Source organism: Flavobacterium gyeonganense (genome assembly GCF_029625295.1).
GTDB classification, from domain to species: Bacteria; Bacteroidota; Bacteroidia; order Flavobacteriales; family Flavobacteriaceae; genus Flavobacterium; species Flavobacterium gyeonganense.
This window is the reverse complement of the sequence record NZ_CP121112.1, coordinates 2,018,498-2,479,870: the sequence shown is the minus strand read 5'-3', so window position 1 is coordinate 2,479,870 and position 461,373 is coordinate 2,018,498. Positions and strand designations below refer to the sequence as shown.

392 protein-coding genes, 5 tRNA genes and 17 pseudogenes (2 of these 414 only partly in view) are annotated in these 461,373 nt (G+C 34.0%); 244 read left to right on the top strand and 170 right to left on the bottom strand.

The features are described from left to right. The 3 genes from P5P89_RS10805 to P5P89_RS10795 form a co-directional block, all read right to left on the bottom strand. Window positions 1–912, bottom strand: partial view of a L,D-transpeptidase family protein gene (locus tag P5P89_RS10805; protein WP_278011914.1) — the 5' portion only. The gene continues 300 nt to the left of window position 1, outside the view; 912 of the gene's 1,212 nt are visible here — the first part of the coding sequence; its start codon is at window positions 910–912; its stop codon lies off the left edge, out of view. Between the two features lie 247 nt (window positions 913–1,159). Continuing rightward, on the bottom strand, window positions 1,160–2,485 hold the full coding sequence (locus P5P89_RS10800; RefSeq protein WP_278011913.1) for a sensor histidine kinase: 1,326 nt from the start codon (window positions 2,483–2,485) through the stop codon (window positions 1,160–1,162). A 164-nt stretch (window positions 2,486–2,649) separates the two neighbouring features. Continuing rightward, window positions 2,650–3,993, bottom strand: a complete 1,344-nt coding sequence (locus P5P89_RS10795; protein WP_278011912.1) for a sigma-54-dependent transcriptional regulator — start codon at window positions 3,991–3,993, stop codon at window positions 2,650–2,652. Between the two features lie 155 nt (window positions 3,994–4,148). Between P5P89_RS10795 and P5P89_RS10790 the strand changes: the two genes are divergently transcribed. The 7 genes from P5P89_RS10790 to P5P89_RS10760 all read left to right on the top strand — a co-directional run bounded on the left by P5P89_RS10790 (window position 4,149) and on the right by P5P89_RS10760 (window position 11,717). Continuing rightward, the gene (locus P5P89_RS10790) at window positions 4,149–5,393 is read left to right on the top strand and encodes an efflux RND transporter periplasmic adaptor subunit (RefSeq protein WP_278011911.1); all 1,245 of its coding nucleotides are present in this window, start codon (window positions 4,149–4,151) and stop codon (window positions 5,391–5,393) included. Between the two features lie 196 nt (window positions 5,394–5,589). After that, the gene (locus tag P5P89_RS10785) at window positions 5,590–6,297 is read left to right on the top strand and encodes an ABC transporter ATP-binding protein (protein ID WP_278011910.1); all 708 of its coding nucleotides are present in this window, start codon (window positions 5,590–5,592) and stop codon (window positions 6,295–6,297) included. Window positions 6,298–6,419: 122 nt separating this feature from the next. Further along, window positions 6,420–8,843 (top strand): ABC transporter permease, encoded by a 2,424-nt coding sequence (locus tag P5P89_RS10780; protein ID WP_278011909.1) that lies wholly within the window; start codon window positions 6,420–6,422, stop codon window positions 8,841–8,843. A gap of 277 nt (window positions 8,844–9,120) precedes the next feature. After that, window positions 9,121–10,251 carry an Mrp/NBP35 family ATP-binding protein gene (locus P5P89_RS10775; RefSeq protein WP_278011908.1) on the top strand — a complete coding sequence of 377 codons (1,131 nt, stop codon included), beginning with the start codon at window positions 9,121–9,123 and terminating at the stop codon, window positions 10,249–10,251. A gap of 143 nt (window positions 10,252–10,394) precedes the next feature. Next, window positions 10,395–10,634 carry a NifU family protein gene (locus P5P89_RS10770; protein ID WP_017494691.1) on the top strand — a complete coding sequence of 80 codons (240 nt, stop codon included), beginning with the start codon at window positions 10,395–10,397 and terminating at the stop codon, window positions 10,632–10,634. Window positions 10,635–10,848: 214 nt separating this feature from the next. Further along, window positions 10,849–11,331, top strand: a complete 483-nt coding sequence (locus P5P89_RS10765) for a hypothetical protein (RefSeq protein ID WP_278011907.1) — start codon at window positions 10,849–10,851, stop codon at window positions 11,329–11,331. 68 nt (window positions 11,332–11,399) lie between these two features. Then, entirely contained in the window at window positions 11,400–11,717 is a 318-nt protein-coding gene (locus tag P5P89_RS10760; protein ID WP_223681411.1) for a 2Fe-2S iron-sulfur cluster-binding family protein, read from the top strand. A gap of 199 nt (window positions 11,718–11,916) precedes the next feature. On the opposite strand, the gene P5P89_RS10755 is transcribed toward P5P89_RS10760, so the two are convergent. The 3 genes and pseudogenes from P5P89_RS10755 to P5P89_RS10745 all read right to left on the bottom strand — a co-directional run bounded on the left by P5P89_RS10755 (window position 11,917) and on the right by P5P89_RS10745 (window position 15,997). Continuing rightward, the gene (locus tag P5P89_RS10755) at window positions 11,917–12,906 is read right to left on the bottom strand and encodes an aspartate-semialdehyde dehydrogenase (RefSeq protein WP_278011906.1); all 990 of its coding nucleotides are present in this window, start codon (window positions 12,904–12,906) and stop codon (window positions 11,917–11,919) included. A gap of 172 nt (window positions 12,907–13,078) precedes the next feature. Beyond that, window positions 13,079–13,462, bottom strand: coding sequence for a large-conductance mechanosensitive channel protein MscL (gene mscL / locus P5P89_RS10750; RefSeq protein ID WP_278011905.1), 384 nt, complete (start codon window positions 13,460–13,462; stop codon window positions 13,079–13,081). Window positions 13,463–13,529: 67 nt separating this feature from the next. After that, window positions 13,530–15,997 (bottom strand): annotated as a pseudogene (locus P5P89_RS10745) (bifunctional UDP-N-acetylmuramoyl-tripeptide:D-alanyl-D-alanine ligase/alanine racemase). A gap of 130 nt (window positions 15,998–16,127) precedes the next feature. Here P5P89_RS10745 and P5P89_RS10740 point away from each other — a divergent pair. Continuing rightward, a complete protein-coding gene (locus P5P89_RS10740; protein WP_278011904.1) occupies window positions 16,128–16,733 on the top strand; it encodes a hypothetical protein in 606 nt (201 codons plus the stop codon). Here the strand turns inward: P5P89_RS10740 and P5P89_RS10735 are convergent. Further along, window positions 16,728–17,423: a porin family protein gene (locus tag P5P89_RS10735; protein ID WP_278011903.1), complete on the bottom strand. Its 696-nt coding sequence runs from the start codon at window positions 17,421–17,423 to the stop codon at window positions 16,728–16,730. The two genes, P5P89_RS10740 and P5P89_RS10735, sit on opposite strands and share 6 nt — an antisense overlap. A 208-nt stretch (window positions 17,424–17,631) precedes the next feature. On the opposite strand from P5P89_RS10735, the gene P5P89_RS10730 reads away from it, so the two are divergent. From P5P89_RS10730 to P5P89_RS10715, 4 genes are all read left to right on the top strand, one after another. Beyond that, entirely contained in the window at window positions 17,632–17,985 is a 354-nt protein-coding gene (locus tag P5P89_RS10730; protein ID WP_278011902.1) for a hypothetical protein, read from the top strand. A gap of 144 nt (window positions 17,986–18,129) precedes the next feature. After that, window positions 18,130–20,337 carry a TonB-dependent receptor gene (locus P5P89_RS10725; protein ID WP_278011901.1) on the top strand — a complete coding sequence of 736 codons (2,208 nt, stop codon included), beginning with the start codon at window positions 18,130–18,132 and terminating at the stop codon, window positions 20,335–20,337. 130 nt (window positions 20,338–20,467) lie between these two features. After that, window positions 20,468–22,555: a prolyl oligopeptidase family serine peptidase gene (locus P5P89_RS10720; RefSeq protein ID WP_379680510.1), complete on the top strand. Its 2,088-nt coding sequence runs from the start codon at window positions 20,468–20,470 to the stop codon at window positions 22,553–22,555. A gap of 254 nt (window positions 22,556–22,809) precedes the next feature. Then, window positions 22,810–23,805, top strand: a complete 996-nt coding sequence (locus tag P5P89_RS10715) for a Gfo/Idh/MocA family protein (protein WP_278011899.1) — start codon at window positions 22,810–22,812, stop codon at window positions 23,803–23,805. A 385-nt stretch (window positions 23,806–24,190) separates the two neighbouring features. On the opposite strand, the gene P5P89_RS10710 is transcribed toward P5P89_RS10715, so the two are convergent. Further along, window positions 24,191–25,141 carry an outer membrane beta-barrel protein gene (locus P5P89_RS10710; protein WP_278011898.1) on the bottom strand — a complete coding sequence of 317 codons (951 nt, stop codon included), beginning with the start codon at window positions 25,139–25,141 and terminating at the stop codon, window positions 24,191–24,193. A 176-nt stretch (window positions 25,142–25,317) separates the two neighbouring features. After that, the gene (dnaE, locus tag P5P89_RS10705; RefSeq protein WP_278011897.1) at window positions 25,318–29,859 is read right to left on the bottom strand and encodes a DNA polymerase III subunit alpha; all 4,542 of its coding nucleotides are present in this window, start codon (window positions 29,857–29,859) and stop codon (window positions 25,318–25,320) included. A gap of 669 nt (window positions 29,860–30,528) precedes the next feature. Between dnaE and leuC the strand changes: the two genes are divergently transcribed. From leuC to leuB, 4 genes are all read left to right on the top strand, one after another. After that, window positions 30,529–31,923 (top strand): 3-isopropylmalate dehydratase large subunit, encoded by a 1,395-nt coding sequence (gene leuC / locus P5P89_RS10700; RefSeq protein ID WP_278011896.1) that lies wholly within the window; start codon window positions 30,529–30,531, stop codon window positions 31,921–31,923. A gap of 105 nt (window positions 31,924–32,028) precedes the next feature. Then, window positions 32,029–32,625, top strand: a complete 597-nt coding sequence (gene leuD / locus P5P89_RS10695) for a 3-isopropylmalate dehydratase small subunit (protein ID WP_223681390.1) — start codon at window positions 32,029–32,031, stop codon at window positions 32,623–32,625. A gap of 128 nt (window positions 32,626–32,753) precedes the next feature. Further along, a complete protein-coding gene (locus P5P89_RS10690; RefSeq protein ID WP_278011895.1) occupies window positions 32,754–34,277 on the top strand; it encodes an alpha-isopropylmalate synthase regulatory domain-containing protein in 1,524 nt (507 codons plus the stop codon). Window positions 34,278–34,323: 46 nt separating this feature from the next. Continuing rightward, window positions 34,324–35,379: a 3-isopropylmalate dehydrogenase gene (leuB, locus tag P5P89_RS10685; RefSeq protein ID WP_278011894.1), complete on the top strand. Its 1,056-nt coding sequence runs from the start codon at window positions 34,324–34,326 to the stop codon at window positions 35,377–35,379. Window positions 35,380–35,506: 127 nt separating this feature from the next. Here the strand turns inward: leuB and P5P89_RS10680 are convergent, their stop codons facing one another. Next, window positions 35,507–35,857 (bottom strand): RNA recognition motif domain-containing protein, encoded by a 351-nt coding sequence (locus P5P89_RS10680; protein WP_025571406.1) that lies wholly within the window; start codon window positions 35,855–35,857, stop codon window positions 35,507–35,509. Window positions 35,858–36,093: 236 nt separating this feature from the next. Between P5P89_RS10680 and P5P89_RS10675 the strand changes: the two genes are divergently transcribed. From P5P89_RS10675 to P5P89_RS10645, 7 genes are all read left to right on the top strand, one after another. Next, complete coding sequence (locus P5P89_RS10675) at window positions 36,094–36,654, top strand: 30S ribosomal protein S16 (protein ID WP_278011893.1); 561 nt, start codon at window positions 36,094–36,096, stop codon at window positions 36,652–36,654. Between the two features lie 15 nt (window positions 36,655–36,669). After that, window positions 36,670–37,194 carry a ribosome maturation factor RimM gene (gene rimM, locus P5P89_RS10670; RefSeq protein WP_278011892.1) on the top strand — a complete coding sequence of 175 codons (525 nt, stop codon included), beginning with the start codon at window positions 36,670–36,672 and terminating at the stop codon, window positions 37,192–37,194. A 203-nt stretch (window positions 37,195–37,397) separates the two neighbouring features. Then, complete coding sequence (locus P5P89_RS10665) at window positions 37,398–37,748, top strand: four helix bundle protein (RefSeq protein ID WP_278011891.1); 351 nt, start codon at window positions 37,398–37,400, stop codon at window positions 37,746–37,748. A 143-nt stretch (window positions 37,749–37,891) separates the two neighbouring features. Further along, a complete protein-coding gene (locus P5P89_RS10660) occupies window positions 37,892–38,599 on the top strand; it encodes a tRNA1(Val) (adenine(37)-N6)-methyltransferase (RefSeq protein ID WP_278011890.1) in 708 nt (235 codons plus the stop codon). 151 nt (window positions 38,600–38,750) lie between these two features. After that, window positions 38,751–39,929 carry an acyl-CoA dehydrogenase family protein gene (locus P5P89_RS10655; RefSeq protein WP_278011889.1) on the top strand — a complete coding sequence of 393 codons (1,179 nt, stop codon included), beginning with the start codon at window positions 38,751–38,753 and terminating at the stop codon, window positions 39,927–39,929. A gap of 89 nt (window positions 39,930–40,018) precedes the next feature. Next, on the top strand, window positions 40,019–40,801 hold the full coding sequence (locus P5P89_RS10650) for a DUF3050 domain-containing protein (RefSeq protein WP_278011888.1): 783 nt from the start codon (window positions 40,019–40,021) through the stop codon (window positions 40,799–40,801). 67 nt (window positions 40,802–40,868) lie between these two features. After that, window positions 40,869–41,645: an SGNH/GDSL hydrolase family protein gene (locus P5P89_RS10645; RefSeq protein ID WP_278011887.1), complete on the top strand. Its 777-nt coding sequence runs from the start codon at window positions 40,869–40,871 to the stop codon at window positions 41,643–41,645. A gap of 178 nt (window positions 41,646–41,823) precedes the next feature. On the opposite strand, the gene P5P89_RS10640 is transcribed toward P5P89_RS10645, so the two are convergent. The 15 genes from P5P89_RS10640 to P5P89_RS10570 form a co-directional block, all read right to left on the bottom strand. Further along, entirely contained in the window at window positions 41,824–42,663 is an 840-nt protein-coding gene (locus P5P89_RS10640; protein WP_278011886.1) for a rhomboid family protein, read from the bottom strand. A gap of 112 nt (window positions 42,664–42,775) precedes the next feature. After that, window positions 42,776–43,804, bottom strand: a complete 1,029-nt coding sequence (locus tag P5P89_RS10635; protein WP_278011885.1) for a hypothetical protein — start codon at window positions 43,802–43,804, stop codon at window positions 42,776–42,778. Next, window positions 43,782–45,410, bottom strand: a complete 1,629-nt coding sequence (locus P5P89_RS10630; RefSeq protein ID WP_278011884.1) for an NAD(P)/FAD-dependent oxidoreductase — start codon at window positions 45,408–45,410, stop codon at window positions 43,782–43,784. The genes P5P89_RS10635 and P5P89_RS10630 overlap by 23 nt, the downstream gene beginning before the upstream one ends. Beyond that, a complete protein-coding gene (locus P5P89_RS10625) occupies window positions 45,385–46,905 on the bottom strand; it encodes a polyamine aminopropyltransferase (protein ID WP_278011883.1) in 1,521 nt (506 codons plus the stop codon). The genes P5P89_RS10630 and P5P89_RS10625 overlap by 26 nt, the downstream gene beginning before the upstream one ends. Then, window positions 46,898–47,113 (bottom strand): DUF350 domain-containing protein, encoded by a 216-nt coding sequence (locus tag P5P89_RS10620; RefSeq protein WP_278011882.1) that lies wholly within the window; start codon window positions 47,111–47,113, stop codon window positions 46,898–46,900. Before P5P89_RS10620 ends, P5P89_RS10625 begins: the two co-directional genes overlap by 8 nt. Before the next feature lie 11 nt (window positions 47,114–47,124). Continuing rightward, window positions 47,125–47,304, bottom strand: a complete 180-nt coding sequence (locus tag P5P89_RS10615; RefSeq protein ID WP_278011881.1) for a hypothetical protein — start codon at window positions 47,302–47,304, stop codon at window positions 47,125–47,127. A 6-nt stretch (window positions 47,305–47,310) separates the two neighbouring features. Next, entirely contained in the window at window positions 47,311–48,540 is a 1,230-nt protein-coding gene (locus P5P89_RS10610) for a DUF4178 domain-containing protein (protein WP_278011880.1), read from the bottom strand. A gap of 3 nt (window positions 48,541–48,543) precedes the next feature. After that, on the bottom strand, window positions 48,544–48,906 hold the full coding sequence (locus P5P89_RS10605; protein WP_278011879.1) for an S-adenosylmethionine decarboxylase family protein: 363 nt from the start codon (window positions 48,904–48,906) through the stop codon (window positions 48,544–48,546). 210 nt (window positions 48,907–49,116) lie between these two features. Continuing rightward, entirely contained in the window at window positions 49,117–49,515 is a 399-nt protein-coding gene (locus tag P5P89_RS10600; protein ID WP_278011878.1) for a hypothetical protein, read from the bottom strand. Between the two features lie 229 nt (window positions 49,516–49,744). Continuing rightward, window positions 49,745–49,831, bottom strand: a tRNA-Ser gene (locus P5P89_RS10595). 95 nt (window positions 49,832–49,926) lie between these two features. Next, entirely contained in the window at window positions 49,927–50,964 is a 1,038-nt protein-coding gene (locus P5P89_RS10590; RefSeq protein WP_278011877.1) for an asparaginase, read from the bottom strand. Further along, window positions 50,954–52,090, bottom strand: coding sequence for a 1-acyl-sn-glycerol-3-phosphate acyltransferase (locus P5P89_RS10585; protein ID WP_278011876.1), 1,137 nt, complete (start codon window positions 52,088–52,090; stop codon window positions 50,954–50,956). Before P5P89_RS10585 ends, P5P89_RS10590 begins: the two co-directional genes overlap by 11 nt. A gap of 62 nt (window positions 52,091–52,152) precedes the next feature. Beyond that, on the bottom strand, window positions 52,153–52,932 hold the full coding sequence (locus P5P89_RS10580) for a TatD family hydrolase (protein WP_278011875.1): 780 nt from the start codon (window positions 52,930–52,932) through the stop codon (window positions 52,153–52,155). A 196-nt stretch (window positions 52,933–53,128) separates the two neighbouring features. Further along, on the bottom strand, window positions 53,129–53,854 hold the full coding sequence (locus P5P89_RS10575; RefSeq protein WP_278011874.1) for a tetratricopeptide repeat protein: 726 nt from the start codon (window positions 53,852–53,854) through the stop codon (window positions 53,129–53,131). Window positions 53,855–53,856: 2 nt separating this feature from the next. Next, window positions 53,857–54,441: an RNA polymerase sigma factor gene (locus tag P5P89_RS10570; protein ID WP_278011873.1), complete on the bottom strand. Its 585-nt coding sequence runs from the start codon at window positions 54,439–54,441 to the stop codon at window positions 53,857–53,859. A gap of 127 nt (window positions 54,442–54,568) precedes the next feature. On the opposite strand from P5P89_RS10570, the gene P5P89_RS10565 reads away from it, so the two are divergent. The 7 genes from P5P89_RS10565 to P5P89_RS10535 all read left to right on the top strand — a co-directional run bounded on the left by P5P89_RS10565 (window position 54,569) and on the right by P5P89_RS10535 (window position 63,130). Continuing rightward, the gene (locus P5P89_RS10565) at window positions 54,569–54,868 is read left to right on the top strand and encodes a hypothetical protein (RefSeq protein WP_278011872.1); all 300 of its coding nucleotides are present in this window, start codon (window positions 54,569–54,571) and stop codon (window positions 54,866–54,868) included. Window positions 54,869–55,070: 202 nt separating this feature from the next. Then, window positions 55,071–56,057, top strand: coding sequence for a hypothetical protein (locus tag P5P89_RS10560; RefSeq protein ID WP_278011871.1), 987 nt, complete (start codon window positions 55,071–55,073; stop codon window positions 56,055–56,057). A gap of 203 nt (window positions 56,058–56,260) precedes the next feature. Continuing rightward, window positions 56,261–58,213 (top strand): DUF7849 domain-containing protein, encoded by a 1,953-nt coding sequence (locus P5P89_RS10555; protein ID WP_278011870.1) that lies wholly within the window; start codon window positions 56,261–56,263, stop codon window positions 58,211–58,213. Window positions 58,214–58,319: 106 nt separating this feature from the next. Continuing rightward, on the top strand, window positions 58,320–60,968 hold the full coding sequence (locus P5P89_RS10550) for a CHAT domain-containing protein (RefSeq protein ID WP_278011869.1): 2,649 nt from the start codon (window positions 58,320–58,322) through the stop codon (window positions 60,966–60,968). After that, entirely contained in the window at window positions 60,920–61,357 is a 438-nt protein-coding gene (locus tag P5P89_RS10545) for a retropepsin-like aspartic protease (protein ID WP_278011868.1), read from the top strand. Before P5P89_RS10550 ends, P5P89_RS10545 begins: the two co-directional genes overlap by 49 nt. A 123-nt stretch (window positions 61,358–61,480) precedes the next feature. Next, window positions 61,481–62,365 carry a coiled-coil domain-containing protein gene (locus P5P89_RS10540; protein WP_278011867.1) on the top strand — a complete coding sequence of 295 codons (885 nt, stop codon included), beginning with the start codon at window positions 61,481–61,483 and terminating at the stop codon, window positions 62,363–62,365. 27 nt (window positions 62,366–62,392) lie between these two features. Then, entirely contained in the window at window positions 62,393–63,130 is a 738-nt protein-coding gene (locus tag P5P89_RS10535) for a hypothetical protein (RefSeq protein ID WP_278011866.1), read from the top strand. A gap of 117 nt (window positions 63,131–63,247) precedes the next feature. Here P5P89_RS10535 and P5P89_RS10530 read toward each other — a convergent pair whose 3' ends face one another. From P5P89_RS10530 to P5P89_RS10515, 4 genes are all read right to left on the bottom strand, one after another. Continuing rightward, window positions 63,248–64,471, bottom strand: coding sequence for a TCR/Tet family MFS transporter (locus tag P5P89_RS10530; RefSeq protein WP_278011865.1), 1,224 nt, complete (start codon window positions 64,469–64,471; stop codon window positions 63,248–63,250). A gap of 84 nt (window positions 64,472–64,555) precedes the next feature. After that, window positions 64,556–65,335: a ThuA domain-containing protein gene (locus tag P5P89_RS10525; protein ID WP_278011864.1), complete on the bottom strand. Its 780-nt coding sequence runs from the start codon at window positions 65,333–65,335 to the stop codon at window positions 64,556–64,558. Between the two features lie 86 nt (window positions 65,336–65,421). Then, the gene (odhB, locus tag P5P89_RS10520; protein ID WP_278011863.1) at window positions 65,422–66,663 is read right to left on the bottom strand and encodes a 2-oxoglutarate dehydrogenase complex dihydrolipoyllysine-residue succinyltransferase; all 1,242 of its coding nucleotides are present in this window, start codon (window positions 66,661–66,663) and stop codon (window positions 65,422–65,424) included. Window positions 66,664–66,732: 69 nt separating this feature from the next. Continuing rightward, entirely contained in the window at window positions 66,733–69,510 is a 2,778-nt protein-coding gene (locus tag P5P89_RS10515) for a 2-oxoglutarate dehydrogenase E1 component (protein ID WP_278011862.1), read from the bottom strand. A 118-nt stretch (window positions 69,511–69,628) separates the two neighbouring features. On the opposite strand from P5P89_RS10515, the gene P5P89_RS10510 reads away from it, so the two are divergent. Both P5P89_RS10510 and P5P89_RS10505 read left to right on the top strand, forming a co-directional pair. Then, the gene (locus P5P89_RS10510; RefSeq protein ID WP_278011861.1) at window positions 69,629–70,183 is read left to right on the top strand and encodes a hypothetical protein; all 555 of its coding nucleotides are present in this window, start codon (window positions 69,629–69,631) and stop codon (window positions 70,181–70,183) included. Window positions 70,184–70,222: 39 nt separating this feature from the next. Continuing rightward, the gene (locus P5P89_RS10505; RefSeq protein ID WP_278011860.1) at window positions 70,223–70,789 is read left to right on the top strand and encodes a hypothetical protein; all 567 of its coding nucleotides are present in this window, start codon (window positions 70,223–70,225) and stop codon (window positions 70,787–70,789) included. A 5-nt stretch (window positions 70,790–70,794) separates the two neighbouring features. Here P5P89_RS10505 and P5P89_RS10500 read toward each other — a convergent pair whose 3' ends face one another. The 3 genes from P5P89_RS10500 to P5P89_RS10490 form a co-directional block, all read right to left on the bottom strand. After that, window positions 70,795–71,148: a hypothetical protein gene (locus P5P89_RS10500; RefSeq protein WP_278011859.1), complete on the bottom strand. Its 354-nt coding sequence runs from the start codon at window positions 71,146–71,148 to the stop codon at window positions 70,795–70,797. Window positions 71,149–71,221: 73 nt separating this feature from the next. Beyond that, window positions 71,222–71,956, bottom strand: a complete 735-nt coding sequence (locus tag P5P89_RS10495) for a hypothetical protein (protein ID WP_278011858.1) — start codon at window positions 71,954–71,956, stop codon at window positions 71,222–71,224. A 10-nt stretch (window positions 71,957–71,966) separates the two neighbouring features. After that, the gene (locus P5P89_RS10490; protein ID WP_278011857.1) at window positions 71,967–72,941 is read right to left on the bottom strand and encodes a polyprenyl synthetase family protein; all 975 of its coding nucleotides are present in this window, start codon (window positions 72,939–72,941) and stop codon (window positions 71,967–71,969) included. Window positions 72,942–73,196: 255 nt separating this feature from the next. Here P5P89_RS10490 and P5P89_RS10485 point away from each other — a divergent pair, with 255 nt between their 5' ends. From P5P89_RS10485 to P5P89_RS10450, 8 genes are all read left to right on the top strand, one after another. Next, a complete protein-coding gene (locus tag P5P89_RS10485) occupies window positions 73,197–73,718 on the top strand; it encodes a YceI family protein (protein ID WP_269234332.1) in 522 nt (173 codons plus the stop codon). Between the two features lie 107 nt (window positions 73,719–73,825). Then, window positions 73,826–74,425: a TetR/AcrR family transcriptional regulator gene (locus P5P89_RS10480; protein ID WP_278011856.1), complete on the top strand. Its 600-nt coding sequence runs from the start codon at window positions 73,826–73,828 to the stop codon at window positions 74,423–74,425. Between the two features lie 12 nt (window positions 74,426–74,437). Beyond that, complete coding sequence (locus P5P89_RS10475) at window positions 74,438–75,772, top strand: TolC family protein (RefSeq protein WP_278011855.1); 1,335 nt, start codon at window positions 74,438–74,440, stop codon at window positions 75,770–75,772. A 9-nt stretch (window positions 75,773–75,781) separates the two neighbouring features. Continuing rightward, window positions 75,782–76,849 (top strand): efflux RND transporter periplasmic adaptor subunit, encoded by a 1,068-nt coding sequence (locus P5P89_RS10470; RefSeq protein ID WP_278011854.1) that lies wholly within the window; start codon window positions 75,782–75,784, stop codon window positions 76,847–76,849. Between the two features lie 120 nt (window positions 76,850–76,969). Beyond that, a complete protein-coding gene (locus P5P89_RS10465; protein ID WP_278011853.1) occupies window positions 76,970–80,146 on the top strand; it encodes an efflux RND transporter permease subunit in 3,177 nt (1,058 codons plus the stop codon). 160 nt (window positions 80,147–80,306) lie between these two features. Next, the gene (locus P5P89_RS10460; RefSeq protein WP_278011852.1) at window positions 80,307–80,639 is read left to right on the top strand and encodes a hypothetical protein; all 333 of its coding nucleotides are present in this window, start codon (window positions 80,307–80,309) and stop codon (window positions 80,637–80,639) included. Between the two features lie 3 nt (window positions 80,640–80,642). Then, window positions 80,643–80,945, top strand: coding sequence for a hypothetical protein (locus P5P89_RS10455; RefSeq protein ID WP_278011851.1), 303 nt, complete (start codon window positions 80,643–80,645; stop codon window positions 80,943–80,945). A 3-nt stretch (window positions 80,946–80,948) separates the two neighbouring features. Next, the gene (locus P5P89_RS10450) at window positions 80,949–82,508 is read left to right on the top strand and encodes a PepSY-associated TM helix domain-containing protein (RefSeq protein ID WP_278011850.1); all 1,560 of its coding nucleotides are present in this window, start codon (window positions 80,949–80,951) and stop codon (window positions 82,506–82,508) included. Between the two features lie 57 nt (window positions 82,509–82,565). On the opposite strand, the gene P5P89_RS10445 is transcribed toward P5P89_RS10450, so the two are convergent. Together P5P89_RS10445 and P5P89_RS10440 are read right to left on the bottom strand one after the other, a co-directional pair. Further along, window positions 82,566–82,913 (bottom strand): toxin-antitoxin system YwqK family antitoxin, encoded by a 348-nt coding sequence (locus tag P5P89_RS10445; protein ID WP_278011849.1) that lies wholly within the window; start codon window positions 82,911–82,913, stop codon window positions 82,566–82,568. A 208-nt stretch (window positions 82,914–83,121) separates the two neighbouring features. Then, a complete protein-coding gene (locus P5P89_RS10440; protein WP_278011848.1) occupies window positions 83,122–84,117 on the bottom strand; it encodes a TlpA family protein disulfide reductase in 996 nt (331 codons plus the stop codon). 155 nt (window positions 84,118–84,272) lie between these two features. Here P5P89_RS10440 and aspS point away from each other — a divergent pair, with 155 nt between their 5' ends. From aspS to P5P89_RS10355, 17 genes are all read left to right on the top strand, one after another. Further along, entirely contained in the window at window positions 84,273–86,024 is a 1,752-nt protein-coding gene (gene aspS / locus P5P89_RS10435) for an aspartate--tRNA ligase (RefSeq protein ID WP_278011847.1), read from the top strand. 322 nt (window positions 86,025–86,346) lie between these two features. Continuing rightward, window positions 86,347–86,541, top strand: coding sequence for a cold-shock protein (locus tag P5P89_RS10430; RefSeq protein WP_007137066.1), 195 nt, complete (start codon window positions 86,347–86,349; stop codon window positions 86,539–86,541). Window positions 86,542–86,778: 237 nt separating this feature from the next. Continuing rightward, complete coding sequence (locus P5P89_RS10425) at window positions 86,779–87,144, top strand: NADH-quinone oxidoreductase subunit A (protein ID WP_278011846.1); 366 nt, start codon at window positions 86,779–86,781, stop codon at window positions 87,142–87,144. 84 nt (window positions 87,145–87,228) lie between these two features. After that, the gene (locus P5P89_RS10420) at window positions 87,229–87,777 is read left to right on the top strand and encodes an NADH-quinone oxidoreductase subunit B (RefSeq protein WP_163391742.1); all 549 of its coding nucleotides are present in this window, start codon (window positions 87,229–87,231) and stop codon (window positions 87,775–87,777) included. Between the two features lies 1 nt (window position 87,778). Next, window positions 87,779–88,300 (top strand): NADH-quinone oxidoreductase subunit C, encoded by a 522-nt coding sequence (locus P5P89_RS10415; RefSeq protein WP_278011845.1) that lies wholly within the window; start codon window positions 87,779–87,781, stop codon window positions 88,298–88,300. A 25-nt stretch (window positions 88,301–88,325) separates the two neighbouring features. Further along, on the top strand, window positions 88,326–89,564 hold the full coding sequence (locus P5P89_RS10410) for an NADH-quinone oxidoreductase subunit D (protein ID WP_078226940.1): 1,239 nt from the start codon (window positions 88,326–88,328) through the stop codon (window positions 89,562–89,564). A gap of 82 nt (window positions 89,565–89,646) precedes the next feature. Then, on the top strand, window positions 89,647–90,177 hold the full coding sequence (locus P5P89_RS10405; protein ID WP_278011844.1) for a complex I 24 kDa subunit family protein: 531 nt from the start codon (window positions 89,647–89,649) through the stop codon (window positions 90,175–90,177). 1 nt (window position 90,178) lies between these two features. Further along, on the top strand, window positions 90,179–91,549 hold the full coding sequence (nuoF, locus tag P5P89_RS10400) for an NADH-quinone oxidoreductase subunit NuoF (RefSeq protein ID WP_278011843.1): 1,371 nt from the start codon (window positions 90,179–90,181) through the stop codon (window positions 91,547–91,549). Between the two features lie 160 nt (window positions 91,550–91,709). Continuing rightward, a complete protein-coding gene (locus P5P89_RS10395; RefSeq protein WP_269234316.1) occupies window positions 91,710–92,741 on the top strand; it encodes an NADH-quinone oxidoreductase subunit G in 1,032 nt (343 codons plus the stop codon). A 2-nt stretch (window positions 92,742–92,743) separates the two neighbouring features. After that, window positions 92,744–93,799 (top strand): NADH-quinone oxidoreductase subunit NuoH, encoded by a 1,056-nt coding sequence (nuoH, locus tag P5P89_RS10390; RefSeq protein ID WP_278011842.1) that lies wholly within the window; start codon window positions 92,744–92,746, stop codon window positions 93,797–93,799. A gap of 171 nt (window positions 93,800–93,970) precedes the next feature. Continuing rightward, the gene (locus tag P5P89_RS10385) at window positions 93,971–94,516 is read left to right on the top strand and encodes a NuoI/complex I 23 kDa subunit family protein (RefSeq protein WP_278011841.1); all 546 of its coding nucleotides are present in this window, start codon (window positions 93,971–93,973) and stop codon (window positions 94,514–94,516) included. Next, window positions 94,517–95,056, top strand: coding sequence for an NADH-quinone oxidoreductase subunit J family protein (locus P5P89_RS10380; protein WP_278011840.1), 540 nt, complete (start codon window positions 94,517–94,519; stop codon window positions 95,054–95,056). Continuing rightward, window positions 95,056–95,376 (top strand): NADH-quinone oxidoreductase subunit NuoK, encoded by a 321-nt coding sequence (gene nuoK / locus P5P89_RS10375; protein WP_017494599.1) that lies wholly within the window; start codon window positions 95,056–95,058, stop codon window positions 95,374–95,376. Before P5P89_RS10380 ends, nuoK begins: the two co-directional genes overlap by 1 nt. A gap of 6 nt (window positions 95,377–95,382) precedes the next feature. Continuing rightward, complete coding sequence (gene nuoL, locus P5P89_RS10370) at window positions 95,383–97,266, top strand: NADH-quinone oxidoreductase subunit L (RefSeq protein WP_278011839.1); 1,884 nt, start codon at window positions 95,383–95,385, stop codon at window positions 97,264–97,266. Window positions 97,267–97,276: 10 nt separating this feature from the next. Next, window positions 97,277–98,719, top strand: coding sequence for a complex I subunit 4 family protein (locus P5P89_RS10365; protein ID WP_278011838.1), 1,443 nt, complete (start codon window positions 97,277–97,279; stop codon window positions 98,717–98,719). Between the two features lie 58 nt (window positions 98,720–98,777). After that, a complete protein-coding gene (locus tag P5P89_RS10360) occupies window positions 98,778–100,169 on the top strand; it encodes an NADH-quinone oxidoreductase subunit N (protein ID WP_278011837.1) in 1,392 nt (463 codons plus the stop codon). Between the two features lie 161 nt (window positions 100,170–100,330). Next, entirely contained in the window at window positions 100,331–101,104 is a 774-nt protein-coding gene (locus P5P89_RS10355) for a Bax inhibitor-1/YccA family protein (protein WP_278011836.1), read from the top strand. A gap of 49 nt (window positions 101,105–101,153) precedes the next feature. Here P5P89_RS10355 and P5P89_RS10350 read toward each other — a convergent pair whose 3' ends face one another. The 4 genes from P5P89_RS10350 to P5P89_RS10335 form a co-directional block, all read right to left on the bottom strand. Beyond that, window positions 101,154–101,672 carry a PAS domain-containing protein gene (locus P5P89_RS10350; RefSeq protein ID WP_278011835.1) on the bottom strand — a complete coding sequence of 173 codons (519 nt, stop codon included), beginning with the start codon at window positions 101,670–101,672 and terminating at the stop codon, window positions 101,154–101,156. An 80-nt stretch (window positions 101,673–101,752) separates the two neighbouring features. Then, a complete protein-coding gene (gene dinB / locus P5P89_RS10345) occupies window positions 101,753–102,835 on the bottom strand; it encodes a DNA polymerase IV (RefSeq protein ID WP_278011834.1) in 1,083 nt (360 codons plus the stop codon). A 646-nt stretch (window positions 102,836–103,481) separates the two neighbouring features. Then, window positions 103,482–106,847 carry a transcription-repair coupling factor gene (gene mfd, locus P5P89_RS10340; protein ID WP_278011833.1) on the bottom strand — a complete coding sequence of 1,122 codons (3,366 nt, stop codon included), beginning with the start codon at window positions 106,845–106,847 and terminating at the stop codon, window positions 103,482–103,484. Further along, window positions 106,840–107,448 carry a hypothetical protein gene (locus tag P5P89_RS10335; RefSeq protein ID WP_278011832.1) on the bottom strand — a complete coding sequence of 203 codons (609 nt, stop codon included), beginning with the start codon at window positions 107,446–107,448 and terminating at the stop codon, window positions 106,840–106,842. The genes mfd and P5P89_RS10335 overlap by 8 nt, the downstream gene beginning before the upstream one ends. Before the next feature lie 294 nt (window positions 107,449–107,742). Here P5P89_RS10335 and P5P89_RS10330 point away from each other — a divergent pair, with 294 nt between their 5' ends. Beyond that, the gene (locus P5P89_RS10330; RefSeq protein WP_278011831.1) at window positions 107,743–108,681 is read left to right on the top strand and encodes an L-threonine 3-dehydrogenase; all 939 of its coding nucleotides are present in this window, start codon (window positions 107,743–107,745) and stop codon (window positions 108,679–108,681) included. Between the two features lie 71 nt (window positions 108,682–108,752). Here P5P89_RS10330 and P5P89_RS10325 read toward each other — a convergent pair whose 3' ends face one another. Together P5P89_RS10325 and P5P89_RS10320 are read right to left on the bottom strand one after the other, a co-directional pair. Further along, on the bottom strand, window positions 108,753–110,633 hold the full coding sequence (locus P5P89_RS10325) for a M1 family metallopeptidase (protein WP_278011830.1): 1,881 nt from the start codon (window positions 110,631–110,633) through the stop codon (window positions 108,753–108,755). A 79-nt stretch (window positions 110,634–110,712) separates the two neighbouring features. Continuing rightward, the gene (locus P5P89_RS10320; RefSeq protein ID WP_278011829.1) at window positions 110,713–112,332 is read right to left on the bottom strand and encodes a S8 family peptidase; all 1,620 of its coding nucleotides are present in this window, start codon (window positions 112,330–112,332) and stop codon (window positions 110,713–110,715) included. Between the two features lie 213 nt (window positions 112,333–112,545). Here P5P89_RS10320 and P5P89_RS10315 point away from each other — a divergent pair, with 213 nt between their 5' ends. Further along, window positions 112,546–114,726 carry a LamG-like jellyroll fold domain-containing protein gene (locus P5P89_RS10315; protein WP_278011828.1) on the top strand — a complete coding sequence of 727 codons (2,181 nt, stop codon included), beginning with the start codon at window positions 112,546–112,548 and terminating at the stop codon, window positions 114,724–114,726. Window positions 114,727–115,237: 511 nt separating this feature from the next. Further along, window positions 115,238–116,608 (top strand): T9SS type A sorting domain-containing protein, encoded by a 1,371-nt coding sequence (locus P5P89_RS10310; RefSeq protein WP_278011827.1) that lies wholly within the window; start codon window positions 115,238–115,240, stop codon window positions 116,606–116,608. 61 nt (window positions 116,609–116,669) lie between these two features. Here P5P89_RS10310 and P5P89_RS10305 read toward each other — a convergent pair whose 3' ends face one another. After that, on the bottom strand, window positions 116,670–117,527 hold the full coding sequence (locus P5P89_RS10305) for an MBL fold metallo-hydrolase (RefSeq protein WP_278011826.1): 858 nt from the start codon (window positions 117,525–117,527) through the stop codon (window positions 116,670–116,672). A gap of 525 nt (window positions 117,528–118,052) precedes the next feature. Here P5P89_RS10305 and P5P89_RS10300 point away from each other — a divergent pair. From P5P89_RS10300 to sufD, 5 genes and pseudogenes are all read left to right on the top strand, one after another. Then, the gene (locus tag P5P89_RS10300) at window positions 118,053–118,382 is read left to right on the top strand and encodes a HesB/IscA family protein (RefSeq protein ID WP_026727150.1); all 330 of its coding nucleotides are present in this window, start codon (window positions 118,053–118,055) and stop codon (window positions 118,380–118,382) included. A gap of 94 nt (window positions 118,383–118,476) precedes the next feature. Beyond that, window positions 118,477–119,925 (top strand): Fe-S cluster assembly protein SufB, encoded by a 1,449-nt coding sequence (gene sufB, locus P5P89_RS10295; protein WP_278011825.1) that lies wholly within the window; start codon window positions 118,477–118,479, stop codon window positions 119,923–119,925. 153 nt (window positions 119,926–120,078) lie between these two features. Then, a pseudogene (gene sufC / locus P5P89_RS10290) lies at window positions 120,079–120,824 on the top strand (Fe-S cluster assembly ATPase SufC). A 79-nt stretch (window positions 120,825–120,903) separates the two neighbouring features. Further along, window positions 120,904–121,293, top strand: a complete 390-nt coding sequence (locus P5P89_RS10285) for a four helix bundle protein (protein ID WP_278011824.1) — start codon at window positions 120,904–120,906, stop codon at window positions 121,291–121,293. 103 nt (window positions 121,294–121,396) lie between these two features. Next, window positions 121,397–122,713, top strand: a complete 1,317-nt coding sequence (gene sufD, locus P5P89_RS10280) for a Fe-S cluster assembly protein SufD (protein WP_278011823.1) — start codon at window positions 121,397–121,399, stop codon at window positions 122,711–122,713. Between the two features lie 74 nt (window positions 122,714–122,787). Here sufD and P5P89_RS10275 read toward each other — a convergent pair whose 3' ends face one another. Beyond that, entirely contained in the window at window positions 122,788–123,747 is a 960-nt protein-coding gene (locus P5P89_RS10275) for an MBL fold metallo-hydrolase (protein ID WP_278011822.1), read from the bottom strand. 172 nt (window positions 123,748–123,919) lie between these two features. On the opposite strand from P5P89_RS10275, the gene amaB reads away from it, so the two are divergent. Continuing rightward, entirely contained in the window at window positions 123,920–125,473 is a 1,554-nt protein-coding gene (gene amaB, locus P5P89_RS10270; RefSeq protein WP_278011821.1) for an L-piperidine-6-carboxylate dehydrogenase, read from the top strand. A gap of 68 nt (window positions 125,474–125,541) precedes the next feature. Here the strand turns inward: amaB and P5P89_RS10265 are convergent, their stop codons facing one another. The 10 genes and pseudogenes from P5P89_RS10265 to P5P89_RS10220 form a co-directional block, all read right to left on the bottom strand. After that, complete coding sequence (locus tag P5P89_RS10265) at window positions 125,542–128,295, bottom strand: pectate lyase family protein (RefSeq protein ID WP_278011820.1); 2,754 nt, start codon at window positions 128,293–128,295, stop codon at window positions 125,542–125,544. Window positions 128,296–128,760: 465 nt separating this feature from the next. Further along, window positions 128,761–131,265, bottom strand: a complete 2,505-nt coding sequence (locus tag P5P89_RS10260; protein WP_278011819.1) for a pectate lyase family protein — start codon at window positions 131,263–131,265, stop codon at window positions 128,761–128,763. 431 nt (window positions 131,266–131,696) lie between these two features. Beyond that, window positions 131,697–132,227: a DUF6646 family protein gene (locus P5P89_RS10255; RefSeq protein WP_278011818.1), complete on the bottom strand. Its 531-nt coding sequence runs from the start codon at window positions 132,225–132,227 to the stop codon at window positions 131,697–131,699. A gap of 43 nt (window positions 132,228–132,270) precedes the next feature. Further along, complete coding sequence (locus tag P5P89_RS10250; RefSeq protein ID WP_223681309.1) at window positions 132,271–132,996, bottom strand: metallophosphoesterase family protein; 726 nt, start codon at window positions 132,994–132,996, stop codon at window positions 132,271–132,273. 158 nt (window positions 132,997–133,154) lie between these two features. Then, window positions 133,155–134,353, bottom strand: a pseudogene (locus P5P89_RS10245) (C1 family peptidase). Window positions 134,354–134,591: 238 nt separating this feature from the next. Next, window positions 134,592–136,025, bottom strand: a complete 1,434-nt coding sequence (gene pyk / locus P5P89_RS10240) for a pyruvate kinase (RefSeq protein ID WP_223681307.1) — start codon at window positions 136,023–136,025, stop codon at window positions 134,592–134,594. A 4-nt stretch (window positions 136,026–136,029) separates the two neighbouring features. Continuing rightward, on the bottom strand, window positions 136,030–136,518 hold the full coding sequence (locus P5P89_RS10235; protein WP_269234279.1) for an IPExxxVDY family protein: 489 nt from the start codon (window positions 136,516–136,518) through the stop codon (window positions 136,030–136,032). A 125-nt stretch (window positions 136,519–136,643) separates the two neighbouring features. Beyond that, window positions 136,644–137,384 carry a ribonuclease III gene (gene rnc / locus P5P89_RS10230; protein ID WP_278011817.1) on the bottom strand — a complete coding sequence of 247 codons (741 nt, stop codon included), beginning with the start codon at window positions 137,382–137,384 and terminating at the stop codon, window positions 136,644–136,646. A 9-nt stretch (window positions 137,385–137,393) separates the two neighbouring features. Further along, window positions 137,394–138,647, bottom strand: a complete 1,254-nt coding sequence (gene fabF, locus P5P89_RS10225; protein ID WP_025571040.1) for a beta-ketoacyl-ACP synthase II — start codon at window positions 138,645–138,647, stop codon at window positions 137,394–137,396. A 180-nt stretch (window positions 138,648–138,827) separates the two neighbouring features. Further along, window positions 138,828–139,064: an acyl carrier protein gene (locus P5P89_RS10220; RefSeq protein ID WP_007137004.1), complete on the bottom strand. Its 237-nt coding sequence runs from the start codon at window positions 139,062–139,064 to the stop codon at window positions 138,828–138,830. A gap of 175 nt (window positions 139,065–139,239) precedes the next feature. Between P5P89_RS10220 and purN the strand changes: the two genes are divergently transcribed. Together purN and rnhA are read left to right on the top strand one after the other, a co-directional pair. Next, complete coding sequence (gene purN / locus P5P89_RS10215) at window positions 139,240–139,803, top strand: phosphoribosylglycinamide formyltransferase (protein ID WP_278011816.1); 564 nt, start codon at window positions 139,240–139,242, stop codon at window positions 139,801–139,803. A 91-nt stretch (window positions 139,804–139,894) separates the two neighbouring features. After that, window positions 139,895–140,374, top strand: coding sequence for a ribonuclease HI (rnhA, locus tag P5P89_RS10210; protein ID WP_278011815.1), 480 nt, complete (start codon window positions 139,895–139,897; stop codon window positions 140,372–140,374). A 55-nt stretch (window positions 140,375–140,429) separates the two neighbouring features. Here the strand turns inward: rnhA and P5P89_RS10205 are convergent, their stop codons facing one another. Then, on the bottom strand, window positions 140,430–140,780 hold the full coding sequence (locus P5P89_RS10205; RefSeq protein ID WP_278011814.1) for a DUF6249 domain-containing protein: 351 nt from the start codon (window positions 140,778–140,780) through the stop codon (window positions 140,430–140,432). Between the two features lie 274 nt (window positions 140,781–141,054). Here P5P89_RS10205 and P5P89_RS10200 point away from each other — a divergent pair, with 274 nt between their 5' ends. From P5P89_RS10200 to P5P89_RS10190, 3 genes are read left to right on the top strand one after another with little or no spacing between them, the layout of a single operon-like run. Then, window positions 141,055–141,642 carry an RNA polymerase sigma factor gene (locus P5P89_RS10200; protein ID WP_278011813.1) on the top strand — a complete coding sequence of 196 codons (588 nt, stop codon included), beginning with the start codon at window positions 141,055–141,057 and terminating at the stop codon, window positions 141,640–141,642. Next, window positions 141,626–142,030 (top strand): hypothetical protein, encoded by a 405-nt coding sequence (locus P5P89_RS10195; RefSeq protein WP_278011812.1) that lies wholly within the window; start codon window positions 141,626–141,628, stop codon window positions 142,028–142,030. Before P5P89_RS10200 ends, P5P89_RS10195 begins: the two co-directional genes overlap by 17 nt. An 8-nt stretch (window positions 142,031–142,038) precedes the next feature. After that, on the top strand, window positions 142,039–142,959 hold the full coding sequence (locus P5P89_RS10190; protein ID WP_278011811.1) for an alpha/beta hydrolase family protein: 921 nt from the start codon (window positions 142,039–142,041) through the stop codon (window positions 142,957–142,959). A gap of 239 nt (window positions 142,960–143,198) precedes the next feature. On the opposite strand, the gene P5P89_RS10185 is transcribed toward P5P89_RS10190, so the two are convergent. Further along, a complete protein-coding gene (locus P5P89_RS10185; RefSeq protein ID WP_278011810.1) occupies window positions 143,199–143,771 on the bottom strand; it encodes a hypothetical protein in 573 nt (190 codons plus the stop codon). Window positions 143,772–144,005: 234 nt separating this feature from the next. Here P5P89_RS10185 and P5P89_RS10180 point away from each other — a divergent pair, with 234 nt between their 5' ends. Then, the gene (locus P5P89_RS10180; RefSeq protein ID WP_278011809.1) at window positions 144,006–144,929 is read left to right on the top strand and encodes a PfkB family carbohydrate kinase; all 924 of its coding nucleotides are present in this window, start codon (window positions 144,006–144,008) and stop codon (window positions 144,927–144,929) included. Between the two features lie 79 nt (window positions 144,930–145,008). After that, window positions 145,009–146,906, top strand: a pseudogene (locus P5P89_RS10175) (amidophosphoribosyltransferase). Window positions 146,907–147,882: 976 nt separating this feature from the next. Here P5P89_RS10175 and P5P89_RS10170 read toward each other — a convergent pair. The 6 genes from P5P89_RS10170 to P5P89_RS10145 form a co-directional block, all read right to left on the bottom strand. Continuing rightward, the gene (locus tag P5P89_RS10170) at window positions 147,883–148,302 is read right to left on the bottom strand and encodes a hypothetical protein (protein ID WP_278011808.1); all 420 of its coding nucleotides are present in this window, start codon (window positions 148,300–148,302) and stop codon (window positions 147,883–147,885) included. An 18-nt stretch (window positions 148,303–148,320) separates the two neighbouring features. Next, window positions 148,321–149,649: a hypothetical protein gene (locus P5P89_RS10165; RefSeq protein WP_278011807.1), complete on the bottom strand. Its 1,329-nt coding sequence runs from the start codon at window positions 149,647–149,649 to the stop codon at window positions 148,321–148,323. A gap of 518 nt (window positions 149,650–150,167) precedes the next feature. Then, complete coding sequence (locus P5P89_RS10160) at window positions 150,168–150,776, bottom strand: superoxide dismutase (RefSeq protein ID WP_278011806.1); 609 nt, start codon at window positions 150,774–150,776, stop codon at window positions 150,168–150,170. A gap of 136 nt (window positions 150,777–150,912) precedes the next feature. Then, window positions 150,913–151,590 (bottom strand): aminoacyl-tRNA hydrolase, encoded by a 678-nt coding sequence (gene pth, locus P5P89_RS10155; RefSeq protein ID WP_278011805.1) that lies wholly within the window; start codon window positions 151,588–151,590, stop codon window positions 150,913–150,915. Between the two features lie 513 nt (window positions 151,591–152,103). Continuing rightward, window positions 152,104–152,715 carry a 50S ribosomal protein L25/general stress protein Ctc gene (locus P5P89_RS10150; protein WP_278011804.1) on the bottom strand — a complete coding sequence of 204 codons (612 nt, stop codon included), beginning with the start codon at window positions 152,713–152,715 and terminating at the stop codon, window positions 152,104–152,106. Between the two features lie 52 nt (window positions 152,716–152,767). Further along, window positions 152,768–153,709, bottom strand: coding sequence for a ribose-phosphate pyrophosphokinase (locus P5P89_RS10145; protein WP_278011803.1), 942 nt, complete (start codon window positions 153,707–153,709; stop codon window positions 152,768–152,770). Between the two features lie 283 nt (window positions 153,710–153,992). On the opposite strand from P5P89_RS10145, the gene P5P89_RS10140 reads away from it, so the two are divergent. The 3 genes from P5P89_RS10140 (at window position 153,993) to P5P89_RS10130 (ending at window position 155,025) form a co-directional block, all read left to right on the top strand. Beyond that, window positions 153,993–154,072, top strand: a tRNA-Leu gene (locus tag P5P89_RS10140). Between the two features lie 264 nt (window positions 154,073–154,336). Further along, a complete protein-coding gene (locus P5P89_RS10135) occupies window positions 154,337–154,609 on the top strand; it encodes a hypothetical protein (protein ID WP_278011802.1) in 273 nt (90 codons plus the stop codon). Then, window positions 154,564–155,025, top strand: a complete 462-nt coding sequence (locus tag P5P89_RS10130; RefSeq protein ID WP_278011801.1) for a hypothetical protein — start codon at window positions 154,564–154,566, stop codon at window positions 155,023–155,025. The genes P5P89_RS10135 and P5P89_RS10130 overlap by 46 nt, the downstream gene beginning before the upstream one ends. Window positions 155,026–155,242: 217 nt before the next feature. Here the strand turns inward: P5P89_RS10130 and P5P89_RS10125 are convergent, their stop codons facing one another. The 4 genes from P5P89_RS10125 to rseP form a co-directional block, all read right to left on the bottom strand. Beyond that, window positions 155,243–158,911 carry a YobI family P-loop NTPase gene (locus tag P5P89_RS10125; protein ID WP_278011800.1) on the bottom strand — a complete coding sequence of 1,223 codons (3,669 nt, stop codon included), beginning with the start codon at window positions 158,909–158,911 and terminating at the stop codon, window positions 155,243–155,245. 208 nt (window positions 158,912–159,119) lie between these two features. Next, window positions 159,120–159,193 (bottom strand) — tRNA-Asn (locus P5P89_RS10120). A gap of 39 nt (window positions 159,194–159,232) precedes the next feature. Continuing rightward, window positions 159,233–159,306 (bottom strand) — tRNA-Asn (locus P5P89_RS10115). A gap of 86 nt (window positions 159,307–159,392) precedes the next feature. Beyond that, on the bottom strand, window positions 159,393–160,733 hold the full coding sequence (rseP, locus tag P5P89_RS10110; protein WP_278011799.1) for an RIP metalloprotease RseP: 1,341 nt from the start codon (window positions 160,731–160,733) through the stop codon (window positions 159,393–159,395). A gap of 202 nt (window positions 160,734–160,935) precedes the next feature. Between rseP and P5P89_RS10105 the strand changes: the two genes are divergently transcribed. From P5P89_RS10105 to hflX, 8 genes are all read left to right on the top strand, one after another. Then, entirely contained in the window at window positions 160,936–162,006 is a 1,071-nt protein-coding gene (locus P5P89_RS10105; RefSeq protein ID WP_278011798.1) for an NADH:flavin oxidoreductase/NADH oxidase, read from the top strand. 77 nt (window positions 162,007–162,083) lie between these two features. Continuing rightward, a complete protein-coding gene (locus P5P89_RS10100; RefSeq protein WP_278011797.1) occupies window positions 162,084–163,124 on the top strand; it encodes a Gfo/Idh/MocA family oxidoreductase in 1,041 nt (346 codons plus the stop codon). 15 nt (window positions 163,125–163,139) lie between these two features. After that, window positions 163,140–163,703: a DUF4256 domain-containing protein gene (locus tag P5P89_RS10095; RefSeq protein ID WP_278011796.1), complete on the top strand. Its 564-nt coding sequence runs from the start codon at window positions 163,140–163,142 to the stop codon at window positions 163,701–163,703. Between the two features lie 111 nt (window positions 163,704–163,814). After that, complete coding sequence (locus P5P89_RS10090; RefSeq protein ID WP_278011795.1) at window positions 163,815–165,032, top strand: MFS transporter; 1,218 nt, start codon at window positions 163,815–163,817, stop codon at window positions 165,030–165,032. Window positions 165,033–165,332: 300 nt separating this feature from the next. Then, entirely contained in the window at window positions 165,333–168,170 is a 2,838-nt protein-coding gene (locus P5P89_RS10085; protein WP_278011794.1) for a carboxypeptidase-like regulatory domain-containing protein, read from the top strand. A 19-nt stretch (window positions 168,171–168,189) separates the two neighbouring features. Further along, entirely contained in the window at window positions 168,190–169,539 is a 1,350-nt protein-coding gene (locus P5P89_RS10080; RefSeq protein WP_278011793.1) for a DUF5689 domain-containing protein, read from the top strand. Between the two features lie 125 nt (window positions 169,540–169,664). Beyond that, window positions 169,665–170,528, top strand: coding sequence for a hypothetical protein (locus tag P5P89_RS10075; RefSeq protein WP_278011792.1), 864 nt, complete (start codon window positions 169,665–169,667; stop codon window positions 170,526–170,528). Between the two features lie 163 nt (window positions 170,529–170,691). Beyond that, window positions 170,692–171,921 carry a GTPase HflX gene (gene hflX / locus P5P89_RS10070; RefSeq protein WP_278011791.1) on the top strand — a complete coding sequence of 410 codons (1,230 nt, stop codon included), beginning with the start codon at window positions 170,692–170,694 and terminating at the stop codon, window positions 171,919–171,921. On the opposite strand, the gene P5P89_RS10065 is transcribed toward hflX, so the two are convergent. From P5P89_RS10065 to P5P89_RS10050, 4 genes are all read right to left on the bottom strand, one after another. Further along, the gene (locus P5P89_RS10065; RefSeq protein WP_278011790.1) at window positions 171,888–172,526 is read right to left on the bottom strand and encodes a hypothetical protein; all 639 of its coding nucleotides are present in this window, start codon (window positions 172,524–172,526) and stop codon (window positions 171,888–171,890) included. The genes hflX and P5P89_RS10065 overlap by 34 nt on opposite strands. 144 nt (window positions 172,527–172,670) lie before the next feature. Continuing rightward, window positions 172,671–173,060, bottom strand: coding sequence for a hypothetical protein (locus P5P89_RS10060; RefSeq protein ID WP_278011789.1), 390 nt, complete (start codon window positions 173,058–173,060; stop codon window positions 172,671–172,673). Further along, window positions 173,038–173,505, bottom strand: coding sequence for a hypothetical protein (locus tag P5P89_RS10055; RefSeq protein WP_278011788.1), 468 nt, complete (start codon window positions 173,503–173,505; stop codon window positions 173,038–173,040). Before P5P89_RS10055 ends, P5P89_RS10060 begins: the two co-directional genes overlap by 23 nt. Before the next feature lie 2 nt (window positions 173,506–173,507). Next, entirely contained in the window at window positions 173,508–173,975 is a 468-nt protein-coding gene (locus tag P5P89_RS10050) for a hypothetical protein (RefSeq protein WP_278011787.1), read from the bottom strand. Window positions 173,976–174,211: 236 nt separating this feature from the next. On the opposite strand from P5P89_RS10050, the gene P5P89_RS10045 reads away from it, so the two are divergent. The 3 genes from P5P89_RS10045 (at window position 174,212) to P5P89_RS10035 (ending at window position 177,428) form a co-directional block, all read left to right on the top strand. Beyond that, window positions 174,212–176,233 carry a sensor histidine kinase gene (locus tag P5P89_RS10045; RefSeq protein ID WP_278011786.1) on the top strand — a complete coding sequence of 674 codons (2,022 nt, stop codon included), beginning with the start codon at window positions 174,212–174,214 and terminating at the stop codon, window positions 176,231–176,233. Between the two features lie 4 nt (window positions 176,234–176,237). Beyond that, window positions 176,238–176,978: a LytR/AlgR family response regulator transcription factor gene (locus P5P89_RS10040; protein WP_278011785.1), complete on the top strand. Its 741-nt coding sequence runs from the start codon at window positions 176,238–176,240 to the stop codon at window positions 176,976–176,978. Between the two features lie 120 nt (window positions 176,979–177,098). Then, the gene (locus tag P5P89_RS10035; protein WP_223681279.1) at window positions 177,099–177,428 is read left to right on the top strand and encodes a DUF4870 domain-containing protein; all 330 of its coding nucleotides are present in this window, start codon (window positions 177,099–177,101) and stop codon (window positions 177,426–177,428) included. Window positions 177,429–177,693: 265 nt separating this feature from the next. On the opposite strand, the gene P5P89_RS10030 is transcribed toward P5P89_RS10035, so the two are convergent. The 7 genes from P5P89_RS10030 to P5P89_RS10000 all read right to left on the bottom strand — a co-directional run bounded on the left by P5P89_RS10030 (window position 177,694) and on the right by P5P89_RS10000 (window position 182,296). Then, window positions 177,694–178,626, bottom strand: a complete 933-nt coding sequence (locus tag P5P89_RS10030; protein ID WP_278011784.1) for a DUF3078 domain-containing protein — start codon at window positions 178,624–178,626, stop codon at window positions 177,694–177,696. 78 nt (window positions 178,627–178,704) lie between these two features. Further along, window positions 178,705–179,214 carry a DUF2480 family protein gene (locus P5P89_RS10025; protein WP_223681277.1) on the bottom strand — a complete coding sequence of 170 codons (510 nt, stop codon included), beginning with the start codon at window positions 179,212–179,214 and terminating at the stop codon, window positions 178,705–178,707. Window positions 179,215–179,288: 74 nt separating this feature from the next. Then, on the bottom strand, window positions 179,289–179,612 hold the full coding sequence (locus P5P89_RS10020; RefSeq protein ID WP_110307707.1) for an SUF system Fe-S cluster assembly protein: 324 nt from the start codon (window positions 179,610–179,612) through the stop codon (window positions 179,289–179,291). 100 nt (window positions 179,613–179,712) lie between these two features. Continuing rightward, window positions 179,713–180,120: a GxxExxY protein gene (locus P5P89_RS10015; RefSeq protein WP_278011783.1), complete on the bottom strand. Its 408-nt coding sequence runs from the start codon at window positions 180,118–180,120 to the stop codon at window positions 179,713–179,715. Window positions 180,121–180,216: 96 nt separating this feature from the next. Beyond that, complete coding sequence (locus P5P89_RS10010; protein WP_278011782.1) at window positions 180,217–180,642, bottom strand: SufE family protein; 426 nt, start codon at window positions 180,640–180,642, stop codon at window positions 180,217–180,219. Between the two features lie 2 nt (window positions 180,643–180,644). Continuing rightward, the gene (locus P5P89_RS10005) at window positions 180,645–181,070 is read right to left on the bottom strand and encodes a hypothetical protein (protein ID WP_278011781.1); all 426 of its coding nucleotides are present in this window, start codon (window positions 181,068–181,070) and stop codon (window positions 180,645–180,647) included. Window positions 181,071–181,081: 11 nt separating this feature from the next. Continuing rightward, a complete protein-coding gene (locus tag P5P89_RS10000) occupies window positions 181,082–182,296 on the bottom strand; it encodes an aminotransferase class V-fold PLP-dependent enzyme (RefSeq protein ID WP_278011780.1) in 1,215 nt (404 codons plus the stop codon). Window positions 182,297–182,519: 223 nt separating this feature from the next. Here P5P89_RS10000 and P5P89_RS09995 point away from each other — a divergent pair, with 223 nt between their 5' ends. The 4 genes from P5P89_RS09995 to P5P89_RS09980 are packed head-to-tail and all read left to right on the top strand — an operon-like array spanning window position 182,520 to window position 186,332. Continuing rightward, complete coding sequence (locus P5P89_RS09995; RefSeq protein WP_278011779.1) at window positions 182,520–183,860, top strand: serine hydrolase domain-containing protein; 1,341 nt, start codon at window positions 182,520–182,522, stop codon at window positions 183,858–183,860. Between the two features lie 52 nt (window positions 183,861–183,912). After that, window positions 183,913–184,431: an ATP-binding protein gene (locus P5P89_RS09990; RefSeq protein WP_278011778.1), complete on the top strand. Its 519-nt coding sequence runs from the start codon at window positions 183,913–183,915 to the stop codon at window positions 184,429–184,431. After that, window positions 184,431–185,951, top strand: coding sequence for a PIN domain-containing protein (locus tag P5P89_RS09985; RefSeq protein WP_278011777.1), 1,521 nt, complete (start codon window positions 184,431–184,433; stop codon window positions 185,949–185,951). Before P5P89_RS09990 ends, P5P89_RS09985 begins: the two co-directional genes overlap by 1 nt. Before the next feature lie 3 nt (window positions 185,952–185,954). Beyond that, on the top strand, window positions 185,955–186,332 hold the full coding sequence (locus tag P5P89_RS09980; protein ID WP_278011776.1) for an ASCH domain-containing protein: 378 nt from the start codon (window positions 185,955–185,957) through the stop codon (window positions 186,330–186,332). 156 nt (window positions 186,333–186,488) lie between these two features. Here the strand turns inward: P5P89_RS09980 and P5P89_RS09975 are convergent, their stop codons facing one another. Together P5P89_RS09975 and P5P89_RS09970 are read right to left on the bottom strand one after the other, a co-directional pair. Beyond that, the gene (locus P5P89_RS09975) at window positions 186,489–187,028 is read right to left on the bottom strand and encodes a 3-hydroxyanthranilate 3,4-dioxygenase (protein ID WP_278011775.1); all 540 of its coding nucleotides are present in this window, start codon (window positions 187,026–187,028) and stop codon (window positions 186,489–186,491) included. A 125-nt stretch (window positions 187,029–187,153) separates the two neighbouring features. Further along, window positions 187,154–188,245, bottom strand: a complete 1,092-nt coding sequence (locus P5P89_RS09970) for an endonuclease/exonuclease/phosphatase family protein (RefSeq protein WP_278011774.1) — start codon at window positions 188,243–188,245, stop codon at window positions 187,154–187,156. 225 nt (window positions 188,246–188,470) lie between these two features. Here P5P89_RS09970 and P5P89_RS09965 point away from each other — a divergent pair, with 225 nt between their 5' ends. The 4 genes from P5P89_RS09965 to P5P89_RS09950 all read left to right on the top strand — a co-directional run bounded on the left by P5P89_RS09965 (window position 188,471) and on the right by P5P89_RS09950 (window position 191,145). Continuing rightward, window positions 188,471–189,367, top strand: a complete 897-nt coding sequence (locus tag P5P89_RS09965) for a S66 peptidase family protein (RefSeq protein WP_278011773.1) — start codon at window positions 188,471–188,473, stop codon at window positions 189,365–189,367. Between the two features lie 39 nt (window positions 189,368–189,406). Next, the gene (locus P5P89_RS09960) at window positions 189,407–189,991 is read left to right on the top strand and encodes a hypothetical protein (protein ID WP_278011772.1); all 585 of its coding nucleotides are present in this window, start codon (window positions 189,407–189,409) and stop codon (window positions 189,989–189,991) included. Between the two features lie 8 nt (window positions 189,992–189,999). Beyond that, window positions 190,000–190,371 (top strand): YraN family protein, encoded by a 372-nt coding sequence (locus tag P5P89_RS09955; RefSeq protein WP_278011771.1) that lies wholly within the window; start codon window positions 190,000–190,002, stop codon window positions 190,369–190,371. Between the two features lie 117 nt (window positions 190,372–190,488). Further along, window positions 190,489–191,145: an aspartate kinase gene (locus P5P89_RS09950; RefSeq protein ID WP_025570960.1), complete on the top strand. Its 657-nt coding sequence runs from the start codon at window positions 190,489–190,491 to the stop codon at window positions 191,143–191,145. Between the two features lie 80 nt (window positions 191,146–191,225). Here the strand turns inward: P5P89_RS09950 and P5P89_RS09945 are convergent, their stop codons facing one another. From P5P89_RS09945 to P5P89_RS09895, 11 genes are all read right to left on the bottom strand, one after another. Next, entirely contained in the window at window positions 191,226–191,696 is a 471-nt protein-coding gene (locus P5P89_RS09945) for an OsmC family protein (RefSeq protein ID WP_278011770.1), read from the bottom strand. 459 nt (window positions 191,697–192,155) lie between these two features. Then, entirely contained in the window at window positions 192,156–192,617 is a 462-nt protein-coding gene (locus P5P89_RS09940) for a hypothetical protein (RefSeq protein WP_278011769.1), read from the bottom strand. Between the two features lie 92 nt (window positions 192,618–192,709). Further along, a complete protein-coding gene (locus P5P89_RS09935) occupies window positions 192,710–193,273 on the bottom strand; it encodes a helix-turn-helix domain-containing protein (protein ID WP_278011768.1) in 564 nt (187 codons plus the stop codon). A gap of 155 nt (window positions 193,274–193,428) precedes the next feature. Then, a complete protein-coding gene (locus tag P5P89_RS09930; RefSeq protein ID WP_278011767.1) occupies window positions 193,429–194,085 on the bottom strand; it encodes a hypothetical protein in 657 nt (218 codons plus the stop codon). A gap of 85 nt (window positions 194,086–194,170) precedes the next feature. Then, window positions 194,171–194,563: a hypothetical protein gene (locus P5P89_RS09925; protein WP_278011766.1), complete on the bottom strand. Its 393-nt coding sequence runs from the start codon at window positions 194,561–194,563 to the stop codon at window positions 194,171–194,173. A gap of 55 nt (window positions 194,564–194,618) precedes the next feature. Next, the gene (locus P5P89_RS09920; RefSeq protein WP_278011765.1) at window positions 194,619–194,990 is read right to left on the bottom strand and encodes a hypothetical protein; all 372 of its coding nucleotides are present in this window, start codon (window positions 194,988–194,990) and stop codon (window positions 194,619–194,621) included. Window positions 194,991–195,157: 167 nt separating this feature from the next. Next, window positions 195,158–196,339, bottom strand: coding sequence for an aldose epimerase family protein (locus P5P89_RS09915; protein ID WP_278011764.1), 1,182 nt, complete (start codon window positions 196,337–196,339; stop codon window positions 195,158–195,160). A gap of 110 nt (window positions 196,340–196,449) precedes the next feature. Beyond that, window positions 196,450–197,958 carry an L-arabinose isomerase gene (gene araA / locus P5P89_RS09910; RefSeq protein ID WP_278011763.1) on the bottom strand — a complete coding sequence of 503 codons (1,509 nt, stop codon included), beginning with the start codon at window positions 197,956–197,958 and terminating at the stop codon, window positions 196,450–196,452. 191 nt (window positions 197,959–198,149) lie between these two features. Further along, window positions 198,150–198,851, bottom strand: a complete 702-nt coding sequence (locus P5P89_RS09905; protein WP_007808585.1) for an L-ribulose-5-phosphate 4-epimerase — start codon at window positions 198,849–198,851, stop codon at window positions 198,150–198,152. Further along, complete coding sequence (locus P5P89_RS09900; protein WP_278011762.1) at window positions 198,835–200,526, bottom strand: ribulokinase; 1,692 nt, start codon at window positions 200,524–200,526, stop codon at window positions 198,835–198,837. Before P5P89_RS09900 ends, P5P89_RS09905 begins: the two co-directional genes overlap by 17 nt. Window positions 200,527–200,649: 123 nt before the next feature. Continuing rightward, complete coding sequence (locus P5P89_RS09895) at window positions 200,650–202,194, bottom strand: alpha-N-arabinofuranosidase (RefSeq protein WP_278011761.1); 1,545 nt, start codon at window positions 202,192–202,194, stop codon at window positions 200,650–200,652. A gap of 553 nt (window positions 202,195–202,747) precedes the next feature. On the opposite strand from P5P89_RS09895, the gene P5P89_RS09890 reads away from it, so the two are divergent. Then, window positions 202,748–203,437: an NUDIX hydrolase gene (locus P5P89_RS09890; RefSeq protein WP_025570941.1), complete on the top strand. Its 690-nt coding sequence runs from the start codon at window positions 202,748–202,750 to the stop codon at window positions 203,435–203,437. Window positions 203,438–203,659: 222 nt separating this feature from the next. Here P5P89_RS09890 and P5P89_RS09885 read toward each other — a convergent pair whose 3' ends face one another. From P5P89_RS09885 to P5P89_RS09875, 3 genes are all read right to left on the bottom strand, one after another. After that, a complete protein-coding gene (locus P5P89_RS09885) occupies window positions 203,660–204,052 on the bottom strand; it encodes an NAD(P)/FAD-dependent oxidoreductase (RefSeq protein ID WP_278011760.1) in 393 nt (130 codons plus the stop codon). Beyond that, the gene (locus P5P89_RS09880; protein ID WP_278011759.1) at window positions 204,049–204,717 is read right to left on the bottom strand and encodes an FAD-dependent oxidoreductase; all 669 of its coding nucleotides are present in this window, start codon (window positions 204,715–204,717) and stop codon (window positions 204,049–204,051) included. Before P5P89_RS09880 ends, P5P89_RS09885 begins: the two co-directional genes overlap by 4 nt. A gap of 110 nt (window positions 204,718–204,827) precedes the next feature. After that, on the bottom strand, window positions 204,828–205,826 hold the full coding sequence (locus tag P5P89_RS09875; protein WP_278011758.1) for a GntR family transcriptional regulator: 999 nt from the start codon (window positions 205,824–205,826) through the stop codon (window positions 204,828–204,830). A 102-nt stretch (window positions 205,827–205,928) separates the two neighbouring features. Here P5P89_RS09875 and P5P89_RS09870 point away from each other — a divergent pair, with 102 nt between their 5' ends. The 18 genes from P5P89_RS09870 (at window position 205,929) to P5P89_RS09785 (ending at window position 222,522) form a co-directional block, all read left to right on the top strand. Then, entirely contained in the window at window positions 205,929–206,975 is a 1,047-nt protein-coding gene (locus tag P5P89_RS09870; RefSeq protein ID WP_278011757.1) for an aldose epimerase family protein, read from the top strand. A 33-nt stretch (window positions 206,976–207,008) separates the two neighbouring features. After that, window positions 207,009–208,175 (top strand): galactokinase, encoded by a 1,167-nt coding sequence (gene galK, locus P5P89_RS09865; RefSeq protein WP_278011756.1) that lies wholly within the window; start codon window positions 207,009–207,011, stop codon window positions 208,173–208,175. A 2-nt stretch (window positions 208,176–208,177) separates the two neighbouring features. Next, a complete protein-coding gene (locus P5P89_RS09860) occupies window positions 208,178–209,227 on the top strand; it encodes a UDP-glucose--hexose-1-phosphate uridylyltransferase (protein ID WP_278011755.1) in 1,050 nt (349 codons plus the stop codon). A gap of 1 nt (window position 209,228) precedes the next feature. Then, a complete protein-coding gene (galE, locus tag P5P89_RS09855) occupies window positions 209,229–210,245 on the top strand; it encodes a UDP-glucose 4-epimerase GalE (protein WP_278011754.1) in 1,017 nt (338 codons plus the stop codon). Between the two features lie 259 nt (window positions 210,246–210,504). Next, window positions 210,505–212,190, top strand: a complete 1,686-nt coding sequence (locus P5P89_RS09850; RefSeq protein WP_278011753.1) for a sodium/sugar symporter — start codon at window positions 210,505–210,507, stop codon at window positions 212,188–212,190. 119 nt (window positions 212,191–212,309) lie between these two features. Continuing rightward, entirely contained in the window at window positions 212,310–213,476 is a 1,167-nt protein-coding gene (locus P5P89_RS09845) for a LysM peptidoglycan-binding domain-containing protein (RefSeq protein ID WP_278011752.1), read from the top strand. A 12-nt stretch (window positions 213,477–213,488) separates the two neighbouring features. Next, the gene (locus P5P89_RS09840) at window positions 213,489–213,989 is read left to right on the top strand and encodes a DUF4280 domain-containing protein (RefSeq protein ID WP_180908714.1); all 501 of its coding nucleotides are present in this window, start codon (window positions 213,489–213,491) and stop codon (window positions 213,987–213,989) included. A 10-nt stretch (window positions 213,990–213,999) separates the two neighbouring features. Next, window positions 214,000–214,875 (top strand): hypothetical protein, encoded by an 876-nt coding sequence (locus P5P89_RS09835; RefSeq protein ID WP_278011751.1) that lies wholly within the window; start codon window positions 214,000–214,002, stop codon window positions 214,873–214,875. Next, window positions 214,875–215,888 carry an OmpA family protein gene (locus P5P89_RS09830; protein WP_340696545.1) on the top strand — a complete coding sequence of 338 codons (1,014 nt, stop codon included), beginning with the start codon at window positions 214,875–214,877 and terminating at the stop codon, window positions 215,886–215,888. Before P5P89_RS09835 ends, P5P89_RS09830 begins: the two co-directional genes overlap by 1 nt. Before the next feature lie 86 nt (window positions 215,889–215,974). Then, window positions 215,975–216,724 carry a hypothetical protein gene (locus P5P89_RS09825; RefSeq protein ID WP_278011750.1) on the top strand — a complete coding sequence of 250 codons (750 nt, stop codon included), beginning with the start codon at window positions 215,975–215,977 and terminating at the stop codon, window positions 216,722–216,724. An 11-nt stretch (window positions 216,725–216,735) separates the two neighbouring features. Beyond that, the gene (locus tag P5P89_RS09820) at window positions 216,736–217,380 is read left to right on the top strand and encodes a hypothetical protein (protein WP_278011749.1); all 645 of its coding nucleotides are present in this window, start codon (window positions 216,736–216,738) and stop codon (window positions 217,378–217,380) included. 10 nt (window positions 217,381–217,390) lie between these two features. After that, window positions 217,391–218,074, top strand: coding sequence for a hypothetical protein (locus P5P89_RS09815; RefSeq protein ID WP_278011748.1), 684 nt, complete (start codon window positions 217,391–217,393; stop codon window positions 218,072–218,074). 26 nt (window positions 218,075–218,100) lie between these two features. Then, the gene (locus tag P5P89_RS09810; protein WP_278011747.1) at window positions 218,101–218,997 is read left to right on the top strand and encodes a hypothetical protein; all 897 of its coding nucleotides are present in this window, start codon (window positions 218,101–218,103) and stop codon (window positions 218,995–218,997) included. A gap of 80 nt (window positions 218,998–219,077) precedes the next feature. Continuing rightward, window positions 219,078–219,554, top strand: coding sequence for a hypothetical protein (locus P5P89_RS09805; protein ID WP_278011746.1), 477 nt, complete (start codon window positions 219,078–219,080; stop codon window positions 219,552–219,554). Further along, entirely contained in the window at window positions 219,533–219,796 is a 264-nt protein-coding gene (locus P5P89_RS09800; protein ID WP_278011745.1) for a hypothetical protein, read from the top strand. The genes P5P89_RS09805 and P5P89_RS09800 overlap by 22 nt, the downstream gene beginning before the upstream one ends. A 504-nt stretch (window positions 219,797–220,300) precedes the next feature. After that, window positions 220,301–220,720 carry a hypothetical protein gene (locus tag P5P89_RS09795; RefSeq protein WP_278011744.1) on the top strand — a complete coding sequence of 140 codons (420 nt, stop codon included), beginning with the start codon at window positions 220,301–220,303 and terminating at the stop codon, window positions 220,718–220,720. A gap of 100 nt (window positions 220,721–220,820) precedes the next feature. Further along, entirely contained in the window at window positions 220,821–221,345 is a 525-nt protein-coding gene (locus tag P5P89_RS09790) for a hypothetical protein (protein ID WP_278011743.1), read from the top strand. 16 nt (window positions 221,346–221,361) lie between these two features. Continuing rightward, window positions 221,362–222,522, top strand: a complete 1,161-nt coding sequence (locus tag P5P89_RS09785) for a hypothetical protein (RefSeq protein ID WP_278011742.1) — start codon at window positions 221,362–221,364, stop codon at window positions 222,520–222,522. Between the two features lie 74 nt (window positions 222,523–222,596). Here the strand turns inward: P5P89_RS09785 and P5P89_RS09780 are convergent, their stop codons facing one another. After that, a complete protein-coding gene (locus P5P89_RS09780; RefSeq protein ID WP_278011741.1) occupies window positions 222,597–222,926 on the bottom strand; it encodes a hypothetical protein in 330 nt (109 codons plus the stop codon). A 139-nt stretch (window positions 222,927–223,065) separates the two neighbouring features. Continuing rightward, a complete protein-coding gene (locus P5P89_RS09775) occupies window positions 223,066–223,302 on the bottom strand; it encodes a hypothetical protein (protein WP_278011740.1) in 237 nt (78 codons plus the stop codon). 152 nt (window positions 223,303–223,454) lie between these two features. Between P5P89_RS09775 and P5P89_RS09770 the strand changes: the two genes are divergently transcribed. From P5P89_RS09770 to P5P89_RS09705, 14 genes are all read left to right on the top strand, one after another. Beyond that, the gene (locus P5P89_RS09770) at window positions 223,455–223,823 is read left to right on the top strand and encodes a hypothetical protein (RefSeq protein ID WP_278011739.1); all 369 of its coding nucleotides are present in this window, start codon (window positions 223,455–223,457) and stop codon (window positions 223,821–223,823) included. Window positions 223,824–224,320: 497 nt separating this feature from the next. Continuing rightward, window positions 224,321–224,773, top strand: a complete 453-nt coding sequence (locus P5P89_RS09765; RefSeq protein WP_278011738.1) for a T9SS type A sorting domain-containing protein — start codon at window positions 224,321–224,323, stop codon at window positions 224,771–224,773. A gap of 8 nt (window positions 224,774–224,781) precedes the next feature. Beyond that, window positions 224,782–231,366 carry an RHS repeat-associated core domain-containing protein gene (locus P5P89_RS09760; RefSeq protein WP_278011737.1) on the top strand — a complete coding sequence of 2,195 codons (6,585 nt, stop codon included), beginning with the start codon at window positions 224,782–224,784 and terminating at the stop codon, window positions 231,364–231,366. Next, complete coding sequence (locus P5P89_RS09755) at window positions 231,363–231,929, top strand: hypothetical protein (RefSeq protein ID WP_278011736.1); 567 nt, start codon at window positions 231,363–231,365, stop codon at window positions 231,927–231,929. The genes P5P89_RS09760 and P5P89_RS09755 overlap by 4 nt, the downstream gene beginning before the upstream one ends. A 582-nt stretch (window positions 231,930–232,511) precedes the next feature. Further along, window positions 232,512–233,120: a hypothetical protein gene (locus P5P89_RS09750; RefSeq protein ID WP_223682381.1), complete on the top strand. Its 609-nt coding sequence runs from the start codon at window positions 232,512–232,514 to the stop codon at window positions 233,118–233,120. A gap of 205 nt (window positions 233,121–233,325) precedes the next feature. Continuing rightward, window positions 233,326–233,928, top strand: a complete 603-nt coding sequence (locus tag P5P89_RS09745) for a hypothetical protein (RefSeq protein ID WP_278011735.1) — start codon at window positions 233,326–233,328, stop codon at window positions 233,926–233,928. Beyond that, window positions 233,925–234,308: a hypothetical protein gene (locus P5P89_RS09740; protein WP_278011734.1), complete on the top strand. Its 384-nt coding sequence runs from the start codon at window positions 233,925–233,927 to the stop codon at window positions 234,306–234,308. Before P5P89_RS09745 ends, P5P89_RS09740 begins: the two co-directional genes overlap by 4 nt. After that, window positions 234,292–234,585 (top strand): hypothetical protein, encoded by a 294-nt coding sequence (locus P5P89_RS09735; RefSeq protein ID WP_278011733.1) that lies wholly within the window; start codon window positions 234,292–234,294, stop codon window positions 234,583–234,585. Before P5P89_RS09740 ends, P5P89_RS09735 begins: the two co-directional genes overlap by 17 nt. 54 nt (window positions 234,586–234,639) lie before the next feature. Next, window positions 234,640–235,134 (top strand): hypothetical protein, encoded by a 495-nt coding sequence (locus P5P89_RS09730; RefSeq protein ID WP_278011732.1) that lies wholly within the window; start codon window positions 234,640–234,642, stop codon window positions 235,132–235,134. Then, the gene (locus P5P89_RS09725; protein WP_278011731.1) at window positions 235,131–235,508 is read left to right on the top strand and encodes a hypothetical protein; all 378 of its coding nucleotides are present in this window, start codon (window positions 235,131–235,133) and stop codon (window positions 235,506–235,508) included. Before P5P89_RS09730 ends, P5P89_RS09725 begins: the two co-directional genes overlap by 4 nt. Before the next feature lie 2 nt (window positions 235,509–235,510). Further along, window positions 235,511–235,801 (top strand): hypothetical protein, encoded by a 291-nt coding sequence (locus P5P89_RS09720; RefSeq protein WP_278011730.1) that lies wholly within the window; start codon window positions 235,511–235,513, stop codon window positions 235,799–235,801. Between the two features lie 134 nt (window positions 235,802–235,935). Beyond that, window positions 235,936–236,085, top strand: a complete 150-nt coding sequence (locus P5P89_RS09715; RefSeq protein WP_278011729.1) for a hypothetical protein — start codon at window positions 235,936–235,938, stop codon at window positions 236,083–236,085. Between the two features lie 28 nt (window positions 236,086–236,113). Further along, window positions 236,114–237,163: a hypothetical protein gene (locus P5P89_RS09710; RefSeq protein WP_278011728.1), complete on the top strand. Its 1,050-nt coding sequence runs from the start codon at window positions 236,114–236,116 to the stop codon at window positions 237,161–237,163. 11 nt (window positions 237,164–237,174) lie between these two features. Continuing rightward, window positions 237,175–237,738 carry a hypothetical protein gene (locus P5P89_RS09705; protein WP_278011727.1) on the top strand — a complete coding sequence of 188 codons (564 nt, stop codon included), beginning with the start codon at window positions 237,175–237,177 and terminating at the stop codon, window positions 237,736–237,738. Between the two features lie 464 nt (window positions 237,739–238,202). Here the strand turns inward: P5P89_RS09705 and P5P89_RS09700 are convergent, their stop codons facing one another. Both P5P89_RS09700 and P5P89_RS09695 read right to left on the bottom strand, forming a co-directional pair. Beyond that, window positions 238,203–238,643, bottom strand: a complete 441-nt coding sequence (locus P5P89_RS09700; protein ID WP_223682376.1) for a LexA family protein — start codon at window positions 238,641–238,643, stop codon at window positions 238,203–238,205. Continuing rightward, window positions 238,634–239,908, bottom strand: coding sequence for a Y-family DNA polymerase (locus P5P89_RS09695; protein ID WP_278011726.1), 1,275 nt, complete (start codon window positions 239,906–239,908; stop codon window positions 238,634–238,636). The genes P5P89_RS09700 and P5P89_RS09695 overlap by 10 nt, the downstream gene beginning before the upstream one ends. Before the next feature lie 218 nt (window positions 239,909–240,126). Between P5P89_RS09695 and P5P89_RS09690 the strand changes: the two are divergent. Next, window positions 240,127–240,731 (top strand): annotated as a pseudogene (locus P5P89_RS09690) (hypothetical protein). Window positions 240,732–240,752: 21 nt separating this feature from the next. Here P5P89_RS09690 and P5P89_RS09685 read toward each other — a convergent pair. Continuing rightward, the gene (locus P5P89_RS09685) at window positions 240,753–242,003 is read right to left on the bottom strand and encodes an NAD(P)/FAD-dependent oxidoreductase (protein WP_278011725.1); all 1,251 of its coding nucleotides are present in this window, start codon (window positions 242,001–242,003) and stop codon (window positions 240,753–240,755) included. 101 nt (window positions 242,004–242,104) lie between these two features. Between P5P89_RS09685 and flxA the strand changes: the two genes are divergently transcribed. The 17 genes and pseudogenes from flxA (at window position 242,105) to P5P89_RS09600 (ending at window position 257,016) form a co-directional block, all read left to right on the top strand. Next, window positions 242,105–243,625 (top strand): flexirubin biosynthesis tyrosine ammonia-lyase FlxA, encoded by a 1,521-nt coding sequence (gene flxA, locus P5P89_RS09680; protein WP_278011724.1) that lies wholly within the window; start codon window positions 242,105–242,107, stop codon window positions 243,623–243,625. A gap of 85 nt (window positions 243,626–243,710) precedes the next feature. Beyond that, on the top strand, window positions 243,711–244,958 hold the full coding sequence (locus P5P89_RS09675) for a WG repeat-containing protein (RefSeq protein ID WP_278011723.1): 1,248 nt from the start codon (window positions 243,711–243,713) through the stop codon (window positions 244,956–244,958). Further along, window positions 244,955–245,686: a flexirubin biosynthesis SDR family reductase FlxB gene (gene flxB / locus P5P89_RS09670; RefSeq protein ID WP_278011722.1), complete on the top strand. Its 732-nt coding sequence runs from the start codon at window positions 244,955–244,957 to the stop codon at window positions 245,684–245,686. Before P5P89_RS09675 ends, flxB begins: the two co-directional genes overlap by 4 nt. Window positions 245,687–245,704: 18 nt before the next feature. Next, window positions 245,705–246,928 (top strand): beta-ketoacyl-[acyl-carrier-protein] synthase family protein, encoded by a 1,224-nt coding sequence (locus tag P5P89_RS09665; RefSeq protein WP_278011721.1) that lies wholly within the window; start codon window positions 245,705–245,707, stop codon window positions 246,926–246,928. A 3-nt stretch (window positions 246,929–246,931) separates the two neighbouring features. After that, on the top strand, window positions 246,932–247,186 hold the full coding sequence (locus tag P5P89_RS09660; RefSeq protein ID WP_025571909.1) for an acyl carrier protein: 255 nt from the start codon (window positions 246,932–246,934) through the stop codon (window positions 247,184–247,186). After that, the gene (locus P5P89_RS09655) at window positions 247,186–248,067 is read left to right on the top strand and encodes an LpxL/LpxP family acyltransferase (RefSeq protein WP_278011720.1); all 882 of its coding nucleotides are present in this window, start codon (window positions 247,186–247,188) and stop codon (window positions 248,065–248,067) included. Before P5P89_RS09660 ends, P5P89_RS09655 begins: the two co-directional genes overlap by 1 nt. A 52-nt stretch (window positions 248,068–248,119) precedes the next feature. Continuing rightward, the gene (locus P5P89_RS09650) at window positions 248,120–249,022 is read left to right on the top strand and encodes an NADPH-dependent FMN reductase family protein (RefSeq protein ID WP_278011719.1); all 903 of its coding nucleotides are present in this window, start codon (window positions 248,120–248,122) and stop codon (window positions 249,020–249,022) included. Window positions 249,023–249,039: 17 nt separating this feature from the next. Next, window positions 249,040–250,174, top strand: a pseudogene (gene darB / locus P5P89_RS09645) (dialkylresorcinol biosynthesis protein DarB). Further along, complete coding sequence (locus tag P5P89_RS09640) at window positions 250,174–250,605, top strand: hotdog family protein (RefSeq protein ID WP_278011718.1); 432 nt, start codon at window positions 250,174–250,176, stop codon at window positions 250,603–250,605. Before darB ends, P5P89_RS09640 begins: the two are co-directional and overlap by 1 nt. 6 nt (window positions 250,606–250,611) lie before the next feature. Continuing rightward, window positions 250,612–251,076: a hotdog family protein gene (locus P5P89_RS09635; RefSeq protein ID WP_278011717.1), complete on the top strand. Its 465-nt coding sequence runs from the start codon at window positions 250,612–250,614 to the stop codon at window positions 251,074–251,076. Window positions 251,077–251,099: 23 nt separating this feature from the next. Further along, window positions 251,100–251,504: a flexirubin biosynthesis protein DarG gene (gene DarG / locus P5P89_RS09630; RefSeq protein WP_278011716.1), complete on the top strand. Its 405-nt coding sequence runs from the start codon at window positions 251,100–251,102 to the stop codon at window positions 251,502–251,504. Beyond that, window positions 251,504–252,502 carry a BtrH-related acyltransferase DarH gene (gene darH, locus P5P89_RS09625; RefSeq protein ID WP_278011715.1) on the top strand — a complete coding sequence of 333 codons (999 nt, stop codon included), beginning with the start codon at window positions 251,504–251,506 and terminating at the stop codon, window positions 252,500–252,502. Before DarG ends, darH begins: the two co-directional genes overlap by 1 nt. 61 nt (window positions 252,503–252,563) lie before the next feature. Next, a complete protein-coding gene (locus tag P5P89_RS09620) occupies window positions 252,564–253,262 on the top strand; it encodes an ABC transporter ATP-binding protein (RefSeq protein ID WP_278012006.1) in 699 nt (232 codons plus the stop codon). Further along, the gene (locus tag P5P89_RS09615) at window positions 253,252–254,535 is read left to right on the top strand and encodes an ABC transporter permease (RefSeq protein ID WP_278011714.1); all 1,284 of its coding nucleotides are present in this window, start codon (window positions 253,252–253,254) and stop codon (window positions 254,533–254,535) included. Before P5P89_RS09620 ends, P5P89_RS09615 begins: the two co-directional genes overlap by 11 nt. Further along, a pseudogene (locus P5P89_RS09610) lies at window positions 254,510–254,960 on the top strand (acyl-CoA thioesterase). Before P5P89_RS09615 ends, P5P89_RS09610 begins: the two are co-directional and overlap by 26 nt. Window positions 254,961–255,291: 331 nt before the next feature. Further along, a complete protein-coding gene (locus P5P89_RS09605; RefSeq protein ID WP_278011713.1) occupies window positions 255,292–256,431 on the top strand; it encodes a beta-ketoacyl synthase N-terminal-like domain-containing protein in 1,140 nt (379 codons plus the stop codon). 3 nt (window positions 256,432–256,434) lie between these two features. Next, window positions 256,435–257,016, top strand: a complete 582-nt coding sequence (locus P5P89_RS09600) for a Fic/DOC family protein (RefSeq protein WP_278011712.1) — start codon at window positions 256,435–256,437, stop codon at window positions 257,014–257,016. Here the strand turns inward: P5P89_RS09600 and P5P89_RS09595 are convergent. Continuing rightward, window positions 256,987–257,172 (bottom strand): hypothetical protein, encoded by a 186-nt coding sequence (locus P5P89_RS09595; RefSeq protein ID WP_278011711.1) that lies wholly within the window; start codon window positions 257,170–257,172, stop codon window positions 256,987–256,989. The genes P5P89_RS09600 and P5P89_RS09595 overlap by 30 nt on opposite strands. A gap of 24 nt (window positions 257,173–257,196) precedes the next feature. Between P5P89_RS09595 and P5P89_RS09590 the strand changes: the two genes are divergently transcribed. The 19 genes and pseudogenes from P5P89_RS09590 (at window position 257,197) to dusB (ending at window position 275,777) form a co-directional block, all read left to right on the top strand. Further along, window positions 257,197–257,814: a beta-ketoacyl-[acyl-carrier-protein] synthase family protein gene (locus tag P5P89_RS09590; protein ID WP_278011710.1), complete on the top strand. Its 618-nt coding sequence runs from the start codon at window positions 257,197–257,199 to the stop codon at window positions 257,812–257,814. Between the two features lie 2 nt (window positions 257,815–257,816). Then, window positions 257,817–258,074 carry a phosphopantetheine-binding protein gene (locus P5P89_RS09585; RefSeq protein WP_025571885.1) on the top strand — a complete coding sequence of 86 codons (258 nt, stop codon included), beginning with the start codon at window positions 257,817–257,819 and terminating at the stop codon, window positions 258,072–258,074. A gap of 109 nt (window positions 258,075–258,183) precedes the next feature. Further along, the gene (locus P5P89_RS09580; protein ID WP_278011709.1) at window positions 258,184–259,380 is read left to right on the top strand and encodes a beta-ketoacyl-[acyl-carrier-protein] synthase family protein; all 1,197 of its coding nucleotides are present in this window, start codon (window positions 258,184–258,186) and stop codon (window positions 259,378–259,380) included. Continuing rightward, complete coding sequence (locus P5P89_RS09575; protein ID WP_278011708.1) at window positions 259,380–260,444, top strand: beta-ketoacyl synthase N-terminal-like domain-containing protein; 1,065 nt, start codon at window positions 259,380–259,382, stop codon at window positions 260,442–260,444. Before P5P89_RS09580 ends, P5P89_RS09575 begins: the two co-directional genes overlap by 1 nt. Next, complete coding sequence (locus P5P89_RS09570; RefSeq protein WP_278011707.1) at window positions 260,441–260,974, top strand: polysaccharide deacetylase family protein; 534 nt, start codon at window positions 260,441–260,443, stop codon at window positions 260,972–260,974. The genes P5P89_RS09575 and P5P89_RS09570 overlap by 4 nt, the downstream gene beginning before the upstream one ends. Before the next feature lie 17 nt (window positions 260,975–260,991). Further along, on the top strand, window positions 260,992–261,216 hold the full coding sequence (locus tag P5P89_RS09565) for a polysaccharide deacetylase family protein (protein WP_278011706.1): 225 nt from the start codon (window positions 260,992–260,994) through the stop codon (window positions 261,214–261,216). Further along, complete coding sequence (gene lolA2 / locus P5P89_RS09560; protein ID WP_278011705.1) at window positions 261,206–261,841, top strand: flexirubin biosynthesis/transport protein LolA2; 636 nt, start codon at window positions 261,206–261,208, stop codon at window positions 261,839–261,841. Before P5P89_RS09565 ends, lolA2 begins: the two co-directional genes overlap by 11 nt. Then, window positions 261,807–262,442, top strand: a complete 636-nt coding sequence (gene lolB2, locus P5P89_RS09555) for a flexirubin biosynthesis protein LolB2 (protein WP_278011704.1) — start codon at window positions 261,807–261,809, stop codon at window positions 262,440–262,442. The genes lolA2 and lolB2 overlap by 35 nt, the downstream gene beginning before the upstream one ends. Before the next feature lie 29 nt (window positions 262,443–262,471). Then, on the top strand, window positions 262,472–263,059 hold the full coding sequence (locus tag P5P89_RS09550; protein ID WP_278011703.1) for a porin family protein: 588 nt from the start codon (window positions 262,472–262,474) through the stop codon (window positions 263,057–263,059). After that, on the top strand, window positions 263,059–263,670 hold the full coding sequence (locus tag P5P89_RS09545) for an outer membrane beta-barrel protein (RefSeq protein WP_278011702.1): 612 nt from the start codon (window positions 263,059–263,061) through the stop codon (window positions 263,668–263,670). Before P5P89_RS09550 ends, P5P89_RS09545 begins: the two co-directional genes overlap by 1 nt. 3 nt (window positions 263,671–263,673) lie before the next feature. Further along, window positions 263,674–264,312, top strand: coding sequence for a porin family protein (locus tag P5P89_RS09540; protein ID WP_278011701.1), 639 nt, complete (start codon window positions 263,674–263,676; stop codon window positions 264,310–264,312). Between the two features lie 12 nt (window positions 264,313–264,324). Next, window positions 264,325–264,696: an ApeI family dehydratase gene (locus P5P89_RS09535; protein WP_278011700.1), complete on the top strand. Its 372-nt coding sequence runs from the start codon at window positions 264,325–264,327 to the stop codon at window positions 264,694–264,696. 2 nt (window positions 264,697–264,698) lie between these two features. Further along, window positions 264,699–265,184: a hypothetical protein gene (locus tag P5P89_RS09530; protein ID WP_278011699.1), complete on the top strand. Its 486-nt coding sequence runs from the start codon at window positions 264,699–264,701 to the stop codon at window positions 265,182–265,184. An 18-nt stretch (window positions 265,185–265,202) separates the two neighbouring features. After that, window positions 265,203–266,371 (top strand): annotated as a pseudogene (locus P5P89_RS09525) (DUF2062 domain-containing protein). A gap of 93 nt (window positions 266,372–266,464) precedes the next feature. Then, window positions 266,465–270,145, top strand: a complete 3,681-nt coding sequence (locus tag P5P89_RS09520; protein ID WP_278011698.1) for a 1-acyl-sn-glycerol-3-phosphate acyltransferase — start codon at window positions 266,465–266,467, stop codon at window positions 270,143–270,145. Then, on the top strand, window positions 270,145–271,656 hold the full coding sequence (locus P5P89_RS09515) for a phytoene desaturase family protein (RefSeq protein ID WP_278011697.1): 1,512 nt from the start codon (window positions 270,145–270,147) through the stop codon (window positions 271,654–271,656). Before P5P89_RS09520 ends, P5P89_RS09515 begins: the two co-directional genes overlap by 1 nt. Window positions 271,657–271,661: 5 nt before the next feature. Further along, window positions 271,662–273,328: pseudogene (locus P5P89_RS09510) on the top strand (C45 family autoproteolytic acyltransferase/hydolase). Further along, window positions 273,325–274,620, top strand: coding sequence for a flexirubin biosynthesis putative acyl-CoA ligase FlxY (flxY, locus tag P5P89_RS09505; protein ID WP_278011696.1), 1,296 nt, complete (start codon window positions 273,325–273,327; stop codon window positions 274,618–274,620). Before P5P89_RS09510 ends, flxY begins: the two are co-directional and overlap by 4 nt. Before the next feature lie 164 nt (window positions 274,621–274,784). Continuing rightward, on the top strand, window positions 274,785–275,777 hold the full coding sequence (dusB, locus tag P5P89_RS09500; protein ID WP_180857035.1) for a tRNA dihydrouridine synthase DusB: 993 nt from the start codon (window positions 274,785–274,787) through the stop codon (window positions 275,775–275,777). A 42-nt stretch (window positions 275,778–275,819) separates the two neighbouring features. Here dusB and P5P89_RS09495 read toward each other — a convergent pair. Both P5P89_RS09495 and P5P89_RS09490 read right to left on the bottom strand, forming a co-directional pair. Further along, a pseudogene (locus P5P89_RS09495) lies at window positions 275,820–277,246 on the bottom strand (MATE family efflux transporter). A 157-nt stretch (window positions 277,247–277,403) separates the two neighbouring features. After that, entirely contained in the window at window positions 277,404–277,721 is a 318-nt protein-coding gene (locus tag P5P89_RS09490; protein ID WP_278011695.1) for a helix-turn-helix domain-containing protein, read from the bottom strand. Window positions 277,722–277,863: 142 nt separating this feature from the next. Here P5P89_RS09490 and P5P89_RS09485 point away from each other — a divergent pair, with 142 nt between their 5' ends. The 7 genes from P5P89_RS09485 to P5P89_RS09455 all read left to right on the top strand — a co-directional run bounded on the left by P5P89_RS09485 (window position 277,864) and on the right by P5P89_RS09455 (window position 284,947). Beyond that, window positions 277,864–279,573 carry an O-antigen ligase family protein gene (locus tag P5P89_RS09485; protein ID WP_278011694.1) on the top strand — a complete coding sequence of 570 codons (1,710 nt, stop codon included), beginning with the start codon at window positions 277,864–277,866 and terminating at the stop codon, window positions 279,571–279,573. A gap of 19 nt (window positions 279,574–279,592) precedes the next feature. Continuing rightward, window positions 279,593–280,807 (top strand): hypothetical protein, encoded by a 1,215-nt coding sequence (locus P5P89_RS09480; protein WP_278011693.1) that lies wholly within the window; start codon window positions 279,593–279,595, stop codon window positions 280,805–280,807. 12 nt (window positions 280,808–280,819) lie between these two features. Continuing rightward, complete coding sequence (locus P5P89_RS09475; protein WP_278011692.1) at window positions 280,820–281,407, top strand: hypothetical protein; 588 nt, start codon at window positions 280,820–280,822, stop codon at window positions 281,405–281,407. A gap of 632 nt (window positions 281,408–282,039) precedes the next feature. Then, a complete protein-coding gene (locus P5P89_RS09470) occupies window positions 282,040–282,741 on the top strand; it encodes a hypothetical protein (RefSeq protein ID WP_278011691.1) in 702 nt (233 codons plus the stop codon). 120 nt (window positions 282,742–282,861) lie between these two features. Continuing rightward, window positions 282,862–283,347 carry a hypothetical protein gene (locus P5P89_RS09465; RefSeq protein WP_278011690.1) on the top strand — a complete coding sequence of 162 codons (486 nt, stop codon included), beginning with the start codon at window positions 282,862–282,864 and terminating at the stop codon, window positions 283,345–283,347. Window positions 283,348–283,421: 74 nt separating this feature from the next. Further along, a complete protein-coding gene (locus P5P89_RS09460) occupies window positions 283,422–284,495 on the top strand; it encodes a transglutaminase domain-containing protein (protein ID WP_278011689.1) in 1,074 nt (357 codons plus the stop codon). 56 nt (window positions 284,496–284,551) lie between these two features. Beyond that, the gene (locus P5P89_RS09455; RefSeq protein ID WP_278011688.1) at window positions 284,552–284,947 is read left to right on the top strand and encodes a hypothetical protein; all 396 of its coding nucleotides are present in this window, start codon (window positions 284,552–284,554) and stop codon (window positions 284,945–284,947) included. A gap of 7 nt (window positions 284,948–284,954) precedes the next feature. Here the strand turns inward: P5P89_RS09455 and P5P89_RS09450 are convergent. Together P5P89_RS09450 and rbfA are read right to left on the bottom strand one after the other, a co-directional pair. Next, window positions 284,955–286,153 (bottom strand): annotated as a pseudogene (locus tag P5P89_RS09450) (ABC transporter permease). A gap of 15 nt (window positions 286,154–286,168) precedes the next feature. After that, a pseudogene (gene rbfA / locus P5P89_RS09445) lies at window positions 286,169–286,546 on the bottom strand (30S ribosome-binding factor RbfA); the annotation flags it as partial. Between the two features lie 352 nt (window positions 286,547–286,898). Here rbfA and P5P89_RS09440 point away from each other — a divergent pair. From P5P89_RS09440 to P5P89_RS09430, 3 genes are read left to right on the top strand one after another with little or no spacing between them, the layout of a single operon-like run. After that, window positions 286,899–288,335 carry a circularly permuted type 2 ATP-grasp protein gene (locus tag P5P89_RS09440; protein ID WP_278011687.1) on the top strand — a complete coding sequence of 479 codons (1,437 nt, stop codon included), beginning with the start codon at window positions 286,899–286,901 and terminating at the stop codon, window positions 288,333–288,335. Window positions 288,336–288,362: 27 nt separating this feature from the next. Beyond that, window positions 288,363–289,304, top strand: coding sequence for an alpha-E domain-containing protein (locus tag P5P89_RS09435; protein ID WP_278011686.1), 942 nt, complete (start codon window positions 288,363–288,365; stop codon window positions 289,302–289,304). Between the two features lie 4 nt (window positions 289,305–289,308). Next, a complete protein-coding gene (locus tag P5P89_RS09430; RefSeq protein ID WP_278011685.1) occupies window positions 289,309–290,253 on the top strand; it encodes a transglutaminase family protein in 945 nt (314 codons plus the stop codon). 72 nt (window positions 290,254–290,325) lie between these two features. Here the strand turns inward: P5P89_RS09430 and P5P89_RS09425 are convergent, their stop codons facing one another. The 17 genes from P5P89_RS09425 to P5P89_RS09345 all read right to left on the bottom strand — a co-directional run bounded on the left by P5P89_RS09425 (window position 290,326) and on the right by P5P89_RS09345 (window position 310,242). Continuing rightward, window positions 290,326–291,579 (bottom strand): murein hydrolase activator EnvC family protein, encoded by a 1,254-nt coding sequence (locus tag P5P89_RS09425; RefSeq protein ID WP_278011684.1) that lies wholly within the window; start codon window positions 291,577–291,579, stop codon window positions 290,326–290,328. Between the two features lie 22 nt (window positions 291,580–291,601). Continuing rightward, complete coding sequence (gene lolB1, locus P5P89_RS09420) at window positions 291,602–292,378, bottom strand: lipoprotein insertase outer membrane protein LolB1 (RefSeq protein WP_278011683.1); 777 nt, start codon at window positions 292,376–292,378, stop codon at window positions 291,602–291,604. Window position 292,379: 1 nt separating this feature from the next. Next, window positions 292,380–293,729 carry a tetratricopeptide repeat protein gene (locus P5P89_RS09415; protein WP_278012005.1) on the bottom strand — a complete coding sequence of 450 codons (1,350 nt, stop codon included), beginning with the start codon at window positions 293,727–293,729 and terminating at the stop codon, window positions 292,380–292,382. 31 nt (window positions 293,730–293,760) lie between these two features. Continuing rightward, entirely contained in the window at window positions 293,761–294,777 is a 1,017-nt protein-coding gene (locus tag P5P89_RS09410) for a sugar phosphate nucleotidyltransferase (protein WP_278011682.1), read from the bottom strand. A 128-nt stretch (window positions 294,778–294,905) separates the two neighbouring features. After that, entirely contained in the window at window positions 294,906–295,340 is a 435-nt protein-coding gene (gene dut, locus P5P89_RS09405; protein WP_269234124.1) for a dUTP diphosphatase, read from the bottom strand. 22 nt (window positions 295,341–295,362) lie between these two features. Beyond that, the gene (locus P5P89_RS09400) at window positions 295,363–296,823 is read right to left on the bottom strand and encodes a lipopolysaccharide biosynthesis protein (RefSeq protein WP_278011681.1); all 1,461 of its coding nucleotides are present in this window, start codon (window positions 296,821–296,823) and stop codon (window positions 295,363–295,365) included. A gap of 2,192 nt (window positions 296,824–299,015) precedes the next feature. Further along, window positions 299,016–299,876 (bottom strand): ATP synthase F1 subunit gamma, encoded by an 861-nt coding sequence (gene atpG / locus P5P89_RS09395; protein WP_025572978.1) that lies wholly within the window; start codon window positions 299,874–299,876, stop codon window positions 299,016–299,018. A 90-nt stretch (window positions 299,877–299,966) separates the two neighbouring features. Beyond that, window positions 299,967–301,544 carry a F0F1 ATP synthase subunit alpha gene (gene atpA / locus P5P89_RS09390; RefSeq protein ID WP_163396157.1) on the bottom strand — a complete coding sequence of 526 codons (1,578 nt, stop codon included), beginning with the start codon at window positions 301,542–301,544 and terminating at the stop codon, window positions 299,967–299,969. A gap of 38 nt (window positions 301,545–301,582) precedes the next feature. After that, the gene (gene atpH / locus P5P89_RS09385) at window positions 301,583–302,116 is read right to left on the bottom strand and encodes an ATP synthase F1 subunit delta (RefSeq protein ID WP_278011680.1); all 534 of its coding nucleotides are present in this window, start codon (window positions 302,114–302,116) and stop codon (window positions 301,583–301,585) included. A 4-nt stretch (window positions 302,117–302,120) separates the two neighbouring features. Next, window positions 302,121–302,621 (bottom strand): F0F1 ATP synthase subunit B, encoded by a 501-nt coding sequence (locus tag P5P89_RS09380; RefSeq protein ID WP_278011679.1) that lies wholly within the window; start codon window positions 302,619–302,621, stop codon window positions 302,121–302,123. Between the two features lie 88 nt (window positions 302,622–302,709). Continuing rightward, complete coding sequence (atpE, locus tag P5P89_RS09375) at window positions 302,710–302,910, bottom strand: ATP synthase F0 subunit C (RefSeq protein WP_026727281.1); 201 nt, start codon at window positions 302,908–302,910, stop codon at window positions 302,710–302,712. Window positions 302,911–302,941: 31 nt separating this feature from the next. Further along, the gene (gene atpB, locus P5P89_RS09370; protein WP_278011678.1) at window positions 302,942–304,117 is read right to left on the bottom strand and encodes a F0F1 ATP synthase subunit A; all 1,176 of its coding nucleotides are present in this window, start codon (window positions 304,115–304,117) and stop codon (window positions 302,942–302,944) included. 567 nt (window positions 304,118–304,684) lie between these two features. Then, window positions 304,685–304,912 carry an AtpZ/AtpI family protein gene (locus tag P5P89_RS09365; RefSeq protein ID WP_278011677.1) on the bottom strand — a complete coding sequence of 76 codons (228 nt, stop codon included), beginning with the start codon at window positions 304,910–304,912 and terminating at the stop codon, window positions 304,685–304,687. Further along, complete coding sequence (locus P5P89_RS09360) at window positions 304,893–305,291, bottom strand: bactofilin family protein (RefSeq protein ID WP_025571292.1); 399 nt, start codon at window positions 305,289–305,291, stop codon at window positions 304,893–304,895. Before P5P89_RS09360 ends, P5P89_RS09365 begins: the two co-directional genes overlap by 20 nt. Before the next feature lie 2 nt (window positions 305,292–305,293). Next, a complete protein-coding gene (gene porW / locus P5P89_RS09355) occupies window positions 305,294–307,915 on the bottom strand; it encodes a type IX secretion system periplasmic lipoprotein PorW/SprE (protein WP_278011676.1) in 2,622 nt (873 codons plus the stop codon). 87 nt (window positions 307,916–308,002) lie between these two features. After that, the gene (locus P5P89_RS09350) at window positions 308,003–308,698 is read right to left on the bottom strand and encodes an ABC transporter ATP-binding protein (protein ID WP_223682331.1); all 696 of its coding nucleotides are present in this window, start codon (window positions 308,696–308,698) and stop codon (window positions 308,003–308,005) included. Between the two features lie 83 nt (window positions 308,699–308,781). Beyond that, complete coding sequence (locus tag P5P89_RS09345) at window positions 308,782–310,242, bottom strand: DUF5687 family protein (RefSeq protein WP_278011675.1); 1,461 nt, start codon at window positions 310,240–310,242, stop codon at window positions 308,782–308,784. Between the two features lie 128 nt (window positions 310,243–310,370). On the opposite strand from P5P89_RS09345, the gene P5P89_RS09340 reads away from it, so the two are divergent. From P5P89_RS09340 to P5P89_RS09330, 3 genes are all read left to right on the top strand, one after another. Beyond that, on the top strand, window positions 310,371–311,423 hold the full coding sequence (locus P5P89_RS09340; RefSeq protein ID WP_278011674.1) for a ferredoxin--NADP reductase: 1,053 nt from the start codon (window positions 310,371–310,373) through the stop codon (window positions 311,421–311,423). A gap of 555 nt (window positions 311,424–311,978) precedes the next feature. After that, on the top strand, window positions 311,979–313,115 hold the full coding sequence (locus tag P5P89_RS09335; RefSeq protein ID WP_278011673.1) for a hypothetical protein: 1,137 nt from the start codon (window positions 311,979–311,981) through the stop codon (window positions 313,113–313,115). Between the two features lie 446 nt (window positions 313,116–313,561). Further along, window positions 313,562–313,804, top strand: a complete 243-nt coding sequence (locus P5P89_RS09330) for a hypothetical protein (protein WP_269234111.1) — start codon at window positions 313,562–313,564, stop codon at window positions 313,802–313,804. Between the two features lie 256 nt (window positions 313,805–314,060). Here the strand turns inward: P5P89_RS09330 and P5P89_RS09325 are convergent, their stop codons facing one another. The 4 genes and pseudogenes from P5P89_RS09325 to P5P89_RS09310 form a co-directional block, all read right to left on the bottom strand. Continuing rightward, on the bottom strand, window positions 314,061–314,876 hold the full coding sequence (locus P5P89_RS09325) for a GLPGLI family protein (RefSeq protein WP_278011672.1): 816 nt from the start codon (window positions 314,874–314,876) through the stop codon (window positions 314,061–314,063). Window positions 314,877–314,880: 4 nt separating this feature from the next. Next, window positions 314,881–317,661 (bottom strand): TonB dependent receptor, encoded by a 2,781-nt coding sequence (locus P5P89_RS09320; protein WP_278011671.1) that lies wholly within the window; start codon window positions 317,659–317,661, stop codon window positions 314,881–314,883. 180 nt (window positions 317,662–317,841) lie between these two features. After that, a pseudogene (locus P5P89_RS09315) lies at window positions 317,842–318,842 on the bottom strand (glycosyltransferase family 9 protein). A 43-nt stretch (window positions 318,843–318,885) separates the two neighbouring features. After that, the gene (locus P5P89_RS09310; RefSeq protein ID WP_278011670.1) at window positions 318,886–319,491 is read right to left on the bottom strand and encodes a DUF4254 domain-containing protein; all 606 of its coding nucleotides are present in this window, start codon (window positions 319,489–319,491) and stop codon (window positions 318,886–318,888) included. A 110-nt stretch (window positions 319,492–319,601) separates the two neighbouring features. On the opposite strand from P5P89_RS09310, the gene upp reads away from it, so the two are divergent. After that, window positions 319,602–320,255: a uracil phosphoribosyltransferase gene (gene upp / locus P5P89_RS09305; protein WP_278011669.1), complete on the top strand. Its 654-nt coding sequence runs from the start codon at window positions 319,602–319,604 to the stop codon at window positions 320,253–320,255. Here the strand turns inward: upp and P5P89_RS09300 are convergent. Continuing rightward, window positions 320,250–321,179: a DUF6427 family protein gene (locus tag P5P89_RS09300; RefSeq protein ID WP_278011668.1), complete on the bottom strand. Its 930-nt coding sequence runs from the start codon at window positions 321,177–321,179 to the stop codon at window positions 320,250–320,252. The genes upp and P5P89_RS09300 overlap by 6 nt on opposite strands. A gap of 142 nt (window positions 321,180–321,321) precedes the next feature. Here P5P89_RS09300 and P5P89_RS09295 point away from each other — a divergent pair, with 142 nt between their 5' ends. Beyond that, window positions 321,322–321,552: a DUF6341 family protein gene (locus tag P5P89_RS09295; RefSeq protein ID WP_278011667.1), complete on the top strand. Its 231-nt coding sequence runs from the start codon at window positions 321,322–321,324 to the stop codon at window positions 321,550–321,552. Window positions 321,553–321,593: 41 nt separating this feature from the next. Here P5P89_RS09295 and purD read toward each other — a convergent pair whose 3' ends face one another. After that, on the bottom strand, window positions 321,594–322,868 hold the full coding sequence (gene purD / locus P5P89_RS09290; RefSeq protein ID WP_278011666.1) for a phosphoribosylamine--glycine ligase: 1,275 nt from the start codon (window positions 322,866–322,868) through the stop codon (window positions 321,594–321,596). Between the two features lie 133 nt (window positions 322,869–323,001). Between purD and P5P89_RS09285 the strand changes: the two are divergent. From P5P89_RS09285 to P5P89_RS09275, 3 genes and pseudogenes are all read left to right on the top strand, one after another. Further along, window positions 323,002–324,311 (top strand): annotated as a pseudogene (locus P5P89_RS09285) (phenylacetate--CoA ligase family protein). 39 nt (window positions 324,312–324,350) lie between these two features. After that, window positions 324,351–324,629, top strand: a complete 279-nt coding sequence (locus tag P5P89_RS09280) for an ORF6N domain-containing protein (protein ID WP_278011665.1) — start codon at window positions 324,351–324,353, stop codon at window positions 324,627–324,629. Between the two features lie 60 nt (window positions 324,630–324,689). Next, window positions 324,690–324,878 carry a hypothetical protein gene (locus P5P89_RS09275; protein WP_278011664.1) on the top strand — a complete coding sequence of 63 codons (189 nt, stop codon included), beginning with the start codon at window positions 324,690–324,692 and terminating at the stop codon, window positions 324,876–324,878. Window positions 324,879–324,903: 25 nt separating this feature from the next. On the opposite strand, the gene P5P89_RS09270 is transcribed toward P5P89_RS09275, so the two are convergent. The 6 genes from P5P89_RS09270 to P5P89_RS09245 all read right to left on the bottom strand — a co-directional run bounded on the left by P5P89_RS09270 (window position 324,904) and on the right by P5P89_RS09245 (window position 331,883). Further along, window positions 324,904–325,671, bottom strand: coding sequence for a glycosyltransferase family 2 protein (locus tag P5P89_RS09270; RefSeq protein WP_278011663.1), 768 nt, complete (start codon window positions 325,669–325,671; stop codon window positions 324,904–324,906). Beyond that, window positions 325,671–327,023 (bottom strand): exopolysaccharide biosynthesis polyprenyl glycosylphosphotransferase, encoded by a 1,353-nt coding sequence (locus P5P89_RS09265; protein WP_278011662.1) that lies wholly within the window; start codon window positions 327,021–327,023, stop codon window positions 325,671–325,673. The genes P5P89_RS09270 and P5P89_RS09265 overlap by 1 nt, the downstream gene beginning before the upstream one ends. Further along, window positions 327,024–328,007, bottom strand: coding sequence for a UDP-glucuronic acid decarboxylase family protein (locus P5P89_RS09260; protein WP_278011661.1), 984 nt, complete (start codon window positions 328,005–328,007; stop codon window positions 327,024–327,026). It lies immediately after the preceding gene. A 52-nt stretch (window positions 328,008–328,059) separates the two neighbouring features. Continuing rightward, entirely contained in the window at window positions 328,060–329,784 is a 1,725-nt protein-coding gene (locus P5P89_RS09255; RefSeq protein ID WP_025572766.1) for a DUF6909 family protein, read from the bottom strand. Window positions 329,785–329,898: 114 nt separating this feature from the next. Then, window positions 329,899–331,383: a GH3 auxin-responsive promoter family protein gene (locus tag P5P89_RS09250; RefSeq protein WP_278011660.1), complete on the bottom strand. Its 1,485-nt coding sequence runs from the start codon at window positions 331,381–331,383 to the stop codon at window positions 329,899–329,901. An 11-nt stretch (window positions 331,384–331,394) separates the two neighbouring features. Continuing rightward, on the bottom strand, window positions 331,395–331,883 hold the full coding sequence (locus P5P89_RS09245) for a peptidase (protein ID WP_278011659.1): 489 nt from the start codon (window positions 331,881–331,883) through the stop codon (window positions 331,395–331,397). A gap of 207 nt (window positions 331,884–332,090) precedes the next feature. Here P5P89_RS09245 and P5P89_RS09240 point away from each other — a divergent pair, with 207 nt between their 5' ends. The 10 genes from P5P89_RS09240 to P5P89_RS09195 all read left to right on the top strand — a co-directional run bounded on the left by P5P89_RS09240 (window position 332,091) and on the right by P5P89_RS09195 (window position 340,920). After that, window positions 332,091–332,267, top strand: coding sequence for a Sec-independent protein translocase subunit TatA/TatB (locus P5P89_RS09240; protein ID WP_163396186.1), 177 nt, complete (start codon window positions 332,091–332,093; stop codon window positions 332,265–332,267). Window positions 332,268–332,512: 245 nt separating this feature from the next. Beyond that, a complete protein-coding gene (locus P5P89_RS09235) occupies window positions 332,513–333,181 on the top strand; it encodes a hypothetical protein (RefSeq protein WP_278011658.1) in 669 nt (222 codons plus the stop codon). 40 nt (window positions 333,182–333,221) lie between these two features. Next, the gene (locus P5P89_RS09230) at window positions 333,222–333,731 is read left to right on the top strand and encodes a phage tail protein (protein WP_278011657.1); all 510 of its coding nucleotides are present in this window, start codon (window positions 333,222–333,224) and stop codon (window positions 333,729–333,731) included. A 23-nt stretch (window positions 333,732–333,754) separates the two neighbouring features. After that, window positions 333,755–334,276 (top strand): phage tail protein, encoded by a 522-nt coding sequence (locus P5P89_RS09225; RefSeq protein ID WP_278011656.1) that lies wholly within the window; start codon window positions 333,755–333,757, stop codon window positions 334,274–334,276. 49 nt (window positions 334,277–334,325) lie between these two features. Continuing rightward, on the top strand, window positions 334,326–334,844 hold the full coding sequence (locus P5P89_RS09220; RefSeq protein WP_278011655.1) for a phage tail protein: 519 nt from the start codon (window positions 334,326–334,328) through the stop codon (window positions 334,842–334,844). A 13-nt stretch (window positions 334,845–334,857) separates the two neighbouring features. Next, window positions 334,858–335,142: a hypothetical protein gene (locus P5P89_RS09215; protein ID WP_278011654.1), complete on the top strand. Its 285-nt coding sequence runs from the start codon at window positions 334,858–334,860 to the stop codon at window positions 335,140–335,142. A 91-nt stretch (window positions 335,143–335,233) separates the two neighbouring features. Further along, the gene (locus P5P89_RS21775) at window positions 335,234–335,356 is read left to right on the top strand and encodes an N-acetyltransferase (protein ID WP_422851765.1); all 123 of its coding nucleotides are present in this window, start codon (window positions 335,234–335,236) and stop codon (window positions 335,354–335,356) included. Window positions 335,357–335,377: 21 nt separating this feature from the next. After that, a complete protein-coding gene (locus P5P89_RS09205) occupies window positions 335,378–335,677 on the top strand; it encodes a DUF6916 family protein (protein ID WP_278011653.1) in 300 nt (99 codons plus the stop codon). 26 nt (window positions 335,678–335,703) lie between these two features. After that, entirely contained in the window at window positions 335,704–339,420 is a 3,717-nt protein-coding gene (locus tag P5P89_RS09200; protein WP_278011652.1) for an Ig-like domain-containing protein, read from the top strand. A gap of 102 nt (window positions 339,421–339,522) precedes the next feature. Further along, the gene (locus P5P89_RS09195) at window positions 339,523–340,920 is read left to right on the top strand and encodes a glycosyl hydrolase family 8 (RefSeq protein WP_278011651.1); all 1,398 of its coding nucleotides are present in this window, start codon (window positions 339,523–339,525) and stop codon (window positions 340,918–340,920) included. A 57-nt stretch (window positions 340,921–340,977) separates the two neighbouring features. Here the strand turns inward: P5P89_RS09195 and P5P89_RS09190 are convergent, their stop codons facing one another. From P5P89_RS09190 to P5P89_RS09160, 7 genes are all read right to left on the bottom strand, one after another. Further along, window positions 340,978–341,625, bottom strand: a complete 648-nt coding sequence (locus P5P89_RS09190; RefSeq protein ID WP_278011650.1) for a hypothetical protein — start codon at window positions 341,623–341,625, stop codon at window positions 340,978–340,980. A gap of 147 nt (window positions 341,626–341,772) precedes the next feature. Continuing rightward, on the bottom strand, window positions 341,773–343,896 hold the full coding sequence (locus P5P89_RS09185) for a Tex family protein (RefSeq protein WP_278011649.1): 2,124 nt from the start codon (window positions 343,894–343,896) through the stop codon (window positions 341,773–341,775). Window positions 343,897–343,937: 41 nt separating this feature from the next. Further along, the gene (locus P5P89_RS09180; RefSeq protein WP_278011648.1) at window positions 343,938–345,842 is read right to left on the bottom strand and encodes a hypothetical protein; all 1,905 of its coding nucleotides are present in this window, start codon (window positions 345,840–345,842) and stop codon (window positions 343,938–343,940) included. Then, the gene (locus tag P5P89_RS09175) at window positions 345,842–346,039 is read right to left on the bottom strand and encodes a hypothetical protein (RefSeq protein WP_278011647.1); all 198 of its coding nucleotides are present in this window, start codon (window positions 346,037–346,039) and stop codon (window positions 345,842–345,844) included. Before P5P89_RS09175 ends, P5P89_RS09180 begins: the two co-directional genes overlap by 1 nt. 71 nt (window positions 346,040–346,110) lie before the next feature. Next, entirely contained in the window at window positions 346,111–346,368 is a 258-nt protein-coding gene (locus P5P89_RS09170) for a hypothetical protein (protein WP_278011646.1), read from the bottom strand. Next, a complete protein-coding gene (locus P5P89_RS09165) occupies window positions 346,346–346,936 on the bottom strand; it encodes a transglutaminase-like domain-containing protein (RefSeq protein WP_278011645.1) in 591 nt (196 codons plus the stop codon). Before P5P89_RS09165 ends, P5P89_RS09170 begins: the two co-directional genes overlap by 23 nt. Window positions 346,937–347,007: 71 nt before the next feature. Further along, window positions 347,008–347,703, bottom strand: a complete 696-nt coding sequence (locus tag P5P89_RS09160; RefSeq protein ID WP_278011644.1) for a DUF3857 domain-containing protein — start codon at window positions 347,701–347,703, stop codon at window positions 347,008–347,010. Between the two features lie 136 nt (window positions 347,704–347,839). On the opposite strand from P5P89_RS09160, the gene P5P89_RS09155 reads away from it, so the two are divergent. Continuing rightward, window positions 347,840–348,109, top strand: coding sequence for a DUF1294 domain-containing protein (locus tag P5P89_RS09155; RefSeq protein ID WP_278011643.1), 270 nt, complete (start codon window positions 347,840–347,842; stop codon window positions 348,107–348,109). A gap of 140 nt (window positions 348,110–348,249) precedes the next feature. Here the strand turns inward: P5P89_RS09155 and rpiB are convergent, their stop codons facing one another. Beyond that, entirely contained in the window at window positions 348,250–348,681 is a 432-nt protein-coding gene (rpiB, locus tag P5P89_RS09150; protein WP_078226741.1) for a ribose 5-phosphate isomerase B, read from the bottom strand. 392 nt (window positions 348,682–349,073) lie between these two features. Between rpiB and P5P89_RS09145 the strand changes: the two genes are divergently transcribed. Beyond that, window positions 349,074–349,265 (top strand): hypothetical protein, encoded by a 192-nt coding sequence (locus tag P5P89_RS09145; protein WP_278011642.1) that lies wholly within the window; start codon window positions 349,074–349,076, stop codon window positions 349,263–349,265. A 190-nt stretch (window positions 349,266–349,455) separates the two neighbouring features. Here the strand turns inward: P5P89_RS09145 and P5P89_RS09140 are convergent, their stop codons facing one another. Beyond that, complete coding sequence (locus tag P5P89_RS09140) at window positions 349,456–349,689, bottom strand: DUF2007 domain-containing protein (RefSeq protein WP_278011641.1); 234 nt, start codon at window positions 349,687–349,689, stop codon at window positions 349,456–349,458. A 140-nt stretch (window positions 349,690–349,829) separates the two neighbouring features. Between P5P89_RS09140 and rnr the strand changes: the two are divergent. The 3 genes and pseudogenes from rnr (at window position 349,830) to P5P89_RS09125 (ending at window position 353,388) form a co-directional block, all read left to right on the top strand. Further along, window positions 349,830–352,009: pseudogene (gene rnr, locus P5P89_RS09135) on the top strand (ribonuclease R). Between the two features lie 26 nt (window positions 352,010–352,035). Beyond that, on the top strand, window positions 352,036–352,704 hold the full coding sequence (locus P5P89_RS09130; RefSeq protein WP_278011640.1) for a head GIN domain-containing protein: 669 nt from the start codon (window positions 352,036–352,038) through the stop codon (window positions 352,702–352,704). A gap of 6 nt (window positions 352,705–352,710) precedes the next feature. Further along, window positions 352,711–353,388: a LysE family translocator gene (locus P5P89_RS09125; protein ID WP_269234067.1), complete on the top strand. Its 678-nt coding sequence runs from the start codon at window positions 352,711–352,713 to the stop codon at window positions 353,386–353,388. 203 nt (window positions 353,389–353,591) lie between these two features. Here P5P89_RS09125 and P5P89_RS09120 read toward each other — a convergent pair. Together P5P89_RS09120 and folB are read right to left on the bottom strand one after the other, a co-directional pair. Next, a tRNA-Cys gene (locus P5P89_RS09120) sits at window positions 353,592–353,662 on the bottom strand. 94 nt (window positions 353,663–353,756) lie between these two features. Continuing rightward, a complete protein-coding gene (gene folB, locus P5P89_RS09115; RefSeq protein WP_278011639.1) occupies window positions 353,757–354,116 on the bottom strand; it encodes a dihydroneopterin aldolase in 360 nt (119 codons plus the stop codon). A 105-nt stretch (window positions 354,117–354,221) separates the two neighbouring features. Here folB and P5P89_RS09110 point away from each other — a divergent pair, with 105 nt between their 5' ends. The 4 genes from P5P89_RS09110 to P5P89_RS09095 all read left to right on the top strand — a co-directional run bounded on the left by P5P89_RS09110 (window position 354,222) and on the right by P5P89_RS09095 (window position 358,043). Continuing rightward, entirely contained in the window at window positions 354,222–356,339 is a 2,118-nt protein-coding gene (locus P5P89_RS09110) for a glutamine--tRNA ligase/YqeY domain fusion protein (protein ID WP_278011638.1), read from the top strand. A gap of 652 nt (window positions 356,340–356,991) precedes the next feature. Then, on the top strand, window positions 356,992–357,318 hold the full coding sequence (locus P5P89_RS09105) for a YtxH domain-containing protein (protein ID WP_278011637.1): 327 nt from the start codon (window positions 356,992–356,994) through the stop codon (window positions 357,316–357,318). A gap of 116 nt (window positions 357,319–357,434) precedes the next feature. Then, window positions 357,435–357,785, top strand: coding sequence for a hypothetical protein (locus P5P89_RS09100; RefSeq protein ID WP_031453824.1), 351 nt, complete (start codon window positions 357,435–357,437; stop codon window positions 357,783–357,785). A gap of 3 nt (window positions 357,786–357,788) precedes the next feature. Then, window positions 357,789–358,043 (top strand): DUF6327 family protein, encoded by a 255-nt coding sequence (locus P5P89_RS09095; protein ID WP_278011636.1) that lies wholly within the window; start codon window positions 357,789–357,791, stop codon window positions 358,041–358,043. 21 nt (window positions 358,044–358,064) lie between these two features. Here the strand turns inward: P5P89_RS09095 and P5P89_RS09090 are convergent, their stop codons facing one another. Then, window positions 358,065–359,045 carry an SPFH domain-containing protein gene (locus P5P89_RS09090; RefSeq protein ID WP_278011635.1) on the bottom strand — a complete coding sequence of 327 codons (981 nt, stop codon included), beginning with the start codon at window positions 359,043–359,045 and terminating at the stop codon, window positions 358,065–358,067. 135 nt (window positions 359,046–359,180) lie between these two features. Between P5P89_RS09090 and P5P89_RS09085 the strand changes: the two genes are divergently transcribed. Together P5P89_RS09085 and P5P89_RS09080 are read left to right on the top strand one after the other, a co-directional pair. Next, the gene (locus tag P5P89_RS09085; RefSeq protein ID WP_278011634.1) at window positions 359,181–359,615 is read left to right on the top strand and encodes a hypothetical protein; all 435 of its coding nucleotides are present in this window, start codon (window positions 359,181–359,183) and stop codon (window positions 359,613–359,615) included. Between the two features lie 350 nt (window positions 359,616–359,965). Then, on the top strand, window positions 359,966–360,613 hold the full coding sequence (locus tag P5P89_RS09080) for a hypothetical protein (protein WP_278011633.1): 648 nt from the start codon (window positions 359,966–359,968) through the stop codon (window positions 360,611–360,613). On the opposite strand, the pseudogene P5P89_RS09075 reads toward P5P89_RS09080, so the two are convergent. Continuing rightward, window positions 360,589–360,957 (bottom strand): annotated as a pseudogene (locus P5P89_RS09075) (glutamate--tRNA ligase); the annotation flags it as partial. The gene P5P89_RS09080 and the pseudogene P5P89_RS09075 overlap by 25 nt on opposite strands. Then, a complete protein-coding gene (gene gltX, locus P5P89_RS09070) occupies window positions 360,951–362,546 on the bottom strand; it encodes a glutamate--tRNA ligase (RefSeq protein WP_278011632.1) in 1,596 nt (531 codons plus the stop codon). The pseudogene P5P89_RS09075 and the gene gltX, both read right to left, overlap by 7 nt. A 163-nt stretch (window positions 362,547–362,709) precedes the next feature. Between gltX and P5P89_RS09065 the strand changes: the two genes are divergently transcribed. The 8 genes from P5P89_RS09065 to P5P89_RS09030 all read left to right on the top strand — a co-directional run bounded on the left by P5P89_RS09065 (window position 362,710) and on the right by P5P89_RS09030 (window position 374,408). Next, window positions 362,710–366,129, top strand: coding sequence for a DUF4175 family protein (locus P5P89_RS09065; RefSeq protein ID WP_278011631.1), 3,420 nt, complete (start codon window positions 362,710–362,712; stop codon window positions 366,127–366,129). Next, window positions 366,126–366,545: an rRNA maturation RNase YbeY gene (ybeY, locus tag P5P89_RS09060; RefSeq protein ID WP_278011630.1), complete on the top strand. Its 420-nt coding sequence runs from the start codon at window positions 366,126–366,128 to the stop codon at window positions 366,543–366,545. Before P5P89_RS09065 ends, ybeY begins: the two co-directional genes overlap by 4 nt. Window positions 366,546–366,954: 409 nt before the next feature. Beyond that, window positions 366,955–368,826 carry a tRNA uridine-5-carboxymethylaminomethyl(34) synthesis enzyme MnmG gene (gene mnmG / locus P5P89_RS09055; RefSeq protein ID WP_278011629.1) on the top strand — a complete coding sequence of 624 codons (1,872 nt, stop codon included), beginning with the start codon at window positions 366,955–366,957 and terminating at the stop codon, window positions 368,824–368,826. A 250-nt stretch (window positions 368,827–369,076) separates the two neighbouring features. Continuing rightward, window positions 369,077–369,421, top strand: coding sequence for a hypothetical protein (locus P5P89_RS09050; RefSeq protein ID WP_278011628.1), 345 nt, complete (start codon window positions 369,077–369,079; stop codon window positions 369,419–369,421). A 119-nt stretch (window positions 369,422–369,540) separates the two neighbouring features. Further along, complete coding sequence (locus P5P89_RS09045; protein ID WP_278011627.1) at window positions 369,541–370,389, top strand: class I SAM-dependent methyltransferase; 849 nt, start codon at window positions 369,541–369,543, stop codon at window positions 370,387–370,389. A gap of 245 nt (window positions 370,390–370,634) precedes the next feature. Beyond that, the gene (locus P5P89_RS09040) at window positions 370,635–371,210 is read left to right on the top strand and encodes an OmpH/Skp family outer membrane protein (RefSeq protein ID WP_269234049.1); all 576 of its coding nucleotides are present in this window, start codon (window positions 370,635–370,637) and stop codon (window positions 371,208–371,210) included. A 101-nt stretch (window positions 371,211–371,311) separates the two neighbouring features. Next, window positions 371,312–373,591 (top strand): helix-turn-helix domain-containing protein, encoded by a 2,280-nt coding sequence (locus P5P89_RS09035; RefSeq protein WP_278011626.1) that lies wholly within the window; start codon window positions 371,312–371,314, stop codon window positions 373,589–373,591. Window positions 373,592–373,646: 55 nt separating this feature from the next. Continuing rightward, window positions 373,647–374,408 carry a hypothetical protein gene (locus P5P89_RS09030; RefSeq protein WP_278011625.1) on the top strand — a complete coding sequence of 254 codons (762 nt, stop codon included), beginning with the start codon at window positions 373,647–373,649 and terminating at the stop codon, window positions 374,406–374,408. A 39-nt stretch (window positions 374,409–374,447) separates the two neighbouring features. Here P5P89_RS09030 and P5P89_RS09025 read toward each other — a convergent pair whose 3' ends face one another. Then, complete coding sequence (locus P5P89_RS09025) at window positions 374,448–374,849, bottom strand: hypothetical protein (RefSeq protein WP_278011624.1); 402 nt, start codon at window positions 374,847–374,849, stop codon at window positions 374,448–374,450. Between the two features lie 54 nt (window positions 374,850–374,903). Then, window positions 374,904–375,857, bottom strand: coding sequence for an HU domain-containing protein (locus P5P89_RS09020; protein ID WP_278011623.1), 954 nt, complete (start codon window positions 375,855–375,857; stop codon window positions 374,904–374,906). Window positions 375,858–376,100: 243 nt separating this feature from the next. Here P5P89_RS09020 and dprA point away from each other — a divergent pair, with 243 nt between their 5' ends. After that, window positions 376,101–377,201: a DNA-processing protein DprA gene (gene dprA / locus P5P89_RS09015; protein ID WP_278011622.1), complete on the top strand. Its 1,101-nt coding sequence runs from the start codon at window positions 376,101–376,103 to the stop codon at window positions 377,199–377,201. 47 nt (window positions 377,202–377,248) lie between these two features. Here the strand turns inward: dprA and trpS are convergent, their stop codons facing one another. Next, window positions 377,249–378,223, bottom strand: coding sequence for a tryptophan--tRNA ligase (gene trpS / locus P5P89_RS09010; protein ID WP_278011621.1), 975 nt, complete (start codon window positions 378,221–378,223; stop codon window positions 377,249–377,251). Between the two features lie 185 nt (window positions 378,224–378,408). Here trpS and P5P89_RS09005 point away from each other — a divergent pair, with 185 nt between their 5' ends. Continuing rightward, on the top strand, window positions 378,409–379,167 hold the full coding sequence (locus P5P89_RS09005; RefSeq protein WP_278011620.1) for a lysophospholipid acyltransferase family protein: 759 nt from the start codon (window positions 378,409–378,411) through the stop codon (window positions 379,165–379,167). Between the two features lie 518 nt (window positions 379,168–379,685). Here P5P89_RS09005 and recA read toward each other — a convergent pair. The 4 genes from recA to P5P89_RS08985 all read right to left on the bottom strand — a co-directional run bounded on the left by recA (window position 379,686) and on the right by P5P89_RS08985 (window position 382,927). Next, complete coding sequence (gene recA / locus P5P89_RS09000; protein ID WP_223682384.1) at window positions 379,686–380,693, bottom strand: recombinase RecA; 1,008 nt, start codon at window positions 380,691–380,693, stop codon at window positions 379,686–379,688. Window positions 380,694–380,849: 156 nt separating this feature from the next. Then, window positions 380,850–381,359 (bottom strand): acyl-CoA thioesterase, encoded by a 510-nt coding sequence (locus tag P5P89_RS08995; RefSeq protein WP_269234038.1) that lies wholly within the window; start codon window positions 381,357–381,359, stop codon window positions 380,850–380,852. A 29-nt stretch (window positions 381,360–381,388) separates the two neighbouring features. Further along, window positions 381,389–381,772: a DoxX family protein gene (locus tag P5P89_RS08990; RefSeq protein WP_278011619.1), complete on the bottom strand. Its 384-nt coding sequence runs from the start codon at window positions 381,770–381,772 to the stop codon at window positions 381,389–381,391. 6 nt (window positions 381,773–381,778) lie between these two features. Then, on the bottom strand, window positions 381,779–382,927 hold the full coding sequence (locus tag P5P89_RS08985) for a DNA polymerase III subunit (RefSeq protein ID WP_278011618.1): 1,149 nt from the start codon (window positions 382,925–382,927) through the stop codon (window positions 381,779–381,781). Between the two features lie 448 nt (window positions 382,928–383,375). On the opposite strand from P5P89_RS08985, the gene P5P89_RS08980 reads away from it, so the two are divergent. The 18 genes and pseudogenes from P5P89_RS08980 to P5P89_RS08895 all read left to right on the top strand — a co-directional run bounded on the left by P5P89_RS08980 (window position 383,376) and on the right by P5P89_RS08895 (window position 430,693). Further along, complete coding sequence (locus P5P89_RS08980; RefSeq protein ID WP_223682283.1) at window positions 383,376–383,828, top strand: hypothetical protein; 453 nt, start codon at window positions 383,376–383,378, stop codon at window positions 383,826–383,828. A gap of 186 nt (window positions 383,829–384,014) precedes the next feature. Then, a pseudogene (locus P5P89_RS08975) lies at window positions 384,015–385,306 on the top strand (hypothetical protein). Between the two features lie 102 nt (window positions 385,307–385,408). Continuing rightward, the gene (locus P5P89_RS08970) at window positions 385,409–385,831 is read left to right on the top strand and encodes a hypothetical protein (RefSeq protein WP_278011617.1); all 423 of its coding nucleotides are present in this window, start codon (window positions 385,409–385,411) and stop codon (window positions 385,829–385,831) included. A gap of 52 nt (window positions 385,832–385,883) precedes the next feature. Continuing rightward, entirely contained in the window at window positions 385,884–387,305 is a 1,422-nt protein-coding gene (gene sprC / locus P5P89_RS08965) for a gliding motility protein SprC (RefSeq protein WP_278011616.1), read from the top strand. Window position 387,306: 1 nt separating this feature from the next. After that, window positions 387,307–390,789 carry a PorP/SprF family type IX secretion system membrane protein gene (locus tag P5P89_RS08960; protein ID WP_278011615.1) on the top strand — a complete coding sequence of 1,161 codons (3,483 nt, stop codon included), beginning with the start codon at window positions 387,307–387,309 and terminating at the stop codon, window positions 390,787–390,789. Between the two features lie 286 nt (window positions 390,790–391,075). Continuing rightward, window positions 391,076–391,345: a hypothetical protein gene (locus tag P5P89_RS08955; RefSeq protein ID WP_278011614.1), complete on the top strand. Its 270-nt coding sequence runs from the start codon at window positions 391,076–391,078 to the stop codon at window positions 391,343–391,345. 134 nt (window positions 391,346–391,479) lie between these two features. Then, entirely contained in the window at window positions 391,480–419,820 is a 28,341-nt protein-coding gene (locus P5P89_RS08950; protein WP_278011613.1) for a T9SS type B sorting domain-containing protein, read from the top strand. A 43-nt stretch (window positions 419,821–419,863) separates the two neighbouring features. After that, entirely contained in the window at window positions 419,864–420,838 is a 975-nt protein-coding gene (locus P5P89_RS08945) for a PorP/SprF family type IX secretion system membrane protein (RefSeq protein WP_278011612.1), read from the top strand. Window positions 420,839–421,310: 472 nt separating this feature from the next. Next, window positions 421,311–422,177, top strand: a complete 867-nt coding sequence (locus P5P89_RS08940) for a sensor histidine kinase (RefSeq protein ID WP_278011611.1) — start codon at window positions 421,311–421,313, stop codon at window positions 422,175–422,177. Further along, a complete protein-coding gene (locus P5P89_RS08935; protein ID WP_278011610.1) occupies window positions 422,174–422,863 on the top strand; it encodes a LytR/AlgR family response regulator transcription factor in 690 nt (229 codons plus the stop codon). Before P5P89_RS08940 ends, P5P89_RS08935 begins: the two co-directional genes overlap by 4 nt. 167 nt (window positions 422,864–423,030) lie before the next feature. Then, the gene (locus P5P89_RS08930; protein ID WP_278011609.1) at window positions 423,031–423,786 is read left to right on the top strand and encodes a dioxygenase family protein; all 756 of its coding nucleotides are present in this window, start codon (window positions 423,031–423,033) and stop codon (window positions 423,784–423,786) included. A 22-nt stretch (window positions 423,787–423,808) separates the two neighbouring features. Further along, window positions 423,809–424,501 carry a pirin family protein gene (locus P5P89_RS08925; RefSeq protein ID WP_278011608.1) on the top strand — a complete coding sequence of 231 codons (693 nt, stop codon included), beginning with the start codon at window positions 423,809–423,811 and terminating at the stop codon, window positions 424,499–424,501. A 20-nt stretch (window positions 424,502–424,521) separates the two neighbouring features. Beyond that, window positions 424,522–425,025 carry a hypothetical protein gene (locus P5P89_RS08920; protein WP_278011607.1) on the top strand — a complete coding sequence of 168 codons (504 nt, stop codon included), beginning with the start codon at window positions 424,522–424,524 and terminating at the stop codon, window positions 425,023–425,025. A 258-nt stretch (window positions 425,026–425,283) separates the two neighbouring features. Continuing rightward, on the top strand, window positions 425,284–426,471 hold the full coding sequence (locus P5P89_RS08915; RefSeq protein WP_278011606.1) for a phosphoglycerate kinase: 1,188 nt from the start codon (window positions 425,284–425,286) through the stop codon (window positions 426,469–426,471). Window positions 426,472–426,582: 111 nt separating this feature from the next. Further along, a complete protein-coding gene (locus P5P89_RS08910) occupies window positions 426,583–428,388 on the top strand; it encodes a LysM peptidoglycan-binding domain-containing protein (RefSeq protein ID WP_278011605.1) in 1,806 nt (601 codons plus the stop codon). A gap of 47 nt (window positions 428,389–428,435) precedes the next feature. Continuing rightward, on the top strand, window positions 428,436–429,410 hold the full coding sequence (locus P5P89_RS08905) for a DUF4837 family protein (RefSeq protein WP_278011604.1): 975 nt from the start codon (window positions 428,436–428,438) through the stop codon (window positions 429,408–429,410). 49 nt (window positions 429,411–429,459) lie between these two features. Then, window positions 429,460–430,098: a DUF1579 domain-containing protein gene (locus P5P89_RS08900; RefSeq protein ID WP_278011603.1), complete on the top strand. Its 639-nt coding sequence runs from the start codon at window positions 429,460–429,462 to the stop codon at window positions 430,096–430,098. Between the two features lie 148 nt (window positions 430,099–430,246). Next, complete coding sequence (locus P5P89_RS08895; protein WP_278011602.1) at window positions 430,247–430,693, top strand: GNAT family N-acetyltransferase; 447 nt, start codon at window positions 430,247–430,249, stop codon at window positions 430,691–430,693. Between the two features lie 246 nt (window positions 430,694–430,939). On the opposite strand, the gene P5P89_RS08885 is transcribed toward P5P89_RS08895, so the two are convergent. Together P5P89_RS08885 and rnpA are read right to left on the bottom strand one after the other, a co-directional pair. Next, on the bottom strand, window positions 430,940–432,577 hold the full coding sequence (locus tag P5P89_RS08885; RefSeq protein WP_278011601.1) for a S41 family peptidase: 1,638 nt from the start codon (window positions 432,575–432,577) through the stop codon (window positions 430,940–430,942). Window positions 432,578–432,685: 108 nt separating this feature from the next. Next, window positions 432,686–433,090 carry a ribonuclease P protein component gene (rnpA, locus tag P5P89_RS08880; RefSeq protein ID WP_278011600.1) on the bottom strand — a complete coding sequence of 135 codons (405 nt, stop codon included), beginning with the start codon at window positions 433,088–433,090 and terminating at the stop codon, window positions 432,686–432,688. Window positions 433,091–433,214: 124 nt separating this feature from the next. On the opposite strand from rnpA, the gene P5P89_RS08875 reads away from it, so the two are divergent. The 3 genes from P5P89_RS08875 (at window position 433,215) to P5P89_RS08865 (ending at window position 435,866) form a co-directional block, all read left to right on the top strand. Further along, window positions 433,215–433,961, top strand: coding sequence for a lysophospholipid acyltransferase family protein (locus P5P89_RS08875; protein ID WP_278011599.1), 747 nt, complete (start codon window positions 433,215–433,217; stop codon window positions 433,959–433,961). A gap of 39 nt (window positions 433,962–434,000) precedes the next feature. Beyond that, entirely contained in the window at window positions 434,001–435,002 is a 1,002-nt protein-coding gene (locus P5P89_RS08870) for an acyl-ACP desaturase (protein ID WP_223683282.1), read from the top strand. A gap of 210 nt (window positions 435,003–435,212) precedes the next feature. Continuing rightward, window positions 435,213–435,866 (top strand): HD domain-containing protein, encoded by a 654-nt coding sequence (locus P5P89_RS08865; protein WP_278011598.1) that lies wholly within the window; start codon window positions 435,213–435,215, stop codon window positions 435,864–435,866. A 102-nt stretch (window positions 435,867–435,968) separates the two neighbouring features. Here P5P89_RS08865 and P5P89_RS08860 read toward each other — a convergent pair whose 3' ends face one another. From P5P89_RS08860 to P5P89_RS08845, 4 genes are all read right to left on the bottom strand, one after another. Further along, window positions 435,969–436,091 carry a FeoB-associated Cys-rich membrane protein gene (locus tag P5P89_RS08860; RefSeq protein ID WP_278011597.1) on the bottom strand — a complete coding sequence of 41 codons (123 nt, stop codon included), beginning with the start codon at window positions 436,089–436,091 and terminating at the stop codon, window positions 435,969–435,971. Between the two features lie 6 nt (window positions 436,092–436,097). Beyond that, complete coding sequence (feoB, locus tag P5P89_RS08855; protein ID WP_278011596.1) at window positions 436,098–438,197, bottom strand: ferrous iron transport protein B; 2,100 nt, start codon at window positions 438,195–438,197, stop codon at window positions 436,098–436,100. Continuing rightward, window positions 438,197–438,436, bottom strand: a complete 240-nt coding sequence (locus tag P5P89_RS08850) for a FeoA family protein (RefSeq protein WP_025572482.1) — start codon at window positions 438,434–438,436, stop codon at window positions 438,197–438,199. Before P5P89_RS08850 ends, feoB begins: the two co-directional genes overlap by 1 nt. 103 nt (window positions 438,437–438,539) lie before the next feature. Then, entirely contained in the window at window positions 438,540–439,205 is a 666-nt protein-coding gene (locus P5P89_RS08845) for an SCO family protein (RefSeq protein WP_278011595.1), read from the bottom strand. A 194-nt stretch (window positions 439,206–439,399) separates the two neighbouring features. On the opposite strand from P5P89_RS08845, the gene P5P89_RS08840 reads away from it, so the two are divergent. Continuing rightward, the gene (locus P5P89_RS08840; RefSeq protein WP_278011594.1) at window positions 439,400–441,460 is read left to right on the top strand and encodes a M13 family metallopeptidase; all 2,061 of its coding nucleotides are present in this window, start codon (window positions 439,400–439,402) and stop codon (window positions 441,458–441,460) included. Between the two features lie 57 nt (window positions 441,461–441,517). Here the strand turns inward: P5P89_RS08840 and P5P89_RS08835 are convergent, their stop codons facing one another. After that, the gene (locus P5P89_RS08835; RefSeq protein ID WP_278011593.1) at window positions 441,518–441,928 is read right to left on the bottom strand and encodes a c-type cytochrome; all 411 of its coding nucleotides are present in this window, start codon (window positions 441,926–441,928) and stop codon (window positions 441,518–441,520) included. Window positions 441,929–441,930: 2 nt separating this feature from the next. Next, complete coding sequence (gene hemB / locus P5P89_RS08830; protein ID WP_278011592.1) at window positions 441,931–442,923, bottom strand: porphobilinogen synthase; 993 nt, start codon at window positions 442,921–442,923, stop codon at window positions 441,931–441,933. Between the two features lie 223 nt (window positions 442,924–443,146). On the opposite strand from hemB, the gene P5P89_RS08825 reads away from it, so the two are divergent. Together P5P89_RS08825 and P5P89_RS08820 are read left to right on the top strand one after the other, a co-directional pair. Further along, complete coding sequence (locus P5P89_RS08825; protein WP_223683288.1) at window positions 443,147–443,779, top strand: hypothetical protein; 633 nt, start codon at window positions 443,147–443,149, stop codon at window positions 443,777–443,779. A 15-nt stretch (window positions 443,780–443,794) separates the two neighbouring features. Then, window positions 443,795–445,561 carry a hypothetical protein gene (locus P5P89_RS08820; protein WP_278011591.1) on the top strand — a complete coding sequence of 589 codons (1,767 nt, stop codon included), beginning with the start codon at window positions 443,795–443,797 and terminating at the stop codon, window positions 445,559–445,561. Between the two features lie 53 nt (window positions 445,562–445,614). Here P5P89_RS08820 and hemF read toward each other — a convergent pair whose 3' ends face one another. The 9 genes from hemF to P5P89_RS08775 all read right to left on the bottom strand — a co-directional run bounded on the left by hemF (window position 445,615) and on the right by P5P89_RS08775 (window position 453,084). Further along, window positions 445,615–446,517: an oxygen-dependent coproporphyrinogen oxidase gene (hemF, locus tag P5P89_RS08815; protein ID WP_278011590.1), complete on the bottom strand. Its 903-nt coding sequence runs from the start codon at window positions 446,515–446,517 to the stop codon at window positions 445,615–445,617. Between the two features lie 2 nt (window positions 446,518–446,519). Next, window positions 446,520–446,927: a hypothetical protein gene (locus tag P5P89_RS08810; protein WP_278011589.1), complete on the bottom strand. Its 408-nt coding sequence runs from the start codon at window positions 446,925–446,927 to the stop codon at window positions 446,520–446,522. A 347-nt stretch (window positions 446,928–447,274) separates the two neighbouring features. Next, window positions 447,275–447,568 (bottom strand): transposase, encoded by a 294-nt coding sequence (locus P5P89_RS08805; protein WP_278011588.1) that lies wholly within the window; start codon window positions 447,566–447,568, stop codon window positions 447,275–447,277. 105 nt (window positions 447,569–447,673) lie between these two features. Further along, window positions 447,674–448,699 (bottom strand): uroporphyrinogen decarboxylase, encoded by a 1,026-nt coding sequence (gene hemE / locus P5P89_RS08800; protein ID WP_278011587.1) that lies wholly within the window; start codon window positions 448,697–448,699, stop codon window positions 447,674–447,676. 58 nt (window positions 448,700–448,757) lie between these two features. Continuing rightward, complete coding sequence (locus P5P89_RS08795; RefSeq protein WP_278011586.1) at window positions 448,758–449,423, bottom strand: uroporphyrinogen-III synthase; 666 nt, start codon at window positions 449,421–449,423, stop codon at window positions 448,758–448,760. After that, window positions 449,423–450,346 (bottom strand): hydroxymethylbilane synthase, encoded by a 924-nt coding sequence (hemC, locus tag P5P89_RS08790; RefSeq protein WP_278011585.1) that lies wholly within the window; start codon window positions 450,344–450,346, stop codon window positions 449,423–449,425. Before hemC ends, P5P89_RS08795 begins: the two co-directional genes overlap by 1 nt. Window positions 450,347–450,389: 43 nt before the next feature. Beyond that, the gene (gene hemA, locus P5P89_RS08785) at window positions 450,390–451,694 is read right to left on the bottom strand and encodes a glutamyl-tRNA reductase (RefSeq protein ID WP_278011584.1); all 1,305 of its coding nucleotides are present in this window, start codon (window positions 451,692–451,694) and stop codon (window positions 450,390–450,392) included. Between the two features lie 352 nt (window positions 451,695–452,046). Beyond that, on the bottom strand, window positions 452,047–452,631 hold the full coding sequence (locus P5P89_RS08780) for a globin family protein (RefSeq protein ID WP_278011583.1): 585 nt from the start codon (window positions 452,629–452,631) through the stop codon (window positions 452,047–452,049). Between the two features lie 18 nt (window positions 452,632–452,649). Next, window positions 452,650–453,084, bottom strand: coding sequence for a hypothetical protein (locus tag P5P89_RS08775; RefSeq protein ID WP_278011582.1), 435 nt, complete (start codon window positions 453,082–453,084; stop codon window positions 452,650–452,652). Between the two features lie 379 nt (window positions 453,085–453,463). On the opposite strand from P5P89_RS08775, the gene P5P89_RS08770 reads away from it, so the two are divergent. From P5P89_RS08770 to P5P89_RS08745, 6 genes are all read left to right on the top strand, one after another. Further along, entirely contained in the window at window positions 453,464–454,330 is an 867-nt protein-coding gene (locus P5P89_RS08770) for an AraC family transcriptional regulator (RefSeq protein WP_025572425.1), read from the top strand. 191 nt (window positions 454,331–454,521) lie between these two features. Further along, window positions 454,522–455,535: a ferrochelatase gene (hemH, locus tag P5P89_RS08765; RefSeq protein WP_278011581.1), complete on the top strand. Its 1,014-nt coding sequence runs from the start codon at window positions 454,522–454,524 to the stop codon at window positions 455,533–455,535. 86 nt (window positions 455,536–455,621) lie between these two features. Then, window positions 455,622–456,170 (top strand): CopD family protein, encoded by a 549-nt coding sequence (locus P5P89_RS08760; RefSeq protein WP_278011580.1) that lies wholly within the window; start codon window positions 455,622–455,624, stop codon window positions 456,168–456,170. Window positions 456,171–456,312: 142 nt separating this feature from the next. Next, window positions 456,313–457,728, top strand: coding sequence for a sensor histidine kinase (locus P5P89_RS08755; protein ID WP_278012003.1), 1,416 nt, complete (start codon window positions 456,313–456,315; stop codon window positions 457,726–457,728). A 10-nt stretch (window positions 457,729–457,738) separates the two neighbouring features. Continuing rightward, a complete protein-coding gene (locus P5P89_RS08750) occupies window positions 457,739–458,521 on the top strand; it encodes an enoyl-CoA hydratase/isomerase family protein (protein WP_278011579.1) in 783 nt (260 codons plus the stop codon). 132 nt (window positions 458,522–458,653) lie between these two features. Continuing rightward, entirely contained in the window at window positions 458,654–459,052 is a 399-nt protein-coding gene (locus tag P5P89_RS08745) for a hypothetical protein (protein ID WP_278011578.1), read from the top strand. Window positions 459,053–459,268: 216 nt separating this feature from the next. Here P5P89_RS08745 and P5P89_RS08740 read toward each other — a convergent pair whose 3' ends face one another. Further along, window positions 459,269–459,922 (bottom strand): metal-dependent transcriptional regulator, encoded by a 654-nt coding sequence (locus tag P5P89_RS08740; protein ID WP_278011577.1) that lies wholly within the window; start codon window positions 459,920–459,922, stop codon window positions 459,269–459,271. Window positions 459,923–460,017: 95 nt separating this feature from the next. Next, window positions 460,018–461,373: the 3' portion of an Nramp family divalent metal transporter gene (locus P5P89_RS08735; protein ID WP_278011576.1), read on the bottom strand. The gene runs 513 nt beyond the window's last position; the window shows 1,356 of its 1,869 coding nt (coding positions 514–1,869); its start codon lies beyond the right edge, outside the window; it ends in the stop codon at window positions 460,018–460,020.

The window sequence follows — 461,373 nt, the reverse complement described above, 5'->3', positions numbered from 1 at the left end:
TTTAGCCGGCGTATCGTGCATGTAAATATCAAACGGATTTGGAAATAAAAATTTCACTAATCCCAAAGAGTTTTTAGGCCCTGGTCTTTGTCTTACCTTTCCTCCGTTCCATTCCATATTATGTTCTTCCAGATAATTTTTATTGGAAGCCATATTAAGTTTTAATTCATTATCGATGATACTCTGGGGCACATTCCAATACGGGCTAAATACAATTTTATCCATCGCACTGCTGAAAATTTCGGTTTCTGACCATTTAGCACCCACAAAAACATCAGATGTAAACTCGTTTGCACCATTTTTTACGTATAATAATCGGTAAGCCGGAATATTTACCATAATATAATCCCTAGCATCTATTAAATTTTCAGGAATCAGGCGGCAACGGTCCATGTTTAATTTTATAACTCTGATTCTTTCTGATACAGGCTCATTCATTTGTTTGATATGTTCGAATGACAATTTGTAGTTCAATTTCAGACCGTATCTTTTTTTATAATTTAAAACCCCGGCCATAAGCTCTTCATCGTATAAGCCTTTTTTGGAATCCTTTTTCAAATCGCCTTCGACAAACAAACGTTCACGAATTTGTTTTACTACGGCACCACTATCAAAAGGCTTTAATTCTTTATAGGTAGCACTGTCAACATCTATTTTTTTCCACAGTTTTTTTCGGTCAATTTTTTGGTATTTTTCTAAAGCTCCCTCTAGCCGGTCGTACTGTCTGGATAAAAGATAGACTTCTCTTGATGATTTAAATGCAGTGGTTGTGGAATCAGAATTATTCTGAACTGCTGGATCTTCTTTTAAGTATAAGTTGTCAATTGGTTTTATATCTTTATTCTTAAAGCCAAATGAGGCAAATACAAAACCTGCAGCTATAATTAGGATGAATTTATATAATTGTCGCATGATATAATTTTTTAAATATTATTTATTAAACTTTATTTAAAAAACACAGCGAAAAAAACATAATCAGGAACCTTCAAAATGAGTCTTCACCATATTTTTTAAAATATTGTAAATCAAAATTTAGGGTTCTTCAAATTTACGGCTATACCAAAAAAATCATTTTACAGAATAAAATATACATTTTTTAAAATTCACATTAAGTGACTGAAATTCATTAAATTAAAATAATTCAGAATTTTATTACACCTTAAATAAGGCAAATTACAAAAGTGGTTTTGTCTTCGCCAGTTTGATAACTTAGGTAACCACCATGCGCTTCAATAATATTTTTGGAGAGTGTTAAACCAATTCCTGCACCGTCTTTTCGGGTAGTGAAAAACGGAAGAAATACTTTGTCCTGAATTTCCTGGTCGATACCTTTTCCATTGTCAGAAATAGTAATAAAAAAGCGATTATTTTCGGTAAAACTCGATATGAGTATTTTCTTTTCAGTCTTTTCTTCTAGGGCATAAACACTATTGGTAATCAAATTGATGATAACCTGCTCCATTTGGTTTTTATCAATTAAGACAGATCGTGAACTATGGGTATCATTTATCAATTCAATATTTCCAGCCTTCAAAATTGGACTCATAATCCGTATACAGTCTTCAAAAAGTGTATTGATTGGCGTCATTTCTTTGGCCGGCGTTGGCAGCATGGCAAGTTTTCGGTAATTCTCAACAAAAACCTGCAGATGATCGCTTCTGTTTATAATGGTAGAAATACTACTCTTTATGTCGTCAAAATCGTCTTCTTCGAGTTTTTCCTGATCGACAATCTGAAGTAAATTCTGCGAAAGCGCACGAATTGGAGTTAAGGAATTCATTAATTCATGCGAAATAATTTTCATCAGGTTGATCCAGGCTTCTTTTTCCTTTTTCTCAATAACACGCTGAATACTGTCAATTAAAATGATAAAATATTCCTTGTTATACGTTTTCGTCAACGAGGTCTGCAGGATGAAAGTCTGCAAATCCTGTTCTTCAATTTTGATAGAAATTACCGATTTTAATTCGGCAAAATCAGACTTTTCAATTTCATTGCAAAGAGAAGGCAAATAGTTTTTAAGGTATTTCCAGTGACTCACTTTTGGCACTTTAAATAAATCCGAAAAACAATCATTCATTAAAAAAATGTTCCATTCTTCGTTCTCTTTTTCCAAAATTAAAGCACCGGTATCAATACTGTTTAAAATTGATTTGTACACCAATTCTTTTGAGGTTTGCTCCTGCTGCTGTATTTTTAGTGTATCATATAAAAGATACAAACTTTTAAAATTGTCTTTTTTATGCTCTTCCGGAAAATTAGTCGAAAAATCATTTTGAAGTATCGAAAGCAGTGTTCTGTCGTAAAAGAGCAATTGATTTTTTACAAAAGAATACATTTCGAAAAGCATTACAATTGCAAAGAGTCCAACCAAAATCGCATTGTAATAAAACATTTTATAGATTAGAAAAACGGAAAACAAAAAGAGAATCATAACAAACAAGACTCTCACAAATAAGGCGTTATAAAACTTCCAGTTTTTCATTTAATTTCTTTTTGGGATAGAGATTATTTTTGCTACAGATTTAGCAGATAAAAGAAACCTTTACTCTTTACTCTTTACTCTTTACTCTTTACTCTTTACTCTTTACTCTTTACTCTTTACTCTTTACTCTTAATTCTTAATTCTTTACTCTTAATTCTTTACTCTTAATTCTTCAAATCGTATTTCTCAATTCTTCTGTACAAAGCAGCTCTGGACAATCCTAATTCTTCAGCCGTTTTGCTGATATTTCCGTGATGTTTAAAAAGCGCTTTTTCGATGGCCGTTTTCTCCATTTCTGATAACGGATTTTCATCATTTTCAGGAACATCTTCAAAATCTAAAATATCCAGATCATGAATAGAAATGATATTATTATCAGATAAAATCAAAGCACGTTCAATTTTATTTTCCATCTCGCGTACATTTCCTTTCCATGGATATTTTTCCAGATAACGGGGAGCATTTTCTTCAAACTGCCAATTTTCCTGATTGTACTTTTCAGCAATCTGATCGAGAATGAAATTTGCCATCGGAACAATATCCTCTTTTCTTTCCCGCAAAGACGGCAAATGAATTTCCATCGTATTGATGCGGTACAGTAAATCTTCACGAAAGTTTTTATTTTTAACCTCTGTTTTAATATCACTGTTTGTAGCAGAAATAATACGGACATTCAAAGCCCTGGGCCTGCTTTCGCCTAATCGTGTAACCGTTTTGGTTTGTAAAACATGTAATAATTTTGCCTGCAAATGAAGCGGAATATTGCCAATTTCATCCAGAAAAATAGTGCTGTTTTGCGCCAATTCAAACCTTCCCGGCGTATCGGTTTTTGCATCCGTAAATGCGCCTTTTGCATATCCAAAAAGTTCGCTTTCGAACAAATTATCACTCAGGGAACCCAAATCAACATGTACAAAAGGCTCGTTTTTTCGTGTAGAATTCTGATGAATAAACTCGGCAAAGACATATTTCCCGGTTCCGTTTTCACCTAAAATCAAGACATTGGCATCTGTTCTGGCTACTTTTTCAGCAATAGAATAGGCTTGTTTAATTTTTTGGGAACTTCCGGTAAAATATCTTTTTTCGGTTTTTTCTACGACTGGTTTTTTGTTGTTTTTTCTGCTTTCGGCGACAGCCTTATCAATTGTTTCCAATAATTTTTCATTGTGCCACGGTTTTAAAACATAGTCAAAAGCACCAATTTTGATACCTTCAACAGCTGTTTCAATTTTACCGAAAGCGGTCATTAAAATTACAATTGTATTTGGTGACAGTGTTTTAATTTCTTTCAGCCAGTGAATCCCTTCGCGCCCGTCTTCAAAACCAATTCGGTAATTCATATCAAGCAAAACCACATTTATTTCATTTTCACTTAAAAGCGAAATGATTTTTTTGGGATTATTTGTCGTAAAAATGGTTTCAAAATGCTTCTTGAGAATCATTTTTGCCGAAAAAAGAATTTCTTCCTGATCATCGACAATTAATATTTGGGCTAGTTTTTTTCGCATCTGTCTTTTTTGTCCGGTTTTGAACGGTCAACTGTTCATTATCGGACACTCCTTTTTTGAATGGTTTTTAAAGCTCTTTTAAAATCAATACTTTACAAATAATAAATTTAATGGCACAGTATTTACCAATTGATAATCAGTAAATTATTTGAAAAATGGACAAGGTAATTCCTCGTAAAAATAAAGAATTTAGATATCTCACAATAGCAATTGGCGTTTTTTTAGCTTTGGCTGTGATTCTCTTTTTTTCGTTCAATACGAAAAGAAGTTTAAATGTAAAAGCAGAAGAAATTTCAGTTCAAAAAGTCGAAAAAGCTTTTTTTGAAGATTTTGTAGTTTTTCAGGCCAAAGTTGAGCCGCTAAATGTAATGCTTGTAAATGTAACAGAAGGCGGATCTGTGAAAGAGATTTTTGTTGAAAACGGCGCCATGGTGACTAAAGGACAATCCCTGGCAAGATTATACAATCCGAACACCGAATTGAATTATCTGACTCAGGAAACCGCTATTATTGAACAGATCAACAATCTGAATACAGGAAAACTGAACATCAGAAATCAGGAATTAAACTTAAATAAAGACTTGGTTTTGATTGAACACGATTATAACGACGCGAAAAGATTGTACGATATGAATTCGAAATTGTTTGCCAAAGATGTGATTTCGAAGAACGACTGGAATACTTTTAAAGAAAGTTTACGCTTTCAGGAAGAACGCAAAAAAACGATTCAGCAGAGTATCCAAAAAGAAAAACAATCCAATCAGTTACAGATTTCACAGATTAACCGTTCCATTCAAACCATGGAGAAAAGTCTGGAAATACTTCGGAACAACAAAAAGAACTTTTTGATCACCGCTCCCGAATCCGGAAGACTGACTTCTTTTGAACCGGTTTTAGGAAAAACATTTCAGGCGGGAGAGAGCATCGGAAAAATCGATTCAAAACGCGGTTACAAACTGGCTGCCGATGTAGATGAATTTTATTTAGAGAAAGTTCGTGAAGGTTTAAAAGGCCAGGTTGAATTTAAAGGAAAAACTGTTGAAGTAATCGTAACCAAAGTAATTCCGGAAGTAAAAAGCGGGCACTTTACAGTAGAACTGGCTTTTACATCTAAAGAAAATATAGCATTGCAGGACGGATTAAGTTTTGGCGTAAAACTAGTTTTATCAGAAAAAAGTAAAACATTGGTTGTTTCAAAAGGAAGCTTCAATCAGGAAACAGCAGGAAAATGGATCTTTGTGGTAAAAGGAAATAAAGCTGAAAGAAGAAACATAAAATTAGGACGGGAAAATCCATCGTATTATGAAGTGCTGGAGGGATTAAAAGAAGGCGAATCAGTAATTACATCTTCTTATTCAGATTATAAGGATATTGAGGAACTTTCTATTAAAAAAGAATGAGTTCAAGCTATGTCATTTCGACCTTTTGGGAGAAATCACACCAGAAACTCTACAAAGTAAATCATCAATCTTTGTCGATTAGCGAGTGTGATTTCTCCTTCGTCGAAATGACAAAAAAAGACAAATCATTTACAAAAAAATAAATCATCAATCATCAATCAAAAAACGAGTCAATAACATTTAACACCTTTACAAAATGATAACAATTCAGAATTTAACCAAAGTTTTCAGGACAGAAGAAGTAGAAACATCAGCATTGAGCGGTATCTCTTTAGAAATTAAAAAAGGAGACTTTTTAACTATAATGGGGCCATCAGGTTGTGGAAAATCTACCTTATTAAATATCATCGGGCTGTTAGACAGCGCTAATGAAGGAAGCTACAAATTATTAGATCAGGAAATGATTGGCCTGAAAGAAAAAGGAAGGGCTCAGGTTCGAAAAGAAAATATCGGATTCATTTTTCAGAACTTTAACCTTATCGACGAACTTTCTGTTTATGACAATATCGAATTGCCTTTGCTTTACAATAATATAAAAGCTGCAGACAGAAAACAAAAAATTGAGGCCATTGCGGAAAAACTAAATATTTCACATCGCCTGAAACATTTTCCACAGCAGCTTTCGGGAGGTCAGCAGCAAAGAGTTGCCGTTGCCAGAGCTTTGGTAAATGATCCTAAAATCATTTTGGCCGATGAGCCAACCGGAAACCTGGACAGTAAAAACGGAAATGAAGTTATGGAACTCTTAACCGATCTGCACGCAAAAGGCTCCACAATTTTGATGGTAACCCACTCTGATTATGATGCTTCTTTTTCGCAAAGAACGATTCACATGAAAGACGGTGTGATATTTTCTGAAAAGCTAAATCAGCGAAATGTTGATGTTTTTATGAACGCTAAATAACTAAAGATGTTAAAATTCATTGTAACCGCAATCCTAATTCTGGTTGAGTTTGTTTGCAAAATATTCGCAATTGTCTAAAAATCGGTTTGTCAAAAACTGAAATAATATAAAAAACATACACCATGATTTATAACTGGTTTAAAATATTTGTTTATCATTTAAAACAAAACAAACTGTTTTCATTTTTAAATGTTTTAGGATTGAGCATTGGGATTGCCGGTGTGATTTTCGCGATTTTGTATTGGAATAATGAGCATTCATACGATCAATGGAACCCAGAAAAAGAAAATGCTTATTTAGTTCTTAATAAAATTGGAAATGGAGATACCTGGGCAACCAGCTCTATTCCGTTTGGTGAAACTTGTAAAGCAACAATTCCAGAGATTGAAAAAATCTGCTTTTTTAACGTTTGGTATGATCAGGATATTATCAAATATCAGGATCAAAAATTGATGGCTAAAAAAATAATGGTAAGTGATGAGAATTTCTTTGATTTTTTTCCTTTTGAAATACTAAAAGGCGCCAAAACAAATATTTTAAAAGAGAAAAACAGCGTTGCAATTTCAGATGAACAAGCAAAAAGACTCTTCAAAAATGAAAATCCAATTGGTAAGTCTATCTTTTATGGAGCTGCAAATTATACTGTAAAATCTGTTTATAAAATCATCAGACCTTCTTCTATTGAGCCAAATTATGTTTTCAGCGGCGTAAAAAGAGAACCGGATTTAAATAGCTGGGGGAACTTCAATTATGGTTTTCTTATTAAAATAAAAAAAGATACCGATCGTGCTTTAGTTTTAAAGAAAATGCAGCACGTAAATTTTGTCAACAGAACGGTAAAAGATGCTAAAGAAAGCGGGCAGACTGTTGAACAATATGTTAAAGAAAACGGCGAAATCACAATATTGCTAGATCAGTTAAAAATGGCGCGTTTACATGGTACAAAGACTTCGGGTTCTACTTTCCCTGAAGGCATGGGCAATTTGAAACTGCTTTATATTATGGCAGGATTATCTCTTTTGATTTTGATTTTGTCATTGGTAAATTATATTAATCTGGCCACTGCATCTGCAATAAAACGTGCTAAAGAAGTGGGTGTACGTAAGATTGTCGGAGCTTCAAAAAATCAGATTATTGCTCAGTTTATTTTTGAAACGGCAATAATTGTATCGCTGGCAATTTTCTTTGCTTTGGCTATTGTAGAGCTTTCTTTACCGTATTACAATAACTTTCTAAATAAAATGCTGACCATAAATGGTGGTGAATTTTACCTGCAGCTCATTGGAATTTTTGGATTAGTAATTATTGCTGCGGGTATTTTCCCTGCTATTTATATTTCCAATTTTGAAACTTTAAAGGTTCTTAAAGGCAATTTTTCAAGAAGTAAAAGTGGTATCTGGATTCGGAATTCTATGCTTATTTTTCAGTTCGGAATCGCAGCATTCTTTATTATTGGAGCCTTGATTGTTAATTCACAGGTTGAGTATATGATGAACAAAGATCTTGGATTTAACGGTGATCAGGTAATTTCGATTCCGTATAACAAACCCGATCGATTTAAAAGAACAGAGAAATATCTGGTCGATAAACAGGAAATAGCAAAAATTCCCGGAGTTTTAGATGTAAGTACATTTGCAGGAAGTTTTGGAGGAAGCACCAGTTCAAGTTCTGGTTTTAAACACAATGGTATTTTTGTACAGCCGAGAAATGTTGAAATGGATTTTGGTTTTCTGGATATGATGAAAATTAAAATCGTTCAGGGACGTGATTTATCTCCTAAATATTCGTCGGATACGATTAGCAGTATGTTGATGAATGAAACTTTGGTCAAGCAATTAAATCTTAAAAATCCGATAAACCAGATTGTAACTTCTGGATGGGGAAATGAAAAGGGTAACCTGAAATTTAAAATTGTCGGGGTTGTAAAAGATTTCAATATTACTGGTTTGCAGAGTAAAGTGCCACCAATGGTTTTTATTAATCTTAAAACTTTAAAATGGAATAACTTTAATAATGTGTTTGTAAAGGTTTCTCCAAATAATTTAACAGAAACGTTAGAAAATTTGAAAAAATATTGGGAGAAAAATGTAAATCCAGATTATCCTTTTGATTATGAATTTGTTAACAAAGGATTTGCTAAAACTTACGAGGAACAAATAAAGCAAAAAAACCTGTTTTTCATTCTAAATATGGTCGTAATACTAATTGCCGTTTTTGGATTGTTCGCTTTGGCATCATTTTCGATGGAGAGAAGACTGAAAGAAATAGCAATTAGAAAAACACTGGGCGCAGAAACAGACATCTTGCTGAAAGAATTATCAAAACAATATATCCTTTTTTGCTTACTTGGATTTGGAATTGGAATCATTCCAGCTTATATTTTATTGCAAAAATGGCTTGAAGATTACGCATTCAGAATAAACATTTCGGCTTTGCCATTTTCAATCGCATTAATTTCATTACTGGCGCTTACTTTACTGATTGTCCTGACAAAAGCATATCAGGTAACGAAAATAGATGTTTTGAAATATCTCAAATACGAATAACTTGTAGACCATTTTTTTTAGAAACCCGCTGAAATCAGAAAATTTGGCGGGTTTCTTTTTTATCCTGAACCTCAGTTTATTTTTTCTGCATTGAAAATCATTCTAATTCAAAATCTCTTTTTTTATAAAACGTATCATTTTGAATAATTGTAATATCAACAAATACAATCCAAAACAGCAAAAATCCGAACTTAATGCGTTATCTTTGCAAACTGAATTTAGTTAAATTAATATTACTTAAAATTAATTTCGCTCATTAGAAAACATTATATCAAAAATGAAATTAGATAGAAAAGAAATTCTTAAGGCTTTGGAAACTATCACCATAGCCGGAGAAGGAAAAAATATGGTTGAAAGCGGTGCTGTTGCCAACGTTATTACATTTGGTGATGAAGTAGTAGTAGATTTAGTACTTCATACACCTGCCATGCACATTAAAAAAAGAGCAGAAGACGATATCAAAAAAACGATTAATGAACTGGTATCGCCAGAAGCAAAAATTAAGGTAAATACGAAGGTGGAAACTCCTGAGAAAAACGAAATTAAAGGCCGTGCCATTCCGGGAATCAAAAATATAATTGCCGTTGCTTCCGGAAAAGGAGGTGTCGGAAAATCTACTGTTACTGCAAATTTAGCGGTAACTCTGGCAAAAATGGGATTTAAAGTTGGCGTTCTGGATGCCGATATTTACGGACCTTCAATGCCTATTATGTTTGATGTTGAAAACGAGAAACCAATTTCGGTTACCGTTGATGGAAAATCAAAAATGAAACCTGTAGAAAGTTACGAAATCAAAATGCTTTCAATCGGATTTTTTACTGCACCAAGCCAGGCTGTAATATGGAGAGGTCCAATGGCTGCAAAAGCTTTGAACCAAATGATTTTTGATGCTGATTGGGGAGAATTGGATTTTATGCTTCTGGATTTACCTCCGGGAACAGGTGATATTCATCTTTCGATCATGCAGTCATTACCTATCACAGGTGCTGTAGTAGTAAGTACTCCGCAAGCTGTTGCTTTGGCAGATGCCAAAAAAGGAGTGGCAATGTTTATGCAGGACAATATAAACGTGCCTGTTCTGGGTATTATTGAAAATATGGCATACTTTACACCAGAAGAATTACCTGACAATAAATATTATATCTTTGGAAAGGAAGGCGCTAAAAATCTGGCAGAAGATTTAAATGTTCCTTTTTTAGGAGAAGTACCAATTGTACAATCTATTCGTGAGGCAGGAGATTATGGCCGCCCGGCAGCTTTGCAAACAGCTTCACCAATTGAAACTGTATTTGAAGAAATTACACGAAATGTTGTTCAGGAAACAGTAAACAGAAACGAGAGCCTGCCTGCAACAGAAGCCATAAAAATCACAACAATGGCTGGCTGTTCAGCAGTAAAGAAAAATTAGATAATTGAGATAATGAGATAATTAGATAATTTGAAAATAAGATAATGAAATAATTGGGATCGTTTAAAAATTACCTAATTGACACATTCTCTAAATTAACACATTCTCTAATTGGCACATTCTCTAATTGACACATTAATATTATGACAACAGAAGAATTAACAAGCAATGTATTATTGGCTCTTGATGAAATCAGACCTTTTTTAAATTCTGATGGGGGCGACATTACGCTGATTTCTATTGAAGACGATAAACATGTAAAAGTTCGTCTTGAAGGAGCCTGCATTAGCTGCAGTGTGAATCAGATGACTTTAAAGGCAGGCGTAGAAACCACAATCAAAAAATATGCTCCACAAATAGAAACCGTGGTGAATATTATGTAATAAAATAAATGGTCTTAATCTTATTAGTAGATTAAACTTTTTAATAAGAACAATAGCCATTTGAGTGTTTTTGCTGAAATCCCATATACAAATATGTTAAAACACATGTTTTTTTACGATTTTGACAAAAAATAATTAAAAGATTTGAGACATTCTGTTAAGAAATTGCTACACATTTAACTTAAATTTGTAGCAAACCCTTAAATCTTTAAATATGAAAAAATATTACACACTTTTTATATTATTGTTTTTAGTCTCTGTAAATTATGCTCAACTAAATTCCGAAACATTAATTGTAGATAAGGCATGGGTAAACGATTCAGAAGAATGGTCTGATTACAGTTATTCAGGAAAAATTGTATTTTCTATCAACAGTCAAAGTGAAGAAGGTAGTTTTAGAGTTGTTAATTACGATTTTTTATATGATTTTTGCGAAGGAAAAGCAAAGTTCTCAAATAAAACGACTTACAGTACCGCAGAATTTTCACACCCGCGAAAAATAGCTACTCAGACAGATAAACAAGGTATCGTGAATACAACGTACGAAGGCACATTGATTTTTCAGGCCGACAACGATTATTATTCTGTAATAGCTATTGTAACATTGCTGGAAAAAGGCGGGAATTATCTGGGTGCAAAAATGCATCTCAAAGAAAGTAGCAGAAAAGAATATGCATTTAGTTTAAAATCAAGTTAATTAAAAATAATTCCGGAATTTGTTCACGTTATCAAATTCCAAATCAAGTAAAATTCCAATAGTTTAAAATGGATGTATTAATAAAGATTAAAGACCGCGAAGGAGTTATACACGAATTACAGGCTCCAACTGATATGGCAATGAATATAATGGAGTTATGCAAAGCATACGAACTTCCTGTTGAAGGAACCTGTGGCGGAATGGCTATGTGTGCTTCCTGCCAGTGTTATGTTCTAAATGATGTTGCATTACCAGAAATGGGAGATGATGAAGAAGCCATGCTTTCGGAAGCCTTTTATGTTAAATCGAATAGCCGTTTAGGATGTCAGATTCCAATTACTACTGAATTAGACGGACTGGAACTTGAGCTGGCTCCTGAATACTAAATAGTTATCACAATATTGTAAAATTCCAAACTCCAATGGTTATGATTCTACTGGATTTGGAATTTTTTCTTTGAAATGATTTTCCGATTATACAAATTCATTTTCATTTATACTTTAGAAAGATATTCTTAACAAAAAAACCGTAATCACTATTCGTAATTACGGTTTTTTTTCTATAACAATTTTTGTAACCTCCGATTTATACCAAACCTGCCTGAATTAAATATTCGGCGATTTGAATTGTGTTTGTTGCAGCACCTTTTCTTAAGTTATCAGCAACGATCCACATGTTTAATGTATTTGGCTGGCTTTCGTCACGACGGATTCTTCCAACAAAAACCTCATTTTTGCCTTCTGCAAATAAAGGCATCGGATAAGAAAAAGCATCCAAATCATCCTGAACCACTACTCCATCAGTATTTTGTAAAATTTCGCGAACTTCTTTTACATCAAAATCATTCGTAAACTCAACGTTTACAGCCTCACTATGGCCCCCAACAACAGGAACACGAACTGCAGTAGCCGTAACTCTGATGGTATTGTCTGAAAGGATTTTTTGAGTTTCACGAACTAATTTCATTTCTTCTTTCGTATATCCGTTAGCTTCGAAACTATCACATTGTGGAATTGCATTTCTGTGAATTGGATATTTATATGCCATATCTCCTTCAACTCCTGCATACTCATTTTCTAATTGTCTTACCGCTTTTACACCTGTACCAGTGATCGATTGATAAGTAGAAACAATGATTCTTTTGATGTTGTATTTTCTATGCAAAGGGGCTAATGTCAACACCATTTGAATAGTAGAACAGTTTGGATTGGCAATAATTTTATCCTCTTTGGTCAAGGACTCTGCGTTGATTTCAGGCACGATTAATTTTTTAGTCGGATCCATTCTCCATGCAGATGAATTATCAATTACCGTTGTTCCGGCAGCAGCAAATTTTGGAGCCCACTCTAATGAAGTGTCACCTCCTGCAGAGAAAACAGCAATATCTGCTTTTAAATCAACCGCAGTCTGCAAACCAACCACTTTATATTTTTGTCCTTTATATTCGATTTCCTTACCAACAGATTTCTCTGAAGCAACTGGAATTAATTCTGTAACCGGAAAATTTCTTTCTGCTAAAACTTTTAACATTATCTCGCCAACCATACCGGTGGCGCCTACAACCGCTATTCTCATTTTTATATTTTTTATTATGAATGTTCTAATTTAGATTGCAAAAGTAGGGATAATAAAAACGATTACAATCTGATTCACAAAAAATAACAAATTGTTACAAATTAAACAAAAAGAAAAAAACCGCCCCAATTATGGAACGGTTAAGTTAGACTTTAGTGTAGCGGTATGTATATTATTGTTTATTTTTCAAAAGATCCCTAATTTGTGTAAGCAATTCTTCCTGTGTTGGTCCGGCAGGCGGTGCAGGAGCAGGTGCTTCTTTCTTTTTCAGATTGTTTATTCCTTTAATAATTAGAAACAAAACAAAAGCAACAATTATAAAGTTAATTACTGCCGAAAGAAACATTCCATATTTTACTCCTCCAAATGCAACTAGCTGCTCTATAGTTGACAAGTTTGCTGCATCTAAAGCAGGTTTGAGTATTAATGGCGTAATTACATCTTCAATTAACGAGCTTACAATTTTACCAAAAGCAGCTCCAATAATCACACCGACAGCCAAATCGACTACGTTGCCTTTCATTGCAAATTCCTTAAACTCTGAAAACATTCCCATGATTGTTCGTTTTATATGAAATTAATAGATATCTAAAGTACGTAATTTTACTGAAAGTTCTTTAAAACTACCTAAAAAACACCCTTTTTACCCTTTGCGAAATACTCGTCAGGATTTCATAAGGTATCGTTTTTAAAGCATCAGCTATTTCTGTTACAGTCGGGCTTTCCCCAAAAATGATAACTGAATCCCCCTCTTTACAATCAATTTCGCTAACATCAACCATCAGCATATCCATGCAGACACTTCCCACAATAGGTGCTTTTTGATTCTTAATCCTAATGTAGCCTACTCCATTTCCCCATAATCTCGAAATCCCATCTGCGTAACCAATTGGAATCGTAGCAATTTTGGTCTCTTTTTGAGCCATAAATCTGCGCCCGTAACCAACGCTGTCTCCGCCTGGAATGGTTCGAACCTGTGAAATAATCGATTTTAAAGTCCCAACATTTTCCAGGTATTTTTGTTCTGAAGAGTCGTTTGAAACTCCGTAAAGGCCAATTCCTAAACGCACCATATCGTATTGTGCATCCGGAAAATTACTAATTCCAGAAGTATTCAGTATATGGCGGATCGGATTTACACCTAATTCATTTATTAATTTTGAAGACAGTTTTTCGAATAATCTGATCTGTGACATTGCAAATTCATAATGCTGCATGTCATCGCTCGTTGCCATATGCGATAAAATACTCTGAATTCGTACTGTTAAATTTCCTTTTAAAGCGGCAATCAGTTCGTCTATTGTATTTTCTTCAAAACCCAGACGATGCATTCCGGTGTCTAATTTAATATGAATTGGAAAATCTTTTAAATTCTTTTCACGTGCAATTTTCAAAAAGGCATTCAATCCTTTTAAACTGTAAATTTCAGGCTCTAACTGATATTGAATAATCGATGCAAAACTCGTCGACTCAGGATTTAACACCATGATGGGTAGTTTTATTCCGCCATTTTTAAGCGAAATCCCTTCATCGGCGAAAGCCACACCCAAATAATCTACCTTATGATGTTCGAGTAGTTTGGCAATTTCCAGCCCTCCGTTACCATAGCCAAAAGCCTTTACCATGACCATGATTTTGACATCACTTGCTAATTTAGATTTAAAGAAATTCAAATTATGACTAATGGAATTCAGATTGATTTCCAGAATGGTTTCATGGGTTTTCTCTTCCAGCAAAGACACAATTTCTTCAAATTGAAATGACCTTGCCCCTTTTATCAAAATGGTTTCATTGGCAAAATTAAGGTTTTCAAAATCATTGATAAATTCGGGAGTGTTTTGATATGTGCTACAATTCGAAAATTTGTTTTTAAATAACGAAATGGTTGTGCCGATTCCAATAACACGATTGACCTTGTTATCAGCGATTAACTGCGCTACTTTAGAATATAATTCTTCGTTTGAAAATCCGCTTTGAAAAATATCGGATAAAATAACCGTTTTAGACGCATTCTTTTTTTGGCTTTCCAGAAAATCCAACGCTATTTTTAGAGACTGAAAATCAGAACTGTAACTATCATCAATAATGCTGCAGTTATGGATTCCGTTTTTCACTTCCAGACGCATTTCTACCGGATACAACCCCTGAATACGATCTTGAATTGTTGCAGCATCATATTGAAAATGAAGCAAAACCAATAAGCATGAAATGGTATTTTCTACAGAAGCCGAATCGCTAAAAGGGATTTGCAAATCATAATTTTCTTTTTTAAACTGGTATTGAATGTTTGTGATTTCATCCTTATTTTTTTTCTAAGAATAAATACATCCGCTGATTTATCTGTGTAACTCCATGAAAAAAGCTTTCTGGGATGCAGCATGTATTCTGCCGCAAATTGGGATAAGCACGAATCGACAATTTCATTTTTCTGATAAATAATAACGGGTGAATCTTTGAACAAAAGCAGTTTTTCATCAATCTTCTGTACTAAATTCACAAAGCCTTCATCGTGAGCTGTTCCTATATTGGTAAGCACTCCAATAGTAGGTTTAATGATTTCTTCCAGTTTATCCATTTCATTAACGGTCGAAATTCCGGCTTCAAAAATGCCTAAATTGTGTTTTTCGTTAATTGCAATTACCGAAAGAGGCACCCCAACCTGCGAATTATAACTTTTAGGGCTTCTGATAATATTATAATCAGGACCGAGTAAAAAATTGAGCCACTCTTTTACTATTGTTTTTCCATTACTGCCCGTTAATCCGATAACAGGTATAGCAAAATGATTTCGATGATAAGCAGCAAATTTCTGTAGCGCTTCTAAAGTTGATTTTACAACTAAAAAATTAGCTTTTCCAACACTATTTTCAGGAATATATTGGACTACAAAATTCTGCACACCCTTTTCTATCAACTCCAAAATATAAGAATGTGCATCATTATTGGTACCCGACAATGCGAAAAATAAGGTTTGCGAACCATTTTGAAGTGAACGGCTGTCTATAGAAATATGATCAACAAAAACGGCGGCATCTGAGCCAGTCCAATCGGCATGCAGGACCGATACAAGGCTTTTTAAATTTACGCTCATTAGAAAAATTCTTTTTTCAAATTTAAACATTAAGCCCGAAAAGAGTTGTAGTTTTCTTAAAAAATAAATGGTTAACATAAAGCTATTTATATTTCATTTATATTTGTCGAAGACCTCAAATTACAGCGTTTTGAAAAAATTCCTTCCCATATTCTCTTATATATTGCATCCGGTTTTTATCCCGATATACGCTGCATTATTTTATCTTTTTTATAAAGGGGATGTCTTCACTATTCAGGAAAAATATTTCGTTTTATTTCAGATCCTGATTATTACTTTTATCGTTCCGATATTGTTTTTTTTATTGCTAAAATCAACCGGAAATATAAAATCAGTAATGATTCCTGATACATCCCAACGCATTATTCCGTTGACTCTGCTTTGCTTTTTATTAATATTGCTCGTAAAAAGGAGTATTGTAATAAGCCGTTATCCCGAACTACATTTTTTCTTTCTGGGCGGATTATTCAGTACTATTTTTGCTCTTATTTACGCTATTTTTAAGATAAAAGTCAGTTTACACATGATGGCCATAAGTGGTTTTGCTGTTTTTGTAATTGGACTGAACATGCATCTACAGCTGCATAATCCGTACTGGCCTGCTCTTTTGATTTTACTGACCGGAATTGTGGCATCGTCACGTCTGGAAATGAATGCACATACGTATAGAGAACTAATAATAGGCTTTTTCGTTGGAATTATTCCTCAGGTTTTATTTTTGTATTTGTGGCTATAAAATATAAAAAATAAGGCCCAGGTTCATGGTTTTCATTTTGACTTCTTCTCCGGAAACAGTTTTAACATCTTTAAATAAAGGATTTAGCCCATAGTAAAAATAAACATTCCAGGTATTGTAGCCCGCAGAAATGTAAGCTCCATATTGAAATCTGTTGAGATCCGGGTTATTGTTAATTTTATAAGTATTTTCACCATCATCCAAAACAGATCTGCTGGATAAAACATAACTAAGTTTTAAACCTGTATAAATCCTCCAAAACTTATGACTTTCGTAAGTAGAATTTCTCCACCTGAATTCAATTGGAACATCGACTAAATATTGCCTGAACCTATTTGAAACAAATTCATTATAATCGTTTACGGCATATACCAGCCCGTCCTCATTTTTAGAAATGTTCAGGTTTTGAAAATAATTCTGATACGATAAGCCCAAACCGGCAGCAATAGCAATTGTTCTATCTTTATTAATTGGCATATCACGCAAAATTCCGGCAGAAATTCCAGCAGAAAATTTATCACGTTTAAGACCCTCAGGCATATCTGCCAAAAGATTGTACGTAACCGAAATGTAAAACTGATCTTCTCTGTACAAAGAATCGATTTTAACAGGTTTAATTTCAGGTTTTTCTTCCTGCGAAAAAATAGTAAAAAACGATATCAGAAATAAACAACTAAAAAATAATCGCATAGTGTGTTTGAATTAATAGAATTTCAAATAAACGTTTTTGGGGATTATTTATTTGACACACAAATATAATATAATGATTGTTCATGAAGGTCTACAATGCTAATTATTCTGTTTTTACCTTATATTAAAATATTCTATTGCACTATTTTCAATAAAAAGCGTTAAAGTCAAACATTTTTTATATTTGCTTTTATACCTTTGCATCATAATGAAAAGAAGACAGCTCATAACCGGTTTTTCTTTGGGATTGATCGTATTGTTCTCAATACTGTTTCAGTCGATACACAGTTATGAACATATCTCGCAACAGCTTTCTGAAAAAAAATGTCATCATAATTATAATGACGCAAATGGCGAAATCACGCATCAGCATCATAACGATGACTCTTGCTTTATCTGTCATTTTTCTTTTGGAAGCTACATTGCTCCTGAAAATTTCATATTTCAGTTTTTTAGTAATCATCAGGAAATCCCTTATTTCTTTCGATTTTCAGAAAGTATCATTTCCTTTTCCGGAAGTCTTTACGCTCTTCGCGGGCCTCCTTTAGCTGTAGCATCTTAAATTTCGATTATTCGAAAAACACAGTTTTAACTGAATCCAAAACTCAGTTAAGTTTTCTGGTTTTCATTAATATGGAAATTCAGCAGACTTTACTCTATTTGATTCGGTTTAAAAAAATCCATTAACTATAGCAATCATTTTCAAATGAAAAAATTTATAATTGCCCTTATTTTAGGGTTTTCGGGTATTGTTTCTGCTCAAAATTCGGTTTCAGGAACTGTAACTGACAATCAAAATAATCCTTTGCCGGGCGTTTCGGTTTACGCTCCCGAATTACATAAAGGAACTACAACAGACGAGAACGGAAAATATGAATTAAAGAATCTTCCAAACGGAAATTTACGACTTGCTTTTTCTTATGTAGGTTATGCCAATCAAAATAAAACCATTGTTAAGCTGGTAAAAGAAAATACATTAGACATTATACTTTTAGAATCCATTTTAGAAATGGATGAAGTCGTGGTTTCTACTCCTTTTAACAAACTGCAATCGCAAAACGTAATGAAAATTGACCACGAAAGCATTAAAACATTACAGCAAAAAGGGACTTCAACCTTGATTGAAGGACTGGCGACAATTCCGGGAGTTTCTCAGATTTCTACCGGAACTTCTATAGGGAAACCCGTAATCCGCGGATTGAGCGGCAATCGTGTTTTGGTGTATTCGCAAGGTGTCCGTATCGAAAACCAGCAGTTTGGTGATGAACATGGACTAGGGCTAAATGATGCCGGAATCGAAAGCGTAGAGGTAATCAAAGGCCCGGCTTCTTTATTGTACGGTTCTGATGCTTTGGGAGGTGTTTTATATTTCAATCCTGAAAAATTTGCGGATGCAGGTGATTTTAAAGCTAATTTCAGTCAAAAATATTTTACCAATACACAAGGAAGCAATTCTTCTATTGGATTAAAAACCTCAACAGACAACTGGAAATTTCTTGCCCGTGGAAGCTTCAACACCCATTCTGATTATAAAATTGCCGATGGCGACCGTGTGACCAATTCACGCTATAATGAAACTGACTTTAAAACCGGAATCGGGTACAGCAATTCTACTTTTTCAAGCGTTTTACGTTATAATTACAATAAACTGGACATCGGAATTCCGGAAGATGGAATCGCAGAGCAATCTTCGAGCAAGGACACCCAATTTCCCAGACAGGGGATTTTCAATCATTTGTTTAGTTTAAATAATGTGATCTTCTTTGAAAATTCAAAACTGGATGTTGATCTGGGTTACATCTCCAATGACAGAAGCGAATTTGAAGACAGCAATGAAGCATCTTTACACATGAAACTAAATACTTTCAACTATAATGTAAAATACCATTTTCCAAAATTCGGTAAAATTGAAACTATTTTGGGTGTTCAGGGAATGCATCAGACCAATAAAAATTCTGGAGAAGAATATTTAATTCCAGATGCCACAACGAACGATTTTGGCATTTTTGGAACGGCGAATTATGAATGGAATAACAGTGTTTTACAAGCCGGATTGCGTTTTGACAACAGAAATGTTACGTCAATTGCACACGGAACTGAAGGTGAAGAAGGTTATTTTTTACCGCTTGACAAATCTTTTGACAGTTTTAATGCTTCTTTGGGATATAAAACAAAATTAGCAGAACCGTTAACCCTTCGATTAAATGTAGCTACCGGATTTAGAGCGCCAAACCTGGCAGAACTCACTTCAAACGGTGTTCACGAAGGAACCAACCGTTACGAAATTGGAAATGCTAATTTAAAAACCGAACAAAACATTCAGACCGATTTGAATCTGGAATATAAAAATTCACATTTTGAATTCTTCGTAAACGGATTCTACAATCACGTAAACAATTACATTTATACTTCACCAACAGGAGATGTTTTAGATGATAATGATGTCTTTGCCTACGTTCAGGATAATGCACAATTATATGGTGGCGAAGTTGGGCTTCACTTTCACCCGCATCCATTAGACTGGCTGCATTTTGAAACCAGCTTTGAAACCGTAATCGGTAAAAAAGACAATGACGATTACCTGCCTTTAATTCCTGCCAATAATTGGAATAACACCTTAAGAACCGAATTCAACATCAAAAACTGGTTAAAGGAAGGTTTTGCTTCCTTAAATGTTTCTTCGACTTTTGATCAGGATAATGTGAGTGGTTTTGAAACCGCTTCAAAAGGGTACACTTTGGTCAATTTAGGTTTTGGAGGAACCGTAAAACTGGGCAAAACTGCTTTTGATATAAACCTGAACGGAAATAATTTATTCGATAAAAAATATATTGCGCACCTTTCGCGCTTAAAAACAGACGGTATTCCAAACATTGGACGAAATATTGTTTTAGGAATAAATTTCAATTTATAACATTTTTAAACACATAAAAGCATAGATTTATAACGGTAACTTTGTGTTTTTATGTGTTTGATATTTTTAAACAAAATTTCCTATTTTTGTTACAAACACAAAAAACGCTATGAAAAAAACATTTCTAATAATGGCAATAACTACAGTAGGAATTTCTTCCGGTCAAAGTAAAATTAAGTATCCCGAAACTAAAAAAGGAGAAACTGTTGATGTTTATTTTGATACCAAAGTAGCTGATCCTTACCGCTGGCTTGAAGATGATAAATCAGAAGAAACTGGTTCGTGGGTAAAAGCACAAAATGAAGTAACGTATGCCTATCTTAATCAGATTCCGTTTCGCGATGCTTTAAAGGCAAGAATGGAAAAACTTTGGAATTACGAAAAAATCGGCGCTCCTTTTAAAGAAGGGAATTTTACCTACTATTTTAAAAACAACGGACTTCAGAACCAATCTGTTGTTTACAGGAAAGACAAAAGCGGTAAAGAAGAAGTTTTTTTAGATCCGAACACCTTTTCTAAAGACGGAACCACTTCGCTTGGAGGACTGGATTTTTCAAAAGACGGATCAAAAGCCGCTTATTCCATTTCTGAAGGAGGAAGCGACTGGCGAAAAGTAATTATAATTGATGCTCTTTCAAAAAAAGTTTTGGAAGACACTTTAGTCGATGTAAAATTCAGCGGCATTTCATGGTATAAAAATGAAGGTTTTTACTACTCCAGCTATGACAAGCCAAAAGGAAGCGAATTATCTGCCAAAACAGATCAGCATAAATTGTATTTCCATAAACTGGGTACTTCCCAAAAAGAAGATAAAGTGATTTTTGGAGCCGATCAAAAGAGGAGATATATTGGTGGTTATGTTACTGAAGACAATAGTTATCTGGTGATTACAGCAGCCAATTCGACTTACGGAAATGAGTTGTACATTAAAGATCTAACTAAACCAAACAGTCCGATTATTACAATCGTTGATAATTTTAACAATGACAGTGGCGTTATCGAAAATGAGGGCAGTAAATTATTTATTGTAACCGACTTTAATGCTCCGAACAAACGTGTCGTAACCGTTGACTTCAGCAATCCAAAACCGGAAAACTGGAAAGATTTCATTAAAGAAACCAATGATATTTTATCACCTTCAACAGGTGCCGGTTATTTCTTTGCAAATTATACAAAAGACGCGGTATCATTTGTACAGCAATATGATTACAACGGAAAATTAATCCGTGAAATCAAACTTCCTGCTGTAGGATCTGCAGGCGGATTTGGTGGTAAAAAAGAGGAAAAAATTTTATACTACAGCTTTACCAATTATACCACTCCGGGGAGTATTTATTCTTTTGAACCAAAAGTAGGGAAATCTGAAATTTATCAAAAGCCAAAAGTAGATTTCAAAAGTGAAGACTACGAATCTAAACAAGTTTTCTATACTTCAAAAGACGGCACAAAAATCCCGATGATTATTACCTATAAAAAGGGAACAAAATTAGACGGTAAAAACCCTACAATCCTTTACGGGTATGGCGGATTCAATATTAGCTTAACTCCGGCTTTCAGTATTGGAAATGCAGTCTGGTTAGAGAATGGAGGCGTTTATGCTGTTGCCAATTTAAGAGGAGGCGGTGAATACGGAAAAAAATGGCACGATGCAGGAACGAAACTTCAAAAACAAAACGTATTTGACGATTTTATCGCTGCTGCGGAATACCTAATTGCTCAAAAATATACCTCATCTGATTATCTAGCTATTCGCGGAGGTTCAAACGGAGGATTGTTAGTTGGGGCCACTATGACACAGCGTCCTGATTTGATGAAAGTAGCTTTGCCAGCAGTTGGCGTTATGGATATGCTTCGTTACAATGCCTTTACAGCAGGTGCAGGATGGGCTTATGATTACGGAACTTCTCAGGACAACAAACAGATGTTCGAATACTTAAAAGGATATTCTCCGGTTCACAACGTTAAAAAAGGAACTCATTATCCTGCAACAATGGTTACTACCGGAGATCATGACGATCGTGTAGTACCGGCACACAGCTTTAAATTCGCTGCCGAACTTCAGGACAAACAAACTGGAGATAATCCTGTTTTGATTCGTATTGACGTAAAAGCAGGTCACGGAGCAGGAAAATCTGTTGCGGCTACGATTCAGGAAAATGTAGATATTCAGGCATTCACGCTTTATAATATGGGTTTTACAACTTTGCCTAAAAAGTAAATAGGTTGATTTTATTAGCCACGAATACACAGATTATTTTGTGAGTTCGTGGCTTTATTTTTAACACAAATTTAATTAGTGGAAAACCGTTTTATTTATGGAGATCTTTAATCTGTGGCTAACTCTTAAACGAAGAATTAGCGAAAATTTGTGTAATTTGTGGTAAATCATTTTAACGACAAAGAATTAGTGAAAATTGGTGAAATTCGTGGCAAACCTTTTTTTAAATTTGATAATAATTAAAAAATCCAAAAATGAAAATTATAAAATGGGGAATCATAGGCTGTGGAAATGTAACTGAAGTCAAAAGCGGTCCGGCCTTTCAAAAAGCGCCCAACTCAGCTTTGGTTGCCGTCATGCGAAGAGATGCAGCACTTGCCGAAGATTACGCCAAACGCCACAACGTTCCGAAATGGTATTCTAAAGCGGAAGATTTAATCAACGATCCTGAAGTTGATGCCATTTATATTGCTACTCCTCCATCTTCTCATAAAGAATATACGATTTTGTGTGCCAAAGCCGGAAAACCCGTTTATGTCGAAAAACCTATGGCATTGACATTTGAAGAATGCAATGAAATGATCAGCGCATGTAAAGAACACAATGCTCCGTTGTTTGTGGCCTATTACAGAAGGGCTTTACCACGGTTTTTAAAAATCAAAGAAATAATCGATGAAGGAAAATTAGGAAAAATACGTCATGTAAACTGTGTTTTGTACCATCCTTTTGAAGAACGTTATGACGATGAAATCAATCTTCCGTGGACGGTTTTACCACACATTTCGGGGGGCGGAATCTTTGTCGATCTGGCTTGCCATACTTTGGATTTTCTGGATTTTGTTTTAGGTCCGATAAAGTCTGTACGAGGACATGCCACTTCTCAGTTAAAAGCCTACCCTGCCGAAGACGCTGTTTCAATGTCTTTTCTGTTCGAAAATGGAATCCACGGATCCGGATTATGGAATTTCGCCAGTTTTGAACGTTATGACAATACCGAAATTGTGGGCGATAAAGGCAAAATAGCATTTTCAACTTTTGGAGAAGATCCTATCTTTATTGAATATGCAAATGGAGAAAAAGAAACCATTACAATCGAAAACCCGCTTCATATTCAGCAGCCATTTATTGAAACCGTCATGGAAGAACTTTTAGGCAAAGAAGGATTTTCTCCTTCAAAGGGAACATCAGCAGCCAGAACAACCTGGGTTATTGATCAGGTTTTGAAGGAATTTAGAGAAGCTTCGAGATAATTATATGTTCTGATTTAAATTGCCTCCTGCTTTAGCTGGAGGTATATTTTTTAAAAGAAAGGCTTTAGCCAAACTATGTGTTTGGCTAAAGCCTTTTATTTTAATCCATTTTATCAACCTCCGACTAAAGCAGGAGGCAATTCATCCTAAAATCTTTGTCAATAGTTTGACAAGTTAATACGAATCAGTTTGTGATTTCTCCTTAAGTCGAAATCACACTCTATATTCAACAAAGATTAAAGGCATACTTTGCGGAGTTAGTAGTGTGATTTGCTTCGCCTGTTCGCTATTGCTCGAGTCTCGTTCCTCGAAATGATAAAAATGAACAAAAAAAGAGGATATTCTTTCGAATATCCTCTTTTATAAACTATAAAATCAGAATAAATTACAAACTGTATCTAAGTCCAAAAGTCAAACCTACACCAGAAATTCCAACATACGAACTAATATCATCAGTTGCTTTTGTATCATCAAAACCAGCAGCATTCGTTACTTTACTATTAGAAGTTGTCGTTAATTTATCTACATAATTCGTATGAATCGCAGAATAAGAAGCATCTGGTCTAAAAGTAGATGGTGTATGCAATTTATCTACACCATTTTCAGTAAACACAGTAGTTTCTTTTGTATCTCCATGAACAGTAAAGTTTCTGTATTCAATTTCAGCAAATAGTGCCAGTTTTTTACCCAATTTATATGAAGTTCCAATCGCAGCCATAAAACCAAGAGTCGGATTAGGTTTTACAACATCCTCAGCATATGTTTTTGCTACTGTTGTTCTGGTTGGTGCTACAGTATAATACTCACGATTCGTTTCAATAGTTAAATCTCCGTGAATAGGAACAATAACCCCCACTTTTGTGTAAGGTTCAAAACCTCTGGTTTCTCCTAAAAATAATACTAATGAAGGAGATAAATCCCAAGCTCTTATTTTCCCGACAGCATCTCCTGTTACGAAAATATTTGTTGGTGAAGTAGCAACTAAACGATTTGTAGTTTCAACCATTAATTTATCAGCACTGGAGTAATAGTTAATACCCATTTCAACTCCTAAACGCGTTGAAAAACGGTAACCTGCAGTTAATCCTGTACGAAATCCTTCTCCGAATGAACCATGATTCGTTTCTCTCGAAATTAAAGTGGTTCCATTAGCCCCATAAACATCCGTATTAGGCAATTGACCATTTACAATTGGAAACTCCGTCGCGGCTGTCTGAATGAAGTAAGATCCACCCAATTTAAAATACCAGCTTTCCGGTTTATCTGCACTTTCTGACTGTGCCATTGTGGCCAGGGAACAAATCATTAATCCGATTAAAAATAAATGCTTTTTCATAATTTTCTTTATTAATTTCACACAAACATAAAATAAATTAGATATCTTTTTTTACAGCATTCCCACACTGTTTTATCATAACTATCAATTTACAAATTATTCGTGAAAGAATCTACTATGCATGCATAATTTTAACCAAAAAAGCATATTATTAATTAAATTTTAACTGTTAAATTTTAGTTGAGTTTAAAATTAACCTGCATTTTTTCTAATTCCTGCAGCAATTCTGTCGAAATTTTAACTTTAAGCCTTCTGCTTGGCATTGTCAATTTGGTTACTACTTTTATTTCTTCTACTTCTGTTATTTCTTTTATTTTGGTATCTTCAAGAACAACATCCCCATCATCATTTTCATCTGTAAAAACGGTATCGTCTGTTTCTTCAAACTCATTGGCTGTTTCAACCTCAACCATACGCTTAATTTTTTCAAGTTCCATAATTTCAAAAGTCACCGAATTATCTCCTTTATAAGTATTAAACAGGTTGCTTAATTTATGAATAAACTCTGTTTGTAAGTCTTTAATATTGAGCAGTAAAATCAATTTTTTAGCAAATGCTTCCAAAACATCCTGTAACTGTCTTACTTCAACAAACTGCAATCTCGGCTCTGATTTTTTTCCAGTATCATGATTGACCCAGCCATCTTTAATCAATACCTTAATATGGGCAAAATTATTCTGAATCAGGAAATGGCGGAATTTAAGGTACTCTTCGTTAAATATCCTGAACTCATAACTTTCATCATAGCCTTCGAGAGTAAACATCGCCCAGCCTTTTCCGTTTTTAGAAATTCTATGCTGTACATTATTGATAATTCCGGCAAAGGTTAGATTTTTCCCTACATACTGCTCCATGCTTTTCAATGCTTCCAGTCTCGCATTACAGAAGTATTTCATTTCAAATTTAAAATCATCAAGCGGATGTCCGGAAATATAGATTCCGACAACTTCTTTTTCTTTAGCGAGTTTTTCCATCGTACTCCAGTCTTCACATGGCGGTACAACAGGTTCAGCAATCTGTACTTCGCTTGTTTCTCCAAACAAACTTACCTGTGATGAATTTTCGTTTTCCTGAAACTTATTTCCGTAGCGCATTGCTTTTTCGTAGAAGGTAATTCCGTCGCCATCATCATGGAAATACTGTGCTCTGGTTGTTCCTTCGAACGAATCAAATCCTCCTGCAAGCGCCAGATTCTCAATTGCTTTTTTATTGGCGGCACGCAAATCAATTCGTTTTGCCAGATCAAAAATTGATTTATATCTCCCGTCTTTTCTGCTTTCAACAATGGTTGCAACAGCTCCGGAACCTACGCCTTTAATTGCCCCCATTCCGAAACGTACCGCATAATCATCATTTACCGTAAATTTATAGTACGATTCGTTTACACAAGGACCTAAAACCTGTAATCCCATACGTTTACATTCTTCCATGAAGAAAGATACCTGTTTGATATCGTTCATGTTATTCGAAAGTACCGCCGCCATATATTCTGCAGGATAATGCGCTTTCAAATAAGCTGTTTGGTAGGCAATCCACGCATAACAAGTCGAGTGCGATTTGTTGAAGGCGTAACTCGCAAAGGCTTCCCAGTCTTTCCAGATTTTTTCCAAAACTTTAGCATCATGACCTTTTGCTGATGCCTGCTCAACAAACTTTGGCTTCATTTTATCCAGTACGTCTTTTTGTTTTTTACCCATCGCTTTACGCAAAACGTCGGCCTCACCCTTTGTAAATCCTGCCAAAGACTGAGACAAAAGCATTACCTGCTCCTGGTAAACTGTAATTCCGTAGGTTTCTGATAAATATTCGGCACAGGCATCTAAATCGTATTTGATTTCTTCATCACCGTTTTTTCTTCGAACGAAAGACGGAATATACTCTAAAGGTCCCGGTCGATACAAGGCGTTCATCGCAATTAAATCCCCAAAAACCGTTGGCTTCAGATCTTTCATGTATTTCTGCATTCCGGGTGACTCGTACTGGAAGATTCCAACCGTTTCACCTCTTTGGAAAAGTGCATATGTTTCAGGATCATCAATCGGAAAAGTATCCGGGTCAAGATCAATTCCTGTTCTGTATTTTACCAGTTTTACGGTATCTTTTATCAGCGTAAGGGTCTTCAGACCCAGGAAGTCCATTTTCAGCAATCCGGCACTTTCTGCAACCGAGTTGTCGAACTGTGTTACATACAAATCCGAATCTTTTGCGGTTGTAACCGGAACGTAATTCGTAATATCCGATGGCGTAATGATTACTCCGCAGGCGTGAATTCCCGTATTACGCATCGAACCTTCGAGTATTTTTGCCTGTTGAATAGTTTCCCCTGCAAGATCTTCCTCATTGGCAATCGCAATTAATTCCTTAACCCGGTCAAATTCCTCAGACGATTTTAAAGCTTTTTTAACCTCATCTTCACTCTCAGAAATGAATCGTGCCAGATTCCACTTTCCTGGCATCATAGCCGGAATCAGCTTAGCAATTCTGTCGGCTTCAAATAAGGGTAAATCCAGTACACGAGCGGTATCACGAATGGCTGATTTGGTTGCCATTTTACCATATGTGATAATCTGCGCTACTTGTTTTTGACCGTATTTATTGATTACATATTCCATTACACGTCCACGACCCTCGTCATCAAAGTCGATATCAATATCGGGCATCGATACACGGTCAGGATTTAGGAAACGCTCAAAAAGCAAGTCATATTTAATTGGGTCAATATTGGTAATTCCGAGACAGTATGCAACTGCAGATCCGGCTGCAGAACCACGTCCAGGTCCTACCGAAACGTCCATTTTTCTGGCTTCTGCGATGAAATCCTGTACAATCAGGAAATAACCCGGATATCCTGAATTCGAAATTGTCAATAATTCGAAATCCAGACGTTCCTGAATCGACTCGGTAATTTCGCCGTACCTTCTTTTAGCACCTTCCATGGTAAGATAACGCAAATAAGCATTTTCACCGCGAACACCATTGTCTTTTTCATCTTCCGGATCAACAAATTCTTCCGGAATTTCAAATTTTGGAAGTAATACATCCCGGTAAAGAGAATAAGTTTCTACTTTATCAACAATTTCCTGAATGTTGATAATCGCTTCCGGCAAATCGGCAAATAGTTTTTTCATCTCGTCTTGCGACTTGAAATAGTATTCCTGATTTGGAAGTCCGTAACGGTAACCACGACCACGACCAATTGGCGTTGCCTGTTTTTCACCGTCTTTTACACACAATAAAATGTCGTGCGCATTGGCATCTTCTTTATTTAAATAATAGGTATTGTTGGTCGCAATTAATTTGATATTGTGTTTTTGCGAAAACTCGATCAGCGTTTTGTTTACACGGTTTTCATCTTCCTGATTGTGGCGCATGACTTCCAGATAGAAATCTTCGCCAAATTGTTCCTTCCACCAAATCAAAGCTTCTTCTGCCTGGTTTTCACCGATGTTCAGAATTTTACTCGGAATTTCACCGTATAAATTCCCAGACAGAACCATAATGTCGCCTTTGTATTGCTCTACAATATTTTTATCAATTCTCGGAACATAATAAAATCCGTCGGTATAAGCAATCGAAGCCATTTTAGCCAGATTGTGATAACCCGCTTTATTTTTAGCCATTAAAACAACCTGATAGCCATTGTCTTTTTTCGATTTATCTAAATGGTTGTCGCAAATATTGAATTCACAACCTACGATTGGTTTAATTTCAGTTTCGGTTGGTTCCTCCCCTGCTTCAGCCAAAGCTTTGTTTTTGGCAGAAGCACCTTTATTGTGATTCATAACTGCGCTCACAAAATGGAAAGCGCCCATCATGTTTCCGGTATCGGTCATGGCAACAGCCGGCATTCCATTTTTGGCTGTAGCCGAAACAATATTTCCAATTCCGATAGTCGATTGAAGAACTGAAAATTGAGTATGGTTATGCAAATGCGCAAATTTTGCTGCTTTGAAATCGGCTTTATCAGATTCTGAAACTACAGTTGGTGTATCTTCAACCTGTAAAGCTTTGATCTGCTCTCTGACTTTTTCAGAAGCTGCTTTTAAATTGATGTGTTTTAAACCAATTAAAGGAAATTCCTGCGGGTTTTTTTCCTGGAATTCTTTGAAATATTCCTTCGGAACATCAAGCTCTTCTTTGGTAAAAACCTCTCTTCTAACCAATTCCAGAAAACAACGCGTAGTTGCCTCAACATCGGCAGTTGCGTTGTGTGCTTCCGCGAAAGGAACGCTGAATAGATATTCGTGAAGCTCTGTTAAGGTTGGAAGTTTGAATTTTCCTCCACGACCTCCGGGAAGCTTTAATAATGAAGCCGTAACTTCAGTACAGGTATCCAGAACCGGAATTGAAGCCATAGGTGAATCAACTCCCATTCTATGGAATTCAGCACCCATAATATTAACGTCGAATCCTAAATTCTGACCAACGATAAATTTGGTTTTACTTAATGCAATATTGAATTTCTCCAAAACTTCGGCCAAAGTGATTCCATCGGCTTCAGCCAATTCAGTCGAGATTCCGTGAATACGTTCGGCATCATACGGAATATTAAATCCTTCAGGCTTTACCAAATAATCCTGATGCTCAATAAGCTGCCCCATTTCGTCATGAAGCTGCCACGCAATTTGTATACAGCGGGGCCAGTTATCAGAATCGGTTATTGGGGCATCCCAGCGTTTTGGTAATCCGGTTGTTTCGGTATCGAATATTAAATACATATATTTTTATAGAAAAGTCAAATTTTAAAGTTCCAAATTCCAAGTCTTTCACATTGTAAACATTTGACAACATGAAACATAAATAAATGCGCTATGAAAAATGGAAGGAAGTCAAATTTACGCTTTTTTTAGGAGAAAGAAAATGGAAATTTCAAGTAAAAGAGATTCTTATAAAGATATCAGGTTTTATCTTAAAATATATAAAATTTCATAAAATTTCACTTTTTGGATGTCGTAGTATTCAGGTGTTTTATTGAATCTAAATAACCAACAAAAAACAGCTCAAAAAACACCAAAAAATTAAAAAACTAAGCTTATGAAAAGAAATCAAAACTAATAATTATTACTATTTTAATCTGATTTGTTACATTTTTTTTAATTAAACAATACATTTTATAGGGTTTTTGAGATAAATTTGCAAACTATTAAAATTAAAACCAGTTAAGTAAAATTTAGGCTTAAAAAGGAATTTCAAAATCAGTTTCTGTATCATTATTCCGTCAAAAAAGAGTACACAAAAGCGCATTTGCAATTTGTTTTTAGTTTGGGCATCGTATATAATGAAATATTAAAATTGACGATTTTGTATCTTTTTTTACTTTTGTTTTGCTATTATAATGAACAGGATAATGCTGTGATTATAGAAATTACAATTAAAAAAAATAAAAAATGAGTAAGACATTATTTGACAAAGTATGGGATGCACACGTTGTGCGTAAAATTGAAGATGGACCGGATGTGTTTTTTATTGACCGTCATTTCATTCATGAAGTTACGAGTCCTGTTGCTTTTTTAGGATTAAAATCAAGAGGCGTTAACGTTTTATACCCAGAACGTACTTTTGCCACTGCTGACCACAATACACCAACCATAAACCAACATTTACCAGTTCAGGATCCGCTTTCTGCAAACCAGTTAAAAGCACTTGAAGACAATGCAAACGAATACGGCATTTCGCACTGGGGATTAGGTCACCAAAAAAATGGAATTGTACACGTAGTTGGTCCTGAAAACGGAATTACTTTGCCAGGTGCTACTATTGTATGCGGGGATTCGCATACGTCTACTCACGGTGCTTTTGGAGCTATCGCTTTTGGTATCGGAACCTCTGAGGTTGAAATGGTGCTTTCTACGCAATGTATTATGCAGCCTAAACCAAAGAAAATGCGTATCAACGTAAACGGACAACTTAGTAAAGGAGTTGGACCAAAAGACGTTGCGCTTTACATTATTGCTCAATTAACTACTTCTGGAGGGACAGGTTACTTTGTTGAATATGCTGGTAATGTTTTCGAAAACATGACTATGGAAGGACGTATGACAGTTTGTAACTTAAGTATCGAAATGGGTGCTCGTGGAGGAATGATCGCTCCTGACCAGACTACTTTCGATTTCTTAGAAGGAAGATTATACGCTCCAAAAGGAGAAGCCTGGACAAAAGCTGTTGAATACTGGAAAACACTTAAAACAGACGCAGATGCTGTTTTTGATGCTGAATTAAACATCAAAGCTGAAGACATCGAACCAATGATTACATATGGTACTAACCCTGGAATGGGAATTGGTATTACAAAACATATCCCGAACGCTAAAGAAGTTGAAGGCGGTGAGGAAACTTACAAAAAATCGTTAGCTTACATGGGCTTCAATGAAGATGATGTAATGATCGGAAAACAAATCGATTACGTTTTCTTAGGAAGCTGTACAAACGGACGTATTGAAGATTTTAGAGCTTTCGCTGAAATTGTAAAAGGAAGAAAAAAAGCAGATAATGTTACGGCTTGGTTAGTTCCTGGATCTCACGTAGTTGAAGCACAAATTAAAGAAGAAGGAATTTTAGATATTCTGACTGAGGCTGGTTTCGTATTACGTCAGCCTGGATGTTCTGCTTGTTTAGCCATGAACGATGATAAAGTTCCTGCAGGAAAATACGCGGTAAGTACGTCAAACAGAAACTTTGAAGGTCGTCAGGGTCCTGGTTCCAGAACGCTTTTGGCAAGTCCAATTATGGCAGCAGCAGCAGCGGTAACAGGAAAATTGACTGACCCGAGAGAATTGTTCTAGTCAATTGCAATAACAATTTCAAAAATCAATTAAAATTGTTTTTAGATTAAAAGATTCTCGCTTTCAGAAAATCTAAAATCTAAAATCCAAAAATCTAAAATTAAAATGGCATACGATAAATTTAATATATTAACCAGCAGCGCAGTGCCGTTGCCAATTGAGAACGTAGATACAGATCAAATCATCCCGGCCCGTTTCCTGAAAGCGACAAAACGTGAAGGTTTTGGAGACAACCTTTTCAGAGACTGGAGATACAATGGAGACGATACTCCAAAAGCAGATTTCGTTTTAAACAATCCAACTTACAGTGGAAAAATCCTTGTTGGAGGAAAAAACTTCGGTTCTGGATCTTCTAGAGAGCACGCTGCATGGGCAGTTTACGATTACGGATTCCGTGCTGTAGTTTCTTCATTTTTTGCTGACATCTTCAAAGGAAACTGTTTAAATATTGGTGTTTTACCAGTGCAAATCAGCCCTGAATTTTTGGAAAACATTTTCAAAGCTATCGAAGCTGATCCAAAAACAGAATTAGAAATCAATCTTCCGGCTCAGACTATTACTTTATTGTCAACAGGTGAACAGGAATCATTTGCGATCAACGGATACAAAAAGAACAATATGATCAATGGGTTTGATGATATTGATTATTTACAAAATATTAAGGAAGATATTAAAGCTTTCGCTGACAAGCTTCCTTACTAAACACAACCAACTCAAATGCAGTTATGTAAGTTTCAATTCTTAAGTTGGGCTTCATAACTGCTTTTTACAATTTTACAAAATTTGATTCGATACTTATCAAATCACACAAAAGTCATCTCATATTTAATATGGAAAAAAGAAAAATTGAAATAATGGATACAACACTCCGTGATGGTGAACAAACCTCAGGAGTATCTTTTTCTGCTGCAGAAAAACTGACCATTGCACAATTATTGCTGGAAGAATTAAATATTGACAGAATCGAAATTGCTTCAGCACGTGTAAGTGAAGGCGAATTTCAGGGGGTCAGCGGCATTATGTCCTGGGCCGAAGAAAAAGGATACACCAGCAGAATCGAAGTCCTGACTTTTGTTGACGGCGGCCTTTCTATTGACTGGATGAAAAAATCAGGTGCCAAAGTCCAGAATTTATTGACGAAAGGCTCTCTGAACCACCTGACACATCAATTAAAAAAAACTCCGGAACAACACTTTTCTGAAATAGCCCAAACAATAGCGTTAGCAAAAGAAAATAACATTGAAACCAATGTTTATCTGGAAGACTGGAGCAACGGAATGCGTAATTCTCCTGAATATGTTTTTCAGTATTTAGACTTCCTAACACAACAGCCCATAAAAAGAATCTTGCTTCCGGACACACTCGGCGTATTGATTCCTTCACAGGCCTTTGAATTCATTTCGACCATTACAGCAAAATATCCCAATACTCATTTTGACTTTCACGCTCATAACGATTACGATTTAAGTGTTGCTAATGTTATGGAAGCTATAAAAGCCGGTATAAAAGGGCTTCACGTAACCGTAAACGGAATGGGTGAACGGGCAGGAAATGCACCGCTTGAAAGTACGGTTGCTGTTATCAATGATTTTATGCCGGATGTAAAAATCAACATTAAAGAAACCTCGTTGTACTCTGTAAGCAAATTAGTTGAAACTTTTACAGGATACAGAATTCCTGCCAACAAACCAATTGTTGGAGATAATGTTTTTACACAGACTGCCGGGATACACGCCGATGGTGACAATAAGAACAATTTATATTTTAATGATCTTCTTCCGGAACGTTTTGGAAGAAAAAGAAAATATGCCCTTGGCAAAACTTCAGGAAAAGCTAATATTGAAAAAAATCTTCAGGAATTAGGGTTGAAATTGAATCAGGAAGATTTGAAATTGGTTACTCAAAGAATTATTGAATTGGGTGATAAAAAAGAAACCGTTACCAAGGAAGATCTTCCATATATTATTTCAGATGTTTTGGACAGCCACACATATGAAGAGAAAATTAAAATCGAATCTTATATATTAGTCCATTCAAAAGGAATGCGCCCATCAACTACTTTATGCTTAAAATTTGATGGAGAAATAATCGAAGAAAATGCACAAGGCGACGGACAGTTTGATGCTTTCATGAATGCACTTACTAAAATTTATAAAAGCAAAAAATTAACGCTCCCAAAATTGATTGACTATGCTGTGAGAATCCCGCCCGGGAGTAGTTCTGACGCTTTATGCGAAACTATTATCACCTGGGTAAACAATGGAAAAGAATTCAAAACCAGAGGATTAGACTCGGATCAGACAGTTGCTGCAATTATTGCAACTCAAAAAATGCTGAATGTCATCACGCAGTAAAACTGAAATAAAAATAAATAGTAAATAAACCCATAATATCAATAAAATGAAATTTAACATAGCCCTTTTAGCTGGAGACGGAATCGGACCAGAAGTAATTGATCAGGCAGTAAAAGTATCAGATGCCGTTGCACAAAAATTTGGACATGAAATTACATGGAAACCAGCTTTGACCGGTGCTGCTGCAATTGACGCAGTAGGTGAACCTTATCCTGATGCTACACACGAAATTTGTAAAAATGCTGATGCTGTTCTTTTCGGAGCCATTGGACACCCTAAATATGATAACGACCCTTCTGCGCCTGTACGTCCGGAACAAGGTTTGTTGAAAATGCGTAAAGCATTAGGTTTGTTCGCAAACGTAAGACCAACATTTACATTCCCGTCTTTATTGGATAAATCTCCATTAAAAAGAGAAAGAATCGAAGGAACTGACTTAGTTTTCTTAAGAGAATTAACTGGCGGAATTTATTTTGGTGAAAAAGGAAGAAAAGATAACGGAGATACTGCTTTTGACAACTGCGTTTACACAAGAGCCGAAGTACAGCGTTTGGCTAAAAAAGGTTTCGAATTAGCAATGACGCGTTCTAAAAAATTATGCTGTGTGGACAAAGCAAACGTTTTGGAAACGTCACGTTTGTGGAGAGAAACAGTTCAGGCAATGGAAAAAGACTATCCGGAAGTAGAAGTAAGCTACGAATTTGTTGATGCGGTTGCAATGCGTTTGGTACAATGGCCAAACTCTTATGATGTTTTGATTACGGAGAACTTATTTGGAGACATTTTAACAGATGAAGCTTCTGTAATTTCTGGTTCAATGGGATTAATGCCTTCTGCATCGATGGGAGCTGAAGTATCTTTATTTGAGCCTATTCACGGTTCATATCCACAAGCTACCGGATTAAATATCGCTAACCCAATGGCTACTGTTTTATCTGCTGCTATGATGTTCGAAAACTTCGGATTAATGGAAGAAGGAAAAGCAATGAGAGATGCTGTAAACAAAGCTTTAGAAGCAGGAGTAGTTACCGAAGATTTAGCTAATGGAGGCAAAGCATACGGAACCAAAGAAGTAGGTGACTGGTTAGCTGCGAACGTATAATTAGTTATTTTTTGTTTCAGGTTTCAAGTTTCAGGTTACTACTGGAACGTAAAACATGAAAAAAATAAAACATGAAAAAAAAGGGATCAATGTAAATTGATCCCTTTTATATATTTAGAAAAAAATATTAATATCCTCCTCTGTTTCCACCACGGTCATTTCCACCACGGTTGTTTCCGTAACCTCCGCGAGAATCTCCTCCACGGTTGTTATTGAAGCTTCTTCTTTCTCCTTCAGGTTTTGGCTCAGATTTATTAACCACAATTGCACGTCCTGAAACAACAGCTCCGTTCAATTCATCAATTGCTTTTTGAGCTTCCGCGTCGTTTGGCATCTCAACAAAACCAAATCCTTTGCTTCTTCCGGTAAATTTATCAGTAATAATTTTTACTGAATCTACCGCTCCGTAAGCCTCGAAAGACTCTCTTAAATCTGCTTCCTCAATACTGAATGGAAGGCTTCCCACAAAAATGTTCATATATACTTATTTATAATAATAAACAAATGTAGCTTTATTTTTCTGTAATCTACTACAGATTAGTTTATTTATGCTTTTATTTTGATTTTTAAAGCCAGAATCAAAAAAAAATCAAAAAATACATCATTTTTTTCCTTTTTTATTTAATCTATTTTGGACTACAATTCAGAAAAAAATTATATCTTTGCGCCCTTAATTAACAGAGGTCGAGTACCTCAAAATTTAATCATACGATTATGTCAGTAAAAATTAGATTACAAAGACACGGTAAAAAAGGAAAACCTTTTTACTGGGTTGTAGCTGCAGATGCACGCTCAAAAAGAGATGGTAAATACTTAGAGAAAATCGGTACTTACAATCCAAACACTAACCCGGCAACTATCGACTTAAACCTTGATAGTGCAGTAAAATGGTTGCATAATGGTGCTCAGCCAACTGATACTGCAAGAGCTATCCTTTCTTACAAAGGTGCTTTATTGAAACACCACCTTGATGGAGGTATCCGTAAAGGAGCTTTGACTCAAGAGCAGGCAGATGCAAAATTAGCTGCTTGGTTAGAGGCTAAAGCTGGAAAAGTTGATGCTAAAAAAGACGGTTTATCAAAAGCACAGGCTGATGTTAAAGCTAAAGCTTTAAAAGCAGAACAAGAAGTTAATGCAAAACGTTTAGCTGCTGCAGCTCAGGCTGAAGCTGATGCTATCGCTGCTGCAGAGGCTACAGAAGAAGTTGCTGAAGTTGAAGCTGCTACTGAAGAAGCTCCTGCTGCTGAAGAGAATAACGAAACAACTGAAGCATAATTTTAGCTAGCGATAATGCATAAAGAAGAATGTTTTTATTTAGGTAAAATCGCTAAAAAATTTAGTTTCAAAGGTGAAGTACTAATCTATTTAGATACAGACGAACCTGAGTTATACGAAAATCTGGAATCAGTGTTTGTTGATCACAACAAACATCTGGTTCCTTTTTTTATTGAGACAAGTTCTCTACACAAAAACGACTTTTTAAGAGTTCGTTTTGAAGATGTAAATACAGAAGAAGACGCTGATGCCTTAGTTGGAAATGCTGTCTATCTTCCTTTAACTATGTTGCCAAAACTTTCCGGCAACAAATTTTATTTCCACGAAGTTATTGGTTTCGAAATTGAAGACCAGCGTTTAGGCGTTTTTGGAAAAATTACTTCTGTTAATGATTCTTCTGCCCAGCCACTTTTTGAAGTTTTAAATGGTGAAGTTGAAATACTAGTTCCAATGATTGATCATTTTCTTGTAAAAATTGATCGGGACAATAAAAAAGTCATTATGGATCTGCCAGAAGGATTGGTGGAAATGTACCTTTAAAATAAAATTCCAAATTCCAATCCTGAAAAAAGGTTAAATTCCAATACAAAGAAATTCCAAATTCCAAAACTGGAGAGAGAAATTCCATTATAAAAATTCTTTCAAAACAAATATGAAAGAAAAAACTTATTTTTTAATTAATTTCATTATTTTTAAGCCCAAACAATTGAAATTTGGGATTTTAAAATTTTGGGATTTACACCATGAATAAACCATATGATTTAGAGGAACGAACATTTTTGTTTGCAAAAGAATGCAGGAATTACATTAAAAGCTTATCAAGAACAACATCAAATATTGAAGATGGTAAACAATTAATTAGATCGTCTGGTTCTATTGGAGCAAATTACATTGAGGCAAATGAAAAATTAGGAGATAAAGATTTAATTTTCAGATTGAAAATCGCCCGAAAAGAAGCTAAAGAATCTAAATTCTGGTTACGACTATTACATGAATTAAATTCCGATCAAAGAATACTATCAGATTCTTTACTATTCGAAGTAGAAGAATTAAGAAAAATTCTATCAGCCATAATCACAAAAACAACTAAGTAGTTAATTGATATTTTAATCATACTTTTGCAACTCAAAACTATATAATTTTAATCCTTTTACAATTAGAATTTGGAATTTCATTTTTAGAATTTTCCTTTTCAGGATTGGAATTTGGAATTTAAAAAAATTGGAATTTAATCTTTATGTTTTCATTCAAACAATTTTCTGTTAAACAAGACAAAACTGCAATGAAAGTTGGCACAGATGGTGTTTTATTAGGCGCATGGACTCCTGTAAATCACAATCCGTTTAGTGTTTTGGATATTGGTGCCGGAACCGGAATTATTGCTTTGATGCTCGCACAGCGAACTAATGCCCAACAAATTGATGCACTTGAAATTGATGAGGATGCCTACGAGCAAGCTGTAGAAAATTTTGAAAACTCACCATGGGGAGATCGTCTTTTTTGCTTTCATGCCGGGTTGGACGAATTTATTGAAGAGCCGGAAGACGAATATGATTTGATTATTTCAAACCCGCCTTTTTACTCCGAAGATTATAAAACTGAAAATGAACAACGCGATTTAGCCCGTTTTCAGGACGCAATGCCATTTGAAGAATTGATTGAAGCAGCGGACTTATTGCTTTCAGAAAATGGAATATTTGCAGTGATCCTTCCATTCAAAGAAGAGAAAAACTTTATAGTTTTAGCCAAAGAAGCTGAATTATATCCAACAAAAATTACCCGCGTAAAAGGAAACCCAACTTCGGAAATCAAACGCAGTTTATTGGCTTTTAGCCGAAACGAAAATCCGGAAACCGAAATCGATGAATTAATTATCGAAACTGACAGACATTTGTATACAAAGGATTATATTGAATTAACAAAAGATTTTTACCTTAAAATGTAATCCTCGTTTTATCTTTATGTAATTCAAACTATTAAAAAATCTATTGCATACTTTTAAATAACTAAATAAGGTAGTCATTTATTTTACAACAATAACTATTAGTTTTGTTATATTTCTTTATGTAGATTTGTAATTATAAAACTATCGTACCATGAAACCCGATTTATTTCAAGCACCCGATTATTACAATCTTGATGATTTACTAACAGACGAACATAAACTGGTTCGCGAGTCTGCACGTGCATGGGTAAAGCGTGAAGTTTCTCCTATCATCGAAGAATATGCCCAAAAAGCCGAATTCCCTAAACAAATCATAAAAGGTCTTGGAGAAATTGGCGGATTTGGACCTTATATTCCTGTCGAATATGGCGGAGCAGGATTAGACCAGATTTCATACGGACTGATCATGCAGGAAATAGAGCGTGGAGATTCCGGTGTTCGATCAACCTCATCAGTACAATCTTCTTTGGTAATGTATCCTATCTGGAAATATGGAAATGAAGAACAGCGAATGAAATATCTTCCAAAGCTGGCCACAGGAGAATGGATGGGCTGCTTTGGTTTAACCGAACCAGATCACGGTTCTGACCCCGGAAGCATGATTACCAATTTTAAGGATATGGGCGATCATTATCTCTTAAATGGTGCTAAAATGTGGATTTCTAACGCTCCTTTTGCTGATATTGCCGTAGTCTGGGCGAAAAATGAAGAAGGCAGAATTCACGGATTAATCGTAGAACGTGGAATGGAAGGTTTTACAACACCCGAAACACATAATAAATGGTCACTTCGTGCATCTTCTACAGGTGAATTGATTTTTGACAACGTAAAGGTTCCTAAAGAAAACCTGTTACCAAACAAATCCGGATTGGGAGCACCGCTTGGATGTTTAGATTCAGCCAGATACGGAATAGCCTGGGGAGCAATCGGAGCGGCAATGGACTGCTACGATACTGCTTTGCGTTATGCCAAAGAAAGAATCCAATTTGGAAAACCTATCGGAGGAACACAATTACAGCAGAAAAAACTGGCCGAAATGATTACCGAAATCACAAAAGCACAATTATTAACCTGGCGATTGGGCGTTTTACGAAACGAAGGAAAAGCAACTACCTCACAAATCTCAATGGCAAAACGAAATAATGTTGACATGGCGATTCATATTGCCAGAGAAGCCAGACAAATGTTAGGCGGAATGGGAATTACAGGCGAATATTCGATCATGCGCCATATGATGAACCTTGAAAGTGTCATTACTTATGAAGGCACTCATGACATTCACTTATTGATAACAGGAATGGATGTTACAGGGCTTTCGGCATTCAAATAATAACGCTCTATTAAAATATATTGAAAATCAATACCAAAAGCTTCCTCTAATCGGGAAGCTTTTTTATATTTACGGAAAATACCACGTCTATGAATATTGAAACCATCAACAATCGCATTCTTCCTCAAAAGGAAATGCTTTTACAGCATTCTTTGTACAATAAAATCCAAAGCATCGATGACTTACACCGTTTTTTAGAAAGTCATGTTTTTGCAGTTTGGGATTTTATGTCATTATTAAAGGCTTTACAGGCTAAACTTACCTGCACAACTACACCGTGGTTTCCAACAAAAAATCCCGAAACCCGATATTTAATCAACGAAATTGTCCTTGCTGAAGAAACCGACCTCACTATTGACGGCAAAAGACAAAGTCATTACGAAATGTATATCGAGGCAATGAAGGCCTGTGGTGCAGATACATCTGCAATCAACAAATTTTTATCTGAGGTAAATTCGCTTCATAATATTTTTGTGGCCATCAAACAAAGTTCCTTACATCCAGATGTAAAATCATTTTTAGATTTCACTTTCCGTGTTATAGAACAAGGGAAACCACATGAGATTGCGGCTGCCTTTACCTTTGGAAGAGAAGATTTAATTCCGGCTATGTTCACGGAAATCCTGAAAAACTTTCAAAAAAATCTTCCTGAAGTTGATTTAACAAAACTGCTTTATTATTTCGAAAGACATATTGAACTTGATGCCGATGAACACGGTCCAATGGCCATGCAAATGATTACAGAATTATGTGGGGATGACGCCGAAAAATGGTCTGATGTAGAAGAAATTTCAATTCTTGCATTAGAAAAAAGAATCGGACTCTGGAATGCTATTGAAGAAGAAATTTCAATGAAAGCAGAAATGGTGTAAAACCACAAATCCTTTTTTAACGTAACTATTTGTTTAGAAATGATGCGAAATCTGATTTATACAAATTATGAAACCACAGTTCAAACAAATAGTTATTGTTTTACTTTCTATATCCCTTTTGAGTTGCAGCACTGAAGAAAGCCCTTCGGAAACAGCTGTTACACCCGAACCTGTCACACCTCCAACAACAGTCCCTAATCCGGAAACTCCAACAAGCCCTATTGCTAAATCTATAAACTATTTAGCCTTAGGCGACAGTTATACTATTGGTCAAAGCGTCTGCGAAACATGCCGATTTCCGGAACAGCTCAAAACGAGTTTAAAATCGTTTTATACAGAAACCAACTTTTCATTACAAGTTATCGCCACAACCGGATGGACAACCACCAATTTAATTTCGGCCATCAACCAGCAAAAACCCGAATCCAATTATGATTTGGTGACGCTGTTAATTGGTGTAAACAATCAGTATCAGGGAAGGGATTTCGCTGTTTATGAAAGAGAATTTCCTGAATTGGTAACCAAAACAATTTCACTGGCAAAAGGCGACAAAAAAAACGTAATTGTAGTTTCGATTCCCGACTATGCTTACACTCCGTATGCAAAAAATTTAAGCGATAGCCAAAAAGCAAAAATCTCCACAGAAATCAATCAGTACAATACCTTTGCAGAAAATTATTGCAAAGCAAATGAAATAGTTTTTGTAAACATTACTGACATTACCAGGCAAGGACTGAGCAACCCAAATCTTGTCGCTTCAGATGGGCTACATCCTTCAGAATCAGCCTATGCTTTATTTGTTGAGCGTCTTTTACCCAAAGTCAAAATAACATTGCAGAATTAGACATTTAATAATTTTCAGGCAGCAAAAATTTGGTTTTCAAAACACCTTTAGTCCCGCTATCCATTTTATCTTTTGTGGTGAACCCCACCACAAAAGGATATCATTTCTATCGGGGCTGGATTAGAGGTTTTGGTTTTTCATGTACCAATTCTATCTAATTTACACCTAAAAATGATTTTTAATTTGACAACTCTTCAAGCTTTTGTTTTTCTTTTTGAGTCAAACTATTAATACCTTTTTTACTAATCTTATCCAACAATTTATCAAGTTCTTTCTGTTTGTTTATCTTTTTTTCATTGTATTTATCTTCTATCGAATAATATTTTTTTCTATGCGAATTAAAAAAGTTATTATCAATTAAAAGAATATAAGGTTTGGTAATAATAAGATAAATAAATGCAACACTGGGAATAGAAACCATTAGAATTGGAATGTAGTTTTCCGTTAATGATGCCGGATAAAGTATAATTGCCGTTAATAACCCTATTAATGCACCGCCTAAATGTGCTTCATGTCCAATGTTGTCACGTCCCGATTTTATGCCATAAATTGTAAGCGCAATATATAAGATTCCATAAAGCCAGCTCGGAATAGAAAATGGCAATAAAAAGATTCCGATTCCTAGTCCCGGAAACAAAGCAATTGATGCGAATATTACTCCACAAACAGATCCGGAAGCTCCAACTGCGCTATAATCTCCATGATTTCTATGAATGAATAAGGCTAGTAAATCACCACCCAACATACTTGCAAAATATAAAATTAAAAAAGATACTACACCCAATTGCAGTTCAACCAGCTCAAAAAAGAAATACAAACTCAGCATATTAAAAATTAAATGCTGCCAGTCTACATGTAGAAATGAAGAAGTAAGAAGCCTGTAATATTCTTTATGGATTAAAATCTTATCAACTTCGAATTTATATTTATCAAAAAAGACTCTGTCATTAAATCCCTTGTAAGAGCATAAAAAATTTATAGCAATAATTACAAAACCTACAATCCCTGTGTGTATCATTTTAAATTAAAATATTAATTTGACTGGTAAAAATTCTCATAGAAATCTATGCTAAAAATACTTTTTTTTGGAAGTCAAAAATCAGTTTTAAAAACTTTTCCAGACTTCTGATTTATGATTTGGCCTTATTAGATTTCCAAATAAAACCATCAAGCAAATAATGCGTAAACTGAGGTACACTCAAAAGCGGAACCAATACAAACTGCCAGCCCGAGAAATCAAAATTACTGACGGAAATATTTTCATTCCACACAAAAAACTCCCAAAGAAATTCTTCTGAAAAAGCAATTATCAATAAAATCAGTCCATAAATAACTACTGCATTGTAATTTTTCAAAAAGCCAAAAACTCCTGAACCGTTATCAACTTTGCTTTCAACTTCTCTAAAATAAACCAACGCCATATACGGAATTCCGTGTGAGACTACATTAAGCAAAGTAAAAACAAGATCATCATTAAAATAGACAATTCCGAAATACCAGGACAATACTGTTCCCAAAATAATACTGTTTTTCGGAACGTTAAAAAAGCTGTTTTTCATTGAAACCATTCCAGTACGAACCACATACAATAATAAAACACCAATGTAAATCCAAAACAGTATCTCTAACAAGACCTGATTCTCAAAATGAAAAAACTCATCTTCAACAAACCAGTTAAATTTTCTATTGGGAGATAGAAACCAAAACAACATCGGGTAAACGGTTGCCGCATAAATTGCCAGATTATCGATTATAACTGAAACCTTTGCTTTTTCTTCGTTACGGGCATACAAACGCATAAAACCATATTGCTGTCTTATAAAATGAAAGACGGCAACATACGCCAGAAAAGACCAAAAAACCAGACTTCCAAAAGAAAACAAAATCATGCTTATCACAAAACAAACAATCGGCAGGAGAATTAGCAGTTTCTTCTTTTTCTGAAATTCATCTGCAACAAAATACGTTTTAAACAAAGTCGCATAAACATGAGCTACATCGATAAAAACAATTAGAAAAAGCCAGGTATAAAAAGAATAATCATTTTCGATTTCAGTTATGTAATCCTGAAAAACAAAAATTATTGCCAGCACAAAAAATGACGGACCGATGATAAACAGTAAATCTGTTTTGGCTCTATGAATCCAGGGTTGCATCATTTAAAATTTGGTTTACAGCATTAATTCCCTGGTGAAAAGCTTCTTCAAAAATGGAGATTCCGGACAGGTCGGTGTGTGCAAAATAGATTCGGTTTTCGATGTTTTTTGCGGCATTCTCTTTGGCCTTACCAAAAATAAAATCAGGTACAGGCGAAATCATTCCGTGCCCTAATATAAAAACTTCCATTTCTTCAGTGTATTCTTCGATATCCGGATGCGCAATTTTGAGATCGTCAAAAACAACCTGTTTCCAGTATTCTTTGTCTTTTTTATAAATTTCTTTTCGGGTTTTCTTCAAATCACCTGATGAAAAACTATAATAATAGGTAATTACTTTTTTCTCCTGAACCTGATTCAGTGTCTGATGCTGTGCATACACATAACCCAAACCTTTAGCATCATAAATCACATTATCCCACGAAAGCGGGAAACTAAAATTATCCGGCAAATCATTTACTGTTAAGGTCGCCAAAAGCCAGGGTGTATAATGAAATTCCTTTGTAAACTCTTTACGGTTTTTTACCAAATACTGATTAACAAACTGAGGTGTTGCCATAATCACTTTATCTGCTATAATTTCAACCGAAACTTTTTTAACATCATCAAATACTCTGGTAATAACCTTATTATCAACTACTTTTGCCTCATAAACTAAATGATTTTTCAGGGTTTTATTTTCAGTATATTTTTTAAGATGACTGGCTAATCTGGCATTCCCTTCAGGCCATGTTAAAACACTCTCATTTTTATCAGTAACTGAGTCCTGTTTTCTTCCGGCGAAATAATGAATCCCGGCCCAGGCAGAAACAAATTCAATTCCCAAACCAAAATCATCTTTGCAGCAATAATCGATATAATTGAATAAAGGTTTCGATTTGAAATTATGTTTTTCAAACCATTGCTGCATCGTTATTTTATCCAGATTGCGGGCATTTTCATCTTCCGAAGAAAGATGAATCGGAATATTGAATACGTATTTTTGATCTGCTCCTTTCGCAATTCGGAATGCATCCATTTGCTTAAAGAATCGTATAAATTCCTTATCATCTTCAACCGAATTTCCTTCTTTGGGAACAACGCCTTCCTGCCAGTTATTTTTGTAAAACAATCTTTCGTCGGGCGCAAAAGTCAATTGCAGTTCATCAAAAATTGGAAGTCCTTTTTCGTTATAACCGATGATGATTTTTTCTTCCTCCAGAAAGTTCAGAAGCTCTTTATCATCAAAATTGGGAAGAGGCAGATAATGCGCTCCTAAGGGATATTTTGAATATTTATTTTGACCGTTCGAAGAATTTCCACCCAGATGATCTGCCATTTCAAGGAGCAAAAAATCTGAAATCCCTTTTTTATGAAACTGGCGGGCTGCACTCAAACCCGAAATACCTCCTCCGATTATTAAATGCGGAATCTGAATTTGCGCTGTCGGCTTCGGAAAATCCTTAATCCATAACCGATGCCCCAAAAGGTGGTTAGTCCCTGATAAACGAATCATCAGAATAGCTATTTTATCGGAACAAAACTGTAAAAACGGAATTAAAAGCAATGAAGCCCCAATTCCTTTTATGAAATTTCGCCTTCCCTTACTGCAATTTTCCCCACTCTTCATCAAAATAGCGCACTAAAATCTGGTTATCCAAACGGTTGATTTCTATTTGGTTTGAAATCATATCATTGGTAAAATAATTGAACCTGTCAAACTGATAATTATAGAATTTCAGTCCGGAAACTTTTCTTTTTACATCATTAAAAGTAGTTCCGAAACCATTTATCGCAATCGTATAACCCCATTCTCCAAAAGAAGGTACATACGCATGATACGCATCGACCTGCGGGAAAACCTGCATCACCGTTTTATTGATACACCAAAACGATTTTGGTGCAAAATAAGGAGAAGTCGTCTGAATAACAACCGCAGCATCAGTCTGTAAAATGGTTTTTATAGTTTGATAAAAGTTCAACGAATACAATTTCCCTAAACTGTAATTGGATGGATCCGGAAAATCGATAATGACAACATCGAACTTGTCCTTACAGCTTTTTGCCCAGATATAAGCGTCGGTATTTATAACTGTAACTTTTGAGTTATTTAACGAATTTTGATTGAAATTACTCAATACCTTGTTTGTTTTGAAAAGCTTGGTCATTCCTTCGTCCAAATCAACCAAAGTTACTTTTTGAACCTCTTTGTATTTCAATATTTCACGAACAGCCAATCCGTCTCCACCTCCTAAAACCAAAACGTTTTTTACATCCTTCGCCATTGACATGGCGGGATGAACCAAAGCTTCGTGATAACGGTATTCATCGGCAGAACTAAACTGCAGATTGTTGTTTAAATACAATCGATAATCACTTTTGTTATGCGTTAAAACAATTCGCTGATACGGAGTTGTATTCGTATAAATAATATTTTCTCCATACAATTTGCCTTCAGAATAAGCCAGAATAGAATCTGAAAAAACAAAAACAGTCAGCAGAAGCACAAACGAAAAGACAGCTTTAACCCTTAAGAAATAAGGCTTTTTTAATTCGTTCTTCAAAAGAAAACATAAAACAATGGCAATGCTCACATTGATCATTCCGAAGAAAAGCGACGTTCCCATGATGCCTAATTTTGGCACTAAAACCAACGGAAACAATATCGATGCTAGCAAAGCCCCGATATAATCAAACGTAAAAACATTCGAAACCAGATCTTTGAATTCGACTCTGTCTTTTAAAATATTCATTAAAAGCGGAATCTCCAAACCGACCAAAAAACCGGTTACAAAAACAAATAAATACAAGATAAACTGAAATGATGCAACGCTTTCGAACAGTAAAAACAAAACTACCGAACTCAAACCGCCAATCAGTCCAACCAATATTTCGATCTCAACAAAAGTGTTGAGCAGATTTTTATTGAAAAACTTAGAAAAAAAGGAGCCGATACCCATTGAAAACAGGTAAACCCCAATAATAAATGAAAATTGTTTTACCGAATCGCCCAATAAATAACTCGCCAGCGTTCCTGCAACAAGCTCATAAATAAGTCCGCAGGTGGCAATTATAAATACGGCAAATAGTAAAAGAAATTCAAACCGGAGAAACTTTTTACCCATGGATTGCTGCACTAATAATCATGGAGATCCCAATGATAAAAGCTGCTAAAACAATCGCTACAGCAATATTGTTTTTTTCCACAACTTCTTTCCATGTTTTTTCAGGAGTAAGTCTTTCAATGATAAAATATCCGATCAATAAAATGACTATTCCTAAAAAAGAATAAATGACTGAATTAATTATTGGCTGTGCGTGAATATATTCCATATTGTTAAATTTTATTTGTGATAAAAACGGCTATAAGAAGTACGGCTTCCCGTTGACTTGTAACTTTCAGTAGATTCGCAGTCGCAAATGCGGTTTCCTGCGACAGCAAAATAGATATAAACTCCAAAGCAAAAAAATCCAATTGTCAATGGAGCCCAGTTGTTGGTAAAGAAATCCGAAATTCTTTTCATATTAATTTATTCGTATTTGGAGTATGAGCTATCAGACCAGCGTTCTTTTTCGAAATTTAATTTAAGAAATCTTATAATAAAATAAATGACAATCATACCGATAATAACCAACCATACATTTCGGCTTGAAGGTTCGTTCCATACCACATTTACCCGCATTTCGCTGTTATTGATATCCTCAGGAGCTTTCATTGGTGTTATTAAAAGATGGTATTTTCCGGCTTTTACACCGCAAATGTTAAACTCCTCAGAACTGCTTCCTTCTGTCCATCTTTCTCCATCAGAAAATCCATGATAATATTCTATGTCTTTATTGGCATAAATTTCATCATTTGTATCCTCATTCACTAATGCAACATTCAGGTTTGCCCATGAATTATCAACACTTGTTGAAACCTTGATTGTCAACGGAGCCGAACCGCCCTTTAAAATAAAGGCATCACTTGTAACTTCCTTGTTGTCGAATTCACTAAATTTTATTGTTTTCGAAAAAACATTCTGTTCAAACTGATCTTTATAAATATACCAGTTTGCTGTTATAATCAGCAAAGCAAAAAGGCAGAAAATAACAGCTGTGTTTCTAAGATCAAACCTGTAAGGCTGTATCATATTTACACCTGACTGATATGGCATTATAATATTCTTAAACGATTTTTTTATTTCGCTCTTTTTGATATATTCTCCATAGAAAGCTGTCTCAATCTTATTCATTCTTTCAACAGAAATCATAAAAGGCGGCTTTATGTATTCTACCAAATGAATCAGCTGATTAACAGGAAGCTCAAAATCAAAAAATCCCTGTGCATTTATAATTTCTGCATCTGAATATTCATAAATATCGTAATCTTCATTTTCATGTTCCAGTGCCAAAGGATGTGATTTTACGCCAAATGTTTCTTCCATTTCGGTTAGTAAAATCCAATGCCCGTTTGAAAGCGACAGGTAAAGAAATTCTTTTGCTTCATTTTGCAGAATAAATTCTGTCCAGCTATAATTTGGATGCACATTTTTAACCAAAATGCCGGTCACCTTATATTCACTACCCTTCAAAAAGCCAATATCTCCAATTGCTAACGGAAAGTCATTGTCTGGTAATTTATATTTAGATTTTCTACGAAAATTACCCTGATCATCAAGAATATATAGACTCCGACATTTAGGACAAACAAAATTCACCACTTCAAAACCAACCTCTAATTCGGTTTCTGTATTACAGTCGTAACAAGGAATCTTCATATTTTATCGGTTAATTTCAAAATCCTTAATAATTTTCGCTTCAAAATAAGTAATATAATCTGCTACTACACTACGAACCTTATGCGAGTTATCCTGAAGATAATTACACAAATAAACATCTAAAGTGAGTTGATTGTATTCTGGCCAGGTATGTATACAAATATGGGATTCCTTAAGACAAAACGAAATCGTAAAACTGTTGTTTTCAAAATCATGCACCACTACTCCAACCTTCTCCAAACTATACTTTTCTAAAATAGAATTTGTTACAGTAACAAAATCAGTACTGGATGTAAGTTTCTCCGTTTTATCAACATGTAAAGTAACCAGTTTATGCAGTCCCGGCGAATAAGGAGGTAAATCCATTCAATTATTTATATAACTCAGGTGCCAAATATATACTATTTTTTCTAATAAAATAATGTAAAAATGGATTTCCAAAATCATTTATCAATTTACGGCCCGCGCCTATGTAATTGTTGTTTTTTTGAATTTTCAGGCAGCAGAAATTTGGTTTTCAAAAAACACCTGTAGTCCCGCTATCCATTATCTTTTCGGGGCTGGATTAGAGGTTTTTCAATTTACAAAATGTATTCTTTCTGGTTTTGGAGGTGGTGGCGGAGGAATGAGATATCCTAAATCTCCAAAATCCACAACTTTTTTTGTTGGGAGAAATTTCAAATTAGCTTTTATTTTCCCTAATGAATCTATAAATGTTTTGAGTTCTTTTAGAATTACATTACCATATAAAAAAATCCTTTTATGCTTATCTTTTATAGAAACATTCAAAAGATAACCTGTACCATCACACAAATTTTCTTGTGCATACTCATTATCAAATTTGTAAAAATTTATTCCATTAAACAACTTAGTAAACTTTTCTTTTTCTCCTGATTTAAGCATTACATAAGAGTTTTCAATTGGTTCAGGATATTTTTTCTGAAAATAAACGGTATCACTTTCTGTAAATTTCATAGAATTTAGATGATGTAAACCCGCAGAAGAAATAACGAAACTATCAAAAGGAAAAGATTTAATTTCTTCTTTTTTAGAACAGGAAATTAATATGAATAGAAAACTTAAAAGTATAATTTGGTTTTTCATCATACTAAATTATAAAATAATACATAACACACATTTTATAGAGGGTATAAAATAAAAAACTCCGTAATTTCAATTTAAGAAACTACGGAGTTTTATCTAGCAGAGAGGAAGGGATTCGAACCCTCGATACAGTTACCCATATACTAGCTTTCCAGGCTAGCTCCTTCAACCACTCGGACACCTCTCTATTTTGGTCTGCAAATAACATGAAAAAAAACGAGTTAGAAAAGCATTTTTAAAAATTCCTTTCAATACTTGTCTTATTTATCTAAAATAAACTGGCTATAGCGAAATCTCGCCACGCAAAGCCCTTTCAAAAATCGTTTTAAATTCGTTTTGCGGAATTGAAACGGTATGCCCAAGCAAATACATTAATTTGGTAATAGCCGCTTCCGTTGTAATATCTTTTCCGGAAATAACTCCCAACGACTTCAAGGCTGTACTGGTTTCATATTGTCCCATGTTGACACTTCCACCGGAGCATTGGGTTACATTCACGATATGCATTCCATTCTGAATTGCTTTCTGAATTAAATTTAAAAACCAGTCTTCGGTCGGTGCATTCCCAGAGCCGTAAGTTTCCAGAACAACTCCTTTTAAATCTTTAGTCGCTAAAATGGAAGCCAAAACAGTTTCGCTCATTCCGGGAAACATTTTTATAATGGCTACATCATTGTTCAGGTTTTTATGAACAATCAGTTTTGCATCTGTTTTTATGGGAAGAAATAAATGTTGGTTTAATTTGAGATGTACACCTGATTCTACCAATTCAGGATAATTGGGCGCTGTAAAAGCCCTGAAATGCTCGGCATTTACTTTTGAAGTTCGGTTGCCACGGTATAATTTATATTCGAAATACAGACAAACCTCAGTTATCACAGGTTTTCCTTCTTCCTGAAGCGAAGCAATCTGAATGGCTGTAATCAGGTTTTCTTTCGCATCGGTACGCAAATCCCCAATCGGCAATTGCGAGCCGGTGAACACAACAGGCTTAGCTAAATTTTCGAGCATAAAACTCAATGCCGAAGCCGAATACGACATGGTATCAGAACCATGAAGCACTACAAATCCGTCAAACGTATTGTAATTTTCCTCAATAATAGTAGCGATTTTAGCCCACATTTGAGGATTCATATTCGAAGAATCAATTGGATTTTCAAACGAAACCGTTTCGATTTCGCAGTCCAGTTGTTTTATTTCGGGAATATTTTTAAGCAATTTTCCGAAATCAAAAGCTTTAAGCGCCCCTGTTTCAAAGTCCTTGCTCATTCCGATAGTTCCACCGGTATAAATTAAGAGTATTTTGGCTTTAGAAGACATTTTGGTATTTTAATTTATTAACCACAGGATTGGCATACATAGCCAAAAATCCTTGTCTGGCAACACCATTGTCAGTTCCTATTCTCTTTTCTAAACGACGCTCAAAAAGCTGTTTTTCACTTTCTTTATACAAATGAGCGTATTTATTGGTTTCGTTTAAAATATCGTAAGCAATAAAATTGGTTGGCCATAACTGGTAATTCTGTAAAATAGAATCGTCAATGGTTTGTGCCAAAGCCTGAATCTGTTTATTCGAATTATCGTTTTCAGCCACAATCTGATCGATTTCTGTATCCAAAACATCGCCAACAGAAATATGGATTCTTTTTTTAGTTCCCATGATACCGCTTAAAATGGTCATGAAATCTTCATTTTTATCTTTTACGTACACTTCGTTATTAGCTTCTGCCATTAATTGCGGCATTTTCAGAACATCCGTAGGATCGTATTCGTATGAAATCGACACTGGAACAATCTTTAATTTTTTAAAATAATCCATCGGATTCGCTTCATCAGAACCCATTGCGATCATTTTTAAAACGCCCGGATTGGTTTCGTCATTACCATCTTTGGTGCGGCCTTCTCTTTGTGCGATCCAAACAGAACGGTTCTCACGAAGCAGTAACTGCCCCATATATTCTGCCAGTAATTTTGAACTTTGCAGCATTTCTCTTGGCGTTAAACCTCTTAAAACTAAAAAGTTCCTGTTGAGTTTTGCGAGGGTGCTCAAAAATGCTTTTTTAACTAAATTATCACCAATTGCAGAGGCTGTCATAACCAAACCATGTTCGAAAAGACAAACATTCAGTAAAGTGGTATCCAGCAAAATATCGCGGTGATTGGATATAAATAAATAAGGAGTATTTTTTTCTAATTTATCAAAGCCTGAAGTTGTAAGCCCTTCCGAACTTTTTTCAAGTACTTTTTGAATGGTCTGATAAATAAAATTGCATTGAAAATCACGAATTGAGTGTGTTTTCTTCAATTGTTCTTTCCAGACTTCATCATTTAATTCCGGAAAAGTAAAATTCATCATGGTTTTCATCATCGGATGATTGGCAACTCCATGAAGTGCTTCATTTACTTCAGAATCATAAAATGGTCGAATAGCGTCAAATTTCTGCATTATAATTATCAATTTAGGTGGGCAAAAGAACAAAAAAAAATTAAAGTATCGTAATCGGCATATTAAATCCCGAAAACGTCTTTGGAGTTTTGTGTTGTTACTGCTGCAATTTCTGTATCTGAAAGGTCGTAAATTTCGGTCAGTTTTGCAATTACATTTGCTAAATAACTGCTTTCGTTGCGTTTACCTCTGTACGGAATTGGCGCGAGGTAAGGCGAATCAGTTTCCAGAACAATATTTTTTAAATCAATTTGGCGTAAGAATTGGTCGATTTTTCCGTTTTTAAAAGTCACTACTCCGCCTATTCCTAGTTTCATATTATACGAAATTGCCTGTAGCGCCTGTTCGTACGTTCCGGTAAAACAGTGAAAAATACCAAACAAATCAGCTGATTTTTCTTCTTCCAGAATTTCAAAAATTTCATCAAAAGCTTCACGGCAATGAATGACGATGGGTAATTTGTATTGCTTTGCCAGCTGAATTTGTCTTCTAAAAGCAATTTGCTGTTCTTTTAAATGCGTTTTGTCCCAATATAAATCAATTCCGATTTCGCCAACAGCATAGAATTTTCGTTTTGAAAGTTCAGTTTCAACATGTTTCAGCTCATCCAGATAGTCATCTTTCACGTAAGTAGGATGCAGTCCCATCATCAGGAAAACATAATCCGGATAATTTTGCTCTAAATCGTACATGGATTGTGTCGCAGCAGCATCAATAGCAGGAATAAAAAAACGGGTTACTCCGGCATTTATCGCTCTTTGCATCATTTCGTCACGATCCTGATCAAATTCTTCAGAATATAAATGTGTGTGTGTATCGGTGATTATTGTAGTTGAATTCAATTGTTTGTTTTTTAAAGTTGTCAAAATTACGACAATATTAAAAGAATAACAATTGCGTGTGATTGGGACGCGGATGAAACGGATTGTTGCAAAGATTCTTAGTTCCCCTTAAATGATAGCAATAAAAAAAATTCGCAAAGTAATTTATAACTCTGCGAATCTCTGTGAAATTCTCCGTGCATCTCTGCGAAATAACTTAATCCAAAGCATCCAAAAGCTCCTGAACTTCATCATAGTCTTCATAATCCTGAGAAATGGTTTGCAGGATTTGTTTACAGCCTGTATAATCTTCTTGTTTTAATTTTAATAAAGCCAGATTCCAAAGCGCTTTTTCTTTGTAAACAGAACTTCCTGATTTCAATTCATTAAAAACTGTTTCTGCTTTACTATAATGACTGGCCTGCAATAGAGAAACACCATAATAATATTGAATTTCAGCCGTTTTTTTGTTTTTAAGAACCGCCTCAAAAAACGGAATCGCTTCCTTGAATTTTCTTTCATTAAACGTTTTTTCTGCCACTATCAAATTTTCATTTGTATTGCTTCTTTCTGTAAAATGAGCTTGCCCTGGATGGTTGTAATCATTAAAAGACGGATTTTGGTTGTAATCAAAAAAGAACAATCCGAATAAAATAGCTACAGATGCTGCCGCTGCATAATACCATGGACGCATCGGGAACACTTTCGGCTTTTCTTTATTGAAATGTTTATCTGAAATAGCAGACAGGTTTTCTTTAAACGCCTCTCTTTCCTGCTCATGCCCGAATTTATTTTCTAATTGTTCCAAAACTTCTTTGAACGTTCTGAATTCAGCGGCAAATTCGGGATTTTCTGAAAGCGTTCTTTCAAAGCTGTTTCTTTCTTCAACCGTCATTTCTCCCTGCAAATACTGATCAAATAATATGTAGCGTTCTTCGTTCATGGCTAATTATTTTTAAGAGATTTAAAATTTTTTGCTTCCTGAATCCATTGTGTCAGCTGTCCGATACATAACGATTTCTTTTTACGTACATAACCGTACGTTACGTTTAGCTTTTCGGCAACCTCCTCCATCGATTTAATGGCAAAACTCAGTTTTAGCACCTCCTGGCATTTATCTCCTAATTTCTGGAACATCGTATCAAAAAGTTGCTGTTTTTCATCAAATTGTTCGGTTTCTTCAACCAATTCGAGAGCAGATTCATTGATAGATGCAAAATCTTCATTAATTGTTACCCCTTTATTCGAAGTTTTTTTCAATTCGTTAAGCCATTTCCTTTTACACAACAAAAAGAAGTAGGCATCAAACGGACAAGTAAGCTGTAATGTATTGGCTTTTGCCTGATTAAAAAGCAAAATCATGATTTCCTGAACCACATCCTGCGCCTGATCCTTGTCTCCTGAATTATTCATGATATAAAAAACCACTTTAGGAACAAAATTTTTATAGATAGAGCGGATTATTGCCGAATCATTTTCGGCAATTCCTTCAATATATTTCTGGTCGGGATGAATTTTACTTTTTTCCATAATTGAAATTATTAGCTAAAGTAAAAAAAAGAATCTGAAAAAAATTACAGAAACAGGGGTAACAATCCAAAAAACAAATTGATATAAGGCAAATAGAAGGTTATTTAGAATTAAAAATCACATAAATATGGGAAGTTATCAATTTACAACCGAGAAAGATTTTGCCAAGTTCCAGCAGACGCTGTCGAACAAAATTCGCAACGGATTTATCGTAATTGAAAAAAATGATAAACTTCCTTATGTGGTTTTATCCAAAGAAAAAAAACAAATCGATTCTTCCCTGCAGCTGACTTTGGTTTTTGCTACACTGGGGCTTTGGTCAATTGTCTGGCTTTATTTGATCATTAATCTTTCAAGGAAAAAACAAATCCTGGTTGCACTCGATGAAGACGGAAATGTTTTTGAAGAAAAATGCTTTTCCAAATAAACTTCAAAAAAAAATAAAAAACAGAGGTAACAATTTTAAAAGCCTGTTGATATAGTAATATAAAACGAATAAAAATAAATTTTGAAAACAAGGGTAACAATATCAAACCCGAATTGATATAAGGATATAAAAATTAAATTAACAACCCGAATCTGAAAACCAACTGATAAAGATCAGCTCAGATTTATAAAAATTAGAAATCATGAATACAAATTTTAGAAAAATCGGATTATTATTTTTAGCATTGGCAACTTTTGCAAGCTGTGATGACAATGATGGAGAAAATGAAACTAAGATTACACCTCCAACTGCCGAAGCATTCAAAAGTATAAACGAACAAGGGGTCAAGAAAAACACACAGAATTTTACCATTACAGCCGGAGCTGGTGTCGTATCATTCACTTCTGCAAAAGGAGTAAAAGTAAACATCAACGGAGATTGCTTAACTAAAAATGGAGTTGCAGTAACCGGAGAAGTTAAAATCGAATATATCGAGCTTTTTGACAAAGGAAACATGCTGATCACCAACAAACCTACAATGGGTATTACAGCCGACGGAAAGAAAAATCTATTAATTTCAGGCGGTGAGTTCTTTATCAAAGCAACACAAGGTGGTGTAGAACTTCAGACTTCCTGCTCAATGAATATGATGGTTCCTACTGCTTTAACAGATGGACTTGACAATGCCATGACATTATGGACCGGTGTGATAGATGACAAAGGAGAATTAGCCTGGAGAGAAGCCAAAGCCGGTGCTGACGGAGCCAACGGAAAAGGCGGTGTACAGGGCGAAGGAAATAATTATTATGTAACTTTTGGAAACTTTGGATGGACAAATGTTGACCGTTTTTACAGCGACCCGCGACCTAAAACAACGCTACTTGTTGATGTTCCTGAAGGTTATGACAACACAAACAGCGCAGTTTATTTATCTTATGATGGCGAAGGAACAAACGCACTGGCAAAATTAGACACATATACAGCAGCAGGTCTATTCAGCGAACATTATGGACAAATTCCGGTTGGTTTAGCCTGTCACATCATTTTTGCAACAGAAGATAACGGTCAATGGCGTTATGCAATTAAAGGAGTGACAATCGCTGCCAATCAAACCTACACCTTTTCACTTGCAGAAACAACAGTAGGCTCAGAAGCGCAACTGGTAGCAGCAATCAATGCCATTCAGTAACTTTCAAATACTTTTTTAGGAAAAAGTGATGATTTGCTCATCACTTTTTTTACATTTAATGCTGTTTTAAACTAACTCTGATGATTTTCAGAAGCTAATCCTGCTGTCCGCTGTATTCCCGATAACAAAAACTACGGCTAAAAAGCCTTGTTTTTCTAAATCGGGAGATGCCGCTCCCATCAGGGCTAAAAACCTCCTCGACCATGAAAAAACTTTTATGCTGTTTCATTATTCTTTCATCAGCAATGGTGTTTGCGCAGACCAAAGTAAAAGACACCATCACCCGAAGAGCAAATATCAGCTATACCCAGAAAGCCAATTCGGTAACTTTTAAACCCGAAACTCCACCTTTAATTCCAATTGCAGGTGCGCCAAAACCAAGTTACTCCTATTTATGGGAAATGGGTGACGGTCATTACAGCAAACAGGCAGAGCCCAAACACGTTTATAAAAACAAAGGCAACTATACCGCCAGATTAGCCGTTACCAACAATTACGACAACGGAAAACCTCCTGCTACACGACCAAAAAAAGTGGCAGTGAACGAAATTGGAGACGACCCATATCAGGACATCGCATCCATCGCTGATCAAAATGGGTTTGCAATTATAAAAAACTGTGATCCAATTCCGGAAGAGGAAATGGTAGTCGTAGTAAGTTATCAAAATCTGGAAAATTATGTTGCCAATGGCAAGCTCTATCTTTTTTATAACGAAAAACAATTCAAAAATAACAATTTCGAGCTAACCGATTTCAGGACCTATGCCGGCGAACGCGAAGTAAAAGAAAATACAGTTGCTTCAGTTGATGATCTCGATGATACTAAATCCTATCTCGCTTCTACGGAAAACACTATAAAATTCAAAAAATATAAAAACACGACCACAGAAGAAGATTTAGAAGCCAGCTTAAAAGAAGCACATACACTTTATCATAATGTTTCGATTCTGGAATTTGACGATACCAATCCAAGCGAAACACGCAATGTTTTTTACACTTTCAAAACAACTCCCGAAATGATCAAAGATACCAGTGCAACAGTTACCATGCGCGGGATTTTTGTACCCAATCGCAGTTTTAAAAACCATAAGGTGAAAAACCTCGAAATGGAAATCGTAACCTCTCACGACCCCAACAAAATGGGTTCGAACGGAAGTTTTATGAATTACAGACTGGTTCGGTTTAAAAGAGTGAAATTCAAAACCCGTTTTCAAAATAACGGTGAAGGCCCGGCAAGAAAAATTCGCTTAGAAACTGATATTCCGGACATGTTCGACAAAAAAACATTCCAGATTGAAAGTATGTATCCTGAATGTCCGATTTGTCCAAAAGGCGAAGAGCCAACCGTAAGCTGTCTGGACACCATCATTACAAAAAAACAAATCATTTTTACATTTAAGAATATTTATCTTCCTGGAACTGAGCAAAAAAACGTTCAGGAAAAAGACAGTACAAAAGGTTTTGTGCGTTATTCAATGAAATTCAGTGAAGACTTTCATAAAGTAAAAACCAAAAGCCGAACATCCATTATTTTTGATAAAAATGAACCTATCATAACCAATTACGCCGTTACCCGATTTTTACCCGGAATCTCGATTGGCGCAAAAGCTGGATATAATTTCTATTCAGACTTAGACAAATCGACCAGTTATTTTGTGGGCGCTACTATTTCACCTTTCAAATCATATCGTTTTTACTGGCAGGCAGAATGGGTAAATGCTCTAAATAAATATAACAGCGCAGTCAATATTACAAACACATTTGACACCAATGCAAACGGAACAAGACGATTAATACGTACCACCACTACAACTGAAAATAAAAACGTCAACTGGGAAGTCCCGGTTTTGATTCGGTATAACATTAATAATTATATCGGAGTCGGAGCCGGAATTCAGGCTAATATCAATGTGGCATCACAACAGAATCAGGATATAAAAACAGAAACTTTTGAAAATGAGAAAGAAAATCTTTTAATAGATACAAAAACGACTACTAATAACGTCAAAAACTCATTTACGGATTTAAAAACCGGTCTTCTATTTGACCTGACGGCAGGTTTTTCCAGAATCGGTCCGAGTCTGGGTGCACGTTATGTGATCAACTTCGAACAGGATTTTAATTATTTTCAGGTGTATGGGATTTGGAGGTTTTAAATATTTCCACCATATAAGTGATTTAAGTAAATTTAAGTTTTTTAAATTCAAAAAGATATAACACATAAGCTTATATGATTTATTTTAGTATACCAACAACTATAATATGAACTTATATCACTTATATGGATTAATCTTTCTTTTTGCTAACCTGAATATTTTTGGGCAAAATCCCGAAGACAAAATATACAATACAATTGATGTTTTTGTCGCTCATCCTTCCGCGAAAGGGTTGCAAAACTTAACCAATACCGAAGCTGCTTTCTGGAGAAATCCAAAACCAAAGACCAAAGACGAATTATTATCTATAGTGGTTTTAAACTGCAACAAAGCGTATTATCAAAATCAGTTTGGACAGACACACAATGCGGTTTCGAGTTATGAAAAAGCCTGGCAAATCTATCTGAAATATAAACTTAAAGATTACGACATTATTGAATATTGCCTGAAACCTTTGGGGAATTTATACACCGTTTTGGGCGATTATGACAGTGCCGAAAATACTATTAAACAATATTATTTTATTGCAAATCTCGAAAAAAACGAGTCACAAAAAATAGCAGCAATTCTGAATTTATCGAATGTTTATCAGAATTCGGGCAAGATCTCAATGGCAATTGAACTTTTGGAAAATACTTTAAAAACTGAAAAATTATCGAATTCCCAAAAAGGTATTTTGCTGAATAATTTAGGAAACAATTACTGGCTGGGTTCAAAACAACTATTATCGATTAAAAGTTCGAATGACAAAGCCGAGAAATCTTTTCAATCTTCTATAAAGTATCTTAAAAACGAAAAAGAACAATCTGAAACTTTGTCTAATTCTTATCGAAATCTGGCTTCGATGAACAGGCAATGGCAACGATTCGATGTAGCCAATTCTTATATGCAAAAGGCTGAAAAGTTATTTTTAGAATCCAAAAATCAACAGCCACGAAAATTGGCAAAATTATATTATGAAAAAGCTTTACTACTTTTTGATGAAAGAAGATATGAGGAAAGTTCAAAGCAGATTTTGGCTGTTTTTGAAATTTTAATTCCGAATTATAATTCTAAGAACCTTGTCCCAAATCAAAACCAATTATATGCAGAAACTGTTTTAATAGATGCAATCGATTTGCAGGCAGAAATTCTACAGCTAAACCAGCCCAAAAAAGCATTAAAAGCTTTTGAACTTTCCTTTTACATTGAAGATTTATTGATGAATGCATTGGTTTATGAAAACTCAAAAATCATATCGCAATGGCGATCCCGAAACCGAACTGAAAAATGCATTTCCATTTATAAAAAATTATATGAAAAGGAAGGAAAGACTGAATATATAAAAGAAGCTTTTCAATTATCTGAAAAAACAAAAGCCGGAATTTTAAAAAGTTATCGTTCGAATATTAAAAATGCTTCCGCAGAAGAAAAACAGCTTTTGCAGGAATTTCAAAATTTTAATAATGCCATTTTAAAAGAACAGCAAAAAGGAGATGCTGCAGATATTTTGAAAATAAATAATCTTATCCAAAAGCAAAATGAACTGACGCTTTCACTGAAGAAAATCCAGGCTGGAAATGCAGATTATATTCCGGAAAATTGTGATTTAAAAGCGCTGTTTTCAAAATTAGAAAATGACAAAGCTGTGATGGTTTATTATTTTATGGGAGCTGAAAAATTGTATTATTTTACTTTATGCAATGGCAGAATCAGTCTCAATTCTCTTTATGTAAACCATACAGGAATATTTGACATTGTTGATTTTATAGATTATTTCAACAATGCTGGTAGTATTACCAATAATATTTCAGGTTATAATCATTCTGGAAAAAAAGTTTATGATTTATTAAAATTACCTAACAACTCGGTTTATCAAAACCTGATCATTGTTCCTGATGGCATTTTAAATTTTCTTCCGTTTGAAGCATTGATTACACAAGAATCAAATACAACGAATTTTGCTAAAATGCATTATTTGCTGAATGATTTCAGGATTGCTTATACTATTTCGGCGAATATTTATCTGAATTCAAAACCCTTTTCAAAATCAGAAAAAACAGTTTTGGGTGTTTTTCCGGTTTTCGAAAAAACGGCTTTTGAGTTGCGTTATTCAAAGAAAGAACTGGCATCAATCAGGAGTAATTTTAAAGGAAAATATTTAGAAAATGCCGATGCACGTTTTGATAATTTTAAAAATAATATTTCCAATTATTCGATCCTGCATTTAAGCACGCATGCGTCTTCAGGCGATATTGAAACTCCGGCAAGCATCAAATTTTATGATCAGGAAATTTTATATACAGAATTGTACAACCTCAACATCAATCCGGATTTAGTGGTTTTAAGTGCCTGCGAAACCGGAATCGGTAAACTCTATAAAGCCGAAGGAGCAATGAGTGTTGCAAGAGGTTTTCAGTTTGCAGGAGCACAGAATCTGTTATTTTCTTTATGGAAAGTAAACGATTATACAACATCGGTTTTTATGACGGATTTCTATAAAAACATCCTAAATAACCAAACTTATTTTGAAGCCAATACAAATGCAAAACTTGATTTTTTAAACGACAAATCGATTCCAAATGCTAAAAAATCTCCGTATTACTGGAGTGCGTTTGTTTATTACGGTTCGATTTCCACAGAAGAAAATGCTTCAAATTATATCGTTTACATCATTAGTTTATTGGCTGTAATTGGTTTATTTTTGGTTTTCAATCACTATCGAAAATGGAAAATCTTCACGAGGTTCTCAAAAAAGAGAAATACAAAAAAATAAAATTCAAAGTTACCAAAACACAGCATTTATCTATCAAAGCCAAAATCAATGGCGTTTCCGGAACTTTTATTTTAGACACCGGCGCCTCAAATTCCTGTGTGGGTTTTGAAAGTATTGAAAAATTCGAATTAACTACAAAAAATTCAAAAACCAAAGCAGCTGGTGCCGGCGGTACCGGAATGAAAACACAAATTTCGAAACATAATACACTTCAGCTGGGTTCCTGGAAAAATACTGATTTTAGTCTGGTTATTTTTGATCTTTCGCATGTTAACGAAGCGCTAAGACAGTACAAAGCAAAACCGGTTCATGGCATTATTGGCGCTGATGTTTTGCTGGAAGGAAAAGCGATTATTGATTATTATAATCATTATTTGTATTTACAATAAAAACCATTAAAAAAGTCTTTCGTTATAAGATTGAGTTTATTTAACCTGAAACTCTATTTAAACAGGTATTTATACGTGATTGATTTAATTTTTATATTCTATGTTTGCTGAAATTTATCAAATATGGAAACAGTAAAAGATTTTTTTCAAAGTGTATATGACAGTTACAGGGACAGAGTAAAAAGTCCTTTTATTGGCTCATTCATGATATCCTTTTTAATATTTAATTGGAGAGCATTTGCTATATTGTTTTATTCAGAATGGCCAATACACTGCAGGATTGAATGGATTGAGGAACAATATTGCAATTTAAAAAACTTACTTTTTCCAATTGGTATATCGTTTTTCTATGTTTTAATCCTTCCTTATATTAATCTCTTTATTGAATTTGTTTTAAAATATTACACTGAAAAAAAACAACAGAAAATTGATGATTTAGAAACTGCTAGACTATTAAAAAGAAAAGAGAACGCAAAGCTTTTAAGACAAATAGCAGATGAGAAAGCAGGTACAAGTGAGATTAATAATTTACAAACTAAAATTGAAAGTTTACAGAAGGAAATTAATGATCTTGTAGAACAAGATAAAATTGAAACTAAAAGATGGAATGAACGCATTTCGGCTTCTCATGAAAAAGAGAAACAATTAAACAAATCAATTGATGTGCTTAATCAGGAAAAGAAATTCCTTGAGAATCAAATTACTGAAATTAAAAGAAATATTTCACACAGAGATGATCGCGATTATAATAATTTGCAAGATCCGGACTTTAATGTGAGAATAAGTGCAACCATAAAGCAATTGACGAATAATGACGCAAAAATATTAATGCGCTATTTTAAAGAGGAAGAATTAAACGTTTCTGTACAATTGGACGATTCAGATAGAACTATTTTTAAGAAATTACAAAGATTAAACATTGTAGAAATTATTGACAACTGGGCAACTCTGACAAATTTCGGTAATCATGTTTTTAACTGGTTGAAGAATGATTACCTTGAAAGCTAAATATATAGTTATTAAATATTTCCCGTTTTGAAAGCAAAAATTCTATTAAAATATTCGACATACGGAATTCCACTGATAATTTTTATTAGTATCATTCCACAATTTTATTATTATTCTCTTTTTGGAATTAACTTAGGCTCTTATATTTCATTGGTTGAAATACCTCTATTATTTACCAACAATTTACTTTTTCTATTCATAATTTTTCTAATACCTTTTTTAATTATAGTATCACTTTTTGGCAAAAGAATTGGTGCTGAAAACACGAATGCGATTGAAGCAATCTCAGATTTTTCAGTAAAAAAGAGATTTCAATTTTACTTAAAAGACAATATCATAACGATTATTACAATATTAACTTACTGTATATTATCATTTATAAATGAAAAATATTCTTTTTTTATAACTCCGGCATTGTTGATGTTTTTATTAATGCTTTTTAATATATTTTTAAAAGAAGCAATAATTGAAAATAAAATTGAATTAAATGATGAAACCACTACGGCATTAAACTCATTACAATTACTAATTGCTATTGTAATTTTATTACTACTTATCGAAAACAGAAATGCTAAAAAGCTTCAAAATGAGATTTCTTTAAATTCTATAACAATTATTACAGAGAAACGAGTATACTTATGCAAATACACTTTGCAATATATCGGAAGAACAAAAGATTTTACTTTTATTTATGATCAAAAAAAGAAAAGAATGGAAATTATTAAAAATTCAGACATTATAACAGAGAAAATTGAATCAAAATAAATAAAGCCACTCAGTGCGAACTACCAAAAAATTTAGACACTATTTTGGCAATTTTTATAAAAAGAAAATCACAAACTCCTTAATTGGAATTTGGGATTTTATACATTTATAAATTGATTAATTGTTATTCGAATGTTTTTTCAATGAAACATAAGAAACAATTCCACTGCTCATCATCAATATTCCTCCAAGTATAAAAGGCATTCCCGGGAACTCAAATGGCGCATCCTGATGCGTGAAATAATAAAAAAGACTCGACATTACCGGCGGACCAATAATGGTTGCAGCACTCATTAAACTTGCAATAGTACCCTGAATTTCTCCTTGTTCTGTGGGCAAAACATGTCCGGCAATAATAGCTCTCAATGCAGGCCCAGCGATTCCGGCAAGACAATACGGAATCAAAAAGAGAAACATCATCCAGCTTTCTGAAACAAAAGCAAACAAAAACATGGCAAGAGTATATAAAGCCATTCCTATATAGATACTTTTTTTATTTCCTAATTTCTTACTGGTCCATCGTATCAAACCGCCCTGAACGAGACTTACTAAAACTCCGACAACACCCAGCGAAATTCCAACCATTTTTTCGTTCCAGTTAAATTTATACATGGTAAAGTAGCTCCAGTTACTTTCGACCGCATGAGCTGCTACGTAAATCAAAAACAAGGCAATCAGCAATCCATAAAGCGAAGGATATTTCCTTAAGTTCAAAAAAGCACCAATCGGATTAGCTCTTTTTAGATTAACCGCTCTTCTGTTTTCTTTTGATAAGGATTCAGGCAGAATAAAGTAACCGTACAGAAAATTCAGCAAACACAAAACTGCTGCTGCATAAAACGGAATTCTGGATCCGTAATGTCCCAAAATTCCACCCAGAACTGGTCCAATTATAAATCCTAATCCAAAAGCAACACCAATCATTCCGAAATTTTTGGCTCTGTTTTCCGGTGTACTAACGTCGGCAATATAAGCAGAAGCGGTTGAAATACTTGCCCCGGTTAATCCGGCAATTATTCTTCCTACAAACAGCCATGTAATTGTTGGCGCAAATGCCAGTAAAACATAATCCAGCGCAAAAGCAAAAAGCGAAATTAAAATTATAGGTCTTCGGCCAAATTTATCACTCAGATTACCAATTAAAGGCGCAAACAAAAACTGCGTCATCGCATAAGCAAAGGTCAGCCAGCCGCCATATTTTGCAGCTTCGCTCACATCACCTTGTATTAATTCTTTAATCAGTTTTGGAATAACCGGAATAATGATTCCCCATCCGGTGATATCGATTAACATGGTGATGAAGATAAAGCCTATAGCAGCTTGTTTTTTGTTGGATGACATAAATATTATTGATTGATTAATTACCGTAATAAGAAAAGTTAAAACCGGAAAAATTTATAAGACTGGAAAAATTCTTTTTGTTTGTTATTTATTCTTTGAATGTTTCACTTTTGAATGTTTTCCCAATGCCCATAAAATTCCGCCGGTAAGATGCTGGATATATACCGGATCTGAATAATCTTTGCTATCATGTCCCAAAGCGGTATAAAACACTCTGGCTCCTTCAAATTCATGAAACCAGGCCAATGGAAAGTAATCTCCAAAAATGCGTCCCGGATAAACTCCTTTTTCACTATCGTTCACCGTTCTCAGATCGGCAGCTAATACTACCTGAATATTAGGATTCAGTTCATCCATATAATAACACTCATCCTCCTTTTTCCATGTTTCAGGAAGTTTTGAAGTAGAAGGATGGTTTTTGTCAATCACTTTTATTTCAAAAGACTGAAAAGCCGGGTGTTTTTTAAATTTTCCTCCTATCATTTTGGTGTACCAAGGCCAGGAACGTTCAGAATCAGAGGCACTATGAATTCCTACAAATGCTCCTCCCTGTTGGATATAAGCCGCAAATGCCTGCTTTTGTTTTTCTGTATCAAAGATATCATTACACGTATTCGAAAAAACAAGACAGCTGTACTTTGCTAAATTTTCAGTAGTCATTACCGAAGAATCATCAGAAACATCAACAATCAAATTATTTGCTTCGCCAATTTTCTTCAAAGCCTCTACACTGGCTGCAATATTTTTATGCACATAACCCTTTCCGTTTTTTGTATACACCAATATGCGTTTTTTAGCTGGCGGGTTTGCACAAACAAAATTTAAACTCAATATAATTGCTGGTAACATTAGCTTTATTTTCATATTCAGATATTTATTTTCCGAATATAAAAAGAAAACCCCAAACGATTTTCATCATTTGGGGTTTTTATAATTGAAAAGGCTATTGATTACAACTCCAATGCTCTTTTAGCATCTCCGTTCATCAATAATTCTACCGGATTTTCTAAAGCTTCTTTAACAGCAACTAAGAAACCAACTGACTCACGTCCATCGATGATTCTGTGATCATAAGAAAGAGCAACATACATCATTGGGTGAATTTCAACTTTACCGTTTACAGCGATTGGACGCTCAATAATGTTGTGCATTCCTAAGATTCCTGACTGAGGAGGATTGATGATTGGCGTAGACAACATAGAACCAAAGACACCACCGTTCGTGATTGTAAAAGTTCCACCTGTCATATCGTCAACTGTAATTTGACCGTCACGGGCTCTTAAAGCCAATCTTTTGATTTCTGCTTCGATTCCACGGAAAGTTAAAAGTTCTGCGTTACGAACAACAGGAACCATTAATCCTTTTGGCCCTGAAACTGCGATTGAGATGTCAGCAAAATCATAAGCGATTTTGTAATCACCGTCCATCATAGAGTTAACATCAGGATATAATTGTAACGCTCTTGTAACTGCTTTTGTAAAGAATGACATAAAACCTAAACCAAGACCACCATGCTTTGCTTTGAAAGCATCTTTGTATTCATTACGAATCTGGTTGATTGGCGTCATGTTTACTTCGTTGAAAGTAGTCAGCATAGCTGTTTCATTTTTAGCTGAAACTAATCTTTCTGCAACTTTACGACGTAACATTGATAATTTTGTACGCTCAGTTCCACGGCTTCCACCAGTTGGAGTTCCCATAGAAGGCACTGCATTTACAGCATCATCTTTAGTGATTCTTCCGCCTTTTCCAGTTCCTGAAACAGTTGCCGGAGCAATATTTTTCTCATCTAATATTTTTCTTGCTGCCGGAGATGGAGTTCCTGCTGCATAACTTGTTGCTGCCGGAGCCTGAACTGGCTCTGCTTTTGGAGCCTCAGCTTTTACTTCTGCTTTTGGAGCTTCAGCCTTAGGAGCCTCTGCCACTGGTGCAGCTGCTGAACCTGCTGGTTTTGCTGCATCAGTATCAATTAAACAAACTACAGCACCTACTGCTACTGTATCACCTTCTTCAGCTTTTAGTGTAATTACACCGCTCATTTCAGCAGGCAATTCAAGAGTAGCTTTGTCTGAATCAACTTCAGCAATCGCCTGATCTTTTTCTACATAATCTCCGTCTTTTACTAACCAAGTTGCAATTTCAACTTCTTTTATTGATTCCCCTGGTGATGGGACTTTCATTTCTAAAATCATCTTTGTTTTTGTTTAAGGTTTTTATGGTTTCAATCCCGATAGCTATCGGGATTGAAACTTGAAACATTTTTATCTGAATAAATCTTTATCGAATACCATTCTGATTGCATCTGCATGACGACGTTTTGCACGTGTATAACTTCCCGCAGCCGGAGCAGAATATGCTTTTAGTGAAGCCAGTCTCCATTTTACAAGATCAAAGTTCATTAACATAAAGCTGTAAGCTCCCATGTTTTTAGGCTCTTCCTGTGCCCAAACATAATCATCTGCTTTTGGATATTTTGCAATGATTTCTTTGATTTGCTCAGCAGGGAAAGGGAATAATTGCTCGATACGAACAACTGCAACGTCATTTCTTCCGTTATTTTCTCTTTCAGCAACAATATCATAGTAGAATTTACCTGTACAGAAAACTAAAGTTTTAACTTTCTTTTTATCTACTGTATTATCATCGATAGTTTCCTGGAAGCTTCCATTTGCTAATTCATCTACTGAAGAAACGCATCTTGGATCACGCAATAAACTTTTTGGAGAGAAAACGACCAAAGGTTTACGGAAATCCGTTTTCATTTGTCTTCTCAACAAGTGGAAGAAGTTGGCAGGAGTCGTACAATCTGCTACATACATATTGTGTCTTGCGCAAAGTTGTAAGTAACGCTCCATTCTTGCAGAAGAGTGCTCTGCTCCTTGTCCTTCATATCCGTGTGGTAATAATAAAACAATACCGTTTTGGTTGTTCCATTTATCTTCTCCACAAGAAATATACTGGTCAATCATAATCTGGGCTCCGTTAGAGAAATCTCCAAATTGTGCTTCCCAGATTGTTAAGGCATTTGGGTTTGCTAATGCATAACCGTAATCAAATCCTAAAACTCCATATTCTGATAAAAGAGAATTAAATACACCAAAGTTTCCTTTTTTGTTTTCGATGCTGTTCAATAAAATTACTTCTTCTTCAGAATCTTCTACTTTTACAACCGCATGACGGTGTGAGAATGTACCACGCTCCACATCCTGACCCGAAATTCTAACATCAAATCCTTCTGTTAAAAGCGAACCGTAAGCTAATGCTTCTGCTGTTCCCCAGTCTAAAGTATTGTTATCATACCCAACTTTTCTGTCAGATACAATTTTGTTGATTTTATTGATGAATTTTTTATCCGAAGGTAAAGTCGAAATGGTGTTGATAATAGAATCCAAACCTTTTTTATCGAAAGTAGTATCAACCTTTTTCAACATTACATCATCAGAAACCTGTTGGAATCCTTTCCATTCATTTTGCATAAATGGTGTAATGATGGTCAATGCCTTTTTACGGGATGCTTCTAAGTTTTGTTCAAGATCAGCTTTGTATTCTTTCTCAATTGTATTTACATAATTGGCATCAATAACTCTTTCTGATAAAAGCTTTTCAGCATAAATATCTCTTGGATTTTGATGTTTTGCAATGATTTTATATAAAACCGGCTGTGTAAAACGAGGCTCATCACCTTCATTATGACCGTATTTTCTGTATCCTAATAAATCGATAAATACGTCACGTCCAAACTCCATTCTGTAGTCTAATGCAAAAGATACTGCATGTACAACAGCCTCAGCATCATCAGCATTTACGTGTAATACAGGCGAAAGCGTTACTTTGGCAACGTCTGTACAATAAGTTGATGAACGGGCATCTAAATAGTTTGTTGTAAATCCAACCTGATTATTGATTACAATGTGAATGGTGCCTCCGGTTTTGTAGCCGTCTAATTGTGCCATCTGAATGATTTCATACAGTAAACCCTGACCTGCAATTGCAGCATCACCGTGAACGGCGATTGGTAATACTTTTGAGAAATCATCAGCATAATATTTATCTTGTTTTGCTCTTGTGATTCCTTCAATTACAGCTCCAACGGTTTCTAAGTGTGAAGGATTTGGTGCCAAATTGATATTGATGCTTTTTCCTGATCTTGTTTTTTTGTCGGCAGTAAGTCCTAAGTGGTATTTTACGTCACCATCAAAGTATTCCTGATCGTAATCTTTACCATCAAATTCGCTAAAGATATCCTGAGTAGATTTTCCGAAGATGTTTGCCAAAACGTTCAAACGACCACGGTGTGCCATTCCCATTACGAATTGCTCTACTCCTTTTTCAGCCGCTTTTTCGATTAAAGCGTCCAAAGCCGGGATAATCGTTTCACCACCCTCTAATGAAAATCGTTTTTGACCTACATATTTAGTATGCAAAAAGTTCTCGAAAGAAACGGCTTCATTTAATTTATTAAGGATGGTTTGTTTTTCCTCTGTTGAGAAATTAGGCTGATTGTTGTTCACACCCAATTTATCCTGAATCCATTTTACAACACCAGGGTTTCTGATGTACATATATTCAACACCAATATGCTGACAGTAAATTGCTTTAAGACGGGCAATGATATCCTGCAGAGAGCAAGGAGCAACACCAATAACCTTTGCAGCGTCAAAAACCGTAGAAAGATCAGCAGTTGTTAGTCCGAAGTTTTCAATATCCAAAGTTGGCGATGAAGTTCTGCGATCACGAACCGGATTTGTTTTAGTAAACAAATGACCACGTGTACGGTAGCCATCAATTAATTTTAAAACGTTAAATTCTTTTTGTAATTTTTCAGAAACTTTACTGTAATCTGTGTTGTCGTTAGTCGTTACATACTCAACGATTGTTTGCACAGGATTTTCATCATTATAAGTTGTTTGTCCAAAGTCAAAGCCCTGAAAAAAACTTCTCCAGCTTGGCTCAACGCTGTCTGGGTTTACTAAATATTGATCGTATAATTGTGCAAAAAACTCGGTATGCGCTGCATTTAAAAATGAAAACCTATCCATAATATTTGAGTGAATATACTTTTTGTTATATAGAATGGCAAAAGTACAACAAACGATATTATTTAAATGATTTTTTTACGTACTTTTACGTAAAAATTTGTTAAAAATAGCGCAAACTATGAAGAATATTCATCTTTCAATCGTTTTCAAATCATTTTTTGTGATTTTGATTAGCCTATTTTCAAATCTTATAATTGCACAGGAAGAAAATAATGTAATCGATAACAATCAGCAGTTTTGGAATAAAGTACAATTTGGTGGTGGACTAGGTATTGGATTTGGTTCAGGATATACAGATATTTCTGTAATGCCAAGTGCCATTTACAACATTAACGAAATTGTAGCTGTTGGTGCCGGACTGCAATTTGGTTATCTTTCTTCTAAAAATTACTACAGTTCCTATGTCTATGGAGGAAGCATTATAGGCTTAGTAAATCCAATTCCTGAAGTTCAGCTCTCTGCCGAACTGGAACAGGTACGTGTAAATACAGATTATAAGGCGACTAATATGAATACTGCTTTTTCTGATAATTACTGGAATACGGCTTTGTTTTTAGGGGCCGGTTACAGAACCGGAAGCGTAACTATAGGCGGTCGTTATGATGTTCTATTTAACAGCAAAAGAAGCCTTTACGGATCTGCATTTATGCCTTTTGTGAGGGTTTATTTCTAAAAAGTTGCTAAGATTCTAAGTTTATTTAAACCTGAAGATTTGAAAAAATATATCTTTATAATTACAGCTATAATTATTTCTAGTTGTAATAATTCTGAAAAGGAAAATACTAATAATGAAAAGGTTGTAAAGAAAGAATTACGACCTTTTTTTGATTCTGATGAAATCAATCATTACTTTGGAAATTATACTCTTGAAAGTGTAATTGATTTTACAGGAAAAAGCAAAAGATCAAAAAAACAACAAGAGCTTGAATGCTTGTTTGTTGGATATTTTCCTGATAGTATTCCTAAAGAAGATTTTGGACAAATTTTGCTAAGTCATAATTATAAGAAATCTAATCTTACAATTAAGCAACAAAAGGAAATTGAAAATATTTTTAGCGAAAAAGACTCTTTGCAAATGAGTGCATATGCTTGTGTTCCGGAGTATCGCGACATTTTCCTTTTTAAAAAGAAGGAAAAAACAATTGGAATAGCAAAAATATGTTTTAAATGCGGTCGTTTTCAAATTGTAGGAAGTAAAATTGACACACAGTATTTTGGGCTCGGTACTGAATTAGATAAGTTACATAAAATCATTCGTCCAAATGAAAAAACACCTTAAAATCTTTACTTGTAAAAATTCCGAAACCAAACTTTCTGCCATTCCCTCTTCAAAATCAAAAAAGAAACCCGTTCTGCGAGGATAATTAAATCTGATCCGTCTAGTTGTTTAATTTCATTTTCAGGAACATCAATTATGTAGAGCAAATTCAGATATTCAGCAAATTTATACTGAATCATTCTGTAAATTTTTTCGTGAAGCTGGATTTTTAATTCTTCCGGAGTAATACTTAACGGAAAATCAATTCCCTCGTTTGCCAGATTAAAATCTTTATTGAGCTGCTCAATCAAGTTCAGGTATAAAGAATCTTTTTGAGCTTCTTCAAATAATAAATCGGCATTTAACGGCGAAACATACATAGTTTATACAATTTCAAAATTCAATTTCAATGGCAAAAATCAATGGTAATCTCAAAAATCAATTCAATAACAATCAATATTGGGATTTTATAGTTTTTAATTTCCAATAATCTACGATTTTAGATAAGAGGACATCTCCGCCCGCATAGAAAAATACAGCCCCCATTGGCGGATTAGCTGCCGGAATTAATCCGAAGGTTTTTGGCACCCATTTCCAGCATTGAAAATACGTTCCGCCTAGCTCAATAAATATAACACAAAGGGCGATGAAATAATATAAATTCTGCCATTTTTTTCGCTTTAAAATCAAAAAGAAAAAAACTCCGAAGATCAATGAAAAAATATCTTTAAGAAATATTCCAACGGCTAAAAACAGTAATGCAAATCCAACTGCAAAATATTTTCGAAGAAGATTATCGTTTTTGAGCGCCCATTGTGTATGGGCAAAAACATAACCGGAAGCATAAACAATGGCGTGGCCGAAAGGAACATACAATGGAATAATGGTTGTTCTGTAATGATACATCCCAAGTAAAGTACAAAAAATCACTTCTCCTATATAAGATAAAAAGACCATTACAAACATGAGCCTCCTTAAATAAGAACCGGAAACCCAAAAAAAGAAAGAAAAATAAAGTATAGCTAAAATATTTGTAATTTGTCGCCCGTCAAAATAATTTTCTTTAAATGCAATACTGTCAATTCCTAAAGCAAAAAGGGTAAAAAAAGGAAAACATGCCGCAAAAAACAGCTGCGTTTTCGCATTACTATTTCTATCGGTAAAAAAATTATTTATTAAGGCATCCATAATTTGAATATTAAACCTTTCTGCCTATTAGATTTTCGCCAAAAGTCTTCAGGATCTTTTTCTTTTCTGCGCTGATATCCATTTTTTCAAGTGTTTCAAAAGCTTTAAAAGTGTACATTTCTATCGCTTTTTGAGTAGCTTCCGATGCACCCGATTCGTTAAAAATCGCTTTGGCCTTTTCTATTTTATCAGCGTTGTCCTCCAATTGCAAAGTGAATAACCTTTGCAATTCTGCCGCTTTTTCAGGAGCAGAAAATTCTATTGCTTTTAAGTACAAATAGGTTTTTTTGTTTTCGATAATATCTCCTCCTACTTGTTTTCCAAAAGTTTCAGGATCTCCAAAAGCATCTAAATAATCATCCTGCAGCTGAAAGGCCAATCCTAAGTTAAGTCCAAAATCGTAAATCAAATCGGCTTCTTTTCCAGGAGTTTTCGCTACAATTGCACCCATTTTCATAGCAGCTGCAACCAAAACAGCTGTTTTATACTCAATCATTTTCAGATATTCAGGAATAGTAACATCTGAGCGTGATTCAAAATCTACATCCCATTGCTGGCCTTCACAAACTTCCAGTGCCGTTTTACTGAAAAGCTTTGCTAAATCCCTGAAAATTTCCGGCTCGTATTGCTCAAAGTATTGATACGCAAGGATAAGCATTGCATCTCCGGACAGAATTCCTGTATTAAGGTTCCATTTTTCATGCACTGTTTCTTTTCCTCTTCGCAAAGGTGCATCATCCATAATATCATCATGAACCAAAGAGAAGTTATGAAAAACTTCTACCGCCATTGCAGCCGGAAGTGCTGTTTTATAATCGGCATCAAAAACTTCTGCTGCCATTAAAGTTAGTACCGGACGCATCCGTTTGCCCCCAAGTCCCAAAATATATTCAATAGGTTCATAAAGGTTTTTAGGCTCTTTGCTAATGTTTTGGCTTTTTAGATAATTAATAAAAAAATCCTGGTACTGGCTAATATGGTGCATAAAAATGAAAATCTGATTAACGAGCCCAAAGATACAATTCAAATGTGAAATTATGGTCTAAAATTTAATTGCTCAAAAGGATTTTAATCTGATGTTTTCATAGTCATTTCAATCTCTTAAAATTATTTTAAAAAAACATGGAAACTTTTTTGGTGTTTTAAGTTTCCTGTTTATATTTGCACACGGAAACTGAAAACACTATTTAAGTTTCCGAAAGATTTTAAGCAAGTATAAACTCAACAAAATTAAAAATATATGAAAACAACATGGACCGTAGATTCTAGTCAGTCAGATGTTTTAATAAAAATGAGGCATTCTATAATTGCTTATTTGGGAGGAAACGCAAACAAGTTTGATGGTTATGTAAATATCGAGGATAATGAAATTGAAGATGCTTCTGTTGAATTTTCTTTAGATATAAATAACAAGAATGACAGTTTTCAACAAATTGATTCTCACTTACAGTTAAATGATCTTTTTAACGTGAATGAGCATCCGATTATTAGTTTTAAATCGACCTCTTTTCAAAAAGTAAATAATAATATCAATTTCTTTAAAGGAGACTTAACTATAAAAGATGTGACCAAAGTAGTCGAGCTTGATGCAGAGTTTATTGGCGTCAATACTTATAATGGGGAGAAAAAAGTAGCTTTTGAAATTAAAGGAGATATTAAACGCCAGGATTTTGGTTTAGACTATAATTCCTATAACCACAACGGGGGATTAGCGTTAGGAAAAGACATCAAACTTATTGCAAACTTAGAATTCAGCATATAAATCTTACGAAATGAATAAGGGAATGTAAAATAATTACGAATATATTGGACAGTTTTTTCTTAACTTTAGTTTCCTGAATATATTTGTAATGAAAGAGAAAATTAATAATGAAAGAGAAAATCATATCAAAAGCAAGTGAGTTATTTTTAAAATTAGGTTTTAAAAGTGTCACAATGGATGATATCGCAGGTGAAATGTGCATTTCAAAAAAAACGATTTACAAATACTTTTGTAATAAAGAGATTTTAATAGAAGAAAGCACAACTTTAGTTCATAAACAGGTACATGAAATCATTGACACGATTGTAGCTAAAAACAATAATGCAATTCAGGAGAATTTTGAAATCCGTGAAATGTTTTGCGAAATGTTTACAAACAGTATGGATTCGTCTCCCATTTATCAGCTTAAAAAACATTATCCTGAAATTTACCATAAAGTTATGACTCAGGAAATAGAACAATGCAGCCAATGGTTTAGAGAAAATATTGAAAAAGGAATTCGTGAAAAATTATACAGAGCAGACCTGAATATTGATGTATATGTACGGTTTTATTACACTTTAATTTTTCATATTAATGAAACAACAGTATCAGACAAAGAATCGCAAAAATTAGAATTAGAGGCCTTAGAATATCATACCAGAGCAATGTCAACCCCATTAGGAATTGCAGAATTAGAAAAACAACTTAAAAAAATTATTACTTAATCATCAATCTATATGAAAAGAATCATTCTAATATTTTTGTGCACTGTTGGCCTCTCCGCCAATGCACAAGTCAAGACACTAACCCTAAAAGAGGCTCTTACCTACGCTCTTCAAAATAAAGCAGAAGCTAAGAAATCTAAATTGCAGGTTGAAAACAGTGAATACAAAATTCAGGAAATACGTTCAAGAGCATTACCGCAAATTTCCGCAAATGGTAATTTAACGTATAACCCCGTACTCCAGACAACCGTTATTGACGGAGCAGCTTTTAACGCACCGGGAACCACAATTCAGGCAGCTTTTGGACAAAAATGGACTTCGACTGCCGGAATATCGTTAACTCAGGCCATTTTTGATCAGTCTGTTTTTACTGGACTAAAAGCTGCGAGATCTACCCGTGAATTTTATCAGATAAATGATCAGCTGACAGAAGAACAGGTAATTGAAAGAGTAGCCAACAATTATTATACTGTTTATGTTCAACGAGACCTTTTAACTTTATTAGACAGTACATATGCCAATACTACTAAAGTTCGCGATATTGTAAAAGGACAATTTGACAATGGTTTGGCCAAGAAAATTGATTTAGACCGTATTATTGTAAAATTATCAAACATTGATACAGAGCGTCAACAAGTTAAGAATCAGGTTGAGTTACAGGAAAATGCTTTAAAGTTTTATATGGGTATGCCAATTGAAATCAAAATCGAAATTCCTTCAGAAGAATTTGAAGCTACATCGGCAGCATTGACTGAAACTCCTAATGTAGAAAACAGAACAGAATACCTTCTTTTGAAAAAACAAGAAGAATTACTTGTTTTCAATAAGAAAGCTGTTGAAGCAGGATATTATCCTACACTTTCACTAACTGCAGGTTACAACTATATTGGTCAGGGACCTGAGTTACCATGGTTTGCAAAACCAAAAGACGGAGTTTATTGGTCTGACTTCTCTTCAATTGGACTGAATTTACGTATCCCAATTTTTACCGGTTTTGGAACCCGTGCAAAAGTAAGACAGGCAGATATTGAGTTAAGATCTCTTCAGGAAGATATGAAAGACACCAAACTTTCACTTGATCTGGATTACCAAAATGCAATGACGCAAATCAACAACAATCTGGTTACCATTGAGAACCAAAAAGAAAATATGCGCCTTGCGAGTGAAATTTTAAGCAATACCAAAAACAATTACTTACAGGGACTAGCATCATTAACTGACCTATTAGATGCTGAAAATGCAAATCAGGAAGCTCAAAATAATTACAGCAGAGCAGTTTTAAATTATAAAATTGCCGAAATATCTCTAATCAAATCAAAAGGCGAACTAAAAACTCTTATTAAATAACTAATTACAATGAAGAAAATAATTATAACAATCGTAATCATAGCCGCAGCTTTTGCCGGGATTAGCTACATTTTAAATAAAAATAAAACCGAAAATGAGGCTAAAACTGCTATTGTGGCACAAAAAAATGCTGCTATTTCTGTAAAAGTAGCGACAGTTAAAACAGAAGATGTAAATCTGGGTTTTACGGCCAACGGAAACTTTGAGCCTATTCAGGAATTGACTTTCTCTGCTGAAAAGTCCGGAAAAGTAATCCGTGTTTTAGTAAAAGAAGGTGACTATGTAAGAGTTGGCCAGACTTTACTAACTATGAGAGGCGATGTGATTAATGTAAGCGCGCAACAAGCTCAGGCAGTCTATCAAAATGCAAAATCTGATTATAGTAGATATGAAAATGCTTTTAAAACAGGTGGTGTTACAAAACAACAATTAGATCAGGCAAAATTGGCTTTAACAAATGCTGAATCTAATTTAAAACAAGCAAATATTAATGTTGGTGACACAAAAGTAAAAGCACCAATCAACGGATTCATCAATAAAAAATATATTGAACCGGGATCTATCTTAACTGGTATGCCTGCAACAGCTTTATTTGATATTGTAAATGTTTCTAAATTAAAATTGACAGTTACGGTTAACGAAAGTCAGGTTGCAAGTTTAAAATTAGGAAACCAAGTTAATATTTCTGCAAGTGTTTATCCTGACAAAAATTTCTCCGGAAAAATTACTTTCATTGCTTCAAAAGCAGATGCTTCTTTAAACTTTCCTGTTGAAATCGAAATTACAAACAATGCGAATAACGATTTAAAAGCGGGTATGTACGGAACTGCAAACTTTGGTTCTAACAACCAAAAACAAAACTTAAAAGTGGTTCCAAGAAATGCTTTTGTTGGTAGTGTAAGCAGTAACGAAATTTTCGTAGTAGAAAATAACATTGCTAAATTGAAAAAAGTAGTTGCTGGAAGAATCTTAGGAGATAAAGTTGAAATCATTAGTGGTTTGAATGATGGGGATGTAGTAATTACTACAGGTCAAATCAACTTACAAGACGGAAATACAGTAGAAATTATTAAATAAAAGTAATTAGTGATTAAGAGATTAGTCCTTAGTCCTTAGTTTTTTGCGCCTAGCATTAAAAACGAGGAATTAAAAACTAAGGACTAGGAACTAAAAACTAGGAACTTAATAAGAAAACATATGAAATTAGCCGAAATATCCATTAAACGTCCGTCGTTAGTAATTGTATTGTTTACAATTCTGATTTTAGGTGGATTGTTCAGCTACAGCCAGTTAGGTTATGAGCTGATCCCGAAATTTGAAACCAACGTTATTACGGTTTCTACTGTATATCCTGGAGCTTCGCCAAGTGAGGTTGAAAATACAGTAACAAAAAAGATTGAAGATGCGATTGCATCATTAGAAAATATCAAGAAAATTGATTCCAAATCTTATGAGTCACTTTCTGTAGTATCGATTACATTACTTTCTACTGCTAATGTTGATATTTCGATGAACGATGCACAGCGTAAAATTAATGCAATTCTTAGTGATTTACCAGATGATGCCGATCCGCCGTCTTTGACTAAATTCTCTTTGAGTGATTTACCAATTATGACGCTTGGTGCGAATGGTAAAATGGACGAAGCTGCTTTTTACGATTTGATCGATAAAAAGATTGCACCCGTTTTATCTCGTGTACAAGGTGTGGCACAGGTAAACATTATTGGTGGTCAAGAGCGTGAGATTCAAGTGAATCTTGATGCTGTAAAAATGCAAGGTTACGGACTTTCTGTTCCGCAGGTACAGCAGACTATTTTAACTTCAAACTTGGATTTCCCAACAGGAAACATTCAAACTAGAAATCAAAAAATCTTAATCCGTTTAGCGGGTAAATATAAAAACGTTGAAGAATTAAGAAACTTAGTAGTTTCTTCTCAAAACGGAATCCAGGTTCGTTTAGGCGATATCGCTGACGTTCAGGATACACAAAAAATTGCGGAGAAAATTGCGCGTGTAGATCAAAAAAGCGCTATTGTACTTCAAATTGTAAAACAATCAGATGCCAATGCCGTAGCGGTAAGCGAGCAGTTGGTTAAAACAATTAAGATATTAGAACAAGATTATAAAAAATCCAGTTTAAAACTTGATATTGCAAAGGATAGTACCATATTTACACTTGAAGCAGCAGACTCCGTTGTACACGATTTATTAATTGCGGTTATTCTGGTAGCATTTGTAATGTTGTTCTTCTTGCACAGTATTAGAAACTCGTTGATCGTAATGGTTTCTATTCCAGCCTCTTTAATTGCTACATTTATCGGAATCTATTTATTAGGTTACACACTTAACTTAATGTCTTTACTTGGTTTATCTCTTGTAGTTGGTATTCTTGTGGATGATGCTATTGTTGTATTAGAAAACATTTACCGACATATGGAAATGGGTAAAAGCCGAATTCGTGCTTCATACGATGGAACTGCCGAAATTGGAGGAACTGTAACTTCTATTACTTTGGTAATTGTGGTAGTATTCTTGCCGATTGCAATGAGTACAGGTTTGGTGTCAAATATTATTACACAATTCTGTGTTACGGTAATTATCTCTACAATGTTCTCTTTATTGGCTTCATTTACTATTATTCCTTGGTTGTCTTCACGTTTTGGAAAACTGGAGCATATTGAAGGTAAAAACCTTTTCGGAAGAATCATTCTTGGATTTGAAAGTTACTTAACCCGTTTTACTAACTGGGTTTCAAATTTATTAAACTGGTGTTTAGATCACTACTTTAAAACAATCGGAATTGTATTAGTACTTTTCTTCGGATCGATATTCTGGTTAATGGGAGGCGGTTACATCGGAGGAGAATTCTTCGCATCATCTGATAGTGGTGAGTTCTTAGTACAAATCGAGATGCCAAAAGACGCTTCATTAGAGCAGACCAACTTTATGACGCAAAAAGCAGAAGCTTTCTTAAAAGGAGAGAAATATGTTTTCAGCCAGATTACAACAGTAGGACAAACCAGTGAAGGTTTAGGCGCAGCGCAGGCAACAGCTTACAAAGCAGAGATCGATGTTAAAATGATCGAACAAAAAGATCGTACAGACGATGCTAACGTTTATGCAGCGAAGACAAAACGTAAACTTGAAAAAATATTAGTTGGAGCAAAAGTTAAAACAGTTCCAGTAGGTATTTTAGGTACAGCAGAGGATGCAACTTTAGGTTTGATCGTTACAGGTCCGAACGTAGAAAGCGCTATGAAATTTGCTAAAATGGCAGAAGCTGAATTGCGTACAATTCCTGGGACAACTGAGATTAAATTAACAGTTGAAGACGGAAATCCAGAAATCAACGTTCAGGTAGACAGAGACAAAATGGCTGCTTTAGGATTAACACTTCAAACGGTTGGTTTAACAATGCAGACAGCTTATAGTGGTAATACTGACGGTAAATTTAGAGCTGGAGAATACGAATACGACATCAATATCAAATACAACGAATTTGATAGAAAAAACATTACCGATGTTAGTAATTTGATTTTCATCAACAATGCAGGACAACAAATTAAATTAAACCAATTTGCTACTATTACTGAAGGTTCAGGACCAAGTAAATTAGAGCGTAGAGATAAAACAGCTTCTGTAACCGTACAAGGTCAGAACGTTGGGGTACCGGCGGGAACAATCGTTACACAATGGCAGGAAAAACTAGACAAACTGCAAAAACCAACCGGAGTAAATTACATCTGGGGAGGTGACCAAGAGAACCAATCTGAAGGTTTTGGTACTTTAGGAATTGCATTATTGGCGGCTATTATCTTGGTTTACCTTGTAATGGTTGGTCTTTATGACAGTTTTGTTCACCCGTTTGTGGTATTGTTCGCGATTCCGCTTTCGTTTATCGGCGTTTTATTTGCACTGGCATTAACAAATAATACATTAAATATTTTTACCATTTTAGGGGTCATCATGTTGATTGGTCTGGTGTGTAAGAATGCGATCATGCTTGTCGATTATACCAATCAGCGAAGAGCTGCCGGAGAATCGATTAGAAATGCACTGATTCAGGCAAACCACGCACGTTTACGTCCGATCCTGATGACAACAATTGCGATGGTATTTGGTATGTTCCCGATTGCATTAGCATCTGGAGCAGGAGCTGAGTGGAAAAACGGATTGGCATGGGTAATTATTGGAGGTTTGATCTCTTCATTATTCCTAACACTGATTGTAGTTCCGGTTATCTACCAGATCATGGAAGGTATTATAAGAAGATTATCTAAAGGAGAAAAAATCGATTACGAGGCTGAAATGGTGGCAGATTATGAACCGACCGAAGTAAGCGAAGACGGTTTTAACCCTAAACATACGCATTAATTAATTGTTGATTTGTTTTAAACTTGAAAAACCTGTTCATTCATTTGAGCAGGTTTTTTGCATTTACATGCTTTTGTTTTTATTTCTTATTTGGAATAAATAAAAATAATTTGTTTTGTGTTATTTCAAAACTTAAATTTGCTGCATAAAATTTCAGATTATGGTAACAATAGCAAGTCTTTTCGTTTTTTTAGCTTTTTATACTTTGTATTATACTTCTAAAAGAGCTGTTTTATCCTATGATTTAGGTTTTGAAAAATGGATGCAGAAAAATCCAAAACAAACTAAAATTACCGGATTACTTTTGCTTACAACTGCCTATTTTTTTTGGTTATTTACAGAGTCTCTGTGTTGTGGAACCTTGCTTTTTTTTATTCAGTTAATGACAATAGGAAGCCTGATTGTGATATTAACTCCGCTAAAAAAAATAAACAAAATAACATTACTGATTTTTTTCATAACTGCAATCTTACTAGAAATTTATTACGCTTAAACCATGCCTGCAAATCCTAAATACTTAACACAGTCAAAATGGCAACGGTTTGCTAAAATTACTGCTGCTATTCTGGGCGGTTATTTTGTTTCGGTTACTTTTCACCTCGCTTTAGCTTCCTGGTTCAATAGGGCAAATATCCTTATTACAATGGCTTTTAGTGGCTTTATTCTTTGGGTAGCACTGATGGTAGTTGCTTTTTTATCCAAAAACGGATGGAAAATATGGATGGTTTACATACTCCTTTCACTCATTTTCTCTCTTTTAATATATCTGGGACAAACCTATAATACAACCGCACAATAACAGATGAGTAATCGTAATTATAATATTTATTTCCATACACACACCCTTAGCGGAATCGTTATCAGTGTTGCTCTTTTTGTGATTTTCTTTGCCGGATCCTTTTCTTTCTTCAGGGACGAAATAATCAATTGGGAAAAAAATGAAACAGTTTCTATTTCACGCGAAATTGATTTAAACTATGATGCTGCATTAAAAAAACTGGACAATGAGTATATTCTCCAAGGACGAAATATTACCATTTCTAAACATAGTAACGAAAGACGGGTTAATATTTCTTTAGAAGGAACCAAAGATACTCTCGCTCCAGCAAAACAAAAAGAAGGAAGTTTTTTTTATTTAGATACCAAAAACTATAAAACATCAACCTACGAAGAGTCCTATTCTCTTGGAGAGTTTTTATATCGTTTGCATTTCCTTGCACAGATTCCGTATCCTGTCGGATATTATCTTTCGGGTTTCATTGCGCTGTTTTTCTTGTTTGCAATAGTAACAGGAGTTTTACTACACTGGAAAAAAATTGTTTCGAATTTTTATGTTTTTCGTCCAAAAGAAAAGCTTAAAACATTATGGACAGATGCTCATACAGCATTAGGAATGATCGGAATGCCTTTTCAGTTTGTCTATGCCGTGACGGGAGCATTTTTTATGATCAAGCTTTTAATCGTTGCGCCGGCTGTAATGGCTCTTTATAAAGGAGATCAGGACAAATTATATAAAGAACTTGAATATACAGATCCTGAATTTAAGTTTGAGAATAAAAAATTGACAGTTTCTTTTAGTATCAATGAGTTAGTTTCTAAAGCGAAAAGCAACTGGAAGGGTTTTGAAATCAACCATGTGATGATTCAGAACTATGGCGATGCTAATATGCATCTTCTGGTTGAAGGTGAATTGTTAAGCACCAAAAAATTTACCGGAAACGGAAAAGTAGTTTACCGTATTGCTGATGGAAAAGAAATTGCAAGGAAAAACCCTGAAACACAAAACCATTATTTAGATGTTGTCAAAAATGTTTTATACCGGATACATTTTGGTGATTATGGTGGTTATGCATTGAAAATAGTAAGTTTTGCTTTAGGAATTATAACCTGCTTCGTGATTATTTCAGGAGTTATGATTTGGTTAATTGCGAGGGATAAAAAAAATATGACTGAGAAGAAACGTCGTTTCAATGAAAGGGTTGTACGTATTTATCTGGCTATTTGCTTGAGTATGTATCCGATTACGGCATTGGCATTCATCGCATCTAAATTATTTTATCCTTTAACTCAGTCTAATTTATACAGTATTTATTTTATTGGATGGCTGTTGCTTGCCCTCTTTTTTATTATCAAAAAGAATGATGCTTTTACTAACAAATGGTGCTTAATTTCAGGAAGTGTTTTAGGTTTTTTGATTCCGCTTACAAATGGAATCATTACCGGAAACTGGTTTTGGAATTCTTTCCTCCAAAACAAAATTCAGATTTTCTTTATCGATATTTTCTGGATTATTTTAGCATCAATTACACTATATGTTGCTTTTTCATTAAAATCAAAAAAGAATCAAATAGCAGAAATATAATAAAAAAAGGAGAAAATTGAATTCAATTTTCTCCTTTTTTTATTAACTAAAATTGTATTAATTATTATGCGCAATAACTTTTTCTTCTAAATTCTTAACAGAATTAATTTTGCTGTTTGAATAATCTACCTGACAAATATTTTTGTCATTAAAATAAATCCATTTTCCGGTTTTTAATCCGTTTGTGTATTCTGCGATAGCTTTTTTATTTCCATTCTCATCATAAGATACCCAGACACCATCTAATCTACCTTCTTTAAAAAAGCCTTCTTGTTGTACTTTTCCATTATCATAATAATAAGTAGCTCTTACTTTATTTCCAACAGCTTCTAATTCAGGTTTTGTCTCTTGTGCAACTAAAATTCCAGAGAACAATATTGCAACTAAAATTACACACTTTTTCATATCTTTAGGTTATTAATATTATCAAATCTTTATCAAATATAATTAATAGTTTACATTAAAAAAACTTTTACTTAACAATTTGGTAACATTAGATAAAAACTTAACATTGGAAATCAGCCGGATATAAAAAAACCAACGCTGAAGCATTGGTTTTACTGGTATTTTTAGAAAATTGCTAAAATTACGATAACGTTGTAATTTGAAAGAATTATTTCAATAAAGTATCTAATTGTGTTTGTAATTCTGGCGATGATGGTCTATCAGCATCAGGGTTTAAAATGTTCCCCTTTGGATCAATCAATATAAATCTTGGGATTCCGGTTACACCATAACTTGTTACAAACTCAGATTCCCAATCTTTATCTGCAAATAACTGGATTCCGCCTAAATTTTTATCAGCCACAAATTTTTTCCATTTCTCATTGTCTTTTGCCTTGTCGATTGAGATACTCACAAATTCAATATTTTTTCCGTGATATTTTTCTTCAATTTTTTGCAAAAAAGGAATTTCAGCCCTGCATGGTCCACACCAGGTTGCCCAAAGATCTATGTAAACGTATTTCCCTTTTAAATCTGAAAGTTTTGTTTTTCCACCTTTATAATTTTCATAATCAAAATCAGGTGAAGGCTTTCCTTTAAGTTTATTTGTTTGTGCATTGCTTTGATAAGCCTGGGCTGCATACTGATGAAATTGTGAGAATGCATTTTTTACAGCAGTCTGAAATTCTGCATCATATTTTCCTTTTTCAAGAGTTTCATTATCCCACTTTTTCTTTGCTTCCAAAAGTGCAGCAAATTCGGTTTCATCTTTAGTAAAAGCTTCGTTTTGAAATTTTTCATTATTTAAAGAGTAAAGTGCCAGAAAATTGCTTTCATCAACACCTTTACCTTTATATACAATCGTTTCATCAAATTGTTTCGCATCCATCGTCAAGTTTATTTCTGAATTTGGTTTTAAGTACAAACTCGAAACTTCATGACCATCAGAAAATTGATAAAACCCTTTTGGAGCTTCAAAAGTGGCTGCAAAAACACCCTTTTTATCAATTGGAATAATCTGTGTAAAATTATTTGCGCCACGAATAACTAAGGTATCGCTATTTCTATTCGCAATTTTAGCCGTAAATTTAATTTGATTCTTTGTTTGGGCATCAACGTTAAAAACGCTCAGCATAATCAAAGCAAAAAGAATAACTTTTCTCATAATTGACAATTTATTTAGAATAGACCAAATCTAAAGAAATTATAGATGATAAAATTAGGCATTAACAAAATATTTCAATTTTATAAGCATCAAGTTATTACTTTACTATATTAATTTGAATTTTGTGTTTACTTTTGCAGTCTAAATTTTGATCAATGTATAGAAGTCATAATTGTGGCGAATTAAATGCCTCAAATATTAATACCGAAGTTACACTTGCAGGCTGGGTTCAGAAATCACGTGATAAAGGATTCATGAATTGGGTCGATTTACGTGACCGTTACGGAATTACACAACTTATTTTCGACGAAAGCCGTACCGATAAAGCAGTTTTTGAATTGGCAAAAACGCTGGGAAGAGAATTTGTAATTCAGGTAAAAGGGACTGTTATCGAGCGTGAAGCAAAAAACAAAAACATTCCAACTGGTGAAATTGAAATTTTAGTTTCTGAATTAACTATTTTGAATTCTGCTTTAACACCTCCATTCACCATTGAAGACGAAACGGACGGTGGAGAAGATATCAGAATGAAATATCGTTATTTGGATATCCGAAGAAATCCGGTAAAGAACAGTTTATTATTCCGTCACAAAGTGGCAATGGAAGTTCGTAAATATTTATCAGATTTAGATTTCTGCGAAGTTGAAACGCCTTACTTAATTAAGTCAACTCCGGAAGGAGCAAGAGATTTCGTTGTACCAAGCCGTATGAACGAAGGCCAGTTTTATGCTTTGCCGCAATCTCCACAGACTTTCAAACAATTATTGATGGTGGGTGGAATGGATAAATATTTCCAGATTGTGAAGTGTTTCCGTGACGAAGATTTACGAGCAGACCGTCAGCCGGAGTTTACTCAGATTGACTGCGAAATGGCGTTTGTAGAGCAAGAAGATATTTTAAATGTTTTTGAAGGCTTAACAAGACATTTACTTAAAGAAATTAAAGGTATTGAAGTAGATAAATTCCCAAGAATTACCTACGACTATGCCATGAAAACATACGGAAACGACAAACCCGACATTCGTTTCGGAATGAAGTTTGGTGAATTAAACGAATTTGCACAACATAAAGAATTCCCCGTATTCAATGCAGCAGAATTAGTTGTGGGAATTGCTGTTCCTGGAGCCGGAAATTACACTCGTAAAGAAATCGACGGTTTGATTGACTGGGTAAAACGCCCTCAGGTTGGCGCATCCGGAATGGTTTACGTGAAATGTAACGAAGACGGAACATTTAAATCCTCTGTAGATAAATTCTACGATCAGGACGATTTGGCAAACTGGGCAAAAGTAACAGAAGCAAAACCTGGCGATATGATTTTTGTACTTTCTGGTCCTGCAAACAAAACACGTACTCAATTGTCTGCACTTCGTATGGAACTGGCAACCCGTTTAGGATTACGTAATCCCGAAGAATTTGCTCCATTATGGGTAGTTGATTTTCCGCTATTGGAACTTGACGAAGAAAGTGGCCGTTACCACGCCATGCACCATCCGTTTACATCGCCAAAACCAGAAGATATGGCATTGTTAGAAACAGATCCTGGCAAAGTTCGAGCAAACGCTTACGATATGGTTTTAAATGGAAACGAAATTGGCGGAGGTTCTATTCGTATTCACGATAAGGCAACGCAGCAATTAATGTTTAAATATTTAGGGTTTACCGAAGAAGAAGCAAAAGCACAATTTGGTTTCTTAATGGATGCATTCCAGTTTGGAGCACCACCGCACGGAGGTTTAGCTTTTGGTTTAGACAGATTAGTTGCTATTTTAGGAGGTCAGGAAACGATTAGGGATTTTATTGCTTTCCCTAAAAACAATTCAGGTCGTGATGTAATGATCGATGCTCCGGCTGCAATTGATGATTCACAACTGAAAGAATTATCCATTAAACTTGATTTAAAATAACCTGTAACATTTCAATAATACAATCAAAAGAGTCACAATTAATTTTTGTTGCTCTTTTTTTAATTATTAAAAATTATTGTAGGAATTTAAAAAAAAGCTAATTTTAATAAGTAGTCCGTTTATTACAATAAAATAAGTATGTAAATTGCTTTATTTTTAATAAAACAATCTAAATTCAAAGATATTCATATGAATTTTAATATTATTAAAACACAGAAATCACTGTAAATCAATAATTTTTACAAAAAATTAACACCTTAGTGTCTTTTGTATGATTTTATATGTTACATTTGCTTTATTATAAATTATTATTACAATTACAATGCGTACAGGTACAGTAAAATTTTTCAATGAGTCTAAAGGTTATGGATTCATTACAGACGAAGAAACAGGAAAAGACATCTTCGTTCACGCTTCAGGAATTAACGCGGAAGAATTACGCGAAGGTGACCGTGTAAGCTACGAAGAAGAAGAAGGAAGAAAAGGGAAAGTTGCTGCTAAAGTAGCAGTAATCTAAGAAAAATATAGCAATTTATTTTTTTGCCTCTGAATGGTTAAACGTTTCGATTTATTTCGAAACGTTTTTTTTTGCATACTTGTTAAAAAAATGCAAAACTCTGACCTTTTATTTATAATCAATAAAAATTACATGCAAACCATATTATGCACTATACTTAAATCATTTTTTAGTTTGTGATTTACAGAGTTGAAAGCTATCTTTGTGACTATTTTTTAAGTAAAAACCCTAAGTTTTATGCAATCTGATCAATACAGCTATCTTCCTATCTTAATGCAGCTTATACTAGCTGTTGGTTTTGTAGTGGGAACTATCATTATTTCCGGAAAATTAGGTCCAAGAAGAACCTCAGAAACTAAAGATAAAAACTTTGAATGCGGAATCGAATCAGTTGGTAATGCCCGTATTCCGTTTTCAGTAAAATATTTCCTTGTTGCCATTTTATTTGTTCTGTTTGACGTAGAGGTGATTTTCCTTTATCCTTGGGCAGTAAACTTTAAAGAATTAGGAGTTGAGGGAATGCTGAAAATGATTGTTTTCATGGCTTTGCTTTTAGTTGGCTTTTTCTATATCATCAAAAAGAGAGCTTTAGACTGGGAATAACAAACATTGATTCTAAATTATAAATGCTGAGTTATAATTATTTGAACAATCAAAATTTATAATTCAAAATTCAAAATAACAAAAATGAGCGATTCAAATGTAAATATGGTTGCCCCTCCGGAAGGTGTTGTTGGTGAAGGTTTCTTTGCCACAAAACTAAATGACGTTGTAGGTTTGGCACGAGCGAATTCTCTTTGGCCATTGCCTTTCGCAACTTCATGCTGCGGAATCGAATTTATGGCAACCATGGCATCACATTACGATTTGGCACGATTTGGCTCTGAACGTGTGAGTTTTTCTCCCCGTCAGGCAGATATGTTAATGGTAATGGGAACCATCTCTAAAAAAATGGCGCCAATTTTAAGACAGGTTTACGAACAAATGTCTGAGCCTCGCTGGGTAATTGCCGTTGGAGCCTGTGCTTCATCGGGCGGAATTTTTGACACGTACTCTGTCTTGCAAGGTATTGATAAAGTTATTCCGGTTGATGTTTACGTGCCGGGATGTCCTCCAAGACCGGAACAAATTGTTGACGGTGTAATGAAACTTCAGGAATTGGTAAAAAACGAATCTGTGAGACGTAGAAGCTCTCCGGAATACCAGGAATTATTAGCTTCCTATAATATCTCATAAAATGGCTTTAGAAAATACACTGATCCAGGAAAAACTTGTACAAACATTCAATAATGATGTTTTTAACTTTCATGAAGAAAGAGATATTTTTACTTTAGAAGCTTCAGCTGATAAAATTACAGCCCTGATTCTTTTCCTGAAAAATGATACTGATTTGCGTTTTCACTTTTTAACTGATTTATGCGGTATTCACTACCCAGATAATGAATCAGAACGTCAATTTGCCATTGTATATCATCTGCATAACTGGTACGATAACAAACGCATCAGAATTAAAGTGTATCTTAATGGTGAAAAACCGGAAATCAAAACCATTTCAAATATTTTCTTAAGTTCGAATTGGATGGAAAGGGAAACATATGATTTCTTTGGGATAAACTTTATTGGTCATCCGCAATTGAAACGTATTTTGAATATGGATGAAATGGTGTCTTTCCCTATGAGAAAAGAATTTCCAATGGAAGACAGCGGAAGAACAGATAAGGACGACAGATTCTTTGGAAGAACAACAACAAATTGCTAAAAAATAAATAATTCAACATTATAAAATGTCAGAACTATTATTATCACCAGAGCATCGATATGCTAAAATAATAAAGGATAAACTAAACGAAGACGGAAGCGAGCTTTCTGTACTTAATTTAGGCCCTACTCACCCGGCTACTCACGGTATTTTTCAAAATATTTTGTTGATGGATGGTGAAAGAATTCTGGAAGCTGAACCAACTATTGGTTACATCCACAGAGCATTCGAAAAAATTGCTGAAAACCGTCCTTTTTATCAAATTACCCCTCTTACAGACCGTATGAACTATTGCTCCTCTCCTATTAATAATATGGGATGGTGGATGACATTAGAAAAATTATTAGGTATTGAAGTTCCAAAAAGAGCCCAATATTTAAGAGTTATCGTTATGGAACTGGCGCGTATTACAGACCACTTAATCTGTAACTCGATTTTAGGAGTTGATACTGGTGCTTATACCGGCTTCCTATACGTTTTTCAATTTAGAGAAAAGATTTACGAAATCTACGAAGAAATTTGTGGTGCACGTTTGACAACGAATATGGGAAGAATCGGTGGATTTGAAAGAGACTGGTCACCGGAAGCTTTCAAAAAACTTGATACTTTCCTTGAAGAATTTCCAGTTGCATGGAAAGAATTCGAAAACTTATTCGAAAGAAACAGAATTTTTATTGACAGGACTGTAAACGTAGGTGCAATCTCGGCAGAGAAAGCAATGGCTTATGGATTTACAGGACCAAACTTACGTGCTGCGGGAGTTGATTATGACGTTCGTGTGGCACAACCTTACTCGTCTTACGAAGATTTTGATTTTATTGTTCCTGTTGGAAAATCTGGAGATACTTACGATCGTTTCTGCGTTCGTAATGCAGAGGTTTGGGAAAGTTTAAGCATTATTCGTCAGGCCTTGGACAAAATGCCTCCAGGAAACGAATATCATGCAGAAGTACCTGATTATTATTTGCCTCCAAAAGAAGATGTATATACTTCAATGGAATCCTTGATTTATCACTTTAAAATTGTAATGGGAGAAGTTCCTGTACCGGTTGCAGAAATTTACCATCCGGTTGAAGGAGGAAATGGAGAAATCGGATTTTATTTAGTGACAGACGGAAGCAGAACCCCATACAGATTACATTTCAGAAGACCTTGCTTTATATATTATCAGGCTTATCCGGAAATGATCAAAGGTGCTTTATTATCTGATGCAATTGTTATTTTGTCAAGTTTAAATGTAATCGCAGGAGAATTAGACGCATAAAATGAATTATAAATTTTGAATTGTAAATTATAAATGTCGCAAACATTTAAAATTTAAAATTTAAGATTCAAAATAATAAAAAATGGAACGTAAACATTACAAACAAGAAATAAACATGACCGAGGCATTGATGAACCGCATCAATGAACTGATTAGTCATTATCCTGAAGGAAAACAAAAATCGGCTCTATTGCCTGTTTTACATGAAGTTCAGGATGCGCATAACAACTGGCTTAGTATTGAACTGCAGGATAAAGTGGCCGAAATTCTTCAAATCAAACCAATCGAGGTTTATGAAGTGGTTACTTTTTACACCATGTTCAACCAAAAACCAATTGGAAAATACATGTTTGAGTTTTGCCAGACTTCTTGTTGTTGTTTAAGCGGTGCCGAAAATTTAATGGATTATACTTCTGAAAAATTAGGCATTAAAATGGGCGAAACAACTCCTGACGGAATGTTCACTATTGCCGGTGTAGAATGTTTAGGTGCCTGCGGATACGCTCCGATGATGCAGTTGGGCGATTTCTACAAAGAAAAACTTACAGAAGAAAAAATCGATCAGTTAATTGCTGATTGTAAAGATGATAAAATAATATTACACGATAAATAAGATGTCCAAAAAAATATTATTAGACAAAATCAATATTCCGGGTATTAAAACCTACGAAGTATATCGCCAAAACGGTGGTTATGCTTCTGTTGAAAAAGCCTTAAAAACGCTTACACCTGACGAAGTTGTTGAAGAAGTAAAAAAATCAGGTATTCGTGGTCGTGGTGGTGCTGGTTTCCCGGCGGGAATGAAATGGAGCTTTATTGACAAAAAATCAGGAAAACCAAGACATTTGGTATGCAATGCCGACGAATCTGAGCCAGGAACTTTCAAAGATCGTTATTTGATGGAATTCATTCCTCACTTATTGATTGAAGGAATGATTACTTCCAGTTTTGCTCTTGGCGCAAACCTATCCTACATCTACATTCGTGGAGAATACATGTGGGTTTTCAAAATTTTGGAAAAAGCAATCAACGAAGCAAGAGCTGCGGGTTGGTTAGGAAAAAATATATTAGGTACAGGTTACGATTTAGACTTGTATGTTCACTGTGGAGCGGGAGCTTATATTTGTGGAGAAGAAACTGCCCTTATTGAATCACTGGAAGGGAAAAGAGGAAACCCGCGGATTAAACCACCTTTCCCGGCTGTTTCAGGACTTTGGGCAAATCCAACTGTAGTAAACAATGTAGAGACTATTGCAGCAGTGCCATGGATTATCAATAACTCTGGTGATGAGTATGCAAAAATTGGTATTGGTCGTTCTACAGGAACTAAATTAATCTCGGCTTCAGGACACATCAAAAACCCAGGAGTTTACGAAATTGAATTGGGATTATCTGTAGATGAGTTCATGAATTCTGATGAATATTTAGGAGGAATGTCATCCAGCAGACCTTTGAAAGCTCTAGTCCCTGGAGGATCTTCAGTGCCGATTTTACCTGCTGAATTAATTTTCAAAACAGCAAATGGTGAAGACCGATTAATGACTTACGAATCTTTAAGTGATGGTGGTTTTGCTACCGGATCTATGTTGGGTTCAGGTGGATTTATCGTGTACAACGACACATCCTGTATCGTAAGAAACACTTGGAATTTTGCCCGTTTTTACCACCACGAATCCTGTGGACAATGTACTCCGTGTCGTGAAGGAACAGGCTGGCTGGAAAAAATATTACATCGTATTGAAAACGGTCACGGCCGTGAAGAGGATATCGAATTGTTATGGAGTATTCAAAGTAAAATCGAAGGAAACACGATTTGTCCGCTTGGCGATGCGGCTTCATGGCCGGTAGCAGCAGCGATACGCCATTTCAGAGATGAATTTGAATACCACGTTCGTTTTCCTGAAAAAATAAAACACAGAGATCATTTTGTTGCTGAGCCGTTTTCGCAAGTGAAACATTTAGTAGGCGGTAAGGTAATCGTATAAAATAAATTAAAAAGTTAATAATATTAAAAGGACAGCAAACTCTTTTAAATATTCCGACTTTCAACAAAAAATTTAAGATAGTTTCAAGTTTCAAGTTATTTAGTTTCAAGTTCAATACCCTGAAACATTAAACCTGAAACTAAAAAAACAAAATAAAGAGATGAAAGTAACCATAGACGGTCAAAGTATTGACGTAGAACCAGGAACTACCATCCTGCAGGCGGCGCGTATGATTGGAGGAGATTTAGTTCCGCCAGCCATGTGTTATTACTCCAAATTAAAAGGGAGCGGCGGAAAATGCCGTTGTTGTTTAGTTGAAGTTTCAAAAGGAAGTGAAGCGGATCCAAGACCAATGCCGAAATTAATGGCATCTTGTGTAACTGGCTGCATGGACGGAATGGAAGTAAACAGCAAATCTTCTGACAGAGTTACTGAAGCCCGCAAATCTGTAACTGAATTTTTATTGATTAATCACCCTTTAGACTGCCCTATTTGTGATCAGGCGGGAGAATGTGATTTGCAGAATTTAAGTTTCGAACACGGAAATCCAAAATCACGTTATATTGAAGAAAAAAGAACATTTGAACCGGAAGATATCGGTCCGAATATTCAACTGCATATGAACCGTTGTATCTTATGTCAAAGATGTGTACAAGTTGCAGATCAATTGACAGACAACAGAGTTCACGGCGTATTAGATCGTGGAGATCACGCAAATATTTCTACTGGAATCTCAAAAGCTATCGACAATGAATTCTCAGGAAACATGATTGATGTTTGTCCTGTTGGAGCATTAACTGATAAAACTTTCCGTTTCAAATCAAGAGTTTGGTTCAACAAGCCTTATAATGCGCACAGAGAATGTACTACTCCCGGATGCTGCGGTAAAACTACCGTTTGGATGTTTGGAGGAGAAATTCAGCGTGTAACAGGTCGTAAAGACGAGTATCATGAAGTAGAAGAGTTTATCTGCAACAGCTGTCGTTTTGACCATAAAAATGTAAATGACTGGGTGATTGAAGGACCAAGAGAATTTGAAAAAGATTCTGTGATCAACCAAAATAACTACACTCAAAAATTAGAGAAAGTACAAATCGATACCGAAAAGAATATTCTTTTAGGAAGAGATATTGACCGTAAAAAAATCAGTATGGCTGAAATTCCGTTAAACACTAACGACAAAAATTCTTAACAATGGTAGATAGTGCATTTATTATAGAAAAAAGTGTTGTTATTGTTGTGGTTTTTGCCATAACTATGATTATGGCGATGTATTCTACCTGGGCTGAGCGTAAAGTTGCTGCTTTTCTTCAGGATCGTGTGGGTCCAAACCGTGCGGGTTGGGGAGGTTTATTGCAGCCTCTTGCCGATGGTTTGAAATTATTCTCGAAAGAAGAATTTTTCCCAAATACACCAAACCGATTTTTATTTGTTGTAGGACCGGCAATTGCCATGAGTACAGCTTTGATGACCAGTGCGGTAATTCCGTGGGGAGACAGATTGCATTTATTTGGAAGAGATATTTTATTACAAGCTACCGATATCAACATTGCTTTATTATATTTTTTCGGAGTTGTTTCTGTTGGGGTTTACGGAATCATGATTGGTGGCTGGGCTTCAAACAATAAGTTCTCTTTGATGGGAGCGGTTCGTGCAGCATCTCAAATGGTTTCGTATGAAGTTGCGATGGGATTATCCATGATTGCTTTGTTGATGATGACCGGAACTTTAAGCTTAAAAGAAATCTCTGAGCAGCAGGCAGGAATGAACTGGAATGTTTTTTACCAGCCTTTATCCTTCCTTATTTTCCTTATCTGTGCTTTTGCAGAAACCAACAGAACGCCTTTTGACTTAGCAGAATGTGAATCTGAGTTGATAGGTGGTTACCATACCGAATATTCATCCATGAAAATGGGATTCTATTTATTTGCTGAATATGCGAATATGTTTATCTCGGCTACTATTATTTCAGTATTGTTCTTTGGAGGGTACAATTATCCGGGAATGCAGTGGATGGTAGAAAATGTTGGTGTTAACGCAGCTAACATTTTAGGAATAGCCGTTTTGTTTGCCAAAATATGTTTCTGGATCTTTTTCTATATGTGGGTTCGCTGGACGATTCCGAGATTTAGATATGACCAGTTAATGAATTTGGGATGGCGAATTTTGATTCCGCTTTCAATTGCAAATATTATTGTGACGGGAATTGTAATTTTAAGACACGATCTGGCTGCCTTCTTAGGATTCTAACAACCGTAATGCCCTAGCCCTGATAGCAGCGGCATCCTTTTATGGTGGGGTTCACCATAAAAGATATAGCGGATAAAGCAGTCCCGATAGCTATCGGGAAGCTACTAAATAAAAAACGAAATAGATTGGATTTGGTCTAATTATCAAATTGAATCACAAATTATACTTTAAATGTCAATAGAAACTATATCATTATCGGGTAGAAAAAAAGTGGTCTCTAACAAAGAGATGACTTTTTGGGAGCGATTGTATCTTGTGGCGATTGTAAAAGGTTTATTTATTACTATTAAACACTTTTTCAAGAAAAAAGCTACCATTCATTACCCTGAACAGGTTCGTGAAATGAGTCCGGTTTATCGTGGCCAACATATGCTGAAACGTGACGAACAAGGCCGTGAAAACTGTACTGCCTGTGGTCTGTGTGCTTTATCGTGTCCTGCTGAAGCCATTACAATGAAGGCAGCCGAGCGTAAAGCTGATGAAAAGCATTTGTACAGAGAGGAAAAATATGCTGAAATCTACGAAATCAATATGCTTCGTTGTATTTTTTGTGGACTTTGTGAAGAAGCTTGTCCAAAAGATGCCATTTATTTGACGACTTCAAAAGTGTTGGTTCCTTCTAGTTATGAAAGAGAAGATTTCATTTTTGGAAAAGACAGATTAGTGATGCCGTTGGAAATGGCGATGAAAAATGCTCAACTTAATAATGCTAACTAAATGATACATATTCCTGATTTTGCTCACGCAACTACTGTACAAGTAATATTTTGTTTCTTAGCGTTTATAACGGTAATTACTGCCTTTTTGACCATTTTTAGCCGAAACCCAATTCATAGCGCTATTTATTTAGTGATTTGTTTCTTCTCGATTGCAGGTCATTATTTGTTGCTAAATGCCCAGTTTTTAGCTATAGTACATATTATAGTCTATTCGGGGGCAATTATGATTCTGTTCCTTTTTACAATCATGTTGATGAACCTAAATGAGCGTCATCAGGTCCACAAACCAAGGATTACCCGTTTGGGTGCGATTGTTTCGTTCTGTTTAATCTGCATCGTATTAATTACTATTTTCATTAACTCTAAACCAATTGTTGGTGAATACGACTCATCAGGAGAGGATTTCCAATCGATTAAAGTTTTAGGTAAAATATTGCTGAACGAATATATGGTTCCGTTTGAATTTGCCTCTATTTTGCTTTTAGTGGCAATGATTGGAACAGTATTATTGTCTAAAAAAGAAAAATTAAATAAATAATGGGTAATATATTAAATCAAATAGGTATAGAAAACTACATCTTTTTAAGTGTTGTACTTTTTTGTATTGGTATTTTTGGTGTATTGTACAGACGAAATGCTATTATCGTTTTCATGTCTATCGAAATCATGCTAAATGCAGTAAACCTTTTATTTGTGGCTTTTTCAACATACCATCAGGATGCACAAGGACAGGTTTTTGTGTTCTTTTCGATGGCAGTTGCAGCGGCTGAAGTTGCTGTAGGATTGGCTATTTTAGTTTCGATCTTTAGAAATTTAGGTTCGATTAGTATCGATAATTTAAAAAATTTAAAAGGATAAATAGAAATGGATACCAATTTAGCTTTACTATTAGTACTTACGCCTTTTTTAGGATTTTTAATTAATGTTTTCTTTGGAAAAAACTTAGGCAAGGCAGTTTCAGGAGCAATCGGAACTGTGGCTGTAGCTATTTCTTTTATCGTTACCCTTGTACTTTTTAATCAAATTACGTCAACCGGAAAAGCGATAGAAGTTACTTTATTTGACTGGATTCAGATTAGTAATTTAAAAATCAATCTTGGATTTCTATTAGATCAGTTATCTGTTCTTTGGTTATTGTTCGTAACCGGAATCGGATCTTTGATTCACTTATACTCTATCAGTTACATGCATGATGACGAAAATATGCACAAATTCTTTTCTTATTTGAATTTGTTCGTTTTCTTTATGATTACACTTGTAATTGGAAGCAACTTATTAGTGCTGTTTATCGGATGGGAAGGTGTTGGACTTTGTTCTTACCTGTTAATTGGATTCTGGCATAAAAACCAGGATTACAACGATGCCGCGAAAAAAGCTTTCATTATGAACAGAATTGGAGATTTAGGTCTTTTGATTGGTATGTTCATTATTGGATCAATGTTTTCTACATTAGATTATGCCACTTTACAAACGGCAATTGCGGGATCTTCAAACTTAAATTTGCCATTACTTTCTTTAGCGGCATTATGCTTATTTATTGGAGCTTGTGGTAAATCTGCTCAAATTCCGTTATATACCTGGTTACCTGATGCAATGGCCGGACCAACTCCAGTTTCTGCATTAATCCACGCGGCTACAATGGTAACTGCAGGTATCTTTATGGTAACGAGATTAAACTTTGTTTTTGACCTTGCAACAGACGTTCAAAGCGTAATCGCAATCATTGGAGCAATCACTTCATTAGTTGCTGCTACAATTGGATTAGTTCAAACCGATATCAAAAAAGTTTTGGCTTACTCTACGGTTTCACAATTAGGTTTAATGTTCTTAGCATTAGGTTTTGGAGCTTATGAAGTAGCTGTTTTCCACGTAATTACTCATGCTTTCTTTAAAGCTTGTTTATTCTTAGGATCAGGATCTGTTATTCACGGTTTACATGGTGAGCAGGATATGCGTAATATGGGTGGATTGCGTAAAGCAATGCCAATTACGTTCTGGACAATGTTGATATCTTCATTAGCAATTTCTGGAGTTCCGTTTTTCTCAGGGTTCTTCTCTAAAGACGAAATTTTAATGACAGCTTTCCACCACAGTATTCCATTATACGTTATTGGATCTGTTGCTTCAATCATGACAGCTTTCTATATGTTCCGTTTAATGTTCTTGACTTTCTTCAAAGAATTTAGAGGAACAGAAGAGCAAAAACATCATTTACACGAAAGTGGTTCATTAATTACTATTCCGCTTATCATCTTGGCTATTTTGGCAACTTTCGGAGGATTAATTAGTTTACCAGGAAACAGCTGGTTAAACGAATACCTTGCCCCTCTTTTTGCAAAAACAGCTGGCGAAGAACATCATTTAGGACCAACAGAATACACTTTAATGGGTGTTGCAGTTGTTGGAGGATTATTAGGAATCTTGATTGCTTACATTAAATACTTTAAACAGGATAATGTTCCAGAATCTGACGAAAACATTACAGGTTTAAGCAAAGTTTTATATAACAAATATTATGTAGACGAAATCTACGAGGCAATTTTTGTAAAACCAATTAATACTTTGTCTAAATTCTTTAGAGATTATATCGAAACTGGTTTATCTGCTCTTGTTTTTGGATTGGGTAAAGCTGCGAATGAAATTGCTTTTCAAGGAAAGAGATTACAATCGGGAAGTATCGGATTATATCTGTTTGTTTTTGTTTTAGGAATGTGTGCCATTATTTCCTATATATTTTTAGCTCAATAATATTATAACTATGAACGTTTCTACTATATTAATCATACTCTTAATTGGTGCCTTTGCCACTTATTTTTCTGGTGACAAACTAGCTTCAAAAGTTGCTTTGCTTTTCAGCTTAGCTGCTTTAGGATGTTCAATTGTATTATTGAATAATTATAATGCTGGCGAAAATATCAGCGTAATCAACAGCTGGATCACACAGCCTAAAATTTCTTTCGCTTTAAACGCTGACGGATTAGGTTTGGCAATGGTTTTACTTACTGTCGCTCTTACTCCTATTATTATATTTTCTTCTTTTGGAAATGAATACAGAAATTCAAAAGCTTTCTACGGATTAATTCTTTTCATGGCATTTGCTATGACAGGAACTTTCTTAGCTTCTGATGGACTTTTATATTATATTTTCTGGGAGTTAGCACTTATTCCAATCTACTTTATTGCTTTGATCTGGGGTAATGGTGATGCTGAAGAACGCAGAAAAGCAGTGGTTAAATTCTTTATTTACACGCTTGCTGGTTCATTATTCATGTTAACTGCATTTATTTATTTATCTCAAAAAGCAAACGGAAGTTTCTTAATCGAAGATTTATATAAAGTACAATTATCTGCTTGTGAGCAATTTTGGATTTTCTTGGCTTTCTTCTTAGCCTATGCTATTAAAATTCCAATTATTCCTTTCCATACCTGGCAGGCAAATGTGTACCAAAAAGCACCAACTGTTGGAACAATGCTTTTATCTGGTATCATGCTAAAAATGGGACTTTATAGTGTTATCAGATGGCAGTTACCAATTGCACCGCTTGCTGCTAAAGAATACATGTACATCTTTATTGCTTTAGGAATTGCTGGTGTAATCTACGGGTCTATCGTAGCGTTAAGACAAAATGACTTGAAAAAATTATTAGCTTATTCGTCTCTTGCACACGTTGGTTTAATTGCAGCTGGATCATACACTTTAACTCTTGATGGTTTAAGAGGTGCGGTTTTACAAATGATCGCTCACGGTTTTGTAGTTGTTGGATTATTCTTTGCTGCTGAAGTTGTTTTCAGAAGATTTGAAACCAGAGAAATTTCTAAATTGGGTGGAATCCGTACGCAATCCCCTAAACTTACCTCCATGTTTTTGATTTTAGTCTTAGCATCTGTTGCTTTGCCTGGTACATTTAACTTTGTTGGGGAATTTACAGTTTTATATAGTCTTTCCCAAGTTAATATCTGGTTTGCTCTTCTTGGAGGAACCACAATTATTTTAGGAGCTTACTATATGCTAAGAATGTTCCAGCATGTTATGTTAGGCGAAACCAATTCTAAGACTTTTGCAGATGTTACACTTAACGAAGGAATTTCATTTGCTGTAATCATTGCTGTTTTATTATTATTTGGCTTCTATCCAAAACCTATTACAGATCTGATTACACCAAGTTTAGAAACGATTTTAAACGTTATCAATAAAAATTAATATTTTAAATAAAAATAAATTAGGGGAGTTTTAGATTTCCTAAATCAAAAAAACAAAAATGAATACATTAATAGCTATAACAGGATTAGGTGTTTTCTGCCTATTGTTTGAAATTCTAAATTTTAGAAAGGGCATCGTTCCGTTTACCATTTTAGGTTTATTGGGTGTATTGGCGCTTAATTTTTATGAATTTGGATCAACAGAAAGTTACTACTACAACATGATAACAGTAAGTAAATTTTCTACTGCTTTTTCATCATTGTTTATCATCTTAACTATTTTTCTTGTAGCGTTAAGCCATAATTTTTATGAAAACCATCAGACAAAAATTTCTGATTTTATTGCCATAAAAATATTTTTATTAGCAGGTGCCGTTGCTATGGTTTCATTTGGAAACTTGGCGATGTTTTTCCTTGGAATTGAAATTTTGTCTATTGCACTTTATGTTCTTGCTGCAAGTGATCGTTTGAATCTGAAAAGTAACGAAGCCGGTATGAAATACTTTTTGATGGGATCATTCGCATCAGGAATCATCTTATTCGGAATTTGTTTGATTTACGGTGCTATGGGAAGTTTTGACGTAGTTGAAATCAGTGAATATTCCTTGTCTGCCGAATTGCCAATCTGGTTCCCTATCGGAATGATTTTGGTAACCATCGGAATGTTATTTAAGATAGCCGCAGTTCCTTTTCATTTTTGGGCTCCGGATGTTTACGAAGGTTCACCTGCATTAACCACAGCATTAATGAGTACTTTAGCAAAAGTGGTAGCGATTGCAACTTTATTCAAATTAATTTCAGGTTTAAATTTAATACCGTCTTTAGAAAATCAGGACCATTTAAACACTTTCGAGAATATCATCGTAATTATTTCAATTGCTTCGATGACTGTTGGTAACATTATGGCATTGCGTCAGGTAAATGTAAAGCGTATGCTGGCTTTCTCAGGAATTTCTCATGCCGGTTTTATGCTAATGACTTTCTTAACTGTAGCTACTTCTGCAGGAGTTTTATTGTACTATACTGCGGCTTATGCTTTGGCTGGGATTGCTGCTTTTAGTGTAATTTTATATGTATGTAAAAATCAGGACAACGAAGATATTACCAACTTTCACGGTTTAGGAAAAACAAATCCGTTATTGGCTGCAATATTAACCGGCTCCTTATTATCTATGGCCGGGATTCCAATTTTCTCAGGTTTTTTTGCCAAACTGTTTTTGTTTAATCAGACGATTCAGTCTGGTCATATTATCTTAGTGATAGTTGCTGTTATCAATTCTATCATTAGTGTTGGTTATTATTTCAAATTGATATTGGCTATGTATTCAAAAGAACCGAATCAGGAGCGTACCGGAAAACCATTTCTTATTTATGCAGTGGCAATTGTGTCAATTTCTTTGAATATAATTTTAGGTTTATTTCCTTCATTCGTTTTAGATTTATTGAATTAAAAACCTTTAATTTAAATACATCAAATCCATCCCCACAAGGATGGATTTTTAGTTTTAAGATGAATTTATTCAGAAGAAAAAATCATGTTAAAAAATTTGCAGAAACAATTGAACATCGAAAAAACTACTTATATTTGAGTACAAATAAATGTATTAGAAATATGAACTTTAATTCGAAAAATCCATTTTTAAGCGACAAACGTTTTTCTTCAAACGCTGTTTCAAAAGCCGAAGAAGTGCATCACGCACAAATTATTGATTACAATCAGGATATGACTATATCCGGAACTATCAATAAAACAGCTATTTTATTCTTATTGTTATGTGCCGGAGCAATGCTGACTTGGTGGATGGCATTTAACGGAATGAACGCCATGCTGCCGGCTATTGGTGGTGCTATTGTTGCCTTTGTTTTAGTTTTAATTTCAGCATTCAAGCCACAAGCTTCTCCTTATTTAGCTCCAGGTTATGCTTTGTTTGAAGGCTTGTTTATCGGAGGCATTTCTGCCATTTTCGAAGCTAGATTTCCTGGAATCGTAATTAATGCTGTTGGAGCAACTTTAGTCACTTTTTTAGTTTGTCTGGGATTATATAAATTTAAGATTGTAAAAGTAAATGAACAATTCAGATCAGTAGTTATTGCTGCTACGCTGGCAATTGCGACTTACTATTTAATATCCTGGATTGTTTCTATGTTTACAGACTACACGCCTGTTCATCATGGAAATTCATTGATGAGTATCGGAATTAGTGTTTTTGTAATCATTGTTGCTGCACTAAACCTATTTTTGGATTTTGACCAAATTGAAAAAGGTGCACAGCAAAGAATGCCAAAATTTATGGAATGGTACGGCGCTATGGGATTGATGATTACCTTAGTTTGGTTGTACATTGAATTCCTTAGATTATTATCAAAATTTGCAAGCAGAGATTAAATTTTTCCCAATAATTTAAAAGCCTTTTTGAAGTTCAAAAAGGCTTTTTTTATGCTGCTTCTTTTTCAAAAGCTATAAAATGTGATAAATTCCCTTTCAGGTTAAAAACAGGAAAACCATGAATGGTACAATTATAGGTTTCACCATTCTTTTTATAATTTAAAATTGTTTTTTTGAAAGGAATTTGTTTTTCGATTGCAATTTTAATTTCTTTTAAAACCGAAAGAGAAGTCATAGGCCCCTGAAACATTTTTGGATATTTCCCCAGGATTTCTTTTTCCGTATATCCCGTCATTTTATTAATTCCCTCAGAAGCAAAAATTATTTTTTGTTCCGAATCTGTAATCAACACAGCTTCATCTTTCAACCGTTGGTTAATATCTATGTGAGATATGTCCCATTTAAATTTATGGGAAATGTTTTTGATTCTTTTTAAGTCGGAAGAAAATGTTTTCAGTTCATTTATGGATTCATAATGAAAATCCCAGCAAAGTATCGGAACTGAATTGCAATTTAAGCCTGCTTCGGACTCATCGAAAATTTTTATATGGCCATTTACAGAATTCATAAAAACAATTTATATTCAAAATTAGCCGAAAATATTTTTAAACACACTCTTTTTGTATATTTAACAAGTTTAAATTCATTTTAAAATGCAAATTTTAACTGTACAACTACCTCTTTTTTTTGTTCTGTATTGAGGTTACTCAAGGAAATCCCCAATAATCGGACAGAATCTTTCATTCGTTCCTGATATAGCAGTTCTTCAACAGTTTCCATAATTAAGCTTTTATCAGAAATAAAATAAGGTAACGTTTTGCTTCTGGTTTGTTGCGTGAAATCGCTATATTTAATTTTAAGAGTGACCGTCTTTCCTGAAACATTGTATCTTTTTAGTCGCTTTTCCAACGAAACAGCTATTTTTTCAAGTTGTTCCAGCATAAAAATTTCTGATGTCAGATTAACATCAAAAGTATGTTCTGATGCAACCGATTTAGTATTTCGTGAAGGTTTTACTTCGCTATTATGTATCCCTCTGACAACGTAAAAATAAAACTTACCTGATTTACCAAAGTGCTTTTCTAAAAAATCAAGCGATTTGTTTTTTAAATCTAATCCTGTAAAAATACCCAATTGGTACATTTTTTCTGTCGTCACTTTTCCAACTCCATAAAATTTTCTGATCGGCAGTTCTTCTAAAAACGGAATTACCTCATCCGGATTTACCGTCTTCTGGCCATTGGGTTTATTGTAATCACTGGCAATTTTAGCTACAAATTTATTTATAGAAATGCCTGCAGAAGCTGTCAGCCCAACTTCATTTAAAATTCTTAATCGGATTTCCTGAGCTAATAAAGACGCGCTTGGATTTCCTTTTTTATTTTGGGTCACATCAAGATAAGCCTCATCAAGCGAAAGCGGCTCAACCATATCTGTGTATTCATGAAAAATCTTATGGATCTTAGACGAAATTTCTTTGTAACGGTCAAAACGAGGCCGGACAAATATGATTTCGGGACAATATTTCTTGGCTAAAACACCACTTATAGCACTTCTGACACCAAATTTTCTCGCCTCATAACTTGCTGCCGAAACGACACCTCTATTCTCTGAGCCTCCAACTGCAATAGGTTTTCCCCGTAAAACAGGATTATCCATTTGCTCTACCGAAGCATAAAAAGCATCCATATCAATGTGGATTATTTTTCGATAAACTGGAGTTTCAAACATACTACAAATTTAAAGAAGAACAGCTAATCTGAGTTATCAAAATTGATCAAATGTTTTTCATAAAATTCAAATTTTTATTTAATTCCTAATAAAAATCGTTTCAGGGACTAATAAAATTAAATTATTTGTATTTAAAATATCTCAATAAACGAGGTACTTATTTTCATTATTAAAAATTTAAGTATAAAAAAAAATAAAATAAGTTTTTTTATATATCAATCATTGCGAAAAATATTTTTATATATTTGCCGTACCGAAACGTATTACATAATACATTCCGTTAAAAGTGAATTGAAAATTACAAACAAAAAACAAGTTTTAAATATCAGGAAAGAAACGCATGAGTTCTTGAGATAAATCATAATGACTCTGCATATCTATAAATATTATCAGAAAACAAAAAGCCAGCATGCAATAGATGCAAGCATTTTGGGTTCATGATGAACTATCTAAACCAAAAAACCAATTGACCAATTAAATCACCTTCCCCCGGGTGATTTTTTTTGTTTTTGAAAATCACTATACTTCTAACCTAGCCCCGATAGGACTGAAAACCCTTTTGTGCCGGGGTTCGTCACAAAAGGTTGTAAGGAATAGCGGGACTGATGTTATGTTGAAACGAAATTATCTGCTCCTAAAAAAACAACTATTCTTCAAACAGCTCCATTAATTCCAAAGCCCGTTTTATTGATTTCACATTATCAAAAGTCAATAGCAAACGTAATCCGTTGACGGTTTGTTTCTCTTTCATTTTGCAGAGTGAGCTCTGTTTTTGAACAAAATTCAATACGTTCCTAAACTTAGCAGATTGATAATAATCTGATTGCTGATCGGATACAAAATAGCCAATCATTTTGCCTTGTTTAAGGACTAATTTCTCAATTCCGACTCTGGTTGCAATCCATTTAATTCGGATACTGTTCAATAAAGCAACGGCGGGTTTTGGCAATGGTCCAAAGCGATCGATTAATTTCTTCTCGTATTCCTGTAATCCGGCTTCATCTTTTATAGCGCCCAATTCGTTGTATAAAACCAAACGCTCTGAGACGTTATTGATATATTCATCCGGGAATAACAACTCGAAATCGGCATCGATCTGAATGTCTTTGACGTATTCTTTCGTATCAATATCATTTTCTTCCGGGTACAAATCCTTGAATTCGTTTTCTTTTAATTCCTCGATGGCTTCGTTCATGATTTTTTGGTACGTATCAAAACCAATTTCGTTGATGAAACCGCTTTGTTCGCCTCCTAATAAATCTCCTGCTCCACGAATCTCCAAATCTTTCATTGCGATGTTAAAACCGCTTCCGAGTTCGCTGAACTGCTCCAACGCCTGAATACGTTTTCTGGCATCTTCGGTCATGGATGAATACGGCGGGCAGATGAAGTAACAGAATGCTTTTTTGTTGCTTCGACCTACTCGACCACGCATTTGGTGCAGATCTGACAATCCAAAATTATTGGCATTGTTGATGAAAATCGTATTGGCATTTGGAACGTCCAAACCACTTTCGATGATGGTTGTTGCGACTAAAACATCAAAATCGCCGTTCATGAAACCTAACATCAATTCCTCTAGTTTGGCGCCTTCCATTTGTCCATGGCCAATTCCGACTCTTGCATTTGGCACCAAACGCTGAATCATTCCTGCCACTTCTTTGATATTTTCGATTCGGTTATTGATAAAGAAAACCTGTCCGTTTCTTTGAATTTCATACGAAATTGCATCGCGGATAATTTCTTCATTAAATCCAACTACATTCGTTTCTATCGGATAACGATTTGGCGGAGGCGTTGTAATTACCGATAAATCTCGCGCTGCCATTAATGAAAACTGAAGCGTTCTCGGAATTGGCGTTGCCGTTAAGGTCAGCGTATCCACATTCGCAGCAATCGTTTTTAATTTATCTTTTACGTTTACACCAAACTTTTGTTCCTCATCGACAATCAATAAACCTAAGTCTTTAAAAACGACATTTTTGTTCACTAATTGGTGTGTTCCAATAACAATATCCAGTTTTCCTTCGGCTAAATCTTTTAAAGTCTGGGCTTTTTGTTTGGCAGTTCTGAAACGGTTCAAGTACCCAATCGTAACAGGCATATCTTTTAAGCGTTCTGAAAAAGTCCTGAAATGCTGATACGCCAAAATGGTGGTCGGAACCAAAACTGCTACTTGTTTGCTGTTGTCAACCGCTTTAAAAGCAGCACGAATTGCAACTTCCGTTTTACCGAAACCAACGTCACCACAAACCAAACGATCCATTGGACGATCGCTTTCCATATCGGCTTTCACTTCTGCCGTCGATTTCATTTGGTCTGGTGTATCTTCATAAATAAACGAACTTTCTAATTCGTTTTGTAAATAACTGTCTGGCGCAAACTGAAAACCTTTTTCTAATCGGCGTTTCGCATACAACTGAATCAAGTTGAATGCAATATGTTTGACGCGCGCTTTGGTTTTCTGTTTTAAAACCTTCCAAGCGTTGGATCCAAGTTTATAGATTTTTGGAGGCGTTCCGTCTTTTCCGTTGTATTTTGAGATTTTATGAAGCGAGTGAATGCTCACATACACAATATCGTTATCAGCATAAACCAATTTTATGGCTTCCTGAGTTTTGCCTTCGACCTGGATTTTTTGCAATCCGCCAAATTTCCCGATTCCGTGATCGATATGCGTTACATAATCGCCTACAGAAAGTGCGGTTAATTCTTTTAAAGTGATATTCTGCTTTTTAGAATAACCATTTTTGATATTGAATTTATGATAACGCTCAAAAATCTGATGATCAGTATAAGCCGTAATCTGGTTTTCTTCATCAATAAAACCTTGGTATAAAGGCAGTACAATAGTATGATATTGCTTGCGGATATTTTCTGAATTGGCTTCATCTAAACTTTCAAAAATATCGTGAAAACGTTTTGCCTGTGTATCATTCGAACAAAACAAATAATTGATATATCCGTTAAAATGATTTTCGCTTAAATTATTCAGCAATAAATCAAATTGTTTGTTGAACGAAGGCTGAGGCTGAATATGAAATTCGAACTTTTTAGTCGTTTTATAAACGGGTCTTGAAGCCAATTCTATAACAGAAAAGTCCAAAGATCTTTTTATAAACGACGCCTGATTCAAAAACAATTGTTCTGGTGTAGCATGTTTTATTTCTTTCGACAATTTCTCAAAAGCTTCTTCTGCCCTTGCGAATTGTTTGTCTAACTGACTGAAAAGGCCGTCTGTATTTTGGATAAAAAGAACGGTTTTTTCTGCAATGTAATCTAAAAAGCTTTCGCGATTTTCCTGAAAAAGTTTGTTTTCGACATTCGGGATAATCGTGATTTTTTTATGCGTTTCAACCGATAACTGTGTTTCAACATCAAAAGTTCTGATGCTGTCTACTTCGTTTCCAAAAAATTCGATTCTGTATGGATGATCATTTGAAAAAGAAAATACATCGACAATTCCCCCACGAACCGAAAATTCTCCGGGTTCTGTAATAAAATCTACTCTTTTGAATTCGTATTCGAACAAAACTTCGTTGATAAAATCTATCGAAATTTTATCATTTAAAGCTACTTTTAAAGTGTTTTTATCGAGTTCTCTTCTAGTAACCACTTTTTCAAAAAGTGCCTCCGGATACGTAACAATTACAGCTGGTTTTTTACGGGAATTAATTCTATTTAAAACCTCAGCACGAAGCAAAACATTCGCATTATCAGTTTCATCAACCTGATACGGACGACGGAATGAGGCAGGATAAAACAAGACATCCTCTTCACCAATCATTTGTTCCAGATCGTTTAGATAATACGCGGCTTCTTCTTTATTGTCTAAAACAATTAAAAAAGGCAGTTCGGTTTTTTTGAAGACAGACCGGATTATAAATGAGACTGCAGATCCTAACAATCCGCTGATGTTCATTTTTATCTGATTCCCTTCCAGTAAACTTGTTGCAATCTGCTCAGCTTTTGGCAGATTATCATAGGTGGTATATAAGGCGTTTTTACTCAACTTTAGGTAAATTTTGATCTATTGGTGGCATCGAATTCGGGATTGCCCGGGCAGTATCTAACATTCTTAAAAAATCGGACTCCCCTTCTTCTTGCGGAATTTTGCTTTTTTCGACAATTTTATCCATTTGTCTTTGTAATGAAACTAATTCTTTATTGATTTCACCAATTAAAAAAGTAACTTTATCATCCGGAATTTTTTGCAAGTGAATGAATAAATCCATCATTTTTACTTTAGTAATCAAAATAGAAATTCGGCTTCTGATTTGAGGCTGATTGAATTGTGCAGGAATATTATTGTTTAATGCCATTGCCTTTTTTGCAATAGCAGCAGATTTTTTTTGAAATGCCCCAATCGTTTTTCTTGGTTTTCCACCCAGCTCTTTTAAAAATTCTCCCCACTCTTTCCAGTCAGTTGCATTTTTCTCTGAGATTTCATTGATTGGTTCGTCAATAAATGACCATTCTTTATTTATATTATTAAAAATGATTTCTTTCTTTTTTGCTTCTTTTTTGTTTTCTGCAAGACGTTTTTCATTTTCATCCTGACAGGAGTTCAGTATAAAAACTAAAAACAGAACAAGAGCTATTTTGTATTTCATATATTTTAAATTTATTTTTCAATGCCCCTATATGATATCACCTTTCATTTATTACTGCCTGAGTAAACTTTTGTTAATGGCGATTTCAACGTTGTAAAACATTAAGCTACAAAGTTACAAGTAAATTTATAATTATGAATTTTGATTTACAACCATTTTATCTAAGCTTAATGAAACTGCATTGAAACGAATTAAACAAAAATTGATAATATTTGTTGTTAAATCCATAATTTAACATTATAAAAAGAACCATTATTTACGAATAAACTATATTTGCTCTTTAAATCTATTTAAATGAATCCAAAAATATTAATTATTGGTGCTTGTGGTCAAATTGGGACAGAACTGACTTTGAAACTGCGTAAAATATACGGAACAGAAAATGTGATTGCTTCTGATATCAGAAAATTAAATACAGATGTGGTTAATTCAGGTCCGTTTGAAGTAATTAATGCTTTGGATTTTAATCAAATTGAGCATCTGGTAGAAGTTCATCACATTACTGACATTTATTTAATGGCCGCTCTTTTATCTGCAACAGCCGAAAAAAATCCTGCTTTTGCCTGGGATTTGAACATGAACTCTTTATTTCATGTTTTGAATCTGGCTAAAGCCAAAAAAATTCAGAAGATATTCTGGCCATCCAGCATTGCTGTTTTTGGTCCCACAACCCCAAAAGAAAATACACCTCAATACACGATTATGGAACCTTCAACGGTTTACGGAATCAGTAAACAAGCCGGCGAGAGATGGTGCGAATACTATCATAATATTTACGGAGTTGATGTTCGCAGTATCCGTTATCCCGGTTTAATCAGCTGGTCAACGCCTCCCGGAGGCGGAACTACAGATTATGCTGTTGATATTTTTCATAAAGCTATTGCCGATAAAAAATATGAGTGCTTTTTGTCATCAGAAACCAAAATGCCGATGATGTATATGGATGATGCCATTGATGCCACAATCAATATTATGAAGGCCCCTGTTGAAGAAATCAAGATACACTCTTCTTATAATTTAGCTGCTATGAGTTTCACACCAACTGAAATTGCGGCTGAAATTAAAAAACACATTCCGGAATTTGAAATCACTTACAATCCGGATTTCCGTCAGAAAATTGCGGACAGCTGGCCAGCAAGTATTGATGATTCTGATGCCAGAAAAGACTGGAACTGGAATCATAAGTTTGATTTAGAATCGATGACAAAAGATATGCTGGAGCATTTGGGTTAACTTGACTTATCCTAAAATAAAAGTCCCGTTTAGTATTTCTAAACGGGACTTTTTATATTCTAACTTGAAGATTATTTTACTTCAAAAACATTATTAGCAGCTTTCACATCAGCCATTAATCCACTTGGATCTATAGTGATTTTTTTGATTGACGCTTTGTTTTTGTCAATTGTAAAACTATAGTTTTGCTGTGCCCAGGCCCAATCCTCTAAAACAGTTCTTTTTTCGTTTGGATTCGGATTTGGTTTAATGAAATTCATCATTCGCAATGGGATATAGAATGTCTCGGAAGTCCCGTCTGTGTAATCCACTTTTAAATCAATTGGCATTGGCATTCTTCCGATTCTTTCTAAAGTAACGATTGCTTTTCCTGAATTATCAGCAACGTCTTTAATTCCATAATCAATCGTATTGGTTGTTTGTGCCCAGTCTGTCAGATACCAGTCTAATTCTGCTCCTGAAACTCTTTCAGCCGTTCTTTTGATATCGTTTGGAGTTGGATGTTTGAATTTAAAATCGTTGAAATATCTCTTTAAAGTAGCATCAACATTCTCTTTTCCGATAACATATTCCAACTGCGAAAGGAAAATACTTCCTTTGATATAAGAAGAAATACTGTAAGGTCTATTTTCGTCATAACGGTCACCATGAGTTGTCTGAGGCTGTTCTTTACCTGAATTTACTAAGCTGTAATAAGCCGCATAATTACCTTTAAATGGATTTGAGACTTTTTTATCTCCCGCTAATTCATTCAAAGCACTGTCTTCGATATAGGTTGTAAAACCTTCATCCATCCACGGATGCTTTGACTCATTTGAAGCCAGGATATGCTGAAACCAGGAATGTCCTAATTCGTGAGTTGCCGTTCCGAGGATTCCCTCAAGAGTTCCGTTTCCTAACATCAGTGTACACATGGCATATTCCATTCCGCCATCTCCACCCTGAATAAAGGAGTATTGTTTGTACGGATATGATCCAACTTTTTGATTGTAGTAATCCATCACCTTTACCATTAAAGGTTCTAGTTGTTTCCAGTTTGCAGTGGTTTTTTCATTGTTTTTGTAAAAGAAATGCAAATCAACATCGTTTGGCCCTTTTACAATATCATGAGTGTATTCCTTGTCAGCCGCCCAAGTAAAATCATGAACATTTGGCGCGATAAAATGCCAGGTAAGTGTTTTTGTTTTTTTAGGATAAACCACTTTTACTCCTTCATCTTCGTAGCCATGACCAATTGAGTTTTTATCCTGCAGATATCCTGAACCACCAATCGTGTAGTCTTTATCAATGGTGATTTTTACATCAAAATTACCCCAAACACCGTGGAATTCCCTTGCAATGTAAGGATCAGCATGCCAACCTTCAAAATCAAATTCAGCTAATTTTGGATACCATTGCGACATGGAAAGCTCAACTCCTTCAGAATTATTCCTTCCCGAACGACGAACCTGTACCGGAACCTGCCCGTCAAAATCTAACGTAAAAGTCGATTTAGAATTCGGTAAAATTGGTTTTACCAAAGTTACTTCTAAGATTGTTCCCGAAACTCTTGTCTGAGCAACAGAGCCATCTTGTTTAAAGTTCGTAATTTTTAAATAACCAATTTCATTTGGTTTCAGATTTTCTATTCGGCTTTGTTTTACTTCTTTTCCATCAGTTCCTTTTGTCTTTGTTACCATTCTCCCATCCGGATCTTTTATAAAATGCAAACGGGCGTCCATTTCACTTCCCGGCTGAAAAGCATTTGGAAATAAATGATAAAATACTTTTCGCAAAGTATCTGCAGAGTTATTCGTATAAACCAATTCCTGTTTTCCTTTATATTGATAGTTTTTTACATCCATCGAAACCTCCATTTTATAATCTGCATGCTGCTGCCAGTATGGGGTGTTTTGTGCAAAAGCTGTATTTAAACCAAAACTCAAAAAAGAAAGAAGAGCAATTTTTTTCATTACGATATTATTTAAAAAACTACAAGTTTACAAAAGTGATCTTGTAAACTTGCAGTTTGATTATTAAAAACGATAAAATTTATTTTTTTGACATTTTCTCAGCCATCAATAAAGCATTGTAAGCATTAACCATTTTAGCAGTTTTTGATGATTCTGTAGCAGAGACTGCTTCTGGTTTCTCTTCGCCTAAAACCACTTTTTCAGGAAGGGCCACTCCGGATTCCATTAAAATCTTTTTAACCTGAGCCGCTTTTAGCTTTGGATAATAGGAACGAATTAGCGCAGCGACACCGGCAGCGTTTGGAGATGCCATTGAAGTTCCCTGCAAATATTTGTATTTATTGTTTGGGACTGTTGCATAAATTTCTTCACCCGGAGCAAAAACATCTACATTTAATTTTCCAAAATTAGAAAACCCGGCTACTACATTTTGACCATACGATTTATTAATAGCTCCAATTGTAATTAGATTGTCTGCAAATTCTTTAACATTATCTTCAGAGTCATTTGGATAATTAATGTTTTGCTTCTCATCAATATTATAACCATCGTTACCAGCTGCATGAACAATCAATACATCTTTTTTTGCTGCATATTTAATGGCATCATACACCCATTGTTTATGTGGTGAGAAGCTTTTTCCGAAACTTCCGTTAATTACTTTTGCACCATTATCAACCGCATAACGAATTGCCAAAGCAATATCTTTATCATATTCGTCTCCATCAGGAACCGCTCTTACAGTCAGAATTTCAACATTGTTTGCAACTCCGTCTCCACCTAAATTATTACCACGAACCTGTGCAATAATTCCGGCAACATGGGTTCCGTGTAATGCTTTTTCTTTATCCGGACCAAATACAATATTATTTCCGTATTTAGTGCTTTTTATATCTTCTGCATTATCACCTAAAACTTTTCTTCCGTCAAAATCTTTATTTAAATTGAAATTCAATTCATCATAAACATGTTCTCTGTAATCTTCCAATTCAGTTTCCGGATTAAATGTTGGTCCTGCATTGGTAAAAATCTGTGTCATTACCATTTTGCTTCTGGCTACCTTTGGATCAGTTGAAGTAATTGAATTTAAATCTTCGCTTTTGTATTCTTTTTTATTTAAAGCTGTTTGTATGGTTTTGTGAACATCCAGTAAAAAATCTACTTGCTCTTTATCTTTTAACGCTTTTTCATATTTTTCTGTGTATTGCGCTAAAGCCTGTTTATATTGCTCAGAACCGTCATCTACTTTTTTAACGATACGGGTCATTTCAAGGTTTTCGTTGACAACATCCCCCAGAAAATTCCATCCGTTGATGTCATCAATGTAACCATTTTTATCATCATCGATTCCATTGCCCGGAATTTCCTTTGGATTTGTCCATATTACTCCCTTTAAATCTTCGTGTTCGATGTCAACTCCTGAATCTACAACTCCAACAATTACTTTTTTACCTGTTTTTCCTTGAAGCAATTCAGCATAAGCTTTGTCTACACTCATTCCAGGAATTGAATCTTTGATTAAATCAAGATGACTCCATCTTTTTAGTTCATTTTCAGTAACTGGTGCTTTTTTAACAACAGCTGCGGGAGCAGTTATAAATTCTTTTGAAGCTGAAACCTGCGCCTGCAAAGTGGCACTGCAGCCTGCTAAAACAAGTAATGCAAAAGCAGATAAATTAAGTGGTTTTATATTGTTCATGTATCTAATTATAAAATATAAGTTAAAGATGGGACTAAATTATGATATTTTGTTACAAAAAACTAACTGTTAACACTGTGTTATGAATTTTGTTTCTGAAATAAATATTTTAAAATTAGCCTAAACAATTATAAACTGGACATATAACATTTATTAAATAAGGAAATGACTTATAATTTGTATCATTGCAAACTGAAACTCTTAATGAAATTTATGAAAACAAAACTACTTTTTATTCTCTTACTTGCCAATTTTTCTATTTATGCACAATCTTCAGATATTCCGGATTATATCCCTTCGGCTGGCCTTCTTGCCTATTATCCATTTAATGGAAATGCAAATGATATCAGCGGAAATGGTTCTCATGGAATTCCTGTAGATGTTGAACAAACCCAAGATAGATTTGGACAGCGCAGGAGCGCTTATTATTTTAATGGAACAAGCAGTAATATCGAAGCCGATGTAAAAAACTATCCTTTGAAAGGAGGATCACGAACCATTACGGGATGGTTTAAAGCTGATATCCCATATGTATCAGAAGAACTTGATTTTTGTCTTTTGAACTATGGAAATGTATCTGACCCGAATTATTGGTTTAAAATTAGTTTTTATCGCAAAGGATATTTAGACATACAATTTGACTCCAAAACTTTTTCATCACAGGACGATTATTTTAACAATGAATGGACATTTTTTGCAATGGTCTTTGATGACCCAACGAACACCTTTTCATTGTATATAAATAATCAATTAAAGTTAAGTGGATCTGCTGATTTGTACACTAATGGGTTTGGAAATCTTTTTAGAATAGGAAAGAATAAATCAAATAATTTCTTTGAAGGTTCTATAGATGATATCGGAATTTGGAATCGTGTTTTAACATCACAGGAAATTACTGCAATATATAATGCCCCAAAACCAATCTTATATACCTTAATTCCTGATCTTAATTTTGAAAACAAATTAATTGAATTGGGCTTTGATGAAGGGATTCCTGACGGAAAAATTCTAAAAGAGAATATCCAATCTCAAACATCTTTGAATGTATCATCAAGTAATATTTCTGATTTAACAGGAATTGAAGATTTTGAAGATTTGAAGTATTTCAATTGTACGAATAATAATTTGACTACTATTAATCTTTCTAAAAATGACTCATTGAGAGAGTTAAATTGTGCTAATAACAAAATTTCATTATTAAATTTAGAAAAGAACTTAAAATTAGGCAATCTTCATATATCAAATAACAAGTTATCAAGTCTCAATTTAACTAAAAATGATTCTATATATGCAATACATGCAGAGAGAAATATTTTAACTACTTTAAATGTATCTAAAAATAAAAAATTAACTTATCTTAACATTTCACACAATAAACTTTCTACGTTAGATGTTTCTGAAAACACATTGCTTAAAGTTCTTGATATAAGCTCAAACAACCTGACGGGTTTAAATCTTAAAAATGGTAATAACCTACTTTTAGAAAATTCGGTAAATTTTACAGAAAACCCAAATCTAAGTTGTATTCAGGTTGACGATGCAGAATATTCAAATACTAATTGGGCCACTTTTAAAGATGCAACTGCAACCTATAATACCAATTGCACTGTAGAATATATAACATTAAAAGACAGTCATTTTGAACAAAAATTAATTGATTTAGGAATTGATACCGATGGTTTAAATGGCAAAATTTCCAGTTCAGATATAAGTGCTGTTACTTCTTTAGACCTTTCAAACAGTAACATCACAGATTTATCGGGTATTGAAAATTTCACATCTCTGACAAATTTAGACTGCAGTAACAATCAAATAACAAATCTGAATCTTTCTTATAATCTTCTTTTGGAGAGATTGATTGCGTTTTCCAATCAAATTACGTCGTTGGATTTATCTAAAAACAGCAAACTTACAATTGTATATGTTGTATCAAATCCTCTGGTATTTTTGAATCTGCAAAACGGAAATAATACAAACATGATTATACTCAATGTGACCGGAAAAAACGCTGCAAGCTACGCTACTTCTTTTCTTGGACTCAATCAACTTGCCTGTATTAAAGTAGACGATGCTGCTTTTTCAAACACCAACTGGTCTAAGATTAAAGAGACTTCAACTACTTACTCTACAAGTTGTTCTTTAGGAATTGAAGATTCTGTTTTTGATAAAGTAACACTCTATCCAAATCCAACAAAAGACGAAGTTACTATTGCAAATATTTCGTTAGAAAAAGCAACAGTTTATAATACATTAGGACAATTGGTAAAATCTTTTACTTTGAACTCAGGCGATTCTAATAATACAATTAGCTTATCCGGATTGCCAAAAGGAGTTTATTTTGTGTACTTAATAAATAAGGATACTGCCACTGTTAAAAAAGTTATAGTGGAATAGTTTACAATTCATAAAACCAAAAATCCCGTTTCAAATAATGAAAACGGGATTTTTTTATGAATGTGTTTTTCCTTGTAAATATTACCTCTAACCTTATTCTTAAAGTCTGATATCCAAATAAATAGACTATATATAAATAAAATTAGTCTTATATTTTTTCTTAAAATCAGTAGGTAATCACCAGATACTTCTGTACAGATTTTAACTTAGATACAAAATATGACCTCTCTTTAGATTTTTTCATCAAGCTTTCGTTTGTGTATACTATGACAACAAACCAAAAGAAAATACTTCAAAAACGATTATATTTTTCAGACTACTTTGGCTGGAAATTAGATTAAAAAAACTTATTTTTCAGAGACACTAGTTCCCTTAAATTCCTCAACTATAAGAATCTTATCGTTGTAAATTAACAAAAAGAACTGATTATCAATTTTTATTACTTAAAAAATTATTAGGAAAATATGCAGTATTCAATACATTTGTATCACCTAAAAAAATATTTTAACCTATGAAAATAAAATTACTCTCTTTCTTTTTTGTAATAAGTTTATCTTCTTTCGCTCAATATACTAATATCCCGGATATTAATTTTGAAAATAAACTAATTGCTCTTGGTATTGATTCCGGTAGCCCTGATCATCAGGTACTAACAGATAACATTGACAAATTAAGTTCTATTGATATTTCAAATAGTTCTATTACTGACTTGACGGGTATTCAGGATTTCGTGTCTTTAACAAACTTAATTTGCAATAATAACCAGTTACCAACATTAGATCTTTCTAAAAATACTGCTTTAAAATATCTATATTGCCATTATAACGCATTGACGACATTAGATCTTTCTAACAATACAGCTTTAAAATATTTGTATTGCAGATCAAACCAATTAACATCATTAAATCTTTCTAAAAATACCGCTTTAGAGAATTTAGATTGTCATTCTAATTCATTGACAACATTAAATCTTTCTGAAAATACCGCTTTGACAGATTTAATTTGTAGTTATAACTTATTGACTACATTAGACATTACTAAAAATATCACTTTGAAAAATTTAACGTGCGATAATAATCAATTCGCAACATTAAATACATCTGAAAATACCACTTTAGAAGTTTTAATTTGCTTTAATAACCAATTAGTAACATTAGATCTTTCTAAAAATATCGCTTTGATACAATTAACCTGCTATTCAAACCCATTAGCATCGTTAGATATTTCTAAAAACACTGGTTTGGTATATTTACAGTGTATGTCCTGTCCATTAACGACATTAGATCTTTCTATGAATACTGCGCTTCAACTTTTATATTGCTATTCCGGTTCGTTGACGACATTAGATCTTTCTAAAAACATCGCTTTGAAAAGTTTAGATTGCCACTCTAATTCATTGACTACATTAGATCTTTCTAAAAACGCAGCTTTAGCATATTTACATTGCTATTCTAACCAATTAGCAAGTCTTAATTTAAAAAACGGAAATAATACTATTTTAACAAACATGAATTGTAAATCCAATTCTAATTTAAATTGTATTCAGGTAGACGATGTTTCTTATTCAAATGCTAACTGGAGTACGTATAAAGATGCAGCAGCAACTTACAACCTAACTTGTCCAACATTAGGACTATTAGAAGCAGGTTTTGAAAAAATAGCTGTTTATCCCAACCCAGTAAAAGGAGAACTGCACATTGACAATAGTCCTCTTGAAAAAGCAACTGTATATGATGCATTGGGAAAACTAATTACAACAACTAAGTTTACTAAAAACAACACTAATAATAATATTAATTTAGCAGGATTACAAAATGGTATTTATTACATTTATTTAGAAAATGAAGGAGCAACTATTGTTAAAAAAATTCTAGTCCAATAAAACAGAAACCCATTATAAAATTAAAACCATATTTCTAATGACTGAAATATGGTTTTAATTTTTATAAGATATCCTCACAGGTAAAAATTTCTTTTAGCCGAACTCCTTTTTCAGTATGTTCAACTGTTATAATTTGGTTATGAGCATCGTGTTCAAGAAATAGATAATGATTATGATCTGCAGCAGCATTTAACATTTTTGATTTCTCCGGCATTGTCAATAAAGGACGCGTGTCATATCCCATAACATACGGGAGCGGAATGTGTCCTGCTGTAGCCAATAAATCGGCACAAAAAACTATAGTTTTATCCTTGTATTGTATATGTGGAATCATTTGTTTTTCGGTGTGACCATCAACGTAGTAAATATCAAAACCTAATTCTTTTGAGAAACCGAAATCACTTTCCGGTCTTTCAATAAAATTCAACTGACCGCTTTCCTGCATGGGCAAAATATTCTCTGTTAAAAAAGAGGCTTTTTCGCGCGCGTTTGGTTTTATTGCCCATTCCCAATGATTTTTATTTGTCCAGTATCCTGCATTTCTAAAAGCAGGTTCATATCCTGTTTTATCTGAATTCCATTTTACGCTCCCCCCACAATGATCAAAATGCAGATGCGTCATAAAAACATCGGTAATATCATCTCTGTGAAAACCATATTTTGCTAAAGAATTATCCAAAGAATGTGAACCCCAAAGCGAATAATAGCCAAAGAATTTCTCTGACTGCTTATCTCCCATTCCGGTATCAATTAAAATCAGGCGGTTTCCATCTTCGATAAGCAGGCAGCGTGCGGCAATATCAATAAGGTTATTGGCATCTGCAGGGTTGGTTTTATTCCAGATTATTTTTGGCACAACGCCAAACATGGCACCTCCGTCTAATTTAAAATTTCCTGATTCTATGGGATAAAGTTTCATTTTTTGCTTTTTAAAATTTCGAATTCAAATGCAATTTAGTGGTTTGGTTTTTATTTTACTACGCTTACTTGCTTATTTTAGAAGTGTTTTATTGTTTTTAATATTGTTAGATTAGGAATTGATATCAAAATAAAAAAAAGAATTGACTTTTTTGAAGACAACCGTGACTTGCGAGAAGCAATAGCAATGATGGTTTTAGTTATTTTATAAATAAATATTCAGGAAAGGTTTTTATTTATTATCCGTTTTTAAATTTTATTTATTTCAACTACACTATTAAACTTATAGAAATATATTCAGTCAAAAATCTTTAGTTCCATTCTTATAAATTTTAAAATAAAAAACTCAAAATAACTTATATCTATTTTAACATTTGTTATAATAATGTGAACCGTTATGGAAAAAGGTTTTTAAGTCGTATCTTTGCAGATAATTTCATTTCAACATTGACATACAGTACTTTAATTGTAATAATTTCATTACTATTTTTAAAAGGAATGTTGAAAAAGATAAATACTATAAAAAATGATAAAAGTTTCTGATACAGCCAAAAAGAAAATCATCGACCTAATGACTGATGATGGTTTTGATGCCGCACATGACTATGTACGTGTAGGAGTAAAAAGCGGTGGATGCTCTGGTTTGTCTTATGATTTAAAATTCGACAAAACCAAAGGAGATGACGATAAAATATTCGTAGACAATGATATACAAATAGCCGTTGAAAAAAAATCATTTCTTTATTTAGCCGGAACAATTTTAGAATTCTCTGGCGGATTAAACGGAAAAGGATTTGTTTTCAACAACCCAAACGCAAGCAGAACCTGCGGATGCGGTGAATCATTTTCGCTATAAACAATTAAACAATTGCAAAATTTAAAGATTTAATTACAGAAGTGGTTTTAAATATTTAAATCCTTCTATTTTGAAATCTTTCAATAAAAAAACAATGAGCAAATACACCGAAGACGATTTAAAAATCGAACTGGAAACCAAAGAATATGAGTACGGATTTTATACCAATATAGAATCTGAAACATTTCCTATTGGTCTAAACGAAGAAATTGTAAGAGCTATTTCTCTTAAAAAAGAAGAACCGGAATGGATGACCGAATGGCGCATCGAGGCTTTCCGTGCCTGGAAAGAAATGATCGAGCCGGAATGGGCAAATGTTCGTTATGAAAAGCCAGACTTTCAGGCCATTTCTTACTACTCAGCTCCAAAACAAGTTGATCCAAACAAAACTTTAGATGACGTAGATCCTGAACTTTTAGAAATGTACAAAAAGTTAGGAATCTCTGTAGACGAACAAAAAATGATGAACAATGTCGCTATGGATATTGTTGTCGATTCTGTTTCTGTTGCAACGACTTTCAAAAAAACACTTGGAGAAAAAGGAATTATTTTCTGCCCGATTTCTGAAGCTATCAAAGAACATCCGGAATTAGTTAAAAAATATTTAGGTACTGTCGTTCCTCAGAAAGACAACTTCTACGCAGCATTAAACTCAGCAGTTTTCTCTGATGGAAGTTTCTGTTATATTCCAAAAGGTGTTCGTTGCCCAATGGAACTTTCAACTTATTTCAGAATCAATCAGGCAGGAACCGGACAATTCGAAAGAACTTTAGTTATTGCTGACGAAGGAAGTTACGTTTCTTATCTTGAAGGATGTACAGCACCAAGCCGTGACGAAAATCAATTACACGCTGCTGTAGTTGAATTAATCGCTTTGGATGATGCTGAAATCAAATATTCGACAGTTCAAAACTGGTTCCCTGGAAATAAAGAAGGAAAAGGTGGAGTTTACAACTTCGTAACCAAAAGAGGTTTATGCGAAACAAACGCTAAAATTTCCTGGACGCAGGTTGAAACAGGTTCTGCTGTAACCTGGAAATATCCTTCTTGTGTACTTAAAGGAGATAATTCGGTAGGAGAATTTTATTCAATTGCTGTTACCAATAATTACCAACAGGCTGATACCGGAACAAAAATGATCCATTTAGGGAAAAACACTAAATCGACTATTATTTCTAAAGGTATTTCAGCTGGAAAATCACAAAACAGCTACCGTGGTTTAGTGCAAATCTCTCCAAGAGCAGAGAATGCAAGAAATTTTTCTCAGTGTGACTCGTTATTAATGGGTAACAATTGTGGTGCGCATACTTTCCCTTATATCGAAAGTAAAAATCCATCAGCAAAAATCGAGCACGAAGCCACTACAAGTAAAATTGGAGAAGATCAGGTCTTTTATTGCAACCAAAGAGGTATTCCGACTGAAAAAGCGATTGCCTTAATTGTAAACGGTTTCAGTAAAGATGTATTGAACAAACTTCCTATGGAATTTGCTGTTGAAGCTCAGAAATTATTGGAGATTTCTTTAGAAGGATCTGTAGGTTAAAAAAGTCTCAGGTTTCAGGTTTTTAATCTGAAAATTTATGCTTTACAACCATTAAAAAAGAATTTTATATCAATTAAAATAAAAAGATTTTTCAAAGTTTAGTTTTTCAGCAGAACTGAAAACTTGAAACTTGAAACTTTAAACAAAAAAAAGATGTTATCAATAAAAAACCTTCACGCCTCAATTGGTGATAAAGAAATCCTTAAGGGAATTAATATAGAAGTTAAAGCTGGAGAAGTTCACGCGATAATGGGACCAAACGGTTCTGGAAAAAGTACACTTTCTGCTGTTATCGCAGGAAACGAAAACTATGAAGTTACAGACGGAGAGGTAATTCTTGACGGAGAAGATCTTGCTGATTTAGCTCCTGAAGAAAGAGCACATAAAGGTGTTTTCCTTTCTTTTCAATATCCGGTAGAAATTCCTGGAGTTAGCGTAACTAACTTTATGAAAACTGCCATCAACGAAACTCGCAAAGCAAACGGTCAGGAAGAAATGCCGGCAAACGAAATGTTGAAAGTGATTCGTGAGAAATCTGAATTATTAGAAATCGATCGTAAATTTTTATCTCGTTCTTTAAATGAAGGTTTTTCCGGAGGAGAGAAAAAAGAAATGAGATTTTCCAAATGGCAATGTTAGAGCCAAAATTAGCTATCCTTGACGAAACCGATTCTGGTCTTGATATCGATGCATTAAGAATTGTTGCAAATGGTGTAAACAAACTTAAAAGTGAGAAAAACGCAATCATCGTTATCACACACTACCAACGTTTGTTAGATTATATCGTTCCGGATTTCGTTCACGTTCTTTACAACGGAAGAATCGTAAAATCTGGCGGAAAAGAATTAGCTTACGAATTAGAAGAAAAAGGATACGACTGGATCAAAGCAGAGAATTAATTTGTTTCAGGTTTCATGTTTTTTAGTTTCAAGTTACAAACTATATTTGTAAGTTTTAACTTAAAAATAAAAAATAGAAATGGCAACAATTAATAGATTTGAAGATTTAGAAATTTGGAAAGAAGCTCGACGATTAGCAAAAGAAATTCATCTTATTGCAGTTGATACAGAGTTAAGATCAGATCTCAGATTTAAAAATCAAATAAAAGATTCTTCGGGGTCAGTAATGGATAACATTGCTGAAGGATTTGAAAGAGATGGAAATTTAGAATTTCGACAATTTTTATCTATCGCAAAAGGTTCAGCCGGAGAAACAAGATCTCAATTATATCGGGTATTTGATTTTGAATATATTTCAGAAGAAAAATTCGAAGCTTTAAAAAAGGATTATGAAAATTTAAGCGGTAAAATAAAAAACTTTATCACTTATCTAAATAAAAAAGATTTCAAAGGAAATAAGTTTCAATAATAAACTTTGAAACATTAAACCAGAAACAAAAGGATCCAAAGGAATAAGTTCCAGCAAAAACCTGAAACTTGAAACCTGAAACTCCGAAGGAAACAAAAGAACAATGGATTTAAAAGAAAAATTAGTATCGTCTTTTATGGCTTTTGAAGAGCGTGTTGATGTGCATTCAGACTTGCATGACATCCGTACAAATGCTATAAAAAACTTCGAAAATAAAGGTTTTCCAACCAAAAAAGAAGAAGCCTGGAAATATACATCGTTAAATGCCATCTTAAAAAATGACTTTACGGTTTTTCCAAAGCAGGAAAATGCAATCGAATTTAATCAGGTAAAAAAATACTTTTTACACGAAATTGACACTTATAAATTAGTTTTTATTGATGGTGTTTTTAGTTCGCATTTGTCTTCTACTACGCATGACGGAATCGATGTTTGTTTGATGTCATCGGCATTGACCAAACCAAAATATAAAATGGTTATTGATACGTACTTCAACCAAATTGCAAGTAAAGATGATAGTTTGACTTCATTGAATACTGCTTTTGCAATTGAGGGTGCGTTTATCAATATTCCACAGAAAAAAGTGGCCGACAAACCAATTGAGATTATGTATTTCTCAACAGGAAATGAAGCCGCTTTAATGGTTCAGCCAAGAAATTTGATTATTGTGGGTGAAAATTCACATGTTCAGATTATTGAGCGTCACCAAAGCCTGAATGAAAATCCGGTTTTAACGAATTCTGTTACGGAGATTTTTGCTCAAAAACGTGCGATTGTCGATTATTACAAAATTCAAAATGATAATAGCGAAGCGAATTTAGTGGATAACACTTATGTTTCGCAACAGCAGGAAAGTCACGCTTACGTTCACACTTTCTCATTTGGAGGAAACATTACACGTAACAACTTAAACTTTTACCATTTCGGAGAAAGATTAACCAGTACGCTAAACGGAATTTCTATCCTGAATGACAAGCAACACGTAGATCATTATACTTTGGTAAACCACGCACAACCAAACTGCGAGAGTTTCCAGGATTATAAAGGAATTTTCTCTGATCGTTCGACAGGAGTTTTCAATGGAAAAATTTTAGTTGACAGAGAAGCTCAAAAAACCAATGCCTTCCAAAAAAGCAATAATATTTTATTGAGTGACAAAGCAACTATCAATGCAAAACCGCAGTTAGAAATTTTTGCTGATGACGTAAAATGTTCTCACGGATGTACTATCGGTCAGCTTGATGAAACCGCAATGTTTTATATGCAGTCTCGCGGAATCCCGAAAAAAGAAGCGAAAGCTTTATTGATGTACGCATTCTCAAATGCCGTAATCGAAAGCATCAAAATACCGGAATTAAAACAACGAATTACTAAAATCATTGCTACAAAATTAGGTGTGAATTTAGGATTTGATTTGTAAAAATATTATAATTTCAAAAGCATAAAAACCGACAACACACTAAATAGTTGTCGGTTTTTTTACGCTTTGATTTATTACAATTCAAAACTTTTTCCTTGTTCCGGAAAGATAAATTTCAATCCCAAATCATTCTGTGTTTTCAACTGTTCTTTAATTTTTACAATATTTTTTGCAGGTGGTTTCAAATGCATAATTATTATTTTAAATCCGTTTAAAGAATTTTTTCCGGCTAATTTCTCTAATTCATGAAGTTCATCCATCAAATATTTTGGTGTCAGATGTCCAAATAAAAACTGATCCGGCTGCTCGTTTGGGAAAGAAACTTCTATACAAATGCCTTTTAATTGTTTATTCTGAATTAATGGTGCAACCGCTGTCCATAACTCCTTTAAATTACTGCTTTTTTCTACTGCATCCGGGCCTGTATCTCCAAGATACAAAACATAATCATCATTATTTCTAATTAAAAAAGCATTGCTTTCGTAAGGGTTTACATGGCTTAACGGAAAAGATTTTACCGTCATGGCTGTATTCGCAATCGGAGTTTCTTCACCAATATTTAAAGTCTGAAAATGATAACGCTTGATATGAAAACCGGGTCCTTCATCGCCAAAATTAGCCCAGGTCTGATCATTAAAATAATGGTTTTCCATCATTTCCATACATTTTTTTGTAGCATAAACCGTTTTTGATGAATCTGCCGGTGAGTTAATTATCAAACCCGAAACATGATCCAAATGAGCGTGTGAAATCAAATAACCTTTAATATATTTTCGTAAAACTTCGCTTGTTGGAACTTTGAATACTTTATTTTCAATAGCTTTTTCTATTCCTGAATTAATGATTCCCGCATCCAGACAAATGTAATCTTTGGTATTAGAAGGTGCCAATAAATAGGCAGAAAGGTTTTTTTCATCAATTCCACCCATAACTCCCAAAGGAACAACCTGAAAAGCTGCTTTCTGAACTTTCTGGGAAAAAGAATTGATTGTTATTAAAACCAAACAAGCCCAAAGCATTTTTATAATTTTCATACCTAACATTTTTTATGATTACAAATTTCATCAATTAAGACAAATTTAGCGACTTATAATTATGAAAATCCTAAAAAATAACGCTAAATTTACTTTTGTCTCTAACGGCAAAATTCAATTGTAAAACAATATCTTTACCTGAAATATCACATTATAATTTAAAAAAGTTACAATGACAACAATAGCGTCTCAATTTGGAATCAATGAAGCCCTGGAAAAACTAGGCATCAAATTTATAAATGAAGGAACATCAACGGGTTTAAATAATTTTTCATCCGGAGAAATTTTAGATAGCTATTCTCCAGTTGACGGAAAATTAATTGCATCTGTAAAAATGTCCACAGCTGAAGATTATGAAAAAGTTATGCAATCAGCAACTGAAGCTTTCAAAACATTTCGTTTGATTCCGGCACCCCAACGCGGAGAAATTGTACGCCAGTTTGGAGAAAAATTACGCCAAAACAAAGAAGCTCTTGGGAAATTAGTTTCGTATGAAATGGGTAAATCATTACAGGAAGGTTATGGCGAGGTACAGGAAATGATTGATATTTGTGACTTTGCTGTCGGTTTATCACGCCAATTACACGGATTAACAATGCATTCCGAAAGACCTGGACATCGCATGTATGAACAATACCATCCGTTAGGAATTGTCGGAATTATTTCGGCCTTTAATTTCCCTGTAGCGGTTTGGTCCTGGAATACGGCTTTAGCATGGATTTCAGGAGATGTTTGTGTTTGGAAGCCTTCTGAAAAAACACCTCTTTGCGGTATTGCCTGTCAAAATATAATTACACAGGTTATTAAAGAAAATAACTTGCCTGAAGGAATTTCGTGTCTTATAAATGGTGATTTTACTATTGGCGAATTAATGACTTCCGATACCAGGATTCCGTTAATTTCTGCAACCGGATCAACCCGAATGGGAAAAATAGTAGCTCAGGCTGTTGCGGGACGTTTAGGTAAATCATTATTAGAATTAGGCGGAAACAATGCTATTATTGTTACTCCCGATGCAGATATTAAAATGACAGTAATCGGAGCTGTTTTTGGTGCTGTTGGAACTGCCGGACAGCGTTGTACCTCAACCAGAAGATTAATCATTCACGAAAGCATTTATGACAAAGTAAAAGAAGCCCTAATTGCTGCCTATAAACAATTACGTATCGGAAATCCGCTTGACGAAAACAATCATGTAGGACCTCTAATTGATATTCATGCAGTTGAAATGTATGCCAAAGCCTTAAATAGAGTTGTTGCAGAAGGCGGAACAATTTTAGTTGAAGGCGGTGTACTTTCCGGCGAGGGTTATGAAAGCGGCTGTTATGTAAAACCCGCAATTGCCGAAGCAGAAAATTCATTTGAAATAGTACAGCAGGAGACCTTTGCACCGGTTTTATATCTGATAAAATATTCGGGCGAAATTGATAATGCTATTGAAAAACAAAATGGCGTAGCTCAGGGACTATCCTCTGCAATTATGACAAACAACTTACGCGAAGCAGAACGATTTTTATCTGTTACAGGCTCTGATTGCGGAATTGCAAATGTAAACATAGGAACCTCCGGTGCCGAAATTGGAGGTGCTTTTGGAGGAGAAAAAGAAACGGGAGGCGGAAGAGAATCCGGTTCTGATGCCTGGAAAATCTATATGAGACGCCAAACCAATACAATTAATTACACCACCAGTTTACCATTGGCTCAGGGAATTAAATTTGATTTGTAAAATGATTAAACACAAAAGGCTTCCGAAATTCTGGAAGCCTTTTGCTTTGAATAATGGTTAGTTAGGTATTATTTTTTAATGATAATTTTAGCAGTAACGTTCGTTTCAGTATGAACTTTTACCAAATAACTGCCATTGGCAAGATTACTCATATCAAAACTATTATTATTTCCTTGTTGTGTATTCACCAATACTCCTGTTAAATTATACACTTCCACTTTTTGAATTGCTTTATCTGAATCAATATTCAATTCACTTGAAACAGGATTTGGATACAACGTCAGTTTTGCAGAAGTTACTTCTTCTACTGAACTGTTTGCCGACATACGAGCTGTAGTATTATATGTTGTACCGATGTAATATAAATTTGCAACAGAACCTTTTGTTATCGTATTAGCCCCTGCAGGAAGCGATACTGTAACTACTCCTGAAACTGCAGTATAAGACACATTATTCACTTTTACTGTTCCTGTAAAATTAGAATCGAATACCAATTTTAATGTCGACGCAGCTGTTGTTGTGTATGTAATAGATGTGCTGGACTCTATTTTTAAACGGGCTGTCAATGTTAGTCCGGCATAGGTTACAGAACCTGCAGTCGAATTCATATTTCCGGTAATACTGTAAAATGTACTTGTTTTTCCAGATGTTGTAAAGTTATGAATCTGGTTTCCTGTTGATGTTCCTATAACTGTAATCGTTCCAGATCCTGTAACTGCTGTGCCTGTTCCGGTTGTAGCAATAGAATAAGATACCGTTGTTGTTGGTGTTCCTGAAATAGTAATAGTTTTAGCCGAAGTGTTTTTTACAAAAGTAATTCCCGATGCCGGCAATCCTGTTACGGTAGCGTCTGTCGCACTTCCTCCCCAGGTAAAAACAATTGAACTAATAGCTGTACCAGTTGTCACACTCTGATTATTATTCGTAGTTGATGTAAGAGTTTGAGCACTTGCCGACGTAACTGTAATCGTTCCTGATCCGGTAGCAGCTGTTCCGCTTCCTATTGTACTAATTGAGTATGAAAGAGTAGCTGTTGGTGTTCCGGTAATCGTAATGGTTTTAGCAGTGGTATTTTTTACAAAAGTAATTCCTGATGCTGGTAATCCTGTTACTGTTGCATCTGTTGCGCTTCCTCCCCAGGTAAAAACTATTGAACCAATTGCCGTTCCACTTGTTACAGTTTGATTATTATTGGTTGTAGAAGTCAGCGTCTGATTACTTACTACATTTGTTTCTCCTTGTACTGAAACTAATGTTCCGGTATAATTAGTAAGAGCCGATTTTAATGCTGCAATTACAGTTGAAGATGCATCGTCAACAGAATTATTAAAAGTCCATTTTAAATCACCTCCGGAGACACGACCAGAATATTGCACCACTTTAGTTTGCGCTGCTGCGGGCTGATCGATAACCAGATTTTTGATATATAATGCAGCATTGGTATCAAAGTTATTATAACTATTGCCACCCAGTTTTGATTTAATACTGCTGCTGATAACTTCTCCTCTGGTTGAAGCTTCAATAGCGTCAAACTCAACAGGATAATTGGTTGCATTATACGGTATATAACGTGTCTGACCAATCATCGTATTATTAAATGCTTTAATAGTTCCTCCGGCTTCACCAGAAAAAGTACCTGTAGAATCGTAAAAAATATCAGTTCCCTGTTTAGAAGTAAGCATCGGATATTTACAATTTCTGAAAACATTTCCTTCTATGAATAAAGATGAACCTAATGTTGAGCCGGCTCCGTATTTTGAATTTCCATCATAATAGTTGTTATAAATATGTGCAGAATAATAACGAACTCTTGGATGGCGGGAATCAGAATGGTCAAACCAGTTGTGGTGATAGGTAATATACAAACCTGTTGTTGTTCCTTCACTCAAACCTAAAAGACTGGCTTTACCACTATCCCAAAAGTGATTATAGGACAATGTAATATAAGTTGATGATTTATTATCTAATGCACCGTCTCCTTTGATCTGATCGGCATCGCTTCCGGCATCACCGTAAAATAAATCGCAGTTATGAACCCAAATGTGATCATTATCCTGCTGCATCCCTACATTATCTCCGGCCGTGCTATTGCAATTCATAAATCCAATATTACTGACTTCAATATTTGAAGCAGATTTAAGACGTACTCCCCAGCCGTTAGCAACTGCATCATTACCAACACCTTCAAAAGTAAGATAACTCGAAGCATTATTATCATTTTCGATAACAACATCTCCGCCTTCCATAACAGTCATATCAGTAATATTTCCTAACAGACGGATGATGAACGGACGCGTATCTTTTCCTTTTTTAATGGCATACAAAATATTTTGTAATCCAACACACGGATTTGCACTTGCTCCGGTAATGTCCATCGAAATAGTATTTTTAGTATTCTGTGAGATATAAAGAATTACCGCATTGTCTTTCGGAGTTCCATCAGCTTTATATCCTCCCGGAACGCGGCCTCCATCAAAAGCAAAGCCGTTACGATCCTGAGCTAAAACAGTAAGAGTACCGGTTGTAGTACCATTTCCTTCAGCACCTGAAATAACCGGTTTAACTTTTACAGTATAAGTTCCTGCTTTAAGACCCGGAATATCAGCGCGATAGTAAGAACCATAGCTACGGATTAATTGATTGTCAATTTTCTTGTCTGTAAAGCCGTTTCCGGTATAATAAACATTATACGTCTGGGCATTACTGACGGGCTGCCATTTTACAAAAGCAGATTCCAGCCAGCCGGCCGCCTCATTAATTTGCTGTGACCATGTTTGCATTGATACAAACAAAATAGTCAGAAAAAATAGTTTTTTTCTCATGTGTGGTTTGATTAATTGATAGTTATTTAAAAGTGGTTTTTATTTTATCGAATGCATTAAAAAATGTAATCGATTACGTAAAAATATATAAATTTTAATTATTCATAATATTTTTACAATAAAAAACAACATTAAATAAAATAAACCAATTAAAAATGATTAAAATGTAATTTATTGCACTAAATGTAATAAATTACATAGATTAACAACTCCTTATTCTATGAAGCCTCCCAAACATTTCAAAAATGTGATTTAACAAATAATAACGTTAATTATGTTTTTTTGTTTTATAAATTAAAAAATGTTAAATATTTAAAATGTGGTAAGAAAAAATTTACCATTATAAAACCAACAAGCTGAAAATCAATTCCAAAAAATCTACTTGTGCCTTTTTAAAAACCATAGCAACAAAAAAAGACTTCCATCTGGAAGTCTTTTCATAAATTAACAAAACTTAATTTTTAATTATTTTTTGACAATCTTTCTGGTAGCAATACCTTGATCTGTAGTTACTTTTATAACATAATTCCCTGTAGCTAAATCACTAACATCAACGGTTTCTTCAGCTAAATTTGAAATGTTTTTCACTACTGTTCCAGACAAATTGTATATCATCACATCTTTTACTTTTTGATCTTGAGAAGAAATAAACAACTGATTCGAAACAGGATTTGGATATACTGCTAATTTTGAAGTCTGAACATTATCAACTAAACCTAACGTCGGATAAGAAGTTTTGATGTAATATACCGTTGTAGTTCCAGAATCTCTTCCAAGTGTGTGATTACCCGCAGGAAGAGTTAATGTAATAATTCCTGAAGAAGCTGTTCTAGACACATCGTCAATTTTAATCTTTGCTGCAGCTTCTGCAAAAACTAAAGTCAAAGTGGTTGGTTGGGTTGTAGTATAACTGACAGTCCCGTCTTTTGATTCTATTTTTAGACCTTTTGTTAATGTAAGCTCATTATAGGAAACAGTTCCTTTACTATCAGATAAATTTCCTTTCATAGTATAAAAATTATTTGCTAAAGTATATGTATCCGTAAAATTATGTATTTGATCACCTGCAGGAACAACCACAGGAGGTTCACCAATAGTTACACTTCCCGTTACAGTGACAGGAGTACCTAAAATACCAATTGTTGTAACAGAAAAAGATACATCTGCTGTTGGAGTACCAGTTACTGTAATGGTTTTAGCAGCAGAATCCTTGATAAAATTAATTCCTGATTCAGGCAATCCTTCCACAGTTACATCTGTAGCATCTCCTCCCCAGGTATAAACTATTGATGAAATAGCATTACCATTGGTTACCGTTTGATCATTATTTGAAGTTGCAACTAAAGTCTGAGTATTTACAACCGGAGCTACTTCTCCTTGTACAAGAACTAACTTAGTGGTATAAGAGATAAGTCCATTCATTAATACCGCATTCACGTCAGACGAAGTGTCATCTACAGCATTATTAAAAGTATGTTTAAAATCACCTCCTTCTACACGTCCGGAATACAACATTACTTTTGTTTTTGCATCTTCCGGGCTGTCTGGTGTGTAGGTGTACATAATAGCGGGATCGATGTCAAAGTTGTTGTAAGTGTTTGCTCCAAGTTTAGATTTTATAGTATTACTTATCGCCTGTGTTTTGTCTCCAACTTCAATAGCATCAAATTCAATAGGATTAGTTGTCGCATTGTAGGGAACATACCTTGTTTGTCCACTCATTACATTGTTAAACGCTTTTATTGTTCCTCCTGCTTCACCTGAAAAAGTACCTACAGCTCCACCAAATGTGTCAGTTCCTTGTTTAGAAATAAGCATTGGATATTTACAATTTCGGAAGAAATTTGCCTCCATAAATAAAGAAGAACCTAAGGTTGAACCCGCACCATATTTAGAATTTCCATCATAATAATTATTGTAAATATGGGCAGAGTAATAACGTACTCGAGGGTGTCTGGAATCAGAATGATCGTACCAGTTATGATGATATGTAATATATAAATCTGTAGTTTTACCTTCGCTCAAACCTAAAAGATTAGATTTTCCGGAATCCCAAAAATGATTATATGAAAATGTAATATAAGTGGATTTTTTTGCATCTAATGCTCCGTCCCCTTTTGCCTGATCAGCATCACCTCCTTTTGCACCATAAAACAAATCACAATTATGTACCCAGATATAATCATTATCCTGCTGTAAGCCAATATTATCTCCTTCAGACGCGTCAGTCAACATAAACCCAAGATTACGGATTTCTATATTAGTCGCAGTTTTTATCCGAATTCCCCAGCCATTAACAACTGCATCATTTCCTATTCCTTCCATTGTAATTGAGCTTAAGGCATTTCTCTTATTTTCAATTACAATATCTCCATTATACAAGGTAGCGGGATCTGTTATATTTCCAATCAAACGAATCGCCAGAGGACGTTTATCTAATCCCTTTTTAAAACCGTCTAAAATGCCTTGCAAACCAACGTAATTAGTTTTTGTTGTACCATTTGCATTTGTAACTACACTAAATGCTATTGTATTTTTTGTGTTTTGGGTTATATATAAAACAACAGCATCATTCTTTAGAGTTCCATTAAGGTTATATGCTCCAGGAACACGTCCGTTTGAAAAAGCAAACCCAGAACGGTCATGGGCTAAAACTGTCAAACTTGAAGTTGTCGTTCCAATACTTTCAACACCTACTGTTACAGGTTTTACGGTAAGTATATAAGATCCGGCCGCAAGTCCCGGCACATCAGCACGAAAATAGGTTCCATAACTACGTATCAGCTGCTCATCAATTTTTTTATTAGTTTCGCCTCCTCCTGTGTAATATACATTATAACTGTCGGCTCCCGCTACAGGTGTCCATTCAACAAAGGCTGATTCCAGCCATCCTGAAGATTTCGTAATTGTTTGCGCTTTAATATTTGATGAAATAAATATCAAAGCCAAGTAAAGTAAAATTTTTTTCATAAATGTGGTTTAAAGTAAATAGATTAGATAGTTTATTTTTTAAATAATAGAAAGTCGAGATGTAATCGATTACACTAAAATAAATGTTTTTTATTAATATAAAAATTATTTAAACAAAAAATTACATATAGCAAAAAATACATGTTAATAAATTACTACTTAAGCAACTAAAACGTTGTAGTTCAAAAGCACTCAAGTAATTGAAAATACTAACGTAACCATAAACTAACTTAATCTCAAACTTTAAAATTCACATTCCACAAACAAAGAAATTAAGCAGCAAGCATATTCTTACTTTTACCATAAAAACTCTTCCAATTTTAAACTCTTCATTTTACAATTTTAATTAAAAAAAGATTCAAATTCCTTCCAAATAAAAAGCGGCGGTTTTGAAAATTTCAAAACCGCCGCTTTTATCTTTAATTTAGTATCTACAAATTAAATGAAGCACCAAGGCTAAAAGTAACCTGATTGTTTAAATGATCAAATAAATCATTATCATCACTGTATTTTGCAATTGGAAATCCTAATTCAGTAAATACTCCAAATCCTTCAGTAAAAAAATATCGTCCCCCAACATGGCCTCCGAAATTTTTCAGTCCCAAATTTAAACCAGGATAAATATCTAATTTTTCATCAATATTAAAAACATTTCCTATGTTCGCATTTATTCTGAATTTTGCATCAAAGCGATCTTTAAATTCAGGCTTTTCATTTACATATGGAGTAGTCCCTCCATTATAAAAACCAGAGAACTCATTTACTCCTAACAAATAGGAAGCTACAAAACCATAAGAAAAATTTTCTGCCAAACCAAAATCAATAGAACCCTGGATTCCGGATCCGTCATTTTGTAAATTGGCTCCAACATTAATTTTTGTATCTCCTTTTCCTTTAAATGCCTGTTGTGCCTGTACAAATCCTACCAATACTAAAAATAATAGTGTGATAACTTTTTTCATAATTTTTAAAATATATTTTGAGTGCAAAAATAGAAATTTACAATTAATTTCTTCCCCTTTCGTTAGAATACAGCTTATTTAAAGGCTCGCTCTGCCAAAACTCTTTTGTATCAACATTCATTATTGTCAAAGGCCCTTTAAAAGCAGCTCCGGTATCAATATTCCAAACACAAGCCTTATTGATAGGAACCGTTTCACCAATCCGACTCACAGGTGTATGCCCAATAAAAATTTCTTTGTATAGTGTAAACCTTTTTGGATAATACAAATCGTCTTTTTTCATATTTGGATCCAAAGAAAGGGCTGTTTCCCATAAAGTTCTGTCCCAGTAAAATAATGTTGGGAAGTATTCATAGCCAACACCGTTTAAATTTGTAAAACCCGCATGAACAAATAAACGATTTTGTTCATCAAGATGATAATCTTCTAGTGATTCTAAAAATTTTATATGCTTTTGTTTTTGGCCTTTATTTAATTTTTCATAAGCCAAAACCGTAGCCTCACCACCATGCTGATACCAAAGCTCATTATTTTTTGCATTTTTAAGCCATTCTAATAAGAGCTCATCGTGATTTCCTCTGATGCAAATACAATTTTGCTTACTTTGAAGATCAATCAAATAATCAATTACTTGTGGCGACTGGCTCCACCCATCAACGTAATCCCCAAGAAATATTAAGGTATCTTTCTCTGTAACTTCAGCTCTTTTCATCACCTGCTCAAGTGCGAGTAAGCCACCATGAATGTCACCTATAACAAATGTTCTCATTTTTAATTATTTAATCTTTATTACAAAAATATAGAAAGAACCGCTTTAAACAAGTAACTTATTAACCTAATTTATATTGCTATTTAACAACAAAAATCCCGACAAATCTTAAAACGCAATGTCTAAGTATTGTCAGGATAATTAAAACCTTTAATAAATTAAACTCCAAGTTTTTTTGCAATCTCAGATGGAATTCCTCCTTTGTTAACCATTAAAGCTGTTGTTTTATATTTTACAAAATTTTTAGTTACAAACAAGAAACCTTTATAATCATTTGTTTCTCCCCATGAATTTTTTACAATATAATATTCTTTTCCTGTCTGATCTTTTGCCAAACCGATAATATGCATTCCGTGATCATCTGTAGTCTGGTAATTATCGAAAGCAGCCTGACGCATTTCTGCAGTAATCTCAGGTTCGGCTTTTGGGCCGTTGAACATGTCGGCCTTTTCTTCCGCCGTCATATCATCATATTTTTTTGTAGCAACATAAGCAACGCCATTTTTCCAGCTAAAGCTTTTCTCACTCACATCTGTTGCCCACGCTACAGTATACCCTTTTTTCAAAGCATTATCAATAACATCTGTCATATCATTTACTTTTACATTATAAACCTGATCAAATGACCAGTTATCAGGTACTGCCAATACTGTTTTTTGGTAATACGGAGCTGTTGTAAATGATGACATTTCTACATACTCATCAGGATTAATTCCAACAACTTCTTTAGCAAAACTTTGTGGCGTGTAGTTTTTTCCTTTATAGTCAAAATTATCTGGAACTTTTCCTAAATAAGAATCAATTACAGATGCGTAGGCTTTTTGCCAGTTTGGAGTCAGTTCCCCATTTGGATTTTTAACTACTGCTGTCAATACTCCTTCAATAAGAGCTGCCATTTCAGCAAATTTATTTTTATCTGTTCCGTAATTTAATCCTGTGTACACTTCTCTCGGAACAGTTCCGTATTTTTTATACATATTAATTACATCATGCAAAGAACCACCGTCCCCTAAAGTAACAGCACCATGCATGCGTACATAATTTTTACCTTTTTCAACATATACATTTCTTGCTGAAAAAATCTGAGACAACTCAACTGGCTGTTTTCCTAAACGAATCATTTCAGACTCTAAAAAGAATTTGTAGAATAACTCCAGCAAGTTCCTGAAGAACCCTGCAATTTTACTGAGGTAGTTCCTAAATTAATTACTTCGGTGAATTTAAAGTTTTCCTTGCTCTTTTCACTTGCATTAAGCTTAAGTGAATTTACTAAAATGTCTTGTGCGAAACAGCTAGCCACTCCAACAAAAAAGACAGAAGCAATCAATACTACTGATTTGATTGATAATCGATTCATAATTTTTATTTAATGATTTAATAAATTAGTAATTACAATTTATATTTTGTTACAAAACAATCAAATTCTATACAATTTGTTAGTATCTGTTTCGTTAAATTTTCATTGCATTATTTGTAATTCAATTAAAATCAATTATTTATTAAATAAAAGAATAAATAAATAAAAATGTTTTATACAGAAAAGCCACCAAAAATAGATTTTGGCGGCTTTAATATTTAGCTGTTTTCTAAAAAATTTATTCTATTTCAGAAACTCTCATGGTATTTACCATTCCTTTGTCTTTAATTGGCATTGCAGCAAGATTAATTAAATAATCTCCTTTTACAGCATAACCTTTTTCTACAGCAATTTTATTTACATCAGTTACTGTATCATCAGTACTGCTTTCATTATCATAGAAGAATGATTTAACTCCCCATAATAAATTTAATTGCGTTAAAATCCTTCTGTTTGAAGTAAATACCAGGATATGTGCAGAGGATGGTCTCCAGGCAGAAATTTGGAAAGCAGTATAACCGCTATTTGTAAGTGTACAGATTGCTTTTGCCTGAATTGTGTTGGCCATTATAGCAGCCTGTTGACAAATTGTTTTAGTAATAAAACGTTTTGTTTTGATTTGAGGTGTATTTTGAGGTACATGAATAAGCGGAGAATCTTCAACAGCTTCACAAATCTGCGTCATTCTCTGAATTACCTGTACAGGATAATTTCCAGTAGCTGTTTCTCCAGATAACATCACAGCATCAGCTCCGTCCATTACTGAGTTAGCAACATCATTAACTTCTGCTCTTGTTGGAGTTAAACTTGTAATCATTGTTTCCATCATTTGTGTAGCAACGATAACAGGAATTCTGGCAGTTTTTGCTCTGCGAATTAAGTCTTTTTGAACTAATGGCACTTCATGAGCAGGAAGTTCAACTCCTAAATCCCCACGAGCCACCATCAAACCATCGCAATAAGCTACAATTCTATCCATATTCTCAAGAGCTTCCGGCATTTCAATTTTAGCAATAATTGGAATTTTAACTTCTGAATGTTTTGCAATTAACTCCTGTAAGTCTTGCAAATCGCGAGGTGTTTTCACAAATGAAAGTGCTATCCAGTCTACTTTTTGCTCAATAGCAAAAATGGCATCTGCAATATCTTTTTCAGTTAAAGCTGGTAATGAAATTTTAGTGTTTGGAAGATTGACTCCTTTTTTAGATTTCAATTCTCCACCCTGAATTACCTTAGCAACAACTTCAGACTTTTTATCTGTTGAAACAATTTCAAAAATCAATTTACCATCATCAAGCAAAATACGCTCGCCAACATTTACATCATTTGGGAAATTTTGATATTTCATAAATGCTTTTTTTGCATTTCCAATAATATCCTCAGCAGTTGTAAAAGTGATTAAATCACCATCATTAACTACAGTCCCTTCTTCCATTACACCAACTCTAAGTTTTGGCCCTTGCAAATCCCCTAGAATTGCTGTAGTGTAACCAAATTCTTCGTTTAGTCCTCTAATAATATTTATCTTCTCTTTAACTCCTTCATAATCTGCATGCGAAAAATTGATTCTGAACACATTAACCCCTGCTTCGATCATATCTTTAATGATCTCTCTCGTACTACATGCAGGCCCAAGCGTAGCTACAATTTTGGTTTTTTTGTTTGTAAGCATTTCTTTAAAAAATTAAATTGTTTTTTGATTTTATTTTATTGATATCTACAGCATAAATAGCCGCGATACTCTCAATTGTATTTAGCTTTTGCTGTATTTCTGAAAAGTTTATAGCCTCACCGCTATTATCGATTTTCAGGAAAAAATCTACTTTTTTGAATTCAGGAAGTAAATGAATTGTTGTTGAAATCTCACTATTTTCATTAGAAAACAAATTCTGAAAATCATTTTTACTCACAGAAATGATTTCATTTTTATTCTGAATCAAGTTCCACGAAATGGCTTTCTCAGTATCATAGTAATAGAATCTTGAAAAATTTGTCTCACCTTCCTTAGTCTGAGCATGAATCTCGTTTTTGCTCTTACTTAAGTTTATCGGAAGTTTTTTATTTATAAAATAGGCTAATCTATAATCTTCTAAAGAAGTATGGATTGCCATTAAATAATAATCAATCTCGTCAAATTCGTCTAAATCCAATCTATGAACAGCCATGTCATGAAATATCAAGCTGTAAATATACTATTTCTATCGTAGCTTAAATAGTTAAGAACAGTATGTTTTTGTTAATTTATAAACGAAAACGTTATAGCATTAAATATATCGCACTAATTTTTGTTTTATTTCTTATCCATTTTTTCCTGAAATGCGAAATAAGCGCGCTGTGATGCTTTCTCTTCTGCCTTCTTTTTCGAAGTAGCTCGTGCCCTTGCTATAATTTTATCGTCTATACTTAATTTGACCCCAAACAAACGCTGTCCGTCAATGCCATTATCTTCAAAAATATCATAATGAAAAACTTTCTTTTCTTTCTGACACCATTCAATAACCAAACTTTTATAACTGATTACTTTCCCTTCAAGCCGGGCAATATCGACATACGGTATAATAACTCTGTTTTGAATAAATTTTTCACAAAAAGAATATCCCAGATCTAAATAGATTGCACCTATAAGTGCTTCGAAAATATTTCCATGAATATTTTCACCAAAATGCTGAATAGGCACCTTACTCTCTACAAATCGTACTAAATTTAAATCTTTACCTAATTCGTTCAAGTGTTCCCTGCTCACAATTTTAGAGCGCATTTTGGTTAAATAACCCTCATCTCCGTTAGGCGCTTTATTATACAAATGCGCAGCTATGACCGAGCTCAACATAGCATCTCCCAGAAACTCGAGTCGCTCATAATTAATTGGATTTCCTGATTCATCCAATTTATTAGAAGAGCGATGTGTAAAAGCTTTCCTGTAAAATCCCAGCGAAACTGGCTGAAAACCAAGAATTTTCTGAATAGTGTCAAAAAAAATCCCGTCTTCTTGAGAACGGGATTTTGAAAATATTTTTTTGATAATATTCATATACAGAAATTAGTCAGCTAATTTTTTAAACAATACACAGGCATTATGTCCTCCAAAACCAAAAGTATTACTCATAGCAACATTTACTTCTCTTTTTTGAGGTTTATTTAAGGTAAGATTTAATGATGGATCAATGTTTTCATCCACCACAGTATGATTTATTGTTGGAGGAACAATACTGTGTTTCATTGCTAAAATAGAAGCAATAGCTTCGATAGCCCCTGCAGCACCAAGTAAATGTCCTGTCATGGATTTTGTTGAATTTATATTGATATTTTTAGCATGTTCACCAAAAACATTACTAATAGCTTTTAACTCAGCTACGTCACCAAGAGGAGTTGAAGTTCCGTGTGTGTTGATATGATCAACATCTTCAGGGTTCATTCCGGCATCTCTTAAAGTATTTTTCATTACTGCAATAACACCAATTCCCTCCGGATGTGGAGCTGTTAAATGGTAAGCATCAGATGACATTCCGCCGCCACCAATTTCGCAATAAATTTTTGCTCCTCTGGCTTTTGCATGTTCATATTCTTCAAGAACCAAAGCTCCTGCGCCTTCACCTAAAACAAAACCATCTCTTGTGGCATCAAAAGGTCTTGAAGCTGTTTCCGGGCTTTCATTTCTTGTTGAAAGAGCGTGCATTGAACTAAAACCTCCCATACCAGCAATTGTAACTGCGGCTTCAGAACCACCGGATACAATAACATCACACATCCCTAAACGAATATAGTTGAAAGCATCAATTAAAGCATTTGCAGAAGAAGCACAAGCCGAAACGGTAGTATAATTAGGTCCCATATAACCATTACGCATCGAAATATGTGCCGGTGCAATATCAGCGATCATTTTAGGAATAAAGAAAGGATTGAATTTTGGAGTTCCGTCACCTTTTGCATAGTACATTACTTCATCCTGGAAAGTTTCTAAACCTCCAATTCCTGCTCCCCAGATAACTCCTACTCTTTGTTTGTCGATATTTTCGTCTGTTAATCCCGCATCTTTAATAGCTTCATCACTCGCAGCAATTGCATACTGAGCAAATTTATCTAATCTACGAGATTCTTTACGGTCCATATAATCCTCAATATTGAAGTTTTTTACTTCACAGGCAAACTTAGTTTTATGTTTCTCTGTATCGTAATACGTTATTGGGGCAGCACCGCTAACTCCATTAATAAGTGCATCCCAATACTCCTGGATATTATTCCCGATAGGAGTAAGAGCACCTAATCCTGTTACAACAACTCGCTTTAATGCCATAAATATGTATTTTGTATCTTAAACAAATAAAACCCATGATTTCTTAACTGTATTGTTACTTAAGAGCCATGGGAATTACAATATAAATATATCTTTTGGATTGAAAATCAATCGAAATTTTAATTTTTTTAAAATAATAACACCCGAATTCTAATTAAATCAGAATCGGGTGTGATATTATTATTTTTTAGCTTCCTCGATATAAGAAATAGCTTGACCAACAGTAGCAATGTTTTCTGCTTGATCGTCTGGAATTTGAATATCAAATTCTTTTTCGAATTCCATAATAAGCTCAACAGTGTCTAATGAGTCAGCTCCTAAATCATTAGTGAAGCTTGCTTCTGTTACAACTTCGTTTTCGTCAACACCTAATTTGTCTACGATAATCGCTTTTACTCTTGATGCAATGTCTGACATAATCTTTAATTTTAGAATTTAATTTGTTGGCAAAAATAAAAAACTTTATTTTAAAACAACTATTTAGTTAATAAATGTGTTACTAATTTATAAAATTAATTTCAAGAAAGGTGTTTCAATACTATTTATTTTGATTTTTTATTCCGTTTTTTGCATTCTCAAAATAAATTTGATTATGAAAAAAATTATCGTTTTTGCCTCAGGTTCAGGAAGTAACGCAGAAAATATTATTACATACTTTAAAAAAACCGAAATCGCAAGAGTTGTTTCCATCTTTACAAATAACGCAAATGCAAAAGTTATTGAAAGGGCAGAAAAACATCAAATTCCAGTCGAAATCTTCTCAAAAAACGAACTTTTAGAACGTAATATCTTACAAAAAATACAAAAAATCGATCCGGATTTGATTGTCCTGGCTGGTTTTTTACTCAAATTCCCTGAAAATATAATTGAGCAATACCCTCATAAAATAATCAATATACATCCTGCGCTTTTACCAAATTACGGAGGGAAAGGTATGTACGGGATGCATATCCACAGGGCGATAGTTAATAATAAGGAGAAAGAAACCGGAATATCAATTCATTATGTAAATGAGCATTACGATGAAGGGGCTATTATCTTTCAGGCAAATGTGGCTTTAACAGACGAAGACACTCCAGAAACCGTTGCAGAGAAGATTCATGAACTGGAGCAAAAACATTTTCCGGAAATTATTCAGACCATATTAGAACAATAAATTATTTTGATTGTTTAGATTTCTTAGATTTTAAGAGTCTGAAAATCCAAAATCTAAAAAGGTCTAAAATTCTAATATCTAAGAAGTCTAAATGAATCACGAAGTACATATATATACAGACGGTGCCGCAAAAGGAAATCCAGGAAATGGAGGTTACGGAGTAGTGATGGAACTCGTTGGGACTCCGCATAAAAAAGAATTCTACGAAGGTTTTCGTCTCACTACTAATAACAGAATGGAACTTCTGGCTGTAATTGTGGGATTAGAAAAACTCAAAAAGCCAAACATGAAAGTCCTTGTAATTTCAGATTCTAAATATGTTGTGGACTCTGTCGAAAAAAAATGGGTTTTAGGATGGGAGAAAAAAGGTTTTGCCGGAAGAAAAAATGCCGACCTCTGGAAGCGTTTTTTAATTGTATACCGCAAACATAATGTCGATTTTAAGTGGATCAAAGGCCATAATAACCATCCACAAAATGAACGATGCGACCAACTGGCTGTTATGGCATCAATGCAGCCTAAACTTTCTGTAGATTCTTATTATGAAAATACAGATTCTAAACTAATATAAAATAAAAAACGTATCGAAACTTAATCTGATACGTTTTTTACAGTAACTTAAAATTTTATTGCTCTTTATCTAAATCCTTAGCAGTTCTAAATCCGATTAACAAACCCACTCCTGACATTATAAAAATAATAGAAGGATAAACGGCATCATCATTTAAAGAAGTATAAGTCGTAATCAACAAGGCAATAAATATTCCGAGTCCGCCTCCTATTAATAAGAACGCTAAATTCACAACAAATATTTTCCATGCCGGAACGCCTTTCGCTTTTCCTTCTAAAAAAATACTGGCATCTACGCCTTTTTCAATAAGAGCTAATCTTTCCCTGTTTCGCGTGGAATAAATTAGATAAACAATTCCGAAAACCATTAGAAAAAAACTGAGTGGTACTAAAATTCCTGGTAACATAATATTTTGTTTTAATTGATTGATATTCCATAGGACGATACCTTTTAAATTCAGGTTACAACTTTTAGAAAAAATTTTCAAAATTTAAATTCCAAATCCCAAAACTTACTGATAATCAATTAATTTTAATACCAAAAAACTTTATCAAAATTTAAAACTTTTACAAGGTTCACCTATATATGTAATTGCGCTAATTGGAATTTGGAATTTTATTAGTTTGGAATTTATTTTAAAAAAGTTGTAACCTAAACAAAAGACATGTCGTCCTATATATATGAGTACTTTAAATGATCAACATTATATCGACAGAATCCTGCAGGGCGAGACGAGTTCTTTTGCCGTCCTAGTCGACCGGTATAAAGACATGATTTTTACTCTGGCTTTGAAAATGATTAAAAACAGAGAAGAAGCTGAAGAAGTTGCTCAGGACACTTTTATCAAAATATATAACTCATTAAGTAAATTTAAAGGCGATTCTAAATTTTCGACCTGGATTTATAAAATAGCTTACAATACCTGTTTGGATCGTCTGAAAAAAAATAAAAAAGAAGATTTAAATATTTCAATTGATGAATTTTCAGCCCATTTGATTAAAACAATGGACAACGCTTTGAGTGCTTTAGAGAACAAGGAACGAAGACAAACCATTCAAAATTGCTTAAATTTGTTACCCGGAGATGAAAATTTCCTGCTGACCTTATTTTATTTCGAAGATCAGAGTTTAGAGGAAATTGGAAAAATCATGAATATAAATGCTAATAATGTTAAGGTAAAATTATTCCGGAGCCGACAGAAATTAGCTGTAATTTTGAGACAGCAGTTAGAACCAGAAACAATACAATGTTATGAGAGAGAGCGATAAAGATATCGAAAAACTTATTGATAAAATGATGGCTGAAGAAAAACTGCAGTCACCATCAATAGATTTCACTTCTAAAATAATGGCGGAAGTTCTAATTTTGGAAGAGAAAAAACAAAAAACATACAAACCGTTGATTTCTAAATCGGTCTGGGTTTCCATCGGAATCGCTTTAGCTTTATTAGTGGTTTACACTTCTCTTTTTTCAGTTTCCGAAAGCACTCTTAAAATTGACGAAATCGGAAATTTATATTCTGACAAAATTACATCAGTATTCACCGGAGTTCATTTTTCTAAAAATATCCTGTATGCTATTTTAATAGTTCCTTTAATGGTTGTAATTCAGGTTGGGGTTTTAAAGAATTATTTTGATAAAAAGTATCAACTATAAATTTAAAGATGAAAAATAAAACAACAATATTTAAACACTCTCTAAGAGCAAAAAAAACATATACCTATTCTCTTTTAATATTGTTGTTTTCTGTCGCTAATTATGCATTAGCAATTCCAACAAACTTTACTACTAAGGAAATAAAATTTGCTAGTGAAGGAATTTCACTCGCTGGAACCGTTTTTATACCCAACAACATTGAGGCTGCCGTTGTTATTGTTCATGGATCTGGGCAAGAAAAAAGAATGATAGATTTTGCTACAACTCTAGCCAACAATGGAATTGCCGTTTTAACGTATGATAAACGCGGAGTCGGAGAATCAGGCGGCATATATGCTGGACCAGAAGTAGGAACCAACAATGTTGATTTCTCCAATCTAAATCTTTTGTCTTTAGATGTGAGTGCTGCTGTAAACACTTTATCTAAATCTCTATCTAATAATAAAATACCAGTCGGTTTAATTGGAGGCAGTCAAGCTGGATGGATCATTCCATTGGCTGCAGAGAAAAATAAGAAAGTTAAATTTATGACCATATTTAGCGGAGCTCTTATAACGGTTAAAGAACAATTGAGATTCCAGTTTTATACCAATGGAGATCAAAACTTTTGGAATACACACTCCGAAGAAGAAGCAAGAAAACATGTTTTCAATGACCCAGACAAATACGAGTTTGTTGATACAGATCCTAAAAATGTTCTTTCAAACGTATCAATTCCGGGAATCTGGATTTTTGGAGCTAAAGATATTCAAGTTCCTGCGAATCTATCAATCGAATATCTTGATACATTAAAATCTAAAGGAAAACCTTATGAATATAAATTATTTCCAAACTTAGGTCACAATACAGCTTTTTCAGATTCTGAAGAACCGATGAAAGATGCAATTAATTGGATTAAAAATATAGGTAAATCAAAGAATCATAAGTAAAAAAAGACAGGAAATATCGTTAACAGTCACTACAATATATTTTAAACTTTCTAAAAAATTATTTTGATAAGAAGTATCGAGTTGTAATGAAAAAGATAAAAATTGAACATAGTTTTTCTAAAGAAGATTTTAAAGTATGGATAAAAACCTCTGAAAAATATCCAAAAATGTTGCTAAAATTTTTTAATAAAAAATGAGAAGAAAAAATTTTAAAAAATAAAAATCATCAACATTAGTCTTTATTTCTTAAATAAATCTTCTCTTTTCATTATATAATTCACCCCTAAATGAGAATCTGAAATGATATGATATTTATTTAAATATAAAATATACTTAATTGTATGGTATTCGTATGGCTTTATAATGGATTTATTAAGTTTTAACTCCTCTTCTCCTAATGAAGATTTGGAATACTTTTTTAAAAATTCATCAAATCCTAAATTAGAATATTCCTTTTCTATATTGGAATTTAATTTAAAACTCCAAAAGGAATCAAAACTCTTTAAATTATTATCCTTCAAAAAAAAATCTTCATTCAAAACTACATTTAAAAATTCATTGAATGATTCAAATTTTTTTGAGTAATATTTTTTAAAAGAAAATAATAATTCATGATTATTAGCTTGAAGAATTGTTCTATCTTTTGTTGGAAAATACAAATCTAACCCGATATATTTAGAAGGAAGCAATCCATAATTTTTATCTTTTTGCATCAAATCCAGTTTCTCAATCATTTCTTTTGAAAAATTAGGTTCTTTTCTTCCAAAGGAAAATAAAAAGCAAAACAATAATAAATAGACAATTTTCTTCATAATTTAAATTTCATATTTGAGCAAATCTAACAAAAAGTTTTTCAAAAATAATTATTGCAATTTAAATCCAAAAAACATATTTTAATCTCGTTAAAAAATCAATTTTAACCAATTCATTTACAATAGTTTTACTCCGAAATCGTTGTCATTTTTTTAAGAAAATTTTGAGAACCTAAACCGTTGCAATATTGTAACTTATGAAGTATCTTTGCACCTTAATTCGAAATTCATAAAATGAATAAATTATTGATTGTTGGAACGGTTGCTTTCGACGCGATTGAAACTCCTTTCGGAAAAACAGACAAAATATTAGGCGGTGCTGCAACATACATTGGTTTGTCAGCATCCTTTTTCAACCTGCAATCGGCCATAGTTTCTGTAGTTGGCGACGATTTTCCTCAAGAACATTTAGATTTATTAACTTCAAAAAATATTGATATCTCCGGTATCGAAATTGTAAAAGGAGGAAAAACCTTTTTCTGGAGCGGTTTATACCACAACGATCTGAATTCAAGAGATACATTGGTAACTGAGTTGAACGTTTTAGCTGATTTTCAGCCAAAAGTTCCTCAAAACTTTAAAGATGCTGATGTGGTGATGTTAGGAAATTTACATCCGTTGGTACAAAGCAGTGTTTTAGATCAATTAGAGAAAAAACCAAAATTAGTTGTTTTAGATACAATGAATTTTTGGATGGACTGCGCTCTTCCAGAATTATTAGACGTTATTAAGCGTGTGGATGTCATCACAATCAATGACGAAGAAGCAAGACAGCTCTCAGGTGAATATTCATTAGTAAAAGCTGCTGCTAAAATCCAGGAAATGGGGCCTAAATACGTGGTGATCAAAAAAGGAGAACACGGCGCACTTTTATTCCACAACAGAGAAGTTTTCTTTGCACCGGCTTTGCCGTTAGAAGAAGTTTTTGATCCAACCGGAGCGGGAGATACTTTCGCAGGTGGATTCTCTGGTTTTATTGCGCAAAGCGAAAACATTTCATTTGGAAACATGAAAAACGCAATTATTTACGGTTCAAATTTAGCTTCGTTCTGCGTAGAGAAATTTGGAACAGAGAGGATGGAAACATTAAGCAAAGCAGAAGTGGCGATTCGATTACAGCAATTTAAGTCGTTAACTCAGTTTGACATAGAGATATAATGCCTAAGAGCCTCGATAAAACGGGGCTTTTTTATTACGTTAATACACACAACTTACAACAACACAAATACAAAACAAAATGAGCGACGCTTTAAAACACGAATGTGGTATAGCCTTAGTCAGACTTCTTAAACCGCTTGAATATTACAAAGAAAAATACGGAACTGCTTTTTACGGAATCCAGAAGATGTATTTGATGATGGAAAAACAGCACAACCGTGGTCAGGATGGTGCCGGTTTTGCAAGCATCAAATTAGATGTAGAGCCTGGCGAACGTTACATCAGCAGGGTTCGTTCAAACCACTCACAGCCTATACAGGACGTTTTTAAACAAATCAATGATCGTATCAGTGAAGAACTGAAAGCAAATCCTGAACTAGGGGATAATATGAAAGAATTAAAAACAAGTATTCCTTATGTTGGGGAATTGTTTTTAGGACATGTTCGTTATGGAACTTTCGGAAAAAACAGCATCGAAAGTGTTCACCCTTTTTTACGTCAAAGTAACTGGATGCACCGTAATCTGATTTTGGCAGGAAACTTTAATATGACGAATGTTAAAGAACTTTTCCAAAATCTGGTTGAACTGGGTCAGCATCCAAAAGAAATGGCCGATACTGTTACTGTAATGGAAAAAATTGGTCACTTTCTGGATAAAGAAGTAATGCAATTATATCAGGACTGTAAAGCAGAAGGCTATTCAAAAAGAGAAGCTTCACCTGTAATTGCAGAGCGTTTAGATATTGCTAAAATCTTAGCCCGTTCAGCTAAAAATTTAGATGGAGGTTATGCTATGGCCGGATTATTAGGTCATGGAGATGCTTTTGTATTTAGAGATCCGGCAGGAATTCGTCCTGCTTATTTCTATCAGGATGACGAAGTAGTTGTTGTAGCTTCTGAAAGACCTGTTATTCAGACTGTATTTAATGTTCCATTCGAAAGTGTTCAGGAAATCGATCCGGGAAATGCTCTGATTATCAAGAAAAACGGAAACGTTTCAATGAAACAAATTTTAGAACCAACGATTAAAAAGCCTGTTCGTTCGAAAGAATTTATTTTTCAAGAGGAAGCGATGCTGAAATTTATCAGGAGCGTAAAAATTTAGGTAAATTAATTTTACCTGCTGTCCTTAAAGCAATTGACAATGATACAGATAATACTGTTTTCTCTTACATACCAAATACAGCTGAAACCTCTTTTTATGGTTTAGTTGAAGCGGCTCAGGATTTCTTAAATCAGAGAAAAAACAATTATATCTTAGAAAACAGAAATACACTTACAGCCGAAACCCTCCAGGAATTGCTTTCTGTAAAAATACGTACAGAAAAAGTTGCCATAAAAGATGCTAAACTCAGAACTTTTATTACAGAAGACAGCAGCCGTGATGATTTAGTAGCTCACGTTTACGATGTTACTTACGGAGTGATTAAGCCCGAAGATAATCTGGTAATTATTGACGATAGTATTGTTCGTGGTACGACATTAAAAATGAGTATCATTAAAATGATGGATCGATTGAAACCAAAACGTATTGTGATTGTCTCTTCTGCTCCACAAATTCGTTACCCGGATTGTTATGGAATTGATATGGCAAAACTAGAAGGTCTTGTTGCTTTTAGAGCTGCTTTAGATTTACTGAAGGAAAGAAATTTATATCACATAGTTGATGAAGTATATGCTAAATGCAAAGCTCAGGAAAATTTTGCTGATACAGATATTGTAAATTATGTAACCGCAATTTATGATCAATTTACACCTGAAGAAATTTCAGACAGGATTGCAGAAATGTTAAGTTCTCCTGAGATTAATGCTGAAGTGAAAATTATATTCCAAAAAGTAGATGATTTACATATTGCTTGTCCGAAAAATCTCGGAGATTGGTATTTCACCGGGGATTATCCAACACCAGGCGGAAATCGTGTTGTAAACAGAGCATTTATTAACTTTTATGAAGGAAAAAACGCAAGGGCATACTAAATAAAAAGTTAAAAAATGCATTTCATCGGATTTTTTTGCATTTCATCCTTTTTTTTTGGGGAAACTGCAATGCTGATATATCTTTGAGAGACCATAACATTAGTAGGTTAAGTTTATGGTAGATTTGGGGCAAAAAAGGTGGGAGAAATCTCACCTTTTTTATTGGAATAAACTTAAGTTAAAAAACAATCATTTTATCGGATATTTATTGCCGTTCATCCTGATTATTAAAAGAGATAATATACCCATATCCAGTTTTCCAATCTTCCAATTTGAATAAATTGAATTTTAAAGTAGATTTGGTCAAAAAACAGAAAAAATCCTGCATAATTTAATCGGATATTATTGCCTTTAATCCGAATGTAACAATAATGACACAGCAACATAATTTAAGATCCAAGTAGTAGATTATACTAAAAGGCGGAATTACTTCCGCCTTTTTTATTGGAATAAAGTTATTGAATCATTTGCAAAATATGGAGTTAAGCAAAAAGTTAGATAATCGAAACAAGAAGAATTTTTAAATTTTGGGAGTAAAAATGTTAATAAGTGAATCAAGACGAAATACCTAAAAAAAGATTTTATTCTAAGAGCCTGTTTAAATTTTATTCAATAATAATTTTATAGTTGCAATTTTGAACATATTCTCTGATTTTTTAAAGGAGTAGTTTATGATTTTTACGTAATCTTCGGTCAGTATCAAACCAAGAGAAAGTTCGTTCTAAAAATTCATGTTTGCATAGGATTTTAAAAACGAACTTTTTCTGACAAACTAACTTATAAGACTAATATAAAAAAAGTATAGGTATTGCAAAAATTATAAAGTACATTCTATTTTTAATTCTTAAAGATTTTTTTAAAATCAGCATCAGTTTTAACATTTAAAAGATGTTGTGAGATTTTTACCTTTAAAATTGGATGTTTTTTCTATATCATATGGACATCTAAAATAAGTTATTAAATATTGTAAACATTTTTATTCTTCAACACGTTCAATAACTTTTATCCTAACGACAGTTAGATTACCATATTTTTCAAGATCAGCACTGGTCCACTCATACTCATGTCCTTTAGTTCTTTTGTCAAAATTCCAATCAAACGGTTCTCTAAGATATACATACAGACTAATACTCTTTCGACCAATAACCCTTTTATTAAGTTCAGCTGGGGTTAAAAATATAAACGAAAAATACGAAGGAGTGTCTACCGTTCCAAATGCTGTTTTTATCTCTGGTTTTATTTCTTTTATTAAATTTTTTAGTGGTTTATTAAGAAACTGTTGCTCATTACTTTTAAGTTTTGGAAGATCATCAGTAATCATAACCATTTGTTGAGAGTAACAGCTATAGCTGGAAAGAAATAGTATAAGGGAAATAATTTTAAAGATTTTTTTCATATATTTTAATATTAAATGTTAATTACACGGAATTGAATTGTAGATTTGTGATCCGTCTGATTTAGTTGTACGTTTGATATTAATTGGTTTAAATTCTCCTGATATGTCTTGTTTCATTAAGGTAATTCCTGAATTTTCCTTATCCAGTACATACGCCATTGCTTCGGTTCTTCCATCCACACTTGATCCAAAATCAGTTACAAGCATCTGTAATTGATTAAAAATAGCATCTGGAAATTCAGGACTGTATCCCTGAATTTGATCAGCTGGATAAGACTTTAAAAAGGATTGCGCTGCAGCAAAATCTGTCACAACAATTGCATATGCTATGCCATTTGTTAAAATTATTGAGGTGTTAAAATTTAAATTACCTGTAATTAATTCAATGGCAGCATAGACATCACCTGCAGACAAAGGTCCATTACTGGGATGATTATGTAGGGCCACAAATGCACCCGGAAAATTAGTTGTGGTTTTTACGATACTAGATCCACCGTTGTTCATTGGGGCTTGAGTAATATTGCCCTTGGTATCTTTTCCCAAAGTAATACTGTGCTCAATTGATGGATTGGCTTGCAAAATACTATTTTTAGCTGATAAGAAAGCAACACTTTTACTATAAGCACTGATTTTTAATGCTGTCTCACAGGGATCAATTTTAAAAGAGGGTAGATTTGGAAATAATGGACCTCCTAAACCTGGCATATATCCTGGTGGAAGATTTCCCGACATATCATCAGGATACCAGACCCAACTGCTGCATGTTGAATATGGCCCTACAGTAACATAATATCTACAAACCATTTTACTATCTAAATCTTGTTTTTGAGTAAAATTATGTAATGTAAGAAACTCTCCGTTCTGGTATTTTCCTGAATATACAATTTTTTTACTGGTATTTTGTACGGTAATAAAACCCGAATAACTATCCCCAATATTTAGGATGTGAAACGATTTATTATCATTTTTAAAAGATTTATCTCTTGTGGTATAAACAATATTAAAAACCTGATATAGACCATTCTTATCTTTGATAAGCAGAAGTCTCATATAACTATTATATTGAATATCTTCAACAACGTTTGTGAATATGTTATCTCTTAATTTTAAAGGCACTTCGATAGCCTGCTCACCCTTGTTATCAAGTACAATAGCATTATTCCAATCAATAACTTCTGTAAATTTTAATATTTCTAAAGAAGGTTCATAATTTTCAAACCATTCTTTTGATTCTTGAATTGCTTGATGCTTACTTGTGTCAACAATTTCATCTTTTTGACAACAAACAAAGAAAATTGCAAGACTCATAACAAAATATGAAATTAATTTACGTGATTTTTTTATCATAAATAATTTTGTGATTTAAATTTCTAATTATTGCAACAGATTTTGTTTTGCAAAAACTATCATTGTATCATCCGTTAGCCATCCAGAACCCTAATGAAGAATAAAATAAAATCTGATGTTTAGAGCAAAAATAGAACTAAATTCTTACAATCAAAAGGTTTTTGCGACTTTATAAACGTTATAAATAAAGGTATCAAAATCGCATACTATTGCCATTTTCTTGTTAGTTATAGAATCACTTTTAACCATCCCTATATTAGATAATTAATATAGTTTCTTTACTTCTGAGTTACTTACCCTATTACAAAATTTATTAAAATAACGTTCAGTTGTCCTTCATTTGACCATTAAAACATCCCAATCTGAATAATGGGATAAAAAAACGAGACTGTCCTAAAAATTAAGGACAGCCTCGTTTATACTAAATATTCGAGCCTCTGAAACAATTTGTATTTATTCAATTCTCAGAAGTCATCTTAGACTTTTTAAAAAGTCTCTTTTTGTTTTAGATTAAAAGATTATTTATCTAAAGCAAATCTTCTTGCCACTTCTGTCCAGTTAATTACACTGAAGAAAGCTTCAATATAATCTGGTCTTCTGTTTTGGTAGTTTAAGTAATAAGCATGTTCCCAAACATCCATTCCTAAAATTGGGGTTCCACCGCAGCCTACTTCCGGCATTAATGGATTATCCTGATTTGGAGTTCCGCAAACTTCTAATTTTCCTCCTTTTTGAACACATAACCAAGCCCATCCTGAACCAAATTGTGTTGCTCCGGCTTTAGCAAATTTTGCTTTGAACTCTTCGAAAGTTCCAAAAGAAGCCTCAATTGCAGCTAACAAATCGCCTGTTGGTAATCCGCCGCCGTTTGGAGACATTACAGTCCAGAATAAATTGTGGTTATAGAAACCTCCACCATTGTTACGAACTGCTGCGTTTGATTTATCTAAGTTGATTAAGATATTTTCAATTGTTTTTCCTTCTAAATCTGTTCCTGCAATGGCAGCATTTAGGTTTGTTGTATACGCATTATGATGTTTAGTATGGTGGATTTCCATTGTACGCGCATCAATATGTGGTTCTAATGCGTCATAAGCATAAGGTAATTGTGGTAATTCAAAAGCCATGATATATGATTTTATGATTTATATTAATTTATCCAAATTTAAACATTTAACTTTGTAATAGAAAATACTATTTCGTTATAATTCAATTTAATTAATTGATAATTTGGCTTTTTAAGACATAAATACTTGTAAATCTTTATTTTCCGTTAAAAGTTGTCATTGTATTTTCTAATCCTGCCGTACCGAAAGATTTTATAATTTCAGATGCAACTTCTAATCTTTCCGGTAATTTTGCTTTTTCTTCTTCATTCCATTCTCCTAAAACATAATCAACCTGTTGTCCTTTTTTGAACTGATCACTAATACCAAACCTAAAACGGGTATATTGCTGTGTATTCAGAACCAAATTGATGTTTTTAAGTCCGTTGTGGCCTCCGTCGCTTCCTTTTGGCTTGATTCGGATGGTTCCAAAAGACAGGTTTAAATCATCTGTAATGACCAGCACGTTTTCTAACGGAATATTTTCTTTATCCATCCAGTATTTTACGGCCTTTCCGCTAAGGTTCATGTACGTGTTTGGTTTAAGCAGCAAAAAGGTTCTTCCCTTAAACTTATACTCAGCCAAAGCTCCTAATTTTACGGTTTCGAAAGAAAGGCTTTCCTTTCTGGCTAAAAAATCTAAAACTTTGAATCCGATGTTATGTCTTGTGTTTACGTATTCGGCTCCGATATTTCCTAATCCTACGATTAAATATTTTTTACTCACGCTTTTTATATTGTTTTTTTGGTGTTCGTGAACCTCCAGTTTTATGTTGTCTTCTTTGTTTTCTTCTTTTGTTGTTGATGAAAACAGGTTGCTTATCCATTTTATCATCTGGCAAAAATAAGGTTAATTGAGGAATTAGAAAATGTGTCGATTAGATAATTTGAAAATTAGATACTTGATTTGTATATTTTATTTAACCACAAAATTCGTTATAACAAGGTTTCTTGCAGATTTTGCAGATGAAGCAGATTTTATTTTCTGATTTCTTTCTTTTCAAACTTACTCTTCTTTGCCCCCAACTTTTGAAGTTTTTCTAATAAAAAACTAAATTTCTTGTTAGCCCTGACAGCAGCGGTATCCTTTTTCCGGCTTCTTTAGCCGGGAAAAGATTTAGCGGATGGCAGGAACGTCACGTCTTGAAAAACTTGAAATGTCTGCTCCTAAAAAATAATTTGAGAATTTGAGAATATGGGAATTAGATAATTATTTTTTGCGCAACGTTTCGACTTTGCTCATCCTGACATATGGAAATTTAGAGCCTTAGCATCTTAGCAACTCAGAACCTCAAAAAAAAAAGCACCAACCTTTCGATTGATGCTTTTCGTATTGATTGAAAAAAAATTATTTTTTCTTTCCTTTTGCAGGCGCTTTTGCAGCTTTTGCAGCTTCCTGAGCCGCTTTCATAGCAGCACGAGAAATTCTTACCTGAGCTACAACAGTGTTGTCCGGGTGCATAATTTTGTATTCCGGAGCACCAACTTTAGTAACATATAATTTGTTACCCATTTCAAGTGGAGTGATGTCAGCCTCAACAAAATCAGGAAGATTTCCTGGTAAAGCTTTAACTTTTAATTTACGTTGGTTTAAACGTAAAACACCTCCCGCAAGAACACCTTTAGATGTACCAACGATTTTCACAGGAACTTCCATTGTGATTTCTTTATCATCAAATAATTGGAAGAAGTCAATGTGTAAAATTTTGTCAGATACTGGGTGAACTTGGATATCTTGCAAAATTGCATTGAATGATTTTCCTTTTCCAAGCTCAATCACAACTGTGTGTGCATTTGGAGTGTAAACCAAGTTTTTGAAAGCCGCAGCTTCTGCTGAGAAGTGTACTGCCTGATTTCCTCCGTATAACACGCAAGGAACCGCTCCAGCATTACGTAAGGCTTTAGTTGACACTTTGCCCACGCTTTCTCTTTCTGATCCTTTAATTGTAATCGATTTCATTGTAAAAAAATATAGTTATTAAAAAAATATTCTAATTCGTTATGTAGTTAAACTACATTATAAATTTTCCACTTATGGAATTGTTGTGGTGCACCATGTGCATAACTTCTGCAAAAAGAGGTGCACAACTCACTACCCTGATTTTTTTTGACTCTTTTTTTAACGGAATCGAATCTGTAACGATTAATTCTGTTAATTTCGAGTTTTCAATTTTCTCGTATGCCCCTCCTGATAATATTGGGTGCGTACAAATTGCTCTTACGCTTAATGCTCCTTTTTCAATCATAAGATCTGCAGCTTTCGCTAAAGTACCTCCTGTATCGATCATATCATCCACTAAGACTACATTACGTCCTTTTACTTCACCAATAAGCTCCATAGTGTCGATAACGTTGGCTGCTTTTCTTTGTTTATAACAGATAACGACATCTGATTGTAAAAACTTAGAATATGCATAGGCTCTTTTTGAACCTCCCATGTCCGGTGATGCAATTGTTAAATTTTCAAGACCTAAACTTTCTACATAAGGTAAAAAGATGGTTGAAGCAAATAAATGATCTACCGGTTTTTCAAAGAAGCCCTGGATCTGGTCTGCGTGCAAATCCATCGTCATTACTCTTGTCGCTCCCGCAGCACTTAATAGATTTGCTACTAATTTTGCTCCAATCGGAACTCTTGGCTTGTCTTTTCTATCCTGTCTTGCCCAGCCAAAATAAGGCATTACAGCTGTAATATGTCTTGCTGATGCACGTTTTGCAGCATCAATCATTAACAACAATTCCATCAAATTATCGGCTGTTGGAAAAGTTGAACAAACGATAAAAACCCGCAAACCTCTTATTGACTCTTCGTAAGACGGTTGGAATTCTCCATCGCTATACGTTGACATCGTTACTTTTCCTAACGGAATTCCGTACTCTTTTGCAATTTTTTCTGCAAGATAAACACTTTGTGAACAAGCAAAAATTTTAGCTTCTGGTTCTAGGTGCGACATTATAATTTGTTGTTTTATTCCTTAGTTTCTATAGAGTACCGGCTAAATTTATTTTTTAGCCAAATTCCTGTATCTGCCTCGGATGTAGTTAGTTGTGTGTGCTTCGTTTTAACGAGGTGCAAATTTATAAAATTTATTGGAGACTGAAAGGAAATTTTCGAGTATTTTTAGTAGAACTTTTAATTTTATTTTTTACATTTGCACCGTGTTAAAGGAATAAGCACATTATCGCTTATTCTATTGCGTTAAAATAATCAAATTTTGATTATTTTTCGTCTGCTAAGCCCGGATGGCGGAATTGGTAGACGCGCTGGTCTCAAACACCTGTGGGAAACCGTGCCGGTTCGACTCCGGCTCCGGGTACATTAACGGAAAAGCTGTCATTTTTGACGGCTTTTTCTTTTTTACACTCTTCCGAACCCTTGATTTTCCTAGTCAAAACCTCAATTACCTCATTCACTTTAGTGGTTCGACAATTTTTATTTTAAAGAGAACACACTCCACACATCAAATCAAACACTTAAACGATTTTAATAACAGTTAAGCGTCAAAACAAATACAAACAAAACATAATAAATACCTTTACTATACAATTTCAATACAGCCCTCAACTTTATTTTAATTATCATGAAAACCCATACAATACACTTTATAGTATTTGCAGGTGTTTTTTCATTGAATTGTTTTGGTCAGGTAAGTCAGGTAATCACCAATCCAGACGTTCGGAAAACACCATTAAAGTTTGACGACAAATCCAAAGAAGATCTTGTTATAGAATCTTACTGTGTCGAAGAAGTAATTAACCTCGCTACCGGAAAAAAAGAATCACAACATACGAAGTCTCAAAACTCAACATGGTTAACACCTACGATCTGGGACCTAACAACACCAGAACGGTAACTGCAATATACAAAAAGGCATACATTAAAGAAACGAAACCTATAACACCCACAAAAACCGCAATCATTGAAACCGATAAAACCATTCAACCCATTACGATCCAGACCACAGTTCCCGCACAAAGCAAAAAATCTATAAACGTAGATATCTTAAGTACATATGCAAATGTTCTGGACAAAGGCTACAAATCTGCAGACATGCTTAAAAAGGTTGCCAATAAATTTTATTTTGAAAATGATTTCGAAGCGGCTGCTAAATATTACTTGGAATTATTTACCGTTGAAGAAAACTCAGAACCTGTATTTTATTTACGATGTGCCAAATCCCTAAAAGCAATCAACCAACCAGAAAAAGCAGAAGAAATAACAAAACTCTTTGAAAGTAAAAATGCAACTCTTGCAATGACCAAAAAATAGAATAGGTCCGAAACAAAAAAAGACCATCATTCCTGATAGTCTTTTTGCTCCCCCTCTTGGGCTCGAAATTTGAGCTTATAATGAATCAACACTTTACGTTATTTTAATTTTTTATGTTCCCAAATTGTATGCGTTATTTTATATATGATGGTATTTAATTTTTTTATTCTTTATAAACTTAATAAAAAGTTTCAATATATTGAAACAGTACATCATTTTAGTACTTAGCAAATACTTTAATTTTACTTTTGTCTTTTTTATCTAACTCCTTTTTTAATATTAGATTTTTAGACTTTAGCTTTTCAAATAATTCTTCATGAAAAGGAGTATTACTAAATTTTGGTTTGAACTGTTTTTTAAATATTTCTTTATAACTAGAACCGAGAAATTCAATCAAATTTTGAATTTCAGTATTTGATATTTTATCAAGATGCTTATTCAGAAGTTTTATTCTATTTTCTATTGAATTAGAATGGATAAATAAACTTTCTAAAACATTATATTCTAAAGGAATATAGTTCGAAATCGCAAGAAGATTACAAATAATTTTTCCAATTTCTTCATTTTCTATAATTATATTATCGTCAATTTTCTCAATTATTTGAATTTTATTTGTAGATAATATTTCAGTAGATTTTAATAATATTAGAATATCGTCTTCATCTAAAATATAATCTGCAAAATTTATTATAAAACTACTTTGATTTTTTTCAAGTAATTTTAGATGAAGTGTAGAGAAATGCTCTTTAAGTCTATTAAAGTTTTTAATCGAAAGGGACAATTTTTTATTATTTATTAACCATTCAGTTTTTTTGTATTCAAGATTATTTATATCAATATTACTCCACCAATATGTTGTGTTTCCCACAAGTTCAATATAGCAGTCAAAATTTAGGTCATTACATTTGGTTAATTCAGCTGAGAAATCTTTTATATAACCTTCAGAATTTTGATCATCTTTTTCAAGTTTATTTTTTGAAAGATCATTTGAATTTTCATTAAAAAATTTGATTAAAACTTCATTAAATTCTTTTGATTCTAATTTGTCATAATAAGTAAAGATATTTACCCAAGTAGGAAGTACTTTGTTATTAACAATTATATTTTCTTGAATATTAATATTTTGAATTTTAGAAAGATCATTAAATATTAAATTCTGTTTTTTAATAATATCAAATTTTAATTCATCTTTTAAATCTTGATTATTTAAAAGTTCTATTATAAATTCTTCTGACTCAGAATCGTTATCGGGTATTCTTAAAAGAACATTTTTTACATAATCATTTATATTCGCCTCAATATAGTTTATAAGATTTGTACAACCATTAATTAAAATTGTTGTATAATTTGCTTTTAATAAATCTTCTTCAATTTCATCTAACGTAGCATCATTTACCATTAAAAGAATGTTCTCCATATTTATTTCATAGTGGTTATTCTCATACACATAATTAAATAAATCTCTGGTGTTTTCTGTTGGTTGATCTAAATTTTTAAATTTAATATCTAACAATCTAAATAAGTCTTCAGTTTTTTTAACATATTGATTGTCATTTAGCATAGAAAGAAAATTAGGCAAGCGTTCTATATAATCACCTATATTTGAATCTTTAAAAGCAATAACATCTTCAATATCTGTATATTTAATTATAATTTCTAAGTAATAGTCTGTTTTTTCTTTAGTAAAATTACTTTCCACTATAACATATTGCCAAAATCCCTTCCATGAATGACTTAGTGATTTGATAAATAATTCTAAATTGTTTTTTCTATTGTCAATATAGTTCTCAATGAATTCAATTGATTTCTTTTTTTCATTTCCTAATATTTTTATAATAGAACTATATTTTACATTGTATTGATCATGATTTTCTGCTAAGAAATCTAGAATGTCAAAATTTAAAATAGTATCGCGATTAAAGTATTTTTCAGGTATTCTCTTTATAACATTTTCAATTTTTGAAAGATTATAATCAAATGGAGAATATAATCCGCTTTTGATTTTTCTTTCAAATGAGTAATCGTCTTTTGTTAGATTAACTTCATGAAATAATGATATATAATCATTGTAATTTTCATTTATATAGCCATTAAGTAAAAGGTTTCTAATTAATTCATTTTCTGAGAAGCCATTTAGATGTTTATTAATATCGACTTCCTCAAAAATTTGCTTTAAATTCCATGATTCTATTTCTATTTTATTTTTCTTTAATTTTTCAATATCTTCATTTAAACTATTGATTCTATTGTCTTTTTTCTTTTTAATTAAACTCTTTCTGTCGTCAAAAGTTAAATTTGAATTTATAGAATTTTCAATATCTGAAAATGAAATATTACTTGAAATATTCTTATGTTCATTGAACAGATAATGTCCTGGAGAATAGACCGTATAGTAATTATAGTGAATATTTTGCGTTTCTTTTAGTTTGTCAAATTCCTCATCATTTGAAAGATTTGAAAAAGAAATAACTTCATCTATAAATAAAGTTGTAGCCTCAGGAATTTGTCTATGAATTTCAGCGATGTAAATCGCTTTTAATTCATTAATTTCATCATATATTTCTGAACTTATTGATTTAGCTTCAGCTTGATTAATTCTAATTTGATCATCTATATTTTTAATTAAATCTATTGTATAGAGATTCTTTTTAGATAAGAAACTATATAGTTCACCTTTTCTTTTTTGTAAATTTCCAAAATCAGAAGGAAATAAATTTTTATATGTTATAATCGCAAATAAACAATCTTGATCGATATCATTAATTAAATTCTTTCTGTATAATTGATATTCATGAAATATATTGATTAATAATCGCATATCAATATCATCAATAAAAGTGACAACATCTTCAGTGAAATCTTTTGACAATACTCCTTTCAAATCTGCTTCATTTATCATTTTCGTAAGTTGATCACCTGCATTTGAAGGATTGATAAATGGTATTACAGGAATTATATATTCAAAAAACTTAACCCGTTCTTTATTGTCGTTAAACATTTCGTCTTTTATCGCATATAAGAAATTAATTTCTCTTGTTATTAGTTTTGTATTGTTTAATAAAATGTTTATTTCTCTTAATTTGGTAAAAATATCTGTGCTTTCAAATCGGTCTAAATCTTCAATTATGACGACATCATATTTAGTTCTCTCAAAAAAATAAATTATCTCTTCAATATGTTCGTTAAAAACAGATTTATCTAAATTATCTCCTAACTCTAATTCTCCTTTAATGTTGAATTTGTTTATTTTTGAGTTGCTAAATAATCTGATTACGCTTTTTGCAAATAATCCAATTCCTGTTACGAAAAGCACAATAACAATTATTGCTATCCAATCGATAAAATAATTTAGATTCCAAGTTGTGGGATTTATTTTGTTTATATAATCAAACTTGAATAAAATTAAAGTACTTAAAACCCAAAATATTAAGCCAATTGCAATTGATAATATTCTATCATCAGTAACATTAATTATTCGCTTAAACCTTGAGTCAGGGATTTCCGAAGGTTTTACATGATAAAATATCTGTTGAAGGATGCTAACTTCGAGTAATCTTTCTAACTCTTCTTTTTTAGCTTTACGATTTCCTTCCCCATCGGCAACATCATTAAATGATGCTAAAGAAATATTAAGATATTCATGTTGATCATTTAAGCTTTGAAAGGTTTTAATAATTGTACTCTTCCCCGAGCCATATCCTCCAGTAAGAGCAATATTTGAAATTCCTTTTTGTTTAATAGTTTTGTTTAAAGAATCAAGGTAGGGTTGGATCTTTTCTATATCTTTTTTATCAGTTAAAATTTTAGGAGCAAGTGAGCTAATAGATAGATTCTCTAAGTCAATTTCTTCTTTAATAAAAAAGCCGTAAGGAAAAGTTGTCTTCATAAAGATTATTTAAGTCAATAAATATATAAATAATATATTACTAAAATAACAAAAGGAAATATCATTATAAAGGTATGTGTTAGCTTTTAAACGGTTTATGGTTTTCCATAAAATGCCCAATAAGCAGAGCAAAGAAGTATAGATTTCCTCAGAAGGAAGTATATAAAAAAAAATAGACTATCATTTAAATGATAGTCTTTTTATTAAGCTCCCCCTCTTGGGCTCGAACCAAGGACCCTCTGATTAACAGTCAGATGCTCTAACCAACTGAGCTAAGGAGGAATCACCTTAAAGGTAAATATGTTTGCTAAAAAAAGTTTGCTCCCCCTCTTGGGCTCGAACCAAGGACCCTCTGATTAACAGTCAGATGCTCTAACCAACTGAGCTAAGGAGGAAGTTGTTGCTCTTTTTAGCGAGTGCAAATATAATTGAATTTTTAGTTTCTCAAAAATATTTTAACTCTTTTTAAAAAATATTTTTTTTACTTGACAATTGCCTTGTAAATATCGTTTCCGTTTGCAAACAAAAGCAGTGTGATAAGTAGAACGAAACCAACCATTTGGGCGTTCTCAAGGAATTTATCGCTCGGTTTTTTACCACTAATAATTTCGTACAATAAAAACATCACATGACCTCCGTCAAGTGCGGGAATTGGCAATAAATTCATTACCCCAAGCATAATTGACAATAAAGCAGTAATTGACCAGAACGTTTCCCAACTCCACGAAGTAGGAAATATGTTGAAAATCGCTGCAAAACCACCTACTTGTTTGTATGCTTTTGTTTCAGGATTAAAAATCATTTTTAATTGTTTTCCATAGCCCACTAACTGATCTTTTCCTTTTTCTAATCCAACCGGAATAGACTCAAGGAATCCGTAATGTTTTGTGCTTACTTTATAATATCCTAGTTTTTCTAATGATTCAATTCCTAAACCTCCAGCCATAACGCCTAGTATACCATCTTTTGAAACACTAACCGATATTGGTGTCTGTTTTAAATCACGCAATACAACCGCAGGAATCGTTTTTCCTTTATTATTGTTTAAAATTGTTTTTACCTGATCGTAATATTTAGCCTCCTGCCCATTAAGGGTAATAATTAAGTCTTTTGCTTTCAGGGATTTGTTTGCTGATTCAGCAGGAACATCTTTAATAGCAAAAGGCACACGCATATCTACAAGATGGGATTTTTCATGTTTTGACAACTGATCCACAAAATCATTGGGCATATTAATCGTTTGCTGTTGTCCATTTCTTTCAATCAGAACTTGCTTCGACATGATAATGTTCATGTTTAACTCATTGTCAAAATTTTCAACTTTCTTTCCGTCAATAGCTAAAATTTTATCTCCGGTTTTAAAACCTGTTTTAAGCATTACCGGATTTTCAATCAAAACTCCATCTTTTAAGTCGGCATTCGATACAAATGTATCACCATAAACAAAAGCCATACCTATATATATAATAAAAGCCAGGATAAAGTTTACCGTAACCCCGCCTAACATAATAATCAAACGCTGCCATGCCGGTTTAGAACGAAATTCCCAAGGCTGTGGAGGAAGTGCCATTTGCTCTTTGTCCATACTCTCGTCAATCATTCCGGAGATTTTTACATAACCTCCAAGTGGCAGCCATCCGATACCGTAAACCGTTTCGCCAATTTGTTTTTTAAACAAAGAAAATTTCACATCAAAAAATAAGTAAAATTTTTCGACTCTCGTTTTAAATAATTTAGCAGGAATAAAATGCCCTAATTCGTGAAGAATAATAAGTAATGATAAACTCAATAGGAATTGAGAGAGCTTGATAACTATATCCATTTTGTATTTTTAGTTCGTAATTTTAACGCACAAAAGTAACGTTTCTATTTTATATTTGACAGCGCAAGATAACATATAAGGTTTTAAATGTTTGTTAATTAATAAACATTTGGATTTCTACTTTTATGAAGATGCTGTAACTTTACTTTTTAATGCACTAACCTACCAATTGGTAGCTCAAATACATTAAAAGTTACATTTTATGGACTCATTATTATTTTCTCGGCTTACTATAAAAAATATCACTTTAAAAAACAGAATCGTTATTTCGCCCATGTGCCAGTATTCTTCAGTTGATGGATTTGCAAACGACTGGCATCTGGTTCATTTGGGAAGCCGTGCCAGCGGAGGCGCCGGATTGATTATCCAGGAAGCCACTGCGGTTTCTCCGGAAGCCAGAATTTCTCCTGCTGATCTTGGAATCTGGAAAGATGAGCATATCGAAAAGCTAAAACAAATCAATACGTTTATTGTTTCTCAGCATTCAATTCCGGGAATTCAATTGGCTCATGCTGGGAGAAAAGCAAGTGTTTCTGCCCCGTGGGAAGGAAATAAAAAGTTAGATTTCGCTCATGGCGGATGGCAGACGGTTGCGCCAAGTGCTGTCCCGTATCATGAAAACGAGCCGTTTCTTCCTAAAGCTTTGGATAAAAGCGGAATCCAAAAAGTGATTTCTGATTTTAAAGCTGCTGCTAAAAGAGCTGTTGAAGCCGGTTATCAGGTTGTCGAAATCCATGCTGCACATGGTTATTTATTACATCAGTTTTTGTCGCCTTTAACGAATGTCAGAACGGATGAATATGGCGGAAGTTTCGAAAACAGAATCCGTTTTACGCTTGAAATTGTAGAAGCCGTTCAGTCAGAATGGCCTTCTAATTTGCCTTTATTTGTTCGGATTTCAGCAACAGACTGGGCAGAACACGGATGGAACCCGGAAGAATCTGTACAACTTTCACAACTATTAAAAGAAAAAGGAGTAGATTTAATCGATGTTTCATCGGGTGGATTGGTTTCACATCAAAAAATCACGCTTGAACCGGGCTATCACGTTCCTTTCGCAGAAAAAGTAAAAAAAGAAGCCCATATTTTAACCGGAGCAGTTGGTTTGATTACAGAAGCACAACAAGCCGAAGAAATTTTGAATAACGGTCAGGCCGACTTAATTTTGTTTGCCAGAGAATCACTCAGAAACCCAAACATGCCTTTGGATTTTGCAAGAGAATTGAACAATGAGGTTCAATGGCCAAAACAATATGAAAGAGCTAAACTATAAATTTATTTAGCCACACACTTTAGGAATTAAAATTTTTAAAATAATTTGTGAATTCGTGGCAGAAAAAACATCTAACAATGCAAAAAATAAAAACAGCACTTTTATCATACGGAATGTCGGGAAAAGTTTTTCACGCTCCTTTTTTAGATCTTCATCCCGGTTTTGAATTATTAGGTTCCTGGGAAAGAAGCAAAAAACTCATTCAGGAAGATTATCCAACTGTAAAAAGTTATCCTTCAATTGATGCTTTATTAGCCGATGATGTCGATTTGGTTATCGTAAACACGCCAGTTGGGACTCATTTTGAATATGCTAAAAAAGTGCTTTTGGCTGGAAAACATGCCGTTGTTGAAAAAGCATTTACGACAACCGTAGCTGAAGCCGAAGAACTGGCTCAAATCGCTAAAGAAAAAGGTTTGAAGCTGGCTGTTTTTCAAAACAGAAGATGGGATAGCGATTTTAAAACCATTCAAAAAGTAATTAACGAAGGCGTTTTGGGAGATTTAGTTGAAGTGGAATTTCATTTTGACAGATATAATCCCATGTTAAGTCCGAAAGCACACAAAGAAACTGTGAACGATGGCGCTGGAATCCTAAAAGATTTAGGTCCACATTTAATCGATCAGGCTGTTTGTCTGTTTGGTTCGCCAAAATCGGTTTTTGCAGATATTCGCTATACGAGAGAAAATACAGTAGTAGATGACTGGATCGATTTGTTATTGATTTATGAAGATTTCAGAGTACGATTAAAAGCTGGCTATTTTGTGAGAGAAGCCCATCCTTCCTACACTATTCATGGAAAAAAAGGTTCTTTCTTAAAACAGCGCGGTGATGTGCAGGAAGACGAACTTAAAATAGGAAAAAAACCAAACCGGGAATCCTGGGGAACAGAATTAGACGATTTTGAAGGGATCCTGCATACCGAAATTGACGGAAAACCAATCCGCGAAAAAATCAAAACCCTTCAGGGCAATTATTTTGAATATTTTGATGGTGTTTATGATGCCATTTCTAATAATAAACCAGAACCTGTTACCGCTCAGGATGGTATAAAAGTAATGCAGGTTATTGAGGCCGCAATTGCGAGCAACCTGCAAAGAAAAGTTATTGATTTGTAATCGAAACATCCAGGCATGAAAAACAAAAAAGCATTGTTACCGGAAGAACGTGATCAGCTTTTTAAAACTTTAAAATCCCGTTTTGATAAAAACAAAAATCGCTACCAAAATCTTGATTGGGGCAAGGTTCAAATAAAACTGGAAGCTAATCCTGAAAAGTTATGGTCACTCAATGAAATGGAGAAAACCGGAGGCGAACCGAATGTTGTGAGTTTTGACAAAAAAACAAACGAATACATTTTTTTTGACTGTTCTGCAGAAAGCCCAAAAGGACGAAGAAGTGTTTGTTACGATAACGAAGCCCAGGAATCAAGAAAGGAATTTAAACCTAAAAACAATGTTATTGACATGGCTGCCGCTATGGGAATTGAACTCCTAAATGAAGAACAATACAGAGCATTACAACAGCTTGGAAAATTCGATCAAAAAACATCCAGCTGGATCAAAACCCCTGATGAAATTAGAAAACTAGGTGGTGCTCTTTTTGCAGATTTTCGTTATAATACCGTATTCGTGTATCATAATGGCGCTCAGTCTTACTATGCGGCAAGAGGTTTTCGCGGAGTATTAAGGGTTTAAATTCACAATTTATAAACAATAACGTTGTATATTTAATAAACAATTCGTTGTTCTTTATCTTTAAAATAGGAATTCTATACCTTTGTATCTTCAAATTTAAAATGCATTTCTGTGATAGATTTCAATCCATTAGCTTTATTCCAGACCAAAGGAAAAATCAAAAAAGTCTATCGTGAGGCAAAAGCTTCCTATTTAAACAGAATTCGTTTTGCCATTAGCATGTTTTATTTTGGAATGGGTTTAAGTTTTGCCACCTGGGCAAGCAGAATTCCGGATATTAAAACGGCTTTACATTTAAGTGAAGCCGAATTAGGTTCTGTGCTTTTTGCGCTTCCTGTCGGGCAATTGATCATTATGCCTTTTTCGGGAAAAATGGTAACCAAATTTGGAAGCCACCGTATTTTAATTTTCTCTTTAATTATGTATGTTTTCAGTCTGACCAATTTAGGTCTGGCGGCAAGTGCGTTTCAGCTTTCGATGGGATTATTTACTTTTGGCATATTCGGGAATTTAGCCAACATTGCCGTAAATACTCAGGGAGTTTACACCGAAACACTTTTCAAAAAAAACATCATGTCTTCTTTCCATGGCATGTGGAGTTTTGCAGGATTTACAGGTGCCTTGGTAGGTTTAGGAATGCTCTCTCTTCACCTAAATCCGTATCAGCATTTTTTAATTGTTGCTGCTGTTGTAGTAGTAATGATTGTTTTTAATTTTAAATTTTTAGTTAAGGCAAAAGAAAAAATCAAACCCAAAAAAGAAGGCAAAAAATTATTTACCAGACCCGATAGTTCGTTATTATGGCTGGGTATAATTGGCTTTTGCAGTATGGCAAGCGAAGGCGTTATGTTTGACTGGAGCGGAATTTATTTTAAAGACATTGTAAAAGCTCCCGGCGCTTTGGTAATTTTAGGATACACTTCCTTTATGATTATGATGGCCAGCGGACGCTTTATCGGAGATGCTATGAATAATAAATTTGGTCGAAAACGCGTGATGCAAATTAGTGGCTGTATGATTTCCCTTGGTCTTTTCACGGCAGTTTTTTTTCCGTACATCATCCCTAGTACCATTGCTTTTATGATTGTTGGTTTGGGCGTTTCTACTATAATTCCTACCGTTTATAGCCTTGCCGGTAAAAATGAGAGTGTTTCTGCCGGAGAAGCCCTAACTATTGTTTCAAGTGTCAGCTTTCTTGGATTTCTTATGGGACCTCCTGTTATTGGATATATTGCAGAAACCTTCGGACTTCAGTTTTCCTTTGCCTTTATCGGAATATTTGGCGTTTTGATCGCTTTTATGGTTTCGAAAATAAAAGTATCGGCGTAAATCTAAATCATTAATTACTGCTTACACAGAATATTTTTGATTTCTGAAATATTTTAATAGGAAAAAGAAATAAAAACATTTTTTGTTTTACCTTTGTAATATAATTCAGACCTAATATAAACTTATTATTTGTTTGGAAAATTAAAATACCACTAATTATCTACTTTCAAACATTTGCATTTCCAAACTCAATTTGATTTTTTTGACTGAAATTTTCTGAATTCAAAAGTTTCAGTCAAAAAAGATTTATACCCTTTTCTTGTAAAAAAGAAGAGGGTTTTTTTAATTAATTCGGTTTACATGCACAAAAAATTACTCATTCTTATACTCCTTTTTATTTTTAAAATTGCTTCAGCCCAAAAAGAAACTATTTTTTCAGGGCGCGTTATGGATTCTAAAACTCAGAATCCTTTAGAAAATGTAGTCGTTAGTATCCAAAATTCAGCTTTAATGCAGCTGACCAAAAATGATGGAACTTTCGAATTGCATTCTGCTCTGCCTGGTGAACAACTGCTTTTAATACACAGTCAGGGTTACAGGGATCTGCTTTTGAAAGTAAATACGAATGCTGGTCAAAAAGTAAATCTCGGCATCTTATTATTAGAAGAAGACCAAATCGAAAATTTTCAAACCACAATTGTTTCCCTTTTAGAAAGCGACCTGAACGAAGACAACACTTCATCAGAAACTACCTCGGGACTTTTACAATCATCAAAAGATGCATTTTTGCAGGCAGCAGCGTTCAATTGGGGACAAACCCGATTTAGCGTCCGCGGATTAGACAGCGAAAATGCAACGATGATGCTAAATGGCGTTAAAATGAATAAAATTTACGATGGAAGACCCCAGTGGAATAATTGGGGAGGATTAAATGACGTACTAAGAAACCAGGAATTTACCATTGGCCCTGCTCCTTCTGATTATACTTTTGGAGGGATTTTAGGCACACAGCAAATTTTCACTCAGGCATCGGCATATAGAAAAGGAACCCGAATATCGTTTTCAGGAACTAATACCAATTACAACTGGAGAACCATGACTACCTATGCTTCGGGCATGAAATCTTCCGGCTGGGCTTATGTTTTTTCTGTTGGAAAACGCTGGGCTGACGAAGGTTATTTTGAAGGAACAAATTATGATGCGAACTCTTTTTTTATAAGTATTGAGAAAAAATTAAATCCGAAACATTCTTTAAATTTTACCGGTTTTTTTACACCAAATGCACGTGGAAAAAATTCGCCAAACACTAATGAAATTATTAATTTAAAATCGGAGCAATACAACTCGTATTGGGGATACCAAAGTGGCGAAAAACGAAATGCAAGAGTAAAAAACGTCGAAGAACCTTTGCTCATGCTCAATTATTATCTTAAAATTAATGACCATGCTAACCTCACATCAGCCATTATGTACCAATTTGGAAAAGTTGGAAACAGCAATATTGATTTTCAAAACGCAGACAGTCCTGACCCAACTTATTACAGAAAATTGCCGAGTTATTTTACCTCCCTTTATTCTGGTGATAAGGGAGAATTTTCAGGAGCATTTACTCCTGATTATGAAAATGCAGCAATAAGCAGAACATTATTTTTACAAAATTCGCAAATCAACTGGGATTCAATGTACAGAGCGAATCAGAAACCTATAACCAATTCTGAAGGAAGTATTACAGGATACGAACCTTCAAAAAGTAATTATGTTTTGTATGAAGACAGAACCGATGACAAAACATTAGCTGTAAATTCAAACCTCAACACGCAGCTTTCAGAAAATATATTTTTTAGCGGAGGAATACTTTTTAAGAATCTAAAATCACACAATTTTCAGATTCTGCTGGATTTGTTGGGTGGTGCATATTTCGAGGATATTGATTCCTTTTATAAAGGTGATCAATCACAATCTGATTTAAAAAATCCGGATCGTCAGGTAAAAGCTGGTGATAGTTATGGTTATAATTTTAACTTTTATGCTACAACAGCGGAAGCTTTTACGCAGTTTAGATTTGTGTATAAAAAAGTTGACTTTTACCTGGGAAATTCATTTTCTACTTCAAAATACCAGAGAGAAGGTTTGTATCAAAATGGTATTTATCCGGAAAGTTCATTTGGCAAAAGCCAAAAAGTAAATTTTGAAAATTTCGGATTCAAAGGCGGACTTAACTATAAAATTTCAGGAAAACAATGGTTGTTTTTTAGTGGAATGTATCAAACCAAAGCACCTTCACTCCGAAATACTTTTTCTAATTCAAGGCTAAACAATTCAATTGTAAACGGAATCGAAAATGAAACCTTAAGCAGTGCTGATATCAATTATGTTTACCACTCACCAAAACTTAAAACGCGTATTTCCGGTTATTATGCCTTGATAAAAAATACAACAAAAACATCCTTCTTTTATGCAGAAGGAATATTTGACGATGGAGCCGGCTATGATAATACGGATGCCTTTGTAAGTCAAACATTAACCAACTTAGACAAGAAAAACATTGGTGCTGAATTAAGTCTGGAATATCAGGTTTCGTCTACTCTTAAAACTGTCTTTTCAGCTGCTTACGGAAGTTACATTTATAACAGCAATCCAAATGTTTCAATTACCAACGATGCAAATGCGGCCATTGCTGATGCGGAAACAACTTTTGATTTTGGCAAATCATTACTCAAAAACTACAAGCAATCCGGAATGCCACAGCAGGCATTTTCATTCGGAATGGAATATCATGATCCTAAATTCTGGTGGCTCTCTGCGAATATTAATTACATCACAGACCGTTATATCGATATTTCTCCAATTACAAGAACATCAAGATTTTATCTCAATCCGGCAAGTGGTTTCAATTTTCCGGAAGCTTCAGAAGAACGAGCCAAAATGCTGCTTAAACAGGAAAAATTAAATCCTGTCACGCTCTTAAATATGACAGGCGGAAAGTCCTGGCGTATTAATAAGACTACAATAGGGCTTTTTGCCAGCATCAATAACGTCTTTGATTTTAAGTATAAAACCGGAGGATTTGAACAGGCAAGAAATTCCAATTTTAGAGAATTGAATCAGGATGTTTCCAGCGGAACGCCTTCTTTCGGCCCAAAATATTTTTATGGCTACGAGAGGACTTATTTCGTAAACCTGACAATCAGTTTATAATTTAAAAAACTTTTTCCAAATGAAAAACAACTATAAAAACCTTATTTCGATATTACTTGTATTGCTTTTTTGCAATTGTAATGAAGATGTTGCTGTTCCAAAATTAGAATGTACACAGCCTGATTTAAAAGTAAATCGAACAGTTGAAGATGTTCTCAAAACCGCGACAATTACCGCTACAAAATATGTTTATGATGATTTAGTTGAAGCATATGTGGTTTCAAGCGACGAAAACGGAAATTTTTTCAAAATCCTGTATCTTCAGACTTTAGCAACAGAAACCAAACCGTCTGTAGGTTTTAGTGTTGCTGTGGATGCGACAAATACTTACATTGATTACCGTATTGGAAATAAAGTGTACATCAAATTAAAAGATCAGTTTACCGATTTATTTTATGGCGGAATGCGGATTGGAAGTTTGTACGAAGGCAGTTCGGGAACGGCATCTGTTGGAAGAATTTCCCAAAATGATTATAAAAATGTGCTAAATTCTTCGTGTGCGATGCTCGATGAAGATCAATTAGTGAATTCTATTTCTATTGAAGAAGCCTTGGATGATAATAAACTAAACACACTTATAGAATTATCAGATGTCCAGTTTTTAGAAGCCGCTATTGGGCGTCGATATTTTGAAGAAGCCAATAATGTTGGAGGATCTACGAATTGGGGCTTAAGAGACAAATCCGGAAATCAGATTATTTTCAGGACGAGCAGTTTTGCCGATTTTTCGACCCATTTAGTTCCGGAGGGAAGCGGAAAAGTGCGCGGAATTTTGACCAAATATGGTTCCGATTATCAGTTAATGGTCCGCTCTGAAAAAGATGTCGTCATGGATGGAAAAAGTAATGTCCCGTTTTTTACTGAAGATTTTCAAACGGTTACCAATAATGTTAATTTCGCATTACCAGACTGGAGCAATATTGTAGAAAAAGCTTCAAAATTATGGAGAACTATGGTTACTGCCGGAAACGGATATGCCGAGTTTAATACCACCAGCACGACAGCAGCAGAGAATGTGGCATGGCTTATAACCCCAAAAATTAATTTGACAAATTATAAAAATACGGTATTTTCTTTTAGAAGTGCACAACATGACTTAAAAGTTGATTCGCCTTTGAATGGTTTAGAAGTTTATATCTCAACTAATTTTGACGGATCAGAAGTAGATAAAGCCACCTGGATAAAATTAAATGCCAAAATAGCGTCACTTTCTACGCCAACACGCCAGTTTATTAGTTCAGGAGGGATTGACTTATCTGCTTATTCAGGAAATGTCAATATTGCATTTAAATATACCGGATCAGGAAAAGATAAAACTCTTAACGGAGCATTTATGGTAGATGATGTAAAAATGTTTGGAGAAAAATAAGTTTCGAAAACAATATAATCCAATGACTTACAGTAATAAAAATCTAATTATTATGTTTTTCAGTTGTTTGATTGTTAAAATTTAATAGAATTTTGTACTTTGGTCATCCCAAATTAAAACTTCTTATGAAAAAAATTTACCTGCTAGCCATTCTTGCAATGGTTTCTACCGGTTTGATGCACAGTCAGGACAATCCGGTTCGATTGAAACAAATTAACATCGTAAAAACAAATTATCAAAATTCTAAAGACGGTGAAATTGTAAACAAAACAGTTGTTTTTAAAGATGGAAAAATCGAAACCATCACCACTTCAGATGTTATTCAGAAATTCTTTTATAACAAAAACGGATTACTGGATATGACTGTAAAAGATAAGATAGGAAGTGACTGGAAAGAAGTTACCAATTATACTTATGACGCAGACAACAACATTACAAAATTTGTAAATAAGTATCATGAAGGTAATGATTATATAACCAAAACGGTTACTTTTAATTACGATGGAGCCAGGATTAAAGCCATAACAAAGAAAAGTACCAACCATCAGAATGTGCTTGAAGATATTGAATATATTGTTGAAAACGGCATTATCGTCAGACGTACCTCACGTGACAGAAACAAAGCCATTATCGGTAAAATTGAATATGTTTATGTGAACGACAATGTATCAAAACACAAAGGTCTGGTGGGAGACAAAATATCCAAAACCTATACTTTTGATGATAAAAAATCGGTAGACCAATTAATCGTTCAGAATTTATTTGGTGATAATTACAAAGTAATTGTACCTATGATTTCGTACCATGAAAACGAATTTAGCTTCGAATCTATATCGTATAATAATGAAGTTAACTTTAGTCCTACTTCAACAGCGTTGGTCGCTGTAAGCAGAAAGTACAAATACAACAAACTGAATTTCCCGATATCGTGCTCTCAAATTGAAGAAAACGGAATTGTAAAAACAGAGAAAACTTTTATTTACGAATAAAAACCCTATTCTCTGATATCCTTTAAAACCATTTAGAAAAAGTAAATTTCTAAATGGTTTTTATTTTTTTAGAGACTATAACAATTTCTTAAATAGAACTTAAAAACTAAATTCTATAAGTATTCTATTTACAAATCATTAAATTTGCAGCTTATTCAAAGCTATGTTAGAAAAAGAAATAATAAATTTTGAAAGAACAGCCATTGTTGGTATTGTGACTCAAAATCAAAATGAAGAGAAACTACAAGAATATCTGGACGAATTAGAGTTTTTGACTTTTACGGCCGGCGGAGAAGTGATCAAACGCTTTTCGCAAAAAATGGAACGCCCGAACCCTAAGACTTTTGTGGGTACCGGAAAAATAGATGAAATCAATCTTTTTGTAAAAGAAAATGCCATATCGACTGTTATTTTTGATGATGAATTAACCCCTTCACAGCAGAAAAACATTTCACGAATTATTGACTGCAAAATCCTCGACAGAACGAATTTAATTCTGGATATTTTTGCGCAAAGGGCTGAAACTTCGTATGCAAGAACTCAGGTAGAACTAGCACAATGTCAGTATTTACTGCCAAGACTTTCGGGTTTATGGACACACCTTGAACGTCAAAAAGGAGGTATTGGTATGCGTGGTCCGGGAGAAACTGAGATTGAAACCGACAGACGTATTGTTCGTGATCGTATTTCGTTACTGAAAGACAAAATCAAAACAATCGATAAGCAAATGAGCATTCAGCGCAGCAATCGCGGTGCAATGGTGCGTGTTGCCTTAGTTGGTTATACGAATGTGGGAAAATCGACTTTGATGAATGCGATTGGAAAAAGTGATGTTTTTGTCGAAAATAAACTATTCGCAACTCTAGACACTACAGTCCGAAAAGTGGTGATTAAAAATCTGCCTTTTTTGCTTTCAGACACTGTAGGTTTTATTCGAAAACTACCTACACAGCTGGTTGACTCTTTCAAAAGTACACTCGATGAAGTTCGTGAAGCCGATTTATTATTACATGTCGTAGATATTTCGCACCCGGATTTTGAAGATCATATCGAATCTGTAAATCAGACTTTACTGGAAATCAAAAGCAATGACAAACCAACTATTATGGTTTTTAATAAAATTGATGCCTACAAACATCTGACCATTGACGATGATGATTTGATTACCGAAAAAACCAGAAAACATTACACTCTTGAGGAGTGGAAACAAACCTGGATGAGTAATGTTGGCCAGAATAAAGCGTTGTTTATTTCGGCTACACAAAAAGAAAATTTTGAGGAGTTTAGAGAAATCGTATACGAAGCGGTTCGCCAGATTCACATTACGAGATTTCCTTATAATAAATTTCTGTATCCGGATTATAAGGATGCCGTTGAGAAGGAAGAGGAATAAATCTCTGAAAAAATTAAAAACAAAAATCCCTTTTGAAAAATCAAAAGGGATTTTTTGTTAATACTAAAATGTCTTATATTCAACGCCATTTTTATCAGCATAAGGCAATAACATTTCATGACGCTTTCATATTTTTTATCCAGCAATATGCCTTTGGTATCGTCTAGTTTTCTGCTGGCATTATTGATTTCTTCCTCCGTTTTACCTTCATCAATCATTTTAGCGATTATTACAAAATCTGTTTTTTGTATTTCATCGGCATATTGAAACAAATCTAAAGCGGCTTTGACAATCGGTTTGGCTTCTTCCTCAACCTTTAGTTTTTTGATTTTTTTGATGTCCTCCTTGAACGTATTTCCATACCAATAGTTTATAGACTCTACACACGTGCCAGGACGCATAGATTTATTATCCGTTGTCGGCACTTGTAAACTGCCATTTATTTTTTGTTGATAAAACTCTTTAAATAAGCGTTCAAAACTTTTAGGAATTTTATTTGCATTAAGACCAATGACCTCAAAAACCTGATTCGGACTATCATTTAGCAGGTTACAAGAAGAAACAATAGCCGACAAAAAAAGGATAAAAATAATTTTAAATTTCATCTTATTACTGGTTTTGGGTTTCCGCCTTTTTTATAACTGAAGACTGCAATTTTTCAATTTTCATTAAAACAAAATTTTCATACGCATGCTGTTTTGTTTCGCTTTTTTTGCCGGAACTAAAACTTTCACTTATGATGTAGCTTTTTATAAACTGGCTTTTTTTGCTCCCAAAGCATAATACCAACTTCCCATTTCTGAGTGTACAAAAATGACAATTTCTTCCAGTTTCATGATTTTTCTTTTAGCCCTTAATGGACTGTTTTTGAAAACCGCATTTTCTTTTGCATCAAAAGTATACCTTATTTTACTTCCTATTTGTATATCATAAAGACTATGCAATACAAAATAACCCATCAAGATATAAATTGCCCATCGCATTGCTTCATCAAGCCGATGATCAAAAAACGATAAAATCAAAATACCGGCAATAATACCCGCTAAAAACCACCATGACATAACAAGTGATGGCTTTTTGGGGCATAAAGAAAACGTATTGAGTGTTTCTTCGATATTATATTTTTCCTGAATGTTCATCTGTATTTATAATTTCCTGAATTTCATTAAGTAAATTTTGCATAGATCTGGCTGTAAATCCCTGTGCGATACCGCTGCACTGTTCTTTGCCGTTTTTCATATAGTACAGATTCAAAGACACATTTATGGTAACGAAATACTGAGTGGTTCGTACGACTTCAAAATTGACAAAATCACTGAGCGGAATCCGAACAGGCGGAATAATCAGGGCATTTTTGATGAGGATTTCTCTTTGACCCATGTCAATTACAACGTGATTTATAAAAACCGAAATCAGACATAAAACAGTAAGAATTCCAAAAATCCAGATCATCGCTGTGTTACTTATCAATACACCTGCAAAAGCGAATGCTGCCATTCCGAAAACTACAATGAGACCAAAACCGTATTGTCTTTTCATGACATACTGGTTTCCATTTTTTGTGAATTTTTGTAATGCTTCCATAGTTATTCAACTTTTACCCCATCAATAATCAGTGTAGCAGCTACTATTGACATATACGAGCTGGTATAATCCGCAGTCAATTGATCGCTTAAAGAATCTATGTTTGCTTTTGTAAATTCTAATTTTCTGGAAGGCATTTTCCCGTAAGAATCCACCATTGTGATGTATCCGTCTATCCCGTTTTTATTGGTCATAAAAGCTTTTAATAACGCCACATTCTGCCTCTCAAAATCTAGAGAAAAATAATAATTCTTTGTCTGCTCTTTTTTTTCAGTACCATCAGTCGCGGTAACATTATTTGTTGAAGTCGTAAAAGAAAATGTCGCAGAACGAACCGGTGCTACAATAGTTTTATTTCCGTCTTTTACCGTGATTTCTATTTTAACGCGTTTGTCTTCCTGTTGTCCATAACTCAGTGTGGTCAAAAAACAAAAGGCTATTAGTATTAATGTAAACTTTTTCTTATTCATAATTTAGATTTGTTTTAAAAAATATTTATAGCAAGATTACTATTTAGTGAACCTCAGAACAATTCGCAATTGGTATATGGCAGGGTTAGGTTTTTATTTGGTCAGAGTTGCGGTGTATCAGTAAAAACAAACTTTATGGCTAATTTCGAACCCTTTTTACAAATTGATTTTTCAGCCTGAAAATGTTTGGTCAGTAATCAGACAATTTGTACTTTTCCTCAGTAATATCGATATCTATGCACTTCAAACCAATGCTTTTGCCCTTAAAAAACGCCCATTTTAAATACATTTCTTTCCTGTTGTTATTTGTTTTTTTTAGGATTTCAGTCCATGCGCAAAAAGCTTCTGCTACAGAAAATTTGGCCGCTTATGGATATTCTAAGCGTTTCTCGGATACTGCTTCCTGCAAAAAAATGCAGCAGCTAGCATTAGATCAGGCAAAAAAGAAAAATAGTACAGAGGACAAGATTATTTGTTATTCGTATTTAGCTTTAACCCAAAGACGGTTGCTGCATTTAAAAGAATTCTCGCATTATGCCGACAGTGCTTATTATTTGTCCGGCAAAACCAATATAATAAGACCGAAAGCATATGCATTCCTTGCAATGGGCACACTGAAATCGTATATCGATGAAAAACCACAGGCTATAAAATATCTTCTGGCTTCCTATAAGCTTTTTGCAAAAGTCCAGGCACACGATCAGTGTTCTAAAATTGCTTCAGACATCTCGTATCTTTTTTCTCCGGCATCACCAACGAAAGTCGAAAAATATGCCCGGGAAGCTTTATACCATGCCGCCAAAGCCGGTGATCCTGAAAGTATTCTGCATGCCCGCCTTGCTTTTGGAAGTTACTTAACCGATAAGCTGGAAACTGCAAACACTACAGAATGGTATGAAGCAGTAACTTTTTTTAAGCAAACGGTTGGTCTTGCTGAAAAACATGCCAGCTCAATAGTAAGCAAAAGCAATATTGGAATTGCGTATATCAATCTGGCCGATCTTTATTCGAAAGGACCGAAACCCATTGATGAAAAATCTTTTTTGAAAAACCTGGAAAAAGCAACTGCTATTGCGAAACAATACAATATCAGAATCATTTACCGAAGTGCGATTGGGCTTCAGGGATTTTATTTTACCGAAAAAGGCGATTATGCCAAAGCTGAACTATTATTTATTGAAGGAATAAAATACCAAAAAAGCCTTCCCTATACAGATAATTACCTTTTATCTACTTTTTACGATTGTCTCAAAGATGTTGCAGCAAAACGAAAAGATTTTGAAGCTTATTATAATTATGATGCAGAATATGTCAAATACAATCAGTTGAAATATGATGAATCAACTCAAAAAGTATTGCAAAATGCAGATGTAAGATATGAATCTTCTAAAAAAATAGAACGAATCAAACAACTGGAACTCGAAAATGAGTTAGTACAAAAAAACAAATTATTAGGTTATGGAATTTCCGGTGTTTTACTGATTGGGCTGGTGTTTATGTTCCGATCTTATTATTATCGCCAGCGTTATTATCAAAATCGTGAAGATTTCCTGAAACAGGAACAGGCCAATACAGAACTTAAAGTACAATTGATGGAAAAAGAAACGATTGAAAATCTGGCTTCCACCCTTTCACTCGAAAGAAGACTGCTGCGATCTCAAATGGATCCGCATTTTATTTTTAATGCTTTGGGAAATATCCAGAGCATGATACTTCAAAAAGATACACTTCCTGCAGTTTCCTATCTGAATAAATTTGCCAAACTCACCAGACAAGTTTTGGAGCAATCCCGTAAAGAAACCATTTCGCTTGACGAAGAAATAAACACTTTAAAAAATTATATCGAACTCCAGCAATTGCGTCTTAATAACGGTTTCGAATATGTAATTGAATGCGATGAAACTGTTGAAACCGATGTTCTTATACCACCATTATTGATCCAGCCTTTTATAGAAAACGCCGTCGAACATGGACTGAAACCTCAGGTGAAAGAAATTAAAGGTTTGATTACCATTCATTTTACACAACACACAGTTGAAAAAAACCTGATCTGTACCATTAAAGATAACGGAATCGGTTTAGCGGCTTCCCGAAAACTGAAACTAAAAGACAATCACGAATCATTGTCTACAAAAATTACAGACGAAAGGTTAAGCAAAATGCAGAAAGAAAATCCGTATGCAGGATTTGAGGTTCGGGAACGCGATGCAGATGAAGGACCGGGCTGTATCGTAATTTTAAATATTCCAATACTATAATAAAATGTACAAAACTATTATTATTGAAGATGAACAGCGACTCAGGGAGGCTTTATCTATAATGCTCGAAATGACAGCCCCTGATGAAATTCAGGTTGTGGCTTACGCCGAAAGCGTTGAAGAAGCCGTAAAACTCATTGACCGTTTAAAACCGGATCTGGTTTTTATGGACATCATGCTGAAAAATGGAACCGGTTTTGATGTGCTGCAGCAAATTACTTTTAATTTCTTTCACCTGATTTTTACAACTGCATACGAACAGCATGCCATTAATGCTTTTAAATACAGTGCCATTGATTATCTTTTGAAACCCATAGATCCGGAAGAACTGAAAACCGCTATAGACCGTATTGCTCTTTTACAGGAAAGGGTTCTGGAAAAACAACAACTTACTGAATTACAAACCAATCTTTCAAAAACACCGGACCGGATTATCCTGCCAACGCAGGAAGCGATGTATGTAGTAAAGCTCGAGCAAATCATAAGATGTGAAACTTCTGGCTCTTACACGACTTTTTTGCTTACGGACGGCAGAAAAATTATGGTTTCCAAACCACTCAAAAATTATGAAGATCTGCTGGAACCACCTGAATTTTTCAGGATACATCAATCACATCTGATAAATGTGAATTGCATTGTAAGTTACTCCCGTGAAGGAATGGTCCAGATGAATGATAAATCTTTTGTGCCTATTTCAAGGGCAAAAAAAGAGCAGTTTTTTAAACTGATGAAAGATGAAATATAACCTTGAATACGTAATACCTGTTTAAAGAAACTAAATACCAACCGGAAGCTGCAGAAGACAAAGTCCGGGTTTTGACTTACAATAGTTACTACTATTTTTGATCCAGTAAATAACTATAACATGAACAATAAAACCCTGTCTATCTTAAGCTACATCACTATCATTGGCTGGATTGTAGCTTTTGTAAAAAGTAAAGATTTAAACCCAAAAAGCGATTTGGTAACCTACCATCTGAAACAAGGCTTTGGAATCTTTTTAGTTTCTTTCGCCGTAAACATTATTCTTTCTGTGGTTATTGCAACTGTGACTTCATTGTATTTCCTAAGCTACATTGGCTATGCCATTTTTATCTTATGGATTTTTGGCATCATCAACGCTGCCAACGAACAGAAAAAACCAATTCCGGTGATTGGAAAAATTTTTGAAGATAAATTTGGCTTTATAGACTAATATCAAATTATCTTTTTTAGCTGACGTTTTTATTTTTGGAAAAGTAGAAAATGATTCTCAACAATCTTGGTTTTCACACTAAGAGTGTTGGGAATCTTTCTTTTTATTGTAACAAAAATTAAAATTTGATAAAAAACCGATTGTTCTTAATTAGCCACGACAGCAGCGACATCCTTTGCTTGCCTTCTTTATGGCAAGCAAAGATATAGCGAATGGCGGGACATCATGCTATTGTAAAAACCAATTGTACTGCTCCAGAGTTTGATTAAAATCCGAAATTAACTCCTAAACCAAAAACTTCCCTGGTCTGAAATCCTCTAAAAGCATTGTCGTCATAGATAGCCTGAAATGAAAGGTTTGCAGAAAGGAATTTATTGACTTTCATGATAATATTCAAAGAGTAGTTGATGTCTACATTTTGCGGGTCTTCCAGATAATTAGAATATAAATTCAGCGAATTTTCTGCGGTTACATTGGTCATAAGGGCAAGTTTGTAATACACAGCAGCATAAAAACCTAATTCGTATCGCATGCTTTTATTGGCATCTACACCAAAATATTCACCATTTACATAACCAGCTCCTGACGTATAGGCACTGTCTACAAAAGTGAATTTTGAAGTTAAAGGTGCAAAGTTTATTTTTAGATTTTCATCTTTTGACCAGTAAATGCCGGGACCGGTTGTCAGATAACCAGGAGACATAAATTTGGTGTTTTCTGTTCTGATTTCTTTTCCGTTTTCATCCTTATCGTAGATGTAGCCTGTTGTAAATTGAGTTCTGAAATTTAAAAAATAAGAGTAATACCATTCACCGAAAGCTCTTTTTCCAACAATCGAATTAAACTCTAAACGGTCATCTGTCTTTTTTCCGAAATCGGTGTTTTTAGTTTGTAAGATTCCGTATGAAGCCAAAATTTTGTTATCCCAGGTAAGATCATCCTTTTTGTAATTGAAATCGTAGTTGATTCCTAAAGTTCCTGAAAAACTGTCTTCACCTCCGGCAAGCCAGTTATTAAAACTGGACTGATTTAATAATAAAGAAAGATTTCCTTTTGTTTTCCAGCCTTCGCCTTCAATAGTATCATTTATCTTAGTTACCGCTTTTTCGGTATTCTGAATTAATTCCTTTTCGGTATTTTGAGCCTGAACAAATGTAAAGTTCGCTAAAACGAATAGTAATAAAGCTATCTTTCTCATGGTTGTTTAGTTTAGTGTATTAACAAATATAAGACTAAAAACGCTAAAGCCCGAGAGTTTATTGGGTTATAAAGAAAGTTATTTCTTAGATTCTTTGTAAAGTGGTACAGCAGAACATGCCTCTCCGTACATAATGCTTCTTGCAAAAGGCTGTAAATAGGTAGTTGCCAAAATATAAGCACGCATAGGAACAGGTTTTTTAGAACAGCCTTTTACGATTACCGGTTTACTTTGGTAAACGGAATAATCAATTTTACTTAAAATTTCTTCGTATAAACTGGCATCTAAATCTTCGATTGTCCCGTTTACTGTTTTTTTCGCATAAGGAGCCAAATGAACTGAAACCAATATCAATGCCCAGGCAGGAATAATAGCATCAGTACTGCAATGTACCGCCACATACTGATCCTGATATTGTGTCCAGTCGTGATTTTTAAGGTGTTCCCTAAAGTCTTTTTCTTTCAATAAAAAACCTTCCAAAAGCCATTGCGAAATGTCAATCTGAACACGCATTCCTTTTGGGTAATAATCCTCTAAATCAAAAACTTCTAAGGCACTATTGGCAACTTTATTGATAATTTCTTCCATGTGAAAAGTTTAGTTTCAAGTTTCAGGTTTCAAGTTGTGTTGGAACGTGAAACCTGAAACCTGAAACAAAATAATTAAAGCATTCCTAATTCTAATTTTGCTTCTTCGCTCATTAAATCCTTACTCCATGGCGGATCAAAAGTAATTTCAACATCTACATCTTTTACGTTCTCGATGGTTTTTACTTTTTCTTCTACCTCTCTTGGCAGACTTTCGGCAACCGGACAATTTGGAGATGTTAAAGTCATCAGGATTTTTACTTCGTAATCCGTATTTACCATTACGTCGTAAATCAATCCTAATTCGTAAATATCTACAGGGATTTCAGGATCGTAAATCGTTTTTAAAACTTTTACAATTGATTCTCCTAATTCGTTTGTGTCTATTTCTTGTTCCATTTTTTTGTATTTGTTTTTTCCACCATATAAGTTATGTAAGTTCATTTAAGCTGAATCTTATATTTTATTACATTACTTATATGGTTTCATTTTTATTTTTTTAATCTTCAAGCCAGCGATACAATTCGTTGATGTATGTTTTTTGACCTTCGTGGTAAATATTCGTTACGTTGAAATTTATCATTAATCCAATTGGTGTATTTAAAAGTTTCATATAAGACATCAATTTTGCAATGTGGATTGGTATAATTTTATCTACTGCTTTTAGCTCTAAAACCAAACATTCTTCAATGAACAAATCACATTTTAAATCAGATTCTAATTCCAAACCTTTGTATTCAATTGGAATTATTAATTCTGACTGAAAATTTATTTCTCTTAAAGAAAGCTCTTTCATCATACACTTATGATAAACACTTTCTAAAAGCCCGGGTCCAATATTTTTATGAACTTCAATTGCTGCTCCATTAACCTGATAAACTAAATCAGTCAAATATTTCTTTGTCATCTTATTGTTTTTCACAAAGAAACAAAGAAAGATTAAACCTACAATAAGTAAGTGCAATTCTTAAATGAACTTACATAACTTATATGGTTTAAAATTTTAATTTTTATTCTTAGCATCAAAAGCCAATGCGTACATTTTGATGTTTTTTATCATCGAAACCAATCCGTTGGCACGGGTGGCAGATAAATGTTCCTTTAAACCAATTTCGTCTATAAATTCTGTATCCGCATTTATAATGTCGGATGCTTTTTGATTTGAGAAAGCACGAATCAGAATCGCGATAATTCCTTTGGTCAAAATCGCATCACTGTCTGCAGTGAACACAATTTTATCGTCTTTTTGTTCTCCCTGAAGCCATACTTTTGACTGGCATCCTTTGATTAAATTTTCGTCGGTTTTGTATTCTTCTTTTATTAAAGGAAGGCTTTTTCCTAATTCGATGATATATTCGTAACGCTGCATCCAGTCATCAAACATCGAGAATTCATCTATTATTTCGTCTTGTATTTCTTTGATTGTCATAATTATTCTTTAGCAAAATCAGTCAGCAAATTTACCAGTTTTTCAATTTCCTTTGGGGGAAAACCATTATCAAAACCTTGAGTTTCGTACGTTTTCTGATTTTGGATTATTTTTAGATTCCCGATTGCGGCACCGTCGTAAAAACGTTTTTCGGTGGGGGCTTTTAAAGTGGGAATACTTTCTACATTTATTTTTTCGAATTCGGCTACAATTTTATCCCAATCTGTTTTTTTGATTGTATTTTCTACAGCTTGTGCATCTCTTTTATTGGTTACTGAAACCGTTTGATTTTGAACCACTATCTTTTTATAATAACCTCTCGACATAGCCGAATATTCAATTACTGTTGATGCCATATCTGTCTTTTTCTGACTGGAACATCCCGTTCCGATAAAAATAACGAGGAGCAATAATGATACAATTCTCATAAAATGAATTTTTAGCTTAACATGTTTTTTGCTTTTTTAACAGCTTCAACCATTTCATCAATTTCTTCTTTGGTGTTGTAAAAAGAAAACGAAGCACGAATGGTTCCCGGAATACAGAAGAAATTCATAATCGGTTGTGCACAATGATGTCCTGTACGAACTGCAATTCCTAATTTGTCAATTATTGAACCAATATCATACGGGTGAATCCCATCAATATTAAACGAAACTACCGATGCTTTATTTTTTCCGTTTCCGTAAATTCTCAGACCTTCAATTTCAAGCAAACGTTTTGTAGCATGTTCCAGTAATTTTTTTTCCTGAAGCTGAATATTTCCAAAACCAATGTTGTTCAAATAATCAACAGCAGTTCCTAATACGATTCCTCCCGCGATATTTGGAGTTCCGGCTTCAAATTTATGCGGCAAATCGGCATAAGTTGTTTTTTCGAAAGTTACTTCTTTAATCATTTCCCCTCCGCCCTGGTAAGGAGGCAGTTTGTTTAGCCATTCTTCTTTTCCGAATAAAATTCCGGTTCCGGTTGGTCCGCACATTTTATGCCCTGAAAAAGCGTAAAAATCGCAATCCAAATCCTGAACATCCGGCTTTAAATGCGGAACAGCCTGTGCTCCGTCAATTAAAACAGCAGCTCCAACGGCATGTGCTTTAGCAATCATTTCCTTCACAGGATTGATTACACCAAGTGCATTCGAAATATGATTTACCGTAACAATTTTTGTTTTCTCAGATAATAACGATTCGTATTCGCTAATGATCAGTTCGCCTTCTTCATTAATCGGAATCACTTTTAAGACAGCCCCTGTTTTTTCACATAACATTTGCCACGGAACAATATTGCTATGGTGTTCCAAAGAAGAAACCAAAATTTCGTCACCCGATTTTAAAATAGAAGCAAAACCATTGGCTACTAAATTGATTCCGTGTGTTGTTCCCGAAGTAAATAAAACTTCATGAGAAAATTTGGCATTAATATGATGTTGCAATTTTACTCGTGAAATTTCATACGCATCAGTCGCTAACTGACTTAATGTATGGACTCCACGGTGAATATTGGCGTTTATTTCCTGATAGTATTTCGCTTCGGCATCAATCACAACTTGTGGTTTTTGCGAGGTTGCCCCATTGTCGAAATATATTAATGGTTTTCCGTTTACTTTTTCAGAAAGTATCGGAAAATCAGCTCTTATTTTTTGAATATCCAGCATAATTTATTTAGAAAAATTCTAAGTACAAAAGTACTAAAACTAAATTGTTTTATCCGCCAATTCTATAATTTCCTTTTATGGTACTATCAATAGCGAGCTTGAAATATTGATTCTGTAAATTTTAATTTGATTTTATGAATTTCCCGAATTGAAAAGCCCAATTAAGTATTAAAATCATGACCTTAAATTATTTATCTTGCATAAAAAATAGCTGTATCTAAATATGAAAAAAATCCTCAAATTACTTGGTGTCCTTCTGCTTTTAATAGTTTTATACTTCGGATTCACAACTTATCCGAAACTGGATTTAATTTCCGGCTTTTCAGCCAAAAGCATTGCTTCGGGACATTTTCTGGATAACCGTCCGAAAGAATTAATCGAAAAAACCGACAACGACATTGACCTGATCCATCTGGCCACTAACACTATTGATGAGGCTGGAAAATTTGCCACTTCATCAGTTTACGGACTGAAAGAAAGAAAAGCAATTTATCGTGAAGGTTTGGGAGCGACATTAATTAATGATGATTTTGATGTTTCGAAACCTTATTTGCTTCCCAAAAGAGCTAAATCGAAAACATTGCCTTTCCCTTATGGAAATATTGATCCGAAAGACACTATTTTTTCGAATATTGATTATATCCAATTACAAAAAACAATTGACAACGCATTCGATAAATCGGGTCGAAAGTTAAAACGAACCCGTGCTGTTGTAGTGTTATACAAAAACAAACTGATTGCAGAAAAATACGATACCGGTTTTACGAAAGACAGTAAAATTTTAGGCTGGTCGATGACAAAAAGCATTACCAGTTCGGCTTTTGGAGTTTTGGCGAAACAAGGAAAAATAGATATTTACAAACCAGCTCCTGTTGCAGAATGGCAAAACGATGAGCGAAAAAACATTACTATAAACGATTTGCTGCACATGAATTCAGGTTTAGAATGGGAAGAGAATTACAGCACCATTTGCGATGCTACGAAAATGCTTTTTCAGGCTGAAGATATGGGCAAAGTACAACTGGATAAACCGGCTCAGTTTAAACCTAACACACATTGGAATTACTCTTCCGGAACCACCAATTTATTATCATTAATTCTGAAAAGACATTTTAAAACCCAACAGGAATATCTTGATTTTTGGTACAGTGCCGTAATCGATAAAATTGGAATGAGTTCGATGATTGTTGAACAAGACATGACCGGGACTTTTGTGGGTTCATCATACGGATGGGCGACAGCGCGTGACTGGTCAAAATTTGGATTATTATATCTAAATAAAGGCAATTGGAACGGTGAGCAAATTCTGGATGAAAGCTGGGTAAAATACACCGCAACACCAACCAATACTTCGGAAGGAAAATACGGCGCACAGTTTTGGCTTAACGCTGGCGGAAAATTTCCTGACGCTCCCCGCGACATGTTTTACTGCAACGGATATCAGGGACAAATGGTTGCTATTATTCCATCAAAAGATATGGTGATTGTGAGAATGGGACTGAAGGAAGATCCTGCCTTTGATTTTAATGGGTTTTTGAAAGGGATTGTTGGGAGTGTGAAATAGTAGATTGTAATACATTTCATTCTTTTTAATATATTAGTCGAAAATTCATTTCATGAAGGTATTTGAAAACATATATTTTATCGGTGGGATTCATGGTGTGGGAAAAGGAACTATTTGTAAAGAAATAGCATCTAAGACTAAATTAATACATATAACTGCAAGTCAAGTTTTAAAATGGGAGGAAATTAGTGACATAGATAATAAACTTGTAAAAAATATTACCTCATCACAAAACCGATTAATAAAAGGCTTGAAAAATATAATTAAAAAAGATCAGACATATCTTTTGGATGGACATTTCTGCTTATTAGATTCAAATGAAGTTTCAAGAAGAATTGATGAAGATACATTTGACCAAATTAATCCAAAAATTATATTAATTGTTATTGATGATGCTGAAAAAATTGTCGAAAGATTACAATCAAGAGACGACAAAATTTACAATGTTGGAGTTTTAAATCAATTACAGTTAATGGAAATCGAATATGCAAAGTATCTTTCAAATAAGTATTCAGTTCCTTATATCGAAATAAAAAACGGAAATTATAATCGATTAATAGAAATTATTTAATGATGAAAATTTTACTCGATACTAACATCATTATCCATAGAGAAGCAAGTAAAATATATAAACCTGAAATTGGACAACTTTTCAAATGGATTGATAATCTTAAATATTCTAAATATATTCATCCCTTAACAGTTGAAGAATTAGAAAGATATAAAGATCCAAATGCTCTTGACACAATGAGTATTAAAATCCAAAGTTATAACTTGCTTAAGCATCAAGCCCCATTAGGCGAAGATATTCTCAGAGTGAGCAAAAAAATAGACAGTCAAAGCAATGATATAAATGATACTCAAATCTTAAATGAAGTTTATGAAGGTAGAGTTGATATTTTAATTTCCGAGGACAAAAAAATACATACTAAAGCAAATTTACTTGGCATAACTAACAGGGTTTTTAAAATTCAAAATTTTTTAGAAAAAGTAATATCGGAAAATCCTGATTTAGTCGATTATAAAGTATTAGCTGTTAAAAAAGTTGATTTTGCAGACGTTAATATTAAGGATAATTTTTTTGATAGTTTTAGGTTAGATTATCAGGAGTTTGACAATTGGTTTAATAGTAAATCTGAAGAACCATGTTATGTCTGTTATAGTGATGGAAATTTGACTGCTTTTCTTTTTGTTAAAATTGAAAAAGAAAATGAAAACTATTCTAATATCACCCCTGTTTTTGAACCAAAAGTAAGATTAAAAATAGGAACCTTAAAAGTTACTGGTAATGGTTATAAAATAGGGGAACGGTTTTTAAAAACAATTTTTGATAATGCAATTCAATTTAAGGTTAAAGAGATTTATGTAACGCTATTTACAAAAAGACCAGAGCAAGAGCAACTAATTGAAATGCTTGAAGAATGGGGTTTCGTTTACCATGGATTAAAAACAACAAAAAATGGCGATGAAAAAGTCTATGTAAGATCTTTTGATAAACAAGTTCCTGTTAATACAGAAAATCCAAAACTTACATTTCCTTTTTTATCTAGGAAGACAGATAAATATATAATTAAAATCGAACCTCAATATCATACTGAACTTTTTCCTGATAGTATAAACACAAGAGAGGATGTTAGAAAATATACAGAAAATGAACCACATCGAAATAGAATAAGTAAAGTATATATTTCACATTCTCAAGATAGAAATCTAAAGCCTGGAGATTTATTAATTATATATAGAATGGGGGAAACAATTCCCAAAAAATATTCTAGCACTATTACTACAATTTGTATTGTTGAAAATGTTCAGCCTAATTTTAATTCTTTTGATGATTTTTTCAATGCGTGCAATAGAAGAACTATGATTTCAAAAGAAGATTTAAAAACTAATTGGTGGGATAAAAATTTAAAAAATAGACCTTTTGTTATAAACTTTTTATACGCACATTCTTTGCCAACACCCAAACCAACTTTGGATGATTTGAATAAATTAGGTATTATCACCGACATATTAAATATGCCAAGAGGATTTATTAAAATTACAAATGAACAATTTAATGTTTTGATTAAATTTGCATATAAATTATAACTCATGAAAGTAGTACTATCAATCAAGCCCCAATTTGCAAATAAAATATTTGATGGGACAAAAAAATTTGAATTCAGAAAAGCTATTTTCAAAAACCAGAATGTTACTTCAGTTTTGGTTTATGCTTCTTCTCCTGTTCAAAAAGTAATTGGCGAATTTGAAATAGCCGAAATATTTAATTTAGATTTAAAAACTCTTTGGGATAAAACAAAAGAACATTCAGGAATAACTGAAGAGTATTTTTATGAGTATTTTGAAAATAGAGAACAAGGTTTCGCTATTCAAATTAAAAATAAAAAGAGATTTGAAAATCCTAAATGTTTAAAAACAGATTATAATTTGACTCCTCCTCAATCATTTGCATACTGGTCTAATGAATAATACGACATGTTGTTTTAGCCCCGATAGAAGAGGAAATCCTTTTGTGACGCTTCTTTAGCGGAACAAAAGATTGAAAAGGATAGCGTGAAATAGCTTCTAAAAAACCGATACACTTAAAAAGTCTATCGGTTTTTTATTTATAGATTTTGTGTATAATTATTTCTTAGCCACAAACCTCGGATCAGATTCCATAATGGTTCCGCAATTATCGCAGGTTCTTAATTCTTCTGAGTTGTAGAAATATTCAAAATGCGGCAGGAAATCTTTTTCAATATTGTGCAGTTCAAAAAACACTTCATATAATTTATGGTTGCAGTTGTCGCAATGCCAAAGCAAACCGTCTGTGTAGCCTAATCCGGCACGTTTTCGCTCAATTACCAATCCAATAGAACTCTCAGAACGAACTGGAGAATGCGGCACTTTAGCGGGATTCAGATACATATCGCCTGGATTCAGAATCATTTCTTTACGTTCACCTTCTTCCTGAACTACTACTTTTATGTTGCCTTCCAGCTGGTAAAAAAGCTCTTCGGTTTCATTATAATGATAATCTTTTCGGGCATTTGGTCCCGCCACGATCATGACAATATAGTCACCGGAGTCAACATATAAATTTTTATTCCCAACAGGCGGTTTTAATAAATGACGGTTTTCATCTATCCATTTAGTCAGGTTGAAAGGTTTTGCTATGGCCATTATTTGAGATTCTAAGTTTCTGAGAGGCTAAGTTAAGGAAAATTTATAGAGCCGCACTGCTGTGCGTCTTCATGATCTGATAAAATTAATTGAAACCAAAGACGCACTGGGATGCACTTTTACGATTACATTTCTTTTATCAGATAAATATATACCGGAAAATGGTCACTGAAACCCACTTCGTTTGTACTGTGCCGCAAAGGATATCCTTTGTATTTTCCTGAAGTTTGAATAAGATACGGTTTATTGAAAATTCCGGCTTTCCAGAATTTAAACGATGAAAAATCAGGTTTTATAAGCGATTCCGTTATGATAATCTGATCGAAAATGTCCCAGGAATCCCGAAAAGCTGTTGTTCCCATACCGCGTTTTGCCATTTCTTCAAAGGGATTGTAAGTCCCAAATTCGGGAACTTCAGACTTTTTGGCTTTTGTCCCCAAAACTACTTTTATACTTTTATTATAAGGACCGTCATTTAAATCTCCCATAGTAATCACTTTTGCGTTTGGATTAATTTGCTGCAGTGAATCAATTATTCTTCGGTTTAATTTTCCGGCTGCTTCGCGATATTCGCTTGTGGCTTTTTCTCCACCGGAACGCGACGGCCAGTGATTGACAATAATACTGATTTCTTCTCCTTCCAGAAAACCGGTTATCAAAAGCTGGTCACGCGTAAAAACACGGTTGTTTTGAATTGTCATTGTTGTTTCCTCATCTGTTGCTTCTTCTTTTTTCTGTTCTTGTACATTTTTATTTTTTAATATATATAAAGGTATATTCGAAAAAGTAACGGGTTTAAAATATTTCTTCTGATATAATAATGCCACATCTATTCCTCGTTTATCCGGCGAATCAAAATGGATGATTCCGTAATCAAAAGACAATAATTTGGGCTGTTTGACTAAGTCTTCCAGAACGCCTCTGTTTTCAATTTCCGAACCTCCAATCAAAACAGGTGCATTTGGATTTTTGGGTTTACCAATTTCTGAGATGACTTTAGAAAGGTTCTGCAGCTTCTGATTATATTTTTCTGTTGTCCAGTTTTGCGTTCCGTTTGGTGTCCATTCATTATCATTGGTGTAAATATCATCAATCGTGTCAAAAAGATTTTCGAAATTGTAAAACGCAACTGTGTGAATGCTATATTGTTTAGCCTGACCAAAAGCTGTAATAGAAAACAAGAAAATAAAACAAATTCTAAGTATAATGATTCGCATAAAATGATTTTTTTAAACGCTGAAATTAATGAAATTTTACATTTGTAAGAAATTTCAATTAATTTTATTTTTTTAAATCTTTATCTTTGTTATAAATAAATTCCAAAAGCCAAAAAGAAAATGAATACAAGCAGGTTCCTTCTTATAAACAACCCTTTTGCTTTTTGCAAATTCGTATTCCTTATTTTTGCTTTACAATCCTTTACCTGTCAATCCCAACAAAACATGATAACACCACCTTATTTACAAAAAGGAGATACTGTAGCTCTTTTGGCAACAGCCCGAAAAAACATAGATGATAATTTAAAGCCTACCATAGATTTGCTAAAAAGCTGGGGCCTAGAAGCCGTAATTGGAAGTTCAATTGGTCTGGATTACCATCAACTGGCTGGAACAGACGAACAGCGTGCTGCCGATTTTCAAAAGCAAATGGACAATCCGAATATAAAGGCGATCTGGTGTGTGCGAGGCGGTTACGGAACTGTGAGAATGTTAGATTTATTGGATTTTTCGAAATTCAAGCAGCATCCTAAATGGGTTATTGGTTTTAGTGATGTTACGGTTTTGCACAATCATCTCAATACGATGGGTTATAAATCTATTCATGGGGTAATGCCGGTTACTATTCCGCGTGCGACTCCGGCTGCTATTAGTTCGATGAAATCGGCTGTGTTTGGGGAACCTCTTTCGTATTCTGTTGCTCCGCATCCGATGAACCGTTTTGGTCAGGGAACCGGCGAATTAGTGGGTGGAAATCTTTCTATCTTATACAGTTTATTAGGATCGCCATCGGCAATTGACTGTAAGGACAAGATTTTATTTATCGAAGATTTAGATGAGTACCTGTATCATATTGATCGCATGATGATGAATTTACGTCGAAACGGCTGTATCGAAAACCTGAAAGGAATCATTATTGGCGGAATGACGAAGATGAAGGACAATGAAGTTCCGTGGGGGAAAAATGCACTTGAAATTATTGATGATGTGACTAAAAAATACAATATTCCGGTAATTTTTAATTTCCCGGCAGGACATATTCAGGATAATCGTGCTCTGGTTATGGGAAGTACGATTTCTATTGAAGTGAATGCTTCCGGAAGTACTGTTGTTTTTAAGTAATTTTTAAATACTATTGAAAATAATCCGAAAAATAATCAAATGGGAAAACTTGAAGAATATAAAGAAAGTCAAAAAGAATGGCGAGACATTTCTGTAAATCAACTTTCAAATGCAAATAACATTTTACTTACTTTTTCATCAGCGCTCTTAGTTTTTGTTCTTGACAAAAGTAAAAGTAATGTGATTTACCTCAATAGTAACCAAAATTTTGATTGGGAAATTGTTACATATTGGACCTCCGTCTTTTTACTTAGCTTATCAATTTTATACGGATTCTGTGTTTTAATCACGCGACTCTATGATGCACGAATTTCAAGACATATAGTATTAACAAGAAAAAGATTTTTTGAAAAGAATCAAAATGGAGTAGATAAGGAATTACCGCGAAATGATTTCCATGATTTTAATTTTGGTGATCGAATAATTGTATTGTGGAAAGTAATATTTTGCAAATTACCATTTATTAAATCAGAAAAAATTTCAAATGGAAATGATATTATTGAGGATTTTCAAAGTTTAAGAAAAATTTCAAAAGTATTAGGAACTGCAACTTGGAAATGGACAAAGATACAATTTGGACTTTTCCTATTGAGTGGTTTTATTTACCTAATTTTCAGTTTGTAACTAAGAAAATGGCTGAACACAACGAACTAGGAAAAAAAGGTGAAGATCTTGCCGTAGAATTTCTGCTACAAAACGACTATAAAATTTTAGAAAGAAACTGGACTTTTCAAAAAGCCGAAATTGATATTATTGCCAAAAAAGAAAATATCGTTACTGTTATCGAAGTCAAAACAAGATCGAGTATAGATTTTGGACTTCCGCAGGATTTTGTTAAACCAAAAAAGATTCAGCTGCTCATAAAAGCAGTAAATGCCTACATAAACGATAGGGAAAAAGATTTTGAAGACGATTTAGAAATTCGTTTTGATATAATTGCCATCCATAAAACTCAGGAAACATTTGCTGTTGAGCATCTTACTGACGCTTTTTATCATTTTTAACATAATTTTTTATTGTTATATTTGTAACAAATTGTTTTTTAATTTATATTTGCAGAGATTTATAACATCGCAAACAAACCAAACTAACACAATTACGTTCAAAAACAATTAAAGATTATGAAAACCGTTTCTTCTATTGTAGAAAATTACATCAAGACAAAGCCATTTTTACTCAATGCACTTTCTCTTGGAATTATTAACCTGACTTCTTTGTCGCGCAATATCATGACCGAACTGGAAAGTGAATTCGGGAAAGAAGTTAAACAAGGCGCTGTAGTAATGTCCCTAAAAAGACTGACAGAAGAGTTAGATTTTAAACTGAACCACAAAATCAACAAGGTCATTAAAAACATTGGTGAAATTACGGTTCGTTCTGAATTGACAGATTACACTTTTGCAGCTTCTGACACTGTTTTAAACAAACAGGCCGATTTGATTTCGGATATTAATGTACTGTCTGATATTTTTTATACCTCATCACGTGGTGTAAACGAAACCAATATTGTAGTAAGCAGCAGTATTAACCATTTAGTAGAGAAACATTTTATCCGCGAAAAACTGATTCAGAAATTAGATAATCTGGCTTCTATTACTGTAAAATTACCAAAAGAAAACATTGTAGTTCCCGGGATTTATTATTTCATTTTTCAGCGTTTAGCCTGGGAAGGAATTATTATCAATGAGGTAATTTCGACTTCAAACGAATTTACAATTCTGGTAGGAGAAGAACAAGTTGATGTTGCTTTTAAAGTAATTAAAGATTTGAAAAATTAATTCTCTTCCAAGAAACCCAATCCAAAAAAAGAAAAAAGACACAATATACGAAGAGGCTGTTCATCAAACAGTCTCTTTTTTTATGCAGTTTCGCAAGTGGCATTATGCAGGACTGGAAAATTACAGGAGTTCGCGATAAAACACAATTGATTGGCTTTTGTATGCAAATCTAAAGCTTCCTGAATTTTATCCGGATTTGCAATTTTCACTTTTGGATGCAGATGAACTTCTGTAAAACGGCCGCTTCCATCAGGAGCAACTTCTAAAATTGCTTCGGCGTTATCTGAATATTCTAAAACTTCAATTCCGTTTTGGGAACATACATATAAATACGACATCATGTGGCAGGAAACCAGACTGCTTAAGAGCAAATCCTCCGGATTATATAATTCGGGATCGCCTTTGAAAGCTTTTGCGGCTGAAATATTTAAAATTGGCTTTCCTTCAATTTTAATTTGATGACTTTTGCTGTAGAATTTTGAAGTTGATTGTACTGGATTTGGATTGGAAGTCCAGTTTATTGCTGCTTTAAAGAGGTGTTTAAATGACATCTTTTGATTTTTAGAATTATTTCCTGCAATTCCTTTTCAGCAGGAATTTTATTAGCAATCGTTTTTATTATCAAAAAATCTTCATTTTTTGATAATGCCCTGATTTCTAAATATTTTTTTCATTCCTGTGAAGTTTAATTTCAGAAATATCTTTTAGTAAAATTCTATTTTTAACTTTCAAAAAACCAATATGATTAACAAATATGCCTCTTATTATTTCTCCATTCTTTATATCTACACAGTCAGATACTTGCAACAAATTATAGATAATATATAATAAAATCAGATACAGTAATAGCTTAATATTTTCCTCAAGACTATTACTAAAAACTTTCAAAATTGAAGGCGTGGATAAAACTCCAATGATTATTATATAAAAAATAGGATGTACTAATTCTTGCTTATTTAACCTCATTTTTATTTAACTTCTTAGTTTGAGTTTTTTATAATAATTGGAATTTATTTCTTTACCTGAATAGTTTCTTTTTTTATAGAATCATTCTGTTTTTCAGTATTTTCAGCTTTATTATTAATCTCGCTTTCATTTATTGTGTCATTGCTTATTACAGCTGGTTCGCCATCTACGGCTGCTTTACCCATACAACTTGTTAAAGTAAAAACTAAACTCAATGAAAATAGTGCGATTTTTTTAATTGGCTTTATTTTAATTCGGCTAAATCTGGTTATTAATTTATCATATTTAATGCTTTCTGTAGTTTCGATTTGATTCAATTTAAAATGCCCACAAATCCTTTCTTCGCCTGAATTTTCAGTGAAATATTTCTGAATTTCCGGATTATTCATTTTTGTGAAATCAATTACTATTTTATTACAGGTGTTACAAAATCTGCCGTTTTTATCTGGCGACATTGAATTCCAGTTTTCATTACAAGGTTTTGGTATCGTTATTTTATTTTCCATATTACTTTAAAAGACGGTTCAGTTTCATTTGGCAAAAACTATTCCACTACTAGCTTAATATCTCAACAAACGGATTTTGAAAATTGTTTTCACTATTTTATAATTCTAATTAACTTCGGATACCCATTTTGTGCATTTCCATTTCTTATTCTAACAGCAGATAGTATCGGCAAAATTACATTTAGTGCGTAAAGTATAACCACGATATAAAATAAAATATCACTTGGACCCCAATGCATAATTTTAAATAAGGCGAAAAGAGTTATTGAAATATAAGCAAAAACAGACCATATTATCTGAAAATTCAAAAGGTTAGCTCCAGCTTCTTTCATACCAATAATTTTATCTTTTTTGGTCATCCATAAAATTAAGGGAAGAATAATATTTCCTACTGGAATAACCAAAAACGCTAATACGGAAAGATGTAAAATTATCAGATAATGATGGTCTTCTTTTTTTCCGTAATCTAAAATGTCCTCTGCGTTTATGTCCAGAACTTCACAAATCAAATGGAGTGTTTTACCGCGTGGTTCGCTTTCGTTGTTTTCAATTCGCTGGATGGTTCTTAAATTTACTTTGGAAGATTCTGCCAGTTCTTCCTGAGACAACCCTTTTTTCTTTCTGACTTCCCTAATTTTTTCTCCGATTTCTTTCATAATTATTTGCGTTTATTTTTTGACAAAACTATTATGAAACTGTAATTCTGATAGCGGTTTATTTGCGACATTTTTACGGCATTGTTGTCAAAGGCTAGTGGGTTTGTTGGGTTGTTTTAAAAAAACCACAGCAGTTCTACACACAAGCGAATCATTTACAATTGAGCTAAAATCCTTATGATTACATAAAACGGAAGAATAATCAATCCTATATAAAAAATGTTTTTTCCATGGGTTCTGTCTTTCTCATTATAAGAATAAACTTTTTGTCCATTTGGCAAAGACTTTTTCGAAGTCCATAAGGAATAACCAATTAAAATACCTAAAAAACCACCAAGTACTGCAAAAACGTAACCTGCAATAATCCACGATTTCTGATTCTCTTCCGGTTTAGCCAATAACTCTATCCGCTGTTTTTTCAAAGCTTTGAGTAGTTCTGTATCAACAAATTTGCCTCTTTGTATTAAGATTTTTTGCGCCAACTTATAATCGAATTCATTCCACTCATCTGCTTTTAAAAGTATTTCATACAATTCATCATCTGAAAAGCTGAATAAATAATAGTATTTATCTATCTGATCGATTAAATTTTCAGCGTTTTCATCCAAAACCTTTTCCGCCTTTTCAAAATCTGTTAATTGTATTTTTATTTCATATTGATTTTGTAAAGTGCTCCCAGAAAATGAAGAATCAACAGGCGGAATATTATCAGCTATTTCTGTGGCAATATCATTCTTGTTTAATAAGCTCTCTAAATCTTTGACTTGTTCTAATGTTGGATATTTTCTGAATACCGAGTAATTTTCATTCATTTGTGATTTGTTGTAAAATTTGAAAATAATTGGTTTGAATTTGAGTTTGAAATCTCGTTTAATTTTGCTTTGAATAACTGGTTGTTTAGAACTTTTTAAATATATAACTATCAATTATAAAAGGCAAAATCATTGTTCCAATAGATATTGAAAATGTATAGAGATAATCAATTTTATATTTTGGAAATTTCCCAAATTCCGGTTCTCTTTTAAATATTTTGAAATAAATATTTCTTGTTAACTTTTGAATAATTAAAAAAATGAAAAGCATTTGAGAACCAAAGTAGCTAATATTTCTCATTTTATTATTAGAATTATCCTCAATCATAATTCTGATAATATCAATAAAACTGCAATAGATATCCAAGTAATAAATACTCTTTTTTGATTTAATTTTTTGATTTAATTTTTCGATTTGAAAACCAGCTATAAATAATGGTATCATAAAAATTATATAAAGTCCAAAGTCAATATTCATATTGTACTTTAATTTTTGGCATTATGTTTTTCAAAAAGTATAGCATAATGAAACATTAATAAATTTGGAAATTTTCTATTGTGTTTTTTAATTCTTTCAAATCTTCAGGAAGTGAATTGAGCACAATTTCTTTATTTAATTCTGTTACAATTTCAGATTCAATTCTACAAAAAGTACGATTGCATTCTTTATAGAAATGAAATTTTAAGTTATCTAAATTAGGATTTCGTACATATAGTATGTTTTCAAAATAATACTTTTTAGAATTATATTTTATTGACAATCTAAACAAAGTTGGATCTCTTGGAAAATCAACAGCAACAACATTTTGATTTTCAAAAAGAGTAAAGATTGTTAAATTCCAAGTTCCTTGTGTAAATTGAATCTTCAAATCATTACTATATTCTCCACTAACAATAACTTTCATGTTTAGTTTTTTATTAGGTTAAAAATCATATCAAATATAAGAAAGTAATATGCAAACCAATCTTGGTAAAAATTGATTTAAAATGTCAAAAAAATTTATTTCAAGTAACAAAAAAACCCCGAAATCACAACTTTCGAGGTTTTTTGAACTAACAAAACTGATTAAACTTATTTTTTAACTGAAAACTTAAATGTTGTTTTCGTTTTATAATTTTCGCCCGGATTTAAAACTGTCGTTGGGAAGTTTTTCTGGTTTGGAGAATCCGGGTAATGTTGCGTTTCTAAACAGAAACCTGTTCTGTGAGCATAAGTTCCGCCGTTGCGCATTGGTAAAGTTCCGTCAAGGAAATTACCAGAGTAGAACTGAATTCCAGGTTCGTCTGTGGTAACTTCTAAAACTCTTCCGCTTGCAGGGTGGTAAGCTGTTGCGATAACTGTTTTTCCTTTTTCAGGATTATTCAGTACCCAGCAGTGGTCGTACCCTTTTCCTCTTATTAATTGTTCATCTTTAGCATCGATATCTTTTCCAATTAATTTTGGCTTTCTGAAATCGAATGGCGTGTTGGCAATATCCTGCAATTCACCAGTCGGGATTAAAGTAGCATCTACCGGAACAATTTTATCCGCATTCAAAGTAAGTTCATGATCCAAAATCGTTTTAGAGAAATCACCTGATAAGTTAAAATATGTATGCTGTGTCAGATTGACAACTGTCTTTTTATCTGTACTTGCTTCGTAAAGTACTTCCAGTTCGTTGTTTTTTGTTAACGTATAGGTTACAATCACTTTTAAGTTTCCAGGGTAGCCTTCTTCCATATCTTTGCTTAAGTAAGATAATTTCAAGACTGCTGCTTCTCCTGATTTCGCTTCTTCTGCTTTCCATACAGCTCTGAAAAAACCTTCCGGTCCTCCGTGCAGTGCATTTGGAGCATTATTGATTGCTAATGTATATTCTTTACCATCTAATGTAAATTTACCTTTTGCAATTCGGTTTCCGAAACGTCCGATTAAAGCGCCAAAAAACGGATTAGGTTTCATGTATTGTTCCAGGGAATTGAATCCTGTCACTACATTTTCAGAAACGCCATCTTTGTTTGGTACTTTTAAGTCTGTGATAATACCACCAAAAGTGATGATATCGACTTCCATTCCGTTTTGGTTTTTTAGCTTGTAGCTTTCAATTTTTTCTCCTTTTGGAGTTGTTCCGTAATCCGATTTTACAATTGTTACAGAATCTTTTGCGTTTTGAGTTGTGTTCGACTCCATTTTTTTATCACTTTTACATTGAACAGAAAGTGCTGTCAAACCGATTATCGTAATTCCGAAAGCACAACGTTTTAATACATTCATAAATACTGGTTTTTTTAAGTTAGTAAAGTCTTAAAGCCGAAAGTCTTAAAGCCCATTGATTCAAAGTTAACCAATCTTTATGACTTTATGACCTTCGGCTTTGGACCAGATTATAATCCGTGCTGAAACGTATGGTAGTACGCTTCATTAGCATTAATTTTATCTTTAAAATCCCTGATAGTGGTTTTTTCATCAATCACCAACAATTCAATTCCGGCGATATCTGCAAAATCCTCCATAAATTCAGTTGTAACTGCCTGACTGTACACCGTATGGTGTGCTCCACCTGCCAAAATCCATGCTGTAGCTGCAATATCAAGGTTTGGTTTGCAATCCCATAATACACGTGCAACCGGTAATTTTGGTAATTCAGCCATTGGTTTAACCGCAACCACTTCGTTTACAATTAAACGGAAACGGTTCCCCATGTCCACTAATGAAACATTGATAGCCTCTCCTGCAGGTGAGTTGAATACCAAACGAGCCGGATCTTCTTTTCCACCAATTCCAAGAGGATGTACTTCGCAAGACGCTTTTCCGTCAGCAATAGATGGACAAATTTCCAACATGTGTGATCCCAAAACGTATGATTTTTGAGGTGTAAAGTGGTACGTGTAATCTTCCATGAAAGAAGTTCCTCCTTCAAGACCAACGTTCATTACTTTTAATGCTCTCACCATTGCAGCGGTTTTCCAGTCACCTTCACCACCAAAACCATAACCATCTGCCATTAATCTTTGTGTAGCGATTCCCGGTAATTGTTTCCATGCCCCAAGGTTTTCAAAAGTATCTGTAAAAGCTCCAAAACCGCCTTCTTCAAGGAAAGCTCTTAATCCTAATTCGATTTTTGCTGCTTCTACTAATGAACTTCTTTGCGCTCCGCCTTCTTTTAAAGAATCCGTTAACTTATAAGAAACTTCGTAAACTGCCAGTAAATCATTTAATTGGGCATCAGTAACTTTCTCAATATGCTTGGTAACATCAGAAGAATCATATCCGTTAACGGACATTCCGAAACGAATTTGAGCTTCCACTTTATCTCCTTCCGTAACGGCAACTTCACGCATATTGTCTCCAATACGGGCTACTTTCAGGTTTTGAAGCTCGTCCCATCCTAAAGCTACTCTTGTCCAGATACCTAATTTTTTCTGTACTCTTTCGTCTTCCCAGTGTCCTACAACCACTTTGCGTTTTTTACGCATTCTGGACATGATGAAACCAAATTCACGATCTCCGTGAGCTGATTGATTCAGGTTCATGAAATCCATATCGATAGATCCCCATGGAATTTCAGCGTTGTATTGTGTATGTAAATGACATAATGGTTTTTTCAAAATACTCAATCCTCCAATCCACATTTTTGCCGGTGAAAATGTATGCATCCAGGTAATAAGACCGATACAGTTTTTAGTGGTGTTTGCCGCTAAGCAAACATCTAAAATCTGAGCTGGTGATTTTACTACATCCTTATAAACCACTTTTACAGGGATTTGAGACGATTCTCCTAATCCTTTTGCTATTATCTGAGAATGTTCTGCTACTTTTCTTAGTGTTTCTTCACCGTATAATTCCTGGCTTCCTACTACAAACCAAACTTCTTTTTGAGAAATGTCAATCATTTTGTTATTTTTTGTTTCAAGTTTCAGGTTTCAAGTTTGCTTCTCCTTTTCGATCAGGACTGTCTATTCAAGTTTTTGAAATACTGAAAATCTTTGTTATTTATTATTTGTTTTTCTTTTAAGTTTCAGATTCCAAGTTCAGCGTTCCAATAACCTGAAACTAAAAAACCTGAAACCTGAAACTAAATTTTCTATTGTCCGTAATACGAATCTTTTCCGTGTTTACGGTTGTAATGTTTCTTTATCAATGAATCTTTTAATCGTGGTGCATTCGGGTTTATTTGTAAAGTCAGGTACGCCATTTCGGCTACTACTTCCAAAACTTTACTGTTGTAAACCGCTTTTGCTGCATTTTTTCCCCAGGCAAACGGACCGTGGTTTCCGATCAAAACCATTTCAACTTCTTCGTATGAAAGATTTTTTTCTTTGAAACAATCCAGAATCTGAATTCCCGTATTGTGTTCATAGTTTCCTTCAATTAAAGAATCTGCCATTGGCGGAGCACACGGAATATCAGCTGTTAAGTGGTCTGCGTGTGTAGTTCCGAAGATTGGAATATCCTGCTGAGATTGCGCCCAGGCTACTGAATACGTTGCGTGTGTATGAGCAACTCCCCCAATATTAGGCCAGTTTTTATATAAATAAGCATGCGTTTTAGTATCTGATGACGGACGCATAGTTCCTTCGATAATATTGTTGTCAAAATCAACAATTACAATATCTTCAGGCTTTAAATCTTCGTAAGGAACACCGCTTGGCTTAATGGCAAAAACGCCATTTTTTCTGTCAACTGCACTTACATTTCCAAAAGTATACACTACCAGATTCAACGCATTTAACTGCATGTTGGCTTCGTAGCATTCTTGTTTTAAATCTTTATAAAGAGAACTCATTTTCTGTAATTTTAATAGATGGATCTGCATAACTGCTTAGTTGATCGTATGCTAAAAGTAATTTGTTGTAAGCAGACACTTTTTCAGGTTCCGGAGTGTATTCACTTTCAAAACGACTTCCCATTTTTTGACTGGCTTCAATTACATTTGGATAAATTCCGGAAGCAACAGCAGCATAAATTGCAGCTCCCAAAGCCGGAGCCTGATCTGACAGGGCTACTTTAATTGGCTTGTTTAAAACGTTTGCCAAAGTCTGCATGATGAAAGGTGATTTACGGGCAACACCACCGATACCGATAACGCTGTCAATTTTTACACCTTCTTCTTCAAAACGATCCACGATTTTTTTAGATCCAAAACAGATTGCGTTCACTAAAGCTTTAAAAATATGAGGCGCTTTTGATCCTAAAGATAAGTTTGAAATGGCACTTTTTACTTCCTGATTCGCATCCGGGGTTCTGCGTCCGTTGATCCAGTCTAAAGCGGTTGGCACACTTTCAGATAATGGAATCTTTTCAGCTTCTTTTGTTAATTCGATAATTAATTTATCACTGAATTCTTCTCTTAATTGTTCTTTTTGAGCTTCGTTTAAAATTGATGAAGCACCTAATAACTGTTCTGTTGGCCACATTAGCAATTCTTTGTACCAGGCCAATAAATCGCCAAAAGCAGACTGACCTGCTTCAAGACCAATATAACCCGGAATCACAGATCCGTCAACCTGACCACAGATACCGCGAACGTTTTTGGTACCCACTTCATCATAAGAACCAACTAAAATATCACAAGTTGAAGTTCCCATTACGCGAACCAATGTATTTTCGCCAATTTTAGCCCCAACTGCTCCTGAATGTGCATCGAAAGTCCCAACAGCTACAACTGTATCTGTCGTAAGTCCTAAACGGTCTGCCCATTCTTTGCTCAATTTTCCGGCTACTAAATCTGAAGTATAGGTTTCATCGTATAAATTGCCACGAAGTGCAGCTAAATATGGATGTAGTTTTTCTAAGAATTCAACAGGAGGAAGTCCGTTCCAGTCCTGGTGCCACATAGCTTTGTGACCTGCTGCACAACGGCTTCTTTTGAATGTTTTTAAATCTTTATCTTCAATTAATAAATAGGTCATTAAATCGCAGTGTTCTAACCAGGTGTGGGCTGCATTCCTTACGGCTTCATCTTCTCTGGCAATGTGCAGGATTTTTGCCCAAAACCATTCTGATGAATAGATTCCGCCCACATATTTTGTTACATTTTCACCGCCCCAGCTTACTGCCAGTTCATTGATTTCGTTTGCTTCATTTATGGCAGTATGATCTTTCCACAACACCATCATTGCATTTGGATTTTCCTCAAAACCTTTTGTCAAAGCCAGTGGAATTCCATCTTTTGTAACCGGAACCGGAGAAGACCCTGTGGTATCAATACAGATTCCTTTTATGGCAGCAGGATCAACCTTACTTTCTTTAACAACATTTTGAATGGTAATTTCCAGTCCTTCAATATGATCCAGAGGATGCTGACGAAACTGATTTATAGAAGCGTCACAATATTGTTTGTTTTTCCATCTTTTATAATGAGAAACATTTGATGCCAGTTCCTGTCCGTTTTCAGTGTCTATAAGCACTGCACGAACAGAATCTGTTCCGTAATCTAATCCTATAACATAGTTTTTCATTTCAAATTCATTTAATGACGACAAATATAATATAATTACTCTATAAGTGTACAAAAAACACTTAATAAAATTAACTTACTATTTTTTATAATAATTTTATCAATTACATCATATTATATTGAGCTATTTTCCTTCTAAAACAACCACTGAGAAAGGCGGAATGGTAATCTCCAGTTTCCCTTTTTTATTTTCGAAACCTTTAAAAATGACTGGTACAATTTTATTTGGTGTATCGAAAGAATTGTAATCCTGTAGCTTTGAAGATGTAATTACAGACCCTGTGAAATTTTTAACTCCCAGATCTTTTATATCTATTTCAATTTTATTTTTATTTTTAGAATCTACATTTACTAAAGAAATATGAACCGCTCCATTTTTATCTTTTGAAGCAGAAGCTGATACTGCCGGAAGGGTTTCCCCATTAACTGTATATAAAGGTGACTGAAAACTTACAGGTAATAATTTTGCATCCTGGTGAACCGCATATAATTTCATGACATGATACGTTGGTGTTGTAATCATTTTAGCTTTATCAGTCAGAATTACAGCCTGCAACACATTCACACACTGTGCTAAATTTGCCATACGAACCCTGTCTGCATGATTATTGAAAATATTAAGGGTTGCTCCGGCCAAAACCGCATCTCTCATCGTATTTTGCTGATATAAAAATCCTGGATTTGTTCCTTTTTCTACTTCATACCATCCGCCCCATTCGTCAACCAGCATGGCTACTTTTTTCTCAGGATCATATTTATCCATTATAGCGGCATGTTTGGTAACAAGTTCTTCCATTTTCAAAGCAGATTTCATAGTTTGAAAATATTGTAGTTCCGTAAAATCTACACCGTCACCTTTTTTGTTCCAGTCGATTACAGCATAGTGGTGTACACCCAAACCGCCCAGCATATTAAGAGGAATGTTTTTCATCATGACTTCAGTCCAGTTGTAATCTGAACCATTAGAACCTGATGCAATACGGGTAATCCCTCCGGTATTTTCCCAATCCGACATGAAAGTGGCAAATTTTCTATATTCACCTGCATAATATTCTGCAGTCATATTTCCTCCACAGCCCCACGCTTCATTTCCGATTCCCCAGAATTTAACTTTCCATGGCTCTGTTCTTCCGTTTTTTCTGCGTAAGTCACTCATCGGACTTTTACCGCTAAAATTGGTGTACTGAACCCAGTCAGCTAATTCCTGAACAGTTCCGCTTCCTACATTTCCTGACAAATATGGCTCAGCTCCAAGAACTTCACACATATTCAAAAAATCATGAGTTCCAAAACTATTATCTTCAGTCACACCTCCCCACCATTTATTTACAATTGTTGGTCTTTGTTCCTGAGGGCCAATTCCGTCTTTCCAGTGATAGGTATCAGCAAAACAACCTCCAGGCCATCTTAGATTTGGAATTTTTAAATCTTTTAAAGCCGCAATAATGTCGTTTCGAACTCCCTTAGTATTGGGTATTTTAGAAGTATCTCCCACAAAAAAACCTCCATAAATGCAGCGTCCCAAATGTTCAGCAAAATGCCCATAAATATTTTTGTTGATAGTTGGAGCACCAGCATCATTTTTTATGGCAATTATTGTGGTTTGGTTTTGTGCAGAAATCGTTTGTAAAGAAAGTGCAACAAATAAAAATAGAAGGTTTTTTTTCATGGTTTTTTCTTGGTTTTTGTAGTTTTTAAAAGAATAGCTGTTAACCCATTTTTTCTAACTTTTGAGTAGTAATCTAATAAAAATACTCATTAAGTGTCTTTTTAACATTTGTAAATTTAAATAAAAAAAAGCTTAAAAACAAATTGATATGATAAAATAACTGTACAATTAGAGCATATTTCATAATTAAACTTCAAATCAAACATTCAAATGTTATTTTTTATTCTAAAAACACAACCGGTAGCATAAATTTTTTATGAATAAAGATAATTTTGGAGAAAAATATGACTTATTACATAAAAATTTAGTTTTAATAATTTTATATCTTTTGTAAGAAATTAAAAAGATGTACTTTATAGCTTTTGATAAAAAAGCTTTATTAATCATGAGATTATCCCAAACATCTTTACTTAATAATTATGGATCTAAATATCACAAGCCATTATAATAATTACTACTTTTAATTGACCATAATGAATTAAGTGTTCTATCTACATTAATAAATTATGAAACCTATTAGGAAGTTTATATATTTACTCCCAAATTACAGTATATGTTAAATAGTTATAGTTCTGCGGATAAGGTTTTATTAGCAGTCGATTGTATCATTTTTGGTTTCGATCATCAGGGATTAAAAATACTTTTAATTAAAAGAGATTTTGAACCTGAGAGAGGAAAATGGTCTTTAATTGGCGGATTCTTAAAACGTGATGAAATATTAGACAATGCCGCCATTCGTATTTTGAGTACCTATACCGGACTGCAGGATATCTATATGGAACAGCTGCACGCCTATAGCGAAATAGATCGTGACCCAGTCGACAGGACTATATCTGTATCTTATTATGCACTCATTAATATTGAAAACCATAATACAGAACTCATTAAAAACTATCATGCAGAATGGTTTAGCGTTGTAGATGCCCCTAACCTTATTTTTGACCACAACGAAATGGTTAAGCATGCCATTAAAAGGTTACGTTACAGGACTTCGATAAAACCAATTGGATTTGAATTACTGCCTGAAAAATTCACGATGCGACAATTGCTTGAATTGTATGAAGCAATTTTAAGCAAGGAATTAGACAAACGTAACTTTATCAGTAAGATTAATTCTTTGGAAATTTTAAATAAACTGGATGAAAAAGACATGCAGTCTTCCAGAAAAGGATCTTATTTATATACGTTCAATAAAGAAAAATACGAGGAAAAATTACTTAACGATTTTGTCCTGAATTTATAAAACAAACTATATGTTTAGGCTTTTAAGTCTCAATTTCTTAAAAACAAAAACCCTGAAAGCCAAAAATCTTTCAGGGTTTTTGTTTGGTGTTTGAAATGTTTGATTTAAAGAATTAGAAACTTCTCAATAGTTATAACTATTAAAAAATAGCCCCCTTAATTTTTTCACGTATAGTCTTTTTGTAATCTTTAGGATAAGTTCTGGTTCCCATAAAAATATCTGTCATGGCATTGGATAAAACAGCACCATAATTTTTGGCAACAAAATTGCGCAATACTTTTTGCTGTAAAAAATTTTGGCTAAAGTGATTCCCGCTTTTACTTCTGGTAAAATGCTCTTTTCTAATTTTTCATGGTACAACTCTGAAGACCTAACAGGGTCAAGTTTACCTTCTATAATAGATTGCGCTGCCAAGACTCCGCTTAATATGGCATTTGAAATTCCTTCAGCCAATACAGGATCTGCAAATCCTGCTGAGTCGCCAATTAAAAAAACATTTTTTTTGACGAAAGTATCCGTTCTTGGAGAAACCGGAATGACAAATCCGTGGGCGTCTTCTTTTACAATTTCTGTAATTCCTAACGTTTTTAAATAGTCTGCATAATATTTTTTCAAATCAATTTTCTGGTTCGCTTTAGCCAAAATGCAGACACCAACTGATAAATGATTTTTTTCGGAAAGCACCAGCCATAACCAGACGGAATCGCATCTACATCAAAACGGACATTTTTTGATAACCTTTCAAAATCTGCCGGAGGAACTTCAATCTCATATTCTAAAGCCGGGATAACAGTCCGGGTTTCCTGCCAGCCTGCCATTTTAGCTATTGGACTTAATGCTCCATCACCTGCAATAATAAATTTTGCCTGTATATCGCCCTCAGAAGTATGAATTGTCTGAGTTTCTCCGAAAGTAATACTGTTAACCTTATGGTTTTGCAAAAGAGTAACGCCGTTTTCTTTTGCTTTTTCTACAATCAGATTATCAAAAGCATCACGCATAATCATGCTAATGATGGGCTTATCTCTTTTTGTAGTGAGTTTGATATTTGTATTTGAAAAATAAGTATCGACTTCGTAGAATTCTTGTTCAACAACCGATGAAACATCAAAAGGAATATTGTTTCTTCCTCTGTGCACCAGACCGCCACCACAGGTTTTATATCTTGGCAGCATTTCTTTCTCAATTATGACAGTCGTAATTCCGCTTTTCGATAATTCAAAAGCTGCAGAAGCTCCGGCAGGACCGCTTCCAATGATGGCTACATCAAATACTTTCATTGTTTTTTTTCCAAAACTAAAGGAATCATAAGTAAAAACAAAATTTTGGTTACTTTCTATTTATCGTCAAAACCCGTTATTTATAATTTCAAAAAAATATTATCCTGATCTTAAAGTGAATTTCGCATAATCAGCGAAGATTTGTTTTCTATTTGTTCATTCTTTCCTTTAATGACCATCTCTGCCAAAATTTTTCCCATAGCTTCAAAATGAGTTGAAATAGTCGTGATTCCTTGCGCCACAACTTTTTTAAGCGGAGTTTCATTATACGAAATAATCCCAAAATCGGTTCCTAATTTCAGGTTGTGATTCCGGGCTTCTTCGATTACTCCAACCAGATCACGATCGTTTGGAATCACATATAAATCTCCAATAGCAATTACATGATCGGTAAATTGTGTAATGATTTCGTAATCAAAATTATGTCCTGCACAAAAATTTTCAAATCCGGTTTTCATTCCTAACGGCTCACGGAAACCCGGGAAAATTAAAATCAGTTTTTTGTATTTGCCTAGTCTTGATTTTCCTTTTAAAAGACCTTCAAAAATATCTTTTTGATGATTTTGATAAATAGCAGGATACATTTTTAAGTCGGCATTGGTCTGGTCCAGGATAATCACTTCGTTTACTGGTAGGGTTTTTATGGTTTCAATTATACCTGTGAGGTTGGTCGGCATGATAATGTATTTGGTATAATTACCATTACTGTCATTTATTAATTTTTTAAAGACCGGTACATTAAAATGATGGAAAAAAATATCGACCTGAACATTTTTTCCAATACTTTTTAAAAACGAATTATAAATGTCTTCTTTAAAAATATTAAGTTCATCAAAAAGCAAAAAAATCTTCTGTTTGATACTGGTTTCAACACTTTTAACATAATAGCCCTTGCCCGGAATAGCATAAATTATTCCCCTTTTTTTAAGTTCGTCGTAGGCTTGGAGAACCGTATCGCGAGATAAGGAAAATGCCAGGCAGACTTTATTTACAGAAGGAAGCCTGTCCCCTTTTTTTAGCTTTTCTTCATCAATTGCTTTTTCAACTGAAAGAATTATCTGTTTATATTTTGGCAAACCCAGATTATTTTGAATCGAAATAATACTCATACAAAAAGATTTTTTTGGCAATATACAAAAAACTGGTAGGTACTGGTATACAAAAAACGAAAATATATATAATTTTGAATTTTCACTTTTGATAAAAATAACATGAATTTAAAGCATATATCGCATTTACAAGATTACTCTAATTGCAAATTGTTTGGTTTAGCCCCTGATAACGAAGAAATTTATTGCTTTGAACTGACCAATAAAAATGGAATGAGAGTACAGCTTACGAACTATGGTGCGACTGTAACTTCATTAAAAGTACCTGCTACAGATGGAAAACTGACAGATGTCGTTTTGGGCTTTGACAATCCCGAGGACTATATTGCATCCTATAATTTGCCTAGCGGACCTTATTTTGGCACAACTGTCGGTCGTTATGCAGGACGTATCAGCAAAGGTCGTTTTACTTTAAATGATAAAACATTTCAACTGGCAGGAAACAATAACGGAAATGCTTTGCACGGAGGAAATACCGGTTTTGGTCAAAAAATATGGGATGTCACTGATTTAACAGACCAGTCGGTAACTTTTCATCTGATCAGTGAAGATTTAGAAGAAAACTATCCAGGTGAATTAGAGGTTTTTTTAACCTATACCTTAACCGAAGAAAACGAATTAAAACTCGAATATAAAGCTACCTCTACAGAAGACACCATTATAAATTTAACCCATCACAGTTATTTCAACCTTAATGGTCATGATTCGGATGTACTCGATCAGGAAATGTTTATTGACGCGGATACTATTCTGGAAACCAATAATGAGAGTATTCCAACCGGAAAATTCACTGCTCTCGACAGTCATGAGTTCGATTTCAGAAACAGAAAAAACTGTCCGGCTTCTATTGACAATTCGTTTGTTATTAATTCATGTGCACTAATGGCAGCTCAGTTAATGAGTCCGAAAAACAATTTAAAGATGAGCGTTTACACAGATCAGCCCAGCGTTCATATCTATGTTGGCGGAAATTGTTTCAATATTCTGAGAGGAAAAGAAAATGCAAATTATACTCCCATAAGCGGAATTTGTTTTGAAACCCAAAATTTCCCTGATGCTCCAAATCACAGTCATTTTCCTAATTCTGTTTTAAAAAAGGGAGACGAATATCAGCAGACTACTATTTATAGATTTGAAAATATAAATTAAAATTATACCAAACAATTCAGAAAATTAAAAATAATGAACGAGATTTTAATACAGAATACCACTGCTTTTTTTGAGAAATCTTTCGGGACAGCTCCTCAAAAAATTGTACTTTCTCCAGGAAGAATCAATATTATCGGCGAACATGTCGATTACAATGACGGTTATGTTTTACCTGCTGCAATTGATAAGATCATTTGTTTTGCCTTTGAAAAAAGCAATTCGAAAACATCTAAAATTATCGCCATCGATTTAAATGAAGAATTTGAAGTTGATCTGACTCGGGAAATCAAATTAAGCGATGTAGTCTGGACAAATTACATCCTTGGCGTTATCAAACAATTGCAGGACAATGGTTTTTCTTTCGAAGGGTTCAACTGTGTTTTCAGCAGTAATATTCCGGTTGGTTCAGGATTATCATCATCGGCAGCTTTAGAGTGCGGAATGATTTTCGGAATCAAAGAATTATTCGGTTTGAAAATTGAGAAAGTTGATGTTGCTCTGATGGGGCAAAAAGCAGAACACTGGGTAGGCATCAATTGTGGTATTATGGACCAGTTTTCAAGCGTTCACGGACTTGAAAATAAGGTAATAAAATTAGACTGCAACACGCTGGAATTTGAATATCACAATGCTGATTTCAAAGATTATTCGCTGGTTTTGTTTGATAGTAATGTAAAACACTCCCTTTTTACATCAGAGTACAACAACAGAAGACTAGAATGTGAAGAAGGACTTTCGATCATCAAAAATCATTTTCCGGAAATCAAAACGTTCAGGGACTGTACTGAAGAACAGGTTTTAAGTCTGAAGGATAAAATGTCTGAAGTGGTTTTTAAAAGAGTCTATTTTGTAGTTAAAGAAATCTTGCGTGTTACTCAGGCTTGTGAGGCTTTAGACAATGGAAATATTGAACTTTTAGGCCAATTGCTTTTTGATACCCATGACGGATTATCAAAAGATTATGAAGTGAGTTGCCCTGAATTGGATTTCATTGTTGAACAGGCTAAAAAAGAAGAAAGTGTAATCGGATCCCGATTAATGGGTGGCGGTTTTGGAGGCTGCGCGATCACTTTAATCAAAAAAGGGCACGAAAACAGAGTAAAAGAAGCATTTACCAGCCTTTATTTTGATACATTTGGAATTGATTTAAAAATTTATGATGTGAAAGTCTCAAACGGAACATCACTTTATACAAATTAAGAATGAGAAATTTTGATATTAACGAAGATCCGCACAGACGTTACAATCCATTACTAAATGAATGGGTTTTAGTTTCACCTCATCGTGCAAAAAGACCATGGCAGGGTCAGAATGAAGCTATTTCAACAGAAAAATTACCTGAGTATGACCCGACTTGTTATTTATGTCCGGGAAATGTTCGTGCTAATGGTGTAAATAACCCGAATTACGACAGTTCATTTGTTTTTGAAAATGATTTTGCAGCCATGAAGCAGGATGAAATCATGTACGAAGACGACATCAAACAAACTTTTTTTAAGGCCCAGCCGGAAAGAGGAATTTCCAGAGTGGTTTGTTTTTCACCAAGACACGATCTTACTTTACCTGAAATGGAAGTTGAAGGTATTGAAAATATCATTCGTACCTGGCAAAAAGAATATACAGATTTAGGCAATATCGACTATATCAACCATGTTCAGATTTTTGAAAATAAAGGAAGTGTTATGGGGTGCAGCAACCCGCATCCGCACGGTCAAATCTGGGCTCAGTCATCGTTGCCGACACAGGTTGAAAAAACCCAAAAAAACCTAAAAGATTATTTTATTAAAAACAACCGCAATCTTTTACAGGACTATCTTAAGGCTGAATTAATTAAAGAAGAACGCATTGTAATCGAAAATGATCATTTTGCAGCATTAGTTCCGTTTTGGGCAATCTGGCCATACGAAACGATGATTATCAGCAAAAGACATATTACCAAAATTACTGATTTTACAGCAGAAGAAGTAACCTCTTATGCCACTATTCTGAAACAGCTGACTACGAAATACGACAATCTTTTCAACACTTCTTTCCCATACTCATCAGGAATCCATCAGGCTCCTACAGATGGACAATCTCATGAAGAATGGCAGTTTCACATGCATTTTTATCCGCCTTTGTTGCGCTCTGCTACAGTAAAAAAATTCATGGTAGGATACGAAATGCTGGGCGAATCACAACGTGATATTACTCCTGAAAAAAGTGCTGCCGTTTTAAGAGAACAATCGGATATACATTATAAAAATAAATAAGATGAAAATAGTCGTTACAGGTGGGTTAGGTTTTATTGGCTCACACACCGTTGTTGAATTACAAAACGAAAATTTCGAAGTAATCGTAATTGATAATCTTTCTAATTCTTCAATTGAAGTGTTAGATGGTATCGAAAAAATTACAGGTAAAAAACCACTTTTTGAACAAATTGATCTACGGGATAAAACTGCTGTTCAGGATTTCTTCAAAAAATATGCTGATGTTTCAGGCGTTATTCATTTTGCCGCTTCAAAAGCTGTGGGAGAAAGTGTTCAGAATCCTTTGTTATATTATGAAAACAATATAAACTCGTTAGTTTACATTTTGCAGGAATTAAACAATAAACCCGAAGCAAACTTTATTTTTAGTTCGTCCTGTACAGTTTACGGTCAGGCCGAAAAGATGCCAATTGCAGAATCTACTTCTATCCAGCCAGCAATGTCTCCTTATGGAAATACCAAACAAATTGGTGAGGAAATCATTACCGATGTGACTAAAGTGAGCAATCTTAACGCTATATTATTACGCTACTTTAATCCGATTGGTGCACATCCATCAAACGAAATTGGCGAATTACCACTTGGCGTCCCACAAAACTTAGTACCCTTTATCACTCAAACAGGTGTTGGATTACGCAAAGAATTAGCAGTTTATGGAAATGACTACACTACTTCTGACGGAACCTGTGTTCGTGATTATATTCATGTCGTAGATCTTGCAAAAGCACATGTTATTGCCATGCAAAGACTGGTAAACAAAACCAATACAGAGAAACTGGAGATTTTCAATTTAGGAACCGGAAAAGGAAGTTCTGTTTTAGAAGTAATTAAGGCATTCGAAAAAGCAAGCGGACAAAAATTACCTTATAAAATTGTAGCACGAAGAGAAGGTGATGTAACAGAAGCCTATGCAAATACAGACAAAGCCAATAATGTTCTGGGCTGGAAAACGCAATTAGGTCTTGATGAAGCCATTGCAAGTGCCTGGAAATGGGAACAAAAAATCAGAAAACAATAAGTCTGAAGAAAATATACAAATTGTATCTTTTTGTTACAAATGTAAAAAACACATTTATTTGTGTTGTCCGTAACTATTTTTACTTTATTTTTGATTTTAGATTTGCTAAAAAAATAGCAGAATTAAAATACATATCGTATTTTTTTCGAATTAAAAGAATAAATTACTTAGTTTCGCAACCACTATCAACTATTTTTGACATTCATAAAATTTAAACTATCAAAAATCACTAAATATTAATTTAAAATATTACTAACAAATGAGCCAGAACCTTGCTTTTGCAGATTATGCAGTATTTATTATCTATTTTCTCGTTGTGTCCATTTATGGATACATTATCTATCGCAAGCGCGAAAAAAACGAACACGATGCAAAGGCTTATTTCCTTGCAGAAGGAACCCTTACATGGTGGGCAATTGGAGCTTCATTAATTGCTTCAAACATTTCAGCAGAACAATTCATTGGAATGAGTGGTGAGGGCTTCTTCCTTGGAATTGCTGTTGCTGCTTACGAATGGCTTGCTGCTATTGCATTAATTATTGTAGCAGTTTGGTTTATTCCTGTATATCTTAAAAATAAGATTTACACCATGCCACAATTCTTAAAAACACGTTACAATGAATCTACGGCCTTAATCATGGCGGTTTTCTGGTTGTTTTTATATGTTTTTGTAAACCTTACTTCTATTTTATATTTAGGAGCAGTTGCGATAAATGGATTAGCGGGAGGAGAATATCTTCATGCTATTATGATTGGTTTGGCAGTTTTTGCTTTAATTATTTCTTTAGGAGGAATGAAAGTAGTAGCGTATACAGATGTTATTCAGGTAGCGGTTTTAATTATTGGAGGTCTAGTGACATCTTACATTGCTTTGACTGTTGTAGCTGAAAGTTTTGGTTTTGGAAAAGATGCTCTTGCAGGTTTTAACTTATTAATGGATAAAGCTCCTGAACATTTTAAAATGATCATTGACAGACCTACTGCAAGTTCTTCTCAACTTGAAATTGATAAATATTTGACTTTCCCTGGATTAATGTCTTATTTGGCAGGTATCTGGATTATCAATCTTAACTATTGGGGTTGTAACCAATACATCACGCAAAGAGCATTGGGTGCTGACTTACAAACTGCCCGTACAGGTATTTTGTTTGCAGGTTTCTTAAAATTATTAATGCCGCTTATCGTAATGTTGCCTGGTATTGCAGCTTATGTTTTATATCAAAATGGTGACTTACCACAATTAGTTGGCGGAAAAGACGGAGCTTATTCAGCGATGTTAACCTTCCTCCCAACAGGTTTAAAAGGATTATCTGTAGCCGCTTTAACGGCAGCTATCGTGGCATCATTAGCAGGTAAAGTAAACAGTATCTCTACTATTTATACCTTAGACGTTCATAAAAAATACATCCAAAAAAGTGCCAGCGACAGACATCAGGTAAACATCGGCCGTTATGCTGTTTTCGCAGCGATGCTTTTGGCTGTTTTATTCACATGGAATGACTTACTAGGAATTGGTGGTGTTGGTGGATTTACATACATTCAAAAATATACCGGATTCATTAGCCCTGGTGTATTTGCGATGTTCTTCCTTGGTATGTTCTGGAAAAGAACTACAGGTACAGCTGCTATAGTAGGTGTAATTGCAGGTTTCTTATTATCTGTTTTATTTAATGAATTTGCTCCTGCATTATTCGGAAATGAAACGTTATTATATACGGCTTGGCCTAACGGAAAAGGTGGATTTGAAATTCCGTTCCATATCTGTATGGGATTGTCATTTGTATTCACTATGATCCTTATGATTGCCATAAGTTTTGCAGGACCAAAAGTTAATCCAAAAGCATTCGAATTGGATACACAAATGTTTAAATTAAAACCACAAACTACTGTACTAATTGTAATTACATTATTGATTATAGCTGCATTGTACGCTAAGTTCTGGTAAAATTATATTTTTATAAAATTTCAAAAAAGACTGCTTCAGAAAAGGCAGTCTTTTTTTTACATCATACAAATAATTTGAAAGAAAAAACATATATTTGACAACCCAAATGTCAAAAATATATGTCCTACATTCCCGAGCCTTCTTATACGGATTATTTAACTTATACGATTAAAAAAGGCGATACACTTAGGAGTGTTGCTAAGAAATTAGGCATAGATAGTTATGTGCTTAGGGCTTACCATAATAAATTTTGTCCTTTACAGGATTTGATTGAAGCTGATTTTCCATCGTGGCTTGAATACCTTATTTTGCCACCTCCCGAAATAGAACTTTCTGATGAGGAAAAAGAAAAAAACCGTAAAAAAATAGTTTTTCATGAAGCTTCTTTCAAAATGTCTTTGAATAATGCACAAGTCAGCAACTCGTATGGTGTACTGTATACCATAGAAAACGGATTGGAAACGCATACCATAAAACAGGAGATGAGTGTTGAATGGAAAGCAAAAAACGAAAACGGTTATTACTTTTTTGAAGTGACCCGTATCGGAAAAATTTATATTAATGATACCGCTGCCAGTACCATGGCCGAAGAAATTGCCGAAAAAGCTTCTGCTGCCCTATACCCTTTATTGGTTGTGGTTGACCAAAACGGAAAATGGGTTTACATTAATAACTTTAGCCAGATTGAAGAACGCTGGCAGGAAACCAAAAAACAAATCCTAAAATATTATAAAGGTGATCATGTCGAAAAATACCTGTCTTTTTACGACAGAAATTTAGAAGATAGTGATTCCTTATATATTTCCCTTTCAAAAGACTGGTTTTTAAATGCCTTTTTTAATGGAATCCATACGCAATATCCTCCTTCATTATCAATTCAGAAGGAAATTGATTTCCCTCTTATTGCCAAAACTGAAAATATAAAATATTTCGTTGATCAAAAAGTAGACGACCGTCTGGATGTCGATAATTTTTTAGTGATGGACATTAACGGGAAACTCTGTGATGACCGCACCAAAACCGACTTTGAAAACGAACTGCAAATACCCGTAAAAGAATATTCAGAACAAAAAGCTGTTGGCAGCTACAGGGCAAAATATTTTTTAAACCCTGAGGATTATATTCCCGAGAGCATTTTTATATCCTGCGATTTAGAACTCGATGTCCCGCAGAAATACTCGGTTTCGATTGCGAACTTAAACGAACGTAAAGAAATCAGTGCAACGCCGAAACAGGAATTATTTATTGAAGAAACCCAGCCTCAAAAAAAGTGGTGGCAATTTTAAACAACCTAAATTATGAGCGAAAAACATTTTGTAGTCCAGGGGGCTACCTGCAAATGCAAGTTTAGTGAAGACCCTTCAAAAACGGATAAAATTAAGGTCAAATCACACAAAAAACATTTTGGAAATGATAAGGAAGGGTCAGAAAAACTAATTGCTACCACTAAAGAAATTGGGCAGACTTTAGAAAAAAACACCTTTGGCAAATGCAAAAAACAACCAGCGGGCAATAGCTTTTTGCCTTGTCAGGCTGTAATAACAAAATGGAGCGGTTTTTATGAAAATGTAACCCTTAGCAACCAAGGCAAAATACTCCTGGAAAACAGCAAAGCAACCTGTCCCATGGGAGCTCCGGATTGTATCGAAATTACAGATCACGGACAAACTGCAGAACCTGGAGAGCAAAATTTTAAAAATGCAGAGCCCATGGTGCATAACCTCGTAAACCCAATGGTGGATGTTAGGGAAATGTATACTAATGAGGCTAAACATGAAGGTCTAATTTTTAACAATTAATTTTTACTAAATGGCAAAAGGTGTTAAAAGAATAAAATGGACAGGAGATGGAAAAGTAATTTCAAACTTATCTACTCCTAATAAAAAAATAGTAATTCATCCGGATCAGTACGTTGCTTTTGAAGTAGATTTGTGGTATGATGGGACTCCAGAAGCAGAGAAGAAAAAAACTTTAACCTGGATTCTGCAAGACCGAAAAAAGAACACCATTATTGTACAAAGAATACAGCCTGCGTATGCTCCTAAAAAAATAAGTATCCCCAAAGCTTTATGCGGGCCTTTTGAATATTATCTCGAGGCAAGTATTTCAGGACAAAGAGATTTAGTTAATCAAACTGGTTTGATAATAAGTGGTAATTGTCCCACAAGAATCCTAAGCAGCAAATGGTCAACAACAAAAGACGGAAAAGATGTTCGAAAAGATCATTTTTTTAATTATGGAGAAACGGTCTATCTTAATTTAACAACCGAAGGTCTAAACGGCCACCAAAATTTATGCATCGACATTTTTAGACATTTAGATTATCAGACAGATCCACTTGTTTACAGATATACAAGTGTGGATGTTACCGATGGAGAAATTAATCTTGAAATTAAAAGTACAAATACGTGGTATCCTAAGCTTAAGAATATAAAAGAAAAAGAAGAATTTTATATCAAAGTTTTTGACCCTTCCAATAGACTTTATATTCCGGATGAAAAATACAATGACACCGTACATGCACGTTTTTTAAGAATTAATAAAAAAATTGTTTCTGAAGAAATAAAACCTCCTGTTAATTTATCACCTTTAAAAACCGGTAAACCAGAAAAAACTAAAGAACGATTCGAACTTTGCAGATTTCAATCCATTAGCATTACAGAAAACAAAAAAAACCAACACTAATTTTTGATAATGGTGAAAATTTAAAAAATGTATCAAATCCTAAAACACCTATCGCCAAAACAATCCTTTTTGATTTTGATAAATATGATATAACGTCTGATGCCAAAACAATCCTCAACAATGTTCTGCAATATTTATTAGGATCACAGTATTCAACAATAAAAATTGATGGTCATGCATGCGTTATTGGTAAGGAACAATATAATCAAAAATTATCTCAGCAACGAAGTGATGCCGTGAAAAAAATATTTATTGATGGGGGTTTAGATGGCAACAGAATTGTCTCTACAGGACGAGGTGAAGTAAACCCAACCGATGACAAACAAGGCAGAGACAACATAAAACACAAAGACGAAAAAGAATATATAGAAAACCGTCGCGTAGACATTACTTTTAATGCTTTCGGTCATGATGCCCAAACCATCATTTATGAAACTATTGCTACAAGTCATGAACAAAATCTTACTATAGATATTACCGAATATCAAAATAAAGCCTGTTTTAAAGACGTAAAACATAAAAAAAACATAAAAATAAACTCACCAGAATATCCAAATTCAATAGATAAAGTTACTAATAAATTAGATTTTCCTGTAAAATCAAATCTATCTGTTTCAAATCCTTTACCAATACTATATATCTGGCCTAAAGTATTTGCTAATGAATATAATATTCACGTGCATTCCTGTCGTTATTTTTCAAATGATGCAAATACAACAGTTTTAGTTAAAGCTTATGCTGACATTAAGTGGGACTTTCACTTCTTTTTAAATCTTAGTAATAAGCTAAGTGTAAAATGGCAAAATCTATCTCCGGAGAAACATAAAGAAATGCAAAGTAAAGCAGGAAAAATTGGTGCTGAAAAAAGATGGAAACAGACAGAAATAGATTTTGGAGTAGCTATAGATGCTAAATGGGATAAAATTGAAGGTGATAAATATAATGGGCATTATGATGCTACTAAAAAATATGAAAAAAAATCAAACAATTTTATTCAGTTTTCGCCTCTTTAAAAGAATTTTCAAAGTCAATTACAGAACAAACTAAAGGTACTGTAAGCAAGACTAGGTTAGGAAAAAAATGGCCCCTGTGGGTTGAAATGGATCCTCCAAATTTTTGTTTAGGAGCTGAATGGAGTTTAGCCAGAGGGCAAAATAAAGGAAAAGAAACACTAGAAATAGGTACTGCCATTGAATTCTATTTTAAGGCAGAACCTTTAATTGCTTTGGGTTTAAATATTGATTTGTTAGCTGGATTAGTGCAATTAGGAGTAGCTGCAACCACAGCTGGTTCAGGAAATGTAGCCGCAATGAAAATATTTAATGAAGTTAGAGATTGGCTGGATGAAGATGATAATACCATAAAACTTAAAATGTATATTGATTTAGAAATTACTGGAACTATAAATGGATTTTCTAAATTAAATTTAAATACGGCTTCAGACAAAAATAATGGAGAAGCTAAATTGGAAACAATTTTAAAAATAGAACTTAGAGCTGGTATAGAAATAAAAGCATCCGCAGTATTTATCATTGGGGAAGCCTATGCAAGTGCTGAAGTCTCAGGAAAGGCCGTTGGCTCTGTAACTTTTGGACATGGTCTTTTATTTGAAAAAAATAGTACACAAACTTCTATTTATTATCAGCCCAAGTTAAATTTTGATGGACTACGGGTTAAAGGAGTTATAAAAGCCAAAATTGGTCTACTAATAAAGAAAGGCGTTTTTAAAGGAGATCACGATAAAGAATTAGTTGATTACAAATATGAAGAAAATCTTTTCGATCCTTTTGATGTAATAGAACAATTTGAAAAAATTACAGGATTAAGTTCTAAAGTACAATTATTATAAATTAAAGCAAAATGGAAAAAGCAAAATTATTACACATCATCTTAGTATTGATTTTATTACAATCATGTAATTCTCAAACAAAAGATAAAGAAATGAAAAAACCAGCAATATCGAAACCATTTGATTTGGTTAATTTAACTTTAAATGAAGATATAAATGATGTTTTATTATCTGAAAATCTTTCTCAAAAAGATACAATAAAAAATGATGAAGTAACTTTAATGGGCAATGCAAAACTCGTTTTCAGATCTGATAAATTATTAATTTTCAATAAAACTAAACTTGCCAATAAAAACAATCTTGGCATTAATAATGTCATATTTCATTACGGTAAAATTGATCCGGAAATTGGGGTCCTTAACAATGAAAAAAATAATGTTTTAGGAATGTACCAAATAAATTTATACACAAAATTTGAATCTGATGAACTATATAATAATCTTAAACTACTATTTGGAAAGCCAAAGAATACTTATAGCTTAGGCCCTATCAATACTACTCTATGGATAAATAATAATATCTGCTATTATTATTTTACAAAAGATAATCATGATTTTTATAGAGTCTTGTTTGTCTACAAAAAAAATGATAGGGAATGGGTAGATTTTATTGGCTCATTAGGCTTTGATAGTGGGAATCTTAAATCAGTTAATTAGCTTAATAATTATGAGAAAATTATTTTTTATCACTCTCTGTATTCTCATACAAAGCTGCAACTCGCAAAAAAAAGATTTATCTCAAATCACTTTTACTGAAAAATATGATACTTTTTTTGGCGATATTCCTAACGAATATCGAGAAAGTAGTTCTCTGATAGACTATAATTTGTATGATGTTTATCAGACTGAATCTGAAAAACTACTTAACTTTAATGGAGTTGATTTAAGCGGATACCGTGATAAAAAAGGAGAATTTGGTACTAACTATGTGAGTTTTGAATTTTCAAAAAAAGATAAAACATTAGCTTACTACCATGTAACCTTATTTTATAATAAAAATATAAATAAATTAATAGAAACGATAATATCAAAAACAGGTAAACCTGTGTATGTACCAAGCCCTTTTGAAGGCGAAACTTTACCAGATGCTTTTTTATGGGAGGACAAAACTAGTTTTTATACTTTATCAGGAGTTACCCAAAATCAAGCTGATTTTATGGTTTTTAAAAAAAACGATTTAACAGTTCGAAAACAAATGTTATCAGCTGGTAATTTTCAATATTATGGTGATTATTTGGAATATTTAGAAGAAAAAAAGAAGACTAATAAACAAATTTCTTATTATCAATATGCAAAGCTCATGGAAAGCGAAGGCAGTAAGTTCTATATCGATGATTATGTAAAACCTTAAAAATTCTCTTCTAACCCACAATTACAATGAATTTTAATACACTAAAAACACATATTTTGATTCTACTTGTCCTGATAATCACAAGCTGTCAGGAAAAATTTAATGGTAAATCAGAAAAAAATTTTAAAATTTCTAAAGAAAAAGTAGAGAAAAAATTAAATGCTGATGAAAAAATTAAACTGGAAAAAGCAATTAGAGTAATCACCTTGAAAGCAATGATTCTAAAATTGGATGAATCAAATAAATATAAAGGCAAATCATTTAATGATATAGCATTAGAACTTATTGACGGACTTAGCTACTCATCTCTGACCGATTTAGCAGAAGATTTTTTACAAGAGCGTAATAAAAAAGAAGCGGAGAAATTATTAACCGAAATAAACAAATTAGAAAAAAAGAGAACAGCAATATTAAGTATTCAGAAACAACTTAATCTGTTTAAAATTGAATCCCTAGAGCTGAATGAAACTGATTGGTTTGGAGAAATGTCTCCACGTTTAGAAATCGAATATAAATATATTGGAAAAGCTGATTTAAAAAGCCCTTTTGAAATATCAATTGAGCTAAAAGAAATCAACACAAAACATGCAATATCAATACAATCAAATGGCTATGAAAAGGAGGATTATGTTTTAAAAACCGGTGAATCGGTATATCCAACTATTATTCTGGAAGAAGCAAAAGAGAGAAACCCTCATATCTGGAAAAATTTAAAATATCCAATTAAAAACCCGAAGCTTTCAGACTATAATTTAGATTTAAAAATATATGTATCAAGTATCTATGCAAATGGCAAAAAGATTATAATGCCCAAAATTGATATAAAAGACATTGAAACAGAATTAAAAAACTTACAATCAGAATACAATAAAATTTTAAAGTCCGAAGGAACTTTAGACGAATTAGAACTAACGGATAAATAAATCTTAAACCAAAAGCAACAATGATATACGAGCCCTATTACACCTTAGACTTTTCAGTCGCAGCCTGCAATTTTGAAATTTTGATAAACGATATTCCTGTATTAACAATGGAAGTTGGAGGGCAAATTTCTAGTAATGTTCCGGTAAATTACGCTATTTATAATTCTGGGGAACAATTTGTAAAAGCGATTATAAAACCTCTTTCCGGACAACAAAATCTAGATCCTGAAGCCTCTTTAAGATTTAACGTTAGGCTATACGATGTAGCAAATAATGAATTTAAACATATAAAAGATTTCCCGGAAACAGCAGTTCAAAAAGTGGAAGAAAATCAAAAAATTCCGTTATTGACCACTTCAACAGAATTTACAGCTGAGATTACATACTCATTAACCAAATGGACTGATGGCGAAAATTTAGAAGATGTAGCTAATTTTAAAGAAAAACTTATTACAGCATATGATAAATTGGCTGATCTTCTTAAAGAAGAAAAGTACAGTGAATTTGCCGAAAAAATTAAGGTTAGAGAAAAAATATGGCAACATCAATGTATCTAAGCAGTTCTGAATCTAATGCACGAATTAATAGTTTAATTGAAGATGCTAAAAATGGTTTTAAAGTAATGCCTTTTCCTAAAGACACAATTTTAAGATTTTATGGATATGGCAAATTAGCAACATTCAAAAAACTAAATGGAGAACCAGCTTTCTATTTATTTAATAACGAAACGAAAGAAGAACTTATGATCGATCAAATGTTTTATATTCCTAAAGGAAAAACAGAACCTGAAATTATTTAAAAGCAATATGACGGGGTTAATATTATTGATTGTCATAAGCCTCCTGATTACATCATGCAACTCGCAAACTGATTTAGAAATTTTTTAATAATAGTATAAAAACCAATCCCTCATTTATGTTTAAAGGTTTGTTGTATGAGGATATTAAAGTCTCTCTTTGTGTAATAAATTGTATCGAATTTTATACATTATGAAAATAAATCCGATAATTATATTCAACTCTTTTCTTTTCTTATTCTTTGCAGGGGGATTGTGGTTGGATTACTTTCTTTTTAAAATAAAAATAGGCTATCTACCAATTATTATTGTATCTGGTATTCTAATAATTATTTTATATATCATGTATACTATAAACTTTGGTATATCAATAACAGAAAAAACGGCAAAGAAAATAGATGATTCAAAAAAAAATTAAATTATACCGAAGAAAAAATTACAATAGATATTCCAATTTTAGAAGAAAAAACTGTTGTTTTTTGGAAACATATAGAAGCTATATTTTTATTGAACAAACCTCCATTAGATGGAGAATACCATAATTTTGAATATCTGATAATTTCAAATTCTGAACCCATTGTTATTAAATATGATGTTCAAAGTTGGTACAATAAAATATCCATTTTACCTAAACCAAAAAAGAAAGGTCTCCCAATTATTAAAATTAATGATTATAGTAACATAGATTTCTACACTTTTAATGAAGCAATAAATAAATATTTAGTAAAAGTGAATCCAGAAACTTCCTCATACTTAAAGTTAAAATTCGGAAATAAGATCCAAAATATAAAATCAGAAAATACAACAAAGAAAAATATAGACGAACAATTAAAAACCTTTGGTTTTTATAAAATTTTTGATCGCGAAAACAATTTAAACGATTATAATCTAAATACGTTCCGAAAAGAAACTGACAATAAAAATTAATCATCAATAGACCATTATACAATTTAGAAATTAAGGCATTTCATTGCTCGATAATTCTCTTTGAATTCAAAAATTATAAATAAAATATATAGCTATTATAATGTTAATTCAAGAAAAAAACAAGCATTCAATTATACATAATAATTTGGGTCTTAAAATAAGTAGCCCCGTATCTGAAACAGTATGTTTCATTAGATGGTCGACGATAGATACAATAATTTTTTCTCCAAATACTCATTATGAAAATTCTGCACAATGGATAATTTATTTAAGTAAACCTGCTCAGTACAGTTTAAATCAAAATGCATGGTGGCTTAATAAAATCAGTTTTTTTCTAAAGAATAAAAAATACAAGAAGCTTAGAATGAGAGATGATCTGAACAGAGATTTTTATGCATTTCCCGAAATTGTAGAAAACTATTTAAATAAAAAAGAAGAGATAAATTATTATGAAGACAATAGAAAAGGGGAATTAGTTTCAAAAAAAGTAACTATAAAAGGAGAGAAAACCATTACAGAAGAATATTGGAAACCAAAGAGGTCTAACGAATTACCCTGGAAAATGTTGTATGACAAATATAATAGAACTGTGGATGAAATTTATAAAAGAGATGGTTCAATTTAAAAAATATCAAATAAAAATGAAATCAAACTTAATTATTCCAACCATCATCTGTCTGCTGACTTTTTTAATTTCTTGTAAAAAACAAGAAAAAATAGATTTGATGAAATTAAATTTAAATGAAAAAATAGAAAGCATAATTGATTTTAATGACTCGATTTTCATTGGAGTTGAAACTGTTGAATATCCGTTTTGCTTACTGGCAGAAATTGATAATTCAACCAAATACACTTTTGATGGTATTGATTTAAAAAAGCAAAAAGTATATTTTCAAATCAATTCAGAATTATTAAAAACAGACAGTATTACAAAATCTGGCGGAGGTCATATTGATTTATTACCCCTTAAAAAGAAGGAAGACTTAGCTCCTCTTTTAAAAAAATATAAAGCTGATGATTATTTGTATGGGTTTAGGATAGAAATGAAAACTTCAGAATTTAAAAATGAAATTCTCAGGAAGCTTGAAAACAAATATGGAAAAGGAACAAAAAATCCCAACACAGATAACGGTTTATACTGGAATTTAAAAAAACAGGGGAAATATATTTTTTATGCACCGGATTATGACAGGTTAACAATCTTAAATAATGCAAAATTATCTAAAACCTGCTATTGGGACACTTTTAATGGTTTGATCGATTTTGGCGAATGTAATAACGAAAATTACTTTAAGGAGTTACTCATTAACACCACAAAACCGGAAAATATGAAAAACAAAACTGTTCTTACGATTCATAACGACTGGAGTGTAAATGATATTACAATTGGAAAATCAAGTGAAAATGATTTTACAAATTCAAAAACAAGTAAAAATTTTGAGCGAAATATTGTCATACAAGGAAATACGGGTGATATTAATGAACTTACTTACGATAATGATTACAACAACTTTTATTTCTTTTTTGATGTTAGCAAAAAAGCAAGCGAAAATCCAAAATACAATATCATAAAAGCATATTCTATAACAGATTTTAAACGTGTCAAAATTTCATTTGAAAATGGATTGCAGCCCTTTTCTTCAAAAGAGGAAATAGCTAATAAAATAGGTGCAGACCAAATTGAGAATTATGACGATTTAAAATTTTCAAATTACATCGAAATTAAGAATGCTTCGCTTAAAATAAAACTGATGTTTGATGATAAAAACGAGTTCTCAAGTATGTATGTTGTAAAAAAGTAATGGCCACAAAATGGATTAATGTCCATTTTTTTACATTCCAAAGTAAACGGAATTTTGAATCCGGATATCTTTTTTTATGCAGTTTTTACTAATTTACTTTTATACAAATCAAATTCATAACTGAAAATATCAAGTACAAGTTCATGGCTTAAATCCGGATGGCAGAAATAGGAGCCTTCTTCTAATACCCTGTCCGGAAAACTATCTGAAAATTTACCACAAATGCTCAGATTATTAATCACTACAAATTTCAAATTATCGTTTGTCATTTTTATTTTAAAATAGCCGTACAGATTATCCCTGTATTCAACAGATAAAATTTCAAAAATAAAATTCGTTAATGCACCATGTTTATCTGAGAAGTAACCTATGTTTCCTAAACTTTCATTTTTTATTATTGCCATAATGATTGAATGATTTTTTGGTTGATAACTTGATTATTAATCTTATTGAGATTGTATACTCCTTTTTTCTAAGATCTGTTATAGCTTCTAAGTTTGAAATGAATTTGTAATTTTCATTTTTAGAAATTCAGATAATATGTTATGTTTTTTTTCTGAAAATTTCTTTTCTGCGCAATGTAATCCTGGTTTCTTCGTATAATCTTTTTTGATACAATTCAATTATCGCTTCCTCAATATCGATATTGGTATTTCTGCCATTAAAAACATGAGTAACGTAAGAATTACTAAATGGAAGCCCTTTTTTGTTCCATATTTCTTTCTCTTCTAAAAGCTTTTTAACCTCTTTTGAATAGCCTGTTTTAAAGACTTTCTTCATTTTATTCCTTTGTGCGGCTGTAATCATAGATAAGTATTATTAGAATCATATAATTATTGTATTTTTACTACGATTTTACTACGAAGTAACTACTTCAAATATATATCATTTATTAATATATTGTATCATTTTTAATACAAAAATTTAAAAAAATGCAAACAGAAGGCGAAAGATTACGCTACTACATTGAAAGCAAGGAAGTTAACCTTAGGCAGTTCTGTATAGAAAATGATATATTATACACTTCATTGCATCCAATTTTAACCAATTCGAGGTCATTGGGAATGAATATTTTGAAAAAAATTATGCAGGTTTATCCTAATTTAAACATAAACTGGGTTTTAACAGGTATGGGTGATATGGAAATTACAGAAGACAACATATTACGTGATCCAAATTCAGTTTATCAAAATTCAGATCCCGGATATGTCGCTTTCTTAAAATACTTTGATAAAGAAGCCACTACAGATAAAATTGTTGCTATTATTGAAAAGAAACTTGAGGATAAGAAAAAGAAGTGATACTTTGAACCTTTCCTAATTGTGTTTTTCTTATTACCACAAATTTTAAAAAAACTAACACTCATAAGCTATAAAGTCTAATCTGACTTTACGCATTTTTTCTTTGGCAAAAATTTCCTGATGATTTACATTATAGTGTAAAACAAAAGCTCCGGATTCTATGAAGCTTTGTAAATAGCAGTAAGGATTCAAATATCTAACCCGCTTAAAAATTATCATTAGATAATCTATGTAGCTTTTACTACTTAAAGTTGGTGCCCATAACTTTTAAGTATATTTTACAGATAACTACATTTGAAAATCACCTTTAAGCATCTGATTTCTTTTATCAGTGAGGGTCAACTTTTTGTCAATTTATTTTTATTCACTTTATCATAGTTATAAGTATAAAAAGAGGCATATCTTATTTTTCTAAAATCACTAAATGTTGGTATTGTTTTGTAAGTAATTTTTGCTTCGTTTTGCACCAAATTATACTTTATAAAACGCCCATAGATATGATAAAAAAACTACTATTTCTATTACTTCTATTCTCACTTTCTGTGAAATCCCAAAACCAAACGAAAATTAAGTTTAGTTATGACACTGCCGGAAATCAGACTAGCAGGATATTGTGTGTCAACTGCCCGCCGGAAACAGGCAAACAAGTGAAGGAAATAGAAGCCATTGTGGAAGAAGACCTTGAAAAAATCGAAGGAGAGGACATGATTTCCTATTACCCGAATCCGGTAAAAGAAGAACTGTATTTAAAATGGGAGTTAACAGATGACAATTATGTCACTTCAATTCAGCTTTTCTCACTTACTGGGCAGGTTTTAAAAACGTTCCAGGGAACTAAAAATACAAATACCCAGAATATTTTGTTTCAGTCATATCCGTCAGGGGTGTATGTTATTTTAGTCAACTACAAATCAGGTACCCCAAAATCATTTAAAATTATCAAGCAATAAATTGTGATATGAAACAATTTTACTTTTTCATTTTTATTTTAGCTACACAATTTTCTTTTTCTCAAAATTTCACAGACACTAAAGGCGAATTGCAAATAGCAGCATCAGGCACAGCAACCTATACCTTACCCATAGCCATGCCACCCAGCATAAAAAATGTGGCACCTATCATCAATCTTACCTATAGCAGTGGGGTAAAAGGAGGAATTGCCGGACAGGGCTGGAGCATCAACAGCATTTCGGCAATCAGTCGTATAGCCACACGCCGCGATATTGACGGTTTTGTAGATGGTGTTGATTTTGACGACAATGATAAATTATCCTTAGATGGCCAGCGTTTATTAATAAAAACCGGCAGCTATTGGGCAAACGGTTCGACCTACGAAACTGAATATAAAAGCAATACCAAAATCGAATTAAAAATTGAAGGCACTGCAACCTATTTTATTGTAACAGCACCCGATGGTTCGAGAAGCTGGTACGGCTCAAAAGGAGGAGGCAGCCTACAAAATGCAGTATCGGTTAACTCTTGGTACATTGTGCGTTTTGAAGATACAAACGGAAATTTTATCGACTATACCTATCAAACAGTTAATTATAACAATACAAACCAGTTGTATATTGATTCCATTGTTTTCAGCGGAAACACTACAGCAGGAATTGCAGCCCAGGATAAAATTACTTTTAAGTACGATAATGCCAAACGTGTTGAAAGGGACTATATGAAAGGGGCAGCAGTCTATGCCACTAAAATTTTAAAATTTGTAGAAGTATATGCTAATAATTCTATTTTCAGGACTTACAAAATTACGCATAACACTGACGATTCAGGGTATGAAAGAATACTCAATATAAAAGAAGTAAATGCCCAGGATGAGGAATCAAATCCTGTGGTTTTTGCATATCATGGTGACGGTATTCCTACGACAACAACTAGAAAAGTAAAAGAATATAACAATAATCTTAATTTTTCTAATGCTGATTTAGCAGGTGATTTTGATGGTGATGGGAGATTAGATTTTGTCGCAGGTAATAAACTTTTTACAAATTTGTTTATGAATAATAGTGGAAATACTGGCATTACTATTTCTAATTCTTTGTACGACACTGGTTCTAAAATATTTGCTGGAACGACATTAACAGATAATAAATTAAATCAGTTTCAATCAATTATACACGCACATACTCCTTTGCAATTGAGCAGCGTCAATTTTAGCGTTCACAATTTGATTAATAATAATTTATCTTTAATTTATTTCAGATCATTTGATACTCAGACTGAGTCTATGGTAATTGAGCCAGAGACAGAAGAATATGAATATGTTGATGAATATCAGGGAATTCTTGATAATCCAGATATAAATAGTATAACCCATCCTTCTAGTTATAGACAATATTTAGAAGGTGATTTCAATGGTGATGGAATTAGTGAATTCATATTTACTAATCCTAAAATAAGATGTCATATACGGAAAATAATTTATATTATGAACTCAGGAGATGATCCGGATGGGGGGTATTCTAGAGATTATACAATTGATTTTGATGAAGAAGACTTGTATTTAGTTGATTTGAACCAAAATGTATCAACCGATTTAGATAGTAAAGGATTTGTGAAATTACCAAGTTCATCACTCAATATTAATACAAGATATGGTGGAGGTGTTTATGCAATGGATTTTAATGGGGATGGAAAGACCGATATCATTGAATTAAATTGGGATAAAAGCTACAAAATATGGAGTTTCAAACAGCTTACGGTTGCTCCATGGGTAGAACTAGAACTAATAGGTCAAGGTTCAATAGATAAATATTCAAGTAAAAAGCAAATACTTTTTGGTGATTACAATGGAGATGGTAAAACAGATATTATGTTACCCGATACTGAAGGAGGGGAAGGATCTAGCCACTCACTATGGCATATTTATTACAGCAACCCAAAACCAGCCGGAGGTGATTTTTTTGTAAAAGAATCGCATAATATTGTAGAATACTGGCCTAATACAGGTACTCATTTCGATTCTCAGACTCATTTCAGTAATTATTACGCTATCGATATCAACAAAGATGGAAAGTCAGATATCGTAAGAGTCTGGAGAAGATATTACAAGCCGGGTTGGACTATCAATGACCATAATACGGAATGGTGGGTAAAAGGGTACACCAACAACATAGGCAATACTGCCAGTGCAACGACCTTTCCTATGACGTATGATTCGAAAAATGATAATCTTTCGCCCATTACAGGACAGCCTTCTGGCTATTTTTCTGACTCTCCCGATATCCCAATTCCATTAGTTTCCAATTACAGATACAATGGCGCCAATACTGATTTAGTTATTGTTCGCGGGCATCATAATAAAATTGAGTATTACCAGTTCAATAAGGATTTTGATTCTGACAATCGTTTAAAGACCGTAACAGAAGCCAATGGTAAGATTGTTCAAACTATTGAGTACAAGCCAATGATGCCACCTGAAAATGGCACTATAAATAGCAGTGTTGATTTTTATTCTTCGGCAGATGCAGTAAATTATCCCAATATTGAGATTATAAGAAACTCCGGCAGCTATTTGGTTTCTAAGCTTACGGCTACTATTAACGGAGTTTCGAAATATCAGGATTTCAGGTATCGCGGTTATGTGTCCAATTTCAATTACGGAACAGTTGGTTTTACCAGAACCACAAGAAGCAGCTGGTATTTATCTCCGTCTGATACCAAAATATGGACGACACAGCACAATGATGTGAATCTTAGAGGAGCCAATACCATAACCTGGTCGAGTACCAACGGGGCTACGGTTTTTGACGCAACACCTTCTAATTTGTTAAGCACTAAAACGAATGTTTTTTCAACTTACACCAATCCATCATCAAAAGTATATAATGTTTTATTAGATTCACAAACCACTCTGGATGCTTTGAGTGGTATAAAATCTGAAAACCTCTATACCTATGATGGTCTTGTCAATTCTACAAGTTATTACGGTCTGGAAACAAAAAGCATATCCAATCAGTATAGCAGTGGCACACTTCAGGGATCTGCTACTGTGGATACAGAGTATGACAGTAACCCATCAGGAACAGGAAGTTCGTATTACATAGGCAGACCTAAAAAAGTAAATACCTCAACCAACAATGTTGCTTCCGGCGATACCCGAACATCTGAGGAAGTGTATACCTACACACGAACAAACCTGACCCATACAGAGAAAAAAGGGCATAATACGTATGCTATTATAGAAGATATGACCTACGATGCAGTGGGGAATCTGCTGGCCAAAACAGTTTCTGCCCCTGATGCGCCGACGCCTCCGGTAGCCAGAACGATTAAAGACGAGTACGATGCAACCAAACGTTTCGTGGTCAAAAAAACAGATCATCAGAACTTTGTAACCAGTTTTGTCTACAACACACTGGGGCAGGTAACACAATCAACGAGTCCTTTGGGAGTAGTAAGCGATTATACCTTTGACAATTGGGGAAAACTGACCAAAACCAAAACAACCGGCGTATCTGCCGTGCCATTGGAAACCACCATTACATACGCTAAATTAGCAGATGGAGGCTACACCACTACAAGCCAGAATACGGTAGGTGACAATGCTAAAAGCATCACGCAATACGATGTGTTGGGAAGAGCAGTCATCACAACAACAAAAGGTTTGGCAGTCAATTCGACGATTTCAAAGCAGGTGGTTTATGACGGCCTGGGAAGAAAAACAAAAGAAAGCGAGCCCTATTTTTCATCTCCAACCCGCTGGGTAGAATATGAATACGATTACCTGATGCGTCCGACCAAAATAACACAGCCAACCGGCAGGATCCAGACCTTGTCGTATTCAGGATTGACTACAACCAGCGTTGATGATGGAAAAACTACAACGGCAACCGTGGATGCCCTGGGCAACAAAACACAGACCACAGACCCTGGAGGCACCATCACTTTTACATATTATGCCAATGGCCAGCTGAAAGAATCAAATTATGGCGGGCATAAGGTAAATATTAGCATCGATGGCTGGGGAAACAAAACAGCGATGACCGATCCTAATGCGGGTACCTACACCTACAGCTACGATGCCTTTGGACAGCTGATTACAGAAACCACCCCAAAAGGAAACACTACTACAACCTACGATGATTTTGGAAAAGTAACCAAAAGAAAAGTGTCAGGAGACGGGGCCGATATTGAAACAGAGTATGCCTATAACTCTTTTGCCCAGCTGACAGGTGAGGTCAGCAAAAACAGTCTGGGTGGAAACATAGACAGTTTCGCATATACCTATGATGCTTTGCACAGGCCTGAAACCACTACTGAAAGCAATGCCGCTTTTACACAGACAAAAACCATAACGTATGATAATTATGGGAGACCTGCTACAGCAACCAATGCTACGCAGGAACTTACATCAGGGCTTAGCGAGTCTGTTACGACAAAAAATGTGTACAATACCTACAATGGCATCATGGACAAACTCACCGATGCCAATGATGCGGTTTTATGGCAGCTCAATACAGCCAACGAGAAAATGCAGCCGCTGACCCAGACACTGGGCAACGGAGTGGCCATAACCAATGCGTATGATGTACATGGGTATTATACCTCTCAGACGCATACCAAAAACAGCATTAATATTGTAAACAATACCTATAGCTTCAATGCCGTAAAAGGAACCCTGAACAACCGACAGAATGTGGCATTGGGAACCAATGAGACTTTTACGTATGATGCTTTAGACCGATTGACACACTGGACAAACCCGTTGACAGGCACTGTAGATACCAATAACTATGACGACAGGGGAAGGATCACCAACAACAACAAACTCGGTACGGTAACCTACAACGGCAATTTCAATACCGGGATTTACCAGAAGAAGGAAATAGAGTTGACAACAGAGGGAGCTGCCTATTACAATGAGCTGCCTAAACAATTGGTCACGTACAATATGTTCAAAAGCCCGATATCAATCAACGAAAGCGACAAGGGCAGCACAGCCTTTACGTACAATTCGCATCTGTCAAGACAGGCGATGAAATTTGGCTACCAGATCCCGACACCGGGAGCAGTTGGTGTATATACCAAAACCAAGAATTACACCGATGACGGCACGGTAGAGATCATCAAAACCCCTACAGAAATTACCATACGAACTTATGTAGGAGGTGATGCCTACGGAGCGCCTTTATATACAGAAAAGACAAAAACGGTCGCGACAGGCGCCATTACAGACAAAAAGTATTATCTTCACAGGGATTATCTGGGAAGCATTATAGCCATTTCAGACAACACAGGTGCAGCAGTCGAGAGACGCCAGTTTGATGCGTGGGGGAATCTGGCCAAATTGCAGAAAAATGGCCTTGCCATCACCCTGCCCACAAACGGTACAGGGGCAGCGCTGATGATGCTCGACCGTGGTTATACGAGCCACGAGCATCTGGCAGAAGTTGGGCTGATACACATGAACGGCCGTTTGTACGATCCTGTTTTACGTTCTTTTTTAATGCCGGATAATTTTATACAGCAGCCTGAGAACACCCAGAATTACAATAGGTATGCGTATGTGCTGAATAATCCGTTGATGTACACGGATCCTAGCGGGGAAATTGCTTTTTTAGCTGCAGTAGGAATTGGAGCAGCAATTGCAGCATTTACCTATACCGTTACAGCTTTACTTGCAGATGTACCGTTTAGTGTAGGTGGTTTGGCAAAAACTACTTTTATTGGTGCGGCAACTTCGGCGGTGACTTTTGGTATTGGTACAGCGGCAACGAATTTATTTACCACTTTCTATTCGCAGGCAGCATTTAGTGCAGTGGCCCATGGTACTTTTCAGGGAACTATGACGGCTATTTCAGGAGGTAAATTCTGGAGTGGTTTTGCATCTGGTGCTTTGAGTAGTATTGCAGCTAGTGCTTGGAGTGGTGGATCAACAGAAACAACCGGTTTTTCAAAGGAAAATAATTGGGCGTATGGTGCAAAAACCATTACTCATGAAGGAATTGGATCCGGAACAGGAACTTTTGGTATGATTGCTTTTGGAACAGTTTCGGGTGGCGCAGGTGCAGCACTAACGGGAGGTAATTTTTGGCAGGGGGCTGTTACGGGGTTGGTTGTTAGTGGGCTGAATCACGCACTACATCAAATTGATCCGCCTGGTAAAAAAAATAAATGGGATTTAGATAATAATGGGAAATTAAGTAAAGTTGAAGCGGATCTTTGGGGTGTTAAGGGACATGGTGTAGAGATAAGTGTTGATAATTCCAAAATTGACTGGACAGGTCTTAAAATTCCCGCAGGAGTAAAGATAGGAGAAGTATTTGGTTTAGAAACGCATCAGGCTTTTATTAAGCTTCCTTGGGAAACCGCAGCAACTTATGGAGGTACTTCATTTTTAGTTACTGGGAAAAACACAGTAAAAGTTCTCGATCAAGATTATCATTACAAACTAAGACCAAATAATAGTTTTAAAAATGTAATTAGAAATATAGCTACAGATATGGGCCGTCCATCTGTTATGGAGCAATATAATGGTGCTTTTCAATCCTACAAAATACATTATTTAAACCCAACAATAATAATAAAATGAAAAAAATGAATGTTTTATTTGTAGCCTTTTTGCTAACAAATTGTAGTAATATAGAAACAATGGGCGATAATTATTATTATTTATCAGACGATGAAGCTATAGATATAGGCTACCCATATGGATCAATGTTTTACAGGTCAAAGGAAAAATCTAATTTTGAGGAAGTTTTAATTTATGCAGATGTTATACAAAAAAAGTTTAATGATGAATACATAATAATTAAGCAACAACCAAATAAAAAATTACTTATAAACAAAATAAAACAGAATTTAGAATTTTGGAATAACTACTATTTAGAAAATCGAAAAGATAGTTTGGTTGAGATAGGTTATGACAAAATGACTTTAAAGGATATTCAAACTTTATTAGAAAAAAACAAAAAAACAAAAAAAGATATAGTTGCCGATAGTTTATTTAGGCAAAAATCTTGCTATAAAAAAATATTTAAGAATAAAACCAATTATTATATAATCGAAAAAACAACTGATTCCATTTTTGGACCTCTAAATATAAAGGATTTCAAAAACATTAAAGCAAGGAAAAAAGTTGATTTAGAATTCTGATTGAATATTTGTCTCCCCGCTCTACGAAGTGTTCTCAAAAAAACTACAGTGCTGCGCAAATGTCTCTGACTTTGCGCAATTTTTTTATATTCTTATAATCTCAAAATCTCTTAAAAGTCTCCCGACTTTTAACCTTACATACCAATAAAAAACAAAAAGATTATATTTATAAAAAATTTAGAAGTATTAATCTGTAATTTCAGGATATAAATTGCAAAGACATTAAAATCCTGTTGCCGATGTTTTTACCCTAGATCATTTACAAAGTACAATTTGTAGCAATTTTGGTTTAAAGTCGGAGACTTTTACAGATATTGGATTCTTAAGAAATTTAAAGTGGCGCAAAGTCGGAGACATTTGCGCAGCGTTAGAGAGGAACACTTCGAAGAGCTGGGAAATATATCACAATACTTAACAAATGAATATAGCGGGTTAACTATATGGTCAGCAGCACAAAATTGGTGTTCAGATGGAAATGTACATTTTACCAAAAGTAATCAATCACAAAAAGGTTGGTATAATAAATTCCAAAATGGCTCTTGGACAAAAGTTAGTGCTGATATTAAATAAAAAAATAAACATATGAAATTAACAAATGTTTTAACGTTGTCATTTCTTGTAATGTTAGTTATATCTTGCAAAAATGAAAAACAAATTAAAAGAAAAGAAATAATTGAAAATACTATAGATTCTAATAGGGAAGATTTTAAAAAATCAAAATACTTTGATGAAGATCGAATTAAGAATGCAAAATATAATGTAAAGTATAAAGGAGATGACGCTTCATATGGAGAGTTAGAGCTTTATTATGTTTATAATGATTCTAAAAAAGAAGAAATTATTCCATATACCTTAATAATGGTTGAAAAATACCATAAGTTTAAATATGCATCTACAGCTTTTAGTAATTTGTTAGAATTTTACACGAATACAAAATATGACTATGATGGAACGGATGCTAGTTTAATGCCATATTTAAATAATATTAAAAAATTGAATTCAGATCAGAAGAATTATTTGATGTATTTTTTAAAAATTGGAGTAGAGAATAAAGAATTAGGAAGTGTTCGTTATTTAGAAATTTTAAATCGTAATGGTATTGGAATTCCTCAAAACATGCAAAGAGCAGATAGTTTAAAAAAAATCGTAGTTGAATTAGAACATGAACATCATATAAGAGTAAAAAAATAGTATTATACCATACCCGCTGGCGCTCGTTTATCGACAACTCTGGCGCTTGCTTATAGCGATGCCTACTTAAATTAAAAGATAAATCGTAGCGTTTGTAATGCGGTTAAAACAACAAAGCCACTTTAATAACGGAGTGGCTTTAGTTTCTAGAATATCTTAAATTTCGGTTGGCATCTTATTTCACTCCGGAACAGGAACTTTTGGTATGATTGCTTTTGGTACAGTTTCGGGTGGAGCTGGTGCTGCACTTACTGGAGGTAATTTTTGGCAGGGGGCTGTTACGGGTTTGGTTGTATCTGGGTTGAATCATGCGGCACATTCTGATGACAATGGTTATGATAAAAATGGAAATCAGGTAAACAATAATGGAGGTGACACAACAGATTATATGTATGATGATAATGGTGAAATTATTTCTTCAACATCAGTTACATACAGAGGTGTATCTCAAGGTGAATTTGGAAGTAATGGCGGCAAACTCAGAGGTTATGGTTTTAAAGGCTTTAAATTATCAACTGGGGCTATAGCTGAAGATAATACTATTTTTGAGATGTATGCAGGGGGGAAAGTTCTTGGAGCAGGATGGTCATATTTGGGAGAAGGGCTTAATACTTTGAAAACGCCTTTTTTCAGAGCAACCGGGAATTTCATAAGAGAATATGTGCCAAAATTAGGAGCAAATAGATATTTAAGAATAGGGACTTCTACCTCAAGAGGAAGAGAAGTTTTTAGAATAACTTGGGGCAATAATTCGAAGCATCTTTTGGATATAGATTTAGGAAAAATACCAAAAATAAAAAAATTATGATTAGTTCAGTTTTAGATTCCAATAAGGTTAGTAATTCTCAATTACAAATTGATTGCATTTTATTATTAAATGAATTATTTATAAATGATAGTATAACTAACCTAGTAGTTAAAAGCTATTTTTTTGAAGGAGTCAGAGGTGAATTTTATAAATTAGAAAACTATTGTATCTGTTTTGATTTTACCTATTTTGACTATTCTATTGAATTTGATTTGTCATATGATCAATTAGAATATTATATAACAAAGAAAGATAAATTAATTAAGGAGCGTAACCTTGAAGATTTTTGGGGAGATAAAATAATGATTGAAAAATTCATAATTTATCTAAAGAAAGATTTAGTGAAGTTAGAAATACCATTTAATGATATTAAGTCATAATACAGGTATAACTCAGGCTGCTGCCCATGGTACTTTTCAGGGTACTATGACGGCTATTTCTGGAGGTAAATTCTGGAGTGGTTTTGCGGCAGGGGCTTTGAGTAGTATTGCATCTAGTGCCTGGAGTGGAGGAGATACAATTACTGATAATGGTAATTACACGATGTCTCTTACAAAACATGCCGGTCTTGGTGCGGGAACTGGTGACTTAGGTATGATTGCTTTTGGTACGGTTTCAGGTGGTGCTGGAGCAGCTTTAACTGGAGGTAATTTCTGACAGGGAGCTGTAACTGGTCTTGTGGTTAGTGGGCTGAATCATTTTGCGCATAAATTGTATGAAAGAAATTTGATTCGTTCTAGTTTAAAAGATCCTAATGGAGTTCCAGAACTCAGTGAAAACTCTGTGAAAAATATAAAAAAGGAAGTTTATGCTTTATTTACAGATGATATGAAAAAAAATGAAAGTTTACCAAAAATAAAAGTAGGAGGCAGTAATGGAACAAAAAATGGAGATTTTGAATATCGTATGGATGAGGATGGTTCTGCAAATGGAGGCACAGTTATTAAATTTTATAAATCTGCTTTCAAATCAAACTATATATTAGCAAGAACCATTCTACATGAATATTATCATGCTGGCGATTTTTATTCTGGAAATGCAGGAATGAAAATGTGGAGTTTAAGATATAAATTAAATCTTAAAGGTAATGAATTACAAAATGCATATACAGACTATTTTGAGAGAGGTGTATTTAATTATGTACGTGGCTTAGGAGCCTATCAGGATAAAAATTATTATTATAATCAAAAATTATATCATAGATGAAAAAGATAGTTCTATATATGTTTTTATTAGTTAATGTTTGCTCTTCTCAAGAGAAAGATATTTTAATTGTCGCATCATCAGTTTCAGAAGCAGAAGTTGTAGTTAAAATTATTAATAATACATCTTACAAAAAGATTTTGTTCTTAGACCTCAATAATTTAGGAGTCGCATACAATGACAAAGTTTCCTTTACAAATAATAATTCTTCTAAGATTTACTTGAATTTTTTTGATTTAAAAGAAAAAAATGTAATTGTACCTAGTTCAAGTTTAAATATTTATAATTCTGGTACTAGAAAAGAGGAAGATTTTATTAATGAAATTAAGAATAGTACCATTTCTTTACTACCATATGCAGAAAAAAAATTAGAATAAATTTGTATGATCAAAATGAATCGACTTATTTAAAGACCTACAAAATTTTACCAGCAAAAAACTATAAAGTTTGTTTAAAAATTTATGGGCAAAAAATTAAAGAAAAACTCAAAAAATCCAATCTTTCAAAAAAAATGCTTAAAAATATATTTTCTATATATGATTTTAATGACTATACTTCTAATGAATTTGATCTTAAAATTAAAATGGTTAAAAGTCCAGTTCCTCCTCCCTTACCACCAGGTAAGAATGTTAAACTTAGTAGTGAACACCTAACTGGTGCTCGTCTATGACGAGTATCCTTGCCAAGCATAAATAATTATAACGGCTAGCGCGATGCCTCAGGCTCGTACCTGTTATTATTGACAAGCTGCAGAAAAATGGCGTTGCCATCACCCTGCCCACAAACGGTACAGGGGCAGCGCTGATGATGCTCGACCGTGGTTATACGAGCCACGAGCATCTGGCAGAAGTTGGGCTGATACACATGAACGGCCGTTTGTACGATCCTGTTTTACGTTCTTTTTTAATGCCGGATAATTTTATACAGCAGCCTGAGAACCCAGAATTACAATAGGTATGCGTATGTGCTGAATAATCCGTTGATGTACACGGATCCTAGCGGGGAAATTGCTTTTTTAGCTGCAGTAGGAATTGGAGCAGCAATTGCAGCATTTACCTATACCGTTACAGCTTTACTTGCAGATGTACCGTTTAGTGTAGGTGGTTTGGCAAAAACTACTTTTATTGGTGCGGCAACTTCGGCGGTGACTTTTGGTATTGGTACAGCGGCAACGAATTTATTTACCACTTTCTATTCGCAGGCAGCATTTAGTGCAGTGGCCCATGGTACTTTTCAGGGAACTATGACGGCTATTTCAGGAGGTAAATTCTGGAGTGGTTTTGCATCTGGTGCTTTGAGTAGTATTGCAGCTAGTGCTTGGAGTGGCGGTAGCACAACTGAAACAAATTTTGAAACCAATAGCAGTTTAACCGAAGGACATTTTGTAACCACTACTTATGCGCATCAGGGAATAAGTGGCGCTATAGGTGCTAACAATGTAGCAGGTATGATTGCTTTTGGAACTGTTTCGGGTGGCGCAGGAGCAGCTCTTACTGGGGGTAATTTTTGGCAGGGGGCTGTTACGGGACTTGTGGTTAGTGGGCTGAATCACGCACTACATCAAATTGATCCGCCTAAAGGAAAAACTAAAGTATTAAAAAATACAAAAGAAGCTACAGACTATTATAAACATGGGGATGGAAGTGCGGCTTCATTGGATAAAAGCACTCAATTAGAGTTACATAATTCAAAGGAATATTTAAGAGTTGTAAGACGTCTAATAAGTGGAGTTGCTAATAATTTAAACGGAAGTTTTGATGTGGATATGACATACAAAGTCTTTCATGTTGGTCGTACAAATGTGAATTATTCGACAAATTGCGCTGGAGGCAATTGTACAACAACTTTTACAGAATTCGTTAATGATGGTTTTTATGATCCCGATTTTATATCAGAAAATATTTTAGGAAGAATGGGAATTTCTTCATCTAAACCTGATGGATTAGGCCCAAATCTTGAACGACTAGGAGGTAAACCTTATATGTATATTCCTTCAACTTTTAAAATAACTTATCCAAATCCAGGGTATTAATCTATACACATATGAAATCACTAAAATTTTTAATTTCTATAATTATCTTGATTCTCTTATTCTTTATAATAGACAACACTTTAAGTTTTTATGGTAAAGGTTTTAATTTTTTTAAAAACACAATTACCTACGAGTATAATACTGACTTTGATTCTTTACAAGGATTTAAAATTGAAGAAGAAGGATTTATACAAATTATCGGTAGAGGCACAAAAATAAAAAGTAATATTGAAGTTTATAAAATATTAGAATACACCTATAATTCTTCGGGAATTTTTTGCGAAATCTTAGATAATAGAAATAAAATTATTTTTGTAAAGGTTCAATATGACAAAAAAAGGAGGCCTGGTGCTAAAATTCATTATGATATAATTCAAAAATCAGAAATAAATGATGATTTGCAATGGTATAAAGTGGATAATTCATCTTTTGTACAGGTTCTTGAAACTTTAAAATTAATAATCACTTTTGCAATCTTTATAATTATATTTTTGTTAATCCCCGAAGTGTTCTCAAAAAAACTACAGTGCTGCGCAAATGTCTCTGACTTTGCCAATTTTTTTATATTCTTATAATCTCAAAATCTCTTAAAAGTCTCCCGACTTTTAACCTTACATACCAATAAAAAACAAAAAGATTATATTTATAAAAAATTTAGAAGTATTAATCTGTAATTTCAGGATATAAATTGCAAAGACAGTAAAATCCTGTTGCCGATGTTTTTACCCTAGGTCATTTACAAAGTACAATCCTGATCGCGCAGATGTAGACAACGATAGCGCGGAAATTCTTTCCGTGCCCACAAAGAGAATCAAAAAAGCCACTACAATTAAAGAGTGGCTCTTTGATTTCATAGAACATCCTGAATTTCCCGCTGGCGCTCGTTTGTCGACAACTCTGGCGCTTGCTTATAGCGAGTGCCTACTTAAATTAAAAGATAAATCGTAGCGTTTGTAACGCGGTTAAAACAACAAAGCCACTTTAATAACGGAGTGGCTTTAGTTTCTAGAATATCTTAAATTTCGGTTGGCATCTTATTTCACACCTTTTTAATCACATAAGTAACCATTCCCCAAATAATAAGCTGGTTTTCTTCGGTAACTTTTATAGGACTGTAATCTGCATTTTCAGGCATGAGGTACAAACAGTCCTTTTCAACCTGAATGCGTTTTACGGTAAACTCGCCATCGATAAAACAAATCGCAATTTTATTGTTTTGCGGTTCCAGACTTCGGTCAACTACTAAGACATCTTTATCGTTGATACCCGCATCGATCATCGAATTGCCTTTGACCCGGATATAAAAAGTAGCCAGCGGATTTTCGCTTAGTTCTTTGTTCAGGTCGATACTGGTTTCCATAAAATCAGCTGCGGGCGACGGAAAACCGGCCGAAACACCCTCATGGATATAAGGAATCCTGATGTCACTTTCGAAATCAGGCTCAAAAAAGGTCAGTTTTTGTTCTTTTTTTACAGACATTTTACTTCCAGAAGTTTACTAAAATCGGTTGTATATTTAGGGGATAAATGATTCTGGTTCATATCCCAGGTCAATTTAAGGTTTTGCGAAGCCAGTTTTACTTTCCGGTTTCCTATTTTAGTGTTCAGCTGGTCCATTACTTTCATTAAAGCCAGATGCTTTGGATTTTCTTCTTCAAACAACTGAAACTGCTTTTTATCCTCATCAATCAATTCGGTCACTATAACGCCAGCTTTTTTAAAGCGGATTCCTTCGTTTCCTTTGTGTAATTTCTTCAGCATTTCTATGGCGGTATTCGAAATAGTCAAAGTTGAATTAGTAGCATAAGACAGCGTTACAGCCATATTAAAATAATATTGGGATGATTTTACCGAATGTTTATCAATCACCAGCATAACTATAATAGTATGGCAGCAGGAATTTTGTTTACGTAATTTTTCGGCACAAACAGAAGCAAAAGTAACAATACGCTCACGCAGCAAATCAAAGTCGGAAATTTGCTTAGGAAAACTTCTCGTCGTTGCAATACTCTTTCTCTGTTCCGGCAAAGGTTCTAAATCCAAAACTGATTTGCCTTCGAGTTCACATTTCAGGCGAAGACCAATCACGCCCATTTCTTTCTTAATCCAGGCTTCGTGTACAGGATTAATAAAATCAAGAGCCGTATTAATATTTCGAAGTTTAGCTTTCTTTTTGGTACGGTAACCAATGCCCCAGACGTCTTCAATCTTAGTCCATTTTAAAGCCTTGATCCGTTTTTCGTCAGTATCAATTACATAAACACCTTTGGTTCTTTCCTGAAATTCTTTTGCAATTTTGTTGGCTAATTTTGATAAGGCCTTTGTTTCAGCAAAGCCAATACAAACCGGAAGCCCAAGCCATTTTTGAATCCGGGATTTCATTTGAAGTCCATAATCCTGATAATCCAAAACACCCACACCATCAAAATTCAGGAAGGCTTCGTCAATACTGTAAATCTCGACATTCGGGGTAAACTGTCTCAAAATTTCCATCACACGATTGCTCAGGTCTCCATACAAAGGATAATTCGACGAAAACAACTTGACATTTTTTTCTTTAACCAATTCCCTGATCTTGAATGCCGGGGCACCCATAGGAACACCAGCTGCTTTAGCCTCATTGCTTCTCGAAATCACACAGCCATCATTGTTCGATAATATCGCAACAGGTTTTCCATTGAATTCCGGCTGGAAAACACGTTCACATGAAGCATAAAAATTATTACAATCAACTAAAGCATACATCTTGCAAAATTACACAATAGTGTAACATGCATTTTGATTAGGAAAGTTAAATTTTCATGCTATACCATGTAAAACATTAAAATACAACAACATAATCCTTAACCTTTCATTAGAAATTGAAAATAATCTTATTAAAAAATATTTAGACAAATCCTGAAAAAACTGGTTGTTATTTAAAAAAATATTTACATTTGAAACCTAAACTAATCCCTTAATTTATGAAAAAAATACTATTGGCATTGTTATTCGTTTCAGGATTTACATTTGCTCAGGACATGAAAGTTGTAAACGGAAATTTTGATTTTTTAAAAACACAAAAAGAAGTTAACGTAGAGTTTGATTACAGTTCCTTCACTATGATGAAAGAAAATAAAACTGAAAAACAGTATGTAGAAGAAAGAACTGCCGAGCTAAATGAAAAACACAAAGGCAATGGTAACATCTGGCAAAAAAAATGGAATTCTTCCAAAGAATTAATCTGGACTCCTAAATTTTTGGAATTAATGAATGTTGTGTTGCAAAAAGAAAAAAAGACCTGACCTTTCAGGAAGGGCTAACAACACCTTACACTCTAATCGTAAAAACTACATGGATATATCCAGGTTGGGATGTCTCGATTATGAAACAGCCTGCAAAGGTTTCGACCAATTTAAAATTTGTTGAAACAGCCAATAAATCAAATGTTTTACTCGAAATTACAAGCGAAGAAGCACCAGGAGATCAATGGGGAAGCAATTTTAGCAATGAATCAAGAATCGGTGAAGGTTATGCTAAAACAGCCAAATCACTTGCCAAACTAATTGCAAAGAAAGCCTACAAATAATAGTAAAAAACAAAGCCCTGATTATTCAGGGCTTTGTTCTTTTTGCATATTGAGTAAATAGGCCATATTTTTAATAACGTGGTCATGTTTCTTAACAAACGGATTTTCTTCGTTCCAGACATAACCAGCTAAAACTGAACATATTTTTTCTTTCACATCCGGATTTTCAGGCTGATGAAAAAACAGCGTCTGAAGATTTCCTGTGTACCATTCCTGCACATAAGTAGTAAAAACAGCAATACCACGTTTCATATATTGCGTAAACTCTACTTCCCAGTCAACAGGAATTCCCTGTGCTTCTTTCAGGTATAATTTTGCTGCCAGCATTCCGGATTCAGTTGCAAAAGCGACTCCGGATGAAAATACGGGATCCAGAAATTCGGAGCTGTTTCCTGTCAGAGCAAAACCGTCTCCGTACATTCTTTTTACGGCTCTTGAATAATTTTCCAGTTTTACAGGTTCGAATAAAAATTCAGTACCTTTAAATCTTTTAATATAATAATCGGATTTCTGAATGGCATTTCGCAAAGCCTCCGCATTATCTTTATTTTCTGAAAGCGAATTGATAAAATCGGTTGGTCCTACAACTCCTAAACTGGTATTTCCATTCGAAAACGGAATTACCCAAAGCCAGACTTCGGTTTCGAGAATGTCGAATGAAATCTGTGTTCCCTCCTCGCCTTCTTCTCTGTTTATATCTTTTACATGAGTAAAAATAGACGAATGTGGATCCAGTTTCGAAGGCGTATCCAGATCTAAAAGCCTTGGGAGCACACGTCCGTAACCGCTGGAATCAATAATAAATTTCGCATGGATTTCCTTTAGGTTTCCATCTTTATCTTTTACGATGGTTTTAGAATTTTTCCCTTCAAAGGAAACTTCCAGAACCTCTGTTTCAAATTCCAGATCAATTCCTTTTCGGATTACTTCCTGTGCCATTGTGTTATCAAAATCCGCTCTTGGCACCTGCCAGGTCCAGTCCCAGCCTTCACCAAATTTCTGGCTGAAATCAAAAACGCAAATTTCTTCTCCTCTTATAAAACGGGCTCCTAATTTCTTTTCAAAATTCATCGCATCTAAACTTTCAAAAAGCTCAGCCTCCGCAAAATGATCCATCACTCTCGGAATAAGGCTCTCACCTACAACTAGTCTTGGAAACTTCGTTTTTTCAACAACTTTTATTTTAACACCATTCATATGAAGATAGGATGCCGAAACACATCCTGATGGTCCTGCCCCTATGATTAAAACGTCTACAAACTCCTTTATCATAATAGAAATGTTCTGATTTATTAACTTACATTTGCCATCATCAAAATAACTACATTTATTTTGATAAATAAAATTAAATTAGCGCAATCAAAACGAGTTTAATGAATACAATTAATGAATATTTAAGTTTAGCCGAATTTGAGGCTATTATATTTGGAAACCAGAAAGTTGTCATTAGCGATTTAGTTCTAAACCGCATTAGTGAAAGTTTTAATTTCCTAAAAGAATTTTCAGGAAACAAAGTTATATACGGTGTAAATACGGGCTTTGGTCCCATGGCCCAGTATCGAATTAAAGAGTCTGACCAGATTCAGCTGCAATATAATTTAATCCGAAGCCACTCTTCAGGAACAGGAAAACCGTTAAGTCCTGTTTGTGCAAAAGCAGCCATTTTAGCACGTTTAAACTCATTATCATTAGGAAATTCCGGTGTTCATCCTTCCGTTATTCATTTAATGGCTGAATTAATTAACAGAGATATCACTCCTCTTATATTTGAACACGGCGGTGTTGGAGCCAGTGGAGATTTAGTTCAATTGTCTCACCTAGCTTTAGTTTTAATTGGTGAAGGCGAAGTTTTTTACAAAGGAGAAAGAAGACCAACTACCGAAGTTTTTGAAATCGAAGGTTTAAAACCAATTCAGGTTGAGATCAGGGAAGGTCTTGCGTTAATAAACGGAACTTCGGTTATGACCGGAATTGGCGTTGTAAATGTGCATCATGCCAATAAATTATTAGACTGGTCCTTAAAAGCCTCATGTGCGATAAACGAACTGGTTCAGGCCTACGACGATCATTTCTCTGAAGAATTAAACCAGACCAAACGTCATAAAGGACAGCAGGAAGTAGCTTTAAAAATGCGCCAAAACCTTTCTGACAGCACATTGATCCGTAAAAGGGAAGACCATTTATATTCCGGTGAAAACACCGAAGAAATCTTCAAAGAAAAAGTTCAGGAGTATTATTCTTTACGATGTGTGCCTCAGATTTTGGGACCGGTTTTAGAAACGATTAATAATGTTGCTTCCATTTTAGAAGACGAATTTAACTCGGCAAACGACAATCCGATTATTGATGTAAAAAACCAGCACGTTTATCACGGAGGAAATTTCCATGGGGATTATATTTCGCTTGAAATGGATAAGCTGAAAATCGTGATTACCAAATTAACAATGCTGGCAGAACGTCAATTGAATTATTTATTAAATTCAAAAATTAACGAATTACTGCCTCCGTTTGTAAATTTAGGAACCTTAGGATTTAATTTTGGAATGCAGGGCGTTCAGTTCGTTGCAACCTCAACCACTGCCGAAAACCAGATGTTATCAAACCCAATGTATGTTCATAGTATCCCAAACAACAACGATAATCAGGATATTGTAAGCATGGGAACCAACTCGGCTGTAATTACTTCAAAAGTTATCGAAAACGCGTTTGAAGTATTGGCAATCGAATTAATTACCATTGTTCAGGCCATTGATTATTTACAACAAAAAGATAAAATTTCATCTGTTTCTAAAAAATGGTATGATGATGTTCGAAAAATAATTCCAACATTTAAAGAAGATCAGGTCATGTATCCTTTTGTTCAGCAAGTAAAAGATTATTTGATCAACAGTTAATATTCTATACAGAAATTAGTGTATTTAAAATTTTATGCCCCAACGAGTTTAACTTTTATATTTTTAAACATTGAATTTTAAAATCATGAAAAAAGTATTTATTTTTTTGTTACTGGCAGGTGTTCAATTTGTTAATAGTCAGGGATTGGCATTAGTTAAAAAGAATTCAAAAATTGGATATCTCGCTAAAGACGGTTCTTTTAAGATTGAGCCTCAGTACAAATCTGCCAAAAGTTTTTCTGAAGGTCTGGCTGCTGTCGAAAAAGATGGAAAATGGGGTTTTATTGATACAAAAGGAACCTGGATAATTCCGGCAGATTTTAAAAATGCCAAAGATTTTAACAGCGGAATTGCAATCGTACAAAAAGATAAAGACTGGGTTTATATTAATACAAAAGGAGAAATCTTAAAAGCACCTGCTTCTGAAAAATTATATGATTTTAATGATGGTGTAGCTTTTATAAAACAAGGAAACAAAGTTGGGTTAATCAATTCTAAAATGGCTGTTGTTTTAGAACCAAAATACGATCAGATCAAACCTTTTGAAAACGGTTATGCCAGAGTTGAGCTGAACAAAAACTGGGGAATTATAAATACTGCCGGAAAAGAATTGGTAGAACCTGCTTATGCTGAAATAGGGAATTATTTTAAAAACACAACCTGGGCCAGAAAAGACAAAACTTTTGGAATCGTAAGCAGTGGGAAATTTATTCCAGTTGATGGTGCCGAAAAAATCTGGGATTTTGAAATACAGGATTTGACATTTGCCAAAAAAAACGGAAAAATCGGATTCATTGATCTAAAAGGAAACTGGGTTATTCTGCCAATATATGATAAAGCAAAAGCTTTCTCAAAAAATCTGGCACCAGTACTGGTAGGTTCAAAATGGGGTTATATTAATCCAAAAGCAGAATTTGTAATTCCGCCAATATATAGTGATGCAGAAGTTTTCACTTCAAATGGTCTCGCTCCTGTAAAAGAAAGCAATTGGGGATTCATTAATGAAAGTGGAAAATTAATCATCCCAACCCAATACGGCATTACTGCAAATGGAATAGCTGCCCTTTTTGTTCAGCAGGACAAGGGATTCATTGATGGTCTTGCAAGAGTAAAAAATGAAGGAAAATGGGGATTTCTAAAACCTGACGGAACCGTATTAAGTAATCAGTGGTTTGAAAATGCTGAACTATTTTCTAAATCCGCTGAAAGAAATGCCCCTGCTGAAAAACCTAAATCAGAAACCAAATCGACAAATTCTGCAGGAAAATCAGCTCCCAAAAAAAGAAATAATAAAGTTATCTCTATAACAAAAAATAAAATTCCACATATATGAAGTGTGTATTAGTAACAGGTGGTTCAAGAGGAATTGGTAGCGCTATTTGTAAAAAATTAGCTGTCGAATCTAATTATCACATTCTGATTAATTATCATTCAAATAAAACTGCTGCCGAAGAAACGCTTCAGGAAGTACAAAAATTAGGCGCAACCGGAGAAATTCTCGGATTTGATGTCTCTAATTTTGAAGAAGTACAAGTTGTTTTAACAAAATGGCAGGAAGCCAATCCCGAAGCGATTGTTGAAGCGATTGTAAATAACGCCGGAATTACAAAAGATGGTCTTTTTATGTGGATGACTCCCGAAGACTGGAACGGTGTTGTGAATACAAGTCTCAACGGATTTTTTAATGTAACACAATTTTTTATTCAGAAGATGCTTCGCAATAAATATGGCCGAATCGTAAATATGGTTTCTGTTTCCGGAGTAAAAGGAACAGCCGGGCAAACCAATTATTCTGCTGCAAAAGGTGCTATTGTTGCTGCTACAAAAGCTTTGGCTCAGGAAGTAGCAAAACGTAATATTACTGTAAATGCAGTTGCGCCGGGTTTTATCAGAACAGATATGACAAGCCAGCTAGATGAAAAAGAATTATTGAAATTAATTCCAGTCAATCGTTTTGGCGAAGCAGAAGAAGTTGCAGATTTGGTAAGCTTTTTGATTTCAAAAAAATCGAGTTATATTACCGGCGAAATTATCAACATAAACGGTGGAATATATTCTTAAAAAATTACTTTAAAGAAGATGAACAGGAGAGTTGTAATTACTGGAATGGGAATTTATTCCTGCATCGGAACTTCACTTGAAGAAGTTAAAGATTCCTTGTATAAAGGAAAATCCGGTATTCAGTTTGATGCTGAAAGAAAAGAATTTGGTTTCCAGTCTGCATTGACCGGGATGGTACCAAAACCGGATCTGAAAAATTTACTAAACCGAAGACAGCGTATGAGCATTGGTGAAGAAACCGAATATGCTTATATGGCCACTATCGAAGCATTGAAAAATGCCAATATCGACGATGCATTTTTTGATAATCGCGAGGTTGGCATTATGTACGGTAACGACAGCGTTTCTAAGGCCATTATAGATGCAACAGACATCATTCGAGAAAAAAAAGATACGGCATTAATTGGTTCGGGAGCGATTTTCAAATCAATGAATTCTACGGTTACCATGAACCTTTCAACGATTTTTAAACTTCGTGGTATAAATTTAACTGTAAGTGCAGCCTGTGCGAGCGGTTCTCATTCTATTGGACTGGCTTATTTTTTAATAAAAAGCGGTTTTCAGGATATAATAATTACAGGAGGCGCACAGGAAATCAACAAATATGCGATGAGTAGTTTTGACGGTTTGGGTGTTTTTTCGAATAGAGAAAGTGATCCTGAAAAAGCGTCAAGACCTTTTGATTCAGGTCGTGACGGATTAATTCCGAGTGGCGGCGGTGCGACTTTAATTTTAGAAAGTTACGAATCTGCCATTGCAAGAGGTGCTACCATTATTGCCGAAGTTTCCGGCTACGGATTCTCATCAAATGGAGGACATATTTCGACTCCAAATGTCGAAGGACCGGCTACAGCAATGAAAAGAGCCCTTGAAGAGGCAAACTTAAAAGCATCAGATATTGAATACATAAATGCACATGCAACCTCAACTCCTGTTGGTGATGCAAACGAAGCTAAAGCTATCTTTGAAGTTTTTGGTGAGAAAAATCCTCCTGTAAGTTCAACAAAATCAATGACCGGACACGAATGCTGGATGGCCGGCGCCAGTGAAATAATCTACTCTATTCTAATGATGCAGCACGATTTCATTGCTCCGAACATCAATTTGGAAACGCCTGATGAAGATGCCTCAAAATTAAATTTAGTTAAAAGTACGTTAAACAAAAAATTTGATATATTTTTGTCCAATTCTTTCGGGTTCGGAGGAACCAATTCTGCATTGGTGGTTAAAAAGTTTAAATGAAAAATGAATAAAGAAGAGATTATAGAACGAATTAATGGTTTTTTGGTTGATGAATTTGAAGTTGACAATGACGAAATTGAACCAGATGCTAATTTAAAAGATACACTTGGGCTGGATAGTTTAGATTACGTTGATTTAGTCGTTTCAATCGAATCGAACTTTGGTGTTAAACTGGTGGAAGTGGATTTTGTCGGAATCGCTACTTTTCAAAACTTTTATGACCTTATCGAATCCAAATTAAAAGCTAAAACTGCTTAATGAGTCAATGGGACGGCAAATCAAAAGGAACAGTTTTAGGCTATAGAATATTCGTTTTTTTAATTCGGAAAGCGGGTGTTAAATCTGCTTATTTTTTACTGTATTTTGTCGCTTCTTATTACTTTCTATTTTTAAAGAAAAGCAATAAGGCTATTTCTTATTATTTTAAAGAAAGACTTCGATATTCGTATTTCCAGTCAAAAAAAATGGTTTTCAAAAGCTATTATACTTTTGGCCAGACCATCATTGACAAAGTTTCTATTTCAGCCGGTCTGCGAAATAAATTCACCTATGAATTTGACGGAATCGAAATCCTTAAAAGGCTTTTAGCCGAAAAAAAAGGCGGTGTTTTAATCAGCGCGCATATTGGAAATTTTGAAATTGCGGAACACTTTTTTGGGGACATCGATCTTGATTTCCAAATCAATCTGGTCACTACCGATTTAGAACATTCGGCAATTAAGAATTATCTCGAAAGCGTTACACAGAAATCTGCTGTAAAATTCATTATCATCAAAGAAGATCTCTCGCATATTTTTGAGATCAATGCGGCTCTTGCAAATAACGAACTAATCTGCTTTACCGGCGATCGTTATTTTGAAGGCACCAAATCACTTTCTGAAACTATTTTAGGAAAAGAAGCTAATTTTCCTGCAGGCCCATTTCTAATAGCTTCCCGATTAAAAGTTCCGGTAGTTTTTGTTTATGTAATGAAAGAGCCAAACCTTCATTATCATTTGTACGCCAGGGAAGCCACCGTTAAACATAGGGACGAAAAAGGATTACTGAAAGAATATATAAAAAGTGTTGAAACTATTTTACAAAAATATCCGTTGCAATGGTTCAATTATTTCGATTTTTGGAATGATCTGAAACCATAAATCCGTTTCAATAAATTTACTATTTTTGCCTGCAACCTAAGGTAAAACCAAAATGAAAAATGTCCTTGTTATTTTTTATTCTCAATCGGGACAATTAAAGTCGATTGCGCAAAATATTGCAAAACCCTTTTTAAATTCAGATGAAATAAAAGTAACTTTTCATGAAATAAAATTAGAAAAACCTTTCCCGTTTCCGTGGAACAAAGACTCCTTTTTTGATGCTTTCCCGGAGTCCTTTTTACAGATTCCAACAACATTAAAACCTGTTCCTAATGAAATTCTGAACACCAAATTTGATTTGGTTTTGTTTCACTATCAGGTTTGGTATTTATCGCCATCCATTCCTATAAATTCTTTTTTGAGAAGTGAAGAAGGGAAAAAAATCCTGAATAATACTCCTGTAGTTACAATCAATGGTTCCCGTAATATGTGGTTTATGGCTCAGGAAAAAATCAAGGTCCTGCTAAGAGAATCCAACGCTCAACTGGTTGGAAATATCGCTTTGGTCGACCGTGTTGGCAACTTAATTAGCGTCCTGACAATTGTCGAATGGATGTTTTCCGGAGTAAAAAAGAAATATTTAGGCTTCTTTCCGTTGCCGGGCGTTTCTGAAAAAGACATTCAGGAATCAACAAAATTTGGAGAAACCATTCTTTCCCAGTTCCATCAGAATAAATTAAATGACTTACAGCCCAAATTAGTAGCTGCTGATGCTGTACGGATTAGCCCTTATTTGGTAACCGTTGACAAAACAGCCAACAAAATTTTTAACAAGTGGTCGAACTTCATTTATAAGAATCCGAAAAAGAGAAAACAGCTTCTCAAAATATTTTATATTTATTTATTCTTAGCGATATGGTTAATCTCGCCAATAGTGTATATATTGCACCTCATTAGCTATCCTTTTAAGCTAAAAACCATAAAAAAAGAAACGCAATATTATCAGGGAGTTTAGAAGAGGAAAATTAAATTATGTTTGACGTATATATTACAAAAGCCGCAAAGTATTTGCCAAATGAAGCCGTTTCGAATGATGAAATGGAGAAGTATTTAGGATTGATAAATGATACTGCCTCAAAGGCAAGACGTATTATTTTGCGCAATAATAAAATTCAAAGCCGATATTATGCCATTGATAAAAATGGCAAAAGCACGCACACCAATGCTGAACTGGCAAAAAATGCAATTGAGCTGCTGTTTGATGAAAACTTTACAAATCAGGATCTCGAGGTTTTGTCCTGCGGGACTTCTTCACCAGATATAATTGCGCCTTCACATGCAGCAATGGTGCACGGATTATTAAAAAACAAATCGGTTGAACTAAATTCTTCAATGGGAATCTGCTGTTCCGGAATGAATGCCCTTAAATATGGCTTTCTTTCTATAAAAGCCGGAAATTCTAAAAACGCAATTTGTACAGGATCTGAAAAAGTGTCAACCTGGCTTTCCGCACAAAAATACAACAACGAAATCATCAACTTAAAAAATCTGGAAGAACAGCCGATTATCGCTTTCAAAAAAGATTTTTTACGCTGGATGTTGTCTGACGGAGCCGGTGCTTTTTTACTTCAAAATAAACCTGGCGGTGAAATCTCGTTGAAAATTGAATGGATGGAAGCTTATTCATATGCTTTCGAATTAGAAGCCTGTATGTATGCAGGAGGTGATAAATTAGAAAACGGCGATATAAAACCGTGGAGCGATTTTACACCTGAACAATGGCTGAATGAATCCGTATTTGCTGTTAAACAGGATGTAAAATTACTGGACGAATTTATTTTGCCAAAAGGTGTCGAAAGTATGAGCGATGCTATGGCAAAACACAATATTACTGCCGAAGATGTTGATTACTTTTTACCGCACGTTTCATCGTACTTTTTTGTTGAAGGACTAAAAAAAGGACTGGATGAAAAAGGCATAGTCCTTACAGAAGAAAAAATGGTTCATGAACCTTCTGAGAGTTGGAAACGTAGGTTCGGCTTCGATTTATATCGCAGTTGAAGAATTAATGAATTCCGGAAAATTAAAAAAAGGAGACAGAATTTTACTTTCAGTTCCTGAAAGCGGAAGATTTTCATTTGCGTATGCGTATTTAACCGTTTGCTAATGGAGTCCTCAGTACTTTTAGAAAAAGCAGCAGTCGAAAACCTGATTCCACAAAAGTTTCCTTTTGTAATGATAGATTGTATGTTTTCATATTCACAAACAGGATTAGTTTCTGGATTGAAAATTCAGGACAGCAATATTTTTTTAGAAGAAAACATTTTTTTAGAAGCAGGCTTAATTGAACATATGGCGCAATCAGTCGCTTTGCATACCGGCTATCAGTTTTTTTTGAAAAATGAAACTGCTCCAACCGGATACATTGGTTCTATTAAAGATATTCAGATTAAAAAATTGCCTCAAATTAACGATAGCATTCAGTCGAATGTTACGATTTTGCAGGAATTTGCGGGAGTAACTTTAGTAGATATCGTGACTTTTTTAAACAATGAAGAAATTGCAAGCGGACAAATGAAAACCGTTTTAGCCAAATAAAAAGATATGAAAGTGGGAATTGACATTCAAAATTACTTACCTCACCGTGCTCCAATGCTGATGGTTGATTTGATTTTGGATATCGATGCTAATTTTGTCGAAACCGAATTTCTAATTAAAGAAGATAATATTTTTGTTGACAATGGTACTTTTATTGAAGCCGGATTAATTGAAAATACGGCTCAGACTTGTTCTTCAATTGTTGGAAAGAAATATTTTTTTGAAGAAGACGGTACAGAAAATAAGGATGTCAGCGTTCTGGGTTTTATCAGCGCCATAAAAAACCTGAAAATTCATTCACTGCCAAAAGTTGGTGAAATCATTATTACAAAAGCAACTTTAGTTTCAAAATTCATCGGCGATGATTATACTTTGTGCACGATGAACTGTCAAAGCTTGCTCGAAGATAAAATACTTTTAGAATGCGAAATTAATTTGTTTATTCAAAAGACGATTTCGGCCACAACATAATGCTAATTAAAATTTAAACCGTCATGGAAAAAGAAAATGTACCGCAGCACGATGGAAATTTAAGCAAAAAAAATCTCAAGGAACTCGTTTATGCCACAGATGAAAACGGTAATTATACTACCGCTTTGAGTACAGGCTGGGAACCAAAAGCCATCGCACTTTCAAACGCGATTGACGACATAAAAGAACGTGCCGAAGAAGCAAGACTAAAAGTTCAGAATGGCGAGTTGAGTCCGATTTGTTATTTCATGGAACTCAATAAAATGGATCTTTCTATTCTTGCTGGTTATGTTGACATGTGGAAATGGCGCGTAAAAAGACATTTTAAACCCTCTGTTTTTGCCAAATTAAACGACAAAACTTTACAAAAATATGCTGACGCTTTTGATATTTCAATTGCCGAACTCAAAAATAGTATCACAAAATAATGCAAGTTACTTTTACACATCACCAATCTGCTCATTGTGAAAACGGAGTAGCTTCAAACCTCTTAAAAAACAGTGGACTCAATATCAGCGAGCCAATGGTTTTCGGAATTGGTTCGGGACTTTTATTCGTGTATCTGCCTTTTTTAAAAGTCAATCATGCTCCGGCAATAAGCTACAGAACCTTGCCGGGACAGATTTTCAATAAAGTCGCCAATCGGTTAAACTTAAAAATAAAAAGACAAAAATTTTCTTCTGTTGCTAGCGCGAATAAAGCTTTAGAGGAAAACCTGAAAAATAATATCCCGACGGGATTACAAGTCGGAGTGTATCATTTGAGTTATTTTCCTGATGAATATCGTTTTCATTTCAACGCACACAATTTAGTCGTTTACGGAAAAACCGAAACAGATTATCTGATCAGTGATCCGGTAATGGAAACGGTTACGACTTTAACGCACGATGAACTGGACAAAGTTCGTTTTGCTAAAGGAGCTTTTGCGCCAAGAGGCCAGATGTATTATCCAATTCAGGTTCCGGGTAATGTTGATTTCAAAAATGCAATCATCAAAGGAATCAAAGATACGTGTCGTACTATGCTGGCACCAATGCCAATCGTGGGTGTACGCGGTATTAAATTTGTATCCCGCCGAATCCGAAGATGGCCGGCGAAACATGGTGTCCGAAAAGCCAATCATTATCTGGCTCAGATGGTTCGCATGCAGGAAGAAATTGGTACCGGAGGCGGTGGTTTCCGTTTTATTTATGCGGCTTTTTTACAGGAAGCGTCTGTTATTTTAAATAATGAAGAATTAAAAACGCTTTCAAAAGAAATGACACAAATTGGGGATTCATGGCGTGATTTTGCCGTTGAAGCTTCCCGAATTTACAAAAACAGAAGTGCCAAAGAAGATGCCTACAACGCTATTGCCGATGAACTTTTAGACATCGCCAATCGTGAAGAAATCTTTTTCAAAAAACTAAAAAAAGCCATCAGCTAACGATATTTTGCAGCCCATTATAAAAATAGAATCCCTTTCGAAAAAGTACAAAGAAGCCGAAATGTTATCTTTGAACAATGTTTTGCTGGAAATCAATGAAGGTCAGATTTTTGGTTTACTCGGTCCAAATGGTGCCGGTAAAACAACCTTGATTTCCATGCTCTGCGGTTTGATTAAACCTACTTCGGGACATTTTACAATTGATGGTTTAGACTATCAGCATCATGCTTCAAAAATCAAAAAAATCATAGGCGTTGTGCCTCAGGAATATGCCTTGTACCCGACTTTGACGGCAAGAGAAAATCTCCATTATTTTGGCAGTATGTACGGTTTGAAAGGTTCAGATTTAAAAGACAAAGTAATCGAGGCTTTGGATCTTTTAGGATTATTGAAATTTGCCGACAAACAAGTTCAGACTTTTTCGGGCGGAATGAAACGCCGTGTCAACCTGATTGCCGGAATCCTGCACAATCCGAAAGTTTTGTTTTTGGATGAACCAACTGTCGGTGTTGATGTACATTCTAAAACTGCGATTATTGATTATTTGAAAGTGCTGAATCAAAACGGAACGACTATTATTTACACCTCGCATCATTTGGCTGAAGCCGAAGATTTCTGCACACAAATTGCGATTTTAGATCAGGGACAGATTTATGCGCAAAATACTCCGTCAGCATTGATTGAAGCTACAAAAGATGCCCGAAATCTCGAAGATGTTTTTATTTCATTAACCGGTAAAGCGTTGAGAGATGATATATAAAATCTGGATGTCGGTAGTAAAAGAATTTCTTTTGTTAAAAAGAGATTTAGGCGGACTCATTATTTTATTTGTCATGCCTTTGGTTTTGGTAATTGCCGTAACCATAATTCAGGACAGTACTTTTAAAACGGTATCCAATTCTAAAATTCAGATTCTTTTGGTAGATAAAGATCAAGGATCTGTTTCTAAAACCGTTTTTGAAAATTTAGAAAAGAGCAATTATTTTACCGTTGTAACACAAATTGACCATAAACCGGTTACCGAAGAAATTGCCAGAGAAAATGTGTACAAAGGAAAATTCCAGCTGGCGATTGTAATTCCGGAAAATCTAAGTTCTGATTTACAAACTAAAGTCGAGCAGAATGTAGAAAAAATTGTCAGCAATTTAGGTTTGACAGACACCACTGCAACTACAGAACCTCAACGCATCATTAAAGAAAAGGAGGTAAAACTGTATTTTGATCCGGCGGTTCAGATGAGTTTCAAAAATGCTGTCATGAGTTCGATTGACAAAATGATATCGCAGATTGAAACCAAATCGATTTATTCGACTTTTCAAAAACAATTAGGGGAAGAAACAATCAATTTTGAGCAAAAAAACTTTATTACTTTCAAAGAGATAATTCCGAGAATCAATAATAAAGAAGTGCTTCCGAATTCGGTTCAGCACAACGTTCCGGCCTGGACGCTATTTGCAATCTTTTTTATTGTGATTCCGTTATCGATCAATATTGTAAAAGAAAAAACACAGGGAACTTTTGTTCGGTTAAGAACCAATCCCGTTTCTAATTTAGTTGTGATTATTGGCAAAACCATCACCTACTCGATCATTTGTATGATCCAGTTTTATATGATGGTTGCCGTTGCGGTGTTTTTATTCCCCTCAATCGGATTGCCTTCTTTAAACATCGAAGGACACTTTATATTGACAAGTGTTGTAGCACTATTTTCAGGTTTCGCAGCAATCGGCTACGGAATCTTATTAGGAACTGTCGCCAGTACACAGGAACAATCTGCTCCTTTTGGTGCCACAAGTGTAATCATTTTAGCAGCAATTGGAGGCGTTTGGGTTCCGGTTTTTGCGATGCCGAAAATCATGCAGTATATCGCAAAATCGTCTCCAATGAACTGGGGATTAGAAGCATTTTATGATGTTTTATTGCGCAACAGTTCTTTCGTCGCAATCATTCCAAAAATAAGTTTGTTATTTTTGTTTTTCATTATTACAACCGCCATCGCCTTATTTTATGACAAAAAGAAAAGAACAGTATAACGAAGCCACCAACCTGACCGTTTCTCACGAAATCAGAATTCGTTTTAACGAAACAGATCCGCTTGGGATTGTCTGGCATGGTCATTATATTACGTATTTCGAAGATGGACGTGAGGCTTTTGGACGTCAGCACGGACTTACGTATTTAGATATTGGCAATACTGGTTATACAACACCAATCGTAAAATCTAAATGCGAGCATAAATTGTCCTTGCGTTATGGCGATGTCGTGACAATTGAAACTACGGTTGTAGATACGCCAGCCGCAAAAATGATTTATCGTTTTAAAATAATTGATGCCAAAGGCGAAGTGGCTCTGCACAGGAGAAACCACCCAGGTTTTTTTAGATGCAGCAGGAAATTTAATGCTGACGAATCCTCCTTTTTATGAAGAATGGAAACGAAAAGTTGGGTTGTTGAAATAGAACACGGATTGCACGAATTAGCACAAATAAAAATCTGCTAGATCTGCTAGATCTGCGTGCTAAAAAATTAAACACATAGAATCATAGAATTTAAAAGTGAATAAAAGAATCAAATAAAATCTAGATTTTACACATAGCGATATGTTATTTTTGTCATTTCGAGGAACGAGAAATCACACTTGAAACTCCGTATGCTAAATCAATCTTTGTAGAGTTACTTACGAAGATTCCTCCTTCGCCGGAATGACAAGATTATGATAACTATGTTCTATGTGTTGAGAAAAAACATACCTACAAGGTTTTAAAACCTTGCAAGAAATGAAACAATAAAATGATAAAAGAAATATACATCACAGAAACAAATTGTATCACACCTTTAGGTTTTGATGTCGAAACGAACATCGAAGCGATTCTTCGTGGTGATTCCGGAATTCAGCTTCACAACGATGTTTCTTTGATGCCCAATTCGTTTTATGCTTCAATAATTAGTGATGAAGATATAAATAACGCTTTCGCGGAAATTAGTTCCGAAACCAAATATTCCCGTTTAGAAAAAATGATGATTTTGGCTTTAGAGCCGATTATCAAAAACTCAGGAGTTCAATTAAATTCAAAAACCGCTTTTATACTTTCGACCACAAAAGGAAATATAACGGCTTTACAAAATCAATCCGAAGAAAGTTTTAATAACGCACATTTAGATGTTTTGGCTGCAACTATTGCGAATTTCTTCGGGTTTCAAACACAGCCCATCGTAGTTTCAAATGCCTGTGTTTCCGGAATTTTAGCAGTTTCAATTGCCAAAAGAATGATTCAGTCAGAGCTTTATAATCACATTTTTGTAGTAGCTGGCGACGAAGTTTCAGAATTTGTTTTGTCTGGTTTTAATGCTTTTCAGGCGATGAGCGAACTGCCTTGCAAACCGTATTCTAAAAACAGAACCGGAGTCAGTTTGGGCGAAGCAACGGCTGCCGTTTTAGTTTCGGCGGAAGCGAAAAATGCTAAAATAAAAGTCATTGGTGACAGTTCGATAAACGATGCAAATCATATTTCGGGACCATCAAGAACGGGTGAAGGTTTGTTCAGAAGTATTCAGAATGCTTTGAAAGAAGCTCAAATTGAAGCCAACAAATTAGATTATATTTCGGCACACGGAACCGCAACCCCGTTCAATGACGAAATGGAAGCCATTGCATTAAATCGTTTAGATTTACAAAATGTTCCCGTAAATAGTTTAAAAGGTTTTTACGGTCATACCTTAGGCTCTTCGGGGTTATTAGAAACGGTAATTGCGATTGAGTCTGCTAATCAAAATACAGTTTTTGAATCAAAAGGTTTTGATGAAATAGGTGTTAGTGAAGTTGTAAATGTTATTGAAAAAAACGAAGAAAAGAAAATAAATTATTTTCTGAAAACAGCTTCTGGTTTTGGAGGTTGCAATACGGCTGTGGTTTTTGAAAAGATAAAATGAGATATGGAAAATCAAACTAATTGGACACCTTTTCCTGATGATAATTTACTTGGCTTGACTGATAAAAATCAAATCAATGAATTTGAAGCATCTGGAATTGCTAAAGCAGAGCTTTTTACTTTTGAACTAGAAACTGATGTTGATATTTCAACAACACTTGTTTTAGAAATTCATAAAATTGCATTTGAACAACTTTACGATTGGGCTGGAAAATGGAGAACAACAGAAGTTTCTGTTGGACAACTAATTCCACCAAAACCAGTAATAGTTTTACAAGCCATGTATCAGTTTCTAGATAATCTTAATTTTAAAATTTCCATTTCTAAAACTTTAGAAGATCATGTTGATTGCTTAGTCTATGCACATTATGAATTTATAAAAATTCATCCTTTCAATAATGGAAATGGAAGGACTGGAAGAATTTTGATGAATCTTATCGCATTAAAGTTTGGATATCAACCTTTAGAATTATATCACAGAGAAGGCGGAAGCAGAAAATTTTATATTAGCGCAATGAAAGCTGCTGACAATGGAGATTATAAATTATTAAATCAATTAATTAGTGAAGAATTGATTTCCTTTTAATTCTTTATCCTTTAAAATGGCATCAACAATTTTGACAACTTTGCTTTTAGAAACTTGCTGATCTTCTAAAGACATTGTAGAAAATACAGTATCAGCAAGAACTTTTGATAAAAAGCTCTTGTTTTTTAATTGCGGATATTTTTCGTAGAATTTCATAACTTGACAAAGTTACAAAAAACAATGACTCAAAACAAAACCTACATACAATCCTACATCACCATCCAAAACAACGAAATTGTTTTGAACGGAACTCCTGTATTCAAAATTGAACCAACAGATTTTGCCGATTTTGCCAAACAAGCGTATCGTAATTTTGACATTCAATATTCGAAGTTTTTCAAAATGGATACTTTGAGCAAATTGGCTTTTTTAGGTGCAGAATTGCTTTTGAGTCCGATAACTTCTTCTAAGGAAGAAAATAATATCGCTTTGGTTTTGGCTAATAAATCTTCGAGTTTAGATACCGATGTAAAATACCAGGAATCGATTTCAGACAAAGAAAACTATTATCCTAGTCCGGCGGTTTTTGTTTATACGCTGCCCAATATTTGTCTGGGTGAAATAAGTATCCGCCATCAGCTTAAAAGTGAAAATTCTTTCTTTATATTTGATGCCTTTAACGGTGAATTTTTATCGAATTATTCTAACATTTTACTAAATACAAATAAAGCAGATTTAGTGCTTTGCGGCTGGGTCGAATTTTTTAATGACAATTACAAAGCGTTTCTTTGCATCATAAGTCCCGAAGAAAACGAAAATTATAAAAACGAAAATATCAATACATTATACCATAAATAATCATGGAAGAATTAAAAGCAGAATTAAAAAACAAAATCATTACAACCCTAAACCTTGAAGATATCGCTGTAGAAGATATTGCTGATAACGATCCTTTGTTCGGAGACGGTTTAGGCTTAGACTCGATTGATGCACTTGAACTGATCGTGATTTTAGATAAAGATTACGGAATTAAATTAGTGGATCCGAAAGAAGGAAAATCTATTTTCCAGTCTATCGAAACGATGGCGGCTTATATCAGCGCGAACAGAACGAAATAAGACTGCTTAGACTGGCTTAGATTTTTAGACTATTTAGAGAAAAGTATCTGAGTCTGGAATCTAAGAAGTCTACTATCTAAAATTCTAATAATCTAAGCAAGTCTAAAAAATGAAAGGTGTCGCAATAACGGGCATGGGAATTATTTCTGCGATTGGGAATTCAGTCGAGGAAAATTATATTTCTTTGATCGAAAACAAGATTGGTATTTCGAATATTCAAAATATTCCGACAGTTCACGCCGATGTGATCAAAGTTGGTGAAATCAAAAAAACCAATGAAGAACTGGTTGCCGAATTACAGCTTTCTGAAAATAATAACTTTTCGAGAACCGCTATGATTGGCACTCTGGCAGCCAGACAAGCTGTTGAAAATGCCGGTATTTCTGATATTAATGAATTCAGGACCGGACTGATTTCTGCCACCAGTGTGGGCGGAATGGATATGACCGAAAAACATTATTACAATTATTTCGAAAAACCGGAACTGGTAAAATATATTACCTGCCATGACGGTGGTGATGTGGCAGATAAAATTGCAGAAGAGTTGGGTTTAAAAGGAATGGTTACGACAATCAGTACGGCTTGTTCGTCTGCAGCCAATTCGATTATGCTTGGCGCAAGATTGGTCAAAACCGGAAAATTAGATCGCGTGATTGTAGGCGGAGCCGATGCTTTGGCAAAATTCACTATCAATGGTTTTAAGACTTTGATGATTTTATCTGACGATTACAATAAACCTTTTGACAACAATCGTAAAGGTTTAAATCTTGGCGAAGCAGCAGCTTACTTAGTTTTAGAATCGGATGAAATTGTCGCAAAACAAAATAAGAAAGTGCTGGCAAGAGTTTCAGGCTACGGAAATGCAAATGACGCTTTCCATCAGACTGCATCTTCCGAAAATGGAGATGGCGCCTATCTGGCAATGAAAAAAGCGTTTGAAGTTTCAGGTTTAAAACCTTCTGAAATCGACTACATCAACGTACACGGAACCGCAACACCAAACAACGATTTATCGGAGGGAAGAGCTTTAAAAAGAATTTACGAAGACGAAAAAGTTCCGGATTTCAGTTCTACAAAACCTTTTACAGGCCACACTTTAGCAGCGGCCGCAGCAATTGAAGCTGTGTACAGTGTTTTGGCCATTCAGAATAATGTGGTTTATCCGAATTTGAATTTTGAAATTCAAATGGAAGAATTTGATTTAACACCGCAAACTTCTCTAAAAAATAAAAACATCGAACACGTTTTGTCCAACTCTTTTGGATTTGGAGGAAACTGTTCCACCCTTATATTTTCAAAAAGCTGATGAGTAAAAAAACATATATAAATGGAGTAGGCTGTATTTCGACTCAAAAAACATTTGATACCGTTTTTTTAGAAGAAGCGGTTGTAAATCATAACGAAAATGTGCTGGCAATTGTTCCGCCGGCGTACAAAGAATACATTTCTCCAGCTGCCAGCAGAAGAATGGCAAAAGGGGTGAAAAACGGAATCGTAGCTTCGGCTTTGGCCATGAAAGATGCCAATGTTGAAAATGTTGATGCGATTATAACCGGAACAGGTTTAGGCTGTATCGAAGATTCTGAAAAATTCCTAAAAAGTATTTTAGATAATAACGAAGAGTTTCTAACGCCAACTTCTTTCATTCAATCGACTCATAATACAGTTGGTGCACAAATTGCACTTTTACAGCAATGTAAAGGTTATAATTTCACTTACGTGAATGGCGCGGTTTCTTTTGAATCGGCTTTGATTGATGCAAAAATGCAGATTGAAAAAGAGGAAGCTAATTCTATTTTAGTTGGGGGCGTTGATGAAAACGGCGATTACACCACTGCCCTTTTCAAATTAAACGGAAGAATCAAACAAGACAATTCAGCTCCATACGATGTTTTAACTTCTAGTACAAGTGGTGCTGTTTATGGAGAAGGTGCCAGTTTTTTTGTTTTAGAAAATGAAAGAAAAGATACTACTTACGCTGAAATTCTGGATATTGCCATCGTAAATACACTTGAAGAAAATGAAATTGAAGCTGAGATTAAATCTTTTCTACAATCCAATAATTTAGAAATTTCCGATATTGATGCTTTAGTTTTAGGCTTTGACGGAAATGCAGCTTTCGAAAATTATTATAAAAATCTTGCTGTAAATGCTTTTGCCCAAACACCTCAGCTGTATTACAAACATTTAAGCGGCGAATATGATACCGCTTCGGCTTTTGCTTTTTGGATGGCTGCCAAAATTTTGAAAACACAGGAAATTCCTGAAATTATAAAGGTGAATTCGGTTGCAAAACCAACTTATAATACCATTTTATTGTACAATCAATTAAACGGAAAAAATCATAGTTTTACGTTGCTTTCAAAATGATAACGCATAAAAACATTTCGATATTTTTTATCATTTTATTGCTTTTATTGGTTCTTTTGAAACTTTATATCGCAATTAATTTTTGGTGGTTTATTTTATTTATTTTGATCTGGATGGGAATAAATGCTTTTGGTTCTGCCAGAATTTCTTCGAATTATCATGTAAAAGCGTTTTGCAGTAATCCTTTAGAAACAGAAAAAAAAATTGCTTTAACGTTTGATGACGGACCGAGCGTTTATACTTTGGAAGTTTTAGAGATTCTGAAAAAATACAATGCCAAAGCGACTTTTTTTTGCATTGGAAAAAATATTGAAACGCATCCTGAAATTCTTCAAAAAGTAATTGACGAAGGTCATTTGTTTGGAAATCATTCGTATTCTCATTCTAAATTCTTTGATTTTTATAATGCCAAAAAAATAACTGAAGATCTTCAAAAAACAGATAGGCTTCTGGAAAAATTGACTTCAAAAAAATCAACTTTTTTCGTCCGCCTTATGGAGTCACGACACCTTCGATTCGAAGAGCTTTAAAAATTACAGGACACAAAGTGATTGGCTGGAATATTCGTTCGCTTGACGGCGGACTAAAAAATCCGGAATTGATTTTGAATCGAATTAAAAAACGGGTTTCTCCCGGCGGAATTGTACTTTTGCACGACACGGGGCCACACTCTGTTTTGGTATTGGAACAGTTTTTGCAATTTTTACAGCAAAATAATTACCTGGTCGTTTCGATTGAAGAACTTTTGAACCTTAAAGCTTATGAAAACTAAATTATATATTTTTCTTTTTTTCCTGAACATTAGCATTTTTTCGATGTTCGCACAGGAACAAAAAATGACTGCTGCAGAAATCACTCAATTTAAAGAAGATGTAAATGTGGTGTCCAAAAAAATCAAATCTCTAAGCACTGATTTTATACAATACAAACATTTAGACTTTTTATCAAAAGACATTGAAACTTCAGGGAAAATGTTTTTTAAAGAACCGGCGTTATTGTCCTGGCAATACAAAAAACCATACAATTACAGCATCGTTTTCAAAAATGGAAAAATCCTGATTAACGATGAAGGAAAGAAAAGTGCCGTTGATATTGGCAACAGCAAAATCTTTGGCCGAATCAATAAACTAATTGTGGGGAGCGTAAGCGGAAATATGTTTGACGATAAGGAATTTACGATTTCATATTTTAAATTAAAAGGGCAAAATCTGGCGAAGTTTATTCCGAAAGATGCTACACTGAAAAAATACATCAAACAGATCGAACTGACATTTGAGAAAGAAGAAGCCACTGTGGTTCAGGTAAAACTGTTAGAATCATCTGACGATTATACCCGAATTGTACTTAAAAATAAAGTGATCAATGCAAAAATCGACGATTCAGTTTTTACTAATTAATTGTTTTCTGGCGATTGTTTTGATTTCCTGTGGTTCAGTCACAAAAAATTATACGTCTAAAAAATTAGTTAAAACAACTATTGAGGTTCCTTATTTTTCAGACTCCAAAACCGATTATGTTTACAAAACCAATATCTCGGTTTATGGTCACGAAATGTCCGGAATTTTTATCGCCAAAAAAATAAATGATACCACACACCGAGTCGTTTTTACAACTGAATTCGGCAACAAATTAATGGACTTTGAAATCTCTGAAAACGATTTTAAAGTCAATTCGATTGTTTCTGAACTCGACAGGAAAATCCTGATTAACACCTTAGAAGAAGATTTTAGGCTGCTTCTCAAAAACAAATATCTGCTTCAGGAACAATTCGAAAACGAGGAAAGTAACATTTATAAATCGGCAGACGGGAAACGTGACAACTATCTTTTCTTCTCCAAAAAAGATCAAAAATTAGAAAAAGTAGTCCGTTCCTCTAAAACAAAAGATAAAATAACAATTACTTTTACTTTAGAAAACGATATTTTTGCTAAAAAAGTAGTCATTTTACATCAAAATATAAAATTGAAAATTGAGCTAAATTATTTTAAATCAGAATAAAAAATAAATTAACCTAAACCAAATACACAATGAAAAAAGTAACTTTAATAACATTCGTTTTATTTATAGGTCTAATAACATCTCAGGCGCAGGTAAGGGTCAGCCCGGGAATCAGAGGGGGTTTAAACTTCTCTACATTAACCAATATTGATGATAATAAAACTAAAACAGATTTTTATCTTGGTGGATTAGTAGATATTAAATTCAACAGGTATTTCTCATTACAGCCTGAAATAACGTATTCAAGACAAGGTGATGAAGGAAGATACTTTGAAAATGGCCGCTATTATTCTGAAAAATATGAACTGAATTATATAACACTTGGTGCCGTTGCTAAATTTAACTTTGGTGGAAGCGGATTTCACATATTAGCAGGACCTTCTTTAGATTTTAAAGTTTCTGATAATTATATCAATACTAATCCTGAAGGTTTTGACCTTGCCATTGTTGCTGGTGTTGGATATACATTACCAAATGGCCTGACCTTTGAAGCGAGAATCAAACAAGGATTTGTAGATATTTACGGCTATGACGGAGTTGATGATGACTATTATTATGACGAAATAATTTTGAATCAGGTCTTTCAGCTTGGTATCAGTTATACTTTTAAAATGTAATGAAATTAAACTATAAAAGTATAATAGCTCTGTTTTTTATCATACAGGCACAGGCCCAAGTTAGTTTCAAACCGGGAATAAGAACGGGATTGGGTTTTTCTACGATTTCGGAAACACACTCCACTTATAAAAAAGATTTTTATGTAGGTGGTTTTAGCGAAATCAGGCTGGGTAAATATTATGCTCTTCAGCCCGAGATAACATACAGCAGACAAGGTTCTGACAATGTGGTCCGAAATTACAATGATGAGAATTCAGGTACTGAAAAATTTAATAAAGAAAATTTAAGACTTGATTATTTTTCGTTTACATTGTTAAATAAGTTTACTTTTGGCCCCGGTATTCAGATACAATTTGGTCCATCGGCAGATTTTCTTGTAAATCATAATTTAGTCAAAAGAAAAGATGCTAATGATTTGGCTTTTGTTACCGGAATTGGCTATCGTCTGCCATCAGGTTTAACGTTTGAAGCCCGATTTAAAAAAGGTTTTTACGACATATTAGATAGTGATTATTATTACAATGATTCTAATGATAATTATCTTTTTGGCGATTATAATACAAATATCAATTTTCAAATAGGAATTAGTTATTCTTTCAAGGTACAATAAACTATGAGTAAAAAAAATTTAGCATTTATTGCATTTTCTTTGTTTGCATTCTTAAAAATACAAGCTCAGGTAACTTTTAAACCTGGAATCCATGCAGGAGTTAACCTTTCTAAAATTTCTAAAACTGATTTTGATGTGAACAGTAAAACTGATTTCTACTTTGGTGGCTTTGGTGCTTTGAAATTGAGTAGATTTTATACTTTACAGCCTGAAGTAACTTATTCCAGACAAGGAGCAAAAGCTTCTATTGAAGGATTTTATTATGACCGTTTACCTGATGGCCAGTCAGAAACGATTACTGAAAACAGAAATGTGGATATTTCATTACGGTATTTATCTTTTGTTACTATAAATAAATTTAATATCACTGAAAAAGTATATCTCCTTGCTGGTCCATATATTGACTTTGTCATTGGAGATGAAATCGAATATGATAAATCAAATGGCTTTTTTACATCCGTTTCAAAAGGTGAAGATATTGATTTTGGAATTATTGGTGGTGCTGGATTTAATTTGTACAAAGGTATCGCACTGGAAGCAAGAATAAAAAAAGGAACGAGAGATGCATTTGATGATACTAACGGAGCAGCTAGTATAAATACTAATTTAGTTTATCAAATAGGTGCGGCCTATACATTTTGAAAATAAAAAAATATGGTTTTAAAAGACTTTTACAAAATAATTTCGGAAGAAAAAATATCCGATTCTAAGTATATCATTACGATTCTGATCAATGAAAAACATGAAGTTTTCAAAGGTCATTTTCCTGGAAACCCAATTATGCCTGGTGTTTGCATGATTCAGATTATTAAAGAACTGACAGAGAAAATCACTCATGAAACTTTAATGATTCAGACGCTTTCGAATGTAAAATTTATGGCTCTCATAAATCCGGAAAGCACTCCGGAATTACGTCTGGAACTCGATATTGCAACAACCGAAGACAATTTGGTTAAAGTAAAAAACACAACTTATTTTAATGACACCGTTGCTTTAAAACTGAGCAACGTATATAAAAAACTTTAAGTATGAAACTGCTACTGACATTACTTTTACTGGTAAATTTTGCAGGCAATCCGGATTTGGCTGCTATTCGAAAAATGTATGCTGACGTTACAAAATCTGAAAATAATGCCAAAGAATTTGTAACAAAACTTGCAGGCATTTCCAATAATGATGATAAAATTTTAGTGGCTTACAAAGCGGCTTCCATTTTACTGGAATCAAAATTTGAAAAAAAATTAGGTGAAAAAATTGAGCGTTTTAAAGAAGGTGCAAAATTACTTGAAGCCACAATAAAAAGTGATCCCAGTAATATCGAAATGCGAATGATCAGACTGAGCATTCAGGAAGATGTTCCGGGAATTACGGGCTACAAGAAAAATATTAAAGAAGATAAAAAATTCATAACAACGTATTATGCTTCGCAGGGTGCGGCTTTGAAAGATTATCTTAAAGATTTTGTTTTGCAATCTAAAAGTTTCTCTGAAAAAGAGAAGCAATTTGTAAAATAAAAGCCCAAAAAACGCCACATGAAATCACAGCAGGAACTACTTAATTCGACTAACTTTTGCGTTATTGTACCGACATACAATAACCGTAAAACACTAAAAAAAGTATTGGACTCTGTTTTAGATTTCACTCCAAGTGTCATTATTGTTAATGACGGTTCGACTGATGAAACTTTCAACATTTTAAAACAATATCCGCAGCTTACGCAAATTCATCATCCTAAAAATTTAGGAAAAGGGCGCGCGCTTAGAAATGGTTTTCGAAAAGCAATCGAAATGAAATTCGAATACGCCATCACAATCGATTCTGACGGGCAGCATTTTGCTTCCGATATTCCAAATTTTATTGCTGCCATACAGGAAGAACCCAATTCGCTGTTGATTGGAAGCCGGAATATGACACAGGAAAATGTGCCGAAAAAAAGTAGTTTTGGAAACAAATTTTCGAACTTCTGGTTTAAGTTTGAAACCGGAATCAAACTTGACGATACGCAATCTGGTTTTAGATTATATCCGCTTCGATTGTTACCAAAACGATTTTATACCAATAAATTTGAGTTTGAAATTGAAGTTATTGTACGTGCTGCATGGAAAGGAATTGTGGTAAAAAACATTCCGATTCAGGTTTTGTACGATCCTGCAGAACGTGTTTCTCATTTTCGTCCGTTTCGTGACTTTACCAGAATCAGTATTCTAAATACCGTTTTGGTAACAAATGCGCTGCTTTACATCAAACCAAGGGATTTTTTCAGAAGAGCAAAAAAAAAGGTTTTAAAAAATTCTTTCTCGAAGATATTTTAGAAAGCAAGGATTCAAATTTTAAAAAATCCGCTGCAATCGCTTTAGGAATTTTTATTGGTCTTTCTCCTTTCTGGGGTTTTCAGACCATTTTGCTTTTTGCTTTAGCCGCATTATTCAGGCTTAACAAAGTCATTGCTTTTTTAACTTCCAATGTTAGTTTTCCTCCTTTCATTCCTTTTATTATTTACGGTTCTCTAAAAATAGGAAGCATTTTTGTCCCTTCTGATACTTCACTTTTTTTGGACAGTTCGATGACGTTTGACGATATTCAAAAAAATGCCGCTCAATATATCGTAGGAAGTCTTATTTTAGCATCCGTTTCGGCGTTATCAGCTGGTTTAATAAGTTATTTTCTTTTAACCGCTTTTACTAAAAAACGTACAGAATAAAATTCTATGTCAATTCGCTACGAATTCTCAAATTAGTACAATTTATTCAAAATAAATTCGTGAATTTGTGGCTGAAAAATTTAAGCTATAATCATGCATCAATACTTCTACGCCATTCATTTATTTGTAAACCGAAAAAAATCACTTTCGGTTATTTTGGCTGTGCTGATGCTTTTTATTTTTGGATTTTTTGCGTCTCAAATCAAATTTGAAGAAGACATTACCAAACTTATTCCCACAAATGACAAGGCTGATGTAACGGCTAAGGTTTTAAAACAATTAAATTTTGCAGACAAAACTACTGTCATTTTCAAACTCGAAAAGAACGGTTCTGAAGAGGATTTGAAAGAAATGGCGACTGCCTTTTCAGACAGTGTTTCTAAATCCTGCAAACCTTATATTACCGGAATCCAGGGAAAAATTGACGAAGAAAATATCCAGGAAACTATCGATTTTGTTTACAATAACCTGCCTCTTTTTTTAGATGATAAAGATTATGATTCTATCGAAAAAAAATTGCAAAAAGACAGTATTGCAGCGACAGTTCAGGCAAATTACAAATCCATTATTTCGCCTTCGGGATTTGTAACAAAGGATTTTATTCTGCAGGATCCACTTGGGATTTCGTTTATAGCTTTAAAAAAATTACAGCAATTAAATATTGGTGATGATTTTACACTTGACAATGGTTTTGTAATGACCAAAGACAAAAATAAATTATTGCTTTTTATTACCTCAGATATTTCATCCAGCGAAACTGAAAAAAACACTCTTTTTGTCGAAAAACTAAAATCGATTCAGGAGAATTTAAATCAGAAATTTAAAGGAAAAACTTCAGTCAGTTATTTTGGATCAGCTTTAATTGCAGTTGCAAATGCCACTCAGATTAAAAGCGACATTGTCCTGACAACAACGATCGCCATGATTACGCTGATGCTGATATTAATTTTATTCTACCGAAAAATATTAATCCCGATAATTATTTTTATTCCAACAATATTTGGCGGTTTGTTTGCTGTTGCGTTTTTATATTTTGTAAAAGAACAGATTTCGGCAATCTCACTCGGAATCGGATCTATTTTATTAGGAATTACGATTGATTATTCATTACATATTCTCACGCATTACAAACACAACAGCGACATCAAAACGTTGTATAAAGACATCACGATGCCGGTGATTATGAGCAGTTCGACTACGGCTGTTGCATTTTTATGTCTGCTTTTTGTAAAATCAGATGCACTGAATGACCTCGGAATTTTCGCTGCCGTCATCGTTATGGCATCTGCGTTTTTCTCGCTTCTGATTGTTCCTCATTTATATAAACCGAAGGAAAATAATTTTGAACATAAGAAAAATGTGATCGATAAACTGGCTCATTTCTCCTTTCACAACAATAAATTTTTGATTGGATTTTGTGTTTTAATTACGATTGTCTGCTTTTTTACTTATAATGATGTTGGTTTTAATAACGATTTGTCGCAGTTAAATTTTGTTCCAAAGGAAATTAAAGCTGCCGAAAAACAATTAGAAGAAAGCACGAGTCTGACTTCAAAAACGATTTATGTGGCTTCATACGGAAAAAGTATGGAAGAAGTTTTGCAGCACAATAGTCAGCTTTTTTCTGATTTAACAAAAGAAAAACAACAAAATAAAATATTGAATTTCAGTTCTGTGGGCGGAATTATGCTTTCGCAGCATGAACAGCTTCAAAAAATTCAAAAGTGGAATTCGTTTTGGGATGCGAATAAAAAACAGTTTTTACAATCTCAATTAATTACGGAAGGTTCCAAACTTGGATTCAAGCCGGCCACATACAATCTTTTTTTCAATCATTTAAATTTTGATTTCAAACCTATTTCTGCTTCAGCTTATTTAAAAATTCAGGCGCTGCAACTGAAAGAATTTGTAACCGAAAAAAATGGTTTTTATACGATTTCGACTTTGGTGAAAGTTTCTCCTGAACAGCGTGATACTTTTGTAAAATCGACTTCCGCCAAAGAAAACCTGATTGCAATTGACCGCCAACAAATGAATGAAACCTTTTTCAGCACTTTGAAAACCGATTTTAATTCACTTGTCAATTATTCCTTTATCGCCGTGATTTTAATTCTGTTTTTCTTTTTCAGAAGAATTGAATTGGTGATTGTCAGCTGTATCCCGATTGCTTTAACCGGAATTGTTACAGCAGGAATTATGGGGATTTTTGGCATTCAGATGAATATTTTCAGCATGATCGTCTGCACTTTGATTTTTGGTCACGGAGTTGATTTTAGTATTTTCATGACCAGTGCACTTCAAAAAGAATATACTACCGGAAAAAATGAAATTGCGATTTACAGGACATCAATCATTTTAGCTGTAATCACGACAATTTTAGGAATCGGCGCCATGATATTTGCGAAGCATCCTGCACTAACTTCAATTTCATCAGTTTCGTTAATCGGGGTTTTTGCGGCACTGATTATTACGTTCATCTTCTATCCGATTCTCTTTAAACTTTTTATATCAAACCGTTCAAAAAACGGAAATCCACCTTTCGCACTACGCAGTTTTTTAAATGGTATTATATCCTTTTTTTACTACGGACTCGGCGGAATTTTAATGTCTCTTTACTGTTTGTTTATTATGCCGATTCTTCCAATAAAGGAAAAATCCAAAATGACCGGATTCCGTTTTGTGATTTCAAAATTTATGAAATCAGTCTTGTATTCAAATCCGTTTGTGGTCAAAAAAGTAATTAATCCATTTAATGAAAATTTCGAAAAACCAGCCATAATTATTGCCAATCATGCATCATTTTTAGATACTCTGACAATCGGAATGCTGACTCCGAAAGTCATTTATTTAGTAAATGACTGGGTGTACAACTCCCTGTTTTTTGGCCCAATTGTTAAAAAAGCAGGTTTTTATCCCGTTTCAAAAGGGCTTGAAAACGGCGTTGAGCATTTGCGCCAAAAAGCAAAAGAAGGGTATTCGATCATCATTTTTCCTGAAGGAACGCGTTCTGAAAGCAATCAGATTAAGCGTTTTCACAAAGGTGCTTTTTATCTTGCTGAAGAACTGAATTTAGACATTCTTCCAATTTTAATTCATGGTGTTTCGGAAGTCTTGCCAAAAGGCGATTTTATAATTTATGACGGCAGTATTACCATTTCTATTTTAGAAAGAATAAGCCCTGATAATCATTCTTTTGGAAAAAATTATGCTGAAAGAACCAAACAGATTAGTGCCTTTTTTAAATCTGAATTCTCTAAAATCCGTCAGCAAATCGAAGGACCGGATTATTTCAAAAAAATGCTGATTCATAGTTATGATTACAAAGAAATTGAAGTCGTAAAAAGTGTAAAAGAAAATCTGAAATCAAATCTCGAAACCTATTATCACCTAAACCGATACATTTCGGCGAAAGCCAAAATCCTGCATTTAGCAAATGATTACGGGCAATTAGACGTTTTACTCACTTTGCAGGAACCACAGCGAAAAATTGATTCGTACATTTCTGATGAAGAAAAAAGAGAGGTTGCCAAAACCAATTACATCGCGAAAAAAAGAAAAGTTGATTATGTATCCCAACTGGAATCATCAGTTGTAAATCAGTATGAACTCCTTTTAATTTCTGACGAAAGTTATAATGAAAATCCTGAAAAAATCGTCTCAAAATTTTCTTCTGTAATTTTGATATATTGCCTGCATTATAAAACAAAGCTTATAGCTTCCGGATTTAAGATTGTTTCAGAAGAAAACGGTATATCGTTATTAAATAAAAATTAATGAAAGAGCAATACGACGTAGTAATTGTAGGCAGCGGTTTGGGGGGACTGGTCTCGGCCATTATTCTGGCTAAAGAAGGCTACAGCGTTTGTGTGCTCGAAAAGAACAATCAGTATGGTGGAAATCTTCAGACTTTTGTTCGGGATAAAACGATTTTTGATACCGGAATTCATTACATCGGAGGTTTAGGCGAAAGACAGAATCTGTATCAGTATTTTAAATATCTGGGCATTATCGATAAACTAAACCTGAAGCAGTTAGACGAAAATGCTTTCGATATTATTTCTTTTGAAGGTGATACTAACGAGTATCCGCATGCACAGGGTTATGAGAATTTTGTTCGCCAATTAGAAAAATATTTTCCCGGAGAAAAAGAGAACATTGAAAAATATTGTGAAAGTTTACAAGAAGTATGCGATTCTTTTCCGCTCTATAATTTAGAATGGGAAGGAAAATATGAAGATGAAATTTTAAGGCTCAATGCAAAAGAAACAATTGATTCCTTTACCCAAAATGAAAAACTAAAAGCCGTTCTGGCAGGTTCAAATTTCCTATACGCAGGTATTCCGGATAAGTCTCCGTTTTATGTTCATGCCCTGATTGTAAATTCGTATATAGAAAGTTCATGGCGCTGTATCAACGGTGGAAGCCAGATTACCAAACAACTTTTAAAACAGCTTAAAAAATACGGCGGCGAATTTTATAAATACAAAGAAGTTACCCATTTTGAAGTCGAGAATCACAAAGTAAATTCGGTTAAAATGAAAGATGGGACACAGGTTTCCGGAGAGCTTTTTATTTCGAATATTGAACCCAAAACAACTTTGAAAATGGCAGGAGAAGAGAACTTCAGAAAGCCATTTTTCAATCGGATTCAAAACCTTGAAGGCGTTCTTTCAGCTTTTAGTCTGTATTTGGTTTTTAAGCCCGAGACGTTCAAATACATCAACCATAATTATTACCATTTTAAAAATAGCGGTGAAGTCTGGACAGCGCACGAATACGATGAAAATTCATGGCCAAAAATGTATATGGCTTCTATGAATGCTTCCAGACAAGACGAAATCTGGGCTGATGGAATGACATTTATCACGTATATGAAATTTGATGATGTACTTCCCTGGGCAAATACTTTTAATACAACTGTCGAAAAAAATAAACGTGGTGAAAGTTATGAAGAATTTAAAGCCAGAAAAGCAGCTAAATTTTTGGATGAAATCGAAATAAAATTTCCCGGAATCAGAGATTGTATTCAGTCTGTTCATACCTCAAGTCCGCTCTCGTACCGTGATTATATTGGCGGTGATAAAGGCAATATGTACGGTTATGTTAAAGATTCCGAAAATCCGATGAAAACGTTGATTCCGTCAAAAACAAAATTAGAAAATTTGTATCTCACTGGTCAGAGCATCAGCATGCACGGGGTTTTGGGCGTAACAATCGGGGCTGTTGTCACCTGTTCTGAAATTATTGGTAAAGAATATTTAATTACTAAAATCAATCAGGCTTAATTGTGATGAAAAACGGTATTTCATATCTTTTACTCATTGGTTTTTTAGGAACTCTGATTTCCTGTGGCACAGCAAAATCAAAAAAACATCTGCCTGATATTTCCGGTTATAACGCGACAAAACCAGTGGTTACAAAACGTTCTGACAGCTCTTTTATTTCAGGAAATAATTCGTTTTCAAAAAACAAACAAGGACTTTGGGAATTATATGTTGAAGGTGATCCGTTGGAAATTGGACTTACAACCGGAGCATTGTCAGATTCGCTTTTGCATAAACAACAACGTATTTTTTTCTCTAAAATAACAGATATTGTCCCTTCAAAATTTCAACAGAAAATGCTCCGCCATTTTCTGAGCTGGTTCAACAGAAAATTATATCTGAATGTTCCTGAAGAATACCAAACAGAAATTTATGGCGTTTCGCAATACACTTCACATGAATTTGATAATATCGCCCCACAATATCAAAGAGGATTATATCTGCACGCTGCTCACGACATTGGTCATGCTTTGCAGGATTTAGCCTTGGTTGGCTGTTCGTCTTTTGCTGCATGGAATGAAAAATCGGAAGACGGAAATTTGATTCTCGGACGCAATTTTGATTTTTATGTGAATGATGCTTTCGCAGAAAATAAAATCATTGCTTTTGTAAAACCGAAACAGGGTCATAATTTTATGATGGTTACGTGGCCCGGGATGATAGGAACCGTTTCCGGAATGAATCAACAGGGCCTGACTGTCACTATTAATGCTTCAAAATCTAAAATTCCACTGGTTGCCAAAACACCGATTTCGATTCTGACCCGTGAAATTTTACAGCACGCTCAAAATATTGAGGAAGCGATCGCCATTGCGAAAAAAAGAAAGGTATTTGTTTCAGAATCTATAATGGTAGGAAGCGCGCAGGATAATAAAGCCATTTTAATTGAAGTTTCTCCAAAAAAAATGGATGTTTATGATATGCCGAATACCAGTCAGTTAATCTGTTCGAATCATTTTCAGGGAGAAGCATTTAAGGATGATAAGCGAAATCAGGAACAAATTGTAAACAGTCATTCTGAATACCGATTCGAAAGAATACAGGAACTTTTATCAGAAAATAAAAAGCTCAATCCACAGATTGCTTCTGAAATTCTCAGAAACAAAGAGGGTTTAAATAATCTTCCTTTGGGATACGGCAATGAAAAAGCGCTGAATCAGTTAATGGCACATCACGGAGTTATTTTTAAACCAAAAGAAAAACTCGTCTGGGTTTCGGCAAATCCATATCAATTGGGCGAATTTGTCTGTTACAATCTGGATGCTGTTTTTAATGGCAAAAAAACGAATGCGGAAATTTCATTCGAACAGGAAAATTTAAATATTGCCAAAGATCCTTTTATAAAAACAAAAGCTTTTCAAAACTATAAAAAGTTTAAAATTGAAGATCATCAGATGGATTTATATCTGAAAAAAGAAGAAACCATTTCTGCTGAATTCATCCAAAATTATCAATCATTAAACCCTGATTATTGGGTTGTGTATTACAAAGCTGGATTGTACTTTTACCAAAAAAAGAATTTCAGCAGGCTCAGGTAAATTTTGAAAAAGCACTGACGAAAGAAATTACTACCGCTCCTGAAAAAGCAGAAATTGAAAAATATTTAAAAAAACTCAAAAGAAAATTACAATGATTCCGGCAATAGAAAAAAAATCTTTAGAGGAAATTAAAATTTTTCAGGAACAAAAATTAGCTGAACTTTTAGCTTATATCAGCGAGAATTCTCCATTTTATAAAAGACTTTTCGCAGGTCAGAATATTGATATTTCGAAAGTGAAAACGCTGGAAGATTTACAATTTTTACCTGTTACTACTAAAGAAGATTTACAACAATATAACGATGATTTTTTGTGTGTGCCGCAGCATAAAATTATCGATTATGCTTCAACTTCCGGGACTTTGGGCGATCCGGTAACTTTTGGCTTAACCGATTCCGATTTAGACAGACTAGCTTACAATGAAGCCATTTCTTTTGCCTGTGCAGGAATTGCAGAAGGCGATGTGGTCCAGTTAATGACCACAATTGACCGAAAATTTATGGCCGGTCTGGCTTATTTTTTGGGTCTCAGAAAATTGAAAGTTGGCGTAATACGCGTAGGTGCCGGTATCCCGGAAATGCAGTGGGATTCGATTTTAAAATACAATCCGAGTTATTTGATTACCGTTCCTTCTTTCCTTTTGAAATTAATCGAATATGCCGAAATCCACGGTATCGATTATAATAATTCAAGCATAAAAGGAGCTATCTGTATTGGAGAATCCTTGAGAGAACAGGATTTTTCAATGAATATTTTATCGAAAAAAATTACAGATAAATGGAACATCAAGTTGTTTTCGACTTATGCCTCTACCGAAATGAGCACTGCTTTTACAGAATGTGAACACGGAAAAGGCGGACATCATCATCCGGAATTAATTATTGTTGAAGTGCTGGACGAAAATAATATGCCGGTTAAAAATGGCGAAACGGGCGAGCTTACATTTACGACTTTAGGAATTGAAGCCATGCCTTTATTACGTTTTAAAACCGGAGACATTGTGCAGCTTCACGATGAACCTTGTGAATGCGGAAGAAACACGTTACGTGTTGGCTCAGTTGTCGGGCGTAAAAAGCAAATGATCAAGTATAAAGGTACTACACTTTACCCGCCAGCGATGAACGATGTTTTGAGCAGTTTTGACAATATCGAAAATCATTTAATTGAAATCTCTACCAATGATTTAGGTACGGATGAAATCCTGATAAAAATTGCGGTTAAAAACCAAACTCCTGAATTTCTGCAGGAAATAAAAGATCACTTTAGAGCCAAATTGAGAGTAACACCAAAAATAGAATTTGCCTCAAAAGAAATTCTAAATCCTTTGGTTTTTAATCCAATGAGCCGAAAGCCTATTCGGTTTTTTGATTATCGAAATACCATATAGATTTTTTTCACCATATAAGTAATATAAGTCCATATAAAACTTTGCGCAAAAACTAAAATGAACTTATATTACTTATATGGTTTAACTTCAACCCTTTGAACCTCATTATTAATGTTTTGCTGTGAATTGAACTAAATGTTGTAATTTTGCAAAAAATATTGAAGATGGTCAAGATTGGCAACATAGAATTACCCGAATTTCCTTTATTACTCGCACCGATGGAAGATGTTAGTGATCCGCCGTTTCGCAGATTATGCAAAACGCATGGCGCTGACATGATGTATTCTGAATTTATTTCGTCGGAAGGATTAATTCGTGATGCTATAAAAAGCCGCATGAAGCTGGATATTTTTGATTACGAACGTCCAGTTGGAATTCAGATTTTTGGTGGTGACGAAGAAGCAATGGAGATGTCTTCTAAAATTGTTTCTACTGTAAAACCGGATCTAGTTGATATCAATTTTGGATGTCCAGTAAAAAAAGTAGTTTGTAAAGGTGCTGGAGCTGGGGTTTTAAAAGATGTTGATTTGATGGTGCGTTTAACGCAAGCGGTTATCAAAGGGACAGATTTACCTGTTACAGTAAAAACACGTTTAGGCTGGGACGAAAGTTCTATTAATATTGATGAAGTTGCCGAAAGACTTCAGGATATTGGTGTTCAGGCTTTAACGATTCATGCCAGAACCCGTGCTCAAATGTATAAAGGTCATTCTGACTGGTCGCATATTGCGCGTGTAAAAAACAACCCAAGAATTACAATGCCTATTTTCGGAAACGGTGATATCGACAGTCCTGAAAAGGCATTAAAATATAAAAATGAATACGGAATTGACGGTATCATGATTGGCCGCGCGGCGATTGGTTATCCGTGGATTTTTAATGAAATCAAGCATTATTTTAAAACGGGTGAGCATTTACCTGCTCCAACTGTTATTGATCGTGTTGAAGCTGCGAGAAATCATTTGCAATGGTCAATGGACTGGAAAGGGGAACGTTTGGGAATTGTAGAAATGCGTCGTCACTACACCAATTATTTCAAAGGAATTCACTCTTTTAAAGAATTCAAACAAAAACTGGTTACCACTGATGCTCCTGAAGATTTGTTTGCTATTATGAAAGAAATTGAACAGGTTTATGCTGGATATGAGTTTGTTTAAAATAAAAAAAAGACCTTCGTAACTGAAGGTCTTTTCGCTTTATTATACTTGTATTCGTTTCCACTTTCCTCTTTTGTAGAAAAAGATTCCAGCTAAAGTAATGGCAGTTTCAGCAACCGGAATTGCAATGAAAACTCCGGTTGGTCCCAATTAAAATGTTTTGCCAATACATAAGCAAGCGGAATCTGGAACAGCCAAAATCCGAAGAAATTGATTCCGGTTGGTGTCCAGGTATCTCCTGCCCCGTTGAACGTATTAATCAAAACCATTCCGATTCCGTAGAAAACAAATCCGATGCTCATCGTACGCAATGCTTCAGCAGCAATTGCTTTGACCATTTCATCATTCGTAAAAAAAGAGATAATATAGTTTCCAAAAACTAATGTTATTATCATAATTGAAGCCATGAAAATCACGTTGTATTTTGCTGTTGTAAAAACCGATTTTTCAGCACGTTCGATTTGTTTGGCTCCTAAATTCTGTCCGACTAAAGTTGCGGCTGCGTTACTTAATCCCCAGGCAGGGAGAATGAAAAACATCATAATTCTAAGTGCTGTCTGATAACCTGCCGAACCATGATCGCCTCCCATCGTGGCTACTAATTGAGCTAAAAAAATCCAGCTACAGGACGCAATTACAAATTGTAAAATTCCGGGAGCTGCAATTTTTACTAACGCTTTTATTTGTGTAAAATCCGGAACGAAGTATGAAATTTTGATTTTTAAAATTCCATTTCCTGAAAATAAATGATAGATTTGATACAAAACCCCAATACTTCTCCCACATGTTGTAGCTAATGCGGCACCAACCAAACCAAAAGCGGGAGCAGGTCCTAAACCGTTAATTAAAATTGGACATAAAATAATGTTGCAGATGTTTGCAATCCAAAGACTTTTCATAGCGATTGCTGCATTTCCTGCGCCTCTAAAAATTCCGTTTATCAGAAATAAAAGCATAATGCACAAACTCGAGCCAATCATAATTTGGGTAAATCGGTAACCGTGCTCTGCTGATTCTAATGAGGAACCCATTAAAATCAAAATATCTTTCGCATACATAATTCCGAAAATACTCAGTAAGCTATTAACTGCAAAAGCAATAATAATGGCCTGCATTCCGGATTTTGCAGCAGCGACAGAATCTTTTTCTCCAATTCGTCTTGCCACAACAGCTGTTGCCGCCATACTCATTCCGATGGCAAGCGAATAAATAACCGTCAATACCGATTCGGTTAAACCAACAGTCTGAATCGCAAAACTGCTGTTTTCCAAATGTCCGACAAAATATAAATCGACTAAAGCAAAAACGGACTCCATCATCATTTCCAAAACCATTGGAATGGCAAGAAGAATTACTGCTTTTTTGATGCTTCCGGATGTGTAATCAAAGGATTCGTCGCCTTTTAGGGCTTGTTTTAATGTGGCAAAAATTTTAGAAAATAGATTCTTCTTTATAGTTGTTTCTGTCATGATATTTTAGGATAAATGATAAAATTGTTCAGGTGTATGAAGTAGTCTGAACTGAAAATAAAAGCGTAAGTATCCTAATTATTCTAAAAAATAAAAATAGGATTAAGCAGAAACAATCATATGCTGTAGATTTTTGAGTCGGTAAATATAAGTATTTTCAAGATGAAATATTTATTTGACCTTTCAATATCTCAATAAGTTCATCTTTTTCTTTAATCCGTAATTCATATTGTTGTATAAGTTTTTCATGAATTAAAATAGTATTATTTAGAGCAGTAACTCTCTCATCAAATAAGTCAGATATTGATGTTTCTAATAGTATCGAAAGTTTTATTATCTCATTAGTTATAAATGGTATTTCTCCCTTTTCTCTCCTACTGTATTGAGACTGATTTAAATCCAATTCATGAGCAATATAATCCTGAGAAAGCTTTTTTATTTCCCTAATGAGCTTAACTTTTTGGTGTAACTGCATTTCTAAATTATTTAGCAATTATGTTTTAATCACATAATAAATGTTATTATCACATTTAAAGATCTGAAATTAATTCTTTTTTTGAAAGAAAAAAATTACTTTAATAATTAAGATGGTAGCTATTAATAAAAATTTATTTAAAATGACATTATTAGCTATAATTTTGATTATAAGCCTTGTATTAAATCATAATTCTGATTTTTGGATTGGTCGTGAATATGTTTATTATCAGCTATTTCTTTTAATACTATTTTCAGGATCCTTGTTTACTTTCTCAAAAGAACCATTACAACTTGGCAAAACTGATTTTGCTGTAATTGTTATTCTTTTATATTCAGCAATTTCAAGAAGTTTACGCTTAGGGTCAATAAATGAAATTCATGTCATAAGTACGTTTTCACTCATTATTTATTACATATCATTAAAGAAAATTCGTTTAAAGTACGAGGAAATTAATACCTATTATGATTATGTTACTTTTATCGGAGTACTGCTTAGCATTTATTGTATACTTCAGTACAACGGTATTATCGAACGAACAAATTATTATTGGCAAGTAACTGGTAATTTTCCTAATCCGGGACCATTAGGTGGCTTCATCGCTATAATTTTATCACTGGCATGTTGTCAATTATCACAAAAAATCATTCTAAAAAAACCTTTAAGATTAATACTTTATTTACTTGCCGTTTTTTTAATGTTTTTTGTACTTATACTTAGTGCTTCCAGAGCTGCAATGTTAGCTGCAGTTGTCACAATTGTTAGTATAATAAGTTATTTTACTTTCAAAAAATGGGGATATTTTAAATACTTTTTGTTTTCTTTAATACCTCTTCTTTTATTCATTTTTTACAGTAAAGGAACTGATTCTGTTTATGGACGATTACTGATCTGGAAAATTTCCTTTCTTTCATTTCTAAAAAATCCATTAACAGGTGTTGGTTATAATTTTTTTAATGTTGAATATATTAATTCGCAGGCTGATTATTTTTCTAAAGGTGGTACTACAAAAGAAATTCTACTGGCCGGAGCAAGTTCACAGGCATTCAACGAATTTTTAAAATTCATTCTTGAAAACGGATTATTAGGAATTATTATAATTGTTATTGCAGATATATGGATATTTAAATCTAAACAGTCACTACTCAGTAATCAAAAAGATGACTTTACCTTAGCATCATTTTCTGTTTATTTATCATTTGTTGTTTTTGCTTTCTTTTCTTTTCCTCTGCAATTTTTTCCCTTCAAATTAATTTTATTGAATCAAATTGCTTTAAGAAATTACAATCCTTCAAATCTTCAAATTAAGTTAAATGAAAACTTCAAAAAAGCAGCATTTTGTTTAATTGCCGCATTATTAATTCTCCTAACTAACTTTCAATACAAAGGATTTCATGCCTCGAAGAGTGCAAGCGAATTAGAATATACTAGTCCTGATTCCAGCAAAACTCTTTATGAATATGCAGAAAAACGATTAAATAATGATGGTAATTTTTTATTGCGTTATGGCAATTTTCTTGAAGATACAGATATAGATAGCGCCTTATGTTTATATGAAAAAGCAAAAAAAATAAATAATCTACCTATACTTTATAGTAAAACAGCAAATCTTTATGAAAAAAAGCAAAATTATAAAAGTGCAGAAAACAATCTTTTGAAATTACATTTTATACAGCCTCATTTGTTTAAACCGCAGGAAAAATTATTAGAATTCTACATAAGAAACAATGATCTAAAAAATGCCGGATTTTATGCTAATAAAATTTTAAAAACGCCTGTAAAAATTAAAAGCAAAAAAGTTTTTCTTATAAAGCTAAAAGCAAAAAAGTATTTAATCAATTCTATTTACTAATATTTAAACCAAAAAATCTATGAAAAAACATTTTTATTATGCGATTGCATTACTTTTACTTTTAACCGTATCTTGTGTCAGCGAGAAAATAGAAACACAAGAAACAAATGCCAGCTACATTCCTGAAAAAGTCTGGGTATATGATGGAAACAATACGGTTTTAAAAGGGGTAATACAAGAATTAAAAAATAGTGAAAAAAGAGAACAATTAGAAAGAAGATTATTAAAAAATGAAGTGTTATGGAAAAATGCTGAATTTTTAATTATCGAAAATAAGAAAAGAATCTTAGTCCCTTTTTTAAGTATTGATAAGGAAAATATAATTGGCTTTTTTGCTTTGTATAGGGACTCTAAAGGAAAAATACAATATGATATGACTGTTCGGAGTGATGTATTTAACAAAAATGTAAAACTCCCGTTTTGGGATTCTAATATCTGGGTTGGTTATTTTAAAGCGTATGACAGAACAATTCTAGGCAAGAAAAACGGTAATCCAGGAGTTATGCGTAAGGCTGTTTCACAAGAACAATTAAAAGCAATGACATCAAGGCTTGTATGTTATTATTCTCCATATGAATCCTGTGTAACTGTTGGTGGCGGTGGAGGAGATTGTGATGGAGGTACTGGCGAAGGCTGGTCAGATTGTGGCGGCGGCGGCGATTCATATACGGTTTGCACAACCTATTATAACTATGAGTGTTTTGATGTTCCTGATAACCCAGATCCAAATCCGGATCCAGAACCAGAGCCAGAAAATCCTGAGCCAGAAGATCCAGGTACTGGTGGTGGTGAAATTGCTGAAACTCCTCCAAGTTGTGAAAGTTTTAATTTTATACAAGTTGGTTCGCTTTGGCAAGTAGCTATGGTAAAAAACATTAATTTTAAGGTTTTAGGAATAAGTCCTAATGGTATTCAAATATTACATGTTATTAGTTATCCGCAAGCAGTATATTTTGGTACACCCACAAATGTACAAATGGGCAATACAAATATAACCCCTGGAATTGCGGCAAATGTCTCGGCACGAGTACTTCAAAAGTCAATGCAAGAAGTTGTAGATAAATATGGAGGAACAAATGTCTCAGATTTGATACTGGACTTATACTTTAAAGAAAGATTAGTCCATAATTATCCTCTTTCTGTTCCAGGCGGTAGAGTGAAATTTAATCCAACTGAAAATATTCCGGCTACTGATTATAAAACAAATACTTGGACAGCAGGTAACTGTAATTAACTATTGATTAATATGATTGACAAAGTTTTGAAAAATTTAGTATATTTACTTTATCCTCGTAACATATGTGCTTATACGGAAAAAGATAAGTATTTCATTAGCGAGGAAAATAAAAGATTAAATCAAATCATTAATGATTTTGATTCGAGGGATGGAAAAGTTTTTAGAGAAACCATTCTTAAAGAATTTGAAAAAGATTATACCTTAAAGGGTTTTAGAGATTTTTCATTGTTGAATGAAGGAGACAGATGTCTGACATTCAATGTTACTATTATTGAAGACGGTGAATTATATACAATCTCATTATTTATAAGTATCATACTTCCTTACTATGTAATCAATGTGCAAAAAAATATTATTGAATTATGGTTTTCCAAATCAAAAATTGCCGAATTACAGAAAGAAAATACTGAAACGAGAAAGTTAAATGAATTAGTTTTAAATATTGAAACTATAATTGAGAATAAATTTTTATATAAAAAATTTCCAGGCAAATTGCTTAATTCAGTAATTAATGATATCAGTTTTGAGGATTCAATATTTGGTCATTTTACAATGTACAATGCTTTTTTTAATAACGTAAAAATAAATGAAAATTAAGTTTTTAACATTCCTAACAATTGGAACTTTATTATTGATTTTTTTCTACTTCGTAGAATACAATTTTAATTTTTGCATAGGAGACACTTTCTATGTAGTAAGTTATTTTTTTATTCCTTTACTTGTCATTATTGTAAGTACTGCTATTTATTTCGTGAAATTTTTAATATGTAAATTGAAAAAGTAAATAAGAATTTTTATTATTAGTAATTAAATATAGTTGACTAACCTCTGCATTTTCTGTGCAGAGGTTTAATATTAGATTCTTAACATTTCAATTTATTTATCCTGTGTAAATGTAGAAAACATTAATAATTACAGAATTATTAACTTTTAAAGAACAATGCTATGGACATTAACGTAGGCGATTATTATTTTACCATTCTTAATACACATATAATATTTATAGTGTGTTTTTTCATCATCATGGGTTATGTAATCATAAAAGCAATGAAGAAGAAAAAATCCTAAATCACAACGATTTTTATATAAAAAAATAAAACAAAAAGTTATTTTAAAAAATTAGCTGCTTTGTTCTCTTGACTAAAATAAAAAGTGGGAACATCAATTATTACGGAACTTATTTAGTGTTCAATATTCAAATGCTGTTTATTGCCAATAATATATGAATTATGTTTGAAAAAAATCTAAACATCAATTTCGACAATCTTTTACCAGAATATCCCGAAGTTTCCCATTGTATAAAAAAGTATTATCCCGTAGGAATAACAAGGGAAAACAAAGATTATTTTGATTATTCTGGCATTAAAGAATTAAATGCAATTATTGAAAAAAACATACTAGACGATGATTATTATAAGAAAGAATGGGACGAAGGATTCATAAATGAACTGAAATTAAAATTAAATTTTCAGGATATTCGTGGTACAACAGCAGGTTTAGTTCCTAATTTTTCAGGATGTATTACCTTAGAAAAAACCTTAGAAAGTAGAACAGAATTACATTTTTATAAAAGCTTAATAGGAAATTATTTTACTATCGAAATTTTAGAAAATATCCATTCTAAGGAAATCTCTCATCCGATTTTTGGTAAACGAAAAATTTGGGCTATCGAAAGTATAATTACTTCCCCAATTGGAAAATATGAATTTTTCTTTCGTATAGTTTACCAATCTATTATTGAGAAATATAAAGATGTACAATTTCTGCCTTATATTTTTGATTTATATAAAGTGAACCTTTTGGATGTACCATATAAATCCGATGGAGAGGAAATAACCATTGCTGGAGCGTTCTTTCAAAAATATTCTTCTTACAATGATTCTATTAATATAATTGGAGATATTAAATATAAAATTGATGAATTAAAATAATTAATAAAATGAGTGCCAAATTTTAGGTTTGGCACTTTTAAAATTATAGAATTTTATCTATTAACAATAACTATCGTCTCAAATTCAATTCAAAGTTTTATCTAATTTAAATCAAAAACTATGAAACGATTTTTCTTAACATTACTAATATTAACGTCATTCTCCTATAGATCCATAAGTCAAAATAAAACTATCGAAGGGAGTTTATACATAAAGTTAATTGATGTTCAAAATCTATTTGACGAATTGTCAGAAGAACAGTTAAATCAAATCAATCAGTACATTGATAACCCAAATACAATATTATCAGACGAAGAAAATAAATTAACCAATCACTACAAATTTTTGTTGCAAACTAAATTACTGAAAAAACCTCATTTCAAATTAAAAATGAATTCTGGTGAAATAGTAAATGTTTATACTGACGAAACAGAATATTTAAAACTAAAAAATAAATTAACTGGTTTTGATAAGTATGAACAACAAATAAATGTAATATTTAAAGGAATGAAAAAATCTGATGGTTTTTTTGATGAAGCCCTGTATTATGCTAATCAAATAACTTCTGTTGAAAAGATTACAGGAGAAACCGATTGGAAAAAATAAAATTCAAAGAAATTATAGTATTTAATATAGATTGTTTACAATTAAACAGTCTATGTCATTTTATAGCAAAAACTATGAAAATATCTAATTTAGTTCTAGTCGTTCTTCTTATTTCAGCATTCGAACCTTGTACTGCACAAACAAAAAGTTTCTCCATAGCAGGAGAGAATTCAGAAGAGCTTGAAAAAGTCATTAAACACTTTAAAAAAAAGGGTGATGATCAAAAATTAAAATCAGCGTACTTCTTAATTTCAAACATGAAGAATAAAGGAACCTATATCAATGACTTAGTAGACAGTCATGGAATTTCTGTAGGCTTTAATATTTCGAATTTTAAAAATGAAAACGAAGAGAAAAAATGGTTAGATTCAGTTACATCCATCAGAGGAAAACTTCACGAATATGAAAATTTCTTACCGGATGTAAAAAATATTAGTGCTCAATTTCTAATCAATAATATCGACAGGGCATTTGAAGTAAAACAAAAAAGTCCTTTTTGCAAAGGTATATCTGATGCTGATTTTTATGAATATATTTTACCTTACAGAGTTAATACTGAAAAATTAGAATTCTGGAGAGACTCTGTTTTAAATGATTTTTCAAAAGAACAAATAGACTCGATTTACAACTTTTCAACGGTTTTGGCTGCCACAAATTATGTAGATAAAATATACCAGAAACGCTTTAAATTTGGAGAAAGACGTTATTTTAAGGAAAAGAAAGTCAGGTCTTATTCCGAATTGATAAAAGACAAAGAAGGTAAATGCAATGACATGTGCAATCTTGTTGTTTTAGCATTACGGGCACTCGGAATTCCAAGTGGCTTTGATAGCATTAAATATAAAAGGGCATCTAATGATGTTGGACATGAATGGTGTTTTGTAAAAGATATCAAGACGGACAAAAACTATCCTTTTGATGCTTTGTCTAATAATGGTCCGGGGTTTTTTAATTTACCTTATAAAAATGCTCCGAAAGTACTTCGTATGCAATTTACAATTGTTACTGATAATTCCATACAAACTCAGGAAATTACAATTTATCCTGATTTTTTTAACAGCAATTTTCTGGATGTAACAACAGAATATTTTGAAACTACAAATGTCGCCATCCCTCTTGAAAAAAACATCAGGAACCTTTGTACTTAAGCATATGGCATAAAGGATGGTGGAAACCTATAGCTTATTTTTATGATCCAAATCAATTGATTGCTAGATTCAATAATGTTTCTAAAGATAATTTATATTGTCTCACAAAGTATCGTTTTTCTACAATTGAACAAGTAAATGAGCCTTTTATAGTCAATAAATTTGGCGAAATTAAATATTGCAATTCAACAGAATTAAAAAAAGAGATTTCTTTGAATTCATATCAAAATAAGGAATTGAAAAAAGCAAAAAATAATACCGAGATCTTAGATTTTGATACTCAGCAGAAAATTTGTCGTAAAGTTGTTGAAGAAGATGTTAAAAAAGATGAATGGCAAAATTTTTCAGAAGTAAGCCTGAAAACGAATACACTTTATTTACTTGTAGATGATGCTACTAAAACACAAAAAGTCTTTATGTTAAAAAATGATGGCAGTGTTGATTGGTATTAGAACATAATTAATCCAGCAACTTTTTGCTTACACGGCTGCTGGCAATTAAGGAAGCCACAAAGCCCAGAATAACAATAGTTGCCATTACGATAAGGACATTTTCGAATGAGAAAACAACAGGATAAGCCAAAGTTGGGGTTATCATAATCAGTTCATATTGCTGCTGTAACAGTACTAAAATCATACCCAGAACAAGACCTATTATACCTCCAAAAACGCTTAACAAAGTTCCCTGAAGCAAAAATATTTTTCGAAGATGATTAATTTCGGTACCTAAATTGAAAAGGGTTTTTAGGTTTCCTTTCTTTTCTAAAATCATCATAATTAAAGCCCCTACCAAATTAAAAAGTGCTACAATTATGACAAGCGTAAAAATCAGATAAACAACAATATTTTCGGTATTGAGCATTTTATACAAAGACTCATTAAGTTGTGCCCTGTTTTTTATGGTAATTTTATTTTTAAAAATGGTCTGGAGCTGAGAACGTATTGCTTTCTCATCAGCATTAGGTTTCAATTTCAATTCGATTCCGGAAATCTGATTTGGCTTATACATCAATAATTCCTGAGCCAGACCTAAATCTGCAAAAATATATTTAGAATCGAGTTCTTCACTGATGGAATAAATTCCGACAGGCAGGACATCTGTTTTATTAAAAGCCTCTTCAGGATTCTCAATTGCTCCTTTTCCGGGTTTTGGCGCAAATACCTGCAACGGATTTTCGAAGTCCAGAATCCCCATAGAAAAATCCTGTGAAATTCCATATCCAACTACAACCTGATAGCTGTCAGGCTTTAGCCATTGCCCATTAAAAAGCTTTTTTTGATATCGTTTACAACCGGATAGAGGCTGTCAACACCTTTTAGATAAGTAACCTGCTGTTTGTCTTTAAATAAAAACAAAACACGTTCTTCGATAATTTTGGTGTATGAAGCAACTCCTTCTATTTTCTTAATTTGATTTTCATCTTCCGGTGTAATCAAAAATGATTTACCGTACGTACTGGTCAATTTTAAATCAGGGTCAATTTCATTGGTAAAAGAAAGGCTGAAAACTTTCAATCCGCTAAAAACTGATAAAACGACAAACAAAGCCATAGTACCAACAATAATTCCGAGACTGGCAATTGCATTGATGATATTGATCGCGTTATTTTTACTGATACTGAAAAGATAACGTTTGGCTATGTAGAGAGGGAAATTCAACTTAGGATTTTCTTCTTTTTCTAAAAGATCACGGTTTTCGATTGGGTTCTCTTTGCCTGCTAGAGCATTGTCTATTTTTTCGATATAATCTAATGAATCGTCGATAAAAAAAACAAGATTTGGTACACGACGCAATTGCAAACGTACACGCTGGGATAAATCATGTTTAATTAAAGTTGTATTCGATTTTATTGCTTCTAAAGTTTCTTTTGCTTTTTCTTGCGGAAAAATGCTTAAATATACTGTTGCTACAGATAAATCTGTTGTAACACTTACTTTGGATACCGAAATTACTAAATTATTAATTCCGTTTTTTCTCACTTCACCCTGCAAAATATCAACCAAATCTTTTTGGATGACACCGCCTATTTTTTTCTGTCTGTTTGTTTCCATAGTGCAAAAATACTATTTTTAAATTCAATCGTATAATTTCATTCAACATTCAAATGATTTTTATACGATTGATACTTCTTCCATCAAATTTGAATAATCTGGATACTAAAGTTAAAAATCTTTTTTCAGTTAAAAATCATTTTAAATATTTTAGCGAGTATCAAATCTCAAAAAAAGACTACCTTAAAAAAGAAAATTTCCAAAATTAAAACCTCAAAAAAAGAATCTGATATAAATTATAAAATTCTCATTAAAAACAAAAATAATAGACTAAAAAAGTTGTATTTTGGATTAAAAAAGTAAACAATTTTCATAAAAACAATTAAAATGATAATTATTTAATAATTCAAGTATGGTAAAATTAGCACCTAGTTTAAACCATAACGGTTGGGATGAAATGTTTTCAAATAAAGGCGTTCGGGATTCTTACCGTCAGGTTTTTCAAACTTTACAAGGTTTGAATCATAAAACTTTGACCAGTAAACAAAAACAGGCTTCTGATTTATTCATGAATCAGGGAATTACTTTTACGGTTTATAGTGATGATGAGAATGGAATTGAACGAATTTTCCCTTTTGATATTATTCCGCGTATCATAACGCAAGAAGACTGGTTAGAAATAGAATCAGGAATCAAACAGCGTTTACTGGCATTAAATTTATTTTTAGAAGATATTTATAATGATCAGCAAATTATAAAAGATGGAATTATTCCAGCTGGATTAATTGCCTCATGCCCGCATTATATTCAGGAAGTCCAGGGTATAAAAGTACCACATAATATACATGTTCACATTGCCGGAATCGATTTGATCAGGGGAGCAAAGGGAGAATTTTATGTCTTGGAAGATAATTTACGATGCCCCAGTGGTGTAAGTTATATGCTGGAAAACCGTGAAATTACTAAGCGAATTTTTCCGGATATGCTTTCGTCAAATCATGTGAGTATGGTAAGCAATTATCCAATGATTTTTCACAGTATTCTTGTTTCACTTTCGCCTCGAAATGTTTCGAATCCAAATGTCGTTTTGCTAACTCCCGGAGTTTATAATTCTGCCTATTATGAGCATAGCTACCTGGCACGCCAAATGGGAATTCCGCTTGTTGAAGGCCGGGATTTGGTGGTTAACAATAGTAAAGTGTACATGAAAACGACATCAGGATTACAACAGGTTGATGTTATTTACAGACGTTTAGATGATGAATATCTGGATCCTTTGGTTTTTAAACCGGACAGCGCGCTTGGTGTTCCGGGTTTAATAAGTGCTTATCGTCAGGGAAATGTAGCGCTGGTTAATGCAGTAGGAAACGGAGTTGCAGACGACAAAGCCATTTATGCGTATGTACCCGATATGATCAAATATTATATGAATGAAGAACCTATTTTGAAAAATGTTCCGACGTATCGAATGGAAAATTTAGATGAGCGCGAACATGTTTTTTCCAACATGGAAAATATGGTTGTTAAAGAAACCAATCAGAGTGGTGGTTACGGAATGATTATGGGAAACAAGGCAACGCAGGAAGAAATCGACGAAGCTAAAATTGCGATCATCAACAATCCGCGAAATTTTATTGCACAGCCTATTATTCAGCTCAGCACGGTTCCTTGTCTGATTGACGGACAGCTTAAATTACGCCATGTCGATTTAAGGCCATATGCTTTATGTGGACCAAAAGGCGTTCAGATTGTTCCTGGCGGTTTAACAAGGGTGGCACTTACTGAAGGTTCTTTAGTTGTAAACTCCTCTCAGGGTGGAGGAAGTAAAGACACCTGGATTATTAAATAATATAAACATTCAAAAAAAATTAAAAATATGCTTAGTAGAGTTGCTGATGGAATGTTTTGGCTCAACCGATACATGGAAAGAACTGACGGAATGTTACTTACTTTAAACACTTCCTATATTTTATCCTTCGATAAAGAAATCAATGATTCCCAGGGCTATAAGCCTCTCCTGGAATATTATACGAGCTTGTCACAAGCCAAAATTCATTCCATACAATATGACACACCTCATGTGTTGAAATATATAATTTGTGATAACCAGAATGATAATTCGGTAAAAAACTTAGTCATAAAAGCACGAGAAAATGCCAGAGGTTCTCAGGATAAAATCACCAAAGAATTGTGGGAGCATATTAATTCTATGTATCATTTTATGAACTCGCCTGATTTACCTAAAAAACTCGAAACCTCTGATGCCTTAAGCGTAATCACCAAACTTAATAAGGATTTATTGCTTTACAACGGAATCCTTCAGGTAACTATGCCCCGGGGATTAGGCTGGTGTTTTTCGAGCATTGGAAAACATATCGAAAGATGCCTGCAGACCATATCTATGACCCAGGCTTACTTTGCTCCTATCAATTATAATCTTGAGGGTGAAGAAGATTTGATATATTGGCGAAGATTATTGCTGTCACTTTCGGGATACGAATTATATCTGAAAAGTTACAGTAATATTTCACATAATAGAAAAGTGGTACATCAGGTAATTTTTAATATGGATTTTGCTCACTCTGTAATCTACACGCTGGATTTTATTAATACTTATTTGGACTGTTTGTTTAAAAACACTGATTTAAGCGAAGCAAGAACATTAATGAATCAATTTGGACGATTGAAAAGTTATATTGAATTTACAGATTATCAACACCTCACCAATCAGGAATTAGAAGATGTTTTGCGAAACACAAAAAACCAGCTAATTCAGTTTTCGACCGATTTTTCCAAATTATTCTTTTCTTACACTTAACAATATGGCGCTTTTCAAAATAGTTCACCTTACAAAATACCAATATAATCATCCCATAAAGGAAAGTATTAACGAAATACGTCTATTTCCCCATCATTTTGAAAATCAGGAAGTATTGCAATATCAGCTTTTAATTACTCATGCACCTAACGTTGATATCTCTCAGGATTATTATGGAAATCGTGTTGGCAATTTTAATGTGTTGGACACTCATACCGAAATGACAATTGAATCACGAATGCTTGTTCGGGTAAATCATTCGCTTAAAATTCCCGAAATGGATTCCACTTCCGTGAAAGATATCCTGGACGAAAAAGAAAAAAGTATTTCATTATTACGCCTCTGCTACATTGATAAAATCGAAAAACAAGCAGAAATTGAAAGCATATTAGAAAAAATAGGCATAGAAAATAAATCCATAATTGAAATTGCGCAACAGTGCAATACGTATGTTTTTGAAAATTTTACGTATACCAAAGGAATTACTAATATTGAAACGACAGTCGATGAAATTTTAATGCTCAAAAAAGGGGTTTGTCAGGATTTTGCACACGTACTGCTCCATCTTTTACGCACAGCCGGTATTCCATCACGATATGTAAGCGGTTATATTTGTCCCAACGAAAGTGGGCTTCGAGGTGAAGGTGCTACACATGCATGGGTAGAAATTTATACCAAAACTCAGGGGTGGTTAGGTTTAGATCCGACTAATAATATTTGGACAATGGACAATCACGTGCGCCTTTCTGTAGGAAGAAATTTTAGTGATTGTACACCAATAAAAGGAACTTTTAAAGGACTTGCCAGACAAACACTTTCTGTTTGTGTTTCTATTGGATATGAAGACGGCAGACAATTTGAAGAAATAAACGATGTGAAACTTCAGGAAGTATCCTCGAATGTACAAGACCAATTAAATTATATGGACCAGTTACAGCAACAGCAATAATAATTACAATGGTAGTTTTTAATGGAAATGTTAAGATCAAAAAAGGAGCTTCAATTTGAGCTCCTTTTATTCTTATCTGTTTTGTAACCACCCTTCAGGATTGTTATTTGATGTGTTTTGAAGAATCAAAAACTTGATTACCGTTTTACCCGTATCACCGCTGGTTCTTACTTTACCAATACTTTGTTTAATACTTACCTTATCACCTTTATTTACAAAAACCTGACTCAGGTTTTGATAAACTGTAAAGTAATCCCCGTGCTGAATCATAACTGCCCTGTTAATTGGTGATAATACCATGATACTTGAAACTTCACCTTCAAATACGGCACGTGCAGTAGCACCCGCTTCAGTTGTAATTTCGACTCCTGAATTATGAACCGTCAAAGAGGGATAAAGAGGGTGTGGCTGATCTCCATACCCTAACGAAATAAATCCTTTTTCTACAGGCCATGGCAATTTTCCTCTGTTTGCTTTAAAATCAGCAGCCAGAATTTTACCTTCAGGTGTCAATGCAATTTTTGATGACGAAACAGGGGCTTTTGCTGTAGTTGAGCCTGGATTTTCCTTTGCTCTTTCTAATGCAGCTTTTCTGTTTGCTTCAGCAATTGCTTCACGAATCAAACGGTCGATTTGTCTGTCAATTCTTTTCGATTCCTGTTGTTTGCTTTTAGTATCGGCAATAATTTTATTTTTGTCTTTTTTAATCGAATTTACCAGTTTTTGCTGTTCTTTCTTTTCAACTTCCAGACTTTGTTTTTCCTTTTGATTTTCAGCAATAATTTTTTTCTTTGTTTGTCGTTGATTGTCCAGTTTAGCATTATATTCCACTAACTCTGCTGTTTTGGACTGAATTTCTAAACCTTGATTTTTTCTGAAATTGGTATATTGCTTTAAATACTGCGCTCTTTTATAGGCCTGTAGAAAACTCTCCGAAGACAAAATAAACATAGCACGGCTTTGCTCGGAGCGGCTTTTATATGACTTCAAAATCATCTTGGCATAATCTTCTTTTAATACAGCCAATTCCCTTTTTAGTTTATTTACTTTTAGCTGATTAATGTACATATCATTCCCTAAAAGTCTTTCCTGCTTAGAAGTCGTATTAATTAATTTCTCCTTCAGTTTTATTTTATTTGCCTGAATTAAATATTCATTCAAAGCAGACTTCTCCTTTTTCCGAACTGACTGCAGCATTTTTTCGTTCTCACGAATTTCCTGCTGAATCTGGGCTTTTCGCTGCTCCAGTTTTTCTTGTTGCGAGTCCTGCGCCCACACAAAAGCTGTGGTGCATATAAAAATTAGGCTTAGGAGAAATTTTGGCATTTTTAATGTTCTTTTTGCAAATTTAGTTAATTATAACTTTTTTATAGCCACTTGGCACACTATATGGAAAAGAAAGTTCTTCATTAAACGAAATTGTGTTATAATTTAAATTAATATCCGTCTTTCCTTTGGGCTGTATTGCATTAATTTCAATACTGGTTGGAAGTGTTCCCTGATTAAAAACCTTATTATCAGAATATTTAATTTCTAACATTCTATTTTCTGAAGACTGCGAAATTTGTTCTTTTTGCAGCAAATATTTTTCAGGCTCCAAAAAGAAAGTCTTTTTCAGATTTGTACTTTTTTCATCTTCTAAACGAATAAGGTTTTCTACAATTGTCTGTGTATATTTTCCTTTTCTTAAATCATCCAAAGCTTCTCCCACTAATAAATTTTGAACTTTACTGTAATCCAGTTCGGTTCCCAGCCATTTACTTAAACTTGTAAAATCGCCTTCATAATACGTACCGTTTATTTTTTCGTAATAACTTACTGTAGTTGGGGTAATCAAAGCTTTTGCCATCGTGATTCCAAGAAAACGTACACTTACTAAAATCTGTTTGTCTTTTTCAATTTTAATTTCAGCAGTAACATTTTGACTTTGCTTTTCATCAACATATTTCGCACTCGCTTTTATGTATAATGTAGAGAAATCTAATTTGTTTTCATAATGTTTTTCTACCGTTTTATTGTCAATTTTAACTGGTGTTTCCGTATTACTATTTTGCACCGCAACAGATTTTGATTTACACGAAATCATTAAACCTGTTACCAATATTACTGCTATATATTTTTTCATCTTACTTTTTTTGTTTTAATAACTCATTTGCTTTCAAAAAGTATTCCTCTTTTTTCTTAGCATCTCCCAATCCATTGTACGCCTCGCCTAACTGAATATTAAAATTTGCTTCCATTTTTTTATCATCAACTACATAATCAAGTCCCATTTCTAAAACGGTTTTTGCATTCTTAAATTGTTTTAGTTGATTACTTCCTAATCCTGCATAATAATAAAATTGCGGCTGGGATGGATAAATTTCAATCAACATCATCGCCCTTTGGGTCATTGGCTCAAATTGCTTTGCCTGAAAATATGCTTCAAGCAAAAGCAAATTTGTTTCACGATCTTGATCTGAATTGGAACTTAAATGTTTTTCATAATATTTAATCGCATTCTCAAATTGGTTTTTACTGTGATAAAATTTTCCAATTTCTTTAGCAACATCTACATTTGGATCGTTGTCAAAATAGCCAATCGCTATCTCTAAATCAGATGCATATTGCGGATTTTTATTCACATAAATTAAAAATTCATTCAGTGTTCTGTGCTTAATTTTAGAATCTATTTTTGGGCTGGATAAAATAAAATTCATTGCCTTTATGGCCTTGTCTGCCTGGTTTTGATCTAAATATCCTTTAAACAAACTTAGCTGCGCCCACTCTGAGTTTGGAATTTCCCTGGCCAGCTGTTTTGAAACATCCAAAGCTTTATCTGTTTCTGCTGTTTTTGAATATAATAAAATCAGGTTAACATAATTAGATTCGTCTTTAGGGTTTTGTTTGATCTGACTGATCAAATTGTCTATTTCAGTATTTTGAAATTTGCCCTGAGATAAAATCTGCTGCTTGTATCTTTCACGATCTTCAGATTTCCCGTATTTGTCATTCATTTCATTGATTGTCAACAGTGCTTTTTCAAACTGATTGGTAATCATATATAATGAAATCAAATCATCTTTGTATTCTTCGTCAAACGGAATAATTTTCTGGATCGTTTCAATTGCCAGAGTATAATTTTTGGTTTCGAAACTTACATCATAAACTCCTAACCAGTACCATTTATTTTTTGGATCTATCTGGATCGCTTTTTCAAATGCGTTTTGAGCATTTTGATATTCCTTTAATTTTAAATAATTTTTACCCAGTTCAAAATAAGCAACGGCATCATTTGGTTTGAGTTTAATACATTTTTCTAAAGATATAATTGCCTTATCATAATTTTCAATTCCTTTCTGTTTTAATGATTCATAAAAAGAGTCCTGATATTCGTCTGTTGCCATAGCAATATCTTCAGGTTCTGTTTGCGCCATGACCATAGTAGAATTGCTTAGCAAAACGAAAAATAAAATTACTAACACTCTTTTTCTCATCATTTACATAATTTCATTTTAAATTACTATTTTATTCAAAAACAGAATAATCACCAATACTGATACTTTTAAATTTTCCATCATAACTCACATGATTTCCAATCATTGCATTATCCAAATCAGCATTTTTTATTTGCGAATAGGTTTGTACCAAGCTGTTTTTTATGGAGCTATCCGTAACATGGCATCCTTTTCCTAATGAAACATTTGGGCCCACAGTTGCATTTTTTAGTACTACATTTTCTCCAATATAACAAGGAGGAATAATAGTTGAATTTTCTAAAGTCACATTATAATCCACTAAATGTTCTCCATCATTATGAAGAAAACCAAGCATTCGGGTATTTGTTTCAACCGTCACATCTTTATTACCACAATCCATCCATTCATCGACACTTCCTGTTTTGAAAATTTTTCCGTTTGCCATCATAGCTTTAATACCATCATTAATCTGATATTCTCCACCATTTTGAATATTATTATCCAAAACGCCCTGAAGTTCTTTTTTCAAATCGCCAACTTCTTTGAAATAATAAATTCCGATAACCGCTAAATCACTAACAAATTCTTTTGGTTTTTCTACCAATTCAGTAATTTCATTATTGCCGTTTAATTTTACTACACCAAATGCTTCAGGCTGATCCACTTGTTTCACCCAGATTACGGAATCAGCAGCCGGATCCAGTTCAAAATCTGCTCTGATTAAAGTATCTGCATACGCAATTACGGCTGGTCCTGATAAAGAATCCTTAGCACACATAATGGCATGACCCGTTCCTAATGGTAAATCCTGACGATAAATAGATGCTTTTGCCCCTAAACCTTTGGCTAAATCCTGTAAACTTGAAACAACATCATCACCAAAAAAAGCTTCATCTCCTAAAATAAAGGCAACTTCTTCAATTGGCTGTTTTAATATTTTGGCAATATCTTCAACCAGACGATGAACAATTGATTTTCCTGCAACAGGAATTAATGGTTTTGGAACAGTTAAAGTATGAGGTCGTAATCTTGATCCGCGACCTGCCATTGGAACGATTATTTTCATTTTTTGTATTTATTTTTTATGGCGAGACTAAAAAAATCTCCTTGGTTTGGTTGAAATTTTAAAGGTAAAGTTGCAAAGTCTTTAGTTGAAAGCGATACAGCTTAGAATAATGATACAGATTACTGAAACTATTTCACACCCGTACTCCCGAAGCCACCCGCTCCTCTTGAAGTTTCAGAAAGTTCCTCAACTTCAATCCACTCTGCCCTTTCATGTTTGGAAATAATTAATTGTGCAATTCGTTCTCCGTTTTCGATTACAAAATCTTCATTTGATAAATTTACTAAAATTACGCCTATTTCACCTCTGTAATCAGCATCTACAGTTCCGGGAGAGTTCAAAACCGTAACACCTTTTTTAGCTGCGAGACCGCTTCTTGGTCTAACCTGGGCTTCGTAACCAATTGGCAACTCAATAAAAAGACCTGTTTTTACGATGGTTCTTTCTAATGGTTTTAGAGTTATTGATTCCGTTAAATTGGCACGTAAATCCATTCCTGCCGAAGCAATTGTTTCGTAATTTGGTAAGTCGTGCTGCGATTTATTGATGATTTGTATTTTCATTTTTATTTTAAAATTTAAGGCATTACTTTTTATTCATAATTCCTTTGATTGTCTCTTTTTCATTATGATAGACAAAATAAATGAATCCTAGCAATAACGGAATTCCAACAAAATAATTTTCTCTAAACCAATAAAATGAAATAGCTGAAAATACAATTGAAATTCCAAGATAAGCTCCAATTTTATTCATATCATAAGGTATTGGATAATATTTGTTTCCTAATATATAGGAAATGAACATCATACTTCCGTAAGCTGATATAGTTGCAATTGCTGATCCGTAATAACTGTATTTTGGAATTAACAAGTAATTTAAAAACAGTGTTACAATAGCACCAACAATAGAAATATATGCGCCAATTCTTGTTTTATCTGTCAATTTATACCAAACAGATAAATTATTATAAATTCCTAAGAAAAAATTGGCCAGAATAATTAATGGAACAACTTTCATGGCTTCCCAATACGATTTATTATCAAGTAAAAGGAGTTTTAAAATATCTGCAAAAACAATTACTCCCAATAAGATCAGTGATCCTAAAATCACAAAATACTTCGTGATAACGGCATAGGTTTGTGGCGCATTTTCATTTTTTGCATGACTAAAAAAGAAAGGCTCAATTCCGAGTCTGAATGCTGTAGCAAACAAAACCATAAATAATCCTAACTTATAACAAGCTGAATAAGCACCAACTTCTGACTTCGCTAAATTTTCTGGCAATAAATAGCCCAATAAAATTTTATCAAAATGTTCATTCACTGCAAATGCAATTCCGGCAACAAGAATTGGCAAACCATATTTCATCATTTTTTTCCAAAGTACAGGATCAAATCTTCTTCCGAGAGAAAGATAATTTGGTGAAAGTACAATGAATGTGGCTAAACTTGCTAAAAGATTTGCGATGAAAATATAGGCAATCTGAAAATTTTCAATATATAAATTATCCCAGACAGAATTGGGATTATCGGTGGCCAGTTTTGGCAAATAGAGTAAGAAAAAAATATTCAGTAAAAGGTTTATAACAACATTTCCAATTTTAATGGCTGCGTAAACCATTGGTCGCTGATTGGCTCTAAGCTTAGAAAACGGTATTAAAACCAAAGCATCCAGAACCAAAATCCAAACCGAATAGGTAACATACTGCGTATCAACTTCTGCCCAGTTTGCCAGTGTATTTCTAAAAATTAAAGCAGTAAACAAAAATCCAATCGAAGTCCAAAATACCGATATTGTAGCTGTTGCAATTACATTTTTCTTGTCATCTTCGGCGCTGTAAAATCTAAAAAACGCAGTTTCCATTCCATAGGAAAGAATTACATTAAAGAAAACCATCCAGGACAAAACAATCGAAACTTCGCCATATTCAGCTGTAGGTAAAATACCTGTATATAATCTGACTAATAAAAAACTGAGCATTCGTGGTAAAACGGTTGCCAGTCCATAAATTGCAGTTTGTTTGAAAAGATTTTTATATAATCCCAAAATAATTAGTAATAAAGTTCGGAAAACAAAAATAACCAATTCTTTGGTTTTATTGGTGTTTTTAATGAATCAATAAAAAACTTCACGACAAGTTTAATGAGTTAGTTTCTTTTCATCTAAACTTTAGTAATCTTGTGTGTTTCCAAAATTTCAAGTAAAAACATCAAAAATTATTGCTTGAAAACCTAACCCTAACTTTTTTCTTTAAATATAATTCGCATTTATCAATTTCTTTATAACTGTATCCAGAATTCACTTAAAATAAAAAACTTAGAATATTTATACTTATAATTAGTAGCTAGGCCATCAACTTAGAAACCTAAAGATGTCTCATTTTCAATGCAACTTTGAAAACAGGAGTAGAAATCATTTAGAAAATAACTTTTTTGTTTTGTGATAGTATATAATAGAGTAAGTTACTGTTAAAGATTTACAAGTGTTTTTTATAGAAAAAAACTTATACGTGTGAAATATATAACTTAAATAAGAAAATTATGTAACATTTTTTTTCTGGTCTCATCATAAATTTGTCACACAGGGATTGAGAAAGCTAAATACAACCCTTATAAAAAAGGAAGCACTGGGACTGATAAAGCTTGTTTGTTCCCATAAAAGACAAAGCAAAAGGGATTGATTCTGCTGTATTGTAACCCTATAAAAACAGAGCACTGGGACTAATAAAGCTAGTTTGTTCCCATAAAAGACAAAGCGCAGGGATTGATTCTGCTGGAATGTAACCCTTAAAAAAACAGAGCACTGGGACTAATAAAGCTAGTTTGTTCCCATAAAAGACAAAGCACTACAGAGAATAATCTGTCAATTGTTTATAAAATGGTATTGATTCTCAATTTTTTGGGGAAGTTGAGGATCACCATTTTATAGTTAATTAAAAAATTAGAAACTACTATATATTAAAAAGAGCCAACTTTAATTTGTTGGCTCTTTTTATTTTTATTTTAAGTTCAATCAAATCCATAAGAACAAACTTTGTTTACTATCATTTATAATTAAAATTTGCGATAATTTTCAAAAAAAGTATTCTGCCAAATCTCTATTATATAATATATCCCTACATAAATAAAATGGAAAACGAATATAAAATATAGAAAATCAATTACTTAAAATACTATAATTAATATAAATAACAAAATTGAAAAATCACTAAATCTGGGTATTGTGGTTCTAATAATATAATCAAATATTTGTAATACTAAAAAGGTAAATCTTTTTATAAAAAATAAGGGACTGATACAGCTGATATGTAACCCTCAAAAAAACAAAGCATCGGGTTGATGAAGCTATTTTGTACCCTAAAAACAAAGCATAAGTAGGATTGATACAGCTGATATGTAACCTGTAAAAAAACAGAGCTTGGGATAATTTAGCTATTTGTACCCTAAAAACAAAGCACGGGATTGATTAAAGCTAATGGGTAACCCTTAAAAAAACAAAGCATCGGGATTAATAAAGCTAACTTGTTCCCGTAAAAACAAAGCACAGGGATTGTAAGAGCTGAAATACAACCCTCTAAAAAAGTAAGCACTGGGTTGATAAAGCTAACTTGTTCCCGTAAAAACAAAGCACAGGGATTGTAAGAGCTGAAATACAACCCTCTAAAAAAGTAAGCATTGGGTTGATAAAGCTAGTTTGTTCCCGTAAAAACAAAGCACAGGGATTGTAAGAGCTGAAATACAACCCTCTAAAAAAAGTAAGCATTGGGTTGATAAAGCTATTTGTTCCCATAAAAAACAAAGCACAGGGATTGTAAGAGCTGAAATACAACCCTCTAAAAAAAGTAAGCATCGGGTTGATAAAGCTAGTTTGTTCCCATAAAAAAACAAAGCACAGGGATTGTAAGAGCTGAAATACAACCCTCTAAAAAAGTAAGCATCGGGTTGATAAAGCTAGTTTGTTCCCATAAAAACAAAGCACAGGGATTGTAAGAGCTGAATATAACCCTTTAAAAAGTGAGCAATGGGATTAATAAAGCTAGTTTGTTCCCATAAAAACAAAGCAAAGTGTGTTAAATCCACTTGAACTCTTTAAAATGGTAATGATTCTTGGGGAAAAGAATTCTCCAGAATCACCATTTTAAAATCTAATTTAAGAATAATGGGGAATTCTTAAATACAAAAAAAGAGCCTGCATTTGATTGTAGGCTCTTTTTTTTATATATAATTTGAATATATTCATTATCCATTTAATGCCTCTGCACCACCAACAATCTCTAAAATTTCGTTAGTAATAGCAGCCTGACGTGCTTTATTATAAGTCAATTTCAATTGATTTCTCAATTCAGTGGCATTATCAGTTGCTTTGTGCATAGCTGTCATACGTGCTCCATGCTCTGAAGCAAAAGAATCACGAATACCTTTGTATAATTGTGTTTTTAATGATTTTGGAATCAAAGTCAAAACAATTTCTTCTTTGGAAGGTTCGAAAATGTAATCTCCTGCAGAAACTGATTCGTCAGATTTAATTGGAGCTAAAGGCAAAAACTGTTCGACCTGAACAATTTGAGTTGCAGCATTTTTAAACTGATTGTAAACCAATTCAATTCTATCGTACTCTCCAGATAAGAATCTTTCAGTTAAATTATCTGCAATTGCGGCAACATTATCAAAAGTTAAATGGTCAAAAATCGCATTATGATGACCATGAACTTTATGCGTTTTAGCCAAAACATCGTTTCCTTTTTTCCCAATAGGAAAAACATCAACTTGTTTACCAGCGTAAAATTCAGTACGGTTTTTGATTTCTTTAATAACATTTGAATTGAATGCACCACATAAACCTCTGTTAGAAGTTATTGCTACAAGCAATACTTTTTTTACTTCACGTTGTGCTGTGTAATCTCCTCCAACTTCACCATCAAGTGTAGCAGAAAGATTTTGCAGTAACTCTGTTAATTTCTCGGCATAAGGGCGCATTGCAGTGATTGCATCTTGTGCTTTCTTAAGCTTTGCAGCAGAAACCATTTTCATAGCCGATGTAATTTGCATCGTCGATGAAACGGAAGTAATTCTATTACGGATTTCCTTTAAATTTGCCATCTATTAATTAGAAAATGTGACAATTTGAAAATTAGATAATTAGAATAATGTTGGTTCATTTTCTAATTATCTAATTTACCAATTATCTAATTAGTTATATTTTGCTGAAACTTCTTTTGCTGCTTTTTCAATAACATCAGTAATGTTGTCATCTAATTTACCAGCTTTCAATGCGTTAAGCGTATCTTTATGTTTACTGTTTAAGTAAGAGATGAAATCTGCTTCAAATTCTTTTACTTTATTTACAGGAACATTTTTCAATAAGTTTTTAGATCCTGCATAAATAATCGCAACCTGGTTTTCCACAGGATAAGGATCATTTAAACCTTGCTTTAAGATTTCAACATTTCTTTTTCCTTTTTCAATTACATTTAAAGTAACAGAATCAAGGTCAGAACCAAATTTAGCGAAAGCTTCTAATTCACGGAATTGAGCCTGGTCTAATTTTAAAGTTCCTGAAACTTTTTTCATTGATTTAATCTGAGCATTACCTCCAACACGAGATACAGAGATACCTACGTTAATTGCCGGACGAACCCCTGAGTTGAACAAATCTCCATCAAGGAAAATCTGACCATCTGTAATAGAGATTACATTTGTTGGGATATATGCAGAAACGTCACCAGCCTGAGTTTCGATAATTGGCAATGCAGTTAAAGAACCACCTCCTTTTACGATAGACTTAATAGAATCTGGTAAATCGTTCATGTTTTTAGCGATACCATCATCAGCAATCACTTTACAAGCACGCTCTAATAAACGAGAGTGTAAGTAGAAAACGTCTCCAGGATAAGCTTCACGTCCCGGTGGTCTTCTTAATAAAAGAGAAACCTCACGGTAAGCAACAGCTTGTTTAGATAAATCATCATAAACGATAAGAGCCGGACGGCCTGAGTCTCTAAAGTACTCTCCAATTGCAGCACCAGCGAATGGAGCGTAAACCTGCATTGGAGCTGGATCAGAAGCATTAGCAGCAACGATAACTGTATAAGCCATTGCTCCTTTTTCTTCTAACATTTTAGCGATTCCTGCTACAGTTGAAGCTTTTTGTCCAATTGCAACATATATACAAAATACAGGTTTTCCTGCATCGTAAAATTCTTTTTGATTTAAGATTGTATCGATACAAACAGTTGATTTACCTGTTTGACGGTCACCGATTACAAGCTCACGCTGACCACGTCCAACCGGGATCATAGCATCTACTGCTTTAACTCCAGTTTGTAATGGCTCAGTTACCGGCTGACGGAAAATTACACCAGGTGCTTTTCTTTCCAAAGGCATTTCGTATAAATCTCCACCAATTGGCCCTTTTCCATCAATTGGAAAACCAAGAGTGTTTACTACACGTCCTACCATTTGCTCACCTACTTTAAGAGAAGCAATACGTTGGGTTCTTTTTGCTGTTGATCCTTCTTTGATACCAGTTGATGGTCCTAAAAGTACCACACCTACGTTGTCTTCTTCAAGGTTCAATACAATAGCTTCAAGTCCGTTTTCAAATTCAACCAACTCACCATATTGTACATTAGATAACCCGTAAACACGAGCAATACCATCCCCAACCTGAAGTACTGTTCCTACTTCCTCTAGCGTAGCACCAGATTCAAAACCTTCTACTTGCTTTCTTAATATTGCTGAAATTTCAGCAGGTTTGATTTCCGCCATCTTAATTTATAATTTAGACACTTTTTGTGTTATAAAAACTAATTACTTAACTCTCTCTTTAATACTTGTAATCTGTTTGCAACTGAAGCGTTATATTGCTGATCACCTATTCTTAAAATAAATCCTCCAATAATTGCTGGATCTACTACATTTTCAATTGTTATTTTCTTATCTGATAAAGTTGCAACTTTAGCTAAAACTTTAGCTTCTAAAGCAGCATCCATTGGGATTGCTGTCGTAACTTTTGCTACTTCTATTCCGTTGCCTTCGTCAAATAACTTATTATATTCTAATGCAATTGCATCCAGAATTTCAAATCTTTTGTTTTCGAATAATAAACGAAATAAACCTTTGGTTACATCATTTACATTTGCAAAAACTTCCAAAAGAGCACTCTCCTTCACTTCAACTGTTGTTGTTGGGTTTTGAATAAAGTTGCTCAATTCTATATTTGTTTCAATTGCATTAGCAATTGATTTCATATCGTTATTAACAGCTTCGGCAACACCTTTAGAGTTTGCTAAGTCCAGAATTGCTTTTGCATAACGAATTGCTGCTCTTGTACTTGCCATAATCTTAGTTTAACTTTACATCACCTAACAATTTCTCAACTAATTTAGTTTGAGATTCTTTATTAGATAATTCTTCTTTCAATAATTTTTCAGCAATTGTCAATGATAAAGTAGAAACCTGAGCTTTTACTTCAGCCATAGCAGCATTTTTTTCACTTTGAATAGCCGCTTTTGCCTGCTCAATCATTTTTTGACCAGCTTCTTGTGCTTCGTTTTTAGAATCAGCAATCATTTTCTCTTTCATCTCGCGAGCTTCTTTTAGCATTGCATCACGTTCTGCACGAGCTTCATTCAAAATTCTTTGATTGTCAGCCTGTAAATTTTCCATTTCTCTCTTTGCGTTTTCAGCAGAAAGCAATGCATTTTTAATACCTTCTTCTCTTGCAGTAATAGATTCCATAATTGGTTTCCAGGCAAATTTTACTAAAAGCAAAATCAATACTAACAAGATTAAAGCCTGCCAGAAGAATAATCCGAATGAAAAATCGTTAATTAACTTATCCATTTTATATAACTATATTAAATATTTAATTTCTTTTTAAAGTAACAACATCTTTAACCAACCGTTAAAGATGCTGTTATTTTTTCCTTTATTAGTTTTTTCCTAAGATTAAAGCAGCGAATGCTAAACCTTCTAATAAAGCAGCGATAATAATCATCGCAGTTTGGATTTTACCAGCAGCTTCTGGCTGACGAGCAATTGCGTCCATAGCAGATCCACCGATTTTACCTAAACCTAAACCTGCACCAATTACTACTAAACCAGCACCTACTAAAGTTGGAATTGTTCCCATAAGTATTTATATATAAAATTAAACTTCTAAATTAAATGATTGCAGTTTCATCTTCGTGATGATGTGCATGATCATGATCCTGAACTGCCATACCAATAAACAACGATGATAACATTGTAAAAATGAAAGCCTGTAAAAATGCAACTAAAACTTCAATTACCGAAATAAATAGTGTTAATCCTAAAGAGATTGGCAAATCTGCTGCCAAATTTTTACCTACGAAAATCATAGCGATCAAACTCATAATTACTACGTGACCTGCAGTAATGTTTGCATACAAACGGATTAATAATGCAAATGGTTTTGTTAATGTTCCTAAAACCTCGATTGGAGCTAAAATGATTTTCATTGGAACTGGTACTCCAGGCATCCAGAAAATATGTCCCCAATAGTCTTTGTTAGCACTGAATTGAGTAATAATGAAAGTAAATGCTGCAAGACAAACTGTAATTGCAATATTTCCTGTAACGTTGATTCCAAGAGGAGTCATTCCTAATAAGTTTAATAACCAAACAAAGAAAAATACAGTTAATAGGTAACCCATATATTTACGGTATTTTTTCTCTCCAATATTTGGAACAGCAATTTCGTCTCTGATGAAAATAATAAGTGGTTCTAAAACTCTGCCAAATCCGGTTGGGATTGGTCCTTTTTTATATGATTTTGCTAATCCGGTAAACATTAAGAATAATAATATTGATACGAAAAGCATTGAAACCACATTTTTAGTAATTGAAAAATCTAATGGTTTTTCGTTAGATGGATGGCCATGCTCATCAAAGTTGATTGTTCCGGCAGCATCTGTTTTGTAAATTTTACCATGAACCAATTTATAGTAGTTACCATCAACTTCTGCAACTTCTTCTCCGTGGTGTAATTTTGAAGAAGAGAAAACTTTCAAACCTCCATCGATAAGTATAACTGGTAATGGAAAACCATAATGTTTATTCTCTTTTTCATCTGAAAAGAAAACGAAATCATGAGAATCCTGCAAGTGGTGATCAATAAAAGAATCCACTTTTGCCTTTGGATCAAGAGCTACATGTTCTCCTTCTTCGTGAGCATTGTGCGAAACTACTTTTTCTTCGTGAGCTGTTTCAGTTTGAACATGAGTTGAGTCATTCTCCGGGTTCGCAAAACCCATAATTGGAAGAGAAGCTACAAAAGCTGCAAGAATAAATCTGAGTGGTTTGTTTGAAATCACCATATCGTGGAAAATCTTATTTTTTTACGTTTCTAAAATTTGGTGCAAAGGTACATTTTTTATTAATATTAAAAAGGATATAAAAAATAATTTTTGAACCTTATTATACAGAATTGCTGTTTTAAAGCTTTTTATTTAATAATCCGACAGTTAAAAGCGTCTGAAATAACAAAAACAAAATAAATGTTATAAAAAAACTGAGTTTTTCAACATCTGTTGATTCAAAATTGTTTTTTAGAATCGGCTGCAGAATTAAATAACCTAATAACATTTGCGTAAAAGTTCCAAATAAGAAAACCATTCCAACGATTTGAAAATTCTTCTTTTTTACTATTAATAATATAAGGTATAATATCACGGTTGATGCGAAAAAAATCAGGTACAGAAATTCAACACCATAATGAAAACTTTCTGTGTTTATTTCTAAAAAAATAAAGCCGATTTATGCAATATATATCCTGCTACAGTGAATAAAAATAAATGAAAAAAAGGTTTGTAATTTTTTAAAAGCATTTGAAATAATTTTATGTAAAGATGCAACTTTTATTTAAGGAGCAGTAACAAATAAAATTACTTCGTTTTATTAATATCATTAACCTGACGAATGACATTATATAATGCAAGCCCTACGCCAATCATTACAAAAATAGTATTGTACTCTAATTTAGGGCTTGGATGATTTTCATCAAGCCAGGTTCCAAAATAAGAGAAAAAAATAATGATGACCCCCATTTGAAAAGGAATATTTATGAGAGCCAGCCATTTGTTTCTTTTATTGTTATTCGGATCCTTTTCCATCTTCTAGCATTATTACCTGATTTGAATGAGCGAGCATTGTACAAGTTGCTGTAAAGTCAGCTCCGGGTTCAATAGACAATTTTCCAACCGCTACTTCTCCATGAATCCGTGCGGTGGCTTTTATATTAAGGACTTCTAAAACTTTTAGTTTGCCCTGAAATTCTCCTTCGATGTCTGCGTTATGGCAAATGATGTCGCCTTTTATAACGCCCGACGACCCGATTACTAATTTTCCCTGTGAAGTAAAATTCCCAATCAATTCTCCATCGAGTCTGAAATCGGCTTTGGAAACTATATCTCCTATAATAGAAGTTCCTTCCACGATTCTGTTAGTTTTTCCTAAAAGTTCTGTACCGTTTTTTTTTGCTTTTTCAAACATGATTATGGAGTTTTTGGTGCTAAGTAATTCTGAAGATTTTTCTTCATCTGAACTATTTTGTAATTTTCACTTGAAATAATAATGAACGGATGTGAAATTTTATATTTTTCATCATCTCTCAAAACTCCTGCAACATCTCTGGCATAAGCTTCAGATTTTATACCGTGAATAGCAAAAAAGCTTTGAGTCTTATTATATTTATCAAAAGAAGTGGTCAATCTTTCAAAATTTTCAATTAATAAAAAAACCTTAATCGCTTCTTCAATTTTTTTGACTGTTTTAGTATCATTTCTATCCACTAAATATAAAATCTTCCAGCTTTTTCCATCTGTTGTAAAATCAAGTTTTTCAAGTGTTGGGATTTGCTTTTCTAAATTTTCACGTGCAGTTTTGCCTTCTTCACTATTTGGGTAATTATCAGCAACTTCTTCCATGCTTTTTTTATAGGCTGCCAAACCATTCACTTTTCCTAGTGTATTTGCTTTTAACAATTCAAATTTTGAAACAATCTCATCTCCTGAATATTGATTTATTAAATTATCAATGTTATCCAGCACTACATCAAACTGTTCCTCCTGAAATAATTTATACCATTTTTCATATTCTTTTTCAGGTGATAAATTTGAGCCATTTTCAGGATTTGTATTGTTTAAAATTTGGGCATATCGTGAATTTGGATAATTGGCAGTAATATCAGACTTTATCCTTTCAGCCCTTGCAGGATTTGTAATCTGATAAATTTTATACAAATTGTACATCGATGGTAAAATCCATTTTTCTTCGGGATTATTACGAAGCAATTGCTCAAATTTACCGCTGGCCAAATCGTATTCCTTAAATTTTTCTTTATAAATTAATCCTAATTGATAGTAGGCAAAATTTCGTTCTTTTCCAATACTATCCATGGCAACCTGAGTTGTGGGAAGTTGTTTTTCGTAAAAATCTGTTGTATATTTTTCGACAACTATTAAATCCTTCAAAGCATTTATGGAATCCTGTTTCATACTTATTGAATCTGTCAATGCTGTATTGTCATTTGACTTTGAAGCAGATAATCTCCAGTTTCCTTTTAATGCTCTGTTGCCCCACATTTTTTTGAACTGTAATTTTCCATAGACAACTGTTGATGGATTGTAGAAATAAAAAGCACTAGCAACATCATTTCCGGATGGCGGATTGAAAGCTCCGGGCATAGCCACAGGCGAATTATTTGCTGCTGACTGAGGATTTACAACTTCTGGCGTATTGTTAGAATTTGAGTTTTGTTCAATATTTGCTAATCGTTCTTTCTCCTTTTCTTCTAAAATTCGTTTTGCCTCATCTTTCTTTTTTAACTCTGCAATATAATTTTCGAAATAAGCTTTTCTTTCGGTATCCGGTAAGGCTTTGATTTTAATGATACTATCATTACGTTTTGCAATTGCCTCGTATTTGATAACGTTATCTAAGTTTTTTCGGTTTTTTTCGATAAAAGCAAATTCTCTCGTTTTGGGGTTTAATTTTACTAATGTACTATCATAATATTTGGCAGCCATTGTATAATCTGTAGCTTTAAAATACATATTTCCTATGTTTCTGTATGTTGAAGCTACCAAATAGGAGTCTTTAGACTTCCTCGCTAAGGATTTATTATAAAATTCCAGTGCATTTTTCTGCTGTTTCTTTTTATCATAATAAACGCCCATTTCAAAAAACAGGATGTCATAATAAGGTCTGTTCTCCCGATCATTAACCAGCTTATTATAGGTCTTTAAAAACAGGGTATCATTACCACTTTCATAATCAAACATTTGTGCTTTTTTGGCATAAGCCTGCATCATATATTTTCGGTCAGCCTTACGGTTCATATCGATTACGCTGTTGTAAAAATAAATGGCGCTGTCCGTTTTTTCTGCTTCCTGATACATCTGACCCAGAATAAAACGATAACGGGCTTTGTCTTCGTTTATTCTTGAAAACTTTTCAGCTACCTTAAGTCTGGTAACGGCGCTGTCTTTTTGTTCCAGATTTAAAAAAGCCTCTGCCAGCAAAGCATTTGCATCAGAAAATGTCTGTTTTTTTAAATCTGTGTTTTTCAATAAAAGCTTGATATTTTTTATCGCAATGGCGTCGTTTCCTAAACGCATATTGGTTTTTTCGCGCCAGATTTTAGCGGTATAAATATTACTGCTGTTAGGATATTTGTATAAAATATAATTGAATGCTTCAAGCGCTGGAATGAAACGCTGGTCATAATATCGTGCTTTTCCGAGCATTAAATAGGCTTCATCAATCTGGGTGTTTTTCTCTCTTCCTCCAATATTCATCGAATGTTTCTGAATCGCTTTTGTCGCTTTGGTTTCGGCTAATTCAAAATCGGGATTTTTTGTTTTTTCTTTCTCAGAAATATCCTCATTGATTTGCATTTTTTCAATTGGCAACATTTCCCAAAAATTATCCTGATCATTGCCTTTTATTGTTGCCACCCCTTTATCTAAAGCAATTCCTCCGTTATATAAAATATTATACTTTGTACTTAAAGCATGAGAATTCCTGGCCAAAAAAGTGTTTCTTTTGGTAGAACAGGCTATCAAAAAAAATATAAAAACAAATAGAAAACTATATTTTAGCGTATTCTTTTTCAATAGAAAAGAGTTTAAATCAATTAACTTCTAAAAAGGTTTTTTAGTATAAGACCGGTAAAAATACGCTTCTTTTTGAAATATAGAAATTTAAACCGCAAAAAACGATTCCAGCTCCTGTAGTGTCTCTTTTGAGGTTTGAATATCTTTTACAATTTCACCTTTGTTCAACGCTACAATTCTGTCACAAACCTCAACAGTATGTTGTAAATCATGGCTGGAAACGAGAACGGTAATATTTGGATTGTCGGCCAGCTCTTTTATAATTTTTTTTAATCGGCTAACAGTTGTCGGATCTAAATTGGCAAAAGGCTCGTCCAGAATAATCACTTCAGGATTGCCAATAAGTGTGGCAATGATTCCAACCTTCTTCTGGTTTCCTTTGGATAAATCACGCAGGTATTTTTTATTTTTAAGAATTTCTCCATTAAAAAATTCTTCGTGCTGTGCCAATAACGCATCAACATCTGCTTTATTCTGATTGCGCAAATCTCCGATAAAATAGAAATATTCCTCTGGAGTTAAATAACCTATCAGGAAACTCTCATCTAAAAATGAACCTGTAAATGATTTCCAGTTTTCGTTTGTATTCACCTGAATGTTGTTACTGGTAATCTTCCCAGTTGAAGGCTGAATCAGGTCTAATAGCAAACTGAAAAAAGTAGTTTTTCCTGCTCCGTTATTTCCCACTAATCCAAAACTCTGGCCTTTTGGAATTTCTAAATTATTTATATTTAAAACTGTAGTTCCGTTGTATATTTTTGAAAGTTGATTTACTTGTATCATGGTTCTTTTATTTTAAATTTTTTAGTTTAAAACCCGTCAATTATTTCAATATATAATTGACACATTTTTTCAAATTGACTAATTTAATTTTTTTGTTTGTAAGCACTGATTGTACTGTATTTCTCTATTTTATATCTTTTTTCAATGATAGAAAAAACGGTATTTCTAAACACAAAACCTAATACGCCTGCCCCTGCAACCAAAGTAAGTCCTAATGTTTTATCCCCGAAGTGAAGCCCTATCCAATACAATAATAGTGGAAGCAATAATTTTGGCAGCGTCAGTAACATAGCACTTATATTAAATGCTTTTTTATCTCCAAAAGCACCTCCGGCATTACTTAGGTCAATTGGCGTTTTAGTAAATGCGCCTCCAAGAAGTACTAAATGTGAATTGACTCCAATATTATAAATTGCTCCAGCCACAATAGTCAGATAAATTTCCAGTCCGTAAAATAGATAGAATGATGCTAAGATTGTAGAGATAAAAGTTGCAATAACAATCAGCCACCATTTTGAAGTGATATACCCGCGATACGGAATATTTTGGGTCATCATCAATTGATAATACGAACTATCCCAACTTGGCACAAACTGTCCGAAAACAAATAAAAAACCGCCCGAAACAAATATTCCGGCAAAAATATGCATGATCGCAGGCTGATGTGTATTTCCAAAAAAGATCAATCCGTAAAACAAAAACAGAACACTCATGAAAATGGTTGTTTTCGATCTTTTATTTCTTTTGATAAGTTTAATATCATTTTTAAGAAACGTTCCTAAAGTTCCAAACTGATTGAGCCAGGCAAGGTTTTCAGTTTTAGCGATATCCTCTTTTTTAGAAAGCCCGGCATCCAGAAATAAATTATTCTTAAAATATCTGAATGTAAAAAAATATAGACCTGTTAAAACAAGAACAGGAGTCAAAAACAAACCTTTCGTTTCATAAAATTCCTGAAAAACAGGCCCTGTAAAAGCAGTAATATCAAATAATTTATAATATTGTGCAGCTCCTAAAGCCATGGCAATTCCCAGAAAAAGGACAAATAATTTATCGATATTATTCAAAATAATATTCAAAAAATTATTAATATAAACAATCGAAAAAGCTGCTATCAGCCAACAAAGAATACCCGCAACATCATAACCTTCAATAATCAGTACAATAGAGAAAGGAACAAAAAAGAGTGCATGCGCCCAGTTAAAAAATGATAGTACTGTTTTGCCCAGGGAGAAATGGACAATTGTAGGTTTTTTAAAGGGCAGAACAAGTAACGGTTTAATATTCAATACCGGAATCGCCTGCATCAGCAAACGAACAACTAAATCAAATAAAAAATAATAAATTAAAAATTTGTTGATGGTTGACAGGGGTTCAAGATTCATTTTCTTTAGGATATAAAATGATCCCACTCCCATTCCGATAAAAATAAGGGAAAAATAAACCATCAAAAAACCTATCAAAATTTTCATTGCCAGATTTGCACCAAAAGACGCTGATCTGGTAAAGGCCTTCCATTCAAGATAAATAAACTTTTTAATCATGGTTGTTTGGTTTTCAGTTTTGTAGTAAGAGATCAAATTTAGCGAAACGTTACAAAAAAAGTTAAAAAAAATAGTTTAGTACCTTTCAATTAACTGCTGTTTGCTACTTTTGCATAAAATATCATATCATGCCTTCATTCTTAAAACTCATAATTAAAGAGGTAAAACGCGAAACTACCGATGCTGTTTCCATCCTTTTTAATGTTCCCGAAGAACTAAAACCAGACTATAAATTTATTGCCGGACAATATATAAACTTAAAATTAACCCTTGACAATCAGGAAATTCGTCGTGCTTACTCCATTTGCTCAGGACCTGAAAGCGGTGAATTACGAATCGCCGTAAAGGCGGTTAAAAATGGTCTTTTCTCGCAATTTGCCAATACCAAATTAAAAGCAGGAGATGTTCTTGAAGTGGGTCATCCTGAAGGAAAATTTACTTTTGAACCGGATGCTGAAAAACAAAAAAACTACGCAGCTTTTGTTGCCGGAAGCGGAATTACTCCTGTACTTTCGATTATAAAGTCGGTTTTAAAAAGCGAACCAAAAAGTACTTTTGTATTGGTTTACGGAAACAAAACTCCTGAAGAAACTATTTTCTACCAGGAACTTCACGATTTACAATTGCAATACGTAGGACGTTTATTTGTACATTATGTATTTAGTCAGGCTAAAGCCGAAAATGCTTTGTTTGGAAGAATCGATAAATCGGCGGTAAATTTTGTACTGAACAACAAACACAAGGAACTGGAATTTGATAAGTTTTATTTGTGTGGCCCGGAAGAAATGATCAATACAGTTTCCGGAATTTTAAAAGAAAAGAACGTAAAAGACTCCGCTATTAAATTTGAACTTTTTACCTCTTCTTCGCAGGAAAATGAAATCAAAACTTCATTAGAAGGACATACAAAAATCACTGTTTTGGTTGATGATGATGAAGTTACTTTTGAAATGTCTCAAAAACAAACCATTCTGGATGCAGCCTTAAAACAGGGCATCGATGCTCCATATTCCTGCCAGGGCGGAATTTGCAGCAGCTGTCTTTGCCGTATAACACAGGGTAGTGCCGAAATGACAAAAAACTCAATCTTAACGGATAAAGAAATTGCTGATGGTTTGGTACTTAGCTGTCAGGCGCATCCAACTTCTGAAACTATTTACGTGGATTTTGATGATGTATAATCATTGAAGTTTCCAAAAAATTATAAATTCCAAATTCCAACTTATAATTGGAATTTGGAATTTTTTTTCCACGTTTAATAACAAATTTTAAATTTATACGAAACAAAATTACAAAGTGATTTCATACATTTATGCCTCTAAATAATTAACTTTATGAAATACTTTTTGTTTATATTTTTATTTATCTATTCTACAACTAGTTTTTCTCAAAACGAATATCAGACCTTTATTAATAAGTATGAGGAATTTTCTTTTTATGCAAATCCTAATAAAAACAATACTCTTTCTAAATATTTTTCAAAAAGAATGCATTCTGATTTACTTAGCCATTATAAAATTAGCGATACAATAAAAAACAAAAAATTCGTTTATCTGACTTTTAAAATTGACCCGAAAAATAAAGTAACCAATATTATTGTCAATTCGCCATACTCAGAATTAAACAAAAACATTCGTGAAGCCTTTATAAATTACAATGTTGAAGATTTAAATATTCCCGAAAAAAATCAACTGAACACTTATACGCTACAAATTCTTTCCACAGAAGGAGATAAAATGATTATTAATTGCAGCACAAATGTTGTCTTTGATAAACTGCCTGTTTTTGAAGGATGTGAATCTGCTGTAAATAAAACAAAACTATCCAACTGCCTGCTAAAGAAAATTTCTGAACATGTAGCAAATAATATTTCACCAGTCGAAATTAAAAAAGCAAAAATATTAGGATCATTAAATTTACATGTAAAATTCTCAGTAAACGAAAAAGGTGAGATTGATCAAGTAAATTGTAAAGCCCCAACAGATAGTTTGACCAAAGAATTAAATCGAGTAGTAGCAGTCTTTCCAAAAGCCAAAATTCCAGCAACGCTTAATGGTAATCCAACCAGCTTTGTTTATGAAAAAACCATTTCTCTTGAAATAGAATCTGACAATGAAAAATATAAAGAGGAAGTGAATCAATATCAAGAAAATATTTTAAATATAAGTAACGAATTATTAAACCCAAATACCGAATTAGCACTTCATTTTAAAAAATATATAAGTGTCGAAGAGCTTGATAAAATTCTTCTCCTAAAAGGTTCTATTAGTATCTATTTCAATATTGACAAAAAAGGTAAGCCAATAAATTTTAGAACCAATGCCTATACGTCAGAACTTAATGATAAACTTATTGGGATTTTCAAAAAATTTCCATTTGAAAAATTAAATATAGAACCTGTAAATGCAATAGATTCGTACAGTTATCCTTTAATAATTAATAGATTTAACAAAAATATAATTGTGTCTAACGATAAACCGTTTGTGCATACACCACCTGTTTTTGATAAGAACTGTGAATCATCAAATTCAAATGAGTTAATTGATTGTATGAATCAAAGCATTAAAAATCTTGTAGTTAATAATTTTAAAAGAACTATCCGAAATAAAACAAAACTTAAGGGTGTCATCAACGTCCGTTTTTCGTTTCAAATAGATGATAAAGGTAAAATCATAAATGTAAAAGCATTTGCTCCTAATGCCGAAATTTGCAACGAGCTTGAACAAATAATAAAAAGCATGCCTGATGTTTATAAACCTGCTTATCTAAACGGAAATGCTATAATTACAACCCGCAAATATTCTTTTGGTTTTAATATTGGAAACAATACGGTTGATGATTTTAAAAATCTGAGAAAAACTCCTGGGCCATAAACCCATTTTTTGTATCACTGCTGATGGCAAAATCATTCGCATTACATTCTTCATAACCTTCCACCATTTTGCTTACGTAAACTGAAGTTGGAATTATTTATTTGATTGTATTTTCTAAAGTATAATTTTCAATTTAAAACTATCAAAAATGGCATTAATATTTTTGAAGATTTTTAAAATATATGCCTAGAATTTAGTAAATTAGTAGAATCTACAAGACTGATACATTTTTTATCTTTGATGATAGATTTTGTAAGCCTTCATTTAATTGTCACACATTTAACATTAAATATCATGGCAACACATCATTATCTTCGCCTAACTTTTATTTTACTTTTTGTATTAACTTCTTTCGTTTGTATTTACTTCATAATTAAAAAAAGGAAAGAAAAAAAGCTCCTAAACTACTTTCACCAGAAAAGTATAATTCTTCAATTATTGGAGGAATGAAAGAAATAGCAGCCTCTGATAGTTTTTTCAATATTTGGCCGTATGTAAGTGAATTAAAAGCGGCTAAAATTTTATCTAAAAAAATAAAAGAATCTGAACTGGTGCATAAAGTTTACAGAAATTCAACCGAAGATTTTGAGCACATTTTACTGGCTACAGAACAAGAAAATCATTTTGTAGAAATTGTTGTCGATAAAAACAAAAAGAAAGTATTGGGGTATCTTTTTCTAAGTTTATAGAAATAGATTCTTTATCTTTTTTCGACGATTTTTGCTTGAGAAATATTTCTCATTGTATCTTCATCTTCGTAACCCTTCAGCAATTTTATTTCCATAAACTGAAGTAGACCATTTAGATATTGATTTCTATCGGAAGTTAAGGCATTATCTAAACTTTATCAAATGGGTAAAAGTCTTGCTTAAGGGTGTTCGAATGGTTCTGAAAGTGAATATCTAAAGCAAACTTTATATTTACTTTTTAAGTTCAGAATTATATTTATAAAAAAGCATTCCAAAAAAACATTTCCTTTCTTTTCTTATTTTCTTCTTTATCCTCTCCATAGCTGAACCAGTCTTTTGTTTTTTCTTCCAAAAGCGATTTTAATCCTGTTAAATCATACATTTTTTTATCCGAAAGTGGCTTAATATCAGATGTGTTTGTCAGTTGTAAATTTACTTTCACAGCCATAAATGAAGTGTATAATCTTGGTATTGTAAGTCCTAAGATCATGCCTGGCAAACCATTTATAGAACATGGCCCGCCGGAGATGGTAATGTTATCTGTGTAAAAGGCAAACACATATACGCCATCAGGCCTTTTTCCTATTGCTTTACGGCAATTATAGCCCGCTATTTCCCTGTGTTCGTTTGTAATTTGCCATTCTATATTTTGTATACTGTCTGCTATTACAAAATTAGTTCCTACTATTTGTTTTTGCATCGTCATTTTTCTTGATGTAAAATCATGAAACCATATATTTTCTTCATCTTGATCTTTTAAATATTTTGGTATTCTTGTTTTCGGACTCCATCTTTCAAATTTATAAATGCTTTTATTGTCAGCAAAAGTATAGGTAAAATAGGAGACTTTTAAATCAGAAAGATTTTCTTTCATCATCTCATCCCAGCTATCATTACTCATTGTTTTTTTGAGGTTGGTATTTACTTCATATTCAATTACTGCCTTATCTACAAATTGCTGTGCTTTTGATGTATTCGTTAACATTAAGGCTGCAATAAAAAAAGTAATGATTTCATAATCCTGTGGTTTATTTTTTATATTGTGCTGTTCGTCCTTTTTACTGAGCAGCATCTAATTATTTTTTTGCCTGTACGTCCTTGTTTTTAAAATTCCAGGTAAAACCTACCATTGCATATCTTTTCAATCTGTCATTTTGTTCTTCCCCAATTGTATTTTCATAGACGTATCTTCTAATTCCTATATTCTGATTCAAAATATCCCTAACCATGATATAAGCTGTGAACTCATCATTTTTGAAATTGCGCTGCAGTCTTGCATTCCACAATTGATTGGTGAGATTGGTTTGAAAATCAACCGTTTTTTGACGAGAGAATAAATTATAATCTGTTGAAATTTTCCATTTTTCTCTAAAATAAACTCCTATATCTAAGCTAAAATTATTAGTGTTGAATGATTTTACCTCATCGTTTTGAGAAGTAGTATTTCTATTATTTGAAAAGTTATTACCTAAACTAAATTCATATTTTTTTTCTTTAAATTTGTTCAGGTAAACTCCAAATCCTGAATTTAAAGTATTAGAATTGCTGATTTTATTATTAATGCTAAGTACCGTTTTGTTATAATTCAAATTTGGATTCAGATTTACATACAAATCTATTTTCTTTATCTTAAATCCATATCCAAAATAAAAATTACCAGAAAAATTACCATTTGTATTGATAGGCGTGGTAATTGTTTTAGCACTTTCAGGATCAATATCTTTGTTATAAGAAATTAAATTCGAAGTCATATTTAAAGAAATATTTTGATAAAACTGCGATTCTGTCAAAATACTATAGGTGTTATGAAATATAGATATCCTGTTTGTGAAAGATTGTTTCAAATCCGGATTACCCACAATCTGATTAAAGAAATCCTGATTGTTTCTTAAAGGCTGTAACTGATCAATCGTTGGCTGCTTAGTTGCACCCTGATAATTTAAACGCAAGTTACTGTTGCTTTTGTACTTATAATTAAAATTTGCTGTTGGAAAAAAGTTAGTATAATGACGCTTATATTGTTTATTTAAAGTTTGATCCTGTAAATCAAATGAAGTAAAACCAAAACCGCTTCCAAAACTGTAGTTTATTTTTTTTGCATTATAGCTTAACTTTAAATTAGGTGTATTTGTTGTTATTGTTTGTTTAAACTGATTTGACAAGGAGGTATTAATCAAATCATAATTACCTGTGTCATCGGAATAATCATAGGTTAAATAATTACTCTTACCTGTGTTATGACTAATCTGATATCCTAATTGTAATGCAAACCTTTTACTAAGAGGTTCTGTGTAAATTATATTTAATGAAAGATTTTGACTCGTTTTTTCTCCTATCTTATTTTGATCCACATCATTGCTGGAAGAAATAATTCCTTCATTGTAACTTTCATTTAAAGACTTCAAAAAATTATCTGAATTTGTATGCAACCTATTCCAGCTGCCATTTAGTGAAATCGTGCGACGTTCTTTAGCAAATTTATGCTTAAATAATACATTTGCGTTCAAAGACTGTTTATCTGAATCTGTAATAAAAGTTCTGCTCTGTTTGTTTTTTATTAATCCATCATTTCCTTTGGTCTCACCATTTGTAAATTCATCGCTTTCAGTATCATAAAAATTAGTTTTGGCTGTAAATTTTATAGAATTTAAAGAATCTAATTTTACATCGTAAACAGCATTTAACTTAAAGTTGCCTCTGTTTACATTACTCACCGTTGAAGTATTTTCGTTTAATTGAGTTTCTCCGACCTGGCGTTGTATAAATGTACTTTTATTGTTAGTATAAATTTGCTTATTATATTTAGGAGACAAATTCAAAGTCTGCTTGTCATTCCACTTGTTGCTGTACTGCAATCCTGCATTAGTATTTTTGATAAAACCGTTTTCGGTATCCACATAAGGTTCTTCATCATTATTGCCGCCTGTCCATTCATAACTTACATTTCCATCCTCATCCATATTCATAGATATATCATCTCGTCCGCCAAACCTTTCATTATCCTGCCAGCTTAGTCCATCCTGTCCCGTATTTCCGTTCAGTAAAAAAGCTGATAATTTTCTCTTCCCTTTAAAACTGCTAAACATCGAATTGATATTGTACCGGGAGTCGGCATCTGAAAATGGCTGATTCGCTGCATCAACCTTACCGAAATAACCTTTCTTTTTATCCTCTTTTAATTTCAGGTTAATTGTTTTTTTTGTTTCGCCATCGTCTATTCCGGTAAACTCAGCCTGATCGCTTTTTTTATTAAAGACCTGTACTTCTTTGACTGCATCTGCCCTTAAATTTTTTACTGCCATCCCTGGATCATCACCAAAAAATTCTTCTCCATCAACTAATACCTTTTCTACTGTTTCGCCCATAGCTTTTATGGAGCCGTTTTTATCAACTTGTATTCCTGGCAGTTTTTTCAACAATTCTTCAACGTTTGCATTAGCATCTACTTTAAAATCACTTGCCCTGTAACTTGTGGTATCGCCTTTAACTCTAATGGAACCTGTTTTTATGATCACCTCTTTTAATAGTTTCATTTTACTTATAAGAGCAATTGTACCCATATTCTTTTCAGTCTCTTCAAGAATTATGGCATCCAGATAATCAGCAAAATGGCTGTGTGTGGTCATGAGGATATAGTTTCCCGTTTTTATATTCCGGATATTAAATTTACCCTCTTTATCAGATCTGGTAAATTTATATAAGATGGAGTCTTTAGGAGTCAGTAAAGCAACAACAGAATTATAAATGGGAGTATTTTCGCTTTCATCAATCAATATACCTGAAAGACTTGTTTTTTGAGAAAAGGATGAAAAAGAGAATAAGAACAAAATTGCAATTGTTACCGTAATTTTTGGCATAGACAGTTTCTGATTTAAACATTAATATCTTTCAGCTTTGTAAGATGTAACTCACAGCGGCCGAAATTAATTCATTTAACAATACGTATTTAAACCTACTTGTTAAATTATTGATAAAATTATTTATATCAGATAAAATAAATACAACTATTAACGTCTATTAACTAAAAAAGTGCGTATTTATGAATTTAAAAGATTTACTATAGATTCTGAAGTAATTGTACGCATTGCATTTTCATAACCTTCTACAATTTTGTTTCCATAAACTGAAGTAGGCAATTTTGGATATAGATTTCTATCCGAAGTTAAGGCATTATTTAAACTTTGGTTAAATGGCAAAAAACCAGCATACGGATGTGTTGCCCCCCATAGTGTAACCACTTTTACACCCAGCATTGCAGCAATATGTGCATTTCCGGAATCCATTGAAAGCATGACATCCAGATTACTTATCAATTGTAATTCCTGTTGAAATTTAATTTTTCCTGCTACGTTTATCACATTTTCAAATGGTTTTGAAAGTGAATCTAAAATCTCAATTTCCTTCTTTCCGCCTCCAAAAAGTAATATGGTCTGATCTTTATTTTCGGCTAATTTTGAAATTACTTCCTCCATTAAATCGAGTGGGTAAACTTTAGAATCGTATTGTGCAAAAGGAGCGATTCCGATTAATTTTTGATAATCCTCTCCTATTAAATCTGTAATTTCTGCAGGTAAAAAAGCCTTTTCAGGAAACTCAGGATTTGATAAATCTAAGGGAAAACCCAGCTCTTCAAATACTTTTTTGTGCCTTTCAAACATTGTTGGTAATTGTTTGAAGATTTTATTTTCGGCACGGGTCAATTCTTTTTTTCCTTCACGGCCTTTATCAACGGTTGCTCTTTTTTTCCGCTTAAAGCGAAAAGTAAACTCACAACCTTAGATCGTAAAACATTATGAAGATCTGCAAAAGCGTCAATTTGAAGTTTTTTCAAGTCCCTGAATAATCTCAAAAGTCCAGGAAATCCTTTGTGACTTTCTTTTTCATCAAAAGCAAAAAACTCAATATTTGGAATTCCTTCAAAAAAAGGTTTAAAAAATGGACGCGAAATTACAGTCAGTTTTACTGTTGGATATTGTTTTACAAAAGCGCGTAAAACAGGAACCGTCATGGCGACATCTCCCATTGCGGATAGTCTCATGACGGCTATATGCTTGATTCTGTTGTTTGACAACTCTGCCAAATTATTTTTTATTTTGATATAAAACCGGATTTAGTTCATCGTCGTTGTACATTTTCATTTGTTTGTACACTTTCATAAATTTTTCTCCATTTTCGATATCCGTCAACAATTCTTCAATTGCTGTGGATAAATCTGTTCTTTGCTCTAAAAGAATATTTAATTTTTCCTGACATTTATCTCTGTGTTCCTGCGTGGCTTCAGCACGTGTAGCTTCTTCATGCATGTGATAAATTTTTAATGCCAAAATTGATAATCTGTCAAATGCCCAGGCAGGGCTTTCAGAATTAATTTTTGCCCCGTCTTTTGCTTTTATATGACTGTATTTTTGTAAAAAGTAGCTGTCAATATACTCCACCATATCAGTACGTTCCTGATTAGAGGCATCAATTTTTCTTTTTAAAGTTAAAGCTGCTACAGGATCAATTTGCGGATCACGGATAATATCCTCATAATGCCATTGGACAGTATCAATCCAGTTTTTCAAATACAATAAATGCTCGAATTTATCCTTAGGGAAAGGATTGTTTATTGGTTGGTCAACACTATCAAACTCATGATAATCTTTGATACTTTGTTCGAAAACTGAATATGCTAATTTTGAAAACATGTATTTATTTTTAGAGTTACAAAGATACTTTTTATACTTTTATAGTGAGGTAAAAAACCTTTAATTTTTCATTTCCAGTTATAAGCAATTGATAATTCTAAAAATTTATTATGAAAATCCATTATATCTCTGAAAATAATAGTGTACTAAATCATTTCTTATCACAAATCAGAAACGTAAATATTCAAAACGATAGTATGCGTTTTCGGAGAAATATAGAACGAATTGGTGAAATTATGGCGTATGAGCTGAGCAAGGTTTTACCTTATAAAAATGTCGAAATTCACACTCCGCTTGGTATAAAAAAAACAACTGAAATCGAAACTGATTTGGTTTTATGTCCCATTTTAAGAGCTGGATTACCGCTTCATAACGGTTTTTTAAATTATTTTGACCATGCCGAAAACAGCTTTGTTTCGGCCAGCAGGCATCACCCGAATAATGATGATGAGTTTGAAATTTTAGTTGAATATCAGGCAATTTCCAACCTAAACGATAAAACAGTTTTACTTCTTGATCCAATGCTGGCAACTGGCCAATCTATAGTCGCAGTTCATAAAAGATTAGTTGAGAATGCTATTCCAAAGGAAATTCATATTGCAGTTGTTATTGCTGCACCAGAAGGAGTTGACTACCTTGAAAAAAATCTACCTGAGAACTGTCATTTATGGATTGCTGCCCTGGACGAAAAATTAAACGAGAAAAATTATATTGTTCCCGGTCTTGGCGATGCCGGTGATCTTGCTTACGGAAACAAATTATAGCTGAGAGAAAAACGTAAATAAACTGCAGCAGATAAGGACATAGAATGTAATTTCCCTATTTAGTTTTTGCTGCATATATTCAACACTACTCGATGCCATAATGGTCAAAGGAGTAATACTAAACAACAATAAATCATTGCTTTTGTCTGGCGAAAGAATGAAAACAAATATCGCTATAAAAAAACAGGCAACCACTTTTTTGTATGAAGTATGGACAATCTGCGGTCTGTTTGACAAGGTTGATAGTATTGAAACTACAAAAAATAAAACTACTGCAACATAAATTGAGAATGCCCCATTTTCATAATTATTTTTAAAATAATCAATCCTTAAATCGATAAATGCCCTGTCCTGAATAAATTTTACAGCATCAAAATTGAAAATCAAGGATACCGTTAAAAATAATAAAGCAACAGCCAAAAGCGCAATAAAAGGCAAAACCCAATTTCTATAATCCCTCGAAACGTGAAAAATAATGGATATAAAAACCAAAATCAGGAAAAGAATACACCAAAACTGAAATAACGTAGCCACTAAAATCCAAAAAGAAGCATCAAATATTTTTTCTTTTGAAGATTTTAAAGATTGCAAAGAAATTAATCTGCGAAGCGCCAGCAACAGAAAAAAATTAGCATAAATGACATTTGCGTTATTGAATATCGTTGGGAAAAATAATAACAGCAGTAGATAGAATAATATCGCATATCCATTATCTTTACTAAGCCCATTCTTTTTAACGATAAAATTTATAAGGAAAAAAGAAGCCAGCACAAAGCAGAATAAACTTATTTTTTGAAACATTAAAAAATAAGAACTCATCCATGATGGTTCCTGAATTTGATACATAAAAAAGAAAACCAGTATTAAAATTACAACCAGGGAATAATTTAATGGTGTAGATTTTTTAAAAACACTTGTTATCATAAGGATATTTTATACTTTTGTGATTGTAAAGATACTACTTGTTTAAAATGAAAAACCGAACGAGTTGAAAAAAGATTCAATAAACCGAATTTTATCTTCAAAGCATTACACAACAATAAATAACATATAATTTTAAAAAATTATGACAGCTTTTTTTGAAGGAATACAATACTTATTCGTTAACATTTTGTTTGCTCCTCTTGACTTTTTACGTCGTTTGGAATTGATTACATGGTTTGGTGCAAACACTATTAACTGGATTTTTATGATCATCTGTGCATGCGCAATCGTTTATTGGATTAAACAATTACGTATTTTTGATAACGCTGGAACAGAAAATCAGGATACAACGGCTCATTCATTTTTAAAATAAAAACCAAACCCTTTAATTATAAAGGGCTTGTCAATTTATTTTCAGATTAAATCGAAACCGATATCTTTTCTAAAATACATCTTATCAAAGCTTAGTTTATCTATGTTTTGGTAAGATTTTTTTATGGCCTCCTGGAAATTATCTCCGTATGATGTCACAGCAAGTACACGTCCTCCATTAGTAACGACATTTTCGCCATCTAATTTTGTTCCTGCGTGAAAAACTATCGAATCTGTAATATTTTCTAATCCAGAAATTACTTTTCCTTTTTCAAAATCTTCAGGATAACCGCCGGATACTACCATTACAGTTGTAGCACTTCTTGGATCAACTTCTAAATTAAAGTCACCTAACTTTTGATCTGCAACAGACAGGAATAATTCTACTAAATCTGATTTTAATCTTGGCACTACAACCTCAGTTTCAGGATCTCCCATTCTTACGTTGTATTCAATAACGATAGGTTCACCTTTTACATTGATCAAACCGATAAATACAAATCCTTTGTATTCGATTCCGTCTTTTTGGAAACCTTCGATTGTTGGTTTTACAATACGGGTTTCAATTTTTTCCATTAAAACTGCATCTACGTAAGGAACCGGGGAAACTGCTCCCATTCCACCTGTGTTTAAACCGGTATCTCCTTCTCCAATTCTTTTGTAATCTTTTGCCGTTGGAAGGATTTTATAGCTTTTTCCGTCTGTTAAAACGAAACAGCTTAATTCGATTCCGTCCAAAAATTCTTCAATAACAACTTTTGAACTTGCTGTACCGAATTTTGCATGAACCAGCATGTTTCTCAATTCAGTCTTAGCTTCTTCAAGATCCTGAATAATCAAAACTCCTTTTCCAGCTGCTAAGCCGTCTGCTTTTAAAACGTAAGGAGGCTGTAAAGTTTCTAGAAATTCGCATCCTTTTTCTACAGTTTCGGCAGTAAAACTATCGTAAGCTGCGGTTGGAATGTTGTGTTTCATCAGGAATTCTTTTGCGAATTCTTTACTTCCTTCTAATTGCGCGCCTAATTTGGATGGTCCAATAACTGGAATATGTTTTAAACTTTCGTCATTTTTAAAATAATCGTAAATACCTTTTACCAATGGATCTTCAGGTCCTACGACTACTAAACTTATATTTTCTTTAAGTACTAAAGCTTTTACTGCTTCAAAATCTGTAGCAGATATTGCCACATTTTCAGCAATTGCAGCAGTTCCTGCATTTCCAGGTACTACAAAAAGTTTTTCGCAAAGCGGACTCTGAGTCATTTTCCATGCAAATGCATGCTCTCTTCCGCCTGATCCCAATAGTAAAATTGTCATGTGTCGTTGTATTTAGTTGTGGTGCAAAAATAATTGCTTTTGCACGTAAAAAATAATTAAATCTTAAAAAGTTCTGGATTCTGTACTGTTAGTAATTGTATAATATTATTTTTGATGAAAATTTCACCTCCAAATGATTTCTCTTTTTGATATTTCGCTTCAATTAAATGGTTTTCCGATTAAGAAAGCAAAAGCTGATCTGGATGCAATTACCCAATTAACTGACGAAGAATTTATGTTATTTCTTCAAAAGCAAAAAGACGAAATTGTTGATTTTCATTTGAAAAATAATCTTTTTTATAACGAATTAGTTGGTGATAAAATTGCACCCAAATGGGAAAACCTTCCCATTCTAAACAAGCAAAACTTACAGAAGCCACTTGAAGAAAGGCTTTCAAAAGGTTATTCAAAAAAAACATCTACCTCAACAAAACATCCGGATCTAGCGGAACTCCGTTTGTTTTTGCAAAAGATAAATATTCTCATGCCTTAACATGGGCATCTAATATTATGCGTTTTGGGTGGTTTGGAATCGATTTTAATCATTCTTACCAGGCACGGTTTTATGGAATTCCAATGGATTTTATTGGATACCAGAAAGAGCGTTTTAAGGATTTTTTGAGCCGCCGTTTCCGATTTCCGGTTTTTGATTTATCAGATGTTGTTTTAGAAAAATTTCTCCAGAAATTCAGAACAAAAAAATTCGATTATCTCAACGGATATACAAGTTCTATCGTTTTATTCGCCAAGTATTTGGAACAGAAGAACATCAATTTAAAAGAAATCTGCCCGACTTTAAAAGCCTGTTTTGTTACTTCGGAAATGCTTTTTGAATCGGATAAAAAACTTTTAGAAAAACAATTTGGTATTCCGATTATCAATGAATACGGGGCTTCAGAATTGGATTTGATTGCTTTTGAAAATCCTAAGGGCGAATGGCAGGTGAATTCAGAAACACTTTTTGTTGAAATTTTAGATGAAAACAACAAACCTGTTCCACATGGAACAGAAGGTAAGATTGTGATTACATCTTTATACAATAAAGCCAATCCGTTTATCAGATATGAAATTGGCGACATCGGAATTTTAGACGAAAAAAGCACGCCACAAAAACCAATTCTTAAAAAACTTATTGGAAGAACCAATGATGTTGCCATTTTACCAAGCGGTAAAAAATCGCCTGGTTTGACATTTTATTATGTGACCAAAAGCATTATCGAAGATGACGGAAATGTAAAAGAATTTATTATCAAACAAACAAAAATAGATTCTTTTGAAATCGAATATGTTTCTGAAAATGAATTGAATTCGGAGCAAATTCAAAAAATTGAAGATGCCATTACTTTGTATTTAGAACCCAATTTAAACTTTACTTTTACAAGAAAAAATGTTTTAGAAAGAACCAATCGAGGAAAACTAAAACAATTCAAATCTTACTTATAATATAAATAAAATCTTATATTTGTTTTGATTTAAAAACTTATGGCTGATCATTCTCTGCTTACTGAAGAAACAATTTCTAATAAAATATATTTTATTCGTGGACAAAAGATAATGCTGGATAGTGATCTGGCTTTACTTTATGGCATTGAAACAAAACGACTAAAAGAGCAAGTTAAAAGGAATCGAAACCGTTTTCCTGAAGATTTTATGTTTGAGCTTACCAAAAAAGAATTTGAAAATTGGAGGTCGCAAATTGCGACCTCCAATTCTGAGAAGATGGGTTTACGATATGCTCCAATGGCATTCACAGAACATTGAATATTAATGCTTTCAAGTGTTTTAAATAGCGATAAAGCAATCCAAACAAATATTCAAATCATGAGGATTTTCACGAAAGTGAGACAAATGCTTTTGGATACAACTGAAATTAAGGTTGATATTCTTCAGATTCCGAAGAAGTTAGAGAATCATGACAAAAATATAGAATTGGTATTTTCTTATTTGGATGAATTAACGGAGAAAAAAGAAAACGAAACTGAAAGAGTAAAAATTGGATATAAAAAATAATTCTTCAAGGTTACAAATTGTGAATTTAAATCTTCTTTATATATTTTCGTTTTACAATCAGCTGTGTATATAGAAACCGAATCATCAGCAACACAGCAAACACAAAATTATGTCCGTGAAATTCTTTATAAACTCCAAAATTGTGCTTGATCAATTTGAATTTAGAAGAAGAAACAGAGTTCTTTCTGATTCTGTAAAAAGCTAAAGATTCAGCAACTGGTTTTGCTATTTTAATCTGTTTCAAAATGGTCAGCCAAATTCTCCAATCCTGCCGTTTTTGTGATGTTTCCAGAATAATTTTGCCAAAATAATCTGCATCATAAATGGCCGTTAAATTGCCTACATAATTGCAGAAAAACAATTGTTTATAGGTTAGTGGATTTGGCGATTCTACTCGTCTGTGCAAATCATTTCCTTCTTCGTCTATAGAATCATAAAAACTAAAAGTAAAATATAAATCATTTGTTTTTAGAAACTGAATCTGCTTTTCCAGCTTCTCCGGAAACCATACATCATCAGCGTCTAAATAAGCAATATATTTTCCGTCGGCTTTTTCTAAAGCGGCATTTCTCGCATAACCGTTTCCGCGATTTTCCGGTAATTTAAAAAATTTTATCCGGTTGTCTTTTAATGCAAATTCTTCAATTATCGCAATCGTATTATCTGTTGAAGCGTCATCGGTCAGAATCATTTCCCAGTTTTGATAACTTTGATTTGTTACCGACAGCAGGGTTTCCCGAATGTATTTTTCGGCATTATATGTGGGTGTTATGATAGAAACTAACTCACTCATCAATATGCTTTTTCATCACCTTTAATGATATGGTAAATTGTAGTTACAATAATTTTCAAATCTAACAGAATGGACCAGTTTTCAATATAAAAAATATCATATTTTACACGGTTTATAATATCATTATCGGTTTCAATTTCTCCACGAAAACCTTTTACCTGTGCCAAACCTGTAATACCAGGTTTTATAAAATGGCGTACCATAAACTTGTCAACCTTAAGTATATATTCCTTATTATAGCTTACTATGTGAGGTCTTGGCCCTACTACAGACATTTCACCAATCAAAACATTAAAAAACTGAGGCAGCTCATCAATACTGGTTTTTCGAATAAACCTGCCTATTTTCGTAACTCTTGGATCGTTTTTAGAAACCTGGTTTGAATATTCATTATTACCCATTTTCATGGAACGGAACTTATAACAATCGAATTCTTTGTTATTAAGCCCATTGCGTTTTTGTCTGAGCAAAACAGGTCCTTTTGACTCGAGTTTTATTAAAATTCCTAAAATTGGCAATACCCACGAAAGAACTCCAATGATGATGATGATTGAAAAAACAACATCAAAAGTTCGTTTCATTATCTTGTACAAATGCTCATCGAGTTTAATACTTCTAAGGGCAATTACAGGGATATAATCGTAATATTCTAAAATGAAATTTCTAAAAAATATCTGATTATCGTCCGGAATAAATTTCAGTGTCTTCAGGTTACTATCTGCAAAATCTATAATTTCGTTTATTTGTTCCTGAGTCAAACCAATAATTGAACAATACATTTCATCCATGTTTTTATTCAGGACAAATTCAAACATTTGTTTAATATGATCTGTTTTTACTTTTTCAAATTCAAAAACACGAATTAGTTCATATCCATAATCCGGATTCTCAGTAAAGAAATGTCGTAAAGGAGAAATACTTTCTTTGTTTCCTAAAAGAACAACCCGTCTATGATTTCCTCCATACACAACCCTATAGGTTTGCAGAAAGTAGTAGATTGAAAACTTGATGAATAAGATAAGAATAAAAATAAACCATAAATAAAACAACATGGTTTTAAAACTGGTATGCTTTGCATAAAAGAAGGCCAGGGCAAAAACTACAAAACCAAATAAGCAGGCTTGCTTTAATGCACAATTTAAAATCGTTATCACTTTAGTATAACGATAAACTTCGTAAAAACCTAAATCGGACGCAATACCAATCCAGCCAATATTTAGTACAGCTAAAAATAAAATTTGATCAACAGGAAAATGCGCAATATAAACCGCAAAAAAATTGATAATAATTAAATCAATCAAATAGGAGAACGGACGAATGTAGCCTGAATATTTTCCTGTTTTTGTCCGCATTTATTTTATATAATTTGAAAAATCTTTATGTTCTTCTTTTAAAAGTTCTTCTTTTGAAAGTGATTTAAAATAATCGTATGTGATTTTCATTCCTTCGGCACGGCTTACTTTAGCTTCCCAGCCTAATAATTCTTTTGCTTTTGTAGTATCCGGCTGGCGTTGCAGAGGATCATTAATAGGTAATGGATGGTAAACTACTTTTTGGTTTGTCCCAGTAAGTTTTATAATTTCTTCAGCAAAATCCTTGATAGTTATTTCATCGGGATTTCCAATGTTTACCGGATACACATAATCTGAATGCAATAATCTGTAAATTCCTTCTACCTGATCGTCAACATAACAGAAAGAACGTGTCTGCATTCCGTCCCCAAAAATGGTCAGATCTTCTCCACGAAGCGCCTGTCCTATAAAAGCAGGAATTACACGGCCATCATTTAAACGCATCCTTGGTCCGTAAGTATTAAAAATACGCACAATTCTGGTTTCTACACCATGAAAAGTATGGTACGCCATTGTTATGGATTCCTGAAAACGTTTGGCTTCATCATAAACCCCGCGTGGTCCGATCGTGTTTACGTTGCCGTAATATTCTTCTGTTTGCGGATGGACTAAAGGATCCCCATATACTTCAGAAGTTGAAGCAATTAAAATCCTTGCTTTTTTTACACGGGCCAAACCTAATAAATTGTGGGTTCCTAATGATCCTACTTTTAAGGTTTGAATTGGAATTTTTAAGTAATCAATTGGGCTTGCTGGTGAAGCAAAATGCAAAATATAATCTAATTCGCCAGGAATATGAACAAATTTCGTAATGTCATGATGATAAAATTCAAAGTGCTCTAATTTAAACAAATGTTCAATATTTTTAAGATCTCCTGTAATCAGATTATCCATTCCAATAACATGGTAGCCTTCTTTGATAAATCTGTCGCATAAATGTGATCCTAAAAATCCCGCGGCACCCGTAATAAGTATTCTTTTCATATCAATTTGTTTCCTGCAGCAAATTTACTTTTTTCAATTTTATAAAATAAATTTAACTTTTATCTTTTTCTGTGCTGATTAAATTTGTTCCAAGCTGATTATTTAAATTTAAAATCTGTTCCAGAATTTTAATTGTAATTAAATACGTTGGCTTTACCCCTGTCGTTCCTAAACCACCTGAAGCCAGAGTACTTCCGGTTTCTAAAGGGTTGTCAGAAGCATAATAAGCATATCTGACTTTAATATCCTGAGGCACGCTTTTTCTAATTTTTGATGCCGACTGAATTGCCTTTTGATAATAAGATCCTTCCATTTCCAGACCAATTACACCCCAGGTCGATTCGTGAAAAAATTTCAACAAATCCCTGTTTTGTAATGAAGTCCCTAAAACGGTTACCATGGCGCCTTCAAAAACGGCAATATCATTTCCTTCGAACATGGCACCTGTTAATTCATTTTCGAAGAAATAATTATCTGCAGTTCCTTCATTAATATGCGCTGTCGGAATCATAATATCTCCCTTCCCGCCTTCCAGAATTCCGGCTTTTCCCATTATTGAAACCGATTTTACATTCAGTAAAGTTTCTTTTTTATAGGGTTTTAAAAGCTCATCAATCGTTTCATAAGCCTGTTCACCAAAAGCATAATCCATTACAATTATAACCGGTTTTTCTTCTCCTACATTCGCATAAGCAAAGGCAGTTTTGCTCCAGTCTATTTTGGCAGTATCAAAAATCTGCACATCGATATTAGTTCCTGATGTGTCAGGCAAAGAAATCATTCCGTTTTTCAAGGCTAATTCTTCCACTAAACTTCTGATATCTTTGGCAGCAGATTTACTCAATTCTTCATAAATAAAGAAATCCGATTTGTCTTTAAATTTCGTTTTCAACAGCGGCGTTGCAAATATTGAATTCATAACACTGTGCATGTTTGCACTAATAATATGAATTGGTCTTTTTAAAAGATTATTTGCTTTTAAAACTTCCTTGATGTTGGTCGCCCATATTTCACCATGGATATGATGTCCTAATCGTTCTCTTAAAACCGGACTAAAAGTGATAGTTCTTTTATTGTTGTCAATCATTTCTTCAATGGCTAATTTTCCAAGCCAGTAGATTACATGCAGAAAACGATCCGGAGCATTTTCAGAACCAAAAGCATCGTAAATATCCAAAACTTCTTCGAATGTCCTGGCTAAAATATTAGCTGCATGCGAAATTGCTTTTTCTTTTTCTATCTGAGACAATTTTTTGGTTTGTAGTATGGCTTGTTCCAGTTTAAGCCAGTCACGTGAAACTTCTCCTCCATCGTCAATTAAAACCCTGTTTTTGATTTTATGTGATTCGATGAAAATAAAAGTCAAATGTGTCAGTATATCATAAATGTCTGAACGGCCACGTGTGATTTCAACATTCATTTGTTCTTCGTCAATCCGGTAACAATTTCTTCGCCTTTTTGGAGGAACAATCGGCTGAAAATGTGATTTTGAATAACCTTCGTCTGAAGTTAAATTGATGAAACGGCATTGTTCGATTCCTATCGGAAGTCGTTCAATAACGTACAAAAGTCCGTTTAGTTCTACTTTTTCCTCGGCTATATTTCCGTAAATTTCCGGACGCAACGCCAATAATGATTCTCTTAAACTATCGCCTGAAACTCCCATTGGTTTGTAAAAACCACGATTGAATAAATGACGCATGGTGATGTACATTTTTTCAATCGCGGCAGATGATTCCTGAGCTCTTGATCTGGATATATGTTTGGTTTCTTTCATGTTTTTTATTTTAAAATCATCGTTATTAAAAGATGAAAGTTAAGATTATCTCTGCAATTTCACTTAAAATAGCATTTATCAAATTGTTTACAAAATGTAACAGATAATTATTATCTATTTTAAATTATCCGCAATCTTTCTGTCATTCGACAGTCTCGGAATTTTATTCTGTCCGCCTAATTTTCCCTGAGATTTCATATATTCCTGAAAACCATTTTTTGAAACTTTGGTTACAACCACTTTCTGTAAAACATTTCCGGTAATTAGATCGTCATAGTAAATATTTTGTTTTCGCATCGAATTGTCAATTGCTTCGGCAAAAGCCTGCATATTTTCAGGTTCTTTTTCAAATTCAATCAACCATTCGTGATACGGCAATCCGCTTGCTGGCGTGATTTGCGGAGCAACTGTAAATTCATTTATTACGATATTGGTTCCTGCAGTTGCTTCTTTCATTGCATTTTCGACTTCATTGGCAATTACGTGTTCTCCAAAAGCCGAAATATAATGTTTGATGCGTCCGGAAACGATAACGCGATATGGCGCTAAAGAAGTAAACTGAATAGTATCGCCAATATTATAGCCCCAAAGTCCTGCATTTGTAGAAACTATTAAAGCGTAATTTACGCCAGTCTCAACTTCGCCAATGGTATATCTTTTTGGGTTTTGGGTAAAAAATTCATCAGCTTTTATAAACTCGTAGAAAATACCTGAATTCAGCAACAAAAGCATTCCTTTTTCTTTTTGTGAATCCTGATAAGCAAAAAATCCTTCCGAAGCCGGAAATAACTCAATACTGTCTATTCTCTTTCCAATCATCTGTTCAAATTTGGCACGATAAGGTTCGTAGTTTACTCCTCCGTAAATGAACAGATTAAAGTTTTTGAATATTTCGCTGATCTTTTTTCCCCCGCTTTTTTCCTGTAATTTTTCAAAATACATCTGAACCCAGGATGGAATTCCTGAAATTACAGACATGTCTTCTTTAATCGTTTCATCAACAATAGCATTGACTTTGGTTTCCCAGTCTTCGATGCAGTTCGTTTCCCAGGATGGCATTCTGTTTTTCTGTAAATATTTTGGAACAAAGTGTGCCACAATTCCGGAAAGTCGTCCAAAATTAATTCCATGTTTTTCAGTCAGGATAGGGCTACCCTGCAAAAAGATCATTTTTCCATCTACAAAATCAGCATTTCCGGTTTCGTTTATATAATGCAAAATCGCATTACGCGCCGCATTAATATGAGATGGCATTGATTCTTTGGTAAGCGGAATATATTTAGCTCCTGAAGTTGTTCCTGAAGTCTTGGCAAAATAAATGGGTTTGCCTTTCCAGAGAATATTTTCCTGACCCAATTTTACTTTTTCGATATACGATTTTAAATCTTCATAATCGCGGATTGGAACATTCTTTTGAAAATCTGCAATTGTTTTTATCGTATCAAAATGATGGTCTTTTCCAAATTCTGTTGGTTTTGCGTTTTCAATCAGATCTTTAAAAACTTTCAGTTGAGTTTCAACCGGTTTATCAGACCAGGAAAGTGTTTTTTTGTATATTTTTTTAGCAAAAATTTTCGCTGCTATTGATTTAATTGACATTTTGTGCGGTATTATTTCTTTTTGTTCGGTTTGTTACCACCTGACTCCTTCTCTATTCTGGCAACTTCTTTGCGGAGTTTGATTTCTTCTTCTGAGGCATTCATATTGGATTTAGGAATTTCATCAGAATCAGCCAAAATGGAATCTTTATTGAATTTGGAATATTCTAATTCTCCCTTTAATACTTTTTGAATGGATTTAATATAGGCCTCATTTTTCTTAAGTGAAGTGGTCAATGAATCTGATTTTATAGCCAGTTCCAAAGCATTCTTTTTTAACTCAGAAGAAGAATATCCCGGAATAAATTCACGCAAAGGTGTAAAAGCAATTATATAAGTAGTGATTAGTATTAAGAATATTCCGCCCAAAGAAAGAACAACAAAAACATTCATCAGATTAAGTTTAAACGAAAAAATTTCTTCGAATGTATCTTCATTCAAAATAACCAATCGGTTTTTGGTGAATAATTTTTTCCTTAAATTGTGTTTTTTTCTTGGCATTACGGTTATTTATACTCGCAAATATAACAATTAATGGTTTTAATTACTGCTGAAGAAATTTGCATAAAACTATTTAATTTATTATTTTATAAAATATTTAACGCTGCTCAAAACAAATATTTTAGCACAAAAACTATTGTTCTCCGTATATTTCTATACCTTTGCTCAAATATTAGAACAATTTGCTTCGGCATTAAATATACAATCATGGGAAGATTAGGTCTTACAGAAATCCTTGTTATAGTAGGTATTGTGTTGTTACTTTTTGGAGGTAAAAAAATTCCAGAATTAATGAAAGGTTTAGGAAGCGGTATTAAAGAATTTAAAAACGCTGCCAAAGACGATCAGTCTGCTGTTAAAAAACAAGAAGAAGAAGTTAAATAAGACGCTGAAAAGTGTTCTTTTTTTAGAATCCCAACTGAAACTACTATGGTTTTAGTTGGGATTTTTTGTGTTTAAATTTTAAAAAAATTTACTGTCGTTCTTATATTTTGCAATTTTTAAAAGATTTCGTAACGATAAAAAATAGAAATTATTACATAGTAGATACAAATTAATCAAAATTTAAATAAAACTATTAAGAATTTTATTAAATTTACCATAATTTTTTACTTATAAAACATTTTATTATGATTGATTTAACACGTAGAAATTTTATCAAAAATGTTGGATTTGTAGGCACTGCAACACTTTTTTGCGGAAGCTCTCTTTTAGCTCAGACTCCTTTCCCTTTTTTTATTGACTCAGATAATGAAGACGAAAATATTTTATCATATTTTTCAAGATCTACTTCTTCTGCTGTTTTTCTAGCGGATTCTGCTCTTTTAGAATGTTATAAAAAAGCAAGCCTTAATCTTGAAAAGACAGGATATAAGCCATCCGGAACTTTTTGTTTCAGTTCTCCCGACAATCAATTGAAAATGTTTCCAATGCATCTCCATATAAACGGAACAGGTAAATTAGACGAACTTTTATTATGCTTTGGTAAAAAATCAAACGGCGAATGGACTTCATTAAAATCATTGTCCGGATTTGATTTAGAGGCCATAACAGTAGCTATGAAAGAAATAAAAGCAAAAAACAGTACTGTTGATTTAACAAACTACTTATTTCCGGCTCCTGTAAATCAGTTAAATCCGTATGGTTTTGAAACTAAAAGAGGAAGTGTTTTTCTAAAAACGCAGCTTTGTTACGATCAGACTTCAACGAAAATTGTTGTAAAAGAAGGATCAAACATTGTATTTGAAAAAGAAGTAATATCCCAACATAGTCTTACTGTAAATTCTATTTTGGTTTAATAAAATAATTCAAACTAATAGACATCTAAAATATCTCAACATGGCAGAACCATTTTTAGCTGAAACCCGAATTATGTCTTTTAATTTTGCTCCAAAAGGGTGGGCAATGTGTAATGGGCAATTTTTACCTATAAACCAAAATCAGGCCTTGTTTTCTTTATTAGGAACAAATTTTGGAGGTAACGGACAAACCACTTTTGCATTACCTGATTTACGTGGTAGAACTCCAATTCATTTTGGAAATAATTTTATTCTTGGCCTAAGAGTTGGTGAAGAAGCCCATACTCTCACAATAAATGAATTACCAACACACAAACATACTCTCATTAACACCAGTCAGGCTGTCGATACTAATATACCTTCAAACACGGTTTCTTTAGGGAATACGGCTCCAAATCAGGTATATAATTCATCTGGTCAGAATCTGGCGGCAATGAATCCCGCATCTGTCTCAAATGTTGGGGGTAGTCAGCCTCATCAAAATATGCAGCCTTTTCTGGTACTGAATTTTTGCATCGCTTTACAAGGAATTTTCCCTTCTACTAATTAATTTCTAACGCTAAAAAAACAATTATGGCACAACCTTACGTTGGTGAAATCAGAATGTTTGCAGGAAATTTTGCTCCTGCGGGATGGATGTTTTGTGAAGGACAGCTCCTTCCTATATCAGAAAATGAAGCATTATTTCAATTAATAGGAACTACTTATGGAGGTGACGGACAAGAGACCTTTAAGTTGCCGGATTTACGTGGCCGTATTCCTATTCATATGAATAATGGTGGCTCTGGCACTACATATAATTTAGGTCAGTCTGGTGGCGTTGAATCAGTAACCCTGACAACCCAGCAAATTCCGGCACATTCCCATTCCTTACTGGCAACAACAGATTTGACCAATAGTGCGAATCCTGCAGATGCGTATTTGAGTACAACTGCTACAGGAAATAAAATATATTCAACAGCAACTCCTTCTGTCGCTTTATCTCCTCAGGAAATAAGTCCGATAGGAGGCAGTCAGCCTCATGACAATTTTCAACCGTATTTGTGTGTAGATTTTATTATTTCATTATTTGGAATATTTCCATCGCAAACATAATTTTTTTTCTAATTCCCTTTAGCTATTTAATCCAATAAATATAGTCAACATGGCAGATCCATTTGTAAGCGAAATACGCATATTCTCATTCAATTTTGCACCTAAAGGCTGGGCATTTTGTAATGGGCAGATTTTACCCCTTTCTCAAAACACAGCTCTTTTTTCGTTATTAGGCACAACTTATGGCGGTAATGGAGCATCAAATTTTGCATTGCCGGATTTGCAGGGCAGAGCGCCAATGCACCCTGGGCAAGGCCCCGGATTATCATTGCATGATTTAGGAGAAACAGGAGGCAGTGAAACAGTAACTTTACTTGAATCAGAGATACCTTCACATAATCATAATTTATCTGTGGCAAGTTTAAACTCTCAGTCTACAACTCCTGCAAACAATAGTTTAGGACGTGGTAATCCTGTGAGGGTTTATACTTCAGGCATTCCAACAACAGCGATGGGAGCAAATTCAATTGCTACAGCAGGGGGCAGCTTACCCCATAATAATATGATGCCTTCTTTAACGATGAATTTTTGTATCGCACTTCAGGGGGTTTTTCCTCCAAGAAGTTAATTGAATATTTGAATTGGAGCTAAAAATAGATACTATTACTCTTCGCGACATTCAACGAGATGATTTACCAGTTTTGTGCGAAATATACGGAAGTACCCGTACAGAAGAACTGGAAAAAGGAACCAACTGGAACGATGAGCAAAAAAGATTTTTTATTGAACAGCAGTTTTTTGCCCAGCATAATTATTATCAAAAAAATTATACCGGTGCTAAATTCTATATAATTGAAAAACAAAATAATATAGTCGGAAGACTTTATATTGATTTCTTTTTTGAAAAAAAGGTGTCAGGATTATAGACATCACCTTACTACCTGACTGGAGAAAAAAAATATTGGGAGTTCAATTTTAGAAGAAATACTAAAAAAGGCCGGAATTAAAAATAGGAACGTGAGCATTCATGTAGAAAGTTTTAATCCTGCCATGAATTTATACAAAAGACTGGGATTTAAAAAAATTAGTGAAACAAATGGTGTTTATCATTTGATGGAATGGAGTCCGGAACAAATTTGATTAAGAAACAAAACAAAATACATGGATATAGCTTTACTTACTTTTAACGATTTTGATACATTACTTAATACTGTATTTACGATTCGTATTTCAAATGAAGTACTGCTTGACGCAGAATTAATTGAGCTGACAAAACTAGACAATTATTCGCCTTTAGAAAGAAATCCTTTTTCGATCGTTTTTCGTACAGCTCAAAAAAATGAATATTATGAGCAGGGTATTTTTACCATTATACATCCTGAAAAAGGACATTTAGAATTATTTATGACTCCGTTAGGTTTTGATAGTATTGGAATGAAATACGAAGCTGTCTTTTCTTAATAATGCTAACTCATTAAATGAAAAAAATGAAAAAAAACAAACTCTTAATTATTATAATGGTTTTGCTTGTATTCCTTTCTTTAGGAATATCGTATGGTAACCTTATGAAAGAAAATTTTGTTACTGCATTAGTTAAACAGTTGACAAAACCGGAAAACATTACAATTAAAAAAGTTGTAAATAATCGAAATAATTCATTTGTAAGTAAAGACAGGACAAGTGTAAAATCTGCTGTTGCGGCAACTATTGGTGTTACAAATGCAGTTGTAGTGAATGGTGGAGGAAACGTTGTACCGGGTTCCCAGCTTGATTTTACAGTTACTATTACCAATAGCGGTACAGATGATGCTTTAGGTATGACTTTTCAGGATATTTTAGATGCTAATCTTACTTTAGTTCCGGGTTCATTAAAAGTAACACCAATTGCAGTAAATGATGCCTACAACAGTATTGGAAATGTTGGGATTACTGTAAATGCTGCCGGAGGTGTCCTCTCAAATGATATTAGTCCTGATGGAACTGCTCTAACAGCAGCCATCTTAAGTAATCCTGCTAATGGTACAGTAGTTTTAAATTCTAATGGTTCTTTTACTTACATTTCTACATCAGGTTATTCAGGTACTGACAGCTTTACTTATACCATTACAAGCAGCAACGGAAAAACAAGTACAGCTACGGCAAACATTACAGTGTCTGCTCCTATCTTTTTTGTAAACAGTTCTGTAGCAACAACAGGAAATGGTACACTGGCAAATCCTTTTAAAACGGTACAGGAAGTTCCTGTTTCAACAACAGCTTCTATTTTTGTTTATACCGGTACAGGAAGCAGTGGTACAACATTAACATTATCAGACAATCAAAAATTAATTGGCCAGGGAGCAACTGCAAGCTTAGCATCAATATTAGGTATAACTGTACCTCCATATAGTAATTCTTTACCATCAACTGGCGGTACAAATCCAAATTTTGGGGTTTTAAATCTTAAACTAAACAATGATGTTGAAGGAATTACACTTAACGGAACAACAGCTACTATGGCCGGAACAAGTGTTGGCGCCTTAAAAGTAAGGGATGTTATCATTACTGGAGGAACTGCAATTGCTGTAAACATTGGTGCCGGAGGGGCGCTGGATTGTATTTTCAAAAGTATTTCAGTGAATGGTGCTACAAAAGGAATATCTGTAGCCAATTCTACAGGAAGCTTTCAGGTAATCGGTACGGGAACAACTGCCGGATCAGGAGGAACTATCCAAAATATAGCCAACAGAGGAGCCGAGTTTATTTCTTGTACAAACGTGACGCTGAAAAATATTAATTTTTTAAATGCTAATACCGGAGGAGCCTGCAGTACCCCGGCTGTTGATAACTCTAATTGTAATGCTGCAATTCATTTAAAAACGGTTACAGGAGCTATACTGGATAATATTTCAATTACAGGTACAAACAATTCAACAGGAATAAACATAAACAATGTAAATGGTTTTTCACTAGCAAACAGTACCTTGACAGGTTGCGGAAGCAATACTGGCAGTTCAGATGTGGGTGGAATCTTTGCTTTGAATCTTGGTGGAACGAGTTCTATAACCAACACGAATGTTAATGACTCCTGGGGCAGAGGCTTTTATGGCTACAATGGAATCCTGTCAACAAATCCTGCTCTAACTTTAACTGTTACCGGATGTCAGTTCAAAAATTCATTTAACAAAGCCAATGGTGACAGTAATTTTGTTTTCCAGGGCTACGGAACTTCCAATAATATTTTAACCTTAAAAGGAAATGATTTTTCAAACTCGAAAACATACGGTTTAACATTAAATTTTGGCGGTGGTTCAACAAATAATATTCAGGTAGGAGGAAATCTTTTAGCAGATGGGAATACCATAAATGCTGCGGTTTCTAGTCCTGGCAGTAATGGTTTGCAGTTGCAGTCAACAGGAACATCTACTGTAAACTACAATGTAATTAACAATACCATAAAATCAAGCTTCAATGGAAGCTTTACCTGTAATATTGGTAATCAGGGTACCGGAACGATGAAAGGTCGAATCAACAATAATACTATTGAAGGAGGTGGAACATTATCTGTATCCAATGGTATTTCTGTTGCAGCCTATGGAAATGCCAAACATATTACAGAAATATTAAATAATACAATTACAAACGTAAGTCAATATGGCATTGTTTCAGAATCAAATGATAATATCGTATCAGGAAATGCCCGTATGGATGCTACTATAAAAAACAATAATATTAGTCTGGTAACCAATGCCTATGCACATGTTTCGGTAATTGCTATTGGAAATATTGCTACAAGTAATTTGATAAGCGCAGCAAATATAGGCGGTAATACAACCAACAGTCCAGTAACGGGTTTAGCTGCCGGAACTTTTGATGTTCTTTCTCAAGGTACAAACAGTCAGGTAATCTTACAGGGTACAACAGTTTTGCTAAACGGAACTGGGGATAGATCTACAGCACTTACCAATTTCTGGAATGCTAATAATACCGGACCAAGAGCAGCCATAGATGAAGTAGGCGGAGGAACAATAGTTTCAGGAACAGCTTTAGTTCCTGACAATCCATCTGCAGCCAAATTTGCTGCTCATGTAACAGAGGAAAAATCAGGTCCTGTAACCGAAACGCCAAATAAAAGCGAAAATATTGCTACTACTCAAAAAAGTACTTCAAAAATGGCTGCGGGAGAAACAATTTCTGTAGGTCCATTCACTTTACCGGCAGGAAAAAACACTGTTATAACTTTTAGCGCTACTGTTAATGCAGCCAATACTTTACCTGCAAACACATGCGCCGTAACCAATCAGGCAACAGTAAGCGGATCTAATTTTTCAACTGTAAATTCAAATATTACATCCACTTCTATAAAACCTGCTGATCCTACATTTACATATTCTACACAAAATATTACTTGTTTAGGATCTACACCTGTAACTTTAAATGCAACTGTTGCTGCTGGTACAACAGCTACCTGGTATACTGATGCAGTGGGTGGACAAAGTTTTGCTACTGGAAATTCTGTAACCGCCACCCCTACCACTAACAATACAAATTATTATGTAGCTTCTGAAACTGCTTATTGTACAAGCAACAGAGTATTAGTAAAAACGGTTACGGGAACACCTTCAACCTCATCAACCCAAACAATTACAGCTTGTGACAGTTACTTATGGTCTGAAAATGGTATTACTTATACAACATCAGGAGTCTACACTAAAACGGTTGGGTGTGATACTAAAATCTTAGATTTAACAATAAACTACTCATCAGCAATTAATACTGCTGTTACAGTAAATTCAGGTGTACTAACGGCTGCTCAGTCTGGGGCAACTTACCAATGGTATCAATGTCCAAATACTTTGCTTACGGGTGAAACAAACCAGTCTTATACTGCTTTGGCGAATGGTGATTATAAAGTAGAGATAACTGTAGGGCAATGTACAATAACTTCAAATTGTACAACCATATCTAATCTGGCTACTGATGAATTCAAACCAAATGAATTTAAAATTTACCCCAATCCAAGCAAAGGAATCGTAAATATTATAACTCCTTATGAAGGAAATTATATTATAGTAGACGCCTTAGGAAAAACTATTAAATCTTTTGATTTACATGAAAATATAGTCAATACTTTAAATTTAGAAAACGTCTCTGACGGCACTTATTTTATTAAAAATAGTAGTGATATTAACATAAAAACCCAGAAACTGATCATTAAAAAATAAAAATATTTTACAACTTTCTCAAACCCAAAATCGGAATTATGGTTTTGGGTTTTTTATTTATATAAAAAATCTTACTTTTATAGTCCCTAAATTTATATAAATATGAAAAACCTATTTCTATTGGTGACTATTTTTCTATGTTATGAAAATTATTCACAAACAAAACCCTTCCCTGCCAATTTTATTTTTAATAATGGCTTAATGGCAACGAACAAAAATAGTCTGGATGCCACTGATAATTATAATACATGGAAATCCAATTTTACAGAAGCCTGTTCGAACGGAAGATGGAGAGTAAAATTTAATTCTTCGGAAACGGTTTCAGAAGGTATTGCCTACGGAATGCTGCTTAGCGTTTACAAAGGCGATAAAGATCTTTTTGATGGTCTATGGCTCTACTATAAAGACAATGTAAATAGTAACGGTGTAATGAACTGGAAAATTAAAGGCTGTTCAGAAGTTGTGGGTAATAATGGTGCTACTGATGCCGAACTCGACGCCGCTTTTGCCCTTATCGTTGCTGATTATCAATGGGGAAGCATTGGGAGCATCAATTATAAAAATGATGCTAAAACATTAATTGCAGCTATTAAAACTCATGAAGTTGAGGCCAATACATTTGTACTAAAACCGGGCGATGATTTTGGCCAAAGCCAGATAATAAATCCTTCATACTTCTCTCCTGCTTATTATAGAGCTTTCGGAGCTTTTACTAATGATACTGCTTTTTGGAATGCGGTTGCTTCCAAGTCTTATGTTATCATTAATAATAATTTAACTGTAAATAACGCTGTTGGCGGGTTAGTTTCTGATTGGTGTGAAGCTTCAGGAAATTATTCACCAGAAGCGCAGCCAAGAGGATATGTAAATGCTGGTAAAACCTATACCTATGATGCATGCAGAACACCTTGGAGAATTGCAGTTGACTATTTATGGTACGGAACTCCGGATGCTAAAACATATTCCAAAAAAGCATCAGATTTTGTTAGAATAACTCTTGGTGGAACGACAAATATCAAAGATGGTTACAATCAAAATGGAACACTGATTGGACAATGGCATAACGCTCCTTTTGTAGGTGCTTTTGCCTGCGCAGCAATGGCTGGAGAAAATCAGGCTCATTTAGATGCTTCCTATGCTGATTTAAAAAGTACAAACGAACCAGGCAATTACTTTAATCACACATTAAAAACACTGTATTCGTTTTTGCTAACAGGTAATTTCTACCTTCCGCCAACTGCAACTTTATCGAATGATGATTTTGATATCGAAAAATCGGAAATTACTCTTTATCCAAATCCGAGTGCTGATAAATTTATAATTTATGCTCCTGAAAATTCAACCATTACCGTTTTTTCTCCTCAGGGAAATCTAATTTCAGAACAAAAAACATTATCTGAAAATACTGAAATTAATCTTGCCAATCAATCTTCAGGTTTATATCTTATAAAAATTACAAACGGTACTAAAAGTGTCACCAAAAAAGTGATTTTAAAATAAACTAAAAACTCCCAAACTACGAATTGTAATTTGGGAGTTTTTTTATTATCGATGTTCTTATTTACATTTATTTCTTTCGAAAAGAGAAATCAGCTGCTCTAGTGCTGTTTTCGTTTTAAAATCCTCTTTTTCAATAGCAGCGATAAGTTTCGGACATCCTGCAAAAGCTTCTTTAGACATTTTTTTAATATTGGACCCTGTCTGTGTATGAACCGCAATACCGGCACTCGATTTTAAAAAACCAAAATACAATTCATCTCCTTTTTTCTTTCCAAAATAGTACGTTGTATCTCCAAACTGTCCTGAAGTTTTACCTTTTGAAGAATTGTATTGCATCGTTCCTTCAAAATCTACACAACCTACTTTTATATCTCTGTCATAAATAATATAAAACCATTTTTTATCCTTAGATTTCGAGAACTTTCCTGTAAAAGCATTGGCAGAAGTTAGATACAGTTTTTCGGCCAAAAACTCATTTTTGTCATCATCTGTAAATTCGATTTTCTTGATATCAGCACTTGCAATTTTTTCTTTTTTGGCTTTTTCGTCTGTTTTGAAAACTACTTTAGAGTCACCATTTTCGACCATTTCAGCCAGGCCTGATTTTTTTGTTCCGTCTTCCATGTACAAAACAGCTTTAATAAATTTCGCATGGCCAATAGTCGAAAATAGTACTACAAATGCAATTAGTATAATTTTTTTCATGATTTGGGGATTTAATGATTTCTTACAAATATATAGTATTGGGAGAATTATTTAAAACAAAACTCCCAAGCTACAATTGTAATTTGGGATTATTTATATCTAGTAATTCCAGTTTTTGGAATTTGGAATTTAAAAAATTAGAATTTTCTACAATATCATAGTCAACTGAATCCTCTTTCTATCTTCATCAACTTCAGTAACCTTCACCTCAACATGCTGATGTAATTTTACAACTTCATTTACATCGCTCACAAAACCGGCTTTCAATTGCGAAATATGGACCAGTCCGCTTTCCTTGATTCCGATATCAACAAAACAGCCAAAATTGGTAATGTTGTTCACAATTCCCGGCAAAATCATTCCGGTTTTCAAATCTTTAATTGATTTTACATTCGCATCAAACTCAAAAACCTTTGCCGACTTTCTTGGGTCTAATCCGGGCTTTTCAAGCTCTTTTATGATGTCTTTTAAAGTTAGTAAACCAATTTCAGGTGTTACATATTTTTCGGCCTTAATAAGCGCTGTTTTTTCTTTATTAGCAATTAATTCATTTAGAGAAATATTCAAATCTTTAGCCATCTTCTCCACAACCGGATAAGCTTCAGGATGCACTGCCGAATTGTCCAATGGATTTTTTGCATTCGAAATTCTGACAAACGCTGCTCCCTGCTGATAGGCTTTATCTCCTAAACGAGGCACTTTTTTCAGTTGCCTTCTGTCTTCAAACGGCCCGTTTTCAGAACGGTATTGTACAATGTTTTCAGCCAGCTTCTCTCCTATCCCACTCACATAACTTAGCAAATGTTTACTGGCCGTGTTGATGTTAATCCCAACCGAGTTCACGCAGCGAATTACCGTGTTATCTAATTCTTCCTTTAATTTAGTCTGGTCAACATCATGCTGGTACTGCCCTACTCCAATCGCTTTCGGATCGATTTTTACCAATTCGGCCAAAGGATCTGAAAGTCGTCTCCCGATAGAAACCGAACCACGAACGGTTACATCATAATTGGGAAATTCTTCTCTCGCAATTTTAGATGCCGAATATACCGAAGCTCCGGCCTCAGAAACGATAAAAACCTGAATCGGTTTATCGAACGCTATTTTTTTGATGAAAAATTCGGTTTCTCTGGAAGCGGTTCCATTTCCAATAGAAATAGCATCAATTTTATACGAATTTACCATAGAACGGATTTTTTTAATTGCCATGGTTTCCTCGTTTTGAGGTGCGTGCGGATAAATCGTTTCATTGTATAATAAATCACCCTTTTCGTCCAGACAAACAACTTTACAACCACTTCTGAATCCCGGATCAATCGCTAAGATTCTTTTTTCTCCCAACGGCGGTGCCAATAAAAGCTGTCCTAAATTGTTGGCAAAAACCTGAATCGAATTAGCATCTGCCTTTGCTTTTGCTTCCTGTAAAGTTTCATTTCCAATTGCCGGATTCAATAAACGTTTGTAACTGTCTTCAATCGCCAGCTGTAAATGTGCTGTCGAATTATTTTGTTTTTTAATAATAATTTCATCAATAACATCGTAAGCTTCGTCAATATCTACATCTATTTTCAATTTTATAAAACCTTCATTTTCTGCACGAAGCATGGCTAATAAACGGTGTGCCGGAGCTTTTGTTAAAGGCTCTTCCCAATCAAAATACTGACTGAATTTCTGTGCTCCTTCTTCTTCCGCTTTCTTTTTTACAACCTTGGTAGCAATTGTGGCTTTTCGCTGAAATAGTCTTCGAAGCTGTTTACGAACATAAATATTTTCGTTAATCCATTCTGCAACGATATCTCTCGCGCCCTGAATGGCCGCTTCTTCATTGATCACATTTTCATTTAAATATTGAGTCGAAATAAAATCGAAATCAGAATCGCTTTCAGACATCATTAATTTGGCCAATGGCTCCAATCCGAATTCGCGGGCTACGTCTGCTTTGGTTTTTTTCTTCTTTTTGTATGGAAGGTAGAAATCTTCAATCTCTTGTAAATCAAAACTGTCTTCAATTTTTTTCTTCAAATCTGGTGTAAGCGCTTTTTGTTCTTCGATAGATTTTAAAACCGCTTCTTTGCGTTTTATAAGGGTATCGTATTCTTTCTGAAGTTTTGCAATCTGCTCAATTACAACTTCGTCAAGATTTCCGGTCGAGTCTTTTCGGTAACGAGAGATAAACGGAATCGTACAATCTTCTTCTAAAAGTTTTACCGTGTTCTGAATGTTTATTGGGGCCGTGTTAACGGATTTAGCGATAAATTGTATGTTAGTCATTTTTATTATTCTAATAATGAATATTTATTTTTAAAACCTTTTTATTTTTTTGGTCTCAATACTACTGATGCTTTTGTAAAATCTGAAGAAGCATTGACTACATTTCTGTATTCCTGATAGATTTCTTTTGGGTAATTTATAGATTTGTAAATCTCAAAAACCTCAACAACTAATTGATTTCCTTCCACTTTTACGGTTGATTTGAAAGAACAATTTGTGGTTTCATCGCCACTTGTTTTCTTATCAATTTCCAAATCCTTAAAACTTTCGACCTCATAACCGTTCGGAATATTGAAAACTATTTTGTGTTTGAATGTTTTAGCATATTTTAAATCCACATCCCATTTTCTATCCGTTTCCTGATATAAATTTCCTTGCTTACCAATCATTTTACCGAGGTTTACCAAAACCAGATTACCGGCATTTTCAGTTAAGGATTCCTGAGCTTCGGCTTTAACTATTACATGGTAAGGTGTGTTGGAGTAATTGTATTTGAACTCTTGATTTTCAAAACTATAATTGGTTATTTTTATATTAAAATCATCACCAAATACTCTTTCCTTAATATACTCCCCTAGTTTTTTGTCATCTTCATTTTCATTAATGTATTTCACCCAATTTCTATTCAACTGTCCATCATACCCTGTATAAGAAAGTGTTTTTTCTATAGTTGCCAATGTCAGGTCATCTGAAAATGAAACAGTACTTTGTGATTCGTTTACAGTATATTCTGCAGGAGCTATTGGAAAACTTACTACATAGTTTTCTTTAAGGGCCGGGTAATATGTTCTTCCTTCTGAACCCTGTACCTCATAAACCGGATAACCATAAGACAAATATTTCTCATACGGAGACAGGAATTTTTTAGTTTCAGGAATGTAATACATGAATTCATGAGATAGAGGTACAACAAATTTTTCGGTATCAATCTCTCCATTAAATCGCGACATACCTACTGCAACTTTATAGGGAATTTTTAATTCTTTGAGTGTGAATCCATATAAGTCAAAAATATCACTTGCTGTTAATTTTTGCTTGCCGTTATTTAAATTCGAAATTTTTTGAGCTGTTTCTCCTCTACTTATAAAATCAAAATTGGTTTTTATGTACTCATCAATTTTAATTAATTTCTCTTCGGTTGATTCAGTACCAATATTTAATTTTTGAATAAATTCTCTAGCCTGGGCTTTCTTAAAATATTGAAAAGACGGTTTAGCAAGATATTGTGGTAAAAAATAATTCCAATTATAAATGTCCATTGATGGCGTCGAAACCATATAGATTAACTTTACCAGATTCTTTATGTTTTTTGCATTCGATTCTTCTTTAATAACCGGAATATTAGTGGCTGTCAATATCGTTTTGCTGCTGCTGCCCGTTTTTTTAAACTCTGAAGAGGCATAGGTTTCAAATTTTACGCCATCCTGAGTATGCGTGAATTCGGCAAATAATACCGGAATATCTTTCTGGAAAATTTCTACTCCATAAGCGGATGGGTTTTCTTTTATAATGAAATAATATTCCAAAATATCACCGGCTTCTACCCCTTCAAAAACAATTGATTTTACTTTGTCTATCTCCGTTTCGATAATTTTATCCTGAGGTATTATTTTTATTTCTCCGTTAGGTTTTATGATACGCGCATGAAAATCACGAACATCACGAATGTATCCGTTGTCTTGGGCTTTAATCTTATTGTATTTGTTAATTTCCCCGGCTTTATTGATTTTTATGGCAAAATGATTCATTCCAAAAGTTGCATAAGCATAAGCTCCAACTCTTGTATGTATCCAGCGTTTGTCAAACAAGACTACTGCAGGCTGGTCTTTGTGTTCAGCCGGAATTTCATCAAAGATTGGTTTTTCGTCCCAAGTGTAGCTTTTTATTTCCTGCGAATAACTTTGAAAGAAGAATAACAAGACCAAAAATAGAGTTATTTTTTTCATTATTTAGAAAGAATTATGGATTGATTGTAGTGTTTGGTTAGTGTTTTTAAAAAAGAATTCCAAAGTATAAAATCCTTATTTTCTAATAGTAATTTTTTTGATGCTATCTTTTGAGTTACTATAAGATTATTTTTCAGAAGCTTGTATTGAATATCAAAGCTTCCCAAATCGTTTTCAGTTTTTGCATTTTCAGGCATAAATTCTACTTTATAATCCAGTGGTAATTGATACTCATACTGTATTTCATAAACATAAGCAAAGTCATTTTCTATAGAAAGTTTTCTTTTTCAATATCAATAAGACTTTCTTTTAATGGAAAAAGCAATACCGGTTTTAATAATAATTTGCCGTTGACATCTTTAATACCATTTTCTAATTTTAATCTAAAATTTGCTTTTGAGGGCAATTCCTGATAGTCGTTTTTTTGCAGTTCCTGAATATCCAAAAGTATCTTCTGATTATTTTCAGTAATGATGTCTTTCCAAATTTCACTTTCTTTTTGATTATAAGCAGAAAGATGGTTCAATAAATAACTCTTTTTTAAAACCTGATACAGATACGCTTACATCTCCCACAATGCTGGAATTTTCCAGATTCAATTTCATCAGGATTGTAGTTTTATTCCTGCCAGATTCAACTTCCGGGATCTTTTCTATTTTAAATTCCTTTTCTGTTTTTCCTATCAAAGCTTCTTTACCCTGAATAAAAGTAGAAGGAAACGGAAAAGGACAAAATTTATCCGTGGCATCCATAAAATAACTTTTACCATCAATAACTACATTCGTAATCATATGGTTGTCTACCTGTGGCGTTGGAACATCTGCATATGTGTATGGTTTGTGGCGTGTTCCAATCCAGGTTAGATTAGAATTCAATTGCGCATATCTAAACATTTCATTCAAAAGATTCGCCATATCTTTACAGTCTCCATATAACTTTTGAAAAATATCTGAAGCTTCCCTGGGAATAAAACCGCCCATTCCGTCTTCAAAGGCAACATAATGAACATTTTGCTGAACCCATTGATATATCGCTTTTGCCTTTTCTAAATCAGAGTTTTTATCTTTTATCAAATCTAATGTTTTGTTCTTCAAAGCCGTTTGATCCGTTTTATTAATATCTTTTGTGATTGAATAATACCATTGGTATAATTTTTCAGGTGTACCTAATAACTCTTCTTTTTTTCTTCTATTTCATAACTTTTGATATAAAAAATAATATGTGGCATGAAATATAAAGAACTAGGCATATTCTCTTCGCCTTCAAATTCAGGAATATCATTGGCTTCCCAGGTATAAATATCAAAATTTCCTTCTTTAGTTTTACTGAAAGCTATTTTTTCCTGATAATTTCCAAAAAGTTTATATCCAATTTCAGTAGAAGAATTACATCGAATCTGAAGTTTTGCAGTTTGTGTTTTTATCGGATTTTGAAATCGGAAACTGGATAAAAACCGAGGTTGTTTGAGCTTTGTTTTATAAGAGAATTCAATTAAGGAATTATCTTCCACTTTAGGCATTACAAAATATTTGTATTTATTGTCGCTTTTATAAATGTTTTCATTCTCTGCATCGATTGTAGCAATAGAATAAGAACTTAAATCTATCCTTTTATTTGTTTTTGTAATATAAGTCGACCCCTTTATATTTGAAATTTCACTGAAACTATCAAAAGGAATTCTAATAGTATATTCCTGAGTATTTTTGCTTTTTGAAATTGCTCTGCTTTCGTTTACAAAAGTTTCAACTTCTAAGGCATTACCAGAATTTATTACCACGGTTTCGTTGCTATAAACTATTTTTGACTTTTCCTGAGAATACAATTGAAAAGAAAATAAAAACAATACAATATATTTTTTCATTGATTTGATTTGGTGTAAACAATATTCTTACCTATTATATTTATCACCGTTACTAGAAATTTTGTAAACAATTAAATCTATTTTGGAGATAATTTCGGACAGCTAAAATAATATCTTTGTTTCTATTTTTTAACCCATGGAAGTTTTATTACTGTATTTTTTATTTGTAAATGTTCTTGAGTTTATAATTACAGGTTACGACAAATTTTTGGCTCGTAAACAAAAACGCAGAATTCCGGAAAACACCTTGTTTTTTCTCGCTTTTATTGGTGGTTCGATTGGGTTATTAACAGCAATGTTAATCTTTAGCCATAAAACAGCTAAAACTTCTTTTATTGTAAAATTTATTGGAATTATTTTGATTCAGATTGTGATTATTTATTTTACAATCAATCATAAAATATAAATATCAACATTGTTAATAACTATATATTTTACAAATAATAAACTGATTTACAGTATTTTAAAATAAAACCGGAAAGATTTAAAAAATCCACCCGGTTTGCTTTTGTTATATGGTGCGAAGCACCGAATTTTTTGACTTGTTTACGAACAAGCTATTTTATTCACCCTGTTTTGATGTCTTCCACCTTCAAATTCAGTATTTAAAAAAGTTTCTACCATTTCTACTGCCTGTGGAATTGAAGTAAAACGTGCCGGAATACTGATAATGTTAGCATCATTATGCAAACGGACTAAAACCGCAATTTCTTTACTCCAGCATAAACCAGCTCTTACTTTTGGATGTTTGTTAACTGTCATGGCTATTCCGTTTCCACTTCCGCAGATTACGATTCCAAAATCGGCTTTTCCTTCAGATACATCAGTAGCAACAGGATGACCAAAATCCGGATAATCAACTGAATCTTCAGAATCTGTTCCGTAATTGGTTACTTCATATCCTTTTGCTTTAAGCATAGCTACAATAGCTTTTTTATACTCCGGTCCTGCGTGATCGTTTCCTATCGAAATTTTCATTTTAAATACTATTAAGTTGTGTTTGTGCAAATTTACTCAATAATTGAATGTTCTCTATAAATTAGAGTAATTTTCACTATTTTTTTGTTTATTAACAGAAAATTGTTGTTCAAATATTTTGCTTAAAATGTATACAAAAATCATAATTGCAATTATCTAAATTTCAAACCTTTATCGGTTATCAACATTTTTTATAAATATATAAAATACTGGTATTCAATAAATAAAGATCATTTTTTTTGTTAAATTTTTATAGTGTTAATAGAAGTTCTTAATTCGTTGATATTCAGTTAACTTTAAATTAACAGGAAATGTTGATAAGTTGATATAGAAAATTAGAAGTTTTTTTTGGTTGTGTGAAAAAAATACTTAATCCAAAACTGAAATCAAAAATGCAAGAAAAGTTTCAGGAATTTTTAGAAAAGTTATTAATATTAAAAATGCCATTTTCAACAAAAATGAACATATCAACTTATTTACAAAATGAATCTATTTCTGGTTGTCAACCGTTGTTAATTAAAATTGAAAAAGGCTTAAAAATTAATATTTTAACTACAAATAACTATGTTGATAACTCAGAATAACTAAAAGAAACTTCATTTCAATACTTTTAAAAATAAATTTATATCACATATTAACACACTATAATAACCATCAATTTTTTTTAAATTTTTAAAAATCTTTTTTGTTGTATTTAATATATGTTGAAAACTAAAAAAGTTGAAAATGAAAAATTTTATTTTTAAAATGAATTTTTGTTTGAATTGAATTGTCTCAAACAATTTTAAGCGGATTATTGAGATTGTCCAAAATTTGCTGAACTTGTACAAAATCGTTGGGATGAACCTTAAGTTTGATTCCGCCTAGAGCTGTAGTGTAAAAAGGTACGACTGAAAGTGTCATTTCGTTCTCGAAAAAATAGGGGATATCTTCCTGCTCCAGTAAATGTTTAAGAACTACCGTCTCGTATTCAAAATTAAATATTGCAATTGTTTTAAAGCTTTCCATAAAAGGTCTTTTTATAAAGATACGAAATTTAAAAATGTCTAAAAATCTGCTTTTTAAAGTTATAATTTTAATAATTCTAAACCTTAAAATCCGTTATCTGATATCTTATTTGTAATTTTAAACCTTATAAGAAAAGATATATGAGTAAGAAAATTAGAAAACCGATAAAAAATGAGAACGATTTCTCAGGAAAAATACTGAAGATTTTATCGAAAAGCCCTAATAAAGCATTTAATTACAAACAGATAGCAGCAAAACTTGAACTCGATGATACAAAAGCAGAAACCAGATCATAAAAGATTTAAAAATAATGGCTGGTTCAAAAAAAATTATCGAATCGGAACCTGGTAAATATTTAGTAAAAGCTGAAAGCCAGGATTATTACGAAGGAACAATTGATATGACAAGCCGTAAAACAGCTTATTTTATTTGTGAAGATTTTGCAGAAGACATTTTTATTCCGACCAATAATCTGAATCGTGCATTAGATAAAGATAAAGTCAAAGTTTATGTTTATAACCGTAGAAAAGGAAAACGTCCTGAAGGTGAAGTAATTGAAGTTGTTGAAAGAAACAAAACAGAATTCGTTGGAGTAATTGACATTCAGCCCAATTTTGCTTTTGTTTCAACTGCAAATCCTAAAATGTACACGGATATTTTTATTCCGAAAGATAAAATAGGAGAGGCCGAAAATGGAGATGTTGTTTTAGTAACAATTGAAGACTGGCCAAAGAGAGCTGATAGTCCTTTTGGATCTGTCATTAAAGTTTTAGGCAAGCCAGGAGAACACAATACAGAGATTCATGCTATTTTAGCTGAATATGGTTTGCCATCAGATTTTCCGGTAGAAGTAGAGGTGTATGCTCAAAAAATAGACACTTCGATTCAGCAATCTGAGATTGCAAAACGTCGTGATATGCGTGACACGCTTACCTTTACCATTGATCCAAAAGATGCTAAAGATTTTGATGATGCGTTGTCTTTCAAAAAGTTAGAAAACGGAAATTACGAAATTGGTGTTCATATTGCTGATGTTTCGTATTATCTGGAAGAAGGAACAATTCTGGATGATGAAGCCTATCAAAGAGCAACTTCAGTTTATTTGGTCGATAGAGTAGTGCCAATGCTTCCGGAAGTATTATCGAATTTTGCCTGTTCACTTCGCCCACATGAAGAAAAATATACTTTCTCTGCAGTATTTGAAGTTTCGCCAACTGCACAAGTTATTAACCAATGGTTAGGTAGAACTGTAATTTATTCAGATCAGCGTTTTGCTTATGAAGAAGCACAGTATATCATTGAAACAAAAGATAATACCATTCCAATTGACATTTCGATAACTGGAGAATCGTATATTGTTTCAGATGAAATTGTTGAAGCAACTTTAAAACTAGATGAATTAGCAAAGATTTTAAGAAAGAAAAGAATGCAGAATGGTGCTATTTCTTTTGATAAAGTAGAAGTGAAATTTAATTTGGATGCCGAAGGAGAACCAGAAGGTGTTTATTTCAAAGTTTCTAAAGATGCCAATCATCTGATTGAAGAATTCATGCTTTTGGCTAATAGAAAAGTAGCAGAATATATCGGAAAACAAAAGAAAACTTTTGTGTATCGTATTCACGATGAACCAAATGAAGACAAACTCATCGCAATGCAACAGGTAATTGCAAAGTTTGGATATAAAATTGACTTTAGAAATAAAGGCGATATTTCAAAATCATTGAACTCTTTGATGGAAGAAGTAAATGGTAAAAAAGAGCAAAATTTAATTGATACTCTTGCGATTAGAAGTATGAGTAAAGCCAAATATTCAACAGATAACATTGGTCATTACGGTTTAGCTTTTGATTATTACAGCCATTTTACATCGCCAATTCGTCGTTATCCGGATGTTATGGTTCATCGTTTGCTGCAGTATTACCTTGATGGAGGAGCTTCTGTAGACGAAGAAGTATACGAAACCAAATGTCTGCATTGTTCTAACATGGAAAGCTTAGCAACAAATGCTGAAAGAGATAGTATCAAATACATGCAGGTTAAATACATGCAGGATCACCAGGATGAAGAGTTTCTTGGTGTTATTTCCGGTGTTACCGAATGGGGAATTTACGTTGAAATTGTTTCTAATAAATGCGAAGGAATGGTAAGAATCAGAGAAATCAAAGATGATTATTATACTTTTGATGAAAAGCAATATGCACTTGTAGGAGCTACTTCTGACAGTATATTGCAATTAGGGGATGAAATTTACGTTAAAGTAAAAAATGCAGATTTAGTTAAAAAACAACTGGATTTCCATTTTTTACGACGAGCAGAATAAGTTGTTAAATTTAAAAATTTAAAGAAATGAAAAAATTAATTATAATTGCAGTTGTCTTATTTTTCCAAATGTCTTTTGGTCAGGTTACCAAAACATTAGGAGATTTTGATACTGTTAAAGTTTACGATAAATTACATGTAAAATTAGTTCAGTCATCTGAAAATAAATTGGTTATAAAAGGAGTAAGGGAAGCAGAATTAGAAGCTGTTAATAAAAATGGTATTCTAAAAATAAGAATGCCATTTCCAAAACTTTTGTCCGGCGAGGACTTAGAAGTTACTTTGTATTACAAACATATTGAACTTATTGATGTTAATGAAGGAGCAATTGTTACTAGTTCAGAAACTATAAAAGCAACAAGTTTTAAAGTAAGTGCTCAGGAAGGTGGAAAAATTAATGTAGATTTGGAGGTTGAAAAACTTAAGGTAAGTTCAGTTTCCGGAGGAGAAATTACTTTAGCCGGAAAAGCTTCGAACCAGGTGGCAAGTTTAGGTGCAGGAGGTTATTTATTAGCAAGTAAATTAGAAACCTCTCAGACCACAGTAAGCGTTTCTGCGGGAGGAAAAGCTGATGTAAATGCTTCAACACTTGTTGATGCAAAAGTAAGCGCAGGAGGCTCTATTTACATTTATGGGAAACCTAAACAAATTAACCAAAAAACAGTTTTTGGAGGTAAAATAGAAGAAGTAAAATAATATTGAATGATAAATGATATTCTGGCTGGGCTGCCATGGGGGCTTGTTCTGAGCTTTATGGTGGGTCCAGTATTTTTTGTTTTATTAGAAACCAGTATTACCAAAGGTTTTAGATCTGCAATTGTCTTTGATCTTGGAGTAGTATTAGGTGATATTTTTTTTATAGCAATTGCCTATTTAGGAAGTTACAGGTTAATTTCAAGTTTAAAGGATGATCCTGCTCTTTTTATTTTTGGCGGTATCATTATGTTGTCTTATGGTATTATTTCATTTGTAAAATTAAAAAAAGTAGAAAAAATCAATGATGAAGAAATTGATCGGGATATTTTAAAAAGAAATTATGGAAGTTTATTTGTAAAAGGCTTTTTACTGAACGTTATTAACATTGGAGTTCTTGGTTTCTGGCTTGCAGTAATCATTTCTGTCGGACCAAAATTAGAAATGCAAAACTCAAGAATGATTACTTTTTTTACTTCTGTAATCATAACATATTTATTGGTTGACTGTCTTAAAATCGTATTGGCCAAGCAATTAAAATCTAAAATGACACCTGTGAATATTCTTAAAATTAAAAAAGGAATCAGTATTGTTTTAATGGTTTTTGGTGTAGTATTAATTACCCAGGGATGGTTTCCAAAAGAAAAAGAAATGATGAAAAATGCTTTTGAAAGGATAGAAAAATAAGAGTTGTTAATAACTCAAAATACAAATAGAACCTCTGATTTCAGAGGTTTTTTGTGTTTATAAGATCGTCAAAATAAAGCACAAAAAATACACACATTACTGTATGTATTTTGGAAGAATCCTCGAGATTCGAACTATCTCTTTAATTAATTTTTCTTAAAAATTAGATATAAAAAAACCTCCAAGTTTCCTTGAAGGTTTTGAGGCATCGTCCGGATTCGAACCGGAGTAGGAGCTTTTGCAGAGCCCAGCCTAGCCGCTCGGCCACGACGCCATTGCTTGAACGGATGGCAAAAGTAACTAAAATCTTTAAAATTAAAAAGTTTCGAATAAAGTATTTTGAAAAAATACGGTTTTAACCTAAAGAATTACTTTCTGATTTCCGTCATTTTTATGGTAACTGATTCAACATCACCACCAATAGGAGGATTTATCTTTGAAACCCAAACTGTCGTTTTTTCTACTGATTGTATCTCTGCCAATATGCGATTATTGATTCTTTTAGCTACATGTTCTAATAAATGCGAACGAATTGCCATTTCCTCAGTAACAATTTTATTCAAATGTACATAATCGACCGTATCAGTTAGGTCATCTGTTTCTGCTGATTGCTGTAAATTGGTTTTAATTTTTAAGTCAACAGTGTAATCAGATCCTATTTTTCCTTCTTCAATCATACATCCATGATAAGAAAAAGTACGGATGTTTTTTAATTTTATAATGCCCATTTTTATGTTGTTTCACGTTTAAAGTTTCAGGTTTTGCACTAGTTAAATAACTTTAAACCTGAAACCTGAAACCTTTTTTTATCTTTGCTAAAATTACTATAAATAATGGCATCAGAAGATAAATCACTCAATTTTATTGAACAAATCATAGAAGAAGATCTTAAATCAGGTCTTTCAAATTCTAAATTACGCTTTCGTTTTCCACCCGAACCAAACGGTTATTTACACATTGGACACGCAAGTTCTATTGCATTAAATTTTGGTTTAGGAATTGATTATCAGTCACCTGTAAATTTACGTTTTGACGATACAAATCCGGAAAAAGAAGAACAGGAATTTGTTGATGCTATTAAAAAAGACGTAGAATGGTTAGGATATACCTGGGCAGAAGAATGTTATGCTTCAGATTATTTTCAACAGCTGTACGATTGGGCCGTTTTATTAATTAAAAAAGATAAGGCGTATGTTGACAGTCAGACTTCTGAAGAAATGGCTGCTCAAAAAGGAACTCCTACAACTGTAGGAACTGATAGTCCATACAGAAATCGTTCTGTTGAAGAAAATTTAGATTTATTCGAAAGAATGAAAAATGGTGAATTTGAAGCTGGCACACATATTCTTCGTGCTAAAATTGACATGAAATCAACTAACATGTTGATGCGTGATCCTATCATGTACAGGATTTTACACAAACATCACCATAGAACCGGAGATACCTGGAAAATCTATCCAATGTACGATTGGGCACATGGACAAAGTGATTATTTAGAAGCTATTTCACATTCATTTTGTACACTGGAATTCCTGCCTCACCGTGAATTGTACGATTGGTTTTTAGACCAGATTATAGATGAAAATCTAATTCGTCCAAAACAAAGGGAATTTGCCAGACGTAATTTATCACACACTGTTGTTAGTAAAAGAAAATTACAGCAATTGGTTAAAGAAAAGCATGTTAACGGTTGGGATGATCCCAGAATGTCTACTATTTCAGGATTAAGAAGACGTGGTTATACCGCTGCTTCTTTACGTAATTTTGCTAATACAATTGGTATTGCAAAACGTGATAACTTGATCAATGTATCGGTTTTAGAGTTTTGTATTCGTGAAGATCTGAACAAAATTGCACCTCGTGTAATGGCAGTTTTGGATCCTGTAAAATTGGTAATTACCAATTATCCTGAAGGAAAAGAAGAGTGGCTTGAAGCCGAAAATAATCAGGAAGATGAAAATGCAGGTTTCAGAAAAGTACCTTTTTCCCGTGAATTATACATTGAAAGAGAAGATTTTTTAGAAGAAGCTCCGGCTAAATATTTCCGTTTGACTCTCGGAAAAGAAGTACGTCTTAAAAATGCGTATATTATTAAAGCAGAATCAGTTATAAAAGATGCTGAAGGCAATATTACTGAAATTCATGTAACTTATGATACCGATTCTTTAAGCGGAAGCGGAACAGAAGCAAGCCAGAGAAAAGTATCCGGAACCTTACATTGGGTTTCTATAAAACATGCTTTAGAAGCAGAAGTTCGTTTGTACGATCGCTTGTTTACAGATGAAGCTCCAGACAGTTATAAAGAGAAAAATTTCTTAGATTTTGTGAATCCAAATTCATTAGAAATCGTAACTGGATATGTTGAACCAAGTTTAGCAACAGCTCAAAATGAAGATAAATTCCAATTTCAGCGTTTGGGTTATTTTACTGTTGATAAAGACTCAACTGCTTCAAAATTAGTATTTAATAAAACTGTTGGACTGAAAGATGCCTGGGAAGAAAAAGGTAAAAAAGAAGAAAACAGCATCAATAATTCTTTAAAAGAAATTAACAAATATTTTAAAGTTGAAACTAAACAGGAACGTATTGCAATTGAAAGTGCGATAGGGGAGAGCATCGCAACTATTTCAAGTTTTTCTTTATTACAAAATTCATTAAAGAAGAATATCAACAATAATAAAGCTTCATTGTTGTTTTCTCAATTTTTATTGAAATATTCAAACTGGAAATCTTCGGATTTTGAAGATGAGGATATTAAAAAATTATATACGATGTCTCTCAGAAGTGAATCGACTTATGTGAGATCGAAAGCACTTTTGAATTTAAGAGATATTGAAAATTCAGATTTAAGAAAGCAATTTGAAGAAGATATTTTGAAATCATATTCAAATCCACCAAAAAATGCTTCGGAAAGAGAAATTGAAATTCTCGCTGAAATGACGAAGAAGTAATATCAATATTATTTATTAAAAGCGCTTTTATTAGCGCTTTTTTTTATTATTTATTTTTTCTATTATAATGTTTTAAATTATAATTTTGATAGATTAAAAGTAACCTTCATAAATTGATTTTAAGACATTTTTTAATTACTTCCGATTCATTTATCATCTTTCTAAAAATAGTTAAAGAGAAAGCTTTATTTTAATTTTTACTTCCATTTATGCTCTTTTAACGCTTATCAACATTGAATTGTTGATAAAGTTTAAAACGAGATTTTATTTTCATTTAATTCAGAATATAAACTTCAAAAATCTATTTTTCTATAAATATCAATTTTATTTATTAATTAATTTAAATTTTAATATTTTATTTATTATTTATAAAAACTATCATATTTAAAAAATATATAGTTTATTATAATTAAAATTAACCTCCATAAATTAATTTTAAGACCACTTTTAATTTCTTCTATCACATTAATCATCTTTTGAATTATTATTGATTTAATGGTCTAATTTTAATTTTCAACCTCAATTTTGCCAGTTTAATGGGTTGTTAACATTCAATTGTTTATAAAGTCAGTATTTTTATACTAAAGGTCAAATATGAAATTTTATAATTCAGAAAAGAGTATCTTTATTAATCACTTTAAATTTTAATATTATGTCAAACAATTCAAATACGATTGCAGCAATTTTAGCCGGTGCAGCTGTAGGTGCAGCGATAGGAATTTTGTTAGCTCCTGATAAAGGCTCAAACACAAGAGCAAAAATTAAAGAAAATCTGGGAGATACTGCCAACAATTTAAAAGACTCCTTAGAAGCAAGTTCAGAAGTTTTGCGTGAAAAATTTGCAAGTGCTACAGAGAGTCTTGATGGAACTTTTGATGAATTACTTTCAAATGTAAGTCATAAAACAGAAGAAGTTATTTCTTTTTTAGAATCTAAACTAGCTGATTTAAAGACACAAAATGCTAAATATCAAAAGTAATAATCGAGGAAACACAAAGTTTACCTGATTTATAGTTGATTAAATATTTTATAATATTGACATTCAATTTATAAACAGTTTGTTTTGTGTTTCTTTTTTTAATGAAATTTAAAATTATGGCTTTTGAAGAACTAAAAGAAAATACAGAGAATATACAGGAAAATACTAAAGCTTATATTGACAGTAATTTAGCTTATTATAAATTATGGGGTTTTAAAGTAGCAATGAAATCAACAACTTTAATATTTAAGTTTACGTTGATTTTATTATGTTTTAGTATGGTAATGATTTTTGGATCTTTTGCTGCTGCTTATGCTTTTGGATCTTTATTCGAAAGTAATGCACTCGGATTTTTAGCAGTAGGGGGGATCTATTTTGTGTTTACAATTTTACTTTTCTTTATAAAAGATAAGTTTGTTGAAGGTCCGATTTTAGAGAAATTTTCAGAAATCTTTTTTAACGATTAATTTATGGAAGTAAAAAAGTACTCATCGTATGCTGAAATAGAGAAGGATCTTGAAATTTTGAAACTCCAAAAAGAGATCAATTATCAGAAATTGGTTTTAAGTTTACAGAAAACTAAAGAAAGCATTACTCCAGAAAATGTACTTGGCGGAATTTTTTCTTCGTTCAAAGATTACATTTCAAATTCTTATGGAAGCATTTTACCATCAATTTTACCTTTTATAATCAATTGGTTTTTAAATAAAAAAAGAGGCAATTAAGCCTCTTTTTCATTTTTTGTATTATTTAATTTCTGGTTGAATATCATCTTCGTAACCAGATTGTGGCTGAATTGGTTTTGGTTTTTCGACTTTTTTATTGTGTTTTTTCATCATTTCACCAACCTGGTTTGATGCAGAAAATGAAGCAACCATGTTATTCAACATGTCACTTCCGGCTTGTGGAGAATTAGGTAACAAAATTAAATTAGAATTAGCATCAGCTCCAATTGCTTGTAAAGTATCATAATGTTGCGTAACAACAATTAAGGCAGAAGCTTCCTGAGAATTGATTCCGACATTGTTTAAAACTTCAACACTTTCTACTAATCCTCTGGCAATTTCACGACGCTGATCTGCAATACCTTGTCCTTGTAAACGTTTACTTTCGGCTTCAGCTTTTGCTTTTGCAACGATTCTGATTCTTGAACTTTCTGCTTCAAACTCAGCAGCCGTTTTTTCTCTGTCGGCAGCGTTAATTCTGTTCATTGCATTTTTTACCTGGATATCCGGATCAATATCAGTTACCAAAGTATTGATAATATCATATCCATAAGTAGACATTGCTTCGTTTAATTCACGTTTTACAGCAACTGCGATATCATCTTTTCTTTCAAAAACATCATCTAATTTTAGTTTTGGAACTTCGGCACGAACCACATCAAATACATAAGAAGTTATTTGATCATGCGGATATTCAAGTTTATAAAAAGCTTCATACACGCTTTCCTGAATCACTTTAAATTGAACAGAAACTTTCATTTTGATAAAAACGTTGTCTTTGGTTTTGGTTTCAATGATAACATCTAATTGTTGAATCTTAAGATTTACACGTCCTGCAATTCTGTCAACAACCGGAATTTTAAGTTGCAACCCGGAATTTCTAACACTCTGAAATTTTCCAAATCTTTCGATAATTACAGAGGATTGTTGTTTTACTGTAAAGAATGACGATAGGAAAATAAAGAATGCAATTACAAAAATGATAATGAATGGGATACTCATAATGATATTTATTTAAGTTTTTAGGTGCTGTAAATTACGAAATTTCTTCTTATTTAAATTTTATTTGTTTACCCGATTTTTTTTGTTAAAATTTATTTTACTTTTGGCTCATTAATTAAAACAATATAAAAATTTATGAAAAAAATACTACTTAGTATTGCCTTGTTTTCTTCTATTTGTTTATCTGCTCAGACTGTTATTGTTGACGAAAAGTATACAGATATTAGTAAACCTGCTGCTTTTAGATATTTGCCATTTTCTAAAAATTTTCTACTTTTTACAGCTGATGATGTTAAAAATTCTTTTGTTACGTTAGCTACAGATGCTAATTTATATGATGCTAATGGTATTAAATCTATTTTGTTTGAAAATAATAAACATGTTAACTGTGCATTAATTAAAACAATTAATAAAAATGACATTATTCGAAATATAAAATATTTTAAAGACTATGATTTTAATAAGGGATATGATTACATGATTGGAAACTGGATATTTTCTCGTTTTTGTTCTTCTTATGATGATTTATTTGAACTTACTTTAACAAATCAAAAAAATAAGAAAAAATAAATTATGAAAAAGATGAAATTTATTTAGAGGCTTCTAATATAAAAACAAAAGAAAAAGTAAGAATAAAATTAGAAACTACCAAATTAGATTTATTAAAAGGTGAATCACTTATAGAATCTAGTGACAAAGTAACTTTCAGTTGTAGACTGAAAGGAAACGATAGTTTTGATCTGATTACAAAATCAATTTCAATAAAGCAGAACGAGAGTACTATTTATAAAACTACCTATGATATTCATGGTAAAAAGATAAAGGATCTGGCTCTAAAATTAAATCTAATTGATAATTTTTTTGTTTTATCATCGAATGAAGGCGGTTCTGTTGATCAGTTTAAATTTAATGTCCAGGCAGTGAACCATTATTATGAAGATCCTGAAAATGAAGATATCTACGTATATGGAATTTACACAAATAAGAAATCTAAAGTTTTCAAAGACTTTAATGCTATAGGATTTTACATTTTTAAATTTGATAAAGAAGGTAACAAAATTTGGGAATCGATTAATCCAATTGATGACCGTAATTTCCAGAGCCATCATTATAGTGCAAGCTTTGGTATTAATTTATTTGAATATGAGGATAAATTAGTATTTACTAATTGTGCAAATACGACTGTTGAATTTACTAATTATGCATTAGTAGATAAATCTTCCGGAAAAGTTTTAAAAATAAATAGAGTTGACTATAATAGAGTTGCAAGTTTTGAAAAAACAAACGTTTTTATTAGTGAATCTAATGAAAGCAAGGATTTGTTAAGAAAAGTATTTGACCCAATTTCATTTGCTGCGATAGATTTAAATCCAAAACTTTTTAATTATTTGAAAGCTATTCCAGAAAAAAATGACAGGATTTATTTTAATACTATTTTTTCTAAGGAAGGTATATGGTTAATTGAAACAGATAATAAAGAATATTACAAAGTTCTTTTATTTAAGGACCAAAAAAAGCTCCCAATTTGGGAGCTTTTTTGTTTTTATAAAGTAGCAATTGCTTTCTGAATCCTAGAAATAGTTTCTTCTTTTCCAATGATTTCTACAATGTCAAATAGGTGAGGACCTTTAAGTGCTCCAACCAAACTCAAACGGAAAGGCTGCATAATTTTACCCATTCCAATTTCGTTTTTCGTCATCCAGTCTTTGACTATTGCTTCGATATTTGCAGAATCAAAACCATCAATATATTCTAGCGTTGAAATCAATTCCTGCATCAAAGCCGGTGTATCTTCTTTCCAGTTTTTGCTTGCTTTTTCATCGTATGATGTTGGTGCCTGGAAAAAGAAATCAGTTAAATCCCAAAAATCAGAAACGAAGTTTGCTCTTTCTTTTGTGAGTGATACTATTTTTTCGAGTTTTTTTGAATCATATTTTTTAAAGAATTCATTATTGAATATGCAACTGAATTGATAATTTGATTATTAGTTATTTTATCAATATTACTCTCAGCTACTTTTTTAAGTTGAAATCCTAAGTCGTTATTTTGTATAATTAACTCAATATTATTTTTTGCTTCATTTATTATTTGTAAGCCTAAATCAGTATTTATTCTATAATTATTTGATATTTGATCAATTTTTTCTTTACCTAACGTCTGAATTATTTTTGCTAAGTTCTTTTGGAAAATATAAGCTAAATCTGCATCATTTTGTTTTACCAAATATTGATGATTGAACCATTTATTTTTTTCAGGATCAAATTTTGCTCCAGCTTTATGAACTCTTGTTAAATCAAATTTTTCTATTAATTCTTCTAAAGAAAAAATTTCTTGTTCCGTTCCGTCATTCCAACCTAATAAAGCTAAAAAATTAATGACTGTTTCTGGATAAAAACCAGATTCTTTATATCCTTTTGAATAGTTATTTGAATTTAAATCTTTCCATTCAATAGGAAAAACAGGAAAGCCTAAACGGTCACCATCTCTTTTACTTAGCTTTCCAAATAATGATTTTTTAATAAATGTTTTTATTTCTTTTTCATGTATTGAATCTTTTTCTTTATCTATGTTTAGAACTTTTGGAGAATCTACTACTTTTTCTAAATAAAATTTAATCTTGTTTTCTGTTTCTTTTTCATTAAAAATGTTTTTTTCTAAAAAATCTTTAGTATACATTTTTACAAAAGAATCAATTTGATTGGGATTATTTTTATTAGTTAAAAACGACTTTATATCAGGTTTTAAAATTAAAGGTAAATGCGCAAATTCCGGAGCATCCCAACCAAAAGCTCTGTACAATAAAACGTGAAGTGGCATAGAGGGTAACCATTCTTCGCCACGAATTACATGTGAAGTTTCCATTAAATGATCATCGACAATATTGGCCAAATGGTAGGTTGGCATTCCGTCACTTTTAAATAAAACTTTATCATCAAGAAGATTCGTTTCGAACTTTACGTCACCACGAATGATATCTTTTAAATGTAAAGTTTCATCAACCGGAGTTTTAAATCTAATTACATAATGTTCTCCATTTGCAATTCTTTTCGAAACTTCATCAGCAGAAATTACTAACGAAGTATCTAATTTTTCACGATTGTGATGATTATATATAAATGTTTTTCCTTCAGCTTCGTGTTGTTTTCTATGTGCATCCAAAGCTTCTGGAGTATCAAAAGCATAATACGCCCAACCCGAATTGATCAGTTGATCTGCATATTGTTGGTATAATGCTGCACGATCACTTTGTCTGTACGGACCAAATTTTTCGTTTTTTCCAACCGTTTCTTCAGGAGCAATTCCTAACCATTCTAAAGCTTCCATAATATAAGCTTCAGCTCCAGGAACAAAACGAGTCTGATCTGTATCTTCAATTCTAAGATAAAAAACGCCATTGTTTTTCTTGGCAAATAAATAATTAAATAGGGCAGTACGAACTCCGCCAATATGTAAAGGTCCTGTTGGACTTGGTGCAAAACGCACGCGAACTTGCTTTGACATTTTGTATAAATTTTGATGCAAAGATACAATATTAGTTAAACTCCGAATTTTTAAAAATTCCAAATTCCAAGCCTGTATTTAAGTTGGAATTTGGAATTTAAATTTTGGAATTTGAATTGGTATAATTACTACTTTTATGGGTTATAAATTAAACAGATTCATTTTGAAGACATCATCTGCCATATATCAAAAGCTGGAAGCTTTTATTAAAAAATATTATACGAATGAATTGATAAAAGGAATACTTCTTTTTACCGGTTTTGGACTTTTGTATTTTTTGTTTACGCTTTTTATTGAGTATTTCCTTTGGTTAAAACCTCTAGGAAGAACACTTTTATTCTGGCTTTTTATTGGAGTAGAAGTTTTCCTTTTGTTTCGATTTATTCTGTTTCCAATATTTAAGTTGTTCAAACTTCAAAAAGGAATTGATTATAATCAGGCTTCAACTATTATTGGAAATCATTTTACTGAAGTAAGTGATAAACTAACGAACTTTTTACAGCTTTCAGCTTCTGAGAATTCAGCAGAAAGTTCAGAGTTGATGTTGGCTTCGATTGAACAAAAAGCAAATTCTTTACAGCCAATTCCGTTTGGGAATGCTATTAATTTTAATTCAAACAGAAAATATTTGCCATTGGCACTTGTTCCTGTTTTGCTTTTTGCGGTGTTTTATATTTCAGGAAACAGCAATATTATTTCTCAAAGTTTAAATAGAGTAGTACATTTTAATGCTACGTTTTTACCTCCGGCGCCTTTCAAATTTGTAGTTCTAAATCAAAATTTACAAACAGAACAGAACAAAGATTTTGTTGTAAAAATGGAATCTATCGGAAACATCGTTCCCGAAAATGTCATGATCCATATTGGTGATGAAAGTTATTTTATGGAATCTTCTCAGCCAGGAAAGTTCGAATTCAAGATTGAAAAACCGGTTGAAAATGTTTCTTTTTCTTTTGAAGGAAATTCAGTTTCATCTGAAGAATACGAATTAAAAGTAATCACGGTTCCATCAATTGCCAACTTCGAAATGGTTTTGAATTTTCCTTCTTACCTAAAAAAGAAATCAGAAACGATTCAGGGAACTGGAAATGCAATCGTTCCGGAAGGTACTTTAGTGACCTGGAAAATGAATACACAATCAACTCAGGAGATTGTTTGGAAGGATGAAAACGCAACTTTGAAGTTTAATAAAGCCGAAAATGAGTTTAAATTGAGTAAAAATATTGCTCAAAATACAGAATATCAAATTCTTACTTCAAATAATAAGGTTAAAAACTATGAAAAACTGGATTATCAGCTGTCTGTTATCAAAGATCAGCATCCAACAATTACCGTTGCACCAGCTCCGGACAGTTTAAAATTAGATAAAAATTATGTCTTAGGAAGATTGGGAGACGACTACGGATTATCAAAATTACAAGTTGTTTTCTACGAACGCAACAAACCACAAACTGCAAAGCGTGGAACCATTCCGGTAAAGCAAGCTGTATTCGATCAGTTCGTTTTTTCTTTCCCAAGTAATTTACCTGTAGAAGAAGGAGTATCTTATGAATACTATTTTGAAGTTTTTGATAACGATGCACCACATGGTTTTAAGCGTACTAAGTCTTCTATTTTTTCAGATAGAGTTTCTACCGCTGATGAAGTTCATGATTTGGAATTGCAACAACAAAATCAAAACATAAACAGTTTATCTAAATCATTAAAAAATCAAACCAAGCAAATTTCTGAAATGGATAAAATCCAGAATACAGGAAAAGAAAAAGATAATCTGGAATTTAAAGACCAGCAAAAGATTAATGATTTTATTAAACGTCAGAAACAACAAGACGAAATGATGAAACAGTTTGCTGAGAAAATGAATAAGAATCTGGATAAATTCAAAGATGATAAAAAGGATAAAACAGCAGAAGATTTACAAAAGCGTTTAGAGAATGCTGACAAGGATTTAGAGAAGAATCAGAAATTATTAGACGAACTAAAGAACCTAAATGATAAATTAAACAGCGAAGAGTTGTTTGATAAAATGGAAAAGTTTAAACAAATCAGTAAAAATCAATCTAGAAATTTAGAACAATTAGTTGAATTAACTAAAAGATTTTACGTAGAAAAGAAAGCAGAACAAGTTGCAGAAAAGTTAGATAAGCTTGCAGATAAACAAGAACAGCTTTCTAATAAAGATAAAGAAAACACATCTGAGAAGCAGGAAGAAATCAATAAAGCTTTTGATAAAATTCAGGAAGATTTAAAAGACTTAAAAGAAGAAAATAAAACATTAAAATCTCCGCTTGATATTCCTTCAGATGCTTCAAAAGAAAAAGATGTAAAAGATGATTTGCAGAAAGCATCAGAAGAATTGAACAAAAAGAATTCATCTTCGGCTAAGCCAAAACAGAAAAGTGCAGCAAAGAAAATGAAGAATATGGCTCAGCAAATGAACTCCACTATGGAAGATGGAGAACAAGAACAGCTTGAAGAAGATGTTGCAATGCTTCGCCAGATTCTGGATAATTTGCTGGCTTATTCCTTATCTCAGGAAAATGTAATGAAACAATTTAAGTCTATGAAATTGGGTTCTTCTATATATACGAAGAATATAAAAGTACAGCAAAATTTAAAACAACAGTTCAAACATGTCGACGATAGTTTGTTTGCTTTGTCTTTAAGAAATCCAAAAGTAGCTGAAGATGTAACGAAGGAAGTTGGAAACGTACAATATAATGTAGACAAAGCGATTGAATCTTTAACTGATGTTCAAGTTCCAAAAGGAGTATCGCACCAACAATATGCTGTTTCATCTGCAAATAAATTAGCTGACTTTTTGAGTGATTTATTAAACAACATGCAGATGTCTATGTCAAAACCGGGAGCAGGAAAACCAAAACCAGGACAGGGGCAAGGACAAGGAATGCAATTGCCGGATATTATTCAAAAGCAAAAAGGTCTTGCAGATAAAATGAAAGACGGAATGAAGCAAGGTGAGAAACCCGGAGAAAAACCTGGCGACAAACCGGGACAAGGTCAAGGTCAAGGTCAAAAACAAGGACAAAGTGGTCATGGTAAAGATGGACAAGGAAAAGAAGGTCAGGGCAAAGGTGGTGATAAAGTTGCTTCTGGAAAAGATGGTAAAAACGGAAAAGGAGAGAAGGATAATAAAGACGGTGATGATAGCGAAGGCGATGCAGAAAAGATAATGGAGATTTACAAAGAGCAGGTAAAACTTCGTGAAGAGTTGCAAAAAGAGTTAGCTAGAAAAGGATTAGATTCTCAGGGAAGATCTGTTATTGAACAAATGAAACAATCTGAAAAGCAACTTTTGAATAAAGGATTTAAGAATGAGAACCTGCAAAGAATATTAAATATTCAACAAGAATTATTAAAATTAAATAATGCAGTTCAGCAACAAGGTCAGGATACGAAGCGTCAATCTGAAACAAACAAGGCTGAATTCACAAATAGAACTAATGCGTTACCAAGCTCATTATTGGATTATTTAAATAGTGTAGAGATTTTAAATAGACAATCGCTACCTTTGCGCTCAAATTTTAACCAAAAGGTTCAAGAATATTTTAATACCAAATGATTAATTTTAATTACGAAACAGATTTTAATTTAGAAAACGAAGAAGCCTTTACTGATTGGTTGAGCGCTGTAATTGTTTCTGAAAAGAAAAACGAAGGTGAGATAAATTACATTTTTTGTGATGATGAATATCTTCATAAGATCAATGTTGAATATCTGGATCACGATACATTAACAGATATCATCAGTTTTGATTATACAGTTGGAAACGAATTAAACGGAGATATTTTTGTTTCTGTTGAAAGAGTAGAAGACAATGCAAAGGATTTCAATATTTCCTTTGATGAAGAATTAAAACGAGTTTTAGCTCACGGTATATTACATTATTGCGGATATAAAGATAAAACAGATAAGGATGCAGAGTTAATGCGTTCCAAAGAAGATGAAAAAATAGCGATGTTCCACGTGAAACTTTAACTTAAATATCTCTTTTTAAAGTTTAGAATTATATGTTTCACGTGAAACATTATTCTAAATTTTACATCAACAACTAAACGTTCCACGTGGAACGTTTTTTAAGTTTTAGTTTTTTATTGAATTCGTTTCACGTGAAACATGTAAATCTTTGTTTTAAGTTTAATATTTAATTAATTCGTTGTTCCACGTGAAACAGTTTTAATTATAAGTTAGTAAATCAGAAAGTAATAAAAATGTTTCACGTGGAACATGTATCAGATTTACTGAAAAGAGGAAACATGAATAATGGATATAAAATGTATGTTTCATGTGGAACATAGTTCAGCGGTAAATTTGAAACCTGAAACAAAATAAAGAATGTTAATTCTGAGAACTGACTTAACCGGTTTCCAGAGAATAATAAAACAAAATGTTTTTAGAAGAATACGACGTTATTGTGGTTGGTGCTGGCCATGCAGGATCTGAAGCTGCAGCTGCGGCTGCAAATTTGGGGTCAAAAACTTTATTGGTTACAATGAGTTTGCAGAATATTGCACAAATGTCTTGTAACCCAGCGATGGGAGGAATTGCAAAAGGACAGATCGTTCGTGAGATTGATGCGCTTGGAGGTTACTCCGGAATTGTTTCAGACAGAACGGCAATTCAGTTTAAGATGTTGAATAAATCGAAAGGACCAGCAATGTGGTCGCCAAGAGTTCAAAGTGATCGAATGCGTTTTGCTGAAGAATGGAGAATGATGTTGGAGGGAACTCCAAATTTGGATTTTTATCAGGAAATGGTGAAAGGTTTGATTATCGAGAACGGAAAGATAAAAGGAATCAGAACTTCCCTTGGAGTTGAGATCAGATCGAAATCTGTTGTGTTGACAAACGGAACTTTTTTGAACGGATTGATTCATATTGGAGACAAACAATTCGGTGGAGGAAGAGCGGGTGAAAGTGCCGCTTTCGGAATTACCGAAGATTTGGTTGCAGTAGGTTTTGAATCTGGAAGAATGAAAACAGGGACGCCGCCGAGAGTCGATGGACGTTCTTTGGATTATTCTAAAATGAACGAAGAAAAAGGAGATGCGAAACCAGATAAGTTTTCGTATTCTGATTTGACCGTTCCATTGACTGAACAAAGATCTTGTCATATGACGTATACATCTTTGGATGTTCACGATATTTTGAGATCAGGTTTTGATCGCTCGCCAATGTTCAACGGAAGAATAAAAAGTATCGGTCCGAGATATTGTCCTTCTATAGAAGATAAGATAAATCGTTTTGCAGATAAAGAAAGGCATCAATTGTTTGTTGAACCGGAAGGATGGAAAACTTGTGAGGTTTACGTAAACGGATTTTCAACTTCACTTCCGGAGGATATTCAATTTAAAGCATTGCGTTCTGTTGCCGGTTTTGAGAATGTGAAATTCCTTCGTCCGGGTTACGCAATTGAATATGATTATTTCCCGCCAACACAATTGAAACATACTTTGGAAACGAAGCTAGTTGAAGGATTATATTTTGCCGGACAAATAAATGGAACAACAGGATATGAAGAAGCAGCTTCGCAAGGTTTGATGGCCGGAATAAATGCGCATTTAAAAGTGCATGAAAAAGCTCCATTAATTCTAAAACGTGATGAAGCCTATATCGGAGTTTTGATTGACGACTTAATTACGAAAGGAACAGAAGAACCTTATCGGATGTTTACATCAAGAGCAGAATACAGAACATTGTTGCGACAAGATAATGCCGATTTCAGATTGACGCCAATGTCATATGGAATTGGTTTGGCTTCTGAAGCTCGTTTGCGCAGAATGGAACGTAAATTAAATGAATCAGAAAAGATGGTTCAGTTCTTTAAAGAAACAAGTGTTTCGGTAGCTGAAACGAATCCGATTTTGGAAGCGAAAGAAAGTGCGCCAATTTCTCAGGGTGATAAAATGTTTAAAGTTTTCTCACGTCCGCAATTAGATTTGGAGGATATGATGAAATTTGAAAAAGTAAAAGCTTATGCTGAAGAAAATGATCTTGATCAGGAAATTTTAGAGCAGGCAGAAATCCAGGTTAAATATTCTGGTTATATCGAAAAGGAAAGAAATAATGCAGATAAACTTACTCGTTTAGAAGAAGTGAAAATACCTGAAAATTTTGATTACAATAAAATTAAATCGATGTCAATCGAAGCGAAACAAAAATTAAGTAAAATTCGTCCGATTACAATTTCTCAGGCATCAAGAATCAGCGGAGTTTCTCCGAGTGATATTTCAGTGCTTTTGATTTATATGGGAAGATAAAATAAATGTTTCAAGTTTCAGGTTTCAAGTTTTGTTGGAATCTGAAACTTGTTTTATTTGTTTCTCGTTCCATGTGAAACTTGAAAGCTGAAACAAAGAAAACCTGAAACAACTTTAAATTTGTTCCACGTGAAACACTGAATTTAATTTTAATTAAAATTATTAGCAAAGAGATTTTATCTGATGAAGAAAAGAAGTTTCGAGAGAACTCTGGAACGAGGAATATCCGACACTATTAAATTGCAAAACGATGCAGGATTTTGAATTGTACTTAAACGGTCTTTCAAATACAAAACATTATTTGCTGTTTGATGCGTTAGATAAAATTAGCGGCTGGTCATTTACTTTTTTGAGAGAAGATGAAAATTGGTTTGCTATAATTTTGAATCATCAAATTCAAGGAAAAGGAAATGGTTTGTTTTTGATGAATGAATTAAAAAAGAATGATACAAGTTTAAATGGCTGGGTTGTGGATCATGAAAATGAAGTAAAACAAAACGCAGCACATTATAGATCTCCAATGCCATTTTATATTAAAAATGATTTTACAATTTTGACAGAAATCAGAATTGAAAATGAAAAATGTCGGGAGTAAAAAATTAATTGGAAGCGCTGAATTCAAAATATAAATATTAAAAAAGAGAAACCCTAAAAGTGAAAATTCCACTTTTAGGGTTTACTATGAAATTAAACCAAAATACCTGTAATTTAAAAATGGACGTTTTAAACAAAAAACATTTTCTGACTGTAAAAGACCATTCAGTTTCAAAAGAAATTTTCGATTTATATTATGATGAAAATCTGGATATGCTGATTACATCTCCGCAGCCGGATTTAGAAAATTTAGGAAGATATTACGAAAGTGAAGATTACATTTCGCATACAGATAATAAACGTTCTGTTTTTGAAAAAGCATATCATTTTGTAAAAAGTATCGCTTTAAAAAATAAACTGAATCTGATCAATTCAGAACAATCTCAAAAAGGGAAAATTTTAGACATTGGAACCGGAACCGGAGATTTTTTATTAACGGCAAAAAATGACGGATGGAACGTAATTGGAATTGAACCGAGTGACCGGGCAAAAAATATTGCTAAGCAAAAAGGAATTTCGTTTGCAGAAGAAACAGCTTCTTTAGAAAATAATTCTTTTGACGTAATTACCATGTGGCACGTTTTAGAACACGTTCCAAATTTAGAATTTCAAATTCAGGAATTGAAGCGTTTGTTAAAACCAACTGGAACATTAATTGTTGCGGTTCCAAATTTTAAATCTTTCGACGCAAAACATTACGGAGAATTTTGGGCGGCTTTTGATGTGCCAATTCATTTTTGGCATTTTTCAAAAAAAGCGATAAAATCGCTGTTCGAAAAAGTCGATATGAAATTAGAAAAAGTTCTTCCAATGAAATTTGATTCATTTTACGTTAGTCTTCTTTCTGAAAAATACAAAACAGGAAAAATGAATTTTCTCCGTGCATTTTTTATTGGTTTAAGATCAAATTTAAAAGCATCGAGTACAAAAGAGTATTCATCTCATATTTATGTTCTAAAAAACAGCTAAAACACAAAATAAGCGAATTTAAGACGGTTTCTCAGTTAAAACGAGGGTTTGTGTTATCTTTTTAAAGAAAACGTCTCTAATAAAAGCTATGAGAGTCACTTTTAATAATGATATCTTATAGTTGAATTTTAGTCCATAAATAAAACTAATATGATAAAATTATAGCATTTTTTGAACTTTCTGTCGATGCTATTTATTTTTTTATATTTTTGTCATCCATACATTAAAAAATAGAAATTCATAAAATGAAAAAAGCATTAGTAATTATCGCACTTTCGGTTTTCGTTGTTTCATGTAACAAAACAGCTGAAGTAAAGGAAGTAAAAACAGCTTACGTAGATACTTCGGTTTTGATGAAAGAGTATACTGAAGCAAAAGACCTTGAAGCAAAATACAAAGCCCAATCAGAAGAAAAAGGAAGACAACTGCAAGCTGAGATAAATCGTTTCAAACAAGATGCTGCTAATTTTCAAAGTCAGGCACAGGCAAACGGTCAGGCCTGGGCACAACAAAGAGGTGCTGAATTACAAAAGAGAGAACAACAATTGGGTTATGCTCAACAACAATTAGCGCAGCAATTGCAACAAGAAAGCGGAGTTGAAATGGATTCTCTTGTAAGCGGTGTGAAAAAATTCATTAAAGATTACGGCAAGAAAAACGGATATTCTTATATCTACGGTACAGGTGATGCTGCAACTGTTTTGTATGCTGAAGATAAATATGACATTACAAAAGAAATTATCAAAGCTTTGAACGATAAATACAAAGCTGAGCCAAAAGCAGATGACAAAGCTGCAACTAAAGAAGAGGCTAAGAAATAACAATCAAAATAACTAACTATTTTAAAACCTAAATCTATTAACAGATTTAGGTTTTTTTATTTTATAAAAATGCAATACTTTTAGTTTTCAATATACGCCCAATGCAAAACGTTTCAGAAGCAGCAGCTTACACTTTACAATTCATCAATCAAACGCAAAAATCGATATTCCTGACGGGTAAAGCCGGAACAGGAAAGACTACACTTTTACGTGAAATTATCGCTACTACACATAAAAATACGGTGGTTGTTGCACCAACAGGAATCGCCGCCTTGAATGCTGGCGGAGTAACCATTCATTCGATGTTTCAACTGCCATTTTCGGCTTTTATTCCTTCGTATGAAAATAATTCTCAGTTTACAGAAACGGTTAAATTTGAAAATAAGGAAACTTTACGCAGGCATTTCAAAATGAATAATGTGAAGCGTAATGTGATTCGTAACATGGAATTGCTGATTATTGATGAAGTAAGTATGTTACGTGCTGATTTACTGGATGCTATAGATTTTATGATGCAGACAGTGCGGAAAAACACACAGGCTTTTGGAGGTGTTCAGGTACTTTTTATTGGTGATTTATTGCAATTGCCACCCGTTATTCGGGATGAAGAATGGCGAACTTTACGCAATTATTACAAAGGAAGATTCTTTTTTCATTCGCATGTAATTCAGCAAAATCCACCGCTTTATATTGAATTATCTAAGATTTATCGCCAGACTGATGATTCTTTTATATCGGTTTTGAACAATCTTCGAAACAATCAGATTACGCCTCAGGATATTCAGATTTTAAACGAATATGTTAAACCTGATTTTGATTTGAAGAATAATCCCGGTTATATTACGCTCACAACTCACAACGCAAAGGCTGATTCGATCAATGAGCAGGCAATTGGTGATCTGGCCGGAAATGAGTATGCTTATCAGCCTTTTATCGTTGGCGATTTTCCCGAAAAAATATTTCCGGTCGAAGAAAATCTGAAATTGAAGGTAGGAGCACAGGTCATGTTTGTCAAAAACGATTTATCTTTTGATAAAAGGTATTTTAACGGAAAAATGGGTGTTATAAAATCACTTTCACCGGAAGAAATCTTTGTGCATTTTCCGGAAGAGAACAAAACGATTGAGGTTGAAAAATACGAGTGGAAAAATATCCGCTATAAAATTAATGAACTTACTAAAGAAATAGAAGAGGAGGTTTTGGGGACTTTTGCCCATTATCCGCTTAAATTGGCTTGGGCAATTACGGTACATAAAAGTCAGGGATTAACTTTTGAGAAAGCTGCGCTTGATGTATCGCAAGTTTTTTTGCCAGGACAAGCATACGTTGCATTGTCTCGTTTAACGTCCTTAAAAGGGCTTATTTTGCTTTCTCCGCTTCAAATGAATGGTATTTCAAACGACCAGGATGTAATGGATTATGCTTTGAATAAAGCAACTGAAGATATTTTGGAAAAACATTTGCATTTTGAAACCAAAAATTTTATTCATAACTATTTGATTAACAGTTTTAACTGGACAGACTTAGCTCAGGAATGGCGGAATCACAGATTTAGTTATAACGAAAATGCTTCTAATTCCGAAAAATCAAAACATTCCGTTTGGGCTCATAAGCGTCTTGAAACAATTGAATTGCTAATAAATCCTTCGCAAAAGTTTGTGCATCAGCTAAATAAAATTTTTAGTAAAGAAACCGTTGATTTATTTTTCGTCCAGGAAAGGGTAGTGGCGGCCTATGAGTATTTTTTTAAACCAATGGATAAATTGGTTACAGATCTTCTTCAGAAAATGGCTGAAATTCAGAAATTCAAAAAAGTAAAAGAATTTTATGAAGAATTAGTCTTATTGGATGATCTTCAGACAAAGGCTGTTTTACGCTTAATGAAGGCCAAATTACTGATCGAAATAGTTGTTTCGGGAGAAACCATCTGCAGGGAAAAATTAACGTCTACAGCGATTAAAAATTACAAATCAGATAAGATTTCGAAAATACGTGACGAGTTTAAAATGAGCAATATCGATATTTTCAAGTTAGATGAGCCAATTGTACGCTATACCTCGAAAAAATTAGATAAGAACGAGCCAAAAACAATTAAGAAAACCACCGTAGAAGAAACATATGATTTGTGGATCGAGAAAAATTCGGTTCAGGATATTGCCCGAATGCGTAAGCTTACTGTACAAACTATTGAAATGCATTTGGTTAAATTGATTCAGGCAAAAAAAATCGAAATCTCGGATGTTCTACCGTACGATAAGATACTGGCACTGCGTGATGCTTTCGAATTTTATCAGGAGGAATCCCTAAACGGATTAAAAGAAAAACACGGTGATGAATTTACGTGGGATGAGTTAAAAATGTTCAAAGCAAGTATAAATTAAGTATCTTTAAGTTAAATGTTTCACGTAAAACACAGATTAATTTAATTTATAAAAAATGAAATTTAAAATCATAATTCTACTTTTCCTTGGCGTATTCTCAAATTTAGCTTTAGGCCAGGATTTAAAAACTGAATATCAGAAGTTTATAATTACGTTTATTAATAATGTAAAAAATGATAAAGAAGAGGCTGTCGCGGATATAATTTCTTATCCTTTCAAAAGGGAATATCCCATACCAACAATCAAAAACAAAACTGAATTCATAAAGCGATACAATGAGATTTTTGATGTTGCCCTGAAGAATGAAATCGTAAAATCTAATCCTGCGAAAGACTGGTCAGAAATGGGCTGGAGAGGTATTATGCTCAATCAGGGTACATTATGGTTTGATACAGACGGACGCCTGGTTTCGATAAATTACCAGTCTAATTTCGAAAAGGATTTGAAAAGCAAAATAATTGCTAAAGAGAAAACAAAATTGCATTCTTCAATAGCAAAGTTTAAAGCACCTGAATGTGTATTAGAAACCAGCAAATTCCGGATCAGAATAGATGATTTAGGAAGTGGAAATTACCGTTATGCATCCTGGTCGATAAAAAAAGGAATGAATGAAGTACCTGATTTGGTAATTACTAAAGGAAAGTTGATTTTAGACGGAAATGGAGGAAATCATCGTTTCGAATTTAAAAAAGGGCAATATACATATGAATGTTCTATAACTCCCTTGAGGGAAAAAGGCGTATCTCCGGCAAACTTAACCATTTATCAAAATAAAAAAGTAATTCTTTCCCAGGAAGCTAAAATAGTTCCACGTTAAACAAAAAATCCTATTCGTTCAGAATAGGATTTTTTTGTATTAAAAAGACGTTCTAATTTGGTCTAATTCTTTTTTCTGTTGTAATAATTTGAGCTCCAGTTTATCTATTTCAAGCTTTTGTTTGGTAGATTTTATTTTTAGTTTCTGAATTTCTTCTTCAGAATTTTTGCTGGTTCCAATTTGACTTTCGGTTTTTTGATTCGCAGTTTTTTGTTTTTCTATTTTCTTTTGTGTTTTCTTAATAGATTTTTCTGCACTTTTGACATCCCGCTGATGCTTGTCAATTTTTTTCTGCTCTTTATCTACTTTATTTTGATATTCTTTAGCTTTTTTAGCCTCCTGAATGGCTTTTTCTGATTGAACAGCTGTTTCCTGTGCATAAAAGCCTTGTGAGGTTAAAAAAAGGCATACAATTAAAAATACTTGAATGGTAAATTTCATAATCTTTTTATTTCTAAAGTAAATAACAAAATAAATGTACTTTTATGTCTGGCTTTATAAATTTTCGATTAAAATCCATGCATCCGGATTTTCAGCCTTTTGTATTTCTTTTTGTGCTTTTTCAGCTTCAGCCATAGTCGCGTAACTTCCGTATAAAACAGGAAATAATCCGTGTTTGTTTTCACCAAGCATCCTGGCATCATAGCCATTTTTTATTAGTTGATTATATGCTTTTTTAGCATTTTGCTCACTTCTAAAAGCACCCGCAATAATATGATATGGCATTGTCTTTTCAACAGTTTCTGTTTTTGAAGTATCTACAGACAGCGTTACTGCCGGTAAAGGATTCTGAATCATGAAGGTAGCTTCCTGAATTTTGTTCTGTACCTTTTTTTGTACAGTGCTTTCAACAACAAGCGTTTGTGTTGCAATTTCTTGCTGATACAGTGGATATCCTATGCTTCCGGTAATTCCAAGACCCAAAACAAATATTGCAGCATATTTTAAATACGAATTTGAAGATTTTCTTTCTTCGTCATATGCAGGTTCTTTCTCCTCAATTCTTTGAATTTCTTTTTCGAAATTTTCTCTTTTTACCAAAGGTGACACAAAAGGACTCAATCCAAATGAAGTTGTCAAATAATTATTTTGCTGGTTTGGACTGAAAACTAAATTGTTATCACTATTCAAACGAATTTCACCAATATTTTTTAAATATAAAATTCCATCCTCTTCTAAAGCCTTTTTCCAATTTAAAATTTCAAAAGCAATCGCACTTACAGCAAAACCATACGATGTTTTTTCTGTATTAGCTATATGATTAGCCAGCAAGCCATCATTGTTTTTAATTTGACTGTTGAAAGAGACCATTTTCTTAGGTGGAAAAAACGAATTTGTGCTTTCATTGAGCTGTGCCGGCTGCATTTCGGTTAAGAATGCACCAAATCCTGGAACCGTTACACACTGATAACGATATAATAACTGCGAGATGTAAGTTTCGATTTTCATAGTAACAAAGTTATGCATCCAATATAGTTATCAAAAATTTATTCACAATTTTTATTAACAATCTGCATATTTTGATATGTACTTATTTTTAAGCAAGTTACATTATTTTTCATTTTGTGATTAATTATTTTTGACTTTCAAAAGTTTATTTTTTGAAAGAATTTACTTCTAATTATTATATTTGCCAAAACGAAAACAAATCTTGTTTTTAAAAATTTCATCCTTTAAAAAATTATACAAGCCATGTCAGAACAAGATTTATTTTATGTATTAGCCTTACTTCGGGTAGAGGGCGTTGGAGATATTATGGCTAAAAAATTATTAGCAAATTTTGGAAGTGCCGAAGATATTTTCAAGGCAAAAACGAATCAAATTGCTGCTATAGATGGAGTTGGTTCAGTATTACTAAAGAATCTAAAAGACAAAACTGTTTTCGAAAAGGCGAATAAGGAACTAGATTTCATCACTAAAAACAATATTAAAGTCTCTTTTTTTAAAGATGAAAATTATCCAGATCGTTTAAAACATTGTATTGATTGCCCCGTTTTAATTTTTTCTGCCGGAAATATTAATTTAAAAAATAAGAGAATAATCAGTATAGTAGGTACAAGGCAAATTACTTCATACGGAATTGAATTTTGCAGAACCTTGATTGAAGATCTGGCTCCTTTAGATCCCATAATTGTTAGTGGTTTTGCATATGGAGTTGATATCGTGGCGCATCAGTTGGCAATAGAAAATAAACTGCAGACTATTGGTGTTTTAGCTCATGGATTAAACCAAATTTATCCTAAAGCACACAAAAAATACATGTCAAAAATGGAGGAGAATGGGGGTTTTATAACTGAGTTCTGGAGCACAACCAATCCTGACAAAGAAAACTTCGTGAGACGAAACCGGATCGTTGCCGGCATGACTGAAGCTACAATCGTAATAGAATCTGCTGATAGGGGAGGTTCGCTTATTACTGCCAATATTGCAAACGATTATAACCGTGATGTTTTTGCCGTTCCCGGCCGTGTGACTGACAAATATAGTCAGGGATGCAATCAACTGATTAAAACTCAAAAAGCGAATGTACTGACCAGTGCTGCTGATTTAGTTTACATGCTTAATTGGGATATCAAAAGCGATGTAAAACCCGTTCAGAAACAATTGTTTATTGAGCTGGAATCTGAAGAACAAAAAATCTATGATTACCTGATTAAAAACGGAAAAGAACTGCTCGATATAATTGCACTCCAATGCGAATTTCCGATTTATAAAATATCAGGGATTCTTTTAAATATGGAACTTAAAGGTGTAATCAGACCTTTGCCTGGAAAGCTGTTTGAGGCTATTTAGAATTAAAAAACCCGACAAATTTTTTTAAAATGTCGGGTTTATAATATTTACTTTCCAAATCCAAGCACTTCCCGAACCCTGGCTAAAACGCCATCGGCCACAACCGCAGCTTTTGAAGCTCCTTTTTTCAATAAAATATCTACTTCTTCGAGGTTGTTTATATAGTAATTGTATTTCTCTCTTTCTGTTTTGAATTTCTCCGTAATTAATTCAAATAAAGCCTGTTTGGCATGGCCATAACCATAATTTCCACCTAAATAGTTGGCTCTCATTTGAGCAATCTGAGCTTCATCTGCTAAAAGAGAATAAATAGCAAAAGCATTACAGGTATCCGGATTTTTAGGATCTTCAAGTGGAGTGCTGTCAGTTTCAATGCTCATTACCTGTTTACGTAATGCCTTATCATCTAAGAAAATATTGATGATATTGTTCGCTGATTTACTCATTTTCCCGCCATTAGTTCCCGGAATAAGCATACTGTCTTCCTGAATTTTAGCTTCTGGAAGCACAAAAGTTTCTCCCATTTGGTGGTTGAATCTCGCAGCAACATCACGTGTAATTTCTAAATGCTGTAATTGGTCTTTTCCAACAGGAACAAACTCGGCATCATACAATAGAATATCTGCAGCCATTAACATTGGGTAGGTAAAAAGTCCGGCGTTAACATCATCTAATCGATCAGATTTGTCTTTGAAAGAATGTGCTAAAGTAAGACGCTGAAACGGGAAAAAACAACTCAAATACCAAGATAATTCAGCAGTTTGAGCCACTTCAGATTGTCTGTAAAACGTAACCTTATCAGGATTTAAGCCACATGCAAGCCAAGCTGCAGCTGTACTATATGTATTTTGTCGTAATGTTTTACCGTCTTTTATTTGTGTAATTGAATGTAAATCAGCAATAAACAAAAAAGTTTCGTTTGCCGGATTATTTGATAATTCGATCGCGGGAATAATTGCTCCTAATAAATTGCCTAAGTGTGGTGTTCCGGTACTCTGAACACCGGTTAGTATTTTTGCCATTCTAATTTTTTTCTTAAACGCAAATATTGCAAAGTTTTTACAATATCCGAAAAGTTATTTTTTCAATTGCAAAGTTCGCAAAGTTTTTTGCAATGCTCTTAGTGTTTTCAGGTTTTGTTTTTAAAATGTCAAAAATCTGTCCATCGAAAATCTAAATTCACATCAGTTTTCTTACATTTGAAGTTATGAAAGGAATTAAAATTATTTTTTGGATTTTTTGGCGCATTTGGTTCTACATTTTAATGGCTATTCCAATATTGATTATGCTGCCATTTTTAGTGGTTTCAATTATAACAGAAAGCGGATATCCCTATTTTTTTAAAATGGCCCGGATTTGGGCAAAATTCATCCTTTTAGGAATGGGTTTTCATTACAAAACCGAGCGTCTGCAAAAATTGGAAAAAGGAAAAAGTTACATGATTGTAGCGAACCACACTTCAATGACTGATATTATGCTGATGTTGGCAATTATCAGAAATCCATTTGTTTTTGTTGGAAAGAAAGAATTGGTAAAGATTCCGTTATTTGGATTTTTCTATAAAAGAACCTGTATTTTGGTGGATAGGAATTCTTCAAAGAGTAAAAATGAAGTTTTTAAAAGAGCTCAGGACAGGCTTAATCAGGGGCTTAGTATTTGTATTTTCCCTGAAGGAGGTGTTCCAGATGATGAATCAATTTTATTGGATGAATTTAAAGATGGTGCATTCAGGTTGGCTATAGACCATCAAATTCCAATTGTTCCAATCGTTTTCGCTGATAATAAAGAGCGTTTTTCTTATACATTTTTAAGCGGTAGCCCGGGCAAAATGAGAGCAAAAATTTTTCCTTTTATTGAAACAAAAGGATTAACAGGAGAAAACAGAAAAGATCTTCGTGATGAAACAAGACAATTGATTTACAAAGGATTACTTGAATTTAAAAAGAAAAAATTAAACAGTTTATAAGAATTAAGCCCGGCAAGGTAAAAAGTTTGCCGGGCTTTAATTTTGAATTAAAACCCCTTTTATATTCAAAATTTTATCTGTGAATTATTTTATCTGAGATGAACTGTAATATTTTTTTAATTCTTGACTTCTTCTTTTTACCTTTTTTATTCAACTGAACTTCTTTTTTTCTTTCATGATTTGAAAATATTAGCGTTGATAAAAAGAGTTCATCAAACTCAATTAATTTATTAATATAGATGACTGATAATCAAAAAGGTTGCGTAAAAAAGGAGAAAATCTTAAATAATAAAAACCCGCTAGTAACCAAAACAAAAAACTAACGGATTTTTATTAAAAAAATAACCAACCAAACTTATCCTAAAAAGTATTGAAAGTAGTATGACAAACTTTCAAAGTTTTACGTCGTTTATAAGATGATATATTTTATAAAAGGTTGCGTAGTTTTTTTAAATAAAAAACCCGACAAATTTAAAATGTCGGGTTTAACAGATTCTGTAACTTACAGATTATAAAGTTTAAGCGTTAGCCAATTCTTTTATGTGTTCTTTAATTTTTATTTCTAATTCATCAGCTAATTCAGGATTATCCTTAATTAAAGTCTTAACTGCATCACGTCCTTGTCCTAATTTAGTATCACCGTAGCTAAACCATGAACCTGCTTTTTTAATAATATCAAATTCAACAGCTAAATCTAGTATTTCTCCGGTTTTAGAAACACCTTCTCCGTACATAATATCAAATTCAGCAGTTTTAAATGGAGGAGCAACTTTGTTTTTTACAATTTTTACTTTAGTTCTGTTTCCGATCACGTTTTCACCATCTTTAATTTGTGCTGAACGACGAATATCTAAACGTACAGAAGCATAAAACTTCAAAGCGTTACCACCGGTAGTAGTTTCAGGGTTACCAAACATTACACCTATTTTTTCTCTCAATTGATTGATAAAGAAAACAGTACAATTTGTCTTACTGATAGTCCCGGTAAGTTTTCTTAAGGCCTGTGACATTAAACGAGCATGGAGACCCATTTTAGAATCTCCCATTTCACCTTCAATTTCGCTTTTTGGAGTTAAAGCAGCAACAGAGTCAATAACTACAATATCAATTGCTCCTGAACGAATAAGATTTTCGGCAATTTCTAAAGCCTGCTCCCCGTTGTCTGGCTGAGAGATAATCAGGTTTTCGATATCTACGCCTAATTTTTCAGCATAATTTCTGTCGAATGCATGTTCAGCATCAATAAAAGCAGCAATTCCACCTGCTTTTTGAGCCTCAGCAATGGCGTGCAATGTTAAAGTGGTTTTACCAGATGATTCCGGACCATATATTTCGATAATTCTTCCTTTTGGATATCCGTTTACTCCAAGTGCTAAATCAACACCAAGGGAACCAGAAGAAATTGTTTCAACTTCTACAATGGCTTTGTCGCCCATTTTCATTACGGTTCCTTTTCCGTAAGTTTTATCTAATTTGTCAAGCGTAAGTTGTAGCGCTTTTAATTTGGCATCTTTCTCTGAACTCATCTTTTCTTTTTCTTTTTCTTTCATCTAAATTTTATAAATTCTTTTTCAAAATAAATCAGAATTAATAACTTCCTGATTTAGATTTGTATGGGCTTGTAATTTTGTAAAAATACTTCTTTTTTTGAAGTTGATTGTTACAAATTGTTACAAATTGTACTATAAAAACAAAGCCTTCAATTCTGTTGCATCTTCAGGCTTTATTTTCCCTGCTAATAATAAACTTAATTGTTTACGGCGTAAGGCAGCATCAAAACGTTGAATTTCAAGTTCGGTTTCGGGTACAATGGGCGGTACTTCAACAGGTCTTCCGCTATCATCCACTGCTACAAAAGTATAAATGGCTTCGTTGGCTTTGGTTTTGCTTCCGGATTCACGGTCTTCTACCCACACATCAATAAAAACTTCCATAGAACTTTTAAAAGATCTGGAAACTTTTGCTTCTATTGTGACTACAGCTCCAAGTGGAATTGCCCTGTTAAAAGCAACATGGTTTACAGAAGCGGTAACCACAATCCGGCGTGAATGCCTTCGTGCAGCAATACTGGCAGCACGATCCATACGGGCAAGCAATTCACCTCCAAAAAGATTATTTAGAGGATTCGTTTCGCTTGGTAAAACTAAATCAGTTAGTATAGTCAGAGATTCTGAAGGGTGTTTTGGATTCATTTTCTTTTGGTAAGATTAAAAAAGGCTAATTAATTCAGCCAGTAAACCGCCATTACGGCAGGAATAAAATAAATTACGATAGTTCTTGCTCCATCATAATCCTTAGCCAAACGTTGGCCGAAAAGCATCATTAATAAACAGATACAAGAAAAAATAGCGCCGTAAAAGCCAAACTCACGGCCGCTTTTTGTTACTAATTGTATAGCGCCAACGACGCATAAAATTCCCGAAATTAATTCTAAAATTAAGAGATGAAGAAGAGCAAGTGGAACCTGATTTTTTAAAATAGTTTTAGCAAAATGTTCTTTAAGCCATGTAACATTTTCTTTCCAGTAAAAAATTTTCTCATAGCCGGATTGTAAAAAAGTCAAAGCCAAAAAAATCAACAATAAAACAGAAGCAATATTAGTCATTACAAATTATTTTTTATGAATTAAACGAGTAAGTTTTATGGATAAATCAGTCAGAATTATTTTTGCATTTCCGTTTCTTTCGATATGGTACATAGCATCTGAGAGTTCTTTGAAAATAAGATGAATGTTGTTTCCATTTACGAAAGGGGCAAAATTTTCCAGCTTAAATTTATCAACTTTTGGTTCGATATAAACCAAAGTAGGTGCTTCATAATTTAGCAAAAGTGCCTGTCTGAACATTTCAATGCAAAACTGGATGAATTTTTTCTGGCTTTCCCGGCCCAAACCTGCAATTTCTTCACTCCAGGAAATTAGATCCTGAATGGCCGCAGCATTTCCTTTAGCCCTAAATGCGGCACGGACCCAATTAACAAACCATTGTTCAAAAGGATATTCAGAATCATCATCTTTTAATAAGGAAAGTGCTTTATTAAAATTTCCTTGTGCCTGATGTGCAATTTTTTTGGCTAAGTTCGGATCTATATTTTCCTGAGAAACTAATGCTTCTGAAATTACTTTTTCGGGTAAACCATTAAAGTGAATTACCTGGCAACGTGAGCGTATAGTTTGTATAATGTCTTCTTCATTTTCCGAAATCAGAATAAAAATGGTCTTATCAGATGGTTCTTCTAATAGTTTTAATAATTTATTAGAGGCAGCAATATTCATTTTATCAGCCATCCAGATAATCATAATTTTATAGCCGCCTTCATATGATTTTAGTGAAAGGGATTTTAGAACTTCCTGTGCATCTTCTACACGAATTTCACCCTGTTTGTTTTGTACACCCAAAATTTTATACCAGTCAAATAAGCCACCGTAAGGCATTTCCTGAATAAATGTTCGCCAGTCCTGAATAAAATCCAAGCTTTTAGGTTTTGTTTTAACATCCTCTGTAGTTACTGTTGGATATATAAAGTGAAGATCAGGATGCGAAATATTTTCAAATTTTAGATTACAGGAATCATTTCCGTTTGAATTTTCATTACCTGAATTATTGCATAAAATATATTGCGCATAAGCGATAGCTGTCAATAATGTGCCACAGCCTTCAGGCCCTATAAATAATTGTGCATGTGGAATTCTTCCCGAAGAAGCACTTTTAATTAAGTGACTTTTGATGTAATCCTGACCTAAAATTTGTGAAAATTGCATAGAGCAAAGATATAAGAAATTGATAGAGTCAAAAATATTATAAATTAAACTTTAATTATCATATTTATTTTTTAACGGATAATTTGTTTTTAACTTAATTGTTAATTTTTTTTCTGTTAAGTTTTGTTAACATTGATATTATTTGAAACAGATATTAAGATATTTTTGTTAATAGTTTTTCAGAATCAAGGATAAATTCATCACTTTTTTATCTAATATATTACCATTAAAAAATACTTTTTGAATTTATAAATGGATAAAAATCTTACATAACGAGTGCTTGTGCAAAATAAATTTTAACATATGCGAAGTCTTTATTTCAGAGGATTTTAAGGGTAATTTTAAGTTTTTTTTAAGTCTTTTTTTCAAAAAAAAAATATTAAAGTTGCAAATTAAGTTAATTTACATATTTTTGTTTTCATCAACAACAAACTTTTAATAAGAATCTATGAAAGGGAAAATTATTTTTTTAAGTGTATTTTTTTTATTGACTACAGGGGCTGTATCTGCCCAGGCTAAAAATGCTCCAAAAAGTATTATTAGTACAACAGCTCTTATTCGTAAATATCACGACCAAAAAGAATTAAGTGGTATGCAAAAAGGAGAATTATTGGAGTTATACATTGAGCGTATCAAGGTATTGGTAAAAACACTTCCTTATATCGCTTTGGTTACAAAACCAGGTGTTACTATGGCGGATTTAGGTATTCCGGACGATAATGAACATAAAAAATCTTTAGAAAATCAAGCTTTAGGAACCACTACATTCTTAGATACTACTGTAGATTTTCAAAGAAAAATGATGCCTTACTCTGACAAGGCAAATTTAATAGCAGCAATTTTATTTTACGAAGGAACATTAAAATCTTTACATGAATTCAACGAATTGAATGAAATGTAATTTTTGAAATATTTTAAAACCTTTTTTAAGATGTCTAAAAAATATGAATTAAATTTCATGGGGGCATTTTAAAAAAGGTCTTTAAACAACTCGTTTTCGATGTATTCTAATTTTTTTTGGAAACACGGGATGAGTTTTTATAATTACGCATCCCAAATTTATTATTAACCCTAATACCCCCTTATCATGAAAAAATTTACTCAAATTATCTGCGTTCTTTTCACAGTTGCAAGTATGAGTGCTCAACAAGAAAAAGGAATTATGGGCTACACAAACTGGTTGAATAACTGGACTGAATTTAAGCCTAACAAAGTTGAATACAGTGAAGCCAACCAAATTTTAGCTGGAAATATCTCAACAAGTACAAAACTTCTTAAAAAGAATGTTTATGTTTTGCAGGGAAATGTGTATCTAACTAACAATGCAGTTTTAACAATTGAACCAGGAACATTAATTATTGGTGATTTTGAAACAAAAGGTACTCTGGTAGTTACAAAAGGTGCATCGATTATTGCAGACGGATTAGAAACAGATCCAATTGTATTTACTTCTAACAGAAGTCAGAAAAAAGCTGGTGACTGGGGAGGAATTGTAATTCTTGGTGATGCTCCAATTAATAAATTTGGAAATGTAAGTTCTTATAATTTAGATCTTGATCCTACACTTACTACTTATGGTGGAGATAATGCTGCAGGTAATTCAGGAATACTAAGATTTGTAAGAATTGAATTTGCAGGAAAAAAAGTAAAAGGTGCTGGCACTTTTAACGGTCTAACATTAGCAGGAGTAGGTAATAAGACAATTCTTGAGAATATAATGGTAAGCTACTCTGGTGGTGATTCATTTGGTATTTTTGGAGGAGATCTTAATGCAACTAAATTAGTTTCATATAAAACTATTAATGATGACTACAAATTTACTCAGGGAGCGCAATGTCGTCTACATAATTCTTTAGCAGTAAGATCGTCTTATTTATCTAGTAATAAGGATGGATCTCGTTGTATGGAAGTTGCTTCTTATGAGAAAAAAGTGAAACAGATTTTACAAAAAAACAAACACTAGTTATTGCATCAAATATTACTATGCTTAATGATAGTGAAAATATTAATGCTGATATCCAGTCAGGTTTAGTAAAAGAAGCTATCTATGTTGCTGAAAATGCTTCACTACAAATGAAAAGAAGCGTAATTTCAGGATTTAATCCTGCAGTTTTATTAGATAGTAAAACAGAAATTAACGATGCCAATCTTAAGAAAATAAAATTTGAGGAAATGTTTTTTAACCAATGTAAAGGAAATATCTTTACAGAATTCAATTCTAATAATGAAGATTTAGAGAGCTGGTATGGTAATAGTGTATTCTTTAATGTATACTCTCAAAGCGACAACAAAGAAACTTTTATAGATATTTTTAATCCAAAAAGACCAGATTTCAGACTTCAATTAGGAAAAATTACTGCTTCAAGCGGTAACAGATAAATAATTTAGATTTTTATTTCAAAGCGTAAATTTTATTAATAAAGTCCCCAGACAATTTATGTATACGTCTTACACAGGACCCAAATAAAGATCAAAAAGAATATGGCCCCACGTATTAAGAAGTATTTTATATATACAATATTTTTGGTTTCCCCTTTAACATTAAGTTTATATTCCCAAAGCAAAATTGAAAAAACTACAAATTCAAATGTTGCTATTGGAGAGACTACATTGTTAAAAAATTCAAACCAAACAACCGCAATAATTACACCTGTAATTAATTTAGAGTATTCTAAACAGTTTATAGTAGAGCTATCCATCCCCAAGGATAGCTTTGCTGTAGAAGCTGCAAGAACTGATAAAGGAAATACAGATGTCAACTCTAAAGATAAATCAAAAGGTATCGCTGCGTATTCTGTACTCGCAAAAGATATTATTGAAAATTATAAATATGATTTTTCTGAAACCTTTATAGATATTTTGTTTTTTGAAGATATAGACTTAGCAAGAATTCGTACTATATGATCAAAAAAACTACTCTTTCTCTGATAAAATCATTACTTTTTTAGGAGTATTTTTGTTTACCGTTTACCATTCTAATGCACAAGCAACAATCTCAGCAAGTAAGTTTGATTTTGTGAATATTTGTGCAGGAGATGCTGTAAACGGCAAACCCTTTAATGAGTATAATGTTACTTTTACATATAGCGATTTCCCTTCAGATGTCGTTTTTGATGTGGAACTAACAGATGATAAAGGAGTATTTGTAACTTCAGCTCCAATCCTAGCAACAAAATTAGATGTAAGTAATCCATCTACAAACCAGCAGACAATAAAGTTTGCTATTCCAGTTGGAATTAAAGGATCTAATAATTACAGCTTAAGAGTTAGAAGTAACAAAGGGGTAAACAGTCAAAGGATTAGGAATTTTGCTAACGTAACTTCTTTTGCTGTATATTACAAAGATTATGTAAAAGCATTTACAATTAATAATCAGGGAACTTCTGCAACATTTTGTTCTGGAGGAAGCCTGACTCTTTCCGTTGATAATCCTACACCAAACACAATTAGTTCATCTCCGGCAAATTATCCTAACATTAAATACAAATGGTATAAAGACGATGTAGTTATTGCAGGACAAAGTGACAAACTTTTGACGGTTAATGCTACGGGTAGCTATTATGCAGAATTAGATTATGGAGTATGTTCAGATGTCAATTTTAGTTCTAATCGCGTTACTGTAACTAGTGCATCGGGATCAGGTTCTAATACAACCATTACTTCCAGTTTAGGCAATCCTTTTTGTGCAAACGGTAGTAACACTATTTTGACTGCTACTGGGGGAGGAAATAGTTATACATGGAAAAAAGATGGTGCCGTAATTGCAGGAGCAACAACCAGAACATATAGCACCAATGAATCCGGAGTTTATACAGTAGATATTAATTTTGGAGGTTGTTCAGGTTCAGGAAGTATAAATCTGTTGAAAAATAGTTTCGATGCTAGTATAGATGTTGATGTAAATGAAGGATTTAAGCTTGAAGAAGGTGAAACCAGAAGTGTAACTGTAACAGATGATGCTTCAAGTCCAACTTACGAATGGTATTTGAATGGTAATCTTATTGCAGGAGCAACAAGTGATACTTATGTAGTTTCTTTTAGAGGAAAATATAACGTAAAGATCTCTCAGGCAGGCGGATGTATTTCTACAAAAGAATTTACTTTTAAAGTTAACGGACCACCAGGTCTTGCTACAGTAATTCCAAATATTATTAAGTTAAGTGATTCCCCATATTGGAATATTCCTGATGTCTATAGAAATGAAAATACAAAAGTCATAATTATCAGTTCTAATGGCGAAAAAGTTCTGGATGTTGTCAATTATCAGGGTGACTGGCCTCAGACAGGATTAGATATTAAAAATGTAAATCCGGTATATTACTATGTTATTAAAGGCGATGCAGGTGAAAAAAAAGGATCAATAACAGTGCTGAAATAATATGAAGAAATTTTTACTATTCTTAACTTTATTTTACGGCTCATTACAATTACTCTATTCTCAGGATACAAATGAGAATGGAGTTGTTTCGTTTTCATTACCTGTCCGAAATTCATTAAAGTTTAATAGATATTTAATCAACCCAACATTTAGTTTTGTGCGTGAGCAAAACCCAATGATAAGTTTTTATAACAAAAGGCAATACATACAATTTGATGATGCTCCCAATACCTACCTTTTTAACTATTCAGGACGTTTAAAAGAAAATGATGCGTACGCCATTGGCTTATTTCAGCAAAATTATGGATTGATGACTGTTTTTGGAGGAGTTGTCAATTTTGCGCACAATATTGTTTTACAGGAAGACAGCAATTTAACTTTTGGATTAAATGTGGGTGCTTATCAGAGTGCCTTAAATAAAGGAAAAATAATTTCTGATAGCAGCATTGAAGGAGATTTCCCTTCAAATACTTTAATTGCTGTTAATCCCGGTATTAATTACGGAACCGCCTTTCTTGATTTTGGATTATCTATGAACAATTTGATTCTGTATAATTTTGCTTCAGGAATGATAAAAGAAGATCCCGAAAAAGCGATTCAATTACACGCTATGTATACAGGTTACATTAATAGCTACGGTTTTTTCGATCAAAGTAGATTTTCCGGTATTGTAAAAACAGAAATAAAAAAGGACAATACTATAATTTCAGGACTAGCAATGCTTACGATTCCACAAGGAATTTGGGCGCAAGCGGGTTATAATACTTTACATGGAGTTTCAGCAGGTTTAGGACTTAACATAACCCCTAATATCGCAATAGAATATAATTATGAAAGAGGTTTAGGAAATTTCACGAATTTAGGATCTTCTCATGAATTTGTAATTGCATATAAATTTAGAAACACAAATTACTATTATGGAGATGATGAGGAAGGCTCTCTTATAGATACGTCTAAACCAAAAGCAGTTATAGCTAAAAAATCACCAACTCCTATTACAAGAGTTGATGGAGCAGCAAAAGCAAAACTGGCTGCAGATGCTAAAGCTAAAGCTGATGCAGAAGCAGCGCAGGCAAGATTAGCAGCAGCTGAAAAAGTTAAGGCTGACGCTGAGGCTGCAAAAGCAAAATTAGCGGCTGATGCCAAAGCAAAAGCTGATGCCGAAGCACTAAAAATTAAATTAGCCGCTGAAGCAAAAGTAAATGTAGATGCTGAAGCAACAAAAGCAAAATTAGCGGCTGATGCAAAAGCAAAAGCTGACGCCGAAGCATTAAAAATAAAATTAGCTGCAGAAACAAAAGCAAAAGCTGACGCAGAGGCTGCAAAAGCAAAATTACTAGCTGATGCCAAAGCAAAAGCTGATGCAGAAGAAGCGAAACGCAAAGCTGAAGCAAAGGCAAAAACCGAAGCTGCAGATTTAGAATCTATTATTGCTGCAGATGCTAAAGCAAAAGCCGATTCAGATGCTTTACAAGCCAGATTAGCAGCCGAAGCCAAAGCAAAAGCTGCAGCAGAGGCTAAAACAAAAGCGGCAAAAGATGCTGCTATAAAAGCAAAAGCAGCTGCAGATGCAAAAGCAAAAGCAGCAGCATTAGCAGCAGAAAAAGAAAGATTAGCTGCTGAGGCAAAAGTAAAAGCAGATGCAGAAGCAAGACAGGCAAGAATTGCAGCTGAAGCAAAAGCTAAGGCTGATGCAGAAGCTCTCAAAATAAAATTAGAAGCCGAAGCCAAAGCAAAAGCCGATGCAGAAGCCATACAGGCAAAATTAGCGGCAGAAGCTAAAGCTAAAGCTGACGCAGAGGCAAAACTAGTAGCCGATGCTAAAGCGAAAGCAGATATGGAAGCCTTACAGGCAAAATTGCTTGCGGATGCTAAAGTTAAAGCTGATGCAGAAGCAACTAATAAAGCAAAAGCCGAAGCGGAAGCTAAAAAATTAAAACTAGCTGAGGAAGCTAAAGCAAAAGCCGATGCAGAAGCACTTCAGGCAAAACTAGCCGCCGATGCTAAAGCAAAAGCCGATGCAGAAGCATTGCAGGCAAAATTAGCCGCTGAAGCTAAAGCAAAAGCCGATGCAGAAGCATTGCAGGCAAAATTAGCCGCTGAAGCTAAAGCAAAAGCCGATGCAGAAGCACTTCAGGCAAAACTAGCCGCCGAAGCTAAAGCAAAAGCCGATGCAGAAGCATTGCAGGCAAAATTAGCCGCTGAAGCTAAAGCAAAAGCCGATGCAGAAGCACTTCAGGCAAAACTAGCCGCCGATGCTAAAGCAAAAGCCGATGCAGAAGCATTGCAGGCAAAATTAGCCGCTGAAGCTAAAGCAAAAGCCGATGCAGAAGCACTTCAGGCAAAACTAGCCGCCGAAGCTAAAGCAAAAGCCGATGCAGAAGCATTGCAGGCAAAATTAGCCGCTGAAGCTAAAGCAAAATCCGATGCAGAAGCATTGCAGGCAAAATTAGCCGCTGAAGCTAAAGCAAAATCCGATGCAGAAGCATTGCAGGCAAAATTAGCCGCCGAAGCTAAAGCAAAAGCCGATGCAGAAGCATTGCAGGCAAAATTAGCCGCTGAAGCTAAAGCAAAAGCCGATGCAGAAGCATTGCAGGCAAAATTAGCCGCCGAAGCTAAAGCAAAAGCCGATGCAGAAGCACTTCAGGCAAAACTAGCCGCTGAAGCTAAAGCAAAAGCCGATGCAGAAGCACTTCAGGCAAAACTAGCCGCTGAAGCTAAAGCAAAAGCCGATGCAGAAGCATTGCAGGCAAAACTAGCCGCCGAAGCTAAAGCAAAAGCCGATGCAGAAGCACTTCAGGCAAAACTAGCCGCTGAAGCTAAAGCAAAAGCCGATGCAGAAGCATTGCAGGCAAAACTAGCCGCCGAAGCCAAAGCCAAAGCTGATGCAGAAGCATTGCAGGCAAAATTAGCCGCCGAAGCTAAAGCAAAAGCCGATGCAGAAGCACTTCAGACAAAACTAGCCGCTGAAGCTAAAGCAAAAGCCGATGCAGAAGCACTTCAGGCAAAACTAGCCGCTGAAGCTAAAGCAAAAGCCGATGCAGAAGCATTGCAGGCAAAACTAGCCGCCGAAGCTAAAGCAAAAGCCGATGCAGAAGCACTTCAGGCAAAACTAGCCGCCGAAGCCAAAGCCAAAGCTGATGCAGATGCATTAGCCGCAGCAGCTCAAAAAGACGAAACTGCAAAAGAGCTTGATAACTTAACTCAATTGGTTGAAAATTCAGGTAAAGCTCAATCAGATTTAATTGCTCAGTTTAACGCTACTGTTGCTAACAAGCAAAAAGATCTGAATGATATGAAGGAAGAAAATGATTTGAGCGAAAAAGGAATTTATAAAGAACCTAAACCATTTAAGAGTGTTAGTGCTGAAAATGCTCAGATAGAATCTTTAAGAAGTCAAATAGCTGATGCAAACAGGGCTCAAAAGGATGCGATAGCTAATTTGACAAATTTATATAACGAAAGACTTAAAAAAAGTTCCTAATAAAAATGACGCTTTAAACAGGGCTTATTTAGAAAAAATCAATGAATTAAAAGCAGCTCAAATAAAAGCGGAACAAGATAATATAGCCTTAATTGCAAATTTAGAGCGTATTAAGACTGAGACTGAAATTGAGAAAAAACGTAGAATTAAACGTGCGGCTTATGAAAATGATGAAGGAAGATATGCACAGGATCTTGCGGCTCTTAAACGTATAAAAGAGACAACAAAAATAAGCAGTACGCCATTAACAGAAAGCGATTTTGATTTTGGTGAAGATCAGTCAAACATGCAGATAATTAAGAATATTAAAAATTCGGATAGTGGATATTATCTAATTATTGCAGTTCATAGCAGTGTTGAAAAACGAGATGAATTTTTGACAAAAGCTGTAGCAGCAGGACGATCAGATGTTAATTTCTTTTATAATGTGACGACAAGTAAATATTATATCTACTACGAAAAACATGAAGATTTATCCGGAGCAACTAAAGCATTAGAAGCAAAAGGAAACAAACCTTATAATAGCAAAATGGTTATTGTAAAAGTTGAAAATTAATAGAATAGCAATAAAAACTAGTATTACTTATAATATTGAGAGAAATACTAACAAAATAAATATTTTTAAAGTGCCAAAATTTTGTTTTTAACGCCCCTTAAGAATAAAATGAAGCCCCAAAAAAAGTAAATACCATGAAAAAACCTACGATTCTAAAAATTGCATTATTGTTTTTGTTCATTTTACTAAGCAATATTGGTTCTTCCCAGAATTTAAAACCTTTTGTTAGGCAGTATAATCAACAGTTGAAAGGAGATATCCTTGTAATTGGGAATAATATACTTAACAGACGTTCTGTAAGCAACAATGGTAATGTTACAAGCCCTAACACTGCTTATAATGGGACGGGTTTCAATGGTGATTTTGATATGCGCTATATTAATATCGACAATGGTGCTACTTCTGGAATTTTTAGTTCTAGTAGTGCTAATCTTACTGTACCAAATAATCAGGCTCCTGCAGATCCATGTTATAGAATTGCATATGCAGCTTTATATTGGTCAGGTACTTTAAAATCACCTGCAGACAGATCGAATATTAATAAGGTAAAAATCAAGGTACCTAACACTTCAAATAATTCTTATCAGGATATAACAGGTACAATTATTCACGATATCACAACTAGTGCTGGTGGTATTAACCCGGATAATACTCAGGCATATGCTTGCTTTGCCGAAATAACAAGTTTGCTAAGTCCTACAAATCCTAATGGAACATATACCGTTGCCAATGTAGTTGCAAGTCAGGGGTTCAATGGTGGGACAGGTAATTCTGCGGGTTGGTCTCTTTTTATTGTTTATGAAGATTCCAGTTTACCATCAAAAGCAATTTCTACATTTAATGGATTTACTGCAAGGGCACAAGGAGGCGGACCAAACAATACTGTGATTAGTGGTTTTACTACTATACCTACTGGTCCTGTTAAGGCAAGATTCGCATTTGCTGCTCTTGAAGGAGATTATGGTTACACAGGAGATTATCTTCAGATAAACGGAACTACGATCACACCAGCAAGAAGACCTTTACAAAATGGTCAAAATAATTTTTTTAACAGTTCGATAAATTCTCTAAATACATCTTTTACAGATAGAGTTCCAAATAGTACTAATACTTTAGGTTTTGACACCGGTGTTATTGATATAGACCCTTCATCTAATATTATTAAAAATAACGATACATCTGCGACAATAACTTTAGGTACGAGTAGTGATATTTTTATTTATTATTTTACAGCATTTTCTGTAGACATTATTGCCCCTAAAGTTATTTTGACTAAAGCAGTTAAAGATGCCAGTAATAATGACGCCAGTAACGCAGATGTTCATTTAGGTGATGTCTTAACATATGAATTAGGTTTCGAGAATGAAGGAAATGATAATGCAAGATCCTATGTAATAACAGACGAATTACCAATTAATACAGAATTTAATTTTCCAGCAGATATTCTTACATTGCCAACAGGGATGACAATGCCAACTACTGCTGCCGGTAATCAGTTTGTACAATATAATGCTACTACTAGAGTATTAACTTTTAATGTTCCTAATAATTTATTAAAAATAAACGATCCAAAATCACAAATTCGTTTTAAAGTTAAAGTAGTAGATGATTGTTCTAAGCTAACAAATGCTTGTTCGAATTTGATAAAAAATACGGCTTATTCAAATTATTTAGGAACTAATAATACTGGAACATTTAACGATCAAAGTTATACTTCAGTTGCAGGTTGTACTATTATACCTCAGTCTACCAATTTCTTGGTTGGTGTGGATGCCTGTAAAAACAGGAGGCAGGAATTGTGTGGTGCAAATATGACAATTTCCGCATCTGGCGGTTATAAATCCTATTCTTGGTCTACCAGTCCTACAGGATCACCGGTTATTGGAACTTCACAGACATTAACAGTAACACAACCGGGAACTTATTATGTTTATAATACAGCGAATCCTCCATGCGTCGATTTGCAGGAAATTATAACAGTAGAACCTTTTAATCAGTTTAAAACAAATCCGATAATTGAATATGCTGACAACAAAGAATCTAATGGAAGTATTATTGTTTGTCCGGATAATGGAAAACCACTTCCTAAAATTTTTCTTTGTGGCGCAAACGATTCAAGGTTATTAGATACAAAAATTACAGGAGCGACTAGTATAGTTTGGGAAAAGACAACTTGTCTTCCTCCGGCTGCCTTATCAGATTTATGCGCAAATGAAGGTTCTGCTTGCGAAAATCAATGGGTATCTGCAGGGCCTAATGGACCTACTTTTTTGGCGAATGCGGCAGGACAGTATCGAGTTACAATTAACTCTGGAATTTGTTTTAACCGTTATTATTTTAATGTTTACAAAAATGAATTAACGATAAATGAAACTCATAAAGACATTATTTGTAATAATAAAGGTAATATAACTGTTGATAAGTTAACAGGATATGAATATGTTTTAGCTAACGCCAGTGGAACAAATATTACTGGTTATCAGGATAGCAACGTATTTGATATTTGGAATGCAGGTACTTATATTGTTAAGTATAGACTTAAAGGTGTTGCGAGAACCTGTGAATATAAAACACATACTATTGAAATACGTCGAATTGATTTAAATGCCACAGTTGATAATCCTAATGTACATCCACTTTGTTATGGAGAAAAAGGAAGTATTCAGGTAAGTGCCAGTGATGGTCTTTCAGGATACTACTTTGCATTATATGATGTAGGAACACTTGTACAACAGGTAGGTCCGTTATCAAGCCGAGTTCATGAGTTTTCGAATTTGACTCCAGGTAAATATTATGAAGTTGAAGTAACTACAAGGGATGCCAGTAATAATGTCCAATGTAGACAGCGTGTTGGCAAATACATTAACGGAACAGCTTCTGACATACAAGTGACAGGACGTATTATAGAACCTTTGACCAGTTGTGGTCCGGGAAAAATTAAAGTTTCTGCTCAGCAAGGTAATTGGGGATTTTCTTTTTTTGTAAACGGATCAACAGAGCCTCAGGCATCTTCATTAAATGATAATACCGATCCAAATGCTATTATAATTTTAGCTTCAACACCAGGAGATTACACTGTTTTGGTACGTGATTCAAAACTTTGTACAAAAACAATTACTGTAAATGTTCCTGATAATACTAAACCAATTTACACTATTTCGCATACAAATAGTAATTGTTATGACGATCCAGCTCGTATAGATGTAAATTTAACTTCCGGAGGTAATGGATATTCAATAGAATATAGTATCAATAATGGTGGTACGTTCCAGTCAAGCCCTACATTTTTAAATTTAGCACCAGGTACTTATAATGTAGTAGTAAGATACGGTATCACTTTTACCTCTGAATGGAATGGACAACAAACCAAATTCTGTACCGATCCTGCTCAACAAGTTATTATATCAGGACCAACCTCAGCAGTAACTGCATCTGCAGGTGTTGCTGAATTGGCAGGTTGCGGACCTTTACAGGCAGGGCAGCCAACTGGATTGATAAGATTTACAAATGTAGAGGGAGGTTTAACACCTTACCAATATAGTTTTGATGGTGGTGTAACCTGGCAAGCTTCTCCTCAGAAGTATGTTGTTTCCTCAACAGTTCCTTATGATCTACGTGTAAGAGATAATAACGGATGTTTTTATAAAATTCCTTACAATGTTATTTTAGATCCTAAACCACAGGATCCATCTATTGATAATAACATTACTCCTATCTACAATTGTGATGGTTCGGCTACTGCAACTGTTGTGGTAAATACTCCTACGACGAGTAATGGGACTACCTATACTTATGAGTATTACATGAAAACGGGTTCAGCTGCACCTGTTGCAAATACTCCAATAACAAGTAATGTATTTCAAAATGTTCCTGCTGGAACTCATACTGTTATTGTAAAATATAACGTACAAACTGTTTCTACTTATAGTAATTTATTGCAGGAAGACTTTGGAAGAGGGGGTGATACTCAATCACCTGGTATTAATCCCGTTTATTGTTGGGAAAAACAGGATGGTAATACAGATGCATTTGCTAGTTGTCCAGCACTTGACGGTTGGCATTCATGGCTTTTAAATGATGGTGATTATGTGGTAACGAATGCATTATTACCAGATCATGATCCCGATTTTAGATGGATTTTGCCAAAAGATCATACTGCAGTATTAAATAATACACCAACAATAACTAATGGAAGATTTTTGGCTGTTAATATTGGTGAACTTCAAAAAGGAGCTGTTTTGTATAGTAAGACAATTAATGATATTTTGCCTAATCAAGATATGAGCGTGTCTTTGTATATGATTAATTTACTTAAAGCATCCAATGCTTTGGCATCTCCTCAGTTAACCGTAAGATTGGTTAAAAATGGAGTTGTAGTTGGAACGCCTATAGATTTTCCGTTAATTCCAAGAGATGAAAAATGGCATTCAACAACTGATTTGGCAGGAGGTCAAATTTTTAAATTAAATCCAGGAAATAATACATCTTTGGAGTTTCAAATTTTGTCTAATTTAGCTGAGATACAGGGTAACGACTTAGCTATCGATGACATTCTTGTTTATCAGATTCCAAAAGCCTGTGGAAACGAAATAGAAATTCCGGTTGTTATTAATACAAACGGAGCATTTAATGCACCTACACCAGGTACTCAGAACGCAAAATGTAGCACTTCAAATGATGGCAGTATTACCATCACTGCAACCAATTTTGACACTGCTGCAGGATTTTATTATTCAATAGATAATGGTGCATCGTTTATTAATTCTAAGACTTCACCTGTAACAATATCTGGATTAGGAGTAGGAGTTTATAAAGTAATTGTAAAAAACAATACTACTCCACAGGCTTGCTCATTTTCGTTTGATTCAGAAATTAAAGCACCTCAGGCAATATTGATTGTTCAGGTAGATAAAACAAATCCGACTTGTACTACAGCAGGAAATATTACGGTTACTACAGTTACAGGAGGTACAGGAAGTTATCAATATCAATTGAGTAATTCTTCAGGTATTGTTGCGCCATTTCAGACGAATAAAACGTTCTCTAATGTAGCTCAGGGTACATATACGATTCAGGTAAAAGATGCAAATGATTGTTTGTCTCCTGCATCAGCACCAATTACAATTACAAATCCAACCTCTCCAACAGCAATTCTGGCTGGAGCAACAGACTGGTGTCACACGCCATCTAATCCTGCAACTTTGGTTGTTACTGCTAGTGGAGGAGTAGGTCCATATACTTATAAATTAGATAATAATACTCCAATTACAACTAATACGTTCAATAATGTTGCACCTGGAACGCATACAATTGTAGTTACAGATAGTAATAATTGTACAGCAACAATTCCAAATATTATTATTGAAACACAATTGCAATTGAGTGCAACTTTGCTACAAGATTTAACATGTTTGGTTGATGCTTCAATTAATACAGCTGTAACAGGTGGTTATGCAGGACCTTATACTTATACCGTTTCTCGTAATAATGGTGCAGCAACGGCTGTTACTTCTTTTCCTTATACAGCTACACTTGCTGGGAATTATGTATTTACAGTTACAGATAGCAAAGGTTGTTCTGCAACAAGTAATACTATAGTAGTTTCTCCAAAAACAACGCCAACTTTAACAACTAATAAAACAGATATTACCTGTAACGATGCAAATAATGGTACTATTACTGTTACGGCTTCGAATGGTGCGACTACAGTTTATACGTATGCAATTAAATTAAGTTCTGCTGCTGCTTACACTACTCAGTCAACAAATCAATTTACCGGTTTGGCTGCAGGTACTTATAATATTAAAGTAATTGACAGTAAAGGCTGTGAATCTGCAGTAAGTAATGTTACGATAGTAAATCCAATAGCCGTTACAGGAAATATTGGCACTACTCCGTTAAAATGTAGTGCTTCCGGAACAGTTCCTGCAGTAGTTACGGTTACTGCTTCAGGAGGATCGGGATCTTACCAATATAGTTTTAATGGCGCATCTAATTTTACTAGCAGTAATACCTATTCAACTACTTCAGCCGGAACAGTAACTGCTTACATTAAAGACAGTAATAATTGTCAAATAGGACCATTATCTATAACGATTGGGATGTTAGAACCAATTACAGATATAACTATTGTAGATAATGGATATGATTGTTCAACTACACCTGTTGGAGGTCAGGTTGCTATTACTGCGGTTAAAACAGGTACATCAACCTCAATTAGTTATCAAATTATTTCAGGGCCAGCAGGATATAATACTGCTTCGAATTCTACTGGAATTTTCCAAGGTTTAGCTGCTGGAAGTTATGTTTTCCAGGCTACGGATACCCAAACGAATTGTACGTTTACAAAACCACATACTATTAGCGGAATTCCTGCTATTACAGCTGGAGGTTCTGTTACTGCACCAATTTCATGTTATGGAGGGACAGGTAATATTCAGTTTACAGTTTCAGGAGTTAGTACAAGTGGTTACGATTATGTTGTTAGAAACTCAGCAAATACAACAGTTGATTCTAAGACTAACCAAACAGCAAGTACCGTTAATTTGAATAATTTATCTGCGGGTAGTTATACCATTACAGTAACCGATATTAAGACAAAATGCCCGGCTACTTATAGCGTTACGCTTACACAGCCATCAGCAGTATTATCTATTACAAATGCTGTTGGTACCAATATAAATTGCAATAATGACAATTCACAAATAACGGTAACTGCTACAGGCGGTACACCGGCATATACTTATGCATATGCGATAAACCCATCTACAGTTCCTACATCAGCATATGCTTCAGGTTCAGTTTTCACGATTGATACAAATTCAGGAGCGAATTTGGCTTGGGATATTTATGTAAAAGATGCAAATGGATGTACTGCAAAAAGAACAGTTAATATCACACCTGACGGCACCCCATCATTAACTGTATCAGTAGACAACCAGTGTACGGGATCAGGCAGTGGCTTTACTATTACCGCTACGCCATCATCGACAAGTCTTGCTCCATTGAGCTATAGTATTGGTGGTGCTACTGGCACATTCCAGTCCAGTCCTGTCTTTACGGTTTCAGCAGGTACTTATACTGTTCATATTAAGGATGCCAACGGATGTGTTGTTCCATCATCAGCCGTTACGGTTTATCCACAGCTTACCGCTACATCAGCAGTAACCAGAGAGCTTAGCTGTTCTCCAACTACGCCAGAGGCCCAGATTACAGTTACGGCTTCGGGAGGCAGAACTTCTTATACTTATGAGGTTTCCACAAATGGAGGTACTTCCTACAGTGCTATGGCTACTAATGTCTATACAGCATCAGCATCGGGTACTTATACATTCAGAATTACAGATGCCAACAGCTGTACAGTTACCACTACCGCTACAGTGAATTCGATTTCAAGCCCTACAGTATCAGCTTCACAAGTGAATGCGAGCTGTAATGGAAATTCTAATGGTTCAGTTACCTTAACAGGATCAGGTGGTTCAGGCGGTTATACTTACAGTAATAACGCTACAAGCGGCTTTACAACCACAGCTACCTTTACAGGATTGGCAGCTGGTTCTTATACATTTTATGTAAAAGACAGCAAAGATTGTCCAGGTTCAGTTAATGTAACTATTACCCAGCCAACAGTCTTGACTACTACAGCCACTGCAGGTACTTTTAGCTGTAATTCGACCAATGTTAAGCAGTCTGCAACTGTTACGATCGATGTACCAACTACAGGAACTGCTCCATATACTTATAGTTTTGAGGGAGGTGCTTTTACAGGAACCAGAACATTCACGGTTTCCGATAATGGAACAGACCAAACGATACATTATATCGTAAAAGACAATAATGGTTGCACTTTCTCAGGATCAGTTGTTATCAACAGATTAAACGCGCCTGTAATTTCAGGTATTACCCATACCGATATTTACTGTACTCCAGCGTCTCGTACTACCAGTACCGTTACTGTTGCCAAGGCAGCAGGAACAGGAGTTGGAGCGATTACTTATGAGATTACGGCTCCTGCCGCTTCTGTGACTTCAAACAATACGGGTATTTTCACCGGATTGGCCGGAGGAGTTACTTATAGTTTCAAAGTAAGCGATGCGAGCGGTTGTTATGCTACAGGTTCTCACACAGTTCCTGTTGTTACACCAATTGCAGTGATTGCTACCAAACTAAATGATATTTATTGTAATGGAGGTTCTACAGGTTCTATCAGATATGATGTGAGCCAGTTTTCTTCTACTTACAGCTATAAAGTTAACACAGCTCCTGCAGTTACAGCTCAGAGTGCGGCTTCATTTACCCTGCCAAACCTTGGAGTAGGTACTTATGCTGTTGTTTTCACAGATGAGACTACAGGCTGTACATCATCTACTTCTATCACTATTACCCAGCCTAGTTTATTAGGAGCTACAGCTTCAAGGGTAAATGCGAATTGTAATGTTGCTACCTCTAAGGTTACAATAACCGCTACAGGTGGTACTCCAACATATACTTATGCTTATAAACAAGACGGAGTTGCTGCTGTGGCATCAGATTACGTTGCCAGCAACAGTGCGGATCTAAATCCGTCAACAAATGCCAACTGGGATGTTTGGGTTAAGGATGCCAATGGCTGTACATTTAAAGTGGATGTTGCTGTTGAAAGAGACAGTACCCCATCATTAACTGTATCAGTAGACAACCAGTGTACGGGATCAGGCAGTGGCTTTACTATTACCGCTACGCCATCATCGACAAGTCTTGCTCCATTGAGCTATAGTATTGGTGGTGCTACTGGCACATTCCAGTCCAGTCCTGTCTTTACGGTTTCAGCAGGTACTTATACTGTTCATATTAAGGATGCCAACGGATGTGTTGTTCCATCATCAGCCGTTACGGTTTATCCACAGCTTACCGCTACATCAGCAGTAACCAGAGAGCTTAGCTGTTCTCCAACTACGCCAGAGGCCCAGATTACAGTTACGGCTTCGGGAGGCAGAACTTCTTATACTTATGAGGTTTCCACAAATGGAGGTACTTCCTACAGTGCTATGGCTACTAATGTCTATACAGCATCAGCATCGGGTACTTATACATTCAGAATTACAGATGCCAACAGCTGTACAGTTACCACTACCGCTACAGTGAATTCGATTTCAAGCCCTACAGTATCAGCTTCACAAGTGAATGCGAGCTGTAATGGAAATTCTAATGGTTCAGTTACCTTAACAGGATCAGGTGGTTCAGGCGGTTATACTTACAGTAATAACGCTACAAGCGGCTTTACAACCACAGCTACCTTTACAGGATTGGCAGCTGGTTCTTATACATTTTATGTAAAAGACAGCAAAGATTGTCCAGGTTCAGTTAATGTAACTATTACCCAGCCAACAGTCTTGACTACTACAGCCACTGCAGGTACTTTTAGCTGTAATTCGACCAATGTTAAGCAGTCTGCAACTGTTACGATCGATGTACCAACTACAGGAACTGCTCCATATACTTATAGTTTTGAGGGAGGTGCTTTTACAGGAACCAGAACATTCACGGTTTCCGATAATGGAACAGACCAAACGATACATTATATCGTAAAAGACAATAATGGTTGCACTTTCTCAGGATCAGTTGTTATCAACAGATTAAACGCGCCTGTAATTTCAGGTATTACCCATACCGATATTTACTGTACTCCAGCGTCTCGTACTACCAGTACCGTTACTGTTGCCAAGGCAGCAGGAACAGGAGTTGGAGCGATTACTTATGAGATTACGGCTCCTGCCGCTTCTGTGACTTCAAACAATACGGGTATTTTCACCGGATTGGCCGGAGGAGTTACTTATAGTTTCAAAGTAAGCGATGCGAGCGGTTGTTATGCTACAGGTTCTCACACAGTTCCTGTTGTTACACCAATTGCAGTGATTGCTACCAAACTAAATGATATTTATTGTAATGGAGGTTCTACAGGTTCTATCAGATATGATGTGAGCCAGTTTTCTTCTACTTACAGCTATAAAGTTAACACAGCTCCTGCAGTTACAGCTCAGAGTGCGGCTTCATTTACCCTGCCAAACCTTGGAGTAGGTACTTATGCTGTTGTTTTCACAGATGAGACTACAGGCTGTACATCATCTACTTCTATCACTATTACCCAGCCTAGTTTATTAGGAGCTACAGCTTCAAGGGTAAATGCGAATTGTAATGTTGCTACCTCTAAGGTTACAATAACCGCTACAGGTGGTACTCCAACATATACTTATGCTTATAAACAAGACGGAGTTGCTGCTGTGGCATCAGATTACGTTGCCAGCAACAGTGCGGATCTAAATCCGTCAACAAATGCCAACTGGGATGTTTGGGTTAAGGATGCCAATGGCTGTACATTTAAAGTGGATGTTGCTGTTGAAAGAGACAGTACCCCATCATTAACTGTATCAGTAGACAACCAGTGTACGGGATCAGGCAGTGGCTTTACTATTACCGCTACGCCATCATCGACAAGTCTTGCTCCATTGAGCTATAGTATTGGTGGTGCTACTGGCACATTCCAGTCCAGTCCTGTCTTTACGGTTTCAGCAGGTACTTATACTGTTCATATTAAGGATGCCAACGGATGTGTTGTTCCATCATCAGCCGTTACGGTTTATCCACAGCTTACCGCTACATCAGCAGTAACCAGAGAGCTTAGCTGTTCTCCAACTACGCCAGAGGCCCAGATTACAGTTACGGCTTCGGGAGGCAGAACTTCTTATACTTATGAGGTTTCCACAAATGGAGGTACTTCCTACAGTGCTATGGCTACTAATGTCTATACAGCATCAGCATCGGGTACTTATACATTCAGAATTACAGATGCCAACAGCTGTACAGTTACCACTACCGCTACAGTGAATTCGATTTCAAGCCCTACAGTATCAGCTTCACAAGTGAATGCGAGCTGTAATGGAAATTCTAATGGTTCAGTTACCTTAACAGGATCAGGTGGTTCAGGCGGTTATACTTACAGTAATAACGCTACAAGCGGCTTTACAACCACAGCTACCTTTACAGGATTGGCAGCTGGTTCTTATACATTTTATGTAAAAGACAGCAAAGATTGTCCAGGTTCAGTTAATGTAACTATTACCCAGCCAACAGTCTTGACTACTACAGCCACTGCAGGTACTTTTAGCTGTAATTCGACCAATGTTAAGCAGTCTGCAACTGTTACGATCGATGTACCAACTACAGGAACTGCTCCATATACTTATAGTTTTGAGGGAGGTGCTTTTACAGGAACCAGAACATTCACGGTTTCCGATAATGGAACAGACCAAACGATACATTATATCGTAAAAGACAATAATGGTTGCACTTTCTCAGGATCAGTTGTTATCAACAGATTAAACGCGCCTGTAATTTCAGGTATTACCCATACCGATATTTACTGTACACCAGCGTCTCGTACTACCAGTACCGTTACTGTTGCCAAGACAGCAGGAACAGGAGTTGGAGCGATTACTTATGAGATTACGGCTCCTGCCGCTTCAGTGACATCAAATACTACTGGTATTTTCACCGGATTGGCCGGAGGATTTACTTATAGTTTCAAAGTAAGCGATGCGAGCGGTTGTTATGCTACAGGTTCTCACACAGTTCCTGTTGTTACACCAATTGCAGTGATTGCTACCAAACTAAATGATGTTTATTGTAATGGAGGTTCTACAGGTTCTATCAGATATGATGTGAGCCAGTTTTCTTCTACTTACAGCTATAAAGTTAACACAGCTCCTGCAGTTACAGCTCAGAGTGCGGCTTCATTTACCCTGCCAAACCTTGGAGTAGGTACTTATGCTGTTGTTTTCACAGATGAGACTACAGGCTGTACATCATCTACTTCTATCACTATTACCCAGCCTAGTTTATTAGGAGCTACAGCTTCAAGGGTAAATGCGAATTGTAATGTTGCTACCTCTAAGGTTACAATAACCGCTACAGGTGGTACTCCAACATATACTTATGCTTATAAACAAGACGGAGTTGCTGCTGTGGCATCAGATTACGTTGCCAGCAACAGTGCGGATCTAAATCCGTCAACAAATGCCAACTGGGATGTTTGGGTTAAGGATGCCAATGGCTGTACATTTAAAGTGGATGTTGCTGTTGAAAGAGACAGTACCCCATCATTAACTGTATCAGTAGACAACCAGTGTACAGGTTCAGGCAGTGGCTTTACTATTACCGCTACGCCATCATCGACAAGTCTTGCTCCATTGAGCTATAGTATTGGTGGTGCTACTGGCACATTCCAGAGCAGCCCTGTCTTTACGGTTTCAGCAGGTACTTATACTGTTCATATTAAGGATGCCAACGGATGTGTTGTTCCATCATCAGCCGTTACGGTTTATCCACAGCTTACCGCTACATCAGCAGTAACCAGAGAGCTTAGCTGTTCTCCAACTACGCCAGAGGCGCAGATTACAGTTACGGCATCAGGAGGCAGAACTTCTTATACTTATGAGGTTTCCACAAATGGAGGTACTTCCTACAGTGCTATGGCTACTAATGTCTATACAGCATCAGCATCGGGTACTTATACATTCAGAATTACAGATGCCAACAGCTGTACAGTTACCACTACTGCTACAGTGAATTCGATTTCAAGCCCTACAGTAACAGCTTCACAAGTGAATGCGAGCTGTAATGGAAATTCTAATGGTTCAGTTACCTTAACAGGATCAGGTGGTTCAGGCGGTTATACTTACAGTAATAACGCTACAAGCGGCTTTACAACCACAGCTACCTTTACAGGATTGGCAGCTGGTTCTTATACATTTTATGTAAAAGACAGCAAAGATTGTCCAGGTTCAGTTAATGTAACTATTACCCAGCCAACAGTCTTGACTACTACAGCCACTGCAGGTACTTTTAGCTGTAATTCGACCAATGTTAAGCAGTCTGCAACTGTTACGATCGATGTACCAACTACAGGAACTGCTCCATATACCTATAGTTTTGAGGGAAGTGCTTTTACAGGAACCAGAACATTCACGGTTTCCGATAATGGAACAGACCAAACGATACATTATATCGTAAAAGACAATAATGGTTGTACTTTCTCAGGATCAGTTGTTATCAACAGATTAAACGCGCCTGTAATTTCAGGTATTACCCATACCGATATTTACTGTACACCAGCGTCTCGTACTACCAGTACCGTTACTGTTGCCAAGACAGCAGGAACAGGAGTTGGAGCGATTACTTATGAGATTACGGCTCCTGCCGCTTCTGTGACTTCAAACAATACGGGTATTTTCACCGGATTGGCCGGAGGAGTTACTTATAGTTTCAAAGTAAGCGATGCGAGCGGTTGTTATGCTACAGGTTCTCACACAGTTCCTGTTGTTACACCAATTGCAGTGATTGCTACCAAACTAAATGATGTTTATTGTAATGGAGGTTCTACAGGTTCTATCAGATATGATGTGAGCCAGTTTTCTTCTACTTACAGCTATAAAGTTAACACAGCTCCTGCAGTTACAGCTCAGAGTGCGGCTTCATTTACCCTGCCAAACCTTGGAGTAGGTACTTATGCTGTTGTTTTCACAGATGAGACTACAGGCTGTACATCATCTACTTCTATCACTATTACCCAGCCTAGTTTATTAGGAGCTACAGCTTCAAGGGTAAATGCGAATTGTAATGTTGCTACCTCTAAGGTTACAATAACCGCTACAGGTGGTACTCCAACATATACTTATGCTTATAAACAAGACGGAGTTGCTGCTGTGGCATCAGATTACGTTGCCAGCAACAGTGCGGATCTAAATCCGTCAACAAATGCCAACTGGGATGTTTGGGTTAAGGATGCCAATGGCTGTACATTTAAATTAGATGTTGCTATTACAACAGATAATGCGCCAACAGCAGTTACTGCTATTGGAGCTGGTTGTTTGGGTACTCCGGGAGGATACACTATCACTGCATCAGCAACAGGAGGAACAGGAACTTTATCTTACAGTATTAATGGAGGAGGCTCTTATCAGACATCTAATGTCTTTACAATAACATCGATAGGTACATATACTATTCGTGTAAAAGATGCTAATGGATGTACGATAGATAGTAACCCTGTTATTGTGGCTCCACAATTAACTCTAAGTGCTGTTTTAAATAAAGATATTACTTGTAATCCAGCACCAACTGCTGCACAAATTACGTTAACCCCAACAGGTGGTGCAGGACCGTTTACTTATACAAGTTCTCCAAATACTGGAACTTTTGTTGGAAATGTATTTACTACTAATGTATCAGGAAATTACACTTTCACAGTTACAGATGCTAATTTATGTTCTGCTTCAACTACAACAGCAATTGTGGTTACGCCAACTGTTAATCCTGATATTACCGGAATTGCTCAGACACAATCTATTAATTGTAATGGAGATGATACTGCAGCAATTAATATAACAATTGATAATACCAAAGGATTAGCTCCATTTGTATTTAACGTATTGAATACAACAACAGGAACTAATTACGGAACTCAGACTTCTGGTTTAGCAGCAGGTAATTACACAATTACAGTAACTGATGCTAAAGGTTGTACAGATACTGGAAGTATTATTATTTCGCAACCTAATCCTATTGTGGTTGATTTCGATGTTGATCCTATTACTTGTGGAGCAGGAGGTGTTTCATTAGGAAGAATTATCGTAAATGGAGTAACAGGTGGAACTCCAAATTATACTTACCATGTTACGGGAGTGAATGGCTACAATCAGAAGTTCACAAATCAGCCAGGTACATCACAAGTATTTGATATCGTTAATTTTGGATTGTATGAATTAATTGTTACTGATGCAAATGGTTGTCAGAGCCTGCACCAAAACATTTTGGTTGCATCACCACCAGATGATTTAGATATTACTGTTTCACCATCTCCGGTGGTTTGTTCGGGAACTGGGTCTGCACTTGTAGCTGTAAGTTCTTCTCCGACAAGTACCATTGGTAACGGACCATTTTATTTCAGTTTATACACAGGATCTGTTCCTTCATATCCATCAGGTGTATGGTTGGCAGAAGATGCAGTTGGTAGTAAAAAAACTACATTTAATAATTTGATTGCAGGTGTGACTTATACTTTTGTAGTATATGATGCAGATGCAACTCATGGAGGTACAGGAACAGGATGTTATTATTTTGAAACATCACAATTTCCAATTGGAACAAATTCAACAATTACGGTTACTCCTTTAACAGAAAGTAATATTACTTGTAAAGGAGCAGCAAACGGAAATGTAACATTCACAATGAATCATACTTATGGAGTAGCTACACCAGTTACATACCAAATTTACAATTCACAAAATGTTACACCGGTTGGTGGATTAATTAGTACAATTATTCCGGCTAGTGGATCATTAGCTGTAAATAATTTTGGAACATTGCCATTCGGTAATTACTTTGTGTTAATTACTGAAGATGCAGGTGCAACAAATGCAGGTTGTAGTGTTGCTTCAGCACCATTTGAAATTACAGAATCTGCTATTGATTTATCGGTTGCAGCTTCAAAAATTAAAAATGTAAATTGTAATGAAGCCGGTGTTATTGCTGCTCAGGCAAAAGATGGTACAGCACCTTATACCTATCAATATTTGTTAGCATCAGCTACACCACCAACAGCAAGTACAGTAGGTTGGACTGGAAATACAACTTTTGCAACAAGTGCAACAGGAAATTATATTGTTTACGCAAAAGATGCTTATGGTTGTATTAAAACTGCAGCTGTAACATTAGATGCAGATGATGCACCTATAGTTACTCCGCCAGCAACTTCGGTTTGTTATGATGGAACACCTTTTACCATTACTTTTTCAGGAACAGTTGATCCTGACTTAGTAGGAGGAGCTACTTATAGTGTTAACGGAAGTGCTTTCCAAAGCTCACCAAGTTTTACATTTAATGCCTCAGGGACTTATAATTTAGTGATTAAAGATGGAAATGGATGTACGGATGATGTTGATTATATAGTATATCCAAGATTAAACTTATCTGCATCATTGACAAAAGAATTGGATTGTACATCAAGTCCAGAAGCAGAAATAACTTTAACAACTACAGGTGGAAACACAACACCTGCTGCTAATTATACTTATGAAGTAAATTTCAATAACGGAGGTTTTGTTTCTGCTACAAATCCATATTCTGCTACTACAGCCGGAAATTATGTGTTTAGAGTTACAGATGCTAATAATGCTACGGTGTGTCGAACAACAACTAGTTTTGATTTAGATCCGATTACACCAACGGTATTTACTACAACAGAAACAAATGTAAGTTGTAATGGAGTTGCCGATGGTACTATTACTGTGAATGTAACTTCAGGAGTAGGTCCTTACGAATATCAATTGAATGCTGGAGTCTTCCAAACTTCTAATGTATTCACTGGATTAGCAGCTGGAACAGCTTATACTATTACAGTTAAAGATGCAAAATCATGTCTTTATCCAAAAACTCCAATTACCATCACCGAGCCATCAGTATTGGCAGCTACATCTTCAGTTACGCCATTTGGTTGTAATTCAGGCAATGTGCCGCAGCCAGCAGTTGTTACGGTAACAGCTACTGTTGGTACAGGTACAGCACCATATACTTATAGTTTCAATGGCTCAACGACCTATACTTCTGTTAACAGCTTGGTTGTTTCAGACAATGGCACAGACCAGGTTATTGTTTATTCTGTTAAGGATGCTAATGGCTGTATTACAGGTGGAAGCGCTACAGTAGATAAATATTTACCATTAACGGATATTACTTTTGCTGTGACTACAGCACCTGTTTGTCCGAGCAATGTTGCCGATATTACCCTGACAGTAACCGGCGGATATGTTCCTATGGCTAAATACGAAATCATTTCGCCAATCAGTGTTGATAATGGTAACAATGCATTGTTTACCGGTCTGGCCCCTGATACTTATTTATTCAAAGTAACTGATGCCAATGGGTGTTCAATAGAGAGAAATTACAAAATTGTTCCGGTAACCCCAATTGCTATTGCAGGAGCTATGTTAAATGATATTTCATGTAATGCAGCAGACGGTACTACCAATAACGGATCAGCACAGTTTACCGTTACAGGCTTCAGTGCCACTGGCAATTACAGCGTTGTGACTTCTCCGGCAGTTGCAGCAGCGCAGATATCACAATCTGGTGATGTGATTACCTTAACAGGATTATCAGCAGGTACTTATACAGTAACTGTAGAGGACAATACTACACATTGTTCGGCAAACGCAGCAGTTACTATAACAGAGCCAAACCCGATTGCTTTCACGGCATCAGGTACAAAAGTGTTCTGTTCACAGGATATTTCAAGCATCACAGTTAGCGCGGTAACAGGTGGAACAGGCTCTTATACTTACGCTGTTGTACAAGGCGGTTCAGCCGCACCGGTTGCTTCGGCTTATGGTACAAATGCAGTGATGTCAGTAGATACGAACCTGACAGATCTGTCATGGGATGTTTATGTAAAAGATGCTAACGGCTGTATCCATATGGAGAATGTTGTGATCATAAATAATGCAAGGCCAACGATTACAGTTCCGGCACAGCAATGTTATGTTGGATCAGTCTTGACAGTTGACTTAGATGCCTTGACTACGACCTATAATAGTGTTAAATCATACACAGTAAACGGATCAGCGATTGCTACATCAACAGCTACCTTTACATCACCGGGTACTTATAGCTTAGGAATTAAGGATGATAATGGTTGTGAGGCATTTGTAAGCTATACAATCGAAAAACAATTGTTGGCTACAGCTACATTGACCAAAGACTTGTATTGTGCAGGATCTGTTAATGCTACTATTGATGTTGTTATTACAGATGGAGTTGCACCATATACTTACCAAATGTATGTAGACGGAGTTCCTTCAGGATTAGCAACGCCAACAGCAACAGGCTTTACAGCTTCAGTTTCTACAGCAGGCAGCTATACTTTTGTCATTACAGACAGCAATGCGGCAGTTTGTTCAGTAACAACAAACGCAGCAGTTGTAACTACCCCTGCAACGCCAACAGCTACAGCAGTTCCAACGGCAGTAATCTGTAATGGAGAGAGCAACGGTACAATTACAGTAACAGCTTCAAACGGAGTTGCGCCATATACTTATGCCCTAAGCGGGACAGGTGCCAATGCAAGTGGTAATGCAACAGGAATCTATACAGGTCTTATTGCAGGCACTACTTATTCAGTAGTTGTAACGGATGCCAAAGGATGTGCTTCAGCGGCTATTCCTGTAACGATCACCGAGCCATCAGTATTGGCAGCTACATCTTCAGTTACGCCATTTGGTTGTAATTCAGGCAATGTGCCGCAGCCAGCAGTTGTTACGGTAACAGCTACTGTTGGTACAGGTACAGCACCATATACTTATAGTTTCAATGGCTCAACGACCTATACTTCTGTTAACAGCTTGGTTGTTTCAGACAATGGCACAGACCAGGTTATTGTTTATTCTGTTAAGGATGCTAATGGCTGTATTACAGGTGGAAGCGCTACAGTAGATAAATATTTACCATTAACGGATATTACTTTTGCTGTGACTACAGCACCTGTTTGTCCGAGCAATGTTGCCGATATTACCCTGACAGTAACCGGCGGATATGTTCCTATGGCTAAATACGAAATCATTTCGCCAATCAGTGTTGATAATGGTAACAATGCATTGTTTACCGGTCTGGCCCCTGATACTTATTTATTCAAAGTAACTGATGCCAATGGGTGTTCAATAGAGAGAAATTACAAAATTGTTCCGGTAACCCCAATTGCTATTGCAGGAGCTATGTTAAATGATATTTCATGTAATGCAGCAGACGGTACTACCAATAACGGATCAGCACAGTTTACCGTTACAGGCTTCAGTGCCACTGGCAATTACAGCGTTGTGACTTCTCCGGCAGTTGCAGCAGCGCAGATATCACAATCTGGTGATGTGATTACCTTAACAGGATTATCAGCAGGTACTTATACAGTAACTGTAGAGGACAATACTACACATTGTTCGGCAAACGCAGCAGTTACTATAACAGAGCCAAACCCGATTGCTTTCACGGCATCAGGTACAAAAGTGTTCTGTTCACAGGATATTTCAAGCATCACAGTTAGCGCGGTAACAGGTGGAACAGGCTCTTATACTTACGCTGTTGTACAAGGCGGTTCAGCCGCACCGGTTGCTTCGGCTTATGGTACAAATGCAGTGATGTCAGTAGATACGAACCTGACAGATCTGTCATGGGATGTTTATGTAAAAGATGCTAACGGCTGTATCCATATGGAGAATGTTGTGATCATAAATAATGCAAGGCCAACGATTACAGTTCCGGCACAGCAATGTTATGTTGGATCAGTCTTGACAGTTGACTTAGATGCCTTGACTACGACCTATAATAGTGTTAAATCATACACAGTAAACGGATCAGCGATTGCTACATCAACAGCTACCTTTACATCACCGGGTACTTATAGCTTAGGAATTAAGGATGATAATGGTTGTGAGGCATTTGTAAGCTATACAATCGAAAAACAATTGTTGGCTACAGCTACATTGACCAAAGACTTGTATTGTGCAGGATCTGTTAATGCTACTATTGATGTTGTTATTACAGATGGAGTTGCACCATATACTTACCAAATGTATGTAGACGGAGTTCCTTCAGGATTAGCAACGCCAACAGCAACAGGCTTTACAGCTTCAGTTTCTACAGCAGGCAGCTATACTTTTGTCATTACAGACAGCAATGCGGCAGTTTGTTCAGTAACAACAAACGCAGCAGTTGTAACTACCCCTGCAACGCCAACAGCTACAGCAGTTCCAACGGCAGTAATCTGTAATGGAGAGAGCAACGGTACGATTACAGTAACAGCTTCAAACGGAGTTGCGCCATATACTTATGCCCTAAGCGGGACAGGTGCCAATGCAAGTGGTAATGCAACAGGAATCTATACAGGTCTTATTGCAGGCACTACTTATTCAGTAGTTGTAACGGATGCCAAAGGATGTGCTTCAGCGGCTATTCCTGTAACGATCACCGAGCCATCAGTATTGGCAGCTACATCTTCAGTTACGCCATTTGGTTGTAATTCAGGCAATGTGCCGCAGCCAGCAGTTGTTACGGTAACAGCTACTGTTGGTACAGGTACAGCACCATATACTTATAGTTTCAATGGCTCAACGACCTATACTTCTGTTAACAGCTTGGTTGTTTCAGACAATGGCACAGACCAGGTTATTGTTTATTCTGTTAAGGATGCTAATGGCTGTATTACAGGTGGAAGCGCTACAGTAGATAAATATTTACCATTAACGGATATTACTTTTGCTGTGACTACAGCACCTGTTTGTCCGAGCAATGTTGCCGATATTACCCTGACAGTAACCGGCGGATATGTTCCTATGGCTAAATACGAAATCATTTCGCCAATCAGTGTTGATAATGGTAACAATGCATTGTTTACCGGTCTGGCCCCTGATACTTATTTATTCAAAGTAACTGATGCCAATGGGTGTTCAATAGAGAGAAATTACAAAATTGTTCCGGTAACCCCAATTGCTATTGCAGGAGCTATGTTAAATGATATTTCATGTAATGCAGCAGACGGTACTACCAATAACGGATCAGCACAGTTTACCGTTACAGGCTTCAGTGCCACTGGCAATTACAGCGTTGTGACTTCTCCGGCAGTTGCAGCAGCGCAGATATCACAATCTGGTGATGTGATTACCTTAACAGGATTATCAGCAGGTACTTATACAGTAACTGTAGAGGACAATACTACACATTGTTCGGCAAACGCAGCAGTTACTATAACAGAGCCAAACCCGATTGCTTTCACGGCATCAGGTACAAAAGTGTTCTGTTCACAGGATATTTCAAGCATCACAGTTAGCGCGGTAACAGGTGGAACAGGCTCTTATACTTACGCTGTTGTACAAGGCGGTTCAGCCGCACCGGTTGCTTCGGCTTATGGTACAAATGCAGTGATGTCAGTAGATACGAACCTGACAGATCTGTCATGGGATGTTTATGTAAAAGATGCTAACGGCTGTATCCATATGGAGAATGTTGTGATCATAAATAATGCAAGGCCAACGATTACAGTTCCGGCACAGCAATGTTATGTTGGATCAGTCTTGACAGTTGACTTAGATGCCTTGACTACGACCTATAATAGTGTTAAATCATACACAGTAAACGGATCAGCGATTGCTACATCAACAGCTACCTTTACATCACCGGGTACTTATAGCTTAGGAATTAAGGATGATAATGGTTGTGAGGCATTTGTAAGCTATACAATCGAAAAACAATTGTTGGCTACAGCTACATTGACCAAAGACTTGTATTGTGCAGGATCTGTTAATGCTACTATTGATGTTGTTATTACAGATGGAGTTGCACCATATACTTACCAAATGTATGTAGACGGAGTTCCTTCAGGATTAGCAACGCCAACAGCAACAGGCTTTACAGCTTCAGTTTCTACAGCAGGCAGCTATACTTTTGTCATTACAGACAGCAATGCGGCAGTTTGTTCAGTAACAACAAACGCAGCAGTTGTAACTACCCCTGCAACGCCAACAGCTACAGCAGTTCCAACGGCAGTAATCTGTAATGGAGAGAGCAACGGTACGATTACAGTAACAGCTTCAAACGGAGTTGCGCCATATACTTATGCCCTAAGCGGGACAGGTGCCAATGCAAGTGGTAATGCAACAGGAATCTATACAGGTCTTATTGCAGGCACTACTTATTCAGTAGTTGTAACGGATGCCAAAGGATGTGCTTCAGCGGCTATTCCTGTAACGATCACCGAGCCATCAGTATTGGCAGCTACATCTTCAGTTACGCCATTTGGTTGTAATTCAGGCAATGTGCCGCAGCCAGCAGTTGTTACGGTAACAGCTACTGTTGGTACAGGTACAGCACCATATACTTATAGTTTCAATGGCTCAACGACCTATACTTCTGTTAACAGCTTGGTTGTTTCAGACAATGGCACAGACCAGGTTATTGTTTATTCTGTTAAGGATGCTAATGGCTGTATTACAGGTGGAAGCGCTACAGTAGATAAATATTTACCATTAACGGATATTACTTTTGCTGTGACTACAGCACCTGTTTGTCCGAGCAATGTTGCCGATATTACCCTGACAGTAACCGGCGGATATGTTCCTATGGCTAAATACGAAATCATTTCGCCAATCAGTGTTGATAATGGTAACAATGCATTGTTTACCGGTCTGGCCCCTGATACTTATTTATTCAAAGTAACTGATGCCAATGGGTGTTCAATAGAGAGAAATTACAAAATTGTTCCGGTAACCCCAATTGCTATTGCAGGAGCTATGTTAAATGATATTTCATGTAATGCAGCAGACGGTACTACCAATAACGGATCAGCACAGTTTACCGTTACAGGCTTCAGTGCCACTGGCAATTACAGCGTTGTGACTTCTCCGGCAGTTGCAGCAGCGCAGATATCACAATCTGGTGATGTGATTACCTTAACAGGATTATCAGCAGGTACTTATACAGTAACTGTAGAGGACAATACTACACATTGTTCGGCAAACGCAGCAGTTACTATAACAGAGCCAAACCCGATTGCTTTCACGGCATCAGGTACAAAAGTGTTCTGTTCACAGGATATTTCAAGCATCACAGTTAGCGCGGTAACAGGTGGAACAGGCTCTTATACTTACGCTGTTGTACAAGGCGGTTCAGCCGCACCGGTTGCTTCGGCTTATGGTACAAATGCAGTGATGTCAGTAGATACGAACCTGACAGATCTGTCATGGGATGTTTATGTAAAAGATGCTAACGGCTGTATCCATATGGAGAATGTTGTGATCATAAATAATGCAAGGCCAACGATTACAGTTCCGGCACAGCAATGTTATGTTGGATCAGTCTTGACAGTTGACTTAGATGCCTTGACTACGACCTATAATAGTGTTAAATCATACACAGTAAACGGATCAGCGATTGCTACATCAACAGCTACCTTTACATCACCGGGTACTTATAGCTTAGGAATTAAGGATGATAATGGTTGTGAGGCATTTGTAAGCTATACAATCGAAAAACAATTGTTGGCTACAGCTACATTGACCAAAGACTTGTATTGTGCAGGATCTGTTAATGCTACTATTGATGTTGTTATTACAGATGGAGTTGCACCATATACTTACCAAATGTATGTAGACGGAGTTCCTTCAGGATTAGCAACGCCAACAGCAACAGGCTTTACAGCTTCAGTTTCTACAGCAGGCAGCTATACTTTTGTCATTACAGACAGCAATGCGGCAGTTTGTTCAGTAACAACAAACGCAGCAGTTGTAACTACCCCTGCAACGCCAACAGCTACAGCAGTTCCAACGGCAGTAATCTGTAATGGAGAGAGCAACGGTACGATTACAGTAACAGCTTCAAACGGAGTTGCGCCATATACTTATGCCCTAAGCGGGACAGGTGCCAATGCAAGTGGTAATGCAACAGGAATCTATACAGGTCTTATTGCAGGCACTACTTATTCAGTAGTTGTAACGGATGCCAAAGGATGTGCTTCAGCGGCTATTCCTGTAACGATCACCGAGCCAGCTACTTTAACAGCATCAGCAGTTGTAACACCGTTTGGATGTGATGCTACAAATAATGCTAAAGATGCAATAGTAACAATTACAGCTGGTGGAGGTACTACAGATTATACATACAGTTTTGATGGAGGTACTACTTTCCAGCTATCACCTTCATTCAGTGTGAATACTGTACAAACTATTAGCTATGTAGTGCTTGACGCTAATGGATGTAAGGTAACAGGACAAGCGATAGTTAATCCATATTTACCACCAACAGATATGGACATTATAGCAACTCCTATTTATTGTACATCAGGAAATGTAGCTACAGTAACTGTTAATACAGTAACTGGTGGAGCATTACCATATACATATGAAATTATTTCACCAGCTTCAGCAGTAACTGCTCCAAGCGGAACGAATAGTTTTGCAAGTTTAACACCTGATACTTATATTATTAAAGTAACAGATAACAATGGTTGTAGCATAACTAAACCAATTATTGTTAAAGAAGCTGATAAAATATCAGTTACGCATCAAATTATTAATGATGTATATTGTAAAGGAGGTAGCACAGGAGCTGTAGATTTCACAGTTTCGAATTACATTACTTCGGCTAACTATACATTTAATTTAATAAAAGGTGCAACAACTATAAGTTCATTCACTCAAAACGGAGATGTTATTAGTTACACTGGTCTGGCTGAAGGTAATTATACTTTCACAGTTACAGATGCTGTTTCTGGTTGTTCAGCTCCAATTAATTTCACAATTACTGAACCAGTTGCTGTTTTAAGCTCAACTTCAGTTGCAACAAACATTAATTGTAACGAGGATAATGCAACTATTACAGTAACTGCAAACGGAGGAACTGCACCTTACAGATATGCAGTAGCGAAAGCAGGTGATCCGATTCCAACAAGTTTTGGTCCAAGTAATCAGTTGGTGGTGGATACCAACAATGGTGCTGATGTAAACTGGATTGTATATGTATTAGATAGCAATAATTGTGATGCAAATAATGCTCAGCCTATACAACCGGATGTAAACCCAACTGTTGTCAGCGCAGTAGCTACACAATGTCCAAGTGTAACAGGAACTTATGAAATTACTGTAACAGCAACTGGATTCAATTCAGCATTATTATACAGTGTAGACGGTGTAAGTTTTGATGCAAACAATGTTATCACGGTTAATGCTCCTGGTACCTATAATGTAACAGTAAAAGATGCTAATGGTTGTTCTTCAGCAGTTACTCCTGTTACTATTCTTGAACCACTAGTACTAACACCAACAGTAACTACTTCTCCTTCTTGTACAGATGGTGATGGTATTGTAGCTGTGTCAACAACAGGAGGTTCAGGAAACTATGTTTATAACATCGATGGAGGTGCTTTGGGAGCAACTACACCTTTAACAGGAGTTCATTCGGGATCTCATATTATAGGCGTTAAGGATACAACTACTTTATGTGAAGTATTTGTAACTATAGATCTAAAACCAGCGACTATAATTACAGGATTTGCGTTGACATCAACACCTGTAACTTGTAACGGAGGTAACGATGGTACTATCACGGCCACTATGGATACTCCGGCAGATGGTATTAACGATAATCCAAAATACACTTACAGTCTGGATGGAGGTACAACCCAACAAGATTCACCTGTGTTCACTGGATTAACAGCCGGAACTTATACTGTATTAGTAACATCTGAAAGAGGATGTAAAGCGACAGCAACCATCCCGGTTGATGAACCAGGTATTGTAGCTGTAAATGCAGTTGCTGTTTCGCAATTTACTTGTACAAATGGCAATACATCTAACTTCGCAACGATTACAGTTGATCCTGCAACAGGAGTAAGCGGTGGTTCAGGTACGTATGTGACTTATGAATTTATCAAAAACGGAACTCAGGTTCAAAGCGGTTCTTCAAATACATACACTGAATTTGATTTATCTGGCGGAACTTATACTGTAAATGTTTATGATAGTAATAGATGTATGGGTACTTATACTACAGCAATAAAAATTGCACCATACATTAAGTTAGATAAAATAGATGTTGTGAAAACAGCTATTACATGTACTAATCCAGAAAGTATAAGTGCTACGGCAGTAGATGCTTCCGGTACTGCGATAGCTGGTATTGAATATACTTTAACAGATGTTAGTGGTGTTATTACATTCGCTCCTAATACAACAGGTAATTTTACAGGTTTAGCAGTTGGAGACTATATCATTACAGCATTAAATCCGGCAACAGGATGTAGTATTCAAAAAGTGCATTATGTTAATCAGCCAAATACTTTCGACTTAAATATTGTAAAAGATAGTGATATCGTTTGTTATGGTTCGAATGAAGGTGCGGTTACCGTTACTTTAATAGACAATATTGGTAATCCTGATGAAGCTGGAAGATTCAATTATACAGTATCATTATTGGGAGCAGTAGTTCGCTCAGGAACTTCTGCAACAGCAGGACCACTGCCTTTAACAAATCTGTCGGCAGGTGAATATACTGTTTCTGCAACATTAATCGACAGTCCATTCTGTACAGTGTCTGCAACATTTACAATTGGACAGCCTGATGCAGAATTGAAAATTACAGCAGTTCATAGTTCTATCACTTGTATTCCAGGTAATAATGACGGAAGAATTGTGGCAACTGCAACTGGCGGATGGGCTGGCGGATATGAGTACAAATTGGTAAACAGTGCTGGTACAGTAATTTCTGATTGGTCTGCGACTTATGAATTCCCTAACTTAACAGCTGAAACCTATACTGTAAGTGTTAGAGATACAAAAGGTTGCCCTGTAAGTAGTATTCCTGTAGTTTTAGAAATTCCAAAACCAATTTTGGTAAACGCTACTCCAAGTGCAACGATGTTGCTTTGTAATGGTGACACTAGCGCTACAATTACTGTAACGGCAACAGGCGGCCAGGAAAGTAATTATTTATATACCCTGAATACAATAACGGCTACCGGAACAATTTCTTCAGGACCACAAACTTCACCAATCTTTACTGGTTTAGGAGCAGGTACTTATAGTGTTAAGGTAACTGATGGATTCAATTGTAGCGAAGTTTCTGTTGATGTAACTATTAACGAACCAACAATTGTAACTGCTGAGTTACGTCAGTCATCAGATCCTACTTGTCAAACTCAGGCAAGCTTAACGTTAAGTGCAACCGGAGGAACAGGTTCTTACACATATAGTACTGATCCAAACTTTGGAACAGTATTGGGTTCATTTACTGCTGCAATTCCAGCTGTTATTACTAATGTGGTACCAGGTGATTATAAGTACTATGTAAGAGATACTAATAATTGTGTTGGTGGGTTTGCTGGTATCAAAGTTTCTCCATTAGAAGAGCTTAAAGTAGAGATTGTGACTAAGACTGATGTTAGGTGTGCAGGTGATGAAACAGGAGTTATTACTGCTGTAGCAACAGGTGGTTTAGGAAACTATGTTTATACACTATTAAGAAATGGAGCTCTTGTTAAGGGACCACAAGCGAATGGTAACTTCACAGATCTGCCTGCTGGTACAGATTATGTTGTTCATGTGGATAGTGGTGATTGTCCGAAAGATTCAGAAAAAGTGGAAATCGGAACAGCAATTAATCCTTTAACATTCACAACTGAGCTTACACACGTGACATGTAATGGTAGTAATGACGGTAAAATTGTGATTACTGCTACAGGTGGAACAGGTCAAATTATGTATGCAGTTACTGCTGTTAATGATTTGCGTGAATTCCGTAGTAGCAATGTGTTTAACAATTTAAAACCAGGTATGTATCAGGTACTTGCTCAGGATGTATCAGGTTGTTATTACCTTCCTCAGGAGATTGAGGTGACTGAGCCTAAAGCTTTAACAACAGCAATTGTTGGTGACGTAACACCGGAAGGCTGTAAAGGAGCTAAAGATGGTGGATTCGAAATTGTAATAAAAGGTGCAATAGCTCCATATAGTTATAGTTTGGATAATATTGATGGTCCTTATACTGTTATACCAGGTTCTTATGATAATGTTACAGGAGTGACATATTCTTTCCCAGATATGGCAGGAGGTGAGCATATAGTTTATATAAAAGATGGTATAAACTCAAAATGTATAAATGAACTTGAAGTTATTATACCTGAAGGTGTTGTGCTTGATCCAAAAGCAGAAATTAACTATGACTGTGTGAATAATGCAGCGGCTAATTCAGTAACTATTACTGTTGATTCAAGCATTACTAATCCTGCAGATGTTCATTATGCTCTTGACGGAGGTGCAATTCAGATGGATAAAATCTTTACAAATCTTAACCATGGTCCGCACAAAGTAACAGTAACACATACTAATGGATGTAGTGCAGACGTTAGTTTCGAGATTAAGCCAATTGCTCCATTAACTCTGGCATTAACTGGAGGGCAACCGGAAATGAATGTAATTTCGGTTACCGCTGCAGGTGGATCACCAGCTTATATGTACAGTTTCAACGGAGAAGATTTTACATCTTCTAATACATACAAAGTCTACCAATCTGGAGACTATGAAGTGATAGTTAGAGATCAAAATGGCTGTACAGCGACATTAATTGTGCCTATGACATATGTTGATGTTTGTATCCCGAATTACTTTACACCAAACGGAGACGGTCTTTATGACGAATGGGGTCCTGGTTGTACGAATATTTACAACAACCTTGAGTTCTCTATCTTCGACAGATACGGTCGTGAGATTGCAAAATATCGTTACGGTCAGAAATGGAATGGTAAATACAATGGCGAGGAGTTACCAACAGGTGATTACTGGTATGTTCTTAAACTAAATGACAAGAAAGATGATAGAGAGTTTGTTGGACATTTCACACTATACAGATAACAAAATAACAGCCCCTGTGATGTTATCTAAAAAAATTATTACAATGAAAAAATTAATAGTATCCTTAGTACTCCTAGCTGTAACATCAGGTTACAGCCAGGAGTTAAACCTACCGGTGTTTACGCAGTATTTAGCAGATAATCCTTTTGTGATTTCACCAGCCTATGCAGGTATTGGTGATAACGTTAGAATAAGGGTTAATGGATTAACGCAGTGGGTCGGCATTAAAGACGCACCGGATAACCAGTCTGCTTATGTGGATTTTAGGCTTTTGGATCGTTCAGGGGTTGGTATTTCAGTTTACAACGATAAAAATGGTTACACGAGACAAACAGGAGCCAAGGTTTCATTTGCCCATCATATCATTTTAGACTATTATTCTAAGCAGTATATGTCTTTCGGTATTTCCTATAACTTTAATAGTTTTAGGATTGATACAGATGAATTTAGTACTGATATTGAACATCCTGTTTTAGACCCTTCCATTACAAATGATCGATACACTGCAAATAATAACTTTGACATCAGTGCACTATATCGTAATAAAAACTTCTATTTGAGTTTTAATGCGAATAATGTTTTGAAGAAAAACACTAATAAATTTAGAGGTGTGGAACCAGATTTACTATCTAATTATCAGGTATATACTGGATTTACATTTAGAGATGCAGAGAATAACCGTATCGAATATGAACCATCGGTATTTTATCAGTATTTTGCCAGTGATAAACGTTCTGCGACGGATATCAATTTTAAATACAGACGTTATAACCGCTATGAAGAATATTACTGGATAGGAGTTTCGTATCGTATGCTGAATGACCAGTTCCCAAAACCTTTATCATTGGGGCCAATGGCAGGTTTCATGAAGTCTAAAATTTATTTTGCATATTCCTATCAGGTAATGTTTAACGATTTAGGATATTATAACTCAGGAACCCATGTTGTCACACTTGGATTTGATTTCCTTCAGGCATTAAGCAGTTGTCCTTGTACGGATAGTCCGGTTCATGATTAATAAATTGTAAAGAAAGGCTTTAGAACAAAATAGTTTTAAAGCCTTTTTTAGTAATTATTTATAAAAAAATCGCAGGATTATTTGGTTTTACCTCATTAATTTGATTGTAACCCGCAAGATTGCTAAATTTGAATAAATCAATTCGATTTATGAAATCGCCATTTACAAGTTTAGCAATTCCAATAGAATAAATGGCGATACCATATATGACAGTTAAAAAACAACTTTCACATATATGAAAACAAAGCTTTCGTTTTATGCCCTGCATCTGTGTTTGTGTCTGGCGTTTCTTTTTTTGCCTTATGCATTTACATCGGTCAAAACAATTTTTGCGTGGCCCAATTTGTACTCTAATGTACATGATCGGATTTATTTTTTTATTTATTTTAGTTTATTGTGTTTCTTTTATTTTAACTACTATTATTTAATTCCACAATATTATTTTCAAAACAAGCAATTATTATATTTTATAATGATTGCTTGTTTTCTTTTATTTTTTGTGTGGATTTCAGGATTTTTAGATCACCCGGATCACAATTTTTTAGATTTTAGGGATCATAAAAAACCCTTTTTACATCATCGCGGACCTTTTAATGAAGGAATGAAACCGCCTCCGGATTTTCGAAACAGGCCTCCGGGACCAATATCTTTTGATACAATGGGCGGACCGCCAACTCAGTACGGACATACAGCTCTGGTATATTTGCTCGGTGTAATTTCAAGTTTGTTATTTGCTATATCCGGAAGGCTGCAAAATGTAGAAAAAGAAAAAATGAAGTCAGAACTTGCTTTTTTAAAAGCGCAGATCAATCCGCATTTTTTATTTAATACACTTAATAGTATTTATGCTCTTGCTTTAAAAAAAGATGATAAAACTCCCGATGCCGTGATACAGTTATCTGAGCTCATGCGCTATATTATTACCAATGCAAATGATGAAGTACTGGATTTAAGCAAAGAAATCAATTACATCAATAATTTTATTTCACTGCAAAAAACGCGTTTGGGAAATACCGTTAGTGTCGATTATAAAGTAAACGGAAACCCTTTCGGCAAGGCAATTACACCGCTTATTTTAATTTCTTTCATAGAAAATGCTTTCAAACATGGTGTAAATCCGGATCAGACTTCAGAAATTTGTATTTACATTGATATTCATGAAAAAGAATTGACATTGATGGTATCCAATAAAAAAACATTTTCGATTCAATCTGAAACCGGAATTGGTCTGCAAAATACAATTGAGAGACTATCGTTTTTATATCCAAACAAACATCAGTTAAAAATTGAAGACAGTCATGATAAGTATATCGTAAATTTAACTATTGAAGTAGGATGATAAAAGCAATAGCATTAGATGATGAACCACTGGCATTAGAAATTTTGCAAAGTCTGTGTGCTGAAATTGAATTTGTCGATTTGCAAAAAACGTTTACAAAATCTGATGAAGCTTTTAAATATCTTAAAAAGTATCCTGTCGATTTGCTATTTTTAGATATCAATATGCCCTCTATTTCAGGATTGGATTTTTATAAAAAACTGCCACACAAAACGATGGTCATTTTTACAACGGCCTATTCTGAATTTGCTGTTGAAGGTTTTACGTTAAGCGCTACTGATTATCTTTTAAAACCTATTTCGTTTTCCCGTTTTCAGCAGGCTGTTGAAAAAGCATTTCAGCAATGGAAAACTCAAAACCAGAATCTGGAACAGCAATATCTTTTTATACGTGCCGATTATAGTTTGATAAAAATCCTTTTCTCAGATATTTTATATATTGAAGGCTTGGATGATTATCTTAAAATTCATATTCAGAATCAAAAGACTGTTGTGGCCAGAATGACTTTAAAAGTCATACTTCAAAAATTGCCTTCCACCGAATTTGTTCGTGTACACAGGTCATTTATTATTCCAATTTCTAAAATTGAAAAAATTAGAAATAAAACAATTCATATTCATCAGACAGAAATACCAATAAGTACAAGTTATGAAGCTGCATTTTTTGAACTCCTGAATCAAAAATAAAGGAACCTTATTTGAAATAATTTTACTATAAATTTATTTTTTCTCTTCGTTTACCTCATAATTATTGTGGATTACCTCAAACTTTTTCCAACACTATAATTTCGAATAATTTTACTTGAAAATTACTGTTAATCATTTAATTGATAAAACATTAAAACCAAGAAATTATGGAAAGAAAAGATTTTTTAAAAGGTTTAGGTTTAGTAGGAATAGGTTCTTTCGCTATTCCAATTATAAACGCTTGCAGTAAAGACGATGATGCTTCAGAAACATCAACTGATACAGATATGGCCACTGATACAGGTTCAAACTCAGGTTCCTCAGGTACTTGTTCCGTAACTCCTTCTGAAACCGAGGGTCCATTTCCAACCATTTCACCATCTTCTTTGGTGAAATCAAATATTGTCATGGACAGAACCGGTGTTGCTTTTACAATTAATATTACCATAAAAAACACAAAAGCAAGCTGTGCCGCTTTAAAAGGCGCTATTGTTGATATCTGGCATTGCGATAAAGATGGTTATTATTCTGAGTACGGAGGAACAGGTATGCAATCTGTAAATTATACTTCTGTACATTTTTTAAGAGGAAGGCAAACTACGGATGATAATGGTTTAGTGACTTTTACCTCTATATTTCCGGGCTGGTATTCCGGCAGAGCAACACACATACATGTTCATATATACAACGCCAGCGGAACTTCATTACTGGTTACACAAATTGCTTTTCCTGAAGGTTCAGGAAGTGCTGTTGCTTTGGTTAATGCATCAACTTCAAATGGGTATACCAAAGGTTTGTCCGGCTATACCTATAATGCTTCGGACAATGTGTTTTCTGATGGTTTTTCGAATGAATTGGCAACAGTTACAGGCAGCATCGCAGAAGGTTTTGTGCTCAAACATACCATTAACGTTGCAAGTTAAAAGGCAGTAAATATAGTTTAAGATGATCAAGCAGATTCCAGCTCAGATTTATAAGTCAGAAACAAGAGGTGTTTTCAAATCAGAAAAATACAATTGTTTTGCTACTTTTAATTTCGACCAGTACCAGGATTTGTCCAGAACACCATTTGGTTCGTTACAGATTTTAAACGAAGAGATATTAGCTCCCCAACATTGTATTTCCAGAGTTATAAAGGCAAATACAAATGTGATTATTTTGCCTTTATTTGGTGGAATTGAATGCAAAGACAATCTGGGTAATACTGAATTTTTAAGAGTTGAAGAAGTTAAGATAATAGCTGCTGTAGATAAAATGACTTTGGAAATTTTTAATCCTTACGAAAGTGAAAACGTTAGCTTTCTTACCATTCATTTTCAAAGGGAATTACAGTGTTTCAAAAATTATTTTCAGAAATCAGAAATTGATTTTACGATCAGAAATAAATTAATTCGATTGATTGAAATTGAACAAGTTGTTGGTTTTATTGGTGTTTACGATGGAAGGAAAGAAGGATTTTACACTTTGAAGAACCCTAACAACGGTGTTTTCGTATTTATAGTTAACGGTGCTTTTGAAGTAGAAGACCGACTTTTAGAAGCCAGGGACGGTTTGAGTATGAAAAAAACTGAAGTAATGCAGTGGGAAGCTTTATCTGAAAATGCTGTTTTATTAGTTTTTGAAGTTGCCTTAAAATGAATTGTTGAATAAAAAAAAGTATGAAAATATCAAAAATAAGGCTGGCATATCGCGTAATTATTGATAGTTCTTCTACCATAATCTGGGACAAATATGTTTTTGAAGATACTTTTAAGGAATATAAAATGCAAAGCCAGCAATTCAATTCGCCTGAAAATCCTAAAAACACCTTCAGAGAATTATTGACTGAAAACGAAAAAGCCTCTCAGCTGCATTTTCTGGTTGGAATTGCGGCAGACGGGTATGTGGAGCAATTAAAAGGTAGTTTTCACAGAGTTTCGGATGTTTTGGGCAATCAGTATTTTCCATTTGTCAATTATCAGCTGGATATTGTAAATAGTGATTTTACAGATCTTTCGAAGCACAAAATCGGAATTACATTTTACTCTCCGCTATTAAGTTATTTCGGTATTTTAGAAGGTAATTATATAGTTTCCAAAAATACTGAAAACAGGAACGAATATGAAACGATCATGTTTCCGGTCCAGCCGCATTTATCTATCTGCTACATTCAAAAAGAATAATTTGTTATTATTTCCAAAAACAAAAACCACATCTTGTTTTCGCCTTTTTTATTTGATAAATAAAAAAGGCTTTTTTTCTCTGACAATAACCTAATTCATTGCAAAATTTGTGTTTAATATTTAATAAAGAAATTTATTTGTGAAATTATAACGATTTCGTTCTTTAAATTATTGGTTTTTTGGTTTATCCCAATTTATAAGAACCGTAAAAGTTCTATATTTGTTTTTCTTTCAAAAAAAACCATAAATAATTATCAAATGAAAACTCTAAACGATTTCGATTTTAAAAATAAAAAAGCAATAATCCGTGTTGATTTTAATGTGCCTTTGGATGAAAATTTCAATGTAACAGATGCAACACGTATCGAAGCTGCAAAACCAACTATTGATGCTATTTTGGCTCAGGGTGGAAGCGTAATTTTGATGTCACACCTAGGAAGACCAAAAGGTGCTGAAGAAAAATATTCGTTAAAACATATTTTAAAAACAGCTTCTGAAATTTTAGGTGTACAGGTTCAGTTTGCTGAAAACTGTATTGGAGAACCTGCTCAGGCTGCGGCAAAAGATTTAAAACCAGGTGAAGTCCTTTTACTTGAAAATTTACGTTTTCACGCTGAAGAAGAAGCTGGAGATGTAGCTTTCGCTAAAGAACTAGCTTCTCTTGGAGATATTTATGTAAATGATGCTTTTGGAACGGCTCACAGAGCACACGCTTCAACAACTATCATCGCACAATTTTTCCCAACTGAAAAATGTTTTGGAACATTATTGGCAAAAGAAATCGACAGTTTAAATAAAGTATTGAATAATAGCGAAAAACCGGTTGTTGCTGTTTTAGGAGGTTCTAAAGTTTCTTCTAAAATCACGGTTATAGAAAATATACTTGATAAAGTTGACCACATGATTATTGGTGGAGGGATGACTTTTACATTTATCAAAGCTCAAGGAGGAAAAATTGGAGAATCTATCTGTGAAGATGACAAACAAGACTTAGCACTTGAGATTTTAAGATTAGCTAAAGAAAAAGGAGTTCAGATTCACATTCCGGTTGATGTAATTGCTGCTGATGATTTCTCAAACACTGCAAATACTCAGGTTGTAGATGTAACAGCAATTCCTGATGGATGGCAAGGTCTTGATGCAGGTCCTAAATCTTTGGAAAACTTCAAAAAAGTAATTTTAGAATCGAAAACCATTTTATGGAATGGTCCTTTGGGCGTTTTTGAAATAGAAACTTTCTCAAAAGGAACTATCGCTTTAGGTGATTATATTGCTGAGGCCACTGCAAAAGGAGCGTTCTCTTTAGTTGGTGGTGGAGATTCTGTTGCTGCTGTAAAACAATTTGGTTTTGAAGACAAAATGAGTTATGTATCAACCGGTGGAGGTGCAATGCTTGAAATGTTAGAAGGACGTGTTTTGCCTGGTATTGCTGCTATTCAAGATTAAAAAAACAACAATTAACATTTTTTTTAGCGATTTTTACGCTTATTCTGCTTAAGTTTGTAAAAATACCATTTCTGTAATTGTTTGGATTATAGAATTTTAAAAAAATGTTATATGATTATAAGAAAAATTTCCTTAGCGGTTTCAGTCTTTTTTTCAATAGCCGGTTTTGCACAAGAAGTAGTCAAAGCAGATACTGAAATAAAGCCTGATGTAAAGATCTCGTACTTAGATTCAGTAAAAAAATCATTCGTAAAAAATGACTTAGCCATTCGTGTTGATAGTCTTTGGATGAATGAATTAACAAGTCTGGATATTTATGATGATTTAACTAAGGACATTCAGACAATCAATAAAGATGTTACAGTTGATCAGGAGTTGCCAACAGAGCTTTTAAAGCAAAGGCTTCAGGTAATGAATGAAAAGTCGCCTTTTGAAATAGAATACAATCAGGGACTGGAGAATATAATAAAGTCATTTCTTAAGAATCGTAAAAAATCGTTTTCCCGATTAATGGCTTTATCAGAATATTACTTTCCAATATTTGAGGATGCTTTTGCAAAACAAAATGTTCCTCTGGAAATTAAATATTTAGCCGTTGTAGAATCTGCTTTAAATCCTAAAGCAGTTTCTAAAATGGGTGCCACAGGACTTTGGCAATTCATGTACGGAACAGGAAAACAATACGATCTTAAAATTGATTCCTATATTGATGAGCGCAGTGATCCTCTTAAAGCAACTGCAGCCGCATCTGAATACATGACTAAAATGTTCAGTGTTTTTGGTGATTGGGAACTGGTATTGGCTTCATACAATTCAGGTCCGGGAAATGTAACAAAAGCAATTCGTCGCTCGGGCGGAAAAACCAAATACTGGGATATCCGTAATTTTCTTCCAAAAGAAACACAAGGATATGTACCGGCTTTCTTAGCAACAATGTACCTTTTCGAATTCCATAAAGAGCACGGAATCAACCCTGAAAGAGCTGTTGTGAAAAACTTTGAAACAGATACTATCCGTATCAAAGAAAAAATGACTTTTAAGCAGATTGCTGATTTGTTAGACATGCCGCAATCTCAATTAGAACTTCTTAATCCTTCCTATAAATTAAAAGTAGTGCCTTATTACCAAAATGAACAGCACTTTTTACGTTTGCCAAAAGATAAAGTTGCCACTTTTGTAGCTAACGAGGATAAAATTTATGCTTACGCAAAATATGATTCAGGTATTTATAAAATGCCTTCTCGTTTAGCACAGAAACTAACTCCAAAAGTAAAAGCAAAACCAGTAAAAGTTCCTGAACCGCTAGATCTTGAATCTTATATCGTTCAAAAGGGAGACAATTTAAGTTCGATTGCCCAAAAGTATGATGTTGCTGTAGCAGATATTAAAGAATGGAACAATCTTAAAAGTAACGCACTGGTATTAGGAAGATCTTTAAAAATAAAACCTAAGGATTTAGTTTCCAAAACTGCTCAGGAAGTAGTTAAAAAACCTGTCGAAACTGCAATTGCATCTGCTGAATCGTCTGATAAAAACGAAATTGAGGTAGAATATGTGGTAAAAAGCGGAGATAATCTGGGTAATATTGCTAAAAAATTCGGGGTAACACTGGCAGAATTAAAAGAGTGGAATAACTTAAACTCAAATAATCTGGCATTAGGCAAATCCTTAATCGTTTCTAAAAAGGAAACTACTGTTGTTGAAACTACTGCTGTTGCTTCTAATTCAATTGATTCATTTAAGAAAAAAGCAAATTCTGCTAAATCTATTGGAGAAGATTATTATGTTAAAAAAGGAGATTCATTATATAGTATTTCAAAAAAATATCCTGGTGTGACCATTTCAGATATCAAAAAATGGAACGGAATTAAAGACGAGGATATTAAACCAGGAATGAAGCTTAAAATAAACGGATAATAAAATATCTTACCTAAATTTGGGTTTTATTTCATAAAAGTATAAAAATGAATAAAACCCATTTTTTGTTTCTGCTAGTTTGCGTTTTACTGGTTTCCTGTTTTCAAAAGAACGAAAACAAGGAAAAGGAAAAACCAGGAAAAACTAATACAATTTCTATCATTATTGACGATCAGTTGTGGTATGGCGAAGTTGGTGACAGCATCCGAAATAAATTTGCTTCACCGGTTTTGGGTCTTACACAAGAAGAGCCCTTGTTTACAATCAATCAATATCCGGCAAAACTCCTTGAAGGTTTTGTAACCGATAGCCGAAGTATTATTGTAGTTAAAAAGTCAGCCGTAGACAAATTTGAGGTTAAAACCAATGATAAAACTTTGCCTCACAATACTTTCAGGATCTACGGAAAATCAATTGAAGACCTCATTTGCAGTATCGAAATGAATTCTCCAGAAATTATTCGGGCAATTCGGGAAACCGAGATCAAGAAAGTACAGCAGGATAACAGCAAATCACTTTTGAATCCTGCCGTTATTAAAAATAAGTTTCATATTGATCTTCAAATCCCGGTCGGATATGAATATATGCTGCACAAAAAAAATTTCATCTGGCTTAAAAAAGAAATTATTAGTGGTAATACAAGCCTGCTTATTTATCAGATTCCGTTAAACGGGCTTACTAAAAATCTTGACGTTGTAGGTAATATTATCAGAATGCGTGACTCTGTAGGGCATTACATTAAAGGGCGTGAACCCAATACACATATGATTACGGGCGAAGATTATGCGCCTTATTTCTCAATTACAAATTTAAACGGTAAAAAGGCTTTTGAAACCAAAGGAACCTGGGAATTAAAAAACGATTTTATGACAGGACCTTTTATCAATTACGCCATAATTGATGAAGCTTACAATCGAATTTTGGTCATTGAAGGTTTCTGTTATTCACCATCAAATCAGGAACGGGATTTAATGTTAGAATTAGAAGCCATTATAAAATCAGTCAAAATAGAGAAGAGATAAATTTTATTTTTCGTACTTTTGGTTATAATTAACACTTAATCAGATAATTATGAAAAACTTGTTTATAACACTGATATTAGTTTTGTGTTTTTCTTCCTGTAAAAAAGAAGTAAAAACGGTATTAGAAACTACTAATCCTGCCGATAGCATAAAAGCAGAAGATACAATGGCTGAAAAACCTTTAGATTCTGCTGCACAAATGAAAGCCTGGATGGATTATGCAACACCGGGTTCTCCTCATAAAATGATGGCAGATGAGACCGGAACATGGAATTGTGATATGACTTTTTGGGAAGAGGAAGGAGGTAAACCTGAAAAGGCAAGTTCTACGGCAAATATAAAAATGATCCTCGGTGGCCGTTATCAGGAAGCCAATTACAAGGGAACGATGATGGGACAGCCATTTGAAGGAAAATCTACACTAGCCTATAACAATGCAAGTAAAGAATATACCACTACTTTTATTGATAACATGGGAACCGGTATGATGGTTGCCACAGGAAAATATGATGAAAAGACAAAAAGTATGGAACTTAAAGGCGACATGGTAAATCCGATAAACGGAAAAAAAACACCATATCGTGAAGTCTACACTATCGTGGATGCTAGAACACGTAAAATGGAAATGTACGATACAAAAAATGATAAGGAATATAAAAGCATGGAAATCATTATGAAGAAGAAATAGCCTGAACCATATACCTTTTAAAAACTAAATAATTTCCCGATTGCGTCATGTAATCGGGATTTTTTTGAAACGAATTATTCTTTCTGTTTCAGTTTTTTTAAATTAATTTGGCTCTTTTTAATTAGAATAAGTAATAAAATAATACGCAATGGAATTAAAATGGAAAATAAAGCCTTTTGAGGCATTAACTGTTCATGAGCTATATGATTTATTGAAACTAAGAAGTGAAATCTTTGTAGTGGAGCAAAATTGCGTTTATTTGGATATTGATGGTAAAGACAAGAAAGCTTTACACCTAATTGGCGAATATGATGATAAAATAGTGGCTTATGTACGCTTATTTGATGCCGGGATTAGTTTTGATAATGCTTCAATTGGCAGGGTCGTTGTCGATGTAAATTATCGTGACAGAAAATGGGGTCATGATTTAATGAGAGAAGCTATTGCAGCGATAAAATCCAATTTTGGAAAAGATAAAATTACAATTGGGGCACAGTTATATCTGAAAAAATTCTACGAAAGCCACGGGTTCGTACAAACGAGTGAAATGTATCTTGAGGATGATATTCCGCATATTGAGATGCAGCTTAATTAAATCTTAGTAATTTTAAATTCAACACGGCGATCTAAATTATCACCCTTTCCAAGAGGATATTTGTTTCCGCAGCCCTGGTAGGTCATACGGCTTTTAGATATTTTTTTCGATGCCAAATATGACTTTGGTTTGCTGACTGCTAAGTATATATTTATCAAAATCAAAATAAATGGTTTCGATGGGTTTTTGCTGCGCCCATAAATTGTAAATAAATAACAGAAATAGGGAGCTGCCAAGTTTCATCTTTTACATTTTTAAAATGGTTTTATACTCAGTTTGATTGTTTAACACGTTTACAGCTTTTTTAATTTCTGAATTGTTTTTAATATAATATTGATATAATCCTTCCTGATATTGATACCTTTTTATAAGTTCCTCTAAAATCAGGTTTTTAATTTCCTTTTGGTTTTTGTCTAATAATGTGGTTTCACTTTTTTCAAGTGCATTTAATAACTGCTTGTATTCGATAACAATTGCTTCGTCTATTTCTTCATTTTTGGCAGCTGCCAAAGTGTTTTTCAATGCCAGTTCAGTTTCTGTATCGAAAGTAAACTTGTTGAATTTTAAATATTGCTTGAAAGCAGTATAATCAGCATCTGTGATGATTGGAATTTTATCTCCCAAATTTGGGTTTTTATAATAGTAAGTAGTCGCATAATCAAAAATCCCGTCATTTTTTAATAGCGCATTTGTAATCGGACTCATTTTGGTTTCATCCAGTTCAATATCCGGCAAAACGCCGCCGCCATCATAAACTGTTCTTCCTTTTCTGGTTTTAAAAGCATTAAAGTTTTTAGAATCTGTTTTTTGGGCTACACCATTTTTGTCTTTATGCGAATAATCCAATGCCTGAATGCAACGTCCTGAAGGAGTATAGTAACGTGAAATAGTTACTTTTAACTGTGTTCCGTATGTTAATTCAACAGTGCGCTGAACCAGACCTTTTCCAAAACTGCGGCTTCCTAAAATTACAGCACGATCCAGATCCTGTAAAGCTCCCGAAACAATCTCTGATGCCGAAGCACTTTTTCCATTTACTAAAATGGCTAGCGGAATCTGAGTGTCTATAGGCTCTTTGGTTGTCTTGTAAGTATTGTTGTGTTTTTCAATTCTGGATTTTGTAGTTACAATTACTTCATTTTTTGGAACAAATAAATTACAGATATCAATAGCTTCATTTAATAGTCCGCCAGGATTTCCTCTTAAGTCCAATACAATCTGTGTAGCGCCGTCACTTTTAAGTTTTTCAAGAGCTTCTTTTACTTCAAACGCTGCTTTTCTGCTAAAATGTGCCAAAACAATATACCCGGTTTTATCATCAATTTTTCCATAAAACGGAACTGATTTAATATCAACTTCATCCAAAACAAGGTCTGTAGTATACGTTTTTCCCTGACGCAGGTATTTTATTTTGATTTTAGTATTTTTTGTTCCTTTCAGCAATTGTGAAGCGTCATCCTTAAAATCAGCAATCAAAACATCGCCAATCTGAATAATTTCGTCGCCTGCTTTTAACCCGGCTTTATCTGCCGGATAATTTTTATAAGGTTCGCGAACAATTAAACGGTCTTTCTTACGGGCAATCATTGCACCAATCCCTGTATATTCACCAGTATTGTTGATTTTAAAATTAACAACATCCTGTTCATTAAAATAAACGGTGTAAGGATCTAAACTTCCCAGCATGCTTTTAATACCCTTGTCCATCAGGTCACCCGGATTGGTTTCATCGACATAATTGGTATTAACGGCTTTAAATAAGGTCGTGAAAATTTCTATTTGTTTGGCAATTTCAAAAAAGTCTTCTTTGAAACTGGTTCCAATAAATAAAAATCCTGCTGCAGCGGCTGTTATGATGAATTTCTTTTTGAAATAAGGGTGCATAATTGTGAATTAAATTATAGTGTACTAAAATAAGAATAAAAACATTAATTAAGGAGACTTGTATGAATGATTCTAAGCAGCTCAATTCAAAGATGTTGATGACAAGGTTTATAATTCTGATTTTTTATCCAAATCCTGAATTTTATTAACCTGCTGCAGAAATTTCTCAAACAACTGAACTGTTTTGATATTGATTTCTTCGTAAGATAACTTGTCTTTCGTCTGATAGAAAAACATCAATGAATAAGGTTCTTGAACATTCTCTAAAAGCAAATTTTTATTCAATCGATATGTTTCTCTTAAAACCCTTTTAAAGTAATTGCGATCTACGGCTTTTTTGAAATATTTTTTAGAAACCGATACTCCAATTTTGATTTTTTCTTCTGAATTTTCATCCGCCTGACAGTAAACCAAACGCAACGGATATTTTGAAACCGATTTACCTTCAGAAAACAGTAATCCAATGGTGGTTTTACTCTTTAAGCGTTCATTTTTAGGATAGGTGAAGTTCATTTAATTCAGAAAAAATTTGCAATTTGAGGCACAAAGGTACAATTAAACCATAAAAGCGGTTATTGTTTTCAAATTTTATACCGCTAAAAATATATTTACTACTTTTGGCGTTTAATTTTTAAGCATGCAAAAGATAATTTCATATCCAATCTCCGTAATTTATTATTTATGTTTTGGATTGTGTTTGGTGATTTTTCATCCGATACAATGGATTTGCCTTAATCTTTTTGGTTATCAGGCTCATAAAAAAAGTGTTGATTACTTAAATTTAGGTCTTTTAAGCTGTACCAGGCTTGTAGGAACGACTTATAAAGTTACCGGTGTAGATACAATACCGAAAGGTGTTCCGATTATTTTTGTAGCCAATCACCAAAGTATGTATGATATCGTGGCAATGATTTGGTACTTTAGACGTTTTCATTGTAAATTTGTAAGTAAGAAAGAGTTAGGCAGCGGAATACCGAGTGTTTCTTTCAATTTGAAACATGGAGGATCAGTGCTAATTGACCGTAAAGACCCTAAACAAGCGATTCCTGTAATCAAAGGCTTGTCAGAATATATCGAAAAGAATACCAGATCTGCTGTCATTTTTCCTGAAGGAACGCGCAGCAAAACCGGAAAACCTAAAGAATTTGCGCAAAGCGGCTTAAAAATTTTATGTAAATATGCGCCTTCTGCGTATGTAGTGCCGGTTAGTATTAATAATTCATGGAAAATGGTCCGTTACGGAATGTTTCCGGTAGGTTTAGGAAACCATCTTACTTTTACTGTTCATCAGGCGATGGCTGTAAAAGATTATAAATTTGAAGAATTGATGGTGATTACTGAAAAATCAGTAAAAGAAGGAGTTAATGAGTATAAACAGATTTAAGTTTTAATACCAGGCTTAAATCCAAATTTTAATAAAGTAATGTCTATAAAAAACATTAGATTAGAAGTAATGCAGTTTTTGGAAAAAAACGTGGAAAGCTTCGTTGAACAGTATTTAATTCCGGTTGAAAAAATTTGGCAGCCAACAGATTTCCTGCCTAATTCTCAGGGAGAAAATTTTTTTGAAGAGGTAAAGGAGTTGCGTGAAATTGCCAAAGAACTTCCATATGATTTCTGGGTAACACTTGTTGGTGATACAATTACTGAAGAAGCCCTGCCAACATATGAATCATGGCTCATGGATGTAGAAGGAGTGGATCAGGTAGATCAGGTTGAAAATGGCGGTAATGGATGGGCGAGATGGGTAAAGCAATGGACCGGCGAAGAAAACCGTCATGGTGACTTGTTAAATAAATACCTGTATTTGTCTGGCCGCGTCAACATGCGTGAAATCGAAATGACAACACAGCATTTGATCAACGATGGATTTGATATCGGAACAGGAAGAGATCCTTATAAAAACTTTGTGTACACTAGTTTTCAGGAATTAGCAACATATGTTTCGCATAACAGGGTATCTCAAATAGCTAAAAATTTTGGCGATAAAAAGTTATCCAAAATGTGTAAAATGATTGCTGGCGACGAAATGCGCCATCATCATGCATATAGTGAATTCGTAAATCGTATTTTTCAGGTTGATCCGAGCGAAATGATGCTGGCGTTTCAATACATGATGAAGCAAAAAATCGTTATGCCTGCGCATTTCTTAAGAGAATCAGGTCAAAAGATTAGTTCGGCTTTCGAACAATTTTCAGATTCTGCTCAGCGTATCGGAGTTTATACTGCAACGGATTATGTTGAAATACTTCAGAAATTAATTGATAAGTGGGAAATTGATAAGATTTCTAATTTAACAGATGAAGCAGAAAAAGCTCGTGAGTATTTAATGAAATTACCGGCTCGTATGGCAAGAATCTCTGAAAGAATTGTGATCCCAAAAGAATCACATATTTTCAAATGGGTTGAACCAGCGAGATTATAATTAGATAAAAAACTTACTCTTTTAAAGTGCAATTCTGTTGCGTTTAAAAATAAGCCATATAAAATGTTGATTGTTGAAGTTTTTAAATCTTTGACAATCAACATTTTTTTAATATTTCGAGTCAATTTTTTAAATAAAGACCAAATGAAGATTCAACCAAAAATCCTTTTTAGCATTAAAAAGAAAGTATAAAGTTAAGCTTAAAATAGTATGAATAATTCAGCTCTAATAGATAAAACAATTCAATTTGTAAAAGAAAAACTTATCAATGCCGAAGGTGGACATGACTGGTTTCATATTGAACGGGTGTATAAAAATGCTCTTTTGATTGCCGGAAGTACAGATTGCGATTTAACTATAGTTCAGTTAGGGGCTTTGCTTCATGATATTGCCGACAGCAAATTTCATAACGGTGATGAAACTATTGGTCCTAAAACGGCACGTTTGTTTTTAGAATCTGAAAATATAACTGAAGATATTATTGAGCATGTTGTTAATATCATTGAAAATATCTCATACAAAGGCGGGAATTTCAAAAAGAAGTTTTCATCTGTGGAATTGGATATTGTTCAGGATGCAGATCGTTTAGATGCTATTGGTGCTATTGGTGTTGCCAGGGCATTTAATTATGGCGGATTCAAAAACAGGGCCTTGTATGATCCTGAAATTGTACCTGTAGCCAATATGACTAAAGACGAATATAAAAAGAACAATGCTCCTACGATAAATCATTTTTACGAAAAGCTTTTGCTCCTAAAAGATAAAATGAATACGGAAACAGGAAAGCAAATTGCTGAAGAAAGACACCATTTTATGGAAACCTTCCTGGCACAGTTTTATGCAGAATGGGAAGGAGTGAAGTAATTTAAGTTATTCCACAAAGTTACGCTAAAAGCACAAAGCTTCACAAAGTCTTTAATTAAACTATGTGAAGCTTTTTTTCTTTGTGAATTTTTGTGAAATCTCCTAAGAACAGCCACAATTTCCATCTCCACAGTCTTTTTTCTTTTTAGACTTCCAGAAGAATTTTTTAATCAGAAACCCAACTGCTAGTCCTAATATGGCAAAAGCTAAAATTTCCTGAATCATGACTCGTTATTTTAAAATTTGATAGGCTATTAAAGCGGTCAGATAAGCAAATGCACTCATAAAGCCCAATTGCATTGCCGGCCATTTCCATGAGTTTGTCTCTTTCTTTGTGATAGCCAATGTACTTGCACACTGCATGGCAAACGCATAAAACAGCAATAATGAGATTCCGGTTGCAAAATTAAAGACTTTTCCTCCGGTATCAGGACGTACTTCTGCCTGCATTTTGCTTTTTATAGTTGATTCATTATCCGTATCGCCCACACTGTAAATGGTAGCAAGTGTTCCTACGAAAACTTCACGGGCTGCAAATGAACTGATTAACGCAATCCCGATTTTCCAGTCGTAACCTAAAGGCTGAATGGCAGGTTCGATCGCTCTTCCCATTAATCCGATATAGGAATTCTCCAGTTTTTGAGAAGCTACTTCGTTTTCAAATTGAGTTTCTGTCAGGGTTGTATTGACAAATCTTTCTTTAACGATGGTTTCTGCTTCATTAAATTCTTTTCCGGGTCCGTACGAGGCTAAAAACCATAAAATAACCGATATTGCAAGGATGATTTTACCCGCACCCACAATAAATGCTTTGGTTTTTTCCACAACATTGATTCCAACGTTCTTGAAAAGCGGTAATTTATAACTAGGCATTTCGACAACGAAATAGGTTTTGGATTCCAGTTTTAAAACTTTATTCAGAATATAAGCAGACAGGATTGCAGTTCCAAAACCTAACAGATACAGCAACATCAATGATAATCCCTGAAGATTTAGTATGCCTAAAATACGTTGTTTTGGAATTACCAATGAAATGATAATTGCATAGACCGGTAATCTTGCTGAGCAGGTCGTGAAAGGCGTAACCAAAATCGTGATTAAACGCTCTTTCCAGTTTTCAATATTTCGGGTTGCCATAATTGCCGGAATAGCGCAGGCTGTCCCTGAAATCAGGGGTACAACACTTTTTCCCGAAAGGCCAAATTTACGCATGATTTTGTCCATCAGGAAAACAACACGACTCATGTATCCACTTTCTTCAAGAATTGAGATGAAAAGAAACAGAAATGCAATCTGCGGAATAAATATAATAACGCCGCCAATTCCCGGAATGATTCCTTGTGAAAGCAAATCAGTTAAGATACCGCTAGGCAGTTCTTCGGCAACCCAGCTGCTTAAAGAAGCAAAAGTGCTGTCAATAAAATCCATCGGAATGGTTGACCAGCTAAATATCGATTGGAAGATTAAAAATAAAATGGCAAAGAAAATAGCATAACCCCAAACTTTATGTGTCAGCACCCGATCTAGTTTTGCCCTAATGTCTTTTGCCATCGACGCATCAACTTTTAAACCTTCTTTCAAAACATCATTGATAAACTGATAACGTTTGATAGTTTCTTTTTGCTGAAGACGTTTTAATTCGGAGTGTGATTTGGTAAAAGTACTTCGGATTTCATTTCGGTCTAAATTTGAAAAATTGACGTCCTGCGTAATAACAAGCCACAATTTGTACAATAGCTGATTCGGAAATGCATGCTGCAATTTTTCAAAATAAGCAGTGTCAATAACCGAAGCATTCAAACAAGGTTCATTCGGAATCGTCTTATAAGAAACAATTAATTCCTTTAGCTCATTTATTCCTAGTCCTTTACGCGAACTTACCAATGCAATTTTAGTTTTCAGTTTTTCTTCTAAATACGGAATATCAAGCGTAATGCCTTTACTTTTCATACGATCTGACATATTGATGACCAGGATTGTTGGAATTTCAAGATCTTTTATCTGAGTGTAAATCAGTAAATTTCTTTTCAGGTTTTCAACATCGGTAACTACGACTGCAACATCGGGATATAATTTATCGTTTTTGTTCAGCAAAAGTTCAATCACCACACTTTCATCCATGGAGCTGGCATTCAGGCTGTAAGTTCCGGGTAAATCCAGGATATTGGCTTTGATATTATGTGGAAGTTTGCAGAAACCCATTTTTTTCTCAACGGTAATTCCCGGATAATTCCCTACCTGTTGATTTAAACCTGTAAGCTGATTAAAAACGGATGTTTTTCCTGTATTTGGATTCCCGATAAGGGCAACATTGATATTCTGAATGCTCATTATAAATTGTTTTTGATCAGTTCAACTTCAATTTCACGAGCGGTTTCAACACGGATGGCAACATGTGAGCCGTTAATGTCTAAATATAGAGGATCACCGAAAGGAGCAATTTGAAGCAATTCGACAAGGCTGCCTGGCAAACAACCCATCTCTAACAATTTTAAAGGAATCAAATCTATATCAAAATCTTTGATAATGGCTTTTTCGCCTTTTTTAAGGGTATGGATAGTATTTTGCAAGCTTATTTAGATTGAATTTAGATTGCAAAAATAGGTAATTATTATTTATTTAAAGGCAATTAATGCTTTTGAATATGCTAAATGTTTCTAAAAATGAGGGATCTTACTCTTTGGATAAGAAATCAATGTCCTCCAAAAGACGTTTCATGTCTTCTTTATCAGTTCCGTCATAAAATCCGCGAACGCGTCGTTTTTGATCCACCAGTACAAAATTTTCGGTATGTACCATATCATAAAGCTGATCCGGTCTTCCAAGCTTTACTGCCAGATATGATTTTCTGGCCATTGTATAAATTTCTTTTTTATCGCCGGTAACCAGATTCCATTTACTGTCGACGACTCCGTGTTTTATGGCATAGGCTTTTAGAACCGGAATACTGTCTGTTTCAGGAAAAACGGTATGTGAAAGCAACATCACCTTCGGATTATTTAAAACCGCTTTTTGTACATCAGCCAGATTGGTCGTCATCTTTGGGCAGATTGATCCACAGGTAGTAAAGAAGAAATCGGCAACATATATCTTTCCTTCATAGTTTTTCTGAGTAATAGTATCCCCGTTTTGGTTTACAAACGAAAAATCAGCAATTGTGTGGTATTTACTTTTATACTGAACTGTGCTATCAACCAATTCCGGATTTACATCAGCCGGATTATAAATTGGTAATGTTTTTTGAGGTTTTAAAGCAAAATAAAACAGCGTAATGGTGATTGCCGAAAACACTCCTAAGATGATGAAGAATTTTCGGTATTTGTAAAGGAGAGATTTCATAAAAATAATTTGGCGCAAAAATACAAAAAGGGCTTTTTAAAATGTTTGGTTATGCATTTTTTTAACATTGAATTCAACTATAGGTGAGTAAATTAATTGAAAAACAATCTTTAATAAATTATTAGCTGAATTTTTAACATAAGGATTCGGATATTAGCAATATGTTTGCAGAAACTCTAAAAAGTTAAATATAAATGAAAAAAGTGCTTACTACACCAATGTTTTATGCTTTTTCTGCAATACTTTCATTTGCAACGGCAGAAGCTCAAAACACAACGCCAAAAGAACCCGGGATTAATACTTCTTATATGAAAAAGGAGGTTAGCCCAAAACAGGATTTCTTTCAATATGTAAATGGAACCTGGCTGGATAAGACCGAAATTCCAAGTGATCGAAATGCCTGGGGAAGTTTTAATGAATTGCGTCAGAAAACGGATGACAATTCGTTAGCAATTTTAAAAGAAGCTTCGAAAAATCCGAAGTATAAATCAAACACAGATCAGGGTAAAGCCATCGCTTTGTTCAATACGATTTTGGACACTGTTGGAAGAAACAAAAGAGGCATTACACCGCTTAAACCTTATTTGAAGAAAATTGACGCTATTAAAAATGTAGCCGATTTACAAAATTACCTAATCGAAATGCAGTCACAGGGCGGAGCAGGTTTCTTTGCAGTGTATGTTGGAGCTGACGCAAAAAACAGTAATAAAAATACAGTTTCTCTAACTCCGGGAACTTTAGGATTGTCTGATAAAGATTATTATAATTCTGATGATAAAGATTCAAAAGAAAAACGTGAGAAATATGAAGTTCACGTTGCCAGAATGCTTCAGTTTATTGGTGAATCTCCGGCTAAAGCCAAAGAAAGTGCCAAACAAATCCTGGCTTTAGAAATTGAAATGTCAGCACCAAGACTAGACAGAGTTGAAAGAAGAGACCGCAGAAAACAATACAACCCAACAGCAGTTGCCGATTTAAAAAAGGACACACCTTCAATTCAGTGGGATAAATACTTTGCCGGAGTGGGTATGGCAAAATTAGATACAGTTAATGTAGCGCAGCCACGTTACATGATTGCTTTAGAAAAAACTTTTACTGAAAAGAAAGTAGAGGCCTGGAAAGAATATTTAAAATGGTCTGCATTAAACAGAGCAGCTTCAACATTGAGTACAGAAATAGAAAGTGCCAATTTTGATTTCTACGGAAAAACGTTAACAGGTGCTTTAAAACAGCGACCACATGAGGAAGTAGCTTTGCAGATAATCAATGGTGCAACCGGCGAAGCTTTAGGTAAACTGTACGTGGAGAAATTGTTCCCTGCTGAAGCGAAAGAAAAAGCTAAAAACATGATTGCTAATGTGATGCTTGCTTATGAAAACAGGATCAATGCACTGCCATGGATGTCTGAAGCTACAAAAGCAAAAGCAATTGAAAAGCTTAAAAAGCTGACTATTAAAATTGGATATCCTGATAAATGGAAAGACTATTCAAAACTAGAACTTAAAAACGTTTCTGAAGGTGGGACTTATTTTGACAACATGAAAAATTTGGCGAAATGGGCTTATGCTGAAAACTTAGCTAAATTAGGTAAACCGGTTGATAAATCAGAGTGGGGAATGTCTCCTCAGACTGTAAATGCTTATTTTAATCCATCATATAACGAAATTGTATTTCCTGCCGCTATTCTACAGCCGCCATTTTATAATTATCAGGCTGATGAAGCTGTAAATTATGGTGGAATTGGAGCTGTCATTGGTCATGAAATCTCACACGGATTTGATGATTCTGGAGCACGTTTCAATGCAGATGGTAATCTTGTTGACTGGTGGACTGCTGATGATTTAAAACAATTTACTGCGCTTGGAGGTGCACTGGCAGATCAATACAGTGCATTAGAGCCTTTACCGGGAATTCATGTAGATGGTAAATTTACTTTAGGTGAAAATATCGGAGATTTGGGTGGAATCAATGCTGCTTATGACGGTTTGCAATTGTATTTAAAAGCAAATGGAAATCCGGGATTAATTGATGGTTTTACACCTGAACAGCGTTTCTTTATTTCCTGGGCAACGGTATGGAGAACAAAATCAAGAGACGAAGCCCTTAAAAGTCAGGTAAAAACTGATCCGCATTCTCCGGGAATGTACAGAGCTGTTGTTCCAATTCAGAATGTTGATGCTTTTTATGATGCTTTCGATATCAAAAAAGGAGATAAAATGTATATTGAGCCAGAAAAGAGAGTTAAAATCTGGTAAGAGAACAAATAAAATGAAAAACGGCGCTAAATCTTTAGTGCCGTTTTTGTTTTATATCTATTTCAAGTGACTATAAATATATGCTTCGATAGCTTTCAATTCTTCATCAGACATTGCCTGCGTCACCGGAAAATTGGTTTTCATCACAGCAAACTGATCTGGATCGACAATTGGTTCTCCTTTTCCTTTCAAAAAAGTAACAATGTCACCTTTTTTGTCTTTGTAGATTTTGGCGATTTCCTTGATACTTGGACCAATTACTTTTTGGTCTGGCTGATGGCAGGAAGTACAATTTCCTTTTCCTTCAAAAATCTCTTTTCCTAAATTTTCAGGAGTTTTGATTTCTGCCGATTCTCCTTCAGAATAAGTTTCTGTTTTGTTTTCTGTTGATCTTCCAAAGGATTCCTGACTCTCCTTTTTACATGATGCAAAAGCTAAAACTGCGGCTAGAAATAATAGTTTTTTCATTTTTATTTGTTTAAAATTAAAGCAGCTTCTTTTGCAAAATAAGTAGAGATAATACTAGCCCCTGCACGCTTAATGCAATAAAGTTGCTCTATCATAATTTTGTCATGATCAAGCCACCCTTTTTCAGCTGCGGCCTTTACCATGGCGTACTCACCAGATACCTGATAAACCGCAATCGGTACATGAACGGCATTTTTTACCTCACGCACAATGTCTAAATATGCCATTCCTGGTTTTACCATTACAATATCTGCACCTTCTTCAACATCTAATAATGCTTCACGAATTCCCTCAATTCGGTTAGCATAATCCATCTGATAAGTCTTCTTGTCTTTTGGAATATTTTGAGAATCTACAGGTGCAGAATCTAACGCATCACGAAATGGTCCGTAAAATGCAGAAGCATATTTAGCACTGTAACTCATAATCCCCACGTTATGGTGACCATTTTCTTCTAAAGCTTTTCTGATCGCTAAAACTCTTCCGTCCATCATGTCGCTTGGCGCTACAAAATCGGCTCCGGCTTCGGCATGGCTTAAACTCATTCGGGTTAAAGCATCAACTGTAGCATCATTAATTAACTGACCATTTTCAATAATTCCGTCGTGACCGTAAATAGAATAGGGGTCTAAAGCTACATCCGGCATCACAATCATTTCAGGAACTGCATCTTTAATGGCACGAATAGTCTGTTGCATTAAACCGTCCTTGTTCCAAGCTTCAACACCTTTATTGTCTTTAAGGTTTTCACTTACTTTTACATAAATATTAACTGCTTTGATTCCCAGATTCCAGGCTTCTTTTACTTCTTTAATCGTGTTATCCAATGAATGGCGGTAAATTCCTGGCATCGATGGAATAGCGACTTTTACATCTTTTCCTTCGGCAACAAACATCGGAAGCATAAAATCCTGTGGACTTAAACTAGTTTCACGAACTAAAGAGCGAATAGATTCATTAGTTCTTAAACGGCGGTTTCTTTGTAATGGGAACATAGAGTGTTTTTTATAAAATCTAAAATGAATATTTGTCTGTAAACAGTTCATATTCATTTTAAAAATGAAATTAAAATAAGTGTCGCAAAGTTAAATAAAAAACGTCCAAATAAAGAGTTCAGGATGAATGAGAATTCGTTAATATTATCTAAATTCGTACCGCTCTTAAAATTTCAACTAAGAATCTTCTTATGGAATGTGTTTCAAAATTTAAATTTCCCAAATGAAGAAAATATTTGCATTATGCTGCTGCCTGCTTTTAACAAGCTGTTTTGAAATAACAGAAAGAATTAAGCACCACGATGATCAAAGTGGAGAATACACACTGATGGTTGACTTTTCCCAATCATGGTTAAAAACCAAATCAGCTATCTGGCTGGAAGAAGTGGATGGTGTGAAAATTCCAAATGAACAGGAGATCAGTCAGAAACTGGATGAATTTAAGTCTAAAGTATCAAAAATTGAAGGAATTTCAAATGTTTCAACAAAGACTGATTTTGACAAATATGTTTTTATTATCAAATTAGATTATAAAAATCCGAAAGCACTGAACGAAGTCGTAAATACTTTGAACAAGCAAAAAAATCAAATCCATTTTACAGCAGATTCGAAGAGTTTTGAAAGAATGGCTTCCTATCCTATTCCTGAAAAACTCATTAAAGACGAAAAGAAAAAGGAAGATCTGGAAAAAGCCAGCATTGTATCTATTTACACTTTCGACCGTGATATCCTATCAGCATCCAATGCGAACAGCAAAATTTCTAAAAACAAGAAAACGGTTTTTTTAAAACAAAGCATGTACAGTGTCCTTAAAAAATCGTCACTCATGAACAATACAATTCAATTAACTCAATAATCATTATACTTACACATGAAACAGTTTTTTATCTTATTCATTTTATTCACGTATGGTTTAACGCAGAGTCAGACTCTTTCGAAAAAGCAGGATTATTTTGTTCAGTTTAACGGAAGTCAGCTTTCTAAAAAAGTAAGTGTTGCTGAGGTTTTAAATCATTCACTATTGAAAAATGGCAAAATGAAACTGGATGTCAATCAATATGCAGATCTTATAAAATTAGACCAGAAAATAACCGCCCATGGGAATTATTCGGATAGCATTCCCTATTATCAAATTACAATTCCAATTAAAAGCAGAAACGATATTAAAAATTTCTTAGTTAAAAAAAATCAGGAAAGTGATTCTGTTGCAAAACCTTTAATTGAAGATTTTGGGCAGTATTCTGTATATAATTCCGGTGATAAAAAAACGACTATAGCCTGGAATGACAGCCATTTGGTAATTTTTGGATTAACCAAAAAATATTCTTATAATGATTATGCTATAGCACCACCTGTTGTAGATTCAGTAGCGGTAGAAACTACAGATATTGTCATTGATACACCGGTTGAATCTTCTCTAGACACTACTTATGCAGATTATTCAGATAATTATTATGCGAATTATCAAAAAGAACAGACTGCTTTTGACAGCATTCAGGCCATCAGTCAAAACAGATTTATAAAATTGCTTTTTGAAAATGGTTTTACTGTCCCGACTTCAGATAAAGTGCATGAAACCGCCGACATTTCATGCTGGGTTGATTATGGGGCAGCATTGAGCGGTTTTAATTCGGCGTATATGGCTTTGGCACAATTTACAACGTATAATAAATTTTTTCCGAGTCAGAAAAACTGGGGCAATTTTGTAAAAGGTATCAATGTCGATTTTTATTTTGATAATGATAATGCACGAATTGAAGAAATTGTCGAATACTCCAAACCAATTGCCGATTTAGTAAGCAAAATTAGTAACCGGAAAGCCAATAAAAACATTTTTAATTATTTTCCTGCCCAAAAGCCACTCGGTTATCTGACGTATCATTTTAATACGAAGGAAATGCTGAATAGTTTTCCAACTTTGACTGCTGAGGTTTTTAACAATCCTTATATTCTAAAAGAAGATATTGGTGTCGCAACTGATCTTATTTCGACCATTATTGATGAAAAAGCTACAGCAACGCTTTTCGACGGAGATTTAAGCATGTTTCTTTATGATGTGGCAGAAAGAGAAGTTACAACCAAAACGTATGAGTACGATGAGAATTTTGAGTCCAAAGAAGTGGTAAAAACGGTTAAAAAAACGGTGCCGTTATTTTCAGTAATTTTTACTTCAACACACCCAACTTTTGGAGATAAACTAATCCAATTAGGCGTTCGTAAAAAAGGACTGACTCAAAAAGGAAATTACTATGAAATAAAAGGAACTCAGGAGTTTGGTAATTTGTTTATTTTTAAAGAGAAAGATGTGGTGATTATTGGAAACAGCATTGATCACATTTTCCCGAAAGACAATTCCTTTTCAAAAGAAGTTAAAAAAGAGCTGAAACAAAATTATTTTGCTGCCCAGGTGAGCATGGATAAATTAGTAACAGCCTATTCTAATTCAGGCGAAGCAAAACCATCTGATATAAAAAGCCTGAACCGACTGGCGCAGCAATTTACAGATGTTACCTTATATTCTGGAAAAAAGCTGGTAGACAACAAACTGAAATTTGAGTTAAAACTAAATTCATCAAAGGGAGATAAAAATATCATTTTACAGACCTTAGATATGATTGAAGAATTAAGTACTAAATAATTTAAAAGAGAAAGCCCTAAAATTGATGTTTTAGGGCTTTTTTATGTTTTTAGTTAAATCCAGTCAACAGGATTTTCCAGTACTTTTATCAGTTTTTCTTCTTCACTTCCAGATTCCGGATGATGATCGTAAACCCATTGCACATGAGGAGGCAAACTCATCAAAATACTTTCGATTCTTCCGTTGGTTTTTAAACCGAATAATGTGCCCTTGTCGTGAACTAAATTGAACTCGACATAACGGCCACGTCGGATTTCCTGCCAGTTTCTGTTTTCCGGAGTGTAAGAAAGGTTTTTTCTTCTTTCGACAATCGGAACATAAGCTTCAAGGAAACTGTTTCCAACTTCTGTTACAAAATTGTACCAATCTTCCATTGACATTGACTCATTTGCTTTGCAATAATCAAAGAATAAACCGCCAAGACCACGGGCTTCGTTTCTGTGCGCATTCCAAAAATACGAATCACATTGTTTTTTGTATTTTGGATAAAACTCCGGATTGTGTTTGTCGCAGGCAGTTTTGCAGGTTTGATGAAAGTGTTTTCCATCTTCTTCAAACAAATAATAAGGCGTTAAATCCTGTCCACCGCCAAACCATTGCTGAATCACATTTCCTGACTCATCGTACATTTCAAAATAGCGCCAGTTCGCATGAACTGTAGGAACCATTGGGCTTTTTGGATGAATCACCAAACTTAATCCGCAGGCAAAAAAGTCTGCTTCGCCAACGCCAAACATTTTTTGCATGGTTTCAGGCAATTTCCCATGAACGGCCGAAATGTTGACACCGCCTTTTTCGAAAGCAGAACCATTTTCAATAACGCGTGTTCTTCCGCCCCCACCTTCCGGGCGTTTCCAAAGGTCTTCACGGAATTTTGTCGTTCCGTCAACAGCTTCTAATCCTGCGCAAATCTGGTCCTGCAGGTTTTGTATGTAGGCGTAAAATTTGTCTTTCATTTTTATTGTTTTTTGGCTTTCGCCGAAGCAATTTTCGAATTTATCCCAAAAGAAAAGACTTTGCTTTCTGATTGGATATATTGATAAACAGCCAAAGCCTTATCTTCAAAATTGTAGTTTTCGACTTTTGAAAAATCCATTAAAAAATCTGCAAACTGTTCTAATTGATCCCAGTCAAAATGAAGACGCATCAATAATGTGATTAATTCTTCGTTCGAATAATCAACTAAAGTTTCAATGTTTAATGCAAATTCTTTTAGTTGGTTTTCGATATTTGTTTTTTCTAAACGATTCAATGGCTGAGGTACAAAAACAAGAGTCCGCAATGTTTTTAGAACATTATCGATTCTGATTTTCTCTTCGTCTCTTAAGCCTTTGTTGAGCATGATTTTCTGTTCGTTCTCCTGCAAGGTTTTCAAAACCTTGTAGGTATCAATTGATTACTATTTATAGAATTTTATTAGACTTTAAGGTTTTATAAAATTTGAAAGATGAAACCTATTATTCAAAAGTATAAGTTTCGTTTAAAAAATCATTCTTTTGATTATGAGAAAAGATAAAATTTTCTAAACCGCCAAATAAATTTATGGTTTCATCTCTCTATTTTAGTTTCTTTATCAGATAAATATGCCTGATAGGATGAAAATTGGAAACTTTTGAAATCTAAATCAAAATGATGTTTCGGATTCAAATGGGCATAAACAATCAATTGTTTCAGATAAGTTTCGTCTTTTAGTTTTATTCTCTTAAAATGTTTCTAAAATAAACTTCCAGTTCTGTTAATCTGTTTATTGAAAGCTTTTGCATATGAATTAAACAAGTTTGAAAATGCCTGAGTAACCTCTTTTTCTTCTGAATTAAGTCGAATAACTAAATGAAAATGATTATTCATTAAACAATACGCAAAAATTGAAATTTTATCTTTGGAATATTTAGCTAACTGTTTTAAGAAATAAAGCTTGTTAGTGTCATTTTCAAAAATGGTTGTTCCGTTTATTCCTCGGTTATATATATGATAATAACAATCTTTTTCTAAAACTTCTAATTTCATATTGATATTGCTCATCCTGCGACGTTTTCAATATAGATAATTTAGTTTATACCTACAAGGTTTTGGAAACCTTGCAGGAATGCACACGGAATACTTTCAACTTATTTACTGTCCGTATTCCTTCACCGCGTCAATAAACGCTTTTGCATGATCTACAGGGATATTTGGTAAAATTCCGTGACCCAGATTCACGACATATTTATCTTTTCCGAATTCGTCGATCATTTCATGAACCATTTTCTTGATAGTCGGAATTGGCGAAAGCAATCTTGACGGATCGAAATTTCCTTGTAAAGTAACATTTCCGCCAGACAAGTAACGCGCATTTCTTGCAGAACAAGTCCAGTCAACGCCTAATGCAGAAGCTTTACTTTTACCCATTTCATTTAGTGCAAACCAGCATCCTTTTCCGAAAACAATAACAGGAGTAATTTCAGCTAAAGCATCAACAATCTGATTGATATATTTCCATGAGAATTCCTGATAATCAACAGGAGAAAGCATTCCTCCCCAGGAATCAAAAATCTGAACCGCATTTACACCCGATTTTACTTTTTCTTTTAAGTATAAAATAGTCGTATCTGTGATTTTTTGTAATAAAGTATGTGCTGCAACCGGATTTGAAAAACAGAATCCTTTTGCAGTATCAAAACTTTTAGACCCTTTTCCTTCAACGGCATAGCAAAAAATGGTCCATGGCGAACCTGCGAAACCAATTAACGGAACCTCATCGTTCAGCATTTCCTTAGTCAATTTCACAGCGTCAAAAACATAACCTAAAGTTTCGTTTACATCCGGAACAAAAACCTGATTTACCTGTTCCATGGTGCGAATTGGATCTGGGATAATCGGACCTAAATTGTCTTTTAATTCTACGTGAATTCCCATAGCTCTTGGAACTACCAAAATATCTGAAAATAAAATAGCTGCATCCGGAGCAATTCTGCGAATAGGCTGAACTGTAATTTCTGCAGCCAATTCAGGAGTTTCACATCGTGTAAAGAAATCATATTTATCACGCAGGGCTCTGAATTCAGGTAAATATCTTCCTGCCTGACGCATCATCCATACCGGTGGACGCTGAACTGTTTCTCCTTTTAAAGCTTTTAAAAATAGGTCGTTTTTTAACATGAGTTTTTATGTTTAAACCTAACAGGTTTCAAAAACCTGTTAGGTTTGTTTGTTATTGTTATTTGTATTCCTGAATTGCATCTTCAATCACGTCCTCAATTGTAGGCTGATCTGCGATGATGATATTTTTAGTGATTTTTGCTAAAGCATCTGCGGTGGTATCACCAATGCAGAAACAGATTTGTTTTTGAATTTTATTGTCTTTCAGATAACTTTTAACTCCAGACGGACTAAAAAACAAAATTGCTTCGGGATTTCCTTTTATTTTCTGAGGCTGTAATGTTGTGTCGTAAACCTGAATTTCATTGAATTTAATTCCGTTTTCTTTTAAAGCTTCAGGCAAAGTATCTCTTCTAAGATTTCCACTGAAAAAAGTATAGCTTTCACTTCCATAAATCAAAGTAATGATTTCGGCTAAATCTGCAGCATAACCTGTATACGCAACAACGTTGAATCCGTTATCTGTCAGTAAATTTTTGGTTTTAAGCCCAACGCAATACACGTTTTTCTTTTTCAGCTCTTCTGATTTTGGATGGGACAAAATGCTGTGAACGGCATTTTGACTTGTAAAAATCAGATTTTCGTTGAGGTCTTTTAATTCGAAAGGTTTGTTTTCGGTTTTGATGAAATCAGCTTCGATTAATTCAATACCATATTTCATTAACTCTTGCTTGTGAAGCGGAGATAATATTTTAGTAGATAATATCTGAACTGGATTTGCCATTATTTTTTTAGGGATTCTTTGATTTGCTGCATCAATTCCGTTCCGCCATTATTCAAAATCTCCTGAGCTGAGTTGAAACCTAATTTCTTCCATTCTGAGATATCAACTGTTTTATCGATTTCCAATTTTTGTTTCCCGTCAATAGAAAGTAAAACGCCTTGAAAATGTAAAGTATCTTCGTCTTCATTATAGGTAACCAAAGCTCCGATTGGTGCTGTACATCCGCCTTCAAGTGTTCTTAAAAACTGACGTTCTATATAAGTACAAATCTCAGTTTCAATATGATTTAATTGCGAAAGTGCATCAAGCGTATAATTGTCATTTTCCATTGCCACAACCAGCATTGCTCCTTGTGCCGGCGCCGGAATCATCCAATCCAGATTAATAACATTTTCCGGTTTTAGGTTGATGCGTTCCAAACCTGCAGCAGCAAAAACGGCTCCATCCCAGTCGTTATCCTGAAGTTTCTGCATCCGCGTATTTACGTTTCCGCGCAAATCAACTACAGTATGATTTGGGTATTTGTTAAACCATTGTGCCTGACGGCGCAGACTTCCGGTTGCAATGGTACTTGGATTTGTAAAATCAGGATTTCCTTTATGAACTAAAATGTCCAGAACATTTGCTCTTTCCAAAACAGCCACCTGAACAATTCCTTTTGGCAAAGCAGTTGGAACATCTTTCATCGAATGCACCGCAATATCAATATCGCCATTAATCATTGCAATGTCTAAAGTTTTAGTAAAGATTCCTGTAATGCCAAGTTCGTAAAGAGGTTTGTCGAGAATAATATCTCCCTGGGATTTTACGGCAACAATTTCAGTTTTAAAGCCTAAATCATTTAATTTTTTTTCGACTGTGTGGGCCTGCCAAAGTGCGAGCTCACTATCGCGGGTTCCTATTCTTATAACTTTTTGAGCCATATTTTTTTGGATCCTTAAAAGTAAGGAACATTCTGTTTAACTATTATGAGAGGTTGATTTTGTATTTTTCTTCAATTGGGGAAGGAATATTTTTTGGTGCAAGCTGTCCAATCTGAAATACTTTTTCAATAAACTCAATACTTTCGTCAATCGATGTGTTTTCGTCTTTTAAGTGACTGGCAAACTGACTGGTGATTTTTTGTATAATTCGGGAACTGATTAATTCAGCCTGTTCTTCATCAAAATTTATCATTTTCTTTTTATGAAAAGCCAGTTCTCCGGCAACCATATCGTTTAGTTTTGCTTTTAGCGCATGAATGGTAGGAGCATATTTACGGCCGTTCATCCAGATATTGAACTCTAATTTCATATCCTCAATTATAGCTTCGGCAGCGGGTATATGCTGTTTTCTTCTTTCAAGGGTATCATCTGTCATTTGTGACAGATAATCTAAATGTATTAAAGTTACACCCGGAATTTGTTCCACATCAGGATTTACATTTCTTGGGATAGATAAATCCAGAATCAATAACGGTTTTTTTAAATTTAGTAATGTCTTGTCAATAGTTGGATTTTTTGCTCCTGTTGCTACAACCAAAACATCAGATTGTTGTAGTTCTTCCTGAAGGTTAGCGTAATCTTTTACGATGACATTTAGTTTTCCGGCAAGGATTTCAGCTTTGTTTTTCGTTCTGTTGATAAGCGTAATGTGACCATTTTTAGTATGTTTTACTAAATTTTCGCAGGTATTTCGTCCTATTTTTCCAGTTCCGAATAGCAGAATATTTTTGTTTCCAATATCTTCTACGTTTTTAATAATATATTGAACTGATGCAAACGAAACCGATGTTGCACCAGAAGAAATTTCAGTATCTGTTTTGACCTTTTTGCTTGCCTGAATAACGCTGTTGACAAGGCGATCAATAAAAGTATTAATTAAACCCTCGGATTTACTAAGGTTGAAAGCAATTTTAATCTGGCTGATGATTTCAAAATCACCCAAAATCTGACTGTCTAGACCTGTTCCTACGCGAAACATATGGTTTACAGCTTCCTGATTTTTGTAGATATAGGCCACTTCGCGAAATTCCTCAACAGATCCATTACTGTTGTCGCAAAGTAATTTGATTAATTCGTACGGATGATTGGCAAAACCATAAATTTCAGTTCTGTTGCAGGTAGAAGTGACGATTAATGATTCTATTCCTTCAGTTTTTGCCTGAGCAAGTAAATCAGATTGTGCTTTAGCATCTAAACTAAATTTTCCTCTAATGGTAGCATCTGCTTTTTTATAACTTAAACCTAAAGCGTAAAAAGTGGTAGTTCTGGACATATTAAAATTTTCCATATTATACTTTCGTTAAAAAGTGCAACAAAATTATTACTAACTAATTTATAAAAACAACGCTAGAGGTACTTTTTATATCGCTATGGAATAAATTGATACATTTTGGCTATTCTAAATAGGATTTATTGCCATTATAATGATATCAAGGATTCGACAACTTGTTATGTATATTTATTCTAAATAACAGTCTGGCTTTTGTTTTAAATATCGTGCGAAAAATATCGCTATGAGTTCGAATTCATCTTTGTGTTTTATATCTTATTCAATTTCATTGTGGTAGAAATTTAAATATAAAAACAGCTTCATGAAATAAAACCCTACCGTGAAAGGCAGGGTTTTGAAGAAAAATTAATTATTTTTGAACGATTGGCGTTCTTAAAGATTCTAATACAGCTACAATATCAGTGTAAAGTTCTGTATTAGAAGCAACACCGTTAGCATTAGCTGCAGCACCAACATATCCTTCGAATTTTGTATAATCTGCATTACTGGCTTTTGTTCCCATACGTTTATTGACTGCAGGATCATGTGCAGCAACCATGTTTAAACCTGAATAAGTATTCACTGCATTTGTTCCTCCTGTATTATATGAGAAGAAATCAGTAAGATTATCTGATAATTTAGCAATGTTGGTAGCCTGAGTATTACCTGTTTCTGCTAAAAGAGGGGCAAAGTGTGCCTGTAAATTACCGGATGCATTAGCCTGGATATCGGCTACAATTAATCCGATAGTGGAGTTTACCACTTTGCGGAAACTTAAACGTCCCTTCTCAATCATTTGTCCTGAGTTATCGGGATCTGCAACCATTGTAGTTCCGCCCAGACGACTATAGATAGATGCTTTTACAGGTGCAGAATCATCATCATTACTGCAGGAAGTTAAAGTTGCCGATGCAATTATCAGAACACTAAGTGTAATTTTAGAAAAATTTTTCATAATAAAATATTTAAAGGGTTAATTAAAAAACTGATTTATTTTTTGAGATAATTTGTAGCTCATACTGTTTTGATTTACAGGGCAAACTTCTTTGTTGGCTAAATTTGCCGGCAGAATATAACGTTTGGCATCATAAGGTCTTTTGCTCATTAATTCATTATATACTTTTTCAGAATTCGTGATTTTATTGTTGTGGAAATACACGACCACATTTCTTTTCACTATAATCGAATCAGAGGTAAGTCCCTTGATAGATCTTAAATCAGAGCATATTTGTCTGGCCTGGGCAGAATCGATGTTTTCCTTAAAATCAATACGGCTTACCTGTAAATTCGGGCTTTCATAAACTGCAGGTTTTGCAGTAATAATGTGAAAAAGCAAAATGCAGAAGAATAGTATGGTAATCACCAATCCTGTCCTAAGGATCTTTTTTATTGTTTTGTTTGTTTTCATATTTGTAATTTTTAAAATGGTTAGATTTTGAAAATTATATACGGAGGCTTTTTGAGTGTGGTTTTAATTTATATAAGAAAAATATTAATTTAGAATTGTTATGAATAACTAAAACGTTATCACTATTCTTGATTGCCAGATTTATTTTAGAGTCAGAAAACAGATTTGAGGCTTAAAGCCAGTGAATTGGAGTAATTATTAATATGGCAGCTCAATTAAAAAAGATAAGGGATTACAACTTGCATTTAAATAATCAAACAATAAAGATTTTATAAATTTAAGTGCAGGTAATCGGATAAACCATCAAAAAGATTTAATTTTGAATGTCCAATTATTCGTTTTATTAAAAACGGGAATAGTAACCTGAATAAAGAAATCAATGGAGGAGGAAATTAAAATTGAAGACGATTTTACGCTTATCCGTTTTCAAAACGACGGCTCAGAACCTTTTTTTGCGCAGCGTGAAGTAGGGAGCGGTCTCATACAGTTTCATTTTGGGTTAAAAGGAAATGCGAAATTTTTGTTCAATCAGGGTAATTATACTTTAGAACTTAAAGAAGAAAAATCGTTGCTTTTATATAACCCGCAGAAAGAATTGCCGCTTAATTTAGAATTAGCTCAAAATTCCTGGGTGATTTCAGTAATTGTGTCTATCAAGAAATTTCATGCTTTATTTTCTGCGGAAGCCGATTATATTACTTTTTTAAGTCCTGATAATAAAGATAAGAAATATTATAACGAAGGAAATATCAGTCCGTCAATGGCGATTGTACTGAGTCAGCTTTTTCATTATAATCTTCACCCTTCTATTAAAAATCTCTATTATAAAGGAAAAGGATACGAATTATTGAGTTTGTATTTCAACAGGACCGAAGACCCAAATGCAGAACAATGCCCGTTTTTGATTGATGAAGACAATGTTCTAAAAATCCGAAAGGCAAAAGAAATCGTAATTGCTAATATGGCAGAACCTCCTGGATTGCAGGAACTGGCCGATCAGATTGGTTTGAATCTGAAAAAGCTAAAAATGGGCTTCAAACAAATTTATGGCGATACAGTTTACGGTTTCTTGTTCGATTACAAAATGGATTTCGCCAGAAAATTATTAGACAGTGGTTCTTATAATGTAAACGAGGTTGGACTGAAAATCGGCTATAGCACAGGAAGTCACTTTATAGCCGCATTCAAAAAGAAATTCGGGACAACGCCTAAAAAATATTTGATGTCGATTAATGCGAATGTTTAAACACTAATTTCACTAATTAGCACAAATTAGAATTTGCCGAATCTGCGAGAGGAATATTCGCAAATTATTTAAAATCAATTTTGAATATCCAACAATAATTAAAAAGTAACAATTATCATATTTCACAAAAGAAGCAAATTTTACTTTTGACGAAATTTTAAAAACAAACAAAGCTTAAAGCAAAACACATAATGAAAGGCGTATTATTAGTAAACTTAGGTTCTCCGGATAGTCCACAACCAAAAGATGTAAAACCGTATTTAGATGAATTTTTAATGGATAAATATGTGATCGACGTTCCGTATTTATTGAGAGCATTATTGGTTCGTGGGATTATTTTAAGAAAAAGACCGGAAGAATCGGCACACGCTTATTCAAAAATCTGGTGGGAAGAAGGTTCTCCGTTAGTAGTTCTTTCAGAAAGAATGCAAAAGAAAGTACAGCCTTTAGTAAATGTTCCAGTTGCGCTTGCAATGCGTTACGGAAGCATGACAATCGAAAAAGGACTTCAGGAATTAAGCGATAAAGGGGTTACAGATGTAATGCTTTTTCCATTGTACCCGCAATATGCAATGGCTTCGACTTTGACAATTTTGGTTAAGGCTGAAGAAATCCGCAAGAAGAAATTTCCTCACATGAAATTTACAGATGTTCCGGCGTTTTACAACAAACCGGATTACATCAAAAATTTAGCAGATTCAATCCAGAAACACTTAGTTGGATTTGAATACGATCATTTATTGTTTTCGTATCACGGAATCCCGGAGCGTCATATCCGAAAAACTGATGTGACAAAATCACATTGTAAAATAGATGGTTCATGTTGTAATACGCCATCACCGGCGCATGAATTCTGTTACCGTCACCAATGTTATGAAACGACTAAACAGGTTGTAAAACTATTAGGTCTTCCAGAAGATAAATACAGTTTAACTTTCCAGTCTCGTCTGGCAGGTGATAAATGGCTAGAGCCTTATACGGATGTTGAAATTGATAACATGCCTGCAAAAGGAATCAAGAAATTAGCGGTTGTAACACCGGCATTCGTTTCAGATTGTTTAGAGACTCTGGAAGAAATCGCCATGCGCGCCAAAGAAGATTTTGAAGCAAACGGAGGAGAAGAGTTTTTGGCAATTCCGTGTCTGAATGACGACGATGAGTGGTGCCAAACGGTATCAAACTGGATTAACGACTGGGCTAAATAATATTTTGTTTCAAGTTTTAGGTTTCAAGTTTTTCTCAAAGTGGATTAACCTGAAACCTGAAGCTTGAAACATGAAACAAAACAACAATGGAGTATTATAATTACTTAAAATCACTGCACATTATTTTCGTACTAACCTGGTTTGTAGGGTTGTTTAATATTGTACGTTTGTTTGTATATCAAATAGAAGCCAGTGAAAAACCATCTCCAGAAAAAGAAATTCTGCAGGCGCAATTCAAAATAATGAGTTACCGCCTTTGGTATATTATTACATGGCCATCAGCGATTTTAGCAAGTATTTTTGCTTTTTGGATGCTGTTTTTTACAGATTTAGGAAATGCATGGCTTAAAATGCCCTGGATGCACATTAAATTGGGTTTTGTTTTCATCTTATATCTCTATCATTTAAAATGTCATCAGATCTTCAGGCAATTGCAGAAAGATGAGGTGAAATATTCAGGCAACTATATGCGTTTGTTTAATGAAGGCGCAACGATTATTTTGTTTGCTGTTGTTTTTTTAGTAGTTTTAAAAAGTGCTTTCAACTGGATTTTCGGTGTAGTCGGAATCATTTTATTCTCGGTTTTGCTTATGCTTGGATTCCGCTTTTATAAGAGAATTAGAGAGAGGAAATAGTTTTTTTAGTTTCAGGTTTCAAGTTTCAAGTTGCCAATCGCAACGTAACCTGAAACTTGAAACATGAAACAAACAAAAACAAAAAAACATGCTAAACTTCAAAATGTCAATGCTCTCCCTTCGTATCAGGATTTTCCTGTCGATGATTGTATTGATTGTTGTGGCATCTTTTTTATTAGCCTCGATTTCAATTATTCAGTTTAAAAACGAAGCCAAAGAATACCATCAGGAACGTTTAGAACGAAAAGAAAATGCTGTAAAAGAACATATTAACTATGTTCTGGCAACAACAACGTATCCTTTAAAAACAGGAAATCTGGATTTGATTTTTAAAGACAAAATCCATGAATTGGCCCAGATTCATAAAATCGAAATTAATATTTACAGCCTTGACGGAAAACTGCTAAAATCATCAAAAGAGTCTTTTGCTGTTGATAAAGTTGCACCTCCAATTCCTGATTTTATTTTAAAATTGGTTCGTTCTTCTATAGAAAAGCGTTTTGTAGATATTAAAACGATTAATGGCGTTAAAAACAGATCTTCTTACAGTTTAATAAAAGATGAAAAATTCAAACCTCTTGGAATTTTAAATCTTCCTTATTTAGAAGACGATGGTTATTACGACAATGAATTGAATACTTTCCTGATCCGGTTAAGTCAGGTATATTCGTTTATGTTACTGGTTGCTTTCGCGTTGGCGTATTTCCTCTCGACTTATATTACAAAATCACTGAAAACTATTTCAGATCGTTTGGAAGAGACCAATCTGGATCAGAAAAATGAAAAAATTGTTTTAGAAGCGAATAGTAAAGAAGTCAACTTTCTGATCAAAGCTTATAACGGAATGGTAGATAAGCTGGAAACGAGTGCGATTAAATTAGCGCAAAGCGAGCGTGAAGAAGCCTGGCGTGAAATGGCAAAACAGGTTGCGCACGAAATTAAAAATCCGCTTACGCCAATGCGTTTAACGGTGCAGAGTTTTCAGCGAAAGTTTGATCCGAATGATCCTGATGTTAAGCAGAAGATGAACGATTATTCTGAAACCCTGATTCAGCAGATTGATACTATGACGTCTGTGGCTTCTGCATTTTCAAACTTTGCTTCGATGCCGGCTCAGCAAAATGAAACTTTAAATGTAGTTGAGGTTGTCGAACTGGCACTGGATATTTTCAACGAAGATTACATTTCTTTCGAAAAAGAAGAAGAAGAAATCATTTCCAAAATGGACCGTACGCAACTGATTCGTGTCATTACCAATCTGGTAAAAAATGCAACTCAGGCGATTCCCGAAAGTCAGTTTCACAAATCAATAGTAGTTTCTGTGAAACGCCGTGACGATAATGTCGAAATCGCAGTAAAAGATAACGGAATCGGAATCCAAAAACTGGATATTGGCCGAATTTTTGAACCTAAGTTTACGACCAAAACCAGCGGAATGGGACTTGGTCTTGGAATTATAAAAAACATTATCGAAAATTACAAAGGAACAATTACCTTTGAGTCAGCTTACGGAAAAGGGACTACATTTACAGTTTCCCTGCCTATCACCAACTCTTAAAAAAGCGGTCATGAACTACAAAAATATTTTAATTTCTATTGAAGAAAAAATCGCTACAGTAACGATTAACAGACCTGAAAAGCTCAATGCTTTAAGCAAGGCAACTATAACTGATCTTAGCGAGGCTATTAAATTATTAAATAAAAATGAAGATGTTCGGGTTATCATTTTGACAGGAAGCGGCGAAAAAGCTTTTGTAGCCGGAGCTGACATTTCTGAATTTGCCAATTATACTGTTGTTGAAGGCGCACAATTAGCTGCAGAAGGACAAGAGTCACTTTTTGATTACATTGAAAATTTGAAGAAACCCGTAATTGCGGCCATAAATGGTTTTGCATTAGGAGGCGGATTAGAGTTGGCTATGGCCTGTCATTTCAGAGTGGCTTCGGTTAATGCCAAAATGGGCTTACCTGAAGTAAGCTTAGGACTAATTCCGGGTTACGGAGGAACACAGCGTTTGCCTCAATTAATAGGAAAAGGACGTGCGATGGAAATGATCATGACCGCAGCAATGATTTCTGCCGAAGAAGCAAAACAATACGGTTTAGTAAACCACGTTGTGCCTCAGACTGAATTGTTAACATTTACAAGCGTAATCGCCCATAAAATCATGAAAAATGCCCCTTTTGCTATCGGAAAAGCGATAAAAGCGATAAATGCAAATTTCGAAGACGGCAAAAATGGTTTCGATACCGAAATCAAATCTTTTGGAGAGTGTTTCGGAACTGAGGATTTTAAAGAAGGAACTACTGCCTTTTTAGAAAAACGTAAAGCTGAATTTACAGGAAAATAATTTTCTTAACCGCAAAGGGCGCAAGGGTTTGCGTAAAGCACACAAAGAAAATAAAAAATCTTGCGAACCTTTCGTAAATCTTAGCGACCTTTGCGGTTAAATTAGAGGATAAAACCTTAGAATCTTAAAAAAATGTACGAACCAATATTTGCCCTTTTTTGCGAACGAGTTAAAGAAAGCATCCAGGCCGGCACTTTCGCAAAACTGACTTTGGCCAAAACAATGGGCGATACCGAAATCAAAAACATCTATTTCAGATTGTTGCTGAATGAAGATGATACATTTTCGATTTCACTAACTACCCGTTACAAAACAGAAGAAGTTGAAAGCATTCATACATTAGATGAAGCTTTACTAATTTTAGGTTCTTACATCAAAAAACCGTTTTTGACCGCTTTGCTTTTCACAACAGATAATGACATAACTTTCAAAGTAAATAAAAAGAACGCGGGAAGTATAATTGAACAGCCGCCAACATTCAAAAACGCATCACCGGTAATGCTCGAAATGATTGAGAAAGGGATTGTTTAGTTTTAAAAGCTAATTGTGCTATCCGTTCAAACGAAGTTCACTGAACTCGATCCCAATATTAACAAAGTGAAGTAATCTTTTGTAGCGAACCCCGCTACAAAAGGATTTCAACTACTATAAGCGCTAGGGCAATTATTTTCAAAAAAGATAATATAGATTTTAATAAGGCCTTCGTGTATCTTTTGAGAATGCTTTGTGAATCTCTATGCAAAATCACTAAGTCAACTTCACAAACAAGTTAGAAGCAATTTTATTCGAAATAGACAATTCCCTGTTGTCAATTTTAATTTTTACAGACAAATCAAAAGATTCTTTCGATAAGAATTCAATTTTAGAACCTAGCGCAATTTCCTGCTTATCCAGATATTTCAGAAATTCTGAAGAAGTGTCTTTTACGCCTACGCAAATACCAATTTGGTTTTCGGATAATTCAGATAGTAATTGTTTTTCAATTTTGATTATTCGTCCATTTGCATCCGGAATCGGGTCTCCATGAGGGTCTTCTGTTGGATTTCCCAGAAAATCATCCAGACGGTTGATCAATTGCTCAGATTTGATATGTTCCAGTTGTTCTGCAATATCGTGTACTTCATCCCAGCTGAAGTTTAATTTTTCTACTAAAAATACTTCCCATAAACGATGTTTTCTAACAATCATTTTTGCGGATAATTTTCCGTTTTCTGTCAATGAAACTCCCTGGTATTTTTTATAGTTCACCAAATCCTTGTCAGACAGCTTTTTAAGCATGTCCGTAACGGATGAAGCTTTGGTTTCCATCATTTCGGCAATAGCATTTGTACTCACTTCTGTTTCCAGCGAAGCAGTCAGGTGATATATCGCTTTAAGGTAGTTTTCTTCTGAAAAGGTCATTTATATTTTGAGATTCTAAGGTTCTAAGGAGCTGAGGTTCTAAGGTTATTGTTTTAAAGTTTTAAAAACCTTAGAACCTCAGCAACTCAGCACCTTTATTTAACAATCAACAAAGGTATCGAAATTTTATGTCTTAGTTTGTCTACTGTTGTGCCAAATAAAATATCTTTTAAACCAGTGTGGCCGTGGGTTCCCATAACCAGAATATCGAAATTGCCCTTGTTTATAATTTTTGGAATTATGGTGTTTGGCTTTCCAAAACCTAATTCGGTTTCGATCTTGAATCCTTTCTGCGAAAGCATTTCTTTATATTCTAATAATAATTTTTCGTCAATGGTCGTTTCATGATCGTGTATATGAACTCCGTACATCAAAGCACCAACCGTTTCTACAATATGTATAAGAGTATATTGCGCATTCATTCCGCCTAATTCAAAAGCTTTATTCAGAGCAACGCTATCAGCATTCGAAAAATCTACAGAAACAGCAATGTTTTTAATACTTTGACTTTCCCTGGCCGTAAATTGAAGTTGAAGATGGTGTGGCGAATGGTTTAATGTTTTTGATTTTGCTTTAGCAATAAAAGGTTTAAAGACAATGTAAAGCAATAATGCTAAAAGACCCACTGCCAATGGAACTACAGTAAGCCATAAAATAATTGGATTCTCTGAAGTTTCAAGCCAGGAAGTGATTTCATCATAAACTAATTTGGCATTAAGCGAAACAATAATTAAAGCAATAATCCAGGAAACAAACTGTGTAAGTTTAGAGATATGGAAACCATTCATCTTGGATTTATCGCTCACAAAATGAATTAACGGAATAATGGCAAATCCCAACTGAAGACTCAAAATGACCTGACTTAAGATCAATAGTTTTCCTGTTACGCTTTCACCATAAATTAAAATGACGATAACAGCCGGAATAATCGCAATCAAACGGGTAATGATTCGGCGAACCCAGGGCTGTATTCTGAAATGGAGATATCCTTCCATTACAATTTGTCCGGCTAATGTACCGGTTATTGTAGAACTTTGTCCGGCAGCAATGAGTGCAATAGCAAACAATGCCGGCGCCCATTTAGTTCCTAAAAGCGGTTCCAGAAATTGATGTGCATCCTGAATCTCTGCAACTTCGTACATTCCGTTTTTGTGAAAGGTGGCAGCGGCGAGAATCAATATTGCAGCATTTACAAAAAAGGCAAGGTTTAAGGCAATTGTAGAATCGATAAAGTTGTATTTCAAAGCTTGTTTGATTCCGGCCGGAGTTCTGTCGAATTTTCGTGTTTGTACCAAAGAGGAATGCAGGTAAAGATTGTGCGGCATTACAGTTGCACCTATAATTCCAATGGCGATATATAATGCTGCTGAATTTGGAATAGAAGGAATTAATCCTTCTAAAACTTTATGCATTTCAGGTTCGGCAAAAATCATTTCGAAAATAAATGAAAA

Excerpts from the sequence above, each read along its gene's own strand:
- P5P89_RS09485 (WP_278011694.1), top strand. The coding sequence starts at position 277,864 with ATGACATTATTAGCTATAATTTTGATTATAAGCCTTGTATTAAATCAT.
- P5P89_RS09110 (WP_278011638.1), top strand. The coding sequence starts at position 354,222 with ATGGCATCAGAAGATAAATCACTCAATTTTATTGAACAAATCATAGAA.
- P5P89_RS10010 (WP_278011782.1), bottom strand. The coding sequence starts at position 180,642 with ATGACAATCAAAGAAATACAAGACGAAATAATAGATGAATTCTCGATG.
- P5P89_RS10560 (WP_278011871.1), top strand. The coding sequence starts at position 55,071 with ATGAATACAAATTTTAGAAAAATCGGATTATTATTTTTAGCATTGGCA.
- P5P89_RS10220 (WP_007137004.1), bottom strand. The coding sequence starts at position 139,064 with ATGTCAGACATTGCATCAAGAGTAAAAGCGATTATCGTAGACAAATTA.
- P5P89_RS09360 (WP_025571292.1), bottom strand. The coding sequence starts at position 305,291 with ATGTTTGAAAAAGCAAAAAAAAACGGTACAGAACTTTTAGGAAAAACT.
- P5P89_RS09810 (WP_278011747.1), top strand. The coding sequence starts at position 218,101 with ATGAATTTTAATACACTAAAAACACATATTTTGATTCTACTTGTCCTG.
- P5P89_RS09905 (WP_007808585.1), bottom strand. The coding sequence starts at position 198,851 with ATGAGTTCTCTTTATAAAGATTTAAAACAAGAATGCTACGAAGCCAAC.
- P5P89_RS09095 (WP_278011636.1), top strand. The coding sequence starts at position 357,789 with ATGGAAGTAAAAAAGTACTCATCGTATGCTGAAATAGAGAAGGATCTT.
- rseP (WP_278011799.1), bottom strand. The coding sequence starts at position 160,733 with ATGGATATAGTTATCAAGCTCTCTCAATTCCTATTGAGTTTATCATTA.
- P5P89_RS10315 (WP_278011828.1), top strand. The coding sequence starts at position 112,546 with ATGAAAACAAAACTACTTTTTATTCTCTTACTTGCCAATTTTTCTATT.
- P5P89_RS10585 (WP_278011876.1), bottom strand. The coding sequence starts at position 52,090 with ATGCAGAAATTTGACGCTATTCGACCATTTTATGATTCTGAAGTAAAT.
- P5P89_RS09745 (WP_278011735.1), top strand. The coding sequence starts at position 233,326 with ATGATTGCTTTTGGTACAGTTTCGGGTGGAGCTGGTGCTGCACTTACT.
- P5P89_RS08745 (WP_278011578.1), top strand. The coding sequence starts at position 458,654 with ATGTACGAACCAATATTTGCCCTTTTTTGCGAACGAGTTAAAGAAAGC.
- P5P89_RS09835 (WP_278011751.1), top strand. The coding sequence starts at position 214,000 with ATGGCAAAAGGTGTTAAAAGAATAAAATGGACAGGAGATGGAAAAGTA.
- P5P89_RS09105 (WP_278011637.1), top strand. The coding sequence starts at position 356,992 with ATGTCAAACAATTCAAATACGATTGCAGCAATTTTAGCCGGTGCAGCT.
- P5P89_RS09245 (WP_278011659.1), bottom strand. The coding sequence starts at position 331,883 with ATGCCAAGAAAAAAACACAATTTAAGGAAAAAATTATTCACCAAAAAC.
- P5P89_RS10515 (WP_278011862.1), bottom strand. The coding sequence starts at position 69,510 with ATGGATAGGTTTTCATTTTTAAATGCAGCGCATACCGAGTTTTTTGCA.
- dnaE (WP_278011897.1), bottom strand. The coding sequence starts at position 29,859 with ATGTATTTAATATTCGATACCGAAACAACCGGATTACCAAAACGCTGG.
- P5P89_RS09255 (WP_025572766.1), bottom strand. The coding sequence starts at position 329,784 with ATGAAAGAAACCAAACATATATCCAGATCAAGAGCTCAGGAATCATCT.
- P5P89_RS09890 (WP_025570941.1), top strand. The coding sequence starts at position 202,748 with ATGTTAAATAGTTATAGTTCTGCGGATAAGGTTTTATTAGCAGTCGAT.
- rnhA (WP_278011815.1), top strand. The coding sequence starts at position 139,895 with ATGAATCACGAAGTACATATATATACAGACGGTGCCGCAAAAGGAAAT.
- P5P89_RS09590 (WP_278011710.1), top strand. The coding sequence starts at position 257,197 with ATGACTCAAAACAAAACCTACATACAATCCTACATCACCATCCAAAAC.
- P5P89_RS10080 (WP_278011793.1), top strand. The coding sequence starts at position 168,190 with ATGAAAAACAACTATAAAAACCTTATTTCGATATTACTTGTATTGCTT.
- P5P89_RS09345 (WP_278011675.1), bottom strand. The coding sequence starts at position 310,242 with ATGATTAAAAAGTTTATTTATCTTGAATGGAAGGCCTTTACCAGATCA.
- P5P89_RS09705 (WP_278011727.1), top strand. The coding sequence starts at position 237,175 with ATGAAATCACTAAAATTTTTAATTTCTATAATTATCTTGATTCTCTTA.
- mscL (WP_278011905.1), bottom strand. The coding sequence starts at position 13,462 with ATGGGAATGTTTTCAGAGTTTAAGGAATTTGCAATGAAAGGCAACGTA.
- purN (WP_278011816.1), top strand. The coding sequence starts at position 139,240 with ATGAAAAAAATTATCGTTTTTGCCTCAGGTTCAGGAAGTAACGCAGAA.
- P5P89_RS09410 (WP_278011682.1), bottom strand. The coding sequence starts at position 294,777 with ATGAAAATAATCGTTCCAATGGCAGGTCGCGGATCAAGATTACGACCT.
- P5P89_RS10405 (WP_278011844.1), top strand. The coding sequence starts at position 89,647 with ATGGAACGTAAACATTACAAACAAGAAATAAACATGACCGAGGCATTG.
- P5P89_RS10790 (WP_278011911.1), top strand. The coding sequence starts at position 4,149 with ATGGACAAGGTAATTCCTCGTAAAAATAAAGAATTTAGATATCTCACA.
- P5P89_RS09005 (WP_278011620.1), top strand. The coding sequence starts at position 378,409 with ATGAAAGGAATTAAAATTATTTTTTGGATTTTTTGGCGCATTTGGTTC.
- P5P89_RS10395 (WP_269234316.1), top strand. The coding sequence starts at position 91,710 with ATGAAAGTAACCATAGACGGTCAAAGTATTGACGTAGAACCAGGAACT.
- P5P89_RS09685 (WP_278011725.1), bottom strand. The coding sequence starts at position 242,003 with ATGATAAAGGAGTTTGTAGACGTTTTAATCATAGGGGCAGGACCATCA.
- P5P89_RS09700 (WP_223682376.1), bottom strand. The coding sequence starts at position 238,643 with ATGTCTGTAAAAAAAGAACAAAAACTGACCTTTTTTGAGCCTGATTTC.
- P5P89_RS09280 (WP_278011665.1), top strand. The coding sequence starts at position 324,351 with ATGGCTGATCATTCTCTGCTTACTGAAGAAACAATTTCTAATAAAATA.
- gltX (WP_278011632.1), bottom strand. The coding sequence starts at position 362,546 with ATGTCAAAGCAAGTTCGCGTGCGTTTTGCACCAAGTCCAACAGGACCT.
- nuoH (WP_278011842.1), top strand. The coding sequence starts at position 92,744 with ATGGTAGATAGTGCATTTATTATAGAAAAAAGTGTTGTTATTGTTGTG.
- P5P89_RS09710 (WP_278011728.1), top strand. The coding sequence starts at position 236,114 with ATGTACACGGATCCTAGCGGGGAAATTGCTTTTTTAGCTGCAGTAGGA.
- P5P89_RS09965 (WP_278011773.1), top strand. The coding sequence starts at position 188,471 with ATGATAACACCACCTTATTTACAAAAAGGAGATACTGTAGCTCTTTTG.
- P5P89_RS08900 (WP_278011603.1), top strand. The coding sequence starts at position 429,460 with ATGAAAAACTTGTTTATAACACTGATATTAGTTTTGTGTTTTTCTTCC.
- P5P89_RS10160 (WP_278011806.1), bottom strand. The coding sequence starts at position 150,776 with ATGGCTTTTGAATTACCACAATTACCTTATGCTTATGACGCATTAGAA.
- atpG (WP_025572978.1), bottom strand. The coding sequence starts at position 299,876 with ATGGCAAATTTAAAGGAAATCCGTAATAGAATTACTTCCGTTTCATCG.
- P5P89_RS10490 (WP_278011857.1), bottom strand. The coding sequence starts at position 72,941 with ATGCACCATATTAGCCAGTACCAGGATTTTTTTATTAATTATCTAAAA.
- aspS (WP_278011847.1), top strand. The coding sequence starts at position 84,273 with ATGTATAGAAGTCATAATTGTGGCGAATTAAATGCCTCAAATATTAAT.
- P5P89_RS09350 (WP_223682331.1), bottom strand. The coding sequence starts at position 308,698 with ATGATACAAGTAAATCAACTTTCAAAAATATACAACGGAACTACAGTT.
- P5P89_RS10320 (WP_278011829.1), bottom strand. The coding sequence starts at position 112,332 with ATGAACAATATAAAACCACTTAATTTATCTGCTTTTGCATTACTTGTT.
- P5P89_RS09415 (WP_278012005.1), bottom strand. The coding sequence starts at position 293,729 with ATGAGAAAAAGAGTGTTAGTAATTTTATTTTTCGTTTTGCTAAGCAAT.
- P5P89_RS08885 (WP_278011601.1), bottom strand. The coding sequence starts at position 432,577 with ATGCACCCTTATTTCAAAAAGAAATTCATCATAACAGCCGCTGCAGCA.
- purD (WP_278011666.1), bottom strand. The coding sequence starts at position 322,868 with ATGACAATTTTACTATTGGGATCAGGCGGAAGAGAGCATGCATTTGCA.
- P5P89_RS09790 (WP_278011743.1), top strand. The coding sequence starts at position 220,821 with ATGTTAATTCAAGAAAAAAACAAGCATTCAATTATACATAATAATTTG.
- P5P89_RS09260 (WP_278011661.1), bottom strand. The coding sequence starts at position 328,007 with ATGAAAAGAATACTTATTACGGGTGCCGCGGGATTTTTAGGATCACAT.
- P5P89_RS09615 (WP_278011714.1), top strand. The coding sequence starts at position 253,252 with ATGATATATAAAATCTGGATGTCGGTAGTAAAAGAATTTCTTTTGTTA.
- P5P89_RS08935 (WP_278011610.1), top strand. The coding sequence starts at position 422,174 with ATGATAAAAGCAATAGCATTAGATGATGAACCACTGGCATTAGAAATT.
- P5P89_RS08760 (WP_278011580.1), top strand. The coding sequence starts at position 455,622 with ATGGAGTATTATAATTACTTAAAATCACTGCACATTATTTTCGTACTA.
- P5P89_RS10620 (WP_278011882.1), bottom strand. The coding sequence starts at position 47,113 with ATGGAATATATTCACGCACAGCCAATAATTAATTCAGTCATTTATTCT.
- hemE (WP_278011587.1), bottom strand. The coding sequence starts at position 448,699 with ATGTTAAAAAACGACCTATTTTTAAAAGCTTTAAAAGGAGAAACAGTT.
- P5P89_RS08820 (WP_278011591.1), top strand. The coding sequence starts at position 443,795 with ATGAAACAGTTTTTTATCTTATTCATTTTATTCACGTATGGTTTAACG.
- P5P89_RS10440 (WP_278011848.1), bottom strand. The coding sequence starts at position 84,117 with ATGAGAAAAGTTATTCTTTTTGCTTTGATTATGCTGAGCGTTTTTAAC.
- P5P89_RS10525 (WP_278011864.1), bottom strand. The coding sequence starts at position 65,335 with ATGAAAATAAAGCTAATGTTACCAGCAATTATATTGAGTTTAAATTTT.
- P5P89_RS09845 (WP_278011752.1), top strand. The coding sequence starts at position 212,310 with ATGTCCTACATTCCCGAGCCTTCTTATACGGATTATTTAACTTATACG.
- P5P89_RS09800 (WP_278011745.1), top strand. The coding sequence starts at position 219,533 with ATGGCAACATCAATGTATCTAAGCAGTTCTGAATCTAATGCACGAATT.
- hemB (WP_278011592.1), bottom strand. The coding sequence starts at position 442,923 with ATGTTCCCATTACAAAGAAACCGCCGTTTAAGAACTAATGAATCTATT.
- P5P89_RS09335 (WP_278011673.1), top strand. The coding sequence starts at position 311,979 with ATGATTATTAATTGCAGCACAAATGTTGTCTTTGATAAACTGCCTGTT.
- P5P89_RS10125 (WP_278011800.1), bottom strand. The coding sequence starts at position 158,911 with ATGAAGACAACTTTTCCTTACGGCTTTTTTATTAAAGAAGAAATTGAC.
- P5P89_RS08915 (WP_278011606.1), top strand. The coding sequence starts at position 425,284 with ATGAAAACTCTAAACGATTTCGATTTTAAAAATAAAAAAGCAATAATC.
- P5P89_RS09620 (WP_278012006.1), top strand. The coding sequence starts at position 252,564 with ATGTTATCTTTGAACAATGTTTTGCTGGAAATCAATGAAGGTCAGATT.
- upp (WP_278011669.1), top strand. The coding sequence starts at position 319,602 with ATGAAAATCCATTATATCTCTGAAAATAATAGTGTACTAAATCATTTC.
- P5P89_RS10590 (WP_278011877.1), bottom strand. The coding sequence starts at position 50,964 with ATGTCTTCTAAAGCCAAAATACTCTTAATTTATACCGGTGGAACTATC.
- P5P89_RS08845 (WP_278011595.1), bottom strand. The coding sequence starts at position 439,205 with ATGAAATCTCTCCTTTACAAATACCGAAAATTCTTCATCATCTTAGGA.
- P5P89_RS09765 (WP_278011738.1), top strand. The coding sequence starts at position 224,321 with ATGATAAAAAAACTACTATTTCTATTACTTCTATTCTCACTTTCTGTG.
- P5P89_RS10325 (WP_278011830.1), bottom strand. The coding sequence starts at position 110,633 with ATGAAAAAAATTGCTCTTCTTTCTTTTTTGAGTTTTGGTTTAAATACA.
- P5P89_RS09930 (WP_278011767.1), bottom strand. The coding sequence starts at position 194,085 with ATGAATGAAAATTACTCGGTATTCAGAAAATATCCAACATTAGAACAA.
- P5P89_RS10430 (WP_007137066.1), top strand. The coding sequence starts at position 86,347 with ATGCGTACAGGTACAGTAAAATTTTTCAATGAGTCTAAAGGTTATGGA.
- P5P89_RS10690 (WP_278011895.1), top strand. The coding sequence starts at position 32,754 with ATGGAAAAAAGAAAAATTGAAATAATGGATACAACACTCCGTGATGGT.
- P5P89_RS09330 (WP_269234111.1), top strand. The coding sequence starts at position 313,562 with ATGAAAGAAATAGCAGCCTCTGATAGTTTTTTCAATATTTGGCCGTAT.
- P5P89_RS09340 (WP_278011674.1), top strand. The coding sequence starts at position 310,371 with ATGCCTTCATTCTTAAAACTCATAATTAAAGAGGTAAAACGCGAAACT.
- rimM (WP_278011892.1), top strand. The coding sequence starts at position 36,670 with ATGCATAAAGAAGAATGTTTTTATTTAGGTAAAATCGCTAAAAAATTT.
- P5P89_RS09935 (WP_278011768.1), bottom strand. The coding sequence starts at position 193,273 with ATGAAAGAAATCGGAGAAAAAATTAGGGAAGTCAGAAAGAAAAAAGGG.
- P5P89_RS08875 (WP_278011599.1), top strand. The coding sequence starts at position 433,215 with ATGCAAAAGATAATTTCATATCCAATCTCCGTAATTTATTATTTATGT.
- P5P89_RS09775 (WP_278011740.1), bottom strand. The coding sequence starts at position 223,302 with ATGAAGAAAGTCTTTAAAACAGGCTATTCAAAAGAGGTTAAAAAGCTT.
- P5P89_RS10475 (WP_278011855.1), top strand. The coding sequence starts at position 74,438 with ATGAAAAGAATCATTCTAATATTTTTGTGCACTGTTGGCCTCTCCGCC.
- rpiB (WP_078226741.1), bottom strand. The coding sequence starts at position 348,681 with ATGAAAATTTCGATAGGAAACGATCACGCAGGACCGGAGTATAAAAAA.
- P5P89_RS10510 (WP_278011861.1), top strand. The coding sequence starts at position 69,629 with ATGAAGAATATTCATCTTTCAATCGTTTTCAAATCATTTTTTGTGATT.
- hemH (WP_278011581.1), top strand. The coding sequence starts at position 454,522 with ATGAAAGGCGTATTATTAGTAAACTTAGGTTCTCCGGATAGTCCACAA.
- P5P89_RS10565 (WP_278011872.1), top strand. The coding sequence starts at position 54,569 with ATGGGAAGTTATCAATTTACAACCGAGAAAGATTTTGCCAAGTTCCAG.
- pyk (WP_223681307.1), bottom strand. The coding sequence starts at position 136,025 with ATGCTTACAAACAAAAAAACCAAAATTGTAGCTACGCTTGGGCCTGCA.
- P5P89_RS10185 (WP_278011810.1), bottom strand. The coding sequence starts at position 143,771 with ATGAAGAAAATTGTCTATTTATTATTGTTTTGCTTTTTATTTTCCTTT.
- hemA (WP_278011584.1), bottom strand. The coding sequence starts at position 451,694 with ATGGAAAATTTTAATATGTCCAGAACTACCACTTTTTACGCTTTAGGT.
- P5P89_RS10075 (WP_278011792.1), top strand. The coding sequence starts at position 169,665 with ATGAAAAAAATTTACCTGCTAGCCATTCTTGCAATGGTTTCTACCGGT.
- P5P89_RS10310 (WP_278011827.1), top strand. The coding sequence starts at position 115,238 with ATGAAAATAAAATTACTCTCTTTCTTTTTTGTAATAAGTTTATCTTCT.
- P5P89_RS09205 (WP_278011653.1), top strand. The coding sequence starts at position 335,378 with ATGGATATAGCTTTACTTACTTTTAACGATTTTGATACATTACTTAAT.
- P5P89_RS10730 (WP_278011902.1), top strand. The coding sequence starts at position 17,632 with ATGAAAAGAAGACAGCTCATAACCGGTTTTTCTTTGGGATTGATCGTA.
- rnpA (WP_278011600.1), bottom strand. The coding sequence starts at position 433,090 with ATGAACTTCACCTATCCTAAAAATGAACGCTTAAAGAGTAAAACCACC.
- P5P89_RS09925 (WP_278011766.1), bottom strand. The coding sequence starts at position 194,563 with ATGAATATTGACTTTGGACTTTATATAATTTTTATGATACCATTATTT.
- P5P89_RS09515 (WP_278011697.1), top strand. The coding sequence starts at position 270,145 with ATGAAAGAGCAATACGACGTAGTAATTGTAGGCAGCGGTTTGGGGGGA.
- P5P89_RS10775 (WP_278011908.1), top strand. The coding sequence starts at position 9,121 with ATGAAATTAGATAGAAAAGAAATTCTTAAGGCTTTGGAAACTATCACC.
- P5P89_RS09760 (WP_278011737.1), top strand. The coding sequence starts at position 224,782 with ATGAAACAATTTTACTTTTTCATTTTTATTTTAGCTACACAATTTTCT.
- galK (WP_278011756.1), top strand. The coding sequence starts at position 207,009 with ATGAACGAGATTTTAATACAGAATACCACTGCTTTTTTTGAGAAATCT.
- P5P89_RS10165 (WP_278011807.1), bottom strand. The coding sequence starts at position 149,649 with ATGATAAAAAAATCACGTAAATTAATTTCATATTTTGTTATGAGTCTT.
- P5P89_RS08920 (WP_278011607.1), top strand. The coding sequence starts at position 424,522 with ATGAAAATATCAAAAATAAGGCTGGCATATCGCGTAATTATTGATAGT.
- P5P89_RS09575 (WP_278011708.1), top strand. The coding sequence starts at position 259,380 with ATGAGTAAAAAAACATATATAAATGGAGTAGGCTGTATTTCGACTCAA.
- P5P89_RS10255 (WP_278011818.1), bottom strand. The coding sequence starts at position 132,227 with ATGAAAAAAGTTATCACACTATTATTTTTAGTATTGGTAGGATTTGTA.
- P5P89_RS09030 (WP_278011625.1), top strand. The coding sequence starts at position 373,647 with ATGAAATTTAAAATCATAATTCTACTTTTCCTTGGCGTATTCTCAAAT.
- recA (WP_223682384.1), bottom strand. The coding sequence starts at position 380,693 with ATGAGTTCAGAGAAAGATGCCAAATTAAAAGCGCTACAACTTACGCTT.
- P5P89_RS10640 (WP_278011886.1), bottom strand. The coding sequence starts at position 42,663 with ATGATACACACAGGGATTGTAGGTTTTGTAATTATTGCTATAAATTTT.
- P5P89_RS10615 (WP_278011881.1), bottom strand. The coding sequence starts at position 47,304 with ATGAAAAGAATTTCGGATTTCTTTACCAACAACTGGGCTCCATTGACA.
- trpS (WP_278011621.1), bottom strand. The coding sequence starts at position 378,223 with ATGGCAAAAATACTAACCGGTGTTCAGAGTACCGGAACACCACACTTA.
- rnc (WP_278011817.1), bottom strand. The coding sequence starts at position 137,384 with ATGAATATTATCAAAAAAATATTTTCAAAATCCCGTTCTCAAGAAGAC.
- P5P89_RS09915 (WP_278011764.1), bottom strand. The coding sequence starts at position 196,339 with ATGAATGTATTAAAACGTTGTGCTTTCGGAATTACGATAATCGGTTTG.
- P5P89_RS09635 (WP_278011717.1), top strand. The coding sequence starts at position 250,612 with ATGAAAGTGGGAATTGACATTCAAAATTACTTACCTCACCGTGCTCCA.
- P5P89_RS10570 (WP_278011873.1), bottom strand. The coding sequence starts at position 54,441 with ATGGAAAAAAGTAAAATTCATCCCGACCAGAAATATATTGAAGGAATT.
- P5P89_RS09605 (WP_278011713.1), top strand. The coding sequence starts at position 255,292 with ATGATAAAAGAAATATACATCACAGAAACAAATTGTATCACACCTTTA.
- P5P89_RS09425 (WP_278011684.1), bottom strand. The coding sequence starts at position 291,579 with ATGCCAAAATTTCTCCTAAGCCTAATTTTTATATGCACCACAGCTTTT.
- atpE (WP_026727281.1), bottom strand. The coding sequence starts at position 302,910 with ATGGGAACAATTCCAACTTTAGTAGGTGCTGGTTTAGTAGTAATTGGT.
- P5P89_RS10545 (WP_278011868.1), top strand. The coding sequence starts at position 60,920 with ATGGAAAATCTTCACGAGGTTCTCAAAAAAGAGAAATACAAAAAAATA.
- sufD (WP_278011823.1), top strand. The coding sequence starts at position 121,397 with ATGGATTTAAAAGAAAAATTAGTATCGTCTTTTATGGCTTTTGAAGAG.
- P5P89_RS10710 (WP_278011898.1), bottom strand. The coding sequence starts at position 25,141 with ATGAAAAAGCATTTATTTTTAATCGGATTAATGATTTGTTCCCTGGCC.
- P5P89_RS08860 (WP_278011597.1), bottom strand. The coding sequence starts at position 436,091 with ATGATTCAGGAAATTTTAGCTTTTGCCATATTAGGACTAGCAGTTGGG.
- P5P89_RS10715 (WP_278011899.1), top strand. The coding sequence starts at position 22,810 with ATGAAAATTATAAAATGGGGAATCATAGGCTGTGGAAATGTAACTGAA.
- P5P89_RS09275 (WP_278011664.1), top strand. The coding sequence starts at position 324,690 with ATGAGGATTTTCACGAAAGTGAGACAAATGCTTTTGGATACAACTGAA.
- P5P89_RS08955 (WP_278011614.1), top strand. The coding sequence starts at position 391,076 with ATGCAGATAATTAAGAATATTAAAAATTCGGATAGTGGATATTATCTA.
- P5P89_RS09980 (WP_278011776.1), top strand. The coding sequence starts at position 185,955 with ATGAAAGTAGTACTATCAATCAAGCCCCAATTTGCAAATAAAATATTT.
- P5P89_RS10065 (WP_278011790.1), bottom strand. The coding sequence starts at position 172,526 with ATGAAATTTAAAATTATTTTTATCCTTTTTTTGTCGGCTATTGTTTCT.
- P5P89_RS09985 (WP_278011777.1), top strand. The coding sequence starts at position 184,431 with ATGATGAAAATTTTACTCGATACTAACATCATTATCCATAGAGAAGCA.
- P5P89_RS09175 (WP_278011647.1), bottom strand. The coding sequence starts at position 346,039 with ATGCCTGAAAATGCAAAAACTGAAAACGATTTGGGAAGCTTTGATATT.
- hemF (WP_278011590.1), bottom strand. The coding sequence starts at position 446,517 with ATGAAAGACAAATTTTACGCCTACATACAAAACCTGCAGGACCAGATT.
- P5P89_RS09270 (WP_278011663.1), bottom strand. The coding sequence starts at position 325,671 with ATGAGTGAGTTAGTTTCTATCATAACACCCACATATAATGCCGAAAAA.
- P5P89_RS10045 (WP_278011786.1), top strand. The coding sequence starts at position 174,212 with ATGCACTTCAAACCAATGCTTTTGCCCTTAAAAAACGCCCATTTTAAA.
- P5P89_RS08910 (WP_278011605.1), top strand. The coding sequence starts at position 426,583 with ATGATTATAAGAAAAATTTCCTTAGCGGTTTCAGTCTTTTTTTCAATA.
- P5P89_RS10530 (WP_278011865.1), bottom strand. The coding sequence starts at position 64,471 with ATGTCATCCAACAAAAAACAAGCTGCTATAGGCTTTATCTTCATCACC.
- P5P89_RS08840 (WP_278011594.1), top strand. The coding sequence starts at position 439,400 with ATGAAAAAAGTGCTTACTACACCAATGTTTTATGCTTTTTCTGCAATA.
- P5P89_RS10770 (WP_017494691.1), top strand. The coding sequence starts at position 10,395 with ATGACAACAGAAGAATTAACAAGCAATGTATTATTGGCTCTTGATGAA.
- P5P89_RS10760 (WP_223681411.1), top strand. The coding sequence starts at position 11,400 with ATGGATGTATTAATAAAGATTAAAGACCGCGAAGGAGTTATACACGAA.
- P5P89_RS10720 (WP_379680510.1), top strand. The coding sequence starts at position 20,468 with ATGGCAATAACTACAGTAGGAATTTCTTCCGGTCAAAGTAAAATTAAG.
- dinB (WP_278011834.1), bottom strand. The coding sequence starts at position 102,835 with ATGTTTGAAACTCCAGTTTATCGAAAAATAATCCACATTGATATGGAT.
- P5P89_RS09125 (WP_269234067.1), top strand. The coding sequence starts at position 352,711 with ATGATAAATGATATTCTGGCTGGGCTGCCATGGGGGCTTGTTCTGAGC.
- P5P89_RS09785 (WP_278011742.1), top strand. The coding sequence starts at position 221,362 with ATGAAATCAAACTTAATTATTCCAACCATCATCTGTCTGCTGACTTTT.
- araA (WP_278011763.1), bottom strand. The coding sequence starts at position 197,958 with ATGATTGACATTTCTCAAAAAGAAGTTTGGTTTGTAGTAGGAAGCCAG.
- P5P89_RS09295 (WP_278011667.1), top strand. The coding sequence starts at position 321,322 with ATGACAGCTTTTTTTGAAGGAATACAATACTTATTCGTTAACATTTTG.
- P5P89_RS10015 (WP_278011783.1), bottom strand. The coding sequence starts at position 180,120 with ATGACAAAGAAATATTTGACTGATTTAGTTTATCAGGTTAATGGAGCA.
- P5P89_RS08740 (WP_278011577.1), bottom strand. The coding sequence starts at position 459,922 with ATGACCTTTTCAGAAGAAAACTACCTTAAAGCGATATATCACCTGACT.
- P5P89_RS09185 (WP_278011649.1), bottom strand. The coding sequence starts at position 343,896 with ATGACTAACATACAATTTATCGCTAAATCCGTTAACACGGCCCCAATA.
- P5P89_RS10725 (WP_278011901.1), top strand. The coding sequence starts at position 18,130 with ATGAAAAAATTTATAATTGCCCTTATTTTAGGGTTTTCGGGTATTGTT.
- P5P89_RS10180 (WP_278011809.1), top strand. The coding sequence starts at position 144,006 with ATGAATAAATTATTGATTGTTGGAACGGTTGCTTTCGACGCGATTGAA.
- P5P89_RS08825 (WP_223683288.1), top strand. The coding sequence starts at position 443,147 with ATGAAGAAAATATTTGCATTATGCTGCTGCCTGCTTTTAACAAGCTGT.
- P5P89_RS10380 (WP_278011840.1), top strand. The coding sequence starts at position 94,517 with ATGATACATATTCCTGATTTTGCTCACGCAACTACTGTACAAGTAATA.
- P5P89_RS09230 (WP_278011657.1), top strand. The coding sequence starts at position 333,222 with ATGGCAGAACCATTTTTAGCTGAAACCCGAATTATGTCTTTTAATTTT.
- P5P89_RS09740 (WP_278011734.1), top strand. The coding sequence starts at position 233,925 with ATGATTAGTTCAGTTTTAGATTCCAATAAGGTTAGTAATTCTCAATTA.
- P5P89_RS09325 (WP_278011672.1), bottom strand. The coding sequence starts at position 314,876 with ATGCTGCTCAGTAAAAAGGACGAACAGCACAATATAAAAAATAAACCA.
- P5P89_RS09920 (WP_278011765.1), bottom strand. The coding sequence starts at position 194,990 with ATGAAAGTTATTGTTAGTGGAGAATATAGTAATGATTTGAAGATTCAA.
- flxA (WP_278011724.1), top strand. The coding sequence starts at position 242,105 with ATGAATACAATTAATGAATATTTAAGTTTAGCCGAATTTGAGGCTATT.
- P5P89_RS10350 (WP_278011835.1), bottom strand. The coding sequence starts at position 101,672 with ATGAATTCTGTAAATGGCCATATAAAAATTTTCGATGAGTCCGAAGCA.
- P5P89_RS09970 (WP_278011774.1), bottom strand. The coding sequence starts at position 188,245 with ATGCGAATCATTATACTTAGAATTTGTTTTATTTTCTTGTTTTCTATT.
- P5P89_RS10645 (WP_278011887.1), top strand. The coding sequence starts at position 40,869 with ATGAAACCACAGTTCAAACAAATAGTTATTGTTTTACTTTCTATATCC.
- P5P89_RS10195 (WP_278011812.1), top strand. The coding sequence starts at position 141,626 with ATGAGAGAGAGCGATAAAGATATCGAAAAACTTATTGATAAAATGATG.
- P5P89_RS09895 (WP_278011761.1), bottom strand. The coding sequence starts at position 202,194 with ATGAAAAAAAACCTTCTATTTTTATTTGTTGCACTTTCTTTACAAACG.
- P5P89_RS10630 (WP_278011884.1), bottom strand. The coding sequence starts at position 45,410 with ATGAAGAGTGGGGAAAATTGCAGTAAGGGAAGGCGAAATTTCATAAAA.
- P5P89_RS09365 (WP_278011677.1), bottom strand. The coding sequence starts at position 304,912 with ATGGAAAAGGATCCGAATAACAATAAAAGAAACAAATGGCTGGCTCTC.
- P5P89_RS09860 (WP_278011755.1), top strand. The coding sequence starts at position 208,178 with ATGAGAAATTTTGATATTAACGAAGATCCGCACAGACGTTACAATCCA.
- P5P89_RS09715 (WP_278011729.1), top strand. The coding sequence starts at position 235,936 with ATGATGCTCGACCGTGGTTATACGAGCCACGAGCATCTGGCAGAAGTT.
- P5P89_RS10540 (WP_278011867.1), top strand. The coding sequence starts at position 61,481 with ATGGAAACAGTAAAAGATTTTTTTCAAAGTGTATATGACAGTTACAGG.
- P5P89_RS08945 (WP_278011612.1), top strand. The coding sequence starts at position 419,864 with ATGAAAAAATTAATAGTATCCTTAGTACTCCTAGCTGTAACATCAGGT.
- ybeY (WP_278011630.1), top strand. The coding sequence starts at position 366,126 with ATGATTAATTTTAATTACGAAACAGATTTTAATTTAGAAAACGAAGAA.
- P5P89_RS09160 (WP_278011644.1), bottom strand. The coding sequence starts at position 347,703 with ATGAAAAAATATATTGTATTGTTTTTATTTTCTTTTCAATTGTATTCT.
- P5P89_RS09540 (WP_278011701.1), top strand. The coding sequence starts at position 263,674 with ATGAGTAAAAAAAATTTAGCATTTATTGCATTTTCTTTGTTTGCATTC.
- P5P89_RS08775 (WP_278011582.1), bottom strand. The coding sequence starts at position 453,084 with ATGAAAACAAACAAAACAATAAAAAAGATCCTTAGGACAGGATTGGTG.
- P5P89_RS10145 (WP_278011803.1), bottom strand. The coding sequence starts at position 153,709 with ATGTCGCACCTAGAACCAGAAGCTAAAATTTTTGCTTGTTCACAAAGT.
- nuoF (WP_278011843.1), top strand. The coding sequence starts at position 90,179 with ATGTCCAAAAAAATATTATTAGACAAAATCAATATTCCGGGTATTAAA.
- P5P89_RS09035 (WP_278011626.1), top strand. The coding sequence starts at position 371,312 with ATGCAAAACGTTTCAGAAGCAGCAGCTTACACTTTACAATTCATCAAT.
- P5P89_RS10135 (WP_278011802.1), top strand. The coding sequence starts at position 154,337 with ATGAAAACCCATACAATACACTTTATAGTATTTGCAGGTGTTTTTTCA.
- atpA (WP_163396157.1), bottom strand. The coding sequence starts at position 301,544 with ATGGCGGAAATCAAACCTGCTGAAATTTCAGCAATATTAAGAAAGCAA.
- P5P89_RS08905 (WP_278011604.1), top strand. The coding sequence starts at position 428,436 with ATGAATAAAACCCATTTTTTGTTTCTGCTAGTTTGCGTTTTACTGGTT.
- P5P89_RS10455 (WP_278011851.1), top strand. The coding sequence starts at position 80,643 with ATGCCTGCAAATCCTAAATACTTAACACAGTCAAAATGGCAACGGTTT.
- P5P89_RS10055 (WP_278011788.1), bottom strand. The coding sequence starts at position 173,505 with ATGGAAGCATTACAAAAATTCACAAAAAATGGAAACCAGTATGTCATG.
- P5P89_RS08895 (WP_278011602.1), top strand. The coding sequence starts at position 430,247 with ATGGAATTAAAATGGAAAATAAAGCCTTTTGAGGCATTAACTGTTCAT.
- P5P89_RS10650 (WP_278011888.1), top strand. The coding sequence starts at position 40,019 with ATGAATATTGAAACCATCAACAATCGCATTCTTCCTCAAAAGGAAATG.
- P5P89_RS10265 (WP_278011820.1), bottom strand. The coding sequence starts at position 128,295 with ATGAGAAAAAAACTATTTTTTCTGACTATTTTGTTTGTATCAATGCAA.
- dusB (WP_180857035.1), top strand. The coding sequence starts at position 274,785 with ATGGTCAAGATTGGCAACATAGAATTACCCGAATTTCCTTTATTACTC.
- P5P89_RS10425 (WP_278011846.1), top strand. The coding sequence starts at position 86,779 with ATGCAATCTGATCAATACAGCTATCTTCCTATCTTAATGCAGCTTATA.
- DarG (WP_278011716.1), top strand. The coding sequence starts at position 251,100 with ATGGAAAAAGAAAATGTACCGCAGCACGATGGAAATTTAAGCAAAAAA.
- P5P89_RS10335 (WP_278011832.1), bottom strand. The coding sequence starts at position 107,448 with ATGAAATACAAAATAGCTCTTGTTCTGTTTTTAGTTTTTATACTGAAC.
- P5P89_RS09130 (WP_278011640.1), top strand. The coding sequence starts at position 352,036 with ATGAAAAAATTAATTATAATTGCAGTTGTCTTATTTTTCCAAATGTCT.
- P5P89_RS09225 (WP_278011656.1), top strand. The coding sequence starts at position 333,755 with ATGGCACAACCTTACGTTGGTGAAATCAGAATGTTTGCAGGAAATTTT.
- lolA2 (WP_278011705.1), top strand. The coding sequence starts at position 261,206 with ATGAAAACTAAATTATATATTTTTCTTTTTTTCCTGAACATTAGCATT.
- P5P89_RS09725 (WP_278011731.1), top strand. The coding sequence starts at position 235,131 with ATGAAAAAGATAGTTCTATATATGTTTTTATTAGTTAATGTTTGCTCT.
- P5P89_RS09870 (WP_278011757.1), top strand. The coding sequence starts at position 205,929 with ATGAATTTAAAGCATATATCGCATTTACAAGATTACTCTAATTGCAAA.
- P5P89_RS10190 (WP_278011811.1), top strand. The coding sequence starts at position 142,039 with ATGAAAAATAAAACAACAATATTTAAACACTCTCTAAGAGCAAAAAAA.
- P5P89_RS09820 (WP_278011749.1), top strand. The coding sequence starts at position 216,736 with ATGGAAAAAGCAAAATTATTACACATCATCTTAGTATTGATTTTATTA.
- leuC (WP_278011896.1), top strand. The coding sequence starts at position 30,529 with ATGAGTAAGACATTATTTGACAAAGTATGGGATGCACACGTTGTGCGT.
- P5P89_RS10795 (WP_278011912.1), bottom strand. The coding sequence starts at position 3,993 with ATGCGAAAAAAACTAGCCCAAATATTAATTGTCGATGATCAGGAAGAA.
- P5P89_RS09695 (WP_278011726.1), bottom strand. The coding sequence starts at position 239,908 with ATGTATGCTTTAGTTGATTGTAATAATTTTTATGCTTCATGTGAACGT.
- lolB2 (WP_278011704.1), top strand. The coding sequence starts at position 261,807 with ATGCAAAAATCGACGATTCAGTTTTTACTAATTAATTGTTTTCTGGCG.
- P5P89_RS09220 (WP_278011655.1), top strand. The coding sequence starts at position 334,326 with ATGGCAGATCCATTTGTAAGCGAAATACGCATATTCTCATTCAATTTT.
- P5P89_RS10765 (WP_278011907.1), top strand. The coding sequence starts at position 10,849 with ATGAAAAAATATTACACACTTTTTATATTATTGTTTTTAGTCTCTGTA.
- P5P89_RS10330 (WP_278011831.1), top strand. The coding sequence starts at position 107,743 with ATGAATCCAAAAATATTAATTATTGGTGCTTGTGGTCAAATTGGGACA.
- P5P89_RS09250 (WP_278011660.1), bottom strand. The coding sequence starts at position 331,383 with ATGTCAATTAAATCAATAGCAGCGAAAATTTTTGCTAAAAAAATATAC.
- fabF (WP_025571040.1), bottom strand. The coding sequence starts at position 138,647 with ATGGCATTAAAGCGAGTTGTTGTAACAGGATTAGGTGCTCTTACTCCT.
- P5P89_RS08985 (WP_278011618.1), bottom strand. The coding sequence starts at position 382,927 with ATGCAATTTTCACAAATTTTAGGTCAGGATTACATCAAAAGTCACTTA.
- P5P89_RS09975 (WP_278011775.1), bottom strand. The coding sequence starts at position 187,028 with ATGGCCATAGCAAAACCTTTCAACCTGACTAAATGGATAGATGAAAAC.
- P5P89_RS10415 (WP_278011845.1), top strand. The coding sequence starts at position 87,779 with ATGGCTTTAGAAAATACACTGATCCAGGAAAAACTTGTACAAACATTC.
- atpH (WP_278011680.1), bottom strand. The coding sequence starts at position 302,116 with ATGGCAAGTACAAGAGCAGCAATTCGTTATGCAAAAGCAATTCTGGAC.
- P5P89_RS09045 (WP_278011627.1), top strand. The coding sequence starts at position 369,541 with ATGGACGTTTTAAACAAAAAACATTTTCTGACTGTAAAAGACCATTCA.
- P5P89_RS10675 (WP_278011893.1), top strand. The coding sequence starts at position 36,094 with ATGTCAGTAAAAATTAGATTACAAAGACACGGTAAAAAAGGAAAACCT.
- sufB (WP_278011825.1), top strand. The coding sequence starts at position 118,477 with ATGAGCAAATACACCGAAGACGATTTAAAAATCGAACTGGAAACCAAA.
- P5P89_RS08770 (WP_025572425.1), top strand. The coding sequence starts at position 453,464 with ATGGAGGAGGAAATTAAAATTGAAGACGATTTTACGCTTATCCGTTTT.
- P5P89_RS10655 (WP_278011889.1), top strand. The coding sequence starts at position 38,751 with ATGAAACCCGATTTATTTCAAGCACCCGATTATTACAATCTTGATGAT.
- P5P89_RS10555 (WP_278011870.1), top strand. The coding sequence starts at position 56,261 with ATGAAAAAACTTTTATGCTGTTTCATTATTCTTTCATCAGCAATGGTG.
- P5P89_RS10035 (WP_223681279.1), top strand. The coding sequence starts at position 177,099 with ATGAACAATAAAACCCTGTCTATCTTAAGCTACATCACTATCATTGGC.
- P5P89_RS09580 (WP_278011709.1), top strand. The coding sequence starts at position 258,184 with ATGAAAGGTGTCGCAATAACGGGCATGGGAATTATTTCTGCGATTGGG.
- P5P89_RS10020 (WP_110307707.1), bottom strand. The coding sequence starts at position 179,612 with ATGGAACAAGAAATAGACACAAACGAATTAGGAGAATCAATTGTAAAA.
- P5P89_RS10625 (WP_278011883.1), bottom strand. The coding sequence starts at position 46,905 with ATGGGTAAAAAGTTTCTCCGGTTTGAATTTCTTTTACTATTTGCCGTA.
- P5P89_RS10470 (WP_278011854.1), top strand. The coding sequence starts at position 75,782 with ATGAAGAAAATAATTATAACAATCGTAATCATAGCCGCAGCTTTTGCC.
- P5P89_RS10460 (WP_278011852.1), top strand. The coding sequence starts at position 80,307 with ATGGTAACAATAGCAAGTCTTTTCGTTTTTTTAGCTTTTTATACTTTG.
- P5P89_RS09960 (WP_278011772.1), top strand. The coding sequence starts at position 189,407 with ATGGGAAAACTTGAAGAATATAAAGAAAGTCAAAAAGAATGGCGAGAC.
- P5P89_RS10600 (WP_278011878.1), bottom strand. The coding sequence starts at position 49,515 with ATGAAATTTACAGAAAGTGATACCGTTTATTTTCAGAAAAAATATCCT.
- lolB1 (WP_278011683.1), bottom strand. The coding sequence starts at position 292,378 with ATGAAAAAATATATAGCAGTAATATTGGTAACAGGTTTAATGATTTCG.
- P5P89_RS09825 (WP_278011750.1), top strand. The coding sequence starts at position 215,975 with ATGGATCCTCCAAATTTTTGTTTAGGAGCTGAATGGAGTTTAGCCAGA.
- P5P89_RS10250 (WP_223681309.1), bottom strand. The coding sequence starts at position 132,996 with ATGAGAACATTTGTTATAGGTGACATTCATGGTGGCTTACTCGCACTT.
- P5P89_RS08795 (WP_278011586.1), bottom strand. The coding sequence starts at position 449,423 with ATGGCAAATCCAGTTCAGATATTATCTACTAAAATATTATCTCCGCTT.
- P5P89_RS09940 (WP_278011769.1), bottom strand. The coding sequence starts at position 192,617 with ATGGAAAATAAAATAACGATACCAAAACCTTGTAATGAAAACTGGAAT.
- flxY (WP_278011696.1), top strand. The coding sequence starts at position 273,325 with ATGATTCCGGCAATAGAAAAAAAATCTTTAGAGGAAATTAAAATTTTT.
- P5P89_RS08870 (WP_223683282.1), top strand. The coding sequence starts at position 434,001 with ATGTCTATAAAAAACATTAGATTAGAAGTAATGCAGTTTTTGGAAAAA.
- P5P89_RS10170 (WP_278011808.1), bottom strand. The coding sequence starts at position 148,302 with ATGAAAAAAATCTTTAAAATTATTTCCCTTATACTATTTCTTTCCAGC.
- darH (WP_278011715.1), top strand. The coding sequence starts at position 251,504 with ATGCAAGTTACTTTTACACATCACCAATCTGCTCATTGTGAAAACGGA.
- P5P89_RS10105 (WP_278011798.1), top strand. The coding sequence starts at position 160,936 with ATGGACTCATTATTATTTTCTCGGCTTACTATAAAAAATATCACTTTA.
- P5P89_RS08925 (WP_278011608.1), top strand. The coding sequence starts at position 423,809 with ATGATCAAGCAGATTCCAGCTCAGATTTATAAGTCAGAAACAAGAGGT.
- mnmG (WP_278011629.1), top strand. The coding sequence starts at position 366,955 with ATGTTTTTAGAAGAATACGACGTTATTGTGGTTGGTGCTGGCCATGCA.
- P5P89_RS09675 (WP_278011723.1), top strand. The coding sequence starts at position 243,711 with ATGAAAAAAGTATTTATTTTTTTGTTACTGGCAGGTGTTCAATTTGTT.
- P5P89_RS09470 (WP_278011691.1), top strand. The coding sequence starts at position 282,040 with ATGTTTGAAAAAAATCTAAACATCAATTTCGACAATCTTTTACCAGAA.
- P5P89_RS09735 (WP_278011733.1), top strand. The coding sequence starts at position 234,292 with ATGATATTAAGTCATAATACAGGTATAACTCAGGCTGCTGCCCATGGT.
- P5P89_RS09140 (WP_278011641.1), bottom strand. The coding sequence starts at position 349,689 with ATGGAAAGCTTTAAAACAATTGCAATATTTAATTTTGAATACGAGACG.
- P5P89_RS09945 (WP_278011770.1), bottom strand. The coding sequence starts at position 191,696 with ATGTCATTTAAACACCTCTTTAAAGCAGCAATAAACTGGACTTCCAAT.
- P5P89_RS09020 (WP_278011623.1), bottom strand. The coding sequence starts at position 375,857 with ATGAAAATCGAAACTTACATCTCGCAGTTATTATATCGTTATCAGTGT.
- P5P89_RS10480 (WP_278011856.1), top strand. The coding sequence starts at position 73,826 with ATGAAAGAGAAAATCATATCAAAAGCAAGTGAGTTATTTTTAAAATTA.
- P5P89_RS09875 (WP_278011758.1), bottom strand. The coding sequence starts at position 205,826 with ATGAGTATTATTTCGATTCAAAATAATCTGGGTTTGCCAAAATATAAA.
- P5P89_RS10040 (WP_278011785.1), top strand. The coding sequence starts at position 176,238 with ATGTACAAAACTATTATTATTGAAGATGAACAGCGACTCAGGGAGGCT.
- P5P89_RS09435 (WP_278011686.1), top strand. The coding sequence starts at position 288,363 with ATGCTTAGTAGAGTTGCTGATGGAATGTTTTGGCTCAACCGATACATG.
- P5P89_RS09750 (WP_223682381.1), top strand. The coding sequence starts at position 232,512 with ATGAAATTAACAAATGTTTTAACGTTGTCATTTCTTGTAATGTTAGTT.
- P5P89_RS10495 (WP_278011858.1), bottom strand. The coding sequence starts at position 71,956 with ATGGATGCCTTAATAAATAATTTTTTTACCGATAGAAATAGTAATGCG.
- P5P89_RS10410 (WP_078226940.1), top strand. The coding sequence starts at position 88,326 with ATGTCAGAACTATTATTATCACCAGAGCATCGATATGCTAAAATAATA.
- P5P89_RS09320 (WP_278011671.1), bottom strand. The coding sequence starts at position 317,661 with ATGCCAAAAATTACGGTAACAATTGCAATTTTGTTCTTATTCTCTTTT.
- P5P89_RS10005 (WP_278011781.1), bottom strand. The coding sequence starts at position 181,070 with ATGAGAATTGTATCATTATTGCTCCTCGTTATTTTTATCGGAACGGGA.
- hflX (WP_278011791.1), top strand. The coding sequence starts at position 170,692 with ATGTTAGAAAAAGAAATAATAAATTTTGAAAGAACAGCCATTGTTGGT.
- P5P89_RS08805 (WP_278011588.1), bottom strand. The coding sequence starts at position 447,568 with ATGAAATTAGAAGTTTTAGAAAAAGATTGTTATTATCATATATATAAC.
- P5P89_RS08970 (WP_278011617.1), top strand. The coding sequence starts at position 385,409 with ATGGCCCCACGTATTAAGAAGTATTTTATATATACAATATTTTTGGTT.
- P5P89_RS08835 (WP_278011593.1), bottom strand. The coding sequence starts at position 441,928 with ATGAAAAAACTATTATTTCTAGCCGCAGTTTTAGCTTTTGCATCATGT.
- dut (WP_269234124.1), bottom strand. The coding sequence starts at position 295,340 with ATGAAAATACAAATCATCAATAAATCGCAGCACGACTTACCAAATTAC.
- P5P89_RS09550 (WP_278011703.1), top strand. The coding sequence starts at position 262,472 with ATGAAAAAAGTAACTTTAATAACATTCGTTTTATTTATAGGTCTAATA.
- P5P89_RS09660 (WP_025571909.1), top strand. The coding sequence starts at position 246,932 with ATGAATAAAGAAGAGATTATAGAACGAATTAATGGTTTTTTGGTTGAT.
- P5P89_RS08780 (WP_278011583.1), bottom strand. The coding sequence starts at position 452,631 with ATGAAAAATTTTTCTAAAATTACACTTAGTGTTCTGATAATTGCATCG.
- P5P89_RS10000 (WP_278011780.1), bottom strand. The coding sequence starts at position 182,296 with ATGCTGGATATTCAAAAAATAAGAGCTGATTTTCCGATACTTTCTGAA.
- P5P89_RS10305 (WP_278011826.1), bottom strand. The coding sequence starts at position 117,527 with ATGAAACTTTATCCCATAGAATCAGGAAATTTTAAATTAGACGGAGGT.
- P5P89_RS09780 (WP_278011741.1), bottom strand. The coding sequence starts at position 222,926 with ATGGCAATAATAAAAAATGAAAGTTTAGGAAACATAGGTTACTTCTCA.
- P5P89_RS10260 (WP_278011819.1), bottom strand. The coding sequence starts at position 131,265 with ATGAAAAAAATTTTACTTTACTTGGCTTTGATATTTATTTCATCAAAT.
- P5P89_RS10150 (WP_278011804.1), bottom strand. The coding sequence starts at position 152,715 with ATGAAATCGATTACAATTAAAGGATCAGAAAGAGAAAGCGTGGGCAAA.
- P5P89_RS10025 (WP_223681277.1), bottom strand. The coding sequence starts at position 179,214 with ATGGAAGAAATTATCAATAAAGTTGCCAATAGTGCCTTAGAAGTTTTT.
- P5P89_RS10060 (WP_278011789.1), bottom strand. The coding sequence starts at position 173,060 with ATGAACATTCAGGAAAAATATAATATCGAAGAAACACTCAATACGTTT.
- P5P89_RS10450 (WP_278011850.1), top strand. The coding sequence starts at position 80,949 with ATGAGTAATCGTAATTATAATATTTATTTCCATACACACACCCTTAGC.
- P5P89_RS10130 (WP_278011801.1), top strand. The coding sequence starts at position 154,564 with ATGGTTAACACCTACGATCTGGGACCTAACAACACCAGAACGGTAACT.
- P5P89_RS10800 (WP_278011913.1), bottom strand. The coding sequence starts at position 2,485 with ATGAAAAACTGGAAGTTTTATAACGCCTTATTTGTGAGAGTCTTGTTT.
- P5P89_RS10605 (WP_278011879.1), bottom strand. The coding sequence starts at position 48,906 with ATGGATTTACCTCCTTATTCGCCGGGACTGCATAAACTGGTTACTTTA.
- P5P89_RS10235 (WP_269234279.1), bottom strand. The coding sequence starts at position 136,518 with ATGGCTGTTCATAGATTGGATTTAGACGAATTTGACGAGATTGATTAT.
- P5P89_RS10635 (WP_278011885.1), bottom strand. The coding sequence starts at position 43,804 with ATGATGCAACCCTGGATTCATAGAGCCAAAACAGATTTACTGTTTATC.
- P5P89_RS09380 (WP_278011679.1), bottom strand. The coding sequence starts at position 302,621 with ATGGATAAGTTAATTAACGATTTTTCATTCGGATTATTCTTCTGGCAG.
- nuoL (WP_278011839.1), top strand. The coding sequence starts at position 95,383 with ATGGATACCAATTTAGCTTTACTATTAGTACTTACGCCTTTTTTAGGA.
- P5P89_RS09195 (WP_278011651.1), top strand. The coding sequence starts at position 339,523 with ATGAAAAACCTATTTCTATTGGTGACTATTTTTCTATGTTATGAAAAT.
- P5P89_RS09520 (WP_278011698.1), top strand. The coding sequence starts at position 266,465 with ATGCATCAATACTTCTACGCCATTCATTTATTTGTAAACCGAAAAAAA.
- dprA (WP_278011622.1), top strand. The coding sequence starts at position 376,101 with ATGTCAGAACAAGATTTATTTTATGTATTAGCCTTACTTCGGGTAGAG.
- P5P89_RS10205 (WP_278011814.1), bottom strand. The coding sequence starts at position 140,780 with ATGTTACCAGGAATTTTAGTACCACTCAGTTTTTTTCTAATGGTTTTC.
- P5P89_RS10360 (WP_278011837.1), top strand. The coding sequence starts at position 98,778 with ATGAATACATTAATAGCTATAACAGGATTAGGTGTTTTCTGCCTATTG.
- P5P89_RS09850 (WP_278011753.1), top strand. The coding sequence starts at position 210,505 with ATGAGCCAGAACCTTGCTTTTGCAGATTATGCAGTATTTATTATCTAT.
- hemC (WP_278011585.1), bottom strand. The coding sequence starts at position 450,346 with ATGGCTCAAAAAGTTATAAGAATAGGAACCCGCGATAGTGAGCTCGCA.
- P5P89_RS09460 (WP_278011689.1), top strand. The coding sequence starts at position 283,422 with ATGAAAATATCTAATTTAGTTCTAGTCGTTCTTCTTATTTCAGCATTC.
- P5P89_RS10285 (WP_278011824.1), top strand. The coding sequence starts at position 120,904 with ATGGCAACAATTAATAGATTTGAAGATTTAGAAATTTGGAAAGAAGCT.
- P5P89_RS09145 (WP_278011642.1), top strand. The coding sequence starts at position 349,074 with ATGCAAGAAAAGTTTCAGGAATTTTTAGAAAAGTTATTAATATTAAAA.
- P5P89_RS08950 (WP_278011613.1), top strand. The coding sequence starts at position 391,480 with ATGAAAAAACCTACGATTCTAAAAATTGCATTATTGTTTTTGTTCATT.
- P5P89_RS09040 (WP_269234049.1), top strand. The coding sequence starts at position 370,635 with ATGAAAAAAGCATTAGTAATTATCGCACTTTCGGTTTTCGTTGTTTCA.
- P5P89_RS09595 (WP_278011711.1), bottom strand. The coding sequence starts at position 257,172 with ATGAAATTCTACGAAAAATATCCGCAATTAAAAAACAAGAGCTTTTTA.
- P5P89_RS08940 (WP_278011611.1), top strand. The coding sequence starts at position 421,311 with ATGATTGCTTGTTTTCTTTTATTTTTTGTGTGGATTTCAGGATTTTTA.
- folB (WP_278011639.1), bottom strand. The coding sequence starts at position 354,116 with ATGGGCATTATAAAATTAAAAAACATCCGTACTTTTTCTTATCATGGA.
- P5P89_RS09665 (WP_278011721.1), top strand. The coding sequence starts at position 245,705 with ATGAACAGGAGAGTTGTAATTACTGGAATGGGAATTTATTCCTGCATC.
- P5P89_RS10385 (WP_278011841.1), top strand. The coding sequence starts at position 93,971 with ATGTCAATAGAAACTATATCATTATCGGGTAGAAAAAAAGTGGTCTCT.
- P5P89_RS10095 (WP_278011796.1), top strand. The coding sequence starts at position 163,140 with ATGAAAAACAAAAAAGCATTGTTACCGGAAGAACGTGATCAGCTTTTT.
- P5P89_RS10050 (WP_278011787.1), bottom strand. The coding sequence starts at position 173,975 with ATGAATAAGAAAAAGTTTACATTAATACTAATAGCCTTTTGTTTTTTG.
- leuD (WP_223681390.1), top strand. The coding sequence starts at position 32,029 with ATGGCATACGATAAATTTAATATATTAACCAGCAGCGCAGTGCCGTTG.
- P5P89_RS10300 (WP_026727150.1), top strand. The coding sequence starts at position 118,053 with ATGATAAAAGTTTCTGATACAGCCAAAAAGAAAATCATCGACCTAATG.
- P5P89_RS09265 (WP_278011662.1), bottom strand. The coding sequence starts at position 327,023 with ATGCGGACAAAAACAGGAAAATATTCAGGCTACATTCGTCCGTTCTCC.
- P5P89_RS09100 (WP_031453824.1), top strand. The coding sequence starts at position 357,435 with ATGGCTTTTGAAGAACTAAAAGAAAATACAGAGAATATACAGGAAAAT.
- P5P89_RS10610 (WP_278011880.1), bottom strand. The coding sequence starts at position 48,540 with ATGAAGATTCCTTGTTACGACTGTAATACAGAAACCGAATTAGAGGTT.
- P5P89_RS09200 (WP_278011652.1), top strand. The coding sequence starts at position 335,704 with ATGAAAAAAAACAAACTCTTAATTATTATAATGGTTTTGCTTGTATTC.
- P5P89_RS10365 (WP_278011838.1), top strand. The coding sequence starts at position 97,277 with ATGAACGTTTCTACTATATTAATCATACTCTTAATTGGTGCCTTTGCC.
- P5P89_RS08865 (WP_278011598.1), top strand. The coding sequence starts at position 435,213 with ATGAATAATTCAGCTCTAATAGATAAAACAATTCAATTTGTAAAAGAA.
- P5P89_RS08990 (WP_278011619.1), bottom strand. The coding sequence starts at position 381,772 with ATGACTAATATTGCTTCTGTTTTATTGTTGATTTTTTTGGCTTTGACT.
- pth (WP_278011805.1), bottom strand. The coding sequence starts at position 151,590 with ATGATAAAATGGATAAGCAACCTGTTTTCATCAACAACAAAAGAAGAA.
- P5P89_RS09900 (WP_278011762.1), bottom strand. The coding sequence starts at position 200,526 with ATGAAAAACTATGTTATAGGATTAGATTACGGAACAGATTCTGTTCGT.
- P5P89_RS09950 (WP_025570960.1), top strand. The coding sequence starts at position 190,489 with ATGAAAACCGTTTCTTCTATTGTAGAAAATTACATCAAGACAAAGCCA.
- P5P89_RS09535 (WP_278011700.1), top strand. The coding sequence starts at position 264,325 with ATGGTTTTAAAAGACTTTTACAAAATAATTTCGGAAGAAAAAATATCC.
- P5P89_RS08995 (WP_269234038.1), bottom strand. The coding sequence starts at position 381,359 with ATGAATCCAAAACACCCTTCAGAATCTCTGACTATACTAACTGATTTA.
- P5P89_RS09995 (WP_278011779.1), top strand. The coding sequence starts at position 182,520 with ATGAAAAAAATCCTCAAATTACTTGGTGTCCTTCTGCTTTTAATAGTT.
- P5P89_RS08750 (WP_278011579.1), top strand. The coding sequence starts at position 457,739 with ATGAACTACAAAAATATTTTAATTTCTATTGAAGAAAAAATCGCTACA.
- P5P89_RS09050 (WP_278011628.1), top strand. The coding sequence starts at position 369,077 with ATGCAGGATTTTGAATTGTACTTAAACGGTCTTTCAAATACAAAACAT.
- P5P89_RS10755 (WP_278011906.1), bottom strand. The coding sequence starts at position 12,906 with ATGAGAATAGCGGTTGTAGGCGCCACCGGTATGGTTGGCGAGATAATG.
- P5P89_RS09180 (WP_278011648.1), bottom strand. The coding sequence starts at position 345,842 with ATGAAAAAAATAACTCTATTTTTGGTCTTGTTATTCTTCTTTCAAAGT.
- P5P89_RS10200 (WP_278011813.1), top strand. The coding sequence starts at position 141,055 with ATGAGTACTTTAAATGATCAACATTATATCGACAGAATCCTGCAGGGC.
- P5P89_RS09240 (WP_163396186.1), top strand. The coding sequence starts at position 332,091 with ATGGGAAGATTAGGTCTTACAGAAATCCTTGTTATAGTAGGTATTGTG.
- P5P89_RS10420 (WP_163391742.1), top strand. The coding sequence starts at position 87,229 with ATGAGCGATTCAAATGTAAATATGGTTGCCCCTCCGGAAGGTGTTGTT.
- nuoK (WP_017494599.1), top strand. The coding sequence starts at position 95,056 with ATGGGTAATATATTAAATCAAATAGGTATAGAAAACTACATCTTTTTA.
- P5P89_RS10680 (WP_025571406.1), bottom strand. The coding sequence starts at position 35,857 with ATGAACATTTTTGTGGGAAGCCTTCCATTCAGTATTGAGGAAGCAGAT.
- P5P89_RS10550 (WP_278011869.1), top strand. The coding sequence starts at position 58,320 with ATGAACTTATATCACTTATATGGATTAATCTTTCTTTTTGCTAACCTG.
- P5P89_RS08960 (WP_278011615.1), top strand. The coding sequence starts at position 387,307 with ATGAAGAAATTTTTACTATTCTTAACTTTATTTTACGGCTCATTACAA.
- P5P89_RS09310 (WP_278011670.1), bottom strand. The coding sequence starts at position 319,491 with ATGTTTTCAAAATTAGCATATTCAGTTTTCGAACAAAGTATCAAAGAT.
- P5P89_RS09465 (WP_278011690.1), top strand. The coding sequence starts at position 282,862 with ATGAAACGATTTTTCTTAACATTACTAATATTAACGTCATTCTCCTAT.
- P5P89_RS09490 (WP_278011695.1), bottom strand. The coding sequence starts at position 277,721 with ATGCAGTTACACCAAAAAGTTAAGCTCATTAGGGAAATAAAAAAGCTT.
- P5P89_RS09755 (WP_278011736.1), top strand. The coding sequence starts at position 231,363 with ATGAAAAAAATGAATGTTTTATTTGTAGCCTTTTTGCTAACAAATTGT.
- P5P89_RS09815 (WP_278011748.1), top strand. The coding sequence starts at position 217,391 with ATGAGAAAATTATTTTTTATCACTCTCTGTATTCTCATACAAAGCTGC.
- P5P89_RS10445 (WP_278011849.1), bottom strand. The coding sequence starts at position 82,913 with ATGAAAAAGTGTGTAATTTTAGTTGCAATATTGTTCTCTGGAATTTTA.
- P5P89_RS08980 (WP_223682283.1), top strand. The coding sequence starts at position 383,376 with ATGAAAGGGAAAATTATTTTTTTAAGTGTATTTTTTTTATTGACTACA.
- P5P89_RS09880 (WP_278011759.1), bottom strand. The coding sequence starts at position 204,717 with ATGAAAGTATTTGATGTAGCCATCATTGGAAGCGGTCCTGCCGGAGCT.
- P5P89_RS09190 (WP_278011650.1), bottom strand. The coding sequence starts at position 341,625 with ATGAAAAAAATTATACTAATTGCATTTGTAGTACTATTTTCGACTATT.
- P5P89_RS10355 (WP_278011836.1), top strand. The coding sequence starts at position 100,331 with ATGAACTTTAATTCGAAAAATCCATTTTTAAGCGACAAACGTTTTTCT.
- P5P89_RS09235 (WP_278011658.1), top strand. The coding sequence starts at position 332,513 with ATGATTGATTTAACACGTAGAAATTTTATCAAAAATGTTGGATTTGTA.
- P5P89_RS09440 (WP_278011687.1), top strand. The coding sequence starts at position 286,899 with ATGGTAAAATTAGCACCTAGTTTAAACCATAACGGTTGGGATGAAATG.
- P5P89_RS09955 (WP_278011771.1), top strand. The coding sequence starts at position 190,000 with ATGGCTGAACACAACGAACTAGGAAAAAAAGGTGAAGATCTTGCCGTA.
- P5P89_RS10465 (WP_278011853.1), top strand. The coding sequence starts at position 76,970 with ATGAAATTAGCCGAAATATCCATTAAACGTCCGTCGTTAGTAATTGTA.
- P5P89_RS10735 (WP_278011903.1), bottom strand. The coding sequence starts at position 17,423 with ATGCGATTATTTTTTAGTTGTTTATTTCTGATATCGTTTTTTACTATT.
- P5P89_RS09025 (WP_278011624.1), bottom strand. The coding sequence starts at position 374,849 with ATGAAATTTACCATTCAAGTATTTTTAATTGTATGCCTTTTTTTAACC.
- P5P89_RS09840 (WP_180908714.1), top strand. The coding sequence starts at position 213,489 with ATGAGCGAAAAACATTTTGTAGTCCAGGGGGCTACCTGCAAATGCAAG.
- P5P89_RS08930 (WP_278011609.1), top strand. The coding sequence starts at position 423,031 with ATGGAAAGAAAAGATTTTTTAAAAGGTTTAGGTTTAGTAGGAATAGGT.
- P5P89_RS09990 (WP_278011778.1), top strand. The coding sequence starts at position 183,913 with ATGAAGGTATTTGAAAACATATATTTTATCGGTGGGATTCATGGTGTG.
- odhB (WP_278011863.1), bottom strand. The coding sequence starts at position 66,663 with ATGATTTTAGAAATGAAAGTCCCATCACCAGGGGAATCAATAAAAGAA.
- flxB (WP_278011722.1), top strand. The coding sequence starts at position 244,955 with ATGAAGTGTGTATTAGTAACAGGTGGTTCAAGAGGAATTGGTAGCGCT.
- P5P89_RS09655 (WP_278011720.1), top strand. The coding sequence starts at position 247,186 with ATGAGTCAATGGGACGGCAAATCAAAAGGAACAGTTTTAGGCTATAGA.
- P5P89_RS09090 (WP_278011635.1), bottom strand. The coding sequence starts at position 359,045 with ATGAGTATCCCATTCATTATCATTTTTGTAATTGCATTCTTTATTTTC.
- P5P89_RS10085 (WP_278011794.1), top strand. The coding sequence starts at position 165,333 with ATGCACAAAAAATTACTCATTCTTATACTCCTTTTTATTTTTAAAATT.
- P5P89_RS10500 (WP_278011859.1), bottom strand. The coding sequence starts at position 71,148 with ATGTATGTTTCGCCGTTAAATGCCGATTTATTATTTGAAGAAGCTCAA.
- P5P89_RS09640 (WP_278011718.1), top strand. The coding sequence starts at position 250,174 with ATGGAGTCCTCAGTACTTTTAGAAAAAGCAGCAGTCGAAAACCTGATT.
- P5P89_RS09770 (WP_278011739.1), top strand. The coding sequence starts at position 223,455 with ATGCAAACAGAAGGCGAAAGATTACGCTACTACATTGAAAGCAAGGAA.
- amaB (WP_278011821.1), top strand. The coding sequence starts at position 123,920 with ATGACAACAATAGCGTCTCAATTTGGAATCAATGAAGCCCTGGAAAAA.
- P5P89_RS09650 (WP_278011719.1), top strand. The coding sequence starts at position 248,120 with ATGAAAAATGTCCTTGTTATTTTTTATTCTCAATCGGGACAATTAAAG.
- P5P89_RS09530 (WP_278011699.1), top strand. The coding sequence starts at position 264,699 with ATGAAACTGCTACTGACATTACTTTTACTGGTAAATTTTGCAGGCAAT.
- P5P89_RS10665 (WP_278011891.1), top strand. The coding sequence starts at position 37,398 with ATGAATAAACCATATGATTTAGAGGAACGAACATTTTTGTTTGCAAAA.
- P5P89_RS09585 (WP_025571885.1), top strand. The coding sequence starts at position 257,817 with ATGGAAGAATTAAAAGCAGAATTAAAAAACAAAATCATTACAACCCTA.
- P5P89_RS09300 (WP_278011668.1), bottom strand. The coding sequence starts at position 321,179 with ATGATAACAAGTGTTTTTAAAAAATCTACACCATTAAATTATTCCCTG.
- P5P89_RS10780 (WP_278011909.1), top strand. The coding sequence starts at position 6,420 with ATGATTTATAACTGGTTTAAAATATTTGTTTATCATTTAAAACAAAAC.
- leuB (WP_278011894.1), top strand. The coding sequence starts at position 34,324 with ATGAAATTTAACATAGCCCTTTTAGCTGGAGACGGAATCGGACCAGAA.
- P5P89_RS09480 (WP_278011693.1), top strand. The coding sequence starts at position 279,593 with ATGAAAAAACATTTTTATTATGCGATTGCATTACTTTTACTTTTAACC.
- P5P89_RS09475 (WP_278011692.1), top strand. The coding sequence starts at position 280,820 with ATGATTGACAAAGTTTTGAAAAATTTAGTATATTTACTTTATCCTCGT.
- P5P89_RS10575 (WP_278011874.1), bottom strand. The coding sequence starts at position 53,854 with ATGAACGAAGAACGCTACATATTATTTGATCAGTATTTGCAGGGAGAA.
- P5P89_RS10785 (WP_278011910.1), top strand. The coding sequence starts at position 5,590 with ATGATAACAATTCAGAATTTAACCAAAGTTTTCAGGACAGAAGAAGTA.
- P5P89_RS10275 (WP_278011822.1), bottom strand. The coding sequence starts at position 123,747 with ATGAAAATTATAAAAATGCTTTGGGCTTGTTTGGTTTTAATAACAATC.
- P5P89_RS08755 (WP_278012003.1), top strand. The coding sequence starts at position 456,313 with ATGATTGTATTGATTGTTGTGGCATCTTTTTTATTAGCCTCGATTTCA.
- P5P89_RS09570 (WP_278011707.1), top strand. The coding sequence starts at position 260,441 with ATGATAACGCATAAAAACATTTCGATATTTTTTATCATTTTATTGCTT.
- galE (WP_278011754.1), top strand. The coding sequence starts at position 209,229 with ATGAAAATAGTCGTTACAGGTGGGTTAGGTTTTATTGGCTCACACACC.
- P5P89_RS10030 (WP_278011784.1), bottom strand. The coding sequence starts at position 178,626 with ATGAGAAAGATAGCTTTATTACTATTCGTTTTAGCGAACTTTACATTT.
- P5P89_RS09545 (WP_278011702.1), top strand. The coding sequence starts at position 263,059 with ATGAAATTAAACTATAAAAGTATAATAGCTCTGTTTTTTATCATACAG.
- P5P89_RS10485 (WP_269234332.1), top strand. The coding sequence starts at position 73,197 with ATGAAAACAACATGGACCGTAGATTCTAGTCAGTCAGATGTTTTAATA.
- feoB (WP_278011596.1), bottom strand. The coding sequence starts at position 438,197 with ATGAGCATTCAGAATATCAATGTTGCCCTTATCGGGAATCCAAATACA.
- P5P89_RS09155 (WP_278011643.1), top strand. The coding sequence starts at position 347,840 with ATGGAAGTTTTATTACTGTATTTTTTATTTGTAAATGTTCTTGAGTTT.
- P5P89_RS10100 (WP_278011797.1), top strand. The coding sequence starts at position 162,084 with ATGCAAAAAATAAAAACAGCACTTTTATCATACGGAATGTCGGGAAAA.
- P5P89_RS09430 (WP_278011685.1), top strand. The coding sequence starts at position 289,309 with ATGGCGCTTTTCAAAATAGTTCACCTTACAAAATACCAATATAATCAT.
- P5P89_RS10660 (WP_278011890.1), top strand. The coding sequence starts at position 37,892 with ATGTTTTCATTCAAACAATTTTCTGTTAAACAAGACAAAACTGCAATG.
- atpB (WP_278011678.1), bottom strand. The coding sequence starts at position 304,117 with ATGGTGATTTCAAACAAACCACTCAGATTTATTCTTGCAGCTTTTGTA.
- P5P89_RS09085 (WP_278011634.1), top strand. The coding sequence starts at position 359,181 with ATGAAAAAAATACTACTTAGTATTGCCTTGTTTTCTTCTATTTGTTTA.
- P5P89_RS09600 (WP_278011712.1), top strand. The coding sequence starts at position 256,435 with ATGGAAAATCAAACTAATTGGACACCTTTTCCTGATGATAATTTACTT.